Origin of the sequence: Paenibacillus sp. P46E (assembly GCF_001909095.1) — a bacterium.
Classification (GTDB): Bacteria; Bacillota; Bacilli; order Paenibacillales; family Paenibacillaceae; genus Paenibacillus_AQ; species Paenibacillus_AQ helianthi.
This window is the reverse complement of sequence record NZ_LVYZ01000002.1, coordinates 1-332,336: the sequence shown is the minus strand read 5'-3', so window position 1 is coordinate 332,336 and position 332,336 is coordinate 1. Positions and strand designations below refer to the sequence as shown.

269 protein-coding genes, 1 tRNA gene, 1 rRNA gene, 2 pseudogenes and 10 riboswitches are annotated in these 332,336 nt (G+C 51.6%); of the genes and pseudogenes, 194 read left to right on the top strand and 79 right to left on the bottom strand.

Translation table 11 applies throughout. The features are described from left to right. Positions 1–291, top strand: a 291-nt coding sequence (locus A3849_RS02720; RefSeq protein ID WP_178382585.1) for a transposase, incomplete at its 5' end; no start/stop codon positions are given. A 107-nt stretch (positions 292–398) separates the two neighbouring features. Here the strand turns inward: A3849_RS02720 and A3849_RS32680 are convergent. Beyond that, positions 399–542 carry a hypothetical protein gene (locus A3849_RS32680; protein ID WP_178382584.1) on the bottom strand — a complete coding sequence of 48 codons (144 nt, stop codon included), beginning with the start codon at positions 540–542 and terminating at the stop codon, positions 399–401. A 260-nt stretch (positions 543–802) separates the two neighbouring features. Here A3849_RS32680 and A3849_RS02715 point away from each other — a divergent pair, with 260 nt between their 5' ends. After that, positions 803–3,937, top strand: a complete 3,135-nt coding sequence (locus A3849_RS02715; protein WP_074110045.1) for an EAL domain-containing protein — start codon at positions 803–805, stop codon at positions 3,935–3,937. Between the two features lie 80 nt (positions 3,938–4,017). On the opposite strand, the gene A3849_RS02710 is transcribed toward A3849_RS02715, so the two are convergent. Further along, positions 4,018–5,112, bottom strand: a complete 1,095-nt coding sequence (locus A3849_RS02710; RefSeq protein WP_074110044.1) for a GGDEF domain-containing protein — start codon at positions 5,110–5,112, stop codon at positions 4,018–4,020. Positions 5,113–5,398: 286 nt separating this feature from the next. Next, positions 5,399–5,498, top strand: a riboswitch (purine riboswitch). Positions 5,499–5,622: 124 nt separating this feature from the next. Between A3849_RS02710 and A3849_RS02705 the strand changes: the two genes are divergently transcribed. Beyond that, positions 5,623–7,047, top strand: coding sequence for an NAD(P)/FAD-dependent oxidoreductase (locus A3849_RS02705; RefSeq protein ID WP_074110043.1), 1,425 nt, complete (start codon positions 5,623–5,625; stop codon positions 7,045–7,047). A 307-nt stretch (positions 7,048–7,354) separates the two neighbouring features. After that, entirely contained in the window at positions 7,355–8,878 is a 1,524-nt protein-coding gene (locus A3849_RS02700; RefSeq protein ID WP_256700629.1) for a methyl-accepting chemotaxis protein, read from the top strand. A gap of 10 nt (positions 8,879–8,888) precedes the next feature. On the opposite strand, the gene A3849_RS02695 is transcribed toward A3849_RS02700, so the two are convergent. Next, positions 8,889–9,488, bottom strand: a complete 600-nt coding sequence (locus A3849_RS02695; protein WP_256700623.1) for a nucleotidyltransferase family protein — start codon at positions 9,486–9,488, stop codon at positions 8,889–8,891. 252 nt (positions 9,489–9,740) lie between these two features. On the opposite strand from A3849_RS02695, the gene A3849_RS02690 reads away from it, so the two are divergent. The 3 genes from A3849_RS02690 to A3849_RS02680 all read left to right on the top strand — a co-directional run bounded on the left by A3849_RS02690 (position 9,741) and on the right by A3849_RS02680 (position 13,469). Beyond that, positions 9,741–11,345, top strand: coding sequence for a LytS/YhcK type 5TM receptor domain-containing protein (locus A3849_RS02690; protein WP_178382588.1), 1,605 nt, complete (start codon positions 9,741–9,743; stop codon positions 11,343–11,345). Continuing rightward, entirely contained in the window at positions 11,342–12,070 is a 729-nt protein-coding gene (locus A3849_RS02685; protein WP_074086647.1) for a LytR/AlgR family response regulator transcription factor, read from the top strand. Before A3849_RS02690 ends, A3849_RS02685 begins: the two co-directional genes overlap by 4 nt. 124 nt (positions 12,071–12,194) lie before the next feature. After that, positions 12,195–13,469 (top strand): L-lactate MFS transporter, encoded by a 1,275-nt coding sequence (locus A3849_RS02680; RefSeq protein ID WP_074110041.1) that lies wholly within the window; start codon positions 12,195–12,197, stop codon positions 13,467–13,469. A gap of 534 nt (positions 13,470–14,003) precedes the next feature. Here A3849_RS02680 and A3849_RS02675 read toward each other — a convergent pair. From A3849_RS02675 to A3849_RS02660, 4 genes are all read right to left on the bottom strand, one after another. After that, a complete protein-coding gene (locus A3849_RS02675) occupies positions 14,004–14,441 on the bottom strand; it encodes a MerR family transcriptional regulator (protein ID WP_074110070.1) in 438 nt (145 codons plus the stop codon). A 20-nt stretch (positions 14,442–14,461) separates the two neighbouring features. Next, on the bottom strand, positions 14,462–15,190 hold the full coding sequence (locus A3849_RS02670) for an SDR family oxidoreductase (RefSeq protein WP_074110040.1): 729 nt from the start codon (positions 15,188–15,190) through the stop codon (positions 14,462–14,464). Positions 15,191–15,804: 614 nt separating this feature from the next. Beyond that, positions 15,805–17,106 (bottom strand): 2-oxoglutarate dehydrogenase complex dihydrolipoyllysine-residue succinyltransferase, encoded by a 1,302-nt coding sequence (gene odhB / locus A3849_RS02665; protein ID WP_074110039.1) that lies wholly within the window; start codon positions 17,104–17,106, stop codon positions 15,805–15,807. A gap of 51 nt (positions 17,107–17,157) precedes the next feature. Next, a complete protein-coding gene (locus A3849_RS02660; RefSeq protein ID WP_074110038.1) occupies positions 17,158–20,028 on the bottom strand; it encodes a 2-oxoglutarate dehydrogenase E1 component in 2,871 nt (956 codons plus the stop codon). Between the two features lie 437 nt (positions 20,029–20,465). Further along, positions 20,466–20,559: riboswitch (cyclic di-GMP riboswitch) on the top strand. Between the two features lie 28 nt (positions 20,560–20,587). Here A3849_RS02660 and A3849_RS32270 point away from each other — a divergent pair. Next, positions 20,588–20,743, top strand: coding sequence for an anti-repressor SinI family protein (locus tag A3849_RS32270; RefSeq protein WP_256700622.1), 156 nt, complete (start codon positions 20,588–20,590; stop codon positions 20,741–20,743). A 95-nt stretch (positions 20,744–20,838) separates the two neighbouring features. Here the strand turns inward: A3849_RS32270 and A3849_RS02650 are convergent, their stop codons facing one another. From A3849_RS02650 to A3849_RS02630, 5 genes are all read right to left on the bottom strand, one after another. Beyond that, positions 20,839–21,171: a helix-turn-helix domain-containing protein gene (locus tag A3849_RS02650; protein WP_074110069.1), complete on the bottom strand. Its 333-nt coding sequence runs from the start codon at positions 21,169–21,171 to the stop codon at positions 20,839–20,841. Positions 21,172–21,430: 259 nt separating this feature from the next. After that, entirely contained in the window at positions 21,431–22,039 is a 609-nt protein-coding gene (locus tag A3849_RS02645) for a TasA family protein (RefSeq protein ID WP_074110037.1), read from the bottom strand. An 86-nt stretch (positions 22,040–22,125) separates the two neighbouring features. Then, positions 22,126–22,713, bottom strand: coding sequence for a signal peptidase I SipW (gene sipW / locus A3849_RS02640; protein WP_074110036.1), 588 nt, complete (start codon positions 22,711–22,713; stop codon positions 22,126–22,128). Between the two features lies 1 nt (position 22,714). Continuing rightward, on the bottom strand, positions 22,715–23,866 hold the full coding sequence (locus A3849_RS02635; RefSeq protein WP_143191710.1) for a hypothetical protein: 1,152 nt from the start codon (positions 23,864–23,866) through the stop codon (positions 22,715–22,717). A gap of 648 nt (positions 23,867–24,514) precedes the next feature. Beyond that, on the bottom strand, positions 24,515–25,438 hold the full coding sequence (locus A3849_RS02630) for an AraC family transcriptional regulator (RefSeq protein WP_074110034.1): 924 nt from the start codon (positions 25,436–25,438) through the stop codon (positions 24,515–24,517). Positions 25,439–25,610: 172 nt separating this feature from the next. Here A3849_RS02630 and A3849_RS02625 point away from each other — a divergent pair, with 172 nt between their 5' ends. After that, the gene (locus A3849_RS02625) at positions 25,611–26,348 is read left to right on the top strand and encodes an SDR family oxidoreductase (protein WP_074110033.1); all 738 of its coding nucleotides are present in this window, start codon (positions 25,611–25,613) and stop codon (positions 26,346–26,348) included. A gap of 210 nt (positions 26,349–26,558) precedes the next feature. Here A3849_RS02625 and A3849_RS02620 read toward each other — a convergent pair whose 3' ends face one another. The 5 genes from A3849_RS02620 to A3849_RS02605 all read right to left on the bottom strand — a co-directional run bounded on the left by A3849_RS02620 (position 26,559) and on the right by A3849_RS02605 (position 31,989). Beyond that, positions 26,559–27,536, bottom strand: a complete 978-nt coding sequence (locus A3849_RS02620) for an aldo/keto reductase (protein ID WP_074110032.1) — start codon at positions 27,534–27,536, stop codon at positions 26,559–26,561. Positions 27,537–27,587: 51 nt separating this feature from the next. Next, positions 27,588–27,728, bottom strand: a complete 141-nt coding sequence (locus tag A3849_RS32675; protein ID WP_178382574.1) for a hypothetical protein — start codon at positions 27,726–27,728, stop codon at positions 27,588–27,590. A gap of 104 nt (positions 27,729–27,832) precedes the next feature. Next, positions 27,833–28,393, bottom strand: a complete 561-nt coding sequence (locus tag A3849_RS02615; protein WP_074110031.1) for a PadR family transcriptional regulator — start codon at positions 28,391–28,393, stop codon at positions 27,833–27,835. Between the two features lie 6 nt (positions 28,394–28,399). Next, positions 28,400–29,920: an MDR family MFS transporter gene (locus A3849_RS02610; protein ID WP_074110030.1), complete on the bottom strand. Its 1,521-nt coding sequence runs from the start codon at positions 29,918–29,920 to the stop codon at positions 28,400–28,402. 218 nt (positions 29,921–30,138) lie between these two features. Then, positions 30,139–31,989, bottom strand: a complete 1,851-nt coding sequence (locus tag A3849_RS02605) for a bifunctional diguanylate cyclase/phosphohydrolase (protein WP_074110029.1) — start codon at positions 31,987–31,989, stop codon at positions 30,139–30,141. A gap of 225 nt (positions 31,990–32,214) precedes the next feature. Between A3849_RS02605 and A3849_RS02600 the strand changes: the two genes are divergently transcribed. The 3 genes from A3849_RS02600 to A3849_RS02590 all read left to right on the top strand — a co-directional run bounded on the left by A3849_RS02600 (position 32,215) and on the right by A3849_RS02590 (position 35,510). Further along, positions 32,215–32,568: a metal-sensitive transcriptional regulator gene (locus tag A3849_RS02600; protein ID WP_083612279.1), complete on the top strand. Its 354-nt coding sequence runs from the start codon at positions 32,215–32,217 to the stop codon at positions 32,566–32,568. A gap of 172 nt (positions 32,569–32,740) precedes the next feature. Next, on the top strand, positions 32,741–32,941 hold the full coding sequence (locus tag A3849_RS02595) for a copper ion binding protein (protein WP_074110028.1): 201 nt from the start codon (positions 32,741–32,743) through the stop codon (positions 32,939–32,941). Between the two features lie 115 nt (positions 32,942–33,056). Then, on the top strand, positions 33,057–35,510 hold the full coding sequence (locus tag A3849_RS02590) for a heavy metal translocating P-type ATPase (protein ID WP_074110027.1): 2,454 nt from the start codon (positions 33,057–33,059) through the stop codon (positions 35,508–35,510). A gap of 67 nt (positions 35,511–35,577) precedes the next feature. On the opposite strand, the gene A3849_RS32670 is transcribed toward A3849_RS02590, so the two are convergent. Then, positions 35,578–35,949 (bottom strand): hypothetical protein, encoded by a 372-nt coding sequence (locus tag A3849_RS32670; protein ID WP_178382583.1) that lies wholly within the window; start codon positions 35,947–35,949, stop codon positions 35,578–35,580. A gap of 49 nt (positions 35,950–35,998) precedes the next feature. After that, entirely contained in the window at positions 35,999–36,961 is a 963-nt protein-coding gene (locus A3849_RS02580; protein WP_074110026.1) for a DMT family transporter, read from the bottom strand. A gap of 159 nt (positions 36,962–37,120) precedes the next feature. Here A3849_RS02580 and A3849_RS02575 point away from each other — a divergent pair, with 159 nt between their 5' ends. The 6 genes from A3849_RS02575 (at position 37,121) to A3849_RS02550 (ending at position 42,943) form a co-directional block, all read left to right on the top strand. Next, positions 37,121–38,464, top strand: coding sequence for an aminotransferase-like domain-containing protein (locus A3849_RS02575; RefSeq protein WP_074110025.1), 1,344 nt, complete (start codon positions 37,121–37,123; stop codon positions 38,462–38,464). 80 nt (positions 38,465–38,544) lie between these two features. After that, positions 38,545–39,297 (top strand): oxygen-insensitive NADPH nitroreductase, encoded by a 753-nt coding sequence (gene nfsA / locus A3849_RS02570; protein WP_074110024.1) that lies wholly within the window; start codon positions 38,545–38,547, stop codon positions 39,295–39,297. A 240-nt stretch (positions 39,298–39,537) separates the two neighbouring features. Further along, a complete protein-coding gene (locus A3849_RS02565; RefSeq protein WP_074110023.1) occupies positions 39,538–40,449 on the top strand; it encodes an ABC transporter ATP-binding protein in 912 nt (303 codons plus the stop codon). Next, positions 40,449–41,186, top strand: coding sequence for an ABC transporter permease (locus A3849_RS02560; protein ID WP_074110067.1), 738 nt, complete (start codon positions 40,449–40,451; stop codon positions 41,184–41,186). The genes A3849_RS02565 and A3849_RS02560 overlap by 1 nt, the downstream gene beginning before the upstream one ends. 27 nt (positions 41,187–41,213) lie before the next feature. Continuing rightward, positions 41,214–42,344: a sensor histidine kinase gene (locus tag A3849_RS02555; protein ID WP_256700621.1), complete on the top strand. Its 1,131-nt coding sequence runs from the start codon at positions 41,214–41,216 to the stop codon at positions 42,342–42,344. After that, positions 42,341–42,943, top strand: coding sequence for a response regulator transcription factor (locus A3849_RS02550; RefSeq protein WP_074086670.1), 603 nt, complete (start codon positions 42,341–42,343; stop codon positions 42,941–42,943). Before A3849_RS02555 ends, A3849_RS02550 begins: the two co-directional genes overlap by 4 nt. A gap of 690 nt (positions 42,944–43,633) precedes the next feature. On the opposite strand, the gene A3849_RS02545 is transcribed toward A3849_RS02550, so the two are convergent. From A3849_RS02545 to A3849_RS02530, 4 genes are read right to left on the bottom strand one after another with little or no spacing between them, the layout of a single operon-like run. Further along, positions 43,634–44,491 carry an ABC transporter ATP-binding protein gene (locus tag A3849_RS02545; protein ID WP_083613336.1) on the bottom strand — a complete coding sequence of 286 codons (858 nt, stop codon included), beginning with the start codon at positions 44,489–44,491 and terminating at the stop codon, positions 43,634–43,636. Positions 44,492–44,545: 54 nt separating this feature from the next. Then, entirely contained in the window at positions 44,546–45,307 is a 762-nt protein-coding gene (locus A3849_RS02540; RefSeq protein ID WP_074110021.1) for an ABC transporter permease, read from the bottom strand. Then, positions 45,304–45,597 (bottom strand): thiamine-binding protein, encoded by a 294-nt coding sequence (locus A3849_RS02535; protein WP_074110020.1) that lies wholly within the window; start codon positions 45,595–45,597, stop codon positions 45,304–45,306. Before A3849_RS02535 ends, A3849_RS02540 begins: the two co-directional genes overlap by 4 nt. A 51-nt stretch (positions 45,598–45,648) precedes the next feature. Continuing rightward, positions 45,649–46,719 (bottom strand): ABC transporter substrate-binding protein, encoded by a 1,071-nt coding sequence (locus A3849_RS02530; RefSeq protein WP_074110019.1) that lies wholly within the window; start codon positions 46,717–46,719, stop codon positions 45,649–45,651. Between the two features lie 123 nt (positions 46,720–46,842). Continuing rightward, positions 46,843–46,954, bottom strand: a riboswitch (TPP riboswitch). Between the two features lie 180 nt (positions 46,955–47,134). Between A3849_RS02530 and A3849_RS02525 the strand changes: the two genes are divergently transcribed. Together A3849_RS02525 and A3849_RS02520 are read left to right on the top strand one after the other, a co-directional pair. After that, positions 47,135–48,211 (top strand): cobalamin-dependent protein, encoded by a 1,077-nt coding sequence (locus tag A3849_RS02525; protein ID WP_074110018.1) that lies wholly within the window; start codon positions 47,135–47,137, stop codon positions 48,209–48,211. A gap of 21 nt (positions 48,212–48,232) precedes the next feature. Further along, the gene (locus A3849_RS02520) at positions 48,233–49,918 is read left to right on the top strand and encodes an ATP-binding protein (RefSeq protein ID WP_074110017.1); all 1,686 of its coding nucleotides are present in this window, start codon (positions 48,233–48,235) and stop codon (positions 49,916–49,918) included. Positions 49,919–49,947: 29 nt separating this feature from the next. Here A3849_RS02520 and A3849_RS02515 read toward each other — a convergent pair whose 3' ends face one another. Both A3849_RS02515 and A3849_RS02510 read right to left on the bottom strand, forming a co-directional pair. Then, a complete protein-coding gene (locus tag A3849_RS02515) occupies positions 49,948–51,417 on the bottom strand; it encodes a hypothetical protein (protein ID WP_074110016.1) in 1,470 nt (489 codons plus the stop codon). Positions 51,418–51,462: 45 nt separating this feature from the next. Next, complete coding sequence (locus A3849_RS02510) at positions 51,463–52,635, bottom strand: MFS transporter (protein WP_074110015.1); 1,173 nt, start codon at positions 52,633–52,635, stop codon at positions 51,463–51,465. A 160-nt stretch (positions 52,636–52,795) separates the two neighbouring features. Between A3849_RS02510 and A3849_RS02505 the strand changes: the two genes are divergently transcribed. From A3849_RS02505 to A3849_RS02470, 8 genes are all read left to right on the top strand, one after another. After that, the gene (locus tag A3849_RS02505; protein ID WP_074110014.1) at positions 52,796–53,236 is read left to right on the top strand and encodes a pyridoxamine 5'-phosphate oxidase family protein; all 441 of its coding nucleotides are present in this window, start codon (positions 52,796–52,798) and stop codon (positions 53,234–53,236) included. Between the two features lie 606 nt (positions 53,237–53,842). After that, entirely contained in the window at positions 53,843–54,880 is a 1,038-nt protein-coding gene (locus A3849_RS02500) for an EAL domain-containing protein (protein ID WP_074110013.1), read from the top strand. Positions 54,881–55,075: 195 nt separating this feature from the next. Next, complete coding sequence (locus A3849_RS02495) at positions 55,076–55,750, top strand: response regulator transcription factor (RefSeq protein WP_074107687.1); 675 nt, start codon at positions 55,076–55,078, stop codon at positions 55,748–55,750. Further along, positions 55,747–57,183, top strand: coding sequence for a sensor histidine kinase (locus A3849_RS02490; RefSeq protein ID WP_074110012.1), 1,437 nt, complete (start codon positions 55,747–55,749; stop codon positions 57,181–57,183). The genes A3849_RS02495 and A3849_RS02490 overlap by 4 nt, the downstream gene beginning before the upstream one ends. 59 nt (positions 57,184–57,242) lie before the next feature. Continuing rightward, the gene (locus tag A3849_RS02485) at positions 57,243–58,157 is read left to right on the top strand and encodes an ABC transporter ATP-binding protein (protein WP_074110011.1); all 915 of its coding nucleotides are present in this window, start codon (positions 57,243–57,245) and stop codon (positions 58,155–58,157) included. Further along, entirely contained in the window at positions 58,154–58,870 is a 717-nt protein-coding gene (locus A3849_RS02480; RefSeq protein ID WP_074110010.1) for an ABC transporter permease, read from the top strand. The genes A3849_RS02485 and A3849_RS02480 overlap by 4 nt, the downstream gene beginning before the upstream one ends. A gap of 1 nt (position 58,871) precedes the next feature. Beyond that, on the top strand, positions 58,872–59,612 hold the full coding sequence (locus tag A3849_RS02475) for an ABC transporter permease (RefSeq protein WP_074110009.1): 741 nt from the start codon (positions 58,872–58,874) through the stop codon (positions 59,610–59,612). A gap of 142 nt (positions 59,613–59,754) precedes the next feature. Next, complete coding sequence (locus tag A3849_RS02470) at positions 59,755–60,120, top strand: ArsR/SmtB family transcription factor (protein WP_025705626.1); 366 nt, start codon at positions 59,755–59,757, stop codon at positions 60,118–60,120. Between the two features lie 112 nt (positions 60,121–60,232). Here A3849_RS02470 and A3849_RS02465 read toward each other — a convergent pair whose 3' ends face one another. Continuing rightward, positions 60,233–61,219 carry a cation diffusion facilitator family transporter gene (locus A3849_RS02465; protein WP_074110008.1) on the bottom strand — a complete coding sequence of 329 codons (987 nt, stop codon included), beginning with the start codon at positions 61,217–61,219 and terminating at the stop codon, positions 60,233–60,235. Positions 61,220–61,478: 259 nt separating this feature from the next. Here A3849_RS02465 and A3849_RS02460 point away from each other — a divergent pair, with 259 nt between their 5' ends. After that, positions 61,479–63,824, top strand: a complete 2,346-nt coding sequence (locus tag A3849_RS02460; RefSeq protein ID WP_074110007.1) for a heavy metal translocating P-type ATPase — start codon at positions 61,479–61,481, stop codon at positions 63,822–63,824. Between the two features lie 184 nt (positions 63,825–64,008). Next, positions 64,009–66,036, top strand: coding sequence for a methyl-accepting chemotaxis protein (locus tag A3849_RS02455; protein WP_083613340.1), 2,028 nt, complete (start codon positions 64,009–64,011; stop codon positions 66,034–66,036). A gap of 210 nt (positions 66,037–66,246) precedes the next feature. Here A3849_RS02455 and A3849_RS02450 read toward each other — a convergent pair whose 3' ends face one another. From A3849_RS02450 to A3849_RS02440, 3 genes are all read right to left on the bottom strand, one after another. Beyond that, positions 66,247–67,209, bottom strand: a complete 963-nt coding sequence (locus A3849_RS02450; protein ID WP_074110006.1) for an L-lactate dehydrogenase — start codon at positions 67,207–67,209, stop codon at positions 66,247–66,249. A gap of 273 nt (positions 67,210–67,482) precedes the next feature. Further along, on the bottom strand, positions 67,483–67,989 hold the full coding sequence (locus A3849_RS02445) for a CcdC family protein (RefSeq protein ID WP_074110005.1): 507 nt from the start codon (positions 67,987–67,989) through the stop codon (positions 67,483–67,485). 228 nt (positions 67,990–68,217) lie between these two features. Beyond that, the gene (locus A3849_RS02440) at positions 68,218–68,478 is read right to left on the bottom strand and encodes a GlsB/YeaQ/YmgE family stress response membrane protein (protein ID WP_074110004.1); all 261 of its coding nucleotides are present in this window, start codon (positions 68,476–68,478) and stop codon (positions 68,218–68,220) included. Between the two features lie 283 nt (positions 68,479–68,761). Between A3849_RS02440 and A3849_RS02435 the strand changes: the two genes are divergently transcribed. Beyond that, entirely contained in the window at positions 68,762–69,811 is a 1,050-nt protein-coding gene (locus tag A3849_RS02435; protein ID WP_074110003.1) for a lactonase family protein, read from the top strand. A 94-nt stretch (positions 69,812–69,905) separates the two neighbouring features. On the opposite strand, the gene A3849_RS02430 is transcribed toward A3849_RS02435, so the two are convergent. After that, the gene (locus tag A3849_RS02430; protein ID WP_083613335.1) at positions 69,906–72,227 is read right to left on the bottom strand and encodes an alpha/beta hydrolase family protein; all 2,322 of its coding nucleotides are present in this window, start codon (positions 72,225–72,227) and stop codon (positions 69,906–69,908) included. Positions 72,228–72,777: 550 nt separating this feature from the next. On the opposite strand from A3849_RS02430, the gene A3849_RS02425 reads away from it, so the two are divergent. The 4 genes from A3849_RS02425 to A3849_RS02410 all read left to right on the top strand — a co-directional run bounded on the left by A3849_RS02425 (position 72,778) and on the right by A3849_RS02410 (position 76,227). Further along, a complete protein-coding gene (locus A3849_RS02425; protein ID WP_074110063.1) occupies positions 72,778–73,890 on the top strand; it encodes a sulfate ABC transporter substrate-binding protein in 1,113 nt (370 codons plus the stop codon). A gap of 108 nt (positions 73,891–73,998) precedes the next feature. Next, positions 73,999–74,838 (top strand): sulfate ABC transporter permease subunit CysT, encoded by an 840-nt coding sequence (gene cysT / locus A3849_RS02420; protein ID WP_074086689.1) that lies wholly within the window; start codon positions 73,999–74,001, stop codon positions 74,836–74,838. A gap of 204 nt (positions 74,839–75,042) precedes the next feature. Further along, positions 75,043–75,906, top strand: a complete 864-nt coding sequence (gene cysW / locus A3849_RS02415) for a sulfate ABC transporter permease subunit CysW (protein WP_074110002.1) — start codon at positions 75,043–75,045, stop codon at positions 75,904–75,906. 99 nt (positions 75,907–76,005) lie between these two features. Then, the gene (locus A3849_RS02410; RefSeq protein ID WP_074086690.1) at positions 76,006–76,227 is read left to right on the top strand and encodes a YezD family protein; all 222 of its coding nucleotides are present in this window, start codon (positions 76,006–76,008) and stop codon (positions 76,225–76,227) included. Positions 76,228–76,360: 133 nt separating this feature from the next. On the opposite strand, the gene A3849_RS02405 is transcribed toward A3849_RS02410, so the two are convergent. Together A3849_RS02405 and A3849_RS02400 are read right to left on the bottom strand one after the other, a co-directional pair. Next, the gene (locus tag A3849_RS02405; protein WP_074110001.1) at positions 76,361–76,981 is read right to left on the bottom strand and encodes a sensor domain-containing protein; all 621 of its coding nucleotides are present in this window, start codon (positions 76,979–76,981) and stop codon (positions 76,361–76,363) included. 287 nt (positions 76,982–77,268) lie between these two features. Further along, on the bottom strand, positions 77,269–77,577 hold the full coding sequence (locus A3849_RS02400) for a hypothetical protein (protein ID WP_074110000.1): 309 nt from the start codon (positions 77,575–77,577) through the stop codon (positions 77,269–77,271). Between the two features lie 276 nt (positions 77,578–77,853). On the opposite strand from A3849_RS02400, the gene A3849_RS02395 reads away from it, so the two are divergent. From A3849_RS02395 to A3849_RS02385, 3 genes are all read left to right on the top strand, one after another. Further along, on the top strand, positions 77,854–78,486 hold the full coding sequence (locus A3849_RS02395; RefSeq protein WP_074086694.1) for an NAD(P)-dependent oxidoreductase: 633 nt from the start codon (positions 77,854–77,856) through the stop codon (positions 78,484–78,486). Between the two features lie 228 nt (positions 78,487–78,714). Beyond that, on the top strand, positions 78,715–80,190 hold the full coding sequence (locus A3849_RS02390) for a peptide MFS transporter (RefSeq protein ID WP_074109999.1): 1,476 nt from the start codon (positions 78,715–78,717) through the stop codon (positions 80,188–80,190). Between the two features lie 55 nt (positions 80,191–80,245). After that, entirely contained in the window at positions 80,246–82,471 is a 2,226-nt protein-coding gene (locus tag A3849_RS02385; protein WP_074109998.1) for an alpha-galactosidase, read from the top strand. A gap of 71 nt (positions 82,472–82,542) precedes the next feature. Here the strand turns inward: A3849_RS02385 and A3849_RS02380 are convergent, their stop codons facing one another. Both A3849_RS02380 and A3849_RS02375 read right to left on the bottom strand, forming a co-directional pair. Beyond that, on the bottom strand, positions 82,543–83,568 hold the full coding sequence (locus A3849_RS02380) for a hypothetical protein (RefSeq protein WP_074109997.1): 1,026 nt from the start codon (positions 83,566–83,568) through the stop codon (positions 82,543–82,545). Positions 83,569–83,680: 112 nt separating this feature from the next. Further along, positions 83,681–84,538, bottom strand: a complete 858-nt coding sequence (locus A3849_RS02375) for a helix-turn-helix domain-containing protein (protein WP_074109996.1) — start codon at positions 84,536–84,538, stop codon at positions 83,681–83,683. 143 nt (positions 84,539–84,681) lie between these two features. Here A3849_RS02375 and A3849_RS02370 point away from each other — a divergent pair, with 143 nt between their 5' ends. The 3 genes from A3849_RS02370 (at position 84,682) to A3849_RS02360 (ending at position 90,082) form a co-directional block, all read left to right on the top strand. Next, a complete protein-coding gene (locus A3849_RS02370; protein ID WP_074109995.1) occupies positions 84,682–86,961 on the top strand; it encodes a beta-L-arabinofuranosidase domain-containing protein in 2,280 nt (759 codons plus the stop codon). 72 nt (positions 86,962–87,033) lie between these two features. After that, on the top strand, positions 87,034–88,107 hold the full coding sequence (locus tag A3849_RS02365; RefSeq protein WP_074109994.1) for a M24 family metallopeptidase: 1,074 nt from the start codon (positions 87,034–87,036) through the stop codon (positions 88,105–88,107). Between the two features lie 172 nt (positions 88,108–88,279). Continuing rightward, a complete protein-coding gene (locus tag A3849_RS02360; protein ID WP_074109993.1) occupies positions 88,280–90,082 on the top strand; it encodes a bifunctional ADP-dependent NAD(P)H-hydrate dehydratase/NAD(P)H-hydrate epimerase in 1,803 nt (600 codons plus the stop codon). Between the two features lie 134 nt (positions 90,083–90,216). Here the strand turns inward: A3849_RS02360 and A3849_RS02355 are convergent, their stop codons facing one another. Beyond that, positions 90,217–90,672, bottom strand: coding sequence for a hypothetical protein (locus tag A3849_RS02355; protein WP_074109992.1), 456 nt, complete (start codon positions 90,670–90,672; stop codon positions 90,217–90,219). A gap of 65 nt (positions 90,673–90,737) precedes the next feature. After that, on the bottom strand, positions 90,738–91,637 hold the full coding sequence (locus tag A3849_RS02350) for an SDR family oxidoreductase (RefSeq protein WP_074109991.1): 900 nt from the start codon (positions 91,635–91,637) through the stop codon (positions 90,738–90,740). A gap of 169 nt (positions 91,638–91,806) precedes the next feature. On the opposite strand from A3849_RS02350, the gene A3849_RS02345 reads away from it, so the two are divergent. From A3849_RS02345 to sdaAA, 3 genes are all read left to right on the top strand, one after another. Next, a complete protein-coding gene (locus A3849_RS02345) occupies positions 91,807–92,250 on the top strand; it encodes a GNAT family N-acetyltransferase (protein ID WP_074109990.1) in 444 nt (147 codons plus the stop codon). A gap of 71 nt (positions 92,251–92,321) precedes the next feature. After that, the gene (gene sdaAB / locus A3849_RS02340) at positions 92,322–93,032 is read left to right on the top strand and encodes an L-serine ammonia-lyase, iron-sulfur-dependent subunit beta (RefSeq protein WP_074109989.1); all 711 of its coding nucleotides are present in this window, start codon (positions 92,322–92,324) and stop codon (positions 93,030–93,032) included. Beyond that, positions 93,029–93,907, top strand: coding sequence for an L-serine ammonia-lyase, iron-sulfur-dependent, subunit alpha (gene sdaAA / locus A3849_RS02335; protein ID WP_074109988.1), 879 nt, complete (start codon positions 93,029–93,031; stop codon positions 93,905–93,907). Before sdaAB ends, sdaAA begins: the two co-directional genes overlap by 4 nt. Before the next feature lie 49 nt (positions 93,908–93,956). Here sdaAA and A3849_RS02330 read toward each other — a convergent pair whose 3' ends face one another. Then, entirely contained in the window at positions 93,957–94,259 is a 303-nt protein-coding gene (locus tag A3849_RS02330) for a hypothetical protein (RefSeq protein WP_074109987.1), read from the bottom strand. A 70-nt stretch (positions 94,260–94,329) separates the two neighbouring features. Between A3849_RS02330 and A3849_RS02325 the strand changes: the two genes are divergently transcribed. The 4 genes from A3849_RS02325 (at position 94,330) to A3849_RS02310 (ending at position 105,629) form a co-directional block, all read left to right on the top strand. After that, entirely contained in the window at positions 94,330–94,521 is a 192-nt protein-coding gene (locus tag A3849_RS02325) for a YwbE family protein (RefSeq protein WP_020426781.1), read from the top strand. Between the two features lie 450 nt (positions 94,522–94,971). Beyond that, on the top strand, positions 94,972–98,070 hold the full coding sequence (locus A3849_RS02320; protein ID WP_074109986.1) for a hybrid sensor histidine kinase/response regulator: 3,099 nt from the start codon (positions 94,972–94,974) through the stop codon (positions 98,068–98,070). After that, the gene (locus A3849_RS02315) at positions 98,063–99,184 is read left to right on the top strand and encodes a response regulator (RefSeq protein ID WP_074109985.1); all 1,122 of its coding nucleotides are present in this window, start codon (positions 98,063–98,065) and stop codon (positions 99,182–99,184) included. The genes A3849_RS02320 and A3849_RS02315 overlap by 8 nt, the downstream gene beginning before the upstream one ends. A 316-nt stretch (positions 99,185–99,500) precedes the next feature. Beyond that, entirely contained in the window at positions 99,501–105,629 is a 6,129-nt protein-coding gene (locus A3849_RS02310; RefSeq protein ID WP_074109984.1) for an NHL domain-containing protein, read from the top strand. A 352-nt stretch (positions 105,630–105,981) separates the two neighbouring features. On the opposite strand, the gene A3849_RS02305 is transcribed toward A3849_RS02310, so the two are convergent. Continuing rightward, complete coding sequence (locus A3849_RS02305) at positions 105,982–106,779, bottom strand: HNH endonuclease (protein ID WP_074109983.1); 798 nt, start codon at positions 106,777–106,779, stop codon at positions 105,982–105,984. Positions 106,780–106,987: 208 nt separating this feature from the next. Here A3849_RS02305 and A3849_RS02300 point away from each other — a divergent pair, with 208 nt between their 5' ends. The 10 genes from A3849_RS02300 (at position 106,988) to A3849_RS02255 (ending at position 123,142) form a co-directional block, all read left to right on the top strand. Next, positions 106,988–108,004 carry a LacI family DNA-binding transcriptional regulator gene (locus A3849_RS02300; RefSeq protein WP_074109982.1) on the top strand — a complete coding sequence of 339 codons (1,017 nt, stop codon included), beginning with the start codon at positions 106,988–106,990 and terminating at the stop codon, positions 108,002–108,004. An 87-nt stretch (positions 108,005–108,091) separates the two neighbouring features. Further along, positions 108,092–109,432 carry a glycoside hydrolase family 30 protein gene (locus A3849_RS02295; protein ID WP_074109981.1) on the top strand — a complete coding sequence of 447 codons (1,341 nt, stop codon included), beginning with the start codon at positions 108,092–108,094 and terminating at the stop codon, positions 109,430–109,432. 63 nt (positions 109,433–109,495) lie between these two features. Next, the gene (locus A3849_RS02290; RefSeq protein WP_074109980.1) at positions 109,496–112,735 is read left to right on the top strand and encodes a cellobiose phosphorylase; all 3,240 of its coding nucleotides are present in this window, start codon (positions 109,496–109,498) and stop codon (positions 112,733–112,735) included. Positions 112,736–113,903: 1,168 nt separating this feature from the next. After that, entirely contained in the window at positions 113,904–114,857 is a 954-nt protein-coding gene (locus A3849_RS02285) for an ABC transporter permease (protein WP_074110062.1), read from the top strand. Between the two features lie 18 nt (positions 114,858–114,875). Continuing rightward, positions 114,876–115,766 (top strand): carbohydrate ABC transporter permease, encoded by an 891-nt coding sequence (locus tag A3849_RS02280; RefSeq protein ID WP_074109979.1) that lies wholly within the window; start codon positions 114,876–114,878, stop codon positions 115,764–115,766. A gap of 130 nt (positions 115,767–115,896) precedes the next feature. Continuing rightward, positions 115,897–117,594 carry a type 2 periplasmic-binding domain-containing protein gene (locus A3849_RS02275; RefSeq protein WP_074109978.1) on the top strand — a complete coding sequence of 566 codons (1,698 nt, stop codon included), beginning with the start codon at positions 115,897–115,899 and terminating at the stop codon, positions 117,592–117,594. Positions 117,595–117,782: 188 nt separating this feature from the next. Continuing rightward, positions 117,783–119,678, top strand: a complete 1,896-nt coding sequence (locus tag A3849_RS02270) for a sensor histidine kinase (RefSeq protein ID WP_074109977.1) — start codon at positions 117,783–117,785, stop codon at positions 119,676–119,678. Further along, positions 119,675–121,264 carry a response regulator gene (locus tag A3849_RS02265; RefSeq protein WP_074109976.1) on the top strand — a complete coding sequence of 530 codons (1,590 nt, stop codon included), beginning with the start codon at positions 119,675–119,677 and terminating at the stop codon, positions 121,262–121,264. The genes A3849_RS02270 and A3849_RS02265 overlap by 4 nt, the downstream gene beginning before the upstream one ends. Positions 121,265–121,660: 396 nt before the next feature. Further along, positions 121,661–122,464, top strand: a complete 804-nt coding sequence (locus A3849_RS02260) for an AAC(3) family N-acetyltransferase (RefSeq protein ID WP_074109975.1) — start codon at positions 121,661–121,663, stop codon at positions 122,462–122,464. Between the two features lie 36 nt (positions 122,465–122,500). Continuing rightward, positions 122,501–123,142 carry a histidine phosphatase family protein gene (locus A3849_RS02255; RefSeq protein ID WP_074109974.1) on the top strand — a complete coding sequence of 214 codons (642 nt, stop codon included), beginning with the start codon at positions 122,501–122,503 and terminating at the stop codon, positions 123,140–123,142. A 38-nt stretch (positions 123,143–123,180) separates the two neighbouring features. Here the strand turns inward: A3849_RS02255 and A3849_RS02250 are convergent, their stop codons facing one another. Then, positions 123,181–124,485: an MFS transporter gene (locus A3849_RS02250; RefSeq protein WP_074109973.1), complete on the bottom strand. Its 1,305-nt coding sequence runs from the start codon at positions 124,483–124,485 to the stop codon at positions 123,181–123,183. 34 nt (positions 124,486–124,519) lie between these two features. Further along, a complete protein-coding gene (locus A3849_RS02245; RefSeq protein ID WP_074109972.1) occupies positions 124,520–125,422 on the bottom strand; it encodes an ArsR/SmtB family transcription factor in 903 nt (300 codons plus the stop codon). Positions 125,423–125,659: 237 nt separating this feature from the next. Here A3849_RS02245 and A3849_RS32665 point away from each other — a divergent pair, with 237 nt between their 5' ends. Continuing rightward, entirely contained in the window at positions 125,660–125,803 is a 144-nt protein-coding gene (locus A3849_RS32665; protein WP_178382582.1) for a hypothetical protein, read from the top strand. A gap of 153 nt (positions 125,804–125,956) precedes the next feature. Here the strand turns inward: A3849_RS32665 and A3849_RS02240 are convergent, their stop codons facing one another. Both A3849_RS02240 and serS read right to left on the bottom strand, forming a co-directional pair. Beyond that, positions 125,957–131,506, bottom strand: coding sequence for an S-layer homology domain-containing protein (locus tag A3849_RS02240; protein ID WP_074109971.1), 5,550 nt, complete (start codon positions 131,504–131,506; stop codon positions 125,957–125,959). Between the two features lie 256 nt (positions 131,507–131,762). Then, positions 131,763–133,040 (bottom strand): serine--tRNA ligase, encoded by a 1,278-nt coding sequence (gene serS, locus A3849_RS02235; protein ID WP_074109970.1) that lies wholly within the window; start codon positions 133,038–133,040, stop codon positions 131,763–131,765. A 399-nt stretch (positions 133,041–133,439) separates the two neighbouring features. Between serS and ssuE the strand changes: the two genes are divergently transcribed. Together ssuE and A3849_RS32265 are read left to right on the top strand one after the other, a co-directional pair. Then, positions 133,440–133,994, top strand: a complete 555-nt coding sequence (gene ssuE / locus A3849_RS02230) for an NADPH-dependent FMN reductase (RefSeq protein WP_074109969.1) — start codon at positions 133,440–133,442, stop codon at positions 133,992–133,994. Positions 133,995–134,143: 149 nt separating this feature from the next. Then, complete coding sequence (locus A3849_RS32265) at positions 134,144–134,341, top strand: hypothetical protein (protein ID WP_143191707.1); 198 nt, start codon at positions 134,144–134,146, stop codon at positions 134,339–134,341. Positions 134,342–134,447: 106 nt separating this feature from the next. Here the strand turns inward: A3849_RS32265 and A3849_RS02225 are convergent, their stop codons facing one another. The 4 genes from A3849_RS02225 to A3849_RS02210 all read right to left on the bottom strand — a co-directional run bounded on the left by A3849_RS02225 (position 134,448) and on the right by A3849_RS02210 (position 140,656). Next, positions 134,448–135,479 carry a ribonucleotide-diphosphate reductase subunit beta gene (locus A3849_RS02225; protein WP_074109968.1) on the bottom strand — a complete coding sequence of 344 codons (1,032 nt, stop codon included), beginning with the start codon at positions 135,477–135,479 and terminating at the stop codon, positions 134,448–134,450. A gap of 229 nt (positions 135,480–135,708) precedes the next feature. Beyond that, complete coding sequence (locus tag A3849_RS02220) at positions 135,709–138,042, bottom strand: ribonucleoside-diphosphate reductase subunit alpha (RefSeq protein ID WP_074109967.1); 2,334 nt, start codon at positions 138,040–138,042, stop codon at positions 135,709–135,711. 116 nt (positions 138,043–138,158) lie between these two features. Then, positions 138,159–138,674: an anaerobic ribonucleoside-triphosphate reductase activating protein gene (gene nrdG / locus A3849_RS02215; RefSeq protein WP_074109966.1), complete on the bottom strand. Its 516-nt coding sequence runs from the start codon at positions 138,672–138,674 to the stop codon at positions 138,159–138,161. Continuing rightward, the gene (locus tag A3849_RS02210; protein ID WP_074109965.1) at positions 138,671–140,656 is read right to left on the bottom strand and encodes an anaerobic ribonucleoside triphosphate reductase; all 1,986 of its coding nucleotides are present in this window, start codon (positions 140,654–140,656) and stop codon (positions 138,671–138,673) included. Before A3849_RS02210 ends, nrdG begins: the two co-directional genes overlap by 4 nt. Positions 140,657–140,966: 310 nt before the next feature. Then, positions 140,967–141,198, bottom strand: a riboswitch (cobalamin riboswitch). Positions 141,199–141,494: 296 nt separating this feature from the next. On the opposite strand from A3849_RS02210, the gene A3849_RS02200 reads away from it, so the two are divergent. The 31 genes and pseudogenes from A3849_RS02200 (at position 141,495) to A3849_RS02045 (ending at position 184,971) form a co-directional block, all read left to right on the top strand. Further along, the gene (locus A3849_RS02200) at positions 141,495–141,803 is read left to right on the top strand and encodes an MTH1187 family thiamine-binding protein (RefSeq protein ID WP_074086723.1); all 309 of its coding nucleotides are present in this window, start codon (positions 141,495–141,497) and stop codon (positions 141,801–141,803) included. 37 nt (positions 141,804–141,840) lie between these two features. Further along, positions 141,841–142,617, top strand: a complete 777-nt coding sequence (locus tag A3849_RS02195) for a sugar phosphate isomerase/epimerase family protein (RefSeq protein ID WP_074109963.1) — start codon at positions 141,841–141,843, stop codon at positions 142,615–142,617. 131 nt (positions 142,618–142,748) lie between these two features. Then, positions 142,749–142,820 (top strand) — tRNA-Thr (locus tag A3849_RS02190). A 396-nt stretch (positions 142,821–143,216) separates the two neighbouring features. Beyond that, positions 143,217–143,319, top strand: a riboswitch (cyclic di-GMP riboswitch). Positions 143,320–143,397: 78 nt separating this feature from the next. Then, positions 143,398–147,504 (top strand): fibronectin type III domain-containing protein, encoded by a 4,107-nt coding sequence (locus A3849_RS02185; RefSeq protein ID WP_074109962.1) that lies wholly within the window; start codon positions 143,398–143,400, stop codon positions 147,502–147,504. A 28-nt stretch (positions 147,505–147,532) separates the two neighbouring features. Beyond that, on the top strand, positions 147,533–150,913 hold the full coding sequence (locus A3849_RS02180; RefSeq protein ID WP_074109961.1) for a fibronectin type III domain-containing protein: 3,381 nt from the start codon (positions 147,533–147,535) through the stop codon (positions 150,911–150,913). Positions 150,914–150,940: 27 nt separating this feature from the next. Further along, complete coding sequence (locus A3849_RS02175; RefSeq protein ID WP_074109960.1) at positions 150,941–151,894, top strand: hypothetical protein; 954 nt, start codon at positions 150,941–150,943, stop codon at positions 151,892–151,894. A 16-nt stretch (positions 151,895–151,910) separates the two neighbouring features. Continuing rightward, a complete protein-coding gene (locus A3849_RS02170) occupies positions 151,911–152,789 on the top strand; it encodes a hypothetical protein (protein ID WP_074109959.1) in 879 nt (292 codons plus the stop codon). Between the two features lie 40 nt (positions 152,790–152,829). Continuing rightward, entirely contained in the window at positions 152,830–162,930 is a 10,101-nt protein-coding gene (locus A3849_RS02165) for an RHS repeat-associated core domain-containing protein (RefSeq protein WP_074109958.1), read from the top strand. Between the two features lie 16 nt (positions 162,931–162,946). Next, positions 162,947–163,444 (top strand): hypothetical protein, encoded by a 498-nt coding sequence (locus tag A3849_RS02160; protein ID WP_074109957.1) that lies wholly within the window; start codon positions 162,947–162,949, stop codon positions 163,442–163,444. A gap of 33 nt (positions 163,445–163,477) precedes the next feature. Continuing rightward, positions 163,478–164,203, top strand: coding sequence for a hypothetical protein (locus tag A3849_RS33445; RefSeq protein WP_256700619.1), 726 nt, complete (start codon positions 163,478–163,480; stop codon positions 164,201–164,203). A 17-nt stretch (positions 164,204–164,220) separates the two neighbouring features. Beyond that, positions 164,221–164,727 (top strand): DNA polymerase III, encoded by a 507-nt coding sequence (locus tag A3849_RS32660; protein WP_074109956.1) that lies wholly within the window; start codon positions 164,221–164,223, stop codon positions 164,725–164,727. Between the two features lie 447 nt (positions 164,728–165,174). Then, on the top strand, positions 165,175–165,564 hold the full coding sequence (locus tag A3849_RS33440; RefSeq protein WP_256700618.1) for a hypothetical protein: 390 nt from the start codon (positions 165,175–165,177) through the stop codon (positions 165,562–165,564). A gap of 199 nt (positions 165,565–165,763) precedes the next feature. After that, the gene (locus A3849_RS02140) at positions 165,764–166,117 is read left to right on the top strand and encodes a hypothetical protein (RefSeq protein WP_083613333.1); all 354 of its coding nucleotides are present in this window, start codon (positions 165,764–165,766) and stop codon (positions 166,115–166,117) included. Between the two features lie 72 nt (positions 166,118–166,189). Further along, a pseudogene (locus A3849_RS31990) lies at positions 166,190–166,397 on the top strand (RNA 2'-phosphotransferase); the annotation flags it as partial. Positions 166,398–166,620: 223 nt separating this feature from the next. After that, positions 166,621–167,109, top strand: a complete 489-nt coding sequence (locus A3849_RS02130) for a pentapeptide repeat-containing protein (RefSeq protein ID WP_178382580.1) — start codon at positions 166,621–166,623, stop codon at positions 167,107–167,109. A gap of 728 nt (positions 167,110–167,837) precedes the next feature. Further along, positions 167,838–168,311 (top strand): hypothetical protein, encoded by a 474-nt coding sequence (locus A3849_RS02125; RefSeq protein ID WP_074109954.1) that lies wholly within the window; start codon positions 167,838–167,840, stop codon positions 168,309–168,311. 293 nt (positions 168,312–168,604) lie between these two features. Beyond that, the gene (locus A3849_RS33915) at positions 168,605–168,868 is read left to right on the top strand and encodes an HNH/endonuclease VII fold putative polymorphic toxin (RefSeq protein WP_372237739.1); all 264 of its coding nucleotides are present in this window, start codon (positions 168,605–168,607) and stop codon (positions 168,866–168,868) included. Then, positions 168,858–169,304, top strand: a complete 447-nt coding sequence (locus A3849_RS02115; protein WP_074109952.1) for a YxiF family protein — start codon at positions 168,858–168,860, stop codon at positions 169,302–169,304. Before A3849_RS33915 ends, A3849_RS02115 begins: the two co-directional genes overlap by 11 nt. A gap of 313 nt (positions 169,305–169,617) precedes the next feature. After that, a complete protein-coding gene (locus A3849_RS02110; protein ID WP_074109951.1) occupies positions 169,618–170,028 on the top strand; it encodes a hypothetical protein in 411 nt (136 codons plus the stop codon). Positions 170,029–170,212: 184 nt separating this feature from the next. Further along, positions 170,213–170,635, top strand: coding sequence for an ASCH domain-containing protein (locus tag A3849_RS02105; RefSeq protein WP_074109950.1), 423 nt, complete (start codon positions 170,213–170,215; stop codon positions 170,633–170,635). Between the two features lie 1,113 nt (positions 170,636–171,748). Continuing rightward, a riboswitch (cyclic di-GMP riboswitch) is annotated at positions 171,749–171,839 on the top strand. Positions 171,840–171,921: 82 nt separating this feature from the next. Beyond that, positions 171,922–173,775, top strand: a complete 1,854-nt coding sequence (locus tag A3849_RS32260; RefSeq protein WP_178382578.1) for a choice-of-anchor A family protein — start codon at positions 171,922–171,924, stop codon at positions 173,773–173,775. Between the two features lie 269 nt (positions 173,776–174,044). Further along, positions 174,045–174,986, top strand: coding sequence for an alpha/beta hydrolase (locus A3849_RS02090; RefSeq protein WP_074109949.1), 942 nt, complete (start codon positions 174,045–174,047; stop codon positions 174,984–174,986). 502 nt (positions 174,987–175,488) lie between these two features. Then, positions 175,489–177,021, top strand: a complete 1,533-nt coding sequence (locus A3849_RS02085; protein ID WP_074109948.1) for an HD-GYP domain-containing protein — start codon at positions 175,489–175,491, stop codon at positions 177,019–177,021. Between the two features lie 183 nt (positions 177,022–177,204). Further along, positions 177,205–177,597, top strand: coding sequence for a NusG domain II-containing protein (locus A3849_RS02080; RefSeq protein ID WP_074109947.1), 393 nt, complete (start codon positions 177,205–177,207; stop codon positions 177,595–177,597). After that, complete coding sequence (locus tag A3849_RS02075; protein ID WP_074100535.1) at positions 177,581–178,132, top strand: Gx transporter family protein; 552 nt, start codon at positions 177,581–177,583, stop codon at positions 178,130–178,132. The genes A3849_RS02080 and A3849_RS02075 overlap by 17 nt, the downstream gene beginning before the upstream one ends. A gap of 30 nt (positions 178,133–178,162) precedes the next feature. Continuing rightward, entirely contained in the window at positions 178,163–179,023 is an 861-nt protein-coding gene (locus A3849_RS02070; RefSeq protein ID WP_074109946.1) for an ATP-binding cassette domain-containing protein, read from the top strand. Continuing rightward, positions 179,008–179,907, top strand: a complete 900-nt coding sequence (locus A3849_RS02065; RefSeq protein ID WP_074109945.1) for an energy-coupling factor transporter ATPase — start codon at positions 179,008–179,010, stop codon at positions 179,905–179,907. Before A3849_RS02070 ends, A3849_RS02065 begins: the two co-directional genes overlap by 16 nt. Further along, complete coding sequence (locus A3849_RS02060) at positions 179,900–180,691, top strand: energy-coupling factor transporter transmembrane component T family protein (RefSeq protein WP_074109944.1); 792 nt, start codon at positions 179,900–179,902, stop codon at positions 180,689–180,691. The genes A3849_RS02065 and A3849_RS02060 overlap by 8 nt, the downstream gene beginning before the upstream one ends. A 20-nt stretch (positions 180,692–180,711) precedes the next feature. Then, complete coding sequence (locus A3849_RS02055) at positions 180,712–182,637, top strand: peptidase U32 family protein (RefSeq protein WP_074109943.1); 1,926 nt, start codon at positions 180,712–180,714, stop codon at positions 182,635–182,637. A gap of 146 nt (positions 182,638–182,783) precedes the next feature. Next, the gene (locus tag A3849_RS02050) at positions 182,784–184,085 is read left to right on the top strand and encodes an aspartate aminotransferase family protein (protein WP_074109942.1); all 1,302 of its coding nucleotides are present in this window, start codon (positions 182,784–182,786) and stop codon (positions 184,083–184,085) included. Position 184,086: 1 nt separating this feature from the next. Next, positions 184,087–184,971: a UbiA-like polyprenyltransferase gene (locus A3849_RS02045; RefSeq protein ID WP_074109941.1), complete on the top strand. Its 885-nt coding sequence runs from the start codon at positions 184,087–184,089 to the stop codon at positions 184,969–184,971. 1,142 nt (positions 184,972–186,113) lie between these two features. On the opposite strand, the gene A3849_RS02040 is transcribed toward A3849_RS02045, so the two are convergent. From A3849_RS02040 to A3849_RS02025, 4 genes are all read right to left on the bottom strand, one after another. Further along, a complete protein-coding gene (locus A3849_RS02040; protein WP_074109940.1) occupies positions 186,114–187,094 on the bottom strand; it encodes a polyprenyl synthetase family protein in 981 nt (326 codons plus the stop codon). 18 nt (positions 187,095–187,112) lie between these two features. Continuing rightward, positions 187,113–187,562, bottom strand: a complete 450-nt coding sequence (locus A3849_RS02035) for a hypothetical protein (protein WP_074109939.1) — start codon at positions 187,560–187,562, stop codon at positions 187,113–187,115. A gap of 251 nt (positions 187,563–187,813) precedes the next feature. Then, positions 187,814–189,697: an FAD-dependent oxidoreductase gene (locus A3849_RS02030; RefSeq protein ID WP_074109938.1), complete on the bottom strand. Its 1,884-nt coding sequence runs from the start codon at positions 189,695–189,697 to the stop codon at positions 187,814–187,816. Between the two features lie 48 nt (positions 189,698–189,745). Next, complete coding sequence (locus tag A3849_RS02025) at positions 189,746–190,654, bottom strand: FMN-binding protein (protein ID WP_074109937.1); 909 nt, start codon at positions 190,652–190,654, stop codon at positions 189,746–189,748. 464 nt (positions 190,655–191,118) lie between these two features. Between A3849_RS02025 and A3849_RS02020 the strand changes: the two genes are divergently transcribed. From A3849_RS02020 to A3849_RS01995, 6 genes are all read left to right on the top strand, one after another. Then, on the top strand, positions 191,119–191,322 hold the full coding sequence (locus A3849_RS02020; protein ID WP_062525224.1) for a CsbD family protein: 204 nt from the start codon (positions 191,119–191,121) through the stop codon (positions 191,320–191,322). A gap of 50 nt (positions 191,323–191,372) precedes the next feature. Then, positions 191,373–191,642: a hypothetical protein gene (locus A3849_RS02015; protein ID WP_143191705.1), complete on the top strand. Its 270-nt coding sequence runs from the start codon at positions 191,373–191,375 to the stop codon at positions 191,640–191,642. Positions 191,643–191,798: 156 nt separating this feature from the next. Beyond that, positions 191,799–193,196, top strand: coding sequence for a sensor histidine kinase (locus A3849_RS02010; protein ID WP_074109935.1), 1,398 nt, complete (start codon positions 191,799–191,801; stop codon positions 193,194–193,196). A gap of 119 nt (positions 193,197–193,315) precedes the next feature. Next, positions 193,316–194,587: an MFS transporter gene (locus tag A3849_RS02005; RefSeq protein WP_083613331.1), complete on the top strand. Its 1,272-nt coding sequence runs from the start codon at positions 193,316–193,318 to the stop codon at positions 194,585–194,587. Between the two features lie 53 nt (positions 194,588–194,640). Next, positions 194,641–195,309 (top strand): NAD(P)H-binding protein, encoded by a 669-nt coding sequence (locus A3849_RS02000; protein ID WP_074109934.1) that lies wholly within the window; start codon positions 194,641–194,643, stop codon positions 195,307–195,309. A 94-nt stretch (positions 195,310–195,403) separates the two neighbouring features. After that, positions 195,404–195,784 carry a RidA family protein gene (locus tag A3849_RS01995; protein WP_074109933.1) on the top strand — a complete coding sequence of 127 codons (381 nt, stop codon included), beginning with the start codon at positions 195,404–195,406 and terminating at the stop codon, positions 195,782–195,784. Positions 195,785–195,864: 80 nt separating this feature from the next. On the opposite strand, the gene A3849_RS01990 is transcribed toward A3849_RS01995, so the two are convergent. Further along, on the bottom strand, positions 195,865–196,623 hold the full coding sequence (locus A3849_RS01990) for a tryptophan-rich sensory protein (protein ID WP_074109932.1): 759 nt from the start codon (positions 196,621–196,623) through the stop codon (positions 195,865–195,867). A 197-nt stretch (positions 196,624–196,820) separates the two neighbouring features. Between A3849_RS01990 and A3849_RS01985 the strand changes: the two genes are divergently transcribed. The 3 genes from A3849_RS01985 to A3849_RS01975 all read left to right on the top strand — a co-directional run bounded on the left by A3849_RS01985 (position 196,821) and on the right by A3849_RS01975 (position 203,815). After that, positions 196,821–199,271: a glycoside hydrolase family 31 protein gene (locus A3849_RS01985; protein ID WP_074109931.1), complete on the top strand. Its 2,451-nt coding sequence runs from the start codon at positions 196,821–196,823 to the stop codon at positions 199,269–199,271. Between the two features lie 636 nt (positions 199,272–199,907). Continuing rightward, complete coding sequence (locus A3849_RS01980; protein WP_074109930.1) at positions 199,908–202,997, top strand: DEAD/DEAH box helicase; 3,090 nt, start codon at positions 199,908–199,910, stop codon at positions 202,995–202,997. Between the two features lie 32 nt (positions 202,998–203,029). After that, positions 203,030–203,815: a hypothetical protein gene (locus A3849_RS01975; RefSeq protein ID WP_074109929.1), complete on the top strand. Its 786-nt coding sequence runs from the start codon at positions 203,030–203,032 to the stop codon at positions 203,813–203,815. A gap of 100 nt (positions 203,816–203,915) precedes the next feature. On the opposite strand, the gene A3849_RS01970 is transcribed toward A3849_RS01975, so the two are convergent. Together A3849_RS01970 and A3849_RS01965 are read right to left on the bottom strand one after the other, a co-directional pair. Further along, the gene (locus A3849_RS01970; protein ID WP_256700627.1) at positions 203,916–204,557 is read right to left on the bottom strand and encodes a GTP pyrophosphokinase; all 642 of its coding nucleotides are present in this window, start codon (positions 204,555–204,557) and stop codon (positions 203,916–203,918) included. 294 nt (positions 204,558–204,851) lie between these two features. After that, a complete protein-coding gene (locus tag A3849_RS01965; protein ID WP_256700617.1) occupies positions 204,852–205,244 on the bottom strand; it encodes a hypothetical protein in 393 nt (130 codons plus the stop codon). A gap of 214 nt (positions 205,245–205,458) precedes the next feature. Between A3849_RS01965 and A3849_RS01960 the strand changes: the two genes are divergently transcribed. The 4 genes from A3849_RS01960 to A3849_RS01945 are packed head-to-tail and all read left to right on the top strand — an operon-like array spanning position 205,459 to position 208,128. Next, the gene (locus A3849_RS01960; RefSeq protein WP_074110057.1) at positions 205,459–206,235 is read left to right on the top strand and encodes a zinc ribbon domain-containing protein; all 777 of its coding nucleotides are present in this window, start codon (positions 205,459–205,461) and stop codon (positions 206,233–206,235) included. 34 nt (positions 206,236–206,269) lie between these two features. Further along, entirely contained in the window at positions 206,270–207,130 is an 861-nt protein-coding gene (locus A3849_RS01955; RefSeq protein ID WP_256700616.1) for a TrmB family transcriptional regulator, read from the top strand. Between the two features lie 43 nt (positions 207,131–207,173). Further along, a complete protein-coding gene (locus A3849_RS01950; protein ID WP_074109927.1) occupies positions 207,174–207,479 on the top strand; it encodes a hypothetical protein in 306 nt (101 codons plus the stop codon). Between the two features lie 55 nt (positions 207,480–207,534). Beyond that, positions 207,535–208,128, top strand: coding sequence for a xanthine phosphoribosyltransferase (locus A3849_RS01945; protein WP_074109926.1), 594 nt, complete (start codon positions 207,535–207,537; stop codon positions 208,126–208,128). Between the two features lie 218 nt (positions 208,129–208,346). Here A3849_RS01945 and A3849_RS01940 read toward each other — a convergent pair whose 3' ends face one another. Both A3849_RS01940 and A3849_RS01935 read right to left on the bottom strand, forming a co-directional pair. Further along, a complete protein-coding gene (locus A3849_RS01940; protein ID WP_074110056.1) occupies positions 208,347–209,297 on the bottom strand; it encodes a diacylglycerol/lipid kinase family protein in 951 nt (316 codons plus the stop codon). A 130-nt stretch (positions 209,298–209,427) separates the two neighbouring features. Continuing rightward, on the bottom strand, positions 209,428–209,766 hold the full coding sequence (locus tag A3849_RS01935; RefSeq protein ID WP_074109925.1) for a DUF4870 domain-containing protein: 339 nt from the start codon (positions 209,764–209,766) through the stop codon (positions 209,428–209,430). Positions 209,767–210,422: 656 nt separating this feature from the next. Between A3849_RS01935 and A3849_RS01930 the strand changes: the two genes are divergently transcribed. The 12 genes from A3849_RS01930 to A3849_RS01875 all read left to right on the top strand — a co-directional run bounded on the left by A3849_RS01930 (position 210,423) and on the right by A3849_RS01875 (position 221,623). Continuing rightward, on the top strand, positions 210,423–210,611 hold the full coding sequence (locus A3849_RS01930) for a hypothetical protein (RefSeq protein ID WP_019913840.1): 189 nt from the start codon (positions 210,423–210,425) through the stop codon (positions 210,609–210,611). A gap of 405 nt (positions 210,612–211,016) precedes the next feature. Beyond that, positions 211,017–212,066 carry a cytochrome c oxidase subunit II gene (gene coxB, locus A3849_RS01925; RefSeq protein ID WP_074109924.1) on the top strand — a complete coding sequence of 350 codons (1,050 nt, stop codon included), beginning with the start codon at positions 211,017–211,019 and terminating at the stop codon, positions 212,064–212,066. Positions 212,067–212,194: 128 nt separating this feature from the next. Beyond that, the gene (gene ctaD / locus A3849_RS01920; protein WP_074110055.1) at positions 212,195–214,033 is read left to right on the top strand and encodes a cytochrome c oxidase subunit I; all 1,839 of its coding nucleotides are present in this window, start codon (positions 212,195–212,197) and stop codon (positions 214,031–214,033) included. Positions 214,034–214,039: 6 nt separating this feature from the next. Beyond that, the gene (locus A3849_RS01915; RefSeq protein ID WP_074109923.1) at positions 214,040–214,663 is read left to right on the top strand and encodes a cytochrome (ubi)quinol oxidase subunit III; all 624 of its coding nucleotides are present in this window, start codon (positions 214,040–214,042) and stop codon (positions 214,661–214,663) included. Positions 214,664–214,665: 2 nt separating this feature from the next. Continuing rightward, positions 214,666–214,992 carry a cytochrome C oxidase subunit IV family protein gene (locus tag A3849_RS01910; protein WP_074109922.1) on the top strand — a complete coding sequence of 109 codons (327 nt, stop codon included), beginning with the start codon at positions 214,666–214,668 and terminating at the stop codon, positions 214,990–214,992. Positions 214,993–215,599: 607 nt separating this feature from the next. Then, complete coding sequence (ctaG, locus tag A3849_RS01905) at positions 215,600–216,526, top strand: cytochrome c oxidase assembly factor CtaG (protein WP_074109921.1); 927 nt, start codon at positions 215,600–215,602, stop codon at positions 216,524–216,526. A 26-nt stretch (positions 216,527–216,552) separates the two neighbouring features. Continuing rightward, on the top strand, positions 216,553–217,020 hold the full coding sequence (locus A3849_RS01900; protein ID WP_074109920.1) for a DUF420 domain-containing protein: 468 nt from the start codon (positions 216,553–216,555) through the stop codon (positions 217,018–217,020). A gap of 259 nt (positions 217,021–217,279) precedes the next feature. Further along, a complete protein-coding gene (locus A3849_RS01895; RefSeq protein WP_143191704.1) occupies positions 217,280–218,008 on the top strand; it encodes a hypothetical protein in 729 nt (242 codons plus the stop codon). Positions 218,009–218,068: 60 nt separating this feature from the next. Then, positions 218,069–218,464: a GntR family transcriptional regulator gene (locus tag A3849_RS01890; protein ID WP_074109918.1), complete on the top strand. Its 396-nt coding sequence runs from the start codon at positions 218,069–218,071 to the stop codon at positions 218,462–218,464. Between the two features lie 16 nt (positions 218,465–218,480). Beyond that, positions 218,481–219,413 (top strand): ABC transporter ATP-binding protein, encoded by a 933-nt coding sequence (locus tag A3849_RS01885; protein WP_074109917.1) that lies wholly within the window; start codon positions 218,481–218,483, stop codon positions 219,411–219,413. Positions 219,414–219,417: 4 nt separating this feature from the next. Further along, positions 219,418–220,320 (top strand): ABC transporter ATP-binding protein, encoded by a 903-nt coding sequence (locus A3849_RS01880; RefSeq protein WP_074109916.1) that lies wholly within the window; start codon positions 219,418–219,420, stop codon positions 220,318–220,320. Continuing rightward, positions 220,313–221,623: an ABC transporter permease gene (locus tag A3849_RS01875; RefSeq protein WP_074109915.1), complete on the top strand. Its 1,311-nt coding sequence runs from the start codon at positions 220,313–220,315 to the stop codon at positions 221,621–221,623. Before A3849_RS01880 ends, A3849_RS01875 begins: the two co-directional genes overlap by 8 nt. Before the next feature lie 199 nt (positions 221,624–221,822). Here A3849_RS01875 and A3849_RS01870 read toward each other — a convergent pair whose 3' ends face one another. After that, a complete protein-coding gene (locus tag A3849_RS01870) occupies positions 221,823–222,581 on the bottom strand; it encodes a helix-turn-helix domain-containing protein (protein WP_074109914.1) in 759 nt (252 codons plus the stop codon). Positions 222,582–222,737: 156 nt separating this feature from the next. Between A3849_RS01870 and A3849_RS01865 the strand changes: the two genes are divergently transcribed. Genes A3849_RS01865 through A3849_RS01855 form a run of 3 tightly spaced genes read left to right on the top strand, consistent with a single transcriptional unit; the run spans position 222,738 to position 225,792 of the window. Further along, positions 222,738–223,904: a glycoside hydrolase family 5 protein gene (locus tag A3849_RS01865; protein ID WP_074109913.1), complete on the top strand. Its 1,167-nt coding sequence runs from the start codon at positions 222,738–222,740 to the stop codon at positions 223,902–223,904. 13 nt (positions 223,905–223,917) lie between these two features. Continuing rightward, positions 223,918–225,591: a glycoside hydrolase family 43 protein gene (locus A3849_RS01860; RefSeq protein WP_074109912.1), complete on the top strand. Its 1,674-nt coding sequence runs from the start codon at positions 223,918–223,920 to the stop codon at positions 225,589–225,591. A 15-nt stretch (positions 225,592–225,606) separates the two neighbouring features. Next, positions 225,607–225,792 carry a hypothetical protein gene (locus tag A3849_RS01855; RefSeq protein ID WP_074109911.1) on the top strand — a complete coding sequence of 62 codons (186 nt, stop codon included), beginning with the start codon at positions 225,607–225,609 and terminating at the stop codon, positions 225,790–225,792. An 88-nt stretch (positions 225,793–225,880) separates the two neighbouring features. Here A3849_RS01855 and A3849_RS01850 read toward each other — a convergent pair whose 3' ends face one another. The 3 genes from A3849_RS01850 to ytxJ all read right to left on the bottom strand — a co-directional run bounded on the left by A3849_RS01850 (position 225,881) and on the right by ytxJ (position 227,516). Then, positions 225,881–226,333, bottom strand: a complete 453-nt coding sequence (locus tag A3849_RS01850) for a hypothetical protein (protein ID WP_074109910.1) — start codon at positions 226,331–226,333, stop codon at positions 225,881–225,883. 134 nt (positions 226,334–226,467) lie between these two features. Then, positions 226,468–226,638, bottom strand: a riboswitch (cyclic di-AMP (ydaO/yuaA leader). Positions 226,639–226,953: 315 nt separating this feature from the next. Next, positions 226,954–227,193, bottom strand: a complete 240-nt coding sequence (locus A3849_RS01845; RefSeq protein ID WP_074109909.1) for a glutaredoxin family protein — start codon at positions 227,191–227,193, stop codon at positions 226,954–226,956. Continuing rightward, positions 227,190–227,516 (bottom strand): bacillithiol system redox-active protein YtxJ, encoded by a 327-nt coding sequence (gene ytxJ / locus A3849_RS01840; RefSeq protein ID WP_074107282.1) that lies wholly within the window; start codon positions 227,514–227,516, stop codon positions 227,190–227,192. Before ytxJ ends, A3849_RS01845 begins: the two co-directional genes overlap by 4 nt. Before the next feature lie 229 nt (positions 227,517–227,745). Here ytxJ and A3849_RS01835 point away from each other — a divergent pair, with 229 nt between their 5' ends. The 4 genes from A3849_RS01835 (at position 227,746) to A3849_RS01820 (ending at position 230,060) form a co-directional block, all read left to right on the top strand. After that, positions 227,746–228,468 (top strand): SDR family NAD(P)-dependent oxidoreductase, encoded by a 723-nt coding sequence (locus A3849_RS01835; protein ID WP_074109908.1) that lies wholly within the window; start codon positions 227,746–227,748, stop codon positions 228,466–228,468. Between the two features lie 36 nt (positions 228,469–228,504). Then, a complete protein-coding gene (locus A3849_RS01830) occupies positions 228,505–229,140 on the top strand; it encodes a ThuA domain-containing protein (protein WP_074109907.1) in 636 nt (211 codons plus the stop codon). Positions 229,141–229,324: 184 nt separating this feature from the next. Further along, complete coding sequence (locus A3849_RS01825; protein ID WP_074109906.1) at positions 229,325–229,687, top strand: MerR family transcriptional regulator; 363 nt, start codon at positions 229,325–229,327, stop codon at positions 229,685–229,687. Positions 229,688–229,724: 37 nt separating this feature from the next. Next, positions 229,725–230,060 carry a thioredoxin family protein gene (locus tag A3849_RS01820; protein ID WP_074109905.1) on the top strand — a complete coding sequence of 112 codons (336 nt, stop codon included), beginning with the start codon at positions 229,725–229,727 and terminating at the stop codon, positions 230,058–230,060. Positions 230,061–230,148: 88 nt separating this feature from the next. Here A3849_RS01820 and A3849_RS01815 read toward each other — a convergent pair whose 3' ends face one another. Continuing rightward, positions 230,149–231,042: a CHAD domain-containing protein gene (locus tag A3849_RS01815; protein WP_074109904.1), complete on the bottom strand. Its 894-nt coding sequence runs from the start codon at positions 231,040–231,042 to the stop codon at positions 230,149–230,151. A gap of 281 nt (positions 231,043–231,323) precedes the next feature. Between A3849_RS01815 and A3849_RS01810 the strand changes: the two genes are divergently transcribed. Then, positions 231,324–232,394, top strand: coding sequence for a lipoate--protein ligase family protein (locus A3849_RS01810; protein ID WP_074109903.1), 1,071 nt, complete (start codon positions 231,324–231,326; stop codon positions 232,392–232,394). Positions 232,395–232,560: 166 nt separating this feature from the next. On the opposite strand, the gene A3849_RS01805 is transcribed toward A3849_RS01810, so the two are convergent. Beyond that, positions 232,561–233,340: a carbon-nitrogen family hydrolase gene (locus tag A3849_RS01805; RefSeq protein WP_074109902.1), complete on the bottom strand. Its 780-nt coding sequence runs from the start codon at positions 233,338–233,340 to the stop codon at positions 232,561–232,563. A gap of 173 nt (positions 233,341–233,513) precedes the next feature. Between A3849_RS01805 and A3849_RS01800 the strand changes: the two genes are divergently transcribed. The 9 genes from A3849_RS01800 (at position 233,514) to A3849_RS01760 (ending at position 241,315) form a co-directional block, all read left to right on the top strand. Beyond that, positions 233,514–233,942: a MarR family winged helix-turn-helix transcriptional regulator gene (locus tag A3849_RS01800; RefSeq protein WP_074086783.1), complete on the top strand. Its 429-nt coding sequence runs from the start codon at positions 233,514–233,516 to the stop codon at positions 233,940–233,942. A 40-nt stretch (positions 233,943–233,982) separates the two neighbouring features. Further along, positions 233,983–234,618 carry a nitroreductase family protein gene (locus A3849_RS01795; protein ID WP_074109901.1) on the top strand — a complete coding sequence of 212 codons (636 nt, stop codon included), beginning with the start codon at positions 233,983–233,985 and terminating at the stop codon, positions 234,616–234,618. Between the two features lie 142 nt (positions 234,619–234,760). Beyond that, positions 234,761–235,057: a putative quinol monooxygenase gene (locus A3849_RS01790; protein ID WP_074109900.1), complete on the top strand. Its 297-nt coding sequence runs from the start codon at positions 234,761–234,763 to the stop codon at positions 235,055–235,057. A 370-nt stretch (positions 235,058–235,427) separates the two neighbouring features. After that, entirely contained in the window at positions 235,428–237,044 is a 1,617-nt protein-coding gene (locus A3849_RS01785) for a phospholipase D-like domain-containing protein (protein WP_074109899.1), read from the top strand. A gap of 63 nt (positions 237,045–237,107) precedes the next feature. Continuing rightward, positions 237,108–237,485 (top strand): hypothetical protein, encoded by a 378-nt coding sequence (locus A3849_RS01780; RefSeq protein ID WP_074109898.1) that lies wholly within the window; start codon positions 237,108–237,110, stop codon positions 237,483–237,485. 106 nt (positions 237,486–237,591) lie between these two features. Beyond that, positions 237,592–237,918 (top strand): ArsR/SmtB family transcription factor, encoded by a 327-nt coding sequence (locus A3849_RS01775; protein WP_062522366.1) that lies wholly within the window; start codon positions 237,592–237,594, stop codon positions 237,916–237,918. Positions 237,919–238,024: 106 nt separating this feature from the next. After that, positions 238,025–239,800 (top strand): SulP family inorganic anion transporter, encoded by a 1,776-nt coding sequence (locus tag A3849_RS01770; RefSeq protein ID WP_074109897.1) that lies wholly within the window; start codon positions 238,025–238,027, stop codon positions 239,798–239,800. Positions 239,801–239,816: 16 nt separating this feature from the next. Then, positions 239,817–240,626, top strand: coding sequence for a hypothetical protein (locus A3849_RS01765; RefSeq protein WP_074109896.1), 810 nt, complete (start codon positions 239,817–239,819; stop codon positions 240,624–240,626). Next, positions 240,623–241,315: a DUF1361 domain-containing protein gene (locus A3849_RS01760; protein WP_074109895.1), complete on the top strand. Its 693-nt coding sequence runs from the start codon at positions 240,623–240,625 to the stop codon at positions 241,313–241,315. The genes A3849_RS01765 and A3849_RS01760 overlap by 4 nt, the downstream gene beginning before the upstream one ends. On the opposite strand, the gene A3849_RS01755 is transcribed toward A3849_RS01760, so the two are convergent. Further along, positions 241,300–241,635: an MGMT family protein gene (locus A3849_RS01755; RefSeq protein ID WP_074109894.1), complete on the bottom strand. Its 336-nt coding sequence runs from the start codon at positions 241,633–241,635 to the stop codon at positions 241,300–241,302. The genes A3849_RS01760 and A3849_RS01755 overlap by 16 nt on opposite strands. Positions 241,636–241,835: 200 nt before the next feature. Here A3849_RS01755 and A3849_RS01750 point away from each other — a divergent pair, with 200 nt between their 5' ends. From A3849_RS01750 to A3849_RS01715, 8 genes are all read left to right on the top strand, one after another. After that, positions 241,836–243,386: a spore germination protein gene (locus A3849_RS01750; RefSeq protein WP_218619200.1), complete on the top strand. Its 1,551-nt coding sequence runs from the start codon at positions 241,836–241,838 to the stop codon at positions 243,384–243,386. After that, the gene (locus A3849_RS01745; protein WP_083613330.1) at positions 243,383–244,537 is read left to right on the top strand and encodes a Ger(x)C family spore germination protein; all 1,155 of its coding nucleotides are present in this window, start codon (positions 243,383–243,385) and stop codon (positions 244,535–244,537) included. Before A3849_RS01750 ends, A3849_RS01745 begins: the two co-directional genes overlap by 4 nt. 5 nt (positions 244,538–244,542) lie before the next feature. Continuing rightward, entirely contained in the window at positions 244,543–244,746 is a 204-nt protein-coding gene (locus tag A3849_RS32655; protein WP_074109893.1) for a hypothetical protein, read from the top strand. A 28-nt stretch (positions 244,747–244,774) separates the two neighbouring features. Then, the gene (locus A3849_RS01735) at positions 244,775–245,881 is read left to right on the top strand and encodes a GerAB/ArcD/ProY family transporter (RefSeq protein ID WP_074109892.1); all 1,107 of its coding nucleotides are present in this window, start codon (positions 244,775–244,777) and stop codon (positions 245,879–245,881) included. A gap of 120 nt (positions 245,882–246,001) precedes the next feature. Continuing rightward, entirely contained in the window at positions 246,002–246,628 is a 627-nt protein-coding gene (locus tag A3849_RS01730) for a hypothetical protein (RefSeq protein ID WP_074109891.1), read from the top strand. A 35-nt stretch (positions 246,629–246,663) separates the two neighbouring features. After that, a complete protein-coding gene (locus A3849_RS01725; RefSeq protein ID WP_074109890.1) occupies positions 246,664–246,960 on the top strand; it encodes an antibiotic biosynthesis monooxygenase family protein in 297 nt (98 codons plus the stop codon). Between the two features lie 15 nt (positions 246,961–246,975). Further along, positions 246,976–247,788: a phosphotransferase family protein gene (locus A3849_RS01720; protein ID WP_074109889.1), complete on the top strand. Its 813-nt coding sequence runs from the start codon at positions 246,976–246,978 to the stop codon at positions 247,786–247,788. A gap of 25 nt (positions 247,789–247,813) precedes the next feature. Further along, positions 247,814–248,359, top strand: coding sequence for a DUF1697 domain-containing protein (locus tag A3849_RS01715; protein ID WP_074109888.1), 546 nt, complete (start codon positions 247,814–247,816; stop codon positions 248,357–248,359). Between the two features lie 35 nt (positions 248,360–248,394). Here A3849_RS01715 and A3849_RS01710 read toward each other — a convergent pair whose 3' ends face one another. Then, positions 248,395–249,204: an AAA family ATPase gene (locus tag A3849_RS01710; RefSeq protein WP_074109887.1), complete on the bottom strand. Its 810-nt coding sequence runs from the start codon at positions 249,202–249,204 to the stop codon at positions 248,395–248,397. A gap of 380 nt (positions 249,205–249,584) precedes the next feature. On the opposite strand from A3849_RS01710, the gene A3849_RS01705 reads away from it, so the two are divergent. Next, on the top strand, positions 249,585–251,753 hold the full coding sequence (locus A3849_RS01705; protein ID WP_074109886.1) for a glycosyltransferase family 39 protein: 2,169 nt from the start codon (positions 249,585–249,587) through the stop codon (positions 251,751–251,753). A gap of 96 nt (positions 251,754–251,849) precedes the next feature. Next, positions 251,850–252,833 (top strand): glycosyltransferase family 2 protein, encoded by a 984-nt coding sequence (locus tag A3849_RS01700; RefSeq protein WP_074109885.1) that lies wholly within the window; start codon positions 251,850–251,852, stop codon positions 252,831–252,833. Positions 252,834–252,950: 117 nt separating this feature from the next. Here A3849_RS01700 and A3849_RS01695 read toward each other — a convergent pair whose 3' ends face one another. From A3849_RS01695 to A3849_RS01685, 3 genes are all read right to left on the bottom strand, one after another. Then, positions 252,951–253,517, bottom strand: coding sequence for an FAD-dependent oxidoreductase (locus A3849_RS01695; protein ID WP_074109884.1), 567 nt, complete (start codon positions 253,515–253,517; stop codon positions 252,951–252,953). Positions 253,518–253,785: 268 nt separating this feature from the next. After that, positions 253,786–255,417: a sensor histidine kinase gene (locus A3849_RS01690; RefSeq protein WP_074109883.1), complete on the bottom strand. Its 1,632-nt coding sequence runs from the start codon at positions 255,415–255,417 to the stop codon at positions 253,786–253,788. Then, positions 255,414–256,100 carry a response regulator transcription factor gene (locus tag A3849_RS01685; RefSeq protein ID WP_074086803.1) on the bottom strand — a complete coding sequence of 229 codons (687 nt, stop codon included), beginning with the start codon at positions 256,098–256,100 and terminating at the stop codon, positions 255,414–255,416. Before A3849_RS01685 ends, A3849_RS01690 begins: the two co-directional genes overlap by 4 nt. A gap of 469 nt (positions 256,101–256,569) precedes the next feature. On the opposite strand from A3849_RS01685, the gene A3849_RS01680 reads away from it, so the two are divergent. Genes A3849_RS01680 through A3849_RS01670 form a run of 3 tightly spaced genes read left to right on the top strand, consistent with a single transcriptional unit; the run spans position 256,570 to position 261,343 of the window. Beyond that, complete coding sequence (locus A3849_RS01680) at positions 256,570–257,733, top strand: glucose-1-phosphate adenylyltransferase (RefSeq protein ID WP_074109882.1); 1,164 nt, start codon at positions 256,570–256,572, stop codon at positions 257,731–257,733. 24 nt (positions 257,734–257,757) lie between these two features. Beyond that, positions 257,758–258,861, top strand: a complete 1,104-nt coding sequence (gene glgD / locus A3849_RS01675; RefSeq protein ID WP_074109881.1) for a glucose-1-phosphate adenylyltransferase subunit GlgD — start codon at positions 257,758–257,760, stop codon at positions 258,859–258,861. A gap of 49 nt (positions 258,862–258,910) precedes the next feature. Further along, positions 258,911–261,343: a glycogen/starch/alpha-glucan phosphorylase gene (locus A3849_RS01670; RefSeq protein ID WP_074109880.1), complete on the top strand. Its 2,433-nt coding sequence runs from the start codon at positions 258,911–258,913 to the stop codon at positions 261,341–261,343. Positions 261,344–261,474: 131 nt separating this feature from the next. Here the strand turns inward: A3849_RS01670 and A3849_RS01665 are convergent, their stop codons facing one another. Further along, positions 261,475–261,954 (bottom strand): GAF domain-containing protein, encoded by a 480-nt coding sequence (locus A3849_RS01665; RefSeq protein WP_074109879.1) that lies wholly within the window; start codon positions 261,952–261,954, stop codon positions 261,475–261,477. A 238-nt stretch (positions 261,955–262,192) separates the two neighbouring features. On the opposite strand from A3849_RS01665, the gene A3849_RS01660 reads away from it, so the two are divergent. Beyond that, positions 262,193–262,492, top strand: coding sequence for a hypothetical protein (locus tag A3849_RS01660; protein WP_074109878.1), 300 nt, complete (start codon positions 262,193–262,195; stop codon positions 262,490–262,492). Between the two features lie 214 nt (positions 262,493–262,706). Beyond that, the gene (locus A3849_RS01655; RefSeq protein WP_074109877.1) at positions 262,707–263,264 is read left to right on the top strand and encodes a GNAT family N-acetyltransferase; all 558 of its coding nucleotides are present in this window, start codon (positions 262,707–262,709) and stop codon (positions 263,262–263,264) included. Positions 263,265–263,430: 166 nt separating this feature from the next. Here A3849_RS01655 and A3849_RS01650 read toward each other — a convergent pair whose 3' ends face one another. Further along, complete coding sequence (locus A3849_RS01650; RefSeq protein WP_074086810.1) at positions 263,431–263,898, bottom strand: MarR family winged helix-turn-helix transcriptional regulator; 468 nt, start codon at positions 263,896–263,898, stop codon at positions 263,431–263,433. A 333-nt stretch (positions 263,899–264,231) separates the two neighbouring features. Between A3849_RS01650 and A3849_RS01645 the strand changes: the two genes are divergently transcribed. From A3849_RS01645 to A3849_RS01625, 5 genes are all read left to right on the top strand, one after another. Beyond that, a complete protein-coding gene (locus tag A3849_RS01645) occupies positions 264,232–265,536 on the top strand; it encodes an MFS transporter (protein ID WP_074109876.1) in 1,305 nt (434 codons plus the stop codon). Between the two features lie 123 nt (positions 265,537–265,659). Beyond that, positions 265,660–266,433, top strand: a complete 774-nt coding sequence (locus tag A3849_RS01640; RefSeq protein ID WP_083613328.1) for an ABC transporter ATP-binding protein — start codon at positions 265,660–265,662, stop codon at positions 266,431–266,433. Next, on the top strand, positions 266,412–267,680 hold the full coding sequence (locus A3849_RS01635; RefSeq protein WP_143191703.1) for an ABC transporter permease: 1,269 nt from the start codon (positions 266,412–266,414) through the stop codon (positions 267,678–267,680). Before A3849_RS01640 ends, A3849_RS01635 begins: the two co-directional genes overlap by 22 nt. A 99-nt stretch (positions 267,681–267,779) precedes the next feature. After that, complete coding sequence (locus A3849_RS01630; protein WP_074109874.1) at positions 267,780–268,361, top strand: RNA polymerase sigma factor; 582 nt, start codon at positions 267,780–267,782, stop codon at positions 268,359–268,361. Beyond that, positions 268,354–269,199, top strand: coding sequence for an anti-sigma factor (locus A3849_RS01625; RefSeq protein ID WP_074109873.1), 846 nt, complete (start codon positions 268,354–268,356; stop codon positions 269,197–269,199). Before A3849_RS01630 ends, A3849_RS01625 begins: the two co-directional genes overlap by 8 nt. A gap of 207 nt (positions 269,200–269,406) precedes the next feature. Here A3849_RS01625 and A3849_RS01620 read toward each other — a convergent pair whose 3' ends face one another. Next, a complete protein-coding gene (locus A3849_RS01620; RefSeq protein ID WP_074109872.1) occupies positions 269,407–270,678 on the bottom strand; it encodes a BaiN/RdsA family NAD(P)/FAD-dependent oxidoreductase in 1,272 nt (423 codons plus the stop codon). A 212-nt stretch (positions 270,679–270,890) separates the two neighbouring features. Here A3849_RS01620 and A3849_RS01615 point away from each other — a divergent pair, with 212 nt between their 5' ends. The 3 genes from A3849_RS01615 to nadE all read left to right on the top strand — a co-directional run bounded on the left by A3849_RS01615 (position 270,891) and on the right by nadE (position 274,102). Beyond that, a complete protein-coding gene (locus A3849_RS01615) occupies positions 270,891–272,624 on the top strand; it encodes a two-component system sensor histidine kinase NtrB (RefSeq protein ID WP_143191702.1) in 1,734 nt (577 codons plus the stop codon). A gap of 107 nt (positions 272,625–272,731) precedes the next feature. After that, positions 272,732–273,166: a BrxA/BrxB family bacilliredoxin gene (locus A3849_RS01610; protein WP_074109871.1), complete on the top strand. Its 435-nt coding sequence runs from the start codon at positions 272,732–272,734 to the stop codon at positions 273,164–273,166. A 126-nt stretch (positions 273,167–273,292) separates the two neighbouring features. After that, positions 273,293–274,102 (top strand): ammonia-dependent NAD(+) synthetase, encoded by an 810-nt coding sequence (gene nadE / locus A3849_RS01605; RefSeq protein WP_074109870.1) that lies wholly within the window; start codon positions 273,293–273,295, stop codon positions 274,100–274,102. 75 nt (positions 274,103–274,177) lie between these two features. On the opposite strand, the gene A3849_RS01600 is transcribed toward nadE, so the two are convergent. Beyond that, on the bottom strand, positions 274,178–274,996 hold the full coding sequence (locus A3849_RS01600) for an alpha/beta hydrolase family protein (RefSeq protein ID WP_074109869.1): 819 nt from the start codon (positions 274,994–274,996) through the stop codon (positions 274,178–274,180). Positions 274,997–275,229: 233 nt separating this feature from the next. Between A3849_RS01600 and acpS the strand changes: the two genes are divergently transcribed. Continuing rightward, a complete protein-coding gene (gene acpS, locus A3849_RS01595) occupies positions 275,230–275,628 on the top strand; it encodes a holo-ACP synthase (RefSeq protein WP_074109868.1) in 399 nt (132 codons plus the stop codon). Positions 275,629–275,663: 35 nt separating this feature from the next. Further along, a complete protein-coding gene (gene mutY, locus A3849_RS01590) occupies positions 275,664–277,064 on the top strand; it encodes an A/G-specific adenine glycosylase (protein ID WP_074109867.1) in 1,401 nt (466 codons plus the stop codon). Positions 277,065–277,181: 117 nt separating this feature from the next. Here the strand turns inward: mutY and A3849_RS01585 are convergent, their stop codons facing one another. Beyond that, positions 277,182–277,790: a superoxide dismutase gene (locus A3849_RS01585; protein WP_074109866.1), complete on the bottom strand. Its 609-nt coding sequence runs from the start codon at positions 277,788–277,790 to the stop codon at positions 277,182–277,184. A gap of 591 nt (positions 277,791–278,381) precedes the next feature. Here A3849_RS01585 and A3849_RS01580 point away from each other — a divergent pair. From A3849_RS01580 to folE, 5 genes and pseudogenes are all read left to right on the top strand, one after another. Next, entirely contained in the window at positions 278,382–278,801 is a 420-nt protein-coding gene (locus A3849_RS01580) for a GNAT family N-acetyltransferase (RefSeq protein ID WP_074086822.1), read from the top strand. 243 nt (positions 278,802–279,044) lie between these two features. Then, positions 279,045–279,662 (top strand): signal peptidase I, encoded by a 618-nt coding sequence (gene lepB / locus A3849_RS01575; protein ID WP_083613326.1) that lies wholly within the window; start codon positions 279,045–279,047, stop codon positions 279,660–279,662. Positions 279,663–279,680: 18 nt separating this feature from the next. Beyond that, positions 279,681–281,448 (top strand): annotated as a pseudogene (gene queG, locus A3849_RS01570) (tRNA epoxyqueuosine(34) reductase QueG). A gap of 129 nt (positions 281,449–281,577) precedes the next feature. Then, positions 281,578–281,829, top strand: a complete 252-nt coding sequence (locus tag A3849_RS01560; RefSeq protein ID WP_074086825.1) for a YneF family protein — start codon at positions 281,578–281,580, stop codon at positions 281,827–281,829. Between the two features lie 51 nt (positions 281,830–281,880). Next, positions 281,881–282,474, top strand: coding sequence for a GTP cyclohydrolase I FolE (folE, locus tag A3849_RS01555; protein WP_074109863.1), 594 nt, complete (start codon positions 281,881–281,883; stop codon positions 282,472–282,474). A 110-nt stretch (positions 282,475–282,584) separates the two neighbouring features. On the opposite strand, the gene A3849_RS01550 is transcribed toward folE, so the two are convergent. Together A3849_RS01550 and A3849_RS01545 are read right to left on the bottom strand one after the other, a co-directional pair. Then, a complete protein-coding gene (locus A3849_RS01550; RefSeq protein WP_074109862.1) occupies positions 282,585–283,676 on the bottom strand; it encodes a Fe-Mn family superoxide dismutase in 1,092 nt (363 codons plus the stop codon). 159 nt (positions 283,677–283,835) lie between these two features. Continuing rightward, entirely contained in the window at positions 283,836–284,834 is a 999-nt protein-coding gene (locus A3849_RS01545; RefSeq protein WP_074110049.1) for an alpha/beta hydrolase, read from the bottom strand. A 340-nt stretch (positions 284,835–285,174) separates the two neighbouring features. Here A3849_RS01545 and A3849_RS01540 point away from each other — a divergent pair, with 340 nt between their 5' ends. Continuing rightward, positions 285,175–285,918, top strand: a complete 744-nt coding sequence (locus A3849_RS01540) for an IclR family transcriptional regulator (RefSeq protein ID WP_074109861.1) — start codon at positions 285,175–285,177, stop codon at positions 285,916–285,918. Positions 285,919–286,031: 113 nt separating this feature from the next. Next, the gene (locus tag A3849_RS33850) at positions 286,032–288,254 is read left to right on the top strand and encodes a helix-turn-helix transcriptional regulator (protein ID WP_083613325.1); all 2,223 of its coding nucleotides are present in this window, start codon (positions 286,032–286,034) and stop codon (positions 288,252–288,254) included. Positions 288,255–288,403: 149 nt separating this feature from the next. Here the strand turns inward: A3849_RS33850 and acnA are convergent, their stop codons facing one another. Next, positions 288,404–291,148 (bottom strand): aconitate hydratase AcnA, encoded by a 2,745-nt coding sequence (gene acnA, locus A3849_RS01530; protein WP_074109859.1) that lies wholly within the window; start codon positions 291,146–291,148, stop codon positions 288,404–288,406. Between the two features lie 324 nt (positions 291,149–291,472). Between acnA and A3849_RS01525 the strand changes: the two genes are divergently transcribed. From A3849_RS01525 to A3849_RS01485, 10 genes are all read left to right on the top strand, one after another. After that, positions 291,473–292,504, top strand: coding sequence for an amidase domain-containing protein (locus tag A3849_RS01525; protein WP_074110048.1), 1,032 nt, complete (start codon positions 291,473–291,475; stop codon positions 292,502–292,504). A gap of 19 nt (positions 292,505–292,523) precedes the next feature. Continuing rightward, positions 292,524–293,615, top strand: a complete 1,092-nt coding sequence (locus A3849_RS01520; RefSeq protein WP_074109858.1) for a D-alanine--D-alanine ligase — start codon at positions 292,524–292,526, stop codon at positions 293,613–293,615. Positions 293,616–293,663: 48 nt separating this feature from the next. Then, complete coding sequence (locus A3849_RS01515; protein WP_074086838.1) at positions 293,664–293,981, top strand: hypothetical protein; 318 nt, start codon at positions 293,664–293,666, stop codon at positions 293,979–293,981. Then, a complete protein-coding gene (gene uvsE, locus A3849_RS01510) occupies positions 293,978–294,985 on the top strand; it encodes a UV DNA damage repair endonuclease UvsE (RefSeq protein WP_074109857.1) in 1,008 nt (335 codons plus the stop codon). The genes A3849_RS01515 and uvsE overlap by 4 nt, the downstream gene beginning before the upstream one ends. A gap of 79 nt (positions 294,986–295,064) precedes the next feature. Continuing rightward, positions 295,065–295,196, top strand: coding sequence for a hypothetical protein (locus tag A3849_RS33430; RefSeq protein WP_256700614.1), 132 nt, complete (start codon positions 295,065–295,067; stop codon positions 295,194–295,196). A 4-nt stretch (positions 295,197–295,200) separates the two neighbouring features. Then, the gene (locus A3849_RS01505) at positions 295,201–296,085 is read left to right on the top strand and encodes an inositol monophosphatase family protein (protein ID WP_074109856.1); all 885 of its coding nucleotides are present in this window, start codon (positions 295,201–295,203) and stop codon (positions 296,083–296,085) included. A gap of 15 nt (positions 296,086–296,100) precedes the next feature. Beyond that, positions 296,101–296,364: a hypothetical protein gene (locus tag A3849_RS01500; RefSeq protein ID WP_074109855.1), complete on the top strand. Its 264-nt coding sequence runs from the start codon at positions 296,101–296,103 to the stop codon at positions 296,362–296,364. Positions 296,365–296,468: 104 nt separating this feature from the next. Next, positions 296,469–297,761, top strand: a complete 1,293-nt coding sequence (locus A3849_RS01495) for a stalk domain-containing protein (protein WP_074109854.1) — start codon at positions 296,469–296,471, stop codon at positions 297,759–297,761. A gap of 93 nt (positions 297,762–297,854) precedes the next feature. After that, positions 297,855–298,430, top strand: coding sequence for a peptide deformylase (gene def, locus A3849_RS01490; protein ID WP_256700625.1), 576 nt, complete (start codon positions 297,855–297,857; stop codon positions 298,428–298,430). Between the two features lie 66 nt (positions 298,431–298,496). Beyond that, a complete protein-coding gene (locus tag A3849_RS01485; protein WP_074109852.1) occupies positions 298,497–298,742 on the top strand; it encodes a hypothetical protein in 246 nt (81 codons plus the stop codon). 147 nt (positions 298,743–298,889) lie between these two features. Here A3849_RS01485 and A3849_RS01480 read toward each other — a convergent pair whose 3' ends face one another. Together A3849_RS01480 and A3849_RS01475 are read right to left on the bottom strand one after the other, a co-directional pair. Continuing rightward, entirely contained in the window at positions 298,890–300,206 is a 1,317-nt protein-coding gene (locus A3849_RS01480) for a glutamate-1-semialdehyde 2,1-aminomutase (protein WP_074086845.1), read from the bottom strand. A gap of 123 nt (positions 300,207–300,329) precedes the next feature. Then, the gene (locus tag A3849_RS01475) at positions 300,330–301,382 is read right to left on the bottom strand and encodes an LCP family protein (protein ID WP_074109851.1); all 1,053 of its coding nucleotides are present in this window, start codon (positions 301,380–301,382) and stop codon (positions 300,330–300,332) included. 103 nt (positions 301,383–301,485) lie between these two features. On the opposite strand from A3849_RS01475, the gene bcp reads away from it, so the two are divergent. From bcp to A3849_RS01455, 4 genes are all read left to right on the top strand, one after another. Beyond that, positions 301,486–301,953, top strand: coding sequence for a thioredoxin-dependent thiol peroxidase (gene bcp / locus A3849_RS01470; RefSeq protein ID WP_074109850.1), 468 nt, complete (start codon positions 301,486–301,488; stop codon positions 301,951–301,953). Positions 301,954–302,077: 124 nt separating this feature from the next. Beyond that, positions 302,078–306,367 (top strand): 2-hydroxyacyl-CoA dehydratase, encoded by a 4,290-nt coding sequence (locus A3849_RS01465; RefSeq protein WP_256700624.1) that lies wholly within the window; start codon positions 302,078–302,080, stop codon positions 306,365–306,367. A gap of 289 nt (positions 306,368–306,656) precedes the next feature. Then, a complete protein-coding gene (locus A3849_RS01460) occupies positions 306,657–307,112 on the top strand; it encodes a MarR family winged helix-turn-helix transcriptional regulator (RefSeq protein ID WP_074109848.1) in 456 nt (151 codons plus the stop codon). Next, a complete protein-coding gene (locus tag A3849_RS01455; protein ID WP_074109847.1) occupies positions 307,109–308,638 on the top strand; it encodes a DHA2 family efflux MFS transporter permease subunit in 1,530 nt (509 codons plus the stop codon). Before A3849_RS01460 ends, A3849_RS01455 begins: the two co-directional genes overlap by 4 nt. A gap of 89 nt (positions 308,639–308,727) precedes the next feature. Here the strand turns inward: A3849_RS01455 and A3849_RS01450 are convergent, their stop codons facing one another. Both A3849_RS01450 and A3849_RS01445 read right to left on the bottom strand, forming a co-directional pair. After that, the gene (locus A3849_RS01450; RefSeq protein ID WP_083613323.1) at positions 308,728–308,922 is read right to left on the bottom strand and encodes a zinc ribbon domain-containing protein; all 195 of its coding nucleotides are present in this window, start codon (positions 308,920–308,922) and stop codon (positions 308,728–308,730) included. A gap of 47 nt (positions 308,923–308,969) precedes the next feature. Further along, on the bottom strand, positions 308,970–309,911 hold the full coding sequence (locus A3849_RS01445) for a helix-turn-helix transcriptional regulator (protein WP_074109845.1): 942 nt from the start codon (positions 309,909–309,911) through the stop codon (positions 308,970–308,972). Between the two features lie 156 nt (positions 309,912–310,067). On the opposite strand from A3849_RS01445, the gene A3849_RS01440 reads away from it, so the two are divergent. After that, positions 310,068–311,330, top strand: coding sequence for an MFS transporter (locus A3849_RS01440; RefSeq protein WP_074110047.1), 1,263 nt, complete (start codon positions 310,068–310,070; stop codon positions 311,328–311,330). Between the two features lie 35 nt (positions 311,331–311,365). Here the strand turns inward: A3849_RS01440 and A3849_RS01435 are convergent, their stop codons facing one another. Beyond that, positions 311,366–312,040 (bottom strand): DedA family protein, encoded by a 675-nt coding sequence (locus A3849_RS01435; RefSeq protein WP_074109844.1) that lies wholly within the window; start codon positions 312,038–312,040, stop codon positions 311,366–311,368. A gap of 108 nt (positions 312,041–312,148) precedes the next feature. On the opposite strand from A3849_RS01435, the gene A3849_RS01430 reads away from it, so the two are divergent. From A3849_RS01430 to A3849_RS01370, 13 genes are all read left to right on the top strand, one after another. Next, positions 312,149–313,384 (top strand): polysaccharide deacetylase family protein, encoded by a 1,236-nt coding sequence (locus tag A3849_RS01430; protein ID WP_074109843.1) that lies wholly within the window; start codon positions 312,149–312,151, stop codon positions 313,382–313,384. Positions 313,385–313,676: 292 nt separating this feature from the next. Further along, complete coding sequence (locus A3849_RS01425) at positions 313,677–315,053, top strand: DUF58 domain-containing protein (RefSeq protein ID WP_083613321.1); 1,377 nt, start codon at positions 313,677–313,679, stop codon at positions 315,051–315,053. After that, positions 315,022–317,490, top strand: a complete 2,469-nt coding sequence (locus A3849_RS01420) for a DUF4129 domain-containing transglutaminase family protein (protein WP_074109841.1) — start codon at positions 315,022–315,024, stop codon at positions 317,488–317,490. Before A3849_RS01425 ends, A3849_RS01420 begins: the two co-directional genes overlap by 32 nt. Before the next feature lie 158 nt (positions 317,491–317,648). Then, complete coding sequence (gene guaA, locus A3849_RS01415; RefSeq protein ID WP_074109840.1) at positions 317,649–319,187, top strand: glutamine-hydrolyzing GMP synthase; 1,539 nt, start codon at positions 317,649–317,651, stop codon at positions 319,185–319,187. Between the two features lie 161 nt (positions 319,188–319,348). After that, on the top strand, positions 319,349–320,287 hold the full coding sequence (locus tag A3849_RS01410; RefSeq protein ID WP_074109839.1) for an NADP-dependent oxidoreductase: 939 nt from the start codon (positions 319,349–319,351) through the stop codon (positions 320,285–320,287). 388 nt (positions 320,288–320,675) lie between these two features. Next, positions 320,676–320,775: riboswitch (purine riboswitch) on the top strand. 180 nt (positions 320,776–320,955) lie between these two features. After that, positions 320,956–322,356, top strand: coding sequence for an NCS2 family permease (locus A3849_RS01405; RefSeq protein ID WP_074109838.1), 1,401 nt, complete (start codon positions 320,956–320,958; stop codon positions 322,354–322,356). A 169-nt stretch (positions 322,357–322,525) separates the two neighbouring features. Then, on the top strand, positions 322,526–324,520 hold the full coding sequence (locus tag A3849_RS01400; protein ID WP_218619199.1) for a phospholipid carrier-dependent glycosyltransferase: 1,995 nt from the start codon (positions 322,526–322,528) through the stop codon (positions 324,518–324,520). Beyond that, on the top strand, positions 324,517–328,341 hold the full coding sequence (locus tag A3849_RS01395) for a glycosyltransferase family 39 protein (RefSeq protein ID WP_083613320.1): 3,825 nt from the start codon (positions 324,517–324,519) through the stop codon (positions 328,339–328,341). Before A3849_RS01400 ends, A3849_RS01395 begins: the two co-directional genes overlap by 4 nt. A 204-nt stretch (positions 328,342–328,545) precedes the next feature. After that, complete coding sequence (locus A3849_RS01390) at positions 328,546–329,535, top strand: glycosyltransferase family 2 protein (protein ID WP_143191701.1); 990 nt, start codon at positions 328,546–328,548, stop codon at positions 329,533–329,535. Continuing rightward, the gene (locus A3849_RS01385) at positions 329,525–329,929 is read left to right on the top strand and encodes a GtrA family protein (RefSeq protein ID WP_074109835.1); all 405 of its coding nucleotides are present in this window, start codon (positions 329,525–329,527) and stop codon (positions 329,927–329,929) included. Before A3849_RS01390 ends, A3849_RS01385 begins: the two co-directional genes overlap by 11 nt. Before the next feature lie 73 nt (positions 329,930–330,002). Next, entirely contained in the window at positions 330,003–330,656 is a 654-nt protein-coding gene (locus tag A3849_RS01380; RefSeq protein ID WP_083613319.1) for a class D sortase, read from the top strand. Positions 330,657–330,779: 123 nt separating this feature from the next. Next, positions 330,780–330,861: riboswitch (cyclic di-GMP riboswitch) on the top strand. A 74-nt stretch (positions 330,862–330,935) separates the two neighbouring features. After that, positions 330,936–331,017, top strand: a riboswitch (cyclic di-GMP riboswitch). Positions 331,018–331,030: 13 nt separating this feature from the next. Continuing rightward, positions 331,031–331,840, top strand: coding sequence for a transglutaminase-like domain-containing protein (locus tag A3849_RS01375; RefSeq protein ID WP_074109833.1), 810 nt, complete (start codon positions 331,031–331,033; stop codon positions 331,838–331,840). A gap of 373 nt (positions 331,841–332,213) precedes the next feature. After that, positions 332,214–332,336 (top strand): 16S ribosomal RNA (locus tag A3849_RS01370); the annotation flags it as partial.

Below are 332,336 nucleotides of genomic sequence, written 5' to 3'. Positions count from 1 at the left end.
TGCACGAAGGCAGCCGGAGATCGGGAAGTGGTTGTTAGTTTGGAACGACTGCGTTACCAAAAGCAGGCTCGGGAGATCTTGCGAAGTGAGGAAGGTTACGGCCTGGCCGTACGCCGAATGACGGAACCGGAAAGTGAATTTGGACAACTGAAAAATAACCGGGGCTTCCGGCGCTTTCTGCTTCGCGGCATGGAAAAAGTGACGCTTGAGGTCGGTTGGCTTTGCCTTGCCCACAATCTCTTGAAGCAAGCTGCAAATGACCAAAAACAAAGAGCAACATTTCTCCAGTGACGGGAGAAATGTTGCTCTTTTGACCTTTTTACGGTTTTGAAAATGAGAAGGGTTTGTCTCTACTCGTAGAAAACTACTTTTGGGACAGCCCCGTAACTGCAGGACTGCTATCTGGTTTGCAGGCAGAGTATATATTGCAATCTGGATTTGATTTCCTTTTGCCATTTCAAATCTCCAACTTTTACAGCAAGATTGAGCAGATCCAAATAATCGTCAACCTTTAGTGTCGTCCGGGTAGTGGCTGCGTTCATGGGTGTTCAGTCTCCTTTACTCCAATAATGATAATCATTATCAACTGTTAATGCTATTATCCACATTTTTTATCTAAAAAGCAATATAAAAAATAAAAGACTTCAATTTTTTGTTTTAGGTGTACTTAGAGGATTTGCATAATTTATCGCAGTTGCAGAGGCCGCTTGCAGGAAACATACCGATTTTTGTCGAATAGAGCTTGATATAAACGATAGCGTGAAGCATAAAAATTCTTATATTTTGGTAAAGGAGAATTGCGATGAAGCGGTGTAAATTCTTGCTTCTAATTAGCATTGTGCTCATGCTTGCGCCCCCTGCATCCGCTCACGCCGAAAGACAGGAAATCCGATACCAGGCAGAACTCGACTATCCGCCATACAAGTATATACAGAACGGATACCTGACCGGCTTCGACATTAACCTGACGAGTATGATTTTTGAGAATCGGGAATATCTGATTCACTACAGTACTGGCGAATGGGAGGATACATACAAACGGCTGACGCGGGGAGAAATTGATACAACAGGCCTTATGGCCATAACTGAGGAACGGAAGAAGGAGATCCTGTTCTCGAAGCCTGTACTCAAAAGCTATATATCCGTATATTCCCGTCAGGCGCTCCGAGAAGACATTAAGCTAAGCACCCTGAAGAATTACATAGTCGGCGTCGGCAAGGACCAATATTCCGAGACCGTTCTTCGCAATAAAACAGATGCCTCACAATACATAGAATATGCTACAGTACCAGAAGCGCTGGAAGCGCTGCGGAAAGGCGAGATTGACCTGCTCTTTGAGAATCAGGGAGTGGTAGACTATTTAATCGTTGAGCAGGGCTTGACCGGCAATATCGTCCGTAAATTGAGTGATCTATACCCTTTAGATGTCGCTTTTGGCGTCAGCAAGTCTAAGCCTCAGCTCGTCTCTTATATTAATGGCCGGCTGGACCGGCTAGAGCGGTCGGGGGCTTATGAAGAGCTGTACCAGCAATATTTTTTCAACCATTCCGATAATTTCAGATCGATGATTCGCGGCCGGATGATATCCGGAATTGTCATTGGTATATTACTCCTGGCCACCGTGATTGCTGCGCTCAGAGTCTATATCAGGCATCTCCGGCGGACCATTCATTCGGAACAGGAATTCTTCGGGGATGTCATTGAGCACAGCGGCATGATTGTATGGGCGGTACATGGGGATAAGCGGGTTGTGAAATTCAATCACTATGCGGCAGCAATGACCGGACTTAGCGGGAAGGATGTGCTGGATGTGAGCCTCGAGAAGATTACGGGGCTTGATGGAGGGACGGAAATGCTAAGGGAGCTTCTCCTCCGGGCAGTGCATCAAGATTACGTAAGTAACGTGGAGCTGAAGCTTCCGGCTGATTCACACGAAGCACGCTACTTCTCGTTCCGTACAACGCTGATCCGTGGAATGGACCCGCGGGCAGAGGATATATTTGTGCTCGTCGGGATGGATATAGATGAATGCAAACAGAATGAGCTCAAGCTGCAGTTCAGCTATGAGGAGCTGGAGGCCACATACGAAGAACTGTCGGCGACCGAAGAAGAACTGAAAGATCAGTTGAGCAAGCTTGCCGTAAGTGAACGCCGGTTCCGGCTCGCTTCCGAGGGCTCCGGTGCCTATTTGTGGGAGCTGGACTACGAGACCGGGAGATACAAACTGTCCGAACGCTGGTATGAGGTCATGGGCTACACGGAAGAAGAGATTAACCTGTTCGAAGGCGGTGTTCTCAGCATCATCCATCCCGACGACCAGGAGCCTGCGCGTAAAGCCCGTCAGGAGCACTTGGCCGGATTGACCCCAATCTATGAACTGGAGTACCGGATGCGCACTAAGGACAACAGCTACGTCTGGTTTGAAGTGCGCGGCAAGGCTATTGCAGACCATAAAGACCAAATGATGTTGTTCCTGGGCTCCTTAATTGATATCAGCAAGCGCAAGCAGGCTGAGCTCCAGCTAAGCAACAGCTACCAGGAGCTTGAAGCCACCTATGAGCAGCTTACAGCCACGCAGGATGAACTTGTTGGCCAGTATGATATGCTGCTGGAGAATCAAAAGAATATGCACCGTTTGGCGTATATGGATTCACTCAGTAATCTGCCCAACCGTATTCTTTTACTGGAGACCATGGAGAGTTATTTCCACCGTCCCGGAGGCAAGGCGGCACTTCTGTTCGTCGATACGGATAATTTCAAATATATTAATGATACGCTGGGCCATAAATCCGGTGATATCCTGATCCGTCAGGCCAGTGAACGTCTGCAGTCCATTATACGCGAAGGGGACATGCTGTCCCGGCTTGGCGGTGATGAGTTCGTGGTGTTTGTCAAAGATACAGAGAACCGCATGGAGGTCCTTGAACTGGCAGAGAGTATTCTGCGTTCCTTCCGCAGATCATTTCTGATCGGAGAGAGCAATCTTTATGTTTCCGTGAGTATTGGGATTTCCTTTTACCCGGAAGACGGTGAAACTACAGAAGAGATACTGATGAATGCCGATGTTGCCATGTACAGGGCCAAAGAGGAAGGGAAAAACACCTTTGTGGTCTACGACAAGTCGATGCATATGCCATTCAATGAACGGATGAACATTGAGAAACATCTGCGCAGTGCGATGAATAACAATGAATTTCAGCTGCATTACCAGCCGCAGGTGGATATCCGGACAGGACTTATCTCGGGTTTTGAAGCACTGATCCGCTGGAACAGTCCGGTGATAGGCTTTGTATCTCCGCTGTCCTTTATCAAAATTGCCGAAGATTCCAGGCTGATCATCTATATCGGGGAATGGGTGCTTAGAGAGGCTTGCAATTTCATGAAAGGCATTAATGACCGAACGGGCCTACCCTACAAAATTTCGGTAAACATATCCATTATTCAGCTGCTGCAGGATGATTTCGTGGAGATTGTACTCGACAGTCTGAAGGAAAGCGGCCTTGCGCCTAATTGTCTGGAGCTTGAAATTACAGAATCTATCTTCATGGAATCCTTTGAAAACACGGTAAGCAAGCTGGAATTCTTGAAATCGCGCGGGATCCGCATCGCTCTCGATGATTTTGGAACGGGGTATTCATCCCTAAGCTATTTGCAGCAGTTACCGATCTCCACACTCAAAATGGACAAAATTTTCATTGACTCGCTGGTGGAAAAGGCCTACAGCCAATCCTTTGTCCAGACCATCATCACTCTCGGGCATAAAATGGGTCTGGAGGTTGTAGCAGAAGGGGTAGAGGATGCCGACCAGCTGGCGTTCCTCAAGGAATCGGATTGTGACAAGGTACAGGGATATCTCATTAGCCGTCCGGTGCCGCAGCACGGAGTGATTGAGCTGCTGGAGCCTCAGAGACGCCATGGACCCGAATACCTGCAATGAATCAATCCGTTGCCGCAAGGCATGGAAAAGGCTTCAGAGCTATTTGCTCTGAGGCCTATTTTGAATGTTTGACCGTTTAATCAGGCAATAATGATTTTGTTCTTGCCGGATTTTTTGGCCTCGTACAGTGCATCATCTGCCTTCTGAAAGGTGGAGCTTTTGGAGTCTGTGCCAGTGTAGTCATGCATGCCTATGCTGACGGTTATGGAAGCTCCATCCATTTCGGTAATAGGCAGTTCGGCAATGGCGGTTAGAATCCGCGTCATAATCCTGCGTGAATCCTCCAGCTTCTTGGCCGTCAAAATGACGACAAACTCTTCCCCCCCATACCGGGCGGCGAAATCATCCGCACCAATATGCTTCAGCACCATCGCGGCAACCTGTCTCAGTACAATATCACCGACCCAGTGTCCATACTGATCATTTACTTTTTTGAAATTATCGATATCCAGAATAGCCAGCTGCATCGGAAACGGATTACTCTGCTGGTGATCAATCAGCCAGCCGAGATATTCGTGAAAGGTTTTGTGGTTATACAGATCGGTCAAAGGATCAATCTTGGACAACCGGTCCATAATGATATTTTGAATGCGCAGATCCTGCTCCGATTGCAGCGAGTTTTCCAGAGAATTCATCAGTTCACGCCCCCGGGCAATGATGCCAAAACCCGCAAGGGCAGCCCCTGTTAAGATTAGGGCAATCATAATATTTTGGACGCGCACTATATAGTCAGAAGCATGCGTACTCAGGAACAGCAGGATCATATATATCAGACAAAGAATGGAACTGGCTTTCAAATAGATGTTTCTTAAATAGAGCATGGAGACCAGCAAAGGGATGAGCATAATCAGCGGCTTCACATGGAATTCGTCACTGATACTGGAAATCATCAATATTGCGATCAAATGGCTGGCAATAATGATGGAGAGTTCTGACAATAGAGGCTGCCATTTATGTATGGCTTCCAGCACTAACAAGGAACCCAGAATGATAAGGTCAGGAATCAGTATATTATGGATAAAGAAGCTTTTACCTGAAAAGTCGGGACGTTCCCCGCTTATGGATAAAGAGACAATGATATGAGTGGACAGATAGACAAGCAGTACTACCCAGAATGCATTCAGGATCAGACGGTTCCAGTACGTTTGGCGAGGAGTTGGCGGTGGAATATGCATAGGATGTTCCTCTTTTCCAGTGGCAATGTATCTATAGATTCGACAAAACTCACTGTTTTCCTCCAAAAAACGAATGAGACATTCGTACTATATATTGGAATTATCCATTTCCTATCCTGGGATTTATTCATCCATACTACTATTTTTGAATTATGAATGTTCGTGTTTAGTTATTTATTCAGTGCGTTTCCTAGAGTTTATATGCCATATGTGCATGGAACACGAATTATCGGCATCAAAACTCCTTGACACATTCGTATATGTTCTGTAATATTCCTATTGGCTGATAAATCAATGATTAGCTGTTCGTATATCCTCAAAGATAAGGTTTGGGGGTTTCTACAGGGAACCGTAAATTCCTGGCTACGAATAGGATGCTTTTAGCATACCTATGAAGTGGTCAGGATTTTTTGTGTTGCGTTATAGAAGAACTATGATTACCGCAGAAACGGATGCTGCCCTTGCTAAACACATGAGGCCCGTTTCATCCTGGGAGGAACAGAGAAACCGATGAGTAAATATGATGTGATTATCGTAGGTGCCGGTCCGGCCGGAATCTTCGCCTGCTATGAATTGACGCGCAAAGCCCCTGAGTTGAAGGTGCTGCTGGTGGACAAGGGTCATGATATCTACCGGCGCAATTGCCCGATTCTGGAGGAGAAAATCAAACTCTGCCCTCCAGCCTCGGGACGCAAGGAATTCGCCGGCTGTCTGCCTGCCTGCTCCATTACCGCCGGATTTGGGGGAGCGGGTGCCTACAGCGATGGCAAGTTCAATATCACCACGGAATTTGGCGGGTGGATGACCGATTATCTGGCACCGTCCAAAGTGCTGGAGCTGATCCAGTATGTGGATGACATCAATCTGGAGCATGGAGCTACACCGGTTATTACAGATCCGACAACCGAAAGCATCCGGGACATCGAGCAGCGGGGGTACGCCGCCGGGCTTAAGCTGCTGCGGGCGCAGGTGCGCCATCTCGGAACAGAGCAGAACCTGGAAATCCTGAAATCCATATATGAATATTTGCGGACACGCATAGATATGCTGTTCAAAACTGAGGTTCAAGATATCGTTACAGCTAAAGAAGAGGGCAAACACCGGATTACAGGCATCGTGCTGAAGAATGGCGAGAGCTATGAGGCAGGCAAGGTTATGATCGCTCCGGGGCGTGACGGCTCGGCGTGGCTGACGGATGTGCTGAAGAAACGCCGGCTCAAGATGTACAACAATCAGGTGGATGTTGGCGTAAGAGTGGAAACCTCAGACGTCGTGATGCGGGAAATTAATGAGCATCTTTATGAAGGGAAGTTCATCTTCAATACCTCCGTAGGCACACGTGTCCGTACGTTCTGCAGCAACCCATCCGGACATGTTGTCGTGGAGAATCACAGCGGAGTGATGGCGGCCAATGGGCATTCCTACAAAGACCCTGCGCTGGGATCCATGAACACCAACTTTGCGCTGCTGGTTTCGCATACCTTTACGGAGCCTTTTGACAAGCCGAATGAATACGCGCGGGAAATCTGCAAGCGGGCCAATGATCTGTCCAGCGGCGGTGTCATTGTCCAGAAATATGGAGATATTCTGCGCGGACGCCGTTCCACTGAAACACGGATTAAGGAAGGGTTTCTGGAGCCTACGCTGAAGGAAGCGGTACCTGGGGATCTCGGGCTGGTGCTGCCGTATACAACGATGAAGAGTCTGATTGAAATGGTAGAGGCACTGGAAAAAGTCACTCCGGGCATTGCCTCCGAGCATACGCTGTTCTATGGCGTGGAAGCGAAATTCTATTCCGCCCGGCCGAAGCTGACAGAGAAGCTGGAAACGGAAATTTCCGGCCTTTACTGCGGTGGTGACGGAGCGGGCATCACCCGCGGGCTGGCGCAGGCCGGTGCTGCAGGGGTATGGATTGCGCGGGGGATGCTGGAATAAGAGAACTGCGGTTTCTGCGTAATTTCACCCGAAAAGATGGAAATGGGTCGGATTAGATCTGCTTTTTCCAACTAGCGCTTGCTGAGAACGGGGATAAGATTGATTTAAGTTCACTTTCTCCAATTAGTCTGCCGCCGAATCTAATGAGGCCATTCAGCCAGCTCTAACCAGGAAATCTATAACGGCTACGCTGTTCAATAAAGGACAGTGTAGCCGTTTTTATTAAAATAGAAAGTATTTCCTTTATTTAGGTCCGCTGATATAATGTTAGGATACATAACATGAAGAGGTGGAGTGGAAGTTGAAGATGCGTGTTCGCCGGGGGAAGACTGTCGTAACCGTTCTGTTGCTGCTGCTTGTGGGTCTGTATAGCTTGTGGATGGATATATACTGGGTCCATAAAGTGGTGTTCGTGCTGCTCATGGCAGCACTCGGCTTGCTCGGGCTGGATGTTCACCGCAGAGGAGTGCGCAGGGAGGAGCTGCTTGCTGAATCGCAGGGTAAGGTGGAGCAGCTAGGGAATGAAATTGTCGTGACCTCAGACAGGCTGCATGGGGCGCTGGAGGAGATCAGCCGTCATACGGGGGAGCTGCAGCAGACGGCGGATTACTCCCATGCCTATGAGGTGGATTTGCAGACGAGAAGCAATGAGGCGAAGGCGAATATTGAGGGTGCTTTTGCTACTATGGGCGGTGTGGCCGCTGTTACTTCACAGATAGAGGAGCTTACAGGTGAATTGGGGACGGCGATGCAGGCTGCCCGGCTGGATATGGCTGGAACGGTGGATTCCCTGAAGAATACGGACGCGGTTATGGAACAGCTGGAGGAGCAGAGCGGGGACATGCTCAGCAAGTTCACGACTTTGAGCGGACACATCGCCATGGTTGAGGAGTTCAACTCATTGATTGTAGGCATTGTGAATGAAACCTCGCTGCTGGCGTTGAACGCTTCTATTGAGGCGGCACGGGCAGGCGAACAGGGCCGGGGGTTTGCCGTTGTTGCCAACCGGATCAGACAGCTGGCTGATCAGAGCCGAAGCTCGGTGGAGCGTTCATCGGGTGTACTGCTGGACATCAACAATGGAGTCCGGGAAGTGCTGGAATCGGTGACGAAGGAGCAGGCGGCCGTGGGGCGGGGTGTCACTGAGGTAGCTACAGTGAAGCAGCGCCTTGGTGAAATTTCGGCCCGAATCGAAGAGGTTGGTACCGCCGTTGCCGATACAGTAACCGCAGCTTCACGGCAGAAGGGGCTGATCGATGAGGTTACAGACGAACTGAGCGGTGCAGTGGGGATTGTGAATGAGACCATTGCAGGTGTGGACCTGACACTTGAACAGGTTACCCGGCAGCGGAAGCAAATCAGCCAGCTGAACGACGTCAGTGCCAGTCTGCTGCTTGAATCGCAGGCGCTCCAGCAATCGGTGGACAGCATTGCCGGACGGAACAAGATCGAGACCGAGACCGGCCCATATACAGAGCGGTTGCAGGAAATGCAGCGCCTTCTACAGGATCTTTCGGCCAAGGAGGAGCTATACGCTCCGGATACAGCCAGCCATGGCAGCGTTCTTGCCTCCTGCATGAAGAAAGTGCCGGATGTGCAGGCCATTTGGTCCAACCGTACAGACGGCACATTCATCTATTCCGAGCCTGCTGCCGGCTTGATGAATGCCAAGCGGCGCGACTGGTGGAACGGAGCGATGAACGAAGGCGAGTATGTCTCGCAGCCTTATGTTTCGGCCATCACGAAGCAATCGTGCATCACCCTCTCCAGAGCGATCAAGGACCGGCAGGGAGAGATTGTTGGTGTGGTGGGCATCGACCTGGCAGTGTAGGCTCAGGCGATTAATCCTGTATGGAAAGGACTTGAAGCAGATTCCAGATCCGCTGCCAGTTCTTCTTCGCTATCCGGGATTCATAGATCGGATGCAGCTTGGGGTTGGCGCTAAAATGCGGGGAGGGGCGGACGATCATCCGGATTACATCAGAGACCCCGTGCGGAGCGGCCAACCTAAGCTCTCCATGTTCGTCCATCGCAAGACCAAGCGCAGTCGCTGTCTCGGGGAACTTGGACATACCATCTGTGGACGAGGAGTACGGGGCAATGCCGTTAACCTCATGCATTCTGGCCTGGTTTTTGACTGACCAGGGGATGGAAGGGTACATACGTCTCAGCTTCTCCTCCCAGACCTTCTCGACCTCCTCCCGCAGGTCATCCGGGTCGAAATAGATCACATCCACATCCGCCAAGGGTGTTCTTTCAGCAAAGCCATGCTGTACATCCCAGACTTTGGAGCGCACAAATCCGGCGCATACCCAGGAGTCTGGTAATTGCAGCTCCCTTGCAGCCGCCAAAATATCCATCATCCAGCAATCTTCTTTCACTTCCTGCAGCAAATCCTCTTCATTATGTATCCGCAGCATCAGTACCTCCATGAATTTCATGTATTACACTCATTATAAGCCTTATTTTGAAGAACTCACGATATACTCCCCATGATGATTCGGTGAACCTCTGGAATAACAGGGATTCTTTGGGCCACATCATCTAATTCTTAAGTTCAGTTTAGGCAGTGGATTGCTTATGCAGCAAGGTGCATTCTATAATGGACCGATAGATTGACCTTTGGAGGCGTGGCTGTGGGACATAATCTGACGATACTGCTGCAATTGTTTGAGAGGGCGGCGCTGCTGCTGATGTGTCTGTTCGTGCTGACACGGGTGCCGCGGTTTAAGGAGATCTTCGTTAAAGGGGCGTATGCTCCCCAGGAACTCGCGATGGTAACGGTGGTCTTCAGTCTGTTTGCAATCCTCGGGACCTATACGGGCATAAATGTAGAAGGCTCCCTGGTGAATGTGCGGATTATCGCCATCGTGGCCGGAGGGATTCTGTTTGGTCCATGGGTAGGCTTGATTACAGGTATTATCTCCGGGGTTCACCGTTTTCTCATTGATATCGGAGGAATCACTTCAGTACCCTGCCTGATTACGAGCATTACAGCGGGGATTGTCTCGGGCATCATTTATCGCCGGACCTCCGCAGAGCGCCGGTGGATAGCGGGAATTCTGGCCGGAATGGCCTGTGAAGCGCTGACGATGGTGCTGATTCTGGTTATGGCGAATCCGGCGTCCCTGGGTGCGGACATCGTATCCAAGATTGCTTTTCCAATGATTGTCGGCCAGATCAGTGTGGGTCTTATCGTCATGCTCGTGCAGAGCGTAGAAGGGGAGAAGGAGCGGATTGCCGCGAAGCAGTCCAAGCTGGCCCTCGATATTGCCAATAAGACGCTGCCGTATTTCCGGAACATCAACCCCCAGTCGCTGCGGACCATTTGCAGGATCATCAAGGAGGATATTGGAGCCGATGCAGTCGCCATTACCGATACCCGCTACATCCGCGCCTATGTTGGCGTTGGAGAGGAATATTATGCGGAAGCAAACGAGATTATCAGCGAAGAAACAAAAATGACCCTCCGAAGCGGCGAGATTACCATCCGCGACGATGATACGGAATATATGAACCGGGCGATCCGCTCACTGATCATTATCCCGCTCAAAGAGAAGGGCGAGGTCACGGGCGCGCTCAAGATTTATTACACCAAAGCCCATAAAATCACTTATTCCCTGCAGGTGATGGCGGTGGGGCTGTCGCAGATTATCTCTACGCTGATGGAGGTGTCCCGGGTGGAGGGCATCAAGGAGATGGCTAACAAGGCGGAGCTGAAGGCGCTGCAGACCAGCATTAATCCCCATTTTCTGTTCAATGCGCTGAACGCGATCATTTCTTCCATCCGCATTGATCCGGATAAGGCAAGGGAGCTGATTGTTAATCTGTCAGGCTATATGCGCTACAATCTGGAGCTGACCGATGATTTCATTGATATCCGGCGCGAGCTGCAGCAGGTCCAGCAATATGTGGAGATCGAAAAAGCGCGCTTCGGCAGCCGGCTTGCCGTGGAGTATGACATTGACGAGGTAGAGGTGCGGATTCCCAGTCTGATCATTCAGCCGCTGGTGGAGAATGCGATTGTCCATGGCATCCTGAAGGCGAAGGGCCAAGGCACGGTGATGATTTACGTGAAGGATCTGGGTGGCAAGGTACGGATCGGCATTTCTGATACGGGTATAGGGATTGATGAAGCGACCATTGAGAAGGTCTACAACGGAGATATGCCGGATAACAAAATCGGGCTGTACAATGTGCATCAGCGGGTAAAGCTGATTTACGGCAATGGCTTGACGATCCACAGGCTGGATAAAGGGACGGAGATCTATTTTGACGTCACAAAGGAGCAGCGATGAGAGCGATAATTGTAGAGGATGAAGTACTGGCAAGGCAGGAGCTTGCTTTTCTGATCGGGGCACACAGCAACATAAGAATTGCCGCCGAGTTCGAGGACGGGCTGGATGCGCTGAAGTATCTGCAGACGGAGGAAGTGGATGTGCTTTTTCTGGATATCAACATTCCTTCCATTGACGGTGTACTGCTGGCCCAGAATATCAGCCGGTTCTCGGTCAAGCCCTATATCGTGTTCATTACTGCGTATAAGGAGCATGCTGCCGAGGCGTTTGAGATTGAAGCTTTTGACTATATTCTGAAGCCCTACAGTGAAACGAGAATCAAGGCGATGCTGAGTAAGCTGGAGGGGGCATTTGCGGCACGCGGACACCAGGCAGGAGAAGAACATGTGAAGGTCAGCGACAAGGTCAACCTGTGGAAAAATGAGAAGATCATCGTCGTCGATGCCGACGAAATCTATTATGCTTCGGCGCAGGAGAAGACGACAAGTGTCATCACCAAAGGGGAGGAGTACAGTATGGCCTTAAGCATCAGTGAGTTTCACAGCCGATTGCCGCAGGACCGCTTCTTTCGCTGCCACCGCTCATATGTTGTGAACCTGTCCAAAATCAAGGAAATCATCCCCTGGTTCAACAATACCTACCTGCTCCGGCTGCGCGATCTGGACTATGAAGTGCCGGTCAGCCGCAGCAAGGTGAAGGAATTCAGGCAGATCATGCGCATCTAGCGGCAGTTCATTCCCCGATTAAGTCATCTCATTCCGGATTTCTCTCAAGAAAGTGCATTTTCGCTACAATGAAGAGGCACAGAAGGCCTCGAAGCGATCAATAGAGAGAAAGAAGGAATACCTCATGACAACGACTACAGCGGGCAGCAAACGGTGGCTCATCGTGTTAGGTACAGTGATTATGCAGATGGGACTGGGCACGATCTATACCTGGAGCCTGTTCAATGCACAGCTCGTCAGTAAATTCGGCTGGGAGCTCAGCTCTGTTTCGATAACTTTTTCCATTACCAGCTTTGCCCTGGCCTTCGCGACACTGTTCGCGGGGAAACTGCAGGACCGGTTCGGCCTCCGCAGACTGACCGCTGCCGCAGGGATTATGCTGGGGTTGGGTCTGATCCTAAGTTCACAGGCCAGCTCCCTTCCGATGTTTTACCTGCTGGCCGGTGTAGTTGTCGGGTATGCAGATGGAACGGCGTACATTACGTCGCTGTCCAATCTGATTAAATGGTTCCCGAAGAATAAAGGCTTAATCTCAGGTGTATCGGTAGGTGCCTATGGAACAGGAAGCCTGGTGTTCAAATATATCAACGGCAGTCTGATTGAGTCGGCAGGGGTGTCTAGTGCTTTCTTGTATTGGGGCCTTATGGTTATGGTTATGATCGTTGTGGGTTCACTGCTGGTTCGGGAAGCACCTGTGGCTGCCCCGGCACAAGCTGCAGGGGGCAAAGCAGCTCTTTCAGCTGTTGGCCCTGCAGTTGCGGTTCCGGTTCCGGTGAAAGACTATACCGTCAAAGAAATGCTCCGCACGAAGGAAGCATACCTGCTGTTCGTTATTTTCTTCACTGCCTGCATGAGCGGACTCTATCTGATTGGTATCGTTAAGGATATCGGGGTGCAGCTGGCCGGTCTGGATATTGCCGCAGCGGCAAATGCCGTGGCGATGATCGCCATCTTCAATACAGCCGGCCGGCTGATTCTGGGAGCCTTGTCCGACCGTATGAGCCGTTTGAAGCTGGTCAGTGCCACCCTTTTGGTCACCGCCGCAGCGATGCTTACCCTAAGCTATGCAACCTTAAGCTACGGATTGTTCTTCGCTTGTGTGGCAGCAATCGCGTTCTGCTTCGGGGGGAACATTACAGTGTTCCCGGCCATTGTCAGCGACTTCTTCGGCCTTAAGAACCACAGCAAGAACTATGGAATTGTCTACCAGGGCTTCGGGATCGGCGCATTGTCTGGTTCGTTCATCGCCGCGTTCCTCGGCGGGTTCAAGCCTACCTTCATTGTGATCGGACTTCTGTGTATCCTGGCCTGCATCCTTGCGGTTTCCCTGAAGCCTCCGGTGCAGAAGCAGGCAAGAGAAAAGGGAATGAGCCTGAAGCCTTCACGGCATACGGCTTAAGCCATATATAGATAGACGTCGGCTTAAGAAAATTAGAGACAAAGAGAATCTAATTAAAAAAGAGATATCCTGCCCTCCGTACAGACGGAGGCGGATATCTCTTTTTTTAATTTGCGTCCCGCCCTGGTAGAGGTCAGAAAGTTGCTGAGCGATCCGATATATGAGGTGTTTGTTGTACCACATTAACGGAACAATCGTGGTCCGCCCTTAATATAAGGGGCTACGTCGGTATGTATGGCTGGCTGAATCTCCTTAGGGACTGAAGCGAAGTGGAATAAGTGTAACTAAATGGGCTGGAACTCTGCTACAGAAGGTATTTGTGGGATTTTGTACACCTAATTCATGCATAATCATCCCATGCGGCGTTTTCAGCAGAATTAGGATTCACGGATCTCATGATCAAGTTTCCAAGTCCTATCTATATAACTGTATAATACAAGCAAAAAAAGACCCTCAAATGAAGCCGTGGTCCACGCTTAGGTGGAGAAACGGTTTATTTGGGGCCTGATATTCAGCTCAGAAAGAATGGGCTTATTAAGCCTTGCTATCCGGAGCCTCACAGTCGTAAGAATCGGTATTCGGATTCTCCGCAAGCTCGCGGAAGTGGCGGAGCTTATAGCGGATAATCTCTTGCGTCTCTTGGAGTTTTGCGATCTCACGGGCGATTTTGTCATTGTGCGCCTCCAGCAGGATGTACCGTTCGGATAGCGTACCATCCCCCTGATGGGTCAGATCCAGATAATATCGCATTTCTTCCAGCGTCATTCCGGTAGCCTTGAGGCGCATCAGAAAACGGATACCAAGAATCTGGTCCTTGCTGTAGTGTCTATGGCCGTTAGGTTTGCGGTCGGCATACGGCAGCAGACCAATCCGCTCATAATAGCGTATCGTATCCTCAGTTAAGCCGGTTAGTTCTGCAGCCTGGCTGATGGAAGTGACGGTCTCCGGAATTTCTTGCGCAGTAATGTCCATTGGAACCTCCTTGAGTAACATTACCAAGGAACTTCTCCATTCTCATCGAAAAATCCTCCTGTCGGGCCGTCTGCATCTAGTGTAGCCAGACGTACAGCAATCTTAGCCCCTTGCTCTACGGTGCGTTGACCAGTGAAGCCATTGAGATCGGTGGCGGTGAAGCCGGGATCTCCTGAATTAATCTTGAGCGGAGTATCCTTAAATTCCTTGGCAAAAGTAATCGTAGCCATGTTAACCGCCGCTTTGGAGCTATTGTACGCAAGCAGGTTAAATGCGGCATGCTCGTGATGGGGATCGCTGTTGAAGGTCAAGGAGCCCAGGCCGCTCGACATGTTGACAATCCGTCCAGCTGGAGATTGCAGGAGCAGCGGGAGCATAGCTCTGGTTACAGCAATCGTACCGAAAAAGTTAGTTTCGAACGTTGTTCTGAGGTCATTCACCGGCAATTGGCTTGGAGCAGCGCCGCCCCCAAGAGAAATGCCCGCATTGTTGATTAGCACATCAAGACCACTGTACTCCTTGGCAATTGTTTGCGCTGCAGCTACAATGCTATCCTGGTCCTGCAGATCAAGCTGGATAAAGTGTGCATGGATGCCTTCCTGTGCCAAAGCGGCTGCCGCTTCGCTGCCACGCTGCTCATCACGTGAGCCGATCAGGATTCTATGTCCGAGCGCTCCGAGCTGTCTGGCTGTTTCGAAGCCAATCCCTTTATTTGCGCCTGTGATCAGAACGGTTGTTGGTTGTGTCATTCCTTAGTTCCCCTTTTCATCTTCCAAGATACGGTGGCCACCTGCCATGAATGTACTACTTGGAGTATGCTCAAAGTCAAGGAACAAATTTTAAGGGGGGCGTTGCAGGATAAGAAAAGGAGGAGAGGAGGGCGGATAAGAGAAGGGCAGATAAGGGGAGTGGAGGTGGGATATGGGAGTTACTGAGGTAAGGAAGAGTCTTGCCTAATCAATAGGTCTCTTATCGGTTGGATGCATAGCTCACTCTGTTATAGTGGAAAAAGTATCACTAATCTAGTCTGATTCCTTCTGAGAATAAATTTAGTGGGAAAAAGTAGAACTAATCTATGCCCTAGAGTGGAAATGCAAGTAAATTGCCTGGATTAGGTGGATGAAATCCATTTAATTACTTATATAATGATGATTTTGACAAAAATAGGTGGAGATAATCCACTTGCCTTTCTGCTGGGCATAGTTGTGAAGGGGAATTAATTGTAAGAGGTTTCCGTGGAGGCAGGAATAGAATTGTTATTGAGAAAAAGGGCTACGCAGACGATTTCAAACGGTCTGTGTAGCCCTCTTGAAGAAGATGATTTCTAGATTTGTGGTGATTTCTTGTCCGAAGATGTAAGGGATCAGCCTTCCAGCAGCAGCGCTTCAGGATCTTCCAGCAATTCCTTGACCTTGACGAGGAAGCTAACCGCTTCGGAGCCGTCTACGATGCGGTGATCGTAAGACAGTGCGATGTACATCATCGGGCGGTTGGCACTTCTTTCTTCGTCCAGGGCGATCGGACGGAGCTGGATCTTGTGCATACCGAGAATACCGACCTGCGGTGTATTGAGGATTGGGGTTGACATGAGTGAGCCGAAAACCCCGCCATTGGTGATAGTGAAGGTACCGCCTTGCAGTTCTGGCAGGCTTAACGTATTTGTGCGTGCCTTGGAGGCCAGCTCACCGATCTTCCGTTCAATTTCCGGGAAGCTCAGCCGGTCTGCATCGCGGACGACCGGTACTACGAGGCCTTCCTTGGCAGATACTGCAATGCCGATGTCATAGTATTTCTTGATCAGGAGATCCTCGCCGTCGATCTCGGCGTTCAGCAGCGGGTAGGCCTTGAGTGCGCCGATTACCGCTTTGGTGAAGAAGGACATGAAGCCGAGTCCGACATCATGCTTCTCTTTGAAGGCATCCTTGCGGCGCTTGCGGATGTCGAGAATCGCCGTCATGTCCACCTCGTTGAAGGTGGTCAGCATGGCCGCGGTGTGCTGCGCCTCGACGAGGCGGCTCGCGATGGTCAGCCGTCTGCGCGACATGCGCTTGCGCTCGACGGCTTTGCCTTCCTCCTGCGGCGCGGAGCTTGCCGCCGCAGGCTTCACCGGCGCAGGCGCGGCCGCTGCCGCCGGAGCGCTTGGCGCAGCGGCCGCGGCTGCGCCATGGCCCTTCACATCGGCCGTAGCGATCCGGCCGATGGGGTCGCGGGCACTGACCTCGCCGAGGTCGATGCCCCGCTCCCGCGCGAGCTTGCGCGCCCCCGGCGAAGCCAGGGCCGCAGTGCCCGCCGCCGCTGCTTCGGGTGCGGCGGGGGCAATTGGCGCCGCTGCCTGCGGTGCAGCCGCCGCTAGGGCTTCGCTGCTCGCAGCAGGAGCCTCCGGCTTGCCGGCCGCAGCGCTCTGCGGCGCTTCGGCGCCTGCCGTACCGGCGCCGCTGCCGATGATGCCGATCGCTTCGCCGACGGCTACATTCTCGCCAGCCTGGCGCAGGATGGAGGAGATGACGCCGTCCTCCTCTGCGCTGATCTCCAGGTTGACCTTGTCAGTCTCCAGTTCAGCCAGCACATCCCCCTGGCCGACCGTATCCCCCTCTTTTACCAGCCATTTGTAGATCGTTCCTTCGGAAATAGATTCGCCCAAATCGGGTACTTTAATTTCGGACACAGGCCCTTACCTCCCCAAATAGAATAGTTTACGTTACCGAGACACCGCCCTCTATCTGGAAGACGGTACAGCCGCTTGTACTTGCGAGTTCAATTTCAGGGCTTCTGTTACTATACGACGCTGCTCAAAAGTATGCACGTCCGCATATCCGCTAGCCGGGCTGGATCGCTCCGGACGGCCGATATACTGCACCTTGACGTTCTGCGGGGCGATGGCCCGCAGCCGGGGCTCAGCATAACTCCAGCCGCCCATGTTCTTCGGTTCCTCCTGCAGCCACACAATTTCCGTAAGGGAACCCATCGCACTGAGGTGTGCGGCCAGTTCCCGTTCAGGGAATGGATAGAGCTGCTCCAGACGGAGGATATGCAGCCAGGACCAGTCTTGATCCTTGGCGGCCTCCAGCTCCGTCTGCAGATCGAGTGTCACCTTGCCGCTGCACACTACCAGCCGTTTGATCTCCCCAGGACTGCCGCCAAGAAGCGGCTCGGGAAGTACAGGCTGGAATCCGCCGGAAGCCAGCTCGGCTCCGGAGGAGGTGCTGCGCGGGTTGCGGATCAGGCTCTTCGGAGCCATGATCACGAGCGGTCGGGCATCCCCCTTGCCGCACAAGGCTGCCTGACGGCGCAGAAGATGAAAATACTGCGCTGCAGAGCTCAGGTTCGCCACAGTCCAGTTCTCCTCAGCGGAGAGCTGCAGATACCGTTCCAGCCGGGCGCTGGAGTGCTCAGGGCCTTGCCCTTCATATCCATGCGGCAGCAGGATCGTCAGATTGCTGCGCTGAGTCCATTTCGCGCGTCCGGCAGCGATGAACTGGTCGATAATAACCTGAGCGGCATTGGCAAAGTCGCCATACTGTGCTTCCCAGATCACGAAGGTTTCTGGCGCGAACACATTGTAGCCGTATTCGTAGCCGAGTACCGAGGCTTCCGAGAGCGGGCTGTTGTACACCCCGAAGGAGGCCTTGGAATCGCTAAGCTGGTGCAGCGGAGAGAACAGAGCACCTGTCTCGCTGTCGTGCAGCACCAGATGACGGTGGGCGAAGGTTCCGCGCTGGGAATCCTGGCCGCTCAGGCGGATCGGTGTACCGTCCTTCAGGATAGTGGCAAATGCCAGCGTTTCGGCCAGTGCCCAGTCTACCCGTTCTCCGTCATTCAGCGCATCCTTGCGGCGCTGCAGAATCCGCTCCAGCTTCGGATAGACCTTGAAGCCGCCCGGTACCGTCAGCAGCTCCCGGTTGATCTGCTGCAGCTGCTCCAGCTGCACCGCCGTGGATAGCGGCGGGGTTGCTTCCGTTTCGAGCGGTATGGAAGTTTTGGCATCTCCGTTCTTACGTTTGCCATCCTTCATCAGGTCGAAGGCTTCCTGAAGCACTTTTTCGGCATCAAGGTTCATCTGGTTCACATCATCTGCTGTGATGATCTTCTCCCGCTGCAGTCGTTCCGCATAGACACGGTAGACGGTCGGATGGTTACGCACTCTGCCATACACAATCGGCTGGGTGGTTTCAGGATCATCCATCTCATTATGGCCGTGGCGGCGGTATCCAATCAGATCGATCACGAAATCCTTCTTGAACTGATTGCGGTAGGCGCTAGCCAAGCGGACAGCCGAGATGCAGGCCTCAGGATCATCGGCATTGACGTGAACCACCGGGATTTCATAGCCTTTGGCAAGGTCGCTGGCATAATGGGTGGAACGGGAATCTTCACTTTCGGTAGTGAATCCGATCCGGTTATTGACGATAATATGCACCGTGCCGCCGTTGGAGTACCCTTTGAGCTTACCGATGTTGAGCGTTTCCGCAACAATCCCTTCGCCTGGAAAAGCGGCATCCCCGTGCATCAGCACAGCCATGGCCTTGTTCGTGTCGAGCTGCGGCAAACCCGGGGAATTCCGGTCTTCCTGAGCTGCACGTGTAAAGCCTTCAACGACTGGATTAACGAATTCCAGATGGCTCGGGTTATTGGCCAGTGTAATGCGGGTCCGGACGGTCTCGCCCTCGCGCACGGCGCGGTCAGCACCCAAATGGTATTTCACATCGCCGGTCCAGCCGTAGTTAATGCCCATGGAGCCTTCGGAAGGGAAAAGCTCCTTGTTCGGAGAATGGTGGAATTCCGAGAAAATAATATCATAGGGTTTCCCGAGAATATGAGCCAGCACATTCAGACGTCCGCGGTGGGCCATACCCATCAGGATATGCTCTGCACCATCATGTGCGGCGGCACGGACAATCTCGTCCAGCATGGGTACCAGCGCATCATTGCCTTCCAGGCTGAAGCGTTTCTGGCCGACAAAGGTCTTATGCAGGAAGGTCTCGAACTGCTCTACCTGAATCAGGCGGTTCAGCAGCTCCTTGCGCTCGGTATTGTTCAGCGGCGCGGGGGAGCTTGTGGACTCCGCCTGACTGTTCAGCCAGCGAAGCTCCTGTTCGTCATGCACATGTCCAAATTCATAGGCGATAGTCTGCGTATAGGCCTGGCGCATCCGGTGAACGGCATCCCATGCGGTATGAACATCCGGCGGCGCATTCTCCCAGATCAGCGAGGCAGGCAAAGCAATCAGGTCCTCGCGGGTCAAGTCATAGGTTTGGTAATCCAGCCATTTGGCCATAGGGCTGTTAACCTGCTCCAGCGGATCGATATTGGCGGCCATATGGCCATATATACGAATATTGGCGATTAGCTTGGAAGCTCGTACGGCCTTTCTCAGCCACTCGGTGTCTCCCGAAAGGGTCGGCTGCGGAGCCTGAACGGCATCCGGAGCGAGCGGAGGAGGGCCGGAAACGGTAAACAAATCGCGGTAATGATGTTCTACGGATGAAGGATCATGAACGAATTGCTCATATTTCTCTTGAATGTAGCCCAGATTGGGGCCGTGATACTTACTCCAAATGGATTCGTTATAGGGCTCTTTAACTGCCATGAATACATCCTCCTAACGGATGAACTCCACGTGCCGCATGAGGCTTGGGCGCCCAGTGGAGCTGCGATGGTTGCGGTTTCATTCCTCATCTTATTGTGCTACTTTCAAGGCGTGTAATCAATTCATACTTTCGGGGAATCCGTTCGCAAAGCGGCATGATTCAGTCCTTAAATGATGAAAAACGGATATTGGTTACCGGAAGCTGGATGTGAACAGGGTGATCCGGTAATAATTACCCAAGAATGTCCCCGAATGCATCATGAACAGATTCTAAAGTCATATCTATTGGACAAATCCCAGCAAAAAAAACTGTTCTTTTGCACTACTTGTCATAAATAATTTCCATAAATCGACACACTTTTTGTGTAAGATCTTATATAATGTTATTGCGGATAACGGTTTCATTGTTTTCTAACCAGATCCTTTCATGTAAAGGATCCAGTAAAGGGTAAACCTGCTGAAAGGCAGGGACACAAAGTCTCGGGTCTAATGTAGAAAGGCTTCAACTACTACGACGGCCGGACTGCCTGGGGACGCAAAAATTCTAGGAGGAGATATCTTGGATAAGTCCAACCAGGGGAATGACGGAGAACTGCTGATGGGTGATCTGGATCTAGAATGGGTTTATTTGCTGATATCAGCGAAGAAAGCAGGCATCGGTGCAGATGAAATCCGCCGGTTTTTAAGTGAAAAGACAACGTTGCAGGTGATGTAGGGACGTTTACTTTGCAGGAATACATACAGAAAAGGGCTCAGCGCCAGACGCTGTGCCCTTTTCTGTATCGCTGGATCCTTAGGACAACCGTCCGATTATTGATCTTTCTGTTCCAGCCGCCATTTTTGATAATCGAGGAATTCTTTGAATTCCCGTTTGCTTATACCGGAGGCCATGGCTTCCTGAACGAGACGGAACCATTCGCCATCTAGTGCGGATTCGTCAGTCTCTGAGGGCTCGCCATAGAGCAGGCTGTGGATAGACACCTGGAGCGCATCGGCGATTTTTTCAATGAATTGAATAGAGGGGTTGGATTGGATATTTCTTTCTACATTGCTTAAGTATGATTTTGCCACATCAGCCTTGTCCGCTAATTCGGATAAGGACCAGCCTTTTTCCAGACGGAGTTGGTGGATACGACTTCCCATATTATCCGGCACGATTACAACGCCCCTCCGTACTTATTGTTAAAATATAAGAATTTATCTGTTTTACGCTATAAATTATCCTTATATTTCTCGCTGAAGCGGATACCGTCCTTATAAGGACGGCGAAGCCGTTTCCACTTGTCAGTATAACAAATTTCCGTAAAATGGACAAAAATCAATCGTTACAAAGGAAAAACAGCCTATTCTGCTCCGTCTCCGGAATCAGGGTAGGCTGCTTCAGCATGCAATCCGTTATGAATTAATAATCTTTTTTAGGGCCTTGTTTGGCCTCGAAGTTCCAAGTCAGCTTCAGCTTATCCTTTTGGAAATAGTTCTGTGTTTCACCGTTGTCAACGAATTCGAACTTGACTGTAAAGCTGTCGCTGCTCTGAGCTTTGATGCCGTCAGCTTCTGTCCAGATTTGATCCAGACCGGTATTGTTTACAAGATCAGGGGTTTGGTTCTTCAGAGCATCCAGTGTGGTTTCGTATACGACAACCTCCGGTGTGAGAATGGTTCCTTTATCATTATTCTTCAGGAATTTAACCTTGATGAATTTGCTGAGATCGACACCGTTGTTGTCGCCAAGCGTATCTGTAATCTCTGTGGTGGTCTTCAGCAATACTGAGCCGATGTCCAGGGTTCCGTCATTTTTGAGCTTGAAGGTCTTGGTTACAGTATCACCTGGTTTCAGGTTAGGGATATCCACGATTACAGAAGGATCAGAATTCAGATCCAGCGTGCCTGCTGCGAAGGTTGCCGTGCTTGTCGCAGTGTCGCTGAAATATGCGAAGGTTCCTCCGCCAATCAAAGACAAACCGAGTGCTGCCGATGCCATGCCCAAACCCAATGTTTTCTTGATTCCCATATTCTAATTCCTCCTCTGATTAGTAAAGCGAATGATAAATGTATATATTGTATCTTCCGTTTCGTAGGCGGAAGCGGACAATCGGATCAGGGCTGTATGTCAGTGCCCGGAGGTGCCTGCGGAAGTACGGTGTTTTTTTTCTCAAGCGCCGTAAGAGCCTTCCATGAACTGTAGAGCGCATAGAGCAGGAGCAGAAGTCCGGGAACGATCATCAGGACCACACTGCCGGCTTTGGAGGCGGCAAAATTCATGGCATATCCCACATAAGGAATGGTGACTCCAGTGTACTCGGCCACAATATTCCCTGAACTTACGGGTGTCATATCCGCAGCGTCGTTGTTATCGCCTTTGGTATGATAGATGACCTCGCCGGCAGCGGTTTTTGCTGAAGCATCCACAATTCGGTGAGTGATCAGAATATTATCCTCGCTCATAAAGGTGATGACATCGCCTTTATGGAACCGGGTCATGTCTCCTCCGGGTTTCAGGGCAACGATGGATCCGGTTTGAATACCGGGCTCCATTGAACCGGAAAGCACCGACTTGATCTCATATCCAAAAAGGGTAGGTTCGCCTCCCGAGGCCCTGGACACTACAACGGCTGCTGCCAGCACCACGAAAAGCAATACCATTACTGCGGATAAAGTATGGCTGATTATTTTTTTGATAAGCATGTCAGTCTCCACCTTTAATGAGTTGTGGCTCCGAAGGTGATGCGGTCATTTCCGGACCTGTTATCGGAGGCTCTGTTGCCTGAGGCTCTTGGGTAGGTGCCACTGTCACATCTCCGTTCGGAGGCGTGATCTGGTTGTCACCGGCTGGTGCCGGGGTGGCGCTGGCTTCGGGTTCATCTGGAGCTGCGGCACTAACGGCTTCAGGCTCAGGTGTAGCTTTTAATTCAGCTTTGGCCTTTTCAGCGTCTTCCTTCTTCTGTTTCTCAAGGGCGAGCTTGGCTTCTTCTTCCTTTTTGGCTTTAGCCAGTTCCTCTTGCCGGGCTTTCTCGATCTCTTCAAGCCGCTTGCTGCGTGTCTGGGCGATAAGCTGCTGCTGCTGCTCAAGCCCTGAAATACCGGCAGTTGCAGTATCCTTGGCGCTGTTCAGCTCTGCATCCAATTTGTCATACGTAGAAACCAGTTCTACAGATAACTCTCCTGGCGACTGTCCGAAAGCAGCGATGATCGGGAAAAGCTGTGACGGTTCTTCCGGGATGGAATCGAGTGGGCTGTAGACTGCTTCGTTAACCGTTATAGACAATGGAGTATTGCCGTTCTGAATGGCCTCCAGATAATGAACGATTGCGGCTATGGAAGCAGCGAAGGACTCGGAGAGCACGCTGTTTTGGCTAAGGCTGTTCTGTAACCCGTCAAAGAATTCCTTATCTCTGATTTCCAGACAATTGGGATCGAGATCGATCATATATCCTCCAATCTGTGCCAGAACGGCAGCTGCAGCGTTAATCTCTGCTTGAATCCCGTTCCAGATCCCGGTGTTGGCGGCCTTCTGGCCTTCAATGGCAATCAGATCGGAATGAAGATCTGCAACCTGCTTTGAAATCTCCTTTTCCGCTATTTCCAGCTCTTCCAAGGACATAGACCCGATTCCAGTGATCCCTGTTAAACCAGACGGAGAACTATAACCTTTCAAGGTTGCTTTTAGAGCCTCAGCAGTATTGAGATGTTCGTTTAATTCGCTGAGCAGCTGCTTGATGGAATCCGGGAATACCTTACAAAAACCAATGGTGCTGACTGTCTCCGCAGTACCGTTAAAACCTCCATAGGTACTGCCGATTTGGCCAGAGGCATACAGCAGGAGCACGGATATGGCCATCCCGGACTGCAGGATGCGAAGACCGGTTTTTCGGGTTTTTCTTTTACGCCGTTTGGCGGATCTGGGGTACAGAGGCAGGCCCCCCTCTCATAACTTACTGTGGATGTAATTCGCTATATTCGTTCTTAATAAAGAACGTTTTCGTAAGGAAATCATACACTGCCTGACGGGCAAAAGAAAAATGGTGATTTCGTCTAAATGTTCGCAATAAAGACCATTAATTATTATTTATCTGCTGATATCTAATTTAATCGCTGTTTTTCTAAAAATATTCATTATAAAGAACGATTTGATGGGAGGCTGAGCTGTCGGATGGGGAGTGGTGGTGGGGAGCTGAAGGTGAGAATAAAGGCAGAAGTACCTTTGAGTCCGGGCAAAGTGGGCCTTAGGGTGAGAACAAAGGCAGAAGTGCCTTTGAATCCGGCCGAAGTGGGCCTGAGGGCGAAAACAAAGGCAGAAGTGCCTTTGAATCCGGCCGAAGTGGGCCTGAGGGTGAGAACAACTGCAGAAGTGCCTTTGAATCCGGCCGAAGTGGGCCTGAGGGTGAAAACAAAGGCAGAAGTGCCTTTGAATCCGGGCAAAGTGGGCCTGAGGGTGAAAACAAAGGCAGAAGTGCCTTTGTCTCGTGCCAGTATGGCCCGGACCACGTTAAGTAGCCGGGGAGTTGATGGAGTCGCGCATATGTTTGACGTCGCTGATTGGCGGGCGTCCGAACATGCGGGCGTACTCCCGGCTGAACTGGGAAGGGCTCTCGTAACCGACCCGAAAGCCTGCATCGGCTGCATCCAGGAACTCTGTAAGCAGCAATCGGCGTGCGACTTGGAGCCGTATGGCCTTTTGATACTGGAGCGGGCTCATGGCGGTGACCTTTTTGAAATGCTTGTGCAGGGCTGAGGGGCTCAGGTTGACCTCCTTCGCCAATTCTTCAATCAGAAGTGGCTTGGCATAGTCACGGTTAATCCATTGGATTGCTTCGGAGATACGGTAGGCATGGCTGCCGGTAAAGGCAAATTGTGTGATTGACGCTCCTTGCTCGCCTTGCAGCACTCTATAAAGAACCTCACGGGTGATCAGCGGTGCGAGGACCGGAATATCCTCGGGGGTTTCCACAAGTTTGACCAGCCGCAGGACGGCATCCAGCAGTGAAGGGGTAGATTGGCTAACAATAATCCCCCGGCCGGTTTTTCCGTTCCATTGTTGCGGGTTGCCCTTGACGATATCCAGAATGAGGTCCGGAGTGAAGTTCAACTGAAGGCTGAGGTAGGGGGCTTGCGGGGATGCCTCTGTGATTTTACCGATAATGGGGAGATGAACAGGAGTGACGAGATAGCTGGCCGGGTCATAGGTGTAGCTGTCGCCTCCCACTGTGGCTGTTTTGGAGCCTTGCACGATAATGCACAGGGAGGGAACGTTGATTGAATGTCTCGGCTCCAGTACATGAGAGGAGCGTCTGAAAAAAAGTGAAGGCACAGCCGAAGGATGCGCGCCATCTGAAGGAGTGTGATGCTGAATCAGCAGAGCCAATTCACGCTGATATTCTGAAATTGAAGGGTTAATGATAGATAAGCTCATAGATCTGTGCTCCTTTCCCGTACATTCAACTGAGCCTAGTGTAGCCACAATAGGCAGGATTAGGCAAGGATTGAATATGAATAGTCTACCTTGTACCAACGGGGAATCCTCATAATGAGCAGGGTAAGCCATCAATAGAATGTGGCTAATAAGCTGGAAAGTGGGGATTTAGATGTCAGGAATTGAAGGCAAGGTTATAGCAATTACAGGTGCAAGCAGCGGAATTGGTGAAGCGGCAGCGCTTCTGTTAGCGGAGAGTGGAGCGAAGGTCGTGCTTGGGGCGCGTGGAACGGGACGGCTGGAGGCACTCGCGGCCCGCATCGCGAGTACCGGAGGTGAGGTCGCCTACGCTGCAACAGATGTAAGACGCCGTGAAGACGTCCTGGGGCTGGTCAATCTGGCATGTGAGCGGTACGGCAAGCTTGATGTTCTAATCAACAATGCCGGAGTGATGCCGATCTCCCCTCTTGATGAACTGCGCGTAGAGGATTGGGAGGATATGATCGACATCAATGTTAAGGGAGTGCTGTTCGGCATAGCGGCTGCGCTGCCAGTGTTCCGCAAGCAGGGGTTTGGGCATTTCGTCAATACAGCTTCTACCGCAGCATTTCGCATTGTCCCGAACATGGCTGTATACGCCGGCACGAAGTTTGCTGTGCGCGCCATCTCCGAGGGCTTGCGCCAGGAGGCCGGGGATAAGCTGCGCGTGACGATTATCTCACCGGGCATGACACGGACAAACTTTGCGGAATCCATGACCAATCCGGAGATCAAGGCCAAACTTGAGGAGTCCCGGGATGAGATCGCGATGCCGGCGGATGCCATTGCCCGCGCTATGGCATTCGCCATCGAGCAGCCAGAGGGTGTTGACGTGAGCGAGATTATTGTCCGTCCCACTGCCCAGGGGTAAGCAGTCACTGATCTACTATGTTGAGCAAATGCCGGGATGTATTAGAAAAAGAGCCGTGCGTCTACACGGCTCTTTTCTGAGTACGGTCCGCCTTAAGAGCTGAAGGCTCTTGGAACATGTTCAGATTTAGGACGTTACCCAATCACCATAGGGTGGTCTATTACTTGCAAGGTAAGGGTGCATCACCGCTGTCAGCAGACATGTTTGACATTAAGGCAGCTTCTGGCCGCGTGAGCTGATATACAGGTCATACCACTCCCTGCGGGACAGCTCCAGTTGGTCCGCATCTCTGCAGGCGGCGATCCGCTGCGGATTCACCGTTCCAATGACCGGCTGGATTGCAGCCGGATGACTCATCAGCCACGAGAGCACGATCGCCTCGGGGGTAGTATTCTTCTCTTCAGCCAGCGCTTTGACCCTGGCGGCGGTGTTCACGATATTCTCCGGCTGCCCTTCCAGAGGGCGGCCGCTGAACATTCCCTGAGCCAGCGGCCCCCAGGCCTGAAGCTGGATGTTCTCAGCGCGGCAGTGCTCGATGGTGCCCTCGGGGAAGGTGATATCTTTCCAGGGCTCCCGGTTGACGCTGATCACGGCATCCACCCAGCTGATTTTGGCCAGGCTCATATGCAGCTGGTTGACGATGAAGGGTTCATCGCAATAGGACTGAAGCAGCTTGATCTGGGCTGCGCTCATATTGGAGACCCCGAAGTGGCGGACCTTTCCGGCTGCTTTGAGCTGGTGCAGCGCTTCGGCAACTTCCTCGGGGTCCATCAGCGGATCAGGCCGGTGGAGCAGCAGGATATCAATATACTCGGTTCCCAGGCGGTTAAGGGTTCCATCGACACTGCTCAGGATATGCTCTTTGGAGAAATCGAAGACATTGGAGAGGTCTCCCGGCTCCATCAGCTTGATTCCGCATTTGGATTGCAGAATGATCTCTTCCCGCAGACCCGGACGATCCTTGAAAATCTGTCCGAATACCTTCTCGGCTTTTCCACGGGTGTAAATATCCGCATGGTCAAAAAAGTTGATCCCGATATCCAGCGCGGCCTCTACCGCTTCGTGGCCCTGCTTCACATGCTCTGCTGTAATCGGTTCGTGATCCCAGTCTCCGCCCAGCCCCATGCACCCGAGGGCAATGCGGCTGGCCGGGATTCCGCGTTTGTTCAGTGGCAATGTTCTCAGCAAGAAGATCCCTCCGTAATGATAAAATGGCAGCTTCGAGGATATTGTACCTCTTTAGAATCCGGTATGGTACTTTCTGTCACTGGAGGAACGATGTTTGGTGCTTTCCTTATCTTTTTCCTCCTGCTTCTCCAGGTTCAAATCCTCCATAAGGATCGGATCGACATTCTGCCCGCTTTCTGGCAGTTTGCTCATTAATACACGGATTCAAGGCCCTGTAAACAGGAAAGAGGCCCGGGGGCCTCTTTTGAAACTGCCATTTCACTTGAGAGTCGTTGCGGTGTAATTGTGAGCCCGTCTTATAGATCAAGCGGTGTGCCAATATCACTCATTTTCCGTTCGGATACATCCGCGAAGAGGCGTTTCAGCCATTTCAGCTCGATAAGACTGTGCTCATATTTGCCATACATCGCATGAAGCGCCGAACGTGGAACGATGGCAATATGCTCCTCATATACCTGATAGGCAAAATTCACCTGATGTTCAGTTTCACGAATCCGCTCTTCCAGCAGCTTCTCGACCTTACTCTGATCAATATGGCGAGAGAACGCAAGCGCAGTGTAGAGCGGATGGTAGACCAAGTCGGTTTTTTTGATCTGCTGCAGAATCAACTGCTCGAACAGGACCTTACCCTTATCGGTAATACGGTAGATGGTCTTGTCCGGACGGTCACTGCTGTGAATCACCTCAACAGCTTCAATATGTCTTTCTTGGACCAGTTTGTCTACGGCATAGTATAAAGACCCCATCTGCAGCTTCATCATCTGGTCCATGGTCCGTTCTTTCATTACCAGCTTAATCTCATAGGGGTGCATATCCCGTTCCAGCAGCAGGCCTAGAATCACCATCTTCATGGACATGACGGCTTAACCCTGATTATCGGCCGGCTGCTGTTTTTTGCTGTGAACCTTAAGGCGGTCACCCGGCATCAGGAGAACAAAAACAAATCCCAGCACAGCCGGTACCAGCGCCCACATAAAGGTATGGGAAATCGAGCCGGATAGTGCACTCGAGATCTTCTCCAGCACAGGGGCAGGAATCTGGGCTCTGGCTTCAGGAGTCAGGGCTGCCCGGGGATCGCCGAATGACGAAGTATTCGCACCCGCACCGAAGGCATTGCTTAGCTCGCTAGTGAAGCTGTTGCGCTGAATAATTCCGAAGATGGTAATGCCGAGCGTCATGCCCAGCGAACGCATAAAGGTGCTGGTCGAAGTGGCGGAGCCGCGCTGGCGCATGTCGAAATGATGAATCGAGGACATGCTGAGCACTGAGAAGGAGAACCCTACGCCAAAGCCGGTCAATGCCATAAACACATTGAGCAGCAGTCTGGAAGTATCCGGGGTCAGCGTGCTTAAGGAGAACACTCCGGCCACGAAGCACACCGCGGATAACAGCATGATGTTGCGGAAGCTGGTCTTCGTAGTGAGCAGACCTCCGGCCTGGCTGCCGATTACCGTGCCGATCATCATGGGCATGAGAATCAGCCCGGAGTTCGTAGCCGAGCCTCCGTATACCCCTTGTACATAAATCGGAATGTATACTGTGGCAACGATGAAGGCCGAGCCGTAGAACAATCCCAATAGACTGCTTGTCGCAAACAGGCGGTTACGGAACATGGCGAAGGAAATGACCGCCTCAGGCGCCTGCCGTTCAATAAACAGAAAGGCAATAAGCAGTACGGCGAAGCCGGCGAACAAGCCGAGAATCTCAGCGGAATCCCAGGCATATTGATTGCCGCCCAGCTCCAGGGCAAACATCAGGCAGATAACAGCACCTACAAGCGTGAAGGCGCCGCCCCAGTCTATGCGCTGCTTGGAATGGGAAACGGATTCCTTGTAGGATAAGGTGATCAGAATAAAAGCGACAACCCCAATCGGCAGGTTGATATAGAACACCCACTGCCAGCCTACATAGTCGGTAATATAAGCCCCGAGGAGAGGCCCAACCACGCTGGAAATTCCGAAGACGGCACCGAAGAGTCCGGTCAGCTTGCCTCTTTTCTCCGGGGGAAAGATATCAAACATTATGGTGAAGGCGATCGGCATAAGCGCACCGCCGCCAATCCCCTGAATCGCCCGGTATATACTGAGCTGAGTGATGCTCGTTGCTGTTCCGCACAGCGCAGACCCCGCCAGAAATACGATCAGGCCAAAGATGAAAAACCGTTTCCGGCCGTACATATCGGACAGCTTGCCGAAAATGGGTGTTCCGGCCATAACCATGACCATATAAGCCGAGGTTACCCAGACAATTTTATCGAGCCCTCCAAGGTCGGAAACGATGGTGCCCATAGCCGAAGCTACGATGGTATTGTCCATTGCGGACATTAGAATGCCCAGCAGCAAGCCGACAACTACAAGCTTCAGGTTGCTTTCTTTACTATTCATATTTTGCAGACTCCTTTTGAAAAAGTTTCGTGAGCCTTATTATAGTCAAATTTGAATAGGGTAGCAAGCGTTATTTTACTAAATTTTAAACTGAATAATCCCTTGCCCAGGTTTAAAATCAGACAAAACAAATAACCGCCGCCCTTGTACAAGAACGGCAGTTAGAACTAAGTATTCCAAAAGCGAGGACGATTAATTACAACAATTTCAAATATAGTTCAACTTATATAGATCGCTGTTTCACTTCCGCAGGGGTCTTGTTTTTGAATGTATTGGATGAACAGCTCCGTCAGCTCGGGGTCAAATTGGCTGCCGGCACAGGCACGAAGCTCCACAATGGCTTCTTGGAACGACTTCGTCGGCTGGTACGGCCGTTCGGTAGTCATGGCGTCGAAGGAGTCGATGATGGTCAGCATCCGGCACAGCCGGGGGATTTCTTCATATTTGAAGCCGTAAGGGTAACCCTTGCCGTCGTAGCGTTCATGATGCAGCTCGATGTAGGGGGCGAGTTCCTTGAATTTATCGTTCGTTAACGCCATTTCCCGGCCCCAGGTGACATGCCATTTGACCATTTCCCATTCTTCGGGCGCCAGCTTGTCTTTTTTATTCAGGATGCCCCAGGGGATCTCCAGCTTACCGATGTCGTGAATCAGTGCGCCCAATGTAAACTGCCGTTTGGTGAGGGGGTCGAGATTCAGCAGTTCGCTGATGTCCATCGCATAGCGGAAGACGCGCTTCGAATGCTTGAAGGTCTCCAGATCCTTGTACATGAACAGGTTCAGCTGCTGCTCAATATCCCGCACATCCTGGCTGAAATCGATATCCTGCTCCAGCGGCGACTGGCTGCCATAGATATGAACGAGGTTCTTCCCTTGTTTTTTGGCATAATAGAGCGCCTGGTCGGCATGGTCCACAAGCTCTGACTTGAAATGGACATCCGGCTGGTACGCGGCGATGCCGGCAGAGAAGGCCAGACAGCCCTGAGGGAAAATTTCACTGCCTTCAAACCGGGAATGGTTGAGGGTTTTGCGCAGGGATTCCATGAAGTTTCTGGCTGTTGTGGCATCATAGTCCGGCATCAGCAGAGTGAATTCCTCCCCGCCATACCGGGAAACAATAATCCTCGTATCCTGCGTCTCACGCTTCAGCAGTTCTGCCAAAAAAACGATCAGCCCGTCGCCCTTGAGATGGCCGAAATGATCATTGTACTTTTTGAAATCATCGATATCGATCATCGCCAGGGAGAGTGCTGTGCCGCTAGCCTGCGAGCTTCGCATTTCCTCTTCCAGCGCAAGTTCAAAATAACTGTGGTTGAACAGTCCTGTCCGGGGGTCGCGGTTGGAGCGTTCCTCAATATCACGGTACATGCTGAACAGCCGCTTGAAGGAATAGGAGATGAGAATGCTAAGACAGAGGAACAGTCCAAGTCCGACCATTTGGTTGTGATATAGCAGAATTGTCAAGACCAGGGACAGCACCAATGTACAGGAATAGGCCAGGATGGTGTCCGTCAGCATTCCTTTGAGCGTGTCGTACAGATTTTTGTGAAAAACAACGTAATAATAGAAGCCGATCAGCAGTGTGTTCAGGATAAAATATATGGCCATAGCACTTACATAGGCCTCCAGGCGACTGCTAAGCAGCGGTCCGTGCACGGCCCCCAGCGCAGCGAAAACATAGGAAGCGGAAGTTATCATAATGCAGTATACGGCAAAATTGTTGAGATGCTTCCACCATGCTGTGCTGCCCCATTCAAAGAACATCAGCACCAGGGAGCTCAGCAGCAGTACCATAAGTGTGAACGAGGGGCCAAAGACAAAAATGCACGCCAAATAAACAGAGGAGTCGAGCGACAGCCCGTTCCCCTGTGGAGGGAGCTGAAAGGTAAAGAGGGTCAGAATCACTGCGGCACCTGCCATGGCGGTAACCCAGCCCCATAAGGAGGACGAGAAATGCTGCAGGGAACCTTCACTATAAATAACAAATAAGCCCAGACCGGTCAAGCATATAATAAAGGAGTACAAGTGTCCTTTGTTCAGTAAGAAGCTGCCGGTTATGCGTTTGAACAACGCTGCCCCTCCTCTGCGTTCGTGATTGAGTGTACCTGCGCCAGGGAATTATAGAAATTTCACCAGACGGATTCAAAGGAGTCTCTGAGTTATACATTCGCTTTCAGCAAAGGAAATCCTGCTAAATCATGACAAATGTAGTGGTTGTTCGGGAAAGTGAGAAAATCAGCTTCAGGGTGTTGACATACCCATGGGGGGTATATTATATTGTAGTTGAGGAGGCTGATTCCTGTGTCTACTAATGAGAAGGAGCACGCGGAGCATTCCTGTGGAGATGATTGTCATCCTTCTGCTCCCGGTGTACGCAAAAGTCATCATTCAGCGGAATTCAAGAGCGGGCTTACCACCCGGCTCAACCGGATCGAAGGTCAGATCCGCGGCGTCAAAGGCATGATCGAGCGGGATACTTACTGCGATGATGTGCTCAACCAGCTGGCGGCGGTCCAGGCGGCACTGAACAGTGTCGGTAAGCTGCTGCTTGAAGGGCATATGAAGAGCTGTATTATTGAGCGGATCGAGGCCGGGGAACATGAGGTTATTGACGAGCTGCTGATCACGGTCAACAAGCTGATGAAATAAGGCAAGGAAGCTAGACCGGCCACACGAAGTCTGTGCTTCTCGAAGCGGGTTTTGTACGAAATGAATTCAGGAAGTATAGGCTAACAAAACTAAGCGTGTGCTTTCGAAGCGAGTTTTATTGCGTAGAAAGTTCAAGTAGTAGTGCTCCATAAAACTTTTAGGAGGGTTTATAATGTCTAATGCAACATTGAATGTAGAAGGAATGTCTTGCGGTCATTGTGTCAGTGCCGTAGAGAAGGCGGTAAGCGGTGTAGGTGCCGCGGCGAAAGTGGATTTGCAGGCTAAGACGGTAGCCGTTGATTATGATGAGAACAAAGTGAGCCTTAGCACCATTAAGGCGGCAATTGAGGATCAGGGCTACGATGTAGTCTAATGGGAAGCTGCAGCATATAAAGGCTTGGAGCGGGGAATCCTTGAGATTTCAGAGGCGCCAATGCCTTTTCTTTTACAAAATATTATACCCCTTGGGGGTATGGGGGTGCGAATAAATGGAGAAGACAGCTGAATCCGCCCTGCAGCAGACCACGCTGCAGATTACGGGAATGACCTGTTCTGCTTGCGCGGCACGGATTGAGAAGGGGCTCTCCCGTATGGAGGGGGTATCCAAGGCCAATGTGAATCTGGCGCTGGAGCAGGCAACCGTGGGATTTGATCCTGCGGTTGCGGGAGTGCCGCAAATCGAGGAGAAGATCCGCTCGCTTGGCTATGATACCCGCAAGGAGTCAGCGGATTTCGATATCTCAGGCATGACCTGCGCGGCTTGTTCGGCACGGATTGAGAAAGTGCTGGGACGCATGCCGGGTATTGCAGCCGTGAACGTGAATCTGGCGCTGGAAACGGCGCATGTGGAGTATGCGCCGGGGAACGTTGGTGTATCCGACATTATGGAGAAGGTAAGCAGCATTGGCTACAAGGCAACCTTGAAGCAGGATCGCAAGGAACAAGCCGACCAGCGCGGGCAGGAGATTGTGCGCAAGCGGAATAAGTGGATGATTTCTGCCATTCTCTCATTTCCGCTGCTATGGGCAATGGCAGGTCACTTTACCTTTACAGACTGGATCTGGACACCGGAGCTGCTGATGAATCCCTGGTTCCAGCTGGTGCTGGCTACGCCGGTTCAGTTCATCATTGGCTGGCAATTCTATATCAGTGCCTATAAGGCGCTGAAGAACGGCAGCGCTAATATGGATGTACTGGTAGTGCTGGGCACCTCGGCGGCCTATTTCTACAGTCTGTATCTGACGATCGATTCCCTGAGTATGAGCGGAATGAGTCATTCCGTGGATATGTACTACGAGACCAGCGCGATTCTGATTACGCTAATTCTGGTCGGCAAATGGTTCGAAGCCCTGGCAAAAGGACGTTCCTCCGATGCGATCCGCAGTCTGATGGGCCTGCAGGCCAAGACCGCACTGGTGGTGCGTGACGGTGCAGAGCTGAGCATCCCGGTAGAGGAAGTGATTCCGGGAGACCTGGTTCTCGTGAAGCCTGGAACGAAGGTTCCTGTGGATGGAGAGGTTATTGAAGGTCTGTCCTCTGTGGATGAATCCATGCTGACCGGTGAGAGCATTCCGGTGGAGAAGAAGCCGGGAGACAGTGTAATCGGAGCTACACTGAACAAAAACGGCATGCTGCGGATCAAGGCCCGTAAGGTAGGCCGTGATACCGCGCTGGCGCAAATTATTAAAGTGGTTGAAGAGGCCCAGGGCTCCAAGGCGCCGATCCAGCGGATCGCTGATGTGATATCCGGCATTTTTGTGCCGATTGTCGTGGCGATTGCGGCGCTGACCTTTGTGATCTGGTATGTCTGGGGCGCTCCCGGCCAGTTCGCTGAGGCGCTCGAGAAGGCTATTGCCGTGCTGGTTATTGCCTGTCCATGTGCGCTGGGTCTGGCTACACCTACCTCGATTATGGCTGGATCAGGCCGCGCAGCTGAATTCGGCATTCTGTTCAAGGGCGGCGAGCATCTGGAAGCCGCGCAGGGGATTCAGGTTGTGGTGCTGGATAAGACGGGTACCGTTACAAGCGGCAAGCCTGTATTGACGGATATCCTTACAACTACAGGCATCGCCGCGCATGGCAGGGAAAACGCCGAGAACCGCCTGCTTGCTCTTACGGCAGCTGCGGAAAAGCTCTCGGAGCACCCGCTGGCGGATGCCATCGTCGCCGGTGCTGCTGCCAGAGGCCTGGAATTGCCTGAAGCCGGACAGTTCCAGGCTGTACCGGGACGCGGAATTACCGCAGTGGTCGACGGACAGACCGTAAGTGTAGGCACCCGCAGGATGATGGAGGAAGGCGGCGTGGACCCTGGTCAATGGACAACGCTTATGACGAAGCTGGAGCAGGAAGGCAAGACCGCAATGCTCGTATCCGTAGACGGTGTGATCGCCGGAGTAGTAGCGGTGGCCGATACCATCAAGGAAACCTCGCGGGCTGCGGTAGCCAAGCTGCATGAAATGGGCATTGAAGTGGTGATGATTACCGGGGATAACAAGATTACGGCACAGGCCATCGCCGGGCAGGCCGGCATCCGTACGGTGCTGGCCGAGGTGCTTCCGGAGGGCAAGGCCGCCGAGATCCGCAGACTGCAAAGCGGCGGAGTCAAGGTAGCCATGGTCGGCGACGGCATCAACGATGCTCCTGCCCTGGCGACAGCGGACACCGGGATGGCCATCGGCACCGGTACCGATGTGGCGATGGAAGCGGCAGACATCACATTGATGCGCGGTGACCTGATGAGCATACCCGATGCGGTCATGATGAGCCGCAGAACGATGCGGAATATCAAGCAGAATTTGTTCTGGGCACTTGCCTATAATACGATTGGCATCCCGGTCGCCGCGCTGGGTTTCCTGGCCCCATGGCTGGCCGGTGCGGCAATGGCATTCAGTTCGGTCTCGGTTGTCCTGAATGCGCTGCGGTTGCAGCGGGTGAAGCTGTAAAGACACTGTAAAGACACGGCCCCAAGTGGAAAGCTCCTGCGGCTGAACGTAAAAGAATCGCTTAGCGTTAAACGCTGGCGATTCTTTTTGTTGATGTTGTAGGAGAGCCGCGGGCCGGATTGCCCGGAAACAACGGCAGGAATGCCGTTGTAGGAGCGCCGCGGGCTGGATTGCCCGAAAACAACGGCAGGAATGCCTTTGTAGGAGAGCCGCGGGCCCGTCTGCCCGGAAACAACGGCAGAAATGCCGTTGTAGGAGCGCCGTGGGCCGGATTGCCCGGAAACAACGGCAGGAATGCCGTTGTAGGAGCGCCGCGGGCCCGTCTGCCCGGAAACAACGGCAGAAATGCCGTTGTAGGAGCGCCGTGGGCCGGATTGCCCGGAAACAACGGCAGAAATGCCGTTGTAGGAGCGCCGCGGGCCGGATTGCCCGGAAACAACGGCAGGAATGCCGTTGTAGGTGCCCCGCCACCCAGGGACGCTGACGCATTACCTGCTGGATGTACTTAGTGGCTTGGGCAGAGCAGCCTGGGCGCTGGCTTTTGCCTTTTTACGGCCCAGCCAGTTTGTGCCAATGACCCCTGCGATAATCAGCAGCGATCCAATCCAGTGATACACTGTAATGTCCTCCCCGAGAAGGACAGCTCCGGCACCGATGGAGACGATGGTCGAGAGATTGGTGAACACGCTCATGAGGGAGGCTTCTATTTTGGACAAGATATAGGTTGATGTCAGGGTGGTGACGAGTGATGCGATAACGCCCAAGTACACAGCAGACAAGATAAAGGTGCCGCTCTGGAGCGGCTGAAGGAAGTCGCCCAGGGTTCCGCTGGCTACATGTCCGGTGAGCGAAGTGATCAGGAAGGCGGCGAAGCCAATCCCCATCATCAGGTAGCTGAGTTCAGCGGGGCTGAAGTGGCTGGAGAGCGAACGTGCCAGCACGCTGTACCCGGCAAAGGCCAGGCAGGTCAGGAACAGCAGTACGATCCCGGTCATGTTGGACAGATGAAGGCTGCCCCCTTTCATGATAAAGATAAACACAACGCCGAATACAGACAGGAAGATACATAGCTTTTGGAGAAGGGTTGTGGTCTCCTTCAAGAATATCGAGGCGATGATCATTGTCACGACCGGAGTAAACGAATAGAGAATCCCTCCCTCGGCAGAGGTCGCGTGCTGGAGTCCGAATACTTGAAGGGTGAAAAATCCAAGCGGGTACATGGCTGCCAGCAGCAGCGCCTTGAGAACCGGCTTGCCGCGGTAGGATATTTTGACCCAGCCGAAGGCGACGGGGATCGACATCACTGCAAATGAAGCGGCGAAGCGGTAGGTTAACGTGTCGAGCGGTCCGGCATGGCCGAGCGCCACTTTGGTGAAGAAGAATGAGAATCCGATGATGACTGCGTTAAGCACGGCAAAGGTATAAGCCAGCTTGAGTCCGTTTTGCTGCATGAGTGCATCTCCCTTTCGTGAACAGGACAGGATCGCCGAAACGTCTTATCTGTTACTTTAAAATTAAAGGGAAATCCGCAGGTCAACAATACCCGTTTTTCACTACTGTACCGGTACAGTTAACTGTATACTAAATAAAAAAGTGAAGGGAGGCGTGCCATGAAAAAGTTTCATGCAGTTTTATCCCAAATGGAGAAGGGCATCAAGGGAGGACAGTTCAGCCCCGGGCAAAAGCTGCCTTCTGTCCGTAGTGCCGCAGAGTTCTATGGGTGCAGTGTCAGCACGATTCTTCGGGCGTATGGGGAGCTGGAGAGATCACACATGATTTATTCCATTCCGCAGAGCGGATATTACATGGTGGACAGGACGGAGGAACCGGCCGCTTCCGGCAGCAGTGGGGAGATCGATTATGCCTCGGCCTCGCCCGATCTGAACGTATTTCCGTATTTGGATTTCCAGCACTGCCTCAACAAGGCGATTGACCGGTACAAGTATCATTTGTTCACCTATGGAGATTCGCTGGGGCTGGAGACGCTGCGCCATACGCTGGTGTCTCATCTGGCAGAGTATCAGGTTTTTGCCAAAATGGAACGCATCCTGATCACTTCGGGTATCCAGCAGGCGCTGGAGATTCTGGCCAGGATGCCGTTCCCTAACGGCAGGACGGAAATATTGGTTGAACAGCCGGGCTATGATATATACCTGCGGTATTTGGAGGCGGAAGGGATCACGGTGAGCGGAATCGCCCGTTCAGCGGCAGGGATAGATCTGCAGGAGCTGGAGGAGAGGTTCAGAGGCGGGCGAATCAAATTCTTTTATACCATGCCCAGATATCATAATCCGCTCGGAACCTCATACAGTGCAGAGGAACGGAGAGCCATCGCCGGGTTAGCGGGCAAATACGATGTATACATCATCGAGGATGATTACATGGCGGACCTTGGGGCGGAGCGGCGGTTTGATCCAATCTATGCGTATGACCAGACGGCTCATGTGGTTTATTTGAAAAGCTTCTCCAAAATCATTTTTCCGGGTCTCCGGCTGGGTGCGGCTGTGGTGCCTGAACCGCTGCTGGAAACCTTCCGCGCCTATAAAGGCTACACAGACACTTCGTTGTTGTCCCAGGCCGCGCTTGAGGTATACATCAAGAATGGCATGTACGAGCATCACAGGCACAAAATAGAAGCCCTGTACGCCGAAAGGATTCATGCCATGTATGAGGCCCTCCGGCAGCACAATACGGAAGATTTGATTGAGGTGTCTGCTGAAAGCTCCGGCATGTATATGCAATTCAAGGTGCCGGGAACAGTGAATCTGGAGCGTCTGGTCAAACGGCTGGGGGAGCGGAAGATCCGGGTCGTATCCGGCAATGGATTCTATCTGTCCGGGTACCGGAATCGGGAAAAGTTCCTGCGCATCAGCATTTCACGCGCCCGGCTGGATCAGATTGATGAGGGGGTCAAGGCCATTGTCCAGGAGGTGAAGCGGGGGAGCGGGTGGTAGAGCGCAGCTGTGCCTGTTGTTTGTGGCTTTATTTGTGTTCATAATGCTTATATAACTAGAAAAAAGTGAGGGGAAAGATCATGAAACCCAATAACGAAACACTGGAGCTGCTGAACCGGCATACCTCTGTCCGCCAGTTTTTGGACAAGCCGGTCAGTGACGGGCAGCTGGCGGCCATCATCGGAGCGGCCCAGATGGCCTCAACCTCCAGCAGTGTCCAGGCTTACACAGTCATTGCAGTGACCGAGCCAGCCCTCCAAGCCCAGCTGTCCAAGCTGTCCGGCGGCCAGGCTTACATTGAGCAGTGCCCGGTGTTCCTGGTGTGGTGCGCCGATCTGTACCGCCTGCGGGAGATCAGCGGACCTTATCTGCAGGGGGCCGAATCTTACGAGGATTCCACCGAGAACCTGATCGTAGCCACCGTCGACGTAGCGCTGGCCGCCCAGAATGCGGCGGTTGCCGCCGAGTCGCTTGGTCTTGGCATTGTCTATATCGGCGGAATCCGCAATCATATTGCAGAGGTGTCTGAACTGCTGGGACTGCCCGAGCTGGTCTATCCGGTCTTCGGCATGTGCCTGGGGTATCCCGCCGGAGTGAACGGTATCCGTCCGCGTCTTCCGCTCCAGGCGGTGCTGCATCATAATGGCTATCAGGCTGAAACGTCGGTAGAACAGGTTAAAGTGTATGATGAAATAACGCGGGATTACATGCGTGAACGGACCGGAGGGCAGAAGGATACGCCTTGGTCCGAGATGATGGCAGGGCGTCTAGCCCAGCCCTCCCGGCTGCAGATGAAGGAGTTTTTGCTGCAAAAAGGGTTCATGCAGAAATAGGCCGGGATGGCCTGAAGCCTGCCAATTCCATAGGGTCAAAGCCAAAGAGCCTCCTGTCAACGCTTCACGTTGGCGGGGGCTCTTTGGCTTGCCCGGTGAAGCAGACAGATGGTGCTGTGCTTGCGCTAAGCCGGATGACAATTGTCACCCGGAAAAAATGACAGTCCATACTGATGTCCTCTTCTGTTATTGATTACTATGGAAGTACGGCAAAGACATTAGGTGATGGAGGAATCAGACATGAATCACGTGATTGAAATGAACGGCGTCAGTAAAGCCTTCAATGATAAAAAAGCGGTCGACGGTATCAGCTTTACCATCGGCAAGGGGTCCATTACAGCGGTCCTTGGACCAAACGGAGCAGGAAAAACAACGATGATATCGATGCTGCTTGGGCTGCTGGAACCCACAGAAGGAACGATTAAGGTATTTGGAAGCTCTCCCCGGGATGTGAGGGTGCGGGAGCGCAGCGGGGCTATGCTGCAGGAGGTGAGCGTAATGGACCGGCTTAAGGTCCGTGAGATTATCGCCCTGATCCGCAGCTATTATCCGCAGCCGATGGATATGGACTTTCTGTTGGGGGCAACAGGGCTGGCTCCTGCGGATCTGAACCGCTATGCAGAGAAGCTCTCCGGCGGCCAAAAGCGCAGTCTCTCCTTTGCGCTGGCGTTGGCGGGAAACCCGCAGCTGCTGTTCCTGGACGAACCGACGGTTGGGCTGGATACCACGGCCCGGCGGCACTTCTGGGACACCGTGAGGGAGCTGGCCGCCCGGGGCACAACAATATTGTTCACGACCCATTATCTGCAGGAAGCTGAGGATATTGCCGACCGGATTCTGTTGTTCAGTCAAGGGACTATCGTAGCGGACGGCAGTCCGGAAGAGATCAAGGCAAGAATGGTTAAGCAGTCGCTATCCTTCCTTCCGGCCGGGAATGCCGCACAGCTGCGCGGGCAACTGCTGGAACTGCCTTTTGTTGAAGATTGCTACGACAAAGACGGCCGGATCTATGTGACCACAGAGAATACGGACGAGGCACTCCGGGGGATTTTTACCGGCGGACTTGCCGTGAGGGATGTGCGTATTCACCAGGGAAGCCTTGACGAAGCATTCGAGCAGTTAACCATGAACAGGGAGGAAGATACGAAATGATGAGACTTGTTGCTGTGCAGTGCAAAGCGGAGATGCTGCGGATTTTCCGCAATCCCTATTATGTATTCTGGTCCTTGCTGATGCCGATCATGTTTTACTTTATCTTTACAAGAGTAGTGAACACGGGGCCCGATGATGCCTCGGAGTGGCAGGCGCATTACCTGATGTCCATGGCCGCTTTCAGTGTAATGGGTTCCTCGATTATGACTATGGGCATCCGGTTGGTCCAGGAGCGGACCCAGGGCTGGAGCACATTTATCCGTATCACCCCGCTGCCGTCTTCGGTATATTTCACAGGTAAAATGTTCGGACAGACCCTCATGCATCTGTTCTCGGTACTCTGCATTTTTCTCGCTGGGTATTTGATGAACGGCGTATCACTGACGGCTGGACAATGGCTGCTGAGCGGACTGTGGATTCTGGCGGGCTCCATGCCTTTTCTGGCCCTCGGTACGCTGGTAGGTTTCATGAAGCGTGTCGATACGGCAAGCGGTGTCAGCAATGTGCTCTATATGGGGCTGGCGGTTGCCGGAGGCATGTGGATGCCGCTTGATATTATGCCGAAGCTGATGCAGCGGATTGGTCACTGGTTGCCTTCCTATCATTTTGGGGAGGGGGCCTGGAGAATCGTTGCAGGGAATCCTCCGCAGTGGGGAAGCATTCTGATTTTGCTCGGATATCTGGCGGTCTTTATGATACTATCGGTTTATATCCGAAAAAAACAGGAAGCGGTGTAATTCATAATGACGCGCAGGCAGTTCCGGATGTTTCCGCAAAGAATCGGCTTTTTCCCTTATATGTGGCTTCTGTACTTATTGTTTCCAATCATCAACCTGCAGGAGGAGCATGGAATCAAGCTGGTGCTGGGTGCAGTAATGCTGGCCTTGTTCGCCGTGACCTACCGTCAGCTCTATTGGGTCACCGGCAGAGATTTTACCCTGTGGCTGGCTCTGCAGGTGCTGATTATTGTGATTCTGAGTGTAGCTTATACGCCCTATGATCTGTTTATGGGCTTCTTTACGTCGAATTTTATCGGCTGGTACACGGAGAAAAGACACTTCAAAATGGCTTATTCTGCTTTTGCAGCTATGGTGCTTGTCCCGTTAATCATGGCTACCTGGGGGATGCCTATAGGGGATCTGCTGTTCCTGTACCCTTTCATGATTATTATGCTGGTCTCCCCGTTTGGTATCCGCTCACTGTACCGCAAGAGAATGCTCGAAAAGGAGCTGGATCAGGCGAATGAGGTCATCAAGGAGCTGGTCAAACGTGAGGAACGGATGCGGATCGCCCGGGATCTGCATGATACGCTGGGGCATACGCTGTCGCTGATTACCCTCAAGAGCCAACTGGTGGAAAAGCTTGCGGCCAAGGATGCCGTCCGTACACAGGCGGAAGCGAGAGAAATCCAGCGGATATCACGCGCTGCGCTGCGCCAGGTTCGTGAGCTGGTATCGGAGATGCGTGCCATATCCGTGGCTGAGGAGCTGGCTGAAGTTGGGGAGATGCTGCGCACTGCAGAGATTATCCTGGAGATCGAGGGGGACACGGTGCTGGAGGGTGTATCCGACCTGACGCAGAATATTCTGAGTCTCTGCATCAAGGAAGCAGTAACTAATATTGTGAAGCACAGTGAAGCAGACTGGTGCCGGATTGCCATTGCCATGGCAGAGGGGGACGTCCAGATTACCATTGAAGATAATGGGGTTGGTCTGCATAGCCGGGATCCGGAAGGCCGGGGGCGGAGCGAAGGCAACGGGATCAAAGGGATGGCCGAACGGCTGTCACTGATTGATGGATCGATTACGCTGCGTTCGGGAGCAGAGCGGGGGGCTGTCTTGACGGCAGTTGTCCCGAGAGTAGTCAAGGAAAGAAAGGATGGAGTGACCGCATGATACGCATCGTGATTGCCGAAGATCAGCGCCTGCTGCGCGGGGCCATGGCTTCGCTGCTGGATCTGGAGGACGATATTGAAGTGGCGGGGGAAGCCGGAGACGGAGCAGAGGCGCTTGCAGTGATTGAACGGCTTCAGCCGGATGTATGCCTGATGGACATAGAGATGCCTTATAAAAGCGGGCTGGAGGTCGCGGAAACGCTGAAAGCTAAGGGCTGCGCCACCAAAATCATTATCCTGACCACCTTTGCCCGCCCGGGATATTTTGAACGGGGCGTGAAGGCTGGTATTCAAGGTTATCTGCTGAAGGACGAGCCGGTGGATAAGCTGGCGGATGCGATCCGCCGGGTGATGGCCGGCCACCGGGAAGTGTCTCCCGAGCTGGTCTTCGGCAGCCTGCGGGAAGAGAATCCGCTGTCTTCCCGGGAACAGGAGATCCTGAAGCTGGCGGGTGCCGGCCAGAGTGCGGGAGAAATTGCCGCTACGCTGCATCTTTCCTACGGCACCGTCCGCAATTACATATCGGAAATTCTGAATAAGCTGGAAGTGAAAAGCCGGATCGAAGCCGTGCGGCTGGCAGAAGAGAAGGGCTGGATGTAGAAGGAAAGCGTACTTCAATTGAAGTCCAGATATACTGCGAATGAATTGGAAGCTCAGCTATGCTGCAGTAGAATGAAATGGATGGAAGTTCAGCTGTGATTGTTAGGCATACTTTCTTAAAAGTGGCTGAATGGCTGAGTGGCCAAAGGAACAACGGGGAGCAGGCATTAGGCGAATCTAAAGGGTTAGTGGAATTTATACCCTTAATCTGGCGGGATTTGAGCGTTTTCAGGGTTTAGTGGGATTTTGTACACTTAATTCTGGCCAACGAGCCCTAGAATGGGCTTGTGCGTTGAAATAGGTATACTTTTTCCAACAAAGCGCACTCTATGCTTGTTATGCGCAGAAATAAGTGTATAATTTCCCACTAATTCTCAACGGAACATACTCAATAGGTCCGGTCCCTTCATAGGGGGCCGGGCTTATTTGTTGCAATTGAGTAAAGACAGCCAATGTATTTCAAGCAGGTGGAACGCAGGTTGGTCCGGCATGCTGCGTGGATGCAGCCGGGCAAGCTGTGAATGGAATGCGGCCTCTATGCGTAGACGCGGCCGGGCGTGCTGCGAATAAAATGCGACCGGGCCTGCTGCGTGGACGCGGCCCCGGCCCGGCATGCTGTCTAGATGCGGCCCGGCAAGCTACCTGGACGCGGCCCAGTACGCTGCGTGGATGCGCCCTGTAACGCTGCGCTTACCGGACTGTCCTGGCCTGCTCCTCGCGCATCCATTCCGACAGCTCGCGTCTGAGCTGCAGAAATTCCAGAGAGTCGGTTATTTCCCCGCGCCGCGGACGCGGGAAAGGGACATCAACGATATGTAGGACGGAGCCGGGCCGTCCCGAGAAAACATAAATACGGCTGGAGAGAAGGAGTGCTTCCTCGATATTATGGGTAATGAATAATACCGAACGGCGGTTTTCTTCCCACAGCTCCAGCAGCCAGTGCTGCATCTGCTCACGGGTCAGCGCATCGAGCGCACTGAACGGCTCGTCCAGCAGCATCAGCTCCTGCGGTGCGAGCAGCGCACGCAGGAAGGCTGCCCGCTGCTGCATACCGCCCGACAGCATATGCGGGTAGGCGCGTTCGAACCCGCCCAGACCGACCTTGTCCAGCCAGTGGCGGGCGGCTGCCCGTGCTTCGGCCTTGGGTTCGCCCTTCAGCTCACCGGCGAGCAGGACATTGTCTTCGATGGTACGCCACGGGAACAGTGCAGGCTGCTGAGGCATATAGCTGATCTCTCCGCGCTGCCCGGTGACGATCTTACCGCCCATGCTTACCGTTCCGGCATCAGGCAGCTCCAGGCCCCCGATGATGTGGAACAAGGTGCTTTTGCCGCAGCCGGAAGGGCCGACAATCGAGACGAATTCCTGGGGCTCAACCGTTAGAGATACATTGTCGAGCACACGGGTCTCGCGGCCGCGGTAGAAGAAGGCCTTGGATACGCCGTTTACGTTCAGCGCGGTAGGCGAGGCTTGAGTTTCGGGCAAGTGCCCAAAGGAAACCTGTTCCCTGGTGTTCGAGTTGGGATAGCCTGCTGTCAAATCATTCATCCCCTTTCCGGGAAGTGTAGGTGGGACAATTCTGTAAAGTGTGCATAGCCTGCATCAGGAGGTCTTGCGCGGCTTCCAGCGTACCAGCCATTTCTCGAGAAGTGCGATCAGGGCAAACAGCACCAGACTAAGAAGAACAATAATTACGATGGCAACAAACATCCGGTCTGTGCGGTAGGAGGCCTTCTGCAGCAGCATGTAATAGCCAATGCCCTTGTCTGCGCCGATCCACTCGGCAACCACAGCACCCATTACAGCATAGGTCGCGGAGATTTTAAGACCGGAGAACAGGGCGGGCAGAGAACCGGGCAGCTCCAGCTTGGAGAAGATATGCCACTTGCTGGCCCCGGCCATTTTCATATAGTTCATCATGATCCGGTCGCTTTGGGCCAGCCCGCCCATGGCGGCGACGGCAACCGGGAAGAAGCAGACGAGTGTGATGAGTACGATTTTGGGCAGCAGTCCGAACCCGAACCAGATAATCAGCAGCGGCCCGAGGGCAATGGAGGGCACATTCTGGCTGAGAATCAGCAGCGGATACAGCGCTCTTTTCAGCCAGGGCACCAAATGCAGCAATAGAGCTACAATCAGGCCCACACCTGTACCGATCGGGAAGCCGATCAAGGTCAGCCGCAGCGTTGCAGCCGTATGCGCCCAGATGCCGGAAGCGTTACCCCGGGATTCGCGGGCGATATCACCGGGGCTTGGCAGCATCCAGGAAGGGACATGAAGTACGGAAACGGCTAATTGCCATACACCCAGAAAAAAGATGACCGCCACAAGGGGCGGCCAGATTTGGTTCCAGTACGATCTCACGGCCGGTATTTTTCCGTCAGCTTATCCATGCTGATTCCGCTGGGGTTATGGGCGATCTTAATTTGCGAGATGACGCTGGGGCTGCCCGCTGCGATCAGTGCTTCATGCATTTGGCGTACCACCTCAAGCAAATCGGTGAGTTCGCCTTCCATCGTAGTTTCGAGCGGATTCACCTGGTGCTTGACGCCGGATTGCTGGATGACCTCAATGGCCTTATCCACATAAGGAATAGAATCCTCGTTATTCGGAGTTTTAGGAATGACTTGAATGCTGAGCAGAGTGTTTGCCATATCAATCAGATCCTTTCAGGTTGGGTATGCGTACAATTTGCAGGTGTAACATTACTTGCTCTCAGGAAGAAATTCATTCGTGAACGCTGAAGCGGTATCCAGTGGTTTGTCCAGCAGCTTCAGACTGTACATCCAGTCGGCGTAATTCTTCCAGACCTCGGCTTTCTGCTCTCCCCATCTGGAGGCATCGTCCGTATATTTCGGGCTAAGCCATTTCTGACTGGCCAGGACGAGCTTGGGATCCAGATCCGGCACAGCCTTCGAGAGGATGGCGGCAGCTTCTTCCGGCTTGTCGATCGCATATTGATAGCCTTTGGAGGTAGCTGCAAGGAACGCCTTTACCAGCTCCGGATGCTCAGCGATTTCCTTCTCGCTCGTGGTCAGGACCGGGGTGTAGTAATCCAACTGAGGGGCGTAATCCTTCAAATACAGCATGTCCAGCGGCTCACCGCGCAGCTCGGCTTCAATACCGGTCCAGGCGTAGAATATCCAGGCAAAATCGATGTCGCGTTTCACGGCGGTGAAGAAATCAGCTTCGCCGATATTGACCAGCTTTACCTTTTTAACATCGCCGCCTTGAGGGTCCATGATCGCCTTCATGGCAGCTTCTTCAGCCGGGGAGCCCCACCCGCCGTAGGTTTTGCCTTCGAAATCTTTCGGTGTCTTGATATTGCGGTCCTTCGGGGCGGCAAACCCCGAGGTATTATGCTGGATGATGGCGGCGATGGAGACGAGCGGCACATCCTGCAGACGGGCCAGAGTGAGCGCCTCCTGGGCACTGATGCCAAAAGCGGCTTCGCCTGAGGTGACCATCGTGTCGGCTCCTGCCGCACCCGGCTGTACAATTTCTACATCCAGGCCTTCCTCCTTGTAATAACCAAGCTCTTTGGCTGCATAGAGGCCGGTATGGTTCGTATTCGGCGTCCAGTCCAGCGCGACCTTAATCTTGGTCAGTTCCTTAGGCGCGTCCGTTCCTGCCGCGGTTGCTTCCGGCGCGGCGGTGCTGTCCCCGGCTGGAGCGGCGCTATTCCCACCGGAATTGGCTGTATTGCTGCCGCACCCGGCCATGACGATGACCAGTATGCAGCTGATGCAGAGCATTAGTGCTTTTTTGACTCCCATTTCTATTCTTCTCTCCTTCCAGCTAACCCAGTCTTCCGAACTCTGATGATGTCCATACCAAAAAAAGCGCCCCGAAGATCGGGACGCCAGCAATTGCGTTAGGTGGCCGCTTAGCCAAAACGGCTGAATGCGGGTGGTGATTCCTACGCTGGCATTATCCAGATCAGGTATAAGGGTCAGTATCTATGTGGGATACACTCTCAGCCGGCCAATTCCAGCCCCCCTGGTACTATGAAGTTATGGGTGTTGCTATGTTCTTACGCTGTATTATAGCGGTCCCCTTCGGGGTTGTCCAGTAGTGGCCCCGGATTCCAGCAATCCGCCCAGGCACTGCCAGGCACGCCGGGTAGACTTACCATATGTTATATAATAAGATTAATACTTTACAATTATGTTTCGGAAAAGGAGTGACCCTATGCTCACTGATCAGCAAAATGCCGGAGAACGGCTGAAGGTGCTAGCGGAACAGTTGGCTGAAGAAGTCACTTTACGTCAGTATGAACGCCAGCCCGAGTTACGGCACAGATTCGGCCCTTCCGGAATGGCAAGAACCAAACAGGATTCACTATATCATTTACGGTATTTGGCGCAAAGTGTGGCGCTGGACAGTCCACTTTTATTTATTAATTATATTGTCTGGCTGAAGGTGCTGCTGGCACAGTACAAAATCACGGGTAAGGATCTGCAGATCAATCTGGGGCTGATGAAGGAAGCTATAGGCTCACAGGTTGGGACACCGGAGAAAGAGCTGATTCTGAGCTATCTGGATATGGGAATTCACCATACGCTCGAAGAGCAGAGTGTGCAGCCTTTTCTTCAACCGGACAAACCCTATTACCGCGAGGCAGAGAAGTACCTGAAGCTGCTTCTGAACAGTGAACGCCGCAAGGCTTCGGAATTTGTGCTGGGGCTGCATGATGAAGGTGTGCCTATTCATGATCTGTATCTGCACATTTTCCAGAACAGTCAGTACGAGATTGGCCGTTTATGGCAATTGGGTTCCATTACTGTAGCTCAGGAGCATTACTGTACAGCTTGTACCCAGAGTATTATTTCGCAGCTGTATCCGCGGTGGATTCAGGCTCAGGAAGGAAAAAAAACGATGGTGGCGGTCGGAGTCGGCCAGGAACTGCATGAGATCGGACTGCGGATGCTAGCAGATTTCTTCGAAATGGAGGGCTGGAACACCTATTATTTGGGCTCTAATATGCCTACAGAGGGTTTAATCCGGTATCTGAAGGAGCAGCCTGCTGACCTGCTGGCCATCTCCATCACCATGACTTTTCACGTATCGGAGGTTCAGCATCTGATCGCGTCGATCCGTACGCATACCGAACTGAACCACATTAAGATTATGGTCGGCGGAATGCCGTTTAATATAGACAGGGAGCTGTGGCGCAAAGTGGGTGCCGACGGCTATGCCCCCGATGCTAAGGGAGCGCTGGAGGTAGCGGGGCGTCTTATACCCGAAGGGATACTCCGGGAGAATTGACATAGAAGGCGGGAGAGGGAAATGACCGACCATGAGCAAGAGATCCGGAAACTGAGGGAGACCATTGAGACGCTCTCTAATCAGGTGATTCAGGGACAGCAAAGAGAAGAACAGGCCTTGGCAGAATTCTCCGCGATGAACAATGAATTAATTACGATGCACCGGCTGCTCGCCAAGAACAGTGCCAGGCTTAAGGCGATGAAGGAAGAGGCGGAACGGGCCAACCGGGCGAAAAGCCTGTTCCTGGTTACAGTAAGCCACGAAATACGTACGCCGATGAACGGCATTTTGGGAATGACCGAGCTGCTGGAGGCTGGGGGGGCGACGGATGAGCAGCGGGTTCAGCTGGGGGTCATCCGGGAATCGGCCCAATATCTGCTGCAAATGATCAATAATCTGCTGGATATCTCCAAGATTGAAGCGAGTAGAATGGAACTGCAAAATTCTCCGCTGAGTATACGCAATCTGCTTGAACATGCGGCGAGTCTGCTCTCTCCGGCCGCCGCGAAGCGCGGGAATATTCTGAAATGGCAGGTTGCAGGCCGTGTGAGGAGTACGCTGAGCGGGGACTCGTCCAAAATTCTTCAGATACTCATTAATTTGTTGGGGAATGGCATTAAGTTCACACGAAACGGGGTAGTCGAGGTGACCGTGGGATTGGCTGGCGAGGATGACACGCATCAGCGGCTGTACTTCGAAGTCAGGGACGAGGGCATCGGCATCCCGCTGAAGGATCAAGCGAAGCTGTTCCGGCCGTATTCTCAAGTCAGCCGCGGGCCGGAGATGGCTACGGAGGGAACGGGCTTGGGCTTATCCATTTGCAAGTCGATGGTGGAGCTGATGGGCGGGTCAATCGGGGTGGACAGTGCGCCTGGCCAGGGCTCAACCTTCCGGTTTGAGATTGCCCTGGAGAAGACTGCTGAACCGCAGGAAACCCTGAATTCACCTCAGGCTTTTGTACCGGAGGCCCGCTTCAGCACAATGCCGGTGCTGGTTGCTGAAGATAATGGACTGAACAGTACGCTGTTGCTGCTGCAGCTGAAGAAATTGGGCATTACAGATGTGGAACTCGCTGACAACGGAAATGAAGCTGTAGAAGCGTGGCAGCGGAGAGAGTTCGGGCTTATCCTGATAGATAGCCGGCTGCCGGGTATGAATGGGAGCGAGGTGGTCCGGACCATCCGCCAGCTGGAATCCGCCGGGGCCAGATCCAGAATTCCCATTATTGGTGTAACCGGCGATGGATCGGAAGAGAGCCGGGAAGCATTTTTCCATGCAGGGCTGGACGACTGGGCGGTGAAGCCGCTGAATCTGGATAAGCTGAAGCAGCTTCTGGACCGGTGGTTCGGTCCTGAACCGTATATTCCGGTGCTGAATGCGGATACGGTATCCGGCATCCGGGAAATGGACGGGGAGGAAGAGCCTGAGCTTCTTCGTGTGCTTGTGGACATGTTCAAGAACGATACACCGCTGCGGTTGACCGCCCTGCAGGCGGCGGCTACAGCAGGGGATCTTTCCGAGATTGCTGCGGTGGCCCACAGTCTGAAATCCGGCAGCCTGGGGCTGGGAGCACAGTACTTCGCCCATGTATGCGCGGGCATTGAACGGCACGCCAGAAGCGGAGAATATGAACGGGCGGCGCTGCTGTTACCCACGCTTGCGCTTGCGTATGCGGAAGCCTGCCGGGAATTGGAGAACCTGCTGTAGCTCAGCGGGTTCTCTTTTTTATAGGTTTGTCAGTCATATCCCTGAACTCTTTTTCTTTTTCTGCGGCGGCTGCGGATTCCGTTCCACAACTGCTTCAGGCTCAGGCCGATACTGACAGCAATCCCCGTAAATGCAACGAACAGCGCCAGATATTCAAATGGGGAGTACTCCAGCATTTTGCTCCAGTCAATCTTGCCTTTAAGGTCCTCGATCACCTGATTCATGCCATAAATACCGCTCACCACGGTGAACACCGTCAGGATCATCAGCAGCGTGTCCCGCCGTTTAGCCTGGAATTTCTCCTGGTATTGAAACAGGTCATTCAAGGTCATTTTGACCTCATCGAACAGGGCGTCATTCCCGTAGACCTTGCGCAGCTGGAAAAAAATCTCCCGGCCCTGGGACTGCGAAATGAGCTCCAGAAAATAAAATTTGGCCGAGAACTTGTTGATCATAAAGATCAGGTTCTCGATTTCATCCACATCGTGGTTAATGCGCAGCCGGGAGTGGATATTGGCCAGCTTCAGCAGAACGATTTTATGAAATATGCTCAGCAGGAGCCCGTAATAATATTCTCCATACATCTGATTAATAAGCTTGGTGGCTACCCCGGATTCAGCCCGGCTCAGGCAGCAGAACGTCTGCTCATTCGTCATGTAATAGGTGTCGGGCCCCCAGCGGCTATAACCGTGCTCCCCGCAATACTCCCGAATATACCCGGGATCGCTGGCGCTGATGTATGGCTTGCCTTCCAGGGTCATACCATCCAGCTGGGAAGCGCGGTACAGCAGCTCCGCGCTAATCTCATTTTCCTTGTCCTCCTGCCGGTCAAACCCGTAAAAAGCCTGAACCAGCATTCTCTCATCCACAAAGAACGGCAAAGTTTCGAAATAGGCGCCATTGATTTCCGAAGGGTCGAGAAAAGGCTCCAGTCCGCCCACTACATTCCTGAACACAAAATCCTCCACCTGATCAAAGGAACGGTCATGACAGTGGATGGAGGTTAGTTTGTCCTGAAAAGATACATCCTCCAGCGTCCGGAAACGGTCGGCGAACTCAAGGACGGTGCTGAAGGGGAGATGCTTGTCCCCAATGCTGATTCTAATCGTCAGGAATCCGAGATCAAAAGGGCAGACAAATACATCCGTCGAGAGCACTTGAAAATGAACAGATTGTCCGGGCATCTCCATCCTGCAGGGCAAATGGTTGGCCCGGGAAAAGCGGCGGAAGGAATCCTTGTCCTTCTCGCGGGGAAACAGCACATGGGCAGCAAACGGAAGGTAGCTCCGCTCCATCTTTTCATGGGAAACACAGTAGCCTTCGCCGTAATAAGCGTTCTCCAGTTCTTTGTTGTCAAGAAAAAACCGGGTGAACCCTTCATTTGTCAGATGTTCGATCAGCTTCATATCCTCACCTTCTTTTACGGAAAAGGGGAAGATGAACTGCAGCAGGGCCGTATGAAGTGTTGGTTCAGAAGCAACAGGGATAAGTTCAGACATGAGATAGGTCCCACCCTTGCACGAAGGATAATTACACGAACTATATTACCCTATTTTCCAGGCTGCCACGCTAAGGAGGAACAGCACGGCGGCACAAGCGGCCAGCAGTCCCGAGGTCTGGGCGATCTGCAGATGATCCATGGACCAGCCGGTGGCAAGCGGCAGCACCGCGCCGCCGATTCCGCCGGAAGCGATCATAATGCTGGGGGTGGATTCCTCGGCTCCGGGCAGCAGCTTGCTGGAGAAGACGAGCGCTATGGAGAAGATGCCTGACATGCATAGACCGAGCAGCGCCAGTACAGCAAAAGCAGCTACGCGCTGCGCCGCGAACGGGAAGATCGCCAGCAGCAGCACAGTAGCGAAGCAGCTGGCCAGCACATATCTCCGATAGGAGATCCGCTCGGCTAGAACCCCGGCGTACAGCCGTCCCGCAGACATCGCCAGCCAGAAGAAGGTGACCGTTAGGGCCGCCGAAGCATCACTCATGCCGAGTTTGGCTATGAAGATCGCCGGCATGAAGTTGACGAGGCTCATCTCCGTACCCACATAGAGAAAGAAGAAAGCTATGAACAAGCTGAGGAGTATCCACTGCCTGCCTTTATAGGGCAGCTTTCTTGAACGCAGGCGCTCAGCCCCCCGTTCCTTGCGCGGGGGGCGTTCGTCGAGAACGCTCTGCAGGCGGCCGAACCCGCCCTTGGCCCAGAACAGCAGAGAGATCAGCGCAAAGACCGCGACGATCAGGAAGGCCAGTCTCCAGGCGCCGGCTGCAATTAGCGGGCTTGCAACCAGCGGCATCGCGAGCGCGCCTACGCCGAACAGCACCTCCAGCCGGCTCATGGCCACTGCGGTTCCTTCTGTGACAGCTGCTATAATGATTGTTCCGATGACGGCTTCAATCATGCCGAAGCCAAAGCCTGCGGCCATGGCGATGACATACATCCAGCCCCATGGCGGGAGAAAGGCATAAGCGGTTTCCACACACAGCAGCAGGCCGGTGGCGATCAGCAGACCGCCCCGTTTGCCGAAACGGCGGTTCAGCAGCGGCGAGATTAGCACACCGGCCAGGAATCCGGCAAATTGGCTGAAGATCAGCTCGCCGCCAGCGCTGTAATTACGGTCATAATGCTGCAGCAGAACGGGAAGAATTGAGCCCAGAACCACATGGGCTAGTCCGATAACAAAGTAGGAGAGGCAGCCAATCCAGATTAATTTTTTCAAGTAGGGAAGCTCCTTCTGTAATGAGGTTATGGCTGGACGCGGGATTCAATACCCTCTGAACGGGTACACTATAATAAGCAACGGTTTTATCATAAATCCAAACTGAGGACGTGGATATATAAACTTATATTCACATGAATAGAAAGGGGCTGTTTCGTCAATGGATAACAGAGAGCTGGAGCAGACGATCATCAAGGTGCTGGATGACAACAAGTTCGGGTCCTTCGGTACGATAGAAGCTGGCAACAAACCTAAGGTTCGTTATATGGCGGTATTTCATGACGGGCTTCACATTTATTTGGCAACCAACCGCCAAACGCATAAGGTAGAGGAGCTTGGGGATAATCCGAATGCTTTTCTGCTGCTTGGATATGAACAGGGCGGCGGCAAAGATGTGCTTGAAATTGAGGCCACCGTTGCCATCACCAAGGATGAAGGCCTGCGGTCCAAAGTATGGAACAAAGAGCTGGAAAAATGGTTCAAGGGTCCGGATGACCCCAACTATGTGATCCTGGAGCTGAAGCCGACACGAATTGAGTATATGGGTAAGGACCAGCAGCATGGCGTCTGGGAAGGCTCGGCGGCGGTCTCCGGCAAGTAGGAGTGTTATTTTTTGATACTTGAAAAGAAGAACGCCAAGCAGCGATTCTGCCGTTATTGGAGAATCGCTGCTTGGCGTTTTCAGGTGGGTTGTAGAACTTGTATGCCTCCTTCGGATCTCTCCGCTATATAGTTTGAAATTCGAAACACCTGATGAGGGGGGCTATCACTTTTAGTGGAAAAAGGTTCACTAATCCAACTCATTCGGCATATAGAGTACCCTATGTGGGAAAAAGTAAAACTAATTCTGCTGAAAACGGCCGTATGGGATGATTATGCTTGAATTAGGTGTACAAAATCCCATTAAACCTTTTGTAGCCAGGGTTAAAGCCTATTTAGTTTTACCTATTCCACCTAGCTCCAGTTCCTAAGGTCACTTCATGACATAGTTCAAGCTTCAAGCCTCAAGCCTCCAAGCTCCTGCCTCCAGTTCAACAGCAACCCGGACACAGTTTTGTTCACGGGTCGTCAAGCTATGCGTCCACGTACATCTTACTCGAAAAACTGAGGGGGATTTTGTCTCAAGAGCCATGGCTGGCCTATGGGAAATCATGTTATACTTTGCCTTACAGGCAGTATCGACATCATGAGGGGTGGAGGGGATTCCATGAGCTGCATTGACTGTTCTCCCATTGAACCGGTGGAAGACGAAGGGGATTTGAAATTCAGGCCATGCACGGTTCCCCTTGTTGCCGCTGTGAAGGCTGAAGGTTACGCGGTTGAAGAAGTACAAGACGAAGGTAAGATTACATATGGATCCCGCGAGGAACTCTTGCAGCTTCTGGAGCGGCTGGACCGGATTCAGCAGGAGCTGGGTCTACAATTGTCGGTATGCCTTAGCGGCCGGAATGGCCGGATGTTGGTGGAGCGGTGGCTTAGGCTGGAGCAGCTGAAGGTCAGATTTACCAGTGAGAATCTGATTGCCATCATTGCCAATCACAATTTCTGCAGCCATATGCAGCCTATTGTGGATTTCAACGAGGCCATTATCGGCTTTGAGCTCTTGCTGCGGCCGCTCCCGGGGAGCGCCTTTTTTAAACCCTACGAGCTATTTGAGATTGCCCGGCAGACCGGATTTCATTCTTTTCTTGACCGGGCTGCGCGCATATCGGCCATTGAGACCAGCTCAAGGCTGCTGCCAAAGGGGATCAAGCGGTTTGTTAATTTTTTGCCCTCCTCCATCTACAATCCTAAGTATTGTCTGACTCACACCTTTGAAGCCATTAGACGTCTGGACCAGATCCCGGAGGACTTTGTGTTTGAGGTCGTGGAGACGGAAGAGATTGCAAATATTCCCCATCTGCAGGATATTTTTAGCGAATATCGCAAACAGGGCCTGCTGGTCGCACTGGACGATGTCGGTGCCGGCCATTCCACGGTAGAGGTTATGACGAGCCTGAGGCCGGATTATGTCAAAATTGACCGCGGGCTAATCAGCTTCTGTGACCAGGATGACGCGAAACAGCGGATCATCCGGGATATCATGAACCGGGCATGGGATTATGGTGCCAAGGTGCTGGCTGAAGGCATTGAGCGGCGGGAAGAGTTTCTGTTCTGCCGGGATATCGGCATGGACCTTGGACAAGGATACCTGCTGGGCAAACCGTCGGACAAGCCGCCGGCCCGTTTTGGACACATTGCATAATAGTAAGTTTATTCATCCTCGGGTGCGCAGATGCTTCTCTGTGCTGCCCCGGGGATTTCTTGAATATAAGGATTTATATGTTTTACGCTATAAATCATCCTTCTATTTCTCGCTGAAACGGATACCGTTCCTTAAAAGGACGGCGAAGCCGTTTCTACTTGTTTTGCCGAATGAAGGAGAAAGGATTTGAAGCTAATGAGTGTTACGCTGCTGTATGTAGAAGATGACAGGGACATCGGAATCGCAGTTTCTGCTGATCTGAGGGACCGGGGGTATGCTGTCCGCTGGCTGGAGAGCGGGGAGGGCGCAGCAGAGGCGGCCGCAGGCTGCCAGCTGGCCATACTTGATGTCATGCTGCCCGGTCTGGATGGCTTCACCGTCGGGCAGAGGCTGAAGCGGGCTTTTCCGAATCTGCCTATTCTGATGCTCTCTGCCCGCACCTCCATTGATGATAAGCTTCAGGGCCTGGAGTTCGCCGATGATTATTTAACCAAGCCCTTTCACCCGGATGAGCTGGCCGCGCGGATTGAGGTGTTATTAAGACGGACGGGAGCCGCCATGTCCATACCGCTGACGCTGAAGCATCTGATGGTATACGAAGGGGACAACCGGATTATAGAGGCAGACAGCGGGAAGGAAATTCTGCTAACCGGCAAGCAGTTTCAGATTTTCTCGTATTTGCTGCGCCATCTCGGCCAGATCCTGACGAAGGAACAGATCTATGAGGCAGTCTGGGGAGAAAGCTATATGGAGGGTGACAAGACACTTATGGTGCATATCCGCTACCTGCGTGAGAAGCTGGAGCTTGATCCGGCTGCGCCGGAGATTATCGAGACGGTCCGGGGGATCGGCTACCGGGTAAGAGCATGAGGATCAAAGGCCGTTTCCGTAACCTGCACAGCTCGCTCCTCTCACGTTACTTGCTGATTATTATAGCCGCACTGCTGTTAATTCCCGTTGTTGTTCCGTTGACCATAGGAATGTATAGCCTTTTCAATGGAATGACCCGGGAACGGCCATCGGAGAAATATGAACAGTATGACAATATTAATGCGTTAGAGAACACCTGGCATAAGGAGGCAAAGGAGCTTCTTGGCAAACCACCTGAGTTCATCAATGAGCGGCTGCGGTCGTTAAGCTCTACCTACAGCCTCGCTGTGATGTTCTGGGTAGATGGAGAGGGGCAAACCAGATTGTTGCTGGAATCTGTCGATTCAAAGCTGTGGCAACAGAACGAACGGTACTCCGTCCCCACACAGTGGAGCGCTGCAGAAGCGATTTCCTTCATGAAAAAAAGTAATAACCTGGAGCCGCTCTCTATTGTCGCCTTCGTGGGGGATCAGGCGGAAGCAGGAGAAGGCTTCATGGTCATGCAAATTCCTGCCGCCGTTAAGGACCGGGCTTCTGTTGATGGGCTCAGTTCATGGTTCACGATAGTCATGCTTGTATTATTTACGGGGTTCATTCTAGTATCTCTGCTGTTTTTTCTCCAAATCCGCAAAAGGCTGCTGCGTCTGGAGACGGCCATGGTCTTCACAGGGGAAGCAGGCTTACCCCAATCGATTGTTCCGGGGAAGTCTGATGAAATTGGCCGTCTGGAGACCGCCTTTAATACCATGGTAACCGAGCTTTCCGCCAGCCGGGGGAGAGAGGCGGAAGAGGAAGGCCTGCGCAAGCGTCTCGTTGCGGACTTGTCGCATGATCTGCGCACTCCCCTTACCGTCATCCGCAGTCATCTTCATGTGATGGGCAAGGAAGCTCTGACGCCCCGGGGCCGGGAATCGCTGAAGCTGATGGATGAACGGATCGATAGTCTTAGCGGGCTGATCGACAATCTGCTGTCCTATAATCTGCTAAGCAGCGGGCGGATGACGCTGAACCTGGAGCGCAAGGATGTACTGAGACTGCTGCGGGAGAGTGCTGCGGCGTGGTATCCGCTGTGGGAGAAGGAAGGATTCCAGATTGAAATTGACCTGGAAGCTGAGCCGTTGTATTGGACTGTTGATGAGAGCTGGTTCCGCCGCATCCTGGATAATCTGTTTCAAAACATTGTACGCCATGCACGGAGCGGCCTCTATGTAAGCGTAAAGCTGGAGGTTATCGACGATCAGCGAATGATCGTGATCAGCGACCACGGCCGCGGCCTGGGCAGCGGATCCGAGTCCAAAGGTGCAGGTCTGGGCCTGTCCATCGTCGATCTGCTGATTAAGCGGATGCAGCTGGAATGGAAGGTCGACAGTACAAGACAAGGCACAAGTATTGTAATACTAAGCCCTTCGGATGGAATTTTAAACAAAACTTAAACTTGCTGCCGCCATGCTTTTAACCTTGGGACGTTATGCTAATTCCCGAGGTGAAGAGAATGAAGGAAACAGTGATCGAAACAAGGGACTTAGTAAAGGAATACCGCGGCCGGGCTGCGGTGGAGCATTTGAACCTGAATATAGGTAAAGGGGAAATCTATGGCTTCCTCGGTCCAAATGGTGCAGGCAAAACTACGACCATCCGCATGCTGCTGGGCCTGATTAAACCAACCTCGGGCAGCATTGAAATTTTTGGGCAGGGGCTTCGGCGGAATAAGCTGCAAATTCTGCGCAAGGTGGGGTCATTGGTGGAATCGCCGTCTTATTACGGCCATTTGAGCGCTCTGGACAATCTGGAAGCCATCCGCCGCATTCTTGACGTACCGAAGCCGCGTATAGCTGAAGTGCTGGACATCGTTTCTCTAACAGGGGAAGAAAAGCGGCCTGTGAAGGGCTTTTCGCTCGGCATGAAGCAGCGTCTTGGTATTGCCGCTGCGCTGCTGGGAAGCCCGGAACTGCTGATTCTGGACGAGCCCACCAATGGTCTCGATCCGTCAGGTATACAGGAAATTCGCTCGCTGATCAAGCGTCTGCCCGCAGAAGAGGGGATCACGGTTCTGGTGTCAAGCCACCTGCTTAGCGAGATTGAACAGATGGCTGGAACCGTAGGAATCATCCGTGCCGGACAGATGGTCTACCAGGATACGATTGCCCACCTGCAGCAGCAGGCGGCAGGTGACCTCCGTCTTGCCGTATCTGAGCCTGAAGAAGCGCTGATTCTCGCCGGGCGGCGCGGCTGCACAGGTACGCTCCAGGAAGGACGTATCACCCTGCCACGGATGAGTGATGCTAGGGTAGCGCTGCTGATCAAGGAACTGGTCGAGAATGGCCATGCGATCTACCGGATCGAGGAACACAGACAATCGCTGGAGGAATTCTTCCTTCAGGTAGTTGAAGGAGGCCAGTCCTCATGATGTGGCGTTCGTTCTCGGCGGATTGGCTGAAAATAAGGGGAAAGGGCTTGTGGTTCCTGGTCTTCCTTGGCCCGATTGGGCTCCTTGCCATGCAGGGGTTGAACTTCGGAATCCGTTATGATTATCTGACGAAGCAATACCGGTCTGATCTATGGGGGGGACTGCTTGATAATGTGGCTAATTTTGTGCCGGTGGCACTCTACCTGGGTGGCACGCTGATCTGCTCGCTCATGGCGAATGTGGAGCATCAGACGAGCTCATGGAAGCAGCTGCTGGCGCTGCCCATCTCCCGGACCGCTGTATTCATGTCCAAGCTGCTGCTGTGTCTGCTGCTTGTCGCCGTCTCCTGCCTCCTGCTGTCAGTGGGGACGGTAGGTTTAGGATATCTGCTCGGCTTCGGTGATCAGCCGGTTCCCTACGCGAAGGTGATGCAGATCGGGTTCGCCTCCTATGCTGCGGCGTTGCCTGTGATCTCCTTGCAGCTATGGCTCTCCCTGTCCAGCCGCAACCAGACCCTGCCCGTTTCGTGCGGCATTACCCTCTCGCTGGGGAGCTTTTTCTCGGTGTCTCTGTCCGAATGGTTTCCGTTATCCTGGCCTATTATGGCCTGGAGCGCTCCCCGGCCCTGGCTGTTTAGCGGGGCTGGGCTGATGCTGGGACTGCTGCTACTGCTGCCGGGAGCCCTGCATTTCGCGCGAAAGGATGTGAATTGATATGGCCATCTTCTGGAGAGTTCTGTCCGCAGAAAGACTGAAGATATCCAAATCCTTCGTTTGGCTGCTGGTTATAGGCAGTCCGGTGATCGCCGTACTCATCGGAGCACTTGCCAATATGGAGGAGGAGGGTAGGCCTATCACCTGGCAGGTACTGCTTGGTGTCATGTCAATGGCTCATGCTTTGTTATTTCTCCCCATACTCACGGGTATTTTCGCGGCATTAATCTGCCGAACCGAGCATGTTGACGGCGGCTGGAAAATGCTGCTCTCGCTGCCCGTGACGCGTTCTTCCGTATATTTTGCAAAATATACTATGGTTATGGGCCTGCTGGCTGCTGTACAGCTGCTGTTTTTTGTGGCGCTGATGGGTGTGGGTGTGGTGCGCGGGGTGGATGGGCCTGTACCATGGATGCTTCTTGTGTCCAGTGTTTTTGGCGGCTGGTTCGCCTGCTTACCGCTGGCCGCGCTGCAAATGGCGGTATCCCTGAACTGGAGCAGCTTTGGCGCACCTCTGGCGCTGAATGTGAGCTTAACCATCCCTAATATGCTGATCGCCAATTCATCCACTTACGGGCCGTATTACCCCTGGGTTCAACCGCTGCTGGCGATGTCACCTATTGGAGAGGAAAAATTCGGGGCCTTTAATTTGCCAATGGAAAGCCTGATGCTCGTAGTATTCGGCAGTCTGATTATTTTTATGGCGGCAGGTCTATTCTCCTTCTGGCGCAAAGCCGTCTAAGCACGGCGCTTCATGCTGCTTGCAAGTCTTCCCATGCCTGCCTTCTCCATGGACATCACATAAAGTTTTGCTATAATTAATCGTAGAAGCTTCGATTAACTATCGGTATGGCCGGATGAAATAGATGGAGGAGGGCGAGAGCATGGAGCCAGCGGCACTCGAAGAATGCGATAATACATGCAACGGTTCAGAGCTGGAACCGGAATCTATGGCGTTAATCCTGCCTGACCGCGGGACAACGGATAAAATGGCGGAGATGTTCAAGGCACTGGGCGACCCTACAAGGGTACGGATGATTTATGCCCTGTCGCAAAGGGAACTGTGTGTGCATGATTTGTCATCCATATTGGATATGGGACAGTCGGCGGTATCCCACCAGCTGCGCTATCTGCGTAATCTGCGGATTGTCAAACGCCGCAAGGAAGGTAAAACCGTATATTATTCGCTGAATGACGCGCATGTGGAGCAGATTTTTCTGCAGACCCATGAGCATATCCGGCATGAATAGATGATAGGGTGCTCTGCATGCCACATGGCTGCGGAGCACCCTTTTTTCTAAAAATATAAGAATTTATAGACGGCGAAGCCATTTCCGCTTGCTAGAAGCCGTTTCTTCTTAGTTACACTTTAAGCTCCCTGTGTTTCAGGGAGGAATTCTCGATCTGCAGCGTGGCGTGCTGAATTGCGAATTGGTCCTCCACAAGATAGACGGCCTGCTGAAGAATGCTATGAGGGTCGGCGTGATCCCTGATCAGCAGATGCCCGCTGAGCGCATCAAGCCCGGAGGTGATGGTCCAGACATGCAGGTCATGGACGCCGATGACACCGTCGATGCGGAGCAAAGCCTCTTTAATCTCCTCTGTGTTAATAGCAGCCGGTGTTCCCTCCATTAAGATATGAAAGGCCTGCTTCAGAACACCCCAGGCTCCTCTAAGGATAAGCAGGGCCACCAGGACGCTGATGATGGGGTCGGCGATATACCACGAGAACAGATTCATAATTAATCCGGCAAGCAGGGCGCCCACAGAGCCAAGGGCATCGCCCATAATATGCAGATAGGCGCTGCGGATATTGATGTTCTCTTTGGTGTCGCTCTTGCGCATAAGGGACCAGGCACTAATCAGATTGGCCAGGAGCCCTACAGCCGCGATAATCATCATAGTGCCGCTTGCCACCGCCGGCGGTGCAAAAAACCGCTGCCAGGCCTCCCATATAATAAATCCGGCAATGACAAACAGTGTAACTCCGTTGAATAATGCAGCCATAATTTCAAACCGGTAGAAGCCGTAGGAATTCTTCAATGAGGGCGGTCTGACGGCGACAATCATCGCCACCAGGCTTAAGGCCAGGGAGGCGGTGTCACTCAACATATGCCCGGAGTCGGAGAGCAGAGCAAGACTGCCTGTGACCAGTCCTCCGAAAAACTCGAGGAACATAATACCTCCGGTAATGATCAGAGCGATCAATAAGCCCTTTTTGTTACCTGGCGCGTGGGAGTGGGAGTGGCCGGAATGGCTGTGCCCATGCCCTTCATTATGTACATGCCCGTGCTCTTGGTGATGCGGTTGATGTTCATGGGAATGACCCGGATGATTGTGGTTATTCATAAAATGACCCCTTTCTGTGAAACATATGAATGATTGCTCATATATTAATATTATCCCGGATGAAAGCAGATTACAAGAGATAATCATCAGACTTCGTAGCCATCATCTGCTTATTTTTTTCTGCCAGGGCTATTCTTGTACCCGAAAGGAGAAACTATGCACTTTGCATTGACACTCCAAGATTGAGGGGCATATAATGTGTGTAAGTAAACATATGAACAGATACTCATATATAGGTTTTACCAAGGAGATGAGTCATTTGAATGCGGTCCAAGGAAATGTAAGGAAACAGTGGATGCTGGAAGGACTGGATTGTGCCAATTGCGCCATGAAAATTGAAAATAAGGTCAAAAAAATTGAGGGAGTCGCGTCTTGCTCAGTGAATTTTACCATGAAGCTGATGACGCTGGAAACCGCAGCGGCCGATGCTGAAGCTGTATCTGCCGAAGCCCGGCGGACGGTAAACACACTTGAGCCTCACGTGAAGATTAAGGAATTGAAGGCGGCAGGCGTTCGCAGACAGCCACAGGCAGGCAGCAGTCCGGAACAGGGAAGTAGCCACGCCCACACTCATCAATCTGCAGCTGCTCACGGGCACGGCCATGAAGCCCTTGGCCAAGCTGATGTGCAGAGTCTCAATCATAGTGTCGATGATCATGTGGCTGCCCACAGCCACGGCGGTACTCACGACCATAGCCATGAAGCCCAGGAGCACGGCGATGCCCATGGACATAGCCATGAGCATGGTGAAGGCGATACCCGGCGTATCCTGCTTCGTCTGGGAGCCGGAGCCGTTCTTGCAGCTGCCGGCATGTTCCTGCCGGTCAGCGGAATTACGGAGCTGCTGATTTTTCTGGCTGCATATCTGATTGTCGGAGGCGAAGTCGTCTGGTCTGCTGCCCGGAACATCATCCGGGGTCAGGTCTTCGACGAGAACTTCCTGATGGCGCTGGCGACGATAGGGGCATTCGCGATTGGAGAATACCCGGAAGGCGTTGCCGTAATGCTGTTCTATCAGGTGGGCGAGCTCTTTCAGGGCCTGGCTGTCAACCGTTCCCGCCGCTCGATTTCGGCACTGATGGATATCCGTCCAGAATTTGCATATCTGAAGGAAGGCAGCAGTCTAAGACGTGTTGCACCGGAAGAAGTGAATATCGGCGACCATATTGTGGTCAAACCGGGCGAGAAGGTTCCGCTCGATGGAACTATCCTTGAGGGCAGCGCCATGATGGATACCTCAGCGCTGACCGGGGAATCGGTACCGCGCGCTGCTGAACCGGGCAGCAAGGTCCTGAGCGGCTTCATTAACCGCAATGGTGTAGTTACGATTGAGGTCACGAAGGACTTTGGGGAATCGGCGGTCTCCAAGATTCTGGAGCTGGTGCAGAATGCCTCCAACAATAAGGCCAAAACCGAGAATTTCATCACCAAGTTTGCCAGAGGCTATACTCCTGTAGTGGTTATTACGGCGCTGCTGCTGGCTGTCATCCCTCCGCTCGTGCTGAGCGGGGCCACCTTCTCGGATTGGATCTACCGGGCACTCGTGTTTCTCGTCATCTCCTGTCCTTGCGCGCTGGTTGTCTCGATACCGCTCGGCTTCTTCGGCGGCATTGGCGCAGCCTCCAAAAGCGGCATTCTCGTCAAGGGCAGCAATTTCCTGGAGGCCTTGAACGATGTTAAGGTTGTTGTCTTTGATAAGACGGGAACGCTCACCAAGGGTGAGTTCAAGGTGGCGGGGATTTACCCTACCGAGGGATTTGAGGAGAATGATCTGCTGCGGACCGCTGCCTATGCCGAGAGCCACTCCAGCCATCCGATTGCGGAATCCATCCGGGCAGCTTACGGTGAAGAGATTCCCGGTGAGGCCATTGCGGACTACAACGAAATATCGGGTCACGGTATAGCCGTTACGGTAGAGGGAAGGGCGGTACTGGCGGGGAATGCACGGCTGATGGAGCGTGAAGGCATTGCCAGCCGGACGCCGGAAGCGCACGGAACCGTGGTCCACATCGCCGTAGATAAGCAGTATGCGGGTTATCTGGTGATTGCCGATGAAGTGAAAGAGGATTCGCTTCAGGCGGTTCAGGCCCTAGGTCGGCTCGGAATTCACAGAACGGTGATGCTGACAGGAGATGCCTTAGCCGTGGCGGAAGCGGTTGGACAGCAGCTGGGCATAGGGGAGATCCACGCCGAGCTGCTGCCCCAGCATAAGGTGGAGGCCATTGAGAAGCTGGAGCGGGAAAAGTCACAACGTGAAAAAATAATATTTGTGGGCGATGGGATTAATGATACGCCGGTACTGGCCAGAGCAGATGTCGGGATCGCCATGGGCGGCCTGGGGTCGGATGCAGCGATTGAAGCGGCAGATATCGTAATTATGACTGACGAGCCTTCAAAGATTGCTACAGCGATCAGCATTGCCAAGCGTACGCGGACCATTGTCTGGCAGAATATTATTTTTGCCCTTGCAGTGAAGGCTATATTCCTGCTGCTTGGCGCATTCGGAATCGCCACGATGTGGGAAGCAGTCTTCTCGGATGTGGGGGTGACCGTGCTTGCGGTTCTGAACAGTGTACGGGCCCTGCAGCCTCCCAAAGCGGTGTAAACTATCTCTTTTGTACCAAGCAAATAAATAGTATGAAAAAAATAAGCATCGGGATCCCAAATTGTGGGTCCTGAGGCTTATTTTTTATTTGGAAACTAATATCTTTTGTCTGTTATTGCCGATATAACACTATAGATTTACAGCATATGGAAGATCATTATCAGTTTTGCTGGGGGGAACTATGGTGGATAAGACAGATGTACCGGAAAAAATGAAAATGAAAGCAAAAGGAAGAAAATCAGCATCCGTGCAAACCAAATGGTCGCTTGTGATTCTTGCCATTTCCATCGTGCCATTGCTGGGGACGACTATCTTTTTGATACAGTATTTCGGTGGTGTGACCCGGTCGGACAGCGAGGAACTGGCTACCAAGATCCTGGAGATGAACACCTCGCGGATCGATGAATGGCTGAAAGGCCGGACCTCGGCTGTACAGGAGCTCATCGCGCAGCATCCGGAGTTTGATACAGCGAAGCCGGAGAGTATTTTTCCGGTAGTGAAGGTGCTTGAGGAGAGTGACAACCAGTCCGAGGGGTACAGTGTCATTAACAAAGAAGGCCTGCTGACCAATACGATGAACCTGACGGCCGATATGGCGAAATCAGCCTATTTCATAAAAACCAAGGAGTCCCTCACACCGGCAGTAGGTGATATGTCGTACCTGGAGCCGCTCAAAAAGTACATCATTCCGCTCGTCGTGCCTGTAGTGGATAAGCAGAAGCAATTTACCGGGGGGATTGCGTTTTCGGTTACACCCGATATCCTGAAGGAGATGAGTAACAGCATCCATGTGGCCGAGAGCGGCTACGGCTATGTAGTCTCCGGCAAGGGGGATTATTATGCGTACTCCGATATGAGCCGGATTGGAAAAAACATCGCCGATTATGCCAAGAAGCCGGAGATGAAGAAGGCTGTCACCGCCATTCTTAGCCGCGAGAGCGGTTCGGAAACCTATACAGGTGAAGACGGTAAGACGGTCATTACATATTTTAAGACCATTCCCGGTACGGATTGGAAGCTGATGATCAATGTGCCGAAAAGCGAAATTTTTGCCAAGGTGAATTCTGCTCAGCGCTTAGCCACGATATTAATCATTTGCATCATTCTGCTTGTGGGTGTGATTTCTTTATACCTTACGCGTATGGCGGTTAAGCCGCTGGTAGCGATCTCCGGTGTAATGAAAAGAGTGGCCGGCGGCCATCTGAGTGAAAGGGTTGCTGTCCGTTCGGGGGATGAGATCGGGCAAATGAGTCAGAGTATCAATGATACGGTCACTTCGCTGTCCGGGATTGTCGGAACCATTGATTCTACGGTACTTCAGGTAGCTGCTGCTGCCGAAGGGCTGCTGGAATACGCCAACCATTCCTCCAATACCTCGGCCGAAATTGCTACTGTAATCCAAGAGGTTGCACACGGCATGGAGGAGCAGTTCAAAGGGTCGGAGCAATCAGCACGTGCTACCGAAGAAATGGCCATCGGCCTGCAGAGAATCGCGGAATCCTCGGTAAGTGTATCCGATCAGGCAGAAACCGTGAGTGCAGAGGTCGAAAGTGGTTATCTGGAGATTCAATCTACGCTGGCGCAAATGACGGTCATTACCACAACAGCCGGTCAAACCTCTGAGCTCATCCAAGCGCTGACCCAGCAATCTGAGCAGATCGGACAAATTGTCGATGTCATCTCTGAAATCGCGAATCAGACCGGACTTCTGTCGCTCAACGCTTCAATTGAAGCTGCCCGTGCAGGCGAGCATGGACGGGGCTTCGGTGTCGTGGCGAATGAAGTCAAGAAGCTGTCTGAGCGGACCAACACCTCCATTATAAATATCGTGGAGCTAATCAAGCAGATTCAAACCTCTACCACCGATGCTGCATTGTCCATGGACAAGAGCATCGCTGAAATTGGCGATGGTATGGGCAAAATGAAAAATGTGGGTACATCCTTCGAGCACATCCGTTCCTCTATAAGGGAGGTTTCTACCCAGATCCAGGACGTTTCCGCCATTAATGAGCAAATGTCTGCCGGGACGGAGGAGATTACGGCTTCCGTCTCCGATATGCTGACCATTGCCAAGGATTCAGCGGAGAATGCCCAGGCGGTATCCCATGCTTCTGAAGAGCAGATGGAACTTATGAAAAAGGTCGTAAGCTCAGCGCAATCCCTGAATGAGATGATGTCCGAGCTAAAAGGCGAGATTGAGAAATTCCGTTAAGGTTAAGGCTACATCCAAGCGCATAAAAACAGATGAAAACAGATAAAAACACCCCCCCGATTCTGCACACTGCCGTGTGAAATCGAGGGGTGTTTTCTTTAAAAGATAAGAATTTATAGGCTTCGCACAATAAATGATTCTTAGCTTTCCCGCTGAAACGGATACCTTCCTTTGAAGTATGGCATAGCCGTTTCAACTTGCAGGGAGTAATTACACCTTTTCTTCCAGGTGCAGGCTCTCTATGCCACGCCGGATAATATTGCAGGAAACCTCAAGCTTCGTGGATTCCTCCGGGCTCAGGTTCAGCTCGAGCAGTTCCTGTATCCCGCCGCTGCCGATAATCGCCGGTGCTCCGGCGCATACACCGGTTTGCCCGTATTCTCCGTCCAATATAGCGGAGACGGCAATGATTTTATGCTCATCATTCAGGATGGAGCGGGTGATATAGGCCAGCGCACTGCCGATGCCAAAATGCGTCGAGCCCTTGCGCGTGAAGATCTCCCAGCCGGCATCCTTAGTCTTGCGGGCGATGTCTTCCAGATCCAGGGTGCTGAACCGCTCGCGGTGCTGCTCCATGATCTGGAGGATCGGTTTGCCGCCGATCGTTACATGGGACCAGGCCACGAACTGGGATTCACCATGTTCGCCCAGTGCATAGCCGTTGACACTTCGGGGATCGATGGTGAATACCTCCGACAGCAGCGTCTTCAGGCGCGAAGAGTCGATAGAGGTTCCGGTGCCGATAATTCTGTGGCGCGGCAGTCCGGATATTTTCCATACCATATAGGTGACAATATCAACCGGATTCGCAGCAACCACGAAGATACCATCGAAGCCGCCGGCCATAATTTCCGTAATAATTTCCTTGGTGATCACAGCAGCAGCATCAAGAACATCCAGTCTGCTCTGTCCCGGCATGGGATTGGCACCTGCTGTCAGAATGACAACATCCATTCCGGCGCAATCGCTGGAGGTGCCGGCATATACCTTGGTACGGGTTCCGGTGAAATCCATGCAGTGCGAGAGATCAAGCGCTTGCGCCATGGCGCGGTCATACGTGCGGTCAATCATCATGATCTCATCGCATATTGCCTGATTGACCATGGAATAGGCACAGCTGGAGCCGACCATTCCCGAGCCGACGATCGCCACTTTTCTTGATTTACTTTTCAATTGCCATGTCCCCACTCTCTAAAAAGATATCTGCTTATATTCTAACTGATCTCATCGCAAGTTACCTGACATCAGGAGCAAAAAAAGGTGGCCGCACTGTTCATATTCTGTCACAAATGACACGGGGAGTTAGAAAAGCCTGGGCGGTCTACTGATATTATATGCAAACTAGTGGAAAGGGGGAATGTAAGTTGACAAGCGGGGGAAATATAAAGAAGCATTCCTGAGCCCGCCAAGCTCGAATGCTCCTTATTTTCGCACTATGAATAGGTATCAACCCCGGGGCTGCGGGATGCGGGATTCCGGTGGAGCCATCTGGTTATAACGCTTATACATGAAGAATCTCCAGTGGAGGATCATGCCGAAGGCCAGGATGAAGAAGAGTCCGCCTGACTGCGGAATGGATACATATTGATTGATGAATTCATGCAGTAGGGTGCGGATCAGCAGCAATCCGAGCAGAATGAAGGCGAAGCTTTTGGAACGCCGGGCAAAAATCTGGCCTTCCCGTTCTTCAAACTTAGTGCTGCGAATCAGCGGATAGGCAAATATAAACCAGCCGATCAGAAAAGCCGCCGCTGCCCACCACCAGGGGAATCTGACTTCAGGTACAACAAACATGGCAAAGCCTGTGGACATACCGAGCGGCGGAATCCATATTTTGCGGATCGTCACGGGACGCGAGCTAGCCTTCAGGCGGATGAAGATAACCATCAGCGCCATGAATAGAGCCCCCACAGTGGAGCCGACATGCAGAAGTGAAGGGTTGATATTCCCCATGATTCACTTTCCTCTCTGTGATTTGTGTCACTTATTTTTCCATTATAGCAGAAAAAAGAAGGCAAAACATTGAACGCTTCTTGGCGGTAATTCAGTTATTCCTGCCCGCCCGGCAACGGAGTAAGCCGCAAGAAACCCGCCAAGAGGGACCTTGGCGGGTTTCTCACTGAAACGGATACGTCCCTTAGAGGATGTCACATCCGTTTCTACTTGCAGTCCTGCTAAGCCTTAAGAACGGCTGCGTCCACCGACCGAACGGAGAATCAGGCTGACGATAAAGATCAGGACGATGGCACCGATTAGCGAAGGGAAGACGTAGAAATCACTGACCTTAGGTCCCCAGCTTCCCAGCAGCATTCCGCCGAGCCATGAACCGAGAATACCGGCGATAATGTTACCGATCACACCGCCAGGAATATCTCTGCCCATAATCAGACCGGCCAACCAACCAATTACGCCACCAACAATCAACATCCATAATAAACTCATTATGCTTCAGCTCCTTTGGGTTTTGTTATCTTCGATGGTTACTATTAACCTCAAGCCGGACGTTTAAACCATTGTCAAATATTGTAGGTATCCGAATAACTAGTACTTCATTATGTCCTGAAATAGGCTGTTTAAACCGGGTGAGGTATTGGGTACATAAACATGTTATAGTGAAAAAAGACCGGGAACCGGGGGTGGGTTCCCCGGGTAAAGAGATTAGGAAAAGGGTATATAAGAAGTAAATGGTCCTACATACCTCTATACAATAAAAGGAGAAGCTGCCATGCAACAGCCTAATGAAGTACTATTCTATGCAGGAACCTACAACAGCGCAGATCATGAAGCAATTATACTGGGGGCTCTGAACAAGGATACTGGAGAAATGAGAGTGCTCAACAGCACCAGGGGCATTGAGAATCCCTCATATCTGGCAGTGAACCGTTCAGGAACGGTACTATATGCTGTAAGTGAGAAAGATGAGGGCGAGGTCTTTGCTTTTGCGATTGAACCCGGAAGCAGAGCACTGCGCCTGCTGGGGAGCAGGCCAACGGATGGAGGCGCTCCTTGCTATGTGTCGATCTCCCCGCAAGAGGATTACATATTTGTCTCCAACTATTCTGGAGGCAACGTCAATGTCTTTCCGGTGAATGCGGATGGTTCGCTTCTGGAGATGTCCGCCCAAGTGAAACATGAGGGTTCGGGTATACGGGAAGACCGGCAGGAAGCGCCGCATCCCCATTCGGTCATTCCTGACCGGACCGGAAGCCATGTACTGGTCTGTGATCTGGGGCTGGATCAGATTGTGTTCTACCGTTTGGAGGACGGCAAGCTGGTCACTCACAGAGAAGTTCCACTTCCGCCAGGTTCGGGTCCCCGTCATCTGGCCGGACATCCTTCGGGACAATGGTTATACCTGATTAATGAGCTGAACAGTACAATTACGGTATTCGCTAACGATGAAACGTCCGCTAATCTGAAGATTCTGCAGAACGTAAGCTCTTTGCCGGAGCATTATGCAGCCGGCAGCGACGACACAGCTGCTGATATCCATGTATCCCCGTGCGGCCGTTTCCTGTATGCTTCCAACCGCGGGCATGATAGCATCGCTGTGTTCCATATCGACGCAGCTACTGGCTTGCTGGAGGCGCAGGATTGGGTGACTTCCGGGGGCCGGACACCACGCAATTTCGCCATTATTGGCGGCATGCTGCTCTCGGCGAATCAGAACAGCGACAATATCGTTTCATTTAGAATTGACAGAGATACCGGAAGACTGATTCCTACCGGCAATGAGCTGGAAATTCCGTCACCGGTCTGCCTGAAGCTACTGTAACCTAGAAGTGCCTCCTATGCGGCTTGCTGCCGGCAGATAGGAGGCACTTTTATATATAGCAGGATGATTTATTTATTGTATGATGAATTTCTGCTTATTGTATAATTGCAGTTTGCTTGGATCCTTCCATTGCATTTCCTTTATCGTAGAATCCGATATCATCCAGCATAATCCTGTCGCCGGCCCTTTGCAGATAAAAGGTGATTGTGCTCAGTTTATCCGGTTCAAACTCAGGCTCTTCTTCGAGAAACCGTGCAAAAGGCAGCTCGTAGGTCTGAAACACCGCTTCCGAGAGATCACCATATTTGCCGTCGCTCATCCGCTCTTCAAGCCAGGGCAGGATCGTGAACCGGGTTCGGGGCAAAGGCAGAATGTCCATGAACTCATCCACCGGAAGGCGGGCGGATACACCATTACTGTCCGTCAGCCCGACTTCCACATGGGGGGAGACCGCCATTTCCGGCCTATCCTCAGCATCTCCAACATCGGCATTACGGTTAGCCATGGAGAACGTTAGCCCCAATGCTCCGGATTCGGCAAGTCTGCCAGACACACTGTCCTTCAGCTTGATGCTGTAAAAGGCCGCCGCGCTGTCCTTTGCCTTATGTTCCAGCAGAAGCCCATAGGTGGTTTTACTGTTAGACTCCCGGTCTTTGGCAACCTCCTCGTTCCAGATAAGTCCCGCTGCTTCAGCGGTTCCGCCGGTGACGGTGTCTTTTTTGCGGTCTTCATCAAAAGTGGCTACGGGAATATAATCCCCGCTCTGGAAACGGCTGTAGTAGGCAGTATCCGGAAGCCACTGCAATCCGCTGCGGTAATCGCGGAACAGGTTCTGGTAGACTTCCTCTCCATATAGGGTAGTCTCCAGAAAGGCGCTAACGTACACCTTGGCAATCTGCCGCTGGGCCTCGCCATTCATAATCTCTGTACGGTCCAGGAGCAGTCCTGCCGGAAGCGACTGGTCATACAATCCCCAGCTGGTATTGAACTGGCTGTGATTAGCATCGGCGATATACAGTGAACTTTTGAACGAGGAGGCGGCCCCGGTAAAGGAAGAGCGGATATACTGCCGGTCTCCGTAGAAATCATGTACATCCCCGTCGCGTGCACCTTGCAGGGTCAAATAGTTGACATCCACTAGACGGGCCTGCTGATCATCAATCGTCTTGTCTGTAGGCGCGAGCGCAATAACAGATGCAATGTGGAACCGGCGGGTGGCGGCATAAGCCGGGTCGTTCTTGAACCAGCGTCCGGCATCAGCGGCCATGGCGACGGCTTGCCCGCCGCGGCTGTGTCCGAGCAGGGCGGTCCGGGTGTAGTCTACTTTGTGATAGAAAGGATTGCCGGACTGCTCCGTGAACTCGCCAATCTGCTGCAGGTGTTTCAGAATCATCCAGGTGCGCACCTTGAAGTCATTGTCCGGAATGCCAGACCAGGCGGAATAGTTCAGAAAGTTCTCATCCAGAGAAACCGCGATGAACCCGCGGCTGGCGAGCTGCTCGCCCAAGTAGGCGTAGCCTCCCTCTGAGTAATCCTCCATCATGTGATTGCCGTGCACCATGAGCACAAGCGGATAGGGTCCGTCTCCATCCGGCATCCAGACGCGGGCATTTACAGGAAGCGCACTGTAGTCGAAGCCCCAGAATAAGGTGCGCAGCTTGGGCCAGCTTTTAATGTAAGCAGAGGCATCCACATTGGACGATATAAGCTCCGTTTCATCGCCATATTCGGTACGGTGCAGATCCTGGCCGCTGGCGTAGGTGAAGCTGCGGTAGGTATAATTCCCCGGCTCTCCCGGATTTTCAGCAGGGATGGGCGCGGGGGTTCCGGCAGCAGCAGTCATCTCTGGCACATCATCATCAGAGCCACCAATCAGGAGGGCGAGCGGAGATGCCAGCAAGAGGGCAGCCAGCACCAGCCCCATAGTGAACCGCCGGGTGCGCAGGAGTCCCAGAGCCACGCCGCCCAGCCCTCCGAGAACAGTGGCGACTATAGCTACGGCAGCTGCAGCTTCAAGCTCCAAATCCGCATCGTAGAAGATTAGTAGGACTATCCCCAAAGTGCTCAATAAAGAGCCCGCGTAGAGGCGCGGGATGCGTAGTCCTGTCAGGGCCAGCAATACGGCAAGAATATTTCCTGCAAACCCTAGAACGAGGGTCGCGGCAGTAGTTGCAAGCATAATATCGGCAGCGCTTCCGAGTCCGGTAGGAATGCCCAGGACAGCTGCTGTAAACATCAAAAAGGATATGACCCAAGGACCGGCCAGCGCCGTCCTCCATAACTGTGTGTCATAACGGTACGTGTCCAGGATGCGCCTTGCCATCCCTCCCAGAATCCGCCTGTGCAGACGTGGCCGTTGCGGCGAGGGTGCGGGTACAGGTACGGGCACGGGTACATACTCCAGATTCATTCCCATGTTTGTCTCCCCCGGTAATTGCGGTAATTGCGGCTTTTTTTGAAAGAAAAGGACTTATCTGTATCAAACTATGAATCATCTTTCTATTTCTCGCTGAAACGGATTCTGTCCCTTAAAAGGATGGCGAAGCCGTTTTCCCTTGACCTATAAGATGTAGCAATAATATTACTTTACTGCTTCAATAACAAGTGGATCTTGCAGGAACCGCCGCCGCTTGCTGCCATCAGAACCGCCGTAAACCGACTTTCAACTATTTTGAAAAAAAGGTTTGACAGGTTGGGGAGGTTTCAGTATTATGTTTTCATAACCTACTAAATGGGTAGGAATAATCAAATAAGGTTCTTACCGTACAGACGGAGGAACGCCCGCCAGTAGCTCGCAGACACGTGTCCACAGGACCGGTTTGACCTGCCATACGTGGGCCTTCCTCCGTCTATTTTTGCTGAAATGCAAGGGGCAAGCAGGCTTACCGGAACTTCATGGGGTGTCACAAATAAAGAACGGCCAAGAGAAAAGGACAGGGGAGTGGCTTGTGATGAAGAATGCTGTGATGAAGAAAGGGATCAAGAAGGGACTTATCACTGGTTTCACATTACTATTGACGGCAGGTCTTGCCGCTTGCGGCAGCAATAATTCGAATAATGGGGCGGCCGCCCGGACAGATGCGCCAGCAGCAAGCAATGCGGCAGCAGCGGCTGAAGCTACCAAGGCACCGGCAAAAGATCCGGTGGAGCTGCTGAACGTATCTTACGACCCTACACGCGAATTGTACGAGAATTATAACAAGGCATTCTCTGCCTATTGGGAGAAGGAAACCGGCCAGAAGGTTACGGTAAAACAATCGCATGGCGGCTCCGGCGCACAGAGCCGGGCGGTCCAGGAGGGCCTGGAAGCGGATGTTGTTACGCTGGCCCTGGGCTATGACATTGACGCATTGAAGAGTAAAGGGCTGATCAATGACGGCTGGGAGAGTAAATTCGAACATAACAGCTCCCCATACACCTCGACCATTGTGTTTCTTGTACGCAAAGGCAATCCCAAAGGCATTAAGGACTGGCCGGATCTGTTAAAAGAAGGTGTAGAGGTCATTACCCCGAACCCGAAAACATCCGGCGGCGCCCGCTGGAACTATCTTGCCGCCTGGGGTTATGCGCTTGACCACAACAATAATGATGAAGCCAAGGCGCAGGAGTTTGTCCAGGAGCTGTTCAAGCATGTGCCCGTGCTGGATACCGGGGCTCGCGGGGCAACAACGACCTTTGTAGAACGTGGAATCGGTGATGTGCTGATTGCCTGGGAGAATGAAGCCTACCTGTCGATTAAAGAGCTGGGACCGGACAAATTCGAAATCGTTAACCCGTCCGAGAGCATTCTGGCCGAACCGCCGGTTGCCGTCGTTGATAAGGTTGTAGATAAAAGAGGGACCCGTGAGGTCGCAGAAGCCTACCTGAAATATCTGTACACCGAAGAGGGGCAAAAAATCGCTGCGGAGAACTATTACCGTCCGACCCTTGAAAGTGTAAAAGAGGAATACAAGGATAAATTCCCTGAGATTAAGCTGTTCACGCTGGCGGATAAATTCGGAACGTGGAAAGAAACCCAGGAAAAACATTTCAATGACGGCGGGATCTTTGACAAAATCTATGTTCCTGGAGCCAAATAAGAGCCAGATGGCTGAAATACAGAAGAAATGGTAAGAGTCATGGCAAGCAGGCTTGTGCAGGGAAGCTGATCGGCTTACATGCCGAAGGCGGAAAGGGATGAATAGGTCATGAATGTCACCACTACGGCTGCGGTACGGCGCAAGGTGCTGCCGGGCTTCGGACTAACGATGGGCTACAGCGTACTCTATCTGAGTCTCGTCGTACTGCTGCCGCTATCGGCACTGCTGTTCAATTCGACAGGACTCAGCTGGGCAAAGTTCTGGGATATCGCTACGGACCCGCGTGTTCTGGCTTCGTACAGGGTCAGCTTGAGCACTGCGGCTGCGGCAGCCTTGGCCGATGCTTTTCTGGGGCTGCTGCTGGCATGGGTACTGGTGCGCTATGAGTTTCCGGGCAAACGGATCTTTGACGCCCTGATCGATCTGCCGTTTGCACTGCCGACAGCTGTAGCAGGTGTCTCCCTGACGGCGCTGTATTCACAGAATGGCTGGATCGGCTCCCTACTGGAACCGCTGGGGCTAAGGATCGCATTTACCCCACTCGGGATCACACTCGCACTGATGTTCATCGGCATTCCCTTTGTGGTCCGTACCGTTCAACCGGTGCTGGAGGACCTCGACCGGGATATGGAGGAAGCTTCGGCAACACTGGGAGCGGGACGCTGGCGGACCTTCCGCAGCATCGTGCTCCCGGAACTGTTCCCGCCGCTGCTTACTGGCTTTGCGCTGGCATTTGCCCGCGGGATCGGGGAATATGGTTCCGTGGTGTTCATCTCCGGTAACATGCCGATGCGCACGGAGATTGCGCCCCTGCTCATCATGTCCAAGCTGGAGCAATTCGATTATGCGGGGGCAACCGCAGTTGCGCTGCTGCTTCTGCTGATCTCTTTTCTGATGCTGCTCGTGATCAACACTCTGCAGCGCTGGGCCCGCAAGACTTCACGGTGAGGAGGCTTACGAAGCAGTTTTGTCGAAGCTGATTCAAAGAAGTGTATGCTTACAAAACTTGAGTGTATGCTTTCGAAGCGATTTTTGTACGAAGCATAATCAGGTAGTGATCCTAACAAAAATTAAGCCTATGCTTTCGAAGCCAGTTTTGTACGAAGTAAACCTAAGAAGCTTATGCTCACAAAACTTTTAGGAGGTGAAATCATGGCTGGTACTGTCCCTATGGCTGCCCCCAGGGCGCACCGGAGTGCAGCCTCCCCCGCAACGACGGAGTCCTCTGCCGTGAAATGGGTGCTGGTCGCCGCGGCCGGACTGGTGCTGTTCTGGCTGATTGCCCTGCCGCTGATTGTGGTGCTGACTGAAGCGCTGAAGCGGGGCTGGGATGTGTTTCTGGCGGCGCTGACTGACCCTGATGCCGCTTCTGCCCTCCGGCTGACGCTGCTGGTTGCTGTGATTACTGTACCGCTGAATACACTGTTCGGGGTGATGGCGGCGTGGGCGGTGACCAAGTTCCGTTTTCGCGGCAAAGGATTTCTGATTACGCTGATTGACCTGCCTTTTGCCGTATCTCCGGTCATTGGCGGGCTGATCTTTGTACTTGTATTCGGCTCGAACGGCTGGTTCGGTTCCTGGCTCAGCGCCCATGACATTAAGATTGTATTCGCCCTCCCCGGCATTGTGCTGGCCACACTGTTTGTGACCTTTCCATTTGTGGCCCGCGAGCTGATTCCGCTAATGGAAGACCAGGGCACGCAGGAAGAAGAAGCGGCTATTACACTGGGTGCGCATGGCTGGCAGATTTTCTGGCGGGTGACTTTGCCGAATATTAAATGGGGCCTGCTGTACGGGATTATTCTCTGTAACGCGCGGGCGATGGGGGAGTTCGGTGCGGTATCCGTTGTCTCCGGTCACATTCGGGGGGAGACGAACACGCTGCCGCTGCATGTCGAAATTTTGTATAACGAGTATCAGTTTTCGGCTTCCTTCGCCGTGGCCTCCCTGCTGCTGTTGCTGGCTCTGGTAACGATGATCGTAAAAAGCTGGCTTACACGCAAAAATGCACATTGACAGCCCTTTTGCTTCCATGCTAAGTTAAAACATAGTATACAGGTTGGTTATGACGGGATTGGTGGAGAATCCCCTGTCCGGGGAAAGGGAGGCTGGATAATGGCTAAGCCGCTGAAAGTGGATGAGGTATGGCTCACGCGGATTGCGGAGCTTTTGGATGATATGGAATTCGGGTCCCTGCATATTGTGGTACACGAAGGACAAATTGTACAGATGGAGCGGACAGAACGCAAGCGTTTTGAGAACAGTACTGCAAATGCACGTTATAGTGGAGAGGCCGGAAGCCGGCGGACCGATTCCCGTTCTGCGGGACGAGGATAGAAGCAAGGCTTATCATGGTAAACGCAAGAGGCACCTATCAATAAAAAGCGAAGGTCCATTCTGATTTTTTCAGATAGATCTTCGTTTTTTCTTGCTGTCCGCCTCTTTGCTCTTTCTGAAAAAGGAAGACATATTATGTGCTGGATACCGTGTGCACCCATGCGGCGTATAACTGCCCAAGTTTCCGAAAGATCAACGGCAGTAATAAGGTTAACACTAATCCAATGCCAGCGGCTATCAAGGAGCGCTCGAACGATGACAAGTCGTACAGAAAGAGAAGCGGAGTGGTATCGGATGCGAAAAGATCAAAGGAGAACAGTCTGTCACTCACCAGATAGGCTAATGGAGACAGTAAAATCCCAAAGGCTGTAGCCGGCAGGACGATAGCCAATGTAAAACCGAGAATCCCTATGGGAAGCTGTGCTACGCTGTAGATAAGTCCCCGGTATGTTGTTCCTTGACTAAGAAGTGTGAATAACGACCTTGGGCCATCCGTGCGCAGAGGTGCTGGATCGCCTGTATGTTCAGGCTGTTGATGATCTCCGCGAATCCAGTGATCCACCACTAGTTCTTCTTGTACCATCATTCTGCGGCACGCAGCAAGTGTTGCTGCCAGCAAGGGTAAACCAATCCATAATATGATCAGAGGCAAACTTACACATATTCCCGTAACTGCAATTACAAATGCTATGATTCCTTTTGGAAGAGACTTCATAAGCAGACTCCAGGATTTCATAAAGCTTTGTTTTTTCATTGTATTATTCTCTCCCCTTTACCGATCTTTTTTCAGTATAACTGGATATTCTTGTATGAGCACTAACCCCAAGTCTGAAAATCCGCCCGACTTTGGTCCAGTCTTTTGATGCTGCGTATAAAAAGCGGAAAGCCTATAGCTCACTTGAAGGTGGGGAGGAGAAACATTTCTACTGAACCTCTGCTCCTGAGAGGAACCGCCGGAATAGGAATACATTCAAGCCAGGCAAAAGAATCCAGATCCTCATAAGTGACCTGGACTGCAATATGCCTCGTATAGACCTTTTATTAGTAGCGCGGGGTGCGCCGTGGCGCGAAGATACCCTCAACAAGCAGAATGATTGCCGTAATAACGTGCATAATCCATCCGACAAAAGGAATTAAGCCGACAACCGAGGTGATTACCCCGATCACGTTCCCGATAAAAGGGCCACGTTCTTTCAACAGCAGGACTACGGCTACGGCATGCAGCAAAAAGGCAACACCCAGCGGCACCCAGGCATTAGCGACAACAAAAGCGCCTCCGATGAACGGCAGTGCCAGAAAAGCCTCATAAGCAAAGGTGCCCCATTTGAATAGTTTTCCTATTGGAGTCATAATTACTTCACCAAACCTTTCCACATCATAATATGATCTTATAAGAACAGGTTCTCTGAGTCATTGTACGTCGCATCACGGATAATGTTTCAACTCCTTGTGCATGGGATGGGCGTTCTTGCTTGGCAGTGGTGAGGTCATATATATTGGTAACAGAATAGCAGGCAGGATTTGCAGGTACTGTTCATCATGCTTGATTCGCAGGGAATGATCCTGCGGCGCTAATATAGGGTAACCGTTTGGAGATACAGCAGGAGAAAGGGAGGCGTTCAGGATATGGATGTTGTAGTTTTTGGGGCAACAGGAACGATTGGCAGAGCTATTGTGCAAGAAGCGTTAAAAAGAAAACATGAGGTCACCGCCGTAGTCCGGAATCCGGCCTCTTTAGAGCTGGAGCATGAGCGTCTGCATGTGGCCACCGCCGATATTCTGGACCCGGCGACGGTAGCAGAGGCAGTGCGCGGACATGAAGAGGTGATCAGCGCCTTTGGCCCCGCTGCCGGGCGGGAGAATGACCTGGTGCGTGCGGCTGAGAGTCTGCTGGAGGGTCTGCAGGCTGCCGGTCTTCAGCGGCTGCTTGTGGTTGGCGGAGCAGGAAGTCTGAAGACGGAGTCGGGTGAATGGCTCATGGATTCGCCGGGATTCCCGGAGAAGTTCCGTCCGCTTGCGGAAGCTCATGGACATGCCTATGAAATCTATAGCGGCTCTGCGCTCGACTATACGTACATCAGCCCGCCGGCCACGATCCGCCCGGGCCGCCGCACAGGACAGTTCCGTATCGGCCTGGACCGGCTGGTAGTGGATGAGAACGGGGACAGCAGTATCAGCGTGGAGGATTTTGCCGTAGCTGTTGTTGACGAACTGGAAGAGGGGAATTTCAGCCGCAACCGGTTTACGGTTGGGTATTAACCTTCAACCATCTAACAAAAAGCAGTGAGTCTTACCTTAGACTCGCTGCTTTTTGTTTTCTGTTCATTGAGAACGCCTTCAAGCCCTGAACGGCGGATTTATAAGCTGACTGTACTAGGTAACAAATGTCCACCTATCCCAACTTTTCGCTACCGTTTTAGAAAAGGTTATCTGATATATTTTAAAGGGAAAACGTGAACAGAAATACTGACGAAAGAAGGAATCGCTATGAATCCAGAGGAAGTGCTTGACGACAAGAAATTTTTGGGGCATCCAAGAGGGGTAGGGGCACTGGCAGCAGGTAATTTTTTCAACTCCTTTGCTTGGGGGGCTTTGTATGCGATATTAATTTTTTATCTCTATACTCCGTATACAAAAGGATTAGGCTTCACAGAAGGTCAGGCCGCATCCATGATAACGGCGATGGCCGCATGCAATTCCATCTTCGGGATTTTGGGGAGCTGGCTGGCGGACCGGGTATTGGGGATGCGCAAAGCCTTGATTATAGGGAACATGGTAAAAGGGACGGCTTTTGCGGTTCTGGCCATTCCGGCCTTTTCGCTAACCCAGGGAAGAATTTTTGCACTCATCGCCTTATTTTTGATGGCGCTTCCAATTATGGGGGCGAGTAATGCTTCTCTGACGGGCCAATTGTACCGCAAATCCGATAACGGCAGACGTGATGCCGCATTTACCATTCATGGCATTGCCAATAATATCGCCGGTCTGGTTGCTCCGGTGCTGGTCGGTCAAATAGGGATGACAAACTACCATATCGGCTTCCTGATCGCTGCGATTGCTGCTTTTCTGTATGGTGCCGTTATTTTTGTTACGCAGCACAAGTTTTTTGGCACCCTGGGAGAGAAGCCGGTCAAGCCGCTTGAAGAGGGGAAATTCGCTAAATTATTCATCCGGTTTATATCCATTATGGTTGTTTTTATTGGCACAATTGTAGTGTTGGTCCTGAATAAAGTGATGTCCTTCCAGGGAGTACTAAATATCATTACATCAGCGACCTTTATCATCCCGATTGTTTTCTTGACCAACCTTATGAGCAAGAAGGACTTGACGGCAACGGACAAAAGAAGAATGAAGCCTTTCCTGAAGCTGTTCTCGGCCCAAATCGTGATGGCGCTGTGCGGAACCATGCTGACCTCGACGGTGGCTATTTTTATAGATCAGAAAATTAACCGCAATATTTTTGGATTTGAAGTTGCTCCCGGATCGGTGGGAACCATCTATACGGTTTTAGGGTTAGCGCTGGCGCCTGTATTTGTATGGCTCTGGACCAAGACCCGTGCAACGAATATCCGAACAACCTATAAGTACGGCTGGGGTATCCTCTTCTCCGCCCTTGGCTACGGCCTGCTGACCATTCCGATTATTATGTTCAAGGACTCGGCGCCGTATAGCTTGCTCTGGATGGTATTCTACTACCTGTTCCTTACGTTCTCGGATAATTTGGTCTGGCCGATCGGTTCATCGCTTGTAGCCAAATTGTCGCCGGACGCTTATGATACCCAGATGCAGACAGCTTGGGGGCAAGCGGGTACGATCGGGAACGGAATTGCCTTGATTCTGTTCAACTTCTATCAGACGGCGGATGAGCAAGTGAACCTGTTCCCTATCATGACTGCACTTCTGCTGATTACGGCTGTGTTCATCTTTATGTTTTCGAAAAATATCGAGAAGGATATGGTATAACAATAAAAACGCTCAGAGCCATTTGCCGGCACTTTCTTAAAAGGAGCTTAGGGCCATGTCAATAATATTTCATGAAACAACGAGACAATTCCACTTGTATAATGGTGAGATCAGCTATATTTTTTCCATCATGCCCAACAATCAGCCGGGACATATATATTATGGCAAAAAAATCCGCGATCAGGAGGACTTCTCGCATCTTCTGGAACTGGGCTTCCGCGATATGTCCCCCTGTGTTTTCGAGGGGAATGTCAAATTTTCGCTTGAACAGGTCAAGCAAGAGATTTCTGTATACGGAGCCGGGGATCTGAGAAATTGCGGACTGCAAATTCTTCAGGAGGATGGCAGCCATACAACCTGTTTGGAGTACGTAAGTCATGAGATCGTCTCCGGCAAGCCTTTGCTTGAAGGACTGCCTGCGACTTATGTCGAGAATGAGGATGAAGCACAGACCCTCCGTGTTTTTTTAATGGATAAATGGCTGGATTGCCAAGTGGAATTGCAGTATACCCTCTACAGCAGCCTGCCTGTCCTGACCAGAAATATAAAGATAAGCAACCTAGGCAAGCAGACGATCCGGCTTGAATCAGCGATGAGCCTGAATCTGGATCTTCCGGATCAGGATTATGAAATGATCGATTTAACCGGCGCATGGGGAAGGGAGCGGCATATTCAGACCCATCCGCTGCATCGCGGCATCCAGAGTATCTATAGCCTGCGTGGACACAGCAGTCATAATTATAATCCGTTTATCGGCTTAAAGAGGAAGGAAACGACGGAGTTTCTTGGAGAAGCTATAGGACTCAGTCTGGTCTACAGCGGCAATTTTCTCGCTCAAGTGGAGGCGGATACGTATGGTGTCACGCGTGTGATGATGGGGATTCACCCGAATGGCTTCGATTGGAGTTTGCTGCCGGGAGAGGATTTCCAGACCCCTGAAGTAGTCATGGTGTATTCGGATAAAGGGATGAACCAGATGAGCCAGACCTTCCATGAGCTCTACCGGACCCGATTGGTGCGGGGTTTGTGGAGGGATCGGCCCCGTCCCATTCTGATTAATAACTGGGAAGCCACTTATATGAATTTTAATGAAGAGAAAATTGTGGGAATTGCGCATTCAGCCGCCAAACTGGGAATTGAATTATTTGTTCTGGATGATGGCTGGTTCGGCAAGCGCAATACAGATACGACCTCGCTCGGGGACTGGCATCCCAATACGGATAAATTACCGAACGGAATTTCCGGTCTGGCCCGCAAAATAACGGATATGGGCCTGAAATTCGGCCTCTGGTTCGAGCCGGAGATGATCAGTAAAGAAAGCGAGCTGTACCAGAAGCATAGCGACTGGATTATGTCGGTTCCTTATCGTTCCATGAGCCCGGGCAGAAATCAATACGTGCTGGATTTGACGAAAGCTGAAGTTATTGATTATTTGGATGAGACCATCAGCAAGATACTGTCTGAGTCGGACATTTCCTACGTAAAATGGGATATGAACCGCTCCATGTCAGAGGTGTTTTCTGCCGGGAGAGACAGCGATGTTCAAGGGAAAGTGTATCATCAATATATTCTGGGCTTGTACGAGCTGTTCGGCCGTCTGACTGGGAAATTCCCGGAGGTGCTGTTTGAGTCCTGCGCCAGCGGAGGGGGAAGGTTTGATCCGGGCATGCTGTATTACTGTCCGCAGGGCTGGATTTCAGATGATACAGATGCTATCGAGCGGCTGAAAATCCAATACGGGACCTCTATGTTATATCCGCTTGGCAGCATGGGTTCCCATGTGTCAGCGGTGCCTAACCATCAAACAAACCGCAGTACCTCGCTTGCCACAAGGGGGGATGTAGCGTATTTTGGCACCTTTGGCTATGAGCTGGACCTGAGTCTGCTGCCTGCGGCTGAAGAGGCCCTGGTCCGGGAGCAAGTCCAATTTATGAAAGCGAACCGCGAGCTTATTCATCAGGGTACATTCTACCGGCTGGCTAGTCCTTTTGACGGGAATATAACTGCTTGGATGGTGCTGTCCAAGGATAAAAATCGCGGAATTGTGGGGTATTACCGGACTCTTACTGCAGTAAACGGCGGGTATACGCGGTTGAGACTTGCCGGTCTGGATCAAGGTAAAAAGTATCGTATATCCGATAATACTTACGAACATTCCGGCTATGGCGATGAGTGGATGGAAATTGGAATCCTGCTGAATGACAGCACCTCCGGCGACTATCATTCCAAAGTCCCGAAGGGAGATTTCCTGTCCAGATTATTCATACTGGAAGCCGAATAACAGCAGTGCCAACCAAGCACCCCCCGGGCCTTCATCAACTGAAGGTTCGGGGGTTGCTTGGTGTAGACCGCTCAGGCCAATGGAACGGGGAAATTATTCGGTGTGCTGCTCCAGGGCTCAGGGAAGGAGCGGTCAGGATAAATCGACTCAAAAAAGGCATAGCCCACAGGATCATACGCTTTCAATTCCTCACGGGTATTGACTGGGCCACGGACGCCATCCCACGTACCATCGCTGCTCTCGGCCATAACGTTAAACCAGATGGCCGTTAGAGTCGCGAAGTATTCTTCGTAATTCGAGATGGCATACGTTCCAGGCCAAAGGTTATTCGAGGCAGCATTCTCATAGGCATCAACAAGCTGCTTGGCTAATGTCTGGTCTTCCAGATTATTAATCCCGATTAAATGGACGGCATGCCCGAATTCATGGGCCACAATGGATTCGTTTTTATATTTGGTCTGAGCGGGACCTTCTACATAACGCATAACATTCTTTTCCGATACCGAAGTCACGGGGATGGTTGGAGTTCCGCCGAAGCCCTCTACGGGATATTGCAGGAAATCCGTGCCGCCGCGATGCTCCGGTATGTCGTAGGCATCCTCCTGCAGGCCATAAATAGCCAGAGCAGCATGGTGCTCCACCATTTTCTCCGCGACCTCAGGTCTTTTGCATAACATGATTTCAATCATCTCACACGCCTTCTCATGTACAGCATAGTCAACCCGGGCCGAGGATTTAATCAGAATTCCTGATGTAGTGCGGGTAAACCGGGTATAAAAGTGTTCCAGATTCTTAATAGGATAGGAGTGATGTCTTGTTGGCCCAATGACCGATAGCGTAACTTTACCCAAATCGCTAAACTGTATGGGGTTCTGCAGACTTAGGGTGGTTCTCCGTTTAGACTTCTCGTACACACATCGGGTATCCCAGGCTTCCGGATCATCGTTATAGCATAGCGGCAGTTTCACTCCATTAAGCTCCACTGAAAAGGACTGCGGATCATTGGCCCCTTCTGCATCGTCATTCCAATAGATTTCGATTCTTTGAAGATCAATAAACTGGACAGCAGAAATGTTCAACTCAGCATGCTCTATCATAGAATCCCCCTGTAAGGTTGTATTGCGGAAACCGCTTACTTTTAGGATAGCATCAATCTCGCTGGAAAACGGTAGCGCAAACCTAACTTAAAGTGGACTATGCGGCATTTAATCATTTTTTATTAAAGTGCTTGTAAAAAAAGGTTTTTCGATACTCGGTGGGTGTGACGCTCTCATATTTTTTGAACAAGCGCATGAAATATTTCGAATCCTCATATCCAGCCTCCGAGGCGATTTCGTTAATGCTTAGATCGGTCTCAGTCAACAGTTCTTTCGCGTGCTTCAGCCTGAATTTGATAATCTGCTCCGAAATGCCGATTCCCGTATTTTTCTTATAAATTCTGGACAAATAATTTTTGTTGTATTTGAAATGATCGGCAATATGTTCAAGCGTAATATCCTCAAAGGCATGGATTCTGATCCAGTCCTGGATGGGCTGCAGCCGGTTGCCGTTAAATTCCTTCTGGATAAGATAATCCATGATTTCCGAGGTCAATTCGTGTAATAGACAGGTCAGATAAGCATTCAAGTAGGTTTGTCTTTTATTTTTTTGATACAAGTCGAGCAGCTGATTGAACATGATGTGGAAGCGTTTGGAGTCGATTTTGTTGGTGTAAACGGGCAGAATAATCATCTCATCCAGATTGTTGTCGTTAATTTCCTGGATGACCTCCGCTTCAGTCCTGAGCTGCAGATTGCTTGCTGCGAAGTGCAGCCAGTGAAATTTGATCCGGCCTTCACAATATTTGAGTCCCCGGTGGGGCGTGTGCGGAGGAATCACAAGAATCTCACCGGATTCAATAGCGTAGGGGGTATTGTTGCAGTCAATGTGCAGGGTGGAATCTATGGGACTGATGATTTCATAGCTGTCGATGATCCTTTCTTTATGAATCCAGGGCCGATCTGAAATAAAAGTTCCGGCAGAGATGAGGGCTGCTTGACCTGAATAATCCTTATCAACGAAGTACATAGCTTAAGCTCCTCCTATATTCGAAATTGCCATATAGTAAATATAATCCACCTATTCTTTTTTTCAACTACCGACAGTGAATTTTATTTCTTGTAACATGGATGATGTGAAAGCGATTAAAAGTACGCGTAGGAGGAAAGCCGATGTCGAATACATTGAGTGCTCTGGAAATTGTCCAAAAGGACATTGAGGCCCTGCATCTTGGAAATCTCAAAACCGTAGAGTTTGATATCACCTTGCCGACTGAAGGCAAAAATGGTTCGCAAATTACTTGGGTCTCGAAAGATGATCGCTGGATTGACGGTTCCGGGAAAGTACACCAGCCTGAGTATGGTAAAGGGGACCGGGTCGTTCCTGTGACCGCCACCTTCAGTTTTGGTGGGGCGAGTCTTCAAAAGGTTTTTGAAGTGAAGATCCTGGAGGAGAAAAATAGAATCCAGGTTGAAAAGATTTTCCCAATTTATATTCGGCAGGAAGTGAACAAGGAATTTCATCTGCCTTCCGTTGTCTCCATTCAAACGGTAAGCGGAGATGTACTTGCCCATTCGGTGACATGGCGCGGCGGCGACAAACGGAATTATGCTGATATCGGGGAGCAAAGTGCGCTTGGCATTCTGACGGATACGATCTATGAGGTAGAGGCCGTTATTCTGATAGAGAAAAGCACTCACCAAACGGGCGATAGAAAGCAGCAGCTGAATGCTGTCCCGACTAAGAAGGTGCAACTGGCGGGTACTTCCTTGCCCAAAACGGCCCAGGACCGGAGACTGGAGTTTCTGCTTACGGTTGACGATGACCAAATGCTGTACAATTTCAGGAAAGCCGCCGGTCTGGACACGTTGAATGCTCCGGCAATGATCGGCTGGGACTCGGAGGACAGCCTGCTGAAAGGGCACACCACCGGACATTATCTCTCTGCCCTGGCATTATGCTACGCATCAACCGGCATTGTGCAGATCTACACAAAATTGAACTACATGATTGAAGAGCTGAACAAGGTGCAGCTGGCCTTTGAGGCGGATGACCGCTACCATTACGGATTTATCAGCGCATATTCCGAAGAGCAGTTTGATTTGCTGGAGGTATATACACGTTATCCGGAGATCTGGGCTCCGTATTATACCCTGCACAAAATTTTGGCCGGTCTATTGGATGGCTATAATATTGCGGGCATCGGACTGGCGCTGACCATCGCCGACAAGCTGGGAGACTGGATCTACAACCGTTTAAGCGTGTTGCCGCATGACCAATTGAAGAAAATGTGGAGTATGTACATTGCCGGAGAATTCGGCGGCATCAATGAATCAATGGCCGAGCTCTTTACTTATACGCATAAGGAACAGCATATTCTGGCGGCAAAGCTGTTCGATAATGACCGCTTGTTCTTTCCGATGACGCAACAAGTAGACGCTTTGGGTGCGATGCATGCCAATCAGCACATCCCGCAAATCGTCGGGGCCTTCAAAATCTTCGAAGCTACAAGCGAAGATAAATATTATGAGATCTCCAGATTCTTCTGGGAATCGGTTGTAAATGCGCATATCTACTCCATTGGCGGAACCGGCGAAGGGGAAATGTTCAAGCAGCCGTACAAAATAGGCGTACATCTTACGGAGCATACGGCTGAAACCTGTGCCTCTTACAATATGCTGAAGCTGACAAAGCAGCTATATATGTATGAGAAGGATGTAAAGTATATGGATTATTACGAGCGGACCATGCTCAACCATATTCTTTCTTCAACGGATCATGAATGCCTGGGCGCCAGCACCTACTTTATGCCGACCCTTCCGGGCGGACAAAAAGGGTTCGATGTGGAGAACTCCTGCTGTCATGGGACGGGACTGGAAAACCACTTCAAGTATGCCGAGGCGATTTTCTTCGAAGATGCAGATTCCTTATATGTCAATTTGTTTGTTTCGGCTGCCCTGGAGGATGCGGAGAAGGGACTGAAAGTTGTACAATCCGTTCCTGAGGTGTTCACCGGTGAGCTGGAGCTTAACATTGAGACGCTGGCGAGAACCAGCCTGAAGATCCGCAAGCCCTATTGGCATCAGGGAAAGGTCTTGGCTTATGTGAATGGCACAGAAGTTCAGGCTGTAGAAGAAAGCGGATACATCGTTCTGTCCCGGAACTGGAGCAAGGGCGAAAAAGTGAGCATCAAGTTTAATCCGGAGCTGCGTTTGGAATATACACCGGATCAAGCCGATCTCGCTTCGGTAGCCTTTGGCCCTTATATTCTTGCTGCTGTATCACCTCAAAAGGAGTACTATGAACTGCCGGTCCATGAGGGAGATATTGCGAAGCAATTTGAACGGGTTGCACACTCCAACCGCTTTATCTTTAAAGATCAGAAGCTTGAATTTGCTCCGCTGGCTGAATTGAACCATGAGCACTATCATTTGTATATAAAAACTATATAAAATATATGACAAGACGCTGGGAGGGATTAATACATTCCTCCCTTCTGTTATGAAGAAGGAGAGTAAGGCAAGATGAAGCGGATTGAACGTTTGTTGAAAAAGATGTCAAATGAGCATCTTCCGGCCCTATATGTGAGCAATCCTAAAAATGTCCGCTATTTATGCGAGTTTACAGGAGAAGATTCAGCTTTGCTGCTTACAGAAAATGAAATCTATTTTATTACGGACAGCCGTTATGTGGAGCAGGCCCGCGAGGAGCTAAGCGACCTGATTCAGATTGTATGCTGGAAACAATCACTACTAGATGAAGCGGCGGCAATCATCCACAAACAAAACATTCAAGAGGTTGGATTTGAAGGGGGACATTTGAGCTACAGCGATGGAGAGCATTTCAAAGCTCTGGTTCAGGTGAAGGCCAGAACAGCAGACGGCTGGGTGGAGGAGTTCCGCGCTGTAAAGGACGAGGATGAAATCCGCAAGACCATAGAGGCGGTGAAAATTGTTGATCAGACGTTCATACACATTCTAAATTATATCCGTCCGGGCCTTTCGGAGAAGCAGGTAGCCGACGAAATGGAATACTTCATGAAGCAGAAAGGATCGGAGAAGACCTCCTTCGACACGATCGTTGCCTCAGGTATCCGCTCCTCTTATCCTCATGGTGAGGCAAGCGGGAAAGTCATCGAACAGGGAGATATGGTCATACTGGATTTTGGCGCAACCTTCCAAGGGTATGCTTCAGATATAACTAGAACAGTTGCGGTAGGCCAGCCCCATCCGCGTCTTGAAGAAATATATGATTTGGTGCTGGAGGCGGAGCTGGCGGGCTTAAATGCCATTCGTCACGGCATGATAAGCAAAGAGCTGGATTTGATTATCCGCAGTCCTTTTATAAGAGAAAACGTGAATGACCTGTTCAATCACGGCGCCGGCCACAGCATCGGGCTGGATATTCATGAAGCGCCTTATATCAGTTATCGGGCTGAGTACTCGTTTGTTGAGAATACAATCATGACGGTTGAGCCGGGTCTGTACTTGCCGGGTATTGGCGGAGTCCGGATTGAGGATGATGTTCTGGTCGGAGCCGAGAAGAGCCGGGTGTTGACGAGAGCACCCAAGAGTGATTTAATCGTGTTGCCGTTTTAATAAATCCGGGTCAAGCTCTGCTCTCCACCGGCGATGCCGGGTGACTATTTGCGGGCGGATACGCTGGCTGTGGAGCCGGGTACACCTTGTATAGAAAATGAGGACATCCAAATTTCTGCAGCCGGTCCGGCGAATATCATGGTCTGAAACGGCAGAGAGGGGACGGAACTATATGTATTTGGTTACTGCGGAGCAAATGCGGGAGCTGGACCGCGCGACGATTGAACGGCTGGGCATTCCGGCGGTTGCGCTGATGGAGAATGCCGGACGGGCGATTGCGGAAGAGATCGTCCGCTTTTGCCGTGAGCGGGGGCGTGTGTTCGCGGGGGGTTCGGGCTTTGGGCATCCGGCGGTTGATGGAGGTTTCCGGGCGGGCGGGGCTAATGCGGCGGATGGCTGGTATGTGAGGGGCATGGATAGAGCTCTGGAGGCAGGGTGTCCGGCGGGCGCGGATAGAGCTGGAGATGCTCTGGGGGACGGAAGCCCGGCGGGCGCGGATTGCCGGAACCGCGAATGGGACGGGCACACCGGGGAACACGGTGCGCTATTCTCGGTCAGCGGCGATGCCGCGCTGACCTTGGAGCATGCCGGCGCCGAGCACTGGCTCGTGCTGGTCGGCAAAGGCAATAACGGCGGCGATGGCCTCGCCGCCGCCAGGCATCTGCGTGAGGCGGGCATCGCCGTCACGCTGGTGTACGCGGCCGCGCCGGAGTCGCTGGCCGGCGAAGCCGCGCTGCAGCAGAATGCTGCTGCAGCCTTGGGCCTGCCCGCCGTAGTCTACGGCCGGGACCGGGTGGACTTTGCCGCATGCAGCGGCATCCTGGATGCGCTGCTCGGCACCGGCAGCGCGGGGGCCCCGCGCGGTGCCTATGCGGAGCTGATTGCCGCTGCGAACGGCAGCGGCAAACCGATTGTGTCCGCAGACATCCCGAGCGGGCTGGATGCGGACACAGGCCAGGCGCATGAGCCTTGCATTCATGCGGCAGTGACGGTTTGCCTCGCGTTCCTGAAGCGCGGGCTGCTGCAGTATCCCGGCGCAGCGAGTGCCGGGCAGGTAGTGGTCCGCTCCATCGGCATCCCGGCTGCCTTGGCCCGGGAGAGCGGCGTCCCGGCCAGCCTGCTGACGCCGGAGGTGCTAAGGACACGTCTGCAGGTCGACGTGTCGCGCCGCCGTTCGCCGGAGGGCCACAAGGGCACCTACGGGCATGTCCTGGTGGCGGCAGGAACCTTAAGCATGAGCGGCGCCGGCCTGCTCGCCTCCCGCGCTGCGCTGCGCGCCGGCTGCGGCCTGGTGACCTGGGCGCTGCCTACGATGCTGCTTCCCTTCGTCATCGGAGCGGCCCCGGAGCTGATGCTGGCAGCGGCCGGCGGAGAGAACGGCGCCTGGAGCGCCGGGACTGCCGCCGAAGTGCTGCGGCTCAGCAGCGGAAGAGATGTCACCGCCGTGGGACCGGGGCTTGGCCGGTTTGAAGGCGACGGGGAATGGCTGCGTTCGCTGTGGGAAGGCATCGAAGCACCTCTCGTCATCGATGCCGATGCACTGAACATTCTGGCGGACAGTGAGTACAGCTCCTGGGCAAGCCGCCGCCATCCGGTGATCCTGACACCTCATCCGGGGGAAATGGCCCGGCTGGCCCGGCTATCCACGGCTGAGGTGCAGCGGGACCGGATCGGTCTGGCGCTTACTTATGCCCGGGAGCATGGGGTTATCCTCGTGCTCAAAGGAGCCCATACGGTCATTGCAACACCTGAAGGCGAGGCTTATGTGAATATCACAGGCCATCCGGGTATGGGGACCGGCGGTGCGGGCGATGTGCTGACCGGCATGATTGCCGGATTGCTCGCACAGGGGTTGAATGCCGCGCAGGCAGCGGCCTTTGGGGTCTATCTGCACGGGCTGGCGGGTGAAAGAGCGTCCCGCTTGCGCCATGATCCGGCGGCGCTGACCGCCGGGGATATCATAGAGGCGCTCTGAGTCCGGCGGGCAGGGCAGTGTTATACGTTTGCAAGGCTCTAACGGTACTGGGGTATTCACAACACATCCCAACTCACCGTGCATTCGCGATGCACAAATGCAGCCAAGCGGGGGAATATCCCCCTAAGTGCAGCTTAGAACAGCACCAGGCAGAGCAGCGGGACAAACAGGGCAAATACCGGTAGCAGGAGCGGCTGCCGCTCTCCGGCCAGCTGTGCAAGCCGGAACAGCAGCAGAGCGAAAATTCCGGCGATGCCGCAGGTTACCGCATCCCCACCCTGTTCCGAGGCGATCCACAGGCCTGCGCCATAGCCGGCGGCCGCGTACAGAAGGAGGGCCGGGACGAGCGAAGTGGAGCGGAACACGCGCAGCAGCGCATCCGCAACCAGCGCAGCGGGCAGTCCGTAGGCATAGATGGCGTAAGGTACTGAGGTTGGCCAGCCTTCCGGGACGCCATCGGTATGCGGGAATCCCAGCATCACGAGGGAGACCAGCATAAATGTCAAACCGGCGGCAGACAGTTTCGTTAAAGCGTATATCCCTGCGCTTAGACGGACGGACGGAAGATTGTAATCCTTTACCTTGTTCATTTATTTAACATCCTTTCAGGGAAGTGAACACGGCCGCCGGGATCATTAATCCCTTCCGCGGCTGTTTAGCTTGTAACCATGTCCCCTCCGTTAACATGAATACAGGTTCCGGTGACATAAGAAGAATCGGGTCCCGCTAAATAGACATAAGCGCCGGCCAGCTCATAGGGCTGGGCAGCCCGCTTAAATGGGGTGTCGCTACCAAAAACGCTGGTCTCTTCAGCGGAAAAGCTGGAAGGAATCAACGGGGTCCATACGGGTCCCGGAGCCACGCTGTTCACACGGATCCCCTGATCAGCCAGCGACAGGGCAAGCGAGCGGGTGAACGAGACAATCGCGCCTTTGGTGGACGAATAATCGATAAGGTCTTTTTTTCCCTGATAAGCCGTAATAGAAGCTGTATTGATAATCGTTGCCCCGCGTTCCATATGCGGAAGTGCAGCCTGTGTCAGGAAAAAGAACGGAAAAATATTCGTGCGGTACGTCTCGTAGAGCTGGGCCTCCGAGATATCCAGCAGGCTCTGCTGCGGATACTGTACACCATGATTGTTGACCAGGATGTCCATTTTACCGAAGGTCTGCACAGTATGTTCCACCGCTTGAGTACAGTTTGCTTTATACCGTAAATCCGTTTGAATTCTCAGGCAGCGTTGCCCCAGCTCTTCAATACGCCGCTGCGTGACTTCCGCATCCGAAGCTTCGTATAAGTAGGCAATGGCGACGTCAGCCCCTTCTTTGGCAAAAGCGATTGCAGCGGCTTTGCCGATCCCGCTGTCTCCGCCCGTGATGAGTGCTACTTTGCCGCTCAGCTTTCCGCTGCCGCGGCTCTCCGGGTTCTCGCTGATGGGCCGGGGCTGCATCAGACTCTCCAGGCCCGGCTGGCGTTCCTGATGCTGTGGGGGGAAGCCTATAGGCTGGACACGGCAGACCGTACGTTCCCCGTAATAGGGGTAAACAGGATTCATTAGCGACACTCCTCAGGTGCGTTGTGGTTTCCTGTATATTTTTATGCATGCGCCCAGAAAAGCGTGCGGCTATGCTGTCTCTTGGCAGACTGACTCTGGAAGAGCTCGCCGTAATATGCCAAGGTGCTTATCCATACATACGAAATACAAATGGAAATGGGGACAGAGAATGAACTACAGACCTATGATTGCCAGTGATTATGAAGCCGCATATCAGTTGTGGGAGGATACACCGGGGATGAACCTAAGCGCTGCGGATTCCCGGGAAGAAATTCTCCGCTATCTGGAACGTAACCCGGGAATGAGCCAGATCTGCGAGTACGAAAACGGCACGCTTGCCGGTACGGCGTTGTGCGGACATGACGGACGCAGGGGATATATGTATCATGTCGCGGTCAGCGGAGACAGCCGCGGCAAGGGTGTCGGCCGTGGGTTGGTTTCACGTTGTCTGGACAAGCTGTTGCAGGAGGGAATCGACAAATGTCATCTGATGGTGATCGAGGGCAACAGCCTCGGCCGCAGCTTCTGGGCTGGGATCGGGTGGCAGGAACGGGAGGGTATTCTCCTGTTCTCCCGGAATACTCTTCACGTAACAGATAATGTCATGGTGTAGCTTTTACGCGGCTGCAGTATAATATAGAAGTGAAGTATATTGTCGAATTTTGATAGGTGGAGATCTGAACAATGCGGTTCAAAGATGTATTCTCAATTATCGGTCCGGCTATGGTCGGGCCTTCCAGTTCGCATACAGCAGGCGCGGCGAGGATCGGCAGGGCTGCCCGGCAGGTGCTGGGTGAGCCGGCGTCTGAGGCCGAGGTGACGTTTTTCGGCTCTTTTGCTGCGACGTATCAAGGGCATGGAACAGACCGGGCAATTGCCGGGGGGCTGCTGGATTTCGCTACGGACGACTCCCGTCTGCCCGATTCCATCGAACTCGCAGAAGAGGCGGGGATGGCTATTTCCTTCGGTCAGGGAACGGGGCTTTTCCCTCATCCCAATACAGTACGGCTGCGTTTGACGGGTGCTCAGACCGGAACGGAATTAACGCTGACGGGGATATCCATCGGCGGCGGAAATATCGAAATTGTTGATATAGACGGATTCGGAGTGAAGCTTACAGGAATGTATCCCACGGTGCTTATTCATCATATGGATTACCTGGGGGTGCTCGCCAGTGTTACGGATGTCATGCGCAGGGGCCAGTTCAATATCGGGCATATGTCGCTGGACCGGAAAAACCGCAGCGGTGCGGCTCTGACGGTGCTGGAGCTGGATGAAGCTGCGACGCCGGGGCTGCTGCAGGAGCTGAGTGCTCTGCCTGCCGTCCAATCCGTCAAAGTGGTAGATCTGAATGAAACTCTGCAAGAACAGAAAGGGAAGGACAGCACACCATGAATTTTCAAACTTTAAGCCAGCTGGCTGTATTATGCGAGGAACGGGGAATGGGTATAGGCGCTTTGATGCTGGAGGAGCAGAGCAAAGAATCCGGACGGTCCAAGGAACAGGAATTTGCTACCATGAGCCAGTATTATGGCGTGATGAAAGAAGCCGTCCACCGCGGAATGACCGAGGATACCACCTCACGCAGCGGGCTGACCGGCCTGGACGCCCAGCGGGTTGCCGCCTACAACGCAGCGGATGAGCCTTGTCTTGGCGGACCTGCCGGTCAGGCCATGGCCTATGCGCTGGCTGTATCAGAGGTCAATGCATCCATGGGACGCATTATCGCCACACCGACAGCCGGCTCCTGCGGAATTATTCCCGGCGTCTTTCTGAGCTGCCAGGAGCGTTTTGGCTGGGATGATGACTATATGGTATCCGGTCTGTTCGCCGCCGGAGCCATAGGGTATGTGATTGCCAATAATTCGTTTGTCTCCGGCGCGGAGGGCGGTTGCCAGGCCGAGGTTGGCTCGGCTATCGGAATGGCAGCGGGAGCACTCACTGAACTGCGCGGAGGAACCCCGGCGCAAGCCGTGCATGCCGTAGGACTCGCGCTCAAAAATACACTGGGGCTGATCTGTGACCCTGTCGGCGGACTTGTGGAGATTCCCTGTATCGTGCGCAACGGCTTCGGAGCCGTTACGGCGCTGGCCGCCGCTGATATGGCACTGGCCGGGGTACGCAGCGTGATTCCATCCGACGAGGTCATCAAGGTCATGCTTGAGGTTGGCTCGGCCATGCCGGAGAAGCACCGGGAGACGGCTGGGGGCGGACTTGCCCAGACCCCAACCGGGCGGAAGATTATGAAGGATCTGAAGAATAAGAAATAGTCCGCAGCTTGTATTATGGACATCGGAAGCATATGCGCTCATCTGCGGATCAGAGCAAATGGAACCTTTCGAGCTGCTCCCATTGCCCTTCCTGCCGGAGAATTTCCGGCTGCTTCGGTCCCATAAGATCGAAATGCGGGAAAGGTTCGCGGTTATGAATGTACCGGGACGGCAGCCCATGCTGCTCGCACCAGCTGTGCAGGCGGTCCAGATTGCTGCAGCCGACTTTGGTTACTGTGGTCATCCCCGGAAATCGCGGGTCCAGCCAATAATGGGTCAGGAAGGCGATCTCTCCTGCGGAGACCGCCTGTTTCCAGCGGGTCAATTCTGCTCTATTAATACCGAAGGCCATTGTTGTATCATCCTTATCCTTAATCTGAAATATAGTAACTCCATTATAACTTAAGAAAGGGGAGCGCATCATGAACGGACAAGTTAGAGCGGATATCCGTGCCGGACTTGAGGTAGATATTGTGTTGAAGCAGGATCAGGCTACAGGCAAACTCACGCATGGCGTGGTCAAAGACATTCTGACCAACTCGCCCCGCCATCCGCATGGCATCAAAGTGCGGCTGGCTGACGGTCAAGTCGGACGGGTCAAACATATTACGTAAATTTCAAAAGCGCTCCAAGCTCTGACGGCTGATCTCATGAACAGCAGGTCCCGAGCCGGGAGCGCTTATTTTATGGTTTGGAAAATTTCTTGACCCGGTGGATAAGCTGTGCATAAAGTTGGGAAAAAGCATCTTTTATTTTGCTCGTCCGAAGGACGGAATTGTGCAAATATAAGGATGTATAGGCTTCACGCTATCAATGATCCATTAACGCACCCGGAAGCACGAGAAGAGTAAGAATTAGAAATAGAATTAGAATTAGCTGCCCTTGTTCCACTAGGGTCTGCCGCCGTGCTCAAGGTGGAGAGGGGGGCGATTTCCCATGGCTCCATAATCGGTCATAGTGTTTATACGACATCCTTAGTCGTTCACCGTTATCGTGTAGGATTTTGTAAGTTGTTGTCGAAAGAGTATGTGTGCAGAGAAGTTGTTGATATAAGGGGAAGACGAATGCGTAAAAAAACGGTGATCGCATTAATGTTTTTTGTTGTTGCCCTCATTCTTATTATGACATACTGGTTCTCGATAAACCGGTCGGCTGCCGGAAGCAACCCTGAAGCGGTAAACGGGGTATTGGATTTAACACGGTGGGGCTTTGCCGAGAGCGGCATCGCGAGTTTGGATGGAGAATGGGAATATTATCGGGATCGCCTTCTGACTCCGGACGATTTCAATCCGAGAAAAAAGGACGGCAAGATGCCCGTGATGACGAGCTACGTTCACGTGCCCGACAAGTGGGAGCATTATAAAGTTGAGGGGCGGAATCAATCGCCTTACGAATACGCAACCTTCCGGCTGCGCGTTAACCTGCCCGAAGGGGACGGAGAAGTCTACGGGATCAGGCAGACGAATATTAAAACAGCCCATACCTTGTTCGTGAACGGTCGGGAGATCGGCGGCCGCGGCATTCCAGGGATGAACAAGCAGGATACGGTTTCTGTCAATGCACCCTATGTTCGGTTTTTTTCGGCGGATGGTGATAGTGCTGACATCATCGTGCAGGTCGCGAACTATCGATACTTTCAAGGGGGAATCACCCGCTCTATTGATTTGGGCCTTCAGGCAGACATTCTGGCCGTTCGGGATGATTCCATTGCCAAAGATTTGTTAGCCTCGTCCGCTTTCCTGTTAATGGGCACCTATTTCATTGTGCTGTTCTGGATGCGGGGACGCGAGCGCTCTTGGCTCTATTTTGGCCTGTGCTGCACGTCGATCTGTATATATTCGGTGACACATGGCGAAAAAATCGTTGTATTGCTGCTGCCGGGATTGCCATACGAGCTGTTTACGAAAATACAAGATTTTTCTGGTGTGACGGCGGAATTATTTTTGCTGCTGTATACCATGTATTCCTTTCCCCATCTGTTCAAAAAAATCGCGATAACAGTGTTCGGGGCGACAATCGCGGCGCGGATGATTCTCATCCTAACGACCCCGGCCTCGGTCTTTACTCAAGTAAGCCTCGTTAGCTTCGCATTGTTGCTTGTCGCAGCTCTCTACGTCATATACGTGATGGCCGTCGGTGCTATGCGAAGGATGGAAGGCTCGGTATATTTGCTGTTCGGTGCATTGTCCCTGCTGGCCATGGCTGTGGTATCCTTAATGGAATTTTTAGATATCCCGGCCGCCTTTTCCTTTCAGTTGGCCGCATGGCTGTGTTTTTTCATCACTCAGGGGCTGTTGTTGTCCAAAAGATTTGTGAATGCGTTCGCTGCGGTTCAGAAGCTTTCGGAACGGCTAAGTTCCATGGACCGTTTGAAGGACGAATTTTTGACCAACACATCTCATGAGATGAAAATGCCGCTGCACGGAATCATCAACATAGCCCAATCTCTGCTTGAGGGCGCAGTAGGCCCAATGACGCCGCAGCAAGCGGAGAATGTGGCGATGATCGTGGGTACAGGCAAGAGGATGAACCATCTGGTGGGCGATCTGCTCGACTTGTCCAAACTGAAGAACGGAGAGCTTGTTCTGAACCGGCAGGCCGTTGCCTTGCGTCCGCTTGTGCACGTGGTCTTCGAGATGTTCCGTCATTTGTCAGGGGACAAGCCAGTGCGGTTTATTGACCTGTTAAGCGATCGGCACTTTATTTATGCCGACGAAGACAGGCTGATGCAAATTTTGAACAATCTGATCGGCAATGCGCTTAAATTTACAGCGGCAGGCGAGATTACGGTTTCGGCGCGAGAAGAGAACGGTTGGCTGGTGATTTCCGTCTCGGATACAGGTATCGGCATTCCCCATGAGAAGCTGGAAACCATATTTGAATCATTTGAGCAAGCCGGAAGCGTATTTGCGGGGGAATATGGCGGAAGCGGACTTGGGCTTAGCATTGCCAAACGGTTGGTTCAGCTCCATGGCGGAATCATCTGGGCAGAATCGGAGCACGGGCAAGGTGCGGTGTTTACGTTTACGGTGCCGCTCGCAGCAGAATCTGGCGATAATCCAGGGGCTAAGGCGGGAAAGCAAGAGGCTAACGAGCTGCTGAAGACAGTTGCCTTGCAGACGTTCCGGGCGGATACGGTCAAACTGGAAGGCGGCGAGATGTTTACCATACTGGTTGTGGACGACGACGCCACTAACCGGCAGGTGCTGCTCAACCTCTTGTCCTTAGAGAACTATACGGTTATCGCCGTATCCAGCGGGAGTGAAGCGGTACGTCAGCTTGAGCTGAACCGGAATATCGATTTGGCGATTGTCGATCTGATGATGCCCGGAATGTCCGGTTACGAGGTGTGCCGGAACATTCGCAAGAGATACTCGCTGTCTGAACTCCCGGTGCTGCTGCTCACTGCAAGAAACCGGCCGGAGGAAATGCTGGCAGCGTTCGACGCGGGAGTGAACGACTTTCTTGGCAAGCCGGTCGAGGCCGGCGAAATGAAGGCGCGCATTCGGACGCTGCTGAAGATGAAAAGGTCCATGAGCGAATCGATAAGCGCCGAGATGGCTTTCCTGCAGGCGCAGATCAAGCCTCATTTTTTATACAATGCGCTGAATACGATCTCAGCTTTCTCGCTTGACGAACCGCAGGCTGCGCGGGATTTGCTTGCCAAGCTCAGCCGATATTTACGGGGCAGCTTTGATTTCAGAAATTTGGATAAGCTCGTGACGCTAAGCAAGGAATTAGAACTGGTTGAGGCTTACCTGTCCATCGAGAAGGCACGGTTCGGGGAGCGGCTACGCGTCTTATACGACATTGATGACAATGTGCATTGCCTGCTTCCTCCGCTTGTCATCCAGCCGTTGGTAGAAAATGCGGTGCAGCACGGTTTGGCCGACCGGAAGCAAGGCGGCACGGTGGCTATTTTCGTTCGTGAATCGCAAGGGGAGGTTGTTATCACAGTGGAGGACGACGGCGTAGGTCTTCAGCAGCCTTTTCCAAATAAATCGATCAAGGACAGTGACGCGGCAAGCAGCGGCGTAGCGCTGAAAAATATTCAACAACGCCTCGTTCGGATGTACGGTCACGGCTTCGACATTGAAAGCAAAGCAACTGGGGGTACGGCAGTAACGATTCGCATTCCGAAGGGGGAACCCATGCATGATTAAAGTAATGGTGGTTGACGACGAGCTTCCTGCTCTGAAAATGGCGGAAAGTGTGCTCCGGACGTTCGACGATGTTCATATCTGCGGACTCTTTCACGACCCGGAGGATCTGTTGGAGCGGCTGCTTACTGTGGAGGTCAATCTTGTATTTGTCGATATGAAAATGCCAGATATGAATGGCCTGGAATTGGCTGGCCGGATTCAAGAGTGCAGCTCCGATGTCTCCGTTGCCTTTGTGACAGCCTATGACCATTATGCGGTAGATGCCTTCGAGACGGAAGCGCTTGATTATGTGATGAAGCCGATAACAGCGGACCGGCTGCGCAAAACGTTGGACCGGCTCGCCAGAAAGCTGGGGGCAGAGCCTGCAAGCGTGAATTCGAAGGGCATGTCCGTCAGTACCCTTGGGCGGTTTTCAGTTGAGGCCTATGACGGGAGAAAGCTGAAATTCCACAGGGCAAAGACGGAAGAATTGCTCGCATTCCTGCTTCACCGCCGGAATCAGCCGGTCGCCAAGGAGAGTATTATGGACGCGCTGTGGGGGGACCGGAACGCCGAGCGAGCACAAGCGATGCTGTATACGACGATGTACCAGCTGCGGAAGGAGCTGGAAACGTTCGGTTTGTTCAAGGTAATTGAGCAGAACCGGGCCGGAGGAGGGCGCTGCAGATTGTTATGGGCTCCGGATGTATGGGATTGTGACGAGTTTGAGAGAAGGCATCAGCGATTCAAGGACCGCAATGATATTGCAGAAGCGAATAGGGCAGTAGAACTGTATAAGGGTGGTTATTTGTCGGAGAACGGATACGAATGGGCGGCGGAAAAAAGGGCTGAGCTGGAAATGAAGTATATCGAACTGCTAAGCCATATGACCGATTACGAAGTGTGGCAGAAAAGATTTGAGTTCGCCTTGCCATATTTGGAAAAGTGGGTGAAGTTGCAGCCGTTGACAGAGCATATTCACGCCAAAATCATCGCGCTGCATCTTTTGATGAACAAAAAGGAAGCGGCTGCAGCGCATGAGAGGAAAGTTAAAGACTTATTTGCCCGCGAATTGGGCGTTTCACCGGATATCGACATGGAGACATTAGCCTTGAATCCCTTATCCTTGTTTTGAACAGAATCACAATCGGCTCTCCCGTCTACCCTGACGGCTTTTCTGTTGATAACGGAACGGCTGCCTGAACTGGAATTAGCAGGGAAGCCTTCATCGGTATTTATAAGAATGGTGTGTGGCCCTCTTGTCTGTTAAGACAACGAGGGTCGTTTTGTTATGTTCAAATTCGGTTCAAAATGAATCTGTATAATGAGGAATATGTCGAATGAAGGCGATATTATGAAATAAATCACCAGATTAGACGATCAGAGTCAAAGGGGAGCTTTTATTGGACAAAAATGGCTTCATTAAAAAACATCACAAAGGAGGAAAAAGAATGTATAAAAAAGCAAAGCAGTTTGTGGCCGCTGTACTGGCCGTTCTGCTGATTACGGGACTGCTGCCTGAATGGTCCGGAGGAAAAGCCTACGCTGCAAGTGGCTACACGATCACCTCAATAGCCGGTACGGGTGTCGCCGGCTTCTCGGGAGACGGCGGACAGGCAACATTGGCTCAATTGGGCGGCCTACCCCCATGGCTGACGCTGCCCTCGGACGGAAAGGAGGACCTAAGTGGGGGAATGGCGGTAGACAGCAATGGAAATATGTATATAGCGGACATCGTTAACAACCGTATCCGGAAGATAGATACGTCCGGCAAGATCACCACAGTAGCGGGTACGGGTGTTGCTGGCTTCTCGGGGGACGGCCAAGCAGCGACATTAGCTCAATTGAGTGGTCCGAGAGGCGTGGCGGTGGACAGCAGTGGTAATCTGTATATAGCGGATGGTGAAAACTCGCGTATTCGGAAAGTAGATACGTCTGGTAAGATCAGCACGGTGGCTGGCGGCGGTACTTCTGTAGGACTGATGGATGGGAAAGCAGCGACATTGGGTCAATTGAGAGGTCCAAGGGGAGTGGCGGTGGACAGCGATGGGAATCTGTATATAGCTGAGTATTATAACAACGTGATCCGGAAAGTAGATACGTCCGGTACGATCAGCACGGTAGCTGGCACCATGGGTAAGAATGGCGTGGGTACCCAAGGCTTTTTGGGAGACGGCTTCGCAGCGACATTGGCCCAACTGTACCACCCGAGTGAAGTGGGGCTGGACAACAACGGGAATTTGTATATATTGGACTCAGGTAATCGCCGCATCCGTAAAGTAGATGTGAACGGGTTAATCAGTACAGTGGCTGGCGGCGGTTTGGGTACTGCTGCTAAGTTGGATGGAGCAACTGCGACAGGGGTTCCATTGCCGGATTCCAAAGGAATGGCGATAGACAGCAACGGAAATATGTATGTAACGGATTACTATACTGAAAGGGTATTTAAAATAGATCAAGTGACCAGAGTAATCAGCGTATTGGCTGGCATAGATGGAGGAGTGCTGACCTCGACTCAACTAAGCTTCCCGACTGCAGTGACGGTAGACAGCAAAGGGAATTTGTATATGGCGGATGGTTCTTACAGCCGGATCCGGAAGCTAACCGCACCAGCGGTCGATCCTGGAGACGGCGGGGGAGGAACGGTGCCTGAAAGCAAATGCTGCATCAGCACGGTGGCTGGCAACGGTAATGGCGGCTATTCAGGAGATGGAGGATTGGGATCGAAGGCTCAATTGAATTGGCCGTTTGGAGTGGCGGTAGACAGCAAAGGGAATCTGTATATTGCAGATAGTGATAACCAGCGTATCCGGAAAGTGGATACGTCCGGTATGATCAGCACGATGGCGGGTACGGGTAAAAGGGGCCCTACTTTGGCAAACGACGGATTGGCGACAAAGACCCTATTGGACACCCCGTATGGGGTGAGTGTTGATAATAATGACAATGTGTACATCGCGGATAAAGGAAACAATCGAATCCTAAAGGTAGATACGTTCGGTATCATCAGCGTGGTGGCAGGCATAGGTGGTATCGGCGGCTATTCGGGAGACGGCGGCTTGGCGACGGCAGCCAAATTGAACAATCCGACTGGAGTGGCGATTGATAGCAGCGGGAATCTGTTTATCGCAGATCGTGATAACCAGCGGATCCGGAAAGTAGACGCTTCCGGGAAGATCAGTACGTTTGCTGGCACGGGTGACAAAGGCAATTCGGGAGACGGCGGCTTGGCGACGGCGGCTCAATTGAGTGGTCCGAGAGGCGTGGCGGTGGACAGCAGCGGAAATTTGTATATATTAAGCTACGGCTTCGTCCGGAAAGTAGATACTTCCGGGAAAATCAGCACGGTGGCTGGCTCAGGCTCCACCAATTTTACAGGAGATGGAGGATTGGCGACGTTAGCAGGTATTGATCAATTAAGTATGGGATTGGCGGTAGACAGCAGCGGAAATCTGTACATCGCAGATCGTGATAAGGGACGTATCCGGAAGGTAGACACGTCCGGGAAGATCAATACGGTGGTAGGCGGCGGCTATTCGGGCGACGGAGTAGGGGCGACGTTAACTTCATTGAACTTCCCGAATGCGGTGGCGCTAGACAGCAGCGGGAATCTGTATATCGCGGAGAGTGGCCACTCGGTCCGGAAGGTGAGACCTGCTAAACCAGCGCAAACGGTCCGCGCAAGCGCACTAATGAACAAACCTGGAGTTGGCACAGACAATACGCTCTACCTGGTTGTGATGGATGAGGGGGGGACCAAGGATACGACGTTTAGCGGCGCTCATGATGTGACGATCTCCGGCTACGCGGCAGCACCCGATGGCTCCTATGGCAGCGTGAACGGGAATGTCTTGACGGCATCGCCGACCACAATCAGCCTTACGTTTGCGAACGGATTAGCCACGGCGAATCTGAAGCTGAACCAAGCGGCGGCGCAAACGATCAGCTCGAGCGTGGCGGATGTGGCAACGCCAGCGGCGAATGCGGTTAGCATCACGCCAGCAGCGGGAAAAGCGGCTTCGCTGATACTGAGCACGGACCTTGCAGCGCCAGCCAGTAGCGGAGGCGCATTCGCGCAGCAGCCGGTCGTGACACTTTACGATGCTTACGGTAATGTGAGCACGGGCGATAGCAGCACGGTGGTGACCGTATCGAAGAAGGATACGGGAACGTGGACGCTGACAGGTACGGCGACGAAAACGGCAAGCGCGGGTGTAGTAGCCTTTACCGGTCTTGGCGCAGCGAACGCAGCTGAGGTGACGGGAGCGCAGCTCGCTTTTGACGCGGCAGGCTTGCCGCAGCTTACGAGCACGACGGTCACGCTTCCAGCACCGGAGCCAGCGCAAACGGTCGGCGCAGCCGTAACCACGGCCACTCCCGGAGTCGGAATGGACGACGCGATCACCCTGACCGTGAAGAACTCGCAGGGGAGTGCGGATACGACGTTTAACGGCGCTCATGATGTGACGATCTCCGGCTACGCGGCAGCGCCCGATGGCTCCTATGGCAGCGTGAACGGGGATGTCTTGACGGCATCGCCGACCACAATCAGCCTTACGTTTGCGAACGGATCAGCCACGGCGAATCTGAAGCTGAACCAAGCGGCGGCGCAAACGATCAGCTTGAGCGTGGCAGATGTCGCAACGCCAGCGGCGAAAGCGGTTAGCATCACGCCGGTAGCGGGAAAAGCGGCTTCGCTGGCGCTGAGCACGGATCTTGCAGCGCCAGCCAGTAACGGAGGCGTGTTCAAGCAGCAGCCGGTCGTGACGCTTCGCGATGCTTACGGCAATACAAGCACAGGCGATAGCAGCACTGTGGTGACCATATCGAAGAAGGACACGGGAACGTGGACGCTGACAGGTACGGCGACGAAAACGGCAAGCGCGGGTGTAGTAGCCTTTACCGGTCTTGGCGCAGCGAACGCAGCTGAGGTGACGGGAGCGCAGCTCGCTTTTGACGCGGCAGGCTTGCCGCAGCTTACGAGCACGACGCTCACGCTTCCAGCACCGGAGCCAGCGCAAACGGTCAGCGCAGCCGTAACCACAGTCACCCCCGGAGTCGGAATGGACGACGCGATCACCCTGACCGTGAAGAACTCGCAGGGGACCACGAATACGACGTTTAGCGGCGCTTATGATGTGACGGTATCCGGCTACGCGGCAGCGCCCGACGGCTCCTATGGCAGCGTGAACGGGGAAGCCTTGACGGCATCGCCGAACACGATCTCCGTCACGTTCGCGAGCGGCGTAGCCACGGTGAAGCTGAAGCTGTACCAAGCAGCGGAGCAAACGATTAGCTTGAGCGTGACGGGCGTGACAACGCCAGCGGCGAATCCGCTGAGCATCACGCCGGTAGCGGGAAAAGCGGCTTCGCTGGCGCTGAGCACGGACCTTGCAGCGCCAGCCAGTAACGGAGGCGTGTTCAAGCAGCAGCCGGTCGTGACGCTTCGCGATGCTTACGGCAATACAAGCACAGGCGATAGCAGCACTGTGGTGACCATATCGAAGAAGGACACGGGACCGTGGACGCTGACGGGAACGGCAACGAGCACAGCGAGTGCGGGTGTAGTAGCCTTTGCCGGTCTTGGCGCAGCGAACGCAGCTGAGGTGACGGGAGCGCAGCTCGCCTTCGACGCGGCAGGCTTGCCGCAGCTTGCGAGCACGACCGTCACGCTTCCAGCACCCATGGCCAATGCCGTTGCGCCGCATGTGAATTCGGCTGCGGGAGGGGACAGCCATGTCCTGCTGAACTGGAATGAAGCGTACGGGTCAGTAAGCTACGCAGTGTACCAGAGAACAGCTTCAGACCCCTATGGAGCAGCGGTGGCTACGGTAAGCGGTTCTGTATACAGCTATGATGTAAAGGGATTGACGAATGGCACAACATATTATTTTGTAGTCAAAGCCACCAACTCGGTAGGCGACAGTGCAACTTCTGATGAAATAAGCGGAACGCCACGGACGGTTCCGTCAGTTCCGTCAGTTCCAATGGATGTAACCGCAGTAGCAGGTGAGGGTCAAGCGACTGTCAGCTTCACCATTCCTGCGGGAGATGGAGGAAGCGCAATAACAGGCTACGAGGTAACAGCCTCACCGGGAAATCTGACGGCAACAGGAACAACAAGCCCAATCACGATAACCGGTCTATCCAACGGACTAACCTATACGTTTACGGTAAAAGCTATAAATAACGTAGGAAGCAGCGCAGCTTCTACTGCCTCCAATACGGTGACGCCCAAAGCACCAAATGACAGTACACCAGCACAGCCCGGAACGCCGAGTACACCGGTACAGCCCGGAACTCCGAGTGCACCCGATACATCGCTCACCGGGGTTGAATTTCTTGTTAATGGCAAGGCTGAGAAGGCGGGGCTGGCAACCACAACCCAAGTGAATGAGCAAACGGTCACTACGGTTGTGCTTGATCCGAAGGTGCTGGAGGATAAGCTTGCGGCAGTAGGCCAAGATGCAGTGATTACGATTTCGGTGAAGACGAAGTCGGATATCGTGATCGGAGAAATGAACGGCCAAATGTTAAAAGACATGGAACCAAAGCATGCGGTCATTGTGATCAAAACAGAGAACGCGACCTATACCTTACCTGCACAGCAGGTTGACATTAGTGCGCTTTCGGAGCAATTCGGCAAAAACATACAGTTTAAGGATATTAAGGTGCAGATCGAAATTTCCAAGCCGGCAGCGGACATAATGAAGATCGTGGAAAACGCGGCAGCTAAAGGGAGATTCACCCCTGTCACCCCTCCGCTGAACTTTACGGTAAGAGGCACTTACGGGGATACAACAATTGAAGTATCCAAGTTCAATGCTTACGTGGAAAGAACGATGGTGCTTCCGGAGGGAACCGACCCGAGCAAAATCACAACAGGGGTTGTGATTGACCCCGATGGAACCGTTCGTCCTATACCGACCCAGATTGTTATCATAGACGGCAAGTATGTGGCAAAAGTGAACAGCTTGACGAACAGTACGTATTCGATCGTAGAGTATCCAATAGAATTTAAAGATATCTCGCAGCACTGGGCGAAAAATGCGGTGAACGACATGGGCTTTCGGAGGGTCGTCAACGGCACCGGCAAGGGCATGTTCAATCCCGATCAAGCGATTACACGCGCGGAGTTTGCAACGATCATGGTTCGGGGATTGGGACTGAAGCCGGAGAACGGCTCAAGTCCATTCGCGGATGTGAAGAATACGGATTGGTACAGCGGCGCGATTCAAACGGCCTATGCCTACAAGTTGATCAGCGGGTTTGAAGACGGGACATTCCGTCCGAATGATCAGATTACCCGAGAACAAGCGATGGTGGTAATCGCCAAAGCGATGAAGATCACCACCCTGAAATCCAAGCTGCCTGTGGAACCGACTGACGCAATACTACGACCGTACACAGATGCAGCAGATGCATCCCGTTGGGCGCTGAGCAGTATGGCTGACAGTATTCAAGCAGGAGTCGTTTCAGGAAGAACGAGCACCGAATTTGCTCCGAAAGCGTACCTGACCCGAGCAGAGGTGACCACGATTATTCAGAGACTTCTACAGAAGTCTGGATTGATTGATTGATTGATCCGTAACCGTCAATTGGAATGAAAATGACCCGAAGGACAGGGAGGCGGCAAGGGTTTGATCTGTGTACAGTTGGAATGTTGAAAACCTCAGTTTGACGACACCTGGTCAGCAGAAATGGAATCATTCCAAGGCGGCATGGAAGGTGAAACCTAGCCATGCTAACTGGATTGGAAAGAATAGCAGCAAAAGCACGAGCCGAAGTTCCATAGGCCATCAAGGAAGCTAAGATGTAGTGATGAACCAAAGGACTGTTTTATTAAAGCATTGGGACTGTCAGTGATGAGCGCTCCACCTGAAAAACCCGCTGAAATAGCGGGTTTTTTTTCATGTTTTCTCGCAGGATTGTTCACCGCCCCATAAATTCCTCTACATACTGGTCAGCCTTGGTCTGGTTGCAGAGATTGCAGGCGCACACGCAGTTATCCGGCGTAGTGTGGCCTCCTTTGGCGCGCGGCAGCAAATGATCAATGGTATCTCCGTACAAGCCGCAGAAATGGCAGGTATACTTGTCCCTGGTCAGAATAAAGGCGCGGAAATCCTTATTACTGTATATTCTGCGGATCGTGCGGCGGTTTACCACTACAGCGGCATGCTCTCTGACGAGCGTTACGGCAAGCTCCAGGTCGATTTCCTGATGCCAGCGCCGGCCCTTGTCGCTGTGACCCCGCATAAGAATCATGCCTTTGGACGACGGAATGAGTGCAGATGCATCCTGAGGATCTGGCTTTGGTCCTCTAATCTGTGGCGCTTTACGGCGGGGGTCGGCCCCGCGTGGCCGCGCTTTGCCCTTGATCCCGTGTGCCGGAGGGGCTGCTTGTTCCGGCAGTGAAGTCTTATGGGCTCCAGGCACAGCAGACTTGGAAGCTGAGCCAGCCGGCGCTGGGGGGAGCGGATAACGTGTAAGCACGAGCGTATCGGTCAATCCGGAATCGGAGATCACGGTAGCAGCAGTCACTGCGGCTACTTTTCCCCGCACAGCGGGCTTGGGTTTATGCGCCAGAAGCTCCTTGCGGCACTCCCGGCAGGCACCGCGGCGGGACTGGCCCTTGGAGCGCTTGCCTGTGCGCCTGCGGAATTCAGTTAGAGGTTTATACTGCTGACAGTAGGCGCATTGTTTGGTTAATGGCTGCTGGGTATCGGTCATAGGTATGTGTGGAAGGCCGTCATAACTGCCTGTCCATTCCCCTTCTTTTTTATGGTAGCTTTAGTATAACGCAAAGTGTGGTGAATCACACAGCAGGCAGGGTAAGGTGCAGATCTCCTAATTTCTGCTGGACGGCGGCGCCCAAAGGCGTTAGAATGGCAGTGAATATAAAAGGGCTTTCATTTGGGGCCGGCGGGAGTGAACCGGATTGACAACGATTTATGATATTGCCAAAAAAACCGGCTACTCGCCAACCACAGTATCCAAGGCGTTCAATAATTATTCCGATGTACGGGAGAAAACCCGCCAGGAGATTCTGCGGGCGGCTCAGGAAATGGGGTATTTGCCCAACTCGCATGCCCGTACCTTGACCACCAAGAAGTCTTGGACTATCGGTGTGCTGTTTGTGGAGGAGACCGGTGCGGGGATCCGCCATCCCTTTTTCAGTGCGGTCATTGAGAGCTTCAAGCAGGTTGCGGTAGCCAAAGGTTATGCACTAATGTTCATTTCCAAGGATGTCGGCGGCAAGCAAAGCGGATATCTGGAGAATTGCCGGATTCGCGGGGTGGATGGGGTCGTGGTCTTCCTGTCTGACTATGAAGACCCTTATTTTCTGGAACTGCTCGAAAGTGATATTCCTACGGTTATTCTGGACTATGATACGGCGCAGTCGCATACGGTGTGCTCGGATAATATGGCAGGAGCGCAGCTCGCAGTGAATTACCTGGCGTCTTTGGGTCACCGGCGGATTGCCCATATTTCCGGAGGCGGGAACTCTTTTCCGGGAAGCCAGCGCGAGTTGGGATACATAGCGGCCATGGAACTGCAAGGGCTTGAGGTGCGGGACGGCTACATCGCTGAGGGAGCTTTTTTTTCAAGGGAAAGCGGTTATACTGCAATGCTGAAGCTGCTTGAGCTGCCGGAACGTCCGACGGCTGTATTTGCTTCGGGTGACCTGCTGGCACTGGGCGCGGTGATGGCAGCCAAAGACAAAGGCCTCTCTGTACCTTCAGATATTTCAGTCATCGGGTATGATGATATCGAGCTTGCTGCCTATGTATCGCCTGCACTGACGACCATCCGGCAAGATACGGAAAAGCTCGGGACCCGGGCGGCGGAGATTCTGCTCGCTTCAATCGACGGCAAGGGGCAAGAGAAGGAAGCGCTGATGCTTCCTGTAGAGATAGTTGTGCGGGACTCCTGCGCGCCGCCGGGCGGGGAATAAAGAGGTTCCGCCGGGTGCGCATTTTTTTTCGAAATAATCGAAACCGGTTTCGATTATCATATAAGCATAAAAAAGGAGCTGGATGAAATGACAAAGGCACGTACAGTGGTAACTGCCAGGGATACGGGAGAGCGCTTGAGCCCCGGAGAGGCAATCGTATTCAGAGCCCGCACAACGGAAGAGCAGGCTGATGTGCAATTGCAGCCGGAGCAGGAGTTTCAGCAAATGCTTGGCTTTGGCGGCGCTTTCACGGAGGCGGCGGCCTATACCTTGTCCCGGATGAGCCCCGGGAAGCGGGCGGAGGTCATCCGGAAGTATTTCCACCCTGAAGAAGGATTGAACTATAGCATGGGGCGTGTGCATATCCACAGCTGCGATTTTGCGCTCGGAAATTATACCTATGTGCAGGAGGGAGATACGGAGCTTGCGACTTTTGATATTTCCCATGACCACAAGTGGGTGCTTCCGCTGATCAAAGATGCGATGGAGGTACGGGGCGGCCCCTTCACGATGCTGGCTTCCCCCTGGAGCCCCCCGGCCTGGATGAAGACCAATGGAGAGATGAACAACGGCGGTTCGCTGAAGCCCGAGTACGCAGCAGTCTGGGCGCGGTATTATACCAAATTCATTGAGGCCTACCGCAAGGAAGGCATTCCGGTCTGGGCTGTCTCCGTGCAGAATGAGCCGGCAGCCATACAGACCTGGGATTCCTGTGTGTACAGTGCGGAAGAGGAACGGGATTTTGTCAAAAACCATCTGGGCCCTGTGATGCATGAGGCGGGATTAGCAGATGTGAACATCGTTATCTGGGACCACAACCGCGATATCATGGTCGAACGCGCCTCTACCGTGTTGTCCGACCCGGAAGCTGCCCGGTATGTATGGGGTACAGGCATTCACTGGTACGGCGGCGAGGAATTCGATAAGGTGGCCAAGGTGCATGAGCTTTTCCCGGATAAGCATCTGCTGTTCACAGAAGGCTGCCAGGAGGGTGGTGTGCGTCTGGGCGAATGGTTCACGGGTGAACGCTATGGACGGAATATGATTGGTGACCTGAATGCCTGGACCGAAGGTTACCTGGACTGGAATCTGGTGCTCGACGAGACCGGAGGGCCAAATCATGTGGGCAATCTCTGCGATGCTCCGGTGATTGCCGACACGACTTCCGATGAAGTGCATTACAACAGTTCGTATTATTACATCGGGCATTTCAGCAAATTCATTGCTCCCGGCGCTGTGCGCATTGGCCTGGATTCAGCCGCCGAAGGCGTTCTGGCTACTGCATTCCGCAATCCGGACGGCAGTCTCGCCGTTGTCCTCATGAATGAGGGGGAAGAGCTGCGCCGCGTGACTCTGGGGCTTGGCGATGAGCTGGCCGCATGCGAGCTGCCGCCGCACTCCATTGCAACACATCTCATTTTTTCATAATGCGTTTATCGCGCTCAGGTTACCATGTATCGCTGCAGTTTAATTTGAAGGAGGCAAAAATGTATGAGCCAATATTATTTTGATTCCGGCAACTTTGTGATTGAGCAGTTTCATGAGGGCAAGCCGTTTGCGAGCTTTCTGCCCGGGCTGGCCGGACTGAAGGGCATTCCGATGTGGACCTTCTATGTGAACCGGGGCCAGGGAATTTCCAGCTTCGGGGTACGCGACAAAAACTCACCGATTATGGAGTTTTCACCGGCGAATATTTCTTACAAGAACGTAGCTTCGACCGGCTTCCGGACATTCATTAAGATAAAGGGTATTCCGGAAATATATGAGCCGTTCCAGTCGGCACGGCCTGATTCCGATGCGAAACGCAAGATGACGATTCTTCCAAACGGGCTGAGGATTGAGGAATCCCATGCGGGCTGCGGATTAAAAACAACTGTCGACTATTTCAATCTGCCAAATGATGACTATGCGGCGTTGGTCCGGCGTGTAGAAATCGAAAATATTAGCGGCGGCGAGCTTGAACTGGAGCTTCTGGACGGTCTGCCGGAGATTTTGCCGTACGGTGTAGAGAATAGCGGGTACAAGGAGATCGGCAACCTGCTGCGCAGCTGGATGGAAGTATATAATCTGGACAACGGTATTCCGTTCTACAAGCTGCGCTCCAGCACCAATGATGATGCGCAGGTCAGCGAAATCCGCAGCGGTCATTTCTATCTGTCCTTCACAGCAGAAGGAGAGCGGCTGGCACCGGTTGTGGACTTCGAGACGGTGTTTGGGGGCAATACTTCGTTAGGTTTTCCAGAGCGTTTTGCTGATCTTAAGCTTGCAGAACTGCTGGCACAGCCACAGTATCCCGTCAACAAGGTTCCCTGCGGCTTCAGCGGCACGGCGCGGACGCTCACTCCGGGCAGCAGGCTGACATTGAATACCATCATTGGGCATGTGAACGACATCGATAAAATCAACCGGAAAGCGGCAGCCCTCTGCCGCGATGAATACATTACGTCCAAAGCCCGGGAAGCGGCCAGCCTGACCGACGAGCTGACCGCGGATATTGCTACCCGCACCGCTTCGCCAATATTTGATGCGTATTGCCGGCAGTCCTATCTGGATAATTTCCTGCGCGGCGGCTATCCGTTTATATTCGACAACGGAGGAGAAGGCTTTGTCGTGCACCTGTTCTCGCGCAAGCACGGCGACATGGAGCGTGATTACAACTTTTTCTCGCTGGCACCGGAGTATTACTCGCAGGGCAACGGGAATTTCCGCGATATGAACCAGAACCGGCGCAATGATGTCTTCTTCAATCCCCGGGTCGGCAGCTTCAACATCAAAATGTTCTACAGCCTGATTCAGGCGGATGGCTACAATCCGCTGAGTGTACAGGGGACCACCTTTGAAATTCTGCCGGGCAAGTCGCCGCAGCTTGCGGAATGGATTCATGGGGCGGCTGCCGATCATCAGGAGGAGCTGGTGAAGCTCTGTGCGGGCCGTTTCACTCCCGGACGCCTGATCAATTATATTGCTGACCATGATGTTACATTAAAGGCGAGTGAGCAGGATTTTCTGAGCGGGGTACTGGCCTTATCGCAGCAGAATATTGAGGCCGCCTTCGGAGAAGGATTCTGGTCGGATCACTGGACCTACAACCTCGATCTGGTGGAGGGCTATCTGGATATTTTCCCGGAATGTAGACAGGAGCTGCTCTTCGGAGATGAGAGCTATGCGTTCTATGACAGCCCGGCCTATGTACTGCCGCGCAGCGAGAAATATGTGTTGAGCGATGGCAGAGTACGTCAATATGGTGCTCTTCTGGAGGATGAGGAAAAGCTGCATCTGCTGAAGCGAAAGGCTTCGGAGACGCACTGGCTCCGTACCCAAGGCGGACATGGAGACATCTACCGTACCAGCCTGTTCGTGAAGATGCTGTCGCTCGCCTTGAACAAATTTGCCACATTGGACCCATATGGCATGGGCGTGGAGATGGAGGGCAATAAGCCGGGCTGGAATGACGCCATGAACGGCCTGCCGGGGTTATTCGGTTCAGGGATGAGCGAGACGTTTGAGCTGAAGCGGATGATCATCTTTTTGCTGGAGGTTCTGGAGAGCAATGTGCAGGGGACTGGAACTTCGGGATTAGCTGCCAAGCTTCCTGCGGAAATGTCCCTGTTGCTGGAGCAGGTGCACAGTGCGACAACCGCTGTTCTGGCAGGAGAGCTTGCGCAGTTTGAATACTGGAATACTGTATCGTCCGCACGTGAGTCCTACCGGGAGCATATCCGCTTTGGTATCACCGGGGAAGAGCGGCAGGTTACCCTTGCAGTGATTCGTGAGGCGCTGGGCAAATTCTTGCGCAAGCTTGATATCGGGATTAATCTTGCGGTCGAACTGGGCGGCGGTCTGACCCCGACGTATTTCCGCTTTGAGGCTACGCGGTTTCAGGCGGTGACCGACGAGGCCGGCCAGCCGGTAATCAGCGGTTATGGTCTGCCCAAGGCGGTGGTGGAAGCGTTCGAAGCCTTCCCGCTGCCGTACTTTCTGGAGGGGCCGGCCCGCTGGCTGAAGACGCTGGACAATGAGGGCGAGGCCCGGGATATTTATAACCGGATCAAGCAAACGGAGCTGTATGATCCGGTTACGTCGATGTACCGCACATCGGTCTCTTTGGATAAGGAGTCCAATGAAATCGGACGCATGCGCGCATTCACACCGGGCTGGCTGGAGCGGGAGTCCAACTTCCTGCACATGTCCTACAAATATTTGCTGGAGCTGCTGAAGGCGGGGCTCTATGAGGAATTCTACGGGGAATTGAGAACCTCGCTCATCCCTTTCCTCGACCCTGCAGTATATGGACGGAGTACCCTGGAGAACTCATCCTTCATTGCCACGGGCGGCAATCCCGATCCAGGCACGCACGGAAGGGGCTTCGTTGCCAGACTCAGCGGTTCCACCGCAGAGTTCCTGAGCATGTGGCGGACGATGATGGCCGGAAGCCGGGTATTTTCAGTGGTAGACGGGGAACTGGCTCTGTCCTTTGCCCCGGCGCTTCCGGGCTGGCTGTTTGATGAGCAGGGGGAAGTATCTTTCACTTTCCTGGGAAAGACCCGGGTGACCTATCACAATCCCCGCCATCTGAACACCTTCGGTGAGGAAGGGGCTTCCATCCGGAGCCTGGCGCTAACCTACCGTGACGGCACCGTGAGCCAGATCTCCGGTTCGCTGCTGCGCGGAACGGAGGCCGAGGCACTGCGCCGGGGCGATATCATCGAAATCCGGGCGGTGCTGGAGTAACGGACCCGGCCAGGCTTGCAAAACGGGCTGTAAACTTAGTGAAACAGCAGTGAGTAGAAGTAAAGAGTAGAAGTAATGAGTAGAAGTAATGAGTAGAAGTAGTGAGTAGAAGCAGTGAGTAGAAGTAGTGAGTAGAAGTAGTGAGTAGAAGCAGTGAGTAGAAGTAATGAGTAGAAGTAATAAGTGGTAGCAATACAGCAGTATGAGCAGTAACTATATAAGCTGGGCTTAAGAATGATGGCAGGCTGAATGGTGAATGGTGAAATTCCTTGTAGACCAAGGGTTTCGCCATTACAGCAAGTTAGATTCTTAAGTTTAATCTATATAGTTTCAGTAACTGGTTAGCAACAATGGTTAATACAAGGAACCGCCAGGAATCGCAAGGAACAGCTGACGCCAGTGCTCCATCAGAAGAATGGCTCCTTATTCAATGGCCGGATTCTAGATGGAATTTCTACAACTAATTAGTCCAAATCAGCCGCACAGCAACGTTTAGTTGGATTTCCTCCACCTAATCTGGGCAGCATCGGCTGTTTTCGCTCAAGCTGTCCGGATTAAGTATCCTTTTTTCAACATACGATGATCTGATAGTGGTATCACTCATGTTAGTGTTACTTTTTCCAATTAAGAAGGCTGGTAAGTAAGATGCCATCATAGCAACTGAAGCAGCCTTAGCCACCAGCCGCCACTGAATCCTAGAACGGCGAGATGGCCAAGACCAGGGTGGACAGTGAAGGCAAAGAGAGGCTGAACAGGCCTCTCCTTGCCTTCACTCCGCCTGATTTTCTATATCATTTGAACTTAAAGTCCAGCTTGAGGAGGTGGGAGTGGCGGAGGGGAAGTTTGGAACTGGAGGAGCGGTAGCGTTCGCCTTTGTATCCGGATTTCATCCGCTAGAAGCGGTATGAATCAAGAAATCTGGATACAACAGCGACCGGAAGTCCAAACATTCCCCGCAGTCACGGTTTTCACCGAGTCAGCCGTACTTTACTTCAAATCATATAGCCGAAAAATCAGCCCCCAAATACGAAATCTGGACCCTTACAGCCCCATCCGAAAATCGATACAATAAACACATGGAACTGTAAGCGCTTCACATAAATACAGACAGATAGATTTTGGAGGCCATAGGATGGATAACAAAAGAAGCACTCAAGTAAATCAGGCGATGCAGCCGCTTCTTTCGCCAAAAATCGAAACCGGTTCAGGTCGAAAAAGCTCGCTTTGGAGGAGATTGCTAGTCCAGCGCCATTTACAGACAATGGCCCTGCTCGGCGTGGTTTGGATGATTATTTTCAACTACATTCCAATGTACGGGCTGATTATTTCCTTCAAGGATTACAACATCGTGAAATCCATCGCTGAAGCTCCCTGGGTGGGGTTGACGCATTTCCGGGAGTTCCTGGATGACGAGGACCTGGTCAATGTTATCAAGAATACACTGGGCATCAGTTTGATCAAGCTGCTGATTGGTTTTCCGCTCCCAATTATTTTCGCTCTGTTTCTGAACGAGGTCCGTTCCTTAAGGTACAAAAAAGCGATCCAGACCATTTCGTATCTGCCGCATTTTCTCTCCTGGGTGGTACTGGGCGGCATTCTGGCAACATGGCTTGCGGATGTGGGAATTGTGAATAACATTCTGATGTCGCTGCATCTGATTGATCAGCCGATTACCTATCTCGCCGAGCCCAGCTATTTCTGGACGATTATCATTTCCTCCGACATCTGGAAGGAGCTTGGCTGGTCCGCAATCATCTACCTGGCAGCCATCTCCGGGGTCTCTCCGGAAATGTATGAAGCAGCGACGATCGACGGAGCCGGACGGTTCCAGAAAATGTGGTTTGTCACGCTGCCGGCGATTAAATCGACAATCAGCATTCTTTTCATCCTGGCAGTCAGCGGTGTGCTGAACTCCAACTTTGACCAGATCCTGGTGCTCCGCAATTCGCTCAATGACAGCGCCAGCAACGTAATTGACTATTACATCTACTATACAGGTATAGTCTCCAACCGCTTCTCCTACTCTGCGGCGGTCACCCTGATCAAGGCGGTCATTGCACTGATTCTACTGCTAATTGCCAATCAGGTATCCAAAAAAATCAACGATACGTCGCTGTTCTAGACAAGGAGGACTTAACCAATGTTTGCTCTCAAACGCAAGACGATGGGCGAAGCCCTATTCGATATCGTCAACAATCTGATTATGCTGTGTGTATGCTTCCTGACGCTCTACCCGATCTGGTACGTGCTGATCAATGCCTTCAATGACGGAAATGATGCGATGCTGGGCGGGATTTACTGGTGGCCGCGCATGTTCAGCCTGAAGAATTTCGACGCGGTGTTCGCGAGTCCGGGCATCATGCAGGCCATGGGAATTACGGTTGCCAAAACGGTGCTCGGCGTGCTGGTGCATGTGTTCTTCACAGCGATGGTAGCCTACGCGTTATCCCGAAAAGGGCTGATTGGCGGCAAATTGTATATCCTGCTGGGTACGATTACATTGTTTTTCAACGGTGGTCTCATCCCGACCTTTCTGCTGAACCGGGACCTGCATCTGCTGGATAACTTCATGGTCTACATCATTCCGGTGATGTTCAGCTTCTTCGATCTCATTATCTTCATGACCTTCTTCCGGGAAATTCCTGAGGGTCTTGAGGAGGCGGCACGGATAGACGGTGCCAACGACTGGTCCATTTTCCTGCGGGTCGTGCTTCCGGTATCCATGCCGGTCATCGCCACAATTGCCCTCTTCCATGGTGTGTATCAGTGGAATGATTATTTTGCCGGGATCATTTATGTGAATAATCCGGACCTGCAGCCGATCCAGACTTACCTGTTCCGGGTAGTGGCGCAGTCCAGCTCCAACCAGATGATGGTGGCCGTGCAGGGCAGCAGTGTTACCAAAAGCGTGACCTCACAGTCTATCAAGCTGGCCACAATGGTGGTCACCACGCTGCCGATTGTGTTCGTCTATCCGTTCCTGCAGCGCTACTTCGTAAAGGGCATGATGATTGGCTCGATCAAGGGTTAAGGCTTGTCTTCAAGTCAAGCAAACCAAGGCGTTCAAGACACAAAGGTAACTCCTCCGGCGCCCGCACACATGATGGGTTATGGAGTTGAGCTTATAATTTACTACAATTTCAGAAAAGGGGTAAATAAGCATGAGCATGAAACGCAAGCCGAAAGCAATGGTGCTGCTGCTCTTGGGGCTGATGCTGGCATTCTCGGCAACGGGCTGTTCAAGTGGCAATAATGCCGGAAACAATGGCAAGGATAACGCGGGGAGCGCTACAAATTCGGCAGAGGCCACCAAAGCACCGGCAGAACCGGCGGCGTCAGCAGTCTCGGCGGATGAGCCGGGCTGGAAAAGCGACACCTCACCGATCACGTTCGACTGGTATCTGAATTTCGCCTGGTTTCCGAATAAATGGGGCGTAGACCCTACCTCCAAATATGTAACGAAAAAGACGGGTGTGAATATCAACTTCATCGTTCCTGCAGGAAATGAGAATGAGAAGCTTAACACCCTGATTGCTTCCGGCAAGTTGCCTGACTTCATTACACTGGGCTACTGGGAAGATGCGATCAAGAAGATGGTAGAGGGCGAGCTGGTGCTTCCGCTGAACAAGCTGGCCGAAGAATATGATCCGTACTTCTTCAAGGTATCCGATGCCGACAAGCTGGGCTGGTACACACAGCCGGACGGCAATGTATACGGCTATCCTAACTCCTCCTCTTCACCTGCTGATTATAAAAAATACGGCAAAAACTATGTCTCCAACCAGACATTTGTCGTCCGCAAGGATATCTATGAAGCTATCGGAAGTCCGGATATGCGCACGCCAGAGGGCTTCCTGAATGCCCTGAAGATGGCGAAGGAGAAATTCCCTGAAATTAACGGCCAGCCGATAATTCCGCTCGGACTGCATGAGTTCACCGAGAACGGCAACGACTCGCTGGAAGGCTATATTCAGAACTTCCTGAATATCCCGTGGGAAAAGGATGGCAAAGTCTATGACCGTGAAACCGATCCTGAATATGTACGCTGGATGAAGACGCTCCGCCAGGCCAACCAGGACGGACTTTTGGCTAAGGACATTTTCATTGACAAGCGCGCTCAAATGGAAGAAAAGATTGCGCAAGGCCGCTATTTCGCCATGCTCTATCAACGTACCGACTTTGCTTCACAGCTCGGCACTATTTATCAGAAGAATCCGGAACAAACCTATATCGCTGTAGATGGACCTGCGAACACCAAGATGGACCCTCCGGCACTGAACGGCCCTGGTATCTCCGGCTGGACGGTAACGCTGATCTCCAAGGATGTTAAGGATAAGGCACGGGCGATTAAATTCCTCAGCTATCTGAACAGTGAAGAAGGCAACAAGGATCTTTACCTGGGTGAAAAAGGGGTCAGCTACGATACCATTGACGGCAAAGACCAATTTCTGCCGGAAGCCTTTGACTTAATGAACAAGGACCGTGCGGCCTTTGATAAGAAGTATGGATCTTCCTTCACCTTCTGGATGATGCAAAATACAAATATTACGGACCAATGGGCTCCGAAATCCGTTGAACCGTTCAAACAACTGGAAGACTGGACCCGCGGCAAAGCGGTTAATACCTCGGAGTTCCAGCAGATCGATCCTACGGGTAACTCGCCTGAGGGTATTATTGCTACCAAGCTCAAATCCCTGCGCGGCAAAACGCTGCCGAAGCTGCTAATGGCTTCCTCCGACGCCGAGTTCGACAAGCTCTGGAGCGATTATCTGGCGAAGAAGGAAAAAGGAGGTCAAGCGACCTTTGACGCTTACCGCCAGACGAAATATGAAGAGAATAAGAAAAAGCTTGGAATGTAACTCTCTATAGTGCTGCCCAATTGCCCGCTGACTGCGGGCTTTTGGGTTATTTTCTAAATATAAGAATTTATAGGCTTCACACAATCAATTATCCTTCTATTTCTCGCTGAAACAGTACCGTCCTGTAAAAGGACGGCGAAGCTGTTTCTGCTTGTCTAATCTGCGAGGTGTACAAGATACAGGTGAACATGCACAAACGAACCGGGGCATTATGGAACTCCTTCAGCTATTGGTGGGGACGGAGATCGCTGCAAAGCCGGCTGGTGGCAGCCTATATTTTTATTATTCTGGGTCCCTGCCTGCTGGTGTCCTTCTACTCCTATAGAGCAATCAATAATACGTATGTCCGCGATGCTGTGGACAAAAACAGCTATTTGCTGCAAATGGAAAAGATGCATATCCTCAATCAGATCGAAGCCATGGAGAGGGCCGCACAGATGGCTTATTCCGATAAGGTGATCCAGAATTATCTGCTCAATGAGAGCGATCCTTCACTCGGAGAACTGATTGATTTCAATACGACCACTTTTGTGAATTTGAACCGGATTCAATTCAATAATCCTAATATTGAGCATTTGAGACTGTATTCGGCAAGCAAAGAGGTCCACGAAATCTGGCCGATTATTTTCCGGGAGGACCGGGTATCCATGGAGCCTTGGTATCAGCAAGCATTGAAGCTGCAAGGACAGGAGCTATGGTCGTTTCAGAGGAATGATCCGGATCTCATGCAGCGCTACACGGGTCAAACACCGGAAGGACAGCCCAAGGTTTCTTTGCTGAGGGAAATCAGTATTCCGGCCGGCCATCATGTCGGCATGATTCAGGTGGATATGCTGCTCAGCCGCTTCACGCCGAAAACTTATACCGATGTGCGTGACAACCAGTCGCAGATGTTCATCACGGGGGATGGGCTGCAGCTGTTTACGCGGGCTGATAACTCTTTTGAGGAGGATAACCCGAAGCTGAACGGAGCGATTACCGAACGCTTGCGGCAGTATGCGGAAACCGGGGAGTGGAATGTCCACTACAAGGAGAACGGTAACTCTTTTCTGCTGATTCATACCCCGCTTACGCAGATTGGCGCTTCATTGCTGAATGTAGTGTCGACGGAGAGTGTCATGAAGGATATTTCGCATACCCGCAATCTGATTATCGGGCTCAATATTGGTTTTATTGTTCTAGTTACGGCTATTGCTTACGTGCTGAATGCCTTTATTCTGAAGAACCTGCGCCGTCTGACGGAGACGATGAAACGGGTGCGCAGAGGGGAGGCGTACACGGGCATCAGCATCCGCGGAGGCGGGGAGGTCGGGGAACTGGCGCATCATTTCTCCAAGCTGATGAATACGATCAATACACTGGTAGCCCAGGCTGTGAACAAGGAGGCACTCTCCAAAGAGGCGGAGTTGCGGACCCTGCATAACCAGATCGATGCCCATTTTCTCTATAATACGCTGGAAAACATTAAAATGCTGGCAGAGATCGAGAATCAACGGGGCATCTCCGATGCTCTGACCTCGCTCGGCGGCATGATGCGCTACAATTTCAAATGGTCCGGTGAATATGTGAAGCTGCGGGATGAAATCCGCCATATCGAGAATTACATCGAAGTGATGAATATCCGGTTTGAGCATCCCATTACGCTGGAGCTATTGATTGCCCCCTCCTATCTGGAGCTGGAGGTGCTGAAGATGTCCCTGCAGCCGATCGTGGAGAACAGCGTGAAGCATGCCTGGTCAGCCGGAGCGGAGGAGCTTCAAGACCGTTCCATCCGTATTCAGATTTCAGAGGCGGAAGGGGAAATTCTCATTGCCATCCGCGATAACGGGTTTGGGCTGTCTCCGGAGCGGCTGACGGAGCTGCATACCTCGATTTATGCCAAGGAGGAGCCGGGTATGGATGCTTCCGGGTCCGCAGCAGGCGGTTACAGAGGCGGCGGCATAGGACTGCGGAATGTGCACCAGCGGCTGCAGCTGTTCTACGGGGAGGCCTACGGGCTGGAAGTGAAGAGTCAAGCAGGGGAATGGACGACGGTGTTCATGACGCTGCCTAAAGTTCTTTTGACGGGGGATAGACAGACATGAAGAAACTGCTGATTATAGATGATGAAAAAATGATCCGCCAGGGTCTGCAGGCCATGATTGAGCGGGAATACCCGTCCTGTTACAGCATCGCGCTTGCGGGGAACGGTGCAGAAGCACTGGCACTGTATCAGCAGGAGCGCAGGGACATTATTATTACCGACATCCGCATGCCGGTGATGGATGGGATTACTTTGCTGGAGCGGCTGGCCGCAGAGGCGGAGCCTGGCTGTGAAGGACCTGCGGTCGTGATTCTGAGCGGCTACGATGATTTCGAATATGCCAAAAGCGCAATCCGCTACCGTGTCAAGGACTACCTGCTGAAGCCGATAAGACGCGAGGAACTGTTCGGGATTCTGGAGCAGATCAGCAAAGAATGGCTGGAGCAGGAGTCCAATTCCCGCAGACTTGCACAGGAGACGGAGGGCTACCGCCAGGAACTGCGTACTGCCCGCCTGCGCGGACTGCTCATGCAGGAGCCTGTCGAGCCGTCACCCGAGCAGCAGCAGGAGCTGGAACAGCTACCCGTTCCTTTTACAGTGGGCGTGCTGAATTTCTATTACAAAGACGGGGCCCGGATGAAACCGGACGAAGTTCAGGGTCTGATCGAACGGATGGGCGGACCGCTGGCCGGTCCGTTTGCTGAAATTCTGACGGATTGGGAAGGGAAGCTGGTCCTGATCGGAGCCGGCAAGGAGGCATTCCTGGAGCTGGCCCGGCAGACAGAGGCAAGGGAGCTGACGGGTCTGCTCACCGGTATCAGCGGTGAAACCCGGAATCCGGCAGACTTCCGCACCGCGTACAAAGAAGCTTGCCGCGCGCTGCAGTATACGTTCCTGCCGCCGCAGGCCAGCTTCATAGATTACGCGGATTTGCGGGAAGGGCGGCTGCGTTTTCCAATGCCGGAGGAGGAGCTGCGCAAGCTGCTGAACATGCTCGGCACGGACCGCGAGAAGGAAATTAGAAGCCTGCTGGGGGCGATTTTTCAACTGGATCATTTGCAGCATCTGGATCTGGCGTATCTGGAACAGGTGGGCCGGAGCATGAACGAACGGGTGCTTGATGAGGTGTTCCGGCTGCACGGGGAAGCCTCCGTAGAAGTGCTTAAGCTGTACCGTACGGTGGGCAATCTGTATAATTTCCGCCATTTTCACGACTATTACCGGACACTGGAGCATTTGCTCATTACGGTGAACGATTATATCATAGGAATTAAGTCTGCCCACACAGAGCATGCCGACATGGAAGAGGCACTCGCCTATATTGAAGCGAATTATGCCCGCCCGCTGAATATGGCGATGGTGAGCAACCATGTGTCGCTTAACTATTCTTATTTCAGTGAGGCCTTCAAGGCCTATACCGGAGAGAGCTTTGTGCTGTATCTCAAAAGAGTCCGGATCCGCCATGCCAAGGCGCTGCTCTCTGAGAACCGCATCAAGCTGGCCGGTGTCTCCGAAGCCGTAGGCTTCGAGAACAGCAAGCAGTTCGCCCGCGTGTTCAAGGAGCTGGAGGGCATCTCGCCAGGCGAATACCGCGCCAAGCTTCTGCTGGAGCGCTATTCCGGACGTCTGGGGGATAAGGAATCGTAAGTAGGCGGGGAGGCAGGGGCACTGCTCTTTTTGTTAGTTGGAATTTGTTTAACTAATTTAGTGATTTTGTGCTCTTTTTTCGATTTAGGTGGAAAAAGGGAACTTGAATGTTCAGCTATAGGCATATTTGGGTGTATTCTAACGATTACAGAAAATTTAAGTGCACTAATTCCAATTAAACTTGGATAAAGGTTGTTATGAGAAAAATTAGTGGGAGGAATTCCAACTATTGATCATGGAACCGAGTGCGTGGTTGGGCAGATGATTAGGAAAGCTTCTTCGAAGCCAGGTAAGTTGTCTTTGGATACGCGAGGGGCGGTGCTAAGCATACGGGCTGCTGAAATGGCACAGTTCTACCCGGATCCGTCGAATGAAAGTTGTAAGGGGAGTGCTCGAATGGAAGAAATACGAGGGGAACTCATTACAGTGGGGACACTGGCATCCGACTTTCGGAAGCTTGGGGTGCGTGAAGGGATGACGCTGCTGCTGCATTCCTCCTTTAAATCGCTGGGACAGTGGGTGGCAGGCGGGCCGGTTGCCGTTATTCTAGCCCTGGAGCAGGTGCTTGGAGAAGGGGGGACTTTGGTGATGCCGACCCACTCGTCCGATCTGACCGATCCATCGGGCTGGAGCAATCCGCCGGTGCCGGAGGCGTGGTGGCAGAGCATCCGGGAACAAATGCCGGCCTATGACCCGGATCTAACGCTATTGCGGGGAATGGGCGTAATTCCCGAAACGTTCCGTAAGCAAAAGGGGGTTCGGCGCAGCAGCCATCCGGTCCATTCTTTTGCTGCCTGGGGCAGGCACAGGGATGAGATTCTTGATGGGCATGCGCTGGACGCTGCTTTTGGTGAACAATCACCTCTGGCCCGGATCTATGATCTGAAGGGAAGCGTACTGCTGCTTGGCGTGGACAGCTTCAATAATACTTCACTGCACCTGGCCGAATACCGGGCTGAGTATGCCGGGAAGCAGGAGGTCACTGCGGGAGCGCCCATGCTGGTCAACGGGGCCAGACAATGGGTGGAGTACAGGGATTATAACTGGAATTCGGAGGATTTTGCCGCTATTGGTGAGGACTTTGGACAAGAGACGGGACAGATTACTTATGGAAAGGTTGCTGCAGCTGCAGCCCAGCTCATCCCGCAGCGTGAGATTGTGGACTATGCGGTGAAATGGCTGGAGCACAAGCGAGTATAGCCGGAACAAGTTCATTTTACATAAAGGGGGATCTTCTTGAAAACAACAACTGTATATTTAACCCGGCACGGGCAGACGGAGTGGAATGTCCAGAACCGGATGCAGGGGCATCGCGATTCGGCGCTTACACCGCTTGGCGTACAGCAGGCAGAGTGGCTGAACCGGGGGCTCCGGCAGGAACCGTTAGATATGATTTATTCCAGTTCAAGCCCCAGGGCACTGCGGACAGCAGAGATCGTACGGGGGGAGCGGAGTATCCCGCTGATCGCTTGTGATGAATTCATAGAAATTGGAATGGGGTTATGGGAAGGTCGGGACTCCGCCGAGATCGCGGCCGGGGACCCGGAGCAGCATCATCATTTTTGGAAAGACCCGGAGAAATTCAGTGTGGAAGGCAGCGAGACCTTTGCCGGGGTACAGAAGCGGGCGCTGGAGAAGCTGCAGGATATTGTGGCGGCACATGACGGGCAGCACATCCTGATTGTTACCCATACCGTAGTGATTAAAGTATTGATGGCTTATTTTGAAGAGAGAGCTATGGAGAAGCTATGGGACCTGCCATATATTTATCCGACCTGTCTGTGCCGGATCGATTTTACGGACGGACAGGCAGAGATCCTGCTGCACGGGGATACAAGCCATTATGTGAATAGCGTAGAAGATGAACTATTCGATTAGCCCTCATTAGTCTTGTATAGAATATTGTTGGGAAAAAATCAGCCCGCAGGCGATGCTCCAGTGTTATGGACATCGCCTGTTTGGTGTGGGCCACCTCTGAGGGCCTGCCGTTGTCTGGCTTCAAGCGCGGACAGGTCGCCATCGAGCATCCGCAGGCCGGGGAGCAGCAGGGCGGCTCCGGCACATAACGCCGGCAGCAGTCCGGCAGCGACGAACAAGGCCGGTACACCATAGGCCTCGGCAATGGCCCCGCCGGCAAAAGCGCCAAAGGGCTGTAGGCTGCCGCCGATCAGGAAGCGGATAGAATTCACCCGTCCCTGAAGATTGCCCGGAACGAGGCGTCCATGCAGGGAGGAGCTTAAGGAGCCGAAGAAAGGGCCAAGGGCGCCGGATACAAATACGGCTGCAAGCGCAAACGGAAAGCTGGGAATCAGCCCCCATATGGTTGTAATGATTCCGATCGTGCCGAGACTGCCAAGCATCACGAGGCGTCTGCGCTGAATCTCGCCCAGCAGGGAAATTACACCAAGGCCAACCAGCATTCCAAGCGCGGAAGCTGTGGTAAGTGTGCCCATCGCTGCAGCATCGCGGTGGAGGACCTCGCGCACATACGGAACCATCATCGTCCAGACCGCGATGGAGCTCAGATTGCTGACCGAAGCCATAAGCATGATGGTGAACATGGCCGGGAACTGCTTGTAAAAGGTGAAGCCATCAGCCATTTCACGCATGTATAAGGATAGGGAGAAGCCGCCTGAAACGGTACCCGGTTGGGCTGGCTTGGGCAGCTTCGGCAGGCAGAGTAGAGTGGCGATAGCGGCAATGTAGCAGAGCATATTAATGCCCAGTGCCGGGAGCGCCCCGCTGGCAGCGGTCAGCGCGCCAGCCAGCGCAGGTCCGAGCAGCGCTGCCGCTCCCTTGCAGCCGTCGATGACGGCGAAGGCGCGCACGAGCTTCCGGCTGTCCGCGACGCCGGGAATCACAGCCATCGCCGTGGGCATGAACAGCGCGGCGCAGGCGCCGCTAAGTCCGGCTGCGGCGAATAAATGCCAGAGCTGGAGCTGGCCGGCGAGGCCCATGCCCAGCGGAAGGGCGATGGCCAGCAGCCGGATCGCGGCCAGGCAGGCCATGAAGCGCACGCGGTGCAGCCGGTCGGCGAGCGGGGAGCCAAGGAGGCGCAGCAGCAGCTCCGGGATGCCGGAGCTTAGCGCCAGCGCGCCCATGGCCAGCTTGGAGCCGGTCAGGTCATAGACCAGCCATTCCATCGCCAACAGGCCAAAGGCATCGCCGAAGGCACTCAAAGAAATCGTAGACAGCAGACCGTAGTAGCTGCGTTTCAGCATAGGGGATTCGCTCCTTTTTCTGGTTAGCCGCCAACTACTCCAAATAATCGGCAATCCGTTTGGGCAGATCATTCAGCGCATCCAGGCGCAGGCTGTAGGACATACTTTTGCCGGTGGAATGGACAATGACCAGTCCAGCCGAGCGCAGCGCGATGAGATGATAGTGAATCGTGCTTTTGGACAGGCCAACTTGCCGGACGATTTCTGTGAAACTGAGCTGCTTCCCCGCAAGCAGACGGAGAATGAAGAGCCGTGTCTCATCCGACAGCGCCCGGGTCAGCCGCAGCAGTGCGGGAGCGGGCCGTCCCTCCTCCGGAGGCAGCGCATCATAGGCATAGCTGGTAAATACAAATTCATCGTATAAAGAAGTAGTGACCAATGGACGGGCATGGTAGTGCGGAATCAAAATAATCTGCTTCAGGCTCTCCCCGGGATACAGCCGCATCCCCTGTGTGGCCCGTTCGTAGACCTCCATGGCATTGGTGCCGCTCAGTTCCGCCCGTCTGGATTCCGCCTCCCGGCTCAGCCCTTCAAGAATAGCGGGATCGATTCCGCCAAAATACCGTTCATTCCATTCCCTCAGAATATCGGAGGTGCGGCTGCGCAGTGCGGCAAGATTGGACGACACCGTGGATCCGAAGCGTGCAGCGGTCTCGAACAGTTCTCCCGGAGTCAGGCCATCGAACCAATCCAGGAAGCCGTCCACCGAACGGTCTCCGGGACAGCTCCAGATATAAGGCGTGAGCGTGAAATCTGCATTTTCCTTGGAGAATTCCTGCATGTTCTGCAACTGAGCGGGGGTGAACCTCTTCTGAACCTCCTTGACCCAGATCTTTCCGGACTCCAGAGCGTTATGATTCTGCTTGTAGAGAAAAGCGGTCAGACTGGTAAAGCATTCATACATTGGGGCAAAATCTACTTCTACCGTATAATCCATGTGTGTTCCTCGATCCCTTGTGAATTGCGCCGTTTAGACGATTAAGTAGCAGCTGAGTTGTGTGGATCATCATCCAGCTTATTTTAGTTCTATAAATATAGAACTTGCTATTTGTTTTATTATAAACGAACTTGATTCTGATATCAATAACCTCGAACAATACATCTGAAAAAGTTACAGCCTGTTGTCACAAAACACACTGCTTTTCCGTTATACATGCAGAAAGGAGGGGGACTTGTGGATAGGACAGCCTCCAGCAGGAATACCGGGACGGAACTCCATGCAATTGTAGAGCAGGTGCAGCAGGGAGAGGTGGAGGCTTACACGGAGATCATCCGGCAGTTTCAAAGACCCATCTATCTGTACTGCTATTACAGCTAAGGTTACAGTTCCGCTGAAATAGAGGGCGTAACAACAACCTGTATGCCAAAAAGAGACGGCCCCTTGAAGCGCATCAGCGCTTTAAGGGAACCGTCTCTTTTAGTTAGACTGAGCTGTCTGCCCTCCTTGCGGGGGACTTGGCTCTTTGTAGCTTTAGTTGATGAACTGAAGCGACTTCAAGGTCTTCTCCAGCATCGTTGCGGCTTCTGCGCGGGTCGCCAGCACTTGCGGTGCGAACGAGCCGTCCGGTCTGCCCTGAATAATGCCTTCAGCGGCAATTTCGGCTACGGCCGCCCGGGACCAGGCCGGAAGTCCGGAGGCATCGCTGAATTTGGCCAGTGCTGCAGGATCGGCATTCAGTGATTTGCCCGTGTATTTCATGGCTTTGGACAGAATGGTAGCCATCTCCTGGCGGGTAATCGGGCTGCTCGGCTTGAAGCTTCCGTCAGTATAGCCCGTAATGAGCCCCGCGGCAGCGGCTGTCTTAACAGCATCCGTATACCAGGTATTTGCTCCCACATCACTGAAGGCGGCTCCGCTGCTCATGGTGGCAAGGCCGAGGGAGCGCGTAATCAGCGCCGCGAATTCTGCGCGGCTTACCATCTGCGAAGGCTGGAATGTGGTTGCGCTCGTGCCGGTAATGATCAGCTTAGAGGCTAGCAGATCAATGGATGATTTGGCCCAGTGTCCGGTAATATCTCCGAACGTTTTACTCGATTTCACAACCGTGTAGAAGCTGTTACTGTTGCGTTTGATCGTAACCTCGGTGGTTCCGTCAGGCTTGCCGGCAAAGACAGAAGGTACAAAAGTCAACTTGCCGGTGGCCGGATCAAAGGATACTGCAGTCGAATTCATGGAGTTCAGCACAGAAGGTGCAGTAAGCGTACGCTTCACATATGTGCTGCCGAAGCTGTTCAGCGGAACGCTTTTGCTTCCAGCCTGCGCTGTAACTGTAAACTCTATGACCGGTGCAGCCAGACTTAGTGATCCGCCCTGCGCCGTAATGGCCAGATTAAGACTGCTGAGTGTTGAAGCACTTGCCTGCAGCAGGGATACGGTGACTGTGAAGTCGCTGGTGCCCAGCGCAGCTGCCAGTGCAGTTCCGTTCAGTACATGGAGCGGAAGCGAGTAGGAAGCTCCGCCAGTGACGGTGAACGTAAGGACGGTAGCAGGATTCGAAGCTGCCTGCTGCACAAGTACGCTGCCCGGAAGAACAGCTTGCGCTCCGCCGCTGGAAGCGGTGAGCGGGATAACCAGCTCACTGGTTCCGGCAGGCAGGGCTGTAAGCTTGCTGGTCAGATCTGTTGCGGTGATCGTTGTCACCTGCGGTGAAGCCAGTGGAGCCGTTGTCGCACTAGGCGTTGGTGTTGGTGTAGCAGGTGTTCCGCCGCCCCCCGGTGGATTGGTCGGAGTCGGCGTAGGTGTTGGCGCAGGTGTCGGAGTAGCGCTAGGTGTCGTACCCTTCAGATCCGTAATCCGTCCCTCGGTGCCGATGGTGACTGGGTTATGATAATTCAAATAGGACAAAAGAACTTCGAAATCCGGAAGCCCGAGTTCATAATAACGTCCGTCTGCCTTGGCTCCGGCCAGTGCGCGGTAGAAGTCACCGCCGCCTGCCATGAACGAGTTCGTGGACAGCAGATAGTAAGCTTTCGGGTCAATCGGCAGATAAGAGCCGTTCGTCTGCCGGATTTCAACAGACACAATGCGCTCTCCGGCCTGGGTAACCTGGTTGGTCAAAGGATCTACAATTTCCGGTTTCTTCGTAGAATCATAAGTGTACTTCATTCCGGAAACCTGGGCGAAGCGGCCCTGATCCGAGCTCAGCCCGCTGACCGAGTTTTCCAGAGATGAAATGATTTCAGCACCCGTCACTTTGAGAGCGACCAGACTGTTGCCGAACGGCAGCGTGGTCAGTACCTCGCCCATTGTAACGTCGCCTTTGTCAATGGCAGCGCGGATTCCGCCCCCATTTTGAATAGCGACAACGCCCTTAATGGTAGCAAGGTCGCTTGCCGACACGAAGCTTGGCATCAGTTCTCTGACCTTTTCGGCGATACTGTCGGCAATCATATTACCGATCGGAGTTTCTTCCTGACGCACGACACGGACGGATTTGCCGTCGATGGTGCGGTTCGTGTAGAGATCAACACTGGAGTTGCCGACGACTGTGCTGCGGACAGCAGCCAATTCGGCATCATATGGAGCAAGCATAGCTTTGGCTGTGGCATCTTCGCCGAACAGATTCACATCGAGCAGCTTGCCGTTGTAAGTCAGAATGTCCCCGTTTTTATCAAACGTCACATTCAGTTCACCGAGGAACTGGCTGTATTCACCGGTCTGTACGATCAGTACATTTTTACCGGTTCCGACGTTGACGATTGGCGTAGGAGGATTATCGATCTTCGTATGCGAGTGTCCGCCGACGATGATGTCAATGCCCGGAACAGCTTTTGCCAATTCCTGATCTACAGTGTAGCCCAGGTGGGTGACGGCGATGATTTTGTTAATGCCCTTTGCTTCCAGCATCGCTACAGTATTCTTGGCACTTTCCACGTGATCCTTGAAGCTGATTTTATCTCCCGGCGAGGATAGTCCAATGGTATCCTCAGTGGTCAGGCCGAAGATGCCGACCTTTTCACCGTAGACGTCCTTGATGACAGAAGGATAAATGTTGCCGTCTTTTGCGGTGCTCTTGGACTCGTCCGTTTCCAGTGTGCCGATGGCATTGTGATACAGCCCCGCCAGCTCACTTCCTTTGGACGTAAAGTCAATATTCGCGCTGGTGAACGGGAACTTGGCGGCGGTGACGAAATCTTTCAGCACCTCCGGCTGATCCTTGTTCAGATCGAACTCGTGATTGCCGAACGTCATGGCATCATAGCCGATGTTGTTCATGAACTGGATGTCTGCCTGTCCTTTGAACTGGGTGAAATACAAGGTTCCTGAGAAAACATCGCCTGCATCCAGCAGTACGGAATTGCCTGTCCGCTCACTGCTGATCGCCGAGGTGCGTCTTGTGATATTTTCCAGGTGACCGTGGGTATCGTTGGTATGCAGTACCCGCAGGTTGAAATGGTCGGTGCCGAAATCAATTTGCGTCAGCAGCGGATCATGGTCGCTCACACGTCCGTCTTCCTCCTGGAAGTCAGCATTGATGTGCACAATGTCCAGTGTGGATCTTGTGGCCAGCTTGTTGTTGACCAGCATATGGTCCAGCGTCTGGGCATTGCCCTGGTATACGTAAGAATAACGCTCTCCCAGCGGCAGCGTGTCGATCAGGTTGGTTAATGCGCTGCCTTTCAGAATTTTCAAAGTATTCGAGAACTGGAAGTCGTTCAGATCGCCAAGCACCACGATATTCGCATCAGGGTTCTTGGCCAGCACATCAGATACGAAGCCGTTCACAACGGTGGCAATTTTCGCCCGCTGGGCTTCACTTGGTTTGACGGGTGGCTGGATACCACCGTACAAGGCGGAGTCTCCCGTCTTGGAGTTGAAGTGGTTCGCAATGACCATTACTTTTTGGTTATTGAACATAAATTCCGCCGCAAGCGGTTTACGGGAATTATCGAATGCGGGGTTGGTCGGATCAATACGGCCCGGATTCAGGCTGAGCCCGCCGTCCTTGGTATAGGCTACCGCTGTTGTAGCGTCACCTTTGTTGCCCGGAGCAAGCTGGACGCGTGCCGTGTTGTAAATAAATCCGGCCCGGATGTTCGCGCCCGGCGCACCGCCGTCCATATTGTTAACCGGGGTAATATCAGTAAAAGCATAAGTTGGGCCGCCCTTTACCTTGATGGCATCAATCAGCGCATTATAGCTGTCGGTGGCATCCACGGTTCCGGTGTCGCCCGAGCCGTCATTGTCCTGAATCTCCAGAAGGCCGACAATATCCGGCGTGTTCAGGTTGGTGACGATGTCTTTGGCAATATTGTTGATTTTGTCGGAACCGCTCAATTTGGAGAAATTCTCCACATTGAAGGAAGCTACCGTCAGCTTATCGGCTCCGGCTTCGAATGAGGTTGTTTCCCGCTCAACTGAAGTGCCTGCAGTTACTGCCGGCAGCGGGGCATCCGGATGAACTTTGTAATTACCATAGTCATAACCGAGAATACCGGTAATATTCCCGCTGAAGATCTGTCCCGTTCTAACCGGCTGGCTCGGTTTGGCGGCGATCAGAACACGCTGAGGATTGAAGTCCGCCCCTGTAAGAACGAGACCACCTGAGGGTGAAGTGACTTCTGTAGTACTGGTACCGTTGTTCACGGTGACCGGAATTTCAAAATCATAAGGCCCGATAATCTTTGGGGTGTTGAGCTGAACCCGCATGCCTTCAAGACTTTCGTAGAAGTCTAGGGCATATTTGGCAGGATCAAGCTCTTTAGTCAATCCCACAGAAATGGTAGCAGTGGGAATTGCCCGCCCGCCTGTTCCGATAATCGTAGCCGCAGGGAGAGGATTGGCTCCAGATATCACGGTTGCCTGAGTCGCCGCGATTTCGGTAGTCAGCAGGTCCGTAGCGTCGGCATAGCCACTTTCCTTATATTCCTTGACCCATCCGTCCACGAGAACAGAGTCGGCTACTTTTACCTTGTTGCCCGGGAGGTAGACCATGATCGCCTCGGAGGTCCGGGGGTCGCTGTCCGGTGTTGCGGTCTGAATGTAGAAGGTGCTGCCGCTGGTGTAAGTAACAATACCCGGCACACCTTTCACCAGCTGTCCCGCATAAGTGGAGGATTGGACGGTGCCCTGAATCTTGGGAATCGTCAGTCCGCTAACCGCTTCTTTGGTGGTGTAGCTGAATTGGGAGATGTCGCTGTCGGTTTTGCCTTCTTCTGTAGAATAGGCTTTGATGAGTACGGTGTCGTCCTGCAAAAGGATCGGAGTGCTGTACAAAGCGTAATCGGCCAGGGCACTGGAGCTGCCGTTGGCATAGACGCTGTAGTATACGTTTGCGGTTACACTGCTTGTGCTAAGGGAGAGCTGGGTGCCTTTGGGCACCGTCTGCCCGGAAGCGAGGGAAGCAGTGACAGCCGGAGCCTTGGTGCTGTCCACACCCGAGGAGCGCGGATCGGGTGCTTGAACTGTGAAGTCGGCAGAATTCTGGTTAGTATCCAGTCCGCGGTTGCTGGTAGGGAGCAGGGTGGATTCCTTGCGGATGGCTGCGGTGGTGTTGGAGAGAGGCGGCGTCGGCCCCGTACCTTCAAAGGTAGTAGCAGTGCCATAGCCAACCATATCAACCTGGGTGCCGGATGCATTCAACAGCTCAATCTTTCCATTTGCACCGGCCATAGCTATGGCAGAGTTGCTATCCGTAACGATGTTTGGCGCCGGAAGATCGTCCGTGCCTCCGGTACCCGCTGCTTCCTGAATCAGGAAATACCCGCCTGCGGGAATACTGCCGGTAAGTGTAGTGAACAAATTGGGCTTAGCTTCACTAAAGCTCCCAGAGGAAGAGGCATACCGCACTTTCCAGCCGGTCAAGTCAATATCTGCATCTGTAGGATTATACAACTCAATGAAGTCATTCTTGTACTTGGCTCCGGAGTTCCCTCCGCCGCCATACACCTGGGAGATCACAGGAGCACTATTATCTGTTGCCGCTGAAGCTGTTGATGCTGCGGGCAGGGCCATACCGGTAATCAGCACGAATGAGAGCGCTGCCGACCACCATTGTTTTCGCCTTGAGGAAATATTCATTTGTTACAATCTTCTCCTCTCTAGATACGATATTATTTTCGCCTTCTCCCAATCTATCATTTGTACGTTAAATGATAGATTGTCTATCGTAAATATATAGTAAACAATGGATGGAAAACATCAATTTACAAGGAATTTTGTCATAATGCACAAAAAAACTATGAAATCCTCCTGTTAAGCCTAAAGCAACGGCTGAATTAGCGGATTCATAGTTTTATTAGCTCCCTGCAAGAATACATGGAAAGTCATTTCTGTGTCAGCTGTGAAGAACTTCCTGCCCGTTCATGTACTTGCGCAGCGCCTGCGGGATATAGATTGAACCATCTTCCTGCTGGTGGTTCTCCAGCAGCGGGATCAGAATCCGCGGCGTGGCGACTGCGGTATTGTTCAGGGTGTGACAGTACTGCAGCCGTCCGTTCTCGTCACGGAAGCGGATGCCCGAGCGGCGGGCCTGGAAATCCAACAGGTTGGATGCTGAATGGGTCTCCCCATAGGCATTCCGGCTGGGCATCCAGGTCTCGATGTCATACTGCTTGTGCGTCTTCAACGACATATCGCCGCTGCAGACAGCCACTACGCGGTAGGGCAGCTCAAGCAGCTGCAGAATGTGCTCGGCATTCGCCAGAATCTCCTGCAGCATCTGCTCCGATTCTGCCGGATCATTGCGGCAGATTACGACCTGTTCAATCTTCGAGAACTGGTGCACCCGGTACAGGCCGCGCACATCGCGCCCCGCCGAACCGACCTCCCGGCGGAAGCAAGCCGACATTCCGGCCAGCCGCAGCGGCGTACCGGCCTCGATGATCTCATCGCTGTAGAGCGACACGAGCGACACTTCCGAGGTTCCGGCCAGCCAGCGCTTTTCTCCGTTCAGCTCGTAGGTCTGATCCATCCCTCCAGGGAAAAACCCGGTCCGCTCCAGCGCCTCCGGCCGGACGATGACCGGGACGTCCATCACGGTGAAGCCCCGCTCTGCCAGTACATCCAGTGCCAGCCGCTGCACGGCAAGGTGGAGATAGAGCCCCGCCCCTTTCAGCACATAGCTTCTCGGTCCCCCGGCTTTGACTCCACGCGGGATATCGATGATGTCATGGAGCTCGCCGAGCTCCACATGATCGCGCGGTGCAAAGCCGAAATCCGGCAGACTGCCGGTCCGCCGCAGTTCCACATTCTCGCTGTCATCCGCACCGACCGGTGTATCCGCCGATACCGGATTTGGCGCGAGCAGCAGCAATTCACCCCAGCGCCGCTCTGCTTCTGCCAGATCCGCATCAAGCTTGGTGAGCCGGGTGTTAATCTCCCGCACTTGTGCCTTGGCATGTTCTCCGGCTACGGCATCTCCCTGGCGCAGCAGGCGCTCGACCTCCTTGGTCAGCGCATTGCGTTCCGCTCTTTGCTGCTCGGTTTCCCGCCGTAGCTCCCGCCGCGTATCATCCCATTCCAGCAGATCATCCAGCGGGAAGTCTACCTTTTTCCATACCGCCGTGTTTCTTACGAGTTCCTCATTCTCCCTGATCCAGTTCATGTCCAGCATGCCGTTTCGCTCCTTTTTGTCTTATAAAAATACAAAAAACGCCCTCATCCATGGGACGAGGAGCGTCAGCTCGCGGTGCCACCCAGGTTGACCGAATCCTCTGAAATCACAGCAGAATTAGGCCCTCTTTGGTCTTCGCGGTAACGGGCGAAACCCGGTAAACTTAGGAAGCAAGAACATTGCTCCGGTCGCAGACGCCTCACGGTTGGATGCCGGTCACTGGCCTGATCGGGATGTAGTATTGCCGCTTATTATAGCTCAGGATTTTACCGGGTGCAAGAGGCTGCGTACGTTTGACAATAATCCCTGTACTCTGCTAGGATTATTACTAATTTGAAGGGTTTTACTGGAACAAGCGGCAGAAACCTATAATGGATAACGAACGGAAGAGGTGGGAATGTGGCCAAAATAGTTGTCATCAACGGAACACCATCCCTGGTCTCGCGGATTACCGCGGTTATTGAATATGCGGAAGCGGATTTACGGGGACAGGGATTTGAAGTCGAACGCATCAATGTGGCCGAGCTCCCGGCAGAGGATCTGATCCATACGAAATTCGAGAGTGAAGCCATCGTCAAAGCCAACGGTCTGGTAGCTGAAGCCGATGCGGTTATCGTCGTCAGCCCGGTATATAAGGCATCCTACACGGGCGTCCTGAAGACCTTCCTGGATCTGATTCCGGAAAAAGGCCTGGCCGGCAAAATCCTGCTTCCGCTCTTTATGGGCGGCAGTCTGGCACATCTCCTCACCATGGATTATGCACTGAAGCCGGTGCTGTCCGTGCTGGGCGCACGCCATATTCTTGGCGGAGTATATGCGGTGGATTCCCAGGCGGTACGTAACGACCAGGGTGTCGTCGAGCTGGCCGGCGAGCTTAAGCTGCGTCTGGACAGTGTACTTGCGGAGCTGGCGGAAGAGACATCGCATAAGGCGGGACGTAAATCCGCAGAATAGCATATGAAGAAGAAGCCACGCTTGATTGGCGTATCGTGCGGGCGCATTTTAGCCTGAGCAAAGTATCCCGCTGAAGAGCAATGCCGCACGATGAATAACAAAAGCCCCTTACAGCCGAAATTTCGGAGGTAAGGGGCTTTTGCGCCGCGGTGCAAGACTCGCGGTGCAAGACTCGCGGTGCAAGACTCGCCATGGAACCGGCTTTTGGCCATTCTATTGTATTCTGTGCAGCAGAATCTCATCACAAAGCTGCGGAGATCGATTCGATTGCACTTTGTACAGCAGAATATGGCGGATACGCCTCAAAAGTGCCATTTGCCGGAAATCTGCTGCACGAAATACAATAGATCGCATTTTTCATCCCGGAATCGGGTTAATCGACTGCATGAAGTACAGCAGATTCCCGTGTAGAGCGAATTCGGCTGACTGTATATGGAGCGTATCAGGCTGCTATTACAAATCGTCGAACCCGTTATCGTCGCCAACCTTGCCGTAGTTGCGGGACTTGGCTTCGAAGAAGTCGGTTTTGGTCGCGTTCAGCGCTTCGTCGGAGAAAGGCTTGATCCAAGGCATACAGTTGACGTCAACACCAGTGTAAGCTTTGTCCAGACCCATCAGCGTCAGGCGCTTGTTGGCGGTGTATTTGATGTAGTCGCTCAGCTCGTTCATATCAATGCCGCGTACGTTGGTCAGCGTGTAGTGGCCCCAATTGGTCTCCAGCTCTACAGCGCGGTCGATGGTACGGTAGACGTAATCCATATTTTCTTTGGTGTTCAGCTCAGGGAAATCCACCAGCAGCTGCTTGAATACTTCAGCGAAGAAGTAGCAGTGCTGATTCTCATCACGCTGAATGTAAGAGATCATCTGGCTGGTCGCCATCATTTTCTGGTCACGGGCCAGGTTGTAGAAGAAGGCGAAGGTACTATAGAAGAAAATCCCCTCCAGAATCAGATCGGCCACCATCGCCCGGAAAAAAGTCTCCTTAGACGGCGAATCCCGGAACTCCTGGTAGATGTCGGAAATGAACTGGTTGCGTTCCAGCAGCACCGGATCATGTTTCCAGTATTCAAAAATCTCCTTCTGCTCGCTGTCCGAGACAATGGAAGAGAGGACGTAAGAGTAGGACTGGTTGTGCACAACCTCCTGCTGTCCGATGATCGCCGAAATAGCTTCCAGCGAAGAGTCGGTAAAATAACGCTTCACATCGCCGACGAACATCGTTTGCATCGAATCCAGCACCGCCAGCAGGGCGATGTTGATCTTGAACACACGCTGCTCTTCCGCTTCCAGCTGCGGGAACTGCTGGGCATCCTTCGACATCGGGATCTCATCGGCGATCCAGTGGTTCAGCAGCAGCACCTTGTACAGCTTGTACATATGCGGCATACGGATATCGTTCCAGTTCAGAATCCCTGAGCATTCCCCGTCGATGATCCGTGTAGACTGGTTCGGGGCTTCGGTATTAAAAATCTTTTGCAGTTGCATGTTATTGTTTCCCTCCTGTATTTTGCGGGGCTAATCTGGTCACTTTAAAAGCCGGCACTTTATTCGCCACTACGAGGAATGTTTGGACTTCCGGTCGCTGTTGTCTGCAGATTTCTTGATTTAAACCGCTGTTCGCGGTGGAAATCCGCAGACAAAGGCGAACGCTAACGCTCCTACAGTTCCAAATTTCCTCTCCGTGACTCCAAGTGTCCCCTATTAAAGTTAGTCTTTAACTCGCACAAGACTCACATTCTTCTATGGTCAGGGCACGGCTCCGCACATAATAAGTCGACTTCAATCCGCCCTTCCAGGCGTTCAGATGCAGGTTCAGGAAATCGGTCGCTTTGATGTCAGGTGTCACGTACAAGTTGAAGCTTTGGCCCTGATCGACATGACGCTGACGGGCAGAGGCCATGCGGATCGACCAGTTCTGGTCGATCAGGAACGCCGTTTTGTAATACCAGATCGTCTTCTCGGACAGATCCGGTGCCGGGTTGGCGATCTTGTAGGTGGTCTTCTCCTCATAGGAGAGCAGCTCGTACAGCGGATCGATGCTGGCGGTGGACCCGGCAATGATCGAGGTCGAGCCGTTCGGGGCTATCGCGAACATCCAGGCATTTCGCATGCCGTCGGCGGCCACTTCCTGCTGCAGCTCGCGCCACTGTTCTGTTGTCACGTATTTACCTTCCTGCTCGCCGCTGGTATAGCCGCGCGAAGTGAAGTAAGCGCCGGTCTCCCAGTCAGAACCGGCAAACTTCGGATAACGGCCCTTCTCGCGGGCCAACTCCATACTGGAACGCACAAGCAGATAGTTAATGTGCTCATATAGATGATTGTTATATTCCACGGCTTCGTCGGATTCCCAGCGGATGCCCTTCAGCGCCAGCAGGTGATGCAGGCCGAAGGTGCCGAGGCCTACCGCACGGTATTGGCTGTTCGTGTACTGAGCCTGCAGCACTTCAATATTGTTGATGTCGATGACATTGTCGAGCATGCGGACCTGAATCGGTATCAGCCGCTCCAGCACTCCGGCCGGAATCGCGCGGGCCAGGTGGATGGAATTCAGGTTGCAGACTACGAAGTCTCCGGGAACCTTCGAGATGACGATCCGGGTCTGGCCGTCCTTGGTAACCAGTTCTTCACTCTCGATAACGGTTGCCGATTGATTCTGCATGATTTCCGTGCACAGGTTGGAGGAGAAGACCATCCCCTGGTGCCGGTTGGGATTGGTGCGGTTCACCGTATCACGGTAGAACATATACGGGGTGCCGGTTTCCAGCTGCGATTTCATAATCCGCTTCATGATGTCGATGGCCGGAACCGTGATGCGGGACAGCTCCAGATTGGCGGTGGCTTCGGCATACTTTTCACGGAAAGCACCTTGTCCAAGCTTCTCGTCATAGAAATCCTCGAGACCCAGCGCGCGACCGCGGTCATCCTTCCAGCCCATCACCTTCTTCACTTCATGCGGGCAGAAGAGGTTCCAGTGGCCTCGTGCTTCGACAGCCTCCATGAACAGGTCCGGCAGGCAGACGCCATGGAACACATCATGCGCACGCATCCGCTCATCACCGTTGTTCAGCTTCAGGTCGAGGAAGGCAAGAATATCTTTATGGAAAACATCAAGGTAGACGGCGACAGCGCCTTTACGTGTGCCAAGCTGGTCTACGCTGACTGCGGTATTGTTCAGCTGGCGGATCCATGGAATGACGCCGGAGCTGGTGTTCTTGTGGCCGCGGATATCGGAGCCTCGGGCCCGCACCTTGCCGAGGTAGACGCCGATGCCTCCGCCCATTTTACTTAGCCGGGCCACATCGGTATTGGAGTCGAAAATGCCTTCGAGCGAGTCGTCCACGGTGTCGATGAAGCAGCTGGAGAGCTGTCCGGCGACCTTTTTACCCGCATTAGACATGGTAGGTGTGGCAGCGGTCATGTAAATGTTGCTCATGGCCCAGTAGGCTTCTTTGACCAGATCCAGACGTTTCTCTACCGGCTCTGTGTGCATGAGGAACATCGCGATAATCATATAACGCTCCTGTGGAAGCTCCATTACGCGGCCGTCAAAGTCATGCGCCAGATAACGGTCCGACAGGGTTAGCAGGCCGATGTAATCGAACAGCAGGTCGCGCGTGTAATCGATGCAGCTGCCCAGTTCCTCAATCTGCTCCTTGGTGTAGTGGGACAGCAGTTCTTCACGGTAGATGCCTTTCTTCACGAGATCGGTAATCAGCGGGTACAGCTCGCCGTAAGGCTCTTCCGGGTAAGCTTTGTAGCGGCGGTTGACGGCAGCTTTCTTGTACAGGGAGGTTAGCAGTGAACGCGCAGCAGCGAACTTCCAGTCCGGCTCCTCTTTGGTAACCAGTTCAAGGGCACTCATCGTAAAAGCATTGCTGATCTCTTCTCCGCTGACCTCATCACGGCGCAGCTTAGACTGCACTCCACGGATCAGAGTTTCCTTGCTTAATTGATCAAGGCCGTTCAGGATACGGTCGGCGTACACGGAAATGCGGATTTCGTCAAAAGCCAGTTGGCGGTTATCGGGTTTCACTACGAGCTGTGGCATAAGTTCAACCATCCTTTCATTTTTGGGTTTAATTTTCAATATCACAAATTGAAGTATATAAGCGCAGAGAGCGGCCCGCTCCGAGGCTTGGCCTGCTCTTTGAAAGTTAACTGAATTTATAAGGCAGCCGGCTCCCAATGTACGATTTCCGTACCGGCGAGACTGGCCTGAATATCAATAATGCGCTGGTTGCTGCTTCCCCGGTAGGGAAGGGTGGTGTCTTTGAGCTCTTCCACAAAACGTCCGTCGATCACGACCTGGCACAGGGCCAGCAGGTTCCATTCGGGTGAGTCGGGTGTCACTATAAGCTCTTCATAGGTATAGCCGGTGTAAATCCAGACGGGATACTCCGGCAGCACGCTGCGCAGCTCCTGAATGAAGCCCGCAGCCTCCTCTGCCGAGAAAAAAGGGTCGCCGCCTGCCAGTGTCAATCCGTCCAGCAGCGGATTCGCGGCTATTTCGGCAATGATCTCCCGTTGACGCTCCAGGGTGAACGGCTCGCCGAAATTGAAGTTCCAAGTCTTGGGATTAAAGCAGCCTGGGCAGCGGTGACGGCAGCCGCTGAGGAAAAGGACGGCCCGCATGCCTTCTCCTTCATTGATCGATTCCGGGTAGTAGCCGCATATGTTCATAGATGCTTAACGCGGTCCCTTACTTCGGCTTGCTTGGCGGCATTGAAGCGGGTTTGATAGTCGCCGGTCAGGTAGCCGGTTACCCGGCGTAGACGGCGGATATGCACATCGTTCTCATGCGCGTCGCAGGAAGGGCAATTGGTGCCAATCACGCCTTCGTAGCCGCAGTTCGAGCAGCGGTCCACCGGATGGTTGATGCTGAAATAGCTGACTTGCTGTTCCAGCGCGTAACGGATAATCTTGACAAAAGCTGCCGGGTTGCTGCGAGCATTACCATTCAGCTCCACATAAGAGATTGCACCCGCATTGCAGTATTCATGGAACGGTGCTTCCAGGCTGATTTTCTGCGCAGCGCTCAGCTCATGGTAGACCGGGATGTGGAAAGAGTTCGTATAGTATTCGCGGTTGGTGATACCCGGAATGGAGCCCAGTACTTTACGGTCCACCTTAGTGAACTTGCCGGACAGCCCTTCAGCAGGTGTGGCGAACAGGGTGATGTTGAGGTTCAGTTCCTCGCTCTTACGGTCGCAGTATTCCCGCATGTGGCGGACAATAGCAAGCGCCTTGGCATGGATCTCCATGTCCTCACCATGATGCTTGCCGTACATAGCCTTCATGCACTCCGCCATGCCGATGAAGCCAATCGACAGACTGCCGTGCTTCAGCAGTTCGCCAACCGAATCCTCGGGAGCCAGGTCCTGGCCGCCCTCCCAGACACCTTCGCGCATCATGAAGTCAGAGGCTTTGGCCTTCTGGGAAGCCTGGATGCGGAAGCGGTGGAGCAAGCCTTCCAGAGCGATGTCCATATAATGGTTCAGGTCGTCATAGAAGCCTTTCTCGTCGGCGGCAAGCCGGCGTCCTGTGGCGGTGCCGTATTCCAATCCCAGCCGCACGAGATTGAGCGTATTGAAGGACAGGTTGCCTTTGCCGGAGCAGTGGTTGCGTCCGAAGCGGTCGCCCAGCACCCGGGTGCGGCAGCCCATGGTTGCAAATTCAGTATCCGGGTCTGCCGGATCATAATATTGCATGTTAAGCGGCGCATCCAGATTGGCAAAGTTCGGGTACAGTCTGCGGGCAGAGCATTCGGCAGCTTTGAGGAACAAGTGATAGTTCGGATCGCCCTGCTGCTGGTTCACGCCCTGCTTGCATTTGAAGATCTGGATTGGAAATACCGGTGTTTCGCCGCTGCCGAGTCCGTTCATCGTTGCGGTCAGCAGTGAGCTGATCACGAGCTGGCCTTCCGGCGAGGTGCACGTGCCGTAGTTGATGCTGGTAAAAGGAATCTGGCCGCCCGAGCGGCTGGACATCGTATTCAGGTTATGTATCATGCTCTCTGCCGCCTGCAGCGTTTCGCTCTCCGTTTCTTTTAAGGCAAAGCGGAAGGCCCGCGGATACAGCTCTGCCAGATCGCTGCGGCTCATAGTGACTTCGCCAAGATGCTCTCCGGCTTGTCCTTCTTCGAAATATTCGAGTCCCTTGCGGAACAGTTTGGCAAAGGACTTGGTCACATAAGGGGCCAGGTCATAATCCAGCTTGTTGGCGGATACGCCGCCGTATTGGGCATTTTGCTGAGACTGGAAAATAATCGCTACGAGCGACATTGCAGTCATGATCGAGTTGGGAGGACGCACGCTGCCGTTGCCAGTGTTGAAGCCTTCGCGGAGAAGCCGTTCAAACGGGATGAAGATGCAGTTGGTGGTTCCGATCGCGTATTGGTCCAGATCGTGGACATACACTACGTTATCAAGGGTAGCCTGTACCAGTTGCGGCGGCATTGTGAAGTTGCGGGCATACCATTTGGAATATTCACTGCCGAACTTGCTCATTTTGCCGGAGAAGCTCTCTCCGTTCAAATTGGCATTCTCGCGCAGCAGATCCAAATCCCGGCTGTCGATAATATCGCGTCCCAAATGGATGACTTCCTCTAATAGATCCTCCTGTGCAGCTTGTTCACCGTTGTACCGTTTCTCCAGCAGCGTCATTGTATAGCTCTCTCCTCTCGGTATATGAAACATGTTCTAATTGTAGTGAGGCAACCGTTTTAAACCTTAAAAAAGCATCTCCCGCCGAGGACGGCGGAAAATGCCCGGATGCGTAACGCAAATAACCGAAACCGGATATTTACGGATGGTCTCCATGGAAAGAAGCTTTCCCGCAGAAGCCGATACCTGAGTGCGATAAGGCTTATCGCATTCAGGTATCGGCAGCCTTGCTTCCCATCCTGGGGGGAAGGCTAAATCTGCTTGTGCAGGCCGCATGCGGACACCTCTCCTGTTCCTCGCAGGCGTAAATGATGGTGTCCGGAAACAGGCAGGTCTCCTGGCTTCCGGTGAATCCTGTGAGGCGCCTTCCCAAGGGGCAATGCCCTCAGTGGCGTGAGCCTCCAGATACTGCTCCGCAGGGCTTGTGGAAGCCTGCAGAACATCCGGTTACAGTGGCGGGACCACAGCGGATTTGCACCGCGTTTCCCTATTAAGCTTCATCCCTCGTGAGAGAGCAAAGCACCTGTTTCCACTATATTTTGTTGTCGCTAGATAAAAATAACCCAATATCTTGTGTTTGTAAACATTTTTTTGCGAGTCCGCGCCGGGGGCGGGTTCTGCCCGTTTACTCACAAATGATCCACAGCCCATCCACAGATAACGCAGTATTCGTCCACAGTTCATCCACAGGTAATCCACAACTTGTGTGTAAATTTTGGCGATTCCAGTTCATAAATTGTCCCCATATTAGGGGTGATTTGTGGGGGGAGGCGGGAGTTGCTACAATAGAGGGGACTGGAGACTTATATAACGAAGCTTATATAGGAGGGATTTCAGAATGGCGATTGGTGAAGTAACCGTAATACCGATTGGTACAGGCAGTACCAGTCTCAGCAGCTACGTGGCGGATATGCAGCGCGTGCTGGAGACAGTGGAAGGTATAACTTACGAACTGACATCCATGGGCACAATCATCGAGGGACCGCTGGCGCGGATTCTGGCGGCCGTTGAAGCGTTGCACGAGTCCCCTTTTACTGCCGGAGCGCAGAGGGTGTCCACCTCGCTCAAGATTGATGACCGGCGCGACAAGCCCTCCACAAGCCGCAGCAAGCTGGAATCGGTGGAGCGCAAGCTACAGGCGGAATAGTTCTGAATAATTACAGCACACAAGGAGCGTGTCCTCTATGGCGGCAATGAATCAGCAGGTCGGGATACAGATGTATACACTGCGGGATATGGCCGAAAAGGATTTTCTGGGTACACTGCGCAATGTGGCGGAGATCGGATACAAGTCGGTGGAATTTGCCGGTTATTTCGGCGTATCGGCTGCCGAACTGCGCAGAACGCTGGATGAGCTGGGGCTGGCGGCTCCTTCGGCACATGTCGGACTGGATTTCAGCAGCCTGGAGAAGATGCAATCGGCGTTATCCAGAGAGATTGAATATGCCCGGGAGGTGGGGCTGGAATATATCATTACGCCTTCAGCGCCGCTTCCGCAGCATCCGGCACTGGACGATGTGCTTGCACTGGTGCCTTTCTTTGAAAAGGCTTCTGAACTTGTGCGGGCGGCGGGACTGAAGTACGGCTATCATAACCATGACTTTGAGTTCAAGCAGGTCAACGGGCAGGCTGTGATCGACATCTGGTTGGAGCGGATTCCGGCTGAGCATATGTTGGCTGAGTTTGATTTGGGTTGGGTGCATGTAGGCGGTGCCATACCGGCAGAATATGTATCCCGTTACGCCGGGCGCGTTCCGCTGGTCCACATCAAGGATTTTGGTGCGGGCCATGAAGAAGCCGATCTTGGAAAGGGCCAGGTGGACTTCGAGAGTGTCTTCAAAGCTGCGGATGACGCTGGTATCCGGCACTATATTGTGGAGCAGGAAGTCTTTGCTTCCTCCTCTCTGGAGAGTGCAAGGCTGGCACTGGATTACTTCCGCAGACGGGGAATGCTGGGATAACTTTGAGGGACTCGATTCCCCTCCGCAGCGCGGCCCTGCAGAAATCACGGGCCCAGCATTGTGAAAGAATGGGTTGCGTTTTTCCCCAGAGGGGGTATAATGTATTTTGTTTGACAGAAAAAAAGCTTTAAGCTGGTGTAGCTCAGGGGTAGAGCAACGCACTCGTAATGCGTAGGCCGGGGGTTCAATTCCCTTCACCAGCATCCTTAACAACTCAATCATGGCGCGGCTTTCCGATGTATCGGGGGGCTGCGTTTTTTTATTGGGAAGGTTGAACTTCTAACCATCTTCTTCCTTATGGACAAGATGGGCAACTGATATCGGACAAAACGCGCATCGTTTCATGGTTTTCTCCGAGACTCCTGAAATAATTCCGCGAGAATTAAAAGGGTAAGGCTATTGTTATATTCCAGAGCTATTCTGAAATTATGTAGAGTATGTTTTATACATCATTTAACTTAAATTGCAATTAAATAATATAATTGGGAATATTCACAATATCGACAATATCTACTTTATTGATTATAGGGTATCATTTCCAAGCGGAGAATTGATTGTATTTGAAGTTGTGTATTGTTAATTCCGTAGAAAGACCATTAGAACTACAAAGGCAAACCTGTACGAAAGTCTGGGACGCAAAGCCACGGGCCTTATCTCTTCACATCCCGCAGATGTTGGAGGATTGGCAGCCGGGCCGCTTTTTCAAGTGGTCTTTTTGCGTGTTTTTTTTAGGTATACGTGCCTATTTAAGTTTTTCAGCTGACATGATGGAGGATAACTATGCAAAGAAAATCTATGGTTATGTTTGTGTGCTTTCTAATGCTGTATTCATTGTTTGCTCCAAGTATGGGGCAAGCCCTTGGGGAATCTGCGGCGGGAGGTGACGTGATTAATGTTAGCTTTCAGCCGTCATCTGCGCAGCCAGTGCCCGGTTACCTGCCCGATAACGGAGAGGTTATGAGCAGCCGTAACGGATATGTATACGGCTGGAATACGGATCACACAGATGCGACAGCGACCAGCAGCACTTATGGAGATCCGGGTGTGGATAATCTTATTCAATTCCATTCTGGCGGTGAATGGGGATTTCAGCTGGAGAGCGGGAGCTACGAGGTAAGCGTTACGGTGGGAGATTCGGTCTATAAGAGTACGAATTCACTGAACGTGGAAGGATTCCTTTTTTTAGATGGAATGGAGCTGGATGCAGGGCAGCATGCAACGGTGAAGAAAACGGTTGTCGTGACAGATGGGAAATTGACCTTAAGTCAAGGATCAGGAGCAGATTCCGGGACAGTGATCAACTGCTTGAGTATTACTCCAGTCCGGCCGAAGGAAAAAGCGCTGACCAAACCAAAGATAGCGACACCATACATAGCGAATAAAGTACAGGGAGATAAAGTGATTATCTCCGGAAAAATGATGAACGAACATAATACCCCGGCTTATTTGCAGGTGGACGGTTTGGACGAAGAAATCTCCCGTTATATGTCGGTTAAATCCGATAAAGTCAATCAACTGATGGATATGCTGAAGCAGACAGCCATACCGGCACCTAGAAACGATATTGAGGGCATTCAGCAGGTTATCGCAGGTAGTTCAACACCATTGACTATTGTTAAATCGGGGCAGCTAAATTTGGACTACGGTGCAACGTTTGGAAGTCCTGAGAAGCCTGTCGTTCTGATTATTGACGGCATCAATACCAACCGGAGCTTAGACCTTCAAGTCTACGGAACGCTGATCGTGAACTCGGACCTCAATGCGAATGCCGCTCTGCGGATTCATGTGAATTCTTCTCCGGGCGATAACGAGGTTCTGGGAAATCTATGGATCAACGGAACGGTGCACTTGAATCAGGATTCGCAGGTAGAGGTATCCAGACAATTATTTGTAAAGAGACTGACCTACAACAGCGGGAAATTAAGTGTGAAGGCCAATGAACTTATTGTTATGAATCAATTGGATATTAATACCGAAGTTCAAATGGATATCGCTCAGGAAGCGGCAATCGGGGAGATCATCTCCAACAATCAGACGGCTAATATCAACATCGCCCGCGGCGATCTTTTTGTCAGAGACAATATCAGCGTCAATAATCACCTGCAGATTCAGACGGGCGGAGTGTTTGCCGTAGGCGGCAACATGACAGCCAACCGGATGCCCATAATAATCACCGGCAATGAAGACAGCGGAGCTACGCTGTTGAAATACTCCTTATATGGCTTAAAAGCAGAGTATTACAGCAATGCTGATTTCTCCGGGAATCAAATTATCCGCATGGATGACAATGTGAATATGGGCACAAACCCGCTAAGGTCAATCTCCGGTTTTGAAGACAATGAATTCTCAGTCCGATGGACAGGACAAGTGGAGCCCAGATATTCCGGCACCTATCAATTTGAGATCAATGCGCAAGGCAGTGCCCGTGTATGGGTTAATCATCAGCTGCTTGCTGATACGGAGCAAGGAAAGCTGTCCGGGACAATACAACTGGAGGCAGGCATGCCATATGACCTGCAAGTAGAATATATGAATGCAAAAGGGAATCCGCAAGCGGTGCTCTTCTGGAAAAGTGAGCAGCAAGCTAGAGAGATTGTCCCCCGCTATCAGCTTGAGCCTTTTGGCTCAGCGGATATTTCAGCCAGTTCGACCGAAACGGAGCTTGCACTTGCATGGCTTCCTGTCTTTAACGCCGACGGGTACGAGCTGGAGTTCGATTCTAAGATCACTGTAATTAACCCTAGTGAGAGATATATATACGATAACTTGGAGCCGGGCACCATGCATAGTTACCGGATTCGTGCCATCAGCGGTGATATGAAGGGGCCATGGTCCCCGCTGGTTGACTACTGGACACTTCCGGAGGTTCCCAAGGATATTACTTTGGAATCAACCAGCGATGCTATTACCTTAAAATGGAGCAAGGTGACTGGCGCGGCAAGCTATGAAGTGGAAGTTAATAACTCCATTGTGAATGTCGGGGATGTAACTGCTTATGCAGAAAAGAATCTGAACCCTAATATGCAGAAAACCTTCCGGGTGCGCGCACGCAACAGCAGCGGTCCGGGGCAATGGAGCAGCCTGCTGGTCAAGTCTACGGTTATCGATACGCCTAAGCATTTAAAAGGAACCTCTTCCGCCGATTCCATTCGTCTCCAGTGGGATGCGGTCTCCGGTGCAGAGTCATACAATCTTGAGGCAGACGGGCAGCTCTTTGAGAATATTTCGAACCTGTATTTCTTTCACACACAGCTTCAAAGCAACAGCAGCCATGAATACCGGATTCAGGCCATAAGCAAAGACGGTATCAGCAAGTGGAGCGATAAGATCAATGTTATTACGCTCCCAGGGATTCCAAAGGGACTAAGCGGTGAAGTGTCCAGCAGTGAAATTACACTCACCTGGGAACCTGTACCGGGCGCAGCCGGTTATGAGCTTGAAGTGGACGGGGTACCAGTCGATACAGGGACCGGCACAAGCTATGTCCACACTCATCTGCCGTTGAACTCTGAACATGCCTACCGGGTACGGGCAAGAAATACGGCGGTCAGCGGGGAGTGGTCCGAACTTATCGTGATGACGACCCGCCCGGGTGTCCCGGGGAATATTTTGACAACCGTGACCAGTACAAGCATTGAATTAACCTGGGATCGAGTGACTGGAGCCCTAGGATATGATCTGGAAGTGGACGGCAGAGTAATCTCTACAGGAATGCAAACGACGTATTTACATGAGAACCTCAAACCATTCTCAGAGCATACCTACAGAATACGGGCCAGAAATTCCGGCGGTGTGGGAGCATGGAGCAGCCTATTAACCAGACAAACTACACTGGAAAAGCCAATGGAGCTGAAAGCAGTCTCCCGTGCGACATCCATCGGGCTTTCCTGGGCTAAGGTGAACGGAGCAACCGGCTACGATGTGTTTGTTGATGGAAGCATCATAACGAATGTTGCCCAGAATTCATATGAACATTTGGATCTGGAACCCTATTCCTGGCATGTGTACCGGGTTAGAGCCAAGTTCGGCACCGTGCCCGGAGAATGGAGTGAACCTGTTACTCAATCCACACTTCTGGGAGTTCCAGGGAATATAAAGATTCAAGCCGCCAGCACCAAAATTGATTTATCCTGGGACCCGGTAACCGGAGCAACCGCTTATGAGGTGGAAGTGGATGGAGAACTGAGGGACAGCGGTTCAAGTACAATGTATGAACATAAAGGTCTGCTGCCTAATACAGAGCATAAATATCGTGTTCGCGCCAAGAATGATCTCGTTGTCAGTGCATGGAGCGACTGGTCTGTTCTGGTGACGGGGGTGACCCCGCCGGCCATGCCGACTGATCTGCTGGCTGAAGCGACCACAACTGCCATTAAGTTATCCTGGTCAGCTGCAGGTGATGCCGCCAGCTACGATCTGGAAATCGACGGAGTCGTAATCAGCGGGATCAACACTACGACATACACTCACGACAAGCTGACTCCAAACACAATGCACACATACAGGGTCCGTTCGAGCAATCTAGGGGGGAAGAGTGAATATACCGGAATGGTAAAAAAAATTACTACCCCTGAGTTAACGATCAACGTTGAAAAGGACACCCAATTTAACTTTGTGATGGTCATTCCGCAGAAAGCTGGTGTAACGGAGAGAAGCGCAATTGTAACCTACAACGCAGCTGAGCTGGAAGTCCTGGACCTCTGTGCCCTCACCTCCAAAGTGGAGCTGACTGAGGGAATGATCGAAGGGACGAATGTTACGGTGGTCAGCTTTGTACCCGGTAAGATTGTCTACAAAATCAGTGGTGCAGATCAGACCACGATGAACATTGTACGCATGATGGCCAAAACAAAAAATTATTCAAAAATAACATACACCATTAATTAAACCGCTGTTTAGGCCGGGAGGATATCGAATGAAGACAGGACTGCGCAGAGTAATAATCTTATTTCTTGCGTTGCTGGTACTGATCCAAGGCAATTTATTTACGCCTATGCTTGGCGGTACGGCGTACGCGCTTCAGGAGAGGAAAGCGGACATCGTATTTGTTATTGATACGACAGGTTCGATGGGATCCGTAATCGATAATGTCAAGCAAAATATTAATACTTTCGTCGATGTTCTTAGCAGTAATAACATTAGTGCCAGATTAGGACTGGTTACCTTTAAGGATATATATGAAGATGGACTGGACTCTACGAGTAACTACGGTTGGTTCGCAGACCCCAACGCTTTTAAGAATGCGCTGGGGGGAGTGAGTGTTGGGGGCGGAGGAGACAGTCCTGAATCGGCGGTTGACGGTTTGGAAGAGGCTAGAAGAATGACTTATCAGCAGCTTTCCAAAAAATTCATTATCCTGGTGACAGATGTGGATTACAAGGAAGGAACACACTACGATACACCAGGCGATGCGATTTCAATGAGTATGGAGATTAACAAGCTTAAAACAGACAACATCGTCACTTCGGTTGTATCTGACAGTAGCTATCAAGGGGCATATATTCCGCTGTACACTTCCAACAATGGAGTGTTCAGCAATATTTCCACTGCCTTTTCCTCTAATCTGTATGAGCTGACAAATATGATCAATGCCAACGCGGCACCGGCCATGTCGGTTGTTGCTCCGGTGCAGAACCAGATTTTTGGCGCCGCAGGCTCTTCGTTGATTCCGAAGATCTCAGTGTCCGACGCTAACGGCTATACGCTTACCGGGAAGTATTACCTTGACACGGAGGGGACTCCCAGGGATACACAGAGTGTCACTAATACGATAAGCGGCCAGATTATGACGTTCAGCAGCCTATCGTTCTCGGGATTATCGCAGGGCATGCATACAATAACCTTTGAGCTGACAGACCATTGGGCCAATCCGATTACACAGACGGTCAATTTCCAGGTTGACCAAACACCCCCGAATTTCGTCAGCAAAAATATTTCTTCAACAGAAACAACAATCACGGCAACTGAAAGTGCTGCGGATAGCACTTCAGGACTTGACCCTGCGCCCTACAGGATAACCATTGGTTCACTGGGCAGCGGGTGGACGGCGAACTCGTCTTATACGAGTACAGCTCTGCTGCCCAATACGGCATATAACGTAAAGCTGGAGGCCAGAGACAAGATTGGCAATATTGCCGCCTTCGAACAGCTCCAGTATACCAAAGCACAGGTCCCCGTTTTGACAGTGCAGCAATCAACGGAGACAACACTCAAAGCTGGAATTACAGATCAAAATCCGGGAGGCACTAAATATGTGCTCCGTCTGGGCTCGCAGTATATCAATGCTGATGGAACACTCGGGAGTGCACCGGTCTGGATTACTCCTGGGAGCAAAACCGTTCTTATCAAAGGCTTAACACCCGGCAGCAGCTATGCACTGTCGGGTAAGGCGCAGAATAATCAAGGGGTCGAAACAGCATTTAGCGCTAACATTACAGGAACAGCTCTGGCGGCTCCGCCGGCCTCGCTTACGGCTGAACTGCATCAGCAATCTATCAAGATTTCCTGGCCCAAGGTTCCAGGCGCGCTCCGTTACGATATTGAGGCTGACGGAGCTGTGATCAACAACGGCTTGTCAACAACTTACGAGCATACCGGCTTGTCACCGGTTACTCAGCACAGTTATAGAGTGAGAATTATCAATGCTGGCGGAACGGGGAACTGGGGAACTGCGTTTACCCGGCAAACTCTGCCCAACCCGCCTGAAAGCCCTGACGAGCTGGCAGCTACATCCACCCAGACGGAAATTTCGTTGAACTGGAATCTCACAGCAAGGGCTACCTACTATGAGGTTGAGCTGGACGGCAGCGTTAAAAATGTGGGTAATGTTAATGCCTTCACCTTCATGGGACTACAGCCTCTCACCGAATATAAATTCCGGGTTAGAGCGGGAAATACAGGCGGGACAAGCGACTGGAGCAGTGTGTTTACCAAAAAGACATTGCCAGTTCCGCCGCAGACTCCGACACGGATGAATGCCAGCCCTGCTATTCATTCCGTTTCCGTGAGCTGGGACAGTATGGACGGGGCAACCGGATATGAAATTGAAGTGGATGGCCTGATTGTGGAGAATGGCGACAAGGTCAAGTATACACATGAAGGCCTGGACGCCTTAAGCGGACATACCTACAGGGTGAGAGCCAAGAATATTGGCGGGAAAAGCCCGTGGAGCGCCCCCGTTGACGTCACAACACTTCCCGAAAAGCCAAGCGTTCCTTCCAATATCATTACCACATCAACGGATTCGCAAATTAATGCAGTATGGTATCTGGTACCGCACACAGACAATTACGAGATTGAAATGGATGGAAGCAAAGTTGTGAGTGTAACAAGTAATTCCTTTGTACACGATCAGCTGACGTCGGATTCCAAGCATGTCTACCGCATCCGCGCCAGAAATATCAGCGGTTACAGTGAGTGGTCCAAACCAGTCACAATGTCTACCATGCCTAAAGGAACAAGCGCCATGTCCCTGACCAACGTTGTAGCAGTGGTTACGAACAAATCAATCATGCTCTCCTGGGATACAGTGGCTCCGGACGCCCGCTATGATATTGAAGTCGACGGTGTCATCCAGGATAACGGGAAAGACACGATTTTTCAGCATTCGGGTCTTGCTGCGAATGAATTCCATACGTATAAAATCAGGCTGAAGGACTCCAAGGGGGTTGCGGATTGGGTCGCTGTGATTTCTCTGTCCACCCTACCGGATTTGCCGAATACGCCTTCCAAAGTACAGGCGAATGCCAAAGACACATCGATAGAGCTTCACTGGGATAAAGTGGAGGGGGCAACGGATTATGAGCTTGAAATCGATGGCGTCTCTGTGGATACCGGTGAACAAACTACGTACATCCATGGCAGTTTGCCATCCGGCACTGTGCATACCTACCGTGTGAGAGCCAAGAACCTTACCGGTGTTACCGTTTGGAGTCCGTCTATCCAACAGAGCACAACCAATCCGGATTATACCGTGCAGCTGGAGAATGATAAAATCTTGGATTTATCGCTGATTGCCTCTAATGTGCAGGACTTCAGCGAATTGACCTTCGTTATCACGTACGATCCCGATCAGCTGGAGGTCTATGATTTATTCGACTTCACCCCTAAAAAGGATCTGATCACCTCAGGCACCATTGAAGGTTCTAATCTGAATGTTGCCTACTCTCCGGGTAAAATTACGTTTAAGGTGAACCAGAATGTGGTTCCGGGAACGTCGTGGTCTGGAGAGGTGACGACCATCCTGCTAAGAGGCAAGATTAATGGTACAGCAACGATCAAAGTAAAGGCAGAATAGAGAATTACTCTTTAGGAGGCACCAAACGTGGCACGAAAACTACCTAGCAGGCTCATAGCGGTCTTTGTCGGCATAGCCCTCTTGACGGAAATAGCGGTCAACTTTATACCTCATCCTAAATTCGAGATGACCCTGACAGCGGATGACCGGGAAACGGCTGCGGAGATATCTAATACAACAGGGGTCCCGGTCAATAAAATTCTCAAGCTTAGGAAGACAGGCCTGGACTGGAATGAGGTCACGAATTCCCTGGAAAAGGTATCTTCAAGCAAGCTGAAGGAACAAATGCAGAGGCGGAGCAGTCTGATGGCTGAGTCCGGCTTGGATGCGGAATTCATACAGCAGCTGGAGACAGAAGGATTTACAGACGATCAAATCACGGAAGCCAGAATGCTTGTTGAACGGGTAATGTTCCAGCTGGACGAAATGGTCAGCGGTAATGAAGCAGTATCTCTCAAGCCGTCTGCCGCGCCTGTCCGGCCGGGGGAGGATAATCAGGCAGGGGAGGATAAGAAGCAGGAGCAGCGTGCGGCCTATCAGAATCTTCAACAGCTATTTGAAGAGAAGAAGGCGGTCGCCTTTATGCTGGAATTGAAGGATGACTTCGGTTCCTATCAGGCTGTCTTGAATGAATACCTGCTTGATATCCAGCTTAACCTCGATCTGCAGGAATACCGCAAGGATAAAGACAAGTATGAGCAAACAAGAGAATTGAAGAAGATAGAGCTTGGCAATAAGGAATGGATTACCTTGGACAAGCTAGAACAGGATATGCTCGACAAGCTGCAAAATAACTTGGTTAAGAATAAGGATACCGGAAGTGTTGCCGCCGGGAAAACTGCCTTAGCTGCACCAAATGATAAACAGGAAGCCGCTGTACTACCTGATGTTCCCGTTCCCGGAGCGGAAAGTGTGAAGCCGGTGAATCCGGCGGAGCACCTACGCCAGGAAATGGAGTCTATTGATCCCAACCATCGCTAATGGAGGAACTATACCAATGAAGCAAAGAAGTAAACGCACGAAAATCATTATCTTCACTCTTATTTGTGTATTTGTGCTGCAGACTGCTGTTTTCGCCTATGACAAAGTGATTCAGCAGCCGAATGAAGAGCGTAAGTTACAGTCTCAGGCTGATACAGTGAATCCACAACAGCTGAGCAAATCCGTCAGTGTGGCTGCGACTGCGGTTAATCAGGAGAGCGAAGATAAAGGTGCCTCGGAAACAGCCGCGCCGGATACGGGGAATCAGAACTATAACCAGTTCATTGCCGGACTCCGTGTGCAAAAGGTTTATAAGGAAGAGCTGGATCGTCTGATTTCTCTGGGTTATTCTCTGCAGAATGTAGAAATTACGTATGACTACTTATACCAGAATTATGGACTGAAAAGTGATTTGGAGAATCTGCTCAAGCAGAAAAAATCAGGTGCCGGCTGGGAGGAGATTTTCAAGGATTATCAAAAGAAGCACGAGCCTTTTCAGCCGCGGTCTTTTGATATGAAGGATCTGGATGCCCTGATGAGTTCCAGTGAGCTGCAATCCGATGACATTATGATCGCCGACCGGATTTCTTTTGTGTCAGGAAAGAGTGTAGACGAGATTGTGTCAAAACGGCTTGCCGCCGCAAGCTGGAGCAACGTCTGCGTTGAGCTGAATATCCTGCAGAACCCGGAGCAGCTTCCCCGGATTCAGGTGACAGCCGAACAGCTTGAGAAGTATGTACAGCCAGGTAAATTTGATGAGGCAGAGGTGACCAGAGCCTTTGTCATGGCGCAGAAGGTCAACCAGTCACCGGAGACTGTCATTGAGAGAATGAAGGCGGGCTTGTCAGATGAGGCCATTCTGGCTGAGTTTTATGTTCTGAAATACAAACAATAGCAATCTATTATCCAGTTTAATTCTGCCGGGGGTGCAGTTTTTGAAAATATTCATTCGTATATTCTTATTCTTTTCTTTAATTTTCTTAGTATTTCTTCCTTCAGCACATGCTGAAACTTTGCAGGAACGGCTAAATAATCTGGTAGGCCCCAAGCAGCAGTATGATACGATGCTGTCCCCGGCCTATCTGAGAACCAACAGGACCGAGGAAGAGATCAGTCCGCAGAGCGGTTCACTATCGATTGTACAGACGGATTATGTGCTGCCGGGCCGGAATGGCCTGGATCTGGAATTAAAACGGATCTATAAGAATCAGACCGCCAACGTTCAAGAGATGAAGGTGAAATACGTTGATGGAGCCTGGGTAGATTACGTGTACTCTGATGCCACAACCTCTTCCTTCGATGAAGACCGTTACAATCTTGGCATCGGGATGAGATTCTCTTTTCCTGAGATGGAAATCCGTAAAAACAGTGACGGCACCAGCTATAAATTTCTGCATACGGACAGCGGGGATATTTATACCCTTGCAGAATTTAGAGAGAACGGAGTGCCAGTCTACTATCCTGAGGGCCAGACGATTAAAGACGTTGTGGTCAAGGAATCCGCTGAATTTAAGAACAGCCAGGCTGACGGAGTCTCCAAATATGTCATGTCGGATAAAGCGGGGAAGAAGACTTATTTTGCCGAGGACGGCAGAATTCTTGGCATTGTCGACCGCTACGGTAACACCATTCAGTTTGAATATTCAACTTTAAGCTATACGACGGATGGTCAGGCCATTACAAAACGGCTGATCTCAAAAATCATTGATACCGTAGGGCGGGTCGTGACTCTTGATTATGTAGAGGACCATTCGCTGACCGTAGGGCCGATTACAGCGGACAGCTACGGGGCTGATGATTATTATCAGGCATCGCAAAATCCCAATAGTACCGATTCGGGGGATTTGAAGAACAAATTCCAGGTCGTGGTTCATTTACCGGGTAACCAGTCCATTATCTATGACAAGTCTGCCGTACTCGTCTCGGCTTCCAAGCATGTCATACGGACCCGCCTGCAGCGTGTGTTCGGTACCGATCAAAAAATAAAATATCATCTGTGGTATGAACAGCCGGATCTTGGGTTTACTTACAATAACGGTACGAAATATTCCGTATATAACCGCTACGAGAATCTTGTTCAGATCAGTGAGGCTGCTACCAATCATGTGTACAGGTATGTTTATAATACCTACACCAAACGGCTGAATGAAGGCAGTATGCAAATCAGAAAGATTTTTGAACAGCAGGATTTGGTAAAGAAGGGGTATAATGCGGCTGCCGCTAATTTTCTGGACAAGTTCACCGCAGAAGTGAAGTCAAAGCTAACCTACACCTATACTAATGAGGCGGACGGGTTCGGGACAACCGGCTACAAAGCAAACGATGACAGCTATTTAAAAGATACGTACCGCTACTATACCAAGATCACCGATTCCGGAGGCAGTACAACTACATATACATATAACGGCAAGCAGGACCTGATGGCAACGGAAAAGTTCGGAAAAGACCATCGGCAGGTAATTACTAATGAGCGCGATGAAATGAAACTGGTGAAGAAGGAAGTAACGGAGGATTACGCGGTTGTTGACGGCAAATCCACTGGCGATCCGCTGAGAAAAATTAAAAACTTCCATTATGACGAGTATGGTAATTTGCTTAACTATGTCGGACCGGAGGCAGCGCGGGACAGTCTGGGAAATCCGTTGAATGATGAGCATATGGTGGTGTATTCCTATGACTACAGCAAATTTCAGGCACTGACGAAAAAAACCTGGAAACAGGATGCGGACACAACCAGTCAAATCAATTATACGGTAGACGACAAGGGCAATGTGACCAAGGAAATGAAATCGAATAGCGATCCGAATCATCCTTGGGAAATTACAGAGCATACCTATGACAGCTACGGCAATCTTATTAAGACTACGGTGCACAGTGATAAGGATGTCGTTACTTATTACGAATACGGGCGTGATGCCAACGGCACGGATACTCAAGGCGCTTATCTGACCAAGGAATATCAGTACTGGAACGGCAAAGAAAATGCCAAAACGTACGCTTATGATATGAATACGGGGAATCTGGTCTTTGAGACCGATCCTAAGGGCATTAAGACCTCCTATCAATATGACGCACTTTACCGCGTGACCCGAAAGACACTCGGCAATGACCGAGCGATGGAATACCGGTATGAGGACAATCCGTATGCCAACTTTAGAATACAATTTACGGACCTGAACAATAACAGCTTCCTGTATGAATACGATATTGAAGGGACGCTGGTTAAGAGCAGCATACTCAATCAGGGAGCCTGGCACACGCTTTCCGCCATGGAATATGATGCCTTCGAGAATCTGACCAAAGAAACGGATTCCAACGGAAACAGCACCCGCTATGAGTACGACAGCAGCCAGCGCCTAATCAAGAAAACAGCTTACGAAAGCGATAAGGTAGCGAAGGGAACTACGACGCTCAGCTACCGGTTAAATGCGGATAGCCGTACAACCGTATTGTCCATTACAGATGAAGCGGGGTATACACAGAATTATTATTATGACATTTTGGAACAGCTGATTAAGCAGGAGGTTACTCCTGACAAGAGCACTTATTATACAAGTTTATATACTTACGACTATGTGGGCAATCAAATGAGCGCGACTGACGGAAGGAACAATACTACTCATTTCGAGTACGATCATCTGGACAGGAATACACGGGTAACGGACCCGCTCGGCAATCAGACGACAACCACGTACAATGCTGATGATCAAATCATGATGCAGAAGGAACCGGGGGGCAAAATTACCGAGTATACCTATGATGAACTTGGAAGGAATACGCTCAAAAAACTATATGAGGAGGGTTCCACGGATTATTATTACTCCACAACGTCGTATGATGCTGTAGGCAATGTTATTAAGAATACGGAAGGTAAGTTTACAGGGGGAGTAAACCGCGATTCCTCAAGGGTTACCTACGCCTATGACAATATCGGACAGCTGACAGATGAATACCCGGCTATTGATGATTCACAGTCAGGGCATATTCATTATGAATATGATGCCAATGGAAACCAGACCAAGGCTATTGAATACGGCGAAAATGACGGCAGCCTGCTGCGGACCAGTACAACCGAATATGATTTTGACAATAGGGTCACTCGGGAGACCACCTCGCTTAAGGAGATTGCGGGTAATGGTGCAACTGTGGTCCACGGAACTACCGAAGAGAAGATGACCTATGATTACGAAGGGAATATGCTCTCACAGCAGCAATTTGACGGGCAAAGCTATAATACGACTACCTATACCTATGATTACCGCAACCAGATGGTTACGAAGGTAGCGCCGTTTAATGGACAGGCTGTGCAGAGAACATCCTATCAGTATGATAAGGTCGGTAACCGGACTGCCGAGACAACCCTGATTCAGGGGGTAGAATCAACCACTACCTTTACCTTTGACGGAATGGGCCGGACGGTTGAGCAGATTGATCCGCTGGGGGATATAACCCGGTATGCTTATGATGCCGAGGATAACCTGATGAAGACCGTTGATCCCCGTTATTTCAGTAAGTCTATGGAGATTGCACCGGGCACAGAGAATGAATATGATGCGCTGAACCGTCTGGTGAAGACAAGCTCCTTCGATGGTAAAAACCGGGAGGTTATCGGTTATACAGAGTATGCGGATAACAGCGAGCTGGTAAGCAAAGATGTGGACGGTGAAGGCTATAATGCCGGGCACCCGGAATTATCCGTCGGCATAATCTACCAGTATGATGTGCTGGACAACCCGGTAGCTGTAATATCAGCTCAAACGGCACAGTTGAACAGCGGAAACGGCACGAAGCTGTTCACGAAGCAGATGAGCTACGATGGTTCAGGCCATGTGCTTGCGGAGACGGATGCTCTGGGCAGAACTACTACTTATGATTATGATCTACGAGGCAACCTGAAGCAGACCCGTTATGCCGATGGTACGCATGAGACTTATGAGTATGATCTTGCCGGGGATATGTATACAATCATGACTGACAAGGCAGGGCGAACCACTAAGGTATATAATACGGTATTCGGTACGCCTTATCTAAAAGAGTATCCGGACGGAACCACCGAAACGTTCCGCTATTCCGGTAAGGGCGAGCTGCTGGAGGAGCAGGATCAGTTGGGCAATTCCAACTACTACACCTATGATGCAGCCGGAAATGTGACAGAAACGAAAGAATACATCCGCTCTGATGCGGGCAAGGATTATTACAGACTTACCAGCACTGCCTTTAATGAGGCCGGACAGCCGATCAGCGAAGAGACCTTCCTGTATTGCGCCGAAAAAAGCAGCGGAAAAGAAATCAGCCGGACAAGTGCTGGCGACCGTATTGAGAATGTTTATGACAAAGCCGGACAGCTGATTAAGGTTAGCGGACCGCTTGACCGGGAGATGAAGCGGGAGTATGACCTTGCCGGAAATCTGATTACCGAGCAGAACAAGGTGAGCGCAGACAGCAATGAGGTGACCCGGTTTGAGTACGATGACCGGATGCGGCTTGTCAAAAAGTCATTACTGATAAAGACGGGGGACATCAGTTCAAGCTATTATGCCGGAGCTAAATTTGATTCTGTCTATCCGGAGCGGCTGCTCTCGTCAACCCTGCTCCAATATAACAAAGCGGATAAGCTGGTCAGTGAGACGGATGCGAACGGTCATATAACGCTCTATGAATATGACTATGATATGAATCAGGTCAAGAAGACGGATCCAGCCGGCGGGACTACCCTGTATAAGTATGATCTTGCAGGGAACATGTCAGCGGAGACAGACCCGCTCGGAAGTACCTACCGGTATGATTATGATGAGCTGAACCGTATCATCCGCAAGAGTGCGCCGGCCGCCGGTGGCGGCACCGCCACAACCCGGTACGTGTATGATGCTATGGGCAACCTGACCCGGGAGATTGCCCCTAACCAGTACCTGGAAGATAAAGACCAGCCTGCGTTGCTGTCCGCTCTTCCGGCCACCGTCTATACGTATGATAATATGAATCGTCAGACGGCGGTCATATCTCCGGACGGAAGCGGGGTTAACTACACAGGTTACGATGCGAAAGGCCGGGTAATTAAGGCAACGGACGGTCTTCAATACAAAGGCAGCCTGGCTGCATCCAAAGGCACGGTCTACAGCTATGACGGCCTGGACCAGCTGGTAAAGGAGACCGACGCAATAGGGAACAGCACAACGTATGAATATAACGTCCTTGGCCAGGTTACCAAGCAGACGGATGCAAGAGGCAACCCGACTACGTATGCTTACCAGGCGGACGGAACCTTGAGCAAGGCAGTGTTTGCTGACAGCAGCAGCATACAGTATACCTACGATAAGCTGGGAAGAAAGATCTCCCAGACAGATCAGCTGGGCCGGGCAACTCTGTTCAGCTATAACGCATTTGGTAAAGAAACGTCAATCAAAGATGTATACGGAAATACCGTCGAATACAAATATGATTTGAAAGGCAATCTTGTCTCTGAGAAGGATAAGCGCGGAAGTATCACACTACTGAAATACGACGCTGCGGACAGGCTGGTTGAAAAGAGAGCCCCAATTGAGCTTGATTCCAGTAAGAACAATATTTACTCCGTAGAGACATACAGCTATGATGCTGCGGGCAATCTGGTCAAGAAAAAACTCGTTAGCTCAAAGGACAGCTCATATTATCTGGAAAATACGTATACGTATTACGACAATAATATGCTCATGACTGCAGCGGATAACAGCGGATTCTACTCGAAGAGCGAATACGATAAGAATGGCAATCTGCTGAAAGTGGTTAAATTGCGGGATTCCTCGGGCGATGACATTGTAAAGTATGAATACGACCTTCAGAATCGTGTAGTTAAGCAAATTCGTCTGTTGGATGAGCAGGATATCGATACTTCAGCCGATCTCCCGAATCTGGCCAATCTGAAAGATCCGGAGTATCCGGGTAAAATCGATCAGATCACCGGATATGTCTATGATGTTATGGGAAATAAGGTGAAAGAGATCCAGCCGGGCGCATATGGCTATCTTGCCGAAGATCAGGTGAACCGGAATCTCTTTACGGTAACCTACACCTATGACCTGTTAAGCCGTGTAGACAAAATTATCAGTAAATACAATGGTAAAGATGTGTACAAGCAGTTCAGCTATGATGAGGTCAGTAACCGGACGGCCGTCCGGGATGAACAGAACAATATCACCCAGTATGTCTATGATGCGTTGAACCGTCTTGTAAGTACGACGGATGCAGCCGGGAATGTATTCTCTGTTGAATATGATCTAGGCGGCAATAAGACGGCTGATATCAACAGCAAGGGTGATAAGATGACGTACACGTATGACAAGCTTAACCGGCTTGTACTGACTCGTGATCCCTATGACGCTGTAATCACGCAGAATATTTATGATGCGAATGGTAATATCATTAAACGCATGGATGCCAAAGGATATGCAGCGGAGAGCTCCGATAAGGATCGATACGGGACGGCATTTACTTATAATCTGGCTAATCAATTGGTTGCTGTTCAAGATCCGGAGACGGCAGCAAACGGTACAGGACAAGAGCTTACCTTCAGCTATGCGTATGATGTGCTCGGACATGTGGTGCAGGAGACTGACGCGCTGGGCAATGTGACCAAGTATGCTTACGATTCTGCAGGCGATTTGTTAAAAGTGACTGACCCTTCGGGCAGCAGTGTAACTTATGAATATGACCGGGTAGGGAATAAGCTTTCTATGAAGGACAGCCGGGGCAAGGTTACACAATACGAGTACGGGGCTTTCAGCTTGTTAAGAGCTGTAACAGACGCAGCCAATCAGATGACTCAGTATATTTATGATCTGGCACTCAACAAGCAAGCGATGACAGATCCGCTGGGGAATAAGACACGATACACGTATAACCCGCAAAATGCACTGACTGAAGTGAAGGTGCTGGAGACTGGAGACCGGATTCTCTATGGTTACGATGAAGTAGGCAACCGTATCAGCATGACCGACGAGAACGGAACACGGAGCTATGTTTACGATGCCTTATATCAGCTGCTCAAGATACTGAATGGCGGCGAGACAGAGCTGGCCTACACCTATGATGCGGTGGGTAATGTGAAGAGTGTGACCGACAAGCTGAGTCATGTCACGAACTACACCTACGATAAGTCCAACCGGATGGAGCAGGTTTCCTACGACGGGAACAAGACTACCTATGTCTATGATGCTAACGGGAATCGTCAGTCGTTTACCCATTCGGGCGGAGTCAAGGAAGTTTACAGCTATGATAAGAACAACCGCGTAACAGGCGTAATCAACAAACAGCCGGATGGCAGTGTCATTTCCAGCTATAGCTACACATATGACAAAGCAGGCAGACAAAAAACCAAAAAAGACGGGTATGGCACCACCACCTACACGTATGATCAAGAAGGAAGAATCAAGCTTGTTGAATCACCGGGCAAAACAACAGCCTACACCTATGATGGATCAGGCAATCGGCTTACGATGCAGGAGACCTATGTGTCTATGCAGCCAAGCGGGTATGTAGACCCGGCAACCAAAGAGGATGTATCGTATAAGCTGAAGAAGAGCCAGTATGTCTATTCGGCAACGAACGAGCTGGTTCAATTGGAAGAGAAGATGCTGGATGCCGACAGCAACGAAGTGATATTCAAGACAACAGGTTATCTTTATGATGCCAACGGCAATGAGCTCAGCCAGAAGGTCAGCTATACGCGGCAGCATAATTCCGGTATGCGGACATCCACTGGAGGCTCTGTATACGGGGAAACACAAGCAGGAGAAATTGCCAGCATGATCGAAAAGGTTACCCAGACCTTCGACGGCTTCAACCGGCTGAAAAGTTCAGTCAAGGTAAAAGCAGGCAATCGGGTAACTTTGACCTATCAATATGACGGAGATGGACTGCGGCGGGAGAAGACCGTCAGCAGCTCAAGGGACGGGTATAAGGCCCAGACAACGCATTACACGTATGACCGTCAGCATGTCATCCTGGAGACGGGCGAGAACGGCGCCATGCTCAACCGTTATATCCGGGGGATTAACTACATTGCGCATTTTGATAAAGCGAATCAAGTGACCGATTACCTGTATAATGAACACGGTGACGTTGTACAGACGGTGACGAAGGCTGGTGCAATCGTCAACCAGTATGATTACGACGCCTTTGGCAATGCTTCGCTGACAATTGAAACCAAAGATGAACCGATCCGGTATGGAGGCGAATTTTTCGACAAGGAGACCGGATTGTACTACCTGCGGGCGCGTTACTACAACCCGTATACCGGAAGATTCATCTCAGAAGACAGCTATTGGGGAGAACAGAAAAATCCGCTGAGCTTGAACATGTATACTTATGCGGAGAATGATCCGATTCAATTCGTCGATCCGACGGGTCATAGTATTTTCGGGAAATTTAAAGAGGCGGTAAGCAGTGTCACAAATGCCGTAGTGAGCTCGACGAAAGCAGTGGCAAGCAGTGTCGCAAATGCTGTAGTGAGCTCGACGAAAGCAGTGGCAAGCACAGTCAAGTCAGCAGCGGTCTCCACGGCAAAAGCTGTGGTAAGCACGACCACGGCAGTGGCAAGCACGGTCAAAACGGCAGTAGTGACCACGGCGAAAGCTGCGGTAAGCACAACCATAGCCACAGTGAGTAAAGCAAAGTCAGCAGTAGTGACCACGGCGAAAGCGATAGCAAATACGGCCACAGCCGCGGTGAGCAAGGGCAAAGCGGCAGTTGTTACCGCGACTAAAGCCACGGCAAAAGTAGTCCAGGCTGTAGGGACAAACACCGCCAAAGCGGTAGTGAGTGCGACCCAGGCGGTAATAAATACAACTAAGGCGGTAGCGAATACGGCGAAATCGTCAGTGGTGAGCACAGCTAAAGCAACCAAGGCTGTAGTAACTACGGCGAAAGCCGCAGTAGTTACTACAGCAAAAGCCGCAGTAACATCGGCACAAGCAGCCTTGAGCAGCACCGCAAAAAAAGTAGCCAGTATGGCGAAAGAAGTAGCAAGTACCGCCAAAGCAACTGCTGTTAGTGCAACCAGAGCAGTGGTTAATGCCTCCAAGCCGGTCGTCGCCTCAGCTAAAAATATCCTGAGCGAAACCAAGAAAGGCCTGGATATCACACGTAAGCAAGACACGCCACTGGCCCGGAGCATCAATCAGGCGGTAGGGATTGCAGAAGGAGCATGGAGCTTCGGTAAATCAACGGTCACGGGAATTACAAGTGCGGTAGCCCATCCGATTGAGACCGTAAAAGGACTGGGGCAAGCAGTAGCCCACCCGATCCAAACCGGCAAGGCCATCGGCGGAGCGATTAGTGCAGAATGGAGCAAGAATGTAACGGGAGACAGTGCCGATACAAGAAGCAGAGCGAAATTCTTCACGGAAAGTGTGCTGACACTCGGATCGTTCTTTGTGGGAGCGGGAGAGCTCAAAGCAGTAGCAACAGCCTCCAAGGTCGAAAAAACAGTCGAAGCAGCAACTGTCGCAACAGATGTTGCTAAAGCAGGAACGACCGCGAGTAAGGTAGCCGATGTCGTACCGGAAATTGTGACAAGCGCTCCTAGACCGGGTAGACTGAAATTGGACCTGCAGCATTTTGCTAGTGATGCTGAGGGCACGGGTAAAGGTGCCGTGGATGAGTATGGAATTCTGAAGAAAGACACAAGTGTGCCTGGACAAGCCCATCATTTAAATCAAGACGCTGCGTATAGGGATGTTATTCCCACAAATAAAGGAATGTCAACAAAATTAGAAGGCAACGCCTTCTCGGAAGCAGGTTCCCCGCACTACAATGCACATGAAAGTTTAGAGCAGTTTTGGAATCAATATAGACGAGGCGGAGCAAATTTTGGTGAAGTGCCTACAAATTTGGAGTATTCAAAGGCTATGGTTGATTCTTTAAAATCAGCCGGGTATACTCAACAGGAAGCGATGAAGACTGCAGCAAAAGCAGTAGAACAACGTGTCCAACACGGGTTGCTTGGGGGAATGCCAGTGCCTAGAATTCCTGGAAAAATCAATCAGAGTCCAAGACCCTAAACTGAGGTGCATTGTATTGAAGATAAACAGACGAATATTTGAAAGAATTGATAACATTAAGTGGTTTGCAAATTGTGGAGTCCCTATAAATGGTGAGGGTGTTAATCAAAATACCGTTCAAGTTAACAGTTGGGAGCAAGCGCAAATATGGTACTCAGATGTTAATTGGGAGAATACAACATTAGAGGCGAGAAATACTCTAACTGAATTTCTGCATTCCAGATATCCTAATAAATATCTGGAATGGAACAACACTGTAAGAGATGCAAAGAGATATATTGAGTCGTCTCTGTCATCCAGATTGCAAAGTTACAGAGAACAAAATGATCTCGATAATGTCTTTGTTGATTGTGTTAAGTGGGATGTACTTAATGCAATTATGGAATGCGCTTATTCTGAATGCAAAAAGCTTCCTGTATTTTTCCTAGACTTACTTCTAGTTTACGAGAATGGTAATTTTCCATGTGGTTGGGATGGCGAATATCCAAACAATGGGAAGTTGGTAGTATACTAAGAGGGATTATTGAACACATGAGAATTATTTGCCTTGATTGGCTTTATGCCTTTCAAGGTTCTTTTTTGCAGGGGCATTTTTTCCACACCGAAGTATCAATTAAACGTTTGCGAAAGCAGAGAGAGTGCGGAGTTTCGGGAAATAGAAGGAGCGAAATTCTTCACAGAAAGTGCGCTGACGATTGGGGAGTTCTTTGTAAGAGCGGGAGAACTCAAAGCAGTAGCAACAGCCTCCAAGGTCGAAAAAACAGCTGAAACGGCGAATGTCGTAACAGATGTTGCCAAAGCAGGAACAACGGCGAGTAAGGTAGACGATGTCGTACCGGAATTTGTGACAAGCGCCCCTAGACCGGGTAGACTGAAATTGGACCTGCAGCATTTTGCTAGTGATGCTGAGGGGATGGGTCATGCTCCAGTTCCTACAAAGCCCGGTGGGGGAAGCAATCCAAATGATTTTGTTAACCCACACTCTGAAAAGCACCTGTATGACCCAGATAAGCCATCGACTCCAAATCGTTCACAATATGGTGAAGATGTTGATGTTGGGAAATTAAGACAAGAAACAATGACTAATTCTGATAAAGCATATTCAAACTGGCCCAATCCCAATAACCCTAATACACAAAGAATAACTAAGTATTATAAAGAGTTTGACGGGAACATTAGTACACCTGATACTCCGACAGGAAGTCATAGAGTGTTTGAAAACTTGGATGACCCTACGAGAAGTTCACATTTTCCTTACGTTCCAAGAAAATAAAATTAGGTGGTGATAGGATGAATGGCATGCTATATCACGCTTACTTGCCCGAAGGCCATGAACATTATGTTTCCATGGAAGAGATTATGTCGGGCGGTATAAACCATACAACCAAATCTAACAACCGATACAGCAATGGTGGCAGGGTGAAACTTGATGTAACTGAGCGGTTTAGACCTTTGAATACACCCAATTGGGTTAATTTCAGAGAAGCAATCGGTGTTGATATGGTTAATCGGTTTACAAAGTCATTTTGCTTTCCTGAATTTACAAGTGAAATCTTAGTCTTTGATGGAGAAATTTCATTATCCATTTATGACCAAGCATTTTATGAGGATTTGAAGGATACTGATGAGGAAGCACTAAATTTTGATACAGGTGAAAGTTTAGAACACTGGGTGACATTGTATTGGGACAGCTTGATGACACTTGACGAATACAAAGCAAAGAAACCCTATGCAAAACCGGAAGTATTGGTTTTTGAGCCAGTTCCTAAAGAGATTATCCAAGTATGTGAAGAATAAATAATGTCTACCTCGATCGTCTTCTAGCCTTTCGAGGTTCCTTTTTGAATCATACTCTACATTCCGGTATTGGTTTTGGTCTAAAGATCCAATAGTTGAAATGATAGAGTTTGAATAACAAATTCAAACTCCCAAGAGAGAAATAACTTCTCTTTTGGGAGTTTTGTTCTTCAGAGAACATGGCGAGTGCTGGGTAGATATTGAACAATTACTTTTAGTGATGTGTATTGATGAGATGTGGAAATCAATTAGTGATAGTGATTTGAAAGAGATGATTGATGGAATTAATTTATTTCAGTCCTGATAGCCCACCCGATCCAAACCGGGAAGGCCATCGGCGGAGCGATTAGTGCAGAATGGAGCAAGAATGTAACGGGAGACAGTGCCGATACAAGAAGCAGAGCGAAATTCTTCACGGAAAGTGTGCTGACACTCGGGTCGTTCTTTGTGGGAGCGGGAGAGCTCAAAGCAGTAGCAACAGCTTACAAGGTCGAAAAAACAGTCGAAGCAGCAACTGTCGCAACAGATGTTGCCAAAGCAGGAACAACTGCGAGTAAGGTAGCCGATGTCGTACCGGAAATTGTGACAAGCGCCCCTAGACCGGGTAGACTGAAATTGGACCTGCAGCATTTTGCTAGTGATGCTGGGGATACGGGTAAAGTTCAGACATTCAATCCTAATGAAATTCGATTTAGCCAAAATAAAGTTAACGATGCAGCAGAGATAATAGAAAGTATGAAGGGAAATGGCTGGGTAGGTTCTCCTATTGAAGTTGTCAGAATGCCAGATAGTAAGTTGACCACAATCGATAATACTCGTGTGCTATCTGCAAAATAGGCAAATATTGATGTTAAGGCTATTGTTCATGATGCGAATGTAGCATTGCCAGATAGCTACATTGAACGATTTACTACGAAAAAAGGTGTACCTACAACATGGGGAGATGCTATTGAATTGAGAATTGGTAAACAAGGAGCAGCCTATAAAAATACGTATCCTAACGGATCAAATATTACTGGATGGGATGGTAAATAGCATGGGAATAAATTTACTTGATACTTCTCAATTACCGATGGATTTCAAATATCCTGATGACTTCCTAAGGATAGTTAGACTTAATTTAGTAGATTTTGATTTATGGTATATAATGAATGAAGATCAGGTTCTTCAGAGGTTAAAAGGATTAAAAATGAGATATCCGGATCGATTGTTAATTCCCTTTGCTCGCAGGGATGATAACGATGACATTGCATGTTTTGAAATAGGAAAGAGTGAAGAAGTGCAGATCATCCATGACTTTGCGTCCCCTGGCCATGAACAACGGAAGTCATACTCTAAATTCTGGCACTGGTTTAAAGAGGCAATAGATGAAATGATACAGTTTGAATAACAAATTCAAAATCTCAAGAGAGAATTAACTTCTCTTTTGGGATTTTTGTTTATCAAGAATATAGCGAAGGTGATGTTGAGATTGGATTATTTAAAACTCAGCAAAGAGGTATCATATGCGTTACGTCATGCGCCTTGGGAATATGAGCTAGAGTTGGATAATGAGGACTGGGTAGATATTGAACGGGAAGATAAGGGCATTATATGGTCACTCCGTACCTCAAAGAATACAGAAGACAGTTGGAATTCCCCCTTACAAGCTCAACAAGGTGCTGTATCATTGCCTGCAATTAATCGTTATACTCAACGTTTATCAAATGGCGAGATTCCACCTCCAATCAAAGTTGATAATAACATTATTGTGGATGGTAATCATCGTTACAGGCAGAGTATCTGGAGTTGACATATCTACTACTCCTTATCCTGGTGGTAAGCCAGATAGTGTTGTTAAATGGGGAAATGTAAAAATTGATCCTTTTGATTGGGAAACAAATAATAAAGAGGGTGAACAAAATTATTATTATTAATTGTATTGCAAATGAACCAATACAACTTCATGTGGATTCACTTGAAAAATCAAATTTAGACAATTTAAACTTGCATAGAGCTATTCTTAATCAAGAAAATTTATGCGGATCAAGTTTAGTAGGAACAAATTTACGTGGTGCTGAGATTAAAGAGGCGAATTTAAGTAGAACAAATTTAACATGTGCTTTGCTGATGGTAGCAATACTTGAAAATTCTAATTTAGAGTCTTCAAATCTTACAAAGGCAAAACTTGCAGGAGCTGACTTAAGTAATGCTAACTTAAGTAACGCTATTTTAGTTGGAGCCGATGTATGGAATACTAATTTTAAATACGCAAAATTAATGGGAGCTAATATGTTGTGTGAAAGGATACAAGATATTGTACTTGAAGGTGCTTTATTTGATGAAAATACTATTTGGCCACCAATGTTTAACCCGTTGGAGTATGGAGCGATCAAGATTTGAATTTAATTACGTCAAGTAATAAATTTAGATATTATTACAATAGGATTCGAATAGCGTAAGTATTATCCTTATTATAGTTAGCTTTTTGGACCTTCACTGGCTCATGCCTTTTTAATTTCCTTTTTACGCACGTAAATGCTTGAAAAGTATAACCTAATACACTAAAGCAGGAATTCCTTCAGAGGTTCAAAATTTCTGAGATTTGAAACAGGCAATGTAATATAAAAATCTATGACTCTTAAAACCTTGATTGGCTTCGTGCCTTTTGAGGTTTCTTTTTGTTGGGGCTACCTAGTGCCGGATGAATTCTTAATTCAACCAGTAGCACACTTAACCTATGTAATACCCATATAGAGATTTCGTCGCTAGCCACCTTGCCGCTAATATAGTCCGAAATCCGTTAAAAAATTTAGGTTGGGGGCTGAACGTGAAAGACGTACAAGTTTCGATTGACCGCATTGTAGTCGGGTTTACGGACATCTACTGGGATTTCTATAATCCTTTTAAGTTAAGATTAGGTCAGTATCTAGATGCTTCCTTGAGTTTGAAGGAAAAAGGATTTAAGTACTATTTGAATGTTTGCGAGTGATGTTGAAGTAACAAAACCCGGAAGAAAGGATGCCAGTCAATTATACGATTACTTGAATAACGGAAAGTATCAAAAATAGTATTTTTAAGTTGAATAGGGGGTGGAGGTTTCTTCCATCCCCACTTACGAGGTGGAATCCATGGCTGATGTGATTTTTGATTGTACTCAATTTCTTTCATTTGATTTAGATGTAGAAGCAGACGTAGATGTTTCATCACTAATAGTATCACTATTCGAAAAAAGTAATCTCTTTAGGGTATTATCTAAAAGTGTGATTTCTGAGCACAAGCTCTCTCATCTTGCTCAATTTATTAATACCGATACCGTTGAGATTCAAAATCAAGAGTTTATTGGTGAATTTGATGAATGGTTTGAAATGGATGAAATACCTTACCCAATTCAACAATTTGGACAAAGCATTCAGGAACTCTATAAAAATAAGTATATTAAAAAACTTACAATTATTCTTGTCAGATACGCCTATAGTGAAAAGAATACCGATACAGTTTTTATTGAGGATTATCAATGTGAGAATATTTATGAGGGTTTGTATCATGCTTCATGTTTCGGTAACTCGGGAAATATTGTGGTATTAAGACTGAGCAAAACTTAATTTTATGTATAACAACTCGGTGTAGAATAATTTTATTAATCATTCAATAACACGTATAGGGTTATGCACATATCAAATCTTAAATATTCACCCTATTAGCGCTATGGCTTTACATTTTATGGTCAATCATTGTCAGATACGACAATGATTGACCATTTTTGTTCTTTTTTTTCTTGCCTTCTTTAAATTCCTTCGAAAACTCTAGAATACCTTACAGCGTAGCCTCCAAGGTCGAAAAAACAGTTGAAGTCGCAACGGATGTTGCCAAAGCAGGAACGACCGCGAGTAAGGTAGTGGATGTCGTACCGGAAATTGTGACAAACGCCCCTAGACCGGGTAGACTGAAATTGGACCTGCAGCATGATGTAGACAGTCAGAAAAAATACGTCATTGAGCATCAGAACGATCCGTTTGGAAGAGGGCCTCATTTTCATGGTGCTGAACAGAAGTATCCGGGACAAGATTTATTAAAAGCAGACGAGAGGTACCGACGGATACCTGGAACACAGGGACACTATCCAGAAGACTTTGGAGGGTTTCGAAATAATGGGAAATAATAGAGAGAATCTGAGGAAGCTTTTATCTTTAAACAAAGCCAAACAGTCCAGAGTACTAGTAATTCAGCAGTTCTTCGAGCTGACAGGTATGCACTTGTCCGATGAACAATTTTTAAGCCCGAATGAAACTACCACAGCTAGAACTATGATATATAAATTAGTAAAGGATAACGGAAACACACAGCAGTTAAAGCGCCTGGGTGAAGTAATTGAAGATCTAAAAACAATTCTTGGGTCAAATCAGCATTTAAAGGACGAGAAGGTTATAATATTACATTACCAAGACGCTACGTCAGGAGCTATTATTATTACTTTTTCAGAGTTCTTAAATCATATTGAGGAAATTATTGAATTTCTAAGTGGTCAAGATGTAGTTGTTTTTCAAATTGATGGAGATTCGGTATTTGTTTTGAAGCGGAAGAACATAATTACTTAAAAACAGTTTGGGGATTTTGATGAAAACTGCCTTGGAAGGCTTCATGCCTTTCAAGGTTTTCTTCGTATTATTTGGTCAGCCAGAAACTTTTGGTGGGCCTATTTTTGTATGTGTTTAAGATGGTTTTGTATAGGGCTACAGCCTTGATCTTGTTCACCATTTAAAGAGCGGGATATGTGCGTAAAAGTTGCTATAGAGTAGATTAATGAATCCATGTTGAAAAATAATCCATTTATTGATAATATTGATCCGGTTAGTTTAATCCGCTATTTCCTTGACGATATAGAAATAAAGTAAAATGAGGCAATTATTTATGGATGACAATAGCATTAATCAAAATACAACCAATCGTAGTTGTGGTACTGAATACTTTCCCGAAATGGAGAAGTACCTCAAAAATAGAACAGAAACGGGGAAACGGTGTATGTCACGTAAATACATACTAATTGTTATAAGTCTGCTTGTGGTCTTCGTAATGCTTCTACAGCCTGGAGCTGCCCATGCGGCGGATGGTGGAACGATAGCTGCAGACAGCGGCATCCAAGAAAGGCTGATAGAAAAGTATGGACTTGATGATTCCAAACCTTCTTCTCAATCCGGCTGGGGCGGAGCGGATATAGGTATAAGTGATCCTGTTTCACTCATCCTTTCCATATTCAGGGTGATTGTTAATCCATATGCGTGGGTGGCTCCGGAGTTCATCCATTATTTATTTGACCAATAAAGACAGTAAAAGTTGCATAGAACCCCATAGAGTCATACAATACAGTAGTAGAAAGCACACACAATGCGCAGGCCAGGGCTTCATGCTCCTTCGCCGGCATCCCGATAAACAATAGGCGGCGCGGCTTTCCGGATGTTCGGGAGGCTGCGTTTTTTGATCTTCTGGAGAGGGGAATAGGCACAAGATGAAATGTCTCACGGTCCGGCAGCCTTGGGCCACCTTAATTGCGCTTAAGGAAAAGCAGTTCGAGACCCGTTCCTGGCAAACAGCATACCGTGGTGAGCTGGCTATTCATGCCGGAATGGGGATCGACAAATCCGCCTGCAGGCAGGAGCCGATCCAGTCGGCTTTGGCGCGGCATGGATTCAGTGCAGACAACCTACCTCTCGGAGCCATTATCGCTACAAGCCGTCTGGCCGATTGCTACCAGGTGACGGATAAGGATGCCGGAGCGGGCTGGCCGGGCGGCAATGAATTTGCTTTTGGCGATTATTCACAAGGACGCTATGCCTGGAAGCTGGAAGAGGTAACGGCGCTTGCCCATCCGATTCCCGCAAAAGGCAGGCTGAGCTTCTGGGAACACCCTGTGCTGGAGGGAGAGCAGTGACCCGCTGGGCCTGTACAACCTTTTGGCATAATCGGAAATTTATTTAGCGGCCCAAGCCATTATTGGGTATGAACCGGCTGACTCGCGGGTAATCTTCTTATAAGGCTGTTGGTGCAGCCCAGTGAACCCCGCGTGATCATCAGGATGATAAGAAAGGGCGTATGCATAGGAAATGGGAAGTCTCCTTATTGCGTGGCTTTGTATGCTTTGTTTGTATTTTTCGTTCGAGGATAAGGCGAGCCGGAAAATTATCTTTCCCGTGGCACTGGTCGTTTTTTTCGGCACCCTGAGCTATTGGAAGCTTTTAATGTAATCTTTATGTAATTATCAGCTTGTTTTCAGGTTAAAGATATATATTGAATGTACCAGACACTCCCCAGTGTTTATAGATAGCTTATAGGGTCTTGCCAACTCCCATGGCGAGGCCCGTTTTTTATTTCGTTAGCTGACCCCGAGTATTTATATACAAGAGGAATAAATGTGATATTTTTCACAATAAAATCCGAAGAATTATTATATATTAAAATTGAAATACTAAAGATTAAAGCGTAAGGAAATAAAGCACCCCAAAGAGGAGAATGATGATGAGTCATGAAGGAAATCTCCGCCGTGGTTTAGCATTTGGTCTATTTTTGAGCATTCCGTTATGGATGTCGATGATTGGCTGGATTCAACTGCTGTAACATACCAATCAGCTATATTCGCAGTGTCTGATTACGGTAGCGCATATAGCATACATAGAGGTAGATCAAGAACTGCTTACGGTTGTTTCCGTGGCAGTTCTTTTGTTATATTGCAAATCTGTAGAATATTAGGTATATAGTTCAAAAATACTATATTTTAATATTTAAAATCTCAGATAAAATGCGGGTTTGGTACTTTTTTAGAGTAAATCTTAGATCTGACGCTGTTCGTATGCAGAGTGAAATTTTGATGCATGTAAGTTATAATCCCTTATATACAAAGGGTTTGTCCAATATCTGTATGTGCCAAGCACCTAAAAAAACCCTAAAGGAATAGATTGACAATAGGAGTATGGAGGGGGTAAACTGGAACTAGTTCAAAAGTAACAATTGTCATAGACTACATAAGAATCGCCAAATTACACACCATCATGTATAAACGCAAACTGTTCGAAAGGACAGGACGCAAAGTCAGGAATCTAATGCCCGCAAGCAGGGGCTATGATCGTCCGGCCGCCGTGAAGCTAACCCTTCGTGGCGGTTTTTTTGTTGTTATATGTTTTTGGCAAAATCATAGAATAAGTTACTAGGAGGTGCATGCGATTGAAAAAAAGAACACAGAAGGCAGCAGCTCTGATACTAGCAGGGGTGTTGGTATTGGGCAGTACAATTACCTGGGGATGGAATGTTAGTGCAGCGGCCAATATGCCGTATACCCCTACACCTGTTTTAGGCGTTGCCGGTAATTTTAACGCATTTATATTTGGGGATTTCACGCAGTCTTATGATCAGATTCATGGAAGGCTTGCGGCTGAAGGGAATATTACTTTGCAAGGATACGGTGTATCCAAGGATGCACCTGGCGGGGATGTGCTGGTTGCAGGCAAGAATCTCAGTCTGACAGACGGTACAATATATGGCGCTGCAGTATATGGCGGCAGTATAACCAACACGCGTGCAGACCTTAAGGAAACTCCCCGGAAGGGAACCCCGATTGATTTTGCAGCTGAGGAACAGTTTTTGATACAGCGTTCGGATGAATTAGCCGCTTTGCCGCAGACACAGCCTTTTGTAAAAGAATACGGGAAGATCACCATCAACGCTCCGGATTCCTATAATGTCATTCATCTGGCCGCTGCAGATTTGGCTGATGCCAATGGCTTGCAGTTCAACATAACAGGTGATGCTACCGTGGTTATTAATGTGAGCGGAAGCTCTGTGAAGATTCCTAATTTTCAATTCTGGGGAGGCAAACCCCGTAAGGTACTGTTCAATTTCTATGAAGCTGCTTCTCTGAATATTGGGAATACAACCATTGAAGGCACAATACTGGCCCCTCATGCCAGCGTCTTTTATGATCATGCAGAACTCCATGGTACTCTAATCGCCAAAGCGTTTAGTGGTTATGTGCAGATGCACCACTATCCATATGACGGGTCGGAACCACCTATAAAGCCAACACCAACACCAAGCGCAACAGCGACACCAACAGCGACAGCGACAGCGACACCAACAGCGACACCAACGCCAACAGCGACACCAACAGCGACAGCGACACCAACAGCGACAGCGACAGCGACACCAACAGTGACACCAACAGCGACAGCGACACCAACAGAGACGCCAACGCCAACAGCGACAGCGACACCAACAGAGACGCCAACGCCATCAGCGACACCAACGCCAACGGAGACACCAACGCCAACAGCGACACCGACAGCGAAACCAACGCCAACAGAGACACCAACGCCAACTGTGACGCCGACAGCGAAACCAACGCCAACGGAGACACCAACGCCAACTGTGACGCCGACACCAACGCCAACGCCAACAGAGACACCGACGCCGACAGCGAAACCAACACCAACGCCGACGCCGACACCGACGCCGACACCAACGCCGACGCCGACACCAACGCCAACGCCGACACCAACGCCGACAGCGACAGCGACGCCAACGCCAACACCAACAGCGCCACCAAGCTCGTCACCAACACCAAGCGCGTCGACGTCACCAACACCGGCGGTAACCCCGTCGCCTACGCCTACAAGCGTAGTAACACCGACACCAACGCCAAACACTACAGTTATTTTCGTGCCGGTAACTGTTCCAACACCAACGCCAACAACGGTAATCGGTACGATTGTAGATGATACGGTAATCAATGATGATCCATTACCTTTGGGGCCGGTGGCAACGCTCGCTCCATCTCAGCCGGCAGCATCACTCCAGCCTACACCAGCTCCTGCCCCTGCTCCGTCTGCAACAGCAACACCGAAGTCTGGAGATGAAGTGGTACTAGATGATGAGATTCCTTTGGGCAGTGTGGATACACCCGACAAGCTGCCGCAAACCGGGGAATCCAGTCCGGCACCTTATTACATCGCTGGTCTGGGAATAGCAGGCTTGGGTTTGCTCCTCAGCAGAACAGCAAGAAGCAGTAAACGCAAACGGTAGAAGTGACTGCCGACCGTTATAGATGATGGAATCCTACATCTTAGCAGGTTAAAAAAGATAACTACAGCAGTATAACAAGTGAAAAGAACAGGGCCCCTTCACCATGGAGGTGTCCTGTTTTTTCGTTGGGTCATTTAATGGATTTTGCCAGAAATCAGCTGGATTTCCAGTTGGTCCCCGGGCCATGTTATACTATGCTGGAAATCGGGTAGCGCTAAGGCTACTTTTAAGTGGGATTCCATTTTATCGAAGAAAGGTGACAAACATTCATGTGGAGTGTAATTCTAATTGCCGCCTTGCTGATTATTGCTGGCGGTGTGACTTATGCAGGATTCTTTTTTTATGGAGTTGCGATCAAGCGGGCCCCGAAGGAGTTTCTGGCGAAGACTCCTGATCTTAAGGTAGACCCGCCGGTTGCCGGGGCATCCTGGGGGGAAGGGGCGGAGTGGGTATCCCGTCACACCTTCAGAAATATTGAGATTACATCTGATGACGGGCTGACGCTGCGAGGCTATTATCTGCCCTCAGAGCGTGCCGCAGGGCGGACTGCTATTATAGCTCACGGATATTCCGGTAAAGGCAAGGATATGGGTGCGTGCGCCAAAATTTATTATGAGACCATGGGCTATAATGTGCTGATTCCCGATGCCCGTGGACATGGCGACAGCAAGGGGGATTATATCGGATTCGGCTGGCCGGAGCGAAGGGATTATCTGAAGTGGATCGGGTACATCCTTGCAGAGGACGGGCCGGAGGCACAGATTGTGCTGCACGGCATATCCATGGGCGGGGCAACCGTGATGATGACTTCAGGAGAAGAGCTTCCGCCGCAGGTAAAAGTTATCGTAGCGGACTGCGGATATACCTCTGTCAAAGCGCAGCTGTCATACCAGCTGTGGCGGATGTACCATCTACCAAGCTTTCCTTTTGTGCATATGGCGAGCCTTATCACCCGCATCAAGGCAGGGTATTTCTTCGGAGAGGCTTCGGCGCTGAAGCAGGTCCGTAAAGCCCGGGTGCCGATACTGTTCATACATGGCGATGCCGATAAGTTCGTGCCCTTCCATATGATGGATGAACTCTATCAGGCATGCAGAAGTCCCAAGGACAAGCTTGTAGTCCATGGTGCGGGACACGGCCTGGCGTATGATACAGACAAAGCGGCGTATGTAACAAAAGTGGCCGACTTTGTGACCCGTTACGTCCACTAACCTTGAAAAAAGCCCCGGAAACGTAGACGCGCCCGATATCCGCAAGCTGCGGTTATCGGGCGCTAATATGTTCCACACATGGGACCGCATTCTATGTAAAGAAAGCAGCGAAGCCATGTCTTCTGCGTATATTTAATCCCCCGCCGTCCGTGAGAAGAACGGGTGTCTTGATCCTTGTTATTTCCAGCAGCCGTGTGGCGAGAATAATCCTTCCAAAACGACAAAAGCCCTACCTCTCTTTTGTCCTTGCGGCTCCGTGGCCGCGCCAGTGCGAATCGGAAAACTATGTTCGAATTTAATCTCATAAAAAGGAAGAGTACTGCAAGAAAACGTAAGATTTTGTGTCCAAAATGCCGATAATAGATAAATGGGCAACGAATCGGCTTGACATCTTCTTGATGGGGATAATGTATACTGCAAACAAATATTCTCTAAGTATATCATGTAATGTAAAGAAATGCAAATCATTAAGCTTAAAGGAAGGCTGGAAAGAGGGGGGCCGATGAATATATACGGAGTTTTTTTGAAAAAACAGATTCGTAACTACATATTTGGCTCTGTGATTGCCGTGCTTGCGGTGGGAAGTCTGATTCTTCTCTCGTCACTTGAAATAAGCCCAACTGAGTATTTGCGGCTGCTCTATGTATTGCTGATCTCGTTCGTCATTATGGCTGTGACAGAGATCAGTGTCTTCCTCCGGCAAATGCGGCCCATACGGAGGGCACTTGCGGAGCGGAAACCGACGCTCGCTATCCTGGAAGAAGCTTATCTGCATACTCACCGGCTGCCGAAGCTTGCGGTACAGCGGATATTGGGTCCGCATTTTCTGGGACTGTCTCTGCCAGCGTCGCTTTTGACCTTATGGATGATCCGTACCGGACTAATCAGCTTACCCTACTTCTATCTAGTGCTTGCAGTCGCCGGGGCCATTCTGGTGGCAAGTATGCATGCATTAATTGAGTTTTTTCTGACCTCTTCGGCGATTATTCCGCTGATTAAAGAGTTCAGAAACCGGGCATTGACGTTATATATGGTTGATTTTTCTCTGGAAGGCCATGTGTTTGTACCTATCCGCCCTAAATTTCTCGTCACTTGTATGCTGATCGGCACTTTCCCGCTTATTCTTTTTATTATGGCAACCCAGATCAGGCTGGAAACGCTGGGGGGCGGATTAGTGGAGGGCATGCAGAACTATTGGGAGTGGGCGGGGCTTGTGCTAATGATCGGCACCCTTTTTTCTTCCATAGCGGCTTGGCTTCTAACCCGAAGTGTGCAGCATCCCATTAACGAATTATACCAAGCGATGAACCATATCAAAGACGGGCAGCTTCTGCAGATGCAGGACGAATATTCCGATGAATTCTCGAAGCTTGTGGCCGGATTTAATATGATGGTCCGCGGCCTGCAGGCCCGGGAGCGTCAGAGCAGGCAATTGCTCGACAGCTATTTCACCACCCTTGCCGTTGCGCTGGATGCCCGGGATCCGTACACTGCCGGGCACTCACTGCGGGTGGCGGAGTATTCGGTGATTATTGGCCAGCTCGCGGGGCTCACCGGGCAGAAGCTGGATAATTTGCGCAAGTCTGCCCTTCTGCATGATATCGGCAAAATCGGTGTGCGGGACAGCGTGCTCTTTAAGGAGGAGGCGCTGACCGATGAGGAATTTGACCAGATCAAGAGTCATCCCGTGCTTGGAGAGAATATTCTGCGACAGATTGAGCCTGTGGAAAAGATGGCGCCTTACCTGGGCGGGGTTCGTTCGCATCATGAACGTTATGACGGCAAGGGATATCCGGACGGCCTGGCCGGAACGGCTATTCCGCTGTATGGCCGGATTATAGCCGTGGCTGATGCTTATGATGCCATGACCTCCGACAGGCCTTACCGTAAAGGGATGAATCATGAGCGGGCATTGGCTATTCTGGAACAGGGAAGAGGGACCCAGTGGGATCCTGAATTTGCCGGTTTGTTTCTGGCTTATTTCGGAAAAACGGAGAAATTGGATAAAACAGATTATCCAGGCAGGGCGGGATAACCTAATATTTCTTATTGAAGCGGATGCCATCCATTTATGATCGGTATCCGCTTCTGCTTGCGTGCCTATTTTGTGAACTGCTCCCTAAAACCGACAAAACCCGAGTACATTCATTGAAGGATTGCAAACGGACCGTTATAATTAATAAGTCTGGATTTTAACTAAAAAATAAGGGAGATCATTATGAAACGCGCAGATGTGCTGCTGATTTCCATCGTGCTCATTGCCGCGCTTGCTTTTATCGTGCCGAGATGGCTCTCGAACGATAGCGACAAGGCGGGACCCGGAAACAACCTGGTAGCTAATATAACGGTGGATGGCAAGCTGTATAAGACAGTGAAGCTTACAAAAGAAGAACAAACTATTGATATCCGCACAGAGCGCGGCTATAACATTCTGAAGGTGTATGACTACGGGATTGAAATGTACGATGCGGACTGTCCCGACAAGGTATGCCTGGGATTTGGCCATATTACCCGTCCTAAGCAGACTATCGCGTGCCTGCCGCACCGGGTGTTAGTAGAAATTGCAGGCGGTGTGTCGGGGGAGGATGGTATAGATGCCTATGTCCAGTAGTGAATCGGCAACAGCATTGAAACGTACGGTGATTGTGGCTATTTTTGCAGCGGTCGCTGTAGTTCTGAGCCTGGTGGAGGCCCAGATCCCGCTGGTTGGAGTCGGACTCATGCCTGGCGCCAAGCTCGGCTTCGCCAATATCATGATTTTGACCTGTATTTTCTTTTTACGGGGCCGTGACGCCTTTGTGCTGGTCATTCTGAAGACATTGCTTACAGCCTTCCTGCTTGGCACCTTTTCGAGTCTGCTCTTCAGTCTGTTCGGATCGCTGCTCAGCTTTGTGGTGATGTTCCTGCTGGTGAAGTGGGGAGGCGGGAAGTTGAGTGTGATCGGTATTAGTATAGCGGGTGGACTGGCCCATAATACGGGGCAGCTGTTCGCGGCGGCCATTGTATTCAAATCTATGAGTATTTTCTATTACTTGCCGGTGCTGCTTATTACCGGGATTGTTACGGGGATCGCAGTTGGCTTCGCCGTACGTTATCTGATAGCGTCGCTGTCCAAAATATCGCTGTTTGAAGAGTTTTTGGGCTAAAGCGGACCCATCAGCGGAAGGATGACTAACATGATTAAAGCATATCAAGACGTGGAGGATGCAGGAGGGGAGCCGGCTGTGATTCAGCTGGACGGAGTATCTTTTGGTTATGATCCGGAGCATCCTATTCTCCACAATATCAGCGTATCCATTCCACAGGGCCAGTGGGTGAGTATAGTAGGACCGAACGGCTGCGGCAAGTCCACACTGGTTAAGCTGATGAACGCCCTGCTGCCCAAAAGCGTCGGAGAGATCACCATATGCGGCCATCAGCTGGGTGAAGAAACGATTGGCGTAATCCGCCAATGCATCGGTATGGTGTTCCAGAATCCCGATAATCAATTCATCGGGGCTACGGTGGAGGAAGATATATTGTTTGGGCTGGAGGGGTTGTGTCTGCCCTACGAGGAGATGGAGGAACGCCTGAGAACCTATACCTTGAAGCTGGGGATTGGGGATCTGCTGGCCAAGCATCCGGGCGAACTGTCGGGTGGACAGAAGCAGCGTGTCGCCATTGCATCCATCCTAGCTATGAAGCCAGGCATCGTCATCTTTGACGAGGCCTCTTCCATGTTGGATGAGGCGAGCCGTGATGAGCTGCTGCGCATTCTTCAAGGGATGAGGTCAGATGGGCAGTACACCATCCTGATGATCACGCATGATGCGGACGAGATCCTGGCCTCAGACCGGGTACTGGCCCTGCATGGCGGTGGTCTTGCCGCTGACACAACCCCGCAGGCGCTGTTCGGGAATGCAGAGCTTCTGGAGAAATGCCATCTGCTGGAGCCGTATCCCTGGCGTCTTGCCCGGGAGCTGCAAAGCCGGGGAATCAGGGTGGATGTGCCCGCCAGCGAAAAGGAGCTAATAGATACACTATGGCCATACAACTAGAGCAAGTAAGCTTTACTTATGCCGAGAAAAGTTTATGGAAGCAGACGGCGCTGCATGATATTACTCTCGGTATTCCCAAAGGCTCGCTTACCGGGATTGCGGGTGCAACGGGTTCGGGCAAGTCTACGCTGCTGCAGCTCTTTAATGGCATCCTTAAACCAACGCAGGGGACGGTAAAAGTGCTGGATGTGACTATACGGGCCGGTGAGAAATCACCGAAGCTGCTGCCGCTGCGCCGCCGGGTCGGACTGGTCTTTCAATTTCCGGAGCAGCAGATGTTCGAAGATACGGTAGAAAAGGACCTGATCTTCGGACCGCTCAACTTTGGCATGAGTCCGGAGGAGGCCAAGGAGCGCGCACGCAAAGCCATGCTCGAAATGGGGCTGGACCTCGCCCTGCTCTCGCGCAATCCATTCCGCTTAAGCGGAGGACAGATGCGCAAGGCGGCCATCGCCTCCGTACTGGCCATGGACCCGGAAATTGTCGTGTTGGACGAACCGACCGCCACTCTGGACCCGGTCAGCCGCGCGGAGTTGATCGCGCAATTGGAGCGCCTCTGCCGCGATCAGGGCCGGACGGTTATTATTGTAACCCACCGGATGGATGAATTGCTGCCGGTTGCCGACCGCTGGGTTCTGTTAAAGGACGGGAAAATAGCTTTTCAGGGCAGCGGTGGAGAGCTCGCCGCCGATCCGGACATCCTTACGCGCTGCGGTCTGGGTGTGCCGCATTCTCTCCGTTACTGGCAGGCCATTGCCGGCCAGTTCGGCCTTGCGGGCGAGAGGCCCCGCCTTACCGCTGAGAGCCTTGCCGAGCTGATCGCTTCATTGCCGGGGACTGTCAGATCAGGCAACTCGGCTGGAATGGGGGATGCCCATGAATGAGCGGCTGCTGCTGGGACGAAGCATTGAGACCGGCTCGTGGGTGCACAAGCTGGATGCGCGTTCCAAGCTTACCGGAATGTTGCTGTATGTAGTTGTAATTCTGCTGTCGGATTCCTGGCTGTCGATGGCGCTGCTGGCTGTATTTTCGATTACGGTCATGGCTTCGACGCGTATTCCGCTGAAGTATTTCATCAAGGCGGCCAAGCCCTTGCGTTATTTGATGCTGTTCATCTTCATCGTACAGCTTCTGTCCGTCAAAGAGGGAGATGTGCTATGGTCCGCCGGCTCGTTCTCGCTGCATGAGGGGGGGCTGCGCCTTGCTGCCTTTTCTGTCATCCGTATGCTGTTTCTGATCACGTTCACGGCGCTCCTTACCTTTACCACAACGCCTGGCAAGCTCAATCAGGGACTGGAGGGAATCCTGGCACCCTTCAAGAAATTAGGACTGTCGCCGGACCGGATTACACTGATGATCAGCATTGCGCTGCGGTTTATTCCTACGATTCTGGATGAATCGCAGATTATTATGAAGGCCCAGGCCTCCCGCGGAGCTGATCTGCAGGAGCTGCCTTTGAAAGAGAAAGCGCGGATGCTGGTGTCGCTGCTTGTGCCGGTGATCTCCAGCGCCTTCCGGCGGGCACAGGATCTGGTCTATTCCATGGAAGCCAGAGGCTTCCGTATGGATGCTCCGCGCAGCCGGTATCACCGCTTGAGGTGGGGTGCTGCCGATACTGTTTTTGTTGCTATGTTCGTTATCATGGGAGTTGCAGTGGCATTATTGTGATATTTTAGGGGGAATAGGTAATGGCAAGATTTTTTAACGGAAAAGAAATTGAATTGCTCGCACCTGCGGGAACATTTGATATTTTCAAAGCAGTGGTCGAGTCGGGCTGTGATGCGGTGTATTTTGGCGGTCCTGTACTCAATATGAGAATGATGCGCAAAGGCTACAATCTATCGCATGAAGAAATTATAGAAGCCCTGGGCATCGCCCATAGTTTAGGTAAAAAAGTATATATCACCGTAAACAATCTTTTCAGCGAAGACGATGTGGAGGAAGCGAGAGCCTATCTGCGGTTTCTTGACGAGGTCCGTCCGGACGCGCTGATTGTTCAGGATATGGCAGTGCTGGAGCTGATCCGCGAGATGGCGTTAACCGTTCCTATCCATGCTTCGGTCATGATGAATGTACACAATCTGGAGATGATCTACGCCCTGCGTGATCTTGGAGTAAGCCGGGTGGTAACCTCGCGGGAAATGGACCTTCAGACGGCTAAGCTGTTGGGGCAGCAGAGCGGGATGGAGCTGGAATACTTTGTTCATGGGGATATGTGCTCTGTTCACGGGGCGAACTGCTATTTCAGCTCCCAGGTATTCGGGATGAGCAGCAACCGTGGCAAATGTATGAAGCCTTGCCGCTGGGATTACCGGATTAAGCGGGATGGATATGTATTCCCGGCAGAATATCCGCTGGCCGTTAAGGATATGTTCATGTATGAGCATCTTCCGGAGCTGATCGAATCAGGAATTACCTCTTTCAAAATTGAAGGCCGGATGCGCGATAAGGAATTCATGGTCTCCCTGGCGAACAGCTACAGTGAGGCGATTGACCGGTATATTGAGGATCCGATTGGCTTTGACCGGACTGTGGACTCCAAAGAGCTATACAAAAACCGCAAACGCGATTTCTCCACCGCTTACGCTTTTGGCAAACCAGGTCTGTCGAACATTAACCGCCGTTACGAAGGTACAGGCAAATTCTACAGCACGGGGAAGGTATTCAGCACGCCGACTGCCGAACGCGAGCTGTCCGAAACCCGGGTGCAGGAGCTGCGCGAACGTCTGGCCGAGGCAGGAAAGGGTTCAAAAGCTGTACCGGAACTAGCTGTACGTGTGAATAATATGGAGCAGGCCCGTCTGGTCATCGAAATGGGTGTTGAGAGCCTGTATCTGCCTGGAGATGTGTTTGAGCCGGACCGGCCGTTTACGAAGCAGGATATTAAAGAGCTTGGGGCCATTAAAGGGAATACCCGGTTGTACCTTGGCATGCCGCGGATGATGAATGAGCTTCATTTTAACCAGTATGATCATTTGCTTAACGGAGAACGGCTGCCTATTGATGGACTGATGATTACCAACCTTGGAGCCATTCGGCGCTACAGAGCTTACGGGTACCCGCTGATCGGTGATGCCAATCTGAATATCTACAATCATCTTTCTGCAGGGCTGTACGCCGGACTGGGGCTGGAAAAGCTGACCGTATCACCGGAAATGACGATGGAGCATTTTGCCGCCTTCACCTCGCGTTGTGATCTGCCGCTGGAGGTTGTTGTTCACGGCACACCGGCGCTGATGTACATGGAACATGATCTGTACGAGAATACCGAGGTTATGGAGCCTATTGCCGAAGAAGATAATCTGTATGTCCGTAATGATGTGCTGGTTCTCAAAACGGATAAAGGCGAAAATCCGGTCTACCGAGACCAATTTGGCCGCTGCCATCTGCTCTTCTCCAAAGAACTCTGCTACCTGCCAATGCTGAAGGAAATGCGCGGGCTCGGTATTGCCAGCTTCCGGATCGAGGGCGCCACGTACAGTACGGAAGAGCTGCGGACAATCATTGCTGCCTACCAGGCTGCCCTTCGCGGAACACATTCGCAGGAGGATTTACTGGGCGGACTTAAGCCTGTGTATGCTGGTTATACGCTCGGTGCTTTGCAGTTTAATTGAATTATTTAAATTTTAAAATATCGCGATGGAGCGTATAATTACGGTAAACGTATGATTGCTAAGTTACTTTTTTCACAAAGAAATTTTACGGATTCATCATCCCTATTGTACCGCCCGGACGGGCGCCTGAAAGAGAGGAACCCTTCATGAAGCAACAAGAGACAGCCATTGGAAGAATAGCGGTTGCCGCCAAAAGAAAGCAATATTTCTATCCCTGCACCGCACACTTTTACCGGGATGCGCCGCAGCTCGTGCGTGGAAGCATGCAGTTTGTCTATGATGAGAACGGCAAGCCGTATACGGACTTTTTTGCCGGGGTATCGGTTGTCGCCTGCGGCCACTGCAACCCTGTAATTACAGGACGTACGATTGCGCAGCTTCAGCAGCTCCAGCACACCTCGACAGTGTATCTTACGCAGCCGAATGTGGATTTGGCAGAGCGTCTGGAAGAGGTGCTTCCGGGGAAGCTGCGCCGCAGCTTCTTCGTCAACAGCGGCTCGGAGGCCAATGAGGGCGCACTTCTGCTAGCCAGAATGCATACCGGCCGCAAAGGCTTCATTGCGCTGGAGAGCGGGCTGCACGGGCGGACCAACCTGACGATGAGTGTAACCGGGCTGCCCATGTGGAGAACGGATCAGTACCTGGATGAAGATGTAACGTTTATTGAGCGGCCGTATCACCCGGAGCTTACACTGGAAGAGGCTGCAGCCATTTCTCTGAAAAGCCTGGAGCGGGTGCTGAAGGAAAAAGGACACACGATCGCAGCGATGATCGTTGAGCCGATTCAGGGGAATGGGGGCATGATTATGCCTGCCCTCACTTATTTCCGCGAGGTCAAAGCGCTGCTGGAGGCGTACGGTGTGCTGCTGATCGACGATGAGATTCAGACGGGCTATGGCCGTACGGGAGCTATGTTCGCGATGGAGCATTTTGGCGTTGTGCCGGATATTATCAGTATGGCCAAAGCTCTGGGCAACGGGGTTCCGGTAGCGGCCTTTGCGACCACGGATGACATTGCGGCATCCTTGAACCGGCCTTCCGCTTCAACCTTCGGAGGGAATCCGGTGTCGGCGGCTACGGCGCTGGCGGTACTCGACTATATCCGCGACGAACAGCTGCCGGAGCGCGCAGCCGAATTGGGGGTTCGACTCAAGGGAGGCCTGGAGTCGCTTCAGGAACGTTATCCGGGAATGATCGTTGACGTACGGGGAACTGGTCTGATGCTGGGTGCAGAGCTGGCGGGTCCGGATGCTGCCGGTTCGGCTGCGCTGACCGACGATGTGCTGGAAGCGATGAAGGATCGCGGATATTTGATCGGCAAAAATGGCATAGGCCGCAACGTGCTGGCTTTCCAGCCTCCCCTGGTGATTACCGCTGAGGATATCGACGGCATGCTGACTGCTTTGAATGAAGTGCTGCTGCAAGTTTCTACAGAAAAGGAAGAATGATATGGCCATCTTAAATGCTGTCAAAACCTCTGCGCTCAAGCTGAAAATGTTCAGCGAGCTGGTGATGTTTTCTCATACGCTGTTTTCGCTGCCCTTCGCCATCATTTCGATGGTCTGGGCTGCAGGGGGGTGGCCATCCGGCCACATGATGCTGTGGGGACTTATTGCCCTAATCGGTGCGCGGAATGGCGCTAACGCCTTTAACCGTCTGGTTGACCGAACCTTTGACGGCAATAATCCGCGCACAGCGCATCGTCATCTGCCGCAGCGGCTGCTTGCGGAGAAGGAAGTTATTTTCTTCATCATCATCAACTATGCCTTATTCATTGTGGCTTCCGGCATGCTGAATCTGCTCTGTCTGCTGCTGTCGCCGGTGGCCATCGTTCTGATCTCATCCTATTCGTATACCAAACGCTTCACGTTCCTAAGCCATTTGTATTTGGGCTTTGTCATTGCCTCAGCGCCGATTGGCGCCTGGTTTGCAGTGACGGGAAATATCGCCTTTACCCCGTTCGTGATCGGTACGGTCGTTATGCTCTGGATCGCCGGGTTTGATATCATCTATGGCACCCAGGATATCGATTTTGACCGCCGGAACGGTCTGTGGTCGATTCCCAGCTTCTTCGGTCTGGAGAATGCGCTGCGCATTTCCAAAGGCCTGCATTTCATTATGATTATGCTGCTGCTGTTCTTGTACCTCTGGCGCGATCTGGGCTGGATGTACCTGGTCGGTATCGGCATTGCTACGCTGCTGCTGATGACTGAGCACCGCATCATTAAGCCGCATAACCGGCGGCTGATGAAGGTGGCTTCGTATAATTTGAATCAGGTAATCAGTATGGTGATATTGCTGTGTACGCTGATTGATTATTTTTATGTGAGTTAGGGGTTTGGCGGGGGGGCGCGGTTAGGAGAGGCTCCGCTCCGGGGAATGTTTGGACTTCCGGCCGCTGTTGTCTCCAGATGTTGTGGATTAGATCGCTATTAGCGATAACATCTGGAGACAAAGGCGGTCGCATTCGCTCCTACAGTTCCAAACTTCCCCGCAGCGAAGTCCTAACCTTGCCTTGGCCAACCCCACACCCAGCCTGCCCAGCATGAGGTGGGCAGGGGCACATCGGCGCGGAAAGCTGGCTTACGCGGCTTTCCTTGCTCGGTAGGGCGGGCAATCCTTGAACTCTGTCCCGCCGGGGCCATCGTTCAAAGACAAACTGCCTTAAGAGTTCGAGCGATAAACCCTAAGCCCAGGCGCAAACTCAAACTCAAGCTCAACCTCAACCTCAACCCTAAGCCCAGGCGCAGGACATAGAGCTAAACTTACTCACGGGCGCTTCGCTGCGTTCGCTTGTTTAGCGAAAACAAGGGCAAAGGAAAGACAAAGGCAAGGGCGAGATAAGTATCTATCGTCTCGCATTCACCCACAGATGCACAAGTGGGGGGAGAGATAGATATGAAAGAAGGTCCAACAAGTGAGAGAAATAGATCAACACAAAAGAAGGCCCCAACAATCGGGACCTTCTTTTGTGTTATCGTATTTGATTTCAGCTTATTCAGTGAATTCCTAATTGAACTGAGAGAGTAATTCTCTGCAGGAGTTATTGCTAAGTGGAATTTGTATACCTAATTCGCCTGAAGTGTCGCCACAACGAAGTTTAGTTGGAGTTTGTATACCTAATTCCAATAATTCGTCTGTTTGGCAGAATTTCGGCTGATTTAGATATACTTTTTCCTACTAAAGTCGTTTGAGAAGGGCAAAACCAAGGATTAGGTATACTTTTTCCACTTTGGCTGGACGCATCTGACTAAACACCTACTAGATGAACAGTCTGCTCACCAAGTAGTATCAGTCAGTTAGTATATCTGTTCGTTGATTTGCCAGTCCATCCATCATCTGTCCGCCAGTCCGTCCTCCTTCGGTAGCCCCCAGAGGAGCATGCCTACAGTTACTTCGGCGTTAGGCTTGGCATAAGCCGCTGAGCAGGTCAGTTGTCTATATTACATGCACCTGCACACTGGCTCGGAGCAGCCTTAACGATCCCGAACGGTGAAATATTGCAGCAGTGTTTCCAGATCGGCATGCGCCGGGTAGCTGGAGAGCTGCTGGATGATTCCGGCGGCCTGCGTCAGATAGTCCTGGCTGACTTCCTCCGTGCGGACTAGGGCGTCGCTGAGGCCTATCAGGGCTAGTACATGAGCTACCTCCTCATCCGATGAGGAGGGGCCAATGGTGCGAATAACTGGAGCCAGCCCGGGGTCTTGCAGGGCAAACAGTACTGGAAGTGTAACCTGACCATGGCGCAGGTCACTACCGGCCGGCTTGCCAAGCACATCGGCAGACTGGGTGAAGTCAAGCAGGTCGTCCTGGATCTGAAAAGACATACCCAGTGCTTCGCCAAAGTTATACAGCAGGTTCGCGACTTCCTCTGTGCTCTCCGTAGACAGCGCCCCAACCCGCAAGCAGGTTGCCATCAGCAGGGCGGTTTTGTTACGGGATTTCTCCAGGTACTCTTCAAAGGTAAGATTGTAATCGTAGGCATGCTCCATCTGCTGGTATTCTCCCAGACATAACTGAGCGGTAGCCACGGCTGACAAATCATGAACATACCTGTTTTTGTCACCAGTGTATTTGCTGAGCAGCTCGATCACCCGGGCGGACATATAGTTCCCGATATGCACCGCGGAGAGTACACCGGTCTTGGTGTGCAGGGCTGGAGCGCCCCTGCGCAGCTCAGCATCGTCAATAATATCGTCATGAACTAATGAGGCGGCGTGAATAAATTCAGCGGCAGCAGACAATTGAAGCGTTCTGCGGCCCGAAGGCTTGCGTCCAAAACGGCCGCCGACGATGACCATCAGCGGCCGGAGCCGTTTGCCGCCGGAGCCGGTCAGCTCCAGAATGCTTTGTGCCAGCTGAGACTTTTTGGGTACGTCTTTATCACGGGCTACAATATTCTGAATTTCATGGTTAATTTCGTTCAGGTCTATATTCAAGGCTTCATGCAGCTTCATCTTTACGGTTCCCACCTGTCAAATGGCTTTGCTGGTGCGGCTATGCTGCCTTCGCTCCTGGATCAGGAACTCTTCAATGCCCGCCGCCGGATTTTGTTCTGCGAAGTCTCCATTTGACCGCGCGATTTGCAATTTTTTGATCGAAGGAGCCAGATAAGCAACCAGGTCCAGTTCACGGCATTTCACCGCAAATTGCAGATAAAAGCTATACAAATAATCTCCATCCAAAATGTTGCGGGTCAGGTCAGGATGATGTGGGGCACATTCCATATGGCGTTTAGCCGCCACAGTAAGAATGATATAAATACCTAGCAAATGGACTTTGCGGTCATATTCCAGATCATGGCGTTCCAGTACCGAGAGCAGGTGCTCACATTCTGCCGGAGAGAGATGCAGTTGAATTCCGGCGATTGGTGACATTTCAGTCTGAAGCAACCGGAAGCTGTCTTCAATGAGTTTTCTGTTCACAAGATTCTCTCCTTCTTGTCGGTTTTGCCGGAAGAAACCATAGCCTTGATTATCCCTACAAAACCCTTTGTTAAAACCAAACAAATCTGTGATGGATTATGCTAGTACCTTGATAAATAAGGAGAGTAATGTGTCCTAGGACACATTACTCTTAAGATCATCATATTCAGCTGCAGCAACACAAAATACACATAAGTTGCTGTTATTATTTATTAAACGGTGACAGAAGCATTAAACAACGGGTATTCACATCAGTCTGTAAACAGATACCATCGCCGTACAAGCGGGATTCGTTTCCACTGCTTCTTGAGCCAAGGCAGGACATAGTAGTCCAGACCAAAGACGCTACCAGATCCGCCAATGCACGCAATAGCTGCTCCAACGTACCAGAGCATTTCTGTTGAAGCCATCTTGGTAGACCAGATCATAACGGCCATACCTATGGTCGCTATGGAAGAGATAGCTGTAAACAAACCAACGATAAGCATAACACCGAAGACGATTTCGGCACAAACCATGCCGATTTGGAACCATTTAGCCAGGGCTGTGTAATCTGTTCCGCCACTGTTATAGAACATCAAGTTCATAAACCAGTGGGTAATATCATAAATCCATCCTGGAACCCATAAAGCTTCAACCGCTTCCTTAGCAGTTGTTACTGCGGAAGCTGCGGATTGGGCATCAACGGTATCCTTGACGGCATCAACGGCAACGCTGGCCGAGGAGGCAGCATCCGTAAGATGTGCAGGAGCAGGAATCAGGAAAATCTTATTCGGATCTTCCCAGATCTTTCTGAGCTTGTCTATCCCTTCATATAACCACATGCCCCCAAGCAGCATACGGAGCGGAACCAGCCAGAAATTCGGGGAACGTTTGGAGAAGTAGCCGCCCACGAAGCTCTTGCGGTTCTCTACATGGAAGAATTCATGCATCATGTAGGTCCATACTTTGTTAAAGCCTACGACTTGAGACAGATAGAACATATTGATGAAATGCTTGGACAGCATTGCCATGAATCCGGTGAGCATGAAGAACTTGCCTGGAAGACCTACGTTGGCTACACCGTAGCGGCTGCCGATGGAGACCATGGTGCCATGGAATCCTGGTTTGTAGGCTTTTTTGGCGGTACCGCTGATGTCTGCTGCGATATTGTTCGCAATGACCGGAGCGGCTTGTTCAGCATTTTCAACCATCTGCGGAACCGGACGGGTTTCGCCTTCAGGAATGTAGAAGATGTTATCCCCTACTACATAGACATTCTTATGGTCAACACTTTCCAAGTGCTCGTTGGTAACGATACGTTTACGCCCTTGCTGTTGTACTTCAAGGCCGCCGACGATTTCGGAGCCTTCTACACCGGCAGTCCAGACAATTGTCTGGGAATCCACGATGTTTTTCTCGCCGAGAGCTACACTGCCGTTGCCCACTTCAGTGATCTTGGCACCGGTAACGATTTCGACGTTCAGCTTGCGCAGACGGGCTTCAGCCTTCTGAATCAGCTTATCCGGGAGGATAGGCAGAATCTTCGGAGCCATATCGGCAACGATCAGACGTACTTCAGATGGATCAATGAAGAACTCCTTGCACAGCTCTTCGCGTTGCTCAGCCATTTCCCCAACCAGTTCGACACCCGTGAAGCCAGCACCGATGATGACGAAGGTCAGCATTGCGCGGCGGACAGCAGGATTTTTCTCCTTGGCGGCTTTGGTGTACATATCGCGAATCTGGCGTTTGAGTGCAACTGCATCATCGTAAGACCAGAAGGAGAAGGTGTTCTCTTCAGCTCCGGGAATTCCGAAGAATGTAGGTTTGCTGCCTGTTCCGATTACCAGGTAATCATAAGCATAGGTTGCTTTGTCGGATTTCAGCTTCTTGCTCTTGAAGTCAATATTGCTGATCTCATCCAGAACAACATCCACTTTCAGGCCGGCAAAAATTTTCTTCAAATCAATTTTGATTGAATCCTCAGGCGCACGGTTCGCGGACACCTCATGCAGCTCAGTCAAGAGAGTGTGATAAGGATTGCGGTCGATCAGCTTAATTTCTACATCTTTGTTGTTCTTATACTTCTTTGCTAGTTTCTTAGCCGTGAGTACGCCGCCGTAGCCGCCGCCCAAAATGACTATTTTTTTCAAGAGAAACTCACCTCATTCATCTGATTAGCTGCAAAAGGTAGCGAATAATTATTTCGCGCCTTCAAGTGCTTTTTCTGCAAGAGTAAAGTATTCGCCAACGTTGATAGATACGCCGGAGATTGCATCTGTTTTGCCTTCAGCATCCATTTTAGGAGCTGCGCCTTTATTATCAAGGAAGTATTTCTCAGCCAGTGCGATTTCTTCATGCCATTCAGCAGAAGCGCCGCCGGCTTTCATTCCATATTTACCGTCTACAGAGTATTGTTTCTTATCATCGCCAGCAGCATTTACGCCACTGAATTTGGCAGCTACGATGTTGCCGTTAACGATGGAGAGGTCCACAGTGGATTTGAAACCGTTGTTTTTGTCAAATTCTGCGCCTTCAGCATGGTAACCGCCATCTTTATATGGACCAGCTTCTGTAGGACCTGCAGCCAGAGCAGCTTGAGATGCGGTAACAAAGTCACTTACTCCAACGGAAACGCCGGAAATGGCATCGGTTTTGCCTTCAGCATTTACAACTACTGCTGCAGGATCTTGTTTTTCAATCAAAAAGGCTTCAGCTTTAGCCGCTTGCTCATGCCATTCTGCTTGGCCGCCGCCTTTGGATACCAGTCCGTATTTACCATCTTCAGAAACCTTTTTCTTCAGGTCGCCAGCGTTCTTAGTGTTGAAAGCGTCCCAATCTGCTTTGGTGATTTTTCCGCCTTCAACAGTCAGCAGAACGAATGATTGCCAGCCAGTTTCTTTGTCAGCTGGTGCTGTTCCGTAATATGTTCCATCTTGATACTTGCCTGTTTCAGCAGTTGCAGTGCCGGCGTCGGATGCAGCTGGTGCAGCGGACTCGACAGGGGCATTAGTTGCTGCCGCGTTGTTACCATTGTTGTTGTTACCACAGCCTGCGAGCAAAGTACCAAGTACAAGAGCGCTCGACAAAATTACAGAAGCTTTTTTCATTTTAGTATGACCTCCAAAGAAATAGTTTAAAATATATATATTAAAATGTAAAACATTTTAATAGTGATTGGAAGTGATAAAAATCACTTTATAAATGACATTTATCACTTTTGAATCCGCCTAAAGACCCTTTTTGTAGCAGCCTCATGACATATATCGGCGTATAATAGAAAAAAATTTAATTATCTCGTTTCTTCTTCGATGGCATTCTAGCACAAGCAGGACATATTACATGTGAAAATAATCACTTAAAGATAAACTATTTTATCGACAGTTGAATTATATCAAATTTTAAAATACTTAGATACCAGTTTTAAGAGACTATTATGTGACAGAAATCGACGGAAGCCGCTGTTCTTATCTGCGTACGTGGATAGATTCAAGTTTAAGGATCAGGGGTAATGATTTTTTAAGACATGAGCCTCTGGTCATACTAAAAAGACATCTAAGGAGATGAGCATGTAATGGATAGTAATGTAATCAAGGGAAAATGGATGCAACTTAAAGGTGAAGCCAAGAAACAATGGGGACAACTCACAGATGATGATCTTGATGTTATCGACGGTGAGAAGGATAAGCTGGTAGGCAAGCTTCAGGAACGTTATGGCCATACCAAAGATGATGCGGAAGCGGAATACCGCAACTGGGAGCAATCCATCCGCCACTAATATAAACACATACCCTCAAAACAGGATAATCACATAAGCAGGGAGAGGCGATGTCTATGTATAAATCCCATGTCGTAACCGGCAGAATTATCGAGATCAACGCTGACCGGGTACTTACACAGCAGGGAGAGATGTTCTGCAGCTTTCATCCCCGGTACTATATGCTTCCGGATGTTGAGACATGGACACCTGAGGAATGTGACCTGAAAGAGGAGCCTGTAATCATATTGCATGAGCAGAGCGGAGGCCAGAGCTTGAAAAGACGCTGGAGTTCTATGAGGCCCTGGTTTCCGCATAAGAAGAGCGCAAATCGTATCTGATTTGCGCTCTTCTTATGCGGAAAGACATGTACCGGAGAAGGAATTAGGCCTGGTTCGCAGGTATTAATGGGACTGTGATTTCATGTATTGATCCTACTATTATGGTACTATGATTGATAAGAATTACATATTTGTAAGCGTTGAAGGAGTGGTGCTATGGAGTACTTGAAGATTTTTTTTATGAACACAGCTCTTCTGATTACTGTCGCTTATCTGGCGAATTTAATATATAAGCATACTATTTCTCATGCTCCAGAGACTGTCAAAAAGGCAAGCTGGGTCGTACTTTCCATCTTCGCCGGTTGGATCACCATATGGTTTGGCTACAGACTGCATGAGAACGCCATCTTTGATTTGAGGTTTGTGCCGCTGATTATTTCTACGCTTGCATTTCCCCAGCCCTTTATTCTAATTATCATTGGTGTTGGCATAGGCTTGACCCGTCTCATCTTCGGGATGAACGAGGCGGCGGTAGCAGGCGTGCTGAATTTATCGATTCTGGGATTCGTCTGTGCCGGGCTCAGCTACTGGGTGCGCCGCACCACGGTTACAATTGTGGGTAAAGGTCTCCTTATCATTCTGGTTGTAAATCTGATGAATGCGGTGAATATCATTGTTTTTGGAGTGATTCCGGATCGGGTGTACATAACGGAAATTATGCCTATCACGCTGCCTGCCGGGATTGTTCTCAGCATGCTGTTTTCACTGATCATCCGTGATTTTCAGCTTGATCTGCAACGCACGGGACAGGTAGTACGGGCGAACAAACTGCTCTCCACACAGGCGGAAGAGCTGCATAAGAATAAGATCGTGCTGGAGGAAAGGGCGAAGCAGCTGATGCTGGCCTCCCAATTCAAATCGGAGTTTTTGGCTAATATGTCTCATGAACTGCGAACACCGCTCAACAGCATCATTAATTTTTCGCAGATTATTGAAGAGAATGATCAACAGCTCACCCGGGAGGAGATCACCGAATATGGCTCAATTATTCACCGGTCCGGCGGTGATCTGTTGGCGCTGATTAATGATATTCTGGATCTCTCCAAGGTAGAGGCGGGCAAGCTGGATGTGGTTCACGAGGATTTGAATGTCAGTGAGATTCCGGAATTGCTCGCGCTTCAGTTTACTGTAGTGGCCAGAAAAAAGGGGTTGGAATTCAACATTAACCTTAGCGAGGATGTCCCCCCGGTGATTCATTCCGATCCTCAGCGGGTGCAGCAGATTCTCCGCAACCTGTTATCCAATGCGTTTAAGTTCACAATGAACGGCTTTGTATCATTGAATGTCCGAATGGTAGAACGGTCAGAAGGGCAAGCCCTGAAGCGCTGGGTAGTCTTTGATGTACAAGACAGTGGAATTGGAATTGCCGCCGATAAGCATACGGTAATCTTTGAGGCCTTTCAGCAGGCGGACAGCAGCATCAGCCGCAAGTATGGAGGGACGGGCCTCGGCCTGTCCATCAGCAATGATCTGGCTAAGCTCCTGGGCGGCTACATTACACTATCCAGCAAGGAGGAGCAAGGCAGCCTCTTTTCCCTATATTTGCCACTGTAATCTTCCGGGAAATATGGTGCTTGGAAGTCCAACTTTATTTGTGATTTTGGCGTATTGACAGGAGCTTGATGCGGAGTAGAATGAAGCAAAAGCCGCATCAAAGGAGTGTTATCACCCCCATGAACATCATGAGAAACAGGCTTGGCGGTTCACGTCCAAAAGTTCTCCGCAAAGCCTCGGTACATCGTAAGAATCTGCAGATCGCAACGTTTGAGGGGATACCATCAACGATATTTCAGGTGCTGCTCCAAGGGCAGTTTCTGACAGGCTTTCTGTTATATCTAGGAGCCAGCTCCAGCCAGATAGGTTTTGTAATTGCACTTACTACACTGGTTAATGTAGCGCAGATAGGTGTGGCTTTTCTGATTCAAAAGCTGCCAAGCCGCAAATGGGCCATGGTAACCTTTATCGGCTTACATAGGCTGCTCTGGGGCTCCACGGGGCTCGTTCCGTTTATTTTTCCGCAAGAGCACTGGGTCACCGCATTTATCGTCTTATATACGATTGCATTCATTGCCAATACAGCCGGTGGTGTCTTGTGGAGTTCTGTAATCAGTGACCTTGTTCCCGCACGGGTGAGGGGCCGTTACTTTGGAATCCGCAATACTTTTCTGAATGCCCTGGGAAGTCTTGTGATGTATGGCGGCGGCATTGTACTTGACCGTTACCCCGGAGGGCACGGGTTTCTGATTCTGTATATTGTGGTCTGGATTTTTTCCATCTCCAATATCATCGTGTTCTTTTTCTATCCGGACGTGCCGTTTGAGAAATCGGAGGAGAAGGATTTTCTGCCGATGCTCAAGAAACCGCTGCATGATACGTTATTCATGAAATCTACGCTGTTCCTGTCCGCGTGGCTGCTGCTGCAGAACCTGACAGTGCCGCTCTATTCCTATGTCATGCTGCAGTTACTGAATATCAATTATGAGACCTTGTCCCTGCTGAATGTCTCACAGACGATCTTCATGATGGCAAGCTTCTATGTGTGGGGCAATCTGAACGCCAAGTACAGCAATAAGCGGCTGCTGCTCTGGACATTGCCGATCATTGCCGTATCCTCGCTGCTCTGGGGGCTGCTGTCTGTAATGCCGATGCTGCTGGTGCTGTTCGCCGCCCATATTGTGTTCGGTGTGGGAGTAGGAGGCTTCAACCAACTGGCCTTTAACTTCATCATTGGCGATACACCAAAGAAAGAGCGGCCAATGTATATGGCGATGTATGCGGCTCTGACTGGACTCGCTGCGTTTTTTGGACCGCTTATCGGAGGGCGGATTTATGAGTGGATACAAGAATGGCCGCAATGGATGCAGGTGTACGGGATGCAGATTATCGTAGGGACGCTGATGCTTCTTCTCGCACTGCTGCTGGGCCGGCGTATTCTGAAAGACTAACTGCAGAGGATGGCCAGGTCTTCCTCTTATTTCGGATGAAAGGAGACCATTCAATGACGAGAATTGCAGTAGTGCTGGGTGCTACGGGTCTTGTAGGCCGTGCGCTTACGGAAGATCTGCTGAATGGGGATTGGGAGGAGGTGCGTGTGCTGGTGCGCCATCCGATGAAACTTCAGCATCCCGGACTGAAGCAGGTTATCATCGATTGGGAGCAACTCGCACAGTACAAGGAACAGTTTGCCGGTGCTTCTGCCGTCTTCTGCTGTCTCGGAACAACCATCAAGAAAGCCGGCTCGCAGGAGCAGTTCGAACGTGTGGATCTGGAATATCCGCTTGCTGCCGCGGCACTGGCCAAAGCAAGCGGCGTGAAGCAGTTTCTGGCGGTTTCATCGATGGGGGCAAGCGTCAAATCGCGCAATTTCTATTCCCGCACCAAAGGCAAAGTGGAGGAGGGGCTGATTGCTGCCGGATTTCAGGGACTCCATTTGTTCCGCCCTTCCCTGCTGCTGGGAGAACGTGAGGAATCGAGGCCCGGTGAACGGGCAGCCGCCGTGGTGATGAAGGCACTGGACTTTGCCATGGTCGGACATGCAGCCAAGTACCGGGCGATACCCGCAGTGAAGGTGGCTAGAGCAATGATGAACATCGCCCTTGCCGATACGCACGGTGTGCATGTCTATACCAATGAAGTCATTCATGTAATTGGAAAAGTGGAGGCCTGAGGTTTGCAATAAGCTTGGCTCAGGACGTACAATGGGACATAAATCATACGTACATAGAGAGATCACTGTCTTGTACAGCAAACAGGAGGAGAACATGAGCAAAAAACAGGTAGCAACCGCAAAAGCCCCAGGCGCAATCGGCCCTTACAGTCAGGCGATCATTGCCGGGAATTGGGTATACACTTCGGGCCAACTGGGTCTGAACCCGGAAACAGGAGCTCTGGCAGAAGGCGTAGAGGAACAGGCCCGTCAATCGCTAAGCAATGTAAAGGCGATCCTCGAAGAGGCTGGTGCATCCCTTGAGCATGTAGTGAAGACGACTGTGTACCTAAAGGACATGAATGATTTTGCGGCTGTAAACGAAGTGTACAGCACATTCTTCACGGAGCCATATCCGGCACGCAGCGCTGTTGAAGTTGCACGTCTGCCGAAAGATGGACTTGTAGAGATTGAAGCGGTAGCCCGGAAGAAATAAGCCTTAAGGGTAATGAGTCCCTGAGTGTTTCCGTACCTTGGAAGCACTCGGGGATTTTTTTGAATAGATAAGAATGAACCTCAGAATTTACTCCGGCGTGGTGTCAGCAACAGCCAAATGCTGTAGAGCAGCAGTAAGCCGGCAGCGACTAGCCCCGTAATAAACACACTGCCGATATCTTTATGCTCCAGGGCAATGGCGATGAAGGCCCACACGAAAACCAGAGGATAAATACAGTCCCGGTAAGGGAAACTGACAAACACAGCCAGCAAAGTGCCGACAACGAGCATTATCACAGCCCAGGCGGGATCACTTAACCCGAAGCCGTCCCAATGGTTCTTCTCCAGGACGACGCTGACATTGACAATAGTGGCAACGGAGATCCAGCCCAGATAGAGGCTGAACGGCAGCTTGACCAGCCACTTTTCCCCTGGAGTGGGACTCGTGATGCTGCGCGTTTTGCGGTAGATAATGATCAGTGTAATCAGCATCAGCACCATAACCGCTAGGGATAGCTCAATATAGAGATACTGCCAGAGGAACAGCCAGCCCATATTAAAAATGCAGCTGAGCACAAACCAGATGCTGATCGGCCGTACCGAATCCCTGGAGCTGGTACCCTGCCGGAAAGGGTAGATGATGAAGCCGGCGAGCAGCAAATAGATCAATGACCAGATGGAAAAGGCATAGCCGGCAGGTGTCAGCAAGGTGTGATACCTGTCCGAAATTTCACTGGTGCTGTTCCCGCCCAGCGGGAGGGTCACTGATAGGGTATTTACGACGAGTACACCAAGGAAGAACAACAGGTTCCACCACTTATAAGAATTGTTTTGTCTCATTTGCTTTCACTCCCTAAACCTGATTATTTAGTGCTGAAGCCGGCGTCTACATAGAATATACCCGCAATCACAACTTATAAGACCAATTTTGGCAAAAAAATGACCAGAGGGTCATAAAGTTTACGGATAGCAGTCCGGTAACGCTGGGTAATATGTATTAAAGTAAAAGCCGCAACAGCCGAAGGGGGAAAGTAAGCATGGAGAGCAGTGAAGCGATTCGTCCCGAGAAAATGGGTCCGCTGGTTATGAAGGAGACCTGGAATACACCTGGAAGCTTGGTGTCCTGGGAACGCTCCGAGAATATATATATTGTCCAGGGAGAACGCGGAGGCATTGTTTTTGTCTTTTTGAATGACGAAATATTCCGGATGAAAGTGTTTCGGGACAAGGTGCCTGATCTGACGACGACTCCGGCGGTGCTGGCCGAGAGCTGTATCCCGCACTTGTTCCCTGTAGAGGATACTAACGATCAGCTGATTTTTACGACCAGTGCCATCAAGCTGATCATTGAGAAAACGTCCCTGCTGCTGCGTGTGGAGAACATAGACGGAAAGATTGTTATGCAGCAGAATCTAACAAGCTGGAATCCGCGCGGTGCGAGCCACGCTGAATATGATATGCAGCCGGATTCCCACTTTTACGGGCTGGGCGAGAAGGCAAGCTTTCTCGACAAGCGTGGAGAACGTTACACCAACTGGAACACCGATGTATTTGCTCCTCATTTGCCGGAAATAGAAGCACTATATGAGTCCATTCCACTGCTCATTCATGTGCATGGCGAGCTGTCTTATGGCCTTTTCCTGGACAATACGGGCCGGAGCGATTTTGACATGCGCTCTCACGGGGTGGCGTTTACCATCGGCTGTTCTACTGGAGCTTATGATGTCTATTTTATCAACGGCCCTGATATGAAGGATGTGGTCAAAAGATACACCTCACTGACCGGCCGGATTGCACTGCCGCCCAAATGGGCTATTGGCTATCACCAGTCACGCTACAGCTATATGAATCAGCAGGAAGTGCTTCAGCTCGCCCGGACCTTCCGCGAAAAGAACATTCCATGCGATGTCATTTATCTCGATATCCACTATATGGATGAATACCGGGTGTTTACCTTCGATCCGGTCAATTTCCCCGAACCTGAGAAGATGATCGCTGAGCTGGGCGAGCTGGGGGTGCGAATTGTGCCGATTGTAGATCCCGGTGTCAAAAAAGACCCCAACTATGAAGTGTATAAGCAAGGGGTGCTGGAAAAACACTTTTGCCGTTTCCTGGAGGGCGACATCTTTTTCGGCGAGGTTTGGCCGGGAATCAGCGCGTTTCCCGATTTCAGTGATGTCCGGACTGCCGAGTGGTGGGGCGATCTGCACAAATACTATACCGACCTGGGCATCCAGGGCATCTGGAATGATATGAACGAGCCGGCGGTGTTCAATGAGTCGAAGACCATGGACCTTGATGTGATGCATTTCAACAATGGCCGTCCGGTCACGCACGAGGAATACCACAATCTGTACGGAATGATGATGTCTAAGGCTACGTATGAAGGACTGGCGGAGCATATGGGCGGCGAACGTCCTTTTGTACTGACACGGGCCGGGTATGCGGGAATTCAGCGCTATGCCGCTGTGTGGACCGGAGATAACCGCAGCTTCTGGGAGCATATGGCGATGGCCATGCCGATGGTGCTCAATATGGGCCTGTCCGGTCTCGCTTTCTCGGGGCCGGACATCGGAGGGTTCGCCCACCATACCTCTGCCCAGCTGCTGGTGCGCTGGACGCAGATGGGTGTCTTTTTTCCGTATTGCCGCAATCACTCTTCCATCGGTACGATGCGCCAGGAGCCCTGGTCATTCGGGGAAGAAGTGGAGGCGATCCTGCGGGAGTTCATCGGACTGCGCTACCGCTGGATGCCGCATATCTATAATCTTTTCCATGAGGCTGAAATGACGGGCCTGCCCGTGATCCGTCCGCTGATTCTGGAATATCCGCGTGATCCGCATGTGACGAATCTGTGTGACCAGTTCCTGCTAGGGGAGAATGTGCTGATTGCTCCTGTGTACCGGCCGGACACGGACCACCGTTCTGTCTATTTGCCGGAGGGACTGTGGATCGACTATTGGGACGGAGAGGTTCACGAAGGCGGACAGTATATTTTGGCTGCTGCCCCGCTGCGGATTATGCCGATGTACATCAAGGCAGGGACTTTTGTGGCCGAAGGCCCGCTTAAGCAGTATGCGCTGGAGGATACGGCTGAGACGATGATCTTTCATCTGTATGGTGCCAGGGCGCGGGATGGTTTTTTGGCCTCCTTTTCTCTCTATGAGGACGACGGACATAGCTTCAGCTACAAGGAAGGGCACTACTCGGAGATCAGTGTCCATGCGGAAGGAGAAGAGGGGGAACTGCGCCTGGGCTGGACCTATACGATCCGGGAGTATGCGCCGCGAAGAGAAATGCTGCGCTTTGCGTTATGCTATCCGGAATTCACTGCAGCTTCTGTAGACGGGCTTGCCGAAATCAGTCTGGAGCAGCTGGAAGAAGGCCGGACGGGCTGGGCACACAACGGCGGAAATGGTGCGCTGCTAATCCAGGTGAACGATGATCCGGATGGCGGGGAGCTGCGTATTCAGGCCTCAAAGGAGTAGAGAAAGTTGATAGAGTCAGGGGGCAGCGGGGAGTGAAGTGGAATTAGTAAACTTAAATGGGCCCAAAGGTGCTTTGTAAAAGGCATTAGTGGGAATTAGTAAACTTAATCTAAGCGAATTCATCTGAGAAGATGCGACTCGGTCATATTAGGTCTACTTTTTCCCACTAGCGTTAGTGGGGAGCGGTAGGGGGAATAATTAGGTTCACTTATTCCACTTGGTCTTGCCGCTTGGTTCAACGTGATCCGGAATGACTAGAGGAAGTATAGGGCTCTGCGACAGGAACGGGCAGATTGCGACCATGTTCGGACAACTAAAAGGGAACCACCAAATCAACCGCTATTTAGCGGTTTTTTGGTATGAATTGGGCGGATCAAGAGGTGTTCTACTCGATGAAGAGCGGATAAATCCGTAAAAAGTAGATAAATCTCGGAAAAAAGTGTAGAAAGGTTTTTAAATATCGTCTTTTTCGTATAAGATGAAGGGATGAAGAAAAAAACATTTGGCAATCCGGGGGCCGTTCTTTCAGACTCTCCGGTTTACCTGTAACTATATTTCTTGCGGAGAAGGATTCAGTCTTCCTGATGGGGGGCAGACTGGCTCTTTCTGTTTGCTCAAAAAGAATGGAGATCATCAATGATTAAGCATCTGTATGCAATATGGTTAGGGGACGTATTTTTCTGCTTCTCCGGCGAAACCTCGGAGCCCAAGGTAGACGCATGGACGCGTGTGGTCAAACGGCTGGAGCTTCGGAGCGGCTGGCGTCCTTTTGCGGGTGCTGCACTGAGGCTCACGGAGGTGAAATATCCGGTTGCCGCCTCTGCGGAAGGGAGAACCACGCGGCGCGGCTTGCCGGGGCGGACGCTGGAGGGGTTGGCTCTGGCGCCGAAGGATGCCTTCGAGCTGCTGCTCGGCTGGGACGAGCAGCTATGCCGCAGCCAGGGCCTGGAGCCGGGCGGGGAGCTGCGCTATTGGTCTGCCGCCGCCCGCTTCGCGCTGGAGCTGATGGGCACAGGCGGTATTGTGCCGGGGGCTCTGCCGCCCCGGCCGTTAGGCTCCCGCCGCCGCGGAGGAGAACAGGCGGCGTCGGCTGCCTGGTCTCCGGCCTTCCGGCAGGAGGCAGACAAGGAGCTGTTCCTGCAAATGGCGGCTTCTATGCCGGTGCTGGCGCTCGGAACGCATGTGGCAGAGGAAGGCGATCTGTCTTCCCGTGAAGATGCCGGTGCGTATGTGCTCTATTCCTTCCTGCAGTCGGTAATGACTGCGGAGATCAAGCGGGTTGTTGCACAGAACGAAGGGAAGCTTGCGCCGTATAAGGCGAACTACCGGCGCGGCTATTCCCCTTTGACAGAGCTGTGGTGGAACAGCCTGCTCACGGGCAGCCGCGATATCCCGGTTCAGGGAACGCAAGCCGAAGTGACGGAGCTTCTGGCTGCAGTGAACGGAACCGCCGGCAACGAAGTGCCGCATGCGGAGACGGAAGAAGCACGCAGCGGACAGCTCAGCCTGGGGCTGCGTCTGGAGCCGCCCGCGGACGAGAACGAGGAATGGCGGTTGTCCTTCTGGGTGGAGAGCCGGGAAGAGGGGGAATTCTGGCTGCCGGCCGCGGCAATCTGGAGCAGCCGTGAACGCGAATTCACGCTCTGGGGCAAGCGGTACCGCAATATCCAGCAGCAGCTGCTGTCCGCACTGGGCCGGGCAGGCAAGCTGTCACCGGACATTCAGCGGGCGCTGACCGTACCCGCTCCAGATAGTGTGAAGCTTACGCCGGAACAGCTCTATTTGTTCCTGAAGGAAAGTGTGCAGCCGCTGCGTGAGCGGGGCATTACTGTGCAGATGCCGTCCCGCTGGAGCCGTGAGGGCCGGCGGCGGATCGGAATGAAGATGAAGATGCAGCCGCCGGCTGGCGGAATTGACGGCCCCGCCCAGGCAGCACTGGGCATGGAGCAGCTGATTTCTTTCCGCATAGAAGCTTCGCTGGGAGATTCGGATGTCACTGAGGATGAACTGAATGCATTGGTGGAGGCTGGCGTACCTTTTGTACGGTTCCGCGGGGAATGGATTGAGATTGATCCGAAGGAACTCCGCCAGGTACTCAGGTATATGAAGCGTAATGAAAGCGGAGAAATGTCGGCGTCAGACTGGATGCGTCTGGAAGCCGAAGCAGGCGAGGAACGGCTGTGGAAGGGGATGTCGGTGACCGGAATGGAAACCACCGGTCTGCTGGCTTCGCTCATGCAGGGCGACATGCTGCGGCATCTCCCGCTTCGTCTGGTCCCTCCCGATTTACACGGAACACTCAGACCGTACCAGGAACGCGGGTTTCAATGGCTGGCCTCGCTAAGCGGGCTAGGTTTCGGGGTCTGTCTGGCGGATGACATGGGACTGGGCAAGACGGTCCAGGTGATTACCTGTTTGCTGGATCGCGCGCTCAATGCGGAGCCTGAACACAAACATGAGCCTGTACTGATCCTCTGTCCGACTTCCCTGCTGGGGAATTGGCAGCGGGAACTGCAGCGTTTCGCGCCTTCGCTGCGGGTGCATATTCATCATGGGGGCCGCCGGATCCGCGGCGAAGGCTTCGCCCAGCTTGCGGCCAGTCACGAAATCGTCCTGACCACGTATCATCTCGCCGGACGGGACAGTGAGGATCTGGCAGGTGTAAGGTGGTCAACGGTGGTCCTGGACGAGGCGCAATACATCAAGAATCATCGTACCAAGCAGGCGCAGAGCGTGATGAAGCTAACGGCACCGCACCGTATTGCTATGACGGGTACTCCGGTGGAGAACAGATTGGGCGAGCTGTGGTCTATCTTTCACTTCCTGAATCCGGGATACCTGGGAACGTATCATTCGTTCCGCCAGCGTTATGTTTCCGGAGAAGGCGGAGAGCGGCTGCGCGAGCTGCACCGGCTTGTGTCGCCTTTCTTACTGCGGCGTCTGAAGAGTGATCCGGATATCTCCAAGGATCTGCCGGAGAAGCTGGAGCTGAAGCAGTACTGTACGCTCACAGAAACTCAGGCAGCGTTGTATCAGGGAGTAGTCAATGAAATGCTTGGCGTAATCGGAGAACGCTCGGGTATGGCCCGCCGGGGTCTGGTGCTGTCTTCCCTGACCAAGCTGAAGCAGATTTGCGATCACCCGCAGCTGTTCCGCAAGGATGAGGGACGGGGCCAACGCAGTGAGGCTTCGGGTAAAATGGACGTCATGTTCGAGGTGCTGGACAGTATCGCCGAGCTTGGAGAATCTGCACTCATCTTTACCCAATATGTGGCGATGGGAGAGCTGCTGGTCAGCAGGCTGGCCAGACGGTATGGCAAAGCACCGCTCTTTCTGCATGGCGGGGTCCCTAAGCGGGAACGTGATGAGATGGTGCATGACTTTCAAGAGGGGGAAGGACCGGCCTTCTTCGTTCTCTCGCTCAAAGCCGGTGGTGTCGGGCTTAATCTGACCCGGGCCAACCACGTTCTGCATTATGACCGCTGGTGGAATCCGGCAGTCGAGAATCAGGCGACCGACCGGGCTTTTCGGATTGGGCAGCACAAAAATGTGCAGGTGCATAAGCTGATCTGCCAGGGAACCCTTGAAGAGAGAATTGATGAGCTGATCGAACGCAAAAAGAATCTCTCCGAGCAGGTCGTCGGCTCCGGTGAAAACTGGCTGACCGAGATGTCGAATCATGAGCTTAAAGAGCTCATCGAGCTGCAAGGGCAGGACTGGATGTAGCGGAAACGGACGAAATAAAGGAGGAATCAGCAATGAGCGGAGGGCTAGAACTGCGGCTGGATATCCAGCCCGGAAGGGTAAAAGCAAGAAGTCTTCAGGGATCCGGGTCAACGCCGGAACTGCAGGGTGTGCGTAAAGCGGCAGCAGCCGTACAGGAGCCGGAATCCGCAGCGGTTCTTTCTTTGGAAGTTCCGCCATGGACGGCTGAACAGAAAAGAACAGTTCTGCGCGAGCTCGCTGCACATCCGGGAGAGCTGTATGGACTTCTGCAGGGAGAGCTGAGCGTAAGGCTTGCCGGGCTTGGCCTTCTGCCTGCAGAGGAGGAACTTGCCTCCGCGGTCTTCGAGCAAGAGCTCGGAGCCGCAGACAAGGCGCAGCTCCAGACCCTGCTGACGCAGCGCCTGACGGAGGAGCCGCTGCTGGCTCTGTCGCTGCGCGGCCTGGGGAAGGAAGAACTGCTGGCAGGCGTATTTGGCCTGTGGGCTGAAGCTGGCACCGCAGAGGAAGGCGCAGCTGTGCCGGACGCTCCGGGTGCGCTGGCTGCGGAGCTTGCCCGGCTGGAGCGCAAGGGTCCTGCGGTCGCCTCGGGAGAATGGCTGGCAGAGGCTGCCGCCGAAGGCTCGCTTCACCAGCCGGGGCCGCTGTTTCACGAGATTGCAGCCCGGCCGTTTCCGGTGTCTCCGGTGGTAGCCGTGCCAACTGAGGATTGGAAGTCCCTTCTTCCACAGACCCCCAGAGCGACTGAAGGGCTGGCTTTGATCATGCGGGAGGTAGCCGAGGCGGCTGCGCGCCGGGCAGCCGGTCTAAGCAAGGTGTGACAATGAGGCAGAATTAAACGAAAGGCAGCATATGAACAGGTTACCCGCTGTTCATATGCTGCCTTTTTAGATGATAAGTCCTAATTTTTTGTTCAGGGGTTTATTTCGTGGAGGGACCTTCTGCCAGCTCCAGAATCTCCCGGCGGAGGCGGAGCATCTTCTGATCCAGTTCATCGGCGGCGCGTGCCGCTTCCTTCAATTCCTCAGCGACATGGGGAGGGAGCTGCTTGTCGAATTTATAATATAGAATATGCTCCATACTGGCCCAGAAATCCATCGCAAGCGTGCGCAGCTGAATTTCAGCCTTCACCCAGCGGGTCCCCTCCAGCAGTACCAGCGGCATGGCTACAATGAGATGCAGACTTTGATAGCCATTCGGCTTCGGGTGGGCAATATAATCCTTGATCTCCAGCACCCGCATGTCTTCGCGTGCACACAGATGGTCGACCAGACGGTAGATATCCTTCACAAAGGCGCAGACGATCCGCATGCCTGCGATATCATGAATGTGCTGCTCCATATTGTCCAGTGTGAATTCATGCCCTTTACGTTCCATCTTCTGCAGAATGCTCTTGGGCTCCTTGATCCGGCACTTGACATGCTCAATCGGACTGAAACCGTCGCGAACCTGCCATTCCGTCTTAATAACATCAATTTTATTCTCAAGCTCATTCAGTGCATGGCGGTAGAGCGCCGGCAGGGCTTTGAAGCTTTCCATCTGCTTGGCGAAATCTTCGCTCATTTGCCATTTCTGCAAATCCTTGACGTGTACCTGCAACTGATTCAGCGTAACCTGTGTACTATCATTTTCTTCCACTTAGACTCTCCCGGTATTCATGATTTGTGACTGGTTCATGATTATATTTTAACCTATGTAGAGCCCCGGAAGCAAAAAAAATAAGACCCGGTCCCTCTGGCTGAATGCCGGGGAGTCCGGGTCCTGAAATGGAAGAAATGCAGCTCGGGGCCAGTTTTGCAGAAACATTTTGACGTCCGCCGCGTATTAGCACACATAAAGTTTCATGGAGGCGCGTAGTTATTTGTTGGTAGGCGAGCCCCCATCATAGCCGGTGTCCTCGTAGCCGGTGTTGCCAAGCTTCGGCAGAACATTCAGCTGTTCGATCGTGTGACGGGTCTCAGGGGTACCATAGCGGTGGAGATACTGATATACCCGGATGGTCTGATCGTCGAACTGGTTGATGGCCTCATCGTGATCTGCGGACTTGTAAGGCACAAACGCACGCCGGAAGGCATACTCATCCTCCCTGGCCAAATCCTTGAGGATATCCTGAAGCCCTGTCAGCTCCTCAGCGGTAAGCAGGACCTCATATTCACCCGAGTCATTGCGGACATCCTGAATGAGGCCATGACTTACGGACACGAAATAGCGTTTCTTGTCATCGCCATGCAAGTGTAATCCCTCCATCATTCGATGTTTCTCGCTGAAACGAGTACTGTCCTCAGTAGGACGGCGAAGCCGTTTTCACTTAGTATTATACACAGAATGACAAATAATGAATCTGGCCGGGACATTTGGTATGATAGAAGCACAATTCCGCTTCTGCAAGGAGCGTAAAGGGTTAACTACACTATACGAGGCTGCGATCAGCCCGGTTCTCACTCTGGAGAAGGAGGAACTTACAATGAATTTTTTGCAACGGATCAAGGACGGTGCCAGCCGGGTGAGCGAAAAAGCGCAAAGCTCGGTGGAAATCGGCAAACTGAATGGTCAAATATCGGATATTGAGCGTGAGATGGAAATGGAATTTATGAAAATGGGCAAGCTTTTCTACGATGGCTTCCGTTTAAGGGATATGTCGGTGGCGGAAGGCAAAATGGTAGAACTCTCACGGGGCTGCTTCAAGTTTCAGGAGCAGATTGACGAGCTGCGTGCACGTATTGCCGAGCTGAAGAATGAACGTCTCTGCGCCTGCGGGCATGTGGTCGCCCTGGATGCTAATTTCTGCCCGCACTGCGGACGCAAGCTGGAGGAACTCTCCCTGAGAAAAGAAGCGGCGGCAGTGAACGTACATACCGTTCATGAACACGAAGAGGAAGAGGATGAATACTACGGCGAGGACGAATTAACCGAAGCCGAAAAGGAACTCGCGATGAGACACGAGAATCGTGCAGTGTACACCGAGGTGCTTCCCGAAGAGGAAGAACTGCCTTTAGAGAACTATGCCGGAAATGCCCAGCATGAGGAGCGCAGCCGCCGTGAGGCCGATGAACTGGAGCGTGAACGCGAGCGGCAGCTTGAGCTGGACCGGCGGATCCGGGACTGGAAGGCCAGTGAACCGGAGGAAGCGGCTGGCAGTGAGGGCAGCGGTGTGCGCGATATCGTGAAATGCCAGATCTGCCGGGCTGATCTGCCCAAGGGTTCCATGTGGTGCCCGCGCTGCGGATCAGAGCAAATATAGACAGAGTCACAGACAGCTTAGGGGGACAACATAGATGGAACAGTTGCTGCTGCATCTGCGCAATTTGGGCTTCACGGAGATGGAGTCCAAAATCATGATCGAGCTGGCCACCAAAGGCCAGGCTTCGGGCTACGAGGTCGCCAAACAGCTCGGAGTATCCAGATCCAACGTATATGCGGCGCTGCAGCGCCTGACTCAGCAAGGATATGTAAGATGCGGTGAAGGGGAACCGGCGCGCTACAGCGTGCTGGACCCGGAGGAGCTGGCGACAATGATTTCCGGCCGGGTACAGGCATCGCTGGCTTATATGGAAAGTGAAATGCCCCGCGGCGGTCCGGTAAGCCCGTCCTTTTACAATGTCGAGGGTGACCGCAACGTGATGGGGGCGCTGATCCGCCAGCTGAATCTTGCCCGGCAGGAGATTGTGGTCGATGTATGGCGTGAGGAGGCCTCACTGCTGCGCAGCGAGCTGGAACAGGCCGAACTGCGTGGAGTGAAGCTGCTGTGGGCTTTTGACGGCGGCAATTCCGTTCCCGCACCCTATCCGGCCTGGCCGCCACTTGGCGGTAAGCTAGCTAGAAGCGGGGGGCGCAAGTTTTCTTTTGTGATCGACAGGGACTGGTGCATGCTGGGCATGCGGTATGAGGATGGAACCGCACAGGCGGTGGTCACGGAGCATCCGGTGCTGGTGGAGCTCTTGCTGAACCACTTTACTCAGGAAATGGTGCTTTTTGAACTGGAAGAAGATATGGGAACTGAACTGACCAGGCGTTACGGTGAGCGCTACAGCCGGATTTTCGGTAAATATGTGCTGCATGACCAGGACGGGGAAGCGTCGGAGAGAACCGGAGAGCAGGTTGCAGGGGAATTGCGATCAGAAGACTCGCCCGATTAGTGCACCCCGCGGAGCCTGATATTAGCTTAGGGAGGTGAAAAGCATGGAGTGTATCGTCCATTTTGAGGTGAATCATACCGAAGGTGTGAAGCCGCTGCGCGGTCTGCTGTTTCTGGACGAGGGACAGATTCCCGGAGAGAAAGAGCTGGTTGATATGTTCAAGGATATGAAGTTTGATGTACGGCTGGATGACCGTGAGAAGCTGATCTTTAAGCCTGTAAATCCCGGGGAAACCTACTCGGAGATTCGCATCACTAGCTTTGATAATGGAAAGACGGACGGCAAAGAGGATCATAATCTGAAGTCGATCGTCGGCAATCTGCTGCCGCAGAAGCCCACCGGGCTGTAAGTAAGGTGTAAGTAAGGAAACATGGGTCCATGGGATGGGAGAAGGAGGAGCACAGATGAAGTTGTTGAGACAAAAAGTTATAAGTGAAGGAATTGTTCTCGGACAGGGCGTGCTCAAGGTGGATTCTTTTCTGAATCACCAGATGGACCCGTTTCTGATGCGTGAGGTTGGCCGTGAGTTTACCCGCCGTTTCGCGGGGGAAAAAGTGACGAAGGTGCTGACCATCGAATCCTCCGGGATTGCGCCAGGCATCATGACCGCGCTGGAGCTTGAGGTTCCGCTGATTTTTGCCCGCAAGCAGAAGTCTCTGACCCTGACGGAAGATATCTTCGTGGAAAAAGTATATTCGTTCACGAAAAAAGAAAGTAATGAAATTACGGTTTCCAAAAAGTTCATTGTTCCCGGCGAGCGGGTACTAATCGTAGATGATTTCCTGGCCAACGGCGAGGCAGCCTTCGGGTTGGCACGGATCGTTGAGCAGGCAGGCGGGACGGTGGCCGGAATCGGAATTGTGATCGAAAAAGCGTTTCAGCCCGGGAACCGGCTGCTTAAGGAAGCCGGCTACCGCGTGGAATCGCTCGTGCGCATTGCTTCACTGGACGATGGTATCATCGCCTTTGTGGAAGAGGACGCGGAGCTCTCTGACTGAGGTTCCGGCAGTTACACCGTCCATCGGCAGATCAGGCTGTGCCGGTGCGGGGGCTTTGGACCCGTGGAATACCGTATGAATAGCCATAAAATCAAAACGAACCCCATCGCCACTTTGCAGTGGAAAAGGGTTCGTTTTTTTTGTTAAGAGAGGGGAGCATCCGCTGTGCGAGCCGCTGGGCAGGTACGGCCCGGATCTTGCCGCACAACTGTACCCGCCTAGCCGCTCGCGGTGCAGGAGCTGGCTACTCCGTCAGCGCCCAGTGCAGCGGCCAGCGGCGAGAGCACGCGCAGTGCGCCCGGCTCGCAGCGCACCGCCAGCGGCGCTGTGCCCAGGCTCTCGCCGTCGCCGATGGCCTGGCGCGGCTCAGCGAAGCGGACGGCTACGCTGCGTCCGCGCAGCATGGTCACGAAGGGCAGCGTGGTATGCTTGCCCTTCACGACCGTCGGGAACAGCCGCAGCAGTTGCCCGCGGCTGACCCCGTGCACGACGCAGACGTCGAGCAGGCCGTCATCGGCCTTCGCCTGCGGGCAGATCAGGAGCCCGCCGCCGTAGCTGGGCAGGTTGCAGATCGAGACAAGCCATGCTGTCTCGAAGGCCTGCTCTTTCCCGTCGCAGGTCACACTCACGCGGCAGGGCTTGAAGGTCATCAGCGTATGCAGAATGCCGATGAGATAGGCCAGCTGGCCGGCCCCGATGGCGTTGCACAGCCGCTTGTAGCGGCTGTTGTTCACATTGACGGCCACCTGGGCGTCAAAGCCGCTGGCCACGGCGGTCAGCGTCAGGCCGTCCTCGCCTGACAGCACGTCCGCTGTCAGGCAGCGGTCCAGCAGCGCGGCATCCAGCGCGGCCTCTGTGGCCAGCGGGATGCCGAAGCCCCGGGCCGTATCGTTGCCGGAGCCGGCGGGGATTACCGCCAATGCCACGCCTCTGCGCCGCAGCGCACCCAGCACGCTGTGAATCGTGCCGTCGCCGCCGATCACGATGGCGGCGCGCCAGTCCTCGCGGTGCGCGAGCGCATGCAGAACCTGGGACTCGGCGCTGTCCGCGCTTTGCGTGAATAGCGCTTCGTAAGCGGTTCCGCGAGCCTGTAGCATGACTTCCACGGCATGCCAGGTCCGCTCACCTGCCCCTCCTCCGGAGCGGGGATTTATGATCAATAAATACATGAGTGTTCCTCCAGCCTGCAGATTCCTGTATGTCCTGATTCCATTGTACGGAGGAGCGGAGCAAAAGGGAATCTTTTTAGCAAGGATCAGCAAAGACCCGCTGGCACCCTGGTAAGGAACCGGGGAGCCTTTATAGCTTGCGGAGCTGATTTTCTGCAATATCCCCTACCCAGGGCAGCCTATACCACCTTCCACCCAGTGCGTGGTAGATCATCAGCAGCCACACGGCGAACGAGCACAGTGAGATGAGGGCGGCGAAGAATGGACCCAGCAGCGGAATGAATCCGCACAGCACATGGATAATCATCAGCATGCCGAAGGCGATCAGCGACTGAAGCGCATGGAACAGCACGAAACGGCTGCGTTTTTCAAGAGCGAGAAAAACAATCCCGCCAATGAACGGGAAAAAGTAACAGAGGGCAGCAGCGATATGATCCGGTAATCCGGTGGAGGATTTGATAGGGGACAAGGGCTCACTCTCCTTGGGTGTGGTGGAAGAAGGCAGATTGCCTGTTCCTGCTTCCTTACAAGCCTATGAGAGGTTCGTATAAAGTATGTGGCTGCCAACGCCGTAAAGTTAATCCGATTGCCCCTAAAAACCGAAGTAATTAGTAAGCACTCTGGTAAAGGGGCAGTGAACACAGCGCATACATACGGCTGATACTTTTGCCAGGCCTGGGCATTATATCAACATCAGCACCTGGCAGCCCTCACTGAGAGTTCCTTCAGTTCACGGAGTGTTCACCATTCTAACCTGCATCGGAAGGTAAAATTCATAAAAAAATCCTTTCGCACATTTTACATGGAAAGGTGGAACTTGGACTGGAATATGATACAATATAACGATAAGGCCCGAAAGGAGTGATTCAGCAAGTGGCTCTTCGGGTAACTAAAGTGTCTAAGGGGTCCGATTTATCGGGATGTCCTTATTCTCAGCCCAAATCACGACGAACCTGCTTCACCGGCGAGACGGAATTCCTTTATTGGAACGATGGTATTGGCGGGTAATGCAAGCCACGTATGTGTATGGTTTCTGAACTTGCATTCAAGGTTACGGCGAACTTTTCATCATGCATTCTCTACTATCGGAGCATTCATTTTCAATGTTTTGGGAGGGAACTGATCATGGCAAGTAAAGGTCATAACGAAGTCAAGGAAAGTCTACGGGAAATGACACGAATTTTCCGGCCCAAAGATCCCAAGAAATTTGTGAAGGAGTACGTCCGTAAGTATCGGATTACGGGAGGCTATGAAGAAGAGCTGACCATGGTCGTGGAGCATGAGCTGGTGAGAATGAACTCATCCGTCTCTTGAACAACAGACAGTTGTACTAAGCGTGCTGCTTCTTGAAAGACATCAATTTAAGTCATTACATCCATGAGGATTCTCATAAACCGTGCCCGGGCGGCTTGCTGCCGCAGGAAACGGTTTTTTTTGTATGCCCATTTAATTTGTACATTACAATTCTTTTAAAATAGTCAAATGAATTAATATACACAATTAGATATGTATGCGCTTTATTCATTGTAGCAGATATGAAGGCATTTTTGAAAGCGCTATTAAAGTCAATTGGGACAAGACTTCCTGCTGGTCTGTACAATATGTGAATTTGTTGTGAACGATTGACAAAACACCCCTTCAAACTTATATTAATAGTGATTGTTATAATTGACAGGATAATACTCTAATCTACGAAATCGGGAAAAGCGGGGTAGATCAATGATGAAAACGTGGCAGGCTGGAAAGCGGCTTCTTCCCATGACCGCAGCGCTTGGACTCATTCTTGCCGGATGTGGGCGGGAGGACCTATCGGTGCTTCGGCCGCAGGGACCGGCGGCGGAAAGCTCGTTCGATCTGATGAAGCTGTCGATCACTATCATGATCGTAGTACTGCTGATCGTCTTCTCTATTGCAGCCTACGTGCTGATCCGTTTCCGCCGCAAACCGGAACAGAGCGAAATGCCTGAGCAGGTCGAGGGCAACTTCAAGCTCGAGGTGCTCTGGACGGTCATTCCATTGATTCTCGTAGTTGTGCTGGCCGTCCCTACGGTGAAAGCGGTGTTTGCTGCCGGGAATGATCATGCAAACGACAAAAATGCGATAAAAGTTAAAGTGACAGGGCACCAGTACTGGTGGGAATTCGAGTATACCGATTACGGAGTAACCACAGCGCAGGATCTGGTGATTCCCGCCGGGAAAGATATCGCTTTTGAGCTTAGTACGAAGGATGTACTGCATTCCTTCTGGGTACCCTCCCTCTCCGGCAAAATGGATACCAACCCTGACGGATCAACAAACCGCTTCAGCTTCAGTGCGCCAAATGAAGGCGTTTACCGGGGCAAATGCGCAGAGCTGTGCGGTCCATCCCATGGCTTCATGGAGTTTAAGGTGAAATCAGTCAGCGAGGCGGCGTTTGAGAAATGGGTCAATTCCATGAAAGCACCAGCGGTGCTGCCGGAGGACCCGGCGCTTGCCAAGACGTTCAAGTCCCAGTGTCTGACCTGCCATGCGGTAGGGGAGATGCCTGACATGTCGAGTGCCCCGAACCTGACCGGGATTGGCTCCCGGGAGTCGGTGGCCGGAATCCTGCTGAATGATGATACAGGGGCGGATGGCGCTCCGGTGCTGGAGAATCTCAAGACCTGGCTGCATGATACCAAGGGTGTTAAGCCTGGCAACAAGATGCCTGACCCCAAGAAGGATATGGGCCTGAGTGATGAAGAGATAGACGGAATTGCGGAGTATTTGGCCGGCTATACGCTGGACTAGAGCTTACAACCTGCAATGGAAGCAGCATATCTGAAAAGGGGGTACGAACCTTGGCTCAAGCAGCGCAGTCCCTGAATCCATCACCACCTTTGAGGCATGGCCACAGCGTGAAGCGTCATACCGGACTGATGGACTGGATTACTACCGTCGATCATAAAAAGATAGCGATTCTTTACCTGTGGGCTGGAGGCTTGTTTTTTGGCATCGGCGGGCTTGAAGCCATTCTGATCCGTATCCAGCTCATCAAGCCGATGAATACATTTCTGGATGCCCAGACGTTCAATGAACTGATTACGATGCATGGTACAACCATGATTTTCCTGGGTGTCATGCCCGTTATTTTTGCGCTGATGAACGCGGTGATTCCGCTGCAGATCGGGGCCCGCGATGTGGCCTTTCCTTTTCTGAATTCGCTGGGCTTCTGGACCTTCCTGTTTGGCGGCATCCTGCTCAATCTCAGCTGGATCATGGGCGGTGCTCCGGATGCGGGATGGACTGCGTACACCCCATTATCCACTATTCAGTACAGTGGAACACATGGGGTTGATTTCTACACCATCGGGCTGCAGATTGCCGGTCTCGGGACCCTGATCGGCGGCATTAACTTTCTGGCAACCATCATTACGATGCGCGCGCCGGGGATGTCCTTCATGCGGATGCCGATGTTCGTCTGGGCCAGCTTCATCACGTCCGCGATCATCCTGTTTGCTTTCCCGGCTATTACAGTAGGGCTGGTGCTGCTTACGTTCGACCGGATTCTCGGCGCCAATTTCTTCGAAACCTCATCAGGCGGCAACCCGGTGCTCTGGCAGCATATCTTCTGGATCTTCGGTCATCCCGAAGTATATATTCTGATTCTTCCTGCATTCGGCATTATTTCGGAGGTTATCCCGACTTTTGCCCGGAAGCGGCTGTTCGGTTACAGCTCCATGGTTTTTGCCACGATTCTGATCGCCTTTCTGGGCTTCATGGTCTGGGCGCATCACATGTTCACGACAGGCCTTGGTCCGGTAGCGAACGCGTTGTTCTCGGTATCGACGATGCTTATTGCTGTGCCGACCGGGATCAAGATCTTCAACTGGCTGTTTACGATGTGGGGCGGGCAGGTTCGTTTTACGAGTCCTAATCTGTTCGCAGTCGGCTTCATTCCCACCTTCACGATGGGTGGTGTAACCGGGGTCATGCTGGCCTCTGCGCCTGCGGATTTCCAGTTCCATGATACGTACTTTGTCGTTGCGCATTTCCATTATGTCATTGTCGGCGGTCTGGTATCCGGACTATTCGCAGGACTGCACTATTGGTGGCCGAAGATGTTCGGACGGATGCTGAGCGAACGCTTAGGCAAATGGACCTTCTGGACCTTCATTATCGGCTTCCATCTCACTTTCTTCGTGCAGCATTTCCTGGGACTTATGGGGATGCAGCGCCGGGTATTCACGTATTTGCCGAATCAGCAGTTTGACCTGCTTAATCTGGTCAGTACGATAGGCGCGGGGCTGATGGGCGTAGGGATGCTTATTTTCCTCACGAATATCTTCCTCACTTCCAGAAAACCGGCAGACGCGGCAGACGATCCCTGGGGAGACGGCCGCACGCTGGAGTGGACGATTTCTTCACCGCCGCCGGAATACAACTTCAAACAGATACCGTTGGTACGGGGCTTGGATGCTTTCTGGAAGGAAAAAACCTCCGGTCATACCGCTATGACACCTGCTGAACCGGTCGGACCGATCCATATGCCATCTGCGACGATTCTGCCGTTCCTGATGTCGGTCGGCATCTTTATTGCCGGATTTGGCTTCATGTTCAGCCGTGATGACTTCGGGAATGCGTTCATGAGCTTTATGTTCAATAACTATCTGGTTACGGCCATAGGGCTGCTGATCACCTTTGGATCGATGCTGGTACGGTCGCTCTATGATGATCACGGCTGGCATATCGAGCCTGAAGAGCTGGAAGGAAGGTGAGCGGACATGACAACGGCACATGCTGAAGCGGCAGGCACTCTTCCGCACGAACCGGAAAAAGCAACCCTGGAAGGACGGAATAAGGTACTGGCCTTCTGGCTGTTCCTGGGCGGAGAGTCAGTGCTGTTCGGCACATTGTTTGCCACATTCCTGGCTCTGCGCAACCAGACTAATGATGGTCCGTCGGCGAATGAACTGTTCCACCTGCCGCTGGTGGCGGCTGCAACCTTCCTGCTGCTGGTGAGCAGTCTGACCAGTGTGTTTGCCATCCAGGCCATGCACCGCAATAAGCCGGCGCTGCTGCGCAGTTGGCTGCTGATTACAGTCTTTCTGGGACTTTGCTTCCTAGGCTTGGAAATCTACGAATTCAGCGAATATATAAGACATGAAAAGTTCGGCATGACGACAAGTGCCTTCAGCTCCGCATTTTATACCCTGGTTGGCTTCCACGGTGCCCACGTGGCTTTTGGCATCCTCTGGATTTCCGTGTTGATCGGACAACTGGCGCGCAAGGGGCTTACGGTCGTAACCGCACCCAAAATATATGTATCCGCCATGTACTGGCATTTCATAGATGTGGTGTGGGTCTTTATCTTTACCGTCGTATACCTGCTCGGAAAGGTGGGGTAACCATGGCGACAGAACAGCATACTCCTTCAGATGGTGCGGTGAAGCACCGTCACCGGCAGGAGGGGCCGCAGCGGCATATCGTGGTGTTTGTCCTCTCTGTTGTCCTGACGCTGATCGCCTTTGCGGCTGTTGCCGCCGGGGGGGTCAACGCCACATTTGCTGTGATCCTGCTGCTGGTAATGGCCGTGTTCCAGGTCATCCTGCAGATGGGCTTTTGGATGCATCTCAAGGATAAGGGGCACTTGCTGCCGATAATATTCATGCTGGGCGGCTTTTTTATTGCCGGAACCTGCATCGTGATGGCGCTGTACTGGGTATGGTGGGATTAATGGGACAGGGCGGCGATGCCGCCTTTTTTGCTATAAGATGAGCGGACGCTGCTGAATGAGTAAATAAGGGTGAGTATGAGGCTCAGTGTGGAGGCTACAGCGGCACGGGTTACTTCACTAACTAATTTGCCAAGGGTAAAAGAGTTACGGGAGCGAGAGGAAATAAACATAATTCTCATTACTGGGGCAGGGATTGGGTTTAGTTGGAAAAAGTAGACTTAATTCTCCCGTTTAGGAGTAAAACCGACTATTAGTTGGAAAAAGTAGACTTAATTTGGCTGAAAACTGCGAAGGAGTATGGTTTTAACCAAATTAGTTGTACAAATTCCACTTAGCAGTGTCAACAACGGGTTTGCATTCGGATTAGTTGTACAAATTCCACTTTGCAATTGTAGACGTAGGGGAGGTAACGTACGCCTTAGGTATCGCCTCTTGGTAGCGTGACGTCTCAGTCCTACCACACCGGGTAACGTACGCCTTAGGTTCCACCCTCTTGGTAGCGTGACGTCTCAGGCTGTGTGGGTCTCAGGCCTTTCATCGGGTCAACGCTTCTACAGCACTTTCAAGCTTCTTTCCATCAAATATCCTGTGCGAGGAGGCCTGAAACATGCCAGGATTATCCTTTTTCAGCTTTGCTGAGCTGTGGAGTCCGCTGTTTCTTGCGGTCATGCTGCTTTTGTCAGCTGGCTACTTTGTAGGGATAGGTCCGCTTGCCGGGCGTTTTCCGGGTTCATCTACAGTTCCGCTATGGCGGCGGCTCTCGTTCCTTTTTGGTATGCTGGCGCTGTATTTGGCCCAGGGGGGCCCGCTCAGCCTGCTGGGGCATATTTTGTTCTCTTTTCACATGGTGAGCATGGCCTTCTCTTATCTGGTGGCGGTACCGTTGATCATGCTGGGCATTCCGGATTGGGCCTGGCGTACTCTGCTGAAGGCAATGCCTCTTCCGCTGCGGCGGTTATCCTTTCTGGCTCAGCCCGTGTTGGCGGCGCTGCTGTTCAACGGACTATTCTCGCTCTATCATATCCCCGTGATTCATGATTATGTCATGCTGCATTTTACTGTGCACCGGATTTATTATGCGGTGCTCTTCCTGACCTCCGCACTCATGTGGTGGAATCTGATTAATCCGCTGCCGGAGCTGCGGAGCTTAAGCGGACTGGGCCAGATCGGGTTTATCTTTCTGAACATGGTACTGCTGACCCCGGCTTGCGGACTGATCATATTTGCGGGAGCGCCGTTATATGCCACTTATAGTGATCCGCAGACCTGGGCGCGGGCTATGGGGTACTGTGTGTCCGGGAGTCCTGCAGCGCTGCTGCAGGCTTTTGGCGGTCCGGCCTTCTTCGGCTGGCTGTCGCCTAAGGTGGATCAGCAGGTGGGCGGGATCGCCATGAAGTTCATTCAGGAATTTATTTTTGCCTCGATGCTTGCTTATGTGTTCTATCATTGGTATAAAAAAGAGAACGGGCAAGACGATGCGGAACTCTCCGCACCCTCTTCCGAGCTGGAGGAGCGTGTTTTGACCCGGGTATAGCAGGTAGAGCACCGAGGAGGATAATCATGGATATTTTTACAGTGTTTCCGACGATCAGCACATCTTTCATCGTGATCAGTGCGGTGCTGGTGGCTATTGGCTGGAGACAAATTATTAAAGGCAAACGCGAAGCGCACAAGAAGACGATGATTGCCGCCGCTGTCGCTGCTGTACTGTTTTTCATCGTATATATGTCAAGAACGGTGTTTGTAGGCAATACTTCGTGGGGTGGTCCGGATAATCTGTCGCTGTTGTACCACATTTTTCTGATATTTCATATTGTGCTGGCAACGGTGGCAGCCGTATTCGGGATTACCACGCTTACACTCGGCTTCAAGGCTCAGTATGCCAAGCACCGGAAATGGGGCAGAGTGACCGCGGTGATCTGGTTCATAACAGCCATTACAGGAGTAGCGGTATATGTGCTGCTGTACATATTTTATCCTGGCGGACATACGAAGCCTGTATGGGATGCCATTTGGGGGTTTAATTGAAGTAAGAATTGGCCTGTACCGCTGCATCCTTCATAGGAATGCAGGGTACAGGCTTTTTTTGATGTGGTTACCGCCTTTATGAACGGGAGGTGGCAAACCTTGTTCAAATTCGAAGGAGACAGTTATAAATTCGGGTTGACACTGGAAAATGAAGGGCATATACTGTGTATATAGATATACACAGTAAGCACACAGGAAGCACACTCCGATGATAATTGATGCACACCATGTTACTGAACATAAAGTGAGGTTAAAGTTGATGACAACGATAAGAGATGCCTTGATTATTGTCCGGGGGGACTTTCGGGCCGATAAACTGAAGCTGTTGTGGGCACTGGCCTTTGCCATTGTTTTTATGGGCTATATTTCCATATTTAGCGGAATGATTCTGGATGATGTACTGGAGTCGGGGGACGGGAAGGTGCTGGCAGATATCCTGCTGCTGACAATGACGCCAATGCTTGGCATCACTTTCTCCAAGCGTACGATGAAGTATTTAAGTGAGGACTCGTATACCCGGATGCTCGCTTATATGCGCAGTCTCCCGGTTCCGGCGGCTGTGATTCTGTGTAAGAGAAAGCTGCATACCCTCTTCTCCCTTTCTCTGAACGGAGTGCTTCTCTTCGGACTTATTTATGCCATGAGCGGACAGATTCGAAGCGAGCTGACTATCCCCGCTTATCTCTCCTTTGCATTAATTTGGACGGGGTTCGCACTTGTGATGTCGGGGCTATACACCTTCATTGAATTACTGGTTAGCGGTAAAGTATATTTTTGTCTTCTCCTGCTCATCGTGTTGCTGTGCATGGGTGCGGCTCTGCTGGTCTGGGAGTTCGGAGGGAATCTGTTCCTCTACAGCTTACATAATGCGAAGGAATGGGGCTTTGCCTCCCCGTTGATGTGGTCGACGCTGTTGCTGGGAACTGTATCCGTGCAGCTATTTTCCAAATGGACCATCATTCGGCTGAAGAGCCGAGATCTCGTATGAGGGGGCTGAAGGATAAGGAGGGTCTCCGGGTGGCCGGAGCGTGGAAAGCGGGTGTAAATCATGTGGATACCGATACAAATTAACGAGAATAGCGCTGAGCCGCTGTACCACCAGATCGAAACCCAGCTCAAATCGCTGATTATCAGCGGAACCATTACCGAGGGTACACTTCTGCCGTCGATCCGGGAATTTGCCGGTGACCTGAAATGCAGCGTGATCACTGTGCGCCGTGTCTATCAGGATCTGGAGGCCGAGGGTCTGCTGCGTACCAGACAGGGTACAGGTACCTTTGTCTCCCATGTGGGTGAAGGGGCGATGGAGGGTTACAAGAAGGAGGCCATCCGCAAAGCACTGGAGAGTGCAGTGGATGTCGGCTTGTCCGTACAATGCTCTGAAGCGGAGCTGACGGAACTGTTTCGGGAAATTGTGAAGCATAAATATGGATCACAGGAATGAAAGGTGGGGGCTTTCAATGGTACAGCAGGCCATAGAGCTGCGTAATGTGAGCAAGAAGCGACGGCGGGGCAAGACGATAGGACCGCTTGATCTGAATCTCCCGCAAGGCTATATCACCGCACTGGTGGGACAGAATGGGTCCGGCAAAAGCACACTGCTGCACATGCTTCTGCAGCTGACATTTCCCGATGAGGGAGAGATCCGCTGGTTAGGGCAGCCTTATCCGGACGGGTTGCCGCTGTCGCTTCGCCAGCGTATAGCCTACGTGCCGGAAACCTCAGAAATGGAAGAGAAATTCTGGAGTGCCGGAGAGGCTGCCGAATTCCGCCGACACTGGTATCCGGATTGGGACCAGGGATACTTCGAGGAACTGCTGGCGAAATTTGATGTGCCGCAAGGTGCGAAGCTGGGGAAGATGTCCAAGGGAGAGCGCCGTAAGTTCGAGATTGCTGCCGCCCTGGCACCCCGCCCGCAGCTGCTCCTGCTGGATGAGCCCTCCTCGGGGCTGGACCCTTTCGCCTGGAAGGCTATGGTTGAGACGCTGCGCAAATATATGGATGCTACCGGTGCTACCGTAGTGATCTCCACCCACATTATTGAAGAAGTGCGGCGGCTCGCAGATTATATCGTGCTGATGCATCAAGGGAGCCTGCTCGGAATGGCCGAAAAGGATAGTCTGTTCGGCTCCTGGAGCGAGCTGTGGGTCCAGGTGGAGAATGAAGAGGAGCTGAGGGAGCTTGCAGGGGAGCTGCCGGGAGCATTGCATTTTGATATGCAGACACCGGGTGTGGCTTCACTCATTACCCCGCAAGCGCAGCAAAATGAGAAACGCATCCAGGATTTAGGCGTAAAGGTTATTAAGAGCCGGATGCTCGAGCTGGATGAGATCTTAAGCTTATGGACACAGGGGCATCGCCCGATTCTGATTGACCAGGAGAGAGGAGATTAGAAGAATGGAAGCTTTGAAGCTGGAACAGGTAGTGAAGCAGTATGGAGAGAAGACCGCAGTAAACGGAATCAGCCTGAAGGTGGAGCAAGGGGAGATTTATGGACTGCTCGGAGCCAACGGCGCCGGCAAAACAACGACGATGCGCATGGTGCTTGGACTGATCTATCCGGATGAGGGGAAGATCCTCTATAACGGCAAAACGTTCAGTGATGAGCTGCAGCATCTGATGGGATACCTCCCGGAGGAACGCGGGCTGTACCCGAAGGTTAAGGTTAGTGATCAGATTATCTATCTGGCCCGGCTGCGCGGTATGTCGGCCAGTGATGCGGACAAGAGCCTCCGCTTCTGGCTGGACCGCTTCGACGTTCCGGATTATTACAATAAGAAGATTGAAGAGCTGTCCAAGGGTAATCAGCAAAAAATGGGCTTCATCGCCGCAGTTGTCCACAAACCGCAAATTCTGGTCCTCGACGAGGCTTTCAGCGGCCTGGATCCGGTCAACGTGGAACTGCTTAAGGATACTGTAAGGGAGTTGCGTGACCAGGGTACAAGCATTCTGTTCTCCACCCACCGGATGGAGCATGTGGAAGAGCTATGCCGCAATATCACAATTCTCGACCGTTCCAATACAGTAGTACAAGGGGATATTCGTGAGATCAAAAAGGGTTATCCGCGCGAAGAAGTTGTGCTGCGGACAGTGGGCGAAGTAAGCGGTCTGGATCTGATTCCTGGAGTTAGCGCGGTGCAGAAGCAGGAGCGGGGTTATGTGCTCTCCATCAGCGAGATTGCTGCAGCACAGCGTATTCTCCAGCATGCGATGGCGGCCAATGAAATTGAGCATTTTGAAATCAAGGAACCAACCTTGAACCAAATCTTTATCAGAGCGTTGGGTGAATCTCATGAATAAGATGGGGACAATTATCAGCTTTACCTTCAAAAACAAAGTGAGAACCAAATCCTTCATGATTACAACATTAATTCTGGTGCTGCTGCTGAGTATCGGGATGAACGTGCCATACCTCATCAAGGTGTTCCAAGGTGATGATGGAGCGAAGAATACACAGATCGGTGTAGTGGCTGAACAGGGGAACCGTGCCGCAGAACTCTTGCTGGCGTATGCGCCGCCTGCAGCTCCGAAAGCTGATGCGGATAAAGATACAGACACAGACACTGTGGCTTTCAAGGCCTTTACCTCGGCAGATGATGCTGCTCTGAAGCAGGGATTGGATGACGGTAAAATCGAAGGCTACCTTACCTTTGATGCCAAAGGCACGGAAGGCGTCCCTCCAGTAACCTACCACAGTAAGGACGGAGAACTGGATGGAGATTTGCAGACGTACCTTCAGACTGCCCTGCAACAGATCAATACACAGCTGATCGTAGGTGATAAGCTGACTGGGGAGCAGGTAGCAGCGATGTTCGCGCCGGTGTCTATCGGTACCCAGCAGCTCAGTACGGATGGAACGGACAGCGGTGCAGCAGATAAATCAAAGCCAGCTATCAATTATGTTATCGTCTATGTGCTTCTGATCCTCTTCTTCATGTCGATTACCATGACCGGGAATATGATTTCGGCAGAAGTCACCTCGGAGAAAAGCTCCCGCATCATGGAGATTCTGATTACCAGTGCTTCACCGCTAACGCAAATGTTCGGCAAGGTGATCGGGATCTTCCTGGTCGGCCTAATGCAGATTGCCGTTATCTCGGCAAGTATCGCCATCAATCTGATGCTTCCGCATAACGCCAGCATATTGTCTGATTTTGACCTGGATCTTGGACAATTGAATTACGGTATTCTCGTATACGGACTAATCCTCTATGTGTTGGGCTTCTTCCTGTATGCTCTGATGTATGCTGCCGTAGGCTCCATTGTGAGTCGCACGGAGGATCTGGGCCAGGCCGTGATGCCGGTAATGATGTGTACCTTTGTGGCCTTCTACATTCCGTTGTTCAGCATCTCAGCTCCTAATACCATGCTTATCAAGGTGGCAAGCTTTGTGCCCATCACTTCACCGCTCAGCATGCTGCTGCGCATCGGTATAGGGGACGTAGCCTTTTGGGAGATTGCTGTATCACTCATCATCTTGCTCGCAACCACATTTGGACTGGGCTGGCTCGCCGCCAAGATTTACCGTACCGGTGTTCTGATGTACGGCAAACGCCCAAGTATCAAAGAGATCAGAAAAGCAATGAAGGCTTACAAGATTTAAGCTATATAATAACCTGTGTGTAATACGTAATGTTGTCACACGCAGGACGTACTAATGTCATAGATAATCTGAAGTTTTGTCATAGAAATCACAATTGAATTCTAGATAAATGCTGATATTATTAGTCCGCTATAGTCCCGATAACTTAACGAGAAGGGCTCCTCAACCTGTATAGGAAGAGGGGCCCTTCTCTGCTTGTTCAATCCTTGACACCATAAGCTTCGCGATATTGTTTAGGCGTGAGCTGTGTTACATTTTTGAAATTTTTACCAAAATGGCTTTGGGAACAAAAACCCAGATTGGTTGCAATTTCACTGTAGGAGTGCTTCGAATAAATGAGAAGATTTCGCGCCAAATTCACTTTTTCCTGAATAATGAAGTCTCTGATGGTTATTCCTTCACTTTGACTGAATAGTTCTGCCAAATAATTAGCATTCGTCTTCAATTCCCGTGCGATCTCTATGATATGAATTTTTTCATGAAGATGTTTGAAAATATAATTTTTACATTCTTCGATCCGGGGGTTGCTGCTCTTCTTTTTGAACTTACCCTTCCTTTGTTCCTTGAGGTCATGAACCATCCGCGTATATTTATACTCTGCCTGGCGGCACAAATGAAGTATGGCTTGAGGATCTGATAATTCTTCAATGTTATAGATAAAGCTGTCACTAAGAGAGTAAGCAATCTCAGGAGATACGCCACCTTCAATAGCGGCACGACTTGCGAGTGTGATAACAACAATGGATATATTTTTTGTGGAACGAAGCTTATCCTTGGCAAGAACGCCATATTGGCCATTGAAGCTCTCGGTCAGACTTTTTTCCAATTGATCCAAATCACCATTCCGAATGCTGCTGAGTTCCCGCACTTCCTGATCATAGGGATTATGCATCTTTCCAGCTTCCTGATTCTGAAACAGAATATCAGAGAAGTGTCTTTCTACATCATTTGTATTCATACGAAACAGTTCCTCCTCCCCCTACTTAAGAGTAGTGTATCAAAAATAATATCTGAGTTATATGATAAAAAACCGGAATCTGTGATATAAGATGTGTGCGCTTCCAAATACAATAACCTCATAATACGAAATTAGGAAAGCAGAGGGGGACCACCTATGTATATCAATGGTGTTAATCTTGGGAATTGGTTGGTGCTGGAAAAATGGATGAGCCCTGGACTTTTTGAAGGGACTACAGCGGAGGATGAGTATTACCTGCCGACTCAACTGTCCAAAGAAGTATATGAGGCCAGAATTAAAATACATCGTCACGAATATATCACGGAGCGGGATTTTGCAACCATCCGTTCTTTTGGAATGAATGCGGTACGTATACCCATCCCCTATTTTATTATGGGGGATTGTCCTCCCTTCATTGGTTGTGTGGAAGAGCTTGATAAAGCCTTTGGATGGGCAGAAAAGTATGAGCTTAAGGTATTAATTGATCTTCATACGGTTCCGGGAAGTCAGAATGGCTTTGACAATGGAGGAATCTCCGGGGTGTGCAAATGGGCACAGCAGCCTGAGAGCGTAGAATTCACACTACAGTTATTAGAAAAGTTATCTGAGCGGTATGGAACACATTCAAGTCTTTGGGGAATAGAGATTGTGAATGAGCCTATTACTGAGAAAACCTGGAAGGCAATGGATGTTCAAAAACGTTATAAACCGGTAGATGCAGACATGGCCGCTGGCAGTGCGCCAGTCTCACTGGATTTTCTGCGCGGATTTTATGTGGAGGCTTATCGGAGAATGCGCCGTTATCTTCCAGAAGACAAGGTTATCGTTATTCATGATGGCTTTGAGCTTAAAGTGTGGAAGGACTTCATGAGAGAGACTGAATTTAAAAACGTAGTGCTCGACACGCATCAATATCTGATGATGGCAGAGGTGTACGGCTGTGAACAATCGCCGGAGGGCTATGTCAATTATGTTCAGGAGTACTTGTTCAGGGATATTGAGGAAATGGCGGAATACTTCCCGGTGATTTGCGGGGAATGGAGCTTGTTCAATTCGTACGGAGTCGGAGTCGATACAGCAGGGGGACTGTCGCCTGTGAATGGAGTCCAATCGGGTGGGGACCATTTAAGTGCCGCGAGCCGAAAAGAACTGTACAGCCAGGTTGCCAAAGTGCAATTGGAAGCGTGGAAAAAAGGCATCGGTCATTTTTACTGGAATTATAAATTGCTGCTGGATACGGTCAACGAGCCGGGGTGGATCGGTTGGGATAGCTGGGATCTGGGGAAATGTGTAAGTCTCGGCTGGTTTCCAGTGAAGTCCTGAGGAGGTCGTAATTATGATAAGAAACCCAATACTTCCCGGATTTAATCCAGACCCTTGTATTTGTAGAAAAGAGGACGATTATTACCTTGCCGTATCATCCTTTGAATGGTTTCCAGGGATTCCGGTATATCATTCAAAGGATCTGAAGAACTGGGAGCTACACACTCATGTGCTTACTGACGACAATGAGGTTGATCTGAAAAAACTGCCGTCCGCCAAAGGGATATGGGCGCCTTCCCTAACTTACTCTGCAGAAGAGGATTTGTTTTATGTCGTATTTGGGGTGATGAACTCCATGAATGCCCGATATTTTGATGTGGATAATTTCCTAATCACGGCAAAAGACATCAAAGGACCGTGGAGTGAGCCGGTATATTTGCATTCGGCCGGTTTTGATGCGTCGATCCTGCACGACAGTGACGGAAGAAAATGGATTGTATCCTTGGACTGGGAGACCCGGGAAGGATATGAAAAGCCGGGAGCAATCTGTCTGGTAGAGTACTCACCGGAGAAGAAAGAAGTCGTTGGTTATCCTAAGAGAATCTGGACAGGTGGCACTGACAGAGGGTGCATCGAGGCACCGCATCTTACCAAGCGTGGAGATTATTATTATTTGATGTGTGCCGAAGGCGGTACCGGTTATGGACATAGCGTAACTATGGGGCGGGCCGGCAATGTGTGGGGGCCTTATGAGAAGGACCCGATGAATCCGATCGTGACCTCCATACCGGGTGAGTTCTACGAGAGGCATGACCCGGATCATTTAAAACCTAAATATTTCAATCCGGATTCGGTGCTGCAAAAATCAGGACACGGAAGCTATGTGGAAACGCAGCTCGGTGAAGTGTATCTGGTACATCTTTGTGCAAGACCGTTCGTGCCGGAGCTGCGCTGTACGCTGGGACGTGAGACAGCAATACAGAAAATGATGTGGACCGCAGACGGTTGGCTGAGGATGGAGGACGGAACGAATCTGGCTAAGGAATTTGTTCCTGAGAGCAAATTGCCAGAACATCCGGTGAATGAAATTCCGGCCTTCGATGATTTTGATGCTGGAGAATTAGGCATACAATATTATGCGCCGAGAATAATGCCAGAAAGCTTTGCAGATGTAAAATCACGTCCGGGCTATGTAAGAATTCGCGGGCAGGAATCCAGAACATCACTTAACAAGGCAAGCATATTAGCCAGAAAACTGACATCCATATATGCAACGGTGACAACCAAAATGGAATTTCGGCCGGAAGTGCCTCAGCATAGTGCAGGATTGATTTTGTACTATGATAATATGAACTACATCAATTTAAGAAAATACTATAGTGAAACGTTGGGCCAAAGTGCATTATCCATTATTCATTTGGAGAATGGGGAAAAGGCCGAATTAGTGGATACCAGAACTCCCGTAAATGACGTTCCGGTTTACTTGCGCCTGAATATCAGTGGCCGCAAAAGCTGGTTTGAATGGAGTGCTGACGGCAAAGTATATGAAAGAATAGGACAGGAATTCGATACTACCAAGTTCTCGGATGAATACAGCAAGTATGGTGAGTTTACAGGTTCTTTTGTTGGCTTGACCTGTGCGGATCGTGTAAAGCATCAGCATTATGCTGATTTTGATTTTTTTGAGTATGTAACAAATCCAGCCGGTTCTGGCGAAACCACTTCATATGGTGTACCTTATAAGTAAGGAGTGGTACTATTCATGAAGAAAAAACGAACGCCTTTGCTGGTAGCGGCTTCGATTCTGCTGATTATCATCAGCAGCCTGATCCGGCCGGAAGGCTCAACCTGGCTCGGAGCGTTGCAGACGTTAATGCTGGGTATAGGATTATTAGGCTGCTGCATGGCTTTCTTGAGGTTCGCCAAGGGAGGCAAAGGCAAGCGCTAGGCAAATAGAGAGAGCTGTGGCAGGATGCCGCAGCTCTTTTGCCTGAATACCTGAATATATGACGTTAAAAGCTGAACGCTCACGCACCTCACCCGGCAGTTAAACTGGATTTCGGCAGTAAGACCGCCTGCGTCGCCATTTGTTCGCGCACCTGTCTGAGCTGCGCCTTAAGGTCGGGCACACTTCTCTGGAGAATGGCGCTAATTTCGGGCAGGGGGAGCACCATGCCATACCGGAGCGCTTGTACAAGCTGATGTTCCCAGGACAGCACATTTGCATAGCCAGGATTTTGGGCTTGCGCAAGCCGGGAGCATTGCTGAATGCACGCACGGTAGGCTTCAAGGGAGAAGGCCTGCGGGTCGAAGCTCTTTTTCAGGAAAGGCTCATAGAGCACTGCGAAGGTCTTAATCGTAGCCTCCTCGGCCCCGGTACCCTGCCCGAGCAGCAGGCTGCTGAGTGCACAGACATTCCTGCTGTATTTCTGAACATACTCCGCAAACCGGGCTTCGGAAGCGGGCTGAAGCGATACTGGGTCTGGCATGATCTCACGATCCTTTCATAATATGAAATCTTTATCAGTTTAAATAATTATGCAAAAAAGCCGCAGCAGAGGAGAACCTCTGCTGCGGCTTCGGTACAGGCTTAAATAAACCTGGCGCTTAAGCTTGGCGGGTTAAGATCTCTCTCTATACGCTTACGGGGTTAGCTGTCGGATTCGGACGGTGAGAGTCGCCCTACCTTGTGAGACCGCACTTCTACAGTCTCTTTAGGATTCACCCCAATAAGGCCTTGTGGCCCGGTGGTTCCCCCGTTTCCCGTGTGCCGGGAATTCAGCGTTCATGTAATTTTTCATGAATTACTTTCAAAACGAATCATACTGCTTCGGGGAGGTCTTTGTAAAAAAGGAAAAGGGAGGTGCTGCGCCAATTTCACGTTGAAATCGGATAATTCGAAGGAAATAAACGGATAAAACCATATATCTTACTGAATATTGGCCCATTATCTCATTCGCACGCCGGTTTTTATTTCTGCCTTAGAATGCGGACCATTTCCTAGGCAAGACAAAAGGGTATCCAGGGGCAAACAGCTCCCGGATACCCTTTTGTGCAAGTGAACCAATGAATCCGTACGCGGCATTCTCCTGCCAGCGTTCGGGTATATCTATTTTGCGGCTGCGATAAGCTCCTTCAGCTCGGGCAGATTGAACCCTTTGACGACATGTGCTCCGGAGACTGTAACAGGAACGCCCATGAAGCCCAGCTTCTCAACTTCTTCCTGATAGACTGTGCTGGTCATTACATCCCGTACTTCAAAAGGAATGTCCTGCTCCTTCATCAGCTGCTTCACCTGATTGCAGTCACTGCAGTTGGCTGTAGAATAAATGATTACAGGCTGGCTCATTGGCTCACAGCTTCCTTGAGGGCATCGCGGGTGATTTTCCAGTGGGAGGTATTCCACCGGACTTCACCATCTTCCAGCAGGAAGATTTGCGGGGACTCATGCTTGATGCCGAAATCTTCAGCAATCTGGTTGGAGACCGGACGGTCTTCAATCACATGAACCACAGCAGCGGGAGTACCGGAGCTCTGGACATAAGCCTGGAATTCTTCATTCGCCTTGGCGCTGATCGGGCAGGTGGTACTGTGCTTGAAGAGCAGTTTTTTGCCGGGTTGTGCAATGTATTGATGCAATTCATCAAGACTGCGGATTTGTTGTATGGACATTAGGGGTTCACCCTCCTGGTAGTTTATTTTGCTAACAATTCGGTTGTTAACAATGATATTCCTGATTGTAACATAGTTCAAAATTAAATCAAAAAGAAGATCAGCAGGGAATGCATTAGCAGAATAGTCCAGCAGAGGACGTTGATAAATGACAATTGCCGTGCTAAGGTGTAGGGGGATATGGAGATTTATGTATATTGATGTCTGATAAGAGGGAGTGACCCATTCCATGAAAAAGGCCGCTTGTGTTACCGGTGCCGACCGGGGACTCGGGTTTTTCCTTGTGCGCTGGCTTCTGGAGAATAAATATAACGTTTTTGCCGGGCAGTATCTGGAGAAATCGGAAGCATTGGAAATGCTTAATACACAATATGAAGAACAGCTCTTTCTGGTTCCGATGGATGTCGGCAGCAGTGATAGCGTAAAGTGCGCGGCACGAACCATTGCAGGACGCACAGGCTATCTGGATATGATCATCAACAATGCTGGAATTATTGACCGCGCGGATGATGCCACCATGCTGGTAGATATGGATGACACCGCGATGGCGCACATATATAATGTGAATACGCTTGGCGCTCTGCGGGTGAGCAATTCGCTGATGGGCCTCCTGCTGCAAGGCAAGCCAAAGCTGATTGTGAACATCTCCTCCGAAGCCGGAAGCATCAGCCGCAATCAGCGGATTAACATGTACGGTTATTGTATGTCTAAGGCAGCGCTTAATATGCAGTCCTCCCTGCTGCACAATCATCTGCGGGTCATGGGCGGCCAGGTGATGGTTTTTCATCCGGGCTGGCTCCAGTCCTACATGAACGGTGACAAGAATGAGGCAGCCCCTATTCCCCCTGAAGAATCCGCCAGCAAAATTATGGGAATCGTGCAGGAGCATAAGACGCATATGGGGATGGAACCGGCTTATCTGGATCTGGACGGCAATCCCTGGCCCTGGTAAGATCAACTCTTGCTTAGAGAAAGGCGTGGATGAAAGATGACAGAATGGAAGGCACTGGCGCTGGGAAGCTATACAGAGGTTAAATATCATCCGTTCTCCGGGGTGGACCACGTGTTTGAGGAATTGTTTGCCGGGAAGCTGGATGTGAAGTCCACCGAAGATTACTCATTGCTCAGTCCGGACAGCCTATCGGCTTACAAGCTTGTGATAGCGTATACAGAATTTTCGGACAACAAAATAGCTCCTGAACAGAGCGGGGCATTGCTCTCCTATGTAGCTAACGGCGGAGGACTGCTCGTAGTGCACAATGGGATCTCACTGCAGCGTAACCAGGAGCTGGGTGTGATGCTGGGAGCGCATTTTACGCATCATCCGGCCTATACTGAGCTTCACATGGCAGTTCCGGCAACGGGCCATCCGATCATGCAGGGGATTACCGACTTTGTGATCGAGGACGAGCCGTATTATTTTGACATGCAGCCCTATTTTGAAACGACGGTGCTGGCGGAGTATTTCCATGAGGGGGCCCATCATGCGGCAGCCTGGTGTCATGAGTTCGGGATGGGGCGTGTTGTGTATCTGATGCCTGGCCATCATCTTCCTTCCTTTTCCGTAGAGCCGTTCCGGCAGATGATTACAAAGGGCGGTCTATGGGCGGCCGGATTACTGTAGCCCTTGATCATTTTAACAACATCATATGGATGGATAATGTGAAAAACCAACGGAAGCGTTAGACTGCTGTTGGTTTTTTGGCTATTTGGCTACTCCCGGCGTTAAAAAGCCTTGACCCTGACACTGGTGTCAGGGTTTATACTAAGAACAGACCATTTCTCATGAACCCCGGGGAGAACAGACCATGAAAATAGGTGAGCTTGCCGCACGGACGGGTGTCAGCATCCGTTCTCTGCGATATTATGAACGTCAGGGCTTGATCACTCCGCTCCGCCAGGCGAATGGATACCGAGAGTATTCGCTTTTGTCCGTGGAGACGGTGGAGACGATCAAACTGTATTTGAATCTGGGCTTATCGACCGAGGAAATCGCCGGTTTCTTGAATTGTGTACTGAAGAAAAAAGAGGCTTTCTGTGCAGAAGTGATGCCGCTGTACCGCAGCAAGCTGGAGGATATTGAGCGTCAGCTCCTGCAGCTGAACCAGATCAAGCAGAATTTGGAGGAGCGGATTGCTTCCATACAGCAGGAGCAGCGGGAATCAGAATGACCTGAAGAATTCACAGGCTGACAAGGAGGAGTTAACAATGACTGTTATAAATGCCGGGCACGCCGACACCGTTCGGAGACAGCTGCAGGAAGGCGGAACTGTGCTGGTAGATTACGGAGCGCCATGGTGCGCGCCCTGCCAGAGTCTTCTGCCGATCCTGGAGCAACTGGATGAAGAGTATGGCAGCAACATCACGATCCTCAAAGTGAATTGCGATGAGCTGCCGGAGCTGGCTGCAGAAGCAGGAGTCATGGGTCTGCCTACCGTGATCGTATACAATGGGGGGCAGCCTATGGAAAAGCTGGTAGGATTGCGGCCGAAATCGGCTTATCAGGGCGTGCTGGACAAATTTGCCGCCGCGAATAGCCGGTAAACCAGGAAAGGCAGGAAGCCGCATAATGCTTAGCTTCCTGCCTTTTTCTTATGGGGAAAACGGGGGGATATAAATGGACGAAGTGCGGTTATTTCGCATTCATTGGGAACGGTACCACTTCATTATGGTGCAGCGCTTCGAGCACTTCAGCACTGAGCTTGTCCGTGAATTCAGTCCATGCCTTAAGGCTGACCCCCAGCTCATCACGGCCAATGGATTGGATCACTTCCAGCCATCCCCGTTTATCGTTAATAGTACCGAGCTGCTCCTGGATGTCTTTGTAGATTTCCTCATGGGCGTGGAATTTCTGGTTGAGCGCAAAGGAAGCGGCACCGGCAGTATAACGCAATTCCTTGGCGGCAATCCGCAGCTCATGCAGCGCATCGAAGGCTTCCTTGGATTCGGCCTCAGGACCCTTAGACAGGGTCTTGCAGGCTTTTTTCTTCTGCTCGTAAGCGACCTCAAGCTCACGCATGACAACATTCGCATCTCTTTTGGCCGCCAGTGCCTCGAGATCGCGGCTAAGGAATGCCTCCCACTCGGCGTCCAGCGCTTTGCCGCACAGCTTGGGCAGTTTGGTGCCCAGTTTCTTGCGGTACTTCTTCCGCTCGTTCCTCTGGTACTGGATAACCGCCTTGAGCAGCTTGGCCGATTTGGCTTCTCCGGCTTCCTCCGCTTGCTCCCGTCTATCCTTAAAGGATTCAATCAACACATCCGCGTCTCTAACCTTGCCGAGTCTTTTTTGCGCCTCTTTGAAGGCACTGTACAGATCTGCTGTCACCAGATGTTCAGGATCTAGAATGGACAATAGCGTCAGCAGCTTACGGCAGTTCACTCTGGCCTGATGGATATCTTCATCGCCGAACTCCTTCAGCGCATCCTTACTGTAATCACGGAAATTGAGATAGAGCTTGCTCAGCGCCAGCTCCCATTGTCTGGTTTTGCTGATTTGCCGTTCCTTCACGGTTAGCAGGTCAGTCATGCGGCATCACTCCTTAAGGGTTGTGTATAGCATGAGCTTTTGGTGCAGGATGATTGCTCCTCATATATCTTAAGGATAACGCTATCATCCTGCTTTTTCAAATGAAGGTACTGCCCTGAGCTTCGCTGCTGCACCCCGGATCGGTTACAATGGGAATATTGGCGGTATTGTAAAATAGAACAGGAAGACGGAGTATTCGGCGGCAGTCTGCAGGAAGCCAGTAAGTGTAGATGTCTTGATTACGCAAAAGAGGAAAGCGATGGTCACCGGGAGGGGTTAGGATGAGCGGAGAATACAAAAAGCAGGGGCAAGGGCAAGAGCGGGGTCAAGTGCAGGAGCAAGTAGTAGAGCAAAGACATATGAACGGGCGATTGCAGGAGCAGGGGCAGGTCCTGTTCCAGGAGTCTGAACCTGAGCAGGTGCATCCGTCTGCGGGTTTGCTCCCGCCGGTTATGGCGCTCTTTGAACACTTGGCAGGAGGGGAATCCTCACCGGAAAGTGCAGACTCCCGAAGGATAACAGATGCAGAAGGAGCCGCAGCGGTGCAAGAGCCCGTTGAAGCGGTTGCCGGAGATATGCTGCTCCCGTTCGCGTTCGAGGAGACGCTCTGCAGGGATGTAGGTGCGGGCCTTGTTCCGCCGTCTGTACATCTGTGGAGCCATCCCGGCGGCGTGGCATTGGGCCTGCGGGACAGCAAGCTGCCGCGGGCAGCTGAAGCCATGGCTGAGCTGGAAGAGCAGGGCTACCGCACAGCGGTGCGGCACTCCGGCGGCGCGGCTGTGCCGCTGGATGCCGGCATCGTCAACGTGTCGCTGCTGCTCCGCAAAAGTCCGGGCAAGCTGGACTTTCATGATGATTTCCGGCTGCTGGCTTCGCTGATCACAGAATCCGTTGCGGTCAGCCATCCGCAGGCAGCGGCGCAGATCCGGGCAGGCGAGATCGCCGGGTCGTATTGCCCGGGCGACTTCGATCTGGCCATCGGCGGCCGCAAATTCTGCGGCATCGCCCAGCGCAGGCAGAGCAGCGCGTACTTCGTGCACGCGTTCGTGATCGTCTCCGGCTCCGGGCTGGAGCGCGGGCAGTTGATCCGCGGCTTCTATGATACCGCCGCGGATGGCGATGACGCGCTGGACTATCCGCGCGTCATGCCGCAGACCCTAGCCGCGCTAGGCGAGCTTGGCGGACCGGCTTCGGCGGATGTATTCGCCGAAGGATTCCGCCAGGCTCTGTCCCGGCGCGGCGTCAAGCTTCAGCCTGCGGCGGGGCTGGCGGCCGCAGGGTACAAGCTCCAGTACACCGATACCCGTGTACTGGAGGCGGCGCGGGTGCTGCGTGAACGCTACGCCCGCTAAGCTGTGTCATGGCCGGTCGAAGCGAACCGGCCTGCCCCATAGCCGGTGTAATGAAGCATCACCGGCTGACCGGGAAAGTGCCGCTTCTGCTGATAGATTCAGTAGGGGCGGCACTTTTTTGCACTCTAAAGTTCAACTTGATGTACCCTGGCAATCAGTCGGCGGATCAAAAATACAGCTCCGGCCTCCGGTCGGAGAACACCGGAATCTGCGCACGAACCTCCCGCACCTTGTGCAAATCAATCTCTCCGCTCAGAATTTCCTCGTTCTCCGAAGCTTCGCAGACCACCTCGCCCCAAGGATCGATGATCATTGAATGGCCGGCAAAAGTGTTCGCAGGATCTTTTCCAGTACGGTTGCACGCAACGACATAACATTGATTCTCAATCGCCCGGCTGATCAGCAGCGCCCGCCAGTGGGCAAGACGCGGCAGCGGCCATTCGGCACTGATGAACAGGACTTCGGCACCGAGCGCTGTATGGGTGCGGACCCATTCGGGGAAGCGGATATCGTAGCAGATCAGTCCGGCGCAGCTTGTTCCGTTCAGAGTGAACAGACCCTTGGCTTCTCCGGGATGCAGATACAAGTGCTCATCCATCAGACGGAACAGATGCAGCTTGCTGTATTCGCCGGCGATCGCTCCGGTGCGGCTGAACACATACATGCTGTTGGTTATGCCGTTATCTTTCTTGCTGGCGACGGAGCCGGCCACAATATGGATGCCGAGCTCGCGGGCTAGTCCTGACATCAAAGCTTTTGTAGCTTTCCCTTCAGGGTCGGCAATTTCCGCAAGCCGGGTCAAATCATATCCGGTTGTCCACAGCTCGGGAAGAACCACACAATCCGTCCCCTGAGCAGCAGCTTCACGGATTTTACGTTCTGCGGCAGCATAATTTACCTGGGGATTGCCAAATGCTATATCGAGCTGAAGCAGGGAGATTTTCATGTAACAGCCCTCCTTTTTTGGTGGAGCAATACACCTTGATTCTACGGGTAAGCGGATGCCGGGGCAAGTTAAAAAGCCAATTCAAATTATTAGTTGACGGGTCAAGGATAAAGGTGTAAAGTGATGAATGTCAAAAAGATTTTGCGCAATCTATTTGTGTTAGGGGGTTAATCTTGACTGAACATCTGCCTGAGGAAGACCGCATCTTTGAACGGCTGCAGGCGCTCAACAAAGCCATTACGCCAACCTTTGAGCGCTGTGCGGGCATAAGCCCCACCCGTCTCCGTCTGCTTCACGAGCTGTTTCAGGTTACTGAGATCAGCCAGATTTCATTGCAAAAGCAAGTAGACATCGATGCTGCAGCCATCACCCGTCACCTAAAGGGGCTGGAGGAGAATGGCATGGTCTCCCGACGCAACAATCCCGATGACAATAGAGTGACCCTGGTCTCGCTGACTGCGCAGGGAAGAGACAAAATCCGTACGTACAAGGAAGAGAAGAGCCGCTTCATCGGCAGTCTGCTCGCCGGTTTTGATGAGCCAGAGCGCGCTCTGCTCGCAGATATGCTTGTCCGGCTGCAGCATAATATCAACTTGCTGTAGCCATAAACTATAATCCAACTATAAAAGGAGTTTATTATTCATGAATGCAACCAGAACCAATGATTTCACAAGTATTATCACAGGCCGCCGCTCCATCCGTAAATACGACACATCTGTCAAAATTTCGAAAGAAGAAATGACTGAAATCCTTACCGAAGCCACGCTGGCACCTTCCTCGGTGAATATGCAGCCTTGGCGGTTCCTTGTGATTGAAAGTGCAGAAGGTAAAGCCAAGCTGGCGCCTATCGCTAAGTTCAACCAGCTTCAGGTAGAGACCTCTGCGGCCATGATTGCCGTGTTCGGAGATTTGAACAATTTCGATTATGCCGAAGAAATCTACGGCACCGCTGTAGAGCGCGGACTGATGCCTGCTGAAGTAAAAGAAAGACAGCTTGCTGCGCTGGGTGCGCATTTCGCGAAACTGCCTGCAGATATCAACAGAGAAACGATCATGATTGACGGTGGTCTCGTCTCCATGCAGCTGATGCTGGCTGCACGTGCCCACGGCTATGACACCAACGCCATTGGCGGCTTCGAGAAAGACCAGATCGCCGAAGTCTTCGGTATGGACAAAGAGCGCTATGTTCCAGTCATGCTGATCTCCATCGGTAAAGCCGCTGAAGAAGGTTACGCCTCCGTCCGTCTGCCTATCGACACCATCGCACAGTGGAAATAAGAGGCGTAAGCTCATATATATAAGTTCGTCCGGAAGCATAAACTTAGCCTATCCTAGAACTTAAGTTTATGCTTCCGGAGCGAGTTTTGTATGAAGCTAATCAGTGAGCCTATGCTTACAAAACTTTAAGGAGGACTAATCAATGATTATTATTCATGCTGTAATGCAAGTAAACCCTGCGCTTAAGGAAAAATTCCTGGCTGAGGCGAAGCAGCTGTTAGCCGCTACCCATAAAGAAGAAGGTAACCTCTCTTATGAGCTGTACAATCATTTTGAACAGGAAAACACCTATATCATGATCGAAACCTGGCGCGATATGGAGGCTGTAGCCAGCCATAATACAAGTGCTCACTTCACCGGATTTGCAGCGAAAGCGCCTGAGTTCCTGACCGCTCCGCTGGACGTTAAGGCATTTAACGGAGAACCGGCAGGCAAATAATCTGCAACTGGAAGATGAATTCCTGCAGTGAATCATTTTGAGCCATCTCACCGGGTTACCGTTAGCCTGTTGGAGCTGTTCAGTGAAGCGGATCGCAGGATTGAAATCAAAGGGAATATATTCTTCGAAGCAAGGGGAAGTTTCAAGAGCCGTACGGGCTGTTGAGACTTCCCCTGTTTGTTTGAATATAAGCGTTTATGTGTTTTACTCTATACCGGTAGAATGGGGTGGTGAGGAAGTTGCATGTCGCGGTACGTTTATTGGCAGACGATCCGGGGTATCTAACCTTAGCCTGATTAGACCAGATATTTGTTCGTTCGCTGGTCCTGAACCGGTTAGATATGCCTTACGAAGGATGGAGGACTTGCCAATGAAGAATATACATAGCCATAAGAGAATGTCCCTCGGAGAATGGGATCAAGAGCTTCAGCGGGATGTTATAGATTTTGTGAATTACTATATATCGGGCGGATCACTGAGGGCGGTTGCGGACCCGTCCGAACGGGTGTCGTCATTGATTGCCGCTGCTCTGGAAGGAGGCGCTGCCCGCGCATACCGGCAGAGAATCGGCGGCGTAATCACAGAGTTACCGCAGCTCACTGAGTTGCCGGGTTTCAGTACGGAACTGCTCGAACAGCTTGCCGCTGAGATCAGCCGGCTGGATTCGGGTAAGCTTCGGGCGCTGGCTCCGCGGACTACCCGTAATAACCAGGTCGACGCATATGTGAACGGACCGCAGTGTCTGGAAATGCTTCTTGAGGAAATCGCCAAGGCCCAGCATTATATTCATCTGTCCGTCATGCTGTTTTTTAATGATGATTCAGGTAACCGGATTGCGGCAGCGCTGCTGCAAGCATTGGATCGTGGGGTTCAGGTCCGGCTGATGGTGAATTACAATGTCACTGCCCTGGGGTATGGACATAACCTGGAGGTCGGAAGGTTCTCGGAAATCTCGGACCGGCTGGAGCAAGCGGGAGCGAAGCTACAGGATACCTTCCACTCCTACTATTCTGCTATGGAGTGGAGTAGAAGACGGGCTGAATTGAAGGCTCAGGGTATACCTGAGAGCATCCTGTTCCTGCAGGATAAAGTGCAGGAGGACGTTGAGCTGACGGGACTGAATGTGATTGACCACCGCAAATTCATGATTATCGACGGAATCACCTCTATCGTGGGCAGTCTGAATATTGGAGATCAATATACGTTTGCCACACCGATTGAAGCCTCTGCCTCTGTGCAGGTGGATGGGCGCCCCATGGGCGTTCCGGCCCATGAGGAGGAGTGGCATGACGGCTGTTTCCGTATCCGGGGAGCAGCGGCGCTGCCGCTGAATGCCGTGTTCCAGTCCAGATGGCTTCTGCTCGGAGGGGATTTCTTTGATCCGGAGGATGCATTTTATCGTTCAGAAGGCAATATGGATTTCGGCTCAGAGGAATGTACGCTGTTTGTGAGTTTTCCCGGAAATCCGGTCAATCTGATACAGCAGTATTATCTGGATCTGATCACGTATGCTGCCAATGAGACGGTCATTGTGAACCCGTATCTGATTGACCAGGCCTTCTGGGACCGGCTGGGCGGGCTCGGACCGGAGTGCTCCTGCCATCTTACGATCTGCAATCCGCTGGAGGTCAATGACCATCCCACCAACCGTGCAGCTGTGCGCAGCAATATGTATGTCCCTTTTTGCAAGGGGGTGTCTTTTTATGACTACAGCGCTACAGAACGCTTTTCCCATTGGAAAATCACCTATGACCACAGGTCACACGCGGTGTTCCACGGCTCATATAATATCAACGAAAGAAGCGCCTGCCACGATTTTGAGCTGGGGCTGCTGGTGAAGGGAGAGGCCTTTGCAGCAAAAGTAAAAGCCATGATAGACTATGACCTCAGCGTATCACGCAAAATCACTGATAAGAGGGAATTCTTCAAGCACCCGTGGATGCACCCCAGCACTTATGTGAATACAGCAACCCGGAATTATACCTGATCGCGCAGCGGGCCGGATGTCATGTATAATATGCAGTAAATCCTAGCAAATGGAGCCATTGCGATGAATATCAAAATACAGAAGACAGGCCTGAAGAAGGACGAGGTGTTTTTTGAAGCGGATGCCGGAGAGGGTAGAGGAATCTGGTGCGGAGCTCAGGTGAAGCCGGGGGACCTGGCTATGGTAGAGTTCGAAATTCCGGCACTGCTTATGCGCTGGGTGGACATCATTCCGGCAGGCGGAGGAGATCACGGCATCTGTTTGGAAGGTGATATTGTGGTGCTTACCGGGGTGCTGGACAATATCGAGGAGGATGGAACCGGTTGTCTGCAGCTGGATGGAGAGCTGATTATGTTCGAAAGCCTTGGCGAGCCGATGGCACTGGGGAGCCTTGTGGAAGTCAGGACCCGGGAGATCCGGTTGTATCCGATCTTTTTGTGAATAAGGGATTCGTCTATCAATTTAACCCATTGGCATAGCCACTCTTGGCTAAATAGGCTAAGATAAATAGTATTCAAGAAGTAAGCTAATGAGGAGCAGAGGTTCAATGAACAGCGATATTCAGCAATTCAAGACAGAATTTTTTAAGGCGCTGGCTCATCCGATGCGGATTCGTATCCTGGAGCTGCTAAGCGAAGGCGAGAAGAATGTGAATGAGCTGCAGGCCATTCTGGGGTCCGAAGGGTCTGCCGTGTCCCAGCAGCTTGCCGTGCTCCGCGCGAAGAATGTAGTAGCCAGTGTAAAAGAAGGGACAACGGTAATTTACTCGCTGCGGGACCCCCTGATCAAAGACCTTCTGGCCGTAGCTAAGCAGATATTCGATAATCATCTGGTGAACGCAATCTCCCTATTGGAAGGGATCCGCAGCGAATAACCCGGGGCCTCCCGGGGCGGATTACCCGTTGACAAGCGAGGCTTGCAGGAGTAATGTTGCTCTTATATTCAAATAATCAGATATTCAGAGAAAAGAAGGTTAAAGGATGACAGGGTGGGGCCGTTTCAAAGGCTATAATATTGCTTCGCTGCGTAAGGATCTCATTTCAGGGGTTATCGTAGGCGTCATTGCCATTCCTCTGGGGATGGCATTTGCTATTGCTTCGGGTGTGAAGCCGGAGTACGGAATTTATACAACCATAGTCGCAGGGATTATAATTTCTTTGTTTGGTGGTTCAAAGTTTCAGATCGGCGGACCTACGGGTGCGTTTATTCCTATTTTATTCGCCATTGCCATGCAGTATGGGTATGAGAACCTGCTGCTTGCCGGAATGATGGCCGGGGTCATTCTTGTCCTCATGGGTCTGCTCCGGCTGGGAGTGCTGATCAAGTTTATCCCCAAGCCTGTAACGATCGGATTCACCGCAGGGATTGCCGTTATTATCTTCACGGGGCAGATCGCGAACTTTCTGGGCCTGAAGGATATGAAGCGGCATGAGAGCTTCGTGGACAACATGAAGGAGATTGGCGTGCACATCTCTACGATTAACCTGTACAGTATTCTGACGGCGGCCATTTGTCTGGCTGTGCTTATACTGGGGATGCGCTTTGCGCCAAAAGTTCCAGGGGCACTGGTCGGACTGCTCTGTGCAACCCTCATAGCCGCACTGTTTTTCAGCGGCAAGGTGACTACAATCGGCTCTGCGTACGGGGACATTCCCAATACACTGCCGAGCTTCCATTTCCCGGTCATTACCTGGGAACGGATTAGGCTGCTGCTGCGTCCGGCCTTTGTCATTGCCATGCTAGGAGCGATAGAGTCTCTGCTATCCGCTGTGGTGGCGGACGGAATGTCAGGCAGCCGACATAACAGCAACCGTGAGCTGATCGGACAGGGGGTTGCTAATATTGCTGCCCCTCTGTTCGGCGGGATTCCGGCTACCGGCGCGATTGCCCGGACTGCTACCAATATCAAGAGCGGCGCCGCTTCCCCCTTGTCGGGCGTGATCCACGGTGTAGTGGTATTTCTTATTCTGCTGCTGTTTGCACCCTATGCATCGAGTATTCCGCTGGCCGCGATGGCACCGATCCTGATGGTCGTAGCCTGGAATATGAGCGAACGCAAGGAATTCCTTCATCTGCTTAAACTGAAAACCGGAGATTCGCTGGTGCTGTTCATTACGTTTCTGTTGACCGTCTTTGCCGACTTAACCGTAGCTGTGGAGGTTGGACTGGTGCTCGCTGTAGTCTTGTTCGTCAAACGGATGGGCGAGGTGCATCTGGTGTCCAAGGTACTGCCTGATCCGGACTCAGTGAAGGTTGAGGCACATATGGTCACGGACAGCCATGACTGTCCGCAGATCGGTATTTATAACGTGGAAGGGCCGCTGTTCTTCGGAGCTGCCTACCGGTTCGAGAATACGATGCCTGGCTTCGGCCCCGATAAGCCAAAGGTTATTCTGCTGCGGATGGGCAAAGTGCCGTTTATCGACACCACCGGTGAAGCTAATCTGGCAGGGCTGGTGAAGAAGCTGCATGAGGATGGGGGCCGCCTGATGATCTCAGGTATTCAATCTCAGCCGCTCGAGCTGCTTAAGAAGACCGGGCTGTACGACAAGATCGGAGCAACGCAGTTCTATGAGCATACCGGAGAGGCAATCAATGATGCACTTAAGGTCATTAATTATAATAAGTGTCTGGGCTGCCGACATGCTGCCTTCAGAGAATGCGCAGCCTTTGCCGGACTGGATGAAACGTCTGGCCGCAGTGCCTTCAAAGGGCGCGTGCCAGCTGTAGCGCGTAAACTAAGCGGAGAATTGTAGCCGCTGAGCCGTGTGTTTGGATGAGTTTTGGCATCAGCGGCAGGCTATGGCAGAGAAGTTTACCTTAATTCTATTAACTTTCAAAGGCCAGCAAAAGCAGCGCTTCTCCCTTCGCCTGGAGAAGTGCTGCTTTGCGTTTAATGCTCCTTTGCCGCTTGCTCTGACTGGTCATGGGACAGTAAAGGGAGTGACCTTTGATTCGGCTCATCCGCGTGGAAAGAGCCGAATCAAAGGTATTTCTGCTTTTGAATCGGCCCACCCGCGTGGAAAGAGCCGAATCAAAGGTATATCTGCTTTTGATTCGGCTCACCCGCGTGGAAAGAGCCGAATCAAAGGTATTTCTGCTTTTGAATCGGCTCACCCGCATGGAAAGAGCCGGATCAAAGGTATTTCTGCTTTTGATTCGGCTCACCCGCGTGGAAAGAGCCGAATCAAAGGTGTTTCTGCCTTTGAATCGGCTCGCCCGCATGGAAAGAGCCGGATCAAAGGTATTTCTGCTTTTGAATCGGCTCACCCGCGTGGAAAGAGCCGGATCAAAGGTATTTCTGCTTTTGAATCGGCCCACCCACGTGGAAAGAGCCGAACCAAAGGTATATCTGCTTTTGATTCGGCTCACCAGCGTGGAAAGAGCCGGATCAAAGGTATATCTGCTTTTGAATCGGCTCACCCGCGTGGAAAGAGCCGGATCAAAGGTATATCTGCTTTTGAATCTGCCACCCGGATCAAGCTTATGGCCGCTCCGATTTGTACAAGACATAGAAAAATTTGTACAATTACCAATAGAGTTTATGAAATTCATAGGGATAAGGAGATTACCCGGACATGAAGGAATTGAATTATATCAAGGTATTTCTGCTTTTGGCAGGACTGTCCCTTGTCACACTGGCGGTCTACGGTGTAGTGTCTCAGCGGACAGATACGTTCTACAAGTTTCTAATCTGGAATCTGTTTCTGGCCTGGCTCCCATTCGTGTTCTCCATGGCTGCCCATGAACTGGACAAAAGAAAAATCGGCGGATTGCTGGTGCTTCCGCTCGGCATCGCCTGGCTGCTGTTTTTTCCGAACGCGCCATATATTATGACCGATCTGGTGCACTTAACGATCCGCAAGAATTTGTATTTTGTCGGTGGAATGATCCAGAGCCGTTATTGGTATGATCTGATTACGCTGCTGCTGTTCACCTGGAGCGGCTGGCTGACCGGATTTTTCTCCCTGTATCAGTTCCAGGCTGTGATTTATCGAAAAAGTAACCTGCTGCTCTCCTGGATTTTTGTGGTATTCGCCTGCGCACTCGGGGGGTATGGCGTACTGCTCGGACGGGTGTACCGGCTGAACAGCTGGGATGTGCTCACCGACCGGCATCAGCTGTACCAGCTCGTTGCCGACAGCCTGAATAGGCAGTCGGTCTTTTTCAGCGTATTCATTGCGTGTGTGCTGCTGGCTATTTATGCAACGATGTACTGCCTGCTGAATGTGCTGGGCAAAGGAAGGGACCGGCCTTATTCCATCAGCTGAAGCTCATCCCCAGACTCCGGATGATACTGGTAGCGCTGAAGATCGATCGCTCCCTTTGCGTCAAAAACGATGCCCTCTCCCAGCAGATATAACCGCTGAAGAGAGCTGGATTCATCGTCCGTAAGGGCAATTTCCCCCTTGACATTAACCACTCTGTGCCAGGGCAGCTTGTATGTACGGCTCATGGAATGTAGGATGCGAACGACCTGTCTAGCCCCTCTCGGGCTTCCGGCAGCCCTGGCGATGCCCCCATAGGTCATGACATAACCTTCGGGAATCGAGCGGATGACGGCGATGACCTTTTGTGTGAATGGTGTCATGGCTGGAACTCCTTTTGTACAAACAGTAGTGTGGATTTACTTGAATTATATCAGAAGAACCAGGCCCGTGATGCTCCCGAAGAGCACTGCGGGCTTTGCTTTTGGAGCACTCTATTTCCTGCACAGTATAATTATGGCGAATAGGAGAAGCAGAGTCGGGGGATAATCAGATCAAAACAATTGTGACAGGAGTGACTGCTGTGAAGAATACAGATGCTGCCCTGGGAAACAGACAGGACGCCTCCAAAATATCGTCTTCCCAGCCGCTTAGTCCCTCGCTGGACGACAATGTGGCTCTGTTCCGGCGGATATTCAGCAATGACGGGACGCTTCGGGTGCGGGTGATTGAGAATAACTATGGAACGCTGTTGCGCTGCGGCCTGATCTATGTGGATGGAATGACTGACAAGGATCTTATACAGAATGGTATTACGAAGCCTATAATGACTTATCCATTCAAGGAAGAAGACCATGGGAATCCGGCGAAGCTGATGGAGAAAATCCGTATGGAGATAATAAACATCGGTGACATTATGGTTTCGGCGGAGCTGGATGAACTGGTAGGCGCTGTGGTAGGAGGCAAAACGGTATTTCTCTTGGACGGTTATGCCGGGGCGCTGAATATTAATGCCCAAGGCTGGCAGACACGTGCAATAGAAGAACCTACAACGGAAAAAGCAATCCGGGGCCCAAGAGAAGGCTTCACGGAATCACTGATCGTCAACTTAACCCTAGTCCGCCGCAGAGTCCAGAATTCGGATCTGAAGTTTGTCTTTAGTGACGTTGGAACAAGGTCCAACACGCAGACCTGCATCTGCTATATGGAGAGCCTGGCTTCACCGGATATTCTGGCCGAACTGCAGGCAAGGCTTGCGCAGGTAGAGATTGACCATGTCCTGGATACCGGTTATCTGGCTGAACTGATCCGTGATGAGCCCTACTCCCCATTCGAGATGATGGGCAGCACAGAACGCCCGGATACGGTTGTGAGTAAGCTTATGGAGGGCCGTATTGCCTTGTTGATTGAAGGCAGCCCCTTTGCCTTGACGCTGCCGTATGTTTTTGTGGAGAACTTCCAGGCCAGTGAAGATTACTACATCAACTATTATTTTGCTTCCTTCAACCGGTTCTTAAGGGTCATGGGAGCCTTCATGTCCATCAGTATTCCGGCAGTATATGTCGCTCTGGTTACCTACTCCCAGGAGATGGTCCCTACCTTACTGCTGCTCAGCATTGCCGCCGCCAGGATGTCCGTTCCTTTCCCCACCATTATCGAGGCATTAATTATGCTGACAATATTCGAAATTTTGCGCGAGGCGGGTGCACGGATTCCAACCACCATTGGCCAGGCGGTAAGCATTGTGGGAGCGCTGGTGCTGGGGCAGGCGGCTGTAGATGCACGCATCGTGAGTGCGCCAATGGTCATAGTGGTAGGCCTTACCGGAATCACAACCTTGCTTAATCCAAGGCTTACCGGACCCATGATTATCGTGCGTTTGATTCTTTTGTTTGCAGCGTTTTTTCTTGGAATCTATGGATACTTCTTGGGACTGCTCGGCCTGGTGGTTCATCTGATGAGTCTCCGCTCCTTCGGGGTTCCCTATATGCTGGGAGTGGGCTCTATCCGCCCGCAGGATATTAAGGATACGGCGATCCGCGCGCCATGGTGGGATATGTACCTTCGGCCCGCAATGATCGGTGCGCGCAATATGAAGCGGAAGGCGCCCCGGAAGAAGGCGGGTAGCCGGTGAGATCAGCTCCGAGACTGTTGACGCTGCTGCTCTGCATGGCCCTGGTACTGTGTCTCAGCGGCTGCTGGAATTATACCGAGGTTGATGATATGTCCATTGTAGCCGGGGTGGCCATCGACAAGGATGCTGCTAACGGCAAGATCCAGTTGACGGCAGAGATAGTTGACATCAAGGGAGGGCTTAAACAGAATCAGGCCGGCTTCAAGATGCTCAGTCTTAAGGGGAAAACCATGTTTGAAATTGTCCGCAATATGATATCCCTAACCGGGAAAAAGCTGTTCTGGAGCCATGCCAAGGCGATCATCTTCAGCGAGGAGGTTGCCCGCGAAGGGCTGGTCAAGACAGTAGATTGGTACAGCAGGGATACAGAAACCAGATCAGATGTGTTCATTTTTGTGTCCGGCGAGCCGACCGCGCGGGAGATCCTGGACCTGAACACGTCCACAAAAACAATTCTGTCGTTTGAACTGGCACAAATGATGCGTGACGAGAAGTTTACCAGCACTGCGCCGACCGTGGAAATATGGGATTTCATCGACAAGCTTGAGACCTCGGGCAATCATGCGGTGGCACCTCTGATCTACGTTCATGAGCAGAACGGGGAGAAGAATGAACGTGTTAACGGCTGTGCTATTTTCTCAAAGGATAAAATGATAGGCAAGCTGAATGGGAAAGAGACCAAAAACATGCTGTTTGCCAAAGACGGCATCAAGGGAGGCGTACTGGCGGTGAATGACATACACGGGGTTCCCACCTACTCTTTGGAGATATTATCAAGCAGAACCAAGGTGAAGCCAAAGCTGGTCAACGGCAAGCTGAGCTTGCAGGTCCGAACAGTCACACGTACCGGTCTCGATGAAGTCATGACTACGGAAAACTTCTCGGGCAAAGAGGGCATTAGCAGCATTGAAGAGCGTGCGGGTAAGGCTCTCCAGCAGGACATCGAGTCCGTCATAAGGAAGGTGCAGCAGGAGTACCATGCCGATATCTTTGGGTACGGGGAAATCATTCATGAACATCAGCCAAAGGTCTGGGCCAAGCTCCGTGACAACTGGGATAACGAATTCGCAAAACTGGATATTTCAGTAGACTCCAAGGTGATTATAGAGAACACTGCCAAAACTTCGCGCTCTATTAAGCTGGGGGATTAACAGATATGGTCATTTATCTGCTGCTGATCTATGCCATCATCGTGGTGATTGACCCTTACGGTCTGCTGAACCAAGGGAAGAAGTGGGACTTCTATGTGTGCTCGGCACTGTGCCTTGTGTCCTTCTCTCTGGCCTTTGCCCTATCCATGCATTGGGACATCCCAAGCCCGTCTCCTCCGATCGTTTATATGGTTAAGAAGTTGTTCTAAGACCAGATTTTTTAAGGGGGGAGGAAAAATGGGTAAGGAAAACATCCCGGCAGGACAGTCTATAAGCATAGCGGTCCTCTTTATTATCGGCAGTTCTCTGTTTATGGGGGCTTCAGGGCAGTCCGGCAACAGCAGCTGGATTGCTATAATTCTTGCCATGCTGCTGACCCTTCCGCTTATGTTTATCTATGCGCGGCTGCATGTGCTATTTCCGGGCAAAGATCTGTACGACATGCTAATCCTTGTATTTGGAGCAGTAGCTGGAAGAGTGCTCTCCTGCTTGTATATCTGGTATGCGCTGCATCTGGGCTCGCTGGTACTGCGGAATTTCGGAGAGTTCAGCAAGTCGGTTCCCCTGACTTCAACACCGATGCTGGCCCCCATGCTGATTATTGGCCTGCTATGCGTGTGGGTAGTAAAGGAGGGGATAGAAGTGCTGGGGAGAAGTGCCAAATTCCTGCTGCTGTTTACATTCATTGTGATCATAGCGGTGCAGCTGCTCTCCATCCCCAAGTTTCAATTTCATCATTTATTGCCGGTCTTGGACAGAGGGTGGAAGCCTGTGCTTACAGATATGGTAGGCTCCTTCACCTTTCCGTTTGCCGAGATTGTGGTGTTTTTGGGTGCTTTTCATACATTGCCTCAAAAGGGTTCGGCGGCAAGGGTTCTGGTCAGCAGCACGTGTATTGCCGGAATTATTATTCTGTTTGTCAATTTGCGTAATCTGCTGGTATTGGGACCGGATATCTTATCCAGTCTATATTTCCCCTCGTATGTGGCGGCTAGCAGAATCAACATCGGCGATTTCCTGACCCGAATTGAAGGCTCATCAGCGATTTTGTTTGTCACGGCGCTTTTTATTAAGGTGAGCTTATGTTTGTATGTGACCTGCAATGGAGTGGCTAAAGTATTCAAGTTGCGCAGCTATCGCTCCGTTGTACTGCAGATCGGCCTCATCATGGTCTATTTGGCGGATTTCATCTATAAAGATATTATGCAGATGGAGTATTTTGCCTACCATATTTACAAGATTTATGCCTTGCCGTTTCAAGTCGTCATTCCTGTGATGTTGTGGATTGCTGCTGAAATCCTGGCCCGGAAAAAAAGCCGCAAGCAGGAAACCGCTCAGCATTAAGGGCAGTGTTGCTTCTGGTGCTTCCAGAGTTACGCCATGTTCATTTATATTTCCATCCTTCGCAGAAGATAGCTATAATGGGAGGCAGAGAGCTAATTTCTGGCGTAGGAGGAAGCACAGGTGAGTGTATCAAGTATCGTCATGTCCTCGCATTGGGGCAGAGAAGTCAGACATAAATATATTACACAGGAATCGAAAGTGCTCGCGGTAGTATTTCCGGGCAGGAACTACTCCGCTGAACGTTCGCTGCTGGATTATGCCTCTAAGCTGGCCAGAGAGTATGGCTGCGATATCCTGTTGCTCGAATATGGCTATCAGAGTGCACGTGCAGAGCTCAAACGTGAGGAAATCGATATTGTAACCGAGGAATGCAAAGCGGCCGTAGCTTCACTTCCGGACTATGAACAGCTTCTCTTCATCAGCAAAAGCATGGGGAGCGTCATTGCCGGAAGAGTAGCGGCAGAGATGAACCTTCAGCAGAAAACCTCGCATTTGTATATAACGCCAGTTACCGATTCGATGCCGCTGCTCAGACAAAGCCGGGGCAGCATCATCTACGGTGGCAGCGACCCGACATTCACAGAGGAGCATGCCGCCGGGCTTACCGGTCAGAAGAATCTCCGGGTATATCAGATTGATGACGCCAATCATGCGCTCGAAGTAGGCAGTGTCAATGAATCACTGGCCGTGCTGCTCGTCATTATTAATTTCTATCACGAGTTTTTCCGGGATGCGCTCACAGGCTGAGACTATAAAGACCACACAACAAGGAGATGATTATGATGATTCTGGAAGCAGCTATGCTTCAGGTGAAGCCGGGGCTCACCCGCCAGTTCGAACAGAGCTTCAAGGCGGCGTCCGCACTGATTTCTTCCATAGAAGGTTATTTGGGCCATGAGCTGCAGCACTGTCTGGAGGATGATCATAAATATCTGCTGCTCGTGAAGTGGCGCAATCTTGAGGATCACACTATCTCATTCAGGGAATCAAGCCAATATCAGGAATGGAAAGCGCTGCTCCATCATTATTATAGCCCCTTCCCGGTAGTGGAGCATTTCAAGTCTGTTAATCTGGAATAGCTTGGGGGAGACGGTATGCAGGGGAAGCGGATTGGGGAAGGAAGAACCGCAGAGGTCTGGGAATATGGAACAGGGAAGATTCTGAAGCTCTATCGTGAGGATATTCCCGCGCAGTACGTGGAGCACGAATATGAGATCAGTAAATATGTCTATGAGCATAACGTTCTCACCCCGCAGCCTATGGAGCTTGCTGCGTTTGAGGGGCGTATGGGCATTGTGTTTCAGCAAATTCAGGGACGCTCCATGCTTAGGCTGATCGGTGAGAAGCCGTGGAAACTTGCCGAATATGCAAGACAAATGGCTGTGCTCCACCATAATCTTCATAAACTCCAGGGGGCAGAGGCTTTTGGGAAGCAGAAAGAGAACCTGAAGAGCAGTATTATCGCTGCACCCATGCTCGCCATGGAGGAGAAGACGGCCGTATTGGCCCAGCTGGAGCAGCTTCCGGAGGGAGACCGGCTCTTGCACGGGGATTTCCATCCGGACAATGTGCTGCTGGATGGGCAGGCGTGGATTATCGACTGGATGACAGGAATTTCCGGCAATCCGGCCGGGGATGCTGCGAGGTCAGTCATTATGCTCAGTATGGGAGCCTTACCGCCGGGAGCATCACTCGCCACCAGGCTTATTACTGGTTTTATAAGACAGAGGCTCACGAAAGGCTATATCAGAGAATACCTCAGGTTATCGGGTCTTACTTACGCCGAGGTAAAAGCCTGGGTGCTGCCGGTAGCGGCAGCCCGGCTTACGGAAGGCGTTCCGCTGGCGGAGAAAGAGCAGCTGGTCCGTGAAATCCGCAGACGTCTAAGATTAAGCTCCCTCCGGTAAGGATATTTAGGGAAGAAGGTGCGCTGTGAATACATATATTGCCCTGCTGCGCGGCATTAACGTGGGCGGCAACAAAATCATTAAAATGCAGGCTTTGAAGACAATGTTCGAGTCGCTTGGATATGAACAGGTGCGTACATATATTCAGAGTGGGAATGTGGTGTTTGAAAGCGGGAAATCGGCTGCCGCTAAGCTTGAGGCTGCGATCAGTGCGGCGATCCTTGACACTTTTGGTTTCGAGGTCTCTGTGATGATCCGTACGCTTGCGGAACTTGAGGCGGCTATTACTGCCAATCCTTTTCAGAACCTGTCACAAGAGGATTATAAAAGGCTGTATGTTTCTTTTCTTAGTAAGGCTCCCTCGGAGGAGGCACTGGTCAAGCTGATCCCCTACGCCGATGGCGCAGATAAGCTGCGCATTGCCGGCAAAGAGATGTACACCCTGTATGAGGTGAGTGTAAGCCAGTCTCCGCTGTTCAAGGTTCCGCTCGACAAATGGCTGGGCACATCCATTACCGCACGGAATTGGAATACGGTGAATAAGCTGGCAGCAATCGGGCGGGGGGAATAGCAGGCTGGTATTGAAAGACGGTGCTGCTCCTTCTCTCATTCAAACAATGGCTTATGCTTATTGAAAAATTGATAAAAAAACCGCACATTGTCCAGCTCAAACCATTCTGCTGTTTGAAGAGGCCTTGCATCCAGATTATATATTTTTGCATGCAACGTGCCTAGAACAAAAGGGGAATGAGTGGCAATAATAAATTGGCTGTCAAAATATCGTGCCAGTTCATTTATTTGTTCTGCCATCCGTATTTGATTAGCAGGAGAAAGTGATGTTTCCGGCTCATCCAATAAATACAACTGCCCAGGCCGCAGATATTCTTCGAAAAACTGCATGGAGGTTTCTCCGTTGGAGTATTTTTCCTGGGCAAATTGAATGTCCTCCAGCTTCTTCCTAAACGCATACGTAGCTTCATATTCTGCCGCCTGAGCCTCGCTCATCCCTTTGTGTCTCTGCTCATTTATGATTCCCTCACGAAGCACGGAAGATTGCTGGATCTTCTTAATCTCATATAGAACATCCTCTGATTTCATATATCGGCTTCCTTTTGGAAGATGCCTGATTTCATGTTCTTGCTCATCATACCCAAACTGATAGCTGCTCCAATCAAGGAAACGTTGCGCATAGTTAATATGTCCATAGCTTGTCATTCTTTCCGCCCCAGGAATGCCCAGCTTGTTGGAGATTACATTGAGTAAAGTGGATTTTCCGCTCCCGTTATTGCCATACAACACCGTAATCCGATCAAACAAAATCACCTCTCCAGCCACGTGCTTAAATACATAATCAGGGTATATGTTGGGATTCCGATCTGTATAATCAGAAAGCTTAAAGCTTCTTAAATAAATCATTGCCGCACTCCCTTAGCTAATTTCATGCTTCATCATTATCCAAGTTCAACACTAGCGTGGATGCCCATCGTGGTAATTATATCCTCCTTGGGCCAAATACGGAAACTGTTAGCGCCTACGGCGTACAACTACTTGTCCTCCGACAGCCTGAACGTAAAAAGAGACCCAAGGCCGTAAAAATGACCTGGGTTTCCCGACAATCTTGGCCCCACGTTGTGGGGCTATTTATCGTTCCGTATTTATCGTTCCGGTATTCAGCAAACATTCAGCCTGATTTCATTATCAGTTAAGGTAGGGGTGCCATAATACACCTAAGCAAAGCTGTACCGGGGGATAGAGCACTGCCGGAATAGTGTATCGATCGATGGGAGTGGAGAGAAATGAAATGGATAAAAAAGCTGGGTTCCGATGTCGTGCTGCTGGGTATTCTGCTGCTTGCAGCCTTTCTGTATGGCTATGGAATCTGGAATGATCAATACTCAAACACGTACTACACCACAGCAGTAGGAAGCATGCTTCAGAGTTTCCACAACTTCTTCTTTGCCTCGCTGGACTCGGCAGGCTCGGTAACGGTTGATAAGCCGCCTGTGACGTTCTGGATTCAGACGCTAAGCGCGCTGATCTTCGGGCTGCACGGCTGGAGCGTGATCCTGCCGCAGGTGCTTAGCGGAATGGGTTCCGTATTGCTGGTATATCTGCTGGTGAAACCAACCTTCGGCCGCACGGCAGCGCGGCTGGCGGCACTGGCAATGGCAACTACACCCGTAGCTGCTGCTGTCAGCAGAACGAATAATATTGATGCCATGCTGGTATTCACGCTTTTGCTTGCGGCCTGGTTTCTCTTCAAGGGTACTAAGCATAATAAATGGGGCAGTCTCCTCACAGCGTTTGCCTTGATCGGCGTAGGCTTCAACGAGAAGATGCTGCAGGCATACATGGTGCTTCCGGCATTCTACCTCTTCTATGTTCTGGCGGCGAAGGTGAATTGGAAGAGAAAAACCGGAGTTCTCGCAGCCTGTACCGCAGTGCTGCTGGTGGTTTCGCTATCCTGGGCGGTTATCGTGGATTCGATCCCGGCAAGCAAACGGCCTTACATGGGCAGCAGCGGGACGAACTCTGTGCTGAATCTGGCTTTTGGCTATAACGGGGTGTCGCGCTTGACCGGTGACCGCAGTACCGGCGGCAGCGGTGGCGGCTTTCCCGGCGGCGGAGGCGGGGGAATGTTCGGCGGAGGCGAGATGCCGTCATGGAATGGCGGGGAGATGCCGCCTATGAACGGAGCCGGCGCCCAGGGCGGTCAAGGAATGAGGAATGGTACAGACGGTCAGGCACAGGGACAGCCACCTGGAGGTACAGGAGACGAACAGACGGACGGAGGCCTGGGCCGCGGCCAGGCTGCAGATAACGGCGGGATGCCGGGACAGGCGACGGGAGGCAGAATGGACGGTCGGGGCCAGTTTGATTTCGGGCAAGGCGGCCGCGGCGGGATGAATGGCGGCGCAGGAGGAATGTTCAACACAGGTACTGCCGGTCCGCTCCGCTTGTTCCAATCGGCGTTGTCCGGCCAGGCCAGCTGGCTGCTGCCTTTCCTGCTGTTCGGCTGCATCGGAATCTTTGCCAGCCTGCGCAGACGGAACTTCACATGGCAGCATAAAGAAGCGTTGTTCTGGCTGGCCTGGCTGGTGCCGGCTATGGGATTCTTCAGCATCGCCGGATTTTTCCACCAATATTACCTGATTATGATGGCTCCGCCGATTGCGGCACTGGCCGGAGCAGGCTGGCTGCAGCTGTGGACCTATTACAAGGAACGTTCAACCTGGCTATCCTGGCTGCTTCCAGTGGCGACGCTCGCTACAGCTGTTTTTCAATGGTACATTATTCATCCTTATGATGATAAGATCGGAAGCGGCTGGTCCATAGGTATTCTGGCTGGAGGAATCGCTGTCACTGTGCTGCTGCTCGCATTGCGGGTATGGAAAGGGCTGAAGAAGCCTTTCGTACATGCTGCAGCGGTGATGGGTTTACTGGTGCTGCTGGTCGGACCTGTCTACTGGGCACTGACACCTATTACTTACGGAGCAAACAGCATGACTCCGGCGGCTGGACCGGACAGCAGGAGCGGTTTTGGCGGCATGGGTGGCGTAGGAGGAATAGGCGGATTGGGTGGCAGAAATGGCACAGCGGGAGTCAACGACAGTCTGCTGACCTATTTGAAAGAGCATAATACCGGTGAGAAGTATCTGTTCGCGGCAATGGATTATGGAACTGCAGGCCCTTATATTATCGATAAAAATGAATCGGTCGTTATTCTAAACGGGTTCAACAACTCGGATGTGCCATATACCACCGATACACTGAAGGCGCTTGTGGCGAGCGGTAAAGTGAAATATTTCCTTGTCACTACCGGAGGCATGGGTGGAGGTCGCGGGGGCAACTCTGAAATTACCAACTGGATCACGGAGAACGGAACTGTAGTTCCAACAGCAGAGTGGCAGGGAACAGAGACAGGCACTAACGGCGGAACCTTGTACGAAGTGAGTGTTCAATAGGACGGGGTTTACAGGCTGTACAGTAAGCGCGCTTAACTTGATTTTTTGGCAAAAGCGCGCTTCACGACAAGAAATGAAATTAAGGAGGAGCTGCTCATGAGTACGGACGTGCGCTATTCCATAATCATACCGATGTACAACGAAGAGGCGGTTATTCAAGAAACCTACCGGCGGATAAAAAAGGTAATGGGAACGACAGGAGAGGCTTACGAGCTGCTGTTCGTCAATGACGGAAGCACGGATAATTGTGCGCAGATGATTGAGGAATACAGTTATTGGGATGAGAGCGTGAAGCTGATTGATCTCTCCCGCAACTTTGGTCATCAGATTGCCATTACCGCGGGCATGGATTATGCACTGGGGGATGCGGTAGTCATCATCGACGCTGATCTGCAGGACCCGCCGGAGCTGATTCTGGATATGATCCGGGAATGGAACAACGGTTATGAGGTTGTATATGCCAAACGGGTGAAGCGGAACGGGGAATCTCTGTTTAAAAAGTGGACAGCAAGTCTCTTTTACCGGGTGCTGCGGTATTCCACGGACATCTCAATCCCGGTGGACACGGGCGACTTCCGGCTGATCGACCGCAAGGTATGCGAGGAACTGAAACGGCTGCCGGAGAAAAACCGCTTCGTCCGCGGACTGGTCAGCTGGGTCGGCTTCCGCCAGAAGGCTATCGAATATGAGCGTGATGAACGGCTGGCAGGTGAAACGAAATACCCGCTGAAGCGCATGATCAAGCTGTCACTGGATGGGATTACCTCTTTTTCCTACAAGCCGCTGAAGCTGGCGGGCTACCTGGGAGGGCTGCTATCGGTTGCCGGATTTCTGTATCTTATGTATGTGCTGTACCTGGTGCTGTTTACGGATGCAGCCGTTAAGGGCTGGGCATCGATGATCGGCATTACCTTAACATTCAACGGATTTGTACTGATTATGCTGGGTATTCTGGGTGAGTATGTGGGCCGGATCTATGATGAAACGAAGAGACGCCCGCTCTATATTGTCCAGGACTTTTACAGCGGCAAGCAGCAGCAAGGTGCAAGCGAGCAAAGGGTGGCGCAGCTTCATAAATAATTGGCGATGGCGGCTGAAACCCTGTGGATCAAATACCGATGTCCAAAAAGGCCAGCCGGAAATGTATCTCGGGCTGGCCTTAACTTGCCTGAAGCTCTTTCGTGCCGAACAATAAGTTTAAGCCTTCAGCAGATCGTGATCCACATATCTTGAACCGTTCAGTTCACTGATAATATTAATAGCAACCTTCGCACCGTCTCCGGCAGTAATAATGGCATGGACGCTTACTCCGGCTACCGTACCGGCAGCCCAAATACCTTCGACATTGGTTTTGCCTTCCGCATTCACGGCTACAACGGTCTTGATTCTTGGTTCTGTGCCGTCCTTCGTGTCTACACCGGCTTTGGCGGCCAGATCCGTCAGCACACCCGTTGCCAGGATTACGTGCTTGGCTTCATAGGTAGCGCCGCTCTCACTCTCAATGACAAAGCCCTCGCCGGCTGCAGTGAGGTTCACCGCTTGGTCTGCAACTAATTCCGCACCGAATTTCACAGCCTGCTTATGACCGGTTTCCACGAGCTCGGGCCCGCCAATTTCAGCAATCCCGTAGTAATTCTCATACCAGCCTCTGCGCGTCATGCCTTTATCATTGTCGATTAACAGCGTTTTTTTGCCCGCCTTGGCGGCGAACAGGGCTGCACTTGCACCGGCAGGGCCGGCCCCGATGATGGCGATTTCGTACATAACATAACCTCCTAAAAGTTTGGTGAGCCTACACATCATCCGAACCGCTTCGTACAAAACTGTCTCCGGAAGCATAGGCTTTAAGTTTGGCGAGCCTACACATCATCCGAACCGCTTCGTACAAAACTCACTTCGGAAGCATAGGCTTTAAGTTTGGTGAGCCTACACATCAACCGAACCGCTTCGAACAAAACTCACTCCGGAAGCATAGGCTTTAAGTTTGGTGAGCGTCTCACTTACTATTATAACGTTAAGGATTCTTCATTAGCTAATCTGTGAAGCAGGGAAGGGTAACCTTGAAGGAGGTTCCTTCACCGGGGCGGCTGTCGACACGGATATCGCCGTGATGTGCATCCACAATGGATTTGGTTATGGAGAGTCCGAGTCCTGATCCGCCGTATTTGCGGGTGCGTGAAGAATCACTCCGGTAGAATCTTTCAAATACATGGGGAATATGCTCTGCCGCGATCCCGGAGCCATTATCCCTCACAGTCAGTTCGGCTTCCGTGCCCCGGGCAACCAGGCTAACATGGATAATTCCCTCTTCAGCACCGGTATGTTGTACAGCATTGTGGAATAGATTTAGAATCACCTGCTTCAGCTTGTCGGGATCATATATGCCGCGGATGCCGTGAGCGATCTCGAAGGTAACCCTGCGTTCTCCGGCAAGCATGAGGAGCTGCGGCTGCATCTCGGTGATCACATCTCCCAGCATCATAGTTTTGATGTTAAGCTGTGGAGCTCCGTCCATGCGGGCCAGGAGGAGCAGATCCTCTACCAGCTTATTGATCCGTTTCGATTCTCCGTGCATGCTTCTTAGCGCACTCATGAGCTGCTCCTTGTTGTCCGCAGCTCCACGCAGCAGCACCTCCAGAAATCCATGGATGGACGTCAGCGGGGTCCTAAGCTCATGGGAGGCATCAGCGGCAAAACGCCGCATTTGCTCCTTGGCTTCACGCTCACCTTGAAAAGAAATCTCCAGCCGCTCCAGCATTCCGTTGAATGAGCGGGACAGCTTGTCGATCTCCGTCTGTCCCTGGTTTACGGGGAACCGCTCGCTCAGATTGCCTGCATCGATAATCTGTGCGGCCTCCCCCATGTTGGATAAGGGGACCAGCGTTTTGCGCAGGGCTGGCAGGTACAGGAGAAGCCCGGCCAGCAGGGCTGCAACCGACAAGGCTGCAAAAATCAGCAGCTGCTGCATGATTACATCCTTCAGAGGGCCTGTACTCACACTCATCTGCAGCAGCATCCGGGACTCCTGGGGTTTGCCGAGATTCATGAATACGGCCAGATGCTCACTGCCGTCCGGAGCGGTAATGAGCCGGTAGCTCCCCGTAGCCTTGTCGGTGGTGTGCTTCAGCAGGTTAGTATACTCCGCATCGGATAATCTGGGAGCAGAAGAATCAGACAGGGTCTCCTCCTGGAAATCCTTGAACCCTCCGCTCGTGCTGTAAATCGCGAGGGTCGTATGGGCGTCCAGCAAAAGCGGACGCCGGTTGGCAGCGTTACGCATATTGCCGGGGATGAAAGTGCCGCTGCCTTCAGGGACGCCAATACCGCCCGTACTGCCGTTTACAGGCGGCAGCCCGGGAGTTGGAGTACCAGTGCTGCCACGGGTGCCGCTGCCTGGTTCTCCGCTGCTTACCCCGGATTCCTTCCCACCGTTGTTATTGAAAGCCAGCGAGTTGAAAAAAATCTCGCGCGGCACGGAACGGATCTGGGTTTCCATGGATTCCGCCCGGTTGGTGTAGATGAAATCACGCATGAGTACATACTGAAGCACACCGATTAAGAGCAGCAGACCGGAGAGAATCAGCAGTGAAATGATCAGCAGCTGCTTGCGCAAGGAGCGCGGCGCGGGGAGCCTGCCGAATAGGCCCTTGGCCCGGGCAATCATACCAGATCCACCCGATATCCCGCACCCCGAAGCGTGCGTATGATCCGGTGTTCTTTGTCGCCCAGTTTCTCGCGGAGGGAACGGATGTAGACCTCTACGATATTCTCCTCACCGCCGAAATCATAGCCCCATACCTTGTCCAGAATCATCGGTTTGCTCAGCACCAGACCATGATTGATGACCAGGTATTGCAGCAGCTCATATTCGGTAGGGGACAGTTCCAGTACCTCGTCCTTATGGCGGATTTCCTTGCGCCGGCCATCGATCCGGAATGGTCCGCAGCGCACCTCGCCGAGCAGTCCAGGGAACTGGTTGCGCAGGCGTGCCTGAATCCGGGCCAACAGCTCTTCGAAGCTGAACGGCTTGACCATATAATCGTCAGCCCCGATCGATAGACCCTTAACACGGTCATCCACTTCATCTTTGGCTGTAAGCATGATTACGGCAAGCTCTGATTCCTCCGAACGGAGATAGCGGCAGAGCTCGAACCCGTCCATCCCCGGCATCATTACATCCAGAATGGCCACATGGGGCTTGAATTCCGCAGCAACGGCAATGGCACTGACCCCGTCCGGAGCGGTTCTTACTTCAAAGCCCTCATTGTTCAGGCCCAGCTCCAGGAACTGGAGAATATGAGGCTCATCATCCACGAGCAGCAATCGTACACCTTGGGCAGCCTTCATGCATTGTTCCTCCACATCGGTAATAGTTAGCTACATTATGACATATCAGAATGAAAGTTTGCTGAAGATGGAAACATTAAATTAACGAAAGGATTCGAAATAGTCTTTCAGGGTTAATCATAATGGTTAATCTAATTATACGGAGATTTTAATGCTATTAATAAGAAGTTTAGTCAGAATTTAAAAGTTTTTGAACGGGATGATAAAGGGTTTTGACGGCGGCTATAGAACACTTTACAATAAGGATACCACCCGGCCTAAGGAGTCTTTCTGTGGCTGGAAATAAGTCCTAATTCTATGTGTTTTCCCCGTTTTTGACCTTATCTTATTCCTATGAAGCACGTCTCTTTTGCTACACTTCTTTCTGGAGTTTCTATTTCTGCACTGGGTTAAATCTACGCTGCTCTATTCATCATCCAACCTACTTGATTACATGCTTCACTACCCATATGTTAAGGGAGGCTCTTCCATGAAGAAAAAAGAAATGGTAGCCATGCTATTGGCGGGAGGCCAAGGGAAAAGGTTGAAGGGATTGACCAAGTCGCTTGCAAAGCCCGCTGTTTATTTTGGGGGGACCTACCGGATTATTGATTTCCCTTTGAGCAACTGCTCCAATTCGGGAATTGATACTGTCGGTGTGCTGACGCAGTATGAACCGCTTGTGCTTCATTCATACATCGGAGTAGGCAGCGATTGGGACTTGAACCGCAAGGACGGCGGGGTATTTGTCTTGCCGCCGCATGAACGGGAGAACGGGAGCAGCTGGTATCGTGGCACAGCAGATGCCATATACCGCAATTTGAAGTTTGTGGATCAATTCGATCCGGAGCATGTACTGATTCTGTCGGGAGACCATATCTACAAGATGGACTATCATGCGATGCTGCAGTACCACAAGGCCAGAAATGCCGACTGCACCATATCGGTTATCGATGTTCCGCTGGTGGAAGCCAGCCGGTTTGGCATACTGAATACGGATGAAGATCTTAAAATTTATGAATTTGACGAGAAGCCGGCCAATCCGAAGAGTACACTGGCTTCCATGGGTGTCTATATATTCAAATGGGAGGTGCTCCGTAAGCATCTCCTGGAGGACGGAGAGAACGCCGGCTCGTCCCATGACTTTGGCAAGGATATTATTCCGCTGATGCTGGCGGATGGCCAATCCCTCTTTGCGTATCCTTTTGAAGGGTACTGGAGAGATGTAGGTACTGTAACCAGCCTGTGGGAAGCGAACATGGATCTGCTGAGCGATACTCCGCCTCTGAATCTGAACGATCCGAACTGGCGTATCTTCACCCGCAACCCGAACCAGCCGGCACAATATGTGGCTCCAGGAGCGAAGGTATCGGGCTGCATCATTAATGAAGGCTGCATCGTCCACGGAGAAGTGAAGCATTCTGTACTCTTTTACGGTGTGGAAGTGGGTGAAGGCAGTGTGATTACGGACTCTGTCATCATGCCCAAGGTCAAGATCGGAAAGAATGTAAGGATTCACAAAGCCATTATCAGTGAGAATACGGTCATTGAAGATTACATGGAGATCGGGATTGAGCGGGAGGATGAGGAAGAAATTCTGCTGATTGACAATCGAAGCAAAAAGCGCAAATCCGTTGCAGCCAAAACCATATAATCAGCAGAGGACGGGGGGATTTCGATGAAAGAACTCATGGGTGTCATCAATCTTGACCATGAACTGGACCAATTAAACGAGCTGACCTATTTCCGCTGCGGCGCGGCGGTGCCTTTTGCCAGCCGCTACCGGCTGATTGACTTTGTTCTCTCCAATATGATGCGTGCGGAGCTGGAGAGCGTAGGGCTGTTTGTCCGCCGTAAATACCGTTCGCTGATGGACCATCTCGGTGACGGCAAATCGTGGGATATGAACCGCAAGCACGGGGGGTTGTTCATTCTGCCGCCTGACTGGAATGATCCGACAGATACCTCCCTGGGAGATTTGCAGCACTATCACAACAATCTCGATTTCTTCAAACGGGCTTCAGCCAAATATATTGTGTTCTCCGGCAGCCAGCACATCAACACCGTCGATTTCCAGGATGTATTTCAATATCACATGGAGAAGGGTGCAGATGTTACGCTGGTTTACAAGAAGATTGACGTCCTTAAGCCGGAGCACGATCCCTGTCTGCGGGTTGATGTAGACGAGGACAATAATGTGACGGAGATTCATCAGGAGAAGGATCATCATAGCGTCTATCTGGATATTTTTATTATGGAAAAAAAGCTGTTTCTGGAGCAGGTGGAATATTGCATTGCGCATGGGGAGAGTTACTTTTTCCGTGACGCCATTCAGAAGAACCGCCACAAGTTCAAGATTTCCGCTTATGAATATACAGGCTATCATGCCGTAATCAACTCTCTGGAGAGTTATTACAAGAACAGTCTGGAACTGCTGCAGCAGGATAATTATTTCGGGCTCTTCAAAGAGAACCCGGTTCAGACGAAAATAAAATATGAAGCTCCTACCCGCTACCTGGACAGCGCGGAGGTCAGCAATTCGCTGGTAGCCAACGGCTGCATTATCGCGGGGACCGTGGAGAACAGCGTGATTTTCCGGGGAGTACAGGTCCGCAAGGGCGCGCGCATCATTAATTCGGTGATTATGCAGAAATGTGTGATCGAAGAGAATGCCGTGATTGAGAATGTCATTATGGATAAAGATGTGCAACTAAGTAAGGACCGGATACTTGTCGGGGACAGCAAACGACCATTTGTGATTGTCAAGAGCAGCAAGATTTAACCGTGAGGCCATTCTTTTAAAAAAAGCATTTGTCAGGAGGAACCTGCTGTTGTTCAACGATAAAGAGACTTTTAAACAAGTGTTCCGCGAGACACTCATCGGGAAACTGGGCAAGCCGCTGGAGGAAGCATCGAACGCCGACATCTACAACATTCTCGGCAATATGATCCGTGAAAATGCGGGTAAGAATTGGGCGGATACTAACCAGAAGTTCAAAGCCGATAAGGATAAGCAGGTATACTATTTTTCCATGGAGTTTCTAATCGGCAGACTTCTCGGCAATAACCTCCTTAATATGGGCGTGCTTGAGATTGTACGTGAAGGACTTACGGATTTGGGGTTCTGCCTTCGGGATGTGGAAGAGGAGGAAGCGGACGCGGGCCTCGGCAATGGCGGTCTGGGCCGTCTGGCGGCATGCTTCCTGGATTCACTGGCTTCCCTGCAATATGCAGGGCACGGCTGTGGCATCCGTTATAAATACGGCCTGTTCGAGCAAAAAATCGTTGACGGGTATCAGGTGGAACTGCCCGATTACTGGCTGCAGAATGATAACGTATGGGAAGTGCGTCGGGAAGACAAGCAGGTAGAGGTGCGGTTCTGGGGCCATATCGAGACCCGTGAGGAGAACGGTGAGCTGGCCTTCGAGCATAAGGACTATGAAGCGGTGCGCGCGGTTCCTTATGATGTACCGGTCATCGGTGCAGACCGCAGGCATGTGAACACACTGCGCAACTGGAGCGCAGAGTCCATCACCCAGCCTTCACGGATGTTCGGTTCTCTGGCCGGAAGTGATTACCACAAGTATCTGGAATACAAGCGTTCGGTAGAGTCGATCTCCGAGTTTCTGTATCCCGATGATTCGCAGTATGAAGGCAAGCTGCTCCGGCTGAAGCAGCAGTACTTCCTGTGCAGCGCGGGGCTGCAGAGTATTCTGCGGACCTACAGCAAGAACGGGCTTGGCATTGAATCACTGCCGGACAAAGTAGCCCTGCATATCAATGATACGCATCCTACACTGGTTATCCCGGAGCTGATGCGGATTCTGATGGATGTGCACGGACTCGGCTGGGATCAGTCCTGGAGTATCACTACTCGCATGGTCTCCTATACGAACCATACCATTCTCAGCGAAGCGCTGGAAAAATGGCCGATCAGCATGGTACGGGAGCTTCTGCCGCGTATCTTCCTCATTATCGAGGAGATTAACGCCCGCTTCTGCGGGGAGCTGATGACTAAATATCCGGGAGATCAGGACCGGATTAATCAAATGGCAATCATTCATGATGATCAGGTACGCATGGCCCATCTGGCGATCGTAGCCAGCCATAGCGTTAATGGGGTGGCGGCTCTGCATACAGAGATTCTACAGAAGCGCGAAATGCGCCTGTTCAATGAGATGTATCCGCACCGTTTCAATAATAAGACTAACGGCATCACCCACCGGCGGTGGCTGCTTCATGCGAACCCGGAGCTGGCCGGACTGATTACTGAATCGATCGGTTCGCGTTGGGTTCATCATCCGCAGGAAATGATCGGCCTGATCAAGTACAGTGAGGATGCTTCCTTCCAGGAGCAGGTAGCCGGCATTAAGCGCCGCAACAAGCTGCGCCTCTCTGAGTATATTTTCAGTAAGCATGGCGTTAAGGTAGATCCGGACTCGATCTTCGATGTGCAGGTTAAGCGTCTGCATGCATATAAGCGCCAACTGCTGAATGTGCTTCATATCATGCACTTGTACAATCAGCTCAAGGATAACCCTTCTATGGATATAGTGCCGCGCACCTTTATCTTCGGTGCCAAAGCAGCGCCAAGCTATCACCTGGCGAAGCGCATCATCAAGCTGATCAACACGGTAGCCGATGTCGTCAATAAGGACCCGCAGATCAAGGGCAAGATCCGTATTTTCTTCCTCGAAAATTATTCGGTATCCCTGGCGGAGAAGATTATCCCGGCTGCTGATGTCAGTGAACAGATCTCTACCGCCAGCAAGGAAGCCTCAGGTACCGGGAACATGAAGTTCATGATGAACGGTGCGCTAACCGTCGGAACGATGGATGGGGCGAACGTGGAGATGCATGAAATGGTCGGGGATAACAACATGTTCCTGTTTGGTCTTCGTGCGGAGCAGGTTATGGATTACTATCAATACGGCGGTTACCATGCACGTGATATTTACAACGGCGACAGCCGGGTGAAGGAAGTGCTGGATCAGCTCGTGACCCCTGGGCCTATTTGCTGCAATACCCAGGAATTCGATACACTGTATCAGTCGCTTCTGGACAATAACGATGAGTTTTTTGTGCTTAAGGATTTCGCTTCCTATGTGGAGACCCATGTCAATATTGACTTGGCTTACCGCAACCAGAAGGAATGGCTGAAGAAGTCCATTATCAATATTGGACACTCCGGTAAATTCTCCAGTGACAATACCATTGCCCGCTATGCATCCGAGATCTGGAATATCAGTCCGGTGCGCCTGTAGGCAGAGCCCCACTGAATAAACTGGGGTGCGGGAAGAGAGGGTTCTCTCCAGCACCCCGGCAGCAAAAAGACCTTCACCATCGCAGACTGTTCTGCGGCGGTGAAGGTCTTTTTGTCTGATTACGGAGCGTATCAGATGACGTCGGCAACCAGTGCGGCGAAGCGTTCCAGGAAACGGCGTTCCTCATCATCAAAACGGTGCTTAATAGGGCTGTCAATATCAAGCACCCCCAGCAAGCGTTCGCCTTGGACCAGCGGGACGACGATCTCGCTGTTTGAAGCCTCGTCACAGGCGATATGCCCAGGGAAGGCATGTACATCACCAACGACCAGTGTACGGCGCTCACTAGCGGCCGTACCGCATACCCCTTTGCCCAGCGGAATGCGGAGGCAGGCCGGCAATCCCTGGAAGGGTCCGAGGACCAGCTCCTTGCCGTCGAATAAATAGAAGCCGGCCCAATTGGTATCCGGCAGAGAGTACTTAAGCAGTGCGGAGGCGTTGGCCAGATTGGCAATGGCATTCGGCTCGCCGTCCATCAGTGCGCCGAGCTGGCTGAGAACCGATTCAAACCGCTCGCTGCGTGTGCCATCATAGGGCATGGCTTGAAACATGAAGCATCACCTTCCTGTACGATAAATCAGCATAAATCCATAACTGTAACTACCAACATAGTACAGCCCGGCGGGATACGTCAAGCCTTCCTGGGATTTTCACGGATTGTTTGAATTTTACATCAGCGGCTTAGGGGAAAGAACGTCCGGTTACCATATCTGGTTGATGTTTCCGAACTCCCTCCCCAGGGTAATGCAGTTATAAATACCGAAGGCTTCTGGCCGGAAGGAGTGGGATATGCGCGCCGATGTACAGAACTTGTTCATAGGAATCCATATGTTGTATTATGCACATGAGAAGGATCTGACAATGGCAGAGATGCTGCCGGAGCTGGAGAATCTGGGGTACCGGGTGGCGGAACGTGAAGTGAAGCAGGAGCTGGAGCGGCTCTCCCAGGAGAATTTCCTGACTGCCCATGGGGAGGCTTACAGTCTTACCGGAACGGGAATTGAGGAATTCAAGGCGATCCAGCAGAAGCTTCAGGTGCTGTACACCGAAGTTCTTAAGCCAGTCAGAGCGGCAGGGGCGTCCGGATAGCTCCCGGCGGTTACATTAGAATAACGACAGCGTCTGTTGCGGGTGACAAGCACCCATGACAGGCGCTATTTTAAAATATAAGCTACTGTTTACGCTACAAATTATCCTGCTATTTCTCCCTTCAAACGGATACTTGATAGCCATACATAGTATCGCTGCTTCGGAAGCCTTGCATCTGATGTATACTAAATAGAGCTGAAAGGAGACGATCGTCTTGTATGTATGTGGCGGAGAAGTCCCTGTCCTGCACGGAAAAAAAGTAAAGCTGCACGCGATGGAGGCGAAGCATGCGGCAGACCTGTTCGCCATCTGGTCGCATCCGCAGGTTGCCTGCTGGCTGGCTGCACCGCCGCTGTCTACTCCGCAGGAGGCGGAAGAGCTGATAGCGATTCTCCTACAAATGTCCCGTGAGGAAGAAAGTCTGCGCTGGAGCATCCTCGGGCATGACGGGAATATTATCGGCAGCTGCGGTTATAACAGCTGGCAGCTGCAAGGAGCGTACAGAGGAGAAATCGGCTGTGAGCTGCTGCCTGATTATTGGGGGAAAGGCTACATGCGGGAGGCGCTGGAGCTGATGCTGGACTATGGCTTCACCGTGATGGGCCTTAACCGGATCGAAGCGTTATGCCATCCGGATAATATCCGGGCGCAGCGGCTGTTCCAGTCACTCGGGTTTGGGCGGGAGGGTCTGCTGCATGAATACCGGCATACGGAAGCGGGATTCCAGGATGTAGTCCTGTATGCACTGCTTGAGGGCTCACAAAAGGACTAACTTCAGGAATGAAGGAGCACAGCGTGAGGAAGCAAAGGCTGAACCTGGTCATCCCGAAGCTCCAAAGTACAAAAAATGGCCGCGCTCTCCTGTACAGGGGGCGCGGCCGTTTTCTATTTAGATTAGCCTGAACGTGAATTGATTCACAACCTCTGAGGCCTAAATCCTACTTGCGGGGAAGCGGAGAGAGTTTCTCAGCCTGCAGGCCCATCTTCTTAAGCAGGGTAATCATCTGTTCCTTCTCTTCATCACTCAGTCCGCTAAATGCAAGATGCAGCCGCTCCGAATATTTCGGATACATTTCGTTCATGAGACGTTCGCCTTCTGCAGTCAACTCGGCAAAGATCACCCGGCGGTCGCTTGGGCAGGGTTTGCGCTGCAGGTAGCCGCGTTCTTCCAGCTTGTCGATTACGTAGGTAACGTTGCCGCTCTGCAGCAGCAGCTTGGCGCCGATCTGTTGAATAGGCTGTGGTCCCTTGTAGTATAGGACTTCCATGACAGCGAAAGCCGTAGGATTGAAGCCTTCAATCTTGCTGCCGGTTACGGCATGCTCATTAATGCTCTTGAAAGACTTGGCAAAAACCCGGTACAAATGCAGTGTCAGTTGAGTATCGCGTTCATAGGATTGTATCATGCTTCTCCACCTCTATTGTTAATCGTGAGGGCTTGCCCACACGGTTTGGAATCCTTATTTCGTTGATCTAGCTTTACAATACGTCAAAGAATGGATGTTGAACATGTGATTTGTCACAATGAGCACACTTTTAATTATTAAAAATCAAACAATTTTTTACGGGTGCACAAAAGTTGTGAATTTTTTGGAGATTGCCGTAATCCGTCTCTGGAAGGAGCGGGAAATCAGCCTCAGGATCAGCAGGTAATTACAACCAGGGTTCGATGAACCTTCCTGTGCAATTCCTTATTATGGTTACAGTAGATAACCAATTGTACGGGGAGCGGATAAAGGATGAAAGAAAATCAGGGAAATGCGGCGCAGGCAGTGAAACTCACGGCCAACAAGCCATTTGTAGTGCTAATCACAGCACAGCTGGTATCCAATATAGGGGACTGGCTGCATATTCTGGCCCTGCTCACTATGGTAGGGCTGAAGTGGCAGGCTTCACCTTGGGAGATAACCGCCGTCTCCTTATGCATGGCAGTACCGATGCTTCTAGGGGGGCCATTCGCAGGATATTTAAGTGATAGGATGGACCGCAAAGCAATCATGATCGGGTCTGATCTGGTGCGTGCCGGGATTGTGGCTTGTCTGGTATTTGCGGGCTCTCTTTGGCAAGTCTATGTCCTGCTGTTGGCGAAGGGGGTTCTGGATGTAATGTTCTCTCCGGCCAAAAGCGGCAAGCTCAAAGAGCTGGTGCCGCCTGAACAAATGGATCAAGCGGTAGCGCTCAGCTCTTCCATAGAGCAGATTACCAAAATTATCGGTCCCGCGATTGGAGGTCTGCTTGTTGCGGCCGTCGGAATTTCCGCCTGCTACATCATTGACTCGGTGAGCTACATCGTATCGGCGGTCATTCTGCTGGGGCTGCCGCGCTCGGGGATGTTCAAGACAGACAGAGTGCATGAGGATGCTGATATGCCAAAGCTTCGCCATTCTTTCCGCAAGGAAGCTGGTGCGGGTTTACGATTGATTGCCGGTATGCCAGTGGTGCTCAGTGGCGTCGTGATGATTGTAGCAGCCCTGCTGGTGCTTCAGATTGCTGATTCCCAGACCGTTACTCTGTTCCGGGGAATTCCCGGAGTGAATGCCGATTTGCTGGGCTGGTGCGTAGCTGCCAGCGGCTTCGGTACTCTGCTCTCGGCCCTCGTAGTGGGACGGATGGGCAGTAGCAAGCGCCCGCTTGTGTTCATGGCGACAGGAACGATTCTCATGGGCTCTGTATTTACGAGTGCTGCTCTTGTGACAGCGTACGGACAGGCTGGCCTTTGGATGAATATAATGTTGTTCGGTTCGTTTATTCTCGCCGGTGCCGGCGCAGGCTTTGTACTTATTCCATTCAACTCGATGCTGCAGTGCAGGACACCGGAAGCCTATACGGGCCGGGTATTTGGAATTGTGGGCAGTCTGACCAGTGCAGCGGTTATTCTGGGGCCGGTAGCCGGTGGGGCATTAGTGACCGTTTCCGGTCCGGTCACGGCTTTCATTGTCTCAGGTATGCTGGCAGCCCTGCTTGGAGCGTCGCTGCTCTTCCTGCGGCCGGGAATCGAAAAAAGAGACAAGGCGTCACACGCCCTTGAACAATCAGTAGCCTAAATGGACTGTCCGCCGAACTAAGCTGGTACAGGGTGGCTGAGGGTGATATGATCGGATTACCGGAGTGTATCCGGCAGGCGGTGATATACGCCAGCTATTATGGTTTAGGAGATGGAGAGCAGTATGGAAGAGACGGAAGCACCGCAGGTACAAGGGCTTGGATCAATTGGAGATTATGAACAGGGGAATACGGAACGGGACATTGTGCTGGATGTCTATATTGAAGAAGCGGGCTATGAGGCAGGCGATAAGAGAATATCCAATATCTCTTTTCAGGTACAGCAAGGCCAGCTGCTGGGTTTGATTGGCCCTAACGGAGCGGGAAAGAGCACCACAATCAAGACCCTCCTGGGTCTGCTGAAGCATGCCAAAGCCCGGGTGAAGCTTGGCGGAGAGAACAAATCTTATGCTTACGTGCCGGAGCAGCCCGTATTTTATGAGGATCTGACGTTGTGGGAGCATCTGGATCTGGCTGCAGCCGCTTATGGCTTGTCCTACGAAACCTTTGAGGCCACGGCCGATAAGCTTCTGTCCCAGTTCGGTATGGATCAGGTGCGCAACGATCTTCCGGCAGGCTTCTCCAAGGGTATGAAACAAAAAATGATGCTGATGCTGGGCTTTCTGGTTCAGCCTGATGTCTATATTGTGGATGAGCCGTTCATCGGGCTTGATCCGCGTGCGACCAAGGATTTCCTTCGTCTCCTGGAAGCTGAGCGCAAGCGCGGAGCCGGAGTGCTGATGTCAACGCATGTGCTGGACACGGCCGAAAAAATCTGTGACAGCTTCGTGCTGGTCTCCGGAGGGAGAATGACAGCAACGGGGACACTGGAAGATATCCGCGCCCAGGCGGGATTGCCGGAGGCGTCGTTGTTTGATTGCTTCGACGAACTGACATGAGCAAAAGTGCCTTTGCTTTTCCCACAGCACGGAAGCTATTCCGGCGTCGGCTGTTTTCCCATTTTCGCGAGCAATCTGCTATCATCCGTACTGCTGCGGACTGGACGGTGCTGCTGTATATTATCATTCCAGGCGGTTTGCTGGGCGGACGGTTTTATTATGGCTTCTGGAATCAAGAGCTGCCTGCATGGGCAGCAGATTTACCCTTTGTAATCATTCTCGCCCTGCTGGCAATCCTGGTGGCCACCGGAGGCCTGGTTCTGCTGCTGCAGGAAGGGGATCTGTTATTCCTCAGGCAACGGGAGGACTGGATCCGGACGATTGTGCTGCGGGGAACACTCTACAGTCTCGTAGTCACAGCTCTGAAGATGGCTGTGCTGTATGTCATTCTGCTCCCCTTCATCGTCCATGGCTATAGCATCAGTCCGGCTGCGGCCTGGGCACTGCTTGCCATGACGATTGCCTGCAGCTGGTGTGTCAAGCTGCTCGGGCATATCGTCAAGGTCCAGCGGCAGGGCTTCCGCCGCTGGCTATGGCTGATTCCTGCAGTTACCGTTCCCTGTGCCGTCTATATCCGGGCTGGGCTGTACTTCAAGGACAGCCCTCTGCTTCTGCTGCTGGTCACTGCCTTATTTGCGGTAGTGACGGCCTGGGCTATCCGCTATCGCTTGCGTTTGCGCGGCACTTTCATAAATGATGTGCGCGAGGACTACAAGCAGCGGATGAGAATCGCTGCGCTAATGCTGCGCGGGGTGCTCGATAAACCGCGGCCTACGCGGTACAAGCCTTGGATCTTCCGGAAATCGCAGCCGCTGCTGAAGTCTACGCTGCCTGAGAGCCGGTTCACGGCCGCTGCTATCAAGGCATTGGTGCGGAACCCGTCCCATTTGAAGCTGTATCTGTCATTTACCGGAGTGGGATTAATAGCGGTGTTAATTGTTCCTTCTATGTTGAAATGGCTGATCTTCGCACTGCTGATCGCATTAATGTCCTACTGGCTGTCCTCCTACTGGCTGCTGTTTTCAGGGGATGACTACATTGGGATTTTACCATTTACCAAAGAACAAAAAGCAGAGGCGGGAGCAAAAGCGCTACCGCTCATGCTGATGCCGTTTGCCCTGTTGTGCTCGGCAGCTATCTGTCTGCCTCTGTATGGCTGGCTAGGGCTGCTGCTGTTTATTCCTATTGGCGGCGGGGCCGGATATCTGATTGCCAATATGTTCAGTGCATTCCGTTTTGCTAAATAATAACAGCTGTAAAACGGATTTTTTCCGAATAAAAGTAATCCTCTTCAAAGTTTCCCGCGAAGGTTAATATAGAGGGAGATTAATGAGAGGGGTTCCCTTATGACAGAAGCTCTGGATGACAGAGAGTTGATGAAACGCATTGGAGACAAGGAACCTGCGGCGCTGGAAAACCTCTATGACCGTTATGAAAAGGTGATATACTCCTTTGCCTACAGGATGGTACAGGACGCCATGGCAGCCGAGGAGGTTGTACAGGAGCTGTTTCTGCGTGTATGGACGCATAGTGAGCGGTATGATGAATCCCAGGGCAAGCTAACAACCTGGATGTTTGCGCTCACGCGCAATATAGCGGTAGATATGCTGCGTCGCAAGTCGGTCAGGGACCGGGGAGTACCTGTGGAAAATGCTGCGCTGCATGCCGTGGCTGACGAGTCCTTGGAACCTGCGGCTGTGGTTGAAATGAGAACGGAAGGCCAGCGCATGCGTGAAGTACTGTCCGCGCTTAGCCGCGATCAATTGCAGGTCATTGACTCCATTTTTTATGGAGGCATGACACAGCAAGAGGTTGCAGCGAGGTACAACCTTCCGCTGGGGACGGTCAAAAGCCGCGTGCGGCTGGCCCTGAAGCAGCTGAAGAAGCATTTTAAGGCTCAGGAAAGGAGGGAAGGCTACCATGGATGAAGCGGACAATCAAATCTGTGAATGGGCAGAGCTGTATGCGCTGGGCGGGCTGGACGAAGAGCAACGTCTGGAGTTTGAGACGCACTTGACGGGCTGTGCGGATTGCCGGAAGGTAGTGGAAGAGCTGAGAGAGATTGTGGATGTGCTGCCTCTCGCTTCGGAGGAAATGTCACCGCCGGAGGGAATGAAGGAGCGTGTGCTGGGCCGGGTGCTGGCTGTGGGAGAGAGCAAGAAGACATCCCTTGCAGATGCTCTGGAACGGAGCACCGTACGCGGTGCTCATGAAACCATAGTGCCACCGGCTCCCGCACCGGAAACTCCTTTCTCTCCGTCAGCTGGCAAAGTGAAGACAACTCCGTTGAGCCGCAACAGCCTTTTGCGCGGTGCATGCGCTATATTGGCTGTAGCTGCAGCAGCGCTTGCCATCTATTCTGCTTCCCTGCAGCGGGATGTCAGCGGGTTGAAGAAGCAGCTTGCACTGACCGGAGCCCCTTCCACTGAGCTAAAAGTAAATGAGGTGGTCCAGCTTGGTCCTGCGGCACAGGACATTGTGGCCAAGGGCCTCGCGACAATCGTTATTGATGCCAAAGGCACCCATCTGCTGGTGCAGGCGGAGAAGCTGCCTGAACTTAGTGGAAGCGAGGCATTCCAGGTCTGGCTGATCAAGGGCGATGTTAAGAAAAGCGCCGGGACCTTCCTGTCTTCCGCAGGGACAGGTGCGATGTACTATACCTTTGATCCCCAGGGCTATGATACCGTGGCGATTACACTTGAACCGGATGGGCAGGGGGAGCAGCCCAGAGGGCGGCCAATACTCATCGCCAAGATTGAAGGGTAGCCGCTTAACCGGCTAACGGACCGTGATGGGCTTATCGTCTCTCCATCAGGCTTTTACAGGCCCATAAGTGCCCCTCAGTCCGTTACAACCAGCTAGAGCAAGATGCTCTACTGGTAAGTTATCAAACCCCAAAAGCCAGCCTCCTAAGCAAACGGAGGCTGGCTTTTTACATTCAAGACAAATCTGCCGGAAGTGAGGTGCGGAGGGTTATTCCCCGTGCGGCCTTGCCGCATGCATGCCCGCCGTATATCCCGTGGAGAACGCGGCGGTAATATTGTACCCGCCGGTATATCCGTGGATATCCAGTATTTCACCGCAGAAGAACAGTCCCGGCATCAGTTTCGATTCCATGGTCCGGGGATCAATTTCTTTCAGGTTAACGCCGCCGCCAGTAACAAAGGCTTCCGCCAGAGAACGGGTGCCATGAACCTGAACCGGCATCCGCTTCAGAAGCGCTGCGAGCGACTGCAGCCCGGTTTTGGGCAGATGATGTCCGGTAGTATCACCGTCGAGTCCAGTCTTAGCCAGCAGCAGAGGAATCATCCGCTCCGGCAGCAGGCCCTTCAGTGAGTTGCGTATAGCCTTTTTCGGCTCCAGCTCCAGTTTGTTCTGCAGCTGCTCCTCCATCTCCTGCGGGTTCAGGTCAGGGAAAAGATCGATGGACAGTTCTACGGCGTTGGTTCCCGATTTGCGCTGAACCTGCCGCAGGAACTGGCTGCAACGCAGCGCAATCGGCCCGGAGAGGCCAAAATGGGTGAAGATCATATCGCCCCGGTGGGCAATGACCCGCTTGCCCTTCGGATTCCAGACCGTTAGTGTTACATCCCGCAGGGACAAGCCCTGCAGTTCCCCGGATTTGATCCATTCCTCCTGTGACAGGATAGGCACCTCCGTAGGGAACAGCTCCGTAATGGTGTGTCCGGCGGCCTCAGCCCACGGATATCCGTCTCCGGTGGAGCCAGTCTGCGGTACAGATTTGCCGCCTGTGGCGATGACCACGGAACGGGCGCCCAGTTTTTTGCCCGATGTCAGCCGGACGCCCTCCACCACACCATTTGTATAGAGAACCTCTGCCACCGGACTGTCGGTTATAATCTCTACACCAAGGCTTCGCACTTTGCTGATGAGCGCAGAGACGACGCTGGAGGCTTTATCGGATACGGGAAACATCCGCCCGTTGTCTTCTTCTTTTAGGGCAATCCCCAGATTCTCAAAAAATTCGATAATATCCTGATTGTTGAAATGGTCAAATGCGCTGTACAGGAAACGGCCGTTGCCGGGGATATGGGAGATCAGCTCGGAGGTCTCTTTGATATTGGTCACATTGCAGCGTCCCCCCCCGGAGATCCCCAGCTTCCGTCCAAGCTTGGCCCCTTTATCAATCAGCAGAACTGCCGCTCCATACCCGGCAGCAGCCACACTGGCCATAAGCCCCGAAGGTCCGCCTCCGATGATAATTACATCATAGTTACTGCTCATAAATCTGCTCCTTTACATATGAAGACAAGATGCCAATTGTGCACCCTTAACGGCATCATACCATTATGGCTACGGCGGGGCCAGAGGGCCTGTGGGCGAGACAGTGAATTACATTGTCAGGACTGCAAGGTTATGATTTAATCAAATGGCATAGGGTGATTTGTCCAATTTGGGGAGTGATTGCAATTATTTACGCGGTAAAGGATATTTTATTGCAAATAACATCTGCCTGCTCCTTTCTGTTCTTGTTCCAGTGGTGGCTTGATCAGAGCCACATAGTCCGCAGGAACGGGAAATTCCCGGATGACCAGTCCTTTTTGATTATCAGTTGTGCATTAAGCGTTGTGTTCTGCATGATTCTGTCCACGACGCTGTTTGGTGTGATCTATCTGAATTTAGCTATTATACCGGCTTATATCGGTGTTCTATACGCTGGCTTCCGTTCGGGGGTCAGCCTGGCCATATTTTTTGTTCTATGCACTATATTATTCTCGGAGCCTTCCGGTATAAGCAATCTGGTGCTGAACACAGGGGTACTGCTGTATCCGCTGCTGTTCGGCATGGCGAAGCCGTTCAAGAACGGCAGGACGCTAAGCAAAATTGCCATCCTCTGGGGTGTACTGTTTCCGAGCATGCTGTTTATTGTCCTTGCGCCCAAAATGCATGGGCACAACCTGTATGATACCCCATCCAAAGAAATGGGTGTGGCCGTGCTCTACCTGTTTGTCTCGGTGGTCCTGGGCGGCAGCTTTATTTACTTTATCGAAACCGCTTGGGACCGGCTGGAGATCCAGAAACAGATGAAGGGAATCTCTGAGAAGCTGGAAAGGGAATCGGAGAGGCTGCAGCAGATTACCGATGTCGTGCCGGTCAGTATTATGTCTCTGGATGATATGGGCTGTGTAACCGAACTTAATGAATATATGCTGAACCTTTTCCGCCAGCATGATCCCCTGATTACAAAAGAGGCTATTCTAGGACAGCGGGTAGAGCGGCTGTTCTGTAAAGAGCTGGATAGCCAGGTCTTAAAGCGTATGGCGGATAACGTATTGCACAAACAACGGTACAACGAGAAACTTCACTATGATTCCAGGACTTATGATGTATTCTCTGCACCTCTGCAGCAAGGATTGGGCGGCATATCTGGGGGGAGGGTTGTGGTTGTCCAGGACCTGACCGAGGAAGAGAAATTCCGCAGCGAACTGGATCATGTGGAGCGGCTGACCCTGGTTGGGCAGATGGCGGCGGGAATCACCCATGAAATCCGCAATCCGATGGCGGTGGTGCGCGGATTTCTGCAGCTTATGCGGGAAAAAAGCCCCGGAGAGATGGACTCGTATTATCAGATTATTATGGAAGAGCTGGACCGGGCCAACAGCATTATCAATGACTTTCTCTCCCTTGCCCAGAGCCGGATATCGAACAAGGAGACTGTTCAGCTGCATCATATAATAGAAGAACTATCCCCGCTTCTCTGGGCTGATGCCAATCTCCGTGGTCAAAGCGTAGAGCTGAGATTATGTCCGTCCCTCCCGCTGCTTCAACTCAACTCCAGGGAAATCAAGCAGCTTATCCTTAATCTGGCCCGCAATGGAATGGAAGCGATGGAGCCTAAGGGGGTGTTGTATCTGGAGACGCGTATCCATGAGGACAGGGTGGAGCTGGTCATACAGGATACGGGAAGCGGGATTCCGCAGAGTCAGCTGGAGAAATTATTTGTGCCTTTTTACACAACAAAAAGCCAGGGGACCGGCCTCGGTCTTCCACTATGCCTAAGCATTGCCGAGCGGCATCATGGCAGTATTACGGTAGATTCCCAAGAAGGCAAAGGTACGGCTTTTATCATTTCTTTTCCTTACGGGCAGGAGGCCAGCCAGGAAGCTGCCGCCGCAAAGGAAACCTCTTATTTTCCCTCCAGCGATATCCCTCCCGGCCAAGAACAGTGAGGCTGGTTCTGCTTGCTTTCACAGAGTATGTATGTATAATAAAGTTAGTAAATCCTGCTGCAACGCGGTTTTGACAAATATTTTAAGGATAAAGGAGAGTGCATTGAATGTCCATGTCATTTAATCAATATATGAAGGATTCCATCCAGCCCATGCGCGATGATCTGACAAGCATCGGGTTTCAGGAGCTTTTGACTCCGGAAGAGGTGGAAGCAGCTCTTCCTGCCTCCAAAGGTACCTCACTAGTTGTTGTTAATTCGGTCTGCGGCTGTGCCGCCGGTCAATGCCGTCCGGGTGTAGCTCAGGCGCTGCAGAACGAGATCCTGCCGGATCACCTGTTCACCGTATTCGCCGGCCAAGAGAAAGAAGCAACAGCCAAAGCACGCGAGTATTTTGCACCGTATCCGCCTTCTTCGCCTTCCATTGCGCTGATGAAGGATGGGGAGCTTGTTCACTTCATCGAACGTCACGGTGTTGAAGACCGTTCGGCTGCTGAAATTGCTGCTGAGCTGAAGGATGTATTCAACCGCTTGTGTCAATAAAATAATGCCAGCATTACTCGGTCTCGCAGGCTGCCGGAAGTCCGGTTGTCTGCGGGACTTTTTTGAAAATAATTTATATTTACGCAAGAATAACCGCAGCTATGCTGCGAATCGGGGTGTACGTACTTGAGTATGCAGGAAGAGATTATTGCCGCCCTCGGTGTTAAGCCATCTATTGATGTGGAGGCGGAAGTCCGGAAACGGGTGGATTTTTTGAAAGCGTATATTCTGGAAGCAGGGGCAACAGGGCTGTTGATCGCGATTAGCGGCGGGGTAGACAGTGCGGTAGCTGCAGGTCTGTGCAAAAGGGCAACCGATGAGCTTACAGCTGGAGAAGGCAAGGAATATATCACGCTTGGCGTGTTCCAGCCTTATGGCGAACAGGAGGATATCGCCCACAGCTATGCGGTAGCAGAGGCCTTTGCATTGACGCATAAGGTAGAGACCAATATCGAGGAAGCGGTCAATGAGATTGCACTTGAGGTGGAGCACAGCCTGAAATCGCTTGGGCAGCACCGTCACATCACTCATCAGGGCAAAGGCAATGTGAAGGCCAGAACGCGTATGGTGATGCAGTATGCACTGGCCTTTGAGAACAATCTGCTGGTAGTAGGAACAGACCATGCTTCTGAGGCCATAACCGGCTTCTATACCAAATGGGGCGATGGTGCCGTGGATATTACGCCGCTGTCTTCGCTGAACAAACGTCAGGTGCGTCAGCTGGCTGCATTCCTGGGTGTACCTGCGGACATTGTTACCAAACCGCCGACAGCGGGCCTATGGCCGGGACAGACGGATGAGACGGAGCTGGGTATCACCTATGAGGAGAATAGCGATTACCTGGAAGGGAAAACGGTCAGTTCTGAAGCCGCCAGGAAGCTGGAAAGCTTTTACCGGAGAACCGCGCATAAGCGTAATGTGATTCCGGGGATCTGAAAAAGGGATTATATCAAAAACCGCCGGGCCGCTGCCTTCAATCGCAGCCGCTCCGGCGGTTCTTCATGTGATTCGCTATTCCGCCAGAGTACGGCCAATGAACGCCTTGGAAGCATTAATCGCCTGCTCCAGCCCGGGAGTAGTCCCGGCAAAAGGATGAACGGTACCAAAGGTATGATTGCCTCCGGGAATCTGCGACCATTCAATATCCGGGCGTAAGAGGGTCAATTGTTCTGAACCGCGGCGGAGCCGCTCTCCATCCTCGCTTCCCTGGATCAGGACGACCGGGAAGGTGGCCTGCTTCATCCGCTCCAGGATGTTGTAGCGTTCGGCTTGCTGTTCCAGATCTTCTAGAATTATAACATCCAGCGGCATTTGCTGACCTGTACGTCCATTAAGCACATAGGTCCGGCCCTTCGCTCTCATTTCACGCTTTTGGTCTTCTGTGAGCAAATCGATACTAGTGACACCGTTCCAGGAGATCACGCCGGTAATTGCCTCGGGATGATCGAGAGCGTAGAGCAGACATATCCCGCCGCCTAGGCTGTGACCGAGCAGAAATACGGGCAGACCTCCAAATTTGTGATGCTGGCTGAGGTAGGAGAGCAGAATTTCCAAATCTCTGATCTCACGTTGACCCGTGTTGCGGGCGAACTTCTCCAGCTCGGTGAAGTTTTGCAGATCCTCGCCAATTCCGGCATGCGAGAAGTTGAAGGTGACGACCTCATGCTCATCACTAAGCGCCTCTGCAGTATAAGGGAACATCCCCCAATCCTTGAAGCCCTTGTAGCCATGAGCAATGACAATCAGGCTTCTAGCTTTGACTCGGGACGGGAAATGGGAACAACGCAGGACAGCATCCTCGCCTGCGGGCAATTCGAAATTACGGGGCATAGGGCAATCTCCCTTTCCTTGCGAAAATAGACTTCAGCGGCTTTTTCTTTTAAGATAGCAGAAAGCTTGAACCAAGACTATAATTTATACTACTCCATTCAAAGGTTCAAAGACCTTTGTCCAGTATGAGATTGTAGTCCTTCTGTAGGAAGATCATACCATTTGCACGCTATTAAGGATAGAAGGCAATATGAGGCAGTCTATGACTGCGGGAGTACGGGGGGCGTGAAGTTTTGATATACGGAATTGGACATGATGTGCTGGAAATCGGGCGGATTGTAAGGATAGCAGACGGTAATTTAGGCCACCGGTTTATCCGCCGGATTCTTACCGGGCAGGAGCTGGTACTGGCCAGAAGCAGGGGCGGGAATGCAGCGGAGTTCATAGCCGGGCGATTCTCGGCCAAGGAAGCGGTAGTTAAGGCGTTCGGATGCGGAATTGGGCATACCTTAGGCTTTCAGGATATTGAAATTCTGCCGGATACCCAGGGCAAGCCGGTAGCCTCACTCTCCGCTGCGGCATGGGACCGGCTGATGCTGCCGGAACCGGATTATGCCATCCACCTTACCATTACGCACAGCCGCGATTTGGCCTCGGCATTCGTTGTGGTGGAGCGGTTGCCGGCCCATTAAAATAGTCTAATAAATGAACGGCAAGGAGAATAACCATGACGACACATGAACAACAAGGTAAAGCACAGCAGGAAGCCAAGTTATTCTTCAGCCGGTTTCTGCTGGAATGGTATCAGGGTCAAAAACGGGATTTGCCCTGGCGGCGCCACCGGAATCCTTATTATATCTGGATTTCGGAGATTATGCTGCAGCAGACCCGGGTGGATACGGTGATTCCGTATTTCAACCGCTTTATTGAGCGTTTTCCAACGGTGGAGTCGCTGGCCGATGCCCCTGAAGAAGAAGTGCTGAAGTGCTGGGAGGGACTCGGCTACTATTCGCGTGCCCGGAATCTGCAGCATGCCGCAAGGCAGGTAAAAGAGCAGTATGGCGGGCAGGTTCCGAATGACCGTGATGCCGTATTCGACCTCAAAGGCGTAGGCCCTTACACAGCAGGAGCTATCCTCAGTATTGCCTTTAACCGGCCGGAGCCGGCGGTGGACGGCAATGTGATGCGGGTATTGTCCCGGTATTTCCTCATTGAGGATGATATCGCCAAGGGACCTACCCGCGTTGCCATGGAGCGCCTGGCGGCAGAGCTGATTCCTGAGGGCGAAGCCTCGCATTTCAACCAGGCGCTGATGGAGCTTGGCGCGCTTGTATGCACGCCGAAGTCACCGCGCTGCCTTCCATGCCCGGTGATGGAGCACTGCGCTGCGCGGCTGGCGGGCTGCGAGACATCGCTGCCCGTCAAGACCAAGGCCAAGCCGCCGCGCCCCGAGGAGCGGCTGGCGGCCCTGGTGGAGGGCCGCGGCGAGCACGCGGGCCGGGTGCTCATCCGGCAGCGGCCATCCAGCGGGCTTTTAGCCCGCATGTGGGAGCTGCCGCACTGGCCTGCGCCGCCTGCAGAGGGCGGCGCATCAGGCGCGCTGCTGCCGGAGGCCGCGGCGCTGGACCGGCTGCGCCGGTCCCTGAGGCAGGCCGGGATTCCCGCCCGGCCTGCTAAGCACTGGATGGCTGCGGAGCATACATTCAGCCATATTGTGTGGACCCTGCAGGTATACCGCTGCAGGGAAGAGGATGTCCGCGCGCTGCCGCTGGCGGCGGAAGGGCGGACGGCGTATGCTGCCGGGCAGTCCCCGGGTGCCGGGGACGCCGGTCTGCCTGACGCCGCGGGCAGAGCGGGGCAACCTGCTGATGGTGATGACGTACCGGTTGGGAACCCTATACCGGGAAACAGCCTTGCAGGCATGTACACGGTAGCTTCTCCTGGGCTATTCGCTGAGGACAGCGTAGCAATAGAACCATTCGCAGACGGCAGCGGAAGTCCTGAGGACGGCGGGGCGGTACGATGGATCAACCGTGAGGATATGGCCAATTACGCCTTTCCCAATGTATTTTTGAAGTTGCTGAATCACTATTTTGATGAGCAAGATTCCAATCAGGTGACCAGTTGAATGTCGCTATTACATGAGATACAGCAAAAAACGGGTACCCGCCATCTAGGAGGGTACCCGTTTTCGTATATTCAGGTGCAATTACACTGTACTAAGCGGCCCCGGGGCTGCTTTTACTTACTTTGCGCTGTCGTAGCGTTTGCCGACTTCTTCCCAGTTGACTACATTCCAGAAAGCTTTGATGTAATCAGGACGTTTATTTTGGTAGTTGAGATAGTAGGCGTGTTCCCATACGTCAAGGCCGAGGATAGGGGTTGCGCCTTCACTGATCGGGTTGTCCTGGTTAGGTGTGCTTGTTACAGCCAGTTTGCCGTCCTTAACAACGAGCCAAGCCCAGCCGCTGCCGAAACGGGTAGTTGCTGCAGTAGCGAAATCTTCCTTGAATTTATCGAAGCCGCCCAGTTCGCTGTCGATGGCTGCGGCCAGTGCGCCAGCTGGTGCGCCGCCGCCATTCGGTCCGATAACTTCCCAGAACAGAGTGTGGTTGGCATGACCGCCGCCATTGTTGCGGACAGCAGTGCGGATCGCTTCAGGTACAGCGTTCAGGTCAGTAAGAAGCTCATCAGTGCTCTTGCTTTGCAGTTCGGGTGCCTTTTCCAGAGCGGCGTTCAGATTCGTCACGTATGTGTTATGGTGCCTGTCATGGTGAATCTCCATCGTCAATGCGTCGATGTGCGGTTCGAGAGCGTTGTTCGGATAAGGAAGTGCCGGTAATTGAAATGCCATGGAAAAATCCCTCCTGAGTGTTATTAGAATTTGTATAGATAAAGAATTTTGGCGGTCTTGACGTCAAAACCCCTTATTTCCGACGAACCTTATAGGTTATGTACCTGATAAGATACTATTATTAAACCGTATCTGGAACAATAATGCAACATTAAACAAACATTAATGTTTGTAAAGTTGAGACTATGAAAAGCTAACCGCATGTGTTAACGCTGTGTTAAAATCGAAAGGGGCCGCCCCCGGCATTCGTTTACATGGCCTTAACGCCCTATTTAACGAATTTCTGTAACATTATTCTATGTAAACGCTTTATATCAAGCGCTTTCAAAAGAAAAATGATGATATCGCCAGAAAAGTATGCTTTAATAGACTTAAAAGCAGGTATTCCTCGTTTTTTGAAGTTTAAAGAAGCTATAAACTGTTTAACATTAAGTTAATACTTCTTTAGTCGCATGAAAAGCTACTGCCTAAGACAGAATTGCGACTTCTTCGAAAGGCAATTTTTTGCTTTTCTTTTTTTCCTCTCCACGCTGTTACGGGAACTCCTTCTTTTTGTTAAATTCTAAGCCATAGAAAAGGGAGATTTAAAGAATGCACGTTCGTTCCTTTCAATTAAGCGACGTTACCCCTGTGACTGAACTGCTGCAGACCGCATTGTCGGAAGAATGTTTCGAGAGCACTATCGAGCCTTTCTCCAGGCAGCTTTCATGGGATTCCGATCTCATTGTTGTTGCTGAGGATGAAGGAGAGATTGTTGGTGCGCTGATTGGTACGATCGAGAAGAATCACGGCTGCTATTTCCGCATTGCCGTTCATCCCGACTACCGCCGCAAAGGCATTGGCAGAGGTCTTGTATCGGCGATGGAACACAAGTTTCAGGCCCGCAAGGTCAGTGGTATTTTTGTAGCGGTTGATGAGCATAATTCATTTGCCCTGCCGCTGTATGAAGCCATGGGTTATGGCGAGGATCAAATCTTCAAGTCAGTACGGAAGCTAAGCATTGTCGGATAAGGAACTTTGATTCCGGTGCTGCGTAAGCGGAAACATTTTCTAGAGTAGAGAACTATAGCAATGGTTACGTCTTCAATGATCATGAATAGGATTACATGCTTATTTTAGGATGGAGTACGTGCTTGCATAGTCTGATTTATTATACTGAAGCATATCTTCCCACAGTCCATTGCAAATGGCCGGGAGATATGCTTTTCTATTGTTATGGACTTGAATGACCAATGAGAAGCAAGAAGGTGGCCTATGAACCAGGAGCTTAAAGAAGATTTCATGCGGAGCCGCCGGCAACGATACCGGTCCGTTACCCATGGGAACCCCGGCTCTGCACCGGGACGGGGCTGGGTCCGCGATCTGCGGAATTGGTTCTTTACTGCCGCAGTTATTTTCGCATTGATGTCACTGCTCAATATATTTGTGTTCAACGTCTCAACGGTTATCGGCCAATCTATGCAGCCGACGCTGCTGGAGGGCGAGAAATTGATTATTAACAAGATCTCACTGGTCTTTGCCAGTCCAGGGCGTGGAGATGTGATTGTTCTTCATGATCCAAGCACCGGACCAGACCGCAAGGAATACCTGGTGAAACGGGTCATCGGGATACCGGGTGACAAGGTAGAAGTGCGGAACCATAAGCTGTATGTGAACGGCAAGCTTAAAGATGAGCCTTATGTGGATACGGAAATACAAGACCCGGATTTTGCCCAGCTTACCCTTGATAAGGGGACCTATTTTGTGATGGGGGATAACCGGCATGCGGGTGCGAGCAAGGACAGCCGGTATTTTGGTGCCGTTTCAGAGGACCTTCTGGTCGGCAAAGCTGCGTTTATCTGGTGGCCCTTTGGCAAGGCAAGTGCACTATAAGTGAAGGAGAAGGCGGTAATGAACAATAACATTCAGACATCCTATGCCCCACCGCCTTCGAAATGGGAAGGTCTCAAAGCTGAAATTAAGGCTGCCGCTTCGGAACTCGGTATTGATGATATCGGGTTTGCGACTGCGGAGCCGTTTTTATATCTGAAAAATAGGCTCCAGGAGCACCGTGACAACGGGTATGATTCGGGGTTCGAGGAGCCGGATCTTGACAAGCGGACCATCCCGGCCCTGCAGTCCGGGGGGCAGCCGATGTCCATTATCGCCATTGCTGTAGCTTATCCCTCCAAAATGGAGAATCCGCCCAAGTCGGAGCCGGGTGCACGGCGCGGTATTCTGGCCCGTGCCTCCTGGGGGCGGGATTATCATCATGTCCTGCGGGAGGCACTCGGCAAGCTGGAAGGCTTCATCCGGGAACGTGTGCCGGGAGCAGAGCTAGAGAGCATGGTGGATACCGGAGTGCTGGTCGATCGGGCCGTCGCAGAGCGGGCGGGCATCGGATTCAGCGGTAAAAACTGCAGTATCATCTCCCCCCAATGGGGCTCATGGATATATCTCGGAGAGATGGTGACGAATATCCCTTTTCCGCCGGATGCACAGGTAGAGGAGGGGTGCGGAGATTGCACAAAGTGTATCGACGCTTGTCCTACAGGGGCCCTGGTGGGTCCCGGGCAGTTGAATGCCCAGGCCTGTATTTCGTATTTGACGCAGACGAAGGGCTTTCTAAGCGATGAATACATGACCAAGATCGGCAATCGGCTATACGGCTGCGATACCTGCCAGATCGTCTGTCCGAAGAACCGGGCGAAGAATTGGGATCACCGTCCCGAGCTTCTGCCTGATCCCGAGATCGTCAAGCCGCTGCTGCTGCCGATTCTCGAACTCAGCAACCGCGAGTTCAAGGAGCAGTTCGGAAGCAGCTCTGCAGCTTGGCGTGGCAAGAAGCCGATTCAGCGCAATGCGGTGATCGCGCTCGGGAATTTCAAGGAGACTGCGGCTGTGCCGAAGCTGACTGAGATTCTGCTGAAGGAAACCCGCCCGGAGATGCGTGGGAGTGCTGCCTGGGCGCTCGGACGTATCGGAGGCGAAGAAGCGCTAACGGCAGTGAAGCTGGCGCTGCAAGAGGAAGAGGACAATACGGTCCGGGAAATGCTTGAGCGCTCGCGGGACAAGCTCCTGCTGCAGGAGGAGGTTCAGGAAGATGACTGAGACAGTGGCAGATACGGCTTGCATGGAGAAGCCTGTATTTTATGAGGAAATGGATTCTCCAATTGGCCCGCTTACCCTCTGCGCAACAGAGGCGGGGCTGTGTCTTGTAAAGTTCGGTATGCTTCGCGATACAGCTTCAGGTATCAGCCAGTGGATCAAAGTGCAAATGGGCCAGGTCAAGCTGCATAAGGATTCATCCAGATTATTAGAGGCTGTTCAGCAGCTCGAAGCCTATTTTGCCGGTGAGCTGAGAGAATTCTCGCTGCCGCTGGATTTGCGGGGTACTGTGTTCCAGCGGCAGGTCTGGGAAGCACTATGTGCTGTGCCATACGCCGAATCAGCCTCGTATAAGGATATTGCGTCCAAGATTGGCAATCCGCAGGCGGTCCGGGCTGTGGGCGGAGCCAATAACCGCAACCCTGTGCCGGTAATAGTGCCGTGCCACAGGATCATCGGTTCAGGTGGTACTCTTGTCGGTTATGCGGGAGGGCTGGGGATCAAAAGCCGGCTGCTGCAGCTGGAGGCGGAGCACGGCATGGCGGACGGAATGGGAGCCTATCTTTTTTAATATAGTTTTAGTATTTGCAGTGACCTGTTTCATTGTATTTGCCAATTGCTGTCCAGTTGTTGAAATGCTATGATAGATTCGCGTGCCTAGAGCGGCATTGCAGACAATAGAGTAAGAGGTGGACTTTGGATGAACATTGCATTGCCTATTATTACGCTTGTCGTAGGTCTGATCGGCGGATTTTTTATCGGGGTGTATTATCTGCGCAGACAAATGACAACGATGCAGAATGATCCTGAAATGCTGCAGAAGGTTGCCAAACAGATGGGGTATAACTTGAACGGAAAGCAGATGCAGCGTGCCCAGCAGATGATGAAGAACAATAATCAGCCGGGACGCGCACCAGCCGCGGGCAAAAGACAAGGCCGTAAAGGCAAGTAACCGGTCCCGGATAAATTGGAATTAGATACGGGTACGGAAGGGGGAGGCTTCATGGGGGGCGTCAAAGATTACATGAATGGCAAGGTTGCTGCGAACCGTGAGCAAATCGAGTACCACGTAGAGAAAATACTGGAGCTGATCGGTGAAGACACCGGCCGCGAAGGGCTGCTGGAAACACCGGCCAGAGTTACACGGATGTATGAGGAGATATTCGGCGGTTATTCGATTGATCCCCGTGAGGCGCTCGGTGTGACCTTCGATGAGTCTCATGAAGAACTGGTGATCGTAAAGGATATCGTCTACTATAGCCAGTGCGAACATCATATGGCCCCGTTCTTCGGAAAGGTGCATATCGGGTATGTTCCGAGCGGACGGATTGCAGGGCTCAGCAAGCTGGCCCGTCTCGTGGAGGCCGTAAGCCGGCGCCTTCAGGTGCAAGAACGCATTACAGCACAGATTGCCGATATTATGACAGAGGTTCTGAATCCGCATGGTGTGATGGTCGTTGTGGAAGGGGAGCATCTCTGCATGTGCAGCCGCGGGGTGAAAAAGCCCGGCAGTAAGACGGTAACCATGTCAACGCGAGGGACCTTCCGTGAGGACGCTGCCGCCCGGGCGGAGTTTCTGGCCTTGATCAAGGAATAGAATACTGGGGCATGCCCCGTTGCTTCATAAGATTAAGAGCCCTTCCATCACTGCGAGGTGACGGAACGGCTCTTTTTCTGCGCCCGGCCGGAGTATGGTGCTGTCCTTCGTTAATAAGGCTGCCATACAAGCTTGCGGGCGGCGGTGAATCTTTCAGAGACATAGGGCCAATTCACAACCTTCCACCAGTCCTTGATATAATCGGCGCGGTTATTCTGATGCTTAAGATAATACGCGTGTTCCCACACATCCAGGGTCAGCAGAGGAACGACATCCCATTGGGAGAGATTTTGATGCTTCTCCGCTGTCAGGATTTCCAGTCTGTGGCTCCGCGGACTCCAGACCAAAATTGCCCAGCCTCCGCCCTCCACTTTATTGGCCGCCTCCGTGAACTGTTCCTTGAAGGCCTCGTAGCTGCCGAAGCTGTGCTCTATGGCATCCAGCAGTGCCCCGGTCGGACGCCCGCCGCCTTGCGGAGACATGACATTCCAGAAGATCGTATGCAGGTAATGGCCGGCTCCGTTGAAGGCAAGCTCCCGCTCCCAATGCTTCACTAGATCAAAATCCCTGGTTTTTCGGGCTTCGGCCAGTTTTTTCTCTGCCTTATTCAGTCCGTCTACGTAACTTTGGTGGTGCTTGTCATGATGGATTCGCATGGTCTTTTCGTCGATATACGGCTCCAGTGCATTATAGGCATAGGGGAGAGGCGGCAGGGTGTGGCCTCCGATCGGAACAGGGCCCGGCTCCCGGCTTTCGGAATCCGGGGGAGTCAGAGTAGCGGGAGCATCGCGGGGCATTGTAAGGGCACCCAGAGTATTTACGAAATACTCTGACTCCCGGATTATATGCAGCAGCACGGTTCCAGCCAGCGGCTGGGCTTTTACAGCGGCGCTCCCCTCCATCAGGGCATACAGCTGGCGGATGAACTCCCGGGATTGGGCACAGGCCACCTGGATGAGCGGTGCTGCTGCGGCAGCTAGTTCTGCAGGACTGCAGCCTGATGAGGTCTCAAGCAGCTGGCGAGCCGCTTGCCCGGTGGACTCAAAGACAACGGCCCATTCATCGAGCAGCTTCACATACGGCTCCTCGAGCTGTGGGACAATCGCCTTGATGACAACCGTGTGCTCCTGCTCTTGTTTTTTCCAGAATATAATCTCTTCGAGAATCTGCGCGGGCAGCGGTGGCCCGTATAACTCTAACATTGCATGCAGTCCCCCCGTCATAGGTCTTCATCAGTTCATTCTATGTACGGAGTCAGCAGTTTAGTCTGCTTCACACAAAAATAGCATGCAAGGATGTAGTGGTAACATCCTGCACGCTATGGGGTCTGAAGCATACCGGGAAGAATCGCCGGCGTGATATTATTTGCTTGCGGCTAACGTCTGCTTGTTCTGCTCGGCCTTGGCCAACTGCACATTGCCCAGAAAAGCGGACACACGGCGCAGATATTCACGGGGGTGCTCACGGAACAGCAACTCATGATGACTGTCCTGCACGATCCAGGAATCCGAGTAAGGGTTGCTTTGATTCGCCGCAAGTTCTTCTGCAATCGGATATGGCGCCTTGTCATCTTTGGTGCCGTGCAGGAACAGTGTAGGGAAAGGGTAATCCTCCGCCTTGACCTTGGAGTAAGGGATTTGATTCAATCCTGTACCGTTCAGCACCGGAAATAGCAGTTCCATAATCTCCAGAGAGGGCTGGCGGGGGAGGTCGATATTGTGCTTGATGTTATGGTACAGCGTATCCGGCTCAAGCAGGAAGGTGCTGTCCAGAATCATGGCATCCACATCCTTGGTGACAAGACCTGCCTGAAGCGCGGTACCAGCCCCCATCGAGAAGCCCCAGACTACAATCTCTTTGGCCCCATGCTCCTTGGCGTACTTTATGGCTCCGAGGAGCTGCTTGGATTCTTTTTTGCCGCCGGTGGCGATATCCTTATTGGTCTTGGAAGCGAAGCCGTAATCGAACATGACAACGTTGAAATTCAGGCTATGCGCATAATGTGCCAGATCGTACATCGGTACCCAGGTTTCCTCGCGGTTGGCACCATAGCCGTGACTGAACACGATGGTCTTGGTCGAGCCCTTCGACGGAATGTACCAGCCTTGCATCATGCGGCTGCCATCCAGCGCCGGAAAGGTGATATCCTTATAATCCAGTCCCTTGGCCAATGAAGGATTGGAGTAGAGCGGGGCTACAGTCGGGTTGGACAGCACCCAGGCGATATAGCCATGCAAGGCGATGAAACAGAAGACAAAAAAGAAAAAAACGGACAAAAGCAAAGCAACGACAATATGTTTAACGCGAACCATCCGCAAAGAAAGCTTGGGTGCAGCACTTGGTGTGCGCTCACCCGGCATACGGGAGACCGGTGTACCGGTATGCGTAGTTGCTAAGTCCATGAGGTCCCCTCCTATAGTGGTCCGTAATTTGCAACGAAAAAAAAGAATGTGTGCGTGAGAAATTGTGCTGTTCATTCTCTGCTGCAGGCTATATAATTCATATATTTAATCGTATGATTATGACCTTACAAAGTCAATGAATTCGCCGCTTTTGTAATCTAACTGTAAAGTGCCGCCCAGACTTTTCCGCTCACTGAAACTGCTGGACTTTCCCGGGGCATTTGCTCTAAGATAGAATGGATATCTTAAATAATGTAACCGGGTTTCATTTGGTGAAACAGTTGAAGGAGAGAGTGCTGTGGAAGACCGAAAACTGACTGTACGCGCTGTAGAACGTGCGTTGGATATATTACTGTGCTTTACACAGGAAAGTGATCTGAGTCTGACGGAAATTGCCTCCAGAATCAGCCTGCACAAAAGCACAGTGCACCGGCTGCTGACTACGCTTGAGGATAAGGGATTCCTTCTGCGTATTGAAGCCACGGAGAAGTACCGCCTGGGCATCCGCATCTGGGAGTTGTCGACGCATCTGCCGACACTGGATGAACCGGCGGCGCTGCTGCTTCCAGCCATGGAGAAGCTGCGCGACTCACTGGGAGAGACGGTCAGTCTGTATCTGCGCGACGATCTGGAGCGTGTACGCATCCAGGCGGTGCAGAGCAGGCAGGCGATCCGCCGGGTCGCACAGATTGGTGCGAGACTTCCGCTCTCGGTCGGTGCTTCAAGCAAGGTGCTTGCAGCCTACGCTCCGCATGAGGTACAGGCCCGCTTGCTGGCCGACCCGAACTGGCCGGAGGCGGTGGACAGAAGTACGTATTTGGAGCAATTGCAGGACATTACACGCCGGGGTTATGCAACAAGCTTCGAGGAACGGGAGCCGGGTGCAGCAGCGGTAGCGGTGCCCATTACCGGAAGGGCGGGGAATGTGGTCGCTGCGCTCTCCCTGTCGGGACCCGTCAGCCGCCTTTCCCGCGAGACACTGGAGGATTATGCCGTGATTTTGGCCGAAAAAGCTGCTGAAATGGGTCTGATGATGGGTTAAAGCACCCAAGTTCCGTTATATAGTCGATTTAGGGGGTAATTAGTAAGTGAAGGTAATTGTACAGTCATTATCTATAGGACATCGTGGTTAATTCCGGGGCATGGGGTGATAGGATGGCAACTGTAGTACCCGATTCATTAATGGAGGAGATGGAGCAGCTCCAGGAATCATTCAGCAGGATTACTGGGCAGGCTATCGTACTAACAGATCAGGAGGGGAACGTCTTTACTCGTCCGGTAGCTCCAGGAATGTTTTATGAGGTCATTTTGACTTCACTCCAAAGTATAGACAGCCCTTTCAAGCCTACCCTGCGGAGATTGGGTCCTTTGTCGCATCCTGTAATTCTGGAGGAGTGGATTCCCGGATTGAAATATGCCATCATCCCGCTGTTCCCCGGTTATGGACAGGTCTATTATTTATGGTCGGGTATCTATATGCAAGAGGGCTCCAAAGCGCTGGTGATGCCTGCATTTGAAGCGAAAATGAAGAATCATCCGGTCTATGAGCATTTATGTAGAGAACTGCTTGCTGTGCCTGAGCTCAGCCGGGAGCGCATTGCAGAAATACGCGACAAGATCGCCGTGCTTGGCCGCATCCTAAGCAAGTTGTTGTCCGGCTGTGGGGGTGCCTCTGCCACGCAAGGCTTCGGAGATATGATCTCCGGGCTCTTAATGAATCTGGAGAAGGGTTATCTTAAGGTTGAAGAGGTACTGCAGCAATTGGCGGCCACCCCTTCTGCTGGGGATTTATATGCTTTTGCCAAAGAGAATGAGGCTGGAGAATTCCAGGTGAAGTATTGTGCCGGCAAAGGATCGGACCAGCTAATGAATGCCGTATTCCAGCAAGGCGACGGATTCCTGGGACAGGCTGCACTAGGCAAGGAGCCACGGCACTGGAGAACGAGCGCGATGGACCCGAGGTCTCTGTTCTTCACGCAGCGCGGTCTTCCGCAGCCGGAGTATTTATCCTGCTACCCTGCTATGATCTATGGCGGCAGAAGAGCGCTTCTGCTGACCGTTGGCTTCGGTAAAAGTGAACATATACAGAACTACGACCCCCAGGAGCAGTGTGTAGCCTCATTACTGGGGATTTCCGATAGAGGGCAGAAGCTGATACAGCGGGAAGAGCTGCGCAAAGAAGGAACCCTCATTCTTAAAGAAGCTGTGCGGCGGCTGCCGCTGGCGGCCTCTCATAAGGAGCTCGGAAGCCAACTGATGGACACTGTAATGAGCATGCCCTTTTCCCCTGCCTCTGTCCTTGTCTTTTTTCACAACCCCAAAGCGGATCAGAGTACATATTACGCCAGAGGCTGGCCGGAGGCAGATGAGCAGTTCTACGCGAAGGAGCTGGAGAAGCGGTATTCCCCCCAGGCTTTTCTCTCTAGCTCAGTCATCCATGAGACTCAAGGAGAACGTTTTTTGCTGGAATGCCCGTTAATCGCGGAGAATGTATACAAAGGGATATTGTCCATCGGATTCCGCAAACGGATTGAAGCGCAGGAATGGCGGGCCTTTATGGAGTGCTTTGCCACTCTGGCAACGACGGCTATCCGTCTTCTGGAGAAGGACAGCAGGTATGCTAAACAAGCGGAGACCTTCTTGAATAACCTCCTCCAAAATCTGCAGAATCATCATCCGGAGCTGCAGCACATTTCGCTGGAAGCTTCGAATATGGCTTATGATTTTGCCCGCTATGCAGGCCTGCCGGAGAAAGAGTCCGAGCGGCTGAAACTTGCTTGTAAGCTGGCACCTTTTCCGCTGGAGGTACTAATGGAATATGATTTTTACATTCAAGAAGTATCGCTGCTGAACCAGGTAGATCAATTGTCCGCTTTTTACTTTGAAATTGAGAAACCCATGCTGTCCTTTGAGGCCCAGTTGCTGGCACTTGTGCTGCATCATGCAGGCCAACAGGAGCAGGCAGAGATGCTGAAAGACAACCGGGAGAAAGGGATCGTTACTTCAAGATTTCAATTGGACATCAATGTAAAAGCAGTAATTGATGCGGAGCCGCGGGTGGCGTTTCAGTCCTTTCTGCTCAGCCGGTCCGGGGAACAGCGTGATATGCAGCCCGTCTCGCCTGTTAAGCTCCTGAATAATACATCCCTCAAGTCACCGAAGGAGGAATGGGGGATCTCGCCCCGTGAAGAAGAGGTGCTTGAGTTGATTATTCTCGGCAAGACGAATAAGGATATAGCTGCGGCGTTGTTCATTAGCGAACATACGGTCAAGAATCATTTGAGCCGCATCTTTGATAAAATGAATGTTAGCGACCGCTCGCAGATCATTGCCCTTGTCTATAAAAGGATTCTAAATTCGGAGCGGATTGAGATATAGAGTTTGGAAGTCTCCTCCAGCCAAGTGCAATAGTTCTCAAAACAAAACAGCCTTCAATCCTCCCGCAGGGAGAGGTTGGAGGCTGTTTTGTAATCGGAGAAGACTGGCATCCCATGCAAAACGCAGGTAGCCGGTCTTCTGCGAAAGATTTATTCCACCGGAAGCGCTGAATCTGAAGTGGTAGCATCGGCCAGCATCTGGCGGAGCACGGTCTGCAGAATCCCGCCATTGCGGTAGTAGTCAATGTCCACGGTGCTATCGAGACGGGCAATGACCGGGAATTCAAACTGGGTGCCGTCTTCACGGGTAGCGGTGACAGTCAGCTCTTGACCAGGCGTTACATCGTTGCCAAGTCCAGTGATGTTGAAGGTCTCGCGTCCGGTCAGCCCCATGCTGCTCCAGCCATGACCTTCCTGGAATTGCAGCGGCAGCACGCCCATGCCGACCAGATTGCTGCGGTGAATCCGCTCGAAGCTTTCGGCGATAACGGCTTTGACGCCCAGCAGGAGTGTACCTTTGGCTGCCCAGTCGCGGGAACTGCCGGTACCGTACTCCTTGCCGGCAATGACGATCAGATTCTGTCCTGCGGATTGGTACAGCATGGACGCATCATAGATCGACATCACTTCTTCGCTGGGCAGGAAGGTAGTGACTCCGCCTTCCGTTCCCGGAGCAACCGCATTACGGATACGGATGTTTGCGAACGTGCCGCGCATCATCACTTCATGGTTCCCGCGGCGCGAGCCGTAGGAGTTGAAGTCGGCGCGGTCCACGCCATGGCTCCGCAGATATTCACCGGCAGGACCGGAGTTGGAGATATTACCCGCTGGCGAGATGTGGTCAGTGGTTACGGAATCAGCAAGCAGTGCAAGCACCCGGGCATTACGGATGTTCTCAATATCGCCGACACCGTCTGCCAGATGTTCAAAGAACGGCGGGTTCTGGATATACGTTGAGTTGTCGTCCCATTCATACAGCTCGCCTTCCGGTACCGGAATCGAGTTCCAGCGCTCATTAGCCGTGAATACATTCTCGTATTTCCGGCGGAACATCTCCGGACTCAGGGAGAGGGCGATGGCTTCGCGGATTTCCGCAGTGGTTGGCCAGATATCAGCAAGGAAGACAGGCTCGCCTTGCGGATCATAACCCAGCGGCTCGGTTTTCAGATCAATGTTAACCGTACCTGCCAGGGCATAGGCTACGACAAGCGGCGGGGAGGCCAGGTAATTGGCTTTGACCTGTGCATGCACGCGGCCTTCAAAGTTCCGGTTCCCGGAGATTACGGCAGCTACCGTCATATCATGGTCTGTAATCGCCTGGCTGACTTCATCCGGCAGCGGGCCGGAGTTGCCGATACAGGTAGCACAGCCATAACCGGCCAGATAAAAGCCCAGTGCTTCCAGAGGCTTCAGCAGATTAGCCTTTTCCAGGTACTCGGTAACGACCAGCGAGCCTGGCGTGAGGCTGCTTTTTACGTATCCCGGTTTGGTCAATCCGCGCTCTACCGCCTTCTTGGCCAGCAGGCCGGCTCCCAGCATTACACTCGGGTTGGAGGTGTTGGTGCAGCTCGTAATGGCTGCAATCACAACCGCTCCTGTGCTTAGCTTGCTGCTCGTGCCGTTCTTATGCTGCACTTCCACCACTTCGTTTATTTTCTCGTCGCTCAGGCCATAACCGCCTTTGTCAACTGGAGTGCGGATGATGCCTTCGAAGTTTTCCTTCATATGCGTCAGCTCTACCCGGTCCTGCGGACGTTTCGGTCCGGCAAGACTCGGAACCACAGAAGCTAAGTCTAGCTCAATGAAATCACTGAACAGCGGGTCCGGCGTTTCGGAGGTGCGGAACATACCCTGTGCCTTGTAATAATCTCCAACCAGCTCCACAAGCTCATCCGGACGGCCGGTGCTGCGCAGGTAGGCAAGCGTCTCATCGTCCACAGGGAAGAAACCAATGGTTGCCCCATATTCCGGAGCCATATTGGCTACGGTTGCACGGTCTGCCAGGCTGATGTTGGCCAGGCCAGGTCCGTAGAATTCAACAAATTTGCCGACTACGCCCTTTTTGCGCAGCATCTGGGTGACGGTCAGCGCCAGATCGGTTGCCGTAGCTCCTTCTACCAGACTGCCGGTAAGCTTGAAGCCCACCACATCCGGTGTTACAAAATAGAGCGGCTGACCCAGCATGCCGGCTTCCGCCTCGATGCCGCCTACACCCCAGCCTACAACGCCGAGACCGTTAATCATCGTCGTATGGGAATCGGTACCAACCAGGGAGTCCGGATAGACCACGGTTTCGCCGTCAACAGTCTTGGTAGTTGCCACGGAGGCCAGATACTCCAGGTTAACCTGGTGCACAATGCCGGTTGCCGGCGGAACCGCACGGAAATTGTTGAAGGCGGTCTGCGCCCAGCGCAGGAACCGGTAGCGTTCTTCGTTACGTTCGAATTCCACGTTCATATTGTATTCAAGCGCGTCTGCGGTGCCAAAAGCATCGACCATAACCGAATGGTCAATGACCAGGTCAACCGGTACGAGCGGATTGATCTTCTTCGGGTCACCGCCGGCTTTCTTTACAGTGTCACGCATAGCGGCCAGATCAACAACCACCGGTACCCCGGTGAAATCCTGCAGCACGATCCGGGCCGGGATGAAGGGGATTTCCTTATTGCGGTCGATACCGCCAGACCAATCCGCCAACTGCTTCACATGTTCTTCGGTAATCGCCCGTCCGTCATATTGGCGGACAGCGGCCTCAAGCAATACTTTGATGGAGAATGGCAGGGAGGAAATAGCCCCTGCGCCTTGCTCTTCAAGGGAGTTAAGATGATAGTAGCGATAGCTTTTGCCGCCTGACTCCAGGGTGCGGGCCAGCGAAAAGTGGTCCTTGCTTGGCATATATGCGCCTCCTCGTTTCATCTAATGAAACTACATTTCAATTTTTCGTATATCATAAGTATAACGGTTACATAAGGTCGAGTAAAGTATTTTTTGCTGCAGAAAGGCCCGGATTATTCAATCGGATGTGAGGTTTGGCCCCTGGAAAATAAGGGGATTGCTATGATTTGAGCTCCCCTTCCCCCTTCATCGCGTTAATAAAAATCCGCTATCCCGTCTCTCCCTAAGCCAAAAGCGTTTCTTCTTTTTTCTAGCTGTATAGCTGCGAGGTTTTCTTCATATACATAGGGCAGCAGCTAAACAGGGATGAAGGGCGGGAATGGAATGGAACAGCAGTGGAAGAAAAGCCTCTACGTCTACGTAGATCAAGTGAATAAAGGCCGTGTTGCGCCGGGAGTTGACCAGCAGCGCAGCAGTGCGGTCAGGGACCCGCGGTTCCTGCTGGAGCAGGGCGAGCGCTCCCGGCGTCTGGCGCAGTGGTACCAGCGGCGGGGCATTACACCGCTTCGTTCGGAGACAGGCGTCCGCACATTGCGGACGGTCCGGCAGAACCCGTCCGAGGTGGTTGCAGATGTAGCGCTGCACAGTGCGCTCTATTACGAGAAGGGCGGCATCACGCACCGTGAGGATGTCATTGAAACGGAGCGGCTGACTTTTGTGAGTGAAGGGGGCACCTGGGAGATTACCGCTGTGGAGCGCAGTGTGCCTGAGCGGAATTCGATACGCAAAGTGCTGGGACCGGAGCCTCTACTTCGGCTGTCCAAATGGGGCGAGGTGCTCCCCGTTCCGCAGCCGTCGCAGCCATTGCTTAACAAGAGTATACTCCGCAGCATTGCCAGCGGCAAAGAAGTGCGCTACCGCCGGGAAGAGGCAGCCGCTTATGCCGACCGGTGGTGGAAGGACGGCAATCCGGAGTTCGAGGTATTTGATGTGGACTGCACTAATTATGTGTCCCAATGTCTCTTTGCAGGGGGAGCGCCTATCAACTATACTGGTAAAAGAGAAACGGGCTGGTGGTACAAAGGCTATAACGGCGCGCAGGAATGGTGGAGCTTCAGCTGGGCAGTGTCGGACAGTCTGCAGCGATATTTAAGTGCAGGCCGGAGCAGCGGACTACGGGCCGAGGCGGTGGAACGGGCAGATCAGCTGATGCTTGGGGATGTTATCCAGTATGATTGGGACGGCAACGGCCATTATCAACACAGCACGATTGTTACCGCTTTTGACGCAGCGGGACAGCCGCTGGTGAATGCAAGGACAGTCAGCAGCCGGCACCGCTTTTGGGATTATCGTGATTCCTACGCATGGACCGACAGAACGGCCTACCGTTTTTTTCATATTAATGACTATTTATAAATCAGAAAGAGGTTAGGGCATGGGTGACACAAAATTAACCGTAGGACTGGTGTACGGCGGCAAATCCGGGGAGCACGAGGTATCGCTGCAGACGGCGTTTGCGGTTATGAATGCTTTTGACTACGCTAAATATGAGATTATTCCTTTTTATATTTCGAAGCAGGGGCTCTGGAAGGTCGGAGCCGTGCTGGACGCACCTTTTGGCGCTATTGAGCAGTTGAAGCTGGGCGGCGAATCCGGGGATATGGGCATGGCGTTAAATGCAGTATTCAGCGGTCTGACCGGCGGCGGCCAGGTGATTGATGTGATGTTCCCGCTGCTGCATGGTACCAACGGGGAGGACGGAACGATTCAGGGCTTGTTCGAAATGGCTAATATCCCGTATATCGGCGCAGGCGTGCTTGCATCTTCTGCGGGTATGGATAAAGTCGTGATGAAGAAGCTGTTCGGGGAAGCCGGTCTGGATCAGTGCGAATACTGCTATTTTAATATCAGTTCCTGGAAACGCAAAAGTCATGAGCTGATCATCGGCCTGGAAGATAAGCTGGGGTATCCGGTATTCGTCAAGCCGGCCAATCTGGGGTCCAGTGTAGGCATTTCCAAAGCCGTGGACAAGGAAAGCCTGATCAAGGCGGTCGATTTTGCGTTCCGGTACGATACCAAAGTCATTATTGAAGAATTCGTTGATGCGCGCGAGGTTGAAGTCAGTGTGCTCGGCAATGAGGAGCCTGAGGCATCGGTTCCGGGTGAAATCGTCTCTTCTGGTGAATATTATGATTACGCGGCAAAATACACCGACGGCAAATCGCAGATGCTGATTCCGGCACCTGTAGACTCTGAGGTTGCAGACCGTCTGCGGGAATCCGCCATTCAGGCCTTCCGGGCCATTGAGGGCAGCGGCATTACCCGGGCCGATTTCTTCCTCCGCAAATCAGACGGAAAAATCCTCATAAATGAAGTGAACACGATGCCCGGCTTCACACCGTTCAGCATGTATCCGCTACTGTGGCGCGAGACGGGGGTATCCTATCAGACCCTGCTGGACCGCATGATTGAGCTGGCGCTGGAGCGTTACCATTTCAAGCAGAACCTGAAGTACGATAACGAATAACATTTTGCGAGCGGCGGGGTGATTCCGGCCGGGAAGGAGAGGAACAGGATGGGATTTCAATCCGAATTCAATTCCGTGTGCAAGTTCAAGAATGAGCAGGAGCTGTACGAGCTGCTGGAATACGGCCGCACCAAAATGGTTAAACAGGGCTTCCGCGTGTATCCGACCGGTCAGAAGGTTATCGCCTATACACCAGAGAATGTGGCAGTTGCTATTGTCAAAATTTCCGCGTCTATTGCGGAAATTAATTTTCAGGGCAATGAGGTTACCGCTGTAGAGATGGATTTGGTACGCAAGCTGAATGACGAAGAATCGAGGATACAGACGGCGCTGGCGTATGAGATGTTTTTTGGGGAAGAAGGATGATTGTCCGGTTTGGCTATGTAGCTATGTCCACAGTCATTCCGGACTGCTCGCCCTCCAAAACCATGACCATGGCAAGCTTCAACAAGCTGGGTGACCGGGAGGCCGGAATCCGGCGGCTGGAAACTATTGCCCGCGGGAATCTTCATAATACCCTGCGTCTGCTGAAACATAATGTCGGCTCGGATATCCAGGTATACCGCCTGACCTCCAAACTGATTCCGCTAGCTACGCATCCCGACATGCAGGATTGGAATCCTTTTGCCGCACTCACTCCTGATTTTGCCGAAGTAGGCAGCTACGTGAAAAAACACGGACTACGGGTTTCTTTTCATCCCGATCATTTTACGGTTCTGAGCACTCCCCGGCCCGAGGTGCTGGCCAGCTCCATCCGCGATCTGCAGCATCATGTGGCTATGCTGAATGCCATGGGCCTTCCCGCAACCGCGAAGAACAACATCCATATCGGCGGCGCTTACGGGGACAAGCCTGCGGCGGCTGCACGCTTCGTAGAGCAATTTGCGGCATTGCCGCAAGCATTGCAGGAGCGGATTACACTGGAGAATGATGACAAGACATTCACCGCGCCGGAGACCCTTGAGGTCAGCCGGAGGCTGGGTCTGCCGATGGTTCTCGATATCCATCATCAGTGGGTGAATAACGAAGGCGAGCTTCCATGGGAGCTGTGGCCGGAGATCCTGAAGACCTGGCAGACCCCACTGGCACAGACAGATACACTCCCCGGTGAGTGGCTGCCCCCGAAGATCCATGTCTCCAGCCCGCGCAGCCCTTCGGACCCGAGAAGTCATGCCGACGGTGTCGAGCCCGCGCCTCTTCTGGCTTTTCTGAAGCGCATCGCTGCGGATACTCCGGCCGTGGATGCGATGATTGAAGCGAAAGCCAAGGACGGGGCATTGTTTGATCTGATGGAAGCCCTGAAGGAGCTGGCTGAAGCCGGGAGCGGAATAAAGGTATTAGATGGAGCCAGCGTTAATATTGAACCATAAACCCCGCATAACCCGGGGCTAGGGGCGGGAAACGGGGTAAGGTATGACTTGATAAGTCCCTTGAAATAGGGTACGTTGAATGAAACTTAAGCAAGAAGAAGGCCAGCGCCGGGAACACCTGGCCTGGCTGATTGACGGATGCAAGTCTGATCCCAGAGAGCGAACGTTGTCTTTACATATGAGAACAATTATGTTCAAGAAAGCGGAGTGAAGATATGAATCCTACAAATCCTGATAACCGGAATGACCGCGAGCCCTACGTCGTTACCAGTAAGGGGCATACGGCTGCAGCCATCAACGCCGCTGCCAAAGCGGGGGAATGGATCAAGAACAGACAGGGTCATGTGAAGGAACTGGGCAGCAAGACGTCGGCCCAGGATCTGGTTACAGAAGTCGACAAAGGCGTGGAGCAGATGATACGCCGGCTGATCCTGACCCATTATCCCGACCATGCCATTCTCGGGGAAGAGAGCGTTCAGCCTGGGGCCGACGCTTTGGCCGCAGCTCTGGAAGAAGGGCGGAAGCATGAGTATTTATGGATTGTAGACCCGATAGACGGCACGACTAACTTCGTACATGGCTTTCCGTTTTATTGTGTCTCCATAGCCCTGGTAGTCAAGGGAGAGCTGACAGTAGGGGTGATCTATGACCCTATCCGGGATGAAATGTTCGTCGCCGAGAAGGGCAAAGGCGCGTATATGCACGGTATACCTACCTCCGTTTCTGCTGAAGCAGACCCGGGAAGCAGCCTGGTAGCCATGGGCTTCCCTCCAGACCGTCTCTTTGCCCAGCCCGCCAACATGGCCGGGCTGCAGCAGATTCTGCCGCAGATCCGCGGCGTCCGTGCAGGCGGGTCTGCCGCTCTGCATCTGGCTTATGTGGCAGCGGGCCGGGTGGATGGCTATTGGGAAGTCGGCTTAAGTCCGTGGGACTGTGCAGCAGGTGTGCTTCTGGTATTGGAGTCCGGCGGCAAGGTGACGGATACGCAGGGCAATCCCTATGACATCGGAACACGTCATGTGGTGGCAAGCAATGGCCGAATCCATGATTTCCTTGTGGGTTCGCTGGAAGAAGCTAAGGCAACGGGATATAAGAAGTAGGAGGCGGCGGGAAGCATGAGCGAGAAGGACGATCTGGAGCGCAAGCTGAGTGAAATGCTGGAGGATGGTGAGATGGAGGAGACAGACCGGACCGCCAAGGAAATCCGCCAGATCTCACCCAAGTATGAGATTCGTATTCAGACCACACTTGATCCGATTGTGGAAGAAACGCTGCGCTACCGCAAATTCGGCCATGAGCTGGATGACAGATATGATAAATATCTGAAGCGTACGGAGAAAGACAATGCCTTAATAGACACCGATGATCCGAAGCAATAATAGATCGATTCATGCCAGAGCGGCTTCCCGATATCGGGAAGCCGCTCTTTTGCATAGGCGGACTGGGTGTTAGAATGGAATTATACCAATTTGGGAGGGATACGATGCTGAACGTATGGAAAAAAGTGTACACGGCTGGCACAAGCAGCCTGCTGCTGTTCACGTTATTGATCAGTGCAGGAGCGGGGTCTGCTAGTGCAGCTGAAGCAACAGTAACACAGGGGGCGGAGCCGGATGTTTTTCGCATCGTAGCTTTGGGAGATTCCATCACTGCCGGCTATGAGCCGGGAATGACCGATCCGAATGTGAAGCCTTACGGATATGCGGAACGTCTGCTGGAGCAAGGCTGGTATCATGGCAGAAGCGCTCTTAGCAACTATGGTATCCTTGGACTTACCACTTCCGGGTTGCTGAATTATACCGCGGCTATTAAAGATGGAGCGGTTACAACAGCTGACGGGATACAGCCTGGACTTCCAGACCCGCGGATTCAACAATTTGCCGCACTCACGCCACAGATCCAAACAGAGCTTGGTGAGGCGGATCTGATCACGCTGACGATCGGCGGAAATGATGTGAGCAGCCTGCTGCTTACGGCTAAAGATCTGACAGAAGAGGCGTTCAAGGCTGAGCTGGATCAGCTTTTGGCAAGCTACAGCACCAATGTGAAGACAGCTCTGCAGAATATCCGTACGGTTAATCCGCAGGCCACCATTCTGTTGGCTGATCAGTATCAGCCGGCGCCTAAGATTGCCGTGAGCAGCTCCTACCTGAAGCTGATGAGTGCTGCGCAGCAGTTCACTGTGGCAGCAGAAGGTGTGGCGTCCAGCATGAACCAGCCGGGTGCTCCGGTAAAAGTGGCTCATGTGGCGGAGAAGTTCGCAGGTGTGGAAGCTTCGCTGACCCATATTATTGGCGCGGGAGCAGCGGATTTTCATCCGACCCAGCTGGGATATGAGACCATCGCCCGGGTTTTTGCCGAGTCGTATTGGGGAGAGTACCGTACGCCATCCGTCCCTGTCTGGACAGCCGCATCGGCACCTATGTCGATTGTGGTGAAGGGAGTGGAGCTAAATACGCCGAATAAGCCGATTCTGAAGAACGGCCAGAACTTCCTGGCGCTTAAGGATATTCTGAATGCCGTGGGTGCCAAAGGCAAATGGGACAACAAAACCCAGAGTGCGAGCATTGTGTACGGTGGAAGAACCGTTGTAATTACTATTGGCTCCAAAACAATCAAGGTGAACGGGACAGCTGTAGCTGTTGATACACCGGCGTTTCTGCAAAAGGTAGGCAAGGAGGATAAAACCTATCTGCCGCTTGCCGCACTCGCCACAGGTCTCGGCTTTGATGTGAATTACAGCAGCAAGCTGCGGACGGCTTTCATTAATCCATAAATACACATAAAATAAGATAAATATAAATTCAGCCCGTATGGCATAAAAGGTGGATGAATGTTGTTGTCTAGTGCGAAATATAATGCAGAGTATATGATTACCATGGATGATATTGTGCGTGAGGGGGAGCCCGTGCTGCGCTCGGTAGCTGAACCTGTTCAGCTGCCCTTACAGACCGAGGATCAAGAGGCGCTTCAGTGCATGATGCAGTTCTTGAAGAACAGCCAGGATCCGGAAGTATCCGCCAAATACAAGCTGCGCTCGGGTGTCGGGTTGTCAGCCAACCAGATCGGACTGCTGAAGCGGATGTTCGTGATGTACCTGAGGGATGAGAAGGGCAACATGGTGGAGCAGGCTTGGGTGAATCCCAAGATCATCAGCCACTCGGTGGCGATGGTCTATCTGCCGGAGAGCGAGGGCTGCCTGTCCGTTGACCGTCCGGTACATGGCTTTGTGCCAAGATACGACTCCGTGAAGGTAAAGGGATATAATATGAGCGGCAAGGAAGTCATTATGAGATTCAGGGGCTATCAGGCTATTGTCGTTCAGCATGAAATCGACCATCTCGACGGGATTATGTTCTATGACCGGATCAATGAGGAGAATCCGTTCAAGCTTCCCCAAGGCGTGAATATCCGTAGTCTTTACGATCAGAAGAGCAACAGATAAGCCTGTTTAAACCGCTTTCCTCAGGGAAAATGGTTATTCAGAAGGAGACGGCAAAAGGGAGTTTATATGGATATAAACATAGACATACTGACGGTTACTTTTACCGTACTGGCTCTTGTCATTATCGGAGTGTTCCTGTACAGGATTCGAAACGGGACATTTAAAAAGCATCTCATGGCGGAGAAGGCTATTGTAGTCAGCTATATCGTTGTATCGATGGCAGCATCCAATATGGCTTTTCTCCTTCGGCTGGTAATCACCTTATCCATTGCAGGAGTATTTGTTTACGGCCGCAGCAGGAGCACCCCATGAGAGGAGAGGTTAAACGGGAGAATCCGTTTGACTTTCACTAGCTGTACGGTAACGCAAAAAAACAACCCACTGCGCTTATTGCGCAGTGGGTCTGTTTGTATTTAAGGAGCTTCAGCGAAGCTGAGGCTGTTGCCTGCAAGGATTGTATTATTTCTCCGCCGCCATGGCCTGGAACGAAGCGTCTGCCGCTTCGAGAGTGAGGTCAATATCGGCATCGGTATGAGCCGTGGTCAGGAACCAGGCTTCATACTTGGACGGGGCCAGGTTGATGCCGCGGTTCAGCATATGGCGGAAGAAGCTGGCGAACAGCTCGCCATCTGTATCCTGCGCTTCATCATAATTAGTCACTGGATGGCTGCAGAAATGAGTAGAGAATGAGCCGCGGATCCGGTTGATGGTCAACGGGATGCCATGGCGGTCAGCGGAGGCCTGAAGCCCTTCCGTCAGACGGATCGCCAGCCGTTCCATTTCGTCATACACACCTTCTGCTGCAAGCACCTCGAGGCAGGCAATGCCTGCGGAGATGGAGGCCGGATTGCCCGCCATTGTTCCGGCCTGGTAGGCCGGGCCGAGCGGAGCCACCTGTTCCATGACATGTTTGCGGCCGCCGTAAGCGCCGATCGGCAGGCCGCCTCCGATAATTTTGCCCAGTGCGGTCAGGTCAGGGATGATATCCTCATGATGATCCAGTCCTGCATAGGTTTGGGTAGAACCGTAATGGAAACGGAAAGCGGTGATGACTTCATCGTAAATTACGAGTGAGCCATTGTCGTGAGCCTGCTTGCAGAGCCCTTCGAGGAAGCCCGGCTGCGGCATCACCATGCCGAAATTACCGACAATCGGCTCTACCATGACCGCTGCGACATCCTTGCCCCATTTGTCCAGCGCTTCGCGCAGCGCGTCCAAGTCATTGAAGGGAACGGTAATGACCTCCTGGGCGATGCTTGCAGGTACTCCGGCACTGTCGGGAATGCCGAGAGTGGATGGACCCGAACCAGCGGCTACCAGAACAAGATCAGAATGGCCGTGGTAGCAGCCGGCGAATTTGACAATCTTGCTGCGCTTCGTATACGCGCGGGCCACGCGGATTGTGGTCATGACGGCCTCAGTGCCCGAGTTGACGAAGCGGACTTTGTCCATCGAAGGGATGGCTTCCTTCAGCATCTTGGCCAGCTTGATCTCAAGCTGCGTGGGAGTTCCGTACAGCAGCCCGTTTTCAGCAGCCTTTGTAATGGCTGCTGTAATATGAGGATGGGCATGTCCGGTAATAATCGGTCCGTAGGCGGCCAGATAATCTATGTATTCATTACCATCTTCGTCCCAGAAGCGGGAGCCGCCGGCGCGTTTCATGAAGACGGGAGCGCCGCCCCCTACAGCTTTGAAGGAACGGGAGGGACTGTTGACGCCTCCGACAATGTGCTGCAGGGCTTCCTCATACAAATGTTCAGATGTGGTACGGTTCATGGTTCATCATCCTTTCAATAGTAGTGGCACAAGGGAAAGGGCGAACCGCCGGATTCATCCGCTGTTCGCCCGCCCTAATGCCAAGCATAGGTTTATTTACGATTATCTCTGAAATGGAGTGCCCTATTTGCTCCCGGCGCTTGCCGAAGGGCTGCTGCCCGGTGAAGCAGAAGGCGATGGAGACGGCTCAGGACCAGTCAGCGTGTTTTGAACGAACTGCTTCAGCTCATCTTCGCTGCTGATGCCGATGACTGCAGAACCGCCGCTGGTTTTTTCTTCAGTAAGCAGATCCATTGGGGGAACCTGCACGCTGCCGCCCATGGAACTGTCATAGCCTACGGTAGCCAGCTTCCACATATCATTCACATCCAGGTTGGTATCAATGAAAGGGGTAACCTGGGACAGGATATTGGGAAGCTTGATAATGGATGTGGTGCTTATTACTTTGTCTGCAACCGCCTTAAGGAAGCCCCGCTGGCGCTCCGTCCGGGTGAAGTCGGAGGTAGCATCATGACGGAAACGCACATATTGCAGCGCCATACTGCCGTCGAGGTGCTGGAAGCCCTTTTTCAGATCAATATCGTATTCCGGTCCATCGGCTTTGGTCTTGTAGACCATGTCCTTCTCGACATCGTAATCGATCCCGCCAACGGCATCCACCAGCTTGATGAAGCCCTGAAAGTCGGTGTAGACATAATATTGAATCGGAATGCCGAGCAGATCGCTGACTGTCTGCATTGCCGTGTTGGGTCCATGAGTAATCGCCGTATTGATACGTTCTTTGCCGTGCTCAGGGATAGGAACATAAGTATCACGGAGGATAGAGAACACATAAAACTTCTTCTTGACCGGGTCAAGCGAGGCGACCAGCATCGTGTCGGAGCGTGGTACTTCACCCTTCTTCACTCCTCGCGCATCGACACCCATAAGCAGGATGTTGACTGGCTCGGTACCTTCCCATTTAGGAGGCTGAATAACATCGGCCGAAGGAGAGGGGAGTGCCGCAAACGGTGAGTCTTCACCCGTCTTATGCAGATTGTCCATTTGATTATAGATCTCAGCAAAATAATAAATTGCCCCGCCGATAATGAGGAGAAGTATGATTGCCAGAGTCCAAAGCAGCGGTTTCTTTTTTGACTTACCGGCTTTTGCGTGCCGTTTCTTTCTTGGTGACATTTCGTTCTTCCTTTCCCATTCACATTCTCTACATTATAATTTCTTTTAGGTATACAAGCAATTTCGGAATATACATCGATATTATGAAGGAGCGAAACAGTAAATGAACGAACTTAAGGTCGGACAAGAAGTGCCGGATTTCACCCTTCCCGCTTCAACTGGACAGAACATCAGCTTACGGGATTACCGGGGCAGCAAGGTAGTGCTGTATTTTTATCCGAAAAATATGACACCTGCCTGTACCCAGGAGGCCTGCGAATTCCGTGACGCTGAGGACCCGATAGCCCGGGGTAATGCTGTTCTGCTGGGAATCAGTCCGGACAGTCTGGCTTCCCACGCGAAGTTTGCTGCGAAGAACAGCTTGCCCTTTCCGCTGCTTGCTGATGAGGAGCATAAGGTAAGCCAATTATTCGGAGTCTGGCAGCTCAAGAAACTGTACGGCAAAGAATTTATGGGTATTGTGCGCTCTACCTTTCTCATTGATGAGCAGGGTCTTCTGGTCAAAGAATGGAGGAAGGTCCGGGTCAAAGGACATGTTGAAGCAGTATTGGGAGAAATCATGAATAAATAAGTATGCTAGTAATTAATTGTAAATGTCTGTAACATTTCTAACAGCCTCTATAAGGCGCTCTCATGATATAGTTGCCTCATATTACTTCAAATTTGGAGCAAGGCATGGTGATGATGGCATGATGATGCTGCGTATTGGGCTGGACGTCGGATCAACTACGGCCAAATTGGTTGTTATGGAACGTGATACGATTGTATATCAGGATTATGTGAGACATTTTAGCGATATAAAAAAAGCTGCCCTCTCCCTTCTGTCGGATGTGCGGGACAGGTTCCCGGATCGGGAGGCAGCACTTACTGTAAGCGGTTCCTCCGGCTTGTCTCTTTCGAAGCTTGGCGAGGTCCCCTTTGTTCAGGAGGTCATTGCCTGCACTAAGGCGATTAGCGAACTAATTCCGCAGTGTGATACAGCGATTGAGCTTGGCGGAGAGGACGCCAAGATTATCTATCTCAGCGGCGGCATTGAGCAGCGGATGAACACGGCCTGTGCGGGCGGCACGGGAGCGTTCATTGATCAGATGGCTTCCCTGCTGCAGACAGACCCGGCGGGCCTGAATACCCTGGCCGAACAGCATGAACGGATCTACCCTATCGCATCGCGCTGCGGTGTATTTGCCAAAAGCGATGTGCAGCCGCTGCTTAATGAAGGCGCCCGCCGCGAGGATGTGGCGGCTTCTATTTTTCAGAGCATCGTCAACCAGACGATCAGCGGACTGGCCTGCGGCCGTCCGATCCGCGGGCGGGTAGCCTTCCTGGGCGGACCGCTGACCTTCCTGCCCGCGCTGCGGCAACGTTTTGCAGAGACCCTTGGACTGAACGAAGGGGATGTGCTGTTCCCGGAGCGTTCACAGTATTTTGTCGCAATCGGTTCAGCGCTATCACAGAACGATCCGCTGGTTCTACCGCTGTCCGGCTGGCTGGCCCGGCTGGATGCCGTGGACTTCTCAGCCGACCGTGCTGAGGATGCCGAGCTGCAGCCGCTGTTCGCGACGCCGGACGATCTGGCGCAGTTCCGTCTTCGCCACGGCCAGGCGGCAGCTCCGCGCTCTGAACTGGATACATATCGCGGTCCCTGTTATCTCGGCATTGATGCCGGGTCTACCACAACCAAGCTGGTGATTACCGGCTCAGCGGACGAAATCCTCTATACCTTTTATGGAAGCAACAAAGGCAATCCCCTGCAGTCAGTAAGCGATGCCCTGAAGGAGATTTACCGGATTCTGCCGGAGGGCTGTCATATTGCAGGTGCCTATGCAACCGGTTATGGCGAAGGCCTGGTCAAGGCAGCGCTTCGAACAGACGGAGGCGAAGTGGAGACGGTAGCCCACTATAAGGCAGCTTCCAAGTTCATGCCGGAGGTTGATTTCATCCTCGATATCGGCGGACAGGATATGAAGTGCATCAAGATCCGCGGCGGCGCCATCGACAGCCTCATGCTGAATGAAGCCTGCTCCGCGGGCTGCGGCTCCTTCCTGGAGAGCTTTGCATCTGCACTGGAGCTAGGCATTGGAGAATTTGCCGCAGCCGCATTGGAGTCCACGGAGCCGGTCAACCTGGGCTCGCGCTGTACGGTCTTTATGAATTCCAAAGTGAAGCAGGTTCAGAAAGAAGGCGCTACTCTTGCCGATTTATCGGCAGGGCTTGCGTATTCTGTGATCAAGAATGCGCTCCAAAAGGTGATCAAAATCCGCAATCCCGAGGATCTGGGACGCAATATCATTGTACAGGGCGGTACCTTTTATAATGAGGCGGTGCTTCGGGCGTTTGAACTGCTTACCGGGAGAACCGTGGTCAGACCGGATATTGCCGGTGTGATGGGTGCTTACGGCTGTGCGCTGATTGCCAGAGAGCATGCCGGATTTGACGGAATCAGCACCCTTCTGGGACCCGAGGAACTGGAAGCTTTCAAATATGAAGTCTCTCCGGGCCGCTGCGGCCTTTGCGCCAACAACTGTGCTCTGACAATCAGCCGCTTCCCTGACAAGAGCTTCCATGTTACGGGTAACCGATGTGAGCGCGGGGCAGGGGGCAAGAAGGAGAAGAATAGCCTTCCGAATCTGATGCAATATAAATACGAACGTTTTTTTGATTATGAGGGGCTGCCTGAGGAGCAGGCGCAGCGGGGAACGGTCGGCATTCCGCGGACTATGAATATGTTCGAGAACTACCCGTTCTGGCACACTTTTTTCACTACACTGCGCTACCGGACGGTGTTGTCGCCAAAGTCCAGTAAGAAGCTCTACGAGAGTGGAATGGACACCATCCCTTCGGAATCCATCTGTTATCCGGCGAAGATGGCCCATGGCCATGTCCAGAGCCTGCTTGGCAAGGGAGTCGACTTCATTTTTTACCCGGCTGTTGTGTACGAGAAGAAAGAAGATGATGCAGCGCAGAACCATTTCAACTGTCCAGTGGTGGCCTCCTATCCCGAAGTCATCCGCAACAACATGGATGGGCTCAAAGAAAAAGGCATACCGCTGGTGAGCCCGTTTCTGACCTTCGATGATATCCCTGCGCTGACCCGGGTTCTAGTGAAGACTTTTATGGATATTCCCAAGGAAGAGATTGCCGCTGCCGTGCAGAGTGGTCTTGCTGAAGCCGAACGGGCCAAAGCGGATCTGCGCAACAAAGGCGAAGAAACGCTTGAATTCCTTACTCATAGCGATACCAAGGGGATTCTGCTCTGCGGACATCCCTACCATGCAGACCCCGAGATTAATCATGGCATCGCCGAGATGATTACGGGGATGGGGCTGGCTGTGCTGACCGAGGATTCCGTCTGTCATCTGGACCGCAGTGAAGGGGATGTGGGAGTAGTCAACCAGTGGACCTATCACGCCCGGATGTACCGCGCAGCTCGTCTGGCCGCCAGCAGAAACGATCTGGAGCTGGTGCAGTTGACCTCATTCGGCTGCGGTATTGATGCCATCACATGCGATGCGGTTCAGGACATTATGGAACGCAATAACAAGGTATATACCTTGATCAAGATTGATGAGATCAGCAATCTGGGTGCCGCGCGCATCCGCCTGCGGTCCCTGCTCGCGGCCATGCGCGAACGGGAGAAGGGTGATGTTCAGCCTCAGCTTCTGTACAAGACACAGGCCAACGTGCCTTTTACGAAGGAAATGAAGGAAACCTACACTATTCTGGCTCCGCAAATGTCACCGATTCATTTCGAACTGTTCGAACGGGTCTTCCGTGACGCCGGATACCGGCTCAAAATTCTGGAGAGCACCGGACCGAAGGAGACAGAGGAAGGTCTCAGATATGTAAATAATGATGCCTGCTATCCGGCGATTGTCACCATCGGACAAATGCTGTCGGCGCTAAAGAGCGGAGACTATGATCCGGACCGGACCGCTGTGATTATGTCGCAGACGGGGGGAGGCTGCCGGGCAACTAATTATATTTCACTGCTGCGCAAGGCACTGAAGGACTCCGGGCTGGGGCAGATTCCGGTAATTTCGCTGAATGCCTCCGGAATGGAGAACCAGCCCGGCTTCCGCATTAGCCTCAAGCTGGCAAACCGCCTGATTGCGGCCGCGTGTTACGGCGACCTGATGATGCGTCTGCTGCACCGCTTCAGACCGTATGAGGTGATTCCGGGAAGCGCTCAGGCCTTGTTCCGCAAAGGGATGGACCGCTGCAAGTCCAGCCTGTCTACCTTCTCGTTCAGGGAATACAAACGTCTGACCCGGGAGATCGTGGCAGAATTCAGCCAGCTCCCTGTGATTAGGGCCGTGAAGCCGCGAGTGGGAATCGTCGGTGAAATCCTGATCAAATTTCATCCGGATGCCAACAATCACATCATTGAAATGATTGAAGCCGAGGGCGGAGAAGCGGTCATGCCGGATTTCCTGGATTTTATTTTCTATTGCGTCTACAATCCCATTTACAAAGCTGAGCAGTTCGGAAAAAGCAAAAAGCTGGGCTACATTAATCCAATGCTGATCTCTTATCTGGAAATTTACCGCAAACCGGTTAAGGTGGCGCTGGAAGAAGCAGGACTGGCCAAAGGACGGGAGAATATCTACGGACTGGCAGAGAAAGCCAGCCGCCTGGTCTCTGTGGGTAACCAAATGGGCGAGGGATGGTTCCTGACTGCGGAAATGATGGATCTGCTGGATAACGGGGTTAATAATATAGCTTGTATCCAGCCTTTCGCCTGTCTGCCGAATCATATTACCGGACGGGGAATGATTAAGGGGCTGAAGGATCTGTATCCCGGGGCCAACATTGCCGCCATTGATTATGATGCAGGGGTCAGTGTCGTGAACCAGGCGAACCGGATTAAGCTCATGATGTCTATTGCCAGCGGGCTGGAGAATAGTGCTCCCCCCTTTACCACTAAGGTCAAAAAAGGCGGCAAGGTTAAGCCTGTAGTGGTAGGCAGCATTAGAAGTGACCTATAACTTAATTGATATCAATTCAAAGAGCGTGCCCTTAGCAGATGGGGTACGCTTTTTATTTTAGATGCCGGATTCAATGAGCTTAGGAGTCCTGTTATTTTTGCAGTGAGGCTCACCGCTTCCGCTATAATGTTGTCATTTTTCTAAAGTATATATTAAACCGGAAATACTCCAAATACGAAAATGCTAGTTTCAGAAATTTTCAGTAAATGGTTGACGAATAAATAAGTAAATAGTAAAATAGTTCGCATGCGAAGTATTATTGAGTATGTGAATTTCATGGAGGTAATGAGTGTTGGAGGATAAAGAGCAGCAATTGGATGAAATCTTTTCTTCATTCCGTTGCATCATCCATAATTTTCAACAGCTGATGTGGAAGGATGCAGAAGAGCTGGGCATTACATCTACCCAGTTAATGGTCTTGCGCAAATTGGCGGCTCACCCTGATATAGGAATTACGGAGCTTGCGGACCTGTTGCATTTGGGGAACAGCGCTGCGAGCGGTGTAGTGGACCGGATGGTAAAAGCTGGACTGATAACCAGACAACGCTCGGAGAGCGACAAACGCATATTTAGGCTGGCAATGACTGAGAAAGGCCTGGAGATCAGGGAGCGAAGCAAACAGTCGCTCAGAAGCCATCTGGAGCCATTGTCGAACATACCCGCTGAAGATGCCAAAGAGCTGCTGCGATTGCATGGTGAAATTATTAAAATTTTAGAACAAGGGAGAGAGAACAAGAAGCTATGAGTACAATATCTGCTAACGCTGGCGCGCCGTCGAAGACGATACGCAGAGGCCCCATTATTGCAGCCCTTCTGATTGGCGCATTCGTAGCGCTGCTGAATCAGACACTGATGAATGTGGCGCTGCCCAAAATGATGGAGGACCTCAACATTGCCGCCAATACGGCGCAATGGCTGACTACAGGATTTATGCTGGTGAACGGGGTGCTTATTCCAATCAGTGCCTTTCTGGTAGAGAAGTTTACCACCCGGCAATTATTTACTACGGCAATGATCCTTTTTTCTATAGGAACGCTGGTCTGTGCCATAGGGACCGGATTTGAGATGATTATGGTCGGCAGAGTGATCCAGGCTGTCGGCGCAGGTATTCTAATGCCGTTGATGAACATCGTCTTCCTGCGGATCTTCCCGATTGAAGAACGCGGTAAAGCGATGGGCCTGATGGCGGTTGCTATGATTTTTGCCCCGGCTGTAGGACCTACGCTGTCCGGCTGGGTGGTTCAGAACTATTCCTGGCGTGTGTTGTTCTACATTGTACTTCCGCTGGCTATTTTCTCCACACTGCTGGGGATGAAGACGATGCAGAATGTTGGAAAGCTGACTTCGCCCAGATTGGATAAATTGGGTGTGGTCCTGTCGACGCTTGGTTTCGGCGGATTGCTGTATGGCTTCAGTGATGCCGGTACAGACGGCTGGAACAGCCCGACTGTGTATGCCTGCCTGATTCTTGGCGTTGTATCTCTGGCTTTGTTTGTATGGCGGGAGCTTACCACCGACAAGCCGCTGCTCGAGTTCCGTATATTCCGGTACAATATGTACTCATTGACTACAGTCATTAACATTATTGTTACGATGGCACTATATTCGGGTATGATCCTGCTGCCAATCTATCTGCAGACGATCCGTGGCTTTACACCCATGGAGTCGGGGCTGATGCTGCTGCCGGGTGCAATTCTAATGGGCGTAATGTCTCCGATCACAGGGATTATTTTTGATAAAATCGGTGCCAGATGGCTGTCCGTTATCGGTCTGGTTATCACTACCGTTACCACTTGGGAATTTAGCCAGATTACTCATACAACGACGTACACCCACCTGATTCTGACGTACACGGCCCGGATGTTCGGGATGTCCATGCTGATGATGCCAATCGTAACCGCCGGCCTGAACCAGCTGCCGCAGCGCTTGGCTTCACACGGAACCGCAATGTCGAATACGCTGCGGACAGTCGGCGGAGCACTGGGGATGGCGCTATTCGTCAGCCTGATGACCAACCGTACGAAGAGCAACATTACGGATGCTGTAATGAGCGGGGCTGTATCCCAGACCGACAAGGCGGCAATGCTCAAACTTACACAAGACGCCACGATCAACGGGATTACCCATGCGTTTACCGTAGCTACCTGGGTGACCGTAGTGGCGCTCGTGCTGGCCTTGTTCATCAAGAAAACCTCTCCGCAGCCTGACTTCCTGAAAACGGAAGAGGCGGAGCCTGTGCAGCTACAGAAAGTGAAGTCACAACAGGCATAAGCTGCTTACTTGCAAGAACACGTACTCATAACTATGAACAAAAGGACTATCCGGTATGGGTAGTCCTTTTGCTGTATATTGGCCCTTGTTTACAGGGGGGGTTGGACCCCGGCCCCTGTACTCCACAGCTTCAAACGCGGCAGGCTGTTAGCCAGAATACTTCGTTCCCCAGCTTCATCCATGCCTTCCTCTACCATGTATCCGGCGCACAGATCGGCCATCTCTTCCATGGTACTCTCCGGTTGCTTGAATTCTCCACTCTCGTAGTCATATACAATATTCATCCGTCTTGCTGCCTTCGCGGCCAGTGCCCTGCAGCATTCCTTCAGGTTTACAAGCAGTCTTTATATTTGGCAGCGATTTCTGCTGCGAGTCCGGCCAGTTTGCGGCGGATCGGTTCTGGTTCCATTACTTCCACAACCGTTCCGAAGCTCAGCAAAAATCCGTACAGCCAGTTATTTTCCGCGTAAGCCACCTTAACGGTGTATCCGCCGTCTCCAGCCGGTTCCAGTTCTTCCGAATCGAAGTAGTCTTCCGCCAAATGTCTGCCCTCCGCTGAAAAATGCAAGACGATAGCTTGCGTATGCAGCGTTTCTTTCCAGCCTTCTGTCCAGGGCAGATCCTTCAGCGGAATATCCAGGCGCTCGTAGCTTCGGGTTTCCTTGACCAGTGCCTTCATTCGCTGCAGCTTGAACAGCCTGAAATCCTGACGCTCAGTGCAGTAGCCATATAGATACCACCCCGCACCTTTATGTACAAGTGTATAAGGCTCCACAGAACGGTGGCTGACCCCGCCGTCTGCATCGACATAATCAAAAGCTACGGCAATGCTCTCCTCCAGCGCTTCCTTGAGAAGGGACAGACGTTCTTCCAGCAGACCCTGCAGCCCCCAGGGGGAAAAGTCGACAATCAACTGGGTTGTTTTGGTGCGGAAGGCCTGGGACTTGGAGGGAGGAATGACGCTGCTGATTTTTTCCATAAGCAGGTTGTGTCTACGTCCACCGTAGGAGGAGACGCTCTGCAGAGCCGTGAAAATATCCGCCAGTTCGCGTTCGGTGAGGACATTGCGGTCCAGCCGGTATCCTTCCATAAGGCCAATGCCGCCATTGGAACCCTGATAGGTGACGACAGGGATACCGGCGCCGTTAATGCTATCGATATCACGGTAAATAGTGCGTACAGACACCTCGAACATCTCGGCCAAATCCTTGGCCTGAACCAAGGGCCGGTTCATCAGTAATATGACGATGGAGAGCAAACGGTCTATTTTCACACAAACGTCCTTCTTTCCGGGAGTATTCGTATTCTCATTATCCTTATATTCTCACATGGAATCAAAGTAAATAAAACCTTGCCAAATCATGCATGTTAGAATAACATCTAATTAGATGTTTATTTAATTATGAATGTGAGGGTACGCATTGTGAACATGAATGGATTGAAGGACAGCACCGTGGCAGTACTGACAAGGAAAAAGGGAGGATATTCGCGGCTGTTCACAGCAGGTCTTGTAAATGGCATCGGTGACCGGTTCAGCAGTATCGCCATGCTGGCGCTGATTCTGAAGGTGACCGGCTCAGGAATGGCGGTAGGGATCGCACTGGGGGTAAGAGTCATTCCCTATCTGTTCATGGCCCCTCTTGCCGGGATACTGGTCTTGAGAATACCGCGCAAAACCCTCATGATGGCCGTTGATATCCTGCGGGTACCGATTGCACTGTCCTTTCTGCTGGTGGATGGGGAGGACAGGCTATGGCTGCTGTATGCAGGGAGCTTTATTATGGCGGTTGGAGAGGCAATTTACAGTCCTGTGCGCAAATCTTCGATTCCACTGCTGGCCGGACCGGATGCTTTGCTTAAGATTAATAGCCTAGAGCAGTTAATGACGGGATGTGTACTCATCCTCGGGGCATTTACAGGTGGAATTGTGTCCCTGTGGTGGGGACCGGAAATGGGTTTTGTCCTGAATGCAGCCTCTTTCCTGCTGGCGGCACTCCTGATCCGGGGCATAAGGTTTCCAGAGAATGCTGTCAGTGGGGATGAACAGAGTGCAGACTCTGATTCAGCAGAGTTACAGCAGGGGTTCCGGAGACGGGCTGGCCGCTTACAGACTCTCAAAATTCTGATTGGCGGCAGTCAGGTGCTGCAGATTATTATGGCCTACGAATTACTGGTGCCCATTATCAATGGCTGGGACAATGTGCTGATCAGCGTGTATGCTGTGCAGGTTTTTCATGCGGGGGATGCCGGAGTCGGAGCCTTTTATGGCGCGTTGGGCATCGGACTCAGCCTTAGTTTTTTTGCCGGACGGTTACTGAAGAAGAGGCTGTTGTCTATCGCGCTTGCCGGGTTACTGCTGGAGGGAATTCTGCTGATGAGTATCAGCGGGAGCAGCCACTTTGGAACGGCCTTTGTCCTGTATATTCTGCTGTCGCTCTGCGGAGGGATTGGTAATGCGTGTCTCGATACGCTGGTGATGAGGGAAACACCTCAGGCCCAGCAGCCAGTAGTTTTTGGGATATTGGCAGCGATCAGCGGATCTCTGATTGGAGTGTCTATGTTCGGCGCAGGCTGGCTGCTGGATATGATGGGGCCGAGGGCATTGGGCTTTACAGGTGGAGCCGGCTTCGCAGGGGTGGCATTGCTGCTTGGAGGTTTTTCATTGCTGCGCCTGCGCCGGGAAAACAGGTGAATTCAGTCATTTCAGTAACGGTTCGGAACACATCTTCACTTGGAAGGCTCTTTGACCTTGACGTTCACTTTTGAATCCAGGTCCATGGCTCTTTTGCGCCTGAGAAGACGGGCGCTGATGCTACGCCGGCAGCGGTAGAGGATAATAAGGGCTGCAAGGCCGGCGATACCGGAGGCAATCCAGACCGCATTCTGTTCGATAAGGTGAAAGATACCCATCCACTGCGGACCGAATACTTTTCCGATTCCCAGAAAAAGCACTACCCATAACAGGGCACCGCTGTAGGCATAAAGGGCAAACTTCCGGAACGGCAGGGCGGTAATGCCGGAAAAATAGCCGGTAAAGTGCCGGACTCCGGGAATGAAGTAGCCTATGGAAACCAGTATACTGCCATAGCGGTCGAACCAATGCTGCGTTTTCTCCAGCTTGCTCTCTGAGAACAGAAACCATTTTCCATAACGGCGAATAAAAGGAAGCCCGGCCTTAAGTCCGATGAAATAAGTCACAGTCATACCAATTGTAGTTCCGGCAAAAGCTACGGCAATCAGCACAAAAAAGTCAAGTCTGCCGGTGTAGGACAGGAAGCCCGCAAACGCCATAGTAGTCTCCCCCGGAAAAGGCAGGGCCACAAACTCCAGCAGAAGTCCGAAGAATAGCACACTATATCCGTAACTCGCGAACAATTCCTGTATCCAATTCAACATTTCCATAGGTCGTCACTCTCCAAGGGCACCATGCCTAAGTCTATTTCCCGGCTTGTCTTCATACAATCTACCAAACGGCGCGAAAAGCGCAATAGAATGCTGGAGGTAGAGAAGATGAAAGACAGCCGGAAAAATCATATCCGCCCGGTCGTTCTAAGCGGGCTGCTTGCTATGGCGGTTCTAATATTTGCAGTAGGGGGATGGGCTGTACTCTATAAGAATAATCTTCCGGCTCCTGTGAAGCAAGATTTGGCCCCGGTAGCCGCGAATTCCGGACAGCTTCAGGCGAAGCAGGGCTCCTCTTGGAATGCAGGGGTGTATTCGCCAAACCGTCTTTCACAGGCAGCAGGGAAAGTTATGGCTCCAAGTACGGTTATCACCCCGGTGAAAGCTGCTGTTGAGGCAGAAGCTGCTGTGACAAAGACTGATGCCCAAAATCCTCCTCCTGCGCCAAACAAGCACAAGACAGTCTATTTAACATTTGACGACGGCCCCAGCAAAATCACTTCGAAGGTGCTGGAAATCCTGCGCCAGCAGGGGGTAAAGGCAACCTTTTTCGTACTTGGAGAGCAGGCCAGACAGCGGCCGGAGCTGATCAATGCTATATGGGAGCAGGGGCATTCGATTGGCAATCATACCTATAATCATAATTACCATGATTTATATAGCAGGTTTACGGAGTTTTGGTCTCAAATCAAGCAAACCGAGGAGATTGTCCGCAATATCACAGGGGTACGCCCGCAGCTTATTCGTGCGCCAGGTGGCACGTTTGGGCATTTCGACCAGACGTATTTCCATCTGCTGAAGCAAGCGGGCTATTCCGTCATGGATTGGACAGTAGATAGCGGGGATTCCAGGCGGAGAGGGGTGCCCGCTGCGGATATTTTGAAGGAATCGGTAGCAGATATGGATGCTTCCCGCGTGATCCTCCTGCTGCATGACGGGGGCGGTCATGAACAGAGTGCCAAGGCTTTGCCCGAAATCATCCAGCGCTATAAGTCTGCCGGATATGATTTTGGTGTACTGGATGCAGAGATGCAGCCTGTCCAGTTCAGAGTATCGGACGCAGCAGCCAAAGCCAGTCGTAACGCGCCCTCCAGGGACTGGATTGCTGCAAATATAGTTCCTAACCATGAACTGTTCACCCCAGGCAAAGCGCTGGCACTGGAGGTGGGTCTGCTGGAAACCAAGCTGTTGCCAGGGGAATATAGTATCAGCGAAGGGCAGTACAGGGTTCCTCTGCGTGCAGTGGTGGAGCGGCTTGGCGGCCGGGTTAACTGGGATTCCGCCAGCCGCAGCGGCAAAATTGTCTGGAATGGCCGGACCATCATAGCGGATGCTGCCAATTAACTATAACAGGAGCAGATGGCAGACAGCAGGTCCGCAGTACGGATGTGCAAATGATCGGCTCTTCCCTGTGGGTTTCGCTTCGGGGGCTGCTGGAGGCTGCCGGTCATGCGCCGTTGACAACAGCAGTGACCGTAGACGAACGTAGGGTAAAAGCGCTTTGAAATGGAGCTGAGCAGGAGGTCTAGGCACTCTTTTTCGTGGGAAGAATAGACAGTATCAGGCTTCGAACCGCCATATCACCTAACGGGGATGGCAGTAGGGGCTAGTCTATGACCAAAGGAAGGGTAGTCCATTGTCCTCTTCATCCTTAATGGAACAGAAACCGCTCGAACGGAAGGATCAAAACAGCGTAAATCCTAGCAGGAGCCTGTCTGCCCACTATGGCCGAAATCCCTTGGGAGAGTGGCTGAGAATGCTGGCGGTGGCTGCTGTCACTCTATCCCTGTATGTCTGGCGGGGAGGCGAGACGCTGTTGTTTCTCTTGACGGCCTGCGGAGGTCTTATGATAGGCGGGCTGCTGCTGAAGCTCATGGGCCCGCGTCAGGTGACCGTTACGCGAAGCCTGTCCCGTGTCAGCCTGGCAGCCGGGGATACGCTGACCGTGGAAGTACGGGTCAGCTTCAGATCAAGCATTCCACTGCCGTGGATGGTAATAGCTGACCACTGGAGCCAAGGTCAACACCAGGAATTGCTTTTCCCGGGATTCCGGCGCTCCCTGACTTATAGTTATCCGCTGGAGGAAGTACAGAGGGGGGTACACCGGCTTCACGGGTGCAGTGTAAGCTGGGGAGATATGCTCGGCTTATTCACTGGCGGCTGCCAGTCAGGGTGCGGAGACAGCTTCAAGGTCCGTCCGAAACCTTGGTATATAGGGGGAGCGGTGCTTTATAGCAGTATGAAGGCAGGAGACGTGACACTTAGCAGGAGTACCCGGAATTACAGCGCTGAAGCTGGTGAAATCCGCGAGTATGCACCAGGAGATCCGCTCAGCCGTATCCACTGGAAGAACAGTGCCCGCAAGGGAACGCTGCAGAGCCGTGTACCGGAGCGGGAGGAAGGACGCATGTCCTGCATCGTTCTTGCCAATACTCCCGGAGAATATCAAATTCCATACGGGGCTTTGACCCCGCGGGCGCAGCGAAGTGCTGCACCCGATGCATTTGAGCAGGCGGTTTCGGCCGCCATGGGTCTTTTGCTGGCCGCTGAGCAGACTGGTTCATATGTCCAGCTCTTCAGCGGCGGATGGCCTGAGGGCATGGCAAGACATGAAGGACTCGGGCAAATCCCGTCCAGAGTCCAGGATATGCTCACCGAAATTGCCCCCGATGGCGGGCGTTCTCTAAGCACTCTGCTGGAGGATGCCTCGAAGGGATGGATTCCCGGGATGACCGTTGCCGTCATTACAGGCCGGTTGGAGGAAGAATCCGCCCGTTCCCTTGCTCGTTTTCTGGTGCAGGGTGTGAAGGTTGAACTGTATTACGTCTGGGATCAACCCGCTCCGGAAGCGGCAGGTGGTACTGAGAAGAATTCATGGAGCCCTGCTTCAACGGTCGGCGCCAGCCTGGCCAGACTCGGAGCCAGTGTATACTGCCTCAGAGACAGTTGCCCGTCAAACGGATACAAGGGGGTGGGAAACCATGGATTCCAGGAGAAGTCAACGCTCTGGTAGCATCCAGCCGAATGTTGTAGGAGCGTTTGCAGGGCCGTTAGGCATGTGGAAGAAACGCCTGGAGCAGAGGAGCGGTACAAGCACTGCCCCGACCGCCCGGGACCCTTTGGAGAACAGTCAAGCTGATTACAGGGACAGCAGTCCTCTGCATTATCGGCTGCTGTTCTCTTTGGCCATTATGGGCTTGTTCATGGAATGGCTGCTCCCCCTACTCCGGTCTGCCATCGAGCCGGATACGCAGCGGCTGCTGTACACGCTCATGTTCTCCGCGGCAGCTTTGCTGCTGTGGGGAAGCCTTCGGCTTCCTAATTTTCTGCTGTATGCGGTTCAATTCATAATGATGTTCCTGACCTGGTTCTATATCTGTGCCGCCAACGAAGGGGAACGCTGGCTGGGCACATATGCTGCCGGGTTTCCGGAGGATATAGCTTGCCTTTTCTCAGGACATCTCTCGGCGCTTAGCGGGAATAGCCGCTTACTGATTCTGGTGCTGGGCTGGGGTCTGCTGGTCTGCTCCGTTCAGCAACTGGCGCTTTACAGAGGCAGTACGGCACTTTTTACTCTCGTGACCTTGGTATATCTTCTTGCACTGGATATGGGGTTCACGGTCAGAACAACTGGCGATATTATAGTTGCCCTGGGGCTGATTCTATGGATGCAGGCTTTGAACAGTCTGCTGCGGCTAAGAGAACGCACCGGGAGTGCTTCAATTCCTTATACACGCTGGGGAGTGGCAACCCTGGCCGCTGCATTAATGATAATAACGGCTGCCTGGACAGGGGGGCAGTTGTACGGAGCACGTCCGGGAGGGCCGGTCAGCTTTCAGCCGGTGATGACTATGATGCAGAACTGGGCGTCAGGGCAAATGGAGGAGTCCTCCAGTAAGCAACAGACCCTGTTAGGGAACACAGGATACAGTTCAAGTGACGCAGAGCTAGGGGCTCCGCTGTCATCCAGTACGCAAGCTGTTTTTAGTGTGTTTGCCTCTCAGCCCTCGTACTGGCGCGGGGAGAGTATAGCTTATTATGACGGGAGACGCTGGATCAGGGACGGAGCGGCATTTCTGCCGATCAGTCTGACAGGGCTGCCCGTATTTAAGCAGGAGCTGTCCGGAAATGCCGGGGAGAGCCGCAGACTTGTTCAGCGCGTTCAATTCGCGGTTCCTTCTGCGGGTGGACTTCCGCTGTTCAGTGCCGGAACGGTAGCGGATATCCGGGGCGTGGTCCTTGAAGACGGAAGCCGGCTTGGCTATGTGCTTGCAAATCCGGAGAAAACCAGCTTTCGGCTCCCGGAGGCGGGGGGCACGGTCAGAGTTGCAGAATACACTGTAGACTCTGTACTCCCGGAGAGTAACCCCGCTGTGCTGGCGGCTTCTTCCGGAATGGATCCTCTCTCCATCCGCAATGAGGATCTGCAGCTTCCCGTGCTGCTGCCTGAACGGGTCAGCAAGCTGGCCGCACAGCTCACAGCTTCTGCGGGTAACCGGTATGAAGCTGTCACCGCAGTGCGGGATTACCTGCAAAGCGGATTCACTTATACGCTGAAGACCCGGGTGCCGCCCGCCGGGTCTGATTTCGCGGATGATTTCCTCTTCGTCACGAAGCAGGGCTATTGCGTGCATTTCGCAACAGCGATGACCGTATTGCTTCGGAGCTCCGGTATACCGGCCCGCTATGTCCAGGGCTACGGGACGGGTACGCTGGCACCGGGCTCCGTGCCGCCGCGTTATGACGTCACCCAGGGCGATGCCCACGCCTGGGTGGAGGTCTACTTTCCCGGCACGGGCTGGGTCCCGTTCGACCCCACCCCCGCTGCCGCTCTCGCCGCTGCCGGAGGCCTCGCGGCAGACCCCCCGGCGGCTGCATCCGCGCCGCCGGGAACCCCTGCGTCCGCTGCGCACGGCGCGGACGTCCTGCCCGCCCTGCCGCAGGCGGGCGGGAACCCGCCAGCGCCGGTAGCAGCGGCGCTGGCGGGGCTGGCCGCCGCCTGGCGCTGGCGGCGCAGCCTGGCCCTGCTGCCGGCGGCGCGGCGCGGCGGCAGGGTAAGCCGCGAGCGGCAGCTGCGCGCTGCCGCGCTGGCCTGGCGCGGGCTGGCGGTGCGGTATGGACCGCCGCCGCCCGGGGTAACGGCCAGGGAGTACGCCGCCTCCCTGGCCATTGAGGATGCGCGGCTGCGCGCCGCGCTTCGGCAGTTCATACGCCAGTGGGAAGCCCTGGCGTTCAGCTGCCCCGCCGCGTCAGCGCAGGTGCAGCTACCCATCCCGGCTCTCCCGCCGTTCCGCACAGCAGCGCCGCTCCCGGCCATCCCGCCGCTCCGCACAGCTGCTAACCTTAAGCACCAACGCCGCACCAGGGCCGCGGCCGCCAGCGCAAAAGCCGCCGCCGAGGGCGCCGACTTTATCGGGAGCTGTCTGATTATTACCTTCCGTCTGACTTAATGACATTTTGGCTCATCTCCCATACTGTGAACATCTGCCAAATTGTTGATTTTGCTTGCTGCACAAGGGCAAAACCATTGAATAAACGTGCCTTCCTTTCCTTGACGGTAAGAATTAACCATGAGTATAATGAATCCAATAATCAAGGGAGGCACGTAATGAACAAGCCAAATGAAATTATCGTCGTTCTCGATTTTGGGGGACAATACAATCAACTTATCGCGCGCAGAATTCGGGACCTGGGGGTATACAGCGAGCTTCTGCCGTACAATACGCCAATTGAGAAGATTAAGGCACTATCGCCGAAGGGGATTGTCTTCTCCGGTGGTCCAAGCAGTGTTTATGCCGAGGATGCACCTCATGTAGATCCGGCTATCTATGATTTGGGCTTGCCGATTTTTGGTATCTGCTATGGTATGCAGCTTATGGCCCACCAGCAGGGCGGAAAGGTTGAACGTGCGGACAAGCGGGAATACGGCAAGGCCAACGTTGACTTTGAAATGGGCGCTGTACTTGCTACCGGACTGGATAGCGGTCAGACCGTTTGGATGAGCCATGGTGATCATGTGGTGGAGCTTCCGACCGGATTCAAGCTGGATGCCGGCACGGAGAGTGCACCGATTGCGGCAATGAGTCATGCAGACCGCAAATTCTTCGCAGTTCAATTCCATCCTGAGGTGCGCCACTCCGTGAACGGGAATGAGATGATCTCGAACTTCTTGTACGAAGTTTGCGGCTGTGAAGGCAAATGGACGATGGAATCTTTTATTGAGGATGCCATCAAGGATATCCAGGATAAAGTCGGCGACAAAAAAGTACTCTGTGCCCTCAGCGGCGGTGTAGACTCTTCAGTTGTTGCAATGCTGATTCACCGGGCAATTGGTGACCAGCTGACTTGTATGTTTATCGACCATGGCCTCCTGCGCAAAGGTGAAGCCGAGAGCGTAATGGAAACCTTTGTCGGCAAATTCGACATCCACGTGGTGAAGATTGATGCACGCGATCGTTTCCTGGGCAAGCTGGCAGGTGTCTCCGATCCCGAACAGAAACGCAAAATCATCGGCAACGAATTTATCTACTGCTTCGACGAAGAATCGGCCAAGCTGGGTGACTTCTCTTTCCTAGCCCAAGGTACGCTGTACACCGACATTGTAGAGAGTGGAACAGCAACGGCACAGACCATCAAATCCCATCACAATGTCGGCGGACTGCCGGAAGATATGAAGTTCAGTCTGATCGAGCCATTGAATACGTTGTTCAAGGACGAGGTGCGCAAGCTGGGCGAAGAGCTGGGAATGCCGCATGCCATTGTATGGCGTCAGCCTTTCCCGGGCCCGGGACTTGCTATCCGTGTGCTTGGCGAAGTGACTGAGGAGAAGCTGACCATCGTGCGAGATTCCGATTACATCCTGCGTGAGGAAATTGCCAAAGCCGGTCTAGACCGCGAAATCTGGCAGTATTTCACCGCATTGCCTAACATGAAAAGTGTGGGCGTTATGGGTGACGAGCGTACGTACTCCTACACTGTAGGTATTCGCGCAGTAACCTCCATCGACGGCATGACTGCCGACTGGGCACGTATCCCTTGGGATGTGCTGGAGAAAATCTCCGTCCGTATCGTCAACGAAGTGGACAACGTCAACCGTATCGTCTACGATATTACCTCGAAACCGCCTGCAACCATTGAGTGGGAATAAAATTAAATAGCTGAACTACACCGAAACCTTCAACTCCACCATTGCCGTGGGTTTGAAGGTTTTTTGTGGCTGTAATGCTATAGAAATTGTTTGGTCATTTGCATTTTTTGTGTAATGAGATGGATAATACTGTTGAAGAGTATATTTAAGGAGGAGAAGCAATGAAAGCCATCGTCATCGATCGTTATGGGGGCAAGGAAGAACTTCAGGAAAGAGAAGTACAGAATCCTGCTCCGCAAGCACATCAGGTTGTAGTCAAAGTGGCCGCCACTTCCATCAATCCAATTGACTGGAAGCTGCGGGAAGGTTACTTGAAACAAATGATGGATTGGGAGTTTCCGATTATTTTGGGGTGGGATGTCGCCGGGACGATTTCAGAAATCGGCAGCGGGGTAACGGATTGGAAAGTAGGGGACGAGGTGTTTGCACGCCCGGAAACGACCCGCTTTGGCACGTATGCTGAATACACTTTAGTGGATGATCACCTGCTGGCACACAAGCCTGGCAACATCTCATGGGAAGAAGCCGCATCGGTTCCGCTCGCCGGCCTGACGGCTTGGCAGGCGCTTTTTACCCATGGTGGACTGACTGCAGGAGAAAAGGTATTAATTCATGCCGGTGCAGGTGGCGTGGGTATGTTCGCGATTCAGTTTGCCAAACAAGCCGGAGCCTATGTAATTACAACAGCCAGCGAGCGTAATCATGAATTGCTTGCTTCTCTGGGAGCGGACCAGATTATTGATTACCGAACGACCCAATTTGAAGATGTTTTATCAGATGTGGACGTTGTGTTCGATACGATGGGCGGAGATGTTCAGAAGAACAGCTTCAAAGTGCTCAAAAAACATACCGGGCGGATTATATCGATCGTCAGCAATTTTGATGAAGAGCTGGTGAGGGAGTTTGACGTAACTGCGAAAAATATATGGCTCGAGCCCAATGGCCAGCAGCTTCAGGAAATTTCCGGCCTTTTGGAGCAGGGGAAGGTCAGATCAGTGGTCGGTGCTACGTTTCCTTTTTCGCAAAAGGGACTGTATGATGCCCACGCATTAAGCGAGACCCACCATGCTGTCGGTAAAATTGCCATAACTTTTTCTTAAAAAAATCCATTGGTAAGCAAAGCTGGTCCATGGTTAGTGAATGCACAAAGAAATCGCTCCTTTTGGGATGGTTGGTGGTACTTCCACTTTTCCTAAACGGGCGATTTCTTTTTTTATTTACACCAAAACTAAGAGGTGCCCCAAGCATCCATTTCATTTTGCGCCTCCCTTCTACTTCTGCTGAATGGAGGGATACCCTCTCCTTGACAAGGACAAGCTAGAAGAAGAGAGTGAAAATTACACCGTAAAGCTGCTCAAGCTGCTTGTTAATGACACAAGTAAGTGTAACGTGACAAATGTCTGAATTACGAACAATTTTTAAAACCGCACCCATAATGTTCGTATTTACCATTGACAAGTGATGTCATGTACACCTAAAATAATAAAGCGTTAGAGCAGCATAAATATTCGTATAATTCCGGGAATCGGCCTGGAAGTCTCTACGAGGTCACCGTAATGACCTGGCTACGATTAAGAAGAGCAAAGCCTTCACGATCCTTCGGATGTGAGTCCGATATTTCTCGCTGAAACGGTACCGTCCTTTGTAGGGATGGCTAAGCTGTTTTGGCTTGACAATCGCGAAGCTGTTCTTTTTTCGGGCCGGTGTCTCCCAAGATGCCGGCTTTTCTGTTGCTTTCAGACAACATACACCTTAGGGGGAGAACAATTTGAACCGCTTTTTCAAGTTGAAAGAAAACGGCACCACAGTACGCACAGAGATTATGGCCGGTCTGACCACATTTATGGCAATGGCGTATATTTTGTCGGTTAATCCAGGCACACTTACCGCCTTTGGCCGTATTGACATGGGCTGGTATTCCGTATTTCTGGCAACCGCTCTGGCAGCGGGGATCTTCACCATCGCCATGGGACTGTTCATTAATTTTCCGGTAGCGCTGGCGCCTGGTATGGGCCTTAATGCATATTTTGCATCCGTCGTTTTATCGTCGGCAACCACTGACCATGAGTTTACCTGGCAAATGGGTCTGACCGCTGTATTTATTTCCGGTATTATCTTTATCGTGCTTACGATCACCCAGATCAGGCAGATCTTGCTTACCGCCATTCCTGACAGCTTGAAGCATGCTATTACCGTCGGTATCGGTATGTTCATTACCATTATCGGCCTGAAAAACAGCGGACTGATGACGATCGGCGTTGAAGCCGGCAAAGACATCGCTGCTAATAAGTTTACAGATGTACTTTCCTTTGAGACAGTTATTCATATGGGCAGCCTGGAGAACACCAATGTTCAGCTGGTCATCATCGGCCTCTTATTGATTTCCATCCTGATGGTGTTGAATGTGCGCGGTGCAATCCTGTTCGGAATTCTGGGAACAACAGTAGCCGCTATTCTCATGGGCGTTGTTGATTTCAGCAGCCTGTCGAGCACTGACAATCACTGGGTTCCTGATTTCTCACAGCTCAACTTCTGGCAATTTGACTGGGAAGGTATTATGCACACTGGTATCGTATCTGCGATTGCCACATTCACCTTTGTAGAATTGTTTGATACCTTTGGTACGCTTGTTGGTACGGCTGAACGTGCTGGAATTATGAAGGACCCTGAAGAAGGCAAGAAACGTGTCGGAAAAGCGATGTTCGTTGATGCAGTCGCTGTTGCCGGCGGTGCGGTGCTGGGTACATCCACTACAACCGCTTACGTTGAAAGTGCTGCCGGGGTCGCTGAAGGCGGACGTACAGGTCTGACTGCCGTTACAACGGGTATCTGTTTCCTGCTTGCACTGTTCCTGGCTCCAGTTGTGGCGCTTATCCCTGGCCCCGCTACTGCGGCTGCACTGATTATTGTCGGTGTGCTGATGGCTCAATCCATCCGCGAAATCGATTTTCAGGATATGGTGCTGGCGATTCCAGCCTTCCTGACCTTCGTAATTATGCCTTTCACTTACAATATCGCGAACGGGATCTCCTTCGGAATTGTTACGTACGTTATTCTGGCCTGTGTAGCCAACCTGGCCGGTAAAAAGAAATACGACATCCACTGGATGATGTGGGTGCTTGCTGTTCTGATCGTTCTGCGTTACCTTCTGATCGGCAGCCAGGGCTAAGTCTATTATGTAGCTTATATAAATCAGAACATGCAGGTTTCTGTTTCAGCGGTCCCTTCTATTGAAGAAGGGGCCGTTTTCTCTTATTGGGGGGTAACTTCAGGACAACCTCTGATATGGTCTTTTCTTGAGCTGGCATTTCGATTATATTGTTGAAGAGGTGATCCTATTGTCAGGCTTTTTCCAAAAAACATTCCGGTCCTGCAAAGACAATCCGTGGCCGCTCGTACTGTTTCTACTGGGTGCCATTGTTAGGTCAGTTTATCTCGGCTCTATTCCTTCAGGACTTAATCAGGATGAGGCATCCATCGGTTATGATGCTTATGCGATCCTTCATTATGGGATTGACCGCAACGGTGTCCACCTTCCCGTTCACCTCATCGCCTGGGGCAGCGGACAGAACGCACTGTATGCTTATTTATCCATGCCTTTCATTTGGCTCTTTGGACTGACACCGCTGTCGGTAAGGGCGCTTAGTTTGGTGATGGGTCTTTTTGGCATGATTTTTTTCTATTTATGTATGAAGAGACTTTTTCCATCCAGGGCTGCAGGCATTTTCGCCATGTTCTTTATCGCCATCAACCCCTGGCATATTATGATGTCCAGATGGGCGCTTGAATCGAATTTGTTCCCTACATTGATCCTGATTGCCGTCTATTGTCTGCTAAGATCATTTCAGAATCCTAAGTGGACTTACGTCTTCACCGTCATCCTGGCAATCTCGTTGTATGCATACGGTACAGCCTACTTTTTTGTACCGGTATTTGCTATCTGTGCGGCATTTCTTCTATTGTATAGTAGAGCTTTGAAATTCCGGACGTTAGGCTGGAACGGTATTCTGTTTGTGCTCCTTGCTGTGCCTATACTATTATTTATAGTAATTAATCATTATGGGCTTCAAGAGATTGGAATGAAGCTCTTCACGATTCCCAAATTAACGATGCCCCGGGTGGAGCAGATTTCCTCTGTATTCAGCGGACAGCTCCTGCAGACGGCATCCGGTAACTTTAGTTCATTTCTCCGGCTTATGCGCAGCGGGAGTGACGGGCTGCCCTGGAATTCCATATCTCCATACGGTTATGCTTATCCGATTGCGCTGCCCTTTGCTCTGCTTGGGCTTTTCATCCTGATGTATGAGTTCTACCAGCGCGGACGCGAAGGGCTTGGGAATATCGTCGTGCTGCTCTGGCTGGGCATTGCCGTTCTGATGGCCCTGATCACAGATGTGAACATCAACCGGATTAATATTATTTTCTACCCGCTGATTATGCTGGTTACTGCAGCAGCATTCTGGCTCTATCAGAAACTTAAGCCTGCCGGTATAGTAGCGGTTTTGGCATTTGCTGTAATGTTCGGCTTTTTTACAAACGCTTATTTTCGTGAGTTCCCCAAGAACATCGGTCCAGCCTTTTATGACTCATTGGGGGAGGCTATCCAGTATGCTTCAGAAGCAACCAGCGGTAATGTCTATGTCACGGATAAGGTCAATATGCCCTATATCTTTGTGCTCTTTTATGAGAAGATCAATCCGCATGATTTTCTGGATTCCGTCAAATACATCAATCCCGGAGATGCGTTTCAGAGGGTCGCTTCATTTGGCCGGTACAAATTTGGCGCTCCGGACGCGCAGCCGGGGCAGAAGGCGTATGTCTATGGGGAAGATGAGCCTGTGCCCGCTGTGAATGGAGGTTACACAATTACCCGTTTCACGAATTACAGCGTGCTTATTTATAACCATACGGAAGGTATGAATGCTGCTGATGTAGAAGGAGTGCAGGCAGAGGTTCCAAATGGAGGATTTGAAGAGGGGGCCGCAAGCTGGAACTTTTCAGCGGGGACAGGTGTTGCTCACAATAATCCTTACTCGGGAGCAAGCCATGCTTACCTGGATATAGGTTCTGACAAAGACATCCTGCAGACCTTTACTGCCAACAAGACAGGTATCTACAAGCTTGCCGCCATGGTAAGCGCCGGAGGTTCCGGTGGAAGGATCGGCATTCGGGTGGATGGCGCTGTACGTGCGGAAACAGAACTGACTGCAGGGGATGAATATCACTCTGTTGTACTTCCGGATGCTTCCCTTAAGCAAGGTGAGCAGGCGGAGATTTACATAACCGGCGGGAACGGCTGGATTAACATTGACGAGGTGAGGTTGGAACGATGATCAAGAGTACACGCGCGGCCGCAATGATGCTTTTAATGCTGTTATTGTTCATTCTCCCTGTAACAAGCATTCATGCAGCAGGCAATTTATTGCAGAATCCGGGCTTCGAGGATGGAGAAGAGGGGGCTCCTTCGGGCTGGACCAAGGATATGTGGATCGCGGGGGACAACTCCGGGCTGCTCTCAGTGCAGTCTGAGGATGTCCATTCCGGTAACAAGGCAGCAGTTATTGAGAATCTGGAGCCCAATCACCTCAAATGGGTACAGACGATTGCTGTATCGGCTAACAGCTACTATAAGATCTCCGGTTATGTCAAAATCGTCAGCACCGCAGGCGAGGGCCTTGGTGCGAACATTTTTCCGGTAGGCATCGGAGGCGGTTACCCCGCTACCAAGGATACGGCTGGAGATTGGCAGTATCTTGAGTTCTACGGCCAAACAGGTCCCGGGCAAAAAGAGCTGGGCATCGGTGCGGCCCTGGGCGGCTATGCCAGTCTGATCCAAGGCAAGGCTTACTTTGATGATCTGTCAGTAGAACAGGTAGATGCCGCTCCTGGAGGAGCCAGTGTCATCTCGCTTGACAGCGGAGCGGCGGCAGCCCAGAATGGAAGCGGCAAAGCTGCTGAGACACCGCACAAAGTATCGCCTGCCAAGCTTCTTTTACTGTCGGCGGTATTTAGCGTCTTTTTCGCTTTCTTCTATAACAGGGCATTCCGCAGTGACCGGCTTCTGAAGCAGCCGGATGTTATCTATACCAGATGGCTCTATGTTGTCTTTGGCGCAGCATTGATCCTGCGGATCTGGATCGGATTAACCGCACAAGGATACCAAAATGACATGAATACCTTTATCGCCTGGGGTCAGCGTCTTGTGGACCTGGGGCCAGGCAAGTTCTATGAAAAAGGATATTTCGCCGATTATCCTCCTGGATATCTGTACATATTGTATGTGCTTAGCCTCATTCGCGGGCTGTTCGGATTTGCACATGGCTCCGGAGGAGAAAATCTGCTCTTTAAGCTGCCGGCAATCGTTTCCGACTTGATACTGGGCTGGCTGATCTATCGCGCAGGCCGCAAGAAGCTTGGTTCTGGTGTGTCTATCGGTCTGATGCTGCTGTTCCTGTTCAATCCGGCTGTACTGATGGATTCTGCTGCGTGGGGGCAAGCGGACTCATTCTTTTTAGTGTTCCTGCTGCTCAGTATTCTGTGTGCCTCGGAACAAGGATTTGTGCGTTCGGCTATCTTTTTTGCTCTGGCCACGCTGATTAAACCACAGGCACTAATATTCACGCCTGTTCTGCTATTTGCTTTCTATCATCACCGTGCGTGGAAGCAGCTGGCGGTCGGTGCCCTTTACGGTCTTGGCATCTTTGCCGTACTGGCCGCTCCATTCTTCTGGAATAATGGCGGACTCGGAGGACTTATCGACCTTTATAAGGGAACCTTATCCTCCTATCCTTATTCCACGGTGAACGCCTTTAATCTATATGCGCTGACCGATCCCATGTGGGCTTCGATTGATTCCATGTGGCTTGGGATTACCTACCGTGCCTGGGGGTTCATTTTCATCCTGGTGGCCGTTGCCCTTGCAGCGTATTACTCTTTCCTAAAAGACCGCAAAGACCTGTCGAAGTCCTTCTTCATCGGTATGGTTCTGATCATAGTCGTGTTCGTGTTCGGTACCAAAATGCATGAACGTTACATGTACCCGGCTTTAATCCTTTGTTTATTCACCTATATCGAGAGCCGGGACCGGCGGTTCCTGACCCTGTTCCTCGGCTTTACTTTGACACAGTATCTTAATGTAGGGTATACATTGGCCCATCTGAATGCCGGCAATAACCCGCCTTCAGACGGAATTGTGCTGGTGACAGCAATTGCCAATATCGCTTTAGCGTTATATATGCTGTACGTAGGTTATTCCGTATATGTCCGTAAAAATATCAAGGAGCTCGCATCACCCGCCACTCCATCAGAGAAGTATGATGCCGATATCGAACTTGCTGAGGGAATCCGTCCGCTGGCGAAGAGCGTTAGAGCCGGCAGGTTTAAGCTGCAGCGTAAAGACTGGATCTGGATGCTGGGCATTACCGCTGTATATGCGGCGCTGGCCTTGTTTCATCTGGGCTCTACCAAAGCCCCGGAAACCCTGTGGGAACCGGCAGCCAGCGGCGAGAGCTTTTATGTAGACCTTGGCCAGAGCAGGCAGCTGGAACGTGTGAATATATTCGGCGGTGTCGGAACCGGCAAATTCAAGCTGGAGTTCAGCGAATCGCCGGATGTCTGGAACAGCCCGCTGGATGTCAACGAAGATGTCGGTAATGTATTCATTTGGAAAAGCCAGCCTTTGAACGTAGCGGCAAGATATGTGAAACTGACCGTCACATCGCCAGGCTTCACTTTGAATGAGATGGCCTTTTATGAACAAGGAGGAGGCAAAACACCGCTTCCGGTAGCAAGCGTTACACCTGATGGTGCTGCTGCCAAGAGAGGCCAGCCGTCCAACCTGTTTGACGAACAATCGATTATTCCGGAAAACTCCGGATTCATGAACAGCACCTACTTTGATGAAATCTATCATGCCCGTACGGCCTATGAGTATGCCCATGGTATTGTTCCTTATGAGAATACCCACCCGCCACTTGGCAAGCTGCTGATCTCGGTCGGGATGGAACTGTTCGGCGTCAATCCGTTTGGCTGGCGGATCATCGGTACCCTTTTTGGGATCGCAATGCTGCCGCTGATCTATATAATGGCCCTGAGGCTCTTCAAAAAGAGTCTCTACGCCGCACTTGCCGCCGGACTGTTCGCACTCGATTTCATGCACTTCACCCAGACGCGCATCTCAACGATCGATGTCTACGGCGTATTCTTCATTATGTTGATGTTCTATTTCATGCAGCGGTATTTCACAATGAACTTCTATCGTGTACCGCTGCGCCAGACGCTGGTCCCGCTATTCTGGTCGGGTCTGTTCTTCGGAATCGGCGTTGCCTCCAAATGGATCGTAATCTATGGAGGAGCCGGACTCGCTATTATGCTGGCGCTTGGCTTGTTTGAACGCTATAGAGAATATAAAGCGGCGGGGCGCTTGCTGTCTGAGGGTAGAGTAGGGGACCAGGAGTTGAAAGCCGCCTGCCACACTGCTGTTGGGTCATTCTGGAAGAATACTATCATTACCCTGCTTAGCTGTCTGTTGTTCTTTGTAATTATTCCTGGCATCATCTATAGCCTGTCCTTTATCCCTGTACTGTCCGTCTCGGCGGATGGCTACACCTTCAAAGGCCTGATCCAAGCTCAGAAGAATATGTATGATTACCACAGCCAGCTTGTTGCCACCCATCCGTTCGCTTCTTCCTGGTGGGAGTGGCCATTCATGAAGCGGCCGGTATGGTTCTTCAGTGGGGGAGAAGGCCTGCCCGAAGGCCAGGTCAGCAGTATTGTCACGATGGGGAATCCGCTGATCTGGTGGACCGGAGTCTTTGCTATGCTGGCTGCGGTCTGGTTTACAGTGAAGCGCAAGGACAAGAACCTGTACATGATCTGGATCGGGTTCTTCTCGCAGTATGTACCGTGGATGCTGGTGCCGCGTGAGACATTCCTTTACCACTATTTTGCGATGGTTCCGTTCATGATTCTTGCCATTGTATATATCATGAAGCTGTTCGACAGCAAATACCCCGAAGCCCGCTACATGCGTTATGCCTATGTGGCCGGTGCCGCATTGCTCTTTGTATTGTTTTATCCCGTACTGTCTGGTATGCAGGTCAGTAAAGAGTATGTGGACGTTATGCTGCGCTGGTTCCCTTCCTGGGTATTCTAGTGGTCTAGCAATGTGTGTGAAGCAGCTTTATATCTTTTGATTAATATAGTAAATAACTAGGCATATGCTTCTATGGGCGGTGTTGTATGGAGCCGATCTGGAAGCATATGCTGACAAAACCTAGGTTTATGCTTCCGAAGCAAGTTTTGAACGAAGCGATTCGGATGGATGCATGGGCTCACAAAACTTTTAGGAGGAACAAAGGTGAAAGCCAGATATAGTGTAATTGTCCCCATGTTCAATGAGGAGGAAGTCATTCAGCATACGTATGAGCGTCTCAAAAAGGTAATGGACGGTTGCGGCGATTCCTACGAGCTGGTCTTCGTCAACGACGGAAGCCGGGACCGTACAGCCGAGATTATGCGCGGAGTCAGCCGTCAAGATGAGCATGTCAAGCTGATCGATTTCTCACGCAACTTTGGCCATCAGGTAGCGATCACGGCGGGGATGGATTATGCTGAAGGCGAGGCGGTCGTGGTTATTGATGCGGACCTCCAGGATCCGCCAGAGGTTATTTTGCAGATGATCGCGAAGTGGAAAGAGGGCTATGATGTTGTTTATGCCAAGCGGCTCAAACGCCACGGAGAGACTTTTTTCAAAAAAGCAACTGCGAAGATCTTCTATCGTTTGCTGAGCAGCATGACAAGTGTGGATATTCCTACAGATACAGGGGATTTTCGTTTGATTGACCGTAAAGTATGCGATGTGCTGCGCGGTCTGAAGGAGAAGAACCGTTATGTGCGAGGGCTGGTAAGCTGGGTGGGCTTCCGGCAGACCATGGTGGAATACGTCCGTGAAGAGCGTTTTGCCGGCGAAACCAAATACCCCCTGAAGAAAATGATCCGGTTTGCGCTCGACGGCATCACCTCCTTTTCCCATAAACCGCTGAAAATCGCCTCATATGTTGGCTTTTTTCTTTCCTTCTCCAGCTTCCTTTATTTATTCTTTGTTTTATTCCAAAGGGTTTTCACTTCTTGGACCGTCCCGGGCTGGGCTTCTATCGTTGGCGTCAACCTGCTGTTTAACGGTATTGTGCTCATGCTGCTTGGTGTAATTGGCGAATATATCGGGCGGATTTATGATGAGTCCAAGGATAGACCGCTGTATATCGTGCGCGAGACTAAGGGCTATGGTGACATAGATAGGGATGTAGAGCGCGCGGACATGCGGAAGGAAAGCGATTATGTTAAATAAAAAAATGAATGCAGGCTTTGTCCAGTTTTTGAAATTCAATGCCGTAGGCCTGCTGAATACATTGATTGATTTCGCTGTATTTACCCTGTTGCATTCGCTTGGTATGGTAAATACACCGGCACAGATTATTTCATACAGCACCGGTACAGCCAACAGTTTTATATGGAATAAAAAAGTGACTTTTAAGGACCACAACCGCGGGAGTCAGAACGGCTTTGACCGGATGCAACTGGTTAGGTTTATTGTACTTAACCTCGTGGTGCTGGGCATTTCGGTGCTGCTTATGCATTTGCTGACAGACCGCTTCGGTCTTCAGGTGCTGATTGCCAAAGTGCTGGTTACCGGTGTAACCGTGATTATCAATTTTTTCGGAAGCCGGAAATGGGTATTTTGAAAAGTCTACTTCAAATGTGGGGACAGTCCTTTCTGCCAGGGGCTGCACAAACTAACTTACGGAGGTGATGTTCATGCGCAAGTTCTCTTATCTTATTATTCTTGCCGGGATTCTGATTATGCTGTACCCCAAAGCTAACGAGTGGTACAACGATTGGCAGCAGCAGAAGCTGCTGGAAGAAGCTGAACAGGCATTTAGTGAAAGTGCGCCTTCAACGTCTCCGCCGTCCGATCTGAGCAAGCAGTACGCCGAAGTCACCCAGCTTCTTGCAGAGGAATCCTCTGGGGATCAGGCGGAGGCGACGGAACCCCCATCCCCTGAAATCCGGTTGGGTGGGAAGATCACAGGCATCATCCAGATCGATAAAATCAATCTGAAGCTCCCTATCCTGGAGGGCGCCACCAAAGCCAATATGAAACATGCTGCCGCTCATATGCAAGAGACTGCTGCAATTGGGCAGGTTGGTAATGCTGCGATTGCAGCACACAGATCAAGAACGGCCGGCCGGCTTTTTAACAGATTGAATGAAGTTGCGATCGGCGATAGCATATCCGTACAGACAAGTGGGCATGATTACCGCTATGTAGTATACGATATCTCGATTGTTGAACCTACGGATGTTTCCGTCTTGAATGGCCGGGGTGATGACAAAATACTCACACTAATTACTTGTGATCCATTGGTTAATCCAACCCATCGGCTGATTATCCACGCTAAGTTGTCCTAATTTCGACAAGCAGGGGCTCGAAAATCCGGTATTGTAAAAATTTTATCAATAAATAATGGGAATCTAGTGATTTAGATCTTGTATATAGAGATGAATATGGTAGTATATAACTATAAAAGCTAAGCACGATAACGGCAAACCTATCGAAAGGTAGGGACGCAAAGCTAAAGGGCCTTCCCTCAATGGATGGCAGCCAGCTACCGAATGAAGAGGCTTTTTTTGTTTAGTCTTAATATGAATCTAGTAGATCACTTTTAGAAGTGAGAACAGATAAAGCTTATACGATAACGGCAAACCTATCGAAAGGTAGGGACGCAAAGCTAAAGGGCCTTCCCTCAATGGATGGCAGCCAGCTACCGAAAGGGGTTTTATCCATGAAAAAGATCTATCTTATGTTATTGACACTGTTTGTAGTCGTCACTTCCGTCCAAGTAGGCTCGGCAGAAGCTGCCAGCACGGAAACAGGCTGGTTAAATACATCACAGCTGAACCAAGGTGTAATCGCAGTATCTTATGACGTACCGAAGGACAAACGTATTAAGCTGATGATCACCAAGGACAATAACAGCTACACTTACAATCTATATGCATCGAAGCCAACTGAAACTTTTCCATTGCAGCAAGGTAATGGCTCTTACAAGGTTTCGGTTTTGGAGAACACTACCGGCAACAAATACAAAGTTGTTTCTTCAGAAACAGTAGATCTGAGCCTGGACAATGCTAACGCCGTATATTTGAGCTCTGTACAGAATGTGAAGTGGAGTTCTTCCGATAAATCAGTTCTCAAAGCCGCCCAGTTGACAGAGGGCTTGACCACCGACGAACAAAAGGTGAAAGCAATCTACGACTTCATCGTTTCCAATGTGAAATATGACTATACTCTGGCCTCTACGGTTACGACAGATTATATTCCGAACAATGATAATACACTCATCACCAAAAAAGGTATTTGCTACGATTATGCCTCATTGTTCGCAACCATGCTTCGCAGTCAAGGTATACCTGCTAAGCTGGTAATGGGGAACACGAGCTATGTGACTTCCTACCACGCTTGGAATGAAGTTTTGATTAACGGCAAGTGGGTAACTATTGATACTACAGTCGATGCTGGACTGGGCAAGAGTAACCAGGCTACAGGATTGATTAAAGTAGCAAGCAAATACTCAGCAGCTAAGTTCTACTAATATAAGTAGAAGTGACATGAATATAAGCTCGACTTGAAGATAACTCACTTAAAAATTAAGTGGGTTATCTTTCTTTTTTAAAAGGGTTGCTTTTTCATATGACAATAGGGTATTATAAGTAAGCGTTGTTGGAGCACTGCTAAGCAAATGCGAATGACTAAATAAGTAATTCAAAAAAAAGCTTGCATTACTCGGCCAAACGTGATATATTATAAGAGTTGCTGGTGACGAGATAATCGGCGCCGACGACGAGCTTGATCTTTGAAAACTGAACAACGAGTGAGTGGGATTTCACGCAAGTGAGATCCAAAAATAGAGAATATTTTATTCTCGTCAGATGTTTCAAAATGAGCAATCGCTCTTTCTAAATACCAATTTGGAGAGTTTGATCCTGGCTCAGGACGAACGCTGGCGGCGTGCCTAATACATGCAAGTCGAGCGGAGCTTATCCTTCGGGGTAAGCTTAGCGGCGGACGGGTGAGTAACACGTAGGCAA

What these genes read in the sequence shown, in the direction of transcription:
- A3849_RS32680 (WP_178382584.1), bottom strand. Translation starts at nt 542, where the DNA reads ATGAACGCAGCCACTACCCGGACGACACTAAAGGTTGACGATTATTTG.
- A3849_RS02715 (WP_074110045.1), top strand. Translation starts at nt 803, where the DNA reads ATGAAGCGGTGTAAATTCTTGCTTCTAATTAGCATTGTGCTCATGCTT.
- A3849_RS02710 (WP_074110044.1), bottom strand. Translation starts at nt 5,112, where the DNA reads ATGCATATTCCACCGCCAACTCCTCGCCAAACGTACTGGAACCGTCTG.
- A3849_RS02705 (WP_074110043.1), top strand. Translation starts at nt 5,623, where the DNA reads ATGAGTAAATATGATGTGATTATCGTAGGTGCCGGTCCGGCCGGAATC.
- A3849_RS02700 (WP_256700629.1), top strand. Translation starts at nt 7,355, where the DNA reads ATGCGTGTTCGCCGGGGGAAGACTGTCGTAACCGTTCTGTTGCTGCTG.
- A3849_RS02695 (WP_256700623.1), bottom strand. Translation starts at nt 9,488, where the DNA reads ATGAAATTCATGGAGGTACTGATGCTGCGGATACATAATGAAGAGGAT.
- A3849_RS02690 (WP_178382588.1), top strand. Translation starts at nt 9,741, where the DNA reads ATGTGTCTGTTCGTGCTGACACGGGTGCCGCGGTTTAAGGAGATCTTC.
- A3849_RS02685 (WP_074086647.1), top strand. Translation starts at nt 11,342, where the DNA reads ATGAGAGCGATAATTGTAGAGGATGAAGTACTGGCAAGGCAGGAGCTT.
- A3849_RS02680 (WP_074110041.1), top strand. Translation starts at nt 12,195, where the DNA reads ATGACAACGACTACAGCGGGCAGCAAACGGTGGCTCATCGTGTTAGGT.
- A3849_RS02675 (WP_074110070.1), bottom strand. Translation starts at nt 14,441, where the DNA reads ATGGACATTACTGCGCAAGAAATTCCGGAGACCGTCACTTCCATCAGC.
- A3849_RS02670 (WP_074110040.1), bottom strand. Translation starts at nt 15,190, where the DNA reads ATGACACAACCAACAACCGTTCTGATCACAGGCGCAAATAAAGGGATT.
- A3849_RS02660 (WP_074110038.1), bottom strand. Translation starts at nt 20,028, where the DNA reads ATGGCAGTTAAAGAGCCCTATAACGAATCCATTTGGAGTAAGTATCAC.
- A3849_RS02650 (WP_074110069.1), bottom strand. Translation starts at nt 21,171, where the DNA reads ATGGGAAGTCGTATCCACCAACTCCGTCTGGAAAAAGGCTGGTCCTTA.
- A3849_RS02645 (WP_074110037.1), bottom strand. Translation starts at nt 22,039, where the DNA reads ATGGGAATCAAGAAAACATTGGGTTTGGGCATGGCATCGGCAGCACTC.
- sipW (WP_074110036.1), bottom strand. Translation starts at nt 22,713, where the DNA reads ATGCTTATCAAAAAAATAATCAGCCATACTTTATCCGCAGTAATGGTA.
- A3849_RS02635 (WP_143191710.1), bottom strand. Translation starts at nt 23,866, where the DNA reads ATGGCCATATCCGTGCTCCTGCTGTATGCCTCTGGCCAAATCGGCAGT.
- A3849_RS02630 (WP_074110034.1), bottom strand. Translation starts at nt 25,438, where the DNA reads ATGAGCTTATCTATCATTAACCCTTCAATTTCAGAATATCAGCGTGAA.
- A3849_RS02625 (WP_074110033.1), top strand. Translation starts at nt 25,611, where the DNA reads ATGTCAGGAATTGAAGGCAAGGTTATAGCAATTACAGGTGCAAGCAGC.
- A3849_RS32675 (WP_178382574.1), bottom strand. Translation starts at nt 27,728, where the DNA reads ATGAGCAAACTGCCAGAAAGCGGGCAGAATGTCGATCCGATCCTTATG.
- A3849_RS02615 (WP_074110031.1), bottom strand. Translation starts at nt 28,393, where the DNA reads ATGTCCATGAAGATGGTGATTCTAGGCCTGCTGCTGGAACGGGATATG.
- A3849_RS02610 (WP_074110030.1), bottom strand. Translation starts at nt 29,920, where the DNA reads ATGAATAGTAAAGAAAGCAACCTGAAGCTTGTAGTTGTCGGCTTGCTG.
- A3849_RS02595 (WP_074110028.1), top strand. Translation starts at nt 32,741, where the DNA reads ATGTCTAATGCAACATTGAATGTAGAAGGAATGTCTTGCGGTCATTGT.
- A3849_RS02590 (WP_074110027.1), top strand. Translation starts at nt 33,057, where the DNA reads ATGGAGAAGACAGCTGAATCCGCCCTGCAGCAGACCACGCTGCAGATT.
- A3849_RS02580 (WP_074110026.1), bottom strand. Translation starts at nt 36,961, where the DNA reads ATGCAGCAAAACGGACTCAAGCTGGCTTATACCTTTGCCGTGCTTAAC.
- A3849_RS02575 (WP_074110025.1), top strand. Translation starts at nt 37,121, where the DNA reads ATGAAAAAGTTTCATGCAGTTTTATCCCAAATGGAGAAGGGCATCAAG.
- nfsA (WP_074110024.1), top strand. Translation starts at nt 38,545, where the DNA reads ATGAAACCCAATAACGAAACACTGGAGCTGCTGAACCGGCATACCTCT.
- A3849_RS02565 (WP_074110023.1), top strand. Translation starts at nt 39,538, where the DNA reads ATGAATCACGTGATTGAAATGAACGGCGTCAGTAAAGCCTTCAATGAT.
- A3849_RS02560 (WP_074110067.1), top strand. Translation starts at nt 40,449, where the DNA reads ATGAGACTTGTTGCTGTGCAGTGCAAAGCGGAGATGCTGCGGATTTTC.
- A3849_RS02555 (WP_256700621.1), top strand. Translation starts at nt 41,214, where the DNA reads ATGTTTCCGCAAAGAATCGGCTTTTTCCCTTATATGTGGCTTCTGTAC.
- A3849_RS02550 (WP_074086670.1), top strand. Translation starts at nt 42,341, where the DNA reads ATGATACGCATCGTGATTGCCGAAGATCAGCGCCTGCTGCGCGGGGCC.
- A3849_RS02545 (WP_083613336.1), bottom strand. Translation starts at nt 44,491, where the DNA reads ATGAATGATTTGACAGCAGGCTATCCCAACTCGAACACCAGGGAACAG.
- A3849_RS02535 (WP_074110020.1), bottom strand. Translation starts at nt 45,597, where the DNA reads ATGGCAAACACTCTGCTCAGCATTCAAGTCATTCCTAAAACTCCGAAT.
- A3849_RS02530 (WP_074110019.1), bottom strand. Translation starts at nt 46,719, where the DNA reads ATGGGAGTCAAAAAAGCACTAATGCTCTGCATCAGCTGCATACTGGTC.
- A3849_RS02525 (WP_074110018.1), top strand. Translation starts at nt 47,135, where the DNA reads ATGCTCACTGATCAGCAAAATGCCGGAGAACGGCTGAAGGTGCTAGCG.
- A3849_RS02520 (WP_074110017.1), top strand. Translation starts at nt 48,233, where the DNA reads ATGACCGACCATGAGCAAGAGATCCGGAAACTGAGGGAGACCATTGAG.
- A3849_RS02515 (WP_074110016.1), bottom strand. Translation starts at nt 51,417, where the DNA reads ATGTCTGAACTTATCCCTGTTGCTTCTGAACCAACACTTCATACGGCC.
- A3849_RS02505 (WP_074110014.1), top strand. Translation starts at nt 52,796, where the DNA reads ATGGATAACAGAGAGCTGGAGCAGACGATCATCAAGGTGCTGGATGAC.
- A3849_RS02500 (WP_074110013.1), top strand. Translation starts at nt 53,843, where the DNA reads ATGAGCTGCATTGACTGTTCTCCCATTGAACCGGTGGAAGACGAAGGG.
- A3849_RS02495 (WP_074107687.1), top strand. Translation starts at nt 55,076, where the DNA reads ATGAGTGTTACGCTGCTGTATGTAGAAGATGACAGGGACATCGGAATC.
- A3849_RS02490 (WP_074110012.1), top strand. Translation starts at nt 55,747, where the DNA reads ATGAGGATCAAAGGCCGTTTCCGTAACCTGCACAGCTCGCTCCTCTCA.
- A3849_RS02485 (WP_074110011.1), top strand. Translation starts at nt 57,243, where the DNA reads ATGAAGGAAACAGTGATCGAAACAAGGGACTTAGTAAAGGAATACCGC.
- A3849_RS02480 (WP_074110010.1), top strand. Translation starts at nt 58,154, where the DNA reads ATGATGTGGCGTTCGTTCTCGGCGGATTGGCTGAAAATAAGGGGAAAG.
- A3849_RS02475 (WP_074110009.1), top strand. Translation starts at nt 58,872, where the DNA reads ATGGCCATCTTCTGGAGAGTTCTGTCCGCAGAAAGACTGAAGATATCC.
- A3849_RS02470 (WP_025705626.1), top strand. Translation starts at nt 59,755, where the DNA reads ATGGAGCCAGCGGCACTCGAAGAATGCGATAATACATGCAACGGTTCA.
- A3849_RS02465 (WP_074110008.1), bottom strand. Translation starts at nt 61,219, where the DNA reads ATGAATAACCACAATCATCCGGGTCATTCCCATGAACATCAACCGCAT.
- A3849_RS02445 (WP_074110005.1), bottom strand. Translation starts at nt 67,989, where the DNA reads ATGGGGAATATCAACCCTTCACTTCTGCATGTCGGCTCCACTGTGGGG.
- A3849_RS02440 (WP_074110004.1), bottom strand. Translation starts at nt 68,478, where the DNA reads ATGAGTTTATTATGGATGTTGATTGTTGGTGGCGTAATTGGTTGGTTG.
- A3849_RS02435 (WP_074110003.1), top strand. Translation starts at nt 68,762, where the DNA reads ATGCAACAGCCTAATGAAGTACTATTCTATGCAGGAACCTACAACAGC.
- A3849_RS02430 (WP_083613335.1), bottom strand. Translation starts at nt 72,227, where the DNA reads ATGGGAATGAATCTGGAGTATGTACCCGTGCCCGTACCTGTACCCGCA.
- A3849_RS02425 (WP_074110063.1), top strand. Translation starts at nt 72,778, where the DNA reads ATGAAGAAAGGGATCAAGAAGGGACTTATCACTGGTTTCACATTACTA.
- cysT (WP_074086689.1), top strand. Translation starts at nt 73,999, where the DNA reads ATGAATGTCACCACTACGGCTGCGGTACGGCGCAAGGTGCTGCCGGGC.
- cysW (WP_074110002.1), top strand. Translation starts at nt 75,043, where the DNA reads ATGGCTGGTACTGTCCCTATGGCTGCCCCCAGGGCGCACCGGAGTGCA.
- A3849_RS02410 (WP_074086690.1), top strand. Translation starts at nt 76,006, where the DNA reads ATGGCTAAGCCGCTGAAAGTGGATGAGGTATGGCTCACGCGGATTGCG.
- A3849_RS02405 (WP_074110001.1), bottom strand. Translation starts at nt 76,981, where the DNA reads ATGAAAAAACAAAGCTTTATGAAATCCTGGAGTCTGCTTATGAAGTCT.
- A3849_RS02400 (WP_074110000.1), bottom strand. Translation starts at nt 77,577, where the DNA reads ATGACTCCAATAGGAAAACTATTCAAATGGGGCACCTTTGCTTATGAG.
- A3849_RS02395 (WP_074086694.1), top strand. Translation starts at nt 77,854, where the DNA reads ATGGATGTTGTAGTTTTTGGGGCAACAGGAACGATTGGCAGAGCTATT.
- A3849_RS02390 (WP_074109999.1), top strand. Translation starts at nt 78,715, where the DNA reads ATGAATCCAGAGGAAGTGCTTGACGACAAGAAATTTTTGGGGCATCCA.
- A3849_RS02385 (WP_074109998.1), top strand. Translation starts at nt 80,246, where the DNA reads ATGTCAATAATATTTCATGAAACAACGAGACAATTCCACTTGTATAAT.
- A3849_RS02380 (WP_074109997.1), bottom strand. Translation starts at nt 83,568, where the DNA reads ATGATAGAGCATGCTGAGTTGAACATTTCTGCTGTCCAGTTTATTGAT.
- A3849_RS02375 (WP_074109996.1), bottom strand. Translation starts at nt 84,538, where the DNA reads ATGTACTTCGTTGATAAGGATTATTCAGGTCAAGCAGCCCTCATCTCT.
- A3849_RS02370 (WP_074109995.1), top strand. Translation starts at nt 84,682, where the DNA reads ATGTCGAATACATTGAGTGCTCTGGAAATTGTCCAAAAGGACATTGAG.
- A3849_RS02365 (WP_074109994.1), top strand. Translation starts at nt 87,034, where the DNA reads ATGAAGCGGATTGAACGTTTGTTGAAAAAGATGTCAAATGAGCATCTT.
- A3849_RS02360 (WP_074109993.1), top strand. Translation starts at nt 88,280, where the DNA reads ATGTATTTGGTTACTGCGGAGCAAATGCGGGAGCTGGACCGCGCGACG.
- A3849_RS02355 (WP_074109992.1), bottom strand. Translation starts at nt 90,672, where the DNA reads ATGAACAAGGTAAAGGATTACAATCTTCCGTCCGTCCGTCTAAGCGCA.
- A3849_RS02350 (WP_074109991.1), bottom strand. Translation starts at nt 91,637, where the DNA reads ATGAATCCTGTTTACCCCTATTACGGGGAACGTACGGTCTGCCGTGTC.
- A3849_RS02345 (WP_074109990.1), top strand. Translation starts at nt 91,807, where the DNA reads ATGAACTACAGACCTATGATTGCCAGTGATTATGAAGCCGCATATCAG.
- sdaAB (WP_074109989.1), top strand. Translation starts at nt 92,322, where the DNA reads ATGCGGTTCAAAGATGTATTCTCAATTATCGGTCCGGCTATGGTCGGG.
- sdaAA (WP_074109988.1), top strand. Translation starts at nt 93,029, where the DNA reads ATGAATTTTCAAACTTTAAGCCAGCTGGCTGTATTATGCGAGGAACGG.
- A3849_RS02330 (WP_074109987.1), bottom strand. Translation starts at nt 94,259, where the DNA reads ATGGCCTTCGGTATTAATAGAGCAGAATTGACCCGCTGGAAACAGGCG.
- A3849_RS02325 (WP_020426781.1), top strand. Translation starts at nt 94,330, where the DNA reads ATGAACGGACAAGTTAGAGCGGATATCCGTGCCGGACTTGAGGTAGAT.
- A3849_RS02320 (WP_074109986.1), top strand. Translation starts at nt 94,972, where the DNA reads ATGCGTAAAAAAACGGTGATCGCATTAATGTTTTTTGTTGTTGCCCTC.
- A3849_RS02315 (WP_074109985.1), top strand. Translation starts at nt 98,063, where the DNA reads ATGATTAAAGTAATGGTGGTTGACGACGAGCTTCCTGCTCTGAAAATG.
- A3849_RS02310 (WP_074109984.1), top strand. Translation starts at nt 99,501, where the DNA reads ATGTATAAAAAAGCAAAGCAGTTTGTGGCCGCTGTACTGGCCGTTCTG.
- A3849_RS02305 (WP_074109983.1), bottom strand. Translation starts at nt 106,779, where the DNA reads ATGACCGATACCCAGCAGCCATTAACCAAACAATGCGCCTACTGTCAG.
- A3849_RS02295 (WP_074109981.1), top strand. Translation starts at nt 108,092, where the DNA reads ATGACAAAGGCACGTACAGTGGTAACTGCCAGGGATACGGGAGAGCGC.
- A3849_RS02290 (WP_074109980.1), top strand. Translation starts at nt 109,496, where the DNA reads ATGAGCCAATATTATTTTGATTCCGGCAACTTTGTGATTGAGCAGTTT.
- A3849_RS02285 (WP_074110062.1), top strand. Translation starts at nt 113,904, where the DNA reads ATGCAGCCGCTTCTTTCGCCAAAAATCGAAACCGGTTCAGGTCGAAAA.
- A3849_RS02280 (WP_074109979.1), top strand. Translation starts at nt 114,876, where the DNA reads ATGTTTGCTCTCAAACGCAAGACGATGGGCGAAGCCCTATTCGATATC.
- A3849_RS02275 (WP_074109978.1), top strand. Translation starts at nt 115,897, where the DNA reads ATGAGCATGAAACGCAAGCCGAAAGCAATGGTGCTGCTGCTCTTGGGG.
- A3849_RS02270 (WP_074109977.1), top strand. Translation starts at nt 117,783, where the DNA reads ATGCACAAACGAACCGGGGCATTATGGAACTCCTTCAGCTATTGGTGG.
- A3849_RS02265 (WP_074109976.1), top strand. Translation starts at nt 119,675, where the DNA reads ATGAAGAAACTGCTGATTATAGATGATGAAAAAATGATCCGCCAGGGT.
- A3849_RS02260 (WP_074109975.1), top strand. Translation starts at nt 121,661, where the DNA reads ATGGAAGAAATACGAGGGGAACTCATTACAGTGGGGACACTGGCATCC.
- A3849_RS02250 (WP_074109973.1), bottom strand. Translation starts at nt 124,485, where the DNA reads ATGCTGAAACGCAGCTACTACGGTCTGCTGTCTACGATTTCTTTGAGT.
- A3849_RS02245 (WP_074109972.1), bottom strand. Translation starts at nt 125,422, where the DNA reads ATGGATTATACGGTAGAAGTAGATTTTGCCCCAATGTATGAATGCTTT.
- A3849_RS02240 (WP_074109971.1), bottom strand. Translation starts at nt 131,506, where the DNA reads ATGAATATTTCCTCAAGGCGAAAACAATGGTGGTCGGCAGCGCTCTCA.
- serS (WP_074109970.1), bottom strand. Translation starts at nt 133,040, where the DNA reads ATGCTGGACATGAACTGGATCAGGGAGAATGAGGAACTCGTAAGAAAC.
- A3849_RS02225 (WP_074109968.1), bottom strand. Translation starts at nt 135,479, where the DNA reads ATGCAACTGCAAAAGATTTTTAATACCGAAGCCCCGAACCAGTCTACA.
- A3849_RS02220 (WP_074109967.1), bottom strand. Translation starts at nt 138,042, where the DNA reads ATGCCACAGCTCGTAGTGAAACCCGATAACCGCCAACTGGCTTTTGAC.
- nrdG (WP_074109966.1), bottom strand. Translation starts at nt 138,674, where the DNA reads ATGAACATATGCGGCTACTACCCGGAATCGATCAATGAAGGAGAAGGC.
- A3849_RS02210 (WP_074109965.1), bottom strand. Translation starts at nt 140,656, where the DNA reads ATGACGCTGCTGGAGAAACGGTACAACGGTGAACAAGCTGCACAGGAG.
- A3849_RS02200 (WP_074086723.1), top strand. Translation starts at nt 141,495, where the DNA reads ATGGCGATTGGTGAAGTAACCGTAATACCGATTGGTACAGGCAGTACC.
- A3849_RS02195 (WP_074109963.1), top strand. Translation starts at nt 141,841, where the DNA reads ATGGCGGCAATGAATCAGCAGGTCGGGATACAGATGTATACACTGCGG.
- A3849_RS02185 (WP_074109962.1), top strand. Translation starts at nt 143,398, where the DNA reads ATGCAAAGAAAATCTATGGTTATGTTTGTGTGCTTTCTAATGCTGTAT.
- A3849_RS02180 (WP_074109961.1), top strand. Translation starts at nt 147,533, where the DNA reads ATGAAGACAGGACTGCGCAGAGTAATAATCTTATTTCTTGCGTTGCTG.
- A3849_RS02170 (WP_074109959.1), top strand. Translation starts at nt 151,911, where the DNA reads ATGAAGCAAAGAAGTAAACGCACGAAAATCATTATCTTCACTCTTATT.
- A3849_RS32660 (WP_074109956.1), top strand. Translation starts at nt 164,221, where the DNA reads ATGAATGGCATGCTATATCACGCTTACTTGCCCGAAGGCCATGAACAT.
- A3849_RS02140 (WP_083613333.1), top strand. Translation starts at nt 165,764, where the DNA reads ATGGGAATAAATTTACTTGATACTTCTCAATTACCGATGGATTTCAAA.
- A3849_RS02125 (WP_074109954.1), top strand. Translation starts at nt 167,838, where the DNA reads ATGGCTGATGTGATTTTTGATTGTACTCAATTTCTTTCATTTGATTTA.
- A3849_RS02115 (WP_074109952.1), top strand. Translation starts at nt 168,858, where the DNA reads ATGGGAAATAATAGAGAGAATCTGAGGAAGCTTTTATCTTTAAACAAA.
- A3849_RS02110 (WP_074109951.1), top strand. Translation starts at nt 169,618, where the DNA reads ATGGATGACAATAGCATTAATCAAAATACAACCAATCGTAGTTGTGGT.
- A3849_RS02105 (WP_074109950.1), top strand. Translation starts at nt 170,213, where the DNA reads ATGAAATGTCTCACGGTCCGGCAGCCTTGGGCCACCTTAATTGCGCTT.
- A3849_RS02090 (WP_074109949.1), top strand. Translation starts at nt 174,045, where the DNA reads ATGTGGAGTGTAATTCTAATTGCCGCCTTGCTGATTATTGCTGGCGGT.
- A3849_RS02085 (WP_074109948.1), top strand. Translation starts at nt 175,489, where the DNA reads ATGAATATATACGGAGTTTTTTTGAAAAAACAGATTCGTAACTACATA.
- A3849_RS02080 (WP_074109947.1), top strand. Translation starts at nt 177,205, where the DNA reads ATGAAACGCGCAGATGTGCTGCTGATTTCCATCGTGCTCATTGCCGCG.
- A3849_RS02075 (WP_074100535.1), top strand. Translation starts at nt 177,581, where the DNA reads ATGCCTATGTCCAGTAGTGAATCGGCAACAGCATTGAAACGTACGGTG.
- A3849_RS02070 (WP_074109946.1), top strand. Translation starts at nt 178,163, where the DNA reads ATGATTAAAGCATATCAAGACGTGGAGGATGCAGGAGGGGAGCCGGCT.
- A3849_RS02065 (WP_074109945.1), top strand. Translation starts at nt 179,008, where the DNA reads ATGGCCATACAACTAGAGCAAGTAAGCTTTACTTATGCCGAGAAAAGT.
- A3849_RS02060 (WP_074109944.1), top strand. Translation starts at nt 179,900, where the DNA reads ATGAATGAGCGGCTGCTGCTGGGACGAAGCATTGAGACCGGCTCGTGG.
- A3849_RS02055 (WP_074109943.1), top strand. Translation starts at nt 180,712, where the DNA reads ATGGCAAGATTTTTTAACGGAAAAGAAATTGAATTGCTCGCACCTGCG.
- A3849_RS02050 (WP_074109942.1), top strand. Translation starts at nt 182,784, where the DNA reads ATGAAGCAACAAGAGACAGCCATTGGAAGAATAGCGGTTGCCGCCAAA.
- A3849_RS02045 (WP_074109941.1), top strand. Translation starts at nt 184,087, where the DNA reads ATGGCCATCTTAAATGCTGTCAAAACCTCTGCGCTCAAGCTGAAAATG.
- A3849_RS02040 (WP_074109940.1), bottom strand. Translation starts at nt 187,094, where the DNA reads ATGAAGCTGCATGAAGCCTTGAATATAGACCTGAACGAAATTAACCAT.
- A3849_RS02025 (WP_074109937.1), bottom strand. Translation starts at nt 190,654, where the DNA reads ATGAAAAAAGCTTCTGTAATTTTGTCGAGCGCTCTTGTACTTGGTACT.
- A3849_RS02020 (WP_062525224.1), top strand. Translation starts at nt 191,119, where the DNA reads ATGGATAGTAATGTAATCAAGGGAAAATGGATGCAACTTAAAGGTGAA.
- A3849_RS02015 (WP_143191705.1), top strand. Translation starts at nt 191,373, where the DNA reads ATGTCTATGTATAAATCCCATGTCGTAACCGGCAGAATTATCGAGATC.
- A3849_RS02010 (WP_074109935.1), top strand. Translation starts at nt 191,799, where the DNA reads ATGGAGTACTTGAAGATTTTTTTTATGAACACAGCTCTTCTGATTACT.
- A3849_RS02005 (WP_083613331.1), top strand. Translation starts at nt 193,316, where the DNA reads ATGAACATCATGAGAAACAGGCTTGGCGGTTCACGTCCAAAAGTTCTC.
- A3849_RS02000 (WP_074109934.1), top strand. Translation starts at nt 194,641, where the DNA reads ATGACGAGAATTGCAGTAGTGCTGGGTGCTACGGGTCTTGTAGGCCGT.
- A3849_RS01995 (WP_074109933.1), top strand. Translation starts at nt 195,404, where the DNA reads ATGAGCAAAAAACAGGTAGCAACCGCAAAAGCCCCAGGCGCAATCGGC.
- A3849_RS01990 (WP_074109932.1), bottom strand. Translation starts at nt 196,623, where the DNA reads ATGAGACAAAACAATTCTTATAAGTGGTGGAACCTGTTGTTCTTCCTT.
- A3849_RS01985 (WP_074109931.1), top strand. Translation starts at nt 196,821, where the DNA reads ATGGAGAGCAGTGAAGCGATTCGTCCCGAGAAAATGGGTCCGCTGGTT.
- A3849_RS01980 (WP_074109930.1), top strand. Translation starts at nt 199,908, where the DNA reads ATGATTAAGCATCTGTATGCAATATGGTTAGGGGACGTATTTTTCTGC.
- A3849_RS01975 (WP_074109929.1), top strand. Translation starts at nt 203,030, where the DNA reads ATGAGCGGAGGGCTAGAACTGCGGCTGGATATCCAGCCCGGAAGGGTA.
- A3849_RS01970 (WP_256700627.1), bottom strand. Translation starts at nt 204,557, where the DNA reads ATGAGCGAAGATTTCGCCAAGCAGATGGAAAGCTTCAAAGCCCTGCCG.
- A3849_RS01965 (WP_256700617.1), bottom strand. Translation starts at nt 205,244, where the DNA reads ATGATGGAGGGATTACACTTGCATGGCGATGACAAGAAACGCTATTTC.
- A3849_RS01960 (WP_074110057.1), top strand. Translation starts at nt 205,459, where the DNA reads ATGAATTTTTTGCAACGGATCAAGGACGGTGCCAGCCGGGTGAGCGAA.
- A3849_RS01955 (WP_256700616.1), top strand. Translation starts at nt 206,270, where the DNA reads ATGGAACAGTTGCTGCTGCATCTGCGCAATTTGGGCTTCACGGAGATG.
- A3849_RS01950 (WP_074109927.1), top strand. Translation starts at nt 207,174, where the DNA reads ATGGAGTGTATCGTCCATTTTGAGGTGAATCATACCGAAGGTGTGAAG.
- A3849_RS01945 (WP_074109926.1), top strand. Translation starts at nt 207,535, where the DNA reads ATGAAGTTGTTGAGACAAAAAGTTATAAGTGAAGGAATTGTTCTCGGA.
- A3849_RS01940 (WP_074110056.1), bottom strand. Translation starts at nt 209,297, where the DNA reads ATGTATTTATTGATCATAAATCCCCGCTCCGGAGGAGGGGCAGGTGAG.
- A3849_RS01930 (WP_019913840.1), top strand. Translation starts at nt 210,423, where the DNA reads ATGGCAAGTAAAGGTCATAACGAAGTCAAGGAAAGTCTACGGGAAATG.
- coxB (WP_074109924.1), top strand. Translation starts at nt 211,017, where the DNA reads ATGATGAAAACGTGGCAGGCTGGAAAGCGGCTTCTTCCCATGACCGCA.
- ctaD (WP_074110055.1), top strand. Translation starts at nt 212,195, where the DNA reads ATGGACTGGATTACTACCGTCGATCATAAAAAGATAGCGATTCTTTAC.
- A3849_RS01915 (WP_074109923.1), top strand. Translation starts at nt 214,040, where the DNA reads ATGACAACGGCACATGCTGAAGCGGCAGGCACTCTTCCGCACGAACCG.
- A3849_RS01910 (WP_074109922.1), top strand. Translation starts at nt 214,666, where the DNA reads ATGGCGACAGAACAGCATACTCCTTCAGATGGTGCGGTGAAGCACCGT.
- ctaG (WP_074109921.1), top strand. Translation starts at nt 215,600, where the DNA reads ATGCCAGGATTATCCTTTTTCAGCTTTGCTGAGCTGTGGAGTCCGCTG.
- A3849_RS01900 (WP_074109920.1), top strand. Translation starts at nt 216,553, where the DNA reads ATGGATATTTTTACAGTGTTTCCGACGATCAGCACATCTTTCATCGTG.
- A3849_RS01895 (WP_143191704.1), top strand. Translation starts at nt 217,280, where the DNA reads ATGACAACGATAAGAGATGCCTTGATTATTGTCCGGGGGGACTTTCGG.
- A3849_RS01890 (WP_074109918.1), top strand. Translation starts at nt 218,069, where the DNA reads ATGTGGATACCGATACAAATTAACGAGAATAGCGCTGAGCCGCTGTAC.
- A3849_RS01885 (WP_074109917.1), top strand. Translation starts at nt 218,481, where the DNA reads ATGGTACAGCAGGCCATAGAGCTGCGTAATGTGAGCAAGAAGCGACGG.
- A3849_RS01880 (WP_074109916.1), top strand. Translation starts at nt 219,418, where the DNA reads ATGGAAGCTTTGAAGCTGGAACAGGTAGTGAAGCAGTATGGAGAGAAG.
- A3849_RS01875 (WP_074109915.1), top strand. Translation starts at nt 220,313, where the DNA reads ATGAATAAGATGGGGACAATTATCAGCTTTACCTTCAAAAACAAAGTG.
- A3849_RS01870 (WP_074109914.1), bottom strand. Translation starts at nt 222,581, where the DNA reads ATGAATACAAATGATGTAGAAAGACACTTCTCTGATATTCTGTTTCAG.
- A3849_RS01865 (WP_074109913.1), top strand. Translation starts at nt 222,738, where the DNA reads ATGTATATCAATGGTGTTAATCTTGGGAATTGGTTGGTGCTGGAAAAA.
- A3849_RS01860 (WP_074109912.1), top strand. Translation starts at nt 223,918, where the DNA reads ATGATAAGAAACCCAATACTTCCCGGATTTAATCCAGACCCTTGTATT.
- A3849_RS01855 (WP_074109911.1), top strand. Translation starts at nt 225,607, where the DNA reads ATGAAGAAAAAACGAACGCCTTTGCTGGTAGCGGCTTCGATTCTGCTG.
- A3849_RS01850 (WP_074109910.1), bottom strand. Translation starts at nt 226,333, where the DNA reads ATGCCAGACCCAGTATCGCTTCAGCCCGCTTCCGAAGCCCGGTTTGCG.
- A3849_RS01845 (WP_074109909.1), bottom strand. Translation starts at nt 227,193, where the DNA reads ATGAGCCAGCCTGTAATCATTTATTCTACAGCCAACTGCAGTGACTGC.
- ytxJ (WP_074107282.1), bottom strand. Translation starts at nt 227,516, where the DNA reads ATGTCCATACAACAAATCCGCAGTCTTGATGAATTGCATCAATACATT.
- A3849_RS01835 (WP_074109908.1), top strand. Translation starts at nt 227,746, where the DNA reads ATGAAAAAGGCCGCTTGTGTTACCGGTGCCGACCGGGGACTCGGGTTT.
- A3849_RS01830 (WP_074109907.1), top strand. Translation starts at nt 228,505, where the DNA reads ATGACAGAATGGAAGGCACTGGCGCTGGGAAGCTATACAGAGGTTAAA.
- A3849_RS01825 (WP_074109906.1), top strand. Translation starts at nt 229,325, where the DNA reads ATGAAAATAGGTGAGCTTGCCGCACGGACGGGTGTCAGCATCCGTTCT.
- A3849_RS01820 (WP_074109905.1), top strand. Translation starts at nt 229,725, where the DNA reads ATGACTGTTATAAATGCCGGGCACGCCGACACCGTTCGGAGACAGCTG.
- A3849_RS01815 (WP_074109904.1), bottom strand. Translation starts at nt 231,042, where the DNA reads ATGACTGACCTGCTAACCGTGAAGGAACGGCAAATCAGCAAAACCAGA.
- A3849_RS01810 (WP_074109903.1), top strand. Translation starts at nt 231,324, where the DNA reads ATGAGCGGAGAATACAAAAAGCAGGGGCAAGGGCAAGAGCGGGGTCAA.
- A3849_RS01805 (WP_074109902.1), bottom strand. Translation starts at nt 233,340, where the DNA reads ATGAAAATCTCCCTGCTTCAGCTCGATATAGCATTTGGCAATCCCCAG.
- A3849_RS01795 (WP_074109901.1), top strand. Translation starts at nt 233,983, where the DNA reads ATGAATGCAACCAGAACCAATGATTTCACAAGTATTATCACAGGCCGC.
- A3849_RS01790 (WP_074109900.1), top strand. Translation starts at nt 234,761, where the DNA reads ATGATTATTATTCATGCTGTAATGCAAGTAAACCCTGCGCTTAAGGAA.
- A3849_RS01785 (WP_074109899.1), top strand. Translation starts at nt 235,428, where the DNA reads ATGAAGAATATACATAGCCATAAGAGAATGTCCCTCGGAGAATGGGAT.
- A3849_RS01780 (WP_074109898.1), top strand. Translation starts at nt 237,108, where the DNA reads ATGAATATCAAAATACAGAAGACAGGCCTGAAGAAGGACGAGGTGTTT.
- A3849_RS01775 (WP_062522366.1), top strand. Translation starts at nt 237,592, where the DNA reads ATGAACAGCGATATTCAGCAATTCAAGACAGAATTTTTTAAGGCGCTG.
- A3849_RS01770 (WP_074109897.1), top strand. Translation starts at nt 238,025, where the DNA reads ATGACAGGGTGGGGCCGTTTCAAAGGCTATAATATTGCTTCGCTGCGT.
- A3849_RS01760 (WP_074109895.1), top strand. Translation starts at nt 240,623, where the DNA reads ATGAAGGAATTGAATTATATCAAGGTATTTCTGCTTTTGGCAGGACTG.
- A3849_RS01755 (WP_074109894.1), bottom strand. Translation starts at nt 241,635, where the DNA reads ATGACACCATTCACACAAAAGGTCATCGCCGTCATCCGCTCGATTCCC.
- A3849_RS32655 (WP_074109893.1), top strand. Translation starts at nt 244,543, where the DNA reads ATGGTCATTTATCTGCTGCTGATCTATGCCATCATCGTGGTGATTGAC.
- A3849_RS01735 (WP_074109892.1), top strand. Translation starts at nt 244,775, where the DNA reads ATGGGTAAGGAAAACATCCCGGCAGGACAGTCTATAAGCATAGCGGTC.
- A3849_RS01725 (WP_074109890.1), top strand. Translation starts at nt 246,664, where the DNA reads ATGATTCTGGAAGCAGCTATGCTTCAGGTGAAGCCGGGGCTCACCCGC.
- A3849_RS01720 (WP_074109889.1), top strand. Translation starts at nt 246,976, where the DNA reads ATGCAGGGGAAGCGGATTGGGGAAGGAAGAACCGCAGAGGTCTGGGAA.
- A3849_RS01710 (WP_074109887.1), bottom strand. Translation starts at nt 249,204, where the DNA reads ATGATTTATTTAAGAAGCTTTAAGCTTTCTGATTATACAGATCGGAAT.
- A3849_RS01705 (WP_074109886.1), top strand. Translation starts at nt 249,585, where the DNA reads ATGAAATGGATAAAAAAGCTGGGTTCCGATGTCGTGCTGCTGGGTATT.
- A3849_RS01700 (WP_074109885.1), top strand. Translation starts at nt 251,850, where the DNA reads ATGAGTACGGACGTGCGCTATTCCATAATCATACCGATGTACAACGAA.
- A3849_RS01695 (WP_074109884.1), bottom strand. Translation starts at nt 253,517, where the DNA reads ATGTACGAAATCGCCATCATCGGGGCCGGCCCTGCCGGTGCAAGTGCA.
- A3849_RS01690 (WP_074109883.1), bottom strand. Translation starts at nt 255,417, where the DNA reads ATGATTGCCCGGGCCAAGGGCCTATTCGGCAGGCTCCCCGCGCCGCGC.
- A3849_RS01685 (WP_074086803.1), bottom strand. Translation starts at nt 256,100, where the DNA reads ATGAAGGCTGCCCAAGGTGTACGATTGCTGCTCGTGGATGATGAGCCT.
- A3849_RS01680 (WP_074109882.1), top strand. Translation starts at nt 256,570, where the DNA reads ATGAAGAAAAAAGAAATGGTAGCCATGCTATTGGCGGGAGGCCAAGGG.
- glgD (WP_074109881.1), top strand. Translation starts at nt 257,758, where the DNA reads ATGAAAGAACTCATGGGTGTCATCAATCTTGACCATGAACTGGACCAA.
- A3849_RS01665 (WP_074109879.1), bottom strand. Translation starts at nt 261,954, where the DNA reads ATGTTTCAAGCCATGCCCTATGATGGCACACGCAGCGAGCGGTTTGAA.
- A3849_RS01660 (WP_074109878.1), top strand. Translation starts at nt 262,193, where the DNA reads ATGCGCGCCGATGTACAGAACTTGTTCATAGGAATCCATATGTTGTAT.
- A3849_RS01650 (WP_074086810.1), bottom strand. Translation starts at nt 263,898, where the DNA reads ATGATACAATCCTATGAACGCGATACTCAACTGACACTGCATTTGTAC.
- A3849_RS01645 (WP_074109876.1), top strand. Translation starts at nt 264,232, where the DNA reads ATGAAAGAAAATCAGGGAAATGCGGCGCAGGCAGTGAAACTCACGGCC.
- A3849_RS01640 (WP_083613328.1), top strand. Translation starts at nt 265,660, where the DNA reads ATGGAAGAGACGGAAGCACCGCAGGTACAAGGGCTTGGATCAATTGGA.
- A3849_RS01630 (WP_074109874.1), top strand. Translation starts at nt 267,780, where the DNA reads ATGACAGAAGCTCTGGATGACAGAGAGTTGATGAAACGCATTGGAGAC.
- A3849_RS01625 (WP_074109873.1), top strand. Translation starts at nt 268,354, where the DNA reads ATGGATGAAGCGGACAATCAAATCTGTGAATGGGCAGAGCTGTATGCG.
- A3849_RS01620 (WP_074109872.1), bottom strand. Translation starts at nt 270,678, where the DNA reads ATGAGCAGTAACTATGATGTAATTATCATCGGAGGCGGACCTTCGGGG.
- A3849_RS01610 (WP_074109871.1), top strand. Translation starts at nt 272,732, where the DNA reads ATGTCCATGTCATTTAATCAATATATGAAGGATTCCATCCAGCCCATG.
- A3849_RS01600 (WP_074109869.1), bottom strand. Translation starts at nt 274,996, where the DNA reads ATGCCCCGTAATTTCGAATTGCCCGCAGGCGAGGATGCTGTCCTGCGT.
- mutY (WP_074109867.1), top strand. Translation starts at nt 275,664, where the DNA reads ATGACGACACATGAACAACAAGGTAAAGCACAGCAGGAAGCCAAGTTA.
- A3849_RS01585 (WP_074109866.1), bottom strand. Translation starts at nt 277,790, where the DNA reads ATGGCATTTCAATTACCGGCACTTCCTTATCCGAACAACGCTCTCGAA.
- A3849_RS01580 (WP_074086822.1), top strand. Translation starts at nt 278,382, where the DNA reads ATGCACGTTCGTTCCTTTCAATTAAGCGACGTTACCCCTGTGACTGAA.
- lepB (WP_083613326.1), top strand. Translation starts at nt 279,045, where the DNA reads ATGAACCAGGAGCTTAAAGAAGATTTCATGCGGAGCCGCCGGCAACGA.
- A3849_RS01560 (WP_074086825.1), top strand. Translation starts at nt 281,578, where the DNA reads ATGAACATTGCATTGCCTATTATTACGCTTGTCGTAGGTCTGATCGGC.
- folE (WP_074109863.1), top strand. Translation starts at nt 281,881, where the DNA reads ATGGGGGGCGTCAAAGATTACATGAATGGCAAGGTTGCTGCGAACCGT.
- A3849_RS01550 (WP_074109862.1), bottom strand. Translation starts at nt 283,676, where the DNA reads ATGTTAGAGTTATACGGGCCACCGCTGCCCGCGCAGATTCTCGAAGAG.
- A3849_RS01545 (WP_074110049.1), bottom strand. Translation starts at nt 284,834, where the DNA reads ATGCCGGGTGAGCGCACACCAAGTGCTGCACCCAAGCTTTCTTTGCGG.
- A3849_RS33850 (WP_083613325.1), top strand. Translation starts at nt 286,032, where the DNA reads ATGGCAACTGTAGTACCCGATTCATTAATGGAGGAGATGGAGCAGCTC.
- acnA (WP_074109859.1), bottom strand. Translation starts at nt 291,148, where the DNA reads ATGCCAAGCAAGGACCACTTTTCGCTGGCCCGCACCCTGGAGTCAGGC.
- A3849_RS01525 (WP_074110048.1), top strand. Translation starts at nt 291,473, where the DNA reads ATGGAACAGCAGTGGAAGAAAAGCCTCTACGTCTACGTAGATCAAGTG.
- A3849_RS01520 (WP_074109858.1), top strand. Translation starts at nt 292,524, where the DNA reads ATGGGTGACACAAAATTAACCGTAGGACTGGTGTACGGCGGCAAATCC.
- A3849_RS01515 (WP_074086838.1), top strand. Translation starts at nt 293,664, where the DNA reads ATGGGATTTCAATCCGAATTCAATTCCGTGTGCAAGTTCAAGAATGAG.
- uvsE (WP_074109857.1), top strand. Translation starts at nt 293,978, where the DNA reads ATGATTGTCCGGTTTGGCTATGTAGCTATGTCCACAGTCATTCCGGAC.
- A3849_RS33430 (WP_256700614.1), top strand. Translation starts at nt 295,065, where the DNA reads ATGAAACTTAAGCAAGAAGAAGGCCAGCGCCGGGAACACCTGGCCTGG.
- A3849_RS01505 (WP_074109856.1), top strand. Translation starts at nt 295,201, where the DNA reads ATGAATCCTACAAATCCTGATAACCGGAATGACCGCGAGCCCTACGTC.
- A3849_RS01500 (WP_074109855.1), top strand. Translation starts at nt 296,101, where the DNA reads ATGAGCGAGAAGGACGATCTGGAGCGCAAGCTGAGTGAAATGCTGGAG.
- A3849_RS01495 (WP_074109854.1), top strand. Translation starts at nt 296,469, where the DNA reads ATGCTGAACGTATGGAAAAAAGTGTACACGGCTGGCACAAGCAGCCTG.
- def (WP_256700625.1), top strand. Translation starts at nt 297,855, where the DNA reads ATGATTACCATGGATGATATTGTGCGTGAGGGGGAGCCCGTGCTGCGC.
- A3849_RS01485 (WP_074109852.1), top strand. Translation starts at nt 298,497, where the DNA reads ATGGATATAAACATAGACATACTGACGGTTACTTTTACCGTACTGGCT.
- A3849_RS01480 (WP_074086845.1), bottom strand. Translation starts at nt 300,206, where the DNA reads ATGAACCGTACCACATCTGAACATTTGTATGAGGAAGCCCTGCAGCAC.
- A3849_RS01475 (WP_074109851.1), bottom strand. Translation starts at nt 301,382, where the DNA reads ATGTCACCAAGAAAGAAACGGCACGCAAAAGCCGGTAAGTCAAAAAAG.
- bcp (WP_074109850.1), top strand. Translation starts at nt 301,486, where the DNA reads ATGAACGAACTTAAGGTCGGACAAGAAGTGCCGGATTTCACCCTTCCC.
- A3849_RS01465 (WP_256700624.1), top strand. Translation starts at nt 302,078, where the DNA reads ATGCTGCGTATTGGGCTGGACGTCGGATCAACTACGGCCAAATTGGTT.
- A3849_RS01455 (WP_074109847.1), top strand. Translation starts at nt 307,109, where the DNA reads ATGAGTACAATATCTGCTAACGCTGGCGCGCCGTCGAAGACGATACGC.
- A3849_RS01450 (WP_083613323.1), bottom strand. Translation starts at nt 308,922, where the DNA reads ATGAATATTGTATATGACTACGAGAGTGGAGAATTCAAGCAACCGGAG.
- A3849_RS01440 (WP_074110047.1), top strand. Translation starts at nt 310,068, where the DNA reads ATGAATGGATTGAAGGACAGCACCGTGGCAGTACTGACAAGGAAAAAG.
- A3849_RS01435 (WP_074109844.1), bottom strand. Translation starts at nt 312,040, where the DNA reads ATGGAAATGTTGAATTGGATACAGGAATTGTTCGCGAGTTACGGATAT.
- A3849_RS01430 (WP_074109843.1), top strand. Translation starts at nt 312,149, where the DNA reads ATGAAAGACAGCCGGAAAAATCATATCCGCCCGGTCGTTCTAAGCGGG.
- A3849_RS01420 (WP_074109841.1), top strand. Translation starts at nt 315,022, where the DNA reads ATGGATTCCAGGAGAAGTCAACGCTCTGGTAGCATCCAGCCGAATGTT.
- guaA (WP_074109840.1), top strand. Translation starts at nt 317,649, where the DNA reads ATGAACAAGCCAAATGAAATTATCGTCGTTCTCGATTTTGGGGGACAA.
- A3849_RS01410 (WP_074109839.1), top strand. Translation starts at nt 319,349, where the DNA reads ATGAAAGCCATCGTCATCGATCGTTATGGGGGCAAGGAAGAACTTCAG.
- A3849_RS01395 (WP_083613320.1), top strand. Translation starts at nt 324,517, where the DNA reads ATGATCAAGAGTACACGCGCGGCCGCAATGATGCTTTTAATGCTGTTA.
- A3849_RS01385 (WP_074109835.1), top strand. Translation starts at nt 329,525, where the DNA reads ATGTTAAATAAAAAAATGAATGCAGGCTTTGTCCAGTTTTTGAAATTC.
- A3849_RS01380 (WP_083613319.1), top strand. Translation starts at nt 330,003, where the DNA reads ATGCGCAAGTTCTCTTATCTTATTATTCTTGCCGGGATTCTGATTATG.
- A3849_RS01375 (WP_074109833.1), top strand. Translation starts at nt 331,031, where the DNA reads ATGAAAAAGATCTATCTTATGTTATTGACACTGTTTGTAGTCGTCACT.